The organism is Flavobacterium sedimenticola (assembly GCF_030053345.1).
Taxonomy (GTDB): Bacteria; Bacteroidota; Bacteroidia; order Flavobacteriales; family Flavobacteriaceae; genus Flavobacterium; species Flavobacterium sedimenticola.
On record NZ_JASGBP010000001.1, the window covers coordinates 230686 to 692058 of the forward strand.

Sequence of the window (461373 nt, forward strand, 5' to 3'; positions counted from 1 at the left end):
GGATTTTATTCAAGACATAGCCGGAATCCGTTCTATCGACAACATCGAATTGCTTTTCGAATTCTATCATGTGTACCTTTCTGTAACCGAAAAAGACCAACAAGAATCCTTTGAAACTTTTGCTAATTGGGCCAAAACATTGCTCCAAGATTTTAATGAAATTGACCGTTACCTACTCGAACCCGATAAAGTGCTAAAATACCTTGAAAACATCAAGGAAATTGAGCATTGGGCCGTTTCTGTTGAAAAGCGCACCGAACTCATTGAAAACTATCTCGTTTTTTGGAAAAAACTACCGGAATATTATCACGCGTTATACCAATACTTGTTAAACAAAGGCATAGGCTATCAAGGTTTAATTTATCGTGAAGCTGTCGAAAATCTGAATCACTTTTCCGAAAACAACACTAGGCAATTTATCTTTGCCGGCTTCAATGCCCTTAACCAAGCTGAGGAAAAAATCATACAACACTTGCTGGCTTTGGGTACGGCAAAAATTTATTGGGACATCGATGAAACACTGCTTAACGACACTTTTCACGATGCCGGTTTATTTCAAAGAAAATTCAAATCGGAATGGATATATTACAAAACCCACCCTTACGAATGGATTGTCAATGATTTTACTGAACCCAAAAACATCCACATTATTGCCACTTCCAAAGCTATCGGTCAGGCCAAAATAGCCGGGAGCCTAATTGAAAAACACATCACCGAACACCCTGCCGATTTACAAAATGTAGCCGTAATATTAGGGGAAGAAAATCTATTACTGCCTGTGCTGCATGCCTTGCCCGAATCGGTTGATGCGCTCAATGTTACTATGGGATTTTCAAGCAAGAACAATCCGGCACAATTGCTGTTGGCCAAACTATTCAAACTACATACTAACGGCCTTTCCAGAAATCCGAATAGTTATGTATTGTATTATAAAGATGTACTCGATATATTGACACATCCTTTGATTGAACCCTATGTGAATGCCCGAGAGTTGGTTAACAAAATCAATAAAAACAATTATACCTTTATTACCCATAAAAAATTAACGGAATTACAAAGTGAAAGCCATCCGCTTTTTGAAATGTTGTTCCGAAAATGGGATATTAATTCCGTTGCCGTCCTCGAAAATCTATCACAAATATTACTGCAAATCAAAAATCATTTAAGCTACGAAATCGAAGATGAAAAAATCACCAATGCCTTTGTTTACTCGGTGTACAAGGTGATAAATAAGATGCTAACTTATTTCGGAAACTATCCAAACATAGACGATATCAAGACATTGCAGGCTATTTACAAACAAATCATTGACGTTGCCGAAGTATCTTTTGAAGGCGAACCACTGGAAGGCTTGCAAATTATGGGAGTTTTAGAAAGTCGCGTACTCGATTTTGAAACGGTTATCATTACTTCGGTCAACGAAGGCAAATTTCCGGCCGGAAAAAGCACTAATTCCTTCATTCCGTATGATGTGAAACGCGAATTGGGCTTGCCGACATTCAAAGAAAAAGACGCCATATATACCTATCACTTTTATCATTTGCTTCAGCGCGCCAAAAACATTTACCTTATTTACAATGCCGATAGTGAAGGATTTGATGCCGGCGAGAAAAGCCGATTTATTACCCAATTGGAAGTCGAAAAACAACCCAATCATAAGATAACCTTCCATTATTTCAATCCTGATGTCCCGAACATTGCCTACCAACCCATGGTTGTGCCTAAAACAGCGCGTGTTTTAACACGTTTGTCTGAAATTGCTGCAACCGGTTTTTCTCCATCGTCTTTGACGACTTACATTCGCAATCCGATACAATTTTATTTTGAGCGTGTTTTGCGAATTAAAGAAACCGATGAAGTCGAAGAAAACATAGCCGTCAATACACTGGGAACCATCATTCACGGTGCATTAGAAGAACTGTACAAACCCTTTATAGGTCGCCTTTTAACCTCAAGCGACATCAAAAGTTGTTTCCCGAAAATCGATGATGAAGTGTTGCGCCAATTCAAAGAAGTGTACAAAGAGGGCGAAATCAAAAAAGGGCGAAATCTGTTGGCTTTTGAAGTCGCCAAACGCAATGTTTCTAATTTTCTGAAGCTCGAATTGGATTTGTTGGAAAGTGGAGATGAAGTCCAAATTGTCGCTTTGGAGCAAACTTTTGAAAGAACCATAACCGACTCACGATTACCGATTCCTGTGTTGATTAAAGGGAATGTAGACCGAATCGAACTTCGCAACGGAAAAATCAGAATCATCGATTACAAAACCGGAAAAGTCGATCAAAAAAACGTCACGCTAAAAGAGTGGAACGGACTAACGGAAGACATCAAAAACGATAAAATCATTCAGATTCTGGCCTATGCCTTTATGTTTGAAGAACATGCCCAAGGACGCGAAATCGAAGCCGGCATCATTTCGTTTAAAAATTTAAAATCGGGGTTTTTACCGTTTCAATTCAAACCGGACAAAACCATCATTGATATATTTTCCCCGGAAATCAGAGAAAATTACCTGGACGAAATCGTAATTTTATTGCAAGAAATATTCAATACGGAAATCCCTTTCGAAGAAAAAAACCATTAAACGCGTTTCAAAAATCGCATTAAGACTCTCAGTAGTTCTTGTTCATTTTCAATATGACTCATGTGGCCATCGGGAAAAGTAGTGAGTTCCACCCGGCTGTCTTCAATTTGCTCCAAACTGTCTTCATAAACCAATACGCCGTCTTTTTGACCCAAAACCAAATGCATCGGATACGGCGCAAAATGCAAAATTACCTCCCGATCTTTTCGAATTTTCATACCTTCTAACGCAGCAACAATCCCTTGCAACGGCGTTTTCAGTGCTTGCTCTTTTACTTTTTCGATAACCTCGGCTAGTCGTTCGCGATTGTCTTCGGCAAATAAATTGGCTATCGACATACTGACAAAAGCCCCGTAATTTTGCTTCACGCAAACCACCGCTCGGTCCCTATTGGCCTTGCGTTCGTCGCTGTCAGCGCGCGAAGTGGAATTCAACAAAAACAAGCCTTTCATGTAATCGGGATACAACTCGGCGAAAGCCAACGCCACATAACCGCCCATCGAATGTCCGACCAAAACTACCTTTCTGATTTTTAAAAACGCACACAAGGCAAAAACCATATCAGCCTGATCTTCCATCGTGTGCACATAGCCCAAACACTCGGTTTGCCCGTGGCCTAACAAATCCAAGGTTATCACCCGATGTTTTTTTGATAATTCGGGTACAAAGGCGTCCCACATGGTTTGATTTTCAAGAAAACCGTGCAACAACACTACTGCCGTGCCCTTGCCTTGGTCGGTGTACGCAATTTTGGTGTTTTTGTAAACGAGTTGTTTCACGTTTCGGTTTCGGGTTGCAGGTTTCAGGTTCAAAAATAAGATTTAGCGACAAATTCCGTTAGGATTGTTGATATCTTATTAAATCTTAAAAACAAAAAACGACCCGCAACTGCGAGCCGTCTTTTCCCTTATTACTTTTCCCTTTCCCCTTAATTAGGAATTCATCAAACTCTCAATTTCCTCAACCTCAATCGGAATATTTCTCATTAAATTAAATGGCTCTCCTTTTTCCTGAATCACTACATCGTCTTCAATACGAATACCGAAACCTTCCGCCGGAATATAGATGCCCGGTTCTACGGTGAAAACCATATTGGCTTGCATCGGTTCGTGCAACAAGCCGTAATCGTGCGTATCCAAGCCCATATGGTGCGAAGTGCCATGCATAAAATATTTTTTATAGGCCGGCCAATCGGGGTTTTCGTTTTGTACATCGGCTTTGTCAATGAGTCCTAAAAGCAATAACTCTGAAGTCATGATTTTGCCGACCTCAATATGGTATTGTTTCCAATAATTGCCGGGCACCAACATTTTAGTGGCTTCATTTTTTACACGAAGCACCGCATTGTAGACTGCTTTTTGGCGCTCGGTAAATTTCCCCGAAACCGGAATGGTTCTCGTCATATCACTGGAGTAATTAGCGTATTCGGCACCTACATCCAACAACAATAAATCACCGGCTTTGCATTGCTGATTGTTTTCAATATAATGCAGCACATTCGCATTATGGCCCGAAGCGATAATCGGTGTGTAAGCGAATCCTTTGGAACGATTTCTGAGGAATTCGTGGGCAAATTCGGCTTCCACCTCGTATTCCATAACATTCGGTTTGACAAAATTCAAAACGCGACGAAACCCTTTTTCGGTAATATCACACGCTTTCTGAATCAAATCGAGTTCCTCGCTTTCTTTTACCGAACGCAGTCGCTGCAAAATCGGATTCGCCTTTTCTACTTTGTGTGCCGGATAATTCTCTTTCCACCATTTTACAAAGCGCGCTTCACGGGTTTCGGTTTCTATCGTGGCACGATAATGCTCATTGGTATTGATGTACATCGTTTCGGCATAGGCCATTACTTCTTTCAGGGTTTTATGAAAATCCTGTAACCAAATAACGGTTTTAATCCCCGAAACTTCAAAAGCACGTTCTTTAGTGAGCTTTTCGCCTTCCCAAACGGCAATGTGCTCATTGGTTTCACGCAAAAACAACACCTCTTTCAAGTGCTCAAAAGGCGCATCGGGAAAAAGCAACAAAATGCTTTCTTCTTGGTCAACACCCGACAAATAAAAAATATCGCGGTGTTGCGCAAAAGGCAGCGTGCTATCGGCCGAAACCGGATAGATATCATTAGAATTAAAAACCGCTACGCTGTTCGGTTTCATTTGTGCGGTAAATTTGGCTCTGTTTTTTACAAACAAATCGCGGTCTATTTGGTGGTATTTCATATGTACGGTTTTATTGTTTTTTAATGATTACATGTCATTCGCCAAAGGCTCATTTCATGTTTTAGACTGTGTTAGACTTCTTAGATTTAATTTACCAAAATTACGGATTACGCAGAAGTAATGAGTAGCCAAATGGCGTTATTTTGTGTTATACAATGTTTTTTCGGATGCGACTCATGTGGCGATTGGAAATCCCTAAGAATGAGGCCAAATAATGCAACGGTACTTCTTGCAGCAGTTTGGGTTCGGTAACCAAAAGTTTTTTGTAGCGTTCTTCCGGGGTCAAGGTGAGCAAATCAATACGATAATCATCAATCAGCATGATTTGTTTCTCGATTAAATTGTAGTAAAACTGATGAAACACCTCGTTATTCGACAACAAATCTCTGAAAGATTTCACATCAATGACCCAAAGTTTAGAATCTACCAAGGCTTTAACCGATTTTCGGGATGGGATAGTATTTAAAAAACTGTTGAGGGATGACGTTACCGAATGACGCAACGCCAAATAGGTCGTTTTTTCCTCGCCCTCAACCATAATGGCGTGTTGCAAAATGCCGCTTTCCACATAACAGAAATAAAGACAAACCTGACCCTCAGTTACTACAAATTGGTTTTTTTTGAGCGTTAAAACCTCAAATCGGGAGATGATATCTTGCAACGCTGTTGCATGGGTATCCGAGTCTTGGATAAAAAGACACAGGTAGTCCAAAAAGGAAGAAGACTGGCTTGGTGTTTTCATGACTGAATTACAAATTTATTGTTTTTCGGACATATTTTTTTATTCTGCCGGTATTGAATAATTTTAGGGAAAATTTCTTCCCATGAAAAAAACATATTCTGTAGCTATCTTACTGTTGACTTTGGTGATGTCGGCCCAAGAAAAAAAAGCCTATCAGTTGTTTGAAAAAAAAGGCAAAAAAGTAAGTTATGCCAAATTACTGAAATCAGCCTTCAATAGTGATGTGGTTCTTTTTGGCGAATACCACAACAACGCCATAGCACATTGGCTCGAATTAGAACTGACTAAAGATGTGGCGGCCAAAAAAGAAATTGTTTTGGGTGCCGAAATGTTGGAAGCTGATAACCAAAAGCAACTCAATCAATATTTAAATGATGAAATCAATCAAAAACAGTTGGATTCCACGGCGCGTTTATGGTCGAATTACAAAACAGATTATAAACCGTTAGTCGATTTTGCTAAAGAAAATAAGCTCCCGTTTATAGCCACCAATATCCCCCGAAGATATGCGTCATTGGTTTCCAAAAAAGGATTGGAAGCGTTGGAAACTTTAACTGAAGAAGAAAAATCATGGATAGCACCATTGCCTATTCCGTTCGATGCTAACTTACCCGGCTATGTCAATATGATGAAAATGATGGGCGATCATGCCAGTCCGAATATGCCCAAAGCGCAAGCTGTTAAAGATGCAACCATGGCACACTTTATTTTGAAGCATTTGAAAAACAATGCTGTATTTATACATTATAACGGAACCTATCATTCCGAAAATTTTGAAGGAATTTATTGGTATTTGAAAAAAAGTAAGCCCGAATTGAAAATCACCACGATTGCTACCATCGAACAAAAAGATATTGAAAAAATTTCGGCCGATGAATACAATAAAGCCGACTATATTCTCGTTATAGATGAAGATGTAACAAAAACATATTAACATCGTCTTAACATAAATCATCAATCTAATCCAAAAATAAAATGAAAAAATTAATTGTATTACTCTTAGCCGGAATCGCTGCCATTCCTTTCTTTTCTTGCAGCGAGGACAAAGCAGAAGAACCGATGCTGATTATCAAATTTAAATTTGATGAAAATCAGGCGCGTTTGAACAATTTAGGACAACCGGCAGTCATTCCGGCGGGGAATGCGGCCCAAACCCCGGTTTTCAACAGTATTTCTTCCCATTATATTGAATTAGCGCCGAACGCCAACACACAAATCGGGCAGGGAACTATCTTGTATCACGCTCCCGAAACTAATTTAGGAGGCAGCGATGCTATCGATTTCAGCAAATCAAAAATTGTGGCCGAAGAGGAGACTTTTTTAAAAATTCCTTTAAGTCAAATAGCCGCTGGAAGTTATGAGTGGATGCGCGTTTCTTTGTCCTACCAAAACTATCAAATCAATATCCGTCATCAAAACGTAGATTACACCGGAACATTGGCTAGTTTTGTGGGCTTCAACACCTACATTACCACTTTTAATATCGGTAATAATATTTTCCCGGTCAATGGCAATCGAGCTCAAGGATATTGGGCATTTGCACTGAATAATCAACCGTACTCCGCTTCCGGACAAGCACCGGCTAATGCCACCACCGTGCCGAATCCAATTGCAGCAACATCACCTATTCCGGCAGGCTCTTGTGTAGTTACCGGTCGGTTTGCCAATAATTTAGTCATTAGCGGCAATGAAACAAGTGATGTCGTGGTTACTTTATCGCTCTCGATAAATCAAAGTTTTGAATGGCAGGAAGTAAATGTTGATGGGAAATACGAGCCATCAGCGGGTGAAAATGTAGTGGATATGGGTTTGCGGGGTTTGATTCCGTCTTATGTTCGATAATTTTATACCAATTCGTTACCAAAACAAGGCTAATCTACTGATATTCAACAAGTGTTAAAAGCACTTTAAATTCATTATAAATTACGCCGAAAAGGTTGTAGTTAATGCCAAATAGCCTTATTTTTGTGTGGTTTTTAAAAAATTCTACACAATTATGGCAAAATCTGCACTTTTAAAGTCATCCTTGGCAAAAAAATATTGGATGGCTCTCACAGGTTTATTTTTATGCTTGTTTTTAGCGGGTCACTTAGCAGGAAATCTTCAATTAATCTTTAGCGATGCATCAGCGTTTAATAAGTATGCATTGTTTATGACCTCAAATCCGGCAGTAAAAATACTTTCTTACCTTACGTATTTTTCTATTCTGTTTCATGCATTCGACGGCTTCTTGTTAACCTATCAAAACATCAAAGCCCGACCGATAGGTTATGCTAAAAACAATCCTTCCAAAAACAGTAGCTTTTCTTCTCGAAATATGGCTGTTTTGGGAACATTGATTTTAGTGTTTATTGTTACTCACATGGTAAACTTCTGGGCAAAAATGCATTTTGATAAAAATATGCCGCTACAAACCATAACCGTAGAACAAATGGGGCAAAAAATGGATTACTATGTCACTACTGACAATGGTAAGTTTTACCCTGCTGATGCCTCTCAATTAGAACAAATGGGATTGGAAATCAGAAACAGAACGGAATTTTACAATAAACAGGCCAACGTTAAAATGGCTGAAGGCTACAAAGACTTACACAAAATAACCGTAGCCTTCTTTAAAAATTCTAAATTCGGTTTAATCGCCACTCTTGCATATGTCTTGGCTATGTTCGTGTTAGCATTTCACTTATGGCACGGATTTCAAAGTGCTTTTCAATCGATGGGACTAAACCACCCGAGATACACCCCTTTCATCAAAGGTTTCGGAAAAGCATTTGCCGTTTTAGTTCCGCTATTGTTTGCAATCATTCCGGTTTACATTCACTTTTTCTTAAAATAATCAACATCAGTATAGATCATGAAGTTAGATTCTAAAATACCAGAAGGTCCAATAGCTGAAAAATGGACGAACCATAAAAATCACTTAAAATTAGTAGCTCCTAATAACCGCCCTAAAATTGATGTTATTGTTGTAGGAACCGGATTAGCCGGTGCTTCTGCTGCCGCTTCATTAGGAGAAATGGGATACAATGTAAAAGCCTTTTGTTTCCAGGATTCTCCTAGAAGAGCGCACTCGATTGCCGCTCAAGGTGGAATCAACGCAGCGAAGAATTACCAAAACGACGGTGACAGTACATACCGTTTGTTCTATGACACTATCAAAGGTGGCGATTACAGAGCTCGCGAAGCAAACGTGCACCGTTTGGCAGAAGTTTCGGCTAACATCATCGACCAATGTGTGGCACAAGGTGTTCCTTTTGCTCGTGAGTACGGCGGAATGTTAGACAACCGTTCCTTCGGTGGAACGCAAGTACAACGTACGTTTTATGCAGCCGGACAAACCGGACAACAATTGTTATTAGGCGCTTATTCTGCCTTATCTCGTCAAATTGGTCTGGGACGCGTTCAAATGTTCAACCGTCACGAAATGTTGGATTTGGTAAAAGTAGACGGAAAAGCGCGCGGTATCATCGCTCGTAACTTAATCACAGGAGAATTAGAAAGACATTCGGCTCATGCCGTAATCATAGCTTCCGGAGGATACGGAAACGTTTATTTTCTATCAACCAATGCCATGGGAAGTAACGTAACCGCTGCTTGGAAAGTACACAAAAGAGGCGCTTTATTTGCCAACCCTTGTTTTGTGCAAATCCACCCAACTTGTATTCCCGTACATGGGGTCAACCAATCAAAACTGACGTTGATGTCGGAATCGTTACGTAACTCAGGAAGAATTTGGGTACCGAAGAAAAAAGAAGATGCCGAAGCCATCCGTGCCGGTAAATTAAAACCAACACAATTAAAAGAAGAAGACCGCGATTATTTCTTGGAAAGAAGATATCCTGCCTTCGGTAACTTAGTACCGCGTGACGTGGCCTCAAGAGCTGCCAAAGAGCGTTGTGATGAAGGTTTCGGAATTGAAGCCAACGATACCAATGAGGGTGTATACTTGGATTTCTCAACCGAAATCCAAAACAAAGGTAGACAAGCGGCTTATGCCCAAGGAAACCACAATCCTTCTGCGGAAGAAGTGACCAAATTGGGTAAAAAATGGTTGGAAGAAAAATACGGAAACCTTTTCGCGATGTATGAAAAAATCACCGATGAAAACCCATACGAAACCCCAATGAAAATTTATCCGGCAGTTCACTACACTATGGGTGGTGTTTGGGTAGATTATAATTTGCAATCCACTATTCCGGGTTGTTTCGTGGCCGGTGAAGCCAACTTCTCGGATCACGGTGCGAACCGATTGGGGGCTTCTGCTTTAATGCAAGGATTAGCCGATGGTTACTTTGTATTGCCGTACACCGTTTCCAACTACTTGGCTGATGAAATCAGAACCGGAAAAATTCCAACCGATTCTCCTGAATTCGTTGAGGCCGAAAACAGCGTTAAAGAGGCTATCAACAAATTCATTGGCAACAACGGAACCAAATCGGTAGATCATTTCCACAAACGTTTAGGCTTGATCATGTGGAATAAGGTAGGTATGGCGCGTAACGAAAAAGGCCTGAAAGAAGCCATCGCTGAAATCGCCGCTTTAAAAGACGAATTCTACAAAGATGTTTACGTTCCGGGTAGTGCCGACGAGTTGAATCCTGAATTGGAAAAAGCCCTTCGCGTGGCCGACTTTATGGACTTAGGTCAATTAATGGCTATGGACGCTTTACAACGAAACGAATCTTGTGGTGGTCACTTCCGTGAAGAATACCAAGATGCCGAAGGAGAAACACTTCGTGATGACGACAACTTTGCTTTTGTAAGCGCTTGGGAATACATGGGCTACGACATCAGCCAAGAGAATCTTCACAAAGAAGAATTGAAATACGAGTTTATCAAAATAGCCGCTCGTAATTATAAATAGAGTAATTAGTGATTAGTAATTGGTGATTAGTTAATGAGTGCTATAAAATCGTATAAGGATTTATTGATTTGGCAAAAAGGATTTCAGATTGTCATTTCTACCTATAAATTAACTAAGGATTTCCCTCAAGAAGAATTGTACGCATTGACAAGTCAAATTAAAAGAGCTTCTGTTTCAATTCCATCAAATATTGCGGAAGGTTATGGAAGAAACACCGATAAATCCTTAGGCCATTTTATCGATATTTCAAGAGGCTCTTTGTATGAATTAGAAACACAATTACTAATCGCAAAAGAATTAGAATTTATTCAAGATTTAGATATGTTTAATCATGTAATTAGTTTGATTAATGAAGAAAGTAAAATGATTAATGCTTTTTATAACTCAATTTCAAAAAGCTAATCACTAATCACTAATTACCAATCACTTAAATAAAAAAATATGAGTGCAGCAAAAAACATCAATATAACCCTTAAAATTTGGCGTCAAAAAAACGCTAAAGCCAAAGGTCAAATAGAAACGTATAAATTAAATAACGTTTCTACTGCGAGTTCCTTTTTGGAAATGTTAGACCAATTGAACGAGCAATTAATCAACGAGAAAAAAGAACCGGTAGCTTTCGACCACGATTGTCGCGAAGGAATCTGCGGGATGTGTTCTTTGTATATCAATGGCCGTGCTCACGGTCCGGATACCGGAACAACCACTTGTCAGTTGCACATGCGTAAATTCAACGACGGCGATACTATTTACATTGAGCCTTGGAGAAGTAAAGCGTTCCCGGTAGTGAAAGATTTAGTAGTAGACCGCAGTGCGTTCGACAGAATCCAACAAGCCGGAGGTTTCGTATCCGTAAACACTTCGGGAAGAACCATCGATGCCAACGCTATTCCGGTACCTAAACACGACGCGGACCGCGCTTTCGAAGCCGCTGCTTGTATCGGTTGCGGTGCTTGTGTGGCCACTTGTAAAAACGGTTCTGCTATGTTATTCGTAGGAGCTAAAGTATCACAATACGCTTTGTTACCGCAAGGGAAAGTAGAAGCTACGCAAAGAGTATTAAACATGGTACGCCAAATGGACGAAGAAGGATTCGGAAACTGTACCAACACCGGTGCTTGTGAAGTAGAATGTCCTAAAGGTATTTCCTTAGAAAACATCGCCCGCATGAACCGCGAGTACTTAAAAGCCAGTTTGAAGTAATTCAAATCAAAATTATCTCCCTGAGCGCAGTCGAAGGGCAAAACGCATTCAGTAATTGAATGCGTTTTTTTATGGCGTTTCCCTTCAGGCAGTCGGCTTATCAGCCTCGTGTTCCTACGGATCGGGCTTTACGCTCCAATCTTTTTTGTGTCACAAATGGCATCCAGAAAAACAAGTTCAATACAAAAAAGGATTTCCACTCCACACGAGCGAAGCGACTGCCGAAGGAATCCCTAACGCAAACTCTGCTGTAAAAAATGTATATTTGAGTCATACAACGCTACTCATGAAAACATATTTCACCTGCATCCTATTGCTGACTTCTCTTTTTAGTACCGTTTCAGCACAAAAATTACGATTAATGACCTACAACATTCGCCTCGATGTCGCTTCCGACGGTGAAAACGCTTGGCCAATCCGAAAAGACTACTGGGCGGCACAGGTTCGTTTTTACGAACCGGATATTTTGGGGATACAAGAAGCCTTACCCCATCAAGTGACCGATATTGAAAAATTATTACCCAACTACAGTTACATCGGTATTGGCAGAGATGGTAAAGGTAAAGGCGAATCATCTAACATCTTTTACCAAAAAGACCGATTCCAAGTGCTCGAAGAAAACACCTTTTGGCTTTCCGAAACACCCGATACAATCTCCAAAGGTTGGGATGCGGCACTCAATCGCATATGTACGTACGGACTATTCAAAGACCGCAAAACCAAACAAACCTTCTGGGTTTTCAATACCCATTTAGACCATAGGGGCGAATTGGCACGGACGAATTCCATTAAATTAATTCTAACTAAAATTGCAGCACTCAATACTAAAAATTATCCGGTATTTTTAATGGGCGATTTCAATTCGGAACCAACAGAAGAACGTATTGTCAACCTGAAAAAAGAAATGAACGACAGTCAAGATATTGCCCATGCCAAGCCATTCGGTCCGAGCGGTACTTTTAACGGCTTCCAACACCACGAAGCCGTAACCAAACGCATCGATTATATCTTTCTCTCTAAAAACAATCCATTTACTATAGCGAAATACGCCATTTTGAGTGATTCCAAAGACCTAAAATATCCTTCCGATCATTTGCCGGTTTACATAGAGCTTAAAATTTAACAAAAGCATTTGCTATCTTTGGGATTACAAACAACAAACACAATGAACCTTAAACTAACTACTCTTTTTTTACTCCTTACGTTTTCTCTTTTAGGACAAAATTTGCACCAGCACGTCAATCCCATGATTGGCACCGGCGGTCACGGTCATACATATCCCGGCGCTACAGTACCGTTCGGAATGGTACAATTATCGCCCGATACCCGAATTGACGGCAGTTGGGACGGTTGTTCCGGTTACCATTACGACGATACTTTTATTTACGGGTTTTCACATACGCACCTCAACGGAACCGGCTGCACTGATTATGGTGATATTATGTTGATGCCAACCATGGGTAACCCAATGTTGAGCCCAAAAGACTACAGCTCTAGCTTTTCACACGCTAACGAAAAAGCTTCGGCCGGATTTTATTCGGTAAAACTCGACAAACACAATATCGATGTGGCTTTGACGGCATCCACGCGTGTTGGTTTTCACCAATACACCTTCAATACTTCGGGAAATGCCAATATTATACTTGACTTAAATCATCGCGATAAACTACTGCAAGGTGAAGTGCGCATCATCAATACCAAAACCATTGAAATCCTGCGAAGAAGCGAAGCTTGGGCGAAAGACCAATACGTTTATGCTCGTATTGAATTCAGTGAACCAATGCAAATCAACAAAGTTCGCGATACCGGTTTTGCCCCTGCTTCCGTAACGGATAAATTCTTTTCCGGAACCCAACTAGCCCTTAGTTTTTCCAAAAAAGTAAGCAAAGGTGATAAAATTTGGATTAAAGTGGCGTTATCACCAACAGGCTATGAAGGCGCCAAATTAAATATGAGTGAAATTTCGGGCTGGAATTTCAACAAAGTCAGAGAAGACGCCGAAAAACTTTGGGACCAACAATTAGCCAAAATCCAAATTACTGAAACGAATAAAGACAAACTAAGCATATTCTACACCGCTTTATACCATACCATGGTACAACCGAATATTGCTCAGGATATCGACGGGAAATACCGCGGGCGTGACAATAAAATTCATAAAGCCGAAGGTTTCGATTATTATTCGGTATTTTCGCTTTGGGATACCTTCCGTGGTGCGCATCCGTTGTATACGTTAATCGAAAAGAAACGCACCGCCGATTTCATCAATACCTTTTTAAAACAATACGAGCAAGGTGGCCGCTTACCGGTTTGGGAATTGGCCTCCAATGAAACCGATTGTATGATTGGCTATCATTCGGTTTCTGTGATGGCTGATGCGATGGCCAAGGGAATCAAAGGTTTCGATTACGAAAAAGCTTTTGAAGCAGCGAAACATTCCGCCATGTTAGACCATTTAGGCTTGGAAGCCTACAAAAGACAAGGCTTTATTTCGATGGATGACGAACACGAAAGTGTTTCCAAAACGCTCGAATATGCCTACGACGATTGGTGTATTGCGCAAATGGCATTACTTCTCAATAAAAAAGAAGACTACAATTACTTTATGCAGCGTTCGCAAAGTTGGAAAAATGTCTTCGATTGGAATACGGGTTTTATGCGCCCGAAGAAAAACGGAGGTTGGGACAAACCTTTTGATCCGCGCGAAATCAACAACAATTTCACCGAGGGCAACAGTTGGCAGTATTCTTTTTTTGTCCCGCAAGACATTCAAGGTATGATTCAAGCCTATGGTGGTGCCTCCCGATTTGAAGCCAAACTCGATGAAATGTTCAACAGCGAGAGCAAAACTACCGGTAGAGAACAAGCCGATGTCACCGGCTTAATCGGGCAATACGCCCATGGCAACGAGCCAAGCCACCACATGGCCTATTTGTACAATTACATCGGCAAACCCGAAAAAACAACCGAAAAAGTACATTACATCTTAAACGAATTTTATAAAAATACTCCGGATGGTTTGATTGGTAACGAAGACTGCGGACAAATGAGCGCTTGGTATGTATTAAGTTCGATGGGAATTTATGCCGTTACACCCGGATTACCGGTTTGGAGTACCACGGTGCCTTATTTTGAGAAAATAAAATGCAATCCGGATGGAGAAAAGCCCATAGAGATTACCAAAAATACCATGCCCGAAAGCTTAAAAAATACCGGTGGTTTTTACCAAAACGCTCTGTCAAAAACTACTGTTTTAAACCATCGAACTATTGTCCCCGTTCCGGTGATTGTAGCCGAAAGCAAGTCGTTTAAAGACAAACTTAAAGTGGAAATTGCCTCGCAAAACGCCAAAGACAACCTGTTCTACTGGGTTAAAAAAGAAAGTAGTGACAACGCCTCCGAAAATAATTTTATGCCGTATAACGGTCCGTTTTACATCGACAATACCGCTGAAGTTTGGGCCAAAATCAAAAACGGTAATGATAAAAGTCGGAATGTAACCGCAACATTCTTCAAAAAACCCAACAATTACACCATCAAACTGAAATCGACCTATAATCCGCAATATCATGCCGGCGGTGCAGATGGTTTGTTAGATGGCATTCATGGCACCACCAACTGGCGCAAAGGCGACTGGCAAGGCTACCAAACTCAGGATTTTGAAGCCGTAATCGATAGGCAAAAGGAGCAATCCGTAATGGAGTTTCACAGCACTTTTTTGCAAGACCAGCGTTCTTGGATTTTAATGCCGACCAAAGTGGAGTACTATATTTCGTCGGACAATACCAACTTTATATTGGTAGGTTCGGTTGCCAACGATATTGACCCGAAAACCGATGAGAATCAAATTAAAGATTTCAGCCTAACCTTGCCAAAAGCAATTGATGCGCGCTACGTAAAAGTCAAAGCCTACAATTACGGCAAACTGCCCGAATGGCATTTGGGCTATCCCTACAATGGCGATGCTTTTATCTTTATTGATGAAATAACCCTAAAATAATCATGAAAGTAGCTTTAATCCAGACCTCATTAGCTTGGGAAAATCCAACGGAAAACCGCAGTCATTTGGCCCAAAAAATCACGGGATTTATGGAAGAGGTAGATTTAATTGTACTGCCCGAAATGTTTGCTTCCGGCTTTACCATGAATCCAAAAACCGTGGCGGAAACCATGGATGGTGAAACTGTCGCTTGGCTCCAACATTTGTCCAAAGCCAAAGATTGCGCCCTTACCGGCAGTTTGGTGATTGAGGAGAACGGAACGTACTACAATCGCTTGGTTTTTGTTTTCCCTGACGGCACGCTTAAAACCTATGATAAAAGACACTTGTTTACGTTGGCCGGTGAAGACCAAGTATACACTGCGGGAAAAGAGAGGCTGATTATCGACTACAAAGGGTTCAGAATTTGTCCGCTTATTTGCTACGACTTGCGCTTTCCGGTTTTTGCCCGAAATACGGCGCAATACGATGTGTTGCTTTATGTCGCCAATTGGCCGAAACCACGCATCAACGCCTGGGATATTTTACTCAAAGCCCGAGCCGTAGAAAACATGAGTTATGCCGTAGGCGTGAACCGAATTGGAACAGACATCAATAGTTTAGAATACGTCGGGCACTCACAAGCGGTGGACTTTTTAGGGAATTACCTCTTGGAACCTCAAGAAACCGACGGTGTTTTTATCGTGGAATTAGACAAAGAAAAACTACTGGAAACGCGAAGTAAATTGGCTTTTCTTGACGATAGAGATGCGTTTGAACTCATAATCTGACACGAGGCGCAACCGAACCGTATGGAGTGCGGCGGAATAAAACCCGTAACTATTTTAAGTCAAACGGTTGTTCCACATCCCAATTGGCGCGAACGTCAATCTCTTTGGTAAAATAAATGACTTCCTCGGTTTGGCGCTTTTCTATAAAACTACCGGTATCCCAAACCTTATTTTTATTGGTGTCATAAATAATGCGCAGTCTATATTTGGCAGGCTCAATCGCATCAAAATTGATCACCGCATTGTTCTCGGTATATTCGGTATATTTTACTTTTCCGTCTTTGTCTGTGAGTTCGACAATCACCGGAAACTTCTTGGCTTTTTCTAAAATCACTCTTAAATTGCCGTAATCCGAAAGATTTTTGGTGGCGACACTAAAATTCAGGGTGTCGTTTTGGGTTTGGAAAAAATCGGTCACAGCACCGGGTAAAATGCGAATTGTGTAGCGCTCCAAAGGTTCTTTCTTAAAATCGATGAAGAACTTTTGATTAAAATCGTCATACTCCGAGGTAAACTCAACCGCTACCGAATCTTTATTGCGGATATTGATTTTAGACGTGTCAAATTTGATTAACGGCGTAGAACTGGTGATTGAAAAACGCTCCCGTAGCGGAATACTCGCGGTAAAATCGGAGCTGATGCTTAATGTATCCGATTTTTGGGTTTTTATTTTGACAGTAAAATCGGTTTTGTAATTTTCTTTTTCGACGGTTACCTGCAAAGAATCGGCCTTTATAGGTTTAAACCAAACTTGAAGCGAATCTTTTTTAGGAAATTGTGTCACTAAGGATGGAATAATATCTTGTCCGTTTCTCAAGGTGACCTTGGTGCCTTTGGCTTTACCCTTGTAACCCATCAACAATTTATTGGTGTTGACTTGTGTAGGTTTCAACGCTTTAAAAGGCAATACCTCCTTAAACATTTCTACTTCAAAAACGGTATCGTTCGGAATGGTGATAAATTCTTTTTGAAATCCGATTTTGTCGGATTCGGGATTGTACTTATTATTTCCATTATCTTTCAAAGCAATCAAAAGATACTTTCCGGCTTTAATGTTTTCTAACGTCACTACTTCCAAACTGTCCAACGTATTAGTAATGTAACGAGGCGTCTCTTTGTATATGGTGGAATCGTTGAATTTTTCATTGATTTCATACAGCATAACCGAGACAAAGTTGTCGGTTTTTAGTTCTAACGCATCTTTCACTTTCACTTTCAGTTGCAGGGAATCGATATACGAACCGGTAGAAAACACATATTTAAATTGCGAATACGGGTTGCCTTCGTTATTGTCTTCGATGCTTTGTCCGAAATTAAAACTGTAGGTAGTATTGGGCTGAAGCGTATCTTTGAGCTTAATCGTGATGGTTTTACTGGCATTATACGGCAAAATATCGGGCTGATTTTTCATCGGTGGTGAAATAATCAGTTGTTTGTTGACATTCTTCAATTTTACATATTCGTCAAAAACCAACTTAATTTCTTTACTGTTAAAGTTTGTAGTGAAGTTTTTGGGTAAACTCGATTTTAAAACCGGTGCTAAGGTGTCTTTGGCGCCGCCGCTAATGGTGCCGCGCTTGGCGCAACCAACGATGAGCAACAACAACAATAATGAAAAATATTTGAATTGTATTTTGGGCATAAAGCATTTTTTCAAAGCACAAAATAACAATTATATTTAGTGTGAATGAAATGTTTTTGCCGAAACTTAACATATCCGGCGTTCCCTTGAAATGAAATGCCGTCAACAACCCTTAAAAGATTAGTGATACGTCAAGGCGAAGAGTCCGACTAAACCGGCCGCCACTGACAATGGTAAACCTACCGTTTTGACGATTGAAAATTTTCTTTTTTGGATTTCAGTGATGTCTTTTACCGGAATTTCTCTTTTCTCAAATTGCTCCACAACCTGCATTGTACTATCATTCACACTGTAAAATACAATTTTTGAGACCTTATGGTCATGCTTAACCTTATAGGTCTTACCCGCTTCCAACTGATAAGGATCATTGTGAATTGTTTTGTAGGTGAAACAACTTTGGCATAAAAACAACAGAGTTACCAGGGCATAAATTTTCTTCATACTTTTCTTTTTGGGTTACTGCTTCTAATAACAAAAAACGCAATAAACTGTATTTTAGTATAATTAGCCATTTAATTATGTGCCATCGCCATACAGAGAATACTGACCTTGGCATCCGGGATTTTAAGTAACGCTCTGCTACATGCTTCGAGAGTCGCTCCGGTAGTCATTACATCATCTATCAACAAAAAATGTTGGCCATGGTGTAGTTCGGAGAACGATGAATCAAACAGGTTCGTATCGAGATCCGAACGTCCTAAAAGCGTTTTTTTGGTTTGGGTTTTGGTGTATACTTTTCGATGCAAGACGGTGTCATCATAAGGCAAGTTAAGCTTAATCGATAAGGCTTTTCCAAATGTGGCGACCTGATTGTAGCCTCGTTCCCGCATTCTTTTCGGATGTAACGGCACCGGCACAATACAGTTGGTTTTTCGGATGGGTTCGGAATGTTGTAACTCCGAAGCATACCATTCGCCCACCACAGTACCTATCTCCTGGTGTCCTTTGTATTTGAGTTGATGCATCATTTCTTGTACAATGCCTTTCTTATGAAAATAAAACAGTGCCGCACCAAACTCTAACGGAATGCGACCGTAAAATCGTTGGAAGAGTTCATTATCGGGATTTTGATGATGATGCGTCAGCGGAATATTATGCCGGCAATGGGTACAAATCACTATTTCTTGGCTTAATAAAATCGATTGACAACCGGCACAGGTCCTCGGAAAAAATAAATTGAGCAAATGATTCCACATAAAAAAGTAATTTTCTTACATAAAATTATGCATTTTTTGAATTCTAATTGATTTTTAACCCTTTTTTTATCATCGCTTTTTATATTTTTGCAGCATTATGGCAAAACAAGAAGATTTATTTAAGAATGTGGTTTCGCATGCAAAAGAGTACGGATTTATTTTTCCGTCGAGCGAAATATATGACGGTTTGAGCGCTGTATACGATTATGCGCAAAACGGAGTTGAATTAAAAAAGAATATTAGAGAATATTGGTGGAAAGCCATGGTGCAAATGCACGAAAACATCGTAGGCTTAGACGCCGCGATTTTGATGCATCCTACCACCTGGAAAGCTTCGGGTCACGTGGATGCGTTTAACGATCCGCTCATTGACAACAAAGACTCTAAAAAAAGATACCGTGCTGATGTTTTGATTGAGGATTATGCCGAAAAATTAAACCTGAAAGCCAAAAAAGAAATCGAAAAAGCCCGCGAACGCTTTGGTGCTGCTTTTGATGAGGAACAATACAAAACGACCAATCCGCGCGTGATGGAATACTTGGCCAAAGAACGTGAAATTTTGGAAAGAATGGGACGTTCCTTAGGAAACGGCGATTTGGATGACGTGAAAGCCTTGATTGAAGAATTGGAGATTGCCGACCCGGAGACCGGTTCGCGTAACTGGACCGATGTGAAGCAATTCAACTTAATGTTTGGGACTAAACTCGGTGCTTCGGCTGAAAATGCGATGGATTTATACTTGCGCCCGGAAACGGCTCAAGGTATTTTTGTAAACTTCTTAAATGTGCAAAAAACCGGCCGAATGAAGATTCCTTTCGGAATTGCACAAACCGGAAAAGCCTTCCGAAACGAGATCGTAGCCCGTCAGTTTATTTTCCGTATGCGCGAATTTGAGCAAATGGAAATGCAGTTTTTTGTGAAACCGGGCGAAGAAATGAAATGGTACGACTACTGGAAAGAAACCCGTTTGAAATGGCATTTGTCGTTAGGCTTAGGCGCAGCAAACTACCGTTTTCACGACCATGAAAAATTAGCCCACTACGCCAATGCCGCGGCTGATATTGAGTTTAATTTCCCGTTCGGATTTAAAGAATTGGAAGGTATTCACTCAAGAACCGACTTCGATTTGAAAGCACACGAGCAATACTCCGGTAAAAAACTACAGTATTTTGATACCGAAGAAAACAAAAACTATGTCCCTTATGTAGTGGAAACTTCAGTAGGTTTAGACCGTATGTTCTTGGCTGTTTTCTCGAAATCACTGCAGGAAGAAACCTTAGAAGACGGCTCCACCCGGACGGTATTGCGTTTGCCGAGCGTATTGGCTCCAACCAAAGCCGCTGTTTTACCGTTGGTGAAAAAAGACGGTTTGCCGGAGGTGGCACAAAAGATTATTGACGATTTGAAATGGGATTTCAATGTGGCGTATGACGAAAAAGATGCTGTGGGTCGCCGTTACCGAAGACAAGACGCATTAGGAACACCTTTTTGCATTACTGTAGATCATCAAACCTTGGAAGATGAAACCGTAACGATTCGCCACCGCGATTCGATGCAACAAGACCGTGTTAAGATTTCGGAATTGAGAAACTTGATTTTAAACGAAGTTTCGATGCGAAACTGGTTGATGAAAATGTAATTTTTAAAGAATTCCATACCCTAAAATCCCAAAATCTTTTCGATTTTGGGATTTTTGTTTTTGTAAGGATTTATCCGAGATAAAGTGCACATATTAACAGTATTAGCGTTTCTGTCAACAATTTTGAAAATTCGTTAGTCAAAATTCTACTTTCGTTATAACGAAAATCCGAACGCTTGGTCGTTTTTATTTTCTGGGTTAATTTTAAATTCTAATCTTAGCCTTATCAAAATAGTTTCCCCAAAACTACCGTTGAATTTGACTGATGATGCTTTCCCCTAAATCACGGAAAAGCGTTCATGAGCCACACTTACATAATTATTGATGACAATCCGGACGATGTCACGAAAACTCAGGCCATAGCCGAGCGGTTTCGTAACTTGTCTTTTGTCGCTTCCGCCAATAATTACGACGATGGCGTAAACCTCATCTTGGAGCATCAACCTCGATTGGTTTTTCTTGAAATTGATCCTTCGGATAAAAAAAGCAGTCTCTCACTGTCCCTCATCAACGAATTGTACCGGTATTTGAGCGTAGTGCCGAAAATTATCATCACGACTTCCAAAAAAGAATTGGCCTACGAAGCACTGAAGTACGAAGTGGTTGACTACTTGTTAAAGCCTTTAGATATTAACGATTTCAGAAAAGCCATTTTAAAATTCGACAGGGCTATCAAATCGGATTTACCGCATATGGAAGTGAAGAATCCGGCAGCCACTTTTGAGGTTCTAGACGAAGCAATTGTCGAGGAGCTTGAAACGGATGAGGATGCTGTTGAAATCAAAACGGTTGTACCTAATACCGATGCTCCGGTAACTATAGCGAAAGAACAATCACTAATCATTTGTGTCAAATCGTATGGTGATTACCGTTATATTGATTCAAATGACATTTTATATTTTGAGGCCGATAATAACTCGACCGATATTCATTTGAATAACGGCGAAATGATTACAGCGTTCAAAACCCTCAAACATTTTGAAACTGTGCTGCCCGAATCACAATTCTTACGCATCCACAATAGTTATATTATTAATGTGAATCAAGTATCGCGTATCCATACCGGAAACACCGTATGTTACATTAAAAACTCGACTACCAAACTCCCGTTCTCAAAATCGTACAAAGACAACGTAGATTTGATTATTAATCGCATTGCTTCCGGCAACTATTTGGAAATTTAGAAGAAAAATAATACATTTACTCTAAATTTATTGTCATGGAGCTTAACGTATTGATGATTGATGACCATCAATCTATAATTGAAGGATATAAAGCGATTTTGGCTTACAATTCGGGTGGATACACGCTTAACACCACGGCTGCCAACAGTTGTCAGGAAGCTTACACTATAATTACCACTCAAAAGACCGATTTTGATTTGGTTATGGTGGACTACATCATGCCACCATTTGAGGAAGAAAACTTGCATTCGGGGGAAGATTTGGTACCGTTGATTCGAAAGTACTTTCCCAAAGCCAAAATTATGATGCTGACTTCGCATTATCAGTCACTTCTGTTATTTCGATTGCTAAAAGATTGTAATCCGGAGGGTTTATTGGTAAAAAGTGATTTTACGGCTGATGATTTAATAGAGGCCTTTGACACGGTTGTTAGTGGAAATATATACTACACCTGTACTGTGGCGCAACTCAAAAAAGAACTCGAAAACACACCGAAAGTGCTGGACTACTACAACCGACAAATCATATTGCTCTTAGCACAGGGCGTACAAACCAAAAACCTACCTGATCATTTGTTTCTTTCCAAAAGCGCCATCGACAAACGCAAGGCATTAATCAAAGAGTTTTTTGGCATTGAAAAAGGTTCTGATGAAGACATATTGCGTGAAGCTCGCCGTTTGGGATATATCTAAAACAGTCACGGATTTAAAATGTACACTTTTTGTGTAACAAAGATTAAATAGTGTCACTTAACTTTACATCGATAAAAAATTCAAATTCAATCATGGTAAAAATTTGAGACTTGCCATCTTGAGTATGACACCTAACAAAAGTGGTATTTTGTTGGTAAAGAATTAATTGAAATTTTTCTGTTTATTTTGTTTGTTATTAAGCAGAAGTAAAGAAAAACAAGCACAAAGCCCTGTATCTGTTTGGACGACAAAGCAGGGCTTTTTTTATTCAAATGAGTTACTTAAATAAAATAATCCTTTTTTTCACGCTCTTCTTTGGGTCGGTGGTTTCTGCCCAAACCCATTCGGCTTGGCTCAGTGTGAAATCTGATAACGAAGCCATAACCTATCAATTTGACTCCTTTGAAGATTTAGATGAGAATCTTGACAAAATTCTCTCTGACTTTGAACCGATAACAGAGAAAAGAAAAAAAGAAAAACCGGCCGAGTTTCAAATTGAAATAACGGTAACCAAAGCCAATGTAAAAGGGTCAACTACTGTAATAAAATCGGTTCTTACCAATCAAACCGAGCTAGAAAGTGACATGATAAATTTTAAAAAACAGTTGGTTAATCTGTTGTCGTCTTTGTAAATAAATTCGGTTTTTTAGCTAAATTGCCTATATGATTAAGCCTTCACATATACTTTTAGGATTGTGTTTGATTATTTTTTGGGGCTGTTCCCAAAAAAATAATCGCATTGTACATACGCCAACTCAAGATTCTATTCAGAAATATTTGGCGCTAGCCAATTTAGACACTCTTGATCATCATAAAAGGGTAGCATATAATGACAAGGCACTCTCGTTTATCGATTTGACAAAGAATGATAGTTTGACTAGAGAATGGCTCGAGAAAATTAATTATAGATATCTTAAAGCTGGAGAATATAAAAAATTTATAAACACTATAAACTATTTTGAAGAAAAAGTCTTTGAGAAAAATAATCGTTCGGGTATTGCAAAATTCCATAAGCTTAAAGGCCTTTATTTTCATTTTTTAAAAATGAATGATTCTGCATATTATCACTATATCAAGGCAGAATATATTTTTAAAAGTTTGGGAAATAGACTTGAAATGGCTAAAATGTTACTCAATAAATCATATATTCAAAACAACCTCAATGACTATTTAGGGGCTGAACTTTCTGCAAAAAAAGCAAATTATATTTTTAAGAAAAAAAAGGTTTATAATCTTGAATATGATAGCCTTATTTTATTGGGAAATGTTTATCAATCAATCGGTGAAGATGATAAATCTATAAAATCCTACAATACCGCTTTATCATTAGTTGACAAGTTTAATAAAACCAGTGAAGATTGTGTAAAAAGCACTTGTTTAAATAATATCGGGAATGTTTATAGGGAACAGAATAATTACAAATTAGCTATATTATACTTTAAAAAATCTTTAAAAGAGATGTCTGTTTGTAAAAAAGACAAGGCTTTATTGGGAATATTATCAAACAATTTGGGATACTGCTATCTGAAAACAAATACCTTAAAATCTCCTCTAATATTCCAATCGGCTAAAAAAACATTAGATAGTTTAGGAATAAAAAATGAAAGTGCAATGTCTGATATTTACCTATCGGAATTCTACATCAAAAAAGAAGACTCTATAAGGGCAAATCTACATGCAGAGTCTGCCTTAAAGTTAACAAAGTTGTCCAAAGCATCCGATTTTTATCTCACTGCTTTAACTAATGCCGGTAGGATTAATCCAAAAAAAGCTCACATTTATATACAAGAATTTAAACACATCAACGATAGTCTACTTTTTAAAGAACGAACAGCTAGAAACCAGTACTATAAAATACAACTTGAGACTGAGGAAATCAATCAACAAAAAAACAATGCCTTAAAACAACGCACAATTATAGTTATTATTGCTTTCGGCCTACTGTTGATTACCCTATTGCTAATTATAATCTTTTGGCAACGGTTAAAACAAAAAGAACTCAAAGTTATTCAAGTACAACAAAAATCTAATGCAGAGATTTACCATTTGATGTTGCTTCAAAAAGACAAAGAGGAAGCCGCACGCGAATCAGAGCGAAAAAGAATCAGTATGGAATTGCACGACAGCGTGATGAATAAATTGTCAAGTATTCGACTTAATCTATCGGTGATTAAAAAACAACACAACGACAAAACCAACCATGATTTTGACAAACAGGTAAAAGACATTTTTAAAGTAGAAACCGAGATTCGCAACATTACCCACAACCTTAATGAAAAAGGGTTGGATCAAAACTTTCACTTTGAAAAAATGCTGGAGGAATTTATTGATGAACAAAACAAATTCAACCGGATCGCTTTCTCTATATCCGTCGATCAAAGTATAGATTGGGACGTAGTTTCCTATATTAAGAAAATGAATCTGTACCGAATCATCCAAGAGGCATGTCACAACATCAACAAGCATTCTCATGCCAGCGTTGCTACAATCAGTATAAAAAAAGAGGCCGAGAAAATTAAAACAACCATTTCCGACAACGGTATTGGCTTTAATGCTTCAAATCCAAATCAGGGCATCGGGTTACATAACATTCGATTTCGTGTGGCCTCATTAAAAGGAAATCTCACCATTACATCTACAGAGAAAGAAAAAACCATCCTCTTCGTTTCCATTCCACTTGACTAAATTCATTTGGCCAAATGAGAACACATCTTTTTGTGTATCTAAAACAATTTGAATCTGTTCTTTAGGGAATCAATTTCTTCAAAAACGGCATGATTTAGCCCAAAACCCAAAAATCATCCACCACGATTTGCCTATCATCTACTCACAAACGACACCATTCTACCACAAACACCTTAATACATAGGGCCTCGCAGAGACTTCCTTTTTAGTTTTACATCGTGAAAGTGTGAAAGCCTCAAATCGTTTACAGCTCACACACCTTTTAAAGTGAAACAAAAACATTAACAATAAAAAGTCTCAAATTATGAAAAAATTAGCAACTACATTCGGACTATTGGCTTTAATGCTTGTGGTAACGTCTTTTACTACGCCAAGTGATACTGGTGGAAGAACTCCAGGAGGGTTAGGCTTAACTCTTGAAACTGGCGGAAGAACTCCTGGTGGATTAGGTTTAACCGTTGAAACTGGTGGAAGAACTCCTGGTGGATTAGGTTTAACTGTTGAAACTGGCGGAAGAACTCCAGGTGGATTAGGTTTCAATCTAGAGAGAGGTTCTTTTACACCTGCTACATACTAAACAGAGATTTAAATATATTAAATAAAGAAAGCTATCAAAATTTTGATAGCTTTTTTTTTATTGTATATATTTACGTTTTTATGAAAAATTTTTACTTTGAAACAAAGTTTATTCATATTACTACTTTTTCTTTTTTTTAGTTGTAACAAAAAAAAGAGCTCAAACCCAGAATCAAATACTAATGATAGTTTAGTTTATTACAGTAGAATTCTGTCCAATGACAAAAAAAGTTTTGAATTAAAATCAGAAACTTCTAAAAAAGCTATTCTGTTTGCTGAAAAAAAAGAAAACAGTAAAGCTAAAAGAGAAGCTCTACTAAGTGTAATAACTTTTCAAGTTCTGAATCAAGACTACTTTAGATTTGATTTTGCCTACAAAACTTTACTTGAAAATTCTATAGCTGCAAATGACTCGGTAAATATTGCCAATGCATATCGTTTTAAAGCAAGTTATTTGAAAAACAATGCTGTTTACGATAGTGCTTTTTACTTTTATGGAAAATCTGAAAAAATATTTAAAAATCTCAACGATGAAGAAAATCTTGGGAATATATTATTAAATAAAAGTGTTACACAATATTTTGCTAATGATTTTCTAAAAGCTGATTTAACGGCAACTAAAGCATATAATATTCTAAAAAATCAAGATGATAAATACAAAATTTATGTTATTTTGACTATTCTCGGCAATATTAATAGTGAATTAAATGAATATGAAAAGGCTTTAGAATATTATAAAAAAGGGCTAGAAACAATTGAAAAGAATAATATTGATAATAATCAACATCCAAAAGCAACATCTCTAAACAACATTGGTCACATCTATAAGCTTCAAAAAAAGTATAATGAGGCAATAACCTATTTTAATCTAGCATTAGAAAATAGAAATATAATTAAAGACACTCCCGATTTATATGTTTTACTACTAGATAATCTCGCTTATTGTAAATTCAAAGTAAAAGATTATTCCCGCTTACCTGAAATGTTTTTAGAGTCATTAAAAATTAGCGATAGTCTTAAACTTTATTCAAGTTCGATTTACAGTTTAAATCATCTTTCTGAATACTATGCTGCTAATAATGATTATGAAAATGCTAGAAAATGTTCTGAACGCGCAATTTCACTTTCTAAAATGACTAAATTACCTGTTGATCTCCTAAGCGCACTAAAACAAGGATCGTTAGTTTTTCCTTCCGAAGAATCAAAAAAGCTATCTCAAGATTACATTAGAATTAATGATAGTTTACAACAAACCGAGCGGAAATCACAAGAAAAATTTGCTAAAATTCAACTAGAAACTGATGAGATAATCCAAGAAAAAGAAGGCCTCGCCGAAAAAAACCGCAATCTACTCTATGTGTTTGTCGTTTCTTTTATTTTGGTTGTTTTATTGTTTGTAGTCCGTGCCCAACGTGCCCGTACCCGTGAACTCTTATACAAACAAGCGCAACAAAAAGCCAACGAAGACATCTACAACCTTATGATGTCTCAACAAGCTATTATCGACGAAAGCCGCAGCAAAGAAAAGAAACGATTGGCTCAAGACTTACATGATGGTGTTTTAGGTCGTATGTTTGGGTTGCGACTCAACCTAGACAGTCTTAACTCGAGTACCGATGAAGAAGCTGTACAAAGGCGCTTTGAGCTTCTTAATGAACTCAAAACCATTGAGCAGGATATTCGTGAAATTTCACACGACTTGAATCGTGAAAAACAAGTTTTAATTAATAACTTTGTTTCAATCGTTCATAATTTGTTGGAAGAGCAGAAGAATGCTTTTGAGGCTAATGTTAATTATGCCATTGATGATACCATCAATTGGGATAAAATAGGGAACACTATCAAAATCAACCTATATCGAATATTACAAGAAGGTCTGCAAAACATTAACAAATACGCTAACGCTAAAAATATTTGGGTTGAGATTAGCGGAAATGCTGAAAGCGTTTCCCTAACCATTCAAGACGACGGCATCGGCTTTGACGTTAACCGAAAAAGTAAAGGAATAGGCATGCAAAACATGATTTCCCGTACACATGATTGTAAAGGAATCATCGATATACAATCGAAAAAAGATCAAGGAACCAAAATTATCATTACCGTACCTATAGAAACCAAACAACCTGAAACTATTACCCAAGAATGAAAAGCCCAATCCAAATTTTAATTGTAGACGATCATCCGTTTATCATCGAAGCCTACAAAAACGCCATTAACAAATACGGCCAAAACGGCTATGAATTTGTCGTAACCCAGGCCAATAACTGCAAATCCGGTTACGAGAACATCACCAGTCCGACACAACCCTTCGATATTGCTTTTTTTGATATCAGTATGCCCGAATATGCCGAAAAAGGCATTTATTCCGGTGAAGATTTAGCCCTATTGATGAAAGCCGAAATGCCTAATTGTAAAGTAATTTTATTGACGATGCACACCGAACTGCTCAAAATCAATAACATCATCAAAAATATCAATCCCAGCGGCTTAATCATCAAAAACGACTTGACTTTCGATGAATTACTGTTCGCCTTCGATAAAATTATCAATAACGAAAGTTACTACAGCCAAACTGTAATCAAATTGGTGGGTCAGGCACAATATAACAACATCGAACTAGATGTTTTCGACAAACAAATCCTTTTCCATTTATCAAAAGGTGTAAAAACCAAGGATTTACCTACGTACATTCCGCTTTCCCTAAGTGCTATAGAAAAAAGAAAACTCAACATCCGTGAAATTCTGGAAGTCGCCGGTGGTACGGATGTCGATTTGATTCGAGAAGCCAAAAATAAAGGTGTCATTTAACGATTTTACGGGAAACCGTAATCAAATATGCGGGAAACCGTAACCGCCATTTTTACTGCAACTACTACCTTAGCAGTATGATTTCAGGGTTAGTATTTGTAGAATTTAATTAGTAGTAACTGTAGTTGGCTGCTTTTTAATTTACAAGACTTTAGGGGGAAAGCGATACTTTCGGGTATCGCTTTTTTTTATTCACTAATGGCATCCCAACCCCGCGCTTTCAAAGGTATTTTGGTATTCGCTCTCGTAATTAAGTGTATCCCTTCGCTTTCTTGCGTCATGTGACCAATCACCGTGAAATTCGGATTGGCTTTTATCTTATCAAAATCTTCCAAAGCAATCGTAAACAATAACTCATAATCTTCCCCGCCATTAATGGCTACCGTGGTGGAATCGATATTGAATTCTTCACAAACATTGATGAACTGAGGATCTACCGGGATTTTTTCTTCGAATAAATTACACCCAACTTTACTTTGCTTGCAAATATGGATAATCTCTGAAGACAAACCGTCTGAAATATCAATCATAGACGTTGGTTTTACCTCTAATTTTTCCAATAACTCCCGAATATCAGTTCGGGCCTCCGGCTTTAATTGTCGCTCAATCAAGTACGTATAATTGTCCAAATCGGGCTGATTGTTCGGATTCACCTGAAAAACCTGCTTTTCGCGCTCCAACACCTGCAATCCCATATAGGCCGATCCTAAATCGCCGGTAACCACCAGCAAATCATTTTCTTTGGCACCGTTGCGATATACGATTTCCTGTTCATCGGCCTCACCTATAGCGGTGATGGACAGTATCATTCCCTTTTGCGACGAAGTTGTATCGCCACCTACGACATCTACTTGGTATATTTTGGCCGCCATGGCAATCCCTTCAAACAATTCTTCTAAAGCTTCCAACGGAAATCGATTCGATACCGCAATCGACACCGTAATTTGGGTAGGCTTGGCATTCATTGCCGCAATATCGGATAAATTCACCACTACAGCCTTGTATCCCAAATGCTTCAACGGCATGTAACTCAAATCGAAATGAACGCCTTCAATCAGCAAATCCGTTGACACGACCGTCTTTTTCCCATTAAAATCTAAAATAGCAGCATCGTCGCCGATGCTTTTTAACGTCGAAGCTTGCTTTACCTCAAAATGTTGGGTCAAATGATGAATCAATCCGAATTCTCCTAATTGAGAAAGCGGTGTACGTTGCGGTGTTTTATCTTCTAACATTTTTCTAGGGTTCTAAGGTGCAAAGATACTAAGGTTCTAAGGTTTATTCCAACAAAAAACCCGATTGCTTTCACAACCGGGTTCTTTCTATAATATGTTACTTAGTGCCTCAGCAACTCAAAAACTTAGCGCCTAATCATTAATCATTCAACTTCAATACCGCCATAAACGCTTCCTGCGGAATCTCTACGTTTCCTACCTGACGCATTCTCTTCTTCCCTTTTTTCTGTTTCTCCAAGAGTTTACGCTTACGCGAAATATCACCTCCGTAACACTTAGCGGTAACGTCTTTACGCAACGCTTTGATGGTTTCACGGGCGATGATTTTAGCACCAATCGCGGCCTGAATCGGAATATCAAATTGCTGTCTCGGAATCAACTCACGTAATTTCTCACACATTTTTTTTCCAATGTTGTACGCATTGTCTTCGTGAATCAAAGCCGATAATGCATCGACCGAATTGCTGTTCAACAACACGTCTAACTTCACCAATTTGGAGGTACGCATCCCAATCGGCGAATAATCAAACGACGCATACCCTTTGGAAACCGTTTTCAATCGATCGTAAAAATCAAATACAATCTCAGCCAACGGCATGTCAAAATTCAATTCCACACGCTCGGTGGTTAAATAGGTCTGATTGGTGATTATGCCGCGTTTTTCGATACACAAACTCATCACATTCCCCACAAAATCGGCTTTAGTAATAATCGTCGCTTTAATAAACGGCTCTTCTACGCGGTCTAATTTAGACGGTTCCGGTAAATCCGACGGATTATTCACCACAATCGGCGTATCGGGCTCTTTTTTGGTATAGGCCAAATACGACACGTTCGGAACCGTAGTAATTACCGTCATATCAAATTCGCGTTCCAAACGCTCCTGAATGATTTCCAAGTGCAGCATCCCTAAGAATCCGCAACGGAAACCAAATCCCAAAGCAGCCGAACTTTCGGGTGCAAATACCAAGGACGCATCATTCAATTGCAACTTCTCCATCGAAGCACGCAAATCTTCATAATCCTCGGTATCTACCGGATAAATCCCGGCAAAAACCATCGGTTTTACATCCTCAAAACCCACAATCATATTGGTCGTTGGCGTCTTGGCATCGGTAATGGTGTCACCCACTTTAACTTCTTTCGCTTCTTTAATTCCCGAAATCAAATACCCTACATCGCCGGTAGAAATCACCTCCTTCGGCACCTGATTCAGTTTTAACGTCCCGACTTCATCGGCAAAATACTCGCTGCCGGTAGCCATAAACTTAATCTTTTGTCCTTTGCGAATTTCACCGTTTTTTACGCGGAAAATAACTTCGATGCCGCGAAACGGATTGTACACCGAATCAAATATCAACGCTTGCAACGGTTCTTCTTTACTGCCTTTCGGCGGCGGAATGCGCTCGATAATGGCTTCTAATATTTTATCTACTCCAAAACCGGTTTTCCCCGAAGCATGGATAATTTCTTCCAATTTACAGCCCAACAAATCCACGATGTCATCACTCACTTCTTCCGGATTGGCACTCGGCAAGTCGACTTTATTCAACACCGGAATAATTTCCAAATCGTTTTCCAAAGCCAAATACAAGTTGGAAATCGTCTGTGCTTGTATGCTTTGCGCCGCATCCACAATCAACAACGCGCCTTCGCAAGCGGCGATTGAGCGTGATACTTCATACGAAAAATCGACGTGCCCGGGTGTATCAATCAAATTCAAAATGTATTTTTCCCCTTTATAGGTGTATTCCATCTGAATGGCGTGACTCTTAATCGTAATCCCACGCTCGCGCTCCAAATCCATGTTGTCCAACAACTGCGCCTTCTCTTCACGGGCCGTTACGGTTTGGGTAGCTCCCAACAATCGGTCGGCCAACGTACTTTTCCCATGGTCAATGTGGGCAATAATGCAAAAGTTTCTAATATTCTTCATTTCTATCGCTATCAATTTATCATACTGTCCCAAAGCTTCGGGATATCAAAGTATGGGCATTCCCGCCAAGGCGGTCAGGCTTTCGGCTGCACGCGGTGCTTGCCTCAATCCTTAATGCATTTAATCGGCAAATATAGGCTAAATTCGTCAGTTTCAAAGCCCGAAAAGCAGTCTTTACATGCTATTCTTTCAACTTTTCTTTTAAAAATTGTATTTTTGCCCTCTCAAGACCGAAAGTCGGACTTTTACAAAGTAAAAAATCAATACCATGCCCAAAATCGGCAACATCCAATTACCGGATTTTCCACTCTTACTCGCCCCTATGGAAGACGTGAGCGATCCGCCGTTTCGCCGTTTGTGCAAACTACACGGCGCCGATTTGATGTATTCCGAATTCATCTCTTCTGAAGGACTTATTCGCGATGCGATTAAAAGCCGCCAAAAGCTCGACATCTTTGATTATGAAAGACCGGTCGGCATTCAAATTTTCGGCGGCGATGAAGAAGCCATGGAACTATCCGCCAAAATTGTCGATACCGTACAGCCCGATTTAGTCGATATCAACTTTGGTTGCCCGGTGAAAAAAGTGGTCTGTAAAGGCGCCGGTGCCGGTGTATTGAAAGATGTCGATTTAATGATTCGCCTTACCAAAGCGGTAATCAAAGGCACCAATTTGCCGGTCACCGTAAAAACGCGTTTGGGCTGGGATGAAAATTCGATTAATATTGACGAAGTGGCCGAACGCCTACAGGATGTTGGCGTACAGGCTTTAACCATACACGCACGCACCCGGGCCCAGATGTACAAAGGCCATTCCGATTGGTCGCACATCGCTCGTGTCAAAAACAACCCGCGCATTACCATGCCTATTTTTGGCAACGGCGATATCGATTCGCCCGAAAAAGCCCTGGAATACAAAAACAAATACGGCATCGACGGCATTATGATTGGTCGCGCCGCCATTGGCTATCCCTGGATTTTTAACGAAATCAAACATTATTTTAACACCGGAGAACATTTGCCGTTACCAAGTATGAACGACCGTATCGAAGCGGCTCGCAATCATTTAATTTGGTCGATGGAATGGAAAGGAGAACGATTGGGTATCGTGGAAATGCGCCGTCATTACACCAACTACTTTAAAGGTGTCCACGGTTTTAAAGAATACAAACACCGCTTGGTTACAACCGACGACCATAACGCATTGCTTCAGATTTTTGAAGAAATCAAGGAAGCCTATGCCCATTATCAAATGGTTTAGTCGAATAAGGCTTTACTCACTCGGCTGCTGGCAATCCAGCTGGAAATAAATCCTAAAAAAGTAATGGTAACCAAAACAATCAAACCGTTTTGAACCTCAAAAACTACAGGATACGGTAAGGTTTCGGTAATCATAATCAAGTTGAATGCTTTTTGAGCGAACACTATCGCTGACCCGAGGGCAATACCAATTAGTCCGCTAATCACGCAAAGTAAAAGACCATATAATAAAAAGATACTGCGCAGGCTTTTTATCGGAGTCCCCAACGACAACAACGTTTTCAAATGGTCTTTTTTATCAATAATAATCATGAAAACAGCGCCGGCAAAAGCAAACAAAATCATGATGATGACCAAAGTAAAAATTAAATAGAGGATAAAATTCTCGGTGTTGAGCATTTTATATAAGGTAGCATTTTGTTGGGCTCGGTTTTTAATACTGATGGTATCTCCCAAAATTTGGCGCAGTTTCAGAATAACATTCTCTTCGTTGGCATTGGGTTTCAACTTTATTTCGATACCCGAAATTTCGTTCGCCTGCAATTCGAGTAATTTTTGAGCCAACAATAAATCGCAAAACACATACTTGCTGTCGAGTTCTTCACTCACCGCATAAATCCCAACCGGAATAAGTGCCGCTTTGTTAAATGCGTCGGCTTCGCTTTCAATCACGTTCTTTCCTTTTCGAGGCACATACACTTCAAAAGCATTGTTAAAGTCAAACAATCCCAAGGAAAGTTTTTCCGATATGCCATAGCCCAAAACCACATCGTACGAATTGGGCTGCAACCATTTTCCGTTAAAAATATTGTTTTTGGCAATAACATTGGTTTGGGTAAACCGGGTATCAACACCCTTCAGGTAGGCCACTTGCTCTTTGCCGTCAAAAAAAAACAGCACTTTTTCTTCCAATACCTTACTGTACGAAGCAATTCCTTCGAGATTTTTGATTTGCATTTCCTGATTCGGTGAAAACACAAATGTCTTGCCTTTAATGGCGGTCGCTTTTATATCGGGATCAAAATCGTTGGAAAACGAGAGGCTGAATTCTCTCAACCCGCTAAATACCGAAAGCACCACAAACAAGGCCAAAGAACCCATAACAATGCCCACCGCTGCAATTCGGGTAATAATGTTAATGGCGTTGGTCTTGCTTTTACTGAAAAGATACCGTTGGGCTATGTAGAGCGGAAAATTCAAAGGATACTAATCGTTTATTTGGAGTTAGCAATAGAATTGGAAGCCAATTAAAACTTCTTGCGCTTCTCTAGCAGGTCGCGGTTTTCAATAGGATTTTCTCTCCCGGCCAGGGCATTGTCAATTTTTTCGATATAATCCAGCGAATCATCAATATAAAACACCAAGTTGGGCACTTTTCGGAGCTGTAACTTTACGCGTTGCGCCAAATCGTGTTTAATCAAAGGAGCATTGGTTTTTACCGCTTCAAGCAATTCGGCCGCTTTTTCTTGCGGAAAAACACTCAAATACACTTTGGCGATAGACAAATCGGTGGTTACACTCACTTTAGAAACCGAAATTACCAAATTAGCAATTCCGTTTTTACGCACTTCTCCTTGCAGAATATCCACCAAATCCTTTTGCAATACACTTCCGATTTTTTTCTGTCTGTTTGTTTCCATGCCGCAAAAATACGATTTTTAAATTGCAAAGTTACAGCCTTGTACCGTTTTTAGAAGCACACCATTATCTTCTTTAAGAAACCCTGTCCCGCTGTCCGCTTTACTTCGGTATCGCTTCCATCGGGGCTATACATCCCGTGAAGCGGTTTTAGACTTGCTGTTGAAAAGCTTCAATTTGGGTTTTAACCTACACGACAACTTTGTACCTTTGTCACGTTGTAACCTAAAAGATATGAGAAAAATAGAACACATAGGAATCGCAGTGCATAATCTGAAAACCTCTAATCTTCTCTTTGAGAAGCTTTTTGGAAATCCGCCGTACAAAGAAGAAGAGGTAGTCAGCGAAGGCGTAAAAACTTCTTTTTTCAGGAATGGCCCGAATAAAATTGAACTTCTGGAAGCTACGACACCCGATAGCCCCATAGCCAAATTTTTAGAAAAAAAAGGAGAAGGCATTCACCATATTGCTTTTGATGTGGAAGACATTGTTGCCGAGATAGAGCGCCTTAAAAAAGAAGGATTTACGGTACTCAACGAAACACCCAAAAAAGGAGCCGACAACAAATTAGTTGCCTTTTTACATCCCAAAGGAACCAACGGAGTGCTTATCGAGCTCTGTCAAGAAATAGCATAAAAATAGTTGCAATGATTAAAAATTAGTAGTAATATTGCAACCTCAAATAAAGCCCGCGCTTTATTCACTGAACTCCTATAAAAATAAATTCAGTGAAGTAAAACCGGTCCTATAGCTCAGTTGGTTAGAGCACCTGACTCATAATCAGGTGGTCCTTGGTTCGAGCCCAAGTGGGACCACAATAAAGATCTCTTACTGTTAGGAGGTCTTTTTTTATCTGAATACACAAAAAACTAAAGCGATGGTTTTATCGTAAATTTAATTGCGATTTTATCTTGTTTTTTTAGAATAAAACAGTAAAACGCTTTTAAATAAGTAGTTTGACGCATTAAATTTCTATTAACTTAACAGATTAAACAAGTAATTTATTTTGGTGATTGGATTTTTTTTATACTTTTACGCACTATGAAAATTGTCCCGAATAGAATAATTATCATTCTGGCGGTGTTTTTGTTGCCCTTTTCAGATGTATTTGCGGCACCGGGACCACCACCGCCTTCAACACCTCCACCCCCGCCGGGCTTGCCTTTGGACGGAGGGCTTTTGCTGTTAGCTGCAATTTCTTTAGTTTTTGGTTGCTATAAAGTTTACAAAATCAACATAAAAAAAGCGTCGAATTAATTCGACGCTTTTTTATTTGCCCACTTTTCCTTTTGAACGATTAAACGTGGAGTTGGTGCAATCGGGCAACGTATTTTCCCACAACATCGAATTCCAAATTTACTTGGGTTCCAATTTGGAACGATTTAAAATTAGTATGCTCAAAAGTATACGGAATAATGGCTACGCTAAACTCGTTCAATTTAGAGTTTACAACGGTTAAACTCACCCCATTGACGGTTATTGAGCCTTTTTCAATGGTAAGATTATTTTGTTTACGATCGTATTCAAACGTAAAGTACCAACTCCCGTTGGCTTCTTCAATAAATTTACAAACCCCGGTTTGATCTACATGGCCTTGTACTATATGTCCGTCCAAACGGTCGCCCAATTTCATAGCACGTTCCAAATTAACAACATCTCCTACTTGCCAAGCTCCCATATTCGTTTTTTGTATGGTTTCCTTAATTGCGGTCACTGTATAGTTATCCTTATCAATAGCAACTACCGTTAAACAGATTCCGTTGTGAGATACGCTTTGGTCTATTTTTAATTCGGGTGTTATTGATGCAGAAATAGTGATGTGCAAGTTATCGTGGTCTTTTTTTATTTCTTTTATAATTCCGACGGTTTCAATTATTCCTGTAAACATTATGGTTTTATTTTACTAAATTTGCACTTCAAAATTAGCAATAAATAACCTGTCATTCTTATGAAAAAAGCAGAAAATATCATCGTTGGAATATCCATTGGAGATTTAAACGGTATTGGAAGCGAAGTTGTGCTTAAAACTTTTGAAGACTCTAGAATGCTCGAGTTGTGCACACCGGTTATTTTTGCCAATGTTAAGATTCTTTCTTTCATTAAAAAAAATTTAGAACTCACTGCACAACTCCACGGTATCGACAAATTGGAGCAGCTTGTCATCGGAAAAATTAATGTCCTAAACGTTTGGCGCGAAGGGGTCGACTTGAATTTCGGTACCAATGACGAAAATGTGGGCAAGTATGCTATCAAATCATTTGTGGCAGCCACAAAAGCGTTAAAAGAAGGTCAAATAGATGTTTTGGTCACGGCACCCATTAATAAGTACAACATCCAATCCGAAGAATTCAAGTTTCCGGGGCATACCGAATACTTAAATCAGGAACTTGAGGGCAATGCCCTGATGTTGATGGTACAAGACAATTTAAGAATTGGTCTTTTAACCGACCATATACCGGTTAATGAAGTAGCGAAACACCTGACCGAAAAATTGGTGATTCAAAAAATCGAAACCATTAAAAATTCCCTAATCCAAGACTTTGCTGTTTCGAAACCTAAAATTGCCGTTTTAGCGCTCAATCCGCATGCCGGAGATAACGGGGTCATCGGCAAAGAAGATGATGAGATTTTAAAACCTACCATCAAAAAACTGTTCGAAAAAGGGACTTTGGTTTTTGGCCCTTACCCTGCCGATGGTTTTTTCGGCAGCGGTCAGTATGAAAAATTTGATGCCGTAATTGCTACGTATCATGACCAAGGACTAATTCCGTTTAAAACACTCTCTTTCGGGAATGGTGTAAATTATACCGCAGGGCTTGCCAAAATACGGACTTCCCCCGATCACGGCACCGCTTATGAAATTGCCGGCAAAGGAATGGCCGACCACAATTCGTTTAAAGAGGCCGTTTACACGGCAATCGACATCTATAATTCAAGACATCAATACTTGGAAATCAGTAAAAATCCTCTGAAAACAAAGGAAAAACAGTTATAAACAAAAAAATGTTCATAAGGTTATTGGAATTACAATAATTTTATATCTTTGCACTCCGATTCCGGAATGCCGGATTGGATTCAAATTGTTGTTTAGATGAAAAGTACGAATGAATATTTAATTCCTTTTGTAGGATTAAAGTTGGGAAAGCATCAGTTTGAATTCAAAATAAACAAAAAGTTCTTTGACGAATTTAGTTTTGATGAGTTTGAAAGCTGTGACATAACCGTAAATGTTGTCCTTGAAAAAAAGACAACCATGCTGGAAATCAGCTTCAAACACAGCGGAACGGTGAATGTGCCTTGCGATTTAACCGGTGAACCTTTTGACCTTCCTATTAAGGGAAAAATCAAATTGGTAGTCCAGTTTGGAGACACATTCAACAACGATAATGATGAATTATTGATTTTGCCTCACGGAGAACATCAGATCGATTTATCGCAATACATTTACGAAATGATAGTGTTGTCCATCCCGCAAAAAAGAATTCATCCCGGGGTAAAAGACGGGACGCTGCAAAGTGAAGCACTTAAAAAACTAAATGAATTGCAAGTAAAAGAAGTAAAAGAAGTAAAAAAAGAAGATGATATTGACCCGCGTTGGGACGAATTAAAAAAACTATTAACGGATAAATAATATAGTACAATGGCACATCCTAAGAGAAAAACCTCGAAAACAAGAAGAGATAAAAGAAGAACTCACTATAAAGCAACTGTAGCTCAAATCGCTACTTGTCCGGTTACCGGTGAAGCGCATTTATACCACAGAGCTTACTGGCATGAAGGTAAAATGTATTACAGAGGACAGGTGGTTATTGATAAATCAGTAGCTGTTGCTTAATTACGTTTTTTTGATAAAACAAACTCTCACTTTGTGAGAGTTTTTTGTTTTAACAGATTTTGCAAATAACCCCGCTCAAAACCTTTGAGGTATTATTTTTTTTTGTAATTTCCACAACTTTTCGATTTTAAAAAAATCGGGAGGAAAAACACCCAATTTATGAATACAATAACAGCCGCAATCACCGCAGTTGGAGCATATGTTCCGGAATTTGTACTCTCAAATCAAGTACTGGAAACCATGGTAGATACCAATGATGAATGGATTACTACCCGTACCGGAATCAAAGAAAGAAGATTGCTGAAAGAAAAAGGAAAAGGTACTTCCTATATGGCTATTAAGGCCGCTCAAGACCTTATCGCTAAAGCCAAAATCAACCCGGAAGACATCGATTTAGTCATCATGGCCACTGCTACACCCGATATGCCGGTAGCCTCAACAGGCGTTTATGTGGCCAGTCAAATTGGGGCGGTTAATGCTTTTGCCTTTGATTTACAAGCCGCTTGTTCGAGCTTTTTGTACGGCATGTCTAATGCTGCTGCCTACATTCAATCAGGGCGATACAAAAAAGTATTATTGATTGGTGCCGACAAAATGTCTTCGATTATCGACTACACCGATCGTGCGACTTGTATCATTTTTGGCGATGGCGCCGGAGCGGTACTTTTTGAACCTAATTACGAAGGCTTAGGCTTACAAGACGAATACTTGAGAAGCGACGGTATCGGGAGAGAATACCTTAAAATTGATGCCGGTGGTTCGATACTTCCACCATCTGCAGAAACCGTAGCTAACGGCCAACACTTTGTTTTTCAAGACGGTAAAACGGTTTTCAAATATGCTGTTTCCGGAATGGCCGATGTTAGTGAAAAAATCATGGAGCGCAATAATTTGACCAAAGACGATGTTAATTGGTTAGTGGCGCATCAGGCCAACAGACGAATTATTGATGCCACAGCCAGCCGCATGGGATTGGATGAAAGTAAGGTATTGATTAATATTCAAAAATACGGAAATACCACCTCAGCCACATTACCTTTGTTGTTGAGCGATTTTGAAAATCAATTAAAAAAAGGAGATAATTTAATTTTTGCAGCATTTGGAGGAGGATTCACTTGGGGTTCTATCTATCTGAAATGGGCATACTAACACTCGAGGCATTTGATATTTAAGAAAATTAATTTATCGGAGCGCAACGAAAAAAAACAATAAAACTAATTCTAAAACTAACTAATCATGGATTTAAAAGAAATTCAAAACTTAATCAAATTTGTATCCAATACGGGAGTGGCCGAAGTAAAGTTAGAAACAGGTGATGTAAAAATTACTATCCGAACAACTTTAGAGGGAAATACACCTGAAATTACGTACGTGCAACAAGCGATGCCTGCGGCTCCTGTAGCCGCCGCTCCAGTAACTGCGGCACCGGCTCAAACTCCTGCAGCTCCTGCGGCACCGGCTGCCACAGAAGACACTTCAAAATTTGTCACCATAAAATCCCCAATGATCGGAACGTTCTATCGCAAGCCGTCGCCGGATAAAGCGCCGTTTGTAGAAGTAGGCAGCACCATCGGTAAAGGTGATGTTTTATGTGTAGTTGAAGCCATGAAATTGTTCAACGAAATTGAAGCCGAAGTTTCCGGAAAAATCGTTAAAATCTTGGTAGACGATATGTCACCGGTAGAATTTGACCAACCTTTATTCTTAGTTGATCCATCATAAGTTATTTTAAATGCTAAATTTTGAATGATGAATTAACGCTTCATTCAAACAATTTAAAATTTATAATTCAACATTTAAAATTTCAGAAGATGTTTAAAAAAATATTAATTGCCAACAGAGGCGAAATTGCGCTTCGCGTTATCAGAACCTGTCGTGAGATGGGCATTAAAACGGTAGCGGTTTACTCTACTGCCGATGCCGAAAGTTTGCACGTAAAATTTGCCGATGAGGCCGTTTGTATCGGTCCGCCACCGAGTAATTTATCGTACTTAAAAATGTCGAACATTATCGCTGCGGCCGAGATTACCAATGCCGATGCGATTCACCCGGGTTACGGTTTCCTTTCGGAAAATGCCAAATTCTCCAAAATTTGTCAGGAGCACGGCATCAAATTTATCGGAGCTTCTCCGGAAATGATTGATAAAATGGGCGATAAAGCTACGGCTAAGGCCACTATGAAAGCAGCAGGAGTTCCTTGTGTTCCAGGTTCCGACGGTATCTTAGCCGATTTGGCACAGGCCAAAAAAGTAGCCAAAGAAATCGGTTATCCGGTGATGATGAAAGCTACTGCCGGTGGTGGTGGTAAAGGAATGCGTGCCATTTGGAAAGAAGACGAATTAGAAAAAGCCTGGGAAAGTGCCCGTCAGGAAGCAGCGGCTGCTTTTGGAAACGATGGCATGTACATGGAAAAATTAATAGAAGAACCGCGCCATATTGAGATTCAAGTGGTGGGTGATTCGTATGGAAAAGCGTGTCACTTGTCGGAAAGAGATTGTTCGGTACAACGCCGTCACCAAAAATTGACCGAAGAAACACCGTCGCCGTTTATGACCGACGAATTGCGCACCAAAATGGGAGAAGCCGCCGTTAGAGCCGCCGAATTCATCAAATACGAAGGCGCCGGTACCGTAGAGTTTTTGGTGGACAAACACCGCAATTTCTACTTTATGGAGATGAATACGCGTATTCAGGTGGAGCACCCGATTACCGAACAAGTGATTGATTACGATTTGATTCGGGAGCAGATTTTAGTAGCTGCCGGTGTGCCGATTTCAGGTAAAAACTATTTGCCGCAATTGCACTCCATTGAATGTCGTATCAACGCCGAAGATCCGTATAATGACTTCCGTCCGTCGCCGGGTAAAATTACCGTTTTACACGCACCGGGTGGACACGGCGTGCGTTTGGACACCCACGTTTACGCAGGGTATACCATTCCGCCGAATTACGATTCCATGATTGCCAAGTTGATTACCACCGCACAAACTCGTGAAGAGGCAATCAACAAAATGAAACGCGCATTAGATGAGTTTTATATTGAAGGCATTAAGACTACGATTCCGTTTCACCGTCAGTTAATGGAAGAACCGGATTATGTAGCCGGAAATTACACTACGAAGTTTATGGAAACGTTTAAAATGAACGATCCGGAATAGATAAAAAAACCCAGCCAAAAGCTGGGTTTTTTTTATCCCCCCAGAGATGGAATGTTTTGAAAATTACGCTAAGGAGACACAAAACAAACACCAAGAATGTATTCGAAAGTTTGAGATTGGTAATTCAAAAAACTTTATTATTTGACAGAAAATACAATCATAATTCTGTTTTAGTATCTTTGATTGATAATCCCTTATTATTATGAATGGCAAATTTCTATTCTTTATATTTTTAATCACCTCAACCACTATCGGTCAAAGTTGGCAATGGGGCAAACGCGGGGGCGCTTTAGAAGCTTTGCCAATCGATGCTGTGCAGTATCAGGAGCAGACCTATAGTTTGGTAACCGATAGCCAAAAACGGATTTACGGATTATCACGTGTTGGGTTTACGGGATTGAATATAGATAATTTGCCAAAGACCAATTTTGATAATGGTTCTACTCCGGATGATTATGCTTTATTTAGCTTTGCTTGTGATGGCAGTTATCGTTGGTCAAAGATTATAGGAGGCATAGATGATGAAGTAGTGCATCCGCTTCAAGTTGATGGTAATAATAATGTGTACATGGCCGGTAAATTTGCAAATTGTCATACAGACGCCAATTTTCCGGCACGTATTGATAGTGATTTTATCAATACCCATATGGATTGTAGATTGCTATTTCTTACCAAGTATGACGAAGATGGAACGTTGCAATGGATAAGACGTCCACAAGCCGCCGGTGTGGATATTAGCGTAAGTTATTCTCAAACTCGGAGTTCCGGTGTACAAGTAGGTCCAGATGGAACGATTTATTGGTTAACTCTATTGCCGCCGGGAGCTTATGCAGATGGGGGCTTCGTTAATTCGCAAGCAGGTAGTAATTGGTTTATTCTCAAATACAATACAAATGGTGATTATTTAGGAACTATTCCTATAAACATTCAGACTAGCGGAGGTTTTACGTTTCTTCAGTTTCAAATTAATCCTTACAATAATAATTTTTATTTTTATGCCACTAAATTCGATAGTTTTGATACGGCAACCATAGCAGGCAATACTATAAATAATTCAACTTTTTTAGCGAGTTATGATTCCCAGGGTAATTATCTATGGCATCGTGTGGATACCTTTGTCGATCCCGGTTACTTGTTTTTGTATAATCTTCAATTTGACTCTCAAAATAATATTTACCTAGGAGGCAAAATAGCCGGTTTCAGCTTTGGTAGTTTTTTAGGTTTAACAGTTCCTGAAACTATCATTCCCGGTTTTGTCATGAAAGTTAATTCGACAGCCACACAATTGTTGTGGAGTTCCTATAGCAATAAAGGTTCGGAAAATTATGGTGGTATTGTTTTAAACGGTAACGAGCTCGCTTACACAAGCTATTGTGCCGGAACTGATTTCACTTGGGGAACGCAAACTTTAAATGCCAGTAATATATTTAATAACGAAGGCACTGAAGTTTTACTGGCCCGATTTAACAGGGATACCGGTGCCTGCTTAGGACTTACCAAGATACCGGGTAATGACGGTTTTAATGATGTTGGGACGGCTATTACTGCCGACGTTTCGGGTGATTATATTTTGGGTGGTGCAATTGGCGGTACACTTACGTTTAACAACAATCAACAAATTACTAACAGCGGTTCTCAATCAGATTTTTTTGTGGCTAAGTATGCCACAGAGGCTTGTTCGCCTTTGGCTGTAAACGAGTTCGAAAAGGAAAAAGTGACGCTTTATCCTAATCCTGTCTCTGACGTTGTTTATGTGCGTATTGAAGAGTCGATGATGTATTCTATCTACAACATGCTTGGTGTGAAAGTTATGGATGGCATCGTAACGGATCGTAATCAAGGTATCGACGTAAGGTCTCTGGCCAATGGTTGCTATTTAATTCAATTGGAGGATGAACGTGGCGTACATCAAAGTATGAAGTTTATAAAAGAATAATTGAAATCCAGACCAACTCTGCAATATCGAGCTATGTACAATAAAGTATTACTAATAGTTTTGTTTTTTAGTGTGAGCAGTTATGGTCAAAGTTGGCAATGGGGCAAACGCGGCGGAGCTTTAGAGCCTCTGCCTTTGACCTACCAACATACCCAGGAACAAACTTATAGCTTGGTTACTGACAACCAAAAACGGATTTACGGATTATCACGGGTTGGTTTTACCGGTTTGGATATTGATGGTGTACCCAAGGCTAATTTTGATAGCGGTTCTACTCCTGATGATTATGCCCTGTTTAGCTTTGGCTGTGATGGTAGTTATCGATGGTCTAAAATCATTGGAGGCCTAAATGATGAAACAGTCAATTTATTGCAGGTTGATGCGAGCAACAATATTTATATGTCAGGCAAATTCAGTGATTGTCACAGCGATGTCAATTTTCCTTCGCGCATAGATAGTGATTTTATCAATACGCATATGGATTGTAGATTATTATTCCTTACCAAGTATGACGAAGATGGTAATCTACAATGGATTAAAAGACCACAACCAGTTGGTGTTGACGTAAATGCATCCTATGGTCAAACAGCCAGTCGTGGATTGCAAGTTGATTCTTCAGGAAATATATATTGGTTGGTAGCTTTGGCACCGGGAACATATGCAGACGGAGGTTTTGTTAATTCACAGACAGGGAGCAATTGGTTTATTTTGAAGTATAATGCCAATGGAGATTTCTTGGGAGTTGTTCCATTAAATATGCAGCTAAGCGGCAGTTTTGGTGCAAAATTTATTTTTAAGCGAAATCCTAATAATGGTTACTTCTATTTAAGTACCGAAAGATTGGATGATACTGATACTGCTGTCGTTGCAGGGAATTCTATAAGTGGTTCTACATTTTTGGCTTGTTTTGATTCTCTGGGTAATTATTTATGGCACAGAACCGATACATTTCCGGCTTCAGGTTATCTGTTTTTATATGATATTGTATTTGATTCTGAAAACAATATTTACATTGGAGGAAAAATGGCAGGATTTAGTTTTGGAAGCTTTTTAGGGTTGACTATTCCCGAGACCATTATTCCCGGTTTTGTGATGAAAGTTAATCCGACAGCCACACAATTGTTGTGGAGTTCCTATAGCAATAAAGGTTCGGAAAATTATGGTGGTATTGTTTTAAACGGTAACGAGCTCGCTTACACAAGCTATTGTGCCGGAACTGATTTCACTTGGGGAACGCAAACTTTAAATGCCAGTAATATATTTAATAACGAAGGCACTGAAGTTTTACTGGCCCGATTTAACAGGGATACCGGTGCCTGCTTAGGACTTACCAAGATACCGGGTAATGACGGTTTTAATGATGTTGGGACGGCTATTACTGCCGACGTTTCGGGTGATTATATTTTGGGTGGTGCAATTGGCGGTACACTTACGTTTAACAACAACCAACAAATTACTAACAGCGGTTCTCAATCGGATTTTTTTATGGCTAAGTATGCTACAGAGGCTTGTTCGCCTTTGGCTGTAAACGAGTTCGAAAAGGAAAAAGTGACGCTTTATCCTAATCCTGTGTCTGACGTTGTTTATGTGTGTATTGAAGAGTCGATGATGTATTCTATCTATAACATGCTTGGGGTGAAAGTTATGGATGGCATCGTAACGGACCGTAATCAAGGTATCGACGTAAGGTCTCTGGCCAACGGTTGTTATTTAATTCAATTGGGTGATAGAAGTGCAACCTGTCAGAGGTTAAAATTTTTAAAACAATAAAATGTTCCAAAAGTTAAAACGGCGACCTCTTTAGCCCCGACCTGCCTTCCGGCAGACAGGTTGGAGCTAGCTACCATGTAGCGCGAAAAGCGGGAACAGGGACACCAAAAATGCCCGATCCGTTCGCTTCTAATTAAAAAAGCAAAACCCAACTTTTAGAGTTGGGTTTTTTGTTTTAACTATAAAGTTTCCTGCAACCATTTGTAGAATTCGCGCTGCCATACTAAAGCATTTTGCGGTTTTAACACCCAGTGGTTTTCCTCGGGGAAGAACATGAAACGGCTTTTGATACCGCGTAATTGTGCCGCTTGAAAGGCTTCTTGTCCTTGTCCGATAGGCACGCGGTAATCTTTACCGCCTTGGATGATTAGGATAGGCGTATTCCATTTGTCGACCATTTTAATCGGGTTGAACTGGCTGAAGGTTTTTTGAGCCGCCGCGTTATTTTTGTCCCAATACGGTCCGCCGTGATCCCAATTGTTAAAGAACACTTCTTCGGTGGTGCCATACATGCTTTCTAAATTGAAAACCCCGCAATGCGAAATAAAGGTTTTAAAACGATTGTTGTGAATGCCGGCAAGGTAGAACACCGAATACCCACCATAACTGGCGCCAACAGCGCCTAAACGCGCTTTATCGACATAACGTTCCTTAGCCACCTCATCGATGGCTGATAAATAGTCATCCATGACTTGTCCGCCCCAATCTTTCGAGATTTGTTCGTTCCAGGCTTGGCCGTGACCGTACATGCCGCGACGGTTGGGTGCTACCACTACATAACCTTGGGAGGCCATTAAGGAGAAGTTCCAACGGAAGGAATAGCTTTGCGTCAACGGGGATTGCGGTCCGCCCTGACAATACAACAGCGCCGGGTATTTTTTGGTTTTGTCGAAATTTGGCGGTAGGATTACCCATACCAACATTTTTTTACCGTCGGTTGTGGTAACGTAGCGTCTTTCATATTTGGGTAAGGACAGTTTAGCGTAAATTTCCTGATTGGTTTTGGTGAGTTGTGTCCACGTTTTTTTCTTGAAATTATACGAATAAATTTCGGCCGCATGATTCATGTCGGTGCGCGTCACGATAATGTTATCTCCGGAGAACCCTACCAAATCATTCACGTCAAAATCGCCCGAAGTAATTTGTTTTACGGTGATGGCGATTTTGGTTAAACCGGGGAAATTAACTTCGAATAAATGTTTGGCTCCATCAACGGCTGCGGTAAAATATATTTTTTTGCCATCGGCGCTCCACAAAAAGTTATCGACACTTCCGTCCCAATTGGCTGTTAGGTTCATGTCGATACCATTAAAACGAACGATTAAATCGTTTTTATCAGCTTCGTAACCGTCGCGTTTCATTTGGAGCCAGGTCAAATTTCCGGTTGGAGAAAACACCGGGTTGGTATCGTAACCGAGATTGCTTTCGGTTAGGTTTTTGGTGGTTTTGGTGGCAATATTGTATTCGTACAGGTCGGTATTCGTAGAAACCGCATAGGCGGTTCCGGCTTTCTTTTTACACACGTAAATGATACTTTGGCTATCGGGCGACCAGGTGTAATCTTCCTCGCCTCCGAATGGTTTTTGCGGAGAATCGAAAGGCTCGTTAGGCATAATATCCATCGGCTTGCCTTTGGTTCCTTTATTAATGGCATAGAAAATATGATTGTGTGTTCCGTTATTCCAGGTATCCCAATGACGGTAATCTAAACCATCGTATACTTGTGCATCGGCTTTGTCCAGTTCGGGATACAAATCTTTTCCCAATACTTTTTCAACTTTTACTTCTTGTGTAGAGAGGATGTACTTGCCGTCGGGCGATACATTCTTATCGGCTAACAACTCTTTGGTGTCTTCAACCGGTGTTGGTGTTCCGCCGTTTACCGGAATGGTAAAGAATTTGTTTCCCGACTTGTTATCTTCTACCGAAGGATAAGTAACTTTATAAACGATGCTTTTACCGTCTTTAGCCATCCCTAAAGCAGTTACTCTACCTAATTTCCAGAGTGTTTCCGGGGTAAGGATTTCTTGTGCCGAAGCCTTTATGCTCATAGTAGCGAGAATTATGAATACAATTTTTTTCATAGGTGTTGATTTTTGCGGTCTAAATGTAATCAATCTTTATAAAAAAAGCCACCCCAGAAGGATGGCTTATTGTTATAGCTGATGATGATTAATTGATAACAATATCATCGATTTGCATGGTCGTGGTTACACCGGTACCGTTTCCGACATATTCGAAAACAAAGAAACCGTTTCCGGTTAACGTTCCCGGTATAGCGTAATTACCGCTGTTAGTAAAGTTGGTAGGATAACCCGAACTCAGTCCCGGAGAAATTGTGAAACTTGAGGTAATGTCAACTAAAGTAGCGGCCGTGGCATCACCTCCGGCTACATAATCGGTGGTGTAATACACTTTCAAACAATTTCCGTTGGCAAATCCGGCTTTGGTTTTAAAGGAGAACGTACTTGCAGCTGTAAAATCAACCGGAACAAAGAACAACGTTCTGTTCGCTTCAGGAGTACCCCCAAATGAAGTCATTTGGATGTATTTGTTACCACTGAATGTTTTTACTTGCCAGTATCTGCTTCCCACAACGGCATCATTGATATACGCCGAGAAAACTTGTTGGTTAGTGGTATTGTAAGACGTAAATGGCTCATTAAGCGTTGCGAAATAACTCAATGCAGAACCTCCCAGCGGCGGATAAAAATCGATAGCCAAACGATCGTTGGTGAGATTGATATCGCTTTCTGTTCTTACCATAAATTGGTAATCGGAGTTGAATTTGGTTAAAACACCTCTGATTTTGCCGCTTTTAGACGGTACTGCTTTAGACGCAAAAGTAGCATAAGAACTAATTCTGACAATAATAGTATTGCCGAATTGATCGGTAATTAAGTGATTCGTGGCACCTCCTAAATCGTTCAATGTAGCATCGTAATAGGTTTTGCCTAAAGAGGCATCGGTAAACTGAACATTATCGAACTCAATTAATTTATTTAAATACGAATCGTTTAACGCTTGTGATACGGTGATGTTATTGGTAATAGCCGCTTCACTTACACTACCGGTACAAGAACGGGTAATAATACTTTGGTATTCTACCGGTGAAATTCGGCCTACTTCGTCATCGGTAGGATCATCGGCAGTTCCGCCATTGTATAAGTTTCCTATTAACAAACCTCCGAATTCGGTCACGATGTATCTGTTTTTCATATTCACAAATACCTTTTGTCCCGGTGGGTATTTGGTGTACAAGTTATAATCGTCAACCGGAATGCTGAAAGCCTTTTGTCCATCAACAGAAACCATTGAAATTGATTTGTAGAAGTTTCCTCCTTCGTCACTTGACGTTACATACGCTTCAATAATGTCCTCATTTTCATATTTTAAATAAGAAGAAGAGGCCATAGCAGCTACATCCTGAACCGATTTTGTTGCCGTTAAAGTAGCACAATCTCCGCTTAAATCAGGATCTTTAAATTCGTCATTTACGCAACTTGCGAACAAAGCGGTAAATGCCAACGCTAAAAATTTAAGATTTTTCATAGTTCTTTTTTAGTTATTTGAGTAAACTTTAATTTTATCAACCTGGAATAAGCCGTCAAGTGTCGTCCCGTTTCCGGTGGCTTTAAAAGCAATGTGAACCGTACCCGAATAATCGGCTAAACTGATTTCTCCTGAAGGAATATAAACATAACCGTTGGTCGTATTATCAGCCACTACGGCATTCAATTGGGTCCATGTAGCGGCTAACACGTCGGTTCCGTTGTAATCCGTAGAGATAAAAACTTCTAACTTATTGGCCGGGTTATCGACAAAGTTGGTCGCGGAAGTAAAGCTCAATACGGCATTGGCATCTTGAGGTAACGTGATGGCAGGAGTTATGGCCCAACCAATGTTAGAGGCTTCTCCGCTTCCGAAAGAACTGAATTGGATGTACCCGTCGTTATTAAAATCTCTTTCAATCCATAATTTAGTCCCTGCCTCAGCAAAATTGGTCCATCCTTCGAAATCAAAAGTAGCATTAAAATTAATCTCTTCTTCGGGGAAGTCCTCAGAGAAAATTAACGGTTTAAACGGGGCAATCTCCGTATCATCCGAGCAGCTTACTACCATACTGAAGGTGAATAAAGCCAAACAAAATTTAGATATATTTTTCATATTTCTATTGTATTAGAAATTAATGTATAAGTTAACAAAATAAGTTCTTCCGTAACCATAGAAATATTTAGGCCCAAATGATGGCGTTCCATTGGCATTATCGGCTAAATATTCAGGATAGGTTGCTTTTCTAGACTGCTCAAATCCTCCGGTTTTGTACTCAAAGTCGAGTACATTATTGATAGAGGCAAAGAAACCAAAAGTATCATTACCTACTCTCCATGATTTTCCACCCACTAAATTTAATAACGTAATAGGCTCAAATTTTTCTTGTTTTAACAAGGCTCTTACGGACTCTTCGGTGGCTCCTTCAAAACCAACTCCGCTACCATTAACATCAACAACGAAGTTTTGTGTTCTTAAAATGCTGGACACATCAAGATAACTATCGGTTAAGTAATTGATGTTGGCGCCAATCCACCAGAACTTAGGATCTCTGTATTCTAAACCAAAAGAGTACGCTTGTTGCGGCATACCCGGTAATCGGTATCCTTTTAAATACGCTTTACCGAAATCCGTTACCGGATTGATGTTAGAGCTGGTCGCTAAAGCATCATCGTTAACTTTCAGATTCGGGTTATTGTCATACGTATATTGACCGTAGGAAGCCGAACCTATGGCTTTAATGGTTGACGTAATTTGGTATTCAAAACCAAACTCGGCACCAACGTGTTTTTTATTCATCCCGGTTACAATCTCGCTGATGAATGAATCCGTATCGGTAGATCCGTCTTCACCGGCATCAAAAATGCCTTCACCATAGAAGAATGAAATCTCGGTAGCGTTAGAAATTTTGTTATAAAAACCGGTCAATCTTGCCTTGAATTTTGGCGCTTTGATGATATAACTTACGTCAGAACCCATAATTGACTCACTGCTTAAATCGGGAGTAATATTGTTATTCAAACGCGCGTTCGAGAACGTGTTTCTCAAACTTGGGGCTTTGGTCATGTAAAGACCATTGAAATCCAAGAATTGTTTTCCGGTAATTTTATAAGTCAAACCACCTTTGAACCCAAAGTTTTCAAAAACTACGCTTTTACTTTTCCCGAAAGAGTTGGTTGGATAAATCCCGTTTCTGTAGTTTCCTTCTCTTTGGTATTCTGTTCTCGAGAACGATTGAGCCAAATAAAAGTCGGCTTTTTTGTAGCTGAATTTGAATTGGGTAAATCCGTCAAAAGTAGTCGCATTCAAATAGTAATTATAACCGTAAGCATCTCCGACACGCACTTGTCTGTCCGGATTATTTAAATCCGATTGCGATGCGTTGCCGCTGAAGAAAGGATCGATATCGTTAAAATAAGAACCTCCCAATAAATCAATCAATTTTTGGAAATTTTTAGAACGCAACTTTTTGAAGTTGATTCCGGCATTTAAGGTAATGTTATCCGCAATGGCCGAATTGAGGTACGAGTTAGCACTCCATTGCTTGTCTTCCACTCGGTCTTCATATAGTACATAAGCACTTCTTTCGCCGCGGTTCACCACTTTATTGGTGTAGTAGATATTGTTCCAATTGATTTGTCCGTCATTTACGAAGTTTGTCTGAGCAATTTCTGCACTCGGGTTGGTATAACCAATAATGGTTACGTTATCCGGCGCGTAGGTCGGTACATAGTATGTCTCATCGTTCAAATAGTAACTTGGTAAGTTTTTATAGTACGTAGGATCGGGATTGTTAGCCAATTGGAAATCCAGGCGACTGTTCCCTACAAATCCTACTTGGTATGCCACGTTGGTATTCAAAGTGGTTTTATCGGTAATTTTCCAATAATGACTTAACATATTGATTGGTTCTTCAATCTCTTTATAACGAGAGTTTCTTTTCTCTCCCTCTTGCCATCCCCAATACGAGTTGTATTCTATACCTTTTAAACGAGTAACCTCATCGGTATTTGGCGAACTTTTTCCGCGTTTGTTTTGAGCAAAAATGGATGTAAAGTTGATAGAGTGTTTGTCATTAATTTTCTTTTCCACGCTGGCAAACACAGAATTGGCATCGTAATTCGTTCCTTCAAAGTATCCTTCATTAGCCCATCTTCTGGAAGCCGATACTACAAAAGCCCATCCATCAGTGTTCATTCCGGAAGCATGAGTTCCCATCATTCTCCAACTGTAGTTGGTATTGGTTCCGGAGAATGAAATTCTGGAACCTCTACGGTACATAGAAGCTCTGGTGTTAATTTCCTGAGTTCCCAACAAACCGCCGAATGTATAATCAGAAGGGGCAGAACCCATGGTAAATTCTTGGTTTCTGGTAGCATCATTCAATCCGCCCCAGTTACTCCATTGTGGTCTTCCGTCGTACAATTTATTCATGGAAATACCATTAATCATAGTAATCCCGTATTCATTATCTAAACCTCTGATTCTAAAGCGAGCCTGTCCCCAGTTAAATGCCGCAGCTTGTTGGTATACATCTCTCGAAGCTTGTAACAATCCCGAAGTACTTTCAGAACCGCTATTATCATCTCCTAAATCATTCTCCGTAATGGTAACCAAACTCAGCTGCTGCTCTGAGGTAATATCTTCCTCAAAAACAATAATTCCTAAGTCTAACATTTTTCCGGCAATCACATCAACTGAAAGCAATTGATCTTTGTAACCGGTACTTTTAATCTGCAGTAACTGACTGCCTTGAGGCACTTCATTAAAAACAAAAACACCGGCTGCATTCGTTAAAGCAGTCAAACTGGTGTTTTCAATAGAAGCAACAACATTTTGTAAAGGTTTTTGTGTTTTTGAATCGACCACTTTACCTGTAATGCCCGTAGTAGCAGTTTGTGCAAAAACAAAAAACACTTGCATCACAAATAAGGTACTAATAACAAGTTTTTTCATAAATAAAATTAGATTAATTTTTTCCTGAAAAGTCCTTAATAAAAACTTAACAGCCGACAAATGTACATCTTTTAATAATATTATCTAATTTTGGCTCGAAGTTTGTAAAAAACTTGATAATAAATTAATATCGATTTTATGAGAATAAAAAAATTAATAGCTCTTTTCTTTGCTTTTTTCGCAATTACAGGGGCTAGTGCACAGGCAAAAAAGTATAATATCCATACGGTTGCCTTCTACAACTTTGAAAACCTTTTTGACACCATTAACGGACCGAATAACGATGAAGAATGGTTGCCAAAGGGAATTCAAAACTGGACTTCTGCCAAATACAAACAAAAACTACATAATTTATCCCGAGTACTTTCTGAAATCGGCACCGGTGAAAATCCGAATAATTCCCCAACCCTAATCGGAGGATGTGAAATCGAAAACCGCGGTGTATTGGAAGATTTAGTAAAAGAACCATTGCTAATTAATAAAGATTACGGCATCATTCATTTTGATTCGCCGGATAAACGAGGAATTGATGTGGCTCTGTTATACCAAAAGAAACATTTCAAACCTACCAGTTACAAAAATATCCCGTTACTTATCTACAGAAGTCAAGAAGGAAAAGACGATAAAAAAGACAAAGACGAAGCTACCGATGATAAAGCTGAAACCGGAAAAGATGACCGCGTTTATACCAGAGATCAGCTCTTAGTTACCGGTTTCTTAGATGGTGAAGAAGTCAATATTATTGTCAACCACTGGCCGTCGCGTTCCGGTGGTGAAAAGAAAAGCGCTCCTTTCCGTGAAGCGGCTGGCAGACTTAATAGAACTATCATGGATTCTATCTACAAAATTAACCCCAATGCCAAAATCATTACCATGGGTGACTTAAATGACGGTTCCTATAATAAAAGTGTTAAAGAAGGTATCGGTGCCAAACGCAAAAAAGAAGAAGTAAAACCATTCGGTGTTTACAACCCGTTTGAAGAAATGTTCTACAAAGGCAACGCCACGCTTTTCTACCGTGATGCCGGCGACATATTTGACCAAATCATGGTATCGGAAACACTCATCCAAAAAGACTTTTCCTCTTTCCGTTATTGGAAAGCCGGTATTTACAACAAACCGTACATGATTACCAAAAGCGGACAATACAAAGGGTATCCGCTACGCCATAGCTCAAACGAAATAGGCTACAGCGACCACTTTCCGGTGTATATTTACTTGATTAAGGAAGTGAAATAAATTTTTAAAAGTCTCGAACGTATCGAGACTTTTTTATTCCATACCTTTACTAAAATTTAGAATATGGCTGTTGCACAACCTTTCAATCTCAATCAATGGATTGATGAAAACCGTCACCTACTCAAACCTCCCGTTGGCAATAAAAACTTATACGTCAATTCCGGTGATTATATCGTAATGATTGTAGCCGGCCCTAATGCACGAAAAGATTACCACTACAACGAAACCGAAGAATTGTTCTACCAACTCGAAGGCGAAATTACCGTTTACATCCAAGAAGACGGCCAAAAGAAAGCCATGAAACTCTCCGCCGGTGATCTATTTTTGCTGCCTGCTAAAGTGCCGCATTCTCCATCCCGCTCAGAAAACTCGATTGGCTTGGTAGTAGAACGCAAAAGGGTCGGCAAAGAAATCCCCGACGGCCTACTTTGGTTCTGCGAAAACTGCAACCACAAACTCTACGAAGTCTACTTCGAATTACACGATATTGAAAAGGATTTTCTCCAACATTTCAATCATTTTTACCAATCGGAATCCCTCAGAACCTGCGAAAAATGCGGTACTGTGATGGAAACCGATCCTCGATTTATTTCCAAATAATGTATTTAGGAGCTAATCCGGCTGTCCACTGTATCTTTTTAACTTGTTATAAAAACAAGCTAAAAAGGATGCCGTTACCATCCGGGCTAAAATTCAAAATAAACGATTACTTTTGCTGAAATTTTAAACATTCAAACTAAAAATACAATGGCAACAATTGCTCAACAATTCGGCATGACCGAAGCCTTAGAAATATTAGGCGTAAAAGCCGTTAACGAAGGAACTTCCACCGGAAACAATCATTTTGCCTCAGGAGACATTATCGAAAGTTACTCTCCGGTCGACGGACAACTCATCGGAAAAGTAAAAACCACTACCGCCGAAGATTACGAAAAAGTAATGCAAACCGCCGCCGAAGCCTTCAAAACCTTCCGCTTAATGCCGGCTCCGAAACGCGGAGAAATCGTGCGTCAATTCGGAGAAAAACTAAGAAAATACAAAGAGCCGCTAGGCAAATTGGTTTCCTATGAAATGGGAAAATCGCTTCAAGAAGGCTACGGAGAAGTTCAAGAAATGATTGACATTTGCGACTTTGCCGTGGGTTTGTCTCGTCAATTACACGGGTTAACCATGCACTCGGAACGTCCGGGTCACCGCATGTACGAGCAATACCATCCGCTAGGTATTGTCGGCATCATTTCGGCCTTCAACTTCCCGGTAGCGGTTTGGTCTTGGAATACGGCTTTGGCTTGGATTTGTGGCGACGTTTGCGTTTGGAAACCATCTGAAAAAACGCCTTTGTGCAGTATCGCTTGTCAAAACATCATTGCCGAAGTTTTAAAAGAAAACAATTTACCGGAAGGTATTTCTTGCTTAATCAACGGCGATTACAAAGTGGGCGAAATGATGACGCACGACAAACGCGTGCCTTTGGTTTCAGCTACCGGCTCGACTCGTATGGGTAAAATTGTAGCCCAAGCTTGTGCCGCTCGTTTAGGCAACTCTTTATTGGAATTAGGCGGTAACAACGCCATCATCGTAACGCCGGATGCCGACATCAAAATGACGGTTATCGGAGCGGTTTTCGGAGCCGTGGGTACAGCCGGTCAACGTTGTACTTCTACTCGCAGACTAATCATCCACGAAAGCATTTACGATAAAGTACGTGATGCCTTAGTAGGCGCTTACGGTCAGTTGCGAATCGGAAATCCGTTAGACCAAAACAACCACGTGGGTCCGCTAATTGACAAAGATGCTGTTCAAATGTACCAAAAAGCTTTAGAGCAAGTCGTAGCTGAAGGTGGTAAAATTTTAGTCGAAGGCGGCGTATTAACCGGCGAAGGCTATGAGAGCGGATGTTATGTTAAACCCGCCATTGCTGAAGCCGAAAATCACTACGCTATTGTACAACACGAAACTTTTGCACCGGTGTTATACTTATTGAAATACTCAGGTGATGTTCATGAAGCCATTGCTATTCAAAACGGAGTAGCCCAAGGTTTATCCTCAGCTATTATGACCAACAACTTACGTGAAGCGGAAACCTTCTTATCGCATGCCGGTTCAGATTGCGGTATTGCTAATGTGAATATCGGAACATCCGGTGCCGAAATCGGTGGAGCTTTTGGTGGCGAAAAAGAGACCGGCGGTGGCCGCGAATCGGGTTCTGACGCTTGGAAAGTATATATGAGAAGACAAACCAATACCATCAACTACACCACTAGTTTACCATTGGCACAAGGGATTAAGTTTGATTTGTAATAGTGTCTTTGTAAATAAAAAAACCTGCAATTTTTGCAGGTTTTTTTATTTGTAGTCTTGTCATTCCGAACGAATGTGAGGAATCTTACAACACCAAGATTGTGCGATTTCTCCCTAAGGTCGAGATGACAAACCCCGCTTATTTTGTCTTCTTCACATATTGTGTCAAAATCACGATATGTTGGCCTTCCACACGGCCTTCAATTTGATCGGCATTGTCCCAAACTAATTTAATGTTGTGCACGGCCGCACCGCGTTTAGCCGTAAAATTGGCGCCTTTCACATCCAAGTCTTTAATCAAAACCACCGAATCGCCGTCTTGTAAAATATTGCCGTTAGAATCTTTGTGGATGATTTTGCCTTCTTCATCTTCGCCTTCCCCTGTAGCTTTGGCCCATTCCAACGCGTCTTCATCCAAATACATCATGTCCAACAAATCGTGGTTTTTTAATCGAGCCAGCATACGCCATGAAACAATTTGTACGGGAAGATTCTCGTTCCACATGCTATCGCTTAACCCGCGCCAATCGTTCGGATTCATGGTTTCCGGATTTTTAATCTGATCCAACAACGGTTGGGCTATTAAAATACAGTTTTCGGGTAGGGCTTCGGTTTTAGGTTCTACCAAATACACCACCAAATTTTCATTAGTACCGCTGATTTCACAGGTGGAACCACTACGATCTTTCAATCTTTTTTCAGTTACTACACTCATTTTGTATGGATTATAAATTAAAGGAAGCGCCAAGGACAAAAACAAACTGATTGTTGTATTTTTCAAATCCATCGACGTTAGCGTCATATCGGGCCAAGGGAGCACTGCCTTCTGCAAAAAGGCCGAAACCATCGGTAAAAAAATATCTGAAACCTAAATGAGCCCCGAAATTTCGGGTACCCAAATGCAACCCGGGATAAATATCCATTGCCTTATCGAACCCAAATACATTGCCTAAATTGGCATTGAATCGGGCTTTAAAATCAGCCCTATCGGCGAAATCCGGTTTAATGCCGCCGGGTTTTTCAACCGATAATAAATACGACGCTACAAAACCGTACGACATATTTTCGCCCAAACCAAAATCAGCAGAAACCTGAATTCCGTTGCCGTGGTCTTGAATATTCCAACCTACTTGTCCTTTGATATCGCCTTTGCCCTTGTAAGCTTGAGCTTGACCCAAACTCAGTGTTAACAGCGCCACTATGGTGATTATTTTTTTCATGGTGATGTGTTTAGAGTACAAATATAGCCGTTTCAAACGAAGGTACTTCTAGAAATTACAGCGAAATCAATTCCGCCCTTTTTCGTTGAAATACAATTCGTGCAGCGGTTCGCTTTGCCAAAACTGTTTGGAATCGACATCCATAACGGTCAGCGGTCCTTTGAAAGCGGCTCCGGTATCTACATTCCACACGCAGGCTTTTTGGACCGGAGTGGTAAATCCAATTCGGGTTACAGGTGTATGACCGATATAGATTTCATCGTACAAGGTGAGTCGTTTGGGATAAAGCCAACTTTTGGGGTCTAACCTTTCATCGAGCGACAGGGCGGTTTCCCAAAGTGTTCGGTCCCAATAAAACAACTTCGGAAAGTGTTCAAAGCGAATGCCGTTCATGTTGGTAAATCCGGCATGGATAAACAACCGGTTTTGATCGTCGTGATGGTAATTTTGCAAGGCTTTTAAAAACTGAATATGCTTTTTTTTGGTCTCGTCAGCTATTTTTTCATAAGCCAAAACCGTAGCTTCGCCGCCATGCATGAACCACATTTTTTCATTAAAATTTTCGGTATGCCCTTCCAACCAATCCAACAACAACTCATCGTGGTTGCCTTTAATAAAAATGCAGTTTTGCTTTTGGCCCAAATCCATTAAAAAATCAATTACCTGTGGCGATTCGCTCCAGCCGTCAACATAATCGCCCAAAAAAATAAGTTGGTCTTCTCGGGTTACTTGAGCTCTTTCCATAATTTGGTGTACGGCTCGTAGCCCGCCGTGGATGTCTCCTATCACTAATGTTCTACCCATTGTTTTCGTTGTATTTCATCTTCCGCAAAATACGCATCGCTTCTTTAAAACTCAAATAAACGGTCGCTGTTTTTTGCACCTTCAAGAGCGGTTTGGCATCGATTAATTTTTGTTTGGCATCTTCAAACCCATTTAAATAACAAATCATCAAGGTAGAAGGCAAGTTCTCTAAATCCTTTTCTTCCCGGGGCGAGAAAGGTATTCCTTTTTCGAGTTTTTTAAGCAATGCCAGATTCGAATTGTAAATATGATGTAGCATTTTTTTATTGTAAGCCGGTGGTTCAAACAACATTTTGGTTTCCATTTTATAATACCCGTTGTCAAAAAAATGAATGGTCAATTGTTCCAGCGGATAAAAACTGGTCTTGTCATTCAGCCCTAAAGGCACATGTTCAATAATGGTAAAACTCTTTTCATCGTATTGGATCGAAACCACATCTAAAGCCGAATAAAACAACTTGACCTGCTCATTAATCAACTCAATATCTACCCGGGAAAGATAAGTAGTCTCTCTGATTTTCTTCGGAATTCCGGCCCAACAAATCACAAACAATTCTTTGAAAACCTTGTATTTTGAAGGCATGTCGCCGTGGCGAACATTCATAAAATCCATGACACCGTCTAAAGTATGCGCAATGCTGTTGCGCGAATTGTTTTCAATCCGAATCACCGCTTCGATATTTTGCTTGGAGTAGGGTATTCTTTCTTCGGTGGGCATCGAATTGCTGCCGACTCTCACAAATACCGTGTTGGCCAAAATGGTATGGATGTTTTTCTTGAAAAAAGAGGTTTTGTGTTTGGGTTTTATAGTCACCAAACCCACTACTTTGTCTTTAGGCAAATGCGGAAAAGGTACGTTTTCGTATTGAATCTTCGGCGGATTTTCGAGATAGGCATTGACTAAATTTTGAATGCGACTGTCGTCAAAAAAATCGTCTCCGACAATTTCGTTGTCCTGATCCTCAACGCCCACCACAATATAGGAATTATTGGAAGGATTAGAGTTAGACAATGCACAAATATGCTTTAAAAACTTGGCTTTCCCTTCTTTGGTATGCAAATTCAACTGCCGTTTTTTGTCATAAAAACTACACTCATCGTTGTGAGCTAAAAGGTTTTTGATTAGGAGGCGTTTGTTAATCATAGTCTAAGTCTTCAGTCGCAGTCACAGTCGCAGCATCTGAAAAACTGAAACTGAGACTGTAAACTCTTTTAAGGAACCTTGTTTCCCATGCTTTCGGTCCAAATGGCAAACCAGTCTTCTTGTTCCAAAGGCAATTCGACCGCCTTCATTAAGGCCTGAATTCGGGCAATATTCACGGTTCCCGCTACCGGAATCACTCTGGCCGGGTGCTTTAAAATCCACGACAACAAAATAGTATCGGCACCCACATGGTATTTGTCAACCAATTGCACCAATAATTTTTTGAGTCGACGGGTTTGCTCTATATCTTCACGAAATACCGTTCCCAACGGATTCCAACTCATCGGTCGGATGCTATGCATTTGCATGTAATCGAGACTGCCGTCTAACATGGCTTCAAAATGCGTAGCCGAAAATTGGATTTGATTGTAACTGATTTCCGTTTTTTGACGGATTAATTCGGTTTGCCATGCCGTAAAATTAGAAACCCCGAAATCGCGGATTTTGCCTTCGCCTTTCAATTTCTCAACCGCTTCGGCTATTTCATCGGCGACCATCAACGGACTCGGGCGGTGCAATAACAACACGTCCAAATAATCGGTTTGCAGGTTTTTTAACGAATTTTCTACCGACCAAATGATATAGTCCTTCGAATAATCATAATGCTTGATGGTATTGTTTCTACCTTTTACATGTTGGATGCCGCATTTCGAAATCAATTGAATCTGGCTCCGGTCTATACTTCCGGATTTAAAAGCTTTGCCAAAATCGGACTCTGTGGTGTAGTCTCCATAGATATCGGCATGGTCAAAGGTGGTTATTTTATTTTCGATACAAATATGAATCAGGTGATCCATCTCGGCAGTACTGAGTTTTTTGTCCCAAATTCCCCAATTCATGGTGCCGGCAATTACGGGTGAAAGTTGTGTTCTCATCGGTTTATGTTGAAAAGTTAGGCGTATGGATTCAGCCATTTTGCTCTTTGGAAAATTTTAGTATTTTGCCGACGGAAAATGACGAACCGGTTGCGGTCTTAAAATTATAAAAAGAAAATCATAAATCGTCCTTAAAATTAAGGTGTTTTCTAAAGTTTTAACGCATTATTAACATCGGGCAACCCAATTAATTTTCACTTTTGAAATGTTAAAATTATAAGCGAAATATATTCTGAATAAACCAAAGACTATGGAAGAAAATGATACTGCTTTAGACATTAGAGCCATTAATGCTAAGATAGAACATGAAAGTGCTTTCATCGAATTACTAACGATGGAAATGAACAAGGTCATCGTAGGTCAAAAGCACATGGTAGAACGATTGTTAATTGGTCTTTTAGGACAAGGTCATATTCTTTTGGAAGGTGTACCGGGTTTGGCTAAAACCTTAGCCATCAATACACTGTCTCAAGCCGTTCACGGTAGTTTCAGCCGTATTCAGTTTACTCCTGATTTATTACCGGCCGATGTCATCGGAACCATGATATACAACATCAAAGCCAATGATTTTTCAATTAAAAAAGGCCCTATTTTTGCCAACTTCGTTTTAGCCGATGAGATTAATCGTGCACCGGCTAAAGTACAATCGGCTTTGCTCGAAGCCATGCAGGAAAAACAAGTAACCATTGGCGATACGTCTTTTAAATTAGATAAGCCTTTCTTGGTGTTAGCGACTCAAAACCCAATAGAGCAAGAAGGGACCTATCCGTTACCGGAAGCGCAAGTCGATCGTTTTATGTTGAAAACCGTTATCGATTATCCTAAAATGGATGAAGAGCGTATGGTGATTCGTCAAAACTTAAAAGGTGCTTATGAAAAAGTAAATCCTGTGGTTTCTGTGGAGCAAATTCTCAGAGCCCAGGAAGCGGTTCGGGAAGTATATATGGATGAAAAAATCGAAAAATACATCCTGGATATCATTTTTGCTACGCGTTATCCGGAAAAATACAAATTAGAAAGTCTAAAACCGCTCATTGGTTTCGGAGCGTCGCCCCGCGGAAGTATCAACCTAGCCACTGCCGCCAAGTGTTATGCTTTCATCAAACGCCGCGGTTACGTCATCCCGGAGGATGTTCGCGCCGTAGTACACGATGTGTTGCGTCACAGAATCGGCGTTACCTATGAAGCCGAAGCCGAAAACATCACTTCCGTTGACATCATCAACAAAATCGTTAATGAAATTGAAGTGCCTTAATTGTTGCGAGTTGTAAAGTTCCGAGTTCAACGTTAATCGTTGAAACCCGAAACCTGAAACCCGAAACCCGAAACCCAATTATGGAAACCAAAGACCTTCTCAAAAAAGTTCGTAAAATCGAAATCAAAACCCGAAGATTGAGCGATCATATCTTCTCGGGCGAGTACCACACGTCGTTTAAAGGTCGTGGTATGACGTTTTCGGAAGTGCGTCAGTACCAATTTGGCGATGATATTCGTGCTATCGATTGGAATGTGACTGCGCGCTACAACGAACCCTATGTAAAAGTTTTTGAGGAAGAACGCGAGCTCACCATGATGTTGATGGTAGACATTTCGGGATCGGAAAGTTTTGGAACTAAAAATCAACTGAAAAGTGAAATCGTAACCGAAATTGCCGCAACCATGGCTTTCTCGGCTACACAAAACAATGATAAAATCGGATTAATCTTATTCTCTGACCAAATCGAATTGTACATTCCGCCTAAAAAAGGGAAATCACACGTTTTGCGCATTATTCGGGAACTCATTGAATTCCAACCGAAAAGTAAAAAAACCGATTTGTCACAGGCATTACGGTTCTTATCGGGAACGCAAAAAAAGAAAGCCATCGTGTTTGTCATTTCCGATTTTATGGTAGAGGACAATTACGAGAAAACGCTGAAAATTGCGGGGAAAAAACACGATATTACCGGCGTTCGCGTATACGATCTTCGGGAAGAAAAAATGCCGAATATCGGCATGGTAGAAATGGAAGATGCCGAAACCGGAGCAATAATGATTGTTAATACCGGCTCTAAAAAAGCCCGTATGAGCTACGAAAAGCAATACCGAGACAAGGTGAATTACTTTAAAGATATTTTTTCCAAATGCGGCTCGGGTACTGTGAGTACACGAGTAGATGAAAGTTATGTGACCAAGCTGTTAGGTTATTTTAAATCGAGAAGCTAAATGAAATTGAAGTTGTACATCGCTCTGTTTTTGCTGTCGGTTTCCGCTTGGGCGCAACCTAAAGTCAGCACTTCCGTTAATGTCACTAAAAACAAAATCGGAGCCGAGTTCCGGCTGACGCTGAAAACCGATGTGGATACCTTTTCAAAAGTGAAATTCCCTGAACGCAAAAACTTCGGGGCATTAGAAGTGATTCAATCCTATAAAATTGATACCGTAAAAAAAGGCAATCGGTACGAACTTATCAAAAAATACGGTTTAACACAATTCGATTCCGGAAAGTATACGATTCCCAGAATTCCGGTAGTCATCAACGGCAAACCTGTTTTTTCCGACAGCATAAAAGTAGAAGTCAACGATGTAAAAGTCGACACCTTAAAACAAAAGATGTATGACATCAAAGCCATTGCCGAAGTCAAAAGCGATTGGGGCACATGGTGGATTTACGTGTTGATTTTATTGGCTTTAGCCGCTTTGGGTTATGGCATTTACCATCGTCTTAAAAAAACGCCGAAAGAGGTAAAACCGGAACCGGTAGTGTACAAATCGCCTATTGAAAAAGCGACTTCGTTGTTGCAACAATTGGAAACCAAAGGGCTTTGGCAAAAAGGGGAAATCAAAAGTTATTATTCGGAACTGACCGATATTGCGCGTAATTACATCGAGGAGGAAATTCATATTCCGGCCATGGAAAGTACCACTTCTGAACTTATCGAAGCGTTGCGGATTGCCGCCAAGCAAAAAAAGTTGAAGCTTTCCAATGAAACCGTTGAAAATTTGGAAAAGGTTTTACAACAAGCCGACTTAGTGAAATTTGCCAAAGTCAAACCGCTGGATTACGAGATTGAAGAAGATAAAAAACGCATCTCCAACTCTATCGTAACGATTCACAAATCCATTCCGGAAGTCGTGGAAGAAGACGATGAATTGGCGTTGTGGAACGAACAACAAAAAGAATTGGTGCGTTTGCAAAAACTGAAAAAGCAAAAACAAAACCGCATTTTGACGACCATCGGGGTCACCTTTGGAATTTTGTTAATTGCCGTCAGCAGTTTGATTTATTTTAAAGGATGGGATTATGTCAAAGACCATTTGTTGGGCCATCCTACCAAAGAATTAGTCGAAGGCGATTGGGTGTACAGCCAATACGGAAATCCGGGTATCAAAATAGAAACCCCAAAAGTGCTTAAAAGAGTCGATGCTTCTAAACTATTGCCAAAAGAAGTCGCCGGTATGGTAAAGGAAATGCAAGTGTTTGCATATGGCAGCATTTTAGACGATTTTTACATCACGCTCAATACCGCTACTTACAAAGAGGAAGTAAAAGCCGATTTAGATAAGGCTGTTGAAGGCTATCTCAAAGTAATGGAAAGTCAGGGTGCTACCAACATTATCGTTAAGACCGAAGAATTTGATACTCAAAAAGGAATTTCGGGCAAAAAAGCCTACGGCACCATGGTGGTCGTAAATAAAATAAAAGGTTCGTCAACCAAAATGTATTACGAATTGTTATTGTTCGCTCAAAATAACGGATTACAACAAATCATGATTGCCCATCGTGACGATGATAAATACGGCAAAGAAATTGCCGAGCGTGTTTTGAATTCGGTTGAATTAAAAGTAGAATAAGAATGAAAGACGTGAGCTTTTTAAATCCCGAGTTTTTTTGGTTGTTTTTGCTGCTTCCGTTAGCGATAGCTTGGCATTTCTGGAAAGGAAAACAACCATCGGCGACCCTCAAAATCAGCTCGGTAAAAGGGTTTTCGAATCAATATTCGCTGCTTGCCAAATTAAAACCCTATCTGATTGTTTTGCGCTTGCTGGCGCTGAGCGCCTTGATTGTAGCGATGGCACGCCCAAGGAAAGTAGACATCAGCAGTCAAACCAAACTCACTAAAGGAGTTGATATTGTAATGGCCATAGACGTATCGGGCAGTATGTTGGCCAAAGATTTAAAGCCGAATCGTATGGAAGCGCTGAAAAAAGTAGCCTCCAACTTTGTGAAGGGCAGACCGAACGACCGAATCGGAATTGTACTCTATGCCGCCGAAGCCTATACCAAAACGCCGGTAACCAGTGACAAGGCTATCGTGGAAGAAGCCATCAACAGCATCAAATACGACAATGTTTTGCAAGACGGAACCGGAATCGGAATGGGTTTAACCACCGCGGTCAATCGTTTGAAAGACAGTAAAGCGAAAAGCAAAGTCATTATTTTGTTAACCGACGGTGTCAACAATGCCGGTTTTATTGAGCCCGAAACGGCTTCGCAAATTGCCAAAGAATACGGCATTAAAGTGTACACCATCGGAATCGGAACCAACGGCGATGCCATGTTTCCGTATGCATATGCTCCGAACGGCGGTTTTTTATTCCGAATGATGCCGGTGGAAATCGATGTTGATTTATTACAAACCATTGCCAAAAACACCGGTGGAAAGTATTTTCGTGCTAACAATAACAGTAAGTTAGAAGCCATTTACAACGAAATCAACAAATTGGAAACTACCGAAATTGAGGAGTTGAAATTTTATGATTATGATGAAAAATTCAGGCCTTTGGTTTGGATTGCCGGCCTTTTGCTCTTGTTGGAGTTCGGATTGCGACACACCGTTTACCGAAGTTTTATATAATTTACCGTTGCTATGTACGAGTTAGAGGAAAAAGGATATTTATACTTTTTAGCGGTCATTCCGGTAATGACGCTGCTTTTCTTGTATGTACAATATTGGAAAAGAAAAAAACAACGGGAGTTTGGCGATATCGAATTGCTCAAAAAGCTAAGTCCCGAAAAATCGGTTTTTAAACCGATTTTGAAACTGATCGTGTTATTGTTGGGATTGTCATTCCTGATTATCGGTTTGGTTAACCCTAAAATGGGTACCAAAATGGAAACCGTAAAAAGAGAAGGTATCGATATCATTTTTGCCATCGATGTTTCCAAAAGTATGCTGGCCGAAGATGTAGCACCAAGCCGTTTGGAAAAAAGTAAGCAATTGGTTTCCCAAATCATCAATACCCTCGGAAGCGATCGCATCGGAATTGTAGCCTACTCGGGAAGCGCGTTCCCGGTGTTGCCGATTACTTCGGACTACAGCGTAGCCAAAATGTTTTTACAAGGCATGAATCCGGGGATTATTTCAGCGCAAGGTACTTCTATCGATCAGGCGATTTATATGGCCAGTACGTTTATCGATAAAAAGGATAAAACCAACAAACTGCTCATTATTATTACCGACGGTGAAGACCACTCGGAAAGCTCGATCGAAGCGGCCGAAGAAGCCAAAAAATTGGGCTTGAAAATAATTACCATAGGCGTAGGTACCGAGAAAGGCGGTCCGATTCCGTTAAAAAGAAACGGCGTAGTCGAGAGTTTCCAACGAGATCAAAACAATGAAACCGTCATCACCAAGAGAAATCCTGAGGTTTTAAAAGAAATTGCCAAAGTTACCGGCGGTGGTTACGTAAGCGGAAACGCTACCAAAGAAGTACTCGATTATGTGAAAAACGCTTTGGATAATATTCAGAAAACAGAATTTGAGAGCACGCAAATGGCCGACTTCAAGTCGCAATTTCAATGGTTTTTGGGGTTTGCTTTTTTCTTGTTGTTTTTGGATATCTTTTTGCTGGAGAAAAAAACCAAATGGGTGGAAAAAATGAACTTATTCAATGAAAAAGAATAAATGAAAACGCTGTTCACATATACTTTGATACTGCTATCCTTTTGGGCGCAAGCCCAGAAAAAGGAAAAGGATAAAAATTTGCCTCAAGGAAACGAAGCTTTCGCAGAAAAAAAATACGCTGAAGCCGAAGCGGAATACCGCATTTCGGAATCCAAAAATCCCAAGAAATCGATTGCTTCCTACAACTTAGGAAATGCGGTATACCGCCAAAATCAGGCTACAGAAGCCAAATATCACTTTGCCACAGCCGCCAAAAATGCCAAAACCAAACAAGAAAAACACCGGGCATTTCATAACCTCGGCAACACTCTAATGAAAGATAAGGATTATGCCAATGCTGTAGAAGCCTATAAAAATGCGTTGCGTAACAATCCGGCGGACGAAGAAACGCGTTATAATTTTGCCCTGGCTAAAAAGTTCCTCAAAGACAATCCGCCGAAGAAGAACGACGATAAAAGCAAAGACAAAAAGAAGCAAAAAGAAGACCAAAAGGAAAACAAAAAAAATCAGGATCAAAAAGACAAAGACAAAGATAAAAATCAAGGGAAAAACGATTCTAAAGAAGGCAAGGACAAGGACAAAGGAAAACCTCAGCCGCAACCGGGAGGAATTTCAAAACAACGATTGGAAAATCTGTTAGATGCCGTAAACAATGAAGAGCGTAAAGTACAAGATAAAGTCAATAAGAAAAAAGTACTGACCAGTCCGAAAAAAACCGAAAAAGACTGGTAATTAGTGTCGGATTTAAAATTTAGTTAAACTGTATACTGAAAATCACATACTTTGTGACCTTTGTGTGATTAAAATGGTAAAAGAAGAATGAAAAAAGCAATTGTAGTCGTATTGTTATTATTCACAAGCACGCTGATGGCTCAGGTACAATTTGAAGCCAAGGTGAGCAAAAATTCTTTGGGTATCAACGAAAGACTTCGAGTGGAATTTACCATGAATGCCGATGGCGATAATTTTGTACCACCCAATTTTGAAGCCTGCGGGTTTCGGGTAGTCGGCGGACCGAGCCAAACCGTTAGCCAGTCATGGGTAAACGGTCGCAGTTCGTTTAACAAATCTTATATCTATATTTTGTTGCCCACACAAAAAGGAAATCTGGTACTCAAACAGGCTTCTATAGAAATCAACGGACAGCTATACAAAACCACGCCGGTTCGAATTTCAGTAACTAATGCGGTTGAGATTCCTAAAGATCCTAACGAAGCACCGGCTATCAGTGCCGATGACAACATATACTTGGTGGCCGATATCTCTAAAACCAATCCGTACCTCAACGAACCGATTACAGTAGTGTACAAATTGTACTTCAGTTACCATATCGGAATTACCAATTGGCAGGAACTCAACAAACCCAAGTACAACGATTTTTGGAGTCAAAATATCGATATCAAACAATTAAATGCCGAAGACGGCATGTTTAAAGGAGAACGCTACCGTTACGTGGTGTTGCGCAAAACCGTACTGTATCCGCAAAAATCAGGTAAGTTGGAAATTGAGCCGCTTTCGTTAGACATCGATTGCCAAGTGCCTACCAACCGCAGAAATTTTTGGGGTCAACCTTTGATGGTTCAGGATAGTAAACGCGTCTCTGCCGGCAGCAAAGTAATTACGGTAAAACCACTACCTGAAGCCGGAAAGCCCGAAGATTTTAGTGGTGCTGTGGGTCGATTTGATTTTCAGGTCAAACCTTCTAAAACGACCTTAAAAAACGGAGAGTCATTAGATTTAAATATCAGTGTAGTCGGCAAAGGAAATCTCAAACTCTTTACCCTACCCAAACCCATTGTGCCTTCTGCCCTGGAAATGTACGATCCGGTACATGAGGAAAATGTCTCCACGCCGCTGACCGGAATGACCGGCAGAATTTCGGATAAATACACCATTATCCCCCAATTCAAAGGGAATTACCAAATAAAACCGTTGCGTTTTACGTACTTCGATTTAGATTTGGGCCGCTATAAAACCCTTACTTCCGAACCCATTACCATAACCGTTCTCGACGGTCCGGGTATTGCCGCTTCCGAAGAAAAAGCCAATCCGCAGGAAACCGCTAAAAACAAAGTAGAAGTAGCTAAAGTATTTGCCTTCAACAAGCAAAAAACAAAGCTTCAATCTAAAGAAAAAGAAGACTTTCTGGGTTCCGGATTGTTTTATTCGTTTGTTATTTTGCCATTTTTAGCCATTCCGTTGCTCATCATTGGAAAAAGAAGAAAAGAGGCTTCGGACAACGATGTCGTTGGCAATAAAATCAAAAAATCAAATGTGTTGGCGAAAAAATACCTCAGCGAGGCTAAAAAACATTTGGGGCAAAAAGAACCGTTTTATATCGCCTTAGAAAAAGCGTTGCATAATTTTCTGAAAGCCAAACTCAACATCGAAACTTCGGAAATGAGCAAAGAAAAAATTACCGAATTGTTAACGTCGCGACACGTACATGCCGATACCGTAGCCGAGTTTATTGCACTGACCGAAAACTGTGAATTGGCAAGATATGCGCCGTCATCCGACGCTGCCATTCAACAAGATTACGACAAAGCGGTGACCGTTATAGCAGCTTTGGAAAAACAAATTAAATAAGTAGCAATGATGAAAAAAACACTTCTGGTATTGCTATGGTTGACCCAAATAGGTTGGGCACAAACCGATTTTGATCAAGGCAACCAATACTATCAAAAAGAAAATTACAAAGCCGCCATCAGCCGTTTTGAAAAGATTTTAAACAGCGGTAAAGAATCGGCGGAAGTCTATTTTAATTTGGGCAATTGCTACTACAAATTACACCAAGTAGGACCGGCGATTTACCATTATGAAAAAGCATTATTGCTCAATCCGAATGATGCGGAAATCAAAACCAACCTCGATTTTGCGCGTAAAATGGCTATCGACGACATTAAAGTGATACCGAAAGTCGGTTTTCATAAATTGATATCCGATTTCACATCTACTTACCATTACGATACATGGGCCGGCTTAGCCGTAGCCTTTGCCTTTTTGTTTTTGGTGTTTTTTGCCGGGTACTACTTTTCACAAAAAACACTGCTGAAACGCATCTTGTTTTTCAGTTTATTCTTCTGGTTATTGGGCATGGGGTTGAGTGTCTTTTCCGGATTTTATGAAAAAACCCGACTGGACAATGAAAAACCGGCTATTGTTTTTGCCGAAAGTACATCGCTGCGTAGCGAACCTAAAGGAAACGCCACCGAAGCAGCGCTCTTACACGAAGGCACCAAGGTATTTATCTTAGAAAGCATCGCCAACTGGAAAAAAGTAGAGCTCACCGACGAAACCACGGGTTGGATTGAAGAAAGCGCTATTAAAGAAATCAAATAGTTTTCAATCGCCGTTTTCCGTTTTGCTATCTTTGCCACTCAAAATTAGAATTCAAATTCAGAATTCACCATTTACAATTAAAAACATGTCAAGAGACGAACAATTAAAACAACGCTGGGACAACTTGGTTTCCCTGCTTTCCGATAAATTTGCCGACGGAGAAACACTCGACTTAGATGCTATCATCTACCTAGTCGGAGTACAAGAACTCGGTAAAGTACACCAATCCTTTAAAAAAGAAGAAAAACTCAACCTGATGCATATCGCCATTTGCCGATTACTTGAGCCTTACGGGTATTACGAGTTTGATTATTTCGACAAGGACGGCTGGCCGCATTATAAAGTCAAAGAGCAATTGCCGCATCTCAAAGCCGGCGAACAATCGGTTTTGATGAAGGAAGCCTTGGTGAACTATTTCCTGGAAAGAGAAGTGATTGAGTAATCGTTTTCCGTCGCAGTCCCGGTATGCAGTCCGATATTTACCGAAAACTGCCACTGCGACTGGTGACTTTCAATAAAAAAATCGCTATTTTTGCACCTTTATTGAAGACCGATGATAGACAAGATTAAAGAACATATCGAAGAAGCTAAAGCCTTCAACACCAAAAGCGCAGCAGCTTTAGAGCAATTCCGTATCAAATATTTGGGCAGCAAAGGTTTGTTAAAAGAACTTTTCACCGAATTCAAAAATATTCCGAACGACCAGAAAAAAGACTTCGGTCAAGTCATCAATACGCTCAAAGCGGTGGCTGAAGAAAAGGTAAAAGCCCTACAGGAAGAACTGGAAAGCAAAGAAGAAGTCAAAGGTTTCTACGGCGATTTAACGCGACCGGCCGAGCCGATAACCCTTGGTTCGCGCCACCCGATTTCGATTGTGAAAAACCAAATCATCGATATTTTCGCTTCCATCGGATTCAACGTGTCCGAAGGTCCGGAAATTGAAGACGATTGGCATAACTTTACGGCCTTAAACTTACCGGAATACCATCCGGCGCGCGATATGCAAGACACGTTTTTCATCCAAACCAATCCCGATGTGTTGTTGCGTACACACACCTCATCGGTTCAGGTGCGTTACATGGAAAACAACAAACCGCCTATCCGAACCATTTCTCCGGGTAGAGTGTTCCGTAACGAAGCGGTTTCCTCGCGTTCGCACTGTATTTTCCACCAGGTAGAAGGTTTGTACATTGACAAAGACGTTTCGTTTGCCGATTTAAAGCAAACGCTGTTATACTTCACCAAAGAGATGTTCGGGAAATCGAAAATCCGTTTGCGCCCAAGTTATTTCCCGTTCACCGAGCCGAGTGCTGAAGTGGATATTTATTGGGGATTAAAAACCGAAACCGATTACCGCATCACCAAAGGAACCGGTTGGTTGGAAATTATGGGCTGTGGTATGGTCGACCCGAACGTATTGAAAAACTGCGGTATCAACCCCGAAGAATACAACGGTTTTGCCTTTGGAATGGGTATTGAACGCATCGCTATGTTGCTCTACCAAATTGGCGACATCCGCATGTTCTACGAAAACGATGTGCGTTTCTTGGAACAGTTTAAGTCGAGTATATAACAAAACCTAGCCCCGATTGGAGCGGCATCCTTTTTTGTTTGTCATGCTGTCCCGAATCCTCGGGAGTCGAAGCACAAACAAAAAAGATACAGCGGAAAGCGGGAAACACCTGCCTGCCGGCAGGCAGGGCTCCTAAAAAATTTTTAGACTTGAAAAAAGACATCACCATCCCGAAAGTAGAAAATGTATTCCTGGCGGCCGTTCAGGAATGGAGCGACGACTTTATGGAAAAGGTTTGGTATGTGTATTTGATTAACGACTCCGACTTCGATTTAGACTCTGTAATGGTCGTTTCTAAAGCTTTTGGCACCCTAGACGGGGAAATGAAAAAAACGTCGCTCCTGCGCCATGCTTTTATGCAAGTGCCGTCGGTTTCCGCTGTTAAAATAGAAATGGTGGAAAAAAGCGTACTGGAACTCAACAACGAGTTTATGGTGACGTACTTTATCGGCAATACCTTGTACGATAAAAAATTTACGTTCCGCAAAAACACCATCAACGAACGCGCCACCGAAGAAGTGCCGATCTTGTTTGTGAATGGTGTGATTGTGAGATAAAGCCAGCTTACTTTTGTTTGTTGTACTCTTCACTTTTCTTTTTGGCCCTCCAATTGGAATACCCTATTAAAAATATCCCGACAAAAAGGAAAATACACAATCTAACCAAAAACTTTATCGATATAAAGGCTTCACTGAAAGAAGAATAATACCATTCGACCAACGTCAAGACTATAGGCATGAAAATGCCGAAAGGCAATCCGGTTTTAATTTGGTATTTCCATCTTTCACTCATACTAATCCAATTTTTCGGTCAGTTTTTTAAATACCTTTTTGGCCTCTTTGCCTTCATATAATACTTCATACACGGCATCAATAATAGGGGTTTTGGCTTGGTATTCTTGGTTGAGTTTATAAGCACTTTTCACCGCATAATAGCCTTCGGCCACCATACTCATCTCGTGCATGGCTGCTTGCACCGTATAGCCTTTTCCTATCATATTTCCAAACATGCGGTTTCGGGAAAAAACCGAATAGCCGGTTACCAACAAATCGCCCAAATAGGCCGAATTATTGATGTTGCGTTTCATTTTATGCACTTTTCGTATAAACTTTTTCATTTCGCGAATTGCATTACTCATGATAACCGATTGAAAATTATCGCCATAGCCTAAACCGTGAGCAATACCGGCCGCAATAGCATAAATGTTCTTCAACATCGCCGCATATTCGGTTCCGATGATATCATCGGAAATTTTGGTTTTGATAAAATGACAACTTAAGTGGTGCGCTACTACTTTGGCTTTTTTAGCATCGGCACACGCTATCGTAAGGTACGAAAGACGCTCTAAGGCTACCTCTTCAGCATGACACGGACCGGTAATCACGCCGATGTTGTCGTAAGGAATATTGAATTTTTGATGAAAATGTTCTCCTACGATCAAAAAGGTTTCGGGCACGATTCCTTTAATGGCCGAAAAAATGACTTTTCCTTGTAAATCTACCGTAAGCTTTTCCAATTCCCGACTCAAAAAAGCCGACGGAATGGCAAATATTAAATAGTCGGCGTAGGCTACTGCTTCATTGATATCGCTGGTAAGCTTCAATTTTTTGATATCAAATTCTACCGAGCTTAAATAATTGGGATTGTGTTTTTCTGTTTTTAAATGATCTATGGCCGATTGGCTTCGCATGTACCAGGCAATTTCGGGTAAATTCACACACAACATTTTGGCAATGGCCGTGGCCCAACTACCGCCACCGATTACAGCAAACTTTGGAGATTCGCTCATGGATTCTTTTTTTAATACGGTCAAAAATACTCAATTTTAAAAGATAACAAGTCCCTTTTAACACCAATATACAATCCTGAGAGTAAACCAATAAACTACATTTGATTTTTTATTAGCTTTATTCTTATTTTTTAAATCATTTCTTGTCTTTCATCGATTTTTTTGTACAGATAAAAGATATGTGATTATATTAGTAGTCCCAAATCTTATCACTATGAAAACAAAATTACGTTACCTATTTATAGGAGCTTTGACACTTTCCTTGATGGCTTGCGAGCAGGAAAACATTTCGGATTCCGAAAATACAGCCAAATTAAGCGCACCTGTCGCCAATACCGTGGTAAGCGGTATGCAACCTTGTGTGAGTACGAACTTAAATGCCGGTCAGCATTTTGATTCCGGCGATGTAAACCTGTACGTAGACTTAAACAATGTATACGTAGAGTATACCACTAATCCCAATTGGTATATCAAGAAAACGCATTTGTATGTGGGCAGTTGTCAACTGATTCCAAGAAACAATGCCGGAAACCCAATGATTGGTCAGTTCCCGATAAGTAATACCTATATTACCGGAACGCAATCGGTAATTTACACGATTCCAAAATCTTCCTTGCCGGAATGTTTCTGTGTCGCGGCTCATGCTGAAGTTTTCCGAAAAGAAAATGGGGTTATTGTTCAAACGGAAACTGCCTGGGCAGCCGGAGAGCGCTTTACCAACAGAAATTGGGCTACCTTTTTCAGTGCCTGCCAATCGGACTGCTTTGATATAGAAGATTACTACTTCGGAAGCAAAAATGCCCAATAGGTAGCTTATAAAATCTTAGAAAAAGCCGAATCGTTTGATTCGGCTTTTTTATTTCTTTTGAGTAAAAAATAAGAAATAGCTGCTGATAATCAGTTCGTTTCAAAGTGTTAAAAAAACATGCTTATATAGTTTTTTTCTTATTTATTTTTATAATTTGTGCATTTCATCGATTATTTTGTGCATTTCAAAGATGTATTTATACTTTTGATACACCAAATCTTAACAAATTAATAAGCCCTAAATCTTAAAACATCATGAAAACAAAATTATTTTACTTGACTGCATGTTTCATCTCATTAACATTTGTATCATGCGAAACAGAAGAAAGCGCACAAACTAATGATGCTACTGCTTCAAAAATCCAAAACAGTAATGTTAGTGTTATTGCCGACATGGTGCCTGCCTACAGCACCGACCTAACCATCAGAGATCAATATGATGCCGGAGATGTCAACGTCTATTTTGACGAGCAAACAGCTTACTTTGAATACAAAACCGCCGCTAACTGGCGCGTGAAAAAAATTCAGTTGTATGTAGGTGATTTTGAATTAGTGCCTACAAACACCAACGGAACTGCTATACCGGACAGATTCCCAATCAAATCAAACTATGCTAACGGAACAGAATCGGTAGTGTATGCGGTTTCAAAATCGGCTTTACCGGATTGTTTTACGGTATCTGCCAGAGCAGAAGTATACCGTAATGGTCTAAACTTAACCGTACAAAACGAAACGGCTTGGGGTTATGGCGACAAATTCAGTTCCAGAGACTGGAGCATGTATTTCAATATTTGCCAACCGGAATAAACAGAGAATCCATTTAACTTTTATATTACCCGAAAAACCGTTCAGTGCAGAACGGTTTTTCTTTTGGTTTTATTTTTTATAAAAATTATTGTGATCCACATAGGCCCAAACGCTATCGGGAAGTAAGGGTCTGACGTTTTTTTTGTTCTTTATATTCTCCCGGATAAACGTAGAAGAAATCTCCACTATCGGCGCGTCAATCCAATGAATGCGGGGATGGTCTTTAAATTGGAAATTATCTGCTTCTTCGGAAACTCTGGGATAAATGTAAATATCGTGGTGCTCCAGAATGTACTCATAGTTTTTCCATTTATGAAGCGATTTCAAGTTGTCTTCCCCCATAATTAAAGAAAACTGATGCTTCGGGTATTTCTCCATCAAATGCGCCAAGGTATTGACCGTATAATTGGGTTGCGGTAATTTAAATTCGATATCGGAAGGTTTAATTTTCGGATAGTCTTCTGTGGCCAATCGCACCAAATGCAAACGCTGATAGTCGTCCAACAAAGTGTTCTTTTGTTTCAACGGATTGTGTGGTGTAACCACCATCCAAACTTGCTCCAAATCGGAATACTCCGCCATATGATTCGCAATAATCAAATGACCAATGTGTATAGGGTTAAAAGTACCGAAATAGAGACCGATTTTCATTTTTTCGCTATACGCTAACGGCTAACAGCTAACAGCTAAAAACTGCTCACTGAAAACCGAAAGGTGATTATTTTTTAATAAACTCTTTTACCAATTCATAGGCTTCCTGCTTGGCTACATCCAAATCATAATTTTTGATGATGACATCAAATTGTGGTGCCGTTGCCAATTCTACGTGTGCTTTAGCAATGCGCATATTAATTTTGTCATCGCTTTCCGTGGAGCGTTCTTTCAAACGACGCTTGAGTTCGTCTACACTCGGCGGTTTTACAAAAACAGCTAGTGTTTCGTCAGGAAATTTCTTTTTGATGCGTAACCCGCCGGCCACATCAATATCAAAAATGACATTTTTGCCTTGGGCCCAAATGCGTTCTACCTCACTTTTCAACGTACCATAAAAATTATCGCGGTACACTTCCTCCCATTCGATAAAATCTTCCGCTTTGATGTGCTTTTTAAAATCGTCAATCGACATAAAATAGTAATCCTTCCCGTCGATTTCCTGCCCGCGTGGTTCTCGTGTAGCGGCCGAAATCGAAAACTCTAAATTGAGCTCAGGCTGTGCCAATAAATGTCGGACTATGGTGGTTTTTCCCGAACCGGAAGGGGCCGAGAATACTAATAATTTTCCTTTGTTCATTATAGATAGCTGTTAGCTGTCAGCTTTTAGCTTATAGCGTTTTATAATACATTCAAAACCTGTTCTTTAATTTTTTCCAATTCATCCTTCATCATCACCACCAATTTTTGCATTTCCGAATGGTTGGATTTAGAACCCATTGTATTGATTTCTCGTCCCATTTCCTGTGTGATGAAGCCTAATTTTCTTCCGTTAGCCTCGGTTCCGGCTAAGGTTTCTATGAAATAGTTTAAGTGATTTTCCAAACGCACCTTCTCTTCAGTGATATCGTATTTTTCGAGGTAAAAAATCAATTCCTGCTCAAAACGATTCTCATCCACATTCTCTTTTAATTCGTCCAAAGCCGATCGCAATCGGGTTTTTACAGTCTCTACGCGCTCGGCATCATACGAAACCGCACTGTTCATCAACGTCATGATGTTGGCAATCCGATGCAAGAATTCTTTCTCTAACGCCACGCCTTCGTCCTTTCTGAATTGGGCTATATTAGCAATGGCTTCGTCAATAACCGTCTGAATCTGTTTCCATTCGTTTTCATCTATCTCATCGCGCTCTGTTTTTAATGCATCGGGCATGCGTACTGCCATTTTCATCAATTCGGTTTCATCGGCATTGGGGATTACAGCCTTCATTTGGTTGATGTATCCTTTTACTATCGGCACATTAATCTTGGAAGACGTTTCTTCGCCGGTAATTTCTATGTATAATGAAAAATCAATTTTGCCGCGTTCTAATTTTTGAGACAACAAATTGCGTAACCCCAATTCCATTTCACGGTAAACCGACGGCATGCGCGTGTTGAGGTCTAATCCTTTGCTGTTTAACGATTTGATTTCTACGGTAATTTTTTTGGTTGGTAATTGCATGGTTGCTTTCCCGAAACCCGTCATGGATTGTATCATAAATGCTATAAAATGTTCTCAAAGATAAATAAAAGTTTGCAGTCGCAATCGCCCTTTACCGTTTTATCTGAGACTGATTACTGAGCCTTAGACTTCTTTTTCTGCAGTACCAAATACACCCCAATAAATATTAAAACGGCCGACAATAGCTTCACTACTGTCAACTCATCCTTACCCAAACTCATAGCAAAGACAGTTGCAAACAGTGGTTGCAGGTAAATAAATACGGCCACGGTAGTCGGTTTCAATTCACGCATAGAAACCAAATTAAGCAAATAGGTCATAAACGTGGTGAACACTACCACAAAAACAATTTCCCAGAGAACCAACGAAGGTATCGTTTCCCATTGAATTTCTTGGTATTCGTTCCAACCAAACGGGATGACCATCAGCAAACCGAAAGTGTAAATCCATTTTACAAACGTAAAAGCGTTGTATTTATCCATGAGTTTTTTCACGATAATCAGATAAAACCCATAGGACACCGCATTGATAAAAACCAATAAATTCCCTAACGGCGCATTGGTAGCATTCCCAATCGATTTGCCGTATAAAATCAGAAATCCGGTCCCGAGAAGTCCGAGTAAAATCCCGATTATTTTACGCAGTTCCATCCGCTCTTTCATCAATATCGACGACAAGATTAAAACAATAATCGGTGTCGTTACCATAATCACTGCCGAAGAAATCGGTGATGTATAACTCAACCCTTTAAAAAAAGTGAGCATGTTCAAGGCTACACCAAACAAGGCTGCCGCTATGATTCGAGGGAAATCAACGGCTTGGATCCTTTCTTTCGGTCCCCAAAAGGAAACCAACCAAAACAAAACGGCAGCACCCAATACGCGGAGCAAAATAAAGCCGTAGGGTTTTACATAAGTCGGCATCACATCTTTGGCAATAGTGAACGAAACACCGTAAATAACCGACACCAAAGTTGCGGCGAATAACGCCCAATTTCGCTTACTCATGCGATAAAAAAGCAATGGCTTGTTGCACTACTTTCGGACTGTTGCCCACAAAAATGCGGCCATCAGCTATAATCACCGGACGCGATAAAAAAGTGTAGTGTTCCAGGATATATCTTTTAAAATCGGCTTCGGAAAGTTTTTCGTCTTTTAAACCCATTTCTTTATACAAGGTGGCTCTTTTGCTGAAAAGAGCCTCATAACTGCCCGCCATTTGCGCCATTTCTTCCACTTGCTTTACCGTCATGGGTTCCGTTTTGATGTCTTGCAACTGAAACGTATCCAATTGCGGCAATGATTTTAAAATGCGCTGACACGTGCTGCAAGTCTTCAGATGATATATTTTTCGCATGGCTAAAAGTTTAACATTTCACCCCACAAAAATACATGGTTATGGCTTGGCAAATTCGTATTTTTATCAAAAAAAATTATGGACGCATCATTTAAAATCTGGGAAACCAACCGACACTTATACTTGAAGCTCATCAACAATTATTCATTGGAGCAGCTCAACAAAATTCCGGATGGTTTCAGCAATAATTTAGTTTGGAATTTAGGTCATATCATCGTGGCCCAACAAGGTTTAGTGTACCGTCTTTCGGGCTTGCCGGTAAACGTTTCCGACGACATGACCAACACCTATAAAAACGGTTCCAAGCCTACCGGACAAACCACGCAAGCAGAGGTCGATACACTAAAAACACTCTTGATTTCGCTAATGGAACAAACCAAAGCGGATTACGCTGCGGGAAAATTTCAACACTATACCGAATACACTACCGGAACCGGATTCCACTTGGCCTCCACCGAAGAAGCCATACAGTTCAACAACTACCACGAGGCCTTGCATTTGGGCTTTATGATGAATATTCGAAAGTTTTTATAAAAACCCTCCCAAACAAAATTAGTCTGGGATGGTTTTATCATGACGCTACTGATTTTTCTTTACTTTCTTCTATAAGGATTACGTCTTCAATTCGAAGTCGAATTAATTTTCTATGATGCCAATACAACTTCAATTTGAGTTTGGACAAATCATAAATGATAATGATAACCAAGACCAAGCTCACCATGTAGAACATTTTGAAGTTTAAATGAGTGTAGGTAAACCCTGCTGTGACGGCACCGCTGAGATACGACAACGTAATGCAGACTAAAAGTTTCGCTCTTCCTTTTAAGGTTTCGTTGGTTCGGAATTCTTTTTTGGTGAACATCGAAAAAAGAACGCCTAAATCGGTTGTGGTTCCGGTTAAATGCGTTGTTTTAACCGCAAAATTTGAGATGCTGGCAGTTAGACCGTTTTGTAAACCCATCGCAAAAAGCATCAAGGCTAATAAAATTTCCGTTTCGGCCAGAGTTTCTCGGTAGTAATACTCTCCGTAAACAGCAACCGTTACCAAACAAATGATTTCTAAAATAAGCGGAATGGAATGCGCAATGTAGCTGTTTTTAGCGTTAATGTGAATGACAAACAGGTTTGAGACAAAACTCCCCAAAAAAAACAAAAATATCCAGGAAAAAACCACCGCTATTTGGTATAAATTACCTTTAACCAATTCGGCCGCCAAAATAGCGTAATGTCCGGTTACATTGGAAGAAAATGAGAAAAAAAGCAACAGCGAACCAATGTTGACCATTCCTGCGGCAAAGGCAGAAAGCGACCCCAGCTTGATGTTGTCGGAAAGCGATCGACTATTACTGTATTTTCGAAGCATTTTTAATTGATTTTTTCAAAGGTTAAACGGGCTATACCACGAGTGTGTGCACTGGTATCAAAGTTAAGTATGAGTTTGTCTTTTTGAAGTTCGGTCAAACTGTAGTGTTCGGTGTTATTGTTGTCGTATTTCAACTCTAAAATATTGCCTCTTCCTTTAATTTTCCAAGCAATCTCCTTGCTGTAATTTTCTCCCTTTAAAAGAAGTTTCCCATTGGGATAGAAAATCCACTTCTCAGCTTTGTGGATGACTAAATTTTGTCCGGCTACTTCTTTAATGTAGCCGGAGTCTTTTCCATAGCTATTTCCCATCGGAAGCTTATTCCAATCGGTTTTTTCATATTCCCAAACCAACTCTTTCCATTCCCCTTCAATTACATCCTCCGGGCTTTTTGCCACACTCATCAGCAAGGTAAAAAGGAATATTCCCAGACCAAAGAAGGCGGTATATTTAATCCAGATTTTCATGAGATATCGGTTGAATTATCCCATGGATACTTGGTTGATAAAAACCTCGGCAATTTTACCTTTTTCCGGGATTGAAGTGTTTAGGCCCGAGTTGATTCGGGTTACTTTGACAGAACATTTATCAATAAATTGCGATAAATCGAAACTGTTTTTGTTAATCAAAAGTGATTTTCTTTCGCAAGTAAAAATGGCATCCACCTTGTTGCCCTCCAAATAATTTTCAAAAGCCGCTAAATTGTACCCGGAAAACAAATCAATCCTTAATGAGGCTATTTGCTGACCAAACTTATTTTTAATGACTTCACAAGCTTCCTGAAATTCCGGATTAGTTAATGACTCTATTTGTTCGGATTTAGAATAAAAGAGTAAATCCCTGATGGAATCGTTTAGGCTTATGCCATGAACCAAAAGGATATTAAACGTATCGGTATTTTGGCTGTTGACTAAAATGGTTTTTAGAACATTCAGCGATTTTACGGTAAAATCAGTCGGAATTAAAATGGTCTTTCTCATAGCTCATTACTATTAATGTTTAACATTACAAAGCTAAGAGTGAGAAATTAGAGCGTTCTTAAGATAAGATTAGAATGCCATTAGAAATTCGGCAAAAAGATTAAAATGGGATTAGAAAGTCTTAAAATTGCGTTAAATCCCTAAAAATCAGGTCAAACACGCTCCGGCTTCCAAGTAGGAAGGGTGATTTGAACCGTGGTTCCTTGTCCCTGAATAGAGTTGACCAAAATTTTACCGTTGTGCATTCTTATAATGTTTCTGGTTAACGGCAAACCAATTCCGTAACCTTCATAATTTTTGGTATTCGAAGCCCTGAAAAACGGATCGTAAATATACTGTATTTCGTCTTTAGGTATGCCGATTCCGGTATCTTTAATTACAATGTAAACAAAATCATCGGATGCACCGATGGAAACCGTTACGGTATTGAAATCCGAATACTTACAGCCATTGCTGATAATGTTACTGAACGCCAAATGCAACAATTGCGTGTTTCCGTTAACTTTGAGTTTCATCGGATTATCGGGCAACAATTCCATGTCGAGAAAAATCTTGTTTTTGCTGTTCATATTTTCAAGATTTTCCTTTACATCCCAGAGCAATTGGTCGATTCTGACCTTATCAAATTTCTGCGCTTTTCCGTTAAACCCCGTTTGTGCTAAGAACAATAAGGCTTTGGTTTTGTTGTCGAGTTTCTCCGCTTCCTGTAAAACAATTTTCAGCGATTCTACATAATCTTCAGCCTGTCGGGGTTTCGACAAAACCACATCGGCTTCACCAATAATGGCGGTTAATGGCGTTCTCAACTCGTGGGAGGCATTACTGATAAAATTATTTTGGGTTTCAAACGACGTCTCAATTCTGTCCAACATATTGTTGAACGTCATGGTCAACTGATTGAGCTCGTCATTACTGTTGTTTTCATTGAGGCGAAGATGTAAATTCTCTGAACTGATTTCTTTTACCTTCTCAGTAATGGAGGATATCGGTTTAAAAATATTTTTAGAAAAATAAAACGCAATGTACAGCAATATCAAAGAAGCAATTCCCATAGCAAACAATAGCGTATTGATGAGGTTTTTTGCCTGATTGATTTCGAAATAATTTTCGGCGGCAGTAATTACGATAAAATCCCCTGATTTTGACTTATAGCGAATGCCCTTGTACAAATACTGCTTGGTGACAAACTCGGCGCTTCCTTTGTTCACGGCATCGGTAAAAAAACTTTCGTTAATGCCGACTTTTTTAGCCTCAGCCGTAATGTTAAGCTCCTTGTTAATCGGGATAAAATAATCTTTTTCGTGCGGCAATTTATCCTCTTTCTCTTGATTGGATAAGGAATTGCTGTCCAATAAATTATTATCTATATTTTCACGTGCTACCTTATTCGCCCTGGCTTCCAATAATTTAAAAAGATAGTTTTCGGAGTAATTGGATACTGAAAAATAGATAAAGAGACTGAATAGCAATATCACCACCAAAAAAGGAATGAGAAAAAGTAACGCCGTTCTGGAACTTCTTTTGATTTGCATACGCTATTATGGCTCTGTTTCTCTTAATACATAACCCATCCCGATGACCGTTTGGATAATTTTCCCTTCCGATTTACCGTCTATTTTCTTTCTCAGATAATTGACATAAACATCAACCACATTGGTTCCCAAATCATAATCAACACCCCAAACAGCTTCAAGAATATTTTGTCTCGACAGAACTTTGTTCTTATTTTTCATAAAGAAAAACAACAATTTATACTCTGTAGAGGTTAGTGAAATCTCTTCTCCGGCACGATGGACTGTTTTAGTATAATCGTCTATTACTAAATCGCCAAAAGTAAAAGTATATTTTTCTCTTCCTGCGGTTTCTGATTCTTTACTACTGCCTTTCGATCTTCTCAGTAGGGTCTTGATACGCGCTACCAATTCTATAAACTTAAACGGTTTGACCAAGTAGTCATCGGCACCGTTTTCCAGTCCTAAGACTATGTTTTCCGAGGTTCCCAGCGCTGTTAAAAATAAAATCGGAACCTCTTGATTTTCCCGCCGAATCGCTTTACAAACATCCAAACCGTTCACGTCGGGCAACATGATATCTAATATAATAATATCAAAAGTGTTCTCGAGCGCCAACTGTAAACCGGTCTTACCATCAAAGGCAACACTAACTTCAAAACCTTCTTCCGAAAGTCCCTTTTTTATAAATGAAACCACATGGGCTTCATCTTCTACCAAAAGTATTTTTTTCATTAACTTAGTGTAACAACTGCCAATTACGCAACCGAAGCCGGAAATTTAACATCAATCATTTTCGGCAAATTAAAAAAAATCAGCCGAAGTTAATACCTTTGTAACCTAATTTTAACTCAAATGAAATTCAACACCAAAGTCATACATGGCAACCAACACCATGAAGCCGTAACCGGAGCTGTAATGCCGCCGGTATTTCAAACCTCAACTTATGCCCAAGTGTCACCCGGGAAACCCGTGGGTGATTACGAATATTCCCGCGCCGCTAATCCAACCCGTCAAGCCCTAGAAGATGCGTTAGCCAGCATCGAAGGCGGAGCGCGTGGATTGGCTTTTGCCTCAGGATTGGCCGCTACTGATTGTTTGTTGCGCCTATTCAAAGCCGGAGACGAAATCATCGCCATGGACGATTTGTATGGCGGAACCTATCGCTTATTCACCCGTTTGTACAATAACAGCGGTATCAAATTCCACTTTGTGGACATGACCGATTTAAACAAACTTCAATCCTTAATCAACGAAAACACCAAACTGGTTTGGGTGGAAACGCCTACCAATCCGTTGATGAAATTGGCCGACATCGCCGAGATTGCCAAAATCACCAAAAAGCATAATATTTTATTTGCGGTTGACAATACTTTTGCCACGCCGTATTTGCAAAAACCCTTAGACTTAGGTGCCGATATCGTGATGCATTCCGCTACTAAGTATTTGGGCGGACACAGCGATGTTATTGCCGGGGCTTTAATTATCAAAGACAAAGCTCTGGGTGATGAATTGCATTTCAAACAATTTGCTACCGGCGGTACCTTAGGTCCAATGGACAGTTTCTTGGTGTTGCGCGGTATTAAAACCTTGCATTTACGCGTACAAAGACATTGTGAAAACGGAGAAAAAGTAGCGCACTTTTTGGCCAATCATCCTGAAATAGACAAAGTATTCTATCCGGGTTTACCGGACCATCCGTTCCATGCCATTGCTAAAAAACAAATGAGTGGTTTTGGCGGTATGGTTTCGTTTACGTTTAAATCGGGTAAAAAAGAAGACGCCATTGCTTTCTTGGAAAAACTCAACGTATTCACCTTGGCCGAATCCTTGGGCGGTGTGGAATCGTTGGCGAATCATCCGGCTTTGATGACACATGCTTCCATTCCGGAGGAAAAACGTAAAGAAGTGGGAATCACCGATGACTTAGTACGTTTGAGCGTTGGCGTAGAAGATATTGATGACTTGTTGGCCGACTTAGAACAGGCTTTCCGATAAAACAAAAAAAGCGCCGAAATTCGGCGCTTTTTTTATACCTACAATTGTTTAGAATCCGTAATTTACGCCAACTCCGATTACCTGACGGGTTTGAAAACCAGCAAAAGCATTATCGTCGTAAATGGTTTGGAATGCAAAATTAGTTGTCAAGTATTTATTGACTTTCATCACTATATTCAAGGTATAATCGATATCAATATTATAGGGGTTTTCAAGATAATTGGTATACAAATTCAAAATGTTCTCGGCGGTTACATTTTCCATGATGTTAAACTTGTAATACCCGTTTACCGCGGCTCCAAATTCATAGCGTGATGTTTCGCCTTGTGCCACCCCAAAAGACGGTCCTAAATCGGTGAAATGACGGTGAACCATAATTACTTTGGAGGTAGCCGGTGCCACGTTGATTTTAAAATCATCACTTTTTTTCCACATCATCCCGGGTCCAAATTGAATAAAAACAGGCGACAGAAAATGAGAAATCTTGATGGTGTTGTCAGCCGGATCAAATCCCGAATCAAACTGCGTTTTGAAATTAAAAAAGAAAGAGTAATACCATTCCCCGGAAGCTTTTTTTCCTAACAAAGAGTTTAATTCAAAGCGATCATCGGTTTTGCGCAACTCCTGACCCGAAATTTTAGTCAACCCGTAATTGGCATTCAATTTATTATCCCAAGTCCACGTATCGCTTTTGTAATTCAAGTCGTATTTCAGTCCCATATTACCGGCAATACTCGATTGTCCCCCCGCTAACCAATTATCAAAACTGGCCTGGTTCGCTAAAAAAGTAAACATTCCGATTTTTTCCCAACCGTTCGGTTTTTCTTCTTTAATCTTGGAAACCGTTTCTTCGGTTTTCTTTAAAAGCTCTTTTTCACTAACTTGTGCTCGTACAAAACCGGCACAAAACAGAGCAACTATGGCTAAACGAAGTGCTATCTTATTCATAATTAAAAAATTTGCCGCAAAGGTAGTATTCCCTGCGGCAAATTCAAATGGTTTTTTATTTTGCTTTTTTGTACAGCGGTACCGCCGAACAAGCCTCACCATACATAATGCTTTTGGCATACGGTTGCAGTTTTTGAACGGCCATAATGTAAGCGCTTTCGGGAACAGGCTTTTTTGAACAGCCTTTAATAATAACCGGCTTATCTTGGTATTGGGTATAATCCAATGTAGGCAAAATTTCCTGATACAAAGCAGTATTCAAGTCGGTAATAGTGCCTAAAATCACTTTTTGAGCAAACGGTGCCAAATAAGTCGTTACTAAAATTGTAGCCCAAGCCGGAACAATCGCATCGGTTGAACAATGAATGGCTACATAATGATTTTGGTATTGCGACCAATCGTGATTTTTTAATGCGTCGCGAAAGTCTTTTTCTTTGAGTAAAAACCCTTCCAACAACCATTGCGAAATATCGATTTGTGTTCGGGTTCCGTTCGGATAATAATCTTCCAAATCGAAAACTTCGAGGGCGGAGTTGGCTACTCTGTTGATAATCTCGTCCATTTTTTAGTGTTCCGTGTTCAGTGTTCAGTGTTTAGTCGCAAAACTGCCGGCTGTTACTGCTTACTGAATACTGTTTTTAAAGCATTCCTAATTCTAACTTGGCTTCTTCGCTCATTAAATCTTTGCTCCAAGGCGGATCAAACGTAATCTCGACTTCGCACGATTTGACATGCTCGATTTTAGTGATTTTTTCTTCCACCTCACGCGGTAAAGTTTCGGCCACCGGGCAGTTGGGCGACGTTAACGTCATCAAGACTTTGACTTCGTTGTCTTCGTTAATCATCACATCGTAGATTAAGCCTAGTTCGTAGATATCTACCGGAATCTCCGGATCGTAAATGCCTTTGAGCACTTTCACTACATTTTCGCCTAAATTGATATCGTCTTTAAATTCTTCCATGGTTATTACTTTTACTCGTATGAGACTGATTTTAATTGAATTGTTTCGTAAAATGTACGAACCTTATTTATTCCGAAATTATTGTTTTCAAAAATATACCCAAGTGTTATCACTTTTGGAAGATTTGAATTTGTATTCACATAATTCGTCAAAATGACATCGTTCCTGACTTCTTTAAAACTGCCTTCAAAGTCGCTAAGCCACTGAATACTTTTTATAATTTCTGAAAAAGATTTTCTGTGTGTTATGGCAGGATAACTTGTCTTTTTTGTCTTCTTCTCGTAGTCAATAAAAATCGTATATCGAAATCTTCCATATGTTTCTTTGGAGAGTTTTTCATAGAGCGATTTTATTTCAGAGTCGTTTCTTTCTGCTTTGATGATTGTTTTATTTGTTTCTAAATCATAGGTTCCTACATAGCTTTCATTACTGTGATACAATATACTTAGCATTTTTTCCTTTGATTCAGCATCCAATTCGGTAAATAAAACAAAACCGCATAAGTACTGTTCCGCGGGATGAGTTGTTTTTCTAAAACTTAGATTTGGAAATTTAATTTTATAAAACATTGTATCGGCATAAAAACCTTTTTCATCATAATATATGTTTGATTTTTTCTCATATATAAAGTGAATCTTTTTGTAGTTATGTGGTTCTGCCGGAAAGCGTTCTTGCGAAAAACCATTGCAAAAACTTATAATACACCATATGTTAATGACTAGCTTCATTCACTTTTTGCCTTGAACGCCAAAGCGTACATTTTTAATTTTTTAATCATCGATACCAAGCCGTTGGCTCGGGTTGGTGATAAATGTTCTTTGAGTCCGATTTCGTCTATAAAATCGGTGTTGGCGTCTAAAATATCCGAGGCTTTTTGATTGGAAAAAACCCGTATTAAAATAGCGATAATACCTTTGGTTAAAATAGCATCACTATCGGCCGTGAAAACGACTTTGTCGCCTTGTTGTTCGGCATGAACCCAAACTTTAGATTGACAACCTTTGATGATGTTGTCTTCGGTTTTGTAGTGCTCGTCTATAAGCGGTAGCGATTTTCCGAGTTCGATGATGTATTCGTAGCGTTGCATCCAATCATCGAACATGGAGAACTCGTCCACGATTTCGTCTTGTATTTCTCGTATGGTCATTCTGTTGTTTTGGCTAAGGAAACGATTTTGGTTACCAGTTTTTCGATTTCGGCCGGCGGATAGCCGTGGTCAAAGTCTTTGCTTTCATAGTTCTTGTCTTGATAGCGTACTTTGAGGTTGGCGGCCGCGGCGCCATCGTAAAAACGTTTTTGCGTTGGGTCTTTAAAATTCGGCAATTCCTCTAGATTGATTTCGGTAAACCCGTTAACCAAGACTTTCCAATCGGCATCGGAAATTTTGATTTGTTCGGCTTTATTTTCAGGGCTTCTGCCCTGTGAAATCGTGGCCGTTTGATTGGTAATGATGATTTTCAGATGATAGCCACGTGTGTCGGCCGCATATTGAATCACCGCATTGTTCAGGTCGTTTTGAGTGGCATTATCACAGCTCTTGGCCATGAAAAGGGTTAAAAAAATCATTGAAATTGTTTTCATATTCTTGTTGTTTTACGGCATGTCCACGGGACATTTATTTTATACTGTTCGACCTTTGGTCTCGAGTCTCCTCTTAATATCACACGAGCTTTGCGACTGCCTTAGGAAATAGCCCCGATTGGAGTACGTATCCTTTTTTAGTTTCTACTTCGACTCCCGAAGTTTCGGAGCAGTATAACAAACTAAAAAAGATACTACGGAAAGCGGGAAATAGCTCCTAAAAATTTTTTAGCTCAACATCATTTTAGCTTTTTTAATGGCCTCGACCATCACGTCTATTTCTTCTTTGGTGTTGTAAAAAGCGAAACTCGCTCTAATGGTACCCGGTATATTGAAATAATCCATAATGGGCTGCGCGCAATGATGTCCGGTGCGCACCGCTATGCCTAACTTATCGATAATTGTGCCAATGTCGTACGGATGAATGCCGTTGATGTTAAACGAAATTACGGAAGTTTTGGCTTCGGCCGTACCAAAAATTTGCAATCCTTCGATTTCGAGTAATTTTTGGGTGGCGTACTCCAATAATTCGTGTTCGTATTTCGCAATGTTATCGAAACCCACTTCGTTCAAGTAATCTACAGCCGTACCTAGCACAATTCCGCCGGCAATGTTTGGTGTTCCGGCTTCAAATTTATGCGGCAAGTCGGCATAGGTAGTTTTCTCAAAAGTAACCGTGGCAATCATTTCGCCACCGCCTTGATAGGGTGGCAATTTTCGGAGCCATGTTTCTTTGCCGTAAAGAATTCCGATGCCGGTTGGCCCACAGATTTTGTGACCCGAAAACACGTAGAAGTCGCAATCCAAATCCTGAACATCAGGCTTTAAATGCGGCGTAGCCTGAGCACCGTCGATTAAAACAGCAGCGCCCACTTGGTGTGCTTTGGCAATCATTTCCTTAACCGGATTGATGGTTCCTAAGGCATTGGAAATATGGTTCACAGTGACGATTTTGGTTTTGGGCGATAATAACTTGTCGTATTCTGCCTGAATCAATTCGCCTTTGTCGTTCATGGGAATGACTTTTAAGACCGCCCCGGTTCTTTCGCATAACATTTGCCATGGCACGATGTTGCTGTGGTGTTCTAAAGCCGAAACCAACACTTCATCGCCCGCTTTGAGTAACGCCGCAAAACCGTTTGCCACTGCATTGATGCCATGCGTGGTCCCTGAAGTAAAAATGACTTCATAGGCGTTTTTGGCGTTGATGTGATGTTGTATGGTATGACGAGACGCTTCGTACGCATCGGTCGCTAACTGACTCAATGTATGTACGCCGCGATGAATATTGGCGTTGATTTCTTGGTAATATCGGGCGATGGCATCAATCACGACTTGTGGTTTTTGCGAGGTAGCGCCATTATCAAAATAAACGAGCGGTTTGCCATTGACTTTTTGAGAAAGTATCGGGAAATCGGCTCTGATTTTTTGGATGTCTAACATGGTATTATTTAGAAAAATTCTAAATACAAAAGTAGCAAAATTGAGCTGGAAAAAGGGAAGAATTCACGAATATTTATGATTTGTTTTCGGATGGATTTTGAAGTTTGTAAGGCGCTAAGAAAACTTAGAACTTAAATGAATTCAAATGAGTTATGTAATTCAAATTTTATAAATTGCTTCAAAATTATGCTTCATGAAAAAGTTTCTTAAAGTTTTAGCTGTTCTGGTGTTGATTGCACTAATTTATTTCCGCGTTCAGATTTACCCGCAACTCGACATGCTGACCGGTTTTTCGGCAAAAAGTGTGGCATCGGGTACGTTTATTGATCACCGTTCGTTGGCTGTTATTGAAAAAGGCGATAACGACATTCCGATGGTTCGTATGGCGGATAATACCGTGAATTCAGAAGAAAAGTTTGCTGTTTCCAGCGTATTTGGCATTAAAGAGCGAAAGGCTATTTACAGAGAAGGCTTAGGCGCAACGCTAATTAACGACACTTTCGATACGAAAGCGCCTTTCGAAGTGCCGCAACGCAACGTAATAGAGAACAAACTGCCGTATCCGTTAGGCAATGCTCATCCGGTGGATACTACTTTTGCTGAAATAGACGCTGTTCGATTGCAAAAAGCGGTTGAAAATGCATTTGATAACAATTCAGAGAAAAATAAACGAACCCGCGCCGTAGTGGTGTTGTACAAAGATCGTTTGGTAGCCGAAAAATACGCCCCGGGATTTTCGGCGACTTCTAAGATATTGGGATGGTCAATGACCAAGAGCATCACAGCAACCTACTTTGGCATTTTGCAAAAACAAGGGAAAATCGACATTATGAAACCCGCACCCATAGCCGAATGGCAAAATGATGCGCGGAAAAAAATTACCCTAAACGACTTGCTGCACATGAATTCGGGTTTGGAATGGGAAGAAGATTACACCAAGATTTCCGATGTGACAAAAATGCTTTTTTTGGAAGAAAACATGGCACAATCGCAAATCAACAAACCCTTTGTAGGCAAACCGAACCAAAGCTGGAATTATTCTTCGGGAACCTCTAATTTACTCTCGGGAATTTTGCGACAACAATTCAAAACCCATCAGGAGTATTTAAATTTTTGGTACAACAGTTTGTTTGACAAATTAGGGATGACATCGGCTTTGGTAGAAGTAGATATGGCCGGAAATTTTGTCGGTTCCTCTTATGGCTGGGCTTCGGCACGGGATTGGGCCAAATTCGGGTTGCTGTATTTGCGACAGGGGAATTGGAACGGCGAACAGCTTTTTGACCCGAGTTGGGCCCGTTATGTGGCCACGCCAACCCAAACGTCTGACGGACGGTATGGTGCTCATTTTTGGTTGAATGCCGGGGGGAAATTCCCCGACGTGACGAGGGACATGTATTATTGCAGCGGATATCAGGGACAAATGGTCGCTATTTTCCCGAGCCATAATCTGGTGGTGGTTCGCATGGGATTGAGTGAGGCATTCGATTTTAACGGGTTTTTAAAAGAGATTGTGGCGAGTTTGGAGAAAGACAACAAAAACACAAAAAAATAACTATTTAGCCCCGATTACCTCACTTTGCTTTTATTTGTAATTGGAGTTCGGTGAATGCTTCGCATTTGTAATGAAAATAAAAAAGGCTTCCTGATTGGGAAGCTTTTTTATTGTAGTGAAAAGCGGGAATAAGGGCAACAAGAATGCCCGAACCATTCGCTCTTGATTTTTATAAATTGAATCCTAAATTTACGCCTAATTTCGTGGCAATGATTTTGGTGATGCGCTGTTTTAACTCCGGTATTTTGATGCTCTCGATGACTTCGTTAGAGAAGGCGTACATCAGTAGTGCTTTGGCTTCCTTCTTCGGAATACCGCGTTGTTGCATGTAGAACATGGCCGTTTCATCCAACTGTCCGATGGTACACCCGTGAGAACATTTTACGTCGTCGGCAAAAATTTCCAATTGCGGTTTGGCGTTAATTGTGGCTTTGTCGCCCAGCAAAATATTGTTGTTTTGTTGGAAAGCATCGGTTTTTTGCGCTTCTTTTTCCACATAAATTTTACCGTTGAAAACACCCGTCGCACTGTCGGCCAAAATGGTTTTGTAGTTTTGATGGCTTTCGCAATTCGGCGTTGCATGATGCACCAACGTGTAATGATCTACATGTTGCTTATCGCCGATGATGGTAATTCCTTTTAAAGTCGAATCGATGCGTTCTCCGAAATGGTAGAAATTCAAGTTGTTTCTTGTGATGTTGCCACCAAATGAAAACGTATGCACCGAAACACGACTTTCCTGCTTTTGTGAAATATAGGTGTTGTCAATCAGGTTCGCCGATGGCAAATCGTTTTGAACTTTATAGTAGTCCACGATAGCGCGCTTTTGGGCAAAAATCTCAGTAACCGAATTGGTTAATACCGGATTTTCATTCAGACTTTGGTGTCTTTCAATGATTTGCACATGGGCATTTTCACCTACAATCACCAAATTGCGCGGTTGTACCATCAACGCATTTTCTTTTCCGGTAGAAAAATAAATGATTTCAATGGGTTTCTCGACTACTTTGCTTTTCGGAATGTTAATATACGCTCCTTCGTTGGCAAAAGCCGTATTCAAGCTGGTTAAGCTTTCCTCTTTACTGGCTATTTTGTTGAAATACTCATCGATAACCATTTTGTATTTGGGTTTGTTCAGCGCAGAAGACATCAAACAAACATCCAAACCATCGTGAGTCGTATTGGATAAAAAAGAGGCGAATTTACCGTCCACAAAAATCACTTTGTGCGTATCGATTTCGTGCATGAAGTATTTCTTCACATCTGCAAACTCAACCGCATTTTCGTGTTTCGGAAATACCGAATAATCATTTTTCAGAATCGCATTCAGGGAAGTATATTTCCAAGCTTCTTCTTTCTTGGTCGGAAAGCCTTTGTCTTCAAAGTTTTTTATGGCCGCTGTTCGCACATCATGTAAGTCCGAATGAACATCAATTTGTTCTTCGAAAGCCATGAACGACGAGATGAGTTTTTCTTTTAATTCCATTTTATTTTAGTTGTAAGTTGTAAGTTCCAGGTTGTACGTTTTTGCAAACTGAACACTGCTACTGCCAACTAATTTTATGCTTCTTGCTCTTGTTTGATCCAATCGTATCCCTTTTCCTCTAACTTTAATGCTAAATCGGCACCACCTGTTTTTACAATTTTGCCGTCCATTAAAACGTGAACATAATCGGGCACGATATAGTCCAGCAAACGTTGGTAATGCGTGATGACTAATACCGCGTTGCTTTCGTTTTTCAGTTTGTTAACCCCGTTAGCTACAATACGCAAGGCGTCGATATCCAAACCGGAATCCGTTTCATCAAGAATCGCCAATTTCGGCTCTAACATGGCCATTTGAAAAATTTCGTTACGCTTCTTTTCACCGCCTGAGAAACCTTCGTTTAGCGAACGCGATAAAAACTTGCGGTCCATTTCCAACAATTCCGATTTTTCACGGATGAGTTTCAGCATTTCGTTGGCCGGCATTTCTTCCTGATTGTTGGCTTTTCTTTTTTCGTTGATGGCTGTTTTGATAAAATTAGTCACCGAAACACCCGGAATTTCTACCGGATACTGGAACGACAAGAAAACGCCTTTGTGCGCTCTTTCTTCGGGCGCCAATTCGGAAATATCTTCCCCTTCCAATAGGATTTCGCCTTCGGACACTTCGTAATTTTCGTTTCCGGCGATAATAGATGAAAGCGTACTTTTCCCGGCACCGTTGGGTCCCATAATGGCGTGTACTTCTCCGGCTTTAATTTCTAAATTGATACCTTTTAGTATGTCTTTGTCTTCAACAGAAGCGTGTAAATTTTTTATGCTTAACATTTTTGAATGTGTTTTATGCTGATTAATGATTATCCCACCGAACCTTCTAATGAAATCTCCAATAGTTTTTGTGCCTCTACGGCAAATTCCATCGGCAGTTTGTTCAACACATCTTTGCTGAAACCGTTCACGATTAATGCGATGGCTTTTTCGGTTGGAATTCCGCGTTGGTTGCAATAAAACACTTGGTCTTCCCCAATTTTAGAGGTGGTCGCTTCGTGTTCGATTTTAGCCGTGGCGTTTTTACTTTCAATATAGGGAAACGTGTGTGCACCGCAATTGTTCCCCATCAACAACGAGTCGCATTGCGAGAAGTTACGAGCATTTTCGGCACGAGCACCAATTTGTACTAAACCACGGTAACTGTTTTGTGATTTTCCGGCTGAGATTCCTTTGGAGATGATGGTCGATTTGGTGTTTTTACCCAAATGGATCATTTTAGTTCCGGTATCGGCTTGTTGGAAATTATTGGTTACGGCAATCGAGTAAAACTCACCAATCGAATTATCGCCTTTTAAGACGCAAGAAGGATATTTCCAAGTTACAGCAGAACCGGTTTCTACTTGTGTCCAGGAGATTTTGGCGTTTTTCTCGCACAACCCTCTTTTGGTTACAAAATTGAAAACACCGCCTTTGCCTTCTTTGTTTCCGGGATACCAGTTTTGAACGGTAGAGTATTTGATTTCGGCGTTGTCTAACGCGATCAATTCTACCACCGCAGCATGCAATTGGTTTTCATCGCGACTTGGTGCCGTACAGCCTTCCAAATACGAAACATAACTGCCTTCATCAGCAATCACCAAGGTTCTTTCGAACTGCCCGGTTCCGGCTTGATTGATGCGGAAATAGGTGGATAATTCCATTGGGCAACGAACGCCTTTCGGAATGTAGCAAAAACTACCGTCTGAGAAAACCGCCGAATTCAGTGCCGCATAAAAATTGTCTTTTTGAGGTACTACAGTACCCAAATATTTTCGAACCAATTCGGGATGTTCTTTGATGGCTTCCGAAATACTCATAAAAATGATACCTTTTTCGGCCAAGGTCTTTTTAAAAGTGGTCGCTACCGAAACCGAATCGACCACGATATCCATGGCGATGTTGTTCATTTTCTTTTGCTCATCAATGGAGATTCCTAATTTTTTGTACATCGCCAAAAGTTCCGGATCCACATCGTCTAAGGTTTTATTCGGGTCGGCTTTTTTGGGAGCCGAATAATAGGAAATCGCTTGGAAATCGGGTTTTTCGTAATGCACATTCGCCCATTCCGGTTCGGTCATTTCCTGCCAAGCTCTGAAGGCTTCAATACGCCAATCGGTCATCCATTGCGGCTCTTCTTTTTTTTGAGAAATCGCTCGGACGATGTCTTCGTTAAGGCCATTAGGAAACGTCTCCGATTCTAATTCGGTGTAGAATCCGTACTCGTATTCTTTATTTTCCAATTCGACTTTTAAGTCGTCTTCTGTATACTTTGCCATACTTTTTTCTAAAGAGAAAATGATTCCCCGCATCCGCAGGTTCTTGATGCATTAGGATTGTTAAACACAAATCCTTTTCCGTTTAAACCACCGGAATATTCTAAAATGGTTCCGGCCAAATAAAGGAATGATTTTTTTTCTACGGCTATTTTGACATCATTATCTTCAAAAACCTTGTCGTTTTCACCTATTGCTTTGTCAAACTTTAACTCATACGACAATCCGGAGCAACCACCACTTTTAACGCCCACACGAACGTAATCTTTGGCTGCATCAAAGCCGTCTTCTTTCATCATTTCAACGATTTTTTTACTCGCTGTGTCTGAAACCTTTATCATGACTTATTTTGATTTTGTCTAAATTAATGTGCAAATTTAAGACAATTATCCGTTTTAGCTACTATAGTAACATTTTTATAACTAATCTTTTGATAGAAAAAAATGATTTTTTATTCTGTATTTTTGTGAAAAACATTCAAAATGAAGATTTACCCCATTGAAGCCGGAAATTTTAAGTTAGATGGCGGGGCCATGTTTGGCGTTGTCCCTAAAACCATCTGGAACAAAACTAATCCGGCAGACGCCAATAATTTGATAGATATTGCGGCTCGATGTATGCTGATTCAAGACGGCAACCGATTGATTTTAATTGACACCGGCATGGGCAACAAACAGTCGGAAAAATTCTTTGGTTATTATTCACTTTGGGGCGACTTTACTTTAGACGGATCTTTGGCGAAATACGGTTTTCATCGCGACGATGTGACCGATGTGTTTATGACGCATTTGCACTTTGACCATTGTGGTGGCAGCGTGAATTGGAATGCAGCCAAAACCGGTTACGAAGTGGCATTTAAAAATGCCAAATTTTGGACCAACGACAACCACTGGGAATGGGCTACTAAACCCAATGTGCGTGAGAAAGCCTCTTTTCTTACCGAAAATATCCTGCCGATGCAGGAAAGCGGACAATTGCATTTTATCAAAAGACCCGAAGGCGATTTCGGGATTTCGGAAGAATTAGGTTTTGGCATTTTTTATGTTGACGGTCATACCGAAAAAATGATGATTCCTCACATACAGTACCAAGACAAAACTATCGTTTTTTGCGCCGATTTAATTCCGACTGCCGGACATTTACCCTTACCTTATGTAATGGGTTATGATACTCGACCATTATTGACCATGTCCGAAAAAGCAACGTTTTTAAATGCCGCAGCCGCTAATAATTATTATTTGTGGTTAGAGCACGATGCGCACAACCCAATTGTAACAGTGGAGAACACCGAAAAAGGAGTTCGATTGAAAGAGATTTTTAAAACAGAAGATCTTTTTTAATCTATTTTAGTGCTGTTTTGGTGCCCTAATTGGTTGAAAAGCTGCTAATTTTTTGTTAATTTTTATTTGATATGTCAAATATTGATAAATCATTTATATTTTTGTCCTGAAATGAATTTAAAACATGGAGAAATTAGACGACATCATTTTTTACAAAATAGACAAAGCCATTCGCTCTTACCGAATGTTTGCACAAAGACAATTAAAAACCCAAGGGTACAAAATATCAGTAGACCAGTGGTTGGTGATTAAGGCTATTTTGGAAAATCCGGGAATGCCGCAACAAGAAATAGCAGCCGTTGTATTTAAAGACAACGCTTCGGTGACCAGAATCATTGAAATTTTGGTTCAATCCGGATATTTAAGGCGAAACACCCATGAAACGGACAGAAGAAAAACCAGCTTAGAAGTAACTGAAAACGGAAGAGACATCATTCAAAGTGTGCAGAGTTTGGTTCAGCAAAACCGAAAAGTGGCTCTAAAAGGCGTTAGTGAATCGGAATTGCAAAACATGTATCAAACACTTAATAAAATCATCGACAATTGCCCATAGTCATTAAGGCTAAAATCATCATCAATCAAATCATCAATTAAAACGAACAGTAACATGAAATCAATCCTAATTTTCATTGGGCTTTTTTGGCTCAATGGTTATCAATCGGCGTTTGCTCAAAACGAGAAAATCTCCATAACAGGGCAACTAAAAAAAACGGCTACCATTTCCCCGGAAAACCTTTTGGTTTATCTGTATGCCAAAGAAAACGAACAGTTAATCAAAACCGAGGCTGCAGAACAAACGGGGAAATTTGTTTTTGAAAATATTGCGCCGGGAACCTATTACGTAACCGTTGAAGAAAACGGTAAAATCCTTCACAACAGCGCTTCATTCAACGCGACTTCGGACTATGCCATTCCCGAAATTGAATTGGCTAATCCTTCCGAAAACTTAAAAGAGGTTGTCATCACCAAGGCGAAAAAATTCATCGAACGACAAGACGGAAAAATGATTATGAATGTGGACAGTTCCATTGGTTCTTCGGGGAGCACAGCCTTCGAACTCTTGGAAAAAGCACCCAGTGTAGCCATCGACAACAACGACAACATTAGCCTGAGAGGTAAATCGGGCATACAAATTCAAATTGACGGAAAGCCTACGCAAATGTCGGGCTCCAACTTAGCCGATTACCTTCGAGGCATTCCGGCAGAAAGCATTGATAAAATTGAATTCATTACCAATCCGGGCTCAAAATACGATGCAGCCGGAACAGCCATCATCAACATCAAGATGAAAAAAAGCAAACGAAAAGGCACTAACGGCAGCATTTCACTATCCAACGGCTCGGGCAGGTATTTCAAAAACGGCAACAATGTTTCCCTAAACCATCGTACGGAAAAATGGAATGTTTTCGGGAACTACGGCTTTGCATATCGCGAGGGTTTTAACGATTTGAAATTGGACCGCAAATTTTACGAAGACAACGTATTCACGGGTGCCTACGATCAAACTAATTTTTTAAAAATGCAATTGAAAAACCATACCGGACGATTCGGGATTGACTATTTAGCCAATGAAAAACACTCTTTTAGTCTTTTGGCCAACGTGGTGAACAACAAATTTAATCCAACGGGTAGCAATGTGTCGGATGTGTACGACAACACCAACTCTTTGGTATCGAGCTTTGAAACCAAAAACAAAGCCAACAATCAATGGGAAAATTATGCCGTCAATTTGAACCATAAAGTCAAAATCGACTCTCTTGGTACCGAACTCAACACCGATTTCGACTGGGCCAATTACGGGAACCGAAACGACCAAGATTTCACCACGCGCTACTATGATTTAGACGGTGTAGAATTCCAAAATCCATATATCTTAGAAGGAAACATCAAAGGCGAGTTGAATGTAATCGGGCTTAAAACCGATTTCACGACTACTTTTAGAAACAAAGTGAAACTGGAATCCGGATTAAAATCGACTTATGTCAAATCGGATAACGAACTTACGTTTTACGACTGGAGTTCGGGCAGTCCGGTGTTGGATGAAACAAAAAGCAATCATTTCATCTACAAAGAAAACATCAATGCAGCCTATTTAATTGCTTCCAAAGAGTTTGGGAAATGGAAAACCAATTTGGGATTGCGTATTGAAAACACCAACATCGACGGTGAACAGCGCGTAGGCGATCAATCTTTTAAAAACAGTTATACCCAACTTTTTCCAAGTGCCTTTGTGGGTTACACCGTCAGCGAAAACCATAGCCTGGAATTCAATTACAGCCGACGAATTACCCGGCCGAGTTACGACCAATTGAATCCGTTTAAATTCTTCTTGGATCCGACAACGTACGAAGAGGGAAATCCGTATTTGAGTCCGCAAACCACAAATTCGTTCGAGTTGACGCACGTACTTAACAAAAAGATATACACCACCCTAAGCTATTCACAAACGACCAACAATATCACCCAGGTTATTATGCCTTCCGAAGATAACAACCAAGCCACGGTACAAACCAATAAAAATTTGAATACCGTGACTACTTGGGGTTTGAACACGATTATTCCATTTGAAATCACCAAATGGTGGACCAACAATAACACCTTGAATTTTAACTTGAATTCTTTCTCCGGAAATGTATCCGGAACGGCGCTAAACAGCCAAAGCAACTTTGCCTACGATTTCAACACGACCAATAATTTCAAATTCGGAAACGGGTTTTCGGGCGAACTCTCTGCCAATTACAGAAGCAGTCAGATTTATGCTTTCTTGGATTTAAAACCGGTTTGGTTTTTGAACTTGGGTGTACAGAAAAAATTTGAAAAAGCCACTTTACGTTTAGCGGTTAACGACTTATTTTTCACCAATAACATCAGGGCTTCCAACACTTTCACCAATTACACCGAAAGGTTTGCGGTTTCTCGCGATTCCAGAAATGTCATGCTGACTTTTACCTATAATTTCGGAAACGGAAATTCGCAACCTCGGCGAACCGGAGGTGCGGAAGACATCAAACAAAGAGCCGGAAACGGAAACGGTTAGTTCCTTGTTTCGTAACAAACTTTAAAACTTCGGAAAGATTCCTTTTCCGAAGTTTTTTATAATGATGCCTAAAATATTGTTAATCCTGAGAGCCTTTTTTACAAAAGACTTTATTTTTACACACTTACTAAATTCAAATTACTATGAAGAAGTTGTTTTCTTATGCGCTGTTACTGCTATCATTGGGCGTCTGGGCGCAGACCTCTCAAGTGCAGTTAACTAAAAAAGCACCGCTTACGGAAGAACAGGAAAAGCGTTGGAGTCATCTCGATTTAGAGAGAGATTCGATTCCGGGAATGAGTGTAGATAAGGCCTATACCGAGCTTCTAAAAGACAAAAAAGGAGCCAAAATCGTAGTGGGTGTCATCGACTCGGGAGTTGATATTAGTCATCCCGATTTGAAACCCATTATTTGGACCAACAAAAAAGAAATTCCGAACAACAAGAAAGACGATGATAAAAACGGTTATGTTGACGATGTGCACGGATGGAATTTTTTGGGAGATTCCAACAATGAAACGTTAGAGTTGGTGCGCTACCTCAGAAAAGGAGATGACGGAACCGAGATGTACAAAAAAGCACAAAAAGAATATGAAGCTGAGTACCAAGAGGTTTTCCCATACAAAGAAACGGTTGATTTATTGGCTAATACCGATAAAGTGATTCGTGAACACCTGAAAAAAGACGATTATACGGTTGAAGACTTAAACAATATATCGTCGGTTAAATTCGACCTGTTTAAAAGTAAAAAAATCATGCTGGCTTATGCCGAAGACAGGGGTAAAGATTTCCGTGATGATTTAGAAGAATTTAAAGATTATGTCTACGGCAAATTGAACTATAATTTAAACAAAGAATTTGACGGCAGAAAAATAGTAGGTGATAATGTTGAAGACATCAAGGACAAAAAATACGGCAACAATATCGTCTACTCTAAAGAACGCAAAGATTCTCCTCACGGGACACATGTCTCGGGTATCATTGCCCAAGTTCGCAACAACGGTATCGGCGGTGATGGTATCGCAGTGAACGTCGAAATCATGCCGGTCAGAGCAGTCCCTAATGGAGACGAATACGACAAAGACATTGCGCTGGCCATTCGCTATGCGGTAGACAACGGTGCCAAAGTCATCAATGGAAGTTTCGGTAAAGATTATTCGCCGCATAAAGAATGGGTTTGGGAGGCCATGAAGTATGCCGAAAGTAAAGATGTGCTTATTGTTTTAGCGGCCGGAAATGATGGAAAAGATGTTGATGTGGAACCCAATTATCCCGAAGATACCGCCGACAAAAAAAACGAATTGGTCAACAACGTGATTAAAGTAGGCGCCATTAACTACAATTACGGCGAAAAAATGGTCGCTTCTTTTTCAAATTACGGGACAGATAATGTTGATGTATTTGCGCCCGGCGTACGCATTTATGCCACGGTAGACCATCACAAAGAAAAATTCCAGCAGGGTACTTCGATGGCTTCACCCAATGTGGCCGGTGTTGCCGCGTTAATTCGCTCGTATTATCCTAATTTAAAAGCCGCTCAAGTAAAGCAAATCATCATGCAATCGGGTACGCCGATGGATTTTGAGGTCAATTTAGGTGAAAAAGGTGAAAAACGTCCTTTTTCAAAAGCCTCTGTTTCGGGTAAAATAGTTAATGCCTACAACGCTCTAAAAATGGCCGAGACCTTGTCGGCGACCATGACAAAGGAGCCTAAATTATAATCGCTTCAAAAGGAAGGTTAACCTTCCTTTTTTTATTTTTGGAAAATGAAAAAAACAGCTCTTCTTATCTCGACTTTCGCTTTTTCAGCCATTGGTTTGTCGCAATCCACAAGTTATTGGCAACAAAAAGCAGATTACAAAATGGACGTTGTAATGGACGTCAAGAATTACCAATACAAAGGCAAACAAGAATTGGTGTACACGAATAACTCGCCCGATACCTTGCGAAAAGTATACTACCATTTGTACAACAATGCTTTTCAACCCGGTAGCGAAATGGATGCCCGAATTAAGGCGATTGCCGATCCGGATGCGCGCATGTGTATCAAAACCAAAAGTGCCGATAACAAGGAAATCAACGAGAGTCGCATTGCCAAACTCAAACCCAATGAAATAGGATATTTAAACGTGTCCAATTGCAAGCAAGACGGTGTTCTTACACAAACCAAAGTAGCCGGAACGGTTATGGAAGTTGATTTGGTGCAACCCTTACTCCCTGGAAAATCTACTTTGTTAACGTTAGATTTTGAAGGTCAAGTTCCGGTTCAAATTCGTCGCTCCGGACGCAATAACAAAGAAGGCGTTGAACTTTCTATGGCACAATGGTATCCCAAAATAGCCGAATTTGATTTTGAAGGATGGCATGCCGACCCATACATCGCGCGTGAATTTCATGGTGTTTGGGGCAATTTCGATGTCAAAATTACCATCGATAAAAATTATATTTTGGGCGGAACCGGCTATTTGCAAAATAAAAACGAAATCGGGTACAATTACCAAGACAACGGCATAACGGTGGTTATTCCTAAAAAACAAAAAACATTGACCTGGCATTTTTGGGCGCCGAATGTGCACGACTTTACTTGGGCTGCCGATAAAAATTACATACACGACAAACTGGAAACCGACCAAGGCGTAACGCTCCATTTTTTATACAAAAACAATCCGGACATTATTGACACCTGGAAAAAAGCCCAGCCGCTTACGGCTCAAATTCTAAAATATTACAATACCACAGTAGGAAAATATCCGTATGAGCAGTATTCGGTTATTCAGGGTGGCGATGGCGGTATGGAATACGCCATGTGTACTTTGGTTTTGGGCGAAGGAAAACTCAATGGCTTTGTAGGCTTGATTGCTCATGAATTCGGACATTCGTGGTTTCAACAGGTATTGGCTTCCAACGAAAGTAAACATCCTTGGATGGACGAAGGTTTTACTTCCTTTATTGAAGATGATGTGATGAATGAATTGGCCGAGAAAAAAGCCGACAATCCTTTTGCGGGTGCCTACAAAAGTTATATCGATTTGGCAAATTCGGGCAAAGAGCAACCTCTTTCTACCCATGGCGACCGCTACGATTTGAATCGTTCCTACAGCATCGCATCGTACAGTAAAGGCGAAGTTTTTTTAGCGCAACTGATATATCTTATTGGGAAAGACAACGTGACTAAAACCCTGAAACGCTACTATAGTGATTTCAAATTCAAACATCCCACGCCTAACGACATCAAGCGTACCGCCGAAAGAGTTTCAGGTGCGCAACTGGATTGGTATCTTACCGATTGGACACAAACCACCAACACCATTGATTACGGTATTAAAGAAGTAAATGGTACCGAAAACACCACCAACATTACTTTGGAACGAATCGGGAGAATGCCGATGCCGATGGATGTTTTAGTAGAATATACCGATGGCAGTAAAGAAAGCTTTTACGTTCCGTTGCGCATGATGCATTTTGAAAAGGAAAATCCGAATCCGACACTCAAACGCACGGTTTTGTCCGATTGGGCTTGGGCATTTCCAACGTATCAGTTTTCGGTTAACAAACCGAAAAACAGCATCAAAAAAATAACGTTGGATCCTAGCGGACTCATGGCCGATGTGAAAAGAAACAACAATGTTTTTGAAACCCGGTAACACAAAAAGCGAACGGTACCGTTCGCTTTTTTTATGGAATAGAATTTGTAGCTTTACCACAAATATTTTTTACCATGAGAAAACTACGCTTTCTATTTCTTCTGATTGCTCTGAATTTCGGTTTTCAAAAAGCCTCGTCACAACCCATTCGCTTTAAAAGCAGCAGTGTGAGTTTTACCGATAAAAAGAGTGACGGTTCCTGGAACGAATGGTCTGATTTTGTTAATGCGAATGTATTGATTACACTCGATGCCAAAAAGGATTTAATCGTCATCAATTCGGCCGAAGTGCAATCGTTTAAAATTTTGAGTTACGGAGAAATTGAAGACAACGAAGAGGTCAATATCGTGCCGTTTGAATGTATGGATAACAAGTTTTCGAAGTGCAACATTTTCATCATCACCAAGAAAAAAGAAAACAACCGCATGCAAATTTACATCAACTACAACGAGGTCAAATTTGTGTATAATATCTACAATGTCAATTGAGGATAATGAATCAATCCTATCCTGCAGCGGAAAAACTCAAGAGTAAAAAAATCATCGATTTGTTGTTTACAGAAGGTAAATCGGTGGGAAAATACCCGTTGCGATTGGTATACATCGCCCATGATTTCGAAGATGACGTGCCGCTGAAAATGGGCGTTTCGGTCTCCAAAAAACATTTTAAAAAAGCCGTCGATCGCAACTATTACAAACGCGTTTTACGCGAATGTTATCGTTTGAACAAGTCGCAACTTTTGGCGCATTTGGATCAAAAATACTGCTTCATGTTTTTATACCAAACCGCCGACAGGCTGTCGTATCAGGAAGTCGAAGAAAAAACAAAACAACTTTTTGAGAAATTCGGCAAAACTATCCGTCAGGAAAACCCTTAGTCTTATCCCTTTTACTACACAATAAATGAGCGGTTATCTGCGTTTACTATTCTAAACTCTTTATTATGAAAGCGCTAACCCTGTTTTTTGCTGTATTGATTTTGTTTTTTTCTTCCTGTAAAGAAGAAGCCGGTTCACCGGCCAAAAGCGTCTCCTATGTGGACGCAGCGGCCGACACCACTGCTGTAGCGGCAGCGGAAGTCTACGATGACGCCAACAACTATGACCGAAAAGAAGATATGGCCATGCTTGTTGAAACGCCTCCTAAACCGGAAAGTAGCGAAACCAAAATCATCAAATCAGGGCGATTGCGTTTTCAAACCGATGATTTAGACGAAAGTTACGTTCAAATCAAAGCAGCTGTCCAAAAATACCAAGCAATCATCAAAAACGATTCGCAACAAAATAACGATTACGAGTTGAGTCGGAACCTCAATGTCAGAATCCCGAATCAGTATTTTGATGCTTTTATTGCCGATATTTCGAAAGGCGTAAAATACTTCGATCAAAAAGAAATTACCTCAGAAGATGTTACCGAAGAATACATCGATGTGGCTTCTCGGATAAAAACCAAAAAAGCGCTGGAGCAACGCTATTTGGAATTGTTGAAAAAAGCCAATAAGGTTTCGGAAATGCTCGAAATTGAGGGACAACTTTCGGAAATTCGAGAAGAAATCGAAGCCAAAGAAGGGCGCCTTCGCTATCTTCAAAACAGAGTGGCAATGAGTACGCTGGATATTCAATTTTACAAACCGGTTGCTGCCGGACGAAAAGCCACGGTTTCGTATGGCGGACGAATCGGTAACGCCTTGATAGAAGGATTTAACGGAATTTCAAATTTCTTCATCGCAATTATCGAAAATTGGCCCGTAATGATTACTTTAGTTGTTCTGATTTTCTGGATCAGAAAACGTTGGAAAAGAAAAAATAAATAAAAATGCTGTCACGATTTAAAAAACGATATGTCATCACCGCGGTACTGAGTGTGTTTCTCTTTATCGGAGTAAGTTTCAAAGATGACTTTTTCGAGATTTCAAAACAAATTGAAATCTTCACTACCTTATTCAAAACCGTCAATCAAAACTATGTTGATGAAACCAATCCCTCGGAAATGATGGATAAAGCCATCAAAAGTATGTTGACCGATTTGGATCCGTATACCAATTATTTTAATGAGCAGGATGTCATCAAGTTTAAAATAAACAACACCGGGGAATACACCGGAATTGGCGCGATGATTACCCGTAAGGAAGATAAATTAATCATCAAAGAGCCCTACAAAGGTTTTCCGGCGGATAAGGCCGGACTCAAGGCCGGCGATGAAATTATTCAGATTGGCGATGTGCTTTTGTCCGATTTTAAAGATGATGCCTCGCAGCTGTTAAAAGGTGCTAAAAACACCAAAATCGACATCAAATACCTGCGTCAAGGGAAACCCATGAACACCCAATTGATTCTGGACGAAGTAGACGTGAAAGCGGTGCCGTTTTTTGGGAAAATTGACAACAAGACCGGGTATATCGTGTTGACGCAGTTTAACAAAAAAGCATCTTCCGAAACCCGAGAAGCCTTAGAAAAACTCAAAGCCGACGGCGCCACACAAATTGTTCTCGATCTTCGCGGCAATCCGGGCGGTTTGTTAAATGAAGCCGTGAACATTTGTAATTTATTTGTTCCGAAAGGGGAAATCATAGTGACCACCAAATCGAAAAACGAAAAATACAACAACACCTATAAAACCACCCGAGAACCGATTGATACCGAAATCCCGTTGGTGGTGATTGTAGACGGAAAAAGTGCTTCGGCCTCTGAAATTGTCTCAGGCGCTTTGCAAGATTTGGATCGCGCCGTTATTGTAGGCAGTCGCAGTTTCGGGAAAGGATTGGTACAACGCCCGATCGACATGACTTACGGCACTCAGGTAAAAGTGACCATATCGCGCTATTACACGCCATCCGGACGTTGTATTCAGGCATTGAATTACAACAAAAAAGATAAAAACGGAAAGGCCACACGTACTGAAGAGAAAAACTATAACGCTTTTAAAACCAAAAAGGGACGTCCTGTTTTTGACGGCGGCGGCATTCTGCCCGATGTAGAAATTGAAGAAACCAAAACCAGTACCATAGCCGAAGCGCTACAAAAGAATGACGGGATTTTCAGATACGTGACCTACTACTATTACAAAAACCCGAATTTAGGCGATAAAATTCCAACGCTAACCGATGCTGATTTTGCCGATTTTAAAGCCTTTTTAAAACGGGAGAAAATTGAGTTCAACACCGAAACCGAGCTGGCGCTCAAAAACACCTTAGAAAAAGCCAAAAAAGAAAATGTAGATAGTGCCATTTCCGGAGAATACCAACAGTTAATGGCTGCCGTTCAAAAAAGCGAAGAGATTTTGATTGATAAAAATCAAAAAGAAATCAAAAATTTGATTTTAGACGAAATCATCAAGCGCTATCAATACAAAGAAGGCTTGTATCAGTATTACACCAAAAACAACCTTGAGATTAAAAGAGCCGTGGAAGTCCTTAACAATACGACCGAATACCAAAAAATTCTAAAAATTTAATATGAAGTTTCTAAAATACCTGCCTTTTTTAATCATCGGATGGATGCACGCACAAGAAGAAGTGGTTCACTCGGTGTACTTCGAATTTGATAAATATACCCTAACCGAAGCGCAAGCGAAAGATGTGGTTGATTTTATCAAAAAAACCGATTCGACCCGAATCGAATCGATTCAAATTTTCGGATATACCGATGATGTGGGGAAGGAAGCGTACAACTACAAACTTTCGACGAAAAGAGCCACAGCCATTCAGAATAAATTTATCGAAAGCGGTATCACAAGCAAAGTTATTGTCACCATTGAAGGAAAAGGAAGAATTTTGATTGATGATGATATTGTTGAAAATTTACCCGAAAAGCGTTCTAAAAACCGACGTGTAGACGTAGTACTCAATTTGAAACCGTTGCCCAAAATTGAGATTCCGGGGTATTACAATTCCATTCAAAAGAAACACATCGTAGGCGATCACATTTATCTCGATAATGTGCTTTTTGAGCGCGGCAGCAGTAAACTGACGTTCAAAACCAAAACCGAATTAGACAAACTGGCCAAACTGTTGCACAAGTATAAAAACCTGAATTTTGAGATTCAAGGCCATGTGTGTTGTACCCCGCCATTTCAAAAAGAGGCCATTGATATGGACACCAAAAAAAGACAATTGTCTACCAACCGAGCGCAAGCCGTATACAAATACCTCATTTGGAAAAAAATCGCTAAAGAACGAATGACGTTTAAAGGCTACGGCAATACGGTTCCTCTGGGCAAAGGTGCCGAATACGACCGTAGGGTAGAATTGGTGATTTCCAAAGTGTAATCAGTCTTTTTTCATGCGGATGTGCGGAATATCGTCTTCGAGATACGTTTCGCTAATTTGGATGAATCCGTGGCTTTCATAAAATCGCTTCAGATACAATTGCGCCGATATGGTGATTTTTCTTTGATCAAAATGCGATTTAATCACCTGAATGGCCTCGCGCATCAAGACATGTCCTAATTTTTTATCCCGATAACTTTCTTTGACCACGACCCGGCCGATGGAGGCTTCGTTGAAATAATCATGGGGTTTAAACAACCGGGCATACGCCACGATGGTTCCGTTGTCTTCTCCGATTACGTGAAGGGCTTTTTGATCTTTGCCGTCGATATCCTGATACACGCAATTTTGCTCCACGACAAAGACTTCGCTTCGCAGCTGTAGTATTTCGTATAGCTCTTGGGTCGAAAGTGCCTCAAATCGCTTTATTTTCCATTCTAAATTCATAGGCTATTTTTTAAATTGAATGGATTTAATCATCGATTCCAATTCAAACATTAAATCGCGCTTCTCCTTTGAAGGCGCGTAACAAAATCCTTCGAGTACCAGTATTCTCTTATTGGCTTTGTCGAAAATGGCGTAATTGATAAACGGACCCGACATGAAATCGTTTTTCATTTGCCAGGTTCCTTTGGTTTCAAAAGCTTTTCGCCCGGCCAACATGGTTTTGGAAAAATACGGCGAATAGGCTTCTTCTGTAACCATTTTGGTACCGTAAACCGATCCGTGAATAAATTTTCTGCCGATAGAATCGCGCGTTCTCACGATATCACTTACGGCACTCCCATTGTGTATGGCGCTGTACGGAACTTGGTAGATAATTAAACTGGTGTTGCCGCTGGTAATTTCGCTTTTAAGCCAAATGAAATTTTTGCGTCGCATCACGTATTCGTACTTCGAAGGCACCAGTATGTCGATGTTGAACTTTTTTTGGATTTTTTGGGTATTCAACAAAGAGTCACGAAAGATTTTTTGGTTTTGCGCGATTTCGACCGCGCGCATTTTTTGAATAATCCGTGGCGCGTTTTCTTCTAGAATCTCGAGAATTTCGGCTACTGTTTTCCCCGAAATATGAATGGTGTTTTGTGGCAAAGCGAATTCGTTCTCTTTGATTTCAAACTTGGTTTCATTCTCCTTTTTGACAATGATGATGTTTCTGGTATCGGTGGAAAACCCTTCAAAAAGTTTCACCGGATATTGATTGATGGTAAACAGCGGTTCTTCCTGAGGCAAACCCAAAACCGGCGAGGCCAGTTTATTTCGAATACTGTCGCCTACCTCGCTGTTCCACAATTGATCATCTATAATCACCGCAATGGTATTGATGGCGGCTGTAGAATCGTCGGTAAGCTTGTCCTTTTTAAACGAACAAGAACTCACTAAAAACGTGACAAAAAGCCATAAAAAAAGGGTTTTATTCATGATCGAAATAAAACCCAAATTTAGAGAAGATTTTCGGATTAACCGTTGTTAATTTTCAACTTCATCCCCGGTTTCAAACTCTCGTTTTTAATGCCGTTCCATTTTTTGATATCGGAAATGGTCACACCCGGATATTTTTTTGCAATGCTGAATAACGAATCGCCTTTTTTAACATAGTATAATTTCACGTTGTTTCGGTCGTTAGCGGCAATACTTTCTTTTTTAGAAGACTTGGTTTCGGTAACGGCCACTTCTTTTTTGGAAACAATTAAGGTTTCGCCCAAACGAACATTGTTGTCCTCCAAATTATTCCACTCTTTAATTTCGGCTATGGTCACATTGTATTTTTTGGCAATGGTTCCTAAGTATTCGCCTTTTTTAACTTTGTGCTCTACTATTTTGGTTTCGGTAACCGGAGCTTCTTCCTGAGTGTTGGCTTCCTTATCCACCAAAGCTAATTTAGAACCTAATTGAACGTTTAAATCATCGAGATTATTCCATTTTTTTAAGTCTTCTAAACTTACATTAAATTTTTTGGCGATGCTGAATAAGTTGTCTCCCTTTTGTACTTCGTAGTAGTCAGAAGCTTCATGGTTATTTTGGGTATCGTTATCGTTGGAAGCCACGGCTGTTTCCACTTTAGTTTCAGCAAGCGGTTTGTCGCTTTTCACTTCTTTTCTAACTGTTGTAACCACTCTTTCGTTTTTAATCACTTTTAAGTTGGCCCCCAAAGCAATATTGTTACTTTTTAGTTTATTCCATTTTTTCAATTCGGCTACGGTTACACCGTATTTATCTGAAATCTCGCCCAAGTTGTCGCCTTTTTTGACTTTGTGATATTTCACAACGTCTTTGTAGCTGATTACCTTTTCTTCTTTGAAAATCTTACCGGAATTCGAAGCCACGTCGGACGAATGATTCACCGCAGCGGTATCGGCCTTAGTGGATTTTCTCTCGTTAGAGGCAATGCTTTCTCGGGTATAAATTTTCAGATTTCGACCCAATGGCGCTTTGTTGCTGCGCAGACGGTTCCATTTTTTTAATTCGGACATCGTTACGCCATATCGATCTGAAATTTCACTTAAGCTGTCACCGCGCCTTACTTTATGATACTTTACCTTGGAAGTTGACAATGAATCGCGAGAAGCCAACATGCCTTGGTATGGCTTTTCTCTTTGGCTCGATTCGTACTCCGCATAAGCGTAAATTTTATCTTCATTCGAAGTAAATAAAGCAATCTTATCTACCGGCAATCTCAAAAAATGTTGCTGACCGGAAATGTATGGAATCTCTTCTCGTTTGTAAGTTGGGTTCAAAAATTGTAATTCGGCTACCGAAACATCCAATAAATCGGCCAATTGTTTGAACGTCATGGAACGTTTTACCATCACCGTATCGGTGGCAAAGTGATTGGCAATCGCTCTGTCCGGTTTGATACCGTGCTCTTTGTGGTATTCGAAAATATACATGGTAGCCAAAAATGCCGGTACATACCCTTGTGTTTCTTTGTGTAAATACGGGCGAATATTCCAGTAGTTTTGTTTTCCTCCTGAGCGTCGGATAGCTTTAGCCACATTACCCGGACCGGTATTGTAAGAAGCCAAAACCAAATCCCAATCCCCAAAAATAGCATACATGTTTTTCATGTATTGTGTAGCCGCGTTACTGGCTTTTAACGGATCTCGACGGTCATCCACATAAGTATCTACTTGTAAACCGTACTGTTTTCCGGTTTGATACATAAACTGCCATAATCCGGTAGCGCCCACTCTGGAAACGGCTCTCGGGTTAAGTGCTGATTCAACTACCGCTAAATACTTGATTTCAAGCGGGATATTTTGTGCCGCCAAGGCTTCTTCAAACATGGGGAAATAGTATTGTGATACACCCATTAATCTTTCGAAAGCTCGTTTTCTGTTCTTTAAAAAAGATTTGATTACGTTTTCCAAACCCACGTTATATTCAATATTGAACGGTGATTTTTCGTCTAATTTCTTCAACCTTTCTTTTAAAAGCTCGGTTGACAACTCATAGTCTACTTTTTCATCAACATTAATGTTGCGAATATCCAGGGTTAACTCATTGTACAAATCTAAACTGGCCAATTCTTTCATCCACATACTGTCGATACATTGAGCAATTTTGTCGTGAACAAAGGTTGCCTTAATGGAGTCGAGTACTTCCCTTTTGGTCAGTTTTCTTTGCGCCGGTTTGAGAGCAATGGTATCTTGGGCAAAAGTTACCGAAGCTATCAACATCAAGGCTAAAGTGGTTATTTTTTTTATAATCATAACTTTATGGTATAAAGTGGTATTTGATATTGTTGTTAATTACCTATAATTAACAACGCAATTAATTGTCTTTTATTGTGTTGCTGTTTAGAATTAGTTCAAAATAGCGGCTATTCCCGGCAATACTTTACCTTCCAACATTTCCAACATGGCACCGCCACCGGTAGAAACATAACTCATTTTATCTTCCAAACCGAATTGTTTCACCGCCGCCACCGAGTCACCGCCGCCTACTAAAGAGAAGGCGCCGTTTTGAGTAGATTCGGCAATAAAATTGCCTAAAGTGATGGTTCCTTTGGCAAATGATTCCATTTCAAAAACGCCTAAAGGTCCGTTCCACAATATGGTTTTCGATTCCATGATTACGGCTCTGAAATTTTCCAATGATTTTGGTCCGGCATCCAAGCCTTGCCAACCATCAGGAATTTTAGTCACATCGACTACTTGAGTCTGAGCATCGTTTGAAAAACTATCCGCTGCCACCACGTCAACCGGAAGGTGGACTTGAACGTTTTTTTCTTTAGCCAAGCGTAAAATTTCCAAGGCCAATTCTTGCTTATCATCTTCACAAATGGAATCCCCTATGGCGCCGCCTAAGGCTTTCACAAAGGTGAACGTCATGCCGCCACCGATAATCATATGGTCTACCTTATCTAAAATATTTTCAATAACTGTGATTTTAGAAGAGACTTTTGATCCCCCTAGTACCGCCGTTACCGGTTTTACCGAATTATTTAAAACGCGATTCAAGCTATCAATTTCTTTAGCTAAAAGCGCGCCGAAGCATTTTTTTTCGGGAAAAAATTGAGCTATGATGGTGGTTGATGCGTGCGCTCTGTGTGCTGTTCCGAAAGCATCGTTCACATAAATATCGCCTAAGGAAGCTAATTCCTTGGCAAAAGCCACATCTCCGGCTTCTTCTTCAGCGTAAAAACGAAGATTCTCCAACAACAAAACTTCTCCGGCTTTTAATTGACGGGCTGCTTGTTGTGCGATTTCGCCCCTACAATCTGGGGCAAATTGAACTGAAACTCCAAGAACTTCAGCTGTTTTAGCTACAATATGACGCAAAGAAAACTGATCTTGTTTTCCTTTGGGTCTACCTAAATGTGACATCAAGATTACACTTCCGCCATCTGCTAAGATTTTGTCAATAGTAGGCTTAGCCGCTTCAATACGATTGGCATCGGTAACATTAAAATACTCGTCTAACGGCACATTAAAGTCAACACGAATAATCGCTTTTTGGGCGTAGAAATTAAAATCTTGAAGTGTTTTCATCTGATATCTTAGTGGTTACGAATTGTTGCAAATATAAGAATTTTTGATTTTATCGGTAATTTTTGTGTTTTTATCGATGTTTTTTAAGAAAATTTTAAGTTGTAAAGCATTTACATTCAGCCGAATAGAAAAGTACAATCCATGGTTATCGGTTACCAAAACAATGCTTATGTTGCTTGAATCCTTTCAATAGTACTTTTTGGAAGCTAATATTTCCGTTATATTTGCTCTATGTTGTTTTCAGAAATATTGGGTCAGGAACCTCTAAAAAACCACCTCATAAATACGGCGTTATCGGGTCGAATTCCGCATGCGCAGCTTTTTATCGGTCCGGAAGGCAGCGGTACTTTGGCCATGGCGATTGCTTATGCTCAGTTTGTATTGTGTCAAAATACCGGTTTTGAAAACAGTGGTGGTAATGAGAGTTGTAATCTGAAATTTCAAAATCTCTCGCATCCCGATTTGCATTTTATTTATCCGAATGTGACTAATGACGATGTGAAATCGAAGCCAAAAAGTGCCGATTTTATTTTAGATTGGCGCGAATTTGTCACTAAAAACCCTTACGGCAGTTTGTTTGATTGGTACAAACATTTAGGTGTTCAAAATAAACAAGGTGAGATTCGCGTTGAAGATGCTCAGGATATTCTAAAATCATTGGCCTTAAAATCTTACGAGGGCGGTTATAAAGTGATGATTGTGTGGATGGTTGACAAGATGAATATAGCGGCCTCGAACAAGTTACTCAAACTACTGGAGGAACCACCTGAAAAAACATTGTTTATTTTAATCTCCGAAAACGAAGAAGATATCATTCAAACCATAAGATCGCGTTGTCAAGTACTGCATTTTAATGCTTTACCTGAGTCTGTGATTGCAAAGGCAATGCGCGAAAAATACTTTTTGGATGAACCCTCTGCACTAAAAGTAGCGCATCTGTCACAAGGAAATTACAATCGAGCCATTCATATTTTGAACAATGATAATGATGATTCGTTGTTTGAAAAGTGGTTTGTAGATTGGGTTCGAGCGGCTTATGGCGCCAAAGGCAATCCGGATGCGATACAAAATTTGCTTTCTTGGAGCGAAGAAATTGCCGGAATCGGCCGTGAAGGACAAAAGCAGTTTTTGGGGTTTTGTATTGACATGTTCCGACAAGCTTTATTGTTAAACTACCAAACCGATAAACTGGTATACATAGAGCCCAGGGTAGAAGGATTTAAACTCGACCGATTTGCACCCTTTGTAAACGGGAACAACATCACCGATATTTACAAAGAGCTTTCTGATGCAATCTATCACATTGAACGCAATGGAAATGCAAAAATTATTTTGACGGATTTATCCATAAAATTGACTCGTTTAATTCATAAAAACTAAGATTATGAACAATACTGCATCTATTTTGGCATTGCTTTTTTTAGCGGTAACTTTTATTCAATCGGCTCACGACAAAGTTTTCGAATGGAAAGGGAATGTAGACTGGCTCAAAGGGCATTTTTCAAAAACCATCCTCAAAAACAACGTTCCGTTAGCTCTTTTTGTCATTCTGATTTTAGAATTGGTAACTGGTGTTTTATCATTAGCCGGATGCGTAGAATTGGTTGTCAACGGAGGGAAAACATTTGGCTTTTATGGTGCTGTTTTTGCTTCTATAACATTGATTTTCTTATTGTTAGGTCAACGAATTGCCAAAGATTATGACGGCGCGAGAACCATTGCCATCTATTTTGTACCGGCCGTGCTGGCGGTGTGGTGGCTTAGCTAAATACAGCCATAAAAAAACCGCGATTGTTTCGCGGTTTTTTTATTTTCAAATGTTACTTTTTAGCTTCTTCTTTGGCTTCTGGTTTTTCTTCTTTTTTACCGGAAGCTTTGTATTTATCATTCACCAATTTGATGATTTCTTTGGTAATGTCGTAGCTGTCTTTGGCATACAAAACAGAGGCTACATCACCTGTTCCGTAAATATAATCATACCCTTTTTCTTTGCCGTATGCTTTGATAATTTTTTTGTAATTACTTACCAAAGAGTCCATTTCTACACCGCTCTCGCCTTGTAATTGTTGTAGCATGGCTTGTTGGGCGTAAGTCAACTCTTGCTCTCTGCGTTGTAATTCGGCTCCTTTTTGTTCCGCCCAAACTTGTCCGTTGGCTTGCGCATTTTTTTGGAAATTGGCAGCTTCTGATTTGAATCGATTTACTTCAACCTCTAATTGGCTTCCCATTACTTTCGATTTGTCTTTGTACTTTTCCTCGATATCTTTTTTCTCGATAGATTCGTCCATCAATTTGGAAGTATCAATGTAAGCTGTTTTGAATTCTTTGGTTTCGGCAGTTTTGTTGCAAGAGAGTATGGATATAGTCAATGCAAAAAGTAAAACAGTTTTCTTCATTATGATTTGATAAATTAATTTAAGTTTTCAAAAGTATAAAAATAAACGCCAAAAATCTAACCTCAAAATGGTTGTATTGTATTACAATTTCCAACAATAAGGTTTGACTATGGTTTGCTGATCAGCTATAAGTGACAATTATTAAAAATAACTTTAAATAAAGCGTTTTAAAGGCGTTTCTTGTTTTCGCCGGCAAATTATATGTGTCGCCCTATTTTGATTAATCTGTGCTTTTTTAAAACGTTTTTAGCTGTTTTTAATGATGTAAATGTGTGAGGAATACTCTTTGGTTTTGTTCCCGCTGAGATTTGACTTCCATCCGACAAAAAAAGCTCTGATAAAATTCATTTTTCCGGTTTTGTATTTTTCAGAAAGTAAGCTCACATAAAAACTGTCAAATTTCATAGGAAGGACTTCTGTGAGTTTCATTCCTTTTTCGGCAAATAACTTTCCTATGGTAGTTTTGGAAAAATGCCAGATGTGCCTTGGCACATCAAAGGCAGCCCAATATTTTCCGTAATACTCCGCATCGAACGATTTAAAATTGGGAACCGCAATAACAATAGTTCCGTTAGGCTTGATTAGCCTTTTCAATTCTGTAATGTATTCGTCAAGATTAGGAACATGTTCCAAAACATGCCACATCGTAATGACGTCGAAAGACTGACTTTCTAAATCGGAAAGCACCTCTACAAATGTTACGCCTTTGGCTTGGGCAATTGCTTTGGCTTTAGTACTTGGTTCAATCCCGGTAGTTTGCCATCCGTCTTTTTGGGCGGTAACCAAAAAATCGCCTGTTCCGGCGCCGATGTCTAAAAGTCTTCCTTTGGCGGCATGTGCATTAATGAGCTTTAATTTATTCTTAAGGGCTATTCCTTTTACCACGTGATATACTCTTTCAAAAAGAGAACGTTTGCCATCAGTATGCGAAATGTAATCCTCGCTTTCATAATAGCTCGGAAGTTTATCCAGACTCGGTTTGGGAAACGTAATTAATAAATCATATTCCGGATTGTGATGCAATTCGAAGATTTCTTTAGAAACAGAATAATCTCTAACTTTTTGAAAAAAAATATTGTTTTGAAAACTCATATAAAGTCAGTGTTGGTAGGGCTTTACAAAATTGGTTTCACGTGGAACGCGACTTTGGTTTGGTTGAAAAATATATAAATCAGCTGGAAAATCAGTGTTTATCTTCCCATATAAATTAATAAAACGGAAATATCGGAAGGAGAAACGCCGCTGATTCTGGAAGCTTGTGAAATGGTTACCGGACGTATGGCTGATAATTTTTGCTTGGCTTCAATCGACATGGATTTGATTTTGTGATAATCAAAATTTTCCGGGATTTTGATGTCTTCCAATCGTATGAGCTTTTCGGCATTGTTTCGTTCCTTTTCGATATACCCCGAATATTTTACTTGAATTTCAGCTTGCTCAATAATCTCTTTATCCAAATCATTCTCCTGAATGTATTGTTGTACCTTTTCAAATTTTACAATGTCGTTCAATTCAATTTGCGGACGCGAAAACACTTTGAACATCTTGTCGGATTGTGTCATCAAGGAACTTTCCTTTTCGGCTAAAACCGGATTAGCTTCATCGGGTGTTAGACTGGTTTCTTTAAAAAAGGCAACCATCTTTTCACTTTCGTTAAATTTGTATTCCATTCGGCGCATTCTTTTTTCGGATGCTAAACCAATTTCGAATGATTTTGGCGTTAAGCGGAAATCCGCATTATCCTGACGCAACAGTGTTCTGTATTCCGCGCGCGAAGTAAACATACGATACGGCTCTTCCGTGCCTTTAGTGATTAAATCATCGATTAAAACACCAATATAAGCTTCATCGCGACGGAGAATCATTGGCTCCATTTCTTTTACCTTAAGCGCCGCATTAATGCCGGCCATCAACCCTTGAGATGCCGCTTCTTCATATCCGGTAGTGCCGTTGATTTGTCCGGCAAAATACAAGCCGTCAACCAACTTGGTCTCTAGTGTGTGTTTTAATTGTGTAGGCGGAAAATAATCGTATTCGATAGCATAACCGGGACGGAAAAACTTCACGTTTTCAAATCCGGCTACCGAACGTAACGCCTTAAACTGGATATCTTCCGGCAAAGAAGTTGAAAAGCCGTTTACGTAGACTTCAACCGTATTCCAACCTTCCGGTTCAACAAAAAGTTGGTGTCTTTCTTTATCGGCGAATCGGTTTATTTTGTCTTCAATAGAAGGGCAATATCGGGGACCAATACTTTTAATTCTTCCATTAAACATCGGAGAACGATCAAACCCTTCTCGTAAAATATCATGCACTTCGTTTGAAGTATACGTCATATGACAAAGCTTTTGATGCGTTAACGGTTTGGTTTCATCTGAATACGAAAACTTATCCGGAACCAAATCTCCGGGCTCTTCTCTCATTTTAGAATAATCTAAAGAACGACCGTCAACTCTGGGCGGTGTACCGGTTTTCATTCTTCCGGCTTCGAAGCCCAGCTGAACCAGTTCCTCGGTTATTCCGAAAGCAGCACTTTCTGCTGCTCTTCCGCCGCCAAATTGTTTTTCCCCTATATGAATTAATCCGTTCAGAAATGTTCCGTTTGTTAAAACAACGGTCTTGGCTTTGATTTGAATTCCCAGAGAAGTCACTACGCCTTCAACCTTGTTGTTTTTAACCAACAATCCTTTGATCATCTCCTGATAGAAATCAAGATTGGGTGTCCTCTCCAACATCAATCGCCATTCTTCAGAAAAACGCATCCTGTCGCTTTGAACCCTAGGCGACCACATGGCCGGTCCTTTGGACTGATTGAGCATCTTGAACTGAATAGCGGTTTTATCGGAAACTATACCGGAGTAACCGCCAAGCGCATCAATCTCACGAACAATTTGACCTTTGGCAATTCCGCCCATAGCCGGGTTGCATGACATTTGAGCAATGTTCTGCAAACTCATTGTTACTAACAGGGTTTTACAACCCATGTTAGCTGATGCCGCTGCCGCCTCACAACCTGCGTGGCCGGCGCCAACAACTATAGTATCGTACTTTTCTAAAAACATTTTAATTGTGTTTCACGTGGAACATCTTCATTTTTTCTTCTTCCTTATCACGCATTAAACGTTCATCGTCTTCGGATTTATCTTTATAACCGCAATAATGTAAAAGGCCATGAACCATGACGCGTCGCAGTTCTTCGTCAAAAGGGACACTAAAATCAAGCGCATTATCACGAACTCTTTCCACAGATATAAAAATATCGCCGTGTAATTCATTTCCCACAGAATAATCGAAGCTGATAATGTCAGTTAGCGTGTCATGATCTAAATACTGTTGATTAATTTCGAGTAAATAATCGTCATCGCAGAAGATATAATTAATTTCGCCTTCTTGCTTCATTTCGGAGCTAATGACTTTCGAGAGCCAATCGGCATAGAGTGCTTCCTCATCCAGGCTGAAATCTGATTCGTAATTAAAACTAATCATTGGCTTTAAAATATTGTTGTACCTTTTGGTTAAAATTGGAGCGCAAAGGTAAGCTTTGTCTATTTAAAATTTCAACACTATTTAAATATTCTTGAAGTTTGGCCGGTAAAGCATTTGCCTGATTGCTAAACTCTTTCTTGTTGGTTTCCGATTGGCGCTTTTTATCTTCACCTTGCTGTTGGAGCGCCTTTTCCAATTTCAACAGCTCGTATTTTAAGTTCAATATCTTTTGTAGCGTTTCATTATTGAAACCTTTGTTTAATAACTGCTTCTCTATTTGCTTCATTTGATCAAGAGCATTTTGACCACTACCTCCAATGCCTTGCTTTTTTAACTCCTTTTCTAAAGCCTCTCTCAATTGTTGTTGCTCTTTGTAAATTTCCATAATAGCTCTGGCATCTCCTTCACCATCTTGACCTTGTTCACCGCCCTTATCTTTTCCTTGGCTTTGTCCAGATTGACCGCCCTTTTGCCCATTTCCATCTTTATTACCTTGTTGGCCTTGACCCGTTTTATCGCCTTGATTTTCACCTTCTTCTTCGCCCGGTTTTTCTCCTTTTTTCATGCCCTTTTTCATTTTCTCACCCAATCCTTCTTGTTTTTTAATAATGTCGGGCAATTGCATCCCCGATCCTTGACCCGGACTTGGCTTGCCCTTACCTTGTCCCTGTCCCTGCATTTGCATCTGCATTTGCATTCCGTTTAGCACATCACTTAACATGTCGGCCAGTCTATTTGAAGAAGAAACAGCATATTGTTGGTGTGAGTTTCCTTTTGGTACATTGGCTTCCGCCAAATTCTCCAAAGCTTTGTCGACATTATACTGTACATTGCCAATTTCTCTGGTAATATCTTCAGCTATCTTGGGATTACGAAGCGATAAAGCAAATAAGCTGTCATCAACATGCTTGAACTGTTGGCGTAAATCTTGTTGGATTTTTAAATTTTTGTTGAATGATGGTGCACCTCGTCTTAGATTCTTGAACTGTTTCATTACATCTTCTTGAGAGAAGGAATACGCCAACAAATTATCCAAAATCTGTCGCAACATAGCCACATCTTCTTCCATCTGTTCCATATCGCCCGATTGCATTTGCTCAGCCATTTGCTGACTCATTTGCTTCATTTTTTTGGCGGCACTTTTTTGCTTAGGTTTGGCTTTGTCTTTTTGTTGTTTTTGCAATTGATCTTTGGCATTTTTTAAATCTTCATCGATGCTTTTTTCCTTTTCATCTGAGTTGGGTAAATCCATAGGAGTCTTTAACTCCTTATTTTCTTTTTCAAGCTCATCCAATTCTTGCTGAAGCTTATCAAACTCTTTATTGATTTCGTCTTGCTTCTCTGCTGAATTCTCTTCCGATTTATCGGCTAACTTATCTTGTTTTTCAGCCAACTTGTCTAACTTATTGGCTATTTGTTCTGCCTTCTTTTCAACGTAATAACGCTTCGTTAGTTCTACCAATTGCTCAAGACTCTTGGTTTGATTTTTACTGGCTTGCTGGAACTTTTGCATTTTTTCGAATAACTCTTCTTTACTGATTTTATCATTCAGCTTTTGCAATTCGTCCAACAGTTTTTTATTCTTCTCCAATTCTTCTTTGGTTTTTTCCAAACGCTCTTGCAACAATTCTTTCCTCTCGTCTTTTTTCTCGGTTTTGAATTGCTCCAAATTCTCCTTCATCTTCTCCGAAAACTCCTTCATCATTTCATCTTGCTGCTTTTGGCGTTGGATGAAATCATTGACTTTTTGTTGCTCTTTATAATCTAAATTGTCCTTCTCTTTGCCCATTTTTTGCAACTTCTCCATTTCGGATAATTGTTTGTCCTGCGCTTTTAAGGATTTGGCCAGCGAATTGATGTTATCGTTTTGCTGTTGCAACATTTCATCTTGCTTCTCCGTTTCGGTCGCTATGCGATTACTAAATACGGAAGACTTCGTGCTTTTGAAATGGTGAATCGCATCATTGTCAAAAATCTCAAAATAGTATTCATACGATACCCCTTCTTCTACAGGAAGATTACTCGGGAAAGCAAACACAAACTGATCGTAAACGTCTTTTTTAACGTTAATAAGCGCCTTTTTAGCAGTGTTCGGCTTGTCTTTAGGATAATAAACAATTTGCAGTTTAGAAAGTCCGTAATCGTCTGAAACCTGACCCAATACATAGTTCTTGTTGACTTTTAAACTATCCGGCGCATTGTTAACCGTGATTGTTGGAAATTGATCTTTGATGACAGAAATCTGATAATTCAACTTTTCGTAGTTCTGCACTTTATTGTTAGACGTCAAGATTTGATACTCTACATTTTGTAGAATGCTTTTCGAGAGTGTAAACACATTGTCCTGTTTGGCGAAAGTAAAGCGATTGGCAGCATTCACCCAATCCACTTTTTGCGTAGCCAAAGTGTTCATGCGCCAAGTAACTTTAGTGCCTTCGGGAATAACGGCATTTCCGGTGCCTTTGATTACTTCCGGTTTTTTATTCAAATAACCCGGGAAATTCAGGATCATTTCGAAGTTGGCTATCGATGGTACTGTAACCACTTTAAGTTCATAATCGTGCGAACTGACTTCATTAGCTTCGATGTGAAATTCAATATCTTCTGATGGTTTCGGAATGACGAATTCGAATTCTCCGGCTTTAGTAGTTTCCATGAAATAACTTTCATCGCCAATATAAATCATCGCATTTTCCGGAACTACTTTGCCTACTGTTTTAACTTTCACTAAGAAATCTTTGTTTTGCTCGGTTTGCAACTTGTCATTCACCAACACTATTTCAAACGGTGCCGGCGGTGTAAACTGTTTTTTAAAGTTCACCACACGATTGAAACTTTGTGATAAAATTTCACCTTTGCCCGAAATCAGGAAAAACAAAAAGAACAAAATCGGAATCACAGCTAAGGGCAAATATTTCTTATTCTTCCCTAGGTTAATGGCGTTGCCAAAAGGTATAGGTTGTAAAGTCGCCGCTTTTTGTTCAATCGAAGCCAACAATAATTCCGATTGGTTTCGGTCTTGTGACAATTGCAAAAAATTCGTCAGCTTATCGCCTACTTCACTAAAATGATTTCCGATAATGTTGGACGCCTGATTGTAATTGATTCCTTTTTGCAATTTGAATAGCTTAAACAATGGAAAAAGGATAAATCGCAATAACAGAAACAATTCTACCGCTATAAAAAGCACAAACAGAACCGTTCGTGCCGTTGGTTTAAGCCACAAGAAATATTCAACAAACAGCGTGAAGATAAAATACAGCAAACCAATGCCGACGAAAAATATAGTGCCGCGCAGCAATTCATTGGTGTAAAACTTTCGAATAAAGTCTTCTAACTTCTGATAAATAAGGGTTGATTTTTCCAATTTTCAGCCAATCTTTTTTATAACCGATAAATGTACAATTTTTGGCGAATAACCAACGTTAAAAATTTGTCAATGAAAACGCCTTGAAAATGAAGCGGTAACACGAATCAAAAACTTCCAACTTCTAACTTCCAACTTCCAACTTCTGTTTATCTTTGCACACACTTCGACAAGCTCAGTGTTAATATGAATAACCCTAAATTATAAAAATGTCAAGACCAGTTAGAGTTCGTTTTGCTCCCAGTCCGACCGGACCATTGCACATTGGCGGCGTGAGAACAGCCTTGTTTAATTATTTATTTGCCAAAAAACACAACGGTGTATTCTATTTGAGAATTGAAGATACCGACCAAAATCGTTTTGTTCCCGGAGCGGAGCAATACATCTTTGAAGCCTTGGAATGGTTAGGTATTGCGCCAAGTGAAACCGTTGGGAAAAATGAAAAATTTGGTCCGTACCGTCAAAGCGAAAGAAAGCATTTGTACAAACAATACGCCGATCAGTTGGTGCATTCGGGTTGGGCTTATTATGCTTTTGACACTGCCGAAGCTTTAGACAATCAAAGAAAGCAACACGAAGCCGAAGGGAAAACCTTTATTTACAATTGGCACAACCGTGAAAAATTAGATACTTCTTTAGTCATTTCGGCAGCAGAAACCGAAAAAAGAATTGCCAATGGCGAAGCGTATGTGATTCGTTTTAAAACGCCGGTAAATGAAACTTTGCATTTACACGACATTATTCGCGGCGATTTGAAGTTTGAAACCAATTTATTAGACGATAAAGTACTGTTTAAGTCGGATGGTATGCCAACGTACCATTTAGCCAATATTGTAGACGACCATTTAATGGAAACTTCACACGTGATTCGCGGAGAAGAATGGTTGCCGAGTTTGCCTTTACACAGCTTATTGTATAAAGCCTTTGGTTGGGAAGCGCCTGAGTTTGCGCATTTACCATTGATTTTAAAACCCGTAGGGAACGGAAAATTATCCAAACGTGATGGCGATAAAATGGGCTTTCCGGTATTTCCGTTAGAATGGAAAAGCGAAGAAGGTATTTCCTCGGGTTACCGAGAAAAAGGATTTTTCCCGGAAGCAGTAGTGAACTTTTTAGCCTTATTAGGTTGGAACGACGGCACCGATCAGGAAATCTTTTCTTTAGAAGAATTGGCGCAAAAATTCGATTTGAATCGCGTACACAAAGCCGGAGCCAAATTTGATCCGGAGAAAAACAAATGGTTTAACCACCACTATTTACAACAACAAAGCAATGAACGTTTAGCGGAAGCTTTTGCGCCTATTTTAGCTGAAAAAAATATAGTTGTTGAAAAAGACAGGTTAATCAAAATAGTTTCTTCGATAAAAGAACGTGCCAACTTTGTCTCGGAGTTTTGGGATTTGGCCGATTATTTCTTTGTAGCGCCTACAGCTTATGATGAAAAAGCCGCTAAAAACTGTAAAGAAGATACGCCGCATTTGATGCAACAATTGATTTCGGTATTGGAAAATATAGGCGATTTTACCTCTATAAACATCGAAACCATTGTAAAAGATTGGATGACTAAAAACGAAATCGGTATGGGGAAAGTGATGCAACCCTTCCGTTTGAGTTTGGTTGGCGCGCTCAAAGGACCGCATCTTTTTGATATAGTGGAGTTGATTGGGAAAGAAGAAACCATCAACCGATTGGAAAAAGCGATAGCGACATTATAAAAAAGCCCCTAATTAGGGGCTTTTTTTAATCATCTATCTTTTTGGAGATGGATTTAAAATCTCCATCTTTGATATTATAAGACAATCCTGTTTTGGAGTTGTATAGTATCTCACCCGTTTTAGAATTGATTACAGAAATCAGTTTGTTGCCGTTGACTTGTACATAATTGAGAAAATAAATTTCTTGTCCGCTCGTCAACAATTCATTTAGTTTTTCTTCTGTTACAATTTCATAAGGAAATTTATAGTCTTCCAAAAGTTCACTTTCCTCTCTTTTTTTTCCTTCGGTTCTCGAAAAAGCGTTGTATTTTATGCCTATCGATTCGGGAATATAAAGCTTGTTGGTTTTCAAATTTTTTAGGCTTACCTTGTTGTAAAAATCATCATAACAATTGGTAAATCCGTTTGATTTCAATTTGTCATTAACAATTTTCAAATACGTTCTCAAATAACCTAAATCAAAATTCAAAAACAACCTCGGATTTACGGCAGCAACTTCTTTTTGTCTTTGATCAATATTTGGAGAAAAAAATATAGTAGCTAATTTGTATCCATCAAAAACATCTTTCCCTTTTTTATCTGTTTTTTTGTATTCAAAAACACTCAAATCCAAGGTATTAAATAGATAATCTACCGTGGCCCCGCTTTTAGTCGTTCTTGTATACTTCATCGATGATAATTTGAAGAAGGCATAATTCTTTGCACTATACTTCGCGTTGCGTTGCTCATCAGGCATCTCTTTGAACGTGTTTACCTCTACAATTTCAAAAGGTGTTATGTCCCAAACTTGAGCAATTACAGCAGCGTATTCTTCTTGGGAAAATGAGGAAGGTAAAATAAAAAGTGTTTTTTTGGTCTTTAATAAAGTAATAGCCTCGGGCTTGTTCTTATCGGGGCTTTCGTCAAACATTCTGTATTCACCTACCACAATTTGGGAATAGGCAGAAACAGATAAGCATAAAAATAACAATACTTTTTTCATTGGTTATGGTGTTTATAAGTTTATAATGACTTGCCCGTTAATACTCCCGAGATTTCCTTTAAATTTATCTCCATTGTTTAACGCTTGTAAAGCATCGTCTTTATTGAGCTTGTTTAAGATATTGGTAAAACCGTATTCGTAAAAAATCACGGCTCTGATGGTTCTGCTCCCTGCCGAACAACCCAAGTAAAAATTACCGCTTACCGGAGAAATATCCACAATTTGATTGGCCGCTAACAAGGTTCCTTTTAGGGTTTGGTTCTCTTCGGTTGGATCAACTTTGAGTTTGCCGTTGATTTGTAATACCGGACCAAAATCCAAAGAGACGTGGTCTTCTACCACATTGTAACTGAATAAAATTCGTACCTGAACGCCTTGAATATTGTACTTAATATCTTGGTTAAGCGATGATTTCAACGAAAAATTATTACTGAAAAACTGCATTCCGTAAATCATGCTCCAATTGTTGTAGTAATTCCCGCGTACCGAAAGTCCGCCGGCAAAACCTAACTCAGGTGAAGCGTCAAAATTGTTGGTGAATAAAGTAGTTTGTGAAATTCCGGCTGAAATGCCAATGCGGTTTCCGTCTTTGTTGCCATATTGTGCATAACCTAAAGTTGTGGCAAACAACAAAAGGGCGATAAGATTTTTGTTCATGAAATGATGACCTTTAATTTGTAACAAACATACATATATTTTCGTACAACCAATTTTAATCTCTAAAATTTACAACATTATGGAATTTATTATCATCCCAATTGTGATTGGTGTTCTTTTTCTGTTCTCTTGCTTTTTTACCGTAAAGCAACAAACGGCTGTAGTCGTAGAACGATTCGGTAAATTTTTGAGTATTCGTAATTCGGGTTTGCAACTTAAAATTCCGATTATTGACCGAATTGCCGGTCGTGTGAATTTGAGAATTCAACAATTGGATGTCATCATCGAAACCAAAACCAAAGACAACGTATTCGTGAAAATGAAAGTGTCGGTTCAGTTTAAAGTCATCCAAGAAAAAGTATACGAAGCGTTTTATAAATTGGAATATCCTCACGATCAAATCACCGCCTATGTGTTTGATGTAGTTCGTGCCGAGGTGCCGAAACTAAAATTAGACGATGTTTTTGAAAGAAAAGATGATATTGCCATTGCTGTAAAACGCGAATTAAACGAAGCGATGATGACCTACGGATACGACATCATCAATACCTTGGTTACCGATATCGATCCGGATATGCAAGTAAAAAATGCGATGAACCGAATCAACGCGGCTGATAGAGAAAAAACAGCGGCCGAATTTGAATCGGAAGCCCAAAGAATCCGTATTGTGGCCAAAGCTAAAGCGGAAGCCGAAAGCAAACGCTTACAAGGTCAGGGTATCGCCGACCAAAGAAGAGAAATTGCACGCGGTTTGGTAGAAAGTGTGGAAGTATTGAACAATGTAGGCATCAATTCGCAAGAAGCTTCAGCTTTGATTGTGGTAACGCAACACTATGATACTTTACAAGCCATTGGTGCCGATACCAACTCAAATTTAATCTTGTTACCGAATTCACCACAAGCCGGAAGCGATATGTTGAACAATATGGTGGCTAGTTTCACCGCCAGTAACCAAGTAGGTGAAGTGATGAAAAATGCTCCGAAACGCATTAAAAAGAAAAATGATCACACCTCAACCGATTACAATCCGTCGGATACATCCAATCCGGAAGAACCGACAAGTTAATATCAGATACTATCAAAAAAAGAGGCTTAATCGCCTCTTTTTCTGTTTATAAACCAACTGATAAGATAAGGTAATGCTATTTTTAGAATGCTACCCACAGTACCGGAAAACACTTTTTTGTACACTGCATAAAAACCCTGAACCGGTTCGGAAGGGAAAATACTTTCCTTAGTTTTCTCGTAACTGAGTATCATCTTTTGGAAATAGATTTCTTTTTCCAATTTCAGGATCTCTAAATCGTGCTCAATCTCGGCATAGGAAGAATATTTTTTAGGTTCCATAATTAGTCGTTAAAAAATATTTCGGAGAATTTTTCTAAAATAGGACCTTCCACTATTTTGTCTTTTACTAAAGTCAACAATACAGCCACTATGGCATAAATGCCGGCAACCGCCAAAAATCCGAGTGGATAACTGTCAAACCATTCCCCTAACGCCAAAGCACCGGCTATGGAAACAAACAGCAAAACAATCGTCAAGCACAATGCAATTAGTAGAAACTTAACCATCAAAGTTGTCGACTTCATGGCGACTTTAAAACCCCAAAGTTTATAGTAAGCCAAACTGGTTTCTATATACGCTTTGGCATTCTCCTGAATGTCTTCTACATTTTCTTTAAGTTCTTCAAAAGGCATTACTTCTGTAATTTGGCGTTTTGTTTTTTAAGCTCGGCTAATTTTTCTTCCAAAAAAGTAATGGCTTCTTCGGCTTTGTAACTCGATTTGGATAACAAATTTTCAACCGTTTCTTTTAACTCATCTTTGGTATACGAAAATTTCTCTTTAGCTTCTTCTTCGGCAGCATTGAATTTCGATTTTACTTCTTCTTTTAAGTCATCCAAACTATTTTTGATTTTTTCTCTTGTTTTCGAACCTTTATCGGGTGCAAACAAAATTCCGATACCTACTCCGATGGCAGCTCCGGCTAAAAGGGCCAAAATACTGTCGCTACTTCTTCCAGACATAATTTTGAAATTTTTAATTTGATTAAAATTACGAAATTTTTGTCGAAATGCCGTCAAGCAGCCGTTAAATGGCAAAAAATGATTTTAAAGCGCTATAAAAGAAGTTTACTTTTCGTGTTATAAAAAGACCTTAAGAACTTTTGAAAATCGAATAAAACCAAGATATGAAGGCCGATTTTAATTGGATTAAATTATAAATTTTATTAAAATAATAGGTTTTGTAAATAATAGAAAAAGCCCGCTATTATGCGAGCTTTTCATTTGTATTTTCTATACAGATTTTATTCTTTGCTTTCCACTTTGGCCCAAGTGTCACGTAAGCCAACCGTTTTGTTGAAAACCAGTTTTTCTGATGTCGAATCTTTATCGACACAAAAATAACCCAAACGTTGGAATTGAAATTGGTCTAAATTTTTAGCCGATTGCAAACTTGGTTCTACATAACCGGTAATCACTTCCAAGGAATTCGGATTGATGAATTCCTTAAAGTCGATTTCTTTATTACCATCCGGACTTTCATGGGTAAACAAGCGGTCGTACACACGAACTTCTGCCGAAATGGCATGTTGGATAGAAACCCAGTGAATGGTACCTTTTACTTTTCGTTGTGAGGCTTCGGTGCCGCTTCCGCTGCGGGAATCGGTATCGTAAGTACAATGAATTTCGGTAATATTCCCGTTTTCATCTTTGATAACACGTTCGCCTTTAATGATATAGGCATTTTTCAAACGTACTTCTGTTCCTAAAGTTAAACGGAAAAATTTCTTGTTGGCTTCTTCCTGAAAGTCTTCTCTTTCGATGTACAATTCCTTAGAAAATGGTACTTTTCTATACGTCATTACTTCTTCTTCGGGATTATTTTCAGCATCTAACCATTCTTCCTGACCATCAGGATAATTGGTAATCACCAATTTCACCGGATTCAAAACCGCCATGACACGTGGTGCCGTTTTGTTCAATTCTTCGCGAACGCAGAACTCTAATAAAGACACATCAATTAAATTATCGCGCTTGGCAATACCGATGGTTTTAGCAAAATTTCGGATAGCCATTGGCGGATAACCACGACGACGCATTCCCGAAATCGTACTCATTCGCGGATCATCCCAACCGGTAACATGTTTTTCTTCCACCAATTGCAATAATTTTCTTTTTGAAACTACGGTGTGCGATAAGTTTCTTCGGGCGAATTCTCTTTGCTTCGGACGCACTTTAGTCTCATCATAAACTTGGTCTAAAAACCAGTCGTATAACTCACGATGTGGTAAAAATTCGAGCGTACAAAACGAATGTGAAATCTGTTCTAAATAATCGCTTTCGCCGTGTGCCCAATCATACATTGGGTAAATACACCAATCATTTCCGGTGCGGTGGTGGTGTTTTTTTAAGATGCGATACATAATTGGGTCGCGCATCAACATATTCGGAGAAGTCATATCAATTTTAGCTCTCAAAATATGCGTTCCTTCTTCGAATTCGCCGTTTTTCATGCGTTCAAAAAGATCTAAATTCTCTGCTACCGATCGATCTCGGTAAGGAGAATTAGTGCCGACTTGCGTTGGCGTTCCTTTTTGTTTGGCCATTTCTTCTGAAGTTTGACTGTCTACATAAGCTTTTCCTTTCTTAATAAACTCAACAGCCCAATCGTATAATTGTTGGAAATAATCAGAAGCATAACATTCGTTAGCCCATTGATAGCCTAACCATTCAATATCTTTTTTAATGGCATCCACATATTCCTGTTCTTCTTTGGCCGGATTGGTATCATCAAAACGCAAATTCACAGGCGCCTGATAATCAATTCCTAAACCAAAGTTTAAACAAATCGCACTGGCATGACCTACGTGTAAGTACCCGTTAGGTTCCGGTGGAAAACGAAAACGAAGCTTGTTCGGAGCCAAACCGTTTTTCAAATCTTCTTCAATAATTTGTTCGAGGAAATTAAGTGACTTCTCTTCTGTAGACATTATTTTTGTAATTTTAGCAAAGATATTAAAAACGTTACGAGTTACAAGTTGCGGGTTGTAAGTTTGTTCAAATCCAAACCACTCGAAACCTATAACTCGAAACCCGAAACTTAACCAATGGGAACTATTAAATTACAAAATATCAGGACGTTTTCGTTTCACGGTTGTTTGGAAGAAGAAGCACGAATAGGTTCGGATTACCGTGTGGATTTGGAGATTAAAACTGATTTGCGAAAATCATCGCTTTCGGATGAATTGAAAGATACCGTAGATTATGTGCATTTGAATGCTATTGTAGAAGAAGAAATGGCTATTCGATCTAAATTATTAGAACATGTGGCCCATCGAATTGTGACTCGAATATTTAAAGAATTACCTTCTGTTTCCCGAATTGTACTGGCGGTTTCTAAACTCAATCCTCCTATTGGCGGTGATGTTGAAGCGGTTACCATTGAATTGGAAGAATACCGCAATTAAATTTCCGGTTACAAATTACAGAAAGAAAACTTTTTGCTTTTTGCCTTTTGCCTTTTAACTTTTTTAGTATATTTGCCGTCCAACGGGCATCGTGGCCGAGCGGCTAGGCACCGGTCTGCAAAACCGTATACTCCGGTTCGAATCCGGACGATGCCTCTGAAACCTTCAAGGAAACTTGGAGGTTTTTTTATTAGAAATTTTTAGAAAATTAATTCTCGTGTTCCAGCTTTTCAATAGCGGAGTTGACTATTTTTTGTTCTTTGGGAAACCAAGCTTGTGAGAGCAACACCACCCCGCAAATAATTAGTACAATACTGATTACTTTTTTAATCAACAAGATGTTTTTAGGATTGAGTTGATTGCGTAATTGCTTAGCCAACAATATTTTAAATAAATCGGTGATAAAGTAAACAATAATTAAAGTGGAGAAAAACGTAATCATACGGGAAGCTTTTAATTCTAATTGCGGACCAATGGTAATTAAAATAGCCAACCAAAATCCGAGCACTCCGATATTGATAAAATTCAAGAAAAAACCTTTGATAAACAGGGAAAAGTAATTGGTTTTAGCCAACTCTTTCGGATCGATTTCATCGATACTTTTTCGGGATTCTTTTTTGTTTTTGATAAACGAAATAATACCATAAGTAAGCATCACTAATCCACCGAAAATGAATAAAGCCGGATCGTCTTTAATACTTTGGATTAAGCGATAACTACTGAAAAAAGCAATAAGAATAAAGATAACATCCGCCAAAACAACGCCTAAATCAAACATTACCGCTGCTCTGAATCCTTTGATAACACTGGTTTCCAGCAATACAAAAAATACCGGACCAATCATAAAACTTAAGAAAAAACCAAGCGGAATGGCAGATAAAATATCGTTAAGGAAAATCATAAAGTTTGTTTTGACACTGCAATTTAGAACTAAATTTTAACAAACTAAAAAAAATCTACTTAGCTTCATGTATCGTTCCTCCGGCAACCACCTTCTGATTGATTTGTTTGGGTTTGCCGTAAATAGTGATATCACCGCCGGCACGTACTTTAGCATCTACGCTATCCGAAGCAAAAACATCAGCCATTCCACCGGCATTAGCGGTAACAGTAGTGAGTTTGGTTTTTAATTTATCAGCTTCATAAATACCGCCCGAATTCACTAAAACATCCTGATAATCAGAATTTCCTTCAACGGTAACTTTAGAACCGTTGGCTACTCTAACCGTTAATTTTTCAGTATCCACTTTAATTTTTATCTCTGACCCTTCTTTGGCGTTTACGTCAAAAGCTACTGATTGCAACACATCATCACAGGCAACTCGGGAACCTTCATTGGCTTCAACCGCGGTGATGCTTTTATAATAAACCGTAACCGAAATATGATCACCACCCAACAATTTAGTCAATGGCATTCTGATTTTTAACTCACCGTTTTTATTCACCAATTCAACTTCATTGGCTTCTTTTCCGTCTAAAATGACTTTGTTTTCATTGCTTTTAACCAACAAAACATCAATCTGATCAAAGGCAGTGACTTTGTTAAAATCACCCACCTTTTTTTCCACTTGTCCGTAAACTATGGCACTGAAAAACAATGCACTGTACACTACATTTTTCATACTATTCGTTTCTTCTTATAAAATGAAAATCCAATTGTTTCTTCACTAAATCGGCATTTTTAACTTTGACATACACTTCGTCGCCTAACTGCAATAAGGCTTTGGAAACCTGACCTACTAAAGCATACTGCTTTTCATCAAACACATAATAATCTTCCTTAATTTCCCGTATGCGAACCATACCTTCACACTTATTTTCGATAATTTCCACATAAATTCCCCATTCTGTTACACCGGAAATTACACCTAAAAACTCCTGATCTTTATGGTCTTGCATGTATTTCACCTGCATGTATTTCACCGAATCTCTTTCAGCCTGAGCCGCTAAAGCTTCCATATCGCTGGAATGCGCACATTTGGCTTCGTAATCTTCCTGATTGACACTTTTACCGCCGTCTAAATAATGTTGTAACAATCGGTGCGCCATCACATCGGGATAACGACGAATAGGCGAGGTAAAATGACTGTAGAAATCAAATGCTAATCCGTAATGACCAATATTTTCGGTAGAATACACCGCTTTACTCATGCTTCGAATGGTAAGTGTATCGACTAAGTTTTGCTCTTTTTTACCGTTGACTTCATTGAGTAAATTATTCAAGGATTTCGAAATGTCTTGTTTCGATTTCATGTTAATCGTATAACCGAATTTAGAAATCACGGTTTGTAAATTAATCAACTTGTCTTCATTCGGTTCATCGTGAATTCGGTATACAAAGGTTTTCTTTTGTTTTCCTATAAATTCCGCTACTTTTCGGTTGGCCAGCAACATGAATTCTTCAATCAAATGATTGGCATCTTTCGAAATTTTAAAGAACACGCCCACCGGTTCAGCGGCTTCGTTTAAGTTGAATTTTACTTCCACTTTATCAAAGGATATCGCTCCGGCAGCCATTCGTTTCCGGCGTAAAATTTTAGCTAATTCATCTAATTTCAACGTCGCTTCCACTATGGGTTTCGGGGCATGATAGGCTGTTCCGGTTAAAGAAACTTCGGCCGGAATTAAATCGGATTTTGTCTCAATAATACTTTGCGCTTCTTCATAAGCAAATCGCTGATCGGAATAAATAACCGTTCGGCCAAACCATTGGTTCACTACTTCAGCTTTCGGTGTCAATTCAAAAACCGCCGAAAACGTATATTTTTCTTCGTTAGGTCGCAAGGAACAAGCAAAATTCGATAATACTTCGGGAAGCATTGGTACTACACGGTCAACTAAATAGACTGAAGTTGCTCTGTTGTAAGCCTCATCATCTAAAATAGTACCTTCTTTTACGTAATGCGACACATCGGCAATATGCACACCGATTTCATAATTTCCGTTTTCTAACACTTGGAACGACAACGCATCGTCAAAGTCTTTGGCATCTTTCGGGTCGATGGTAAAAGTTAAAACCTTACGCATATCGCGACGCTTAGCGATTTCTTCTTTCGTAATGGAAGTATCTATTTTATTAGCAAAAGCTTCTACTTCGATTGGGAAATCATACGGTAAACCGTATTCGGCTAAAATGGCGTGAATCTCGGTATTGTGTTCGCCCGGTTTTCCCAGTACTTTAATCACTGAACCAAAAGGCGAATCGGCTTTAGCCGGCCAATCTTCGAGTTTTACCAAGACAACATCGCCGTGTTGTGCATCGCCTAATTTGTTTTTAGGTACAAAAATATCGGTGTACATTTTGGCATTGGCTGTGGTGACAAAACCAAAATTCTTCTGAATATCAATCACGCCTACAAATTCTTCTTTGTGGCGTTCTAAAATTTCCAATACTTCGGCTTCGGGTTTTCTCGAACTTCTTCGGTCGTACACATACGCTTTTACCGTATCACCATCTAAAGCATGATTCAGGTTCACAAACGGGACAAAGACATCGTGCTCTAATTCGTCACAAACAAAATAAGCGGTTTTGCGCGACGTCATATCAATCGTTCCTTCGTAGTATTTTTGGCTACTGGCTTTCACCAAATACTTTCCGGGTTCCGATTCGATAATCAATTTTTGAGCCGCCAGAACTTTTAAATCTTTGATAATTTCATTCCGACTTTTAGTATCGTCGAGTTCCAGTATTGCTGCTATTTGTTTGTAATTGAATGGTTTATTGGGATTTTTAGACAGTATTTTAAAAATCTTTTCGGAAAAGGTTTTAACTTTCTTTCCGAACTTTTTGGGTTTCTTACTCATTTATCTTTTCTAATTAATGTTGAAAATTACGAAATAGTTACTAGTTATACGTATAAGTTAGGCGTTTTAATATAAATCTAACATTCACTACCTTTATGCAAACTCGAAAAAATGACTGAATTCGTAACAATCGCGATTTTTAATTTTGCCCATGAAATTACCATTTTAAAATCGATTTTAGACCGAGAAGGCATTCCGTATTTATTTCAAAATGAGAATTTAGTTTCTATTGATCCGTTGGCTTCAATTGCCTACGGCGGTATCCAACTTAAAGTACATCCAAACGATTTCGAAAAGGTACAAACCATTTTAGATAATCTGAACAACAATTTAAAAATTGTGTAAAAACCAAAGTTTTCAACAGTATCTAAAAACAAAAAAAAGAATTTTTTTAAAATTTAAATTTTATAATGGTTATTATGGGGTGTTAATTGTGCGAATAACTTTTGAGTATTTTGTTTTTTAAAAAAGTTATCCTGATTTATACATAGAAATTAACAATGTTATTGAAATCTAATGTTCTTGAAATGAGTTAAAATTTGGTTTTTATTAACAGTTGTTAACAGCCAAAAAACACTGTAAATTTTTAATAAGTTTTAAGGTTGATAATTGTTGAAAACCTACTTTTTTTTGCTGATAATTTTTCTAAAAAAAGCCAAAACTAAATTTGATTTTTTCATTTCAATTTTTGATTAGAAAAAAAAGAAATACAACTTTAAAAAACTTCTGATTTTCTTTCCAAAGTTGTTAACATTTAGTGTTAATTTAAAGTTAACTGATTATCAGATAATTGCAAATCATTGTCAACATACTATTATTTTAACAATTATATTGAAATTTACCCAATGATTTTCAATTAGTTGTACAATTATCTTAAAATATAATTTTGCTTGATTTTTAAAAATCAAGTAGTTACAATTAAGTAAGCATGCAAACGATACTTTATGTAAATTTGTATAACTATAAACACAATATTCCTCATGAAAATCTCCATCGGAAACGACCACGCCGGACCGGATTATAAAAATGCCATTGTGGCTTATTTAGAACAAAAAGGACATCAAGTAATCAACCACGGAACCAATACATTTGACAGTGTGGATTATCCCGACTTTGGGCATCCTGTAGCCATAGATGTAGCATCCGGTAAAGCCGATTTCGGCATTGTAATTTGCGGTTCCGGTAACGGAATCAATATGACGGTAAACAAACACCAAAGCATTCGCTCGGCTTTGTGTTGGATGAAAGAAATTGCGGCTTTGGCGCGTCAGCATAATGATGCCAATATTATTAGTATTCCGGCACGATACACCTCCATTCAACAAGCGGTTGAAATGGTGGATACTTTTTTGAACACCGATTTTGAGGGAGGAAGACATGCCAACAGAGTTCATAAAATAGCCTGTCCGTAATTTATGTATCCTAAAACCGCTATAGAGTATAATAATGTAGGCCGAAAAACAGCCTTAGCGACTTTCCTGATCGGGAGCTTGATTGTGGCGCTTTATTATTTTACAACCTATAGCGGTGTGATTTACATTAGTCTTTTCTATATGATTTCTTTTTTTCTTTTAAACAGTATCGTTTCTATATCTCTGATTCTGTTTTTACTCAAGAATAAAAAAGAAAAAAAATCAATTTTAGTGACCCTTTTTCTAATGTCACTTAATTTGCCCATAGGATATGTTTATTTGCAGTTAGGATTTAAAATTTATGCCCATACCAATATTTAAAAAATGAGCGAAATACACATCCACAAACATGAGGTAAAGGGAAAGAATTTAGCGGTTTCTATACTTTTAAACTTAGTAATAACCATTGCTCAAGTGGTGGGAGGTATTATTTCGGGAAGCCTGTCTTTGATATCGGATGCTTTGCATAATTTTTCGGATGTTCTTTCGTTGGTTTTTAGCTATGTAGCGCATAAATTATCTCGCAGAAAAGCCTCTATTAAAAACACCTTTGGTTTTAAAAGAGCTGAATTAATCGCTGCCTTTGTCAATGCTTCCACCTTGGTTATTGTGGCTTTTATTCTCATTTACGGTGCAGTCGAACGATTTTTCAATCCACATCCTATTGAATCGGATTTGGTAATTTGGTTGGCATTATTAGGAATTATTGTCAACGGTCTTTCGGTTGTTTTTCTGCGAAAAGATGCGGAACACAATCTCAATATGAAATCGGCCTATTTTCATTTGTTAACCGATATGATGGCTTCTGTAGCGGTTTTATCCGGTGGTTTGTTGATGAAATTTTTCGGCTGGTTTTGGGTCGACGGTGTCATGACCATTGCTATAGCCATATATCTGATTTTTGTTGGTTTAAAATTGTTGATGGAATCAACCAAAATGCTCATGCTTTTTACCCCCGATTTTATAGATATCAAGGATTTAGTTCGCGAGGTGCATAAAATTCCGGGAGTGAACAAATTTCATCATATTCATGTATGGCATCTCAACGATGAAGAGTTGCATTTAGAAGCCCATTTGGATTGTTCTGAAGACATCAGAATGAGTGAGTTCAACAACCTATTACGCGAAATTGAACAGGTGCTTTTTCATCAATTCCATATCAACCATATCAATATTCAGCCCGAGTTTAAGAAAGATGATTCAAAAGACTTTATCGTTCAGGACTAATGAATTCACTCGACCTACATACCATTCAAGCTATTGTTAAAAAGCGAAATCCCAACGCGAATAAAAGTCATCACGGCCACGCTTTACTCGTCGCCGGTAGCAAAGCCAAAATGGGCGCCGCTATTATTGCAGCCAAAGCCTGTTTAAGAAGCGGCGCCGGTTTGGTTACCCTCAACATTTCCAGAAAAGAACGCCAAGCGGTTTTTGCCGCAATTCCCGAAGCCATGATTGCCTTCAGAGAAGAAGACCATTCGTTGGAAAAGCATACCGCTTTTGGCATCGGACCGGGTTTAGGAACCGATAAGTCGGCCGAACGGAAAGTGGCGTCACTTTTGGAAAACATTAAGCTACCGATAGTTTTAGATGCCGATGCACTGACGGTTTTAGCCAACAATCCGAAACTATTCACCAAAATCCCACCCAATTCCATCGTAACACCGCACGAAAAAGAATTCGACCGTATGTTCGGTCAACATGCGAATAACCCTGACAGACGGCAAACGGCTATCCAAAAAGCAACCGAATTCCAGTTGGTTATTGTTTTAAAAAGCAGTCAAACGTTCATCACAAACGGGAGCCAAAATTTTCTAAACACTACCGGCAATGCCGGCCTAGCCAAAGGCGGTTCGGGCGATGCGTTGACCGGAATGATTACGGCTTTTACAGCTCAAGGCTACGAACCCTTACAAGCCGCTTGTTTGGGTGTTTTTCTCCACGGATTGGCGGCCGATATTACCCTGGAAACGCAAAGCGAGGAAAGCATGCTCATTTCGGATGTGATTGAAAATATCGGAAAGGCATTTCGGAAAATAGAGATTAAAGATGAAGGGCTTTCCAAAAAAGGATAAAACTTCCCACCATAAAAACGAAAACCGGAATACCGACAAAGAGGTTTAAATTTCGCTTTAGTGTCAGGGATTTTCGGTGAAACAAATAACTTTCACCCAACAAAAAAAACGACCATAAAAATAAGCCCGTGTAAATACTCAAAGCATAGGCAAGATAAAACTCCTCAAAATCAAGGAAGAAAAAGATACTGCCCATACAAAGTAGCACCAACAGCAGAATTCGCAGGAAAAAATATTTTATCATTGCATTGATTTAGCCCAAAAATACAAAAATGACCCAGATTCAATTCATCCAAAATCATATTTCGGCTTCACCCAAAAGTATCGAAGCCACGTTGCAATTATTATCCGAAGATTGCACCATTCCTTTTATTTCGCGTTACCGAAAAGACCAAACCGGAAATTTAGACGAAACCGTTATCGAACAAATTGCCAAATTGTCCAAACAGTTCGACGATATCAACAAGCGCAAAGAAAGTGTTCTGAAATCGATAGAAGAACAAGGGCAACTGACGGCGGATTTAAAAACCAAAATTGAAAACAGCTTCGATTTACAAGAAATAGAAGATTGGTATTTACCCTATAAAAAGAGGAAAAAAACCCGTGCTGATGTGGCTCGTGAAAATGGTTTGGAACCGTTAGCCAAAATTATTATGGCGCAAAATTCCGACGATATTGAGTTTGTCGCTTCCCAATATATAAACGCCAAAGTATCCAATGAAGATGAAGCGCTGCAAGGCGCACGCGACATCATAGCGGAATGGATTAACGAAAACAGCTTTATCCGTAAAAACCTGCGTCGAATGTTCCAGAGAAAAGCGGTCATAGAAACCAAAGTGGTCAAAACCAAAAAAGACGACGAAGCGGCTCAAAAATTTGCCCAGTATTTCGATTGGGCCGAACCCATTGCCAAAGCACCATCGCACCGCTTATTAGCCATGCTTCGTGCCGAAGCTGAAGGGTATGTGAAATTAAATGTCGCTTTAGATTCTAATGAAGAAGCCATCGAATTCATCGAAAACAATACCATCAAAAACAATCGCGAAACAGCAAATCAATTGCGCTTAGCCATAAAAGACAGTTACAAACGCTTGCTCGAACCGGCCATTGCCAACGAAACCCTTCAGGAAGCCAAAGCCAAAGCCGACAGCAAAGCCATCGAAGTATTTGCCAGCAATTTGAGTCAATTGCTCTTAGCACCGCCATTGGGAGAAAAGCGAATCTTAGCCATCGATCCGGGCTATCGCAGCGGCTGTAAAGTGGTTTGCCTCGACGAAAAAGGCGACTTGCTCTACAACGAAACCATCTATCCGCATCAACCACAAAACGAAACGGCTATGGCGATGAAAAAAATTAAATCGATGGTCAACGCCTACAATATCGAAGCCATTTCCATCGGAAACGGAACCGCCAGTCGCGAAACCGAATTCTTCATCAAAAAAATTGCGTTTGATAAGCCGGTACAGGTTTTTGTGGTTTCCGAAGCCGGTGCTTCGGTGTATTCGGCCAGCAAAATTGCCCGCGACGAATTCCCTAATTTCGACGTTACCGTGCGCGGTTCGGTTTCTATCGGCAGACGCCTTTCCGATCCGTTGGCCGAGCTGGTGAAAATCGACCCGAAATCCATCGGTGTCGGCCAATACCAACACGATGTCGACCAAACCAAACTCAAAGAGGAACTCGACACCGTAGTGGTGCGCTGCGTGAATTCGGTCGGCATCAACATCAACACCGCCAGTAAATCGCTCTTAAGTTATGTCTCGGGAATCGGTGAAAAAATGGCCGAAAATATTGTTGCCTATCGCACGGAAAACGGTCCGTTCGAAGACCGAAAACAGCTCAAAAAAGTACCGCGTTTAGGCGATAAAGCATTCCAACAAGCCGCGGCTTTTATCCGAATCAAAGACGGCAAAAATCCGCTGGACAATTCGGCCGTACATCCGGAAGCCTATGCCGTAGTTGAAAAAATGGCGAAAGATGTCGGACTGAAAACAGCGGAACTAATCGGAAAAAAAGACAAAATCGCCTTAATCAAACCTGAAAATTACATGACCAACGACATCGGAATTTTGGCCATTAAAGACATTTTAAAGGAGTTGGAAAAGCCCGGACTCGACCCGAGAAAGGCGGCCAAAATCTTCGAATTCGACCCGAATGTCAAAACCATCAAAGATTTGCGTTCCGGCATGATTTTACCCGGAATTGTCAACAATATCACGGCTTTCGGTTGTTTTGTCGACATCGGCATCAAGGAAAGCGGTTTGGTACACATTTCCCAACTCAAAGCCGGGTTTGTGTCCGATGTAAACGAAGTGGTCAAGTTGCACCAACACGTGCAAGTTAAAGTGGTCGAGGTAGACGAAGACCGAAAACGCATTCAATTGACCATGATTTTGTAGGAGCTAATCCCGCTTTCCATGACAATCGGGGCTAAAAAAAATCCCAAACACGAGTATTATATTCGTGTTTGGGATAGTACTATCGGAACAGGAAAGCGTTTATTCTTTCGTAGTTTCTTCTTCTTTTTTAGAATTTGCCGGTTGTTCTCCTTTTGAAGCGTCCTTAAATTCTTTAACTCCGGCACCAAGACCTTTCATTAATTCAGGAATTTTTTTACCTCCAAAAAGTAATAAAATAACAACTAAAATTACAATCCATTCGGTTGCACCCATTCTTCCCATGATATATAAAATTTTTGCTTTTGCGAATTAGTATTAATCGACCACAAATGTATGAAGAAAATAAACACCGCTCTTCATTTTACCACAATATTTACAGTCAAATATCGTTAAACTTTATGAATCCTTTAGCAATTATAATTTCTATATTTGTGATATAATCCTTGAAGATGTCCGAAAAAAGACTAAAACGCAAAAAAATAAAGAAGAAACTCTTCACCAAAAACCGCTTGGTGATTTTAAATGAGGAAACCTTTGAAGAAGTTTTTTCATTGCGTTTAACGCTTATGAATGTCTTTGTGGTCGCCACTATCGGAGCCTTACTCATTATTTTTGTTACCACCTACATCATTGCTTTTACGCCATTACGCGAGTACATTCCGGGTTATGCTTCCACCAAGTTAAAAAGAGATGCTACCGAACTGGCCTTGAAATCCGATTCGTTGTCCTTGGCGTTAAAAAAGAATGAAGCGTATATTGCTTCCATAAAACGCGTCCTGAGCGGCGATTTGGATTATGCCAAATTCAGCAAAGATTCGATTACGGCGACCAACATGGAAACCATAGCCGAGGAAGACTTACAACCGACCAAAGCCGATTTGAAACTTCGAGAGGAAGTTGCACGAGAAGACAAATACAACCTGTTTGAAAAAGCCAAACCGAAAGTAAGTGCGGTACTCTTTCCGCCGGCCAAAGGAATGGTGACCGAAAAATTCAACCCAAAAGAAAAGCATTTCGCCGTTGATGTGGCGTTGGCCAAAAACACGCCCATCAAATCGGTATTGAGCGGCAACGTCATTTTTGCCGATTGGACACCGACCACCGGAAACGTAATCATCATCCGTCATAATAACGGCTTTATATCGGCATACAAACACGCAGCCTCCTTAACTAAAGAACAAGGCGATGCGGTGCGAACCGGAGAAGTCATTGCGTTAGCAGGTTCAACCGGACAAGAGTCCACCGGAGTGCATTTGCATTTTGAGTTGTGGAAAGACGGCTATCCTATTGACCCAACCATTTTTATCGAATTTGAATAGCATGGAAGATTTTTTAATTCTCATAGTCGAAAAACTCTTTTTTATGCCTTTTTTAATTGGGGTAATTTTTGTGATTACGGCACTCATTTCACTCCGTTTTCCGCCCAAAAAAATCAACTATTTATACGGCTACAGAACCGGAAATTCTATGAAAAACCAACAGGTTTGGAATTTCGCTCAAAAATATTCTTCCATTAAAATGCTGCAAAGCGGCTTTTTCCTGGTGGTCGTTTCGTTTCTGGGACTGGTTTTTCACCCCGATGAAAAACTACAGGTCATCATCGGAATAGCGCTGTCGGCATTGGTTTGTGTCTATTTGTTTTGGAGTACCGAAAGAGCGATTAAAAAGAATTTTCCAAACGAATAATTATGTCCATCAAATCCTTCGCTGCGAAATTATTTGCACAATACATTCACAATAAAGTCCAAGCCTGGGCGACCAAACCGGTGGAAACCCAAGAAAAAGTGTTTCGGGATTTAATTGCACAAGCCCAACACACGCAATTTGGCAAAGACCACGATTTTGCCAACATCAAATCGTTTGCAGACTTTGCCGCTAAAGTACCTATTCGCGATTACGAGCAACTACGTCCTTACATTGACCGCGTGGTCAAAGGCGAAGAAGACATTCTCTGGAAAGGCAAACCCATTTACTTTGCCAAAACCTCCGGAACCACTTCGGGCGCCAAATACATTCCGCTCACCAAAGAGTCGATGCCGTACCATATCGAAGCCGCTCGAAATGCCATCTTGAGTTACATACACGAAACCGGCAAAGCCGACTTTGTCAACGGCAAAATGATTTTCCTCCAAGGCAGCCCGATTTTAGAAGAAAAAAACGGCATCAAACTCGGTCGACTCTCCGGGATTGTAGCCCATTTCGTCCCGAAATACCTCCAAAAAAACCGCATGCCGAGTTGGGAAACCAACTGCATTGAAGATTGGGAAACCAAGGTCGACGCCATAGTCGAGGAAACCTTTCACGAAAACATGACCGTGATTTCCGGCATTCCGTCATGGGTGCAAATGTATTTCGAAAAGCTGCAGCAAAAAGGGAATAAACCCGTTGGCGAGATTTTTAAAAACTTTAATTTGTTCATTTACGGCGGGGTGAATTACGAACCGTATCGGGCCAAATTTGAAAATTTAATCGGGCGTAAAGTAGATGCCATCGAGCTGTTTCCGGCTTCCGAAGGTTTCTTCGCCTACCAAGATTCCCAAAAAGAAAAAGGCATGTTGTTGTTGCTCAATTCGGGCATCTTTTACGAATTTGTCAAAGCCGAGGAATTTTTCACCGAAAATCCTAAAAGGTATACTATCGGCGAAGTCGAGCTGGGCGTGAACTACGTTTTGCTGCTTTCCACCAATGCCGGACTTTGGGCGTACAACATCGGCGACACCGTTCAGTTTACGAGTGTACAACCGTATCGCGTTATCGTTTCGGGTCGCATCAAACATTACATTTCGGCCTTTGGCGAGCACGTCATTGGTAAAGAAGTCGAAAGCGCGCTGCAGGAAGCTATGTCGGGTACCAATGTCCGCGTGAACGAATTTACCGTGGCGCCGCAAATCACACCCAACCAAGGATTGCCGTACCACGAATGGCTCATCGAATTTGAAAACGAACCGGAAAACACGGAAGAATTTGCGCTCAAAATCGACCAAGCTATGCGAAAACAAAACACCTATTACGACGATTTAATTGTGGGCCACGTGTTGCGAACGCTTGTGATTACCAAAGTTGCTAAAAACGGGTTCCAGGAATACATGAAATCTATTGGCAAACTCGGCGGTCAAAACAAATTGCCGCGCTTGGCGAACGACCGAAAGATAGCCGACTTTTTTTCCAAGTAGGAGCCAATCGCTCGGGCTGTTATTCAACCATTTTCCTGCTGCCAAAACTCGCTGTAACGGTGTTACGAGCTCAAACAATTTTGGCATCAGGGCTAAAAAACAAACTAAAGGCATGAAAAGAATCGTCTTACTTACGTTCCTGATTTTAAAAGTAAACCTGGTTTTAGGTCAGGTTAAAGGTGTGGTAGTAGACGAAAGCAACAAACCGATTCCATACGTGAATATTTGGCTCGAAAATCAGAGCATTGCCGGTACTTCGGAAGAAGACGGCTCGTTTGTTATTGCTAATCTGAACGGGAATCAAGCCCTTCTATTTACTGCCATGGGTTTTGAAAACAAAACCGTCAATAGTGCCGAGGTTGGCAAAGTGGTGCTGATGCAATCCACCATTGCGTTGAAAGAAGTAAAACTTGAAAACCCGCGTGCCAGTCTCAGCAACCAAATCGATGTGTTTGACCGAAAAAAGGTTCACTTATATTACGGTTTAGGACTTACGCAATGGTCTTTGGCCAAACAATTTACCTTCAATGACACCATCCAAAAAACGCCCTATCTTAAAAAAATCATAGTCAAAACGCAATCCTATGGCGGCAGTTCCTCGGTTCGGGTGAGAGTAACCGCCATTGGCCCCGACGGAAATCCGGGAGAAGATTTAATTCGCGATAACTTAATTTTTAAAATCAAAAGCGGCGACCGAATATCGGAATGGGATGTTTCTCAATACCAACTCAAAATAGACGAGGAAGGTATTTTTGTGGTCATCGAATATTTGTTGGTTAGCGAAAACCAATACATTCTTTACGACAAAAACAAGAAGCCGTATTTGCACAGCAGACCTGCCATTGGGACCATTCCGTCTGAAGAAGTCAGTTTTTGGGTGTATAACAAACAATGGAAAAAAATGGACAAGCGCAACCCGTATAATTATCCCGACGAAGAACATTATTTCAACAAATACATCGAATTAGCGATGAGTTTAAAATTAACCAACTGATGAAAGTAACCTTGTTATTTATATTCTTTTCCATTTCTCTTTCCGCCCAAATCAGAGGCGTGGTGAAAGACAGTCTTACCGGACAACCCATTTCGTATGTCAATATTTGGGTCGAAAACGAGAATATAGCGACCACTACCGAGGAAGACGGCACCTTTACAATCAGTACCATAGGAACGAAGAACCTCATTTTTTCGGCTTTGGGCTATGAGAAGAAAATCCAAAAGGCAGCTGAATCGACCGTGGTGGCTTTGCGTGCTAAAACCTTCGACCTCGATGAGGTAGTCATTTCCAACAGCATCGAAACCAAGCAAATTACCATCGGACTTACCCAAAATACAGTCGCTCAAGCCTTTGATAACGGCCCGAGAATGGACGTGAAGTTTTTCCCGTATCAACCCTCATATAAAAAAACGAAGTACATCAAAAAAGTAACCTTATATACCGACAGTAGAATAGAAGGAGCCACAATAAAACTGCGCTTTTTTAAGGCGGATGAGCATGGTTTCCCGGGAGTTGAAATGCTACAAAAAGATCTGATAGTGACGGTTAAAACCGGCACCAAAAGCAACAAAATAGATTTGTCCGATTACCATTTAGTGATGCCTAAAACCGGACTTTTTGTAGGTTTTGAAAAATTGATGATTGAAAAAAACAAAAAGGAGAAAACCATCGTCGATGCCAATACTCAAACCACAACCATTCAAAAAACCTATTATCCCTTGGTATTGTACAACTATGTGGAACGCGATGCCTTGTTTACGTATTCGGGCGGAAAATGGAATAAGCAAGTCAGTGAAAACAACGCCAATTCAGGAAAGATAAAGGTTTATGAACCGGCAATCAACCTTATTTTAACCAACTAAACGGTAAAAAGCCTATATTTGCGGGTTAGAAAAAAAGAATTAATAAAATGAGCCAGTATTGGTTTTACAATTTTAACCAATGGTTCGCTGGCAAATTACATCTGACACATCAGATAGAATTAACAAAAACAGATGAAAGAAATTAAAAACATTTCGCGCTCCAGAGCGCAAGAGTCGTCGGCGGCTATCGAACGACTGTACATTACGATGAGACATTTATTCAACAGAGGTTTTTACAAACCCATGGGTGTCTCGGGAGAAACCTTACGAGAAGCGTTATTATCTCTAAGGCCCGAAATTTACGGAAGCATCGCAGAAGAAAAAGTAGAACTCAACGGTTTGTTGTATGTGATTGAAAGGCTTCCGGTAGGCATCGAAGAATGTCGATTTATCAACTTAACTTCAGACGAAGGCTACTCCAAATCCCATTTTAAGGCCATCATTCCTCCCAAAAGAAGAAGAAATTGTTACCGCATCGATGAAGAACAAATGAACGTGGAAATCACCCGTGGGCGTTCGGACATCTATGATATTTTGACACACTTGACGTTTATTTTTATCGAATCGCACAAAATCAAAGACCGCGTGTTATTGGATGAAAATGAAGTAGAAGTGACCCGCGATTGGCAAAAGTTAGAGCAAGCGGTTTTGCAAAACAAAAAGCTTTCCCAAACCGAAAAAGAAATCGCCATTTCCCATGCTGCTAATGTGTTGGGCAGAAGTTTTTCGGAAGTGTTAGACATTTACGATTCTTTTGCAACCAAAGAAAAACCGGATCGTTTTTTACATGTTATTTACTGGTTAGGAAAATTAGCCATTGAGGAAATAGTAGACAATAACAAACGCACCATTACCTTTAGTCCGATTTTACGAGAAAGATTAGGACATCACATTCACGGCGAAATTTGGGCGACCAATATCAAGCAGGTTTTAAAAGAAAATCAGCTTTTAGAAAGACCCATTCACATCATCAGTGCCAACATGCACAGTGTGATGAATTCTATTTTCGCTACCACGGTTTTACAATCGAAGTTTAAAGATAAAGACGATTTTGTAATTTACGAAGAATTGAGTAAATCGGGAGCTGATGCCTTGCGAGGAAAAGTAGAAGAGTTTGCCTTAAAGCACGGGATGATTTCTTTGCCCGATCAATCGGGGACCAATATTGACGTTCAAATTTTTGACACGGCGAAAATTGATTGGAAAAAATCGAGTTTTCCAACGGCCAAAATAGGCAAACAAGCACCGGTACTGATTGTTATGGATTATGCTTTCGGAGAACAGGCTTTTGAAACGATCGATGAGCTTTTGAAGCCCTATAAAGAGGGCAAAAGCAAAACCTTTTTAAAGGTGGAGTCGGTTTCTATTATGGGGAAAGCCGGAATTTTAGAAGGCGGAAAAGGCGATATTATGATTCCGTCTGCCCATATTAATGAAGGAACCGCTGATAACTATCCGTTTGAAAACGAGTTAACCGCCGAAATGTTTGAAGGCAATGGGATTCCGGTCTTTTCGGGTCCAATGGTTACGGTTCTCGGCACTTCATTACAAAACAAAGACTTGTTGAAATTTTTCCACGAGTCTACTTGGGAAGTCATCGGATTGGAAATGGAAGGCGCTTATTATCAAAAAGCGATTCAATCGGCCTCTAAAATCAGAAAAAGCATCAATACAGCGGTAAAAGTACGCTATGCCTATTATGCTTCAGACAATCCTTTAGAAACCGGAAGCACGTTAGCCTCCGGCGGATTAGGAACAACAGGCGTAAAACCGACGTATTTAATTACCATCAAAATATTAGAACAAATCTTTAACGTATAACCTTCAAAACATGACTGCTACACCTCAAAACAATCAAGACAACCAAGAGATTGATTTGTCACAACTTTCCAAAAAAATAGGAAGTTTTTTTGAAAACATTACCACTCAAATTTTCAGAGCCTTTTTGTTTTTCAGACGAAATATCATTTGGGTTGGTATTTTGTTTGTCATTGGAGCCGGATTAGGGTATTATTTAGACAAAACAGACAAAGTATACAACAATCAGATTATTGTATTGCCTAATTTTAACTCTACTGACTATGTATATACCACGGTGGAACTCATCAATGCGAAGATAGAAGAAGGAGACACGATTTTCTTGAAGGAAGTGGTTGGAATTAAAGAACCCAAAAAAGTACTCAAAGTTTCTATCTCTCCCATACCGGATGTGTATAAGTTTATCGACAACAAACCTCAAAACTTTGAACTTATTAAATTAATGTCGGAAGACGGCGACATCAAAAAAGTGGTAGGGGAAACCTTAACCAGTAAAAATTATCCGTATCACAGCATTTCTTTTGTAACCAATGGAATTACTTCCAAAGAAAAAACAGTAGACCCGCTCTTAAATTATCTCAATAATTCAGCGTATTACCAAGCCATTCAAAAGGAGTACGTGAATAATGTTAAAATTAAAATAGCTAAAAATGATTCCATCATTAGTCAGATTGACGGATTTTTAAATGCATTTAACAATACGGTTAACGGTTCTCAAAAAAGTGATAAGTTGATTTATTATAACGAAAATGCGCAATTGGCTGATGTAATCAAGGCTAAAGATGAGTTGCTGTTAGAACAGGGAAACAAGAGAATCGAATTAATTAATTTGGATAAAATTGTCAAAGACAACAGTATTATTCTGAATATATTGGACCGCAGTGCAGTTAATAATAAAATGAAACTCATACTGCCATTGTTCTTGATAGGAATTTTTGTTTTAGTATCGATTTTGAAAAAATACTACAAGTATCAAATGGCCAAGATAAATTCATAATCTATGAAAGGTATCATTTTAGCCGGCGGTTCGGGTACACGTTTGCATCCATTGACTTTAGCGGTCAGCAAACAGTTGATGCCGATTTATGATAAGCCGATGATTTATTATCCTTTATCTACTTTAATTTGGTCCGGAATCCGCGAGATACTGATTATATCAACTCCGCATGATTTACCGTTATTCCGACAATTGTTGGGCGATGGTTCGAGTTTGGGCTGCCGATTTGAGTATGCCGTACAGGAAAACCCCAATGGTTTGGCCGAAGCGTTCATCATAGGGAAAGAGTTTATCGGTCGTGATAAAGTCGCGTTGGTTTTAGGAGATAATATTTTTTACGGAACCGGTCTTTCCGACTTGCTTTTGGCCAATAACAATCCGGATGGCGGGATTATTTATGCCTATCATGTGCACGATCCGGAACGTTATGGCGTAGTTGAATTTGACGACAAAGGAAATGTGCTTTCTATAGAAGAAAAACCATTACACCCCAAATCGAACTATGCCGTTCCCGGAATTTATTTTTATGACAACGATGTGGTTGACATAGCAGCCCATATTCAACCCAGCTCACGCGGTGAGTTGGAGATTACCGATGTCAATAAAGAATATTTGAAAAGAGGAAAACTCAAAGTCAGTATACTCGATCGAGGTACTGCCTGGCTGGATACCGGTACATTTAATTCTTTGATGCAGGCCAGCCAATTTGTTCAAGTTATTGAGGAACGACAAGGGTTGAAAATAGGCGCCATTGAAGAGGCGGCCTACCGTATGGGCTTTATTGATGCCGAACAATTAAAAAAATTAGCTCAACCGTTACTTAAAAGCGGCTATGGGAATCACTTATTAAGTTTGATCTAACATGAATTTTATCCCGACAAAACTGGAAGGATGTTTTATTTGTGAGCCTAAAATAATTCCCGACGGAAGGGGCTATTTTATGGAAAGTTTTAACGAAAAAACGTTTGAACAAGGCATTGGGCAAAAAGTTCATTTTGTGCAGGACAATCAATCTTTTTCTTCCAAAGGCGTTTTGAGAGGATTGCACTATCAAACCGGCGAACATGCTCAGGCTAAATTAGTGCGCGTTTTGGCCGGAGAAGTTTTGGATGTAGCGGTCGACATGCGACCGGAGTCCCCTACTTTCGGGCAGCATGTGTCGGTAGTACTATCGGCCGAAAATCAAAAACAATTCTTTGTGCCAAGAGGTTTTGCCCACGGATTTTTGGTATTGAGTGACACCGCCGTTTTCTTTTATAAATGTGATAATTTTTACAATAAAGAAAGTGAAGGCGGCGTGATTTACAATGATGAAACGATTGGTATCGATTGGCAATTTCCTGCAGAAAAGCTCATTATTTCAGACAAGGATAAAGTCCAACCCATATTGGCTAATGCCCAAAAAGTATGGTAGTTTTAGTCACAGGCAGCAACGGACAATTGGGGCAAAGTTTGCAATTTTTGGCGCCACGATTTCCCGAAATTCAATTTGTTTTTTGTACGTCATCTGATTTGGATATTACGAACAAACAAAACTGTGAAGCCGTTTTTGCCCAAATACAACCCCATTATTGTATCAATGCGGCGGCTTATACTGCGGTTGATAAAGCCGAAAGCGAACCCGAAAAAGCGTATAAAATCAATGTGATGGGCGCTAAAAATTTGGCTGAAGTTTGTAAGGCGCATCGCACCATTTTACTTCACATTTCCACTGATTTTGTGTTTGACGGTAAAAAAACCACACCCTACACAGAAACCGATATTCCTAATCCTACCGGAGTTTACGGCAAAACCAAATTAGAAGGAGAAATTGAGATTCAAAAGACTTTGGAACAGCATTACATTATCAGAACGTCTTGGGTGTATTCGCAATTCGGGCATAACTTTATGAAAACCATGTTGCGCTTAGCTTCGGAAAGAGATCGTATTTCGGTCGTAAATGACCAAATCGGAACGCCGACTCATGCAGTAGATTTGGCCGAATGTTTGGTAAAGATAATTTGTCACAGAGAGCTTGTCGAAGTGCAAAAACCCACAAACCATGACTTCGGAATTTATAACTTCAGCAACGAAGGACAATGTTCATGGTATGATTTTGCCCGAGCAATATTCAGTATTAATGATATTTCGATACATTTACAACCTATTCCTACGTCAGAATTTCCTACTCCGGCGAAAAGACCCGCCTATAGCGTATTGGATAAAACCAAGATTAAGACGGTTTTTGGAATAGATATCAAAGATTGGGAATCCAGGATAAGATGTCAATAACGTGAACGGAACTAAAAAAATTTATTGTATTGCACCGGTGTACAACGACTGGGAAAGTTTTGACATTTTGTTAGCCCACATAGCAAAGTTGCAAAACAATGACAGAGAGGCCTATCAATATGCCTTAATTGCTGTAAATGACGGTTCTAATGAGGAACATCAAATAGCCCATCCGAGCTTACCGATAACCATTTTACATCTTAAAGTGAATGTAGGCCATCAACGAGCAATTGCGGTTGGGTTGCAGTATGTTTACAACGAAATTCAAGATGCCGATTATATTGTGGTTTTGGACAGTGACGGCGAAGACCGTCCGGAGGACATTCCGGCTTTATTAGAAAAAGCCAATGTTGAAGGCCAACGCAAAATTATTTTTGCCCAACGCAATAAAAGACAAGAGTCGGTTCTCTTCAAGACAGGCTATTTTTTCTATAAATCATTATTTCACTACTTAACCGGACAAAAAATCAGTTTTGGAAACTTTAGTGTTATTCCGGTCAAACTTTTAGGGAAAGTGGTGCATCAAAGCAATATTTGGAATCATTATTCAGGAGGAATCATACAGTCCAAAATTCCGTATGATATGGTTTTACTCGATAGGGGTAAGCGATACAAAGGTGTTTCCAAAATGAATTTCAACAATTTGATTATCCACGGGTTGAGCTCCATTTCGGTATATTTTGACCAAATTTCCATCAAGATATTAAGACTATCCTTGATTGGGATTGTCCTTTGTTTTTTATCGGTGATGTATGTTTTAGGCGAAAAATTATTCACCAATTATGCTATTCCGGGTTGGGCCTCGAGTCTTATTTTAATCATCTCCGGGATTATTCTCCAACTGTTTTCGGTGACTTTGATTGTGCTTTTATTGCAGCTTAGCACCCGAAAAAATATCAGTTCGCCAAACAGTAAAATTTATTTGGATTTTATTGAAAATATTGAAAAATATTAAGCATGAAAATAATAGAATTTAACAAAGTTAATAAACTCCTGATATTGATTCTTTTATTAGGCTCCATATTCAGATTTTACAAAATTGATTTTCAGAGCATTTGGTTGGATGAAATCCATTCTATTAATGAGTCAAATCCTAACATTCGATTATTGGATTTGTATAGCGTTATTATGTCCGGTGAGCAAATGCCACCACTTTATTTTTACTCGCTGTATTTCCTGTTTAAGATTTTTGGGTACACCACTTTTGTTGCTAGAATGTATTCAGCAATTGTTGGAATCCTGAGTATTTACGCTATTTATTTATTGGGTAAGGAAATGATTAATACCAAAGTAGGATTGATAGTTGCTTTTTTAGTAGCCATCAACCCATTCCATTTGTATTTTTCACAAGAAGTTAGACCGTATATTTTCCTGTTTCTATTTACGACGTTGGCGTTTTATTATTTAGTAAAGTTCTTAAAAACACCAAAAAGGGAAAACGCGTTACTTTATGGACTGTTAGCCGCATTGATGCTTTATTCGCATTTCTTTGGGTTGTTTGTTTTGTTTGCCCAGTATTTGATTCTATTGTTGTTCTTGATTCTTTCCAATAAAGAGAACCGAAAAAACTTCTTTATTAATTCCTTTATTTCGGGGATATTAACACTGGTATTATTCACACCGGCCATAAAGATTCTAATCAAGGTGTCCGAGATAAAAGAGTTTTGGATTCCGGCGCCAACCCCCGAGGTGTATACATTGATATTTAAAGAGTTTTTTGGAAGCTCTGAAATGATTCTAACTATTTTAGGTCTTTTAGTAGTGCTTTATTTCGTCCGATTAGCATCTTTAAACGACACGTTGAATATAACATATGAATCTGTCATAAGCGATAAAAAAGTTTTCAGCTTTGTAATTATCGTAATTTGGATAAGTGTTGTTCTTTTAATTCCATTGATTCGATCTTATCTGTCGATTCCAATGATTGTAAACCGCTATTTTATAGCGTTGTTGCCGGGAGTATTAATTTTACTTTCTATCTCCATCAGCCAGATTAAGAATAAAATCGTTCAAATCACGGTTGTATCATTACTGTTGGTTTTTTCCGCAACTGATACATTGATTGTCAAAAAATATTATTCGGTTCCCAATAAGGCTCAATTTAGAGAAGCCACAGTGTTCATCAAAACCAATAGTAAGGGAAAAGAACCTGTAGTTACCAGCTTGGGTTGGTATATGCCCTTCTTTTTTAAGAACGACAAAGCGAAATTTGAGATAGTTGACAAATCGTTAGATGCATATTTAGCCGAAATGCAGCAGGACACAACCAAGATAAAACCTTTTTGGTATATCGATGGACATGATCGAGTATATAATCCTAGTGAAAAGAGTTTGGCGTTTTTAAACGAACACTTTTATATAGAGAACAATTATGATGGTTTCCAGGCCTGGACCAAGCATTTCATTTTATTGAAAGATGTACCAAAAACTATTGATATTTCTAAATTCAAGAAGATGGAAGAGGTTAATGGAGATCCGTTTAAATTCAATTTGGAAACGTATCAGTACGCTGATAACAAATTGACATTAACAGGTTGGGCTTATTTTGATAATCAGGATGCTAAAAAAACAGAGATTAATTTGATATTGGTAAAAGACCGTAAAGCGATCCGATTGCAGACCCAAAGAGTAATCCGAAAAGATGTAACAGAATATTTCAAAAGCAATTTTGATCTTGACGACTCAGGATTTTCTGTAAATGCAGACACCAGTCTTGAGCCAGGGCACTATAAGGTTGCCATTTATATGGTGAATAGGGAAACGGGCAAAGAGGGCTTGACTTTGACAGACAAAACTATCGTCAAATAAAAAATTAGAATAATCACATTTTAACGCTTAAATTTTTACTTTTGCAGAGAAATATTAAATATTAAATATGAAAACTAATTTTTTTGCAGTTCTATTGGTGGTACTATCCTTAGTTTCTTGTAAAGATGATAAAAAGGAAGGCGAACAAGCATCACCTGAAGCCGAAACTCCGGAAGTAGCCGTAAAACAAAATTTTAGCGTGGAGCTTGATGTAGCGGCGTCCAAAAAAGATGATTTTACCCTCTATTACACTGAAGACAACACCACCGCCTTTACCGGAGAATTGGCCGCATGGCGAGGAGTTCAAGGCGATGGAAAGAGAGAGACAGTAGTGTTCGATTTATCGGAAGAAAAAATTCCTACCGATATCCGTTTGGATTTTGGGATGAACAAAGAACAAGAATCGGTAACGCTTTACAGCGTGAAGATTTCATATTATGGCAACGAGATTAACTTTAAAGGGGTAGACTTTTTTAAATTTTTCATTGAAAGTAAAGACTTTAAAACAGAGTTTGATCAAGGAACCGGAGCCATTAAATTCATTAAAACCGGATCGGAATACAAAACACCGTTCTATTATCCGAGACAAGAGTTAATAGATGCTTTGAAAAAACTAACCACTGTAGCCAGTTAATGGATACAAAAGATAAAAAGGGGAAGCTACAAGTTGAATGTTTTTCAATTTGTAGCTTTTTAATTTTAACCTAACATGCCGAAACGCCTCTTCGATTTACTAAAAAAACAAAAACAACTCCACAACTTTGTGACCTACGGAGTCGGGCAGTTTTTCAATTTGGTTACGCCATTGCTGGTGGTGCCTTACATTGTTTCGGTCTGCACCGAGGAAGGCTACGGTAAAATAGGCGTAGGGTTGGCCATCTCGTTTTTCCTGATGGTTTTTATCGATTACGGTTCCGACATTTTGGGGGTTAAAGAAGTAGCTGTTAACAGAAACAATCCCGAAAAACTCGAAACCCTTTTTACCACGATATACACCGCCAAATTATTTCTCTTATTGATAGTATTAGCAGTAACTTGTTTGCTTATCTTTTTTGTGCCTTATTTTAACCAAGAAAAACGATTGTTTTTTTTCGGACTTCCGGTTTTGGTAGGACAGTTTATCAATCCTACATGGTTTTTACAAGGAATGGAAAATTTTAAATGGATTACCTTTTCCAACATTCTCTCTAAAGTAGTCTATGTCGCGGGGATTTTTTGGTGTATTCAACAGCCATCCGATTATGTTTATAACAATTTGTTTTGGGGTATCGGTATGATTTTGGCCAATAGTATAGCTTTTATTTACCTGTGGAAACAGTATGGTTTTTCATTTAAAAAGACGCAAAAAAGCCATATTACGTCCTATTTGAAGTCTAACTTTTCCATGTTTGGCTCTCAAATTTTTGTGTCACTTCAAATGTATTTCCCTATCGTTTTAGTGAGTTATTTCGGCAACAATACCATGGCGGGACAGTATAAAATTATCGATCAGATTATTGTAATTTTCAGAACCTACATTTTGTTGTTTTTCAACTTTATTTTTCCAAGGGTTTGTTATTTGTTAGAAACGTCAAAAGCAGAAGCCTTACAATTTTGGCGGAAAGCAAACGGCTTAAACTTTGGTTTCACGCTCTTATTATTACTTTTGATTTCGGGATATTCTTTCGAAATTGTCGATTACTTTAACCCGCTAAATGTAGCACACATTAGTAATCTTCTTCAAATTGCTTTACTGATACCGCTGCTTCAGAGTATAGGACAACCGTTAAAACAATTGGTACTCGGCTGGAACAAGCAAAAGATGTATACCCATACCACCATGTTTGTAACCGTAATTACGCTACTTTTAATTGTATTGTTAACACCAAGGTTAAATGTTTTAGGGGTTTTAACCGCCTTAATCATTTCGGAAATTCTGGTTATTTCGGTCTTTATGTATGCCGTTAAAAATAAATTATTTAATAGTACAAGTTAAAAAACAATCGTATTTTTGGACATTCCAGTGAAAAATCTCTCTAATGCTAAAAGCACTGTTTCAAAAATTATTGATAAGGTCGGGAAAAAATTATCAGATTGATGCCAGAATTCCCAATGCCCTTTTTTATCATATTTTATTCAAAAGAGGATGCATGCTTTTAAGAGGGTTTTTCAAAACCGGAAGAAAAGTTTTTGTAGGCAGTAATACGACTATTCTGAATCCACGCAATATCCGTTTCGGAAAAAATGTAACCATCGAAAAAAACACGATAATTGATGGCTTCGCATCTGAGAGAATCGTGTTGGGCGATTGCGTTAAAATCGGCGCTTTTTCTACTTTAACAACCACCAGCCATTTTTCTAAATACGGGAAAGGACTAAAAATGGGTCATCATTCGGCCATTGGCGATTACACCCATTTTGGTGCTGCCGGAGGTATTAAGATTGGGAATGACGTGATCATGGGTTCTTACATCTCGTTTCATTCCGAAAATCATAATTTCAGCGATACCACTAAGCTTATTCGTGAGCAAGGGGTTAGTTCCAAAGGCATTGTTTTAGGAAATAATATTTGGGTCGGCGCGAAGGTAACTTTTTTGGACGGTTGTGTAGTGGGAAACAATTCGGTTGTGGCGGCAGGAGCTGTGGTCAACGGCGTATTCCCCGATAATGTTGTGATTGGCGGTGTGCCGGCTAAAGTGTTAAAAACAATAGGATAATGGCTTTAGTGATTAAAAAAACACTGTTGTACCAGTTGCTCTTTGCTAGTTGTGTGGCCGTGCCGTACATCAACAATTACGAGTTAACTTTTGCGGTTTGGTCTTTAACAACACTACTTACGCTTCAAAGTAAATATTCTTGGGGTATTACTAAGCAATTACTTTGCTACGGTGCCATATTGCTGATTGCGGCTGTGGTGCTGTTGTTTAAAGAGTATGAAAGATATTACATCATCAGAGATTTCACGTATATCGCAAAGCCCATACTGGGATTACTTATTGGTTATCAGCTCTGTAAACGAATCCCTCATTTGGCCATACAAACGGTAGCTCATACGGCTTTTTTCTTGGCCTTAATTCACTTTTTTTTAGTGTTTAGAGGATTTGTATTCTTCAAAGCAAGCAGTATTAATGACTTGAGATACTACGCCGGATATTTTAGTGATTACGAAATTTATGCGTTAATTATATTGATTTTTCATCAAAAGTTCGAACTCCACTTTACCAAAAAAAGAGTGAGAATCTACATTATCGCTGTGGCATTGTCCTCTTTTTTATACTTGTCTCGTACCAATTTCATACAGTTCTTTATCCTCTTTTTTGCTTTAAAAGGGTATTTCGTACTCAACAGAAGGCTGATTATCGTGGTGGCCTCTATTGTTATTGTCAGCAGTATCGGATACTCTGCTATTCTGTATATCAATCCCAAAAGAAACGGCCCGGGCTTGGAAGCCTTTTTGTATAAAATAAAAGTAGCACCTATTGAACCGTTCAAAACCAAAATCAACCGGGGTGATTGGAAAGATTTTAACGACAATTATCGTTCCCATGAAAACATTATAACGGCACGGCAAGTGACTCGTGAAGGCAAGTACTCTGTGCTATTCGGACAAGGTTTGGGCTCCAAAGTAGACTTGAAGCAAAAAATATGGTTGAGCGACATGTTCTTGCGATACATTTCCATTCTCCATAACGGGTTTATGACGGTCTTTTTAAAATCGGGATTACTGGGCGTAGCCTTTTTATTGGCGTCTATATTTTTTCTTTTTAAAAATCCGAAATCCGAAATTCCGATGGTTAAACAAATCAATTATTTGATGGTTGGCTCCGGACTTTTCATGTTTGTTTCGTGTTGGGTTTTTATGGGCTTTTATTTCACGGCCGATACGAAGTCGATTTTTTTAGGCTTTATAATCTGTTTCCGTGAAATCCTAATCAAACAGCACCAAAATTCGACACCGCATGATTAATATTCTATTTATCCATCAATCGGCCGAATTATACGGTTCAGACAGAACCTTGCTGCTGCTGCTAACCAAACTTGACAAATCCCGTTTCCATCCGGTCGTGGTTTTGCCCGAAACCGGCCCGTTACAAGCGGAACTCGAAAAGCAAAATATTAAAGTGGTGATTGCGCCTGTACTCAAGCTCTATCGCAAAATGTTTACCATTAAAAACATAGCGCTTTTTTTGAAACAGGTAAGAAGTGCTTTAAAAACACTTAAAGAATTAGATAAAACCTATCATTTCGATATCATTTATTCGAATACGTTAGCCGTGTTATTGGGAATGATCTACGCCAAAAAATCAGGCAAGAAACACCTTTGGCATGTTCACGAGATTATTGTCCATCCGAGATTAATTGCCCAAACTTTTCCGAAACTTTTAAAAAAGTATGCCAATACTGTCGTGTGTAATTCTAACGCGACCAGGCAAAATTTGGTAGCCAGAATACCGGACTTGGCCGGTAAAACAGTGGTCATTCATAACGGGTTATCGCCACGTAAAAAGGAGTTTATAAAAGTCGACAAATCACAACTGGGATTCAGAGAAAGGGATATTATTATCACCCTAATCGGCAGAATCAGCCGTTTAAAAGGGCACAAGTTATTACTTGAAATGTATATTAACCATCTTGCAAACAAGGAGAATATCAAATTGCTCTTTATTGGTTCGCCGGTTCCCGGTCAAGAGTATTATTTGGAAGAGATTGAGCAACTCATTCACACGCACCATTTAGGAGATGATGTTAAGATTTTACCGTTTACCAAAGAACTGGACGCATTCTTTGAAGTGTCGGACATTATTGTGGTGCCGTCTACAGAAGCCGAATCCTTTGGGTTAGTGGCTTTAGAAGCCATGTTATCTCATAAACCGGTGATTGGCTCTAATCATGGCGGTTTAACCGAAATCATTGCAGACAATGAAACCGGATTTTTGGTGACTCCTAATGATTCCAAGGCACTTGCCAAAGCCATTCAAAAATTAACAGAGAATGAGAAATTACGGATGGAGTTTGGTGAAAAAGGGTATCAAAGAGCGGTAAGCGAGTTCTCAGAGGAACGCTATTTGAATCAGTTTGAAACATTGTTCGAAAGGATGCGATAAGACTTTTCAAGAACGATTCTTTTTTCTAAACTGTTTTATTTCCTTATTTTTGGCACTGAAAAAGAAAAAACTTCATGAAAATAGCCATACTTGGAACCCGTGGTGTGCCGAATTATTACGGAGGCTTTGAACAATTTGCCGAATTTTTTTCGGTGTATCTGGTACAAAAAGGGCACGAAGTATATTGCTATAATTCACATGATCATCCGTTTCAGGAGAAATCGTTTCACGGAGTACACATTTTGCATCAATACGATCCTGAGTACAAATTGGGCACTTTCGGTCAGTTTATTTACGACTACAATTGTATCAGAGACGCTCGCAAAAGAAATTTTGATATCATTTTACAATTGGGTTACACCAGCAATTCCATTTGGTATTTTTTATTGCCCAAAAAATCAATCATCATTACCAACATGGATGGGTTGGAGTGGAAAAGAACCAAGTATTCAAAGCCGGTTCAACAATTTTTAAAATTTGCTGAAAGATTAGCGGCCAACAGTAGTGATTTTTTAGTTTCAGATTCTTTGGGAATTAAGAAGTTCTTGCTCGAAAAATATAAAAAAGAATCAACCTACATTGCCTACGGCGCTTATCCTTTTGATAGCCCGAACGAATCCATTTTGCAAGAGTATCAAGTCGAAAGGGAAAAGTTCAATATGATTATGGCGCGTTTTGAACCCGAAAATAATTTGGATATGGTCTTAGAAGGCGTGGCCATGAATGAGGACAAAACCCCTATTTTAGTGATTGGCAAACACCACACAAAATATGGCGAGTATCTGAAAAATAAGTTTAAAAATTACAGTCATATTCGCTTTATCGGTGGACTTTACAACTTAGAACACCTCAATAATTTGAGGTATTATTCCAATCTGTATTTTCACGGTCATTCTGTAGGCGGCACCAATCCGTCTCTTTTGGAGGCTATGGCTTCCAAGGCATTGGTTATTGCTCACAACAACGACTTCAATAGAGGAATTTTAAAAGATAACGGGTACTATTTTTCCAACCCCGAAGAAGTAAAAAATATTCTGAATACTATCAAAAAAAATGATAACTTGCATTTGGTTCAAAATAACTTTGATGCCATTGTCAATGACTTTAACTGGGAAAAAATAAATGGTGAATATTTACAACTCTTCGAAGAATGCTATTCAAAGTCTGATAAAAGAAAATAAAACCAACACTTCTTTTATTCCCACCATTTTACTTTTAGTTACGATTCCGTTGAGTTATGCGATTAACAATATCGCTTTAGGGTTGTTTGTGTTGTTTGCCATTTTGGGTGTTAAGAAAACGAATATCAAGGTTCGTTTCCCGATACTTCTGCCTATTCTGTTGTATGTTTTAATGGCGGTTTCTTATTTTTGGTCTATTGATCAACCCGCCACTTTATCGGCGCTTTCCAAAGAAGTTTCGTTACTGCTCATTCCTTTGGCGTTTATTGTTTTTAAAGATTTTACCCCTGTTCAAAAGCAAAAAATAATACAGTACTACAGTTATGCCATGGTTTGTTTTGCCATTTATTTTTTGGTCAGAGCAGTCATTAGGTATTTTATCAGCGGAGATTCGAGAGTATTTTTTTATCACGGGGAAGATTACATAGACTTTGGTTTGGTGCCTAAACTTTTAAATGCCATTCACGTTTCTGTTTTTACAGGAGTGGCGTTTTTTTATTTTTTGACCAAATCGGTTAAGACTAAAGTTGATGTTTTCCTTAGCCTCCTTTTGTTTGGGTTTATGGTATTGTTGTCTTCCAAAAACATCTTGCTTTCGGTTGTTTTTTTAATCCTGATTTATGTGATTTTCTTCACCAAAACGAGCTACAAGATGCGGTTGAGAAACTTACTCATTATGATAACTTTGGTTGGAGTTGTTTTTTCTTTCGGAAAAATCAAAAACAGATTGCAACATGAGTTTCAAACAAACTCCGATAAAAGCATCAGCGCTAACGTACTAGAAGGAGTGCCGGCCGGAGTTCACTATGTCAGTATAGCAGAGGCGTGGTCTAATCCCAAGTTTACCCCTAATGACTATTTCACCGGAACCGCATTCAGAGTATATCAATTCCGAGTTTTTTGCGAATTGGTAAACGAGGAAGAGGTGTTTTGGAACGGATTCGGACTCAATGCGTCTTATCCTAAAATTGAAGAAAAAGCCAAATTTTATAATTTATTTTTAGGCAGCAACGAAAACGAAGGCTATCAAAACAAAAATTTCCATAACCAATATGTTCAAAATTTCGCGGAATTAGGCGTTTTTGGCTTTTTGTTATTGTTATTATTATTGGTTGGGAACGTTAAAAATGCATTACAATCTAAAGATTTTGTCCATTTTGCTTTCTCATTTCTGATGATAAGTTTATTTTTGACGGAATCATTTTTATGGAGACAACGCGGCGTGGTGTTTTTTACGCTATTGTATTGTCTTTTTAATTCCGGAACCTTAACAAAAGGTTCCCAACCTGACTAATTGCTTATGAAAAGAATATTAATTACCGGAGCTGCCGGTTTTTTAGGCTCCCATCTATGTGACCGATTTATTGCCGAAGGATATTATGTAATCGGGATGGATAATTTGATTACGGGAGATTTAAAAAATATTGAGCACCTGTTTAAAGACAAAAATTTTGAGTTTTACCACCACGATGTAACCAAGTTTGTCCACGTTCCGGGAAAGATAGATTATATTCTTCATTTCGCCTCACCGGCCAGTCCTATCGATTATTTAAAGATTCCGATTCAAACCCTTAAAGTGGGGTCCTTAGGAACACACAATTTATTGGGCTTGGCTCGTGTTAAAAAAGCCCGCATTCTTATTGCTTCGACTTCAGAAGTTTACGGTGATCCTTTAGTGCATCCGCAAACCGAAGAGTACTATGGCAATGTGAATACCATCGGCCCTCGAGGGGTTTATGACGAAGCCAAGCGTTTTCAGGAGTCCATCACGATGGCCTATCACACATTTCACGGGGTAGAAACTAGAATCGTTAGAATTTTTAACACCTACGGACCCCGAATGCGTCTGAATGATGGCCGTGTAATTCCTGCGTTTATTGGTCAAGCGCTCCGAGGCGAAGACTTAACCATCTTTGGTGACGGTAGTCAAACCCGTTCTTTCTGTTATGTTACCGATCAAGTTGAGGGTATTTTCAGATTGCTTCACTCCGATTATGTTTACCCGGTTAATATTGGGAATCCGGATGAAATTACCATCAAGGATTTTGCCGAAGAAATTATAAAATTAACCGGAACGACTCAAAAAGTAGTCTATCATCCGTTACCGGTAAACGACCCGCTTCAAAGACAACCCGACATTACCAAAGCGAAAGAAATTTTAGGATGGACTCCTAAAGTGGACAGGGAAGAAGGGATGAAGCTAACGTACGACTATTTCAAATCGCTATCAACAGAAGAGCTTCTTAAAGAAGAACATAAAGATTTTAAAGGATACATCCATTAATACGCATGGTTGCACAGCAAACAGGAAGATATTCTAAATATATAAGGCCGATAAGCGCCCTTTTTGATTTGATAGTCATCACGTCGTTGAGCTTGTTCTTTTTCAAGGAATTAAAGCTCAATCTCGTTTATTATTTGCTGTACCAAACATCCACTTGGTTTATTATTGCCCTGATTGTAAAGTATTATGAAGTTTTCCGTTTTACCACTCCCGTAGAGATTATTACCAAATTGGTGAAGCAGTTCAGTCTATTTTTGTTGGTTGTAATTGCATTTTTTCCATTTGCCAAAACGGCTATTTTCAGCGGTAAAGCCATTGCGATTTTTATGGCAGTAAGCTTCGTGGTGATTTTAAGTTTCAAGTACTTTTTGTTCTTTTACCTAAAAAAGTACCGCTTGGTTACCGGAAGTAATTTCAGAAATGCGGTTATCATAGGTTACACACCTGAAGCCATACGATTAAAAGAAGTTTTTGAAAAGCGCAAAGACTATGGTTATCGTTTCTTTGGTTATTTTTCAGATAAAAAACAAAACCCCGAAGTAATCGGTAAAATAGAAGACTTAAAAGCGTTTGTTCTTCAAAAAAAGATAGATGAAATCTATTGTTCATTGAATGAAATTTCGAACGAAAAACTTAAAGATTTAGTCGAATTTGCCGACGATAACCGAAAAGCAATTAAGTTTATTCCAGACACTAAAGAGATTTTCTCTAAGAATTTAAAAATAGATTACTACGAGCTTTTCCCGGTACTTTCACTACAGAAAACACAATTGCATAACCCCTTTATTAAAGGAGTAAAGCGTGCTTTTGATATTGTTTTTTCTTTGTTTGTGATTGTTTTTCTGTTGTCATGGCTCATTCCGATTATAGCCGTGTTGATTAAACTGGAATCTAAGGGTCCGGTTTTCTTCAGGCAAGGAAGACCCGGTTTAAATGAAGAAGAGTTTTTTTGTTATAAATTCCGTTCCATGCAGGTTAACGGATTTACCGAAAAAGAAGCATCCAAAAACGATCCTCGTGTGACCAAAATGGGTCGATTTATGCGAAAGACCAGTATGGACGAGTTGCCACAATTTTTTAATGTTCTGATAGGCGACATGTCGGTGGTAGGTCCAAGACCGCATTTATGGTCTCAAAATAAAGCCTATGCCAGTAGAATTAAGAAATACATGGTACGCCATTATGTAAAACCCGGTATTACCGGTTTGGCCCAGGTTAAAGGCTACCGTGGGGAAATTGAAACCGAAGAAGATATGATCAATCGAATCAAACTCGACGTGTTTTACATTGAAAATTGGTCGATGATTATGGACTTGAAGATTATTTTCCAAACGGTCATCAATATCTTTAAAGGAGAAGATAAGGCTTATTAAAAAACACCCTGTTTGATAAGCGATTGCATTTGAAAATCCAAATCAAACGCTTTTTGACTTTCGGAAAAGATAGTATTTTTCATTTGAGCTAAATCCGCCTTTTTTAAAGCCGCAATTTCTTGAAGCTTTTCATTTAAATCAGTAAAGTTACCTACAGCAGCGACCCAACCCAAACGGTGATTGTGAACCAAGGTTTCGCCTTCACCGCCGCCGAAGTATAAAATAGGGAATCCCAACGAACCGTATTCAAATATTTTAGAAGGAACAGATCCGTATATTCTGGTTTTTAGCGGAACAAGGGCAACATCAAATGTCTTCAATCGCTCGTGTAATATTTTCCGTTCTAACATACCTTGGAAAAATAGTTTGGGTTCTTTTTGAGCCGCAATGAGTGCTTCAATTTGTTGTTTCTCGGCACCGTCACCAAATAAGTGCAACTCAATGTTTCCAAGGTTCTTAAAATCGATTTTTTCACACAAATCATAAACCCCCTGGGCAATACCCAATAAACCGGCATAAAATAGTTTTATGGGTTGCTGCTCTTCGGTTTTTAATTCGAGCCTTTCCATATTATGATTGGGAAAGTTTCGATATAAAAAACACGGTTTATCCGGAATAACGCCTTTGACGTGGCTAATAATTTCATTGGACTGACCCAACACTGAGGACGCCTTTTTATAAATAAATCGCTCCATAAAAAGAGATACTTTATGGGATATAGAGTCTTTTTTTAGGGCCTGTAATTCGATGGCAGCTAAAGGCCACAGATCGGATACGTTAAGAATAATTTTTTTCTTTTTAAACGATAAAACAAAAACCGAAATAAAAGAAAGTAATAATGGTGGTGATTGCACCACTACTTTTTGGGGTGTTTTTCGAAACAATAAATAAAGAAATAAACTCGAGGAAAATGAAAGAACAGAGAGTAGACGAATCAGAATGTTTTTGCTTACACTGGGATAAATCCAAAGGCGTTTTACAGTGATGTTATCTCTGTTTTCGGTAACCGAAAATTTACCTTTATACTCTGCAAATAATGCTCCTTTAGGATAATTTCCCAAAGGACATATCACAGAAACGCGGTAGTTGTTTTGATGGAGTTTTATAGCCAACTGCTCAATTCTGTTCGCCGCGGCACCTTTTTCCGGCGGGTAATAGTTGGATATGATGAGAATTTCTTCCATTATTTTTGCAACAGAATATCAATGATTCTCTCTGAAGCTTTGCCGTCCCAAAGTTCCGGTATTCCGGCTTTTTTAGGACCGTTAATCAAAAACCGCTCAAAGATTTTCTTTAAGTTTTCAATCGAGGTGCCCACCAAAGTATTGGTTCCAATCGTTTCTGTTTCGGGTCTTTCGGTGTTGTTTCTCATGGTAAAACAAGGGATGCCCAACACGGTGGTTTCTTCCGAAATTCCGCCCGAATCGGTAATCACCGCAAAACAGTTTTTAATTAAAAACATAAAGTGCAGATACCCTTGCGGTGCTACCAAGAATATGTTTTTTAAATCCAATTTCTTTTCACCCAAAATGGCTTTAGTGCGCGGATGAATTGGGAAAATAATCTTTCGATTGCCCGCCATTTCATCGATGCCGCGAAGCAATTCGATTAGTGAATTTTCTTCGTCAACATTGGCAGGGCGGTGCAACGTAAGCACCATGTAATGGTCTTTTTCCAAGTTGAAATCCTCCCAAAAATCGGGTGCTGAAATCCGGTCTAAATTTTGGTATAAAGTGTCAATCATGACATTCCCAACAAAGTGAATATTGCGGGCATCTGCACCGTATTTGATGAGATTGTCATTGGCTGTAACGGAAGTGGTAAAAAAATAGTCGGTGATGCTATCGGTAACAATTCTGTTAATTTCCTCGGGCATGGTCATGTCCCCGGAACGGATACCGGCTTCTACATGCGTCACTTTTATGTGGAGCTTTTTGGCAGTTATGGCACAGGCCATAGTCGAGTTGACATCGCCTACGACCAAAACCAAATCACACGGGTTTTGCAGCAACTCTTTTTCAAAAGCCACCATAATAGCCGCGGTTTGCTCGGCTTGTGAGCCGCTTTTAACCTCTAGGTTGACATCGGGTTTTGGGATATTCAGTTCAGTGAAAAAAGTGTCGCTGAGGTTTTTATCGTAATGTTGACCGGTATGGACTAACCGATACGAAAGCGTAGGAACAATCTTTCGCTTGTTCTCTATTGCTCTAATAATAGGCGCAATTTTAATAAAATTGGGTCTGGCTCCGGCCACTATTGTGATTTTCATAATTTATTGTACTAAAGAAACAAATTGTTTCAATTTACCGCTTTTACTCCGGTCCAACTTTTCTTTTCGGGTAAACAAAAAGCGGAGTCCCGGCTCTAAATAAGTTGTAATGGCTTTCTCTATAGCTTTAATTTGACTTTCTGACAACTCCATTTGGCTTACATATTCAATGTCAAATGTATCGATTTTGGTTTGCTTAATCACAAACTCTTTTACATTTCCGTCATCTTCAATAATGCTTTTGGTTACGTAATAAAAAGTCAGACCCGGTGCTTTTTTTCCGCTCGGCAATACGGCAATATCATTTGTTCTTCCGATTAATTTTTTGAGTATCGGCTTTTTAACGGTGCTTTTTTCGTCTAAAATACCGATATCGCCGATGTCATAACGAATGAACGGATGGGCTTTGTTGTATAACGACGTGATTACCACTCGGCCTTCCTCGCCATAGGGGAGAATGTTGTTTTGGTCGTCTACTATTTCAACCCATAAAGTTTCAGAATTCACCTGCCATTCTCCTTGTGGGTTTTGAAAAGCGATTAAATCGAGTTCTGAAGCACCGTATTCGTTAATTACGGGGATACCGAATTGTTTTTCGAGTAGTTTTTTGTCATCTTCAAAAAGCATTTCGGAGGTGACTACACAACATTGTAAGGTAGGACAAACGGTTTTCAAAATAATATTTTTTTGCTGTAAAAATTTCGCAAACAGGACAATAGAACTGGTATAGCCGTTGATATAGTCGAATTTTTTATGGCTGAATTTTAAAAGTACCTTTTCCAGCACTTCATCTGATAAGTCAAAAATAGGGAAGCGATAACGATGGCTCAAAAAATCTTTCAACCGCTCTTTGGTATATCCTATAAAGTCTAACGGAATACCGTAAAAACGCGCTTGAAGCGAGACATTAAAATCGATATGGTACCAGCGGAATCGATTAAAAATATTGACCCAGGTCAAGGCGTGACAAAATTTATCTTTAGCAAAAATAAAAGGATCTCCGCTCGAACCGGAGGTTTTGTTGACGTATACCTTCTGTAAGGAATATCCTTTTGAAAGACGTTCCGATAAAGGTTTTTGAAAATCTTTTTTGGTCATGATTGGGATTTCAGACCAAGTATAGGTTTCTTTCGGATGAAATAGTTCTTGGTAGGAAGTATTATTTTCCAGATGGAAATTAACGATTTCCAGTTTCTTTTGTTCGACATATTTTTCAAAATCAGCATCATTCTTATTTTGAATGGAGTCATATAACCGCTGTGCTTTTTGCAGCGGGAAACCTTTACAACGAAGTGATAAATTGAAAATATGCAACATAAAAAAAGGGCTAACCAATGTCAGCCCTTAAAAATACTATTTTATTAGTATTAATTTTTGATAATTTTAATAGTTTCCGATTTGCTTCCCGAATTAACTTCAAAGAAGTAAACACCGGCAGCATAACTTGAAACATCCACAGTGTTTTCAATACCAGTTAATTCCTTAGCCATCATTACTTTACCACTTAAATCCGTTACTCTTAAGTTGTACGAATCTAAACCTTCTGTAGCAATCGTTACGAAATTGTTAGCCGGGTTAGGATATACTTTAAAAGAGGTAGCGTTAAAACTATCATTAGCTAAAGTTCCGTTTAATTTGAAAATACCATCAGTAAACGGATCGGTATTGAAACCAGCACACCATCCTGTTGTTCCGTTAAAGAAAGCGGAAACGCCTCTTTGAGCACCAGAGTCAATACTTGTCCATGAAGTTCCGTTGTTGCTGCTGTAAGCAGAACCTGTTCCACCGGTTGTAGTACCGGCTCCTGTAGCAACGATAGTAGTAGTGCCCGGAATGTATGACAACAATCTGTAAGTTCCCGTAAATGGCGTTCCGGCCGACCATGTAGTACCGCCATTTGTAGTCGTATAAAAAGTATAAGTAGTACCGGCGATTTTCAATAAGGCACCGTTGTTGAGGTCGCTAAAAATCAATCGACCACTTTGAGCCGTTCCTCCAAAATCAGTTAACGGCGCTTGAGCTACTGACCAGGTTAGTCCCATATCAGAAGATTTCAAAATTCTGCCTTTATTGGTTACCAACCAAACGGTGGAACCAATTGCACTGTTTCCTCCGTTGTACCCGTATTCTCCGCTCAAAGGATTAGGGATATTGGCACCCGGAACTAATGTCCAATTGTCACCCCCGTCGTTAGTAGTGTAAATTTCGAACTCCCCATTAATAGGGTCACCGGCAGCCATTCCGTTATTTGCGTCAAAAAAGTGAACGTAATTTACAAATGAACTTGCATTGGTAAAACCGCCTATATTTTGTTGATCCCAGTTGGCGCCTCCGTCAGAGGTTTTAAAGATTACACTTCCGGTTCCGTCCGTTCCATTTACGGCAGAAACCCATGCAGTAGTGGCGCTTATTGGAGAAATATTATTAATGCCTAAAGCAGGATCTCCTACATTAATGGTTCCCGGTGTCCAAGTGGCACCACCATCCGTAGTCAGTGTAAATTCTTGTATTGTTGCACCTGCGCCCGAACCGTCATACGCCAATCCCCAAACGGTGTTGGCATCAACGATGTTAATTTCTTCAATACCCCTGGATGCAATGTTAAATCCGGTAGCTTGGGAAGTCCAACTTTGGGCGTTTGCAGCAAATCCTAAAGATAAAAAGGAAATAGAAAGTAAAAGTTTTTTCATTTGTGTGTAGTGTTTTAAAAAATTGGAAACTAAATTAGTAAAAAACAGACAATAAAAAAAGAATACTTGTATTTTTGCATACTTTTTTAACACAACACAACAACAACATGACCGTTTTACTTTTAGGCTCCGGAGGAAGGGAGCATGCATTTGCCTATAAAATTGTACAAAGTTCGCTATGCCATAAACTTTTCGTAGCTCCCGGAAACGCGGGAACGAACCAAATCGCAACCAATATCAACATCAATCCTCTTGATTTTCAAGGCGTAAAAGAGTTTGTCTTAGCAAGTCAGGTAACTATGGTTGTTGTCGGGCCCGAAGATCCGCTCGTGCATGGGATTTATGATTTTTTCAAAAATGATGCTCAGCTTAAAGATATTCCGGTAATCGGACCGTCAAAAACAGGAGCGGAATTAGAAGGCAGCAAAGAATTCGCCAAACAGTTTTTAGTAAAACACAACATACCCACAGCAGCCTATGATAGTTTTACGGCAGAAACCGTTGAGAAAGGCTGTGCTTTTTTGGAAACACTGCAGCCTCCATACGTACTTAAGGCTGACGGTTTAGCTGCCGGAAAAGGTGTTTTGATTATTCATGACTTGCACGAGGCGCAAACCGAATTACGGAATATGCTCCTTCACGCTAAGTTTGGTACCGCCAGTTCCAAAGTTGTAATTGAAGAATTTTTAGCAGGTATTGAGTTGAGTTGTTTTGTCCTAACGGACGGGAAAAACTACAAAATGTTACCTACCGCAAAAGATTACAAAAGAATAGGAGAAGGAGATACCGGACTTAATACCGGTGGAATGGGCGCTGTATCACCGGTGCCGTTTGCGGATGCAGTTTTATTGGAAAAAATTGAAACCCGAATTGTAAAACCTACCGTGGAAGGATTACAAAAAGACCACATTGATTATAAAGGGTTTATTTTTATTGGGCTGATTATTGTTAAAGGTGAGCCTATGGTTATAGAATATAATGTCAGAATGGGCGATCCTGAAACTGAGGTGGTTTTGCCGCGAATTCAAACCGATATTTTACAGCTTTTCTCAGCCGTAGCTAGTCAAGAACTAGATCAGGTTTCACTTCAAATTGATACCAGAACTGCTGCTACCATCATGGTAGTTTCCGGTGGTTATCCGGAAGATTACAGCAAAGGGCATGCTATTTCGGGATTGGAAAATGTGACAGATTCTATCGTTTTTCACGCCGGCACAAAGTCAGACGAAGGCAAAGTAATTACCAACGGCGGAAGAGTTATAGCCGTTACTTCTTTTGGGGACAACTACGCAGAAGCCATAAAAAAATCTTACCAAAATATAGCAAAACTACATTTTGATAAGATGTATTTCAGAAAAGATATCGGTTTCGACTTAACTTAAAAACGAGTGAGCCGTAGTATCTTGATTTTCTTCGTTGTTGTCTTGATGCTTTTTCAACTCTTGGCACCAGTAAACAATATATTTGCAACAAACCAGGATTAAAACCCAACTTACAATGTTGGCCAACCACCAGTTGCTTAGCTCTAAAGTACGTAACCAATCGAAAGGTTTGAATAAAAAATCTACAAATAAAGTTTGAATACCTTCAAAAAATGCTTTCATGGTATGAATGTGTTATATTTACCCCACAAATGTATAAAATATACTTATGATAACAAGTATTTTTAAAAAATCGAGCATTGTAAATTATGCCTTGGTAGTCATTTTGTTGTTGGGGTGTTTTTTTATGTACCACGCCGGCATCGAACCGGTGAGCACAAGCGCTAACGGATTTACACACAAGCTTTTGTTAATCAGTGTTTTAATAGGCTCCCTTTTTCTGGTTAATTTTATTGTCAAAAAAAACGGTCTGACGAAAGACAGCAGTTATGCGATTTTATTTTTTCTGTTGTTTTTGATGCTTTTCCCCTCGGTTTTTGACAATACAAAGCTTCTTTTGGCTGATTTTTTTCTGCTCTTGGCCATGCGCAGACTCATTTCACTGCAAACTTTAAAATCGCCGAAAGAAAAAATATTTGATGCTTCTATGTGGATATTTATCGCCGGTTTATTTCACTTTTGGTGTATTCTTTTCATCCTGCTGGTCTATATTTCTATCATTTTTCACGTCTCACGTGATTTCAGAAATTGGCTCTTACCATTTGTGGCTTTTGTGGCTACCGCAGTGGTTTTTGTACTGGTGGCTTTAGTCATGAATCCTGCTTGGATAAACGGTTTGGTGCAACAAACCCAGATGAATTTCGAACTGAATTATTTTACCAATAATTATCAGAATGCCGCCTTGTCTTTCTTTGTGGTTGTAGCGCTTTATTTTTTGTTCTCGATGGTATTTTCATTAACCAACAGACCCCTAATTTTACAAGCTTCTTATAAAAAAATGATCTTTGGTTTTATCATTGGTATTGCGGTTTTTGCGCTTTCGGCCAAAAAAGACAATGCCATGCTGTTGTTTACCTTTTTCCCGTTAGCGGAAATGGCTACCAATAACATAGAGTATTCCCATAACAAGATGTATCAGGAAATTGTAGCATTGTTACTAATCGCTGGGAGTTTTACAGCTTTTTTTGCCCAACTATAATTTGCTGCCGTAAGCCAAGTCGCCGGCATCGCCCAAACCGGGTACGATATAATTTTTTTCGTTGAGTTTATCGTCCAAAGCGGCTACCCATAAATGGCAATTGTCCGGCAGGTTTTTTTCCAAATAATCAATGCCTTCGGGAGCAGCAATGACCACCGCAATGTGAATTTCTTTGGGTTTTTGTTCCAAATGTAATTTGTGCAATACCGCCACTATCGATTGTCCGGTGGCCAACATGGGATCAATTAAAATCAGATTTTTATTTTCAAATGAGGGCGCGGCTTGGTATTCCACTAAAATATCAAACTTGTCATCGTTGTCATAATGATGGCGATAGGCCGATACAAAACCGTTTTCGGCATTGTCAAAAATAGTCATAAAACCGGTGTGTAATGCCAATCCGGCACGTAGTATAGAACACAAAACTACAGTATCGGCTATAGTCGTAGTGTGCTTAATGCCTAAAGGGGTTTGTACATCTATGTTTTTATATGCTAATGTTTTACTCAGCTCATAGGCCATAATTTCGCCAATGCGCTCTATGTTTTTGCGAAAACGCATGCTGTCTTTTTGAATGGTAACATCGCGAATTTGGGCCAAAAAATGGTTCAAAATACTATTCTGCTCTGAAATGTAATGAATGTGCATGGACGACAAAATTTTGTATGTTGCGGTAAAAGTATAAAAACTATCTTTGCACTCAAGACCTTGAGGTCGAATAGTATCAAATAAAATAAAAACCAGCGTTATGTTTTCACAATTTGCGTTTCCGATTTTTGAGCAAAGTATTAAAGATTATCACGTTATTGATGATGTGTATCAACCCACCTTAAATCCTTACACCAAAGGAAGTATTGAAGCTTTGCTTTATGCCAAAAATTGGGTAGACACAGTGCAATGGCATTACGAAGACATTATTCGCGATCCGCAAATCGACCCGGTAGCGGCTTTAGATTTGAAGCGAAAAATTGACGCTTCCAACCAAGTTCGTACCGATATGGTAGAGTATATCGACAGTTATTTTTTGCAGAAATATAAAGATGTTGCCGTAAAACCTAACGCGAAAATCAATACCGAAAGTCCGGCTTGGGCTATCGACCGTCTGTCGATTTTAGCCTTAAAAATTTACCACATGAGCGAAGAGGCTAATCGTGCCGAAGCGACTGCGGAACATCGCGCGAAATGTCAGGATAAATTGAACGTATTGTTAGATCAAAAAAACGATATGTTTATTTCCATCAACGATTTGTTGACCGATATTGAAAACGGTGACAAGTACATGAAAGTGTACAAACAAATGAAAATGTACAACGACGAGGAATTGAATCCGGTGTTGTATCAGAATAAGAAATAATTCAGTAGGTCATTTCAACGAAGGAGAAATCAAATTAGGGCATCAGAACGATGAGATTTTTCCCGTAAGGCCAAAATGACCATTTAAATATCGTTTTCTTGTCAAAATCTATCACACATATAGCCGTCATTCGATTATCAGCCATGGGCGATGTCGCAATGACGGTTCCTGTTATTAGAGCTTTTGTTCAGCAAAATCAGGGCGTCAAAATCACGGTCGTATCAAGACCTTTTTTTAAGCCTTTTTTCGATGACATTCCCAACGTGAACTTTTTTGCGGTTGATGTCAAAGGAAGACACAAAGGCACCATGGGCTTGTTTGCCTTATACGCCGATTTAAAAAAGCTAAAAATTGATGCTGTGGCCGATTTGCACAATGTGTTGCGCTCCATTGTAATTCGCAATTTATTTGCGCTGAGCGGAAAGAAGATCGCGTATACCGACAAAGGCAGAGCCGATAAAAAAGCCTTAACACGTGCCGAAAATAAAATCTTCGCACCGGTAAAACCGATGATTGATCGCCATGTGGACACTTTTAAAAATCTCGGTTTTTTTGTTGATGTAACCAATCCTGTTTTTCCTGAAAAGGCCCAATTATCGGCTGATATTATCCGGGTTTCAGGAGAAAAAGAAAAGCAGCATTGGATTGGCATTGCGCCATTTGCACAGTATGATTTCAAAGTGTATCCGCTCGATTTAATGCAAAAAGTAATCGACGACTTAGCCTCAAATCCACATAGTAAACTCTTTCTTTTCGGTGGCGGAAAAGAAGAAACCGAAAAACTAAATCGGTTGTCACAAGGAAAGCAACATGTAATTGTGGTAGCCGGGAAACTTTCTTTCAAGCAAGAATTAGATTTGATTTCAAACCTTGATGTCATGCTTTCCATGGATTCCGGAAACGCGCACATTGCGGCCATGTTAGGGGTAAAAGTCGTTACACTTTGGGGCGCTACGCATCCGTATGCCGGATTTAAACCGTTCCACCAACCTTTTGACAACTGTTTGACAGCCGACCGAGAAAAATACCCGCTTTTACCCACATCGGTCTATGGTAATAAGAATGTTCCGGGTTACGAAGATGCCATGCGAACCATTCCGGTTGCGAAAGTAGTAAACAGGATTCAGTCGCAGTTAACCCTCTGAACACTATAAACGGCGACGGAAAACGAGTTACACGTCATCAAAATCCACGTAAATTTCAGCCGAAGTCGGATGCGCCTGACAGGTAAGAATCAATCCTTCCGCTACTTCACTATCGGTTAAAATCGAATTCTTTTTCATCTCGGCCGAACCGTTGGTAATTCGTGCCAAGCAAGAACTGCAAATACCGCCTTGACATGAGTATGGGGCATCGATCCCTTGTTTTAAGGCCGCTTCCAACACCGTTTGTTTTTGCGACATCTCAAAAGTGGTTTCTTCATCGTCTACCAAAATGGTGATTTTGGTATGCCCTTCATGGGAGGCGGCTGCGGTATTTTCGCCGGCTGTTGAGGTAGAAAACAATTCGAACTTGATATTTTTTTCAGCAACATTATGCTCTTTCAATACGGTAGAAACGGTGTTAATCATGTCTTCCGGACCGCACAAGTAGAACTTGTCAAACTCTTTTTCTTTGTGCTTGTTATTCAGTATAAAATTAACCGTCGACTTGTCAATACGACCAAAGAGTTCGTTGTCGATTTTGGCTCGACTATATACAAAATGCACAAAAAAGCGTCCGACATATTTCAATTGTAAGCTATGTAATTCATCGTGAAAGATGGTTTCCTCGGGGGTTTTATTGCCGTATACCAATACAAAGGTGCTTTTCGGTTCGCTTTCTAAAACCGATTTTAAAATAGACATCACCGGAGTGATGCCGCTTCCGGCGGCAAAACCCGCATAATTTTTTTGATTGGAAAAAGAAGGGTCAAAAGTAAACCTTCCTTCGGGTTGACTTACTTCTACAATATCGCCGGCTTTCAAATGATCGTTAGCAAATTTGGAAAACAAGCCGCCTTTCACCGATTTGATAGCAATTCGTAATTCGCCGCTGTTTGGTGACGAACAAATAGAATAGGCTCGGCGAATTTCCTCACCGTCTAAAGTAAGCTTTAAGTTAACATACTGACCGGCTGTAAATTGATAGGCCGATTGTAACTCGGCCGGAATGGTAAAAGCCACCGAAATTGAATTAGGCGTTTCGTGTTTTACTTCTTTGATATGTAATTTGTAAAAGGATGACATAGCTTTTTTTTGCAAAGGTAGAAAAATGAAGATGATTAAGAAAGCAATGAAACTTTGAAAGTGTGTAACATTTTTCTAACTTTAAAAACTAATTCGCAACACCTAAACCACACACTATGCTCAAACACTTTATCCGGCTTGAATGGAAATCCTTTGTTCGTTCGGCTTCCTTCGGCACTAATCTGGCGCTGAAAATAATCATGGGATTGGCAGCCTTGTATTTCATTGCCTGCTTTGCCATTCTGGGAACAGCCGTCTTTTTTATTTTAAAAGACGAAGGAATGGAACCCTTAAGCACCATTAATAAATTTATGATTTATTATGTGCTTTTTGATTTGATTATTCGCTATTTCTTGCAAAAAATGCCGGTGACCAATATCAAACCGTTACTGTTGTTACCTATCAATCGTAGTACTATTGTTCACTACTCGTTGGGAAAAACCGTGATTTCGTTTTTTAATGTGTTGCACGCCTTTTTCTTTGTGCCATTTACCATAGTATTGTTGTACAAAGGCTATGGTTATCAAGCTTTATTGTGGCATATTGGAATGTTGGCACTGATTTACACCAATAATTTTTTGAATGTTTTAATCAATAGTAAAAATATTGTTTTTTATACTGTTTTGGGGCTTTTGGCCGCTTTGGCGACTTCACAATATTATGATGTTTTCGATATCACTCCCTATAGTCAGCTGTTTTTCCAAAACATGTATGATACCTACTATGGTTTCTTGGCTCCGGTTATTTTGGTATCAGCCACGTATTATTTCTCGTTTAACTATTTCAAAAACCGACTGAATTTAGACGACGGATTGGCCAAGAAAAGTGAGGTAGCCAAAACCGAGAACTTTACCTGGTTGGATCAATTTGGTACTTTGGGGACTTTCCTTAAAAATGACATTCGATTGCTCAAACGCAATAAGCGTTCGAGAACTACATTAATCATGAGCTTTATCTTTATTTTTTATGGGTTGTTGTTTTTTACCCAATCGATTGAGGCTTACGACAATCCGTGGATGAAGGTTTTTGCGGGAATTTTTGTGTCGGGCGGATTTTTATTCACGTTCGGTCAATTTGTACCGAGTTGGGACAGTGCCTATTACCAACTCATGATGAGCCAAAACATCCAATACCGAGAGTACATCAGTTCTAAGTGGTGGTTGATGGTTATCGGAACGGTTGTCTCAACTTTGATAGCCTCTTTCTATTTGTATTTTGGATTGCATACATATTTAATCATAGTAGTTGGAGCCATTTTTAATATCGGAGTCAATTCACATTTGGTCATGTTGGGTGGTGCTTTTGTAAAAACGCCTATCGACCTAACTACGTCCAAACAGGCTTTTGGCGACAAACAAGCGTTTAATATGAAAACCATGTTGATTTCCCTACCCAAAATGGTAGTGCCCATGGGGTTATACACCTTAGGGTATTATCTTTTCTCGCCGAATATCGGATTGGTGTTCGTGGCAGTGGCCGGAATATTAGGCTTTGCATTCCGCAATTCTGTTTTCGATAAAATCGAAAAGATTTACAAAACCGAAAAGTACGCGACCATAGCCGCTTACAAACAAAAAAATTAACCCACAACACAAAACTAACGATACCATGATACACGTTCACAATCTTTCCAAAACCTACAATAACGGTGTACGAGTTTTACACATCAATCATCTCGAAATTCCCAAAGGACAAAGCTTTGGTTTGGTAGGCAACAACGGTGCCGGTAAAACCACATTTTTCAGTTTGTTACTCGATTTAATTCAGCCTACCACCGGTCACATCGAAAACAACAATGTGCAAGTCAATACCAGCGAAGCTTGGAAACCGTTTACGGCAGCTTTTATCGATGAAAGTTTTTTGATTGGCTATTTAACGGCCGAAGAGTACTTTTATTTCATAGGCGATTTACGCGGTCAAAACAAAGCCGATGTGGATGCTTTGTTGGCCAAACACGAGGAGTTTTTTAACGGTGAAATCCTCAACAGCAAAAAATACCTGCGCGATTTATCGAAAGGAAACATGAAAAAGGTAGGTATTATTGCGACTTTGATTGGCAATCCCGAAGTTATTATTCTCGATGAACCGTTCGCCAATCTGGACCCAACTACGGTAAACCGGCTCAAAAAAATCATTAAAGAATTAGCCACCGACCCCAACAGAACCATTTTGGTTTCGAGTCACGATTTGGTGCATACCGTTGAGGTTTGTAACCGAATTGTAGCTTTGCATTTAGGCGAAGTGGTAAAAGACATACAAACCTCGCCGGAAACCTTGAAGGAACTGGAAGCATTTTTTGCCGTCTAATCTTTTGCCATATCAAAAAGAAACGTATTTTTACCAGTTAGTTATACTAATTGTAACTAATTCACGTTATAATAAAAATACGTTTCGTTTTGAAAACCAATACTGTTAAATACTTTATTTTCTCGGGATTGTTTGTTTTTTTGGTGGCTTGTTCTACCAAGAAAAACACCTTTCTTTCCCGAAATTCTCACGCACTCAGCACCAAATACAACATACTTTACAATGGAGGAATTGCCTTGGACAAAGGCATTGAAGATGTAAAAAACCAAAATCGCGATAATTTTTGGGAACGATTACCTATCGAAAGAATGCAGGTTTCCGAAGACGCCATTATGCCCGGTGAAAATCGGAATGCCAATTTTGAGCGTGCCGAGACCAAAGCGATAAAATCGATTCAGAAGCATTCCATGAATATTCAGGGTTCTGAAAAAAACCCGCAAATGGACGAAGCACACTTGCTGCTGGGGAAAGCCCGTTATTATGATCAGCGTTTTGTACCGGCTTTGGAAGCTTTTAATTATGTACTTTACAAGTATCCTAAAAGCGATAAAATTTACGAGGTAAAAATTTGGCGCGAAAAAACCAATATGCGTTTGGAAAACGATGCCATTGCGATCAATAATTTAACCAAGCTTCTCAAAGAAATTAAATTCAAAGATCAGATTTTTGCTGATGCGAATGCGGCCTTGGCTCAAGCGTTTCTCAACATGGAAGAGAAAGACAGTGCGGTAGCGAAAATTAAATTGGCTACCGACTTCACCAAATCTAATGAGGAAAAAGCCCGATACCGTTTTATTCTGGCCCAATTGTATGAAGAATTGGGGTACAAAGACAGTGCTTTTGTGAAATATCAAGAGGTTATTGATATGAACCGAAAGTCGGCTCGCCAGTACGTGATTCACGCGCATGCGCGTCAGGCTGCTCAGTTTGATTATGAAAAAGGCGATACCTTGTCGTTCTTGAAAAAATTCAACGATTTATTGGAGGATCGTGAAAACCGACCTTTTTTAGATGTTTTACACCATCAGGTGGCCTTGTTTTACGATAAAAAGAACAATTTTAATCAGGCGAAGAAGCATTACAATTTATCGTTAAGAAAGAAAACGGAAGACTCGTATCTTACCGCTTCCAACTACAGAAATTTGGCCGATATTTATTTCAATACCGCCAAATATGTTACGGCCGGAAAATATTACGACAGTACTTTGGTGCAATTAAAGCCCAGAACAAGAGAATTCAATTTAATCAAAAAGAAAAGAGAGAACCTCGAGGACGTTATTAAGTACGAAGGCATTGCGCAGCGCAACGACAGTATTATTTCATTGTACTCCATGTCGGGCTCCGAAAAAACGGCTTATTTCGAAAAGTATATCGAAAAGCTTAAGAAAGATGAAGAAGCTGCGCAAAAGTTAGCGGAAAAGCAAGCCATCATTAACGAAAATCAAGCCAGAAGTGAAGGTAAGATTGATGTAGAAAGCGGTTCTGTCGGCACCAAAAAAGGGAAAGACAACATTGCCGCAGCCTCTTCCAATGCTCCTAAAGAAAGTACGTTTTACTTTTACAATCCTTCAACCGTGGCTTACGGACAAAAGGAATTCCGCAAAAGTTGGGGCAAAAGAGCGCTTCAAGATAATTGGCGACTGGAAACGAGTACTTCAAAATCGGATAGTAAGGACAAAGAGGAAAGCGAGGAGGAAGACAAAAACAATGACAAAAATACAGCTAAAGTCGACGAACGTTACACGGCCGATTTTTATATCAAACAGCTCCCGACAGCACAAACTGTTATAGACAGTTTGAGCAAAGAGCGTAACTTTGCGTATTATCAATTAGGGGTTATCTACAAGGAAAAATTCAAAGAATACAAACGCGCTGCCGATAAACTGGAGCAATTGTTAAAGAATAATCCGGAAGAGCGATTGGTATTGCCTTCCATGTATAATTTGTATAAAATTTACGAAATCATAGACAAGGCCAAAGCCGAAGGGATGAAGACGCGAATCATTACCTCATTCCCTACCTCGAGATATGCTCAAATTTTGAGCAACACGTCTAATTCAGTAGAGGAGTCGAGTGATTCCCCGAATGTGGTTTACGAACGATTGTACCAAAAATACCAAGAGGGCAATTACAAAGCCGTTTTGATTGCCACAGACAGCGCCATAGAACGTTTTACAGGTGAAGAAATTGTGCCGAAACTAGAATTGCTCAAAGCCAGATTGGCCGGTAAATTATCGGGCTTAGGCGAATACAGTAAAGCCTTAAATTTTGTAGCACTCAATTACCCTAACAGCGAAGAAGGCAAAAGAGCCGAGAAAATGTTAGCTGTTGATATGCCTAAATTGGAAGCCTTACAATTGTCCAGTTTGCCGTCTAAAAACTGGAAGATTTTATACCGTACCAAAGACTTTGAAGATAAAAACACCAAAGTACTGAGAGAAAAGATAGCCAAGTTTATCAAAGACCGCAGTTTGGAAAAACTTACGGTCTCGTTGGATATATATACCATGACCGATAACTTTGTGGTGATTCACGGTATTAATTCTGAAGATTTAGCCTTGGGAATTACGGCCATTTTAAAAGATTATAAAGATTACAAGGTAACGGATGTGCCAATTATAATTTCTACTGAAAACTATACCATTGTTCAGATTAAGAAAAATATTGAGGAGTTCTTAGCCGGGAATTTAACCGACAACCCAACCCAACCAAACTGGGACGGAACCTTGGAAAAAGAACCAACACCGCAACCTCAAAAGCCGGCACAACCTCAGAAACAAGAAAAGGAAAACGCTAAAAATAAAACCCAGGAAAAACCGGCAAACAACAATCCGGTAATGCCAAAAGGTAAAGGGCAAAAAGGAGAAGAAACCACCAATGGAGAATTTGCCTTACCGCCATCACCGCAAATGCCGAAACCGGGAAGATAAAACGAGGAATTATGTTTGAGAAAAGCCAAAAATCATATACCGATTTGTTGGGGAAAACCAACAGAATAGTAGAAGGAACCACCATCACCGGCGATATTGTCTCTCCTGCCGATTTCCGATTGGATGGCCATTTGATTGGTAATTTTCAGTCCAAAGGCAAAATTGTCATTGGTCCTGCCGGAAGCGTTAAGGGCGATATTGTTTGTAAAAACGCCGATATCGAAGGGACATTTGAAGGAAAAATTCAGGTGCATGAAATCCTCAATGTAAAATCAAAATCGCACATCAAAGGCGAAGTGGTTTGCGGTAAACTATCGGTAGAACCGGGAGCCGAATTCAGTGCTACCTGCGTCATGAAACCACATGTGAAAAATCTCCCGAATAATGGACAACCCTCAGAAGAAAAAATCGCGTAACAAGTGGCTGGCACTCATTAGTATTCCCACACAAATGGGAGCCATTGTTTTCTTGTTTGCGTATCTGGGTCGTTGGCTCGACTCGAAGTATCCCAATCCTCATCAAGTTTACGTTAAGATACTCACTTTGGTCGGGGTGGCCATCGCCTTTTACAACATCAACCGCCAATTAAAGGAAATCAACAAATCAGACCAAGAATAACATGAAGTCAGAAAAAGTAAAATCGATTCTTATCATAGCTTTTTTAGGAATAATCGGTTTCGCAGTGCAAAAATTGTTGTTTTATTTTTGGGTTCCGGCCACTTTTGAAGTCGAATTTGTATATGCCGTTCCGCTGGTGTATTTGTTCTTTTTTTGTTTTTCAGCGCTCTTAATTTTAATCTTATACAAAGTCAAGCAAAACCAAATCAACTCGGTAGGATATGTCTTTTTACTACTGACTACTTTAAAGATGGTTGTGGCTTATATGATGGTTAAACCCATATTAGCCGAAACGTTGCCTAAAACAACTACCGAAAAGATGAGCTTTTTTATCGTTTTTATTTACTTTTTGGCAATAGAAACCTATGTAACTATCAGAATTTTAAATAATAAACAATAAAAGGGTTGTAAATTGACAATTCTGCCAAAAAAAATAATTCATATACTTTTTAATATTAATTAATATTGTACTTTTGCACCAAATTTGAGAAATAAAATCTTAGCTAATTATCAGATATGGTGTTTTCAAAAAAACCACTCCAAATTATAATCGCTGCTTTAGTAGCATTTTTACCATTAGTTAGTATTGCAAATCCAACCGGAGACTCTACTCATGTAGCCGCAGAAGTCACACACAAAGCCGCATCAAATTCACATGAGGCTCACGGAGCGGCCGAAAATCTTACGGAAGAGCAAAAAGCAGATTTAGAAAGAAAAGCCTACATCAAGCACCACTTGATGGATTCTCATGATTTTACCCTTTTCACCTATGGTGGGGAAGAGCACCCAACCCATGTTGGTTTTCCTTTACCTGTTATTTTGTGGGATGGAGGATTACACGTTTTCTTATCTTCCAAATTTGAGCACGGAGAAGCCGTTGCCGAATCCAAAGGAAACTATTATAAGATCAATCACCACGATGGTTTAATATACAAAACCGATGCTCAAGGAAACTTTACCGAAGACGAAAAAGGGCATGTAACCAATGCCAAGCCTCTTGATTTCTCGATTACTAAAAACGTATTCATGATTTTGGTAGTTGGCTTACTTTTATTTTTGTTGTTTGCCGGTTTAGGAAAATCATATAAGAAAAACGGTTCTATTGCTAAAGGTGCCGGAAGATTCTTTGAGCCGATTATTTTGTACATTAGAGACGACATTGCCATTCCAAACATTGGCGAGAAGCACTATAAAAAATACATGAGCTTTTTATTAACCATCTTCTTCTTTATTTGGTTCTTAAACATGTTCGGATTAACGCCACTGGGGGTTAACATTACCGGAAACTTGGCGATTACCGCTTCTTTAGCTGTTATTACTTATTTGATTACCACATTTACAGCCAAAAAAGATTATTGGGGCCATATCTTTTGGATGCCGGGTGTACCGGTTCCGATGAAGTTTATTTTGGCGCCAATTGAACTGTTGGGAACCATTATAAAGCCGTTCTCGTTGATGATTCGTTTGTATGCCAATATGGTAGCCGGACACATTGTATTAATGAGTTTGATTGCCTTGATGTACACTTTTAACAGCCCAATCGGAAGCCCTTTATCGTTCTTCTTGGCTTTTGTGTTGTCGTTATTGGAAATCTTGGTAGCCTTGTTGCAAGCTTACATATTTACGATGTTGGCCGCGCTGTATTTCGGAGCCGCTGTTGAAGAACATCACCACGATGAGCACCACCATGAAGCGGCACATCACTAAAATTTGAATGTTTAATTAAATATATATACATTATGGAAATTCCTAAAATTATTGGAGCTGGATTGGTAGTAATCGGAGCGGGTATCGGTATCGGAAAAATCGGTGGTTCAGCTATGGACGCTATTGCTCGTCAACCGGAAGCTACTGGTAAAATCCAAACAGCGATGTTGATTGCTGCGGCTCTTATCGAAGGTATCGGTTTCGCTGCTTTATTTGCAGTAAACTAAAAAAACAAACAAAAGCTATAACGGTTGGTTGTAGCTTTTGTTTACTATTAAACATCATTTAAACTTAAGACATAAATATAATGGAAGAATTATTTGGACAGTTTTCAATAGGTTTGTTTATCATGCAAACGGTATTGTTCGTTGGGCTAATTTTCCTTTTGAAAAAATTTGCGTGGAAACCTATTTTAGATGCGGTTAACGAAAGAGAAGAAGGAATTAAAAATGCATTGCAATCAGCCGAGAACGCTAAGAAAGAAATGCAAAATCTGAAATCGGATAATGAGAAATTATTAGCTGATGCCCGCTTAGAGCGTGATACCATGATGAAAGAAGCTCGTGAAATCAAAGAAAAAATGATTAACGATGCTAAAACAGAAGCCCAGGTAGCCGGTCAAAAAATGATTGAGCAAGCCAAAGCTTCTATCGAGAGTGAGAAAAATGCCGCTATGGCCGAATTGAAAGCTCAGGTTTCTTCTTTGTCGTTAGACATCGCAGAAAAATTATTAAAAGACGAATTATCTAACAAAGAAGCTCAAACCAAATTGGTAGAGAAAATGTTAGGTGATGTAAAATTAAATTAATCGGTATGTCAAGAGCTGCGATTAGATACGCAAAAGCGATATTAGATACGGCGGTTACCTCCGGAAATGCTACCGGGGTAAACAACGATATGTTGTTAATAGTAAGCACGGTTAACGAAAACGCCGAATTGAGCGAATTCTTAGCCAGCCCAATTATTACTTCTGAGGTAAAAATGAATGCTTTGAAAGAAGTTTTTTCAGGAGTACAATCAGAGACCATTTCGTTATTCCGCTTGTTACAAGAAAACAAAAGATTTGAAATATTGGCCACTATTGCTGCTCAGTTCAATGCCTTGTTTGATGAAATGAACGGGGTTGAAAAAGCAACAGTAACCACCGCGTTTCCGATCACGGCCGATTTGGAAGCTAAAGTTTTAGCAAAAGTAGCGACCATTTCCAATAAAAAAGTTTCCATTGAAAACATTGTTGATCCGTCTATTATCGGAGGATTTGTTTTGAGAATCGGTGACAAACAATACAATGCGTCTGTAGCCAACAGATTGCAGGAGCTACGTAGAGAATTTTCAAACTAACAGATGAAAAAGTTCTTACTAGTTATATCTTTAAGCATCGTTTCATTGGGTTTTTCCCAAGAAGTAAAACTCAAAAAAGACCAAGTCTTTGTCGACGATCAACATTGGTTAAATTCGGACGGATGCGGTATGTTTAGTTCTACCTGTAGTTTGACAAATTTATCCGGAGATGAAATTATTTATATGAAGTATATTGAGCTTAAAGGAGTTGAGCCAATTACAAATTATAACAAAACAGGTAACGTTTCTTATACCGAGATTAAATTTTTAGGCTTTAATGTCAGCATAGAATTGCAAGAAACATATAAAAAAATTATTAAAATTTTATATGCTGCCAAAGTGGTTAATCCCGATGGGACATTGGACGAAGAAAAAGTTCAGAAATTAGTGGAGAAATACGGTAATGCTTTTTCAGAAAGATACAATAAGACAACGAACAATACAATTATAATAAACAATAATCAGGAGCCTCAAAGATCTGGGGTTAATATAAACTTAGGAAGATAATACTTAATAATTATGGCAGAAATTAAAGCTGCTGAAATTTCAGCAATATTAAAGAAACAAGTAGAAGGATTTCAATCCGGTGCTACGTTAGAAGAAGTAGGAACTGTTCTTCAGGTAGGTGATGGTATCGCTCGTGTGTACGGGTTATCAAATGCCCAATACGGTGAGTTAGTACAATTCGATAACGGATTGGAAGCTATCGTATTGAACTTGGAAGAAGACAATGTTGGGGTAGTACTTTTAGGACCTTCAACCGGAATCAAAGAAGGTTCAACCGTTAAAAGAACACAACGTATTGCGTCTTTAAAAGTAGGGGAACAAATCGTTGGTCGTGTGGTAAACACTTTGGGAGAGCCAATCGACGGTAAAGGACCAATCGGTGGTGACTTATACGAGATGCCTTTGGAAAGAAAAGCGCCGGGAGTAATCTTCCGTCAGCCGGTAACCGAGCCGTTACAAACCGGTATCAAGTCAATCGACGCCATGATTCCGGTAGGTAGAGGACAACGTGAGTTGGTCATTGGTGACCGTCAAACCGGTAAAACTACGGTTTGTATCGATACTATCTTGAACCAAAAAGAGTTCTACGATGCCGGTCAACCGGTATTTTGTATCTACGTAGCTGTTGGACAAAAAGCCTCAACAGTTGCAGGTATTGCTAAAACATTAGAAGAAAAAGGCGCTATGGCCTATACAGTAATTGTTGCTGCCAACGCTTCTGACCCTGCGCCAATGCAGGTATATGCTCCAATGGCAGGTGCGGCGATAGGTGAGTATTTCCGTGATTCAGGTCGTCCGGCTTTAATCATTTATGATGATTTGTCTAAACAAGCGGTAGCGTATCGTGAGGTGTCTTTGTTGTTGAGAAGACCACCGGGACGTGAGGCGTATCCTGGAGACGTATTCTACTTACACTCTCGTTTGTTAGAAAGAGCGTGTAAAGTAATTGCCGATGACGATATCGCGAAAAACATGAATGATTTACCCGATTCATTAAAACCAATCGTTAAAGGCGGCGGTTCATTAACAGCCTTACCAATTATCGAAACACAAGCGGGTGACGTTTCTGCGTATATTCCAACCAACGTAATTTCGATTACCGACGGTCAAATTTTCTTGGAGTCTGACTTGTTCAACTCAGGGGTTCGTCCGGCGATTAACGTAGGTATCTCGGTATCTCGTGTGGGGGGTAATGCGCAAATCAAATCGATGAAAAAAGTAGCGGGTACGTTAAAATTAGACCAAGCACAATTCCGCGAATTGGAAGCGTTTGCTAAATTCGGTTCCGATTTGGATGCGGCTACGTTGAACGTAATCGAGAAAGGTAGAAGAAACGTTGAAATCTTGAAACAAGCCGTAAACGATCCGTTTACCGTAGAAGATCAGGTAGCGATTATCTATGCCGGGTCTAAAAACTTGTTGCGTAATGTTCCTGTAAACAAAGTAAAAGAATTCGAAAAAGATTATATCGAATACTTAAACAACAAACACAGAGATACGTTGAATGCTTTAAAAGCCGGTAAGTTAGATGACAACATTACCGATGTATTAGAAAAAGCAGCAAAAGAAGTTTCAGCAAAATATAACTAATCAGTATTAAGTATCAAGTATTAAGACGAAAGACTTGAAATACTCAAGAACTAGTCTTAATACTTAATACTAAAATCTTAATACAAAAACATGGCAAACTTAAAGGAAATCCGTAACAGAATTACCTCCGTTCAATCGACGATGCAAATCACATCGGCGATGAAGATGGTTTCTGCCGCAAAGTTGAAAAAGGCACAAGATGCCATTACAGCGATGCGTCCGTATGCCGAAAAATTAACGGAATTATTACAAAGCGTTAGTGCTACCTTAGACGGCGACGCCGGAGGACAATACACGGCACAACGCGAAGTCAATAAGGTCTTGATTGTAGCGATCACATCTAACCGCGGATTGTGCGGTGCTTTCAATACCAACGTGATTAAGCAAGTAAAAACGGTTGCCGAGAGCTATGCCGGAAAACAAGTAGATGTTTTTGCCATCGGTAAAAAAGGAAACGATGTGTTGCGTAAATCCTATTCGGTGGTAGCCAACAGAAGTGATGTGTTTGATACCTTAACGTTCGACAATGTAGCGGAAGTGGCCAACCTACTTACCGATAAATTCGTTAGCGGAGAATACGATAAAATCGAAATCATTTACAACCAATTCAAAAACGCGGCGACTCAGGTAGTACAAACCGAACAGTTCTTGCCTCTAGCGCCTATGGAGTCGGAAGCAGCTTCTGCCGGCGATTATATCTTCGAACCGTCTAAAGAAGAAATTGTGTTGACTTTGATTCCGAAATCATTAAAAACACAATTGTACAAATCGGTGAGAGATTCTTTTGCAGCCGAGCACGGAGCTCGTATGACGGCAATGCACAAAGCAACCGATAATGCAACCGATTTAAGAAACCAATTGAAATTAACGTACAACAAAGCGCGTCAAGCCGCGATTACCGGAGAAATCCTCGAGATTGTTGGTGGTGCGGAAGCCTTGAACGGATAATTTCCACAAAATATTCTTTGAAAAGAGTCAACCTAGGTTGACTCTTTTTTTTTACTTTTAAAAGAAAAAATAAGGTGAACATAAAAGAGCTTACTTCTGTTGCCGAAATGGTTGCGCAACTTCCGATGATGCAGTTGTTGTATCCCGAAATGACTTTGGAACGCTATGAGCAATTCTTGCATCAAATGGTTCCCAAAGCGTACCGGCAAATCGCTGTTTTTGAGGAAAACACCTGTGTAGGGCTAACCGGGTTGTGGTCGGGCACTAAACTCTGGACCGGAAAATACCTCGAAATCGATAATTTTATTGTACATCCCGACTATCGGAAAAAAGGGATTGGGAAACGCATTACCGATTATGTAGCCAAAAAAGCCGAAGAATCAGGATGTACGTGTGTCGTATTAGATGCCTTCACCGCAAACTTCGAAGCGCAACGGTTTTATTACAATCAAGGCTATGTGCCGAGAGGTTTTCATTTTATCAAAACTATTGATGAAAATGGATTTTCGTAAACCAATAAAACCCTATTTTTGTTACACTAACAGAACATCACTTTGAGTTTATATAAAAATCTTTTCAAGCAAACACTCATCTATGGTTTGGCCACGGTGTTGCCAAGGATGATTAGTTTTCTGTTGAATCCGTTGTATGTAGATCGGTTACCCAAACAAGAATTTGCCGATGTATCGATTATATTTGCCTGGTTGGTGTTTTTTAATGTGGTGTTGTCGTATGGCATGGAAACGGCATTCTTTCGTTTTTTTAATGCCGAAGACGATAAAAAACGAGTGGTTTCCACCGCAACGGTCTCGTTGTTTTGGAGTTCGTTAGGGTTTCTTTTTCTGGCGCTTATTTTCAGAAACACCTTATCGGATTGGTCAAATATCAAAGTCGAATACGTCACCTATACGATTTGGATATTGGTCCTAGACGCCTTGGTTATTATTCCTTTTTCCCGACTCAGAGCCACGCAAAGACCGATGGTGTATGCCATGATAAAAATCGGGAATGTAGGGTTAAATATGCTGCTCAATTTGTTCTTTTTGTTGCTCTTGCCCCAAATGGCCGAAGTAGATACCAACGGATTTTTCAGTACCATTTACTATGAAAACTTTCAGGTAGGCTATATCTTTATTGCTAATCTAATCGCCAGCTTGCTAACGTTTCTGGTGCTTTCTCCCGATTATTTAAAAATCAATTGGAAGTTTGATTTTCCGTTGTGGAAACGCATGATAAGTTATGCATTGCCGGTCTTAGTGGCCGGATTAGCCTTTGCCGTTAACGAACATTTTGATAAAATTTTATTGGAAAAACTACACGTATCCAAAGCCGATATCGGAGCGTATTCTGCCTGTTACAAAGTAGGGATGTTTATGGTATTGTTCCGAACTGCCTATACCTTGGGAATTGAACCATTCTTTTTTAGTCATGCCAGCAACGACAAAGCCCAACAAACGTATGCCACGGTTACTAAATATTTTGTGATTTTCGGCTCGTTTATTTGTTTGTTCGTCATCGCTTTTACCGATATTTTAAAAATATTTTTGGTGCCGAATCCGAGTTATTGGGATGCCGATAAAGTAATTCCGTTAATCGTGTTGGCCAATTTCTTTTTGGGGATTTACACCAACTTATCGGTATGGTATAAAATTATTGACAAGACTAAAATCGGCGCTTATATTTCCATTGTGGGAGCTATAGTCACCTTAGCATTGAATTTTATATTGATTCCCCAAATCGGGTACTACGGTTCCGCCATCGCTACCATTGCAGCGTATGGCAGTATGATGATTATTTCCTATCAAATGGGACAAAAACAATATCCGATACCGTACGATATGAATCGAATTTTAGGATATTTGGGATTGTGCATCTTGTTTTCGGGTATTTCTTTTTACATCCCGTTTGTCAGAGAAAGTTATCTTACCAAAATTAGTTTAGTTGTCTTGTTTTTGTATTTCATTTATCACAACGAAAATGAAACATTGACCCGCATTATTAAAAGAAAATCAAATTAAAATGACCATTAAAATCATCAACAAATCGCAACACGATTTGCCCAATTATGAAACTATAGCATCCGCCGGGATGGACTTGCGAGCCAATCTATCCGAGCCGATAGTGCTGAAACCTTTAGAGCGTTGTATTGTAAAAACAGGGTTGTTTATCGAATTGCCCATCGGGTATGAAGCGCAAGTGCGACCGCGTAGTGGTTTAGCTGCTAAAAAAGGAATCACGGTATTAAATTCACCGGGTACGGTTGATGCCGATTATCGTGGGGAAATCGGTGTGATTTTAGTAAATTTATCCGCGGAAGATTTTACCATTGAAAATGGTGAACGAATTGCGCAAATGGTTATCGCCAAACACGAAAGAGCCGAATGGATCGAGGTGGAAGCACTTTCTGAAACATCCCGCGGAGCCGGTGGTTTCGGCAGTACCGGAGTTAAATAAAGCCCCCTAACCCCCGAAGGGGGAATTTAGGATAAATATTAACATTGAAACCTATGACTCTCCGATAGGTTTACCCCTCCTTCCGAGGGGACAGGGGAGGCCGATATGAAAATAATAGTTCCCATGGCCGGTCGTGGCTCACGACTTCGCCCTCATACCTTAACCATTCCAAAACCGTTAATTCCCATAGCCGGAAAACCCATCGTGCACCGATTGGTAGAAGATATTGCCGGCGTTTTGAATCAGCCCATAGACGAAGTCGCTTTTGTAATTCACGAAAGTTTCGGCAAAAAAGTAGAAGAAGATTTGTTGGCCATCGCCCATAAATTAGGCGCTCGCGGCACCATTTACTACCAAAACGAAGCCTTAGGAACCGGTCACGCCATTATGTGTGCTAAAGAATCGTTATCGGGTCCGGCAGTGATTGCCTACGCCGATACCTTAATCCGAGCTGATTTTGATTTGGATACCACTGCCGACAGTGTTATTTGGGTGAAACAGGTTGATAAACCCGAAGCCTTTGGGGTAATTAACCTAAATGACAACAACGAAATTGTAGAATTGGTAGAGAAACCTAAGGAGTTTGTTTCCGATTTAGCGGTTATCGGAATTTATTATTTTAAGGATATCGCCATTTTGAAAAACGAATTGCAATCGGTTTTGGATAACAATATCGTTCACGGGGGTGAATACCAAATTAATGACGGAATCAAACAGATGATGGCAAAAGGCATGAAATTTGTGCCCGGGAAAGTAGACGAGTGGATGGACTGCGGAAACAAAGAGGTTACCGTTGAAACCAATTCAAGAATGCTTGGATTTTTACACAATGACGGTGAAAACTTGGTGTCAGATACCCTGAGACTTGAGAACAGCACCATTATTCCGCCGTGTTTTATAGACGAGGATGTGGCTATTATCAATTCGATTATCGGTCCCAATGTTTCTTTAGGAAAAGGGACTCATGTTACCAATTGTAAAATTCAAAACAGCTTGATCCAAACCCATACCCATCTTAAAAACGCCAAATTAGATAACGCTATGATTGGCAATCATGTTGTTTTTGACGGCGATTTCAAGAGTGTAAGCATCGGCGATTACTCGGTTTTAGAATAATAAATATGAAACGGATACGAAACCTTATCTTATTACTACTCGGAACGGCATGTTTTCCGATAACCTTATTGGCTCAAGAAGAGCCCAATAATGTAGTGGTTATGGATGATGGTTTTCAAGATCATTTTTACGAAGCGCTCAAACAAAAAAGTATTGAGAACTATGATAAAGCCATAGAGTCGTTGGAAAAATGTCAAAAAATTCAACCCGAAAATCCGGTAGTGTATTTTGAATTCGGCAAGAATTATTTGGCGCAAAAAAAATACAAAGACGCTTACGACAACTTCGAGAAGGTAACCCAAATGGATCCCAATAACCGTTGGGCTTGGGTTGGCATGTATGATGTGTGTTACGATACGCACGATTACAATCAGGCCATAGTGATTGTGCAGAAACTAATCGAGTTTAAAGAAGATTACAAAGAAGATTTGACTTCTTTGTACATGAATACCCAACAGTTTGATAAAGCGCTGGAACTCATTAACGAGCTCAACGAAAAGTTCGGGAAGTCAGATAAGCGCGAATTGTACAAAGCCGATATTCTGAAAGACGCTCGTTTTCAATCGGCCGAAAAAAACCATTTGTTGGAACAAATCAAAAAGTTTCCCAAAGAGGAATCCAATTACATCAGCTTGATTTACCTGTACTCGCAAAGCAATCAGGAAGAGAAGGCTATGGAAGTAGCAAAAAAATTAGAGAAAGAAATCCCGACGTCCGATTGGGCTCAAGTCAGTTTATTCAAATTTCACTTGAATAATAACGATGGGGATAATGCCGTAAAAGCGATGAACTTGGTGTTACCGAGTGCAAAAATAGATGCTAAAATCAAACACAGAATACTCAATGAGTTTTTAATTTTCACCAAAAACAACCCGAAATACGAACCCGATTTAGACAAAGCCATTGGCTATTTCGATCAAGACAAAGACGTCAAAGTCGCCAAGGAAATCGGTAAATTTTATTATTCCAAAGCCAATTGGAACAAAGCGGTCAAATATCTTGAGATGCATCTTAAAAACAATTCTGAAGATGTAGAAGCCCAGCAATTGCTACTTCAGGCCCATACCGAGACGATGCAATTTCCGATACTGATTCAAAAAGCAGAAGCACTGATTCAATTGTACCCAACGCAGCCGCAATTTTATTATTATGCCGGCTTAGGATACAATCAAACCGGGAATTTTAAAAAAGCAGCGTCAGTTTTAGAGAATGGTGTGGATTTTGTTATCGATGATGTGGCTTTGGAAATTAATTTTAACATCCAATTGGGCGAAGCGTACAATGGTTTAGGCGATGGCAAAAAGAAAGAAAAATATTTTACCAAAGCCAACGATTTGATTACTAAACAAAAGAAATAATGAAGCATTGGCACCTCATACTATTGGTTGTTTTTTTGGGTTCCTGTAAATCCAAAGCGGTTTTGGCAGATGCCAAAGCCGTTCCGTCTGTTTCTGATACTACGGTGGTCAGTACACAAAAAGTTATCGAAAGCCATTACAGCAATAAAACCGATTTTTCCACGTTATACATTCGATCGAGTGCCAAATATCGCGATGACAAACAGTCTCAGAATGTTTCGGCTGAAATCAGAATTAAGAACGGAGAAAAAATTTTAGTAAGCATCCGCTTTTTGGGAATCACTATGGCCAAAGCGTTAATCACGCCCAAAGAAGTGAAGTATTACGAAAAGATAAACGGAACGTACTTTGAAGGCGACTATGCCTCATTAAGCGAATGGTTGGGTACTGATTTGGATTTTGATAAGATTCAAAACATGTTGGTCGGTCAGCCGATAGACGATCTAACCCAACAGCAATACATCGCCGAGAGAGCCGATACGTTTTACAAGTTGAATGCTGTTGACAAAAACACGGAAAAATCATTCTTTTTTGAGCCCAAAAACTATCGGTTAAAAAAACAGGAAATCGTGCAAACCGAAAAGGAAAGAGCATTTACAGTGCGCTATTCGGATTTTCAGAAATTCACGTCAGCGATTTTACCGGCGGCACTCGAAATAAATGCCATGCAGAAAAAAGGAAAAACAGAGATATCCATCGATTACAATTCGGTTTCGTTTAATGAAGACCTGTCTTTTCCCTACAGTGTTCCCGACGGATACGACCGAATTTTTATAAATTAGAATTGCCAAAACAAGCCACTATGTCAAAACTTCTTTACAGCCTTTTATTCTTTTGCTTTGCATTACCCTTGTGGAGCCAACCGCCAACACAAGAAGAGTTAGAGCAACGCAAGGCTAAAATCCAACAGGAAATTTTGGAAAAACAAGAGCAACTGAATCAGATGAAAACCAAAGAAAAGTCGGTTGTAGGTCAGTTGTTGCTTCAAAAAGAAAAAATCGGACTCAAAGAAAAACTCATACGAACCACCGAAAAACAAACCAAGTTATTGAGTAATGATATTTACATCAACCAACTTAAAATCAACCAGCTTAATCGCGACTTAGAGCAACTGAGAAAAGATTATGCCGATATGATTTTAAAGTCGTATAAAAGCCGCTCAGAGCAAAGTCGAGCCATGTTTTTATTGTCTTCTGAAAATTTCCTTCAAGCCTACAAAAGAGCGCAGTATATGAAGCAATATGCGAGTTACCGAAAAATGCAAGGCGAGGAAATAAAAGGAAAAACGAAGCAATTAGAAGAGTATAACATCAAAATTGGCGCGCAAAAATCAGAGAAAGAAAAATTGATTGCCGAAAACGAAAAGGAGAAAAAGGAACTCGAAAAAGAAAAGCAAGAGCAGGAAAAGATTGCCAATCAAATTAAAAGAGATAAAGGAAAAATTGCCGCCGAGATCAAAAAGAAGCAGGCTGAAACCAAGAAAATAGATGCTCAAATCAAGAAAATGATTCGTGAGTCGATTGCGGCTGCTAACCGAAAAACGGCAGCGGCAAGTGCCAAGGCTAATCCGAAAATCACGGCAGCGGAAAAGAAAGCCATAGAAACGTCCAGCAGTATCGTATTAACCCCGGAAGGCAAAATTGTATCCGATAATTTTAAAGCTAATAGAGGAAGATTGCCGTGGCCTGTAGAGAAAGGAGCCATTAGTTTAGGGTATGGTGATCAGCCGCATCCGGTATTTAAAACCTTAACCGTACACAACAGCGGCATTGAAATTTCTACTGAAAACGGTGCTTCAGCCAGAGCGGTATTCTCGGGTGAGGTAACCCAGATACAACAAATTACACCGCTTAAAAAAGCGGTTGTGGTTCGACACGGAGATTTCTTTACGACCTATCAAAACCTGAGTACGGTTAATGTACAAGTGGGCGACAAAGTCAACGCAAAAGAAACACTGGGTAAAATCAGAACCGATTCCGATGGGCGAACCGTATTGAAGTTTATTGTCATGCAAAACAACACCTTCTTTAATCCAACCACTTGGTTGTCGGGAAGATGATTAAAAAAGCCTTGATTTATCAAGGCTTTTTTAGTATTTATTCTGTACTACACAAACAATGCTTTTAATTCGGTGGCGTCGTGCGGATTCATTTTTCCGGCCAAAACCAAACTCAACTGTTTTCGTCGTAAAGCCGCATCATAACGCTGTTTTTCGAGTTCTGTTTGAGGTTCAATCGGCGGCACAGTGACCGGATTTCCCGTTTCATCTACGGCTACAAAAGTATAGATGGCTTCGTTGGCTTTGGTTCGGCTTCCCGATTCGCGGTCTTCAATCCAAACATCCAAAAATATTTCCATCGAAGAATTAAAGGCGCGCGATACTTTAGCTTCTACCGTAACCACACTACCTAACGGAATAGCACGGTTAAAAGCCACGTGATTTACCGAAGCCGTTACCGTGATTCGACGCGAATGACGACGGGCAGCAATACTGGCCGCACGATCCATACGGGCCAACAATTCGCCGCCAAAAAGATTATTCAAAGGATTGGTCTCGCTGGGCAAAACCAAATCGGTTAAGACCGTTAATGATTCTGAAGGATGTTTTGGAGTCATAGCGTTTTTTTTATGAGACAAATTGTTATCTCAAGATCACGGTTGCAAAGGTAATTACTGAAAATAAAAAATCCCGGATTTCCGGGACTTTTTTATAATTCTTCGATGAGTAACCAAGCATCTTTATTGTCGAGCTTCTTAATGTCTTTTAGGGTATTTTGTGCGTCGGCATAAGAGGTAAAACTGCCGTACAATACCGGAAACAATCCGTGCTTATTGGCCGGTAATCGTTTGGCTTTGAAGCCTAATTTCAGCAATGATTCATAAGCGTTTTGTGCATTGCTTTCTATTCTGAAAACACCGGCCACCACATGATACGGCTGTTTTTCATTAGCAACGGTAAGGGTAACACTCGGCAACGGATTTTCGATAAAAAAGGTGGCTTCCTGTATTTTTTGATTCACTTTTTGCTGCACTTTGGTTTGTACCATTAGCGTTTGCTGAGCAACGTCTTGCAGGTAATTGTCATACAATTTATAACCAACAGCGCCCAACACACCCAAGGAAATCGCAAAAACGGCAGCGTATTTTAAAACACTGAAGTTCTTTCTTCGCTCCGGAGTAATAGCAATGGGTGCTTTTTCTTCCAATTGGGTTACTTCTTGTTTGTATTCTTCCCGTTTTACGGATGGGGATACAAAAGCACTCAATCCGAAAGATTCTTTTAAATAATTGATTTGATCGGCCGGAACAAAAACCAAATTACGTTCGGCATTCAAGGTAAACTCTCCGATATTTTTGATGGAAATACGACCTATTTCCTGAATCTTAGCTTTCCAATCGGCCACCTCGTTCTGAATCACATTGACGGCTGCTTCGTAGGCTATTTTTTCAGTTTGTGCCAAATGATTGGCCAATAATCCGTCATTATTTTTGATAAAAGGATTAAAAGAAATCAATTTTTTCGGCGGATAAAAAGAATGGGAACTTTCATCCAATTGTGCCGACTGGAATTCGGTCAAAAAGGCACCAAACCCCGGGACGGTAACACATTGATAGCGATATAATAATTGGGAAATGTAAGCTTCAATCTTCATGTCAACAAATTTAGAGAAACAATAGAAGTATCAAAAAATTATTCACAATTTTTATTAACAATCGAAATCAAAAATAATTATTTTTGTAGTAATTTATTGATATGAATGACACCGAACTTTTAGCGCTTTTAGCCCTGTTGCAAATTGACGGAGTGGGTGATATTGTGGCCAAAAAGCTGCTACAACACTGTGGTTCAGCAGAGTTGGTTTTTAAGGCACATCCCAAGCAACTCAAGGCGATTGACGGAGTAGGCGAAGTCTTGGTGAGAAATCTGAAATCGAAAATTGCCTTTGAAAAAGCGGAAGCAGAGTTGCGCTTTATTACCGATGAAAAGATTGCCGTGTTGTACTATCAAAACGATAACTACCCTAATCGGTTAAAACATTGTGCCGATGGTCCGATTTTGCTTTTTGCTTCCGGGAATTTTGACTTTTCCAATAACCCAGTCATCAGTATCGTAGGAACGCGGCAAATTACGACGAACGGAACCGTTTTTTGTAAAAAACTAATTGAAGATTTAGCGGTTTTTAATCCGGTTATCGTGAGCGGATTTGCCTATGGCGTCGATATAGTTGCGCATCAGACGGCGATGGATTGCGGAGTGCAAACCATAGGCGTTTTGGCGCACGGGCTCAATCAAGTATACCCGAAAACGCATAAAAAATATTGGGCTAAGATGGAACAAAACGGTGGTTTTTTGACCGAGTTTTGGAGTCATTCCAATCCCGATAAAGAAAATTTTGTCAAAAGAAATCGCATTGTAGCCGGGATGAGTGAAGCAACTATAGTGATTGAGAGCGCCGAGAAAGGCGGTTCTTTAATTACGGCTGCCATGGCCAACGACTACAATCGGGATGTGTTTGCAGTTCCCGGAAGAACAACCGATAAGTACAGTCAGGGATGTAATACACTAATCAAAACGCAACGCGCGGCACTGATTACTTCGGCCGCCGATGTGGTGTACGGGCTGAATTGGGAATTGAAATCGGCCACCACGAAATCGGTTCAAAAACAACTTTTTGTAACGCTTGAGACAGAAGAACAAAAAATGTACGACTACCTCCAAATTAACGGTAAACAATTACTCGACAGTTTAGCGCTGGCCTGTGACTTTCCGATTTTCAAAACCGCTTCCATTCTTTTAAATATGGAATTAAAAGGTGTCGTCAGACCGTTACCCGGGAAATGGTTTGAAGCGATTTGAGTAAAAGAATAAAGGCTGACTAGGCATCCTTAAAAATGTCATTTTCAAATCCCAATTTGGTGCGTACCTTTTGCAACACACCATTAGCCACAACACTTGCTTTTTTCGCTCCTTGTACCAGGAGTGCATCTACTTCGGCAAGATTATTCATGTAGTAATGGTACTTTTCTCTTTCGGTTTTAAAACGCTCACATAGCAATTCAAATAAAGCCTGCTTGGCATGGCCGTAGCCAAAATCGCGATTGGCATTGGCATATCTAACCTTCATTTCGGCAATTTGTTCGGCGGTGGCTACCAATTTATATATGGCAAATATTTTGCAAGTATCCGGATTTTTAGGTTCTTCCAAAGGCGTACTGTCGGTTTCAATGCCCATAATTTGTTTACGTAACGCCTTATCATCTAAAAAAACATTGATAATATTACCTCGAGATTTACTCATTTTATAGCCATCAGTACCGGGAACATACATGGTTTCCTCTTGTACTTTTCCTTCCGGAATGACGAAGGTTTCGCCCATTTGGTTGTTAAACTTTGTAGCGACATCGCGGGTGATTTCCAAATGCTGCATTTGGTCTTTTCCTACCGGTACATAGTTGATGTCGTACAATAAAATATCGGCTGCCATCAGCATCGGGTACGAAAATAATCCGGCATTAACATCTGCCAATCGATCGGCTTTATCCTTAAACGAATGTGCCAGTGTTAGACGCTGAAAAGGGAAAAAACAACTCAAATACCAAGAAAGTTCTGCCGTTTGGGGCACATCGCTTTGACGGTAAAAAACCACTTTTTCAACATCTAAACCACAAGCCAACCAAGTAGCCGCAACACTATACGTGTTCTCACGCAGTGTTTTTCCGTCTTTTATCTGAGTCACCGAATGCATATCGGCAATAAACAAAAAGGTTTCGTTAGCACTGTCTTTAGATAAAGCAATGGCGGGCAAAATGGCGCCTAATAAATTTCCTAAATGCGGTGTTCCGGTGCTTTGAACGCCGGTTAATATTTTTGACATCTTTCGTTTTTTTTCTGAAGGCAAAGTTAAGCCTTTGTAGCAAAAATTGCATATGTTTGATTACTTTTGACAACATGAGAGCCTTTAAAATTATTTTTTGGATACTGTATCGCATTTGGTTTTACATTTTAATTGCGATTCCCATCATCGTCATGTTTCCGGTACTCTTTGTGTCCATACTTTCAGAGAAATGGTATCCGTATTTTTTTGTGATGGCTCGTATTTGGGCTAAATTCATCTTGTTCGGCATGGGTTTTAGGGTAAAAGCAACTTATGAACAAATACCCGAACCGGGAAAGAGCTATATGTTTGTAGCCAATCATACTTCCATGACGGATATTATGCTCATGCTCACTATAGTAAAAAATCCGTTTGTTTTTGTGGGTAAAAAAGAATTGGCTAAAATCCCATTGTTTGGATTTTTTTATAAACGCACCTGTATTTTAGTCGATCGAAGCAGTTCTAAGAGTCGCATGGCTGTTTTTGAAAGGGCACAGAAAAGATTGCATCAGGGCTTAAGCATTTGTATTTTTCCCGAAGGTGGCGTACCGGACGAAAGTATTGTTCTGGATCAATTTAAAGACGGTGCTTTTCGCTTGGCCATAGAGCATGAAATTCCTATTGTTCCGATGACTTTTTATGATAATAAAAGATTGTTTTCCTATACTTTTTTCAGTGGCAGACCCGGGGTTATGAGGGCTAAAGTGCATGCTTTCATAGAGACTGAAAATCTTCATTCGGAGGCCAAAAAAGAAATTAAAGAGCGAACCCGGATTTTAATTTTGACCGAATTACAAAACGATTTAAATTAAAAAAAGTTCCTCCCAAAAAAGGGCGGAACTCTTTTCAGTCAGCACTCGAAAGTAACTAACACCACTTAACTAATTTTAAACAATCACGAACTAAAATTTATAACTGATACCGCTGTAAATTCCAAACAAATACGGTTTGAAATTACCGGAGTCAGTACTAAAAGTATTGATCTGATATTTGAATGTCGGTTCTAAATTGAACTCAAATGATTTCATAAAGCCGTATTTTAATCCCAATCCGAGGTTGGTGCTGAAATGCACATCGTTCAAATTAGTGGCTTCGCCCAAATACGTACTTCTATTGCCGGATGTCAAACTCACCTCGTTATTTTGCAAAAATAATGTACTGAAACCACCGATGATTTTCAATCCGAAGCGTTTATCTACTAAGGCATAAGTAACCTCTACCGGCATTTCCAGGTAGCCCATTTCCTGAAGAATGGAGCCTTTGTTTTTGTGCGCGAATGAGTTTTCAAAAGGCAATAATTCATTTTCAGAAGCCGTGAGTGATGCAGAGGCCGGGGAAACGCTGTTTTCAATATGAATCATAGCGCCGTGTGCAGAAGCTTTCACATTTTGGAGGCCGCGCGATTGCATGTCGGCAAAGAAAACAATATCGTTGGTATTATAACTCATGTTAAACTTGTTCAATCCGGTTCTTACCGACAGTTTTTTGTTCACGGCATAATTAACGCCTAAACCAAAACCCAATCCGGTATTATACGACTTTCCGTTGTTGACCAAGGTGGAATCTATAGGAGAACCGTTAGACGTTGACCCTAAAAAAACCGGGGCTACGTTAGAGGTAATTTGCCATCGACTTTGTTTTGCCGCTTTTTCCTGCGGACTGTCTTTTTTATGAAGCAATTCTTCCAAAGGATTTTGGGCAATGCTGGTTTTTAAAATGCTGTCTTGTGGCTTTTTATCGGTTTCTGCCAACAACGCTTTTGAATCCTTTGTCTCTTTTAAGATATCAAGATTGAGTTCTTTACGTAGATTTTTTTCATCCGCATTGACAATTGATTGGTTATCGTTATGAGGTTGGGAAATGCCTTTCTCAGGGTGTGTGTTTTCGTTCTTTGTTGTGTTCTCCGCCAAGCCGTTTTCCCGTGCGTTGTTAGAGATTTTATCGGTAGTAAGTTGGCTTTCTTTTGCCGTTCCTTTATTTTTCGAAACGCGATGTTTTACTGATTTTTCTTCAGCAATTGAAGTTTTCACGCGGTGTACGGAAGCCTTTTTAGGAGTAGTACTCTTCAAATGGGTATTGGTATTGCTTTTCTTTTCAGAAGAATGTTCGGTAGTCGCCACGGTATTTTCTGTTGTAGGCAATTCAATCTTCGAAGGGTTATTTGGGGCAGGAGTATCGGATGATTGCTTATTCGACTCTACATCGGAATTGTCCTGCTGTACAATTGGGGTTTGCGAAACCGTATTCCCGACCCAAAACGAGCGGGTAATCAAAAAACCAAAAATGAGCAATGCTGCCACTCCGGAAAGTTTCCACCAGAAAGGGATGACTCTTTTTCGTTTCTTTTCTCTAAGCTTTGACTCCAATCCAATCCAAACTTCTTCGGTTGGTTGTACCTCAAAGTCTTTGAACTTTTCCTGAAAAAGGCGGTCTATGTTTTTTCGTTCACTCATTTTGCAGAAGGAAGAATTTTGGGTTCTTCGTTTTTGTATAATTCTATTTTATCTTTTAAAATCATTCGGGCTCTCGCCAAATTGGATTTAGAGGTGCCAATATTGATGTTTAACATCTGAGCAATCTCTGCATGAGAAAACCCGTCAATAACATACAAGTTGAACACCAAACGGTATCGGTCGGGTAATTCTTGAATGATTTTCAATAAAAAATCCATCGAGATGTCATCATTGTCAATTTCAATTTCAACTTCTTCAGCGATATTTTCATTGACCAAACTCAAAAAAGTTTGATTTCGATATTGTTGTAACACATGATTAATCATCACTCTTTTCAACCAACCGTCTAACGAACCTTTAAATGCGTATTGTTCTATTTTATTGAAAATAATCAAAAACCCATCTTGCAGATTGTCTTGTGCCTCCACATAATTGCGTGAGTACTTTAAGCAAACCGAAAACAGCTTCGGAGCATATAGCCTATACAACTGTTCTTGCGCTTTCTTATTGTGATTCTTGCAATCATGTATGAGTTGGTTTAAATCCAATTTTCAATTTTGATTGAGTTAGATGATTAATTCGTTACCGGAACCTCGTATTGTAAAAAGATGTTGTTTCCTTGTTCGTCCTGCCCTTGATAAAACTTAAAAATATAGGAGCCGTTGCTGGTCACTAAAAAGTTAAATGAACATTCCACCAAATTGTTTTCGGTTAACTCTTCACAATATGAAGCTTGTCTTACGGCACTTTCAATAGCGATGGTTCTCACATTTAAATCCTTGTCATAATAGATGGTATTAAACGAGTGACAAGTCGTCGGTCGTCGGTAATACATTTTAATTTGGTAGGTTTCACCCATTGTAAATTCGGTCGGAATATCGACACTTTCTACCGGTAAAAGTTCAAACAAGAAATCGTTTCCATCATCAACAGAACAGGCGTTGAATACAAAAACCAATGCTATAAGCGAAATTATTCTTTTCATAATTGGATTAAAATTTTTGTTTTAGATGTAAGGGTTTGAAAAAGGTTGCGTTAAGGTACTAAAAAAAACGTCTCGTTTTTTTGAACGAGACGTGTGATTTATTTAAGCTTCTGTTTCTTTGATATGGTCTTTGATTTTTTGTTCCAATTCATCGGCTAATTCCGGATTATCTTTAATTAAAACCTTTACGGCATCACGACCTTGTCCCAGTTTGGTATCGCCGTAACTAAACCAAGAACCGGCTTTTTTGATAATTTCAAATTCAACCGCCAAATCCAAAATTTCTCCGGTTTTAGAAACACCTTCGCCATACATGATATCAAATTCGGCCGTTTTAAACGGAGGCGCCACCTTGTTTTTGATGACTTTGACTTTGGTCCGGTTACCAATGACATTTTCACCTTCTTTAATCTGCGACGAACGGCGAATATCTAAACGAACTGAGGCGTAAAATTTTAAGGCGTTTCCACCGGTAGTGGTTTCCGGATTACCAAACATGACTCCGATTTTCTCTCTCAACTGGTTAATGAAGAATACCGTACAGTTGGTTTTGCTGATGGTTCCGGTTAATTTTCGCAAAGCTTGCGACATCAGGCGGGCATGTAGTCCCATTTTGGAATCACCCATTTCGCCTTCAATTTCGCTTTTCGGAGTCAAGGCAGCTACCGAGTCGATAACCACGATGTCAATAGCGCCGGAGCGAATTAAGTTCTCGGCAATTTCCAACGCTTGTTCCCCGTTATCGGGTTGTGAAATAATCAAGTTTTCAATATCTACGCCTAATTTTTCCGCATAGTGACGATCAAAAGCGTGCTCCGCATCGATAAACGCAGCGATTCCACCCGCTTTTTGAGCTTCGGCTATGGCATGTAACGTTAAAGTTGTTTTACCCGATGATTCCGGACCGTATATTTCAATAATTCTTCCTTTTGGATAGCCGTTTACACCCAGAGCTAAATCCAAACCTAATGAACCTGACGGAATAACTTCCACTTCTTCCACAGCTCTATCGCCCATTTTCATTACGGTTCCTTTGCCGTAGGCTTTGTCTAGTTTATCAAGGGTTAACTGTAACGCTTTTAATTTGGCTTCTTTTTCTGAACTCATTTTTTAAAATTTTAGTGGCATAAAAATAATGCTTTTTTTGTACTTATTTGGTGCTGTTGAAAGGAGTTTTGAACAAATTAACTCGATTGACATCCCAATGTTCTCTCTTCTTAAAAGTACTATGGCGTATGCGAATTCAGATACACAAAAAGTGTATATTTCATCGTGTTAATCTTTTGTTTTTTTCTCCGGAATATTGAATTCGAGCCTGCTATTTTGCTTACTTTTGCAGTCTATTTTACAAGCATGGAAAAGTTACTTTCTTACCCGATCTCTGTTGTATACTATCTGTGTTTCGGATTAACCTTGGTTATTTTTCATCCGATACAATGGATTTGTTTCAATCTTTTCGGATATCAAGCGCATAAAAAAAGTGTCGATTACCTGAATTTTTTCTTGGTCAAATGCACCAATATCTTAGGAACCACGTACACCGTTGAAAACCGGGAACGCATTCCGCAAAATGTGCCGATTATCTTTGTCGCTAACCACCAAAGTCTCTTTGATATTATCGGGATTATTTGGTATTTAAGACGTTTTCACGCCAAATTTGTCAGCAAAAAAGAGCTGGGTAAAGGCATTCCGAGTGTGTCTTATAATTTGCGGCACGGCGGTTCGGTTTTAATTGACCGCAAAGATCCCAAGCAAGCCATTCCGGTAATCAAAGGACTTTCAGAATACATCGAAAAGCATAAACGCGCCGCTGTTATTTTCCCTGAAGGCACTCGAAGTAAAAACGGCAAGCCAAAAGAATTTGCGCAAAGTGGACTAAAAATCTTATGTAAATACGCGCCTTCGGCTTATGTTGTCCCGATTACCATTAATAACTCGTGGAAAATGGTTAAATTTGGAGCTTTCCCAATGGGTTTAGGTACTCGATTGCAATTTATCATTCACGAACCTTTAGCTGTTAAAGATTTTTCTTTTGAAGAATTGATGGAAAAAACCGAACACGCAGTCAAACAATCTATTAAAAATTAAGTAATGCCTCAAAAAAATATCCGATTAGAAGTCATGCAGTTTCTGGAAAAAAGTGTCGACCGTTTTATGGACGAATTCTTGATTCCGGTAGAAAAAATATGGCAACCTTCTGATTTATTACCCAATTCCGAGGAAGAAAATTTCTTGGAAGAAGTTAAAGAGTTACGTGAAATTGCCAAAGACTTACCCTACGATTTTTGGGTAGTTATGGTAGGCGATACCATAACCGAAGAAGCTCTGCCAACCTATGAGTCTTGGTTAATGGAAGTGGAAGGCGTTGACAACGAAGGCCGAAACGGATGGTCTAAATGGGTGCGTCAGTGGACCGGTGAAGAAAACCGTCACGGCGATTTGCTCAACAAATACTTATACCTTTCCGGGCGTGTTAACATGCGCGAAGTAGAAATGACCACGCATCATTTAATTAATGATGGGTTTGACATCGGCACCGGTAAAGATCCGTACAAAAACTTTGTGTACACCAGTTTTCAAGAATTAGCTACCTACATTTCTCACAACAGAGTTTCTCAAATTGCCAAACAGTATGGCGACAAGAAGTTGTCTAAATTGTGCAAATTGATAGCAGGCGACGAAATGCGTCACCATCACGCGTACTCTGAATTTGTGAACCAAATTTTTAAAGTAGATCCGAGCGAAATGATGTTGGCGTTTCAATACATGATGAAACAAAAAATCACCATGCCGGCGCATTTTTTGAGAGAATCCGGGCAAAAAATCAGCACGGCTTTCGAAGAGTTTTCCAACTCGGCTCAAAAAATAGGCGTGTATACCGCGGTCGATTATGTTGATATTTTGAAAAAATTGACCGAGAAATGGGAAATTGATAAAATGACCCATCTTACCGCAGAAGCCGAAAAAGCAAGAGATTATTTAATGAAATTGCCCGAAAGAATGGCTAAAATTTCGGAACGATTGGTATTGCCCGATGAGACTAAAATTTTCAAATGGGTAGAACCGGCTTTAATTCGATAACCAACACTAATCCTTTCCAGGCGGAAGGATTTTTTTAACCCCAAACCATGACTATCATTGATAAAACCATTCTTTTTGTAAAAGAGCAATTGCAAAACGCCGAAGGCGGACACGATTGGTTTCACATCGAACGCGTGTACAAAAATGCCTTGTTGATTGCCCAAGAAGAAGCATGCGACTTAACTGTGGTAAAGTTAGCGGCCTTACTCCACGATATTGCTGACAGTAAGTTTCACGATGGTGATGAAACCATCGGACCTAAAACAGCGCGAGCCTTTTTGGAAGCTGAAAATGTAGCCGAAACCACTATTGCTCATGTAATCAATATTATTGAAAACATCTCATTTAAAGGCGGCAACTTTGAGAGAACATTTTCTTCCAAAGAGTTGGCCATTGTTCAGGATGCCGACCGTTTGGATGCCATTGGCGCCATAGGCATTGCGCGTTGTTTTAATTACGGCGGATTTAAAAACCGCCCGTTACACAATCCGGCAATTATGCCGAATCTCAACATGAGCAAGGAAGAATACAAGCATTCCGACTCACCTACCATCAACCATTTTTACGAAAAGTTATTGTTGCTCAAAGACAAGATGAATACACCTGCCGGCAAAAAAATAGCCGAAGCACGCCACCGTTATATGGAAAACTTCCTGTCGCAGTTTTATGCCGAATGGGAAGGGGAGAAATAGGGTTCAGTCGCAGTTTTCAGTCTCAGAAAAACGGAATGCTGCGACGGATAACGAATTATTTCCCTGTAAAATTTGCTTTTCTCTTTTCTAAGAATGCCGTTGTCCCTTCTTTAAAATCCTCGGTACCGAAGCATTTCCCGAAGTTTCTGATTTCGACATCAAATCCGTCTACATCGTGCTTGTAATTGGCATTCACGGCTTTAATGGCTTTGCCGATGGCCGATGGCGAATTGCGCATAATTTTCGAAGCAATGCCTTTGGTGAATTCCAACAATTCGGCTTGCGACACTACATGATTCACCAAGCCATACGATTTTGCCGTTTCGGCATCAATCATTCCGGCCGTCATAATGAGTTCCATAGCGCGACCTTTCCCAACCAATTGCGGCAAACGTTGCGTTCCGCCATAACCCGGAATAACACCCAATGATACTTCCGGCAAACCCATTTTGGCGTTATCAGAAGCCACTCGGAAATGACAAGACATGGCCAATTCCAATCCACCACCTAAAGCAAATCCGTTCACGGCTGCAATCACCGGTGTTTTTAGTTTTTCTACGAAGTCAAATAACAATTCCTGACCTTGAGCGGCCAATTGCGCACCTTCTTCTACGCTGAATTCGGCAAATTCCGAAATATCAGCTCCGGCTACAAAGGCTTTTTCTCCTTCGCCGGTCACAATAATCACTCGTACATCTGCATTGTTTTCCAAGCTTTCAAAAGCGTCATGCAATTCCTGAATAGTGGCTTTGTTTAAGGCATTTAATTTTGACGGGCGATTGATGGTAATCTGTCCGATTCCATTGTCGATAGCGACTAGTATGTTTTCGAAGTTCATAGTTTATTTTTTTATTTAACAATAGGAAGCGACACTCTGAAAGTAGAGCCTTTTCCTGGTTCTGTTTCAAAAGTAATAGTTCCTTTGTAATTTTCGATGATGTTTTTGATAATTCCGAGCCCCAATCCCATACCACTGGTTTTTGTGGTGAATTTAGGTTCAAAAATACGCTCTGTATTTTCGGCATCAATGCCGATTCCGTTGTCTTTTACCGAAATCACAACATGTTCTTTTTCGGCGTTAACCGCAACCAAGACTTGTTTTTCGGGTTGATCTTCCGGAATGGCTTGGATGGCATTTTTGACTAAATTGGTAATAATTCGAATGAGTTGTGTTCGGTCCATTATCGTGATGATTTCTTCTGAATCACTTTCGAATTGAATAAAGTCTTCATTAAAAATATCCAACGAAAACTCCACCACCTCTACCACATTCAAGGTTTCGTTTTGCTGGGCCGGCATTGATGCAAAATTAGAGAACGCTGAAGCCACGGCGCTCATGGTGTCAATTTGCTGTATCAGGGTTTTAGAGTAATCGTCCAGTTTTTGTTTTAAGTTAGGATCGTTGGCATCAAACTTTCGTTGAAAACTTTGCACCGTCAAGCGCATCGGCGTCAACGGATTTTTAATCTCGTGTGCGACTTGTTTCGCCATTTCGCGCCACGCTTGTTCGCGCTCACTCTGCGCCAGCATGGTAGCACTTTCCTCTAATTTATCTACCATTTGATTGTAGGCGTTTATCAAGGAGTTGATTTCACGACTATTGGCTTCGATAACAATTTTTTCATTCTTTTGATTCAAACTCGTTTCGTTGATTTTATCGGAAATGGTTTTTAACGATTTAGTGATGTAACTCGCTAAGAAATAGGCTAACCCAAAGGCGATAATCAACATGAATGAATACACCTGACTCAACCGAAGCAAAAACTGACGCAATTCGGTTTCGTAAAAACCATCGTCTTCCACATACGGAATATTCAAAATACCCAAAGGCTTGAATTTATCGTCTTTAATTTGGCTGTAGGATGAACGGTTCTTTACGCCATCGATGCTTTTAATATCAACATATCTTTTATCGACGGAAGATTGAACGAGTTTGAGAATGTAATTCGGAATGGGCGGGGCCACTTTATCTACCGAAAACGTAGATTTGGATGATTTTAATAATTTCCCGTCAAGCGAATAAATATTGATTTCCAGATTGTGAATATCCGAAAGTTCATGAATTTTATCTTTAAAGATTAACGGTAAATTTTCGGGTGTTAACGGGTAGGTTGTCGTGGAAAGCACGTAGTTGATGTGCTCTTTGATGGCAAATTCTTTTCGGTCTAAACGCTCTTGGTGGTAATCTTTGGCTTCGTTTTTAAACTGAATAATCGATATGGAAGCCATCAGAATCGAAGCAATCAAAATCAATATAATCATCGACAGGAATATCCTGATACGAAGGGATAGCATTGATAGTTTGAAGCCGTTCAGCATAGTGTTCAGTGTTCAGTTGGCAGTATTCAGCTTTTGTTTTTCTCCCGAATTCGTTTGTAAAACTTAAAGCCTAGCATTATCAGTATCGAAAATAAAAAGATTCCGATGACGCCGTAAATCCAGTTGAAAGCATTTTTTAAAATTACTAAAAAAACGACGGCAAAAAGGATTATCGTAGCGCCTTCATTCCACAACCGCATAAAGTTGGAACTGTACCGAAACGCATCGTTTTGCAACTGTTTGTAAATCTGATGGCATTTAAAATGATAGGCAAACAGCAACACGACAAAGCCTAACTTCACTTGCATCCAGGGCATTTGAAGCCATTCCGGCATTAAATGCAACAACCACAAAGCGAAAATCGTTGCTAAAACCGCGCTTGGCCAAGTGATGATATACCAAAGGCGATAGGTCATGATTTTGTACTGGTTGAGCAAGATTTCCCGCTCGGGCGAAGGTTTTTCATTGGCTTCAATTTGGTACACAAACAAGCGCACAATGTAAAACAAACCCGCAAACCAAGTGATGACAAAGATGAGGTGTAATGATTTTATGTAGTTGTAGAGTTCCATGTTATTTACTCCAATCGTTCACCCAATTCGCCACTACTTGACACCATTCGTCTTCGTCATTCAAACAAGGCACGGCTAAGAATTCTTCGCCACCGTGTTCTTTGAATTCTTCATGGGCGCGCATGGCTATTTCTTCCAACGTTTCCAAGCAATCCGAAACGAATGCCGGCGTAACCACGGCCAGTTTCTTAATGCCTTTTTCGGGCATTTTGTTGATTTCTACGTCGGTGTAAGGCGTTAACCATTTGTCGCCGGCCAAACGCGATTGGAAAGTTTGGCTGTATTTGCCTTCCGGAATACCGAGTAATTCCACAACTTGTCGAGTCGTTTCATAACATTGATGACGGTAGCAAAATTCATGCGCCGGCGAGGGTGTTACACAACACTTAGTATCAATAGTACAATGGGATTTGGTTACATCAGTTTTGCGAATATGGCGTTTCGGAATGCCATGATACGAAAACAATAAATGATCGTACTCAAAGCCTTCCAAATGTTTTTTAATGGAATTTGCCAAAGCCTTTATAAAATCGGGTTTGTTGTAAAATGCCGGTACTTTGGTGATTTTCATTTCCGGGAAATGCTTTTGTTGCAATTCATCGGCCAAAGCCCAAATGGTCGTGGTAGAAGCCATCGCATATTGCGGATACAATGCCAACAACATCACATCGGTTACCCCTTTGTCTTTCAATTCTTGCAACCCTTTTTGAATCGTCATCGAACCGTAACGCATGGCCAAAGCCACAGGTATATCCACCAGTTTTGCTACTTTTTGGTGCATTTTTTTGGAAATCACAATCAGGGGTGAACCTTCATCGGTCCAAATCTGACTGTACGCTTCTGCCGATTTTTTCGGACGGGTTTGTAAAATAATGCCTCGCACCAACAAGGCTCTCAATAAATACGGTACATCAATTACGTATTTATCCATTAAAAATTCATCTAAATACGGCTTTACATCTTTTGGGGTTGGACTTTCGGGCGAACCGAGGTTGACTAATAATACTCCTTTCATTTTGGCAATTTTATTTTTTATAAAAGTAATGAAACTTCTTTTGTTGACTTTGGGTTGTTTAATTCTTTATTGATGATGAGATATACGAAATCAATCCGATTACGTATTGGCTTGTAAACTCATTAAATATTTTTTAGGCGTGGTGGCAAACTTTTTCTTGAAAGCGGCAATAAAATGACTGCCGGTACTGTAGCCGATTTTGAGCCCGACTTCATTCACATTATAGGAGCCGGAATCGAGTAGTTGGCGCGCATAATCCATTTTGTAATCGAATAAAAATCCATACACGGTGTCGCCGTAAATTTGTTTGAAACCCATTTTGAGCTTTTTCAACGTTAACCCAACCTGATTTGCCAACTCTTCCAAGCTCGGCGGTTCGGCCATGTTGGCAATGATGATTTCTTTGGCTTTTTTGATTTTCAGTACGTTTTCTTCGTCAATCAAAAAAGGACATTGTTCGGCATTGGGGTCTTCATTTCGATTAAAAAATAAACTCAGCAATTCATAGCCCTTCCCTTTATAGTAAAGGTTTTTGATGGAAGGATTTAAATTGTAATGAAACATTTGGTTGAGCACAATGGCCATCGACGGACTGATGTCACTTTCATTATAATATTTGCGGTCTTTGTTTTCTTTACTCAAAAACGGAATGTGTTCGGCATCATCGGTAAATAGTCCGTGGAATTTTTTAATGGAAACCAAAATGGTAATCAACCACGATTTGGGTTCAATCTCCACATGCAACGGCAATTCTTTTTCCGGATTGTAAAAGAGCAAACATTTTTCCTCTTTCAAATCGAGCGTGTAATTGCCTTTGTTAAAGATAAACTTCGCACCGCCTTTTAACCCAAAATGAAATTGAATCAAGCCCATAGTTACGGGTCGTTCAAAAATGGTGACTTCTTCGCTGTCGTTTTGAAAACGAATTAAAATAAAGTCGTCGTCGATTTTTATTTCTTCTTTAGAACCCATAGCGATATTTTTTCGTATATGTTTTGGAAGTGAAATACAAATGTTATTTAGAATGAATCTATATAAAGCAGTTCTGAGCACTTGATTTCACTACAAATTTAAAAGAAATAACGATAAAAAGACAAATGACTTTAAAAATAACATTGAGCGACATAAAAAGTTCTTTTAGCGTTATTTTTATAAAATCGATAGCAATAACTTTGTTTCACTTTTAGGGAAAGAGCAATTTATGGAACACGGAAACATATCCAAGCATAGTACTTTTTACGCGGTTGGCTTAAGTTATAAAAAAGCCGATGCCGAAATGAGAGGGAAATTCAGCTTAGATGATAACGCCAAAAGTAACGTTTTAACACAAGCGCAAGCCGAAGGTATCGAAGCACTCATCGTGACATCAACGTGTAACCGTACTGAGATTTACGGTTTTGCCCAGCATCCCTTCCAACTCATCAAATTACTTTGCGAAAACAGTCAGGGTACCGTGGAAGATTTCCAAAAGGTAGCCTATGTGTATAAAAATCAAGAAGCCGTTTCCCATATGTTTCGCGTAGGGACCGGTTTAGACAGTCAGATTTTAGGCGATTTTGAAATCATCAGCCAAATCAAATCGGCCTTCGTGGAAAGCAAAAGTCGTCATTTGGTGAATGCTTTTATGGAGCGATTGGTGAATGCGGTGATTCAGGCCAGCAAGCGCATCAAGAATGAAACCGAGATTTCTTCAGGAGCCACTTCCGTTTCTTTTGCCGCTGTGCGTTACATTTTTAATAATGTGGAAGACATTGCCAATAAAAACATTTTGCTTTTCGGCACCGGAAAAATCGGTAGAAACACGTGTGAAAATTTGGTCAAACACACCAAACACGAGCAAATTACCTTAATCAATCGTACCAAAGACAAAGCCGAACGATTGGCCAGAAAGCTCGATGTAATTGTAAAAGATTATGTCGATTTGCAATTGGAAATCCAAAAAGCCGATGTGTTAGTGGTAGCAACCGGCGCGCAAAATCCAACCGTGGATAAAGCGATTTTGAATTTGAAAAAACCATTGTTGATTTTGGATTTGTCCATCCCGAAAAATGTGAACGAAAATGTTCAGGGAGTAGAAGGCGTCACCTTAGTACACATGGACCATTTATCGCAAATGACTGATGAAACTTTGGAAAACCGCAAGAAACATATTCCGGCAGCTGAAGCTATTATCGAGGAAATTAAAGACGAGTTCATTGCTTGGACCAAACAACGCAAATTTGCTCCAACCATTCACGCCTTAAAAGAAAAACTCAACTCTATTAAAGAAGGAGAGCTCAACGTACAACGTAAAAAACTGGCCAACTTCGACGAAGAACAAGCCGAGTTAATCAGCGCTCGTATCATCCAAAAAATTACCAACCATTTTGCCAATCATTTAAAAGATGACAACACCATGGTGGACGAAAGCATTGAATGGATTGAGAAAATTTTTCAGATAGAAACCACTTCTAAATAAGATGGCCAAAACAATCAGAATAGGTACGCGCGACAGCGAACTCGCCCTTTGGCAAGCCCACACCGTTCAAAAAAAGCTCAACGATTTAGGCTATACAACCGAAATAGTTGCGGTGAAATCGCAAGGCGATATCCTTTTAGACAAACCGCTATACGAACTCGGCATTACCGGTATTTTTACCAAAACTTTAGACATTGCCATGATTAACGGGCAAGTGGATATAGCTGTACATTCCATGAAAGATGTACCAACAGCTTTGCCTACCGGAATCGTACAAGCGGCAGTTTTAGAAAGAGCCAATGTGTTGGATATTTTAGTCCACAAAGGCAATATCGATTTTTTAAATGAAAAAGCCACTGTTGCTACCGGAAGTTTACGCCGACAAGCCCAATGGCTCAACAAATACCCGAATCATACCGTGGTGGATTTACGAGGAAACGTGAATACCCGAATGCAAAAGTTACAGGATAACGATTGGAGCGGAGCCGTATTCGCCGCTGCAGGTTTAGAGCGATTAAGCCTCACCCCAGCCCTCTCCAAAGGAGAGGGAGCAAAATCATTCCAAATAAAAAGCCCCTCTTTTGGAGGGGTTGGGGAGGCTTTGGATTGGATGATTCCGGCGCCGGCACAGGGTGCTATGGTAGTGGTAGCCATGGGCAACGACGATTTTACCGTAGACGCCGTTTCGCAATTGAACGATATTGAAACCGAAATTTGTACGTACATCGAAAGACAGTTTTTAAGAACCTTGGAAGGCGGTTGTACAGCGCCTATCGGAGCTTTGGCGAAATACAATCCGCACGATGACACGATTGAGTTTCACGGATGCTTACTTTCGTTAGACGGCCAACAAAAATTTGAAATCATCAAAGCCGTGGATATATCCGAATGGAAAAAGCTGGGGTTCTATGCCGCCAAAGAAGTACTCGACAATGGTGGAAGCAAATTGATGGCGGAAATCAAAAAACAGCTCAAACCGAAAGTCTGAAGGATGGAAACTCAAATTCGCATATTGTCAACTAAGAAGCTTTCGGATAACCAAAAGCAGCTGCTGTTGAGTGCGAATTTTTCTGTCGATGAGGCCGATTTTATTCATATAGTCAGTAAGCCTTTCCATCTGGAAAACACCAATGACTATTTGATTTTTACCAGTCAGAATGCAGTAGAAAGCCTATTGGAAAATGAAAAAGTCACCGAACTTAAAACTAAAAAATGTTTTTGTGTAGGCGAAAAGACAAAGGCTTTATTGGAAGCTAACGACTTTGATGTCATAGCCAGTACGGATTACGCTTCAGAATTGGCTTCGATTATTTGCAACCAATACGGCAAAAGTAGTTTTACGTTCTTTTGCGGGAATCTGAGACGAGATATTTTACCCGATTCTTTGCGCTTGGCCGGTATAACCTTCGAAGAAGTGGAAGTGTATGAAACCCAATTAACGCCGCACAAAGCCGCAGCCGATTTGAATGCGATTTTATTCTTCAGTCCGTCCGGGGTACTAAGTTTTTTGAAAGAAAACAGGTTGCAAGATGAGGTTTGTTTTTGTATCGGAAACACCACCGCCAAAGCGTTGAGAGGAATTACTAAAAAAGTGGTGACCGCCAATCAGCCTACCATGGAAAGTACGATTGTAAAAAGTATAGAATTTTTTAATAAAATATAATTTGGCCAAAGCCAAAAGCAAACAACCATTATGATTAAAAACGATTTATTCCTTCGCGCCTTAAACAATGAAAAGGTAGAACGTCCGCCGGTATGGATGATGCGACAAGCCGGAAGGTATTTACCCGAATTCAGAGCATTACGCGACAAATACGATTTCTTTACCCGTTGTGAAACCCCGGAATTAGCCGCCGAAATCACGGTGCAACCCATCCGAATTGTCAAACCGGATGCCGCGATTTTGTTCTCGGATATTTTGGTGGTACCCAGAGCGATGGGAATTCACGTGGAATTGAAAGACAATTTGGGACCGATTATCCCGAATCCGATTCGTACGATGGAACAAGTCAATCAGGTTTTTGTGCCGAATATTCATGAAACCCTAGGTTACGTAATGGATGCCGTAAAACTCACCAAAGAAATGCTGAACGACGAAGTGCCTTTAATTGGTTTCGCCGGTTCACCATGGACGATTTTTTGTTACGCGGTAGAAGGCAAAGGCTCTAAAAGTTTCGACACCGCTAAAGGATTTTGTTTCTCCAATCCGGTCGCAGCGCACACGTTGTTGCAAAAAATCACCGATACCACCATTTTATACTTAAAAGAAAAAGTAAAAGCCGGTTGTAATGCCGTTCAAATATTTGATTCTTGGGGCGGTATGTTGTCTCCGGAAGACTATAAAGAATTCTCCTGGCCATACATCAACCAAATCGTAGAAGCCTTGGTCGAAGACACCAAAGTCATCGTATTCGGAAAAGGCTGTTGGTTTGCGCTCAATGATATGGCCAAATCCAAAGCATCAGCCTTAGGCGTTGATTGGACTTGTTCGCCAAGAAATGCCCGTTATTTAAGCGGCGGCAAAATCACGTTGCAAGGTAATTTCGACCCAAGCCGATTATTATCTCCAATTCCAACCATCAAAAAAATGGTGCATCAAATGATAGACGAATTCGGCAAAGACAATTACATCGTAAACTTAGGCCACGGTATTTTACCCAACATTCCGGTAGACCACGCCAAGGCGTTTGTAGAAGCAGTGAAAGAATATAAATAGCTGTAAGCTGACAGCTTTTAGCTAAAAGCTAACAAAATGAAAGACAAATTCTACCCCTACATCCAAAACCTTCAAGACCAAATCTGCGCTGCTTTGGAAGCCGTTGACGGTGTAGCGAAATTCCGCGAAGACCTATGGCAACGAGCTGAAGGCGGCGGTGGCAGAACACGTGTGATTGAAAATGGAGACGTTTTCGAAAAAGGCGGCGTTAACATTTCAGCGGTTCACGGCAAATTGCCCGATACGATGCGCCAACTGTTCGGCGTAGGCGAAGCCGATTTTTTCGCCTGCGGATTGAGCTTGGTTATTCACCCGAAAAATCCAATGGTGCCGACTGTGCATGCCAATTGGCGGTATTTTGAAATGTATGATGATAACGGCAACGTAATCAATTCCTGGTTTGGTGGCGGACAGGATTTAACGCCGTACTACCTGTTTGAAGAAGATGCGAAACATTTTCACCAAACCTGCAAAACCGCTTGCGACAAGCATAACGCCGAGTTTTATCCGAAATACAAAAAACAATGCGATGCCTATTTCTGGAACGCTCATAGAAACGAAGCCCGTGGTATCGGCGGTTTGTTCTTCGATTACTGCAAAGCCACAGAAACAATGAGTATGCAAGATTGGTATAATTTCGTAACCGAAGTCGGCAACAGTTTCTGTGAAGCCTATGTACCGATTGTGGAAAGAAGAAAAGCCTTGCCATACACCGAAGCCCAACGCAACTGGCAGGAAATCCGCCGCGGGCGTTATGTCGAGTTCAATTTGGTACACGACAAAGGCACGTTATTCGGCCTAAAAACCAACGGTCGCATCGAATCGATTTTGATGAGTTTACCACCACACGTGCAATGGGTGTACGATCATCATCCGGCAGCCGGCAGCGAAGAAGAGAAATTAATTAAGATACTAACAAACCCTATCGATTGGGTAATTTAGCTGTCAGCTTTTAGCTATTAGCCATCAGATGTAAATGAGATGAGAGATTATAAAAAATTTTCAGTTTGGGAGAAATCACATCAGCTAACTTTAGATATTTACAAAGTGCTGCCAACTTTTCCGAAAGATGAAATGTTTGGTTTGACTAGTCAAATCAAGAGATCTTCATCATCTATTCCAACTAATATTGCAGAAGGTTGCGGCAGAAGTTCTGATAAAGATTTTTGTCGATTTCTTTACATTTCGTTCGGTTCAGCCAATGAATTAGAATATCAAATATTTTTGAGTATCGAATTAAATTTCCTGGAAAAAGAGCAAGGCCAAATCTTTTTGAAACAAATAGAAGAAGTTAAAAAAATGCTCAACGGATTAATAATAAAATTAAATAACGCTGAAAGCTAATCGCTAACAGCTAAAAGCTAAAGATATGTTCCCATTACAAAGAGGTCGTCGTTTAAGAATCAACGAATCCATAAGAAGTTTAGTCCGCGAAACTACTTTAAGTCCGGCCGACTTCATGTTTCCCATGTTCATCGCCGAAGGCGAAAACTACCAATCCGAAATTCCATCCATGCCGGGTATTTTCCGTCGTTCGTTGGATTTGACCGTAGCAGAAGTCAAAGAATTATTCGCTTTAGGCATTCGCGCCGTGAATATTTATGTCAAAGTCGACGAAAGTTTAAAAGACAACACCGGTAAAGAAGCTTGGAATCCCAACGGACTGATGCAACGCGCTATTCGCGACATCAAAGCGGCTTGTCCGGAAATGATTGTCATGCCCGATGTAGCTTTAGATCCGTATTCCATTTACGGTCACGACGGGATCATCGAAAACGGCGATGTGGCCAACGATGCCACCAACGACGCTTTAGTCAAAATGGCGGTTTCCCACGCCCAAGCCGGAGCCGATTTTGTAGCACCCAGCGACATGATGGACGGGAGAGTTTTAAGATTACGCCAAGGGTTAGATGCTGCAGGTTTTCAAAATGTAGGCATCATGAGTTATTCGGCCAAATATGCTTCTGCTTTTTACGGACCGTTCCGCGATGCGTTGGACAGTGCGCCGAGAGAAGCCGATGTAGTCGTGCCGAAAGACAAAAAGACGTACCAAATGGACTACGCCAACCGCATCGAAGCCGTAAAAGAAGCCTTGATGGATGTGGAAGAAGGCGCCGATATGGTCATGGTAAAACCCGGAATCGCGTACTTGGATATTGTTCGCGAAGTCAAAAACGCGGTCAATGTTCCCGTAACGGTGTTCCATGTTTCGGGCGAGTACGCCATGATCAAAGCCGCTGCCGAAAGAGGTTGGCTCGACCACGACAAAATCATGATGGAGCAGTTAATGTGTATCAAACGCGCCGGCGCCAGCTTGATTTCGACGTATTTTGCCAAAGAAGCCGCGATTTTATTGAATCAATAATTGTCATCCTGAGCTTGCCGAAGGAAGGAGCGAAGGGCTCGGGATTTATCGGTTATCCTTATTCCCGCTTTACGCGCTACACGGTAGCCAGCTTCAATCGGGGCTAATTAGGATTTGTATTGCATTTTTGTACACTATGAAAAAGATTTTTTTACTATTATTTGTCATCACTTTCGCTTCTTGTAAAAAGGAAGCTGAAGATAATTTCGGTCAACCCAAAACCGACGAAACTGCAGTAGCCGTTTCCGGAGAAGAACTGTTTTCCGGCAAAGGCACTTGCACGGCTTGTCATTTGCCCGATCAAAAAGTCATCGGGCCAAGTATCGCTGAAATTGCCAAAATCTACAAAGAAAAAAACGGCAGCATCGTAGCCTTCCTCAAAGAAGAAGCCGAACCGATAGTCGATCCAAGTCAGTACGAAACCATGAAAACCAATTTCGCCATTACCAAACAAATGAGCGATGCGGAATTAAAAGCTTTGGAAGAGTACATTCTAAGTTTTTCGAAATAGTGTCTCTTGTCATTCCGAATGGAATGAGGAATCACATAACGGTTTTTGTTTTTGAAGTGTGATTTCTCCTTCGTCGAAATGACAATTTTGAGTGTTTATTTGCTACCTTTAACTCATGGAAACTGCTTTTATAGAATCGCCTTTAGGAATCACCAAAATTGTAGGCGACGCCAACGGTATTGCTGAAATATCAGTATTGAGTGAAGGCAAGAAAACCGCTAAAATTCCGGAAAGCCTCAAGGAATGTGTTTCCCAACTCCAAGAATATTTTAGGGGTGAACGAAAGGAATTCGATTTCAAAATCAATCCGCAAGGGACCGAATTCCAGCAAAAAGTTTGGCAGGAATTGTTGAACATTCCGTTTGGTAAAACCCTATCGTATCTCGATTTGTCCAAAAAGTTAGGTGATGTCAAGGCCATTCGAGCCGTCGCTTCCGCCAATGGTAAAAACCCGTTGTGGATAGTCGTTCCCTGTCATCGCGTTATTGGTAACGATGGTTCGTTAACCGGTTATGCCGGTGGTTTATGGCGCAAGAAATGGTTGTTGGAACACGAAAATCCATCACCTCAACAATCACTTTTTTAGCTATTTTTCTTTCATATTTAAAATAATTCCGTACTTTTAAATCAGTTATTTCTTAATTATTTGTTATGATTGAAAAAATTCCGCTCAATAATATATTGTTCCTCGACATCGAAACCGTTCCGGAAGAAGACAACTTCAACGCGTTAGACGAGGAGATGAAACTCCTTTGGGAGCAAAAAACCCAATATCAAAGACGCGACGAATACACCCCCGAAGATTTTTACGAACGCGCCGGGATTTGGGCTGAGTTTGGTAAGATCGTTTGTATTTCCGTAGGCTATTTTGCCAATAAAAATGATATTCGAAATTTTAGGGTAACTTCCTTTTTCGGGGAAGAAAAAAAGATTTTAAAAGATTTCGCCAATTTGTTGGACACGCATTTCAACGGAGCGCAACATGTATTGTGTGGACACAATGCCAAAGAATTCGACTTTCCGTTCATTGCCCGCCGCATGATCATCAACCAAGTTGCCATTCCGAATAAACTCAATCTATTCGGAAAAAAACCTTGGGAAATACCTCATTTAGACACTTTGGAATTATGGAAGTTTGGCGATTATAAGCATTTTACGTCTTTAAAATTATTGACCAAAATTTTAGGTATTCCTTCGCCCAAAGGCGACATTGACGGCAGTCAAGTAGCCCATGTTTTTTATGTTGAAAAAGACATAGACCGTATTGTAACCTATTGTGAAAAAGACGTTATCGCCGTGGCACAAATCTTTTTGCGATTGCGCCGTGAAGATTTATTAGTTGAAGACGAGATTTTACACGTATAAAAAAAGAGGTCGCCATGACCTCTTTTTTTGAATCTATATATTAGGATTAGTTTCTCTTTAAAACAATCTTCTTGGTAATACTATTTTGTTCATTGGCAATAGTCACCAAATAAACACCATCTTGTAAATGTGCCATATCCAACAAGGTATTCATTTGTTGGGTTGCCGTATACATCACTTTTCTTCCCTGCAAATCATACAAGGTAATATCGGCCGTATCAGACAAAGCCGGGATTGTGATGGTAATACCGCCTTTTGTAGGATTAGGGTAAACGCGGCAATACATAAACGGATTGTCCGCAACCGATAGCGCTGCTTCCACCCGACATAAATCGATACTGAAATTATTGATGGAACCACCGTCTTCGTTATACGGATCTACTACTCTCAAAATCCATTCTCCATCAGCAGGTAAGGTATTCAGAACGCTTAATGGACTTACCGGAGCAATATTTCCTGAAATGGCAGGAACTCCCGAACAAGCCGGTGCACCTCCGTCATCATCCATCGTACAATTAATATTTTGATTGTCGCCACAAGCTTCTTGCAACAACGTAATGACCGGGCTTCCGATAGCGGCCGGACCTTCCAAGGTAATCGTCATGTCTTGTACCCAAGTATGGGTAATGTCTATATTCACATTTATGTCTCCAATGGTATATCCTCCCGTGATGGTGAGCGGAACCCAGGCTTCTGAATTCGGAACATCGGCTATAGCCGCACTCGAATAATCTTCCGCAGCAAAGTTTAGATCACACACCAAATTACCGGTAGCAAAGTTAAATACAGGCGCATTAGCCGTAATAGCTGTACCACAGTTATTTTGAGGGATAACTCTCCAATAATATCGTGTGGCTTCGGATAACCCTTGAACAGTATATTCGTTATTGTTCACGATTTCATTAAAAGCCAAACTGGAAAAATTAGGGAATTCAGAGATTTGAATATTGTAGGTTAAGGCGTTAGGTTGTGCCTGCCAATTTAAATAAGCAGTGGTCGACAGACCGTTTTGTCCATTGGTAGGGTTTTGTAAAACAACCGGTTGAAAAGTGCCATTAAATATACGTAAGGATTTGTATCGGGTTTCCGTCTCCGTACCGTTAGAGCCCATGATACCAACAAAATATTCTCCCGGACTAACATTTGACAACCCGGATACAGTCATCGTAACGGTTCCGTTAGTACTCAACGATGCCGGGGCAAATGTAGCTGAAGCACCATTTGGTAAACCAACAGCCGAAAATGTAGTAGTGCCCGAGCCTATTTGAGAGTAATTAAACGTGTAAACGGCATTTTGATTAGCACAAACCGTGACATCAGCTGAGTTGGAATTGAGTGCGAAAGTTGAATTAATCCCTGTGATAACCAGTGAGAATTTCTGGGCACCGGTTACTAAGGCTCCTTTATGGGTCACCGTAATGGTATACTGACCGGCCGTTGGGGCATCAATTTTGACTTGTTCAACATTATCAACGTTGTTATCTTCGGTTCTGATAGCCGGCGCACCAGGGTCAGCGGTTAATTTCCAAGGGAAATAGTTAGTCGTATTTCTGGTAACTCGGATGTCTAAATCATTAACCAAAGCAGCCATTGGGTCATTAGGAGCTAAACCACCGGTATTGATTGGTCCGGGCAAATCCGTCCATGTGATGGAGGCCATTAACGGAGTTGTCCCATTCGAATTGACCGTGATGGAGTAGGTTTGTCCATTGTTTAAGTTTTCTTCTGAAACCCATGACGTAAGACCATTATTGGTAAGGGTTTCGGCCGCTTTTTTACAGTTTAATAATCCCCATCCGTAAACGGCATCAGGTCCGGTTAATCCGCCATCATCAGCGGTATGACAGGCTAATCCTTTTAAAGTAGCGGCACGCATAAAACCATTCGTAAGATTTTTATAATGCTGTTGTAATAAAATTAAGCTTCCGGCCACATTGGGGGAAGCCATAGAAGTCCCGGATAAGGCCGCTGTGGCCGTATTGGAAGAACTTGCTGTTGAAGTCAAATTGGTTCCGTTCCCGGTAATGTCCGGTTTTACTCTTAAATCATCTGTTGGTCCTTGACTGCTGGAAGAATTAATTGCGATTCCGCCAGTGATGGTTCCGTCATTAGCCACAGTTACGTCCAAACAATTGGCTACCACTAAATTATTTTTAGCGGTTTTGTTCCCTACTAATTTGTCAAACCCAAAAGCAAGAGGCTCCGGGTTGTTATTATTGCCCCCGTCGTTACCAGCCGACATGACCGCCAAATAATAGGGCGCTTCGTAGGCTGCATCATCCCATTCGTAAGCGTTATAGGTATATGAACCAATGTACCAAGCAGGTAACGTGGTTCCTGAATTGGTAATCGGAGTTCCGTAGGAATGATTAGAGACCAGCATTCCCTGTTGGGCTTCTGATATAGCTTCCGCCAAATCGCTGTTCCAATCAAATGTTCGGGCAGTCGCTTGGGAGGCCATTCCTTTTACCGCTGCCGGATTGGCACTGGCCACCATGGTACCGGTTACGTGAGTAGCGTGTAAAATAACATTTGTGCTTGTGGCATCTACGGCGGTAACCCGGCCCCCAAAGGCATTGTGCGTCGTTCGCACATTGCCACCATCCCACACTCTAACCGTCATTCCTTGACCATCGAGAGACAATCCCAAGGAGCCACCTGAGTTTAAATGATTGGTTCGGGTCGAACGGGCAGCACTAACGTTATCAGTTGTGTAATACAGGGGTAATCCTTCCGGAGTTAATGCCATCAATTCGCTGATACCACCGTCCGGTTTCTCAATCAATAACGGCCAGCCTTTAGCAAGGGCTAATCCTATTGCTTTTTCTTTTTCCAAACGACTTTTACGCTCGTAATATGTCGCTTTTTCTTGTAGTTTTTTAAAATCGTATTGCGCGGTAATTTGTTGAATTTCTTCTTTGCTTTGCGCTGAGACAATCGGGCTTAATAGGAAAGCAAAAAAGGACAAAAAGTAAATATTTTTCATTTGTAATATAGAAGAAAAAAGAGTTTGTTGTTAGAGGCAACAAATATATAAATCTTACCGAAACAACTCGATTTTGTTGGGAAATATTCATCTTTTTTTATAATATGTTTAATTCTTGTCAAAGAAAAAAGACAAATATCAAATCATTTGAATTTAAAATACTTTCACAGGAATCCTTTTAAAATTATTTCTGTCCGAATTTGATAAATAGTATATTTACAAAAAATCAAATTATGGTGCTCAGTCGATTTTGGTTGGCAATTTTTGTTTGCTCACTGGCTTTTGTAGTTTTCAGTCTTTTTTCGGGGGATAGTTATTCTATAGACTATGTCCTCAACGGAAAAAAAGACGATCCGATTCTAATCTCCGAAAAATATATAAACGAACTACCGCAGTTTATTCAGGACAGCATTCAAAAAAGTGAAGAAAAAAGTTTCGTCATCAACCGCGATACCACCAATCTCGACACGACCTACGTGTTTAAAAACAAAACCGTTAAAATATTCAGCGGTGTTCAAAAATCAGATGGCTTGTTGCCTACGTGTAAGAATACTTTAATGGATATTATCCTGCCGTTGATTGCCTATTTAGCCTTCTTTTGCGGCTTAATGGAATTGCTTATCGTATCGGGAGCTTCCGAGAAAATTGCCCGACGATTGAGTCCCGTTTTTGCCAAAGTCTTTCCTTCGGTACCCAAAAACCATGAGTCTATTTCCTATATGACGTTGAACTTTGCGGCTAATTTCCTCGGACTGGATTCGGCGGCTACACCATTCGGACTCAAAGCGATGCAATCCCTACAGGAAATAAATCCCGATAAAGACAAAGCCAGTGACGCCCAAATCATGTTCATGTGTTTACATGCCGCGGGACTCACCTTGATTCCAACATCCATCATTGGGTACCGTGCGGCACAAAACGCTGCCAATCCGGCTGATGTAATGCTGCCGTGTATTATCACTTCATTCATAGGAACCATTGCCGCTTTACTCATTGTGGGCATCCGTCAACGCATCAATTTTTTCAGCGCCACCTTGTTGGTGGCCATCATGTCGGTGATTGCCGCCATAGTCGGATTGTTGTTTTACATCAACACCCTGGACTTAGTAGGTAAAAATTATTTCACCGCCAATCTTTCCGGGTTAATGCTGGTGGCTATTATTGGTGCTACACTAATTTTTTCTTTCCGTCATGAAAAGAAATTCACCGATTTAGGCACCACCATCTTCGATACGTTTGTGGAAGGCTGTAAAAACGGAATCCAAACCGGTGTCAAAATCTTTCCTTATGTGATGGTGATGTTGGTGGCTATTTCGTTTTTCCGAAACAGCGGCTTGTTCGAAATGATTAGCAACGGCATTTCCTTTGCGTTTTCTAATATTGGGGTGAGCAAACAAATCACCGATTCGTTACCGGTAGCCATGTTGCGTCCTTTCAGCTCCGGCGGTTCGCGAGGCTTTATGATTGACGCCATGCAAAATTTCGGTCCCGATTCGTTTACCGGAAGATTGGTTTGTATTTTCCAATGTAGCGCCGAAACCACTTTTTATGTGATTGCCGTGTATTTCGGTTCAGTCAATATTAAAAATACCCGCTACACGTTAGCGACCATGCTTTTGGTAGATTTGATTTGTGTGATTACCGCTATTTTTGTGGCGAGTTGGTTTTTTATAAAGTAGTTTGTATACATCAATTTAGCCATTAATTCGTTTCAACAGTCGGCTACTTTTCCTAACTTTACCAAGTAAAAATAACACCAAAATGGACTTTATATACCAAGATCCGTATCCCATTCTCAAAGACGATACGACCTACAAAAAAATCACTTCCGATTACGTAAAAACTGAAAAATTAGGCGACCGAGAAATTCTTTCCGTTGACCCGAAAGGCTTGGAACTCCTGGCTCAAGAAGCCATGATTGATGTGTCCTTTATGTTGCGAACAACGCATTTGCAAAAACTGCAAAACATTTTAAATGATCCCGAAGCGACCGATAACGACCGTTTCGTAGCCTACAATTTATTGCAAAATGCCGCGGTGGCTGTGGGAGGCGAATTGCCTTCGTGCCAAGATACCGGAACCGCCATTGTCATGGCCAAAAAAGGCGAAAATGTCTACACCGGTGTTGATGATGCCGAATGGCTTTCCAAAGGAATTTTCAATTCCTACCAAATGAAAAACTTACGCTACTCGCAAATCGTCCCGATTTCGATGTTTGAAGAAAAGAACTCGGGTTCCAACCTTCCGGCACAGATTGACATTTATGCCAAAAAAGGAAACAGTTACGAGTTTTTATTTTTGGCCAAAGGCGGCGGAAGCGCCAACAAAACCTTTTTGTACCAAAAAACCAAATCGTTACTCAACGAAAAATCCTTAGACGAATTCATCCGCGAAAAAATAAAAGACTTGGGCACGTCAGCCTGTCCGCCCTATCACTTGGCGTTAGTCATAGGCGGAACTTCGGCCGAAGCGAATTTGGCCGCTGTGAAAAAAGCGTCTGCCGGGTATTACGATAATTTACCGACCTCCGGAAACATGGCCGGTCAAGCGTTCCGCGATTTGGAATGGGAGCAAAGAGTATTGCAAATCTGCCAGGAAAGCGCCATCGGTGCCCAATTTGGCGGTAAATATTTTGCCCACGATGTCCGCGTGATTCGTTTGCCGCGTCACGCCGCTTCGTGCCCGGTGGGTTTGGGCGTGTCGTGTTCGGCCGACCGAAATATCAAAGCCAAAATTACTAAAGACGGTATCTTTTTAGAGCAATTGGAAACGAATCCGCAACAGTTTTTACCGGCTACGCCACCGCATCTGGAAGCACCGGTGGAAATCGACTTAAACCGACCGATGTCCGAAATTTTAGCCGAGCTCACCAAGTATCCTATCAAAACCCGATTAAAGTTAAACGGAACCGTCATTGTAGCGCGCGATATCGCTCATGCCAAAATCAAAGAATTGTTGGATGCCGGCAAATCAATGCCGGACTATTTCAAAAACCATCCGGTATATTACGCCGGTCCGGCCAAAACGCCGGAAGGTATGCCGTCGGGTAGTTTCGGACCCACTACAGCGGGCCGAATGGATGTATATGTCGATGAATTCCAAAGCCACGGCGGCAGTATGATCATGTTGGCCAAAGGCAATCGCAGCAGGGACGTGATGAACGCCTGTCAAAAGTACGGCGGATTCTATTTGGGATCCATCGGCGGACCGGCCGCTATATTGGCCAAAGAAAACATCCTCAGCGTCGAAGTGGTCGATTTCGAAGAACTCGGCATGGAAGCCGTGCGCAAAATCACCGTGAAAGATTTCCCGGCCTTCATCATCACCGACGACAAAGGCAACGATTTTTTTGCCAACTTATAAAAAACCAAAAGCCCGCTAAACAGCGGGCTTTTTTGTGTTATTTTTTGAGCGTGTCCCGCTAAAAGCGGGTCGGGTTGTTCGTTCTATCTTTTGTTTTGTCCTTCGACAGGCTCAGGATGACAAAAAAAAGGATGCCGCTGCCGCCCCTCACGCAGCAGTCGACTAATTAATTACCATTTCCGGAATATCGCCTTCAATGATTAATTCGGCTTCTGTAGAAGCGATAATGTGTTCCACCGAAACACCCGGCGCGCGCTCCAAGAGTTTGAATCCTTTTGGGGTTACTTCCAACACCGCCAATTCGGTCACTACTTTTTTCACACAGCCTACACCGGTAAGCGGTAAGGTACAGCGTTTTAAAATTTTGCTTTCCCCTGCTTTGTTCACGTGCATCATGGCCACAATGATATTTTCAGCCGAAGCCACTAAATCCATAGCACCGCCCATGCCTTTCACCATTTTCCCCGGAATTTTCCAGTTGGCAATGTCGCCGTTTTCGGCTACTTCCATAGCGCCTAAAATGGTCAAATCCACTTTTTGAGCGCGAATCATCCCAAAGCTGAACGCGGAGTCGAAGAAACTCGCTCCGGGTAACGTGGTAATGGTTTGCTTTCCGGCATTGATGACATCGGCATCTTCTTCGCCTTCATACGGAAACGGACCCATACCTAACACGCCGTTTTCAGATTGAAACTCCACTGAAATGTCTGTTCGCACATAATTCGCCACTAGGGTTGGGATTCCTATGCCAAGGTTTACAAAGTATTTGTCTTTGACTTCTTGGGCTATTCTTTTTGCGATATCGTTTTTATCTAAAGCCATGATTAGTCTCTTTTGCGGGTTGTACGTTGCTCAATTCTTTTTTCAAATTTTTCGCCTTGGAAGATGCGTTGCACCATGATGCCCGGGATGTGAATTTGATTCGGGTCGAGCGAGCCTACCGGAACCAATTCTTCTACTTCGGCAATGGTGATTTTCGCGGCACCGGCCATCGGCGCGTTAAAGTTACGAGCCGTTCCTTTAAAAATCAGGTTGCCGGCTTCGTCGCCTTTCCAAGCTTTCACAATGGAAAAATCGGCTTTGTAGGCCAATTCCATAATGTGCATTTTGCCATTGAATTCGCGTACTTCTTTACCTTCGGCCACTTCGGTTCCGTAACCGGCCGGAGTGAAAAACGCCGGAATTCCGGCTTGCGCCGCACGGCATTTTTCGGCTAATGTCCCTTGTGGTGTGAGCTCTACTTCCAATTCGCCCGATAACATTTGGCGTTCGAATTCGGCATTTTCCCCTACGTAGGATGAAATCATTTTTTTGATTTGACGTTTTTGGAGCAACAAGCCCAAACCAAAATCATCGACACCCGCGTTGTTGGAAATACAAGTTAAATTCGTAGTGCCTTTGCGTACCAGTTCGGCGATGCTGTTTTCGGGAATACCACAAAGACCAAAGCCACCGAGCATGATGGTCATGCCGTCTTCAATACCCTGCAGTGCTTCGTGTACCGTGTTTACTTTTTTATTAATCATGATGGATTCGTGTTGTTTGAATGTGGTGTAAATTTAGGAATTAAAACGGGAATGGGGAAAAATAAAAAACCTCATTGATTCATACAATGAGGTTTTTTATTAGCTAGCCCCGATGGGAGCAAGCTACCGTGTAGCGCGGACAGCGGGAAAAAGCTCCCGATTATTATATTCCGAATTCATCGGTATTTTGTTCTTCTTCCGGATTGTCTACGGCAGTCGAGTCGGTTTCGGCTTTTGGCGGCGACCAACAATCGACTTTAATTGATAAGTTATCCGGGCGTTGGAACGGATCTTTGGAGATTTGCAGGTCTTTGTCTTCATAGCATTTTTTCATCATATACCCCCAAATCGGTAGCGCTGCGGTAGCACCTTGACCATAAGTAATGCCTTTGAAGCGCGCCGAACGGTCTTCACAGCCGACCCAAACCCCGGTCACTAAGTTCGGCACCATTCCGATAAACCAACCGTCGGATTGGTTTTGAGACGTTCCGGTTTTTCCCGCAATAGGATTGGTAAACATGTATGGGTAACCGGTCCAGCGATTGTCACCGCTACCGCCGCCTTGGGTACGCAAACGCACTCCGGAACCGCTTTCGGTTACGCCTTCCAACAATTTAATAACGGCATAAGCGATGTCTTTGTTCAACACATCGTGTGTGTCGGGAACCGGCTCGTAAAGTACCACACCGTTTTTGTCTTCGATGCGACTGATGAATTGCGGTTTGATGTATACGCCTTGGTTGGCAAAGGTGCTGTAGGCCGCGACCATATCTTCTACGGTGATTTCTACCGCACCCAAAGCAATGGAAGGTTGGGCCGGGATTTCCGATTTCACCCCTAATTTTTTGGTTAAAGAAACGACCGCTTCGGGTCCGGTTTTGTCAATCAGTTTGGCCGAAACCGTGTTGATGGACAAGGCCAAAGCTCGTTTTAAGGTCACCATACCGCGGTACTGGTGGTCGGAATTTTTAGGCTCCCAGTCTTCGGTTACGTTGTGTCGGCCTTTGTGAATCATAAACGGACTGTCGATGATGGAATCGCAAGGCGACATCCCAAGTTGCTCAATGGCGGTGGCGTATACAAACGGCTTGAAAGTAGAACCCACTTGACGGGCACCCTGACCTACGTGATCGTATTGGAAGTATTTGTAATCGATACCGCCGACCCAGGCTTTGATGTGACCGGTTTGCGGTTCCATCGACATCAATCCGGCTTGCAGGAAGTGTTTGTAATAACGAATAGAATCCATAGGTGTCATCACCGTATCGATTTCTCCTTTCCAGGAGAAAATTTTCATTTTGGTTTTGATGTCGAAAGACGCAATGATTTCGTCTTCGGTTTTGTCCATTTCCTTCATCACGCGCCAGCGCTCTGAGTTTTTCATAGCTTGTGTGATAATTCTCTTGGTTTCTTCGGGCGTGATGTTAACGAACGGTGCATTTTTATTGTCTTTTTGTTGGGCAAAGAATTCCTCTTGCAGGTTTTTCATGTGCGCTTGTACCGCTTCTTCGGCGTGTTCCTGAATTTTGGAATCGATGGTGGTGTAAATTTTTAAGCCATCGCTGTAAATATCCCAATCGCTGCCGTCGGGTCTTTTGTTTTCTTTGGCCCAGTTTTTCATGTATTCGCGCAGGAATTCGCGGAAATAGGTAGCGGTTCCTTCTTTATGGCTTTCGGGATGAAAGTTGAGCACGATAGGTTGGCTGGCCAAACTGTCGCGTTGTTGTTTATCGAGCACTTTGTTACGCACCATCTGATCTAACACGGTATTGCGTCTGTTTTTTACTTTTTCCAAACGGCGTAACGGATTGTATAAAGACGGATTTTTGAGCATCCCGACAAACATGGCGGCTTCGTCGATGGTTAAATCGCGTGGTTCTTTGCCGAAATAGACTTTAGAAGCCGAGCGAATACCAACGGCCGTATTGACGAAATCGGCTTTGTTGAGATACATGGCAATGATTTCGTTTTTGGTGTATTGGCGCTCCAGTTTCACCGCAATAATCCATTCTTTTACTTTCTGAATGATACGAAACGGTTTAAAACTGGATCCTTCGCCATGGAAAAGCAATTTAGCCAACTGTTGCGTTAACGTACTTGCACCACCATCGGCACCCAATTTGATAGCAGCACCCAATGTTCGGCGGGCATCGATACCCGAATGCTCGTAAAAACGTTCGTCTTCGGTGGCCACTAAAGCTTTTACCAAATGCGGCGGCAAGTCTTCGTATTTGATTGGTGTTCGGTTTTCGTTGTAAAATTTCCCAATGGTTACACCATCGGAAGAAATGATTTCGGTGGCCAAATTGGATTCTGGATTTTCCAAATCTTCAAACGAGGGCATGGCTCCGAAAAAGCCCCAAGAAGCCAAACAGAAAAACAGTATCATTACGCCCAAACCGTAAAAGAACAATTGCCAAAATTTCTTTTGGTAGTATTTGATGTCTTTGACTGCTGTGGTATTATTCTTTTGTGCCATATTTTTTAATCTGTAGATTCTATTCTAAAACCAATATCGGATATGCCGTTGAGTAAAGTCACGCCTTCAATTTTGCCGGTTTGTCTCACGGCTTGACGGATGTGTACTTTATAGGCGCCTTTTTGGGTAAAGCTCACGTTGCCTTTGTAAAATAATTTGTTGTCTTTGATGTCGGTAAATCCTTCCCCCAAAAGCGTGCCGTCGGGATTCGCCATAAGGTATTCCAACGTGTCTACTTTTACCTGCCTGTTGGGTTGTTCCAAAGAAACAATCAGGAACAAATTATTGAACGGATAATCGTCGTTATCGCGTACATTCACAAACAAGTTATAGGTTTTTTTGGCATCCAGTTGCGGCAAATCAAACGTTACAATACTGTCTTTGTGCCAGGCATTGCCGACAGATTTGTACTCGTCAAAAACTCTTTTTTCATCACAAGAAAATAAGAGCAACGCGATAGCAAACAGGAAAAAACTATTTCTTATTTTTTGGTTCATTTCTGCGGTCAGATGATGGTTTTTTATCGGCGTTGAACGGTTTGCGTTTCTTGTTATTCTTTTTCTTTCTTTTGGGCTGGTCAAAACGGGTTAAGCTTTCCTGCCCCATCGCATTATTGAAATCTTTTTCAGGTTCGGTAGCGGTCTCCACAGCAAAATCTTCCAGCGCAGCTACCTTTTTGCCTTGTTTGTTAAGCGCTACGATTTCTTTAACTTGTTCGATGTTGAGCACGTGCCAATTGGCGAAATTATCGGTGTAGGCAAACCACATTAAGCCTTTAAAAATGTCTTGCTTTTGGCAAACGGCATCGCCTTTTTCGGTTTTTAATTTGGTTTCGAATTCCGGAAATCCCTTGAGCGCATCCATGTAAGTGTCGAGTTCGTAATTCAAACAACACTTTAATTTCCCGCACTGACCGGCCAATTTTTGCGGATTCAAAGATAGTTGTTGGTAACGCGCGGCCGATGTATTCACACTTCTGAAGTCGGTGAGCCATGTAGAACAACACAACTCGCGCCCACAAGAGCCAATACCGCCCAAACGAGATGCTTCTTGGCGGAATCCAACTTGTTTCATTTCGATACGAACTCCGAATTCGCGGGCATAATCTTTAATTAATTGACGGAAATCCACTCGGTCGTTGGCCGTATAGTAAAACGTTACTTTGGAACCATCACCTTGGAATTCCAAATCCGAAATTTTCATTTCCAGTTTATGAGCAATAGCCAATTCGCGTGCTTTTACCTGCATGGCTTCTTCCTTATCGCGGGAATCACTCCAGATATCGATGTCTTTTTGAGACGCTTTTCGGTATATTTTCGGGATTTCCGGACTGGTGTGATTCACCCCCTTTTTTTTCATTTGAATTTTAACTAACTCGCCGGTTAGGGTAACAATTCCGACATCGTGACCGGGTGAAGCTTCGGTAGCCACCACGTCGCCGATGCTGAGCGTTAGTTTTTCGGTGTTGCGAAAAAATTCTTTTCTGCCGTTTTTAAAACGCACTTCAACACAGTCGAATGGCGTTTCACCATTGGGCAAACTCATATTTGAAAGCCAATCGAAAACGGTTAATTTATTGCAGCTATCGGTGCCGCAAGTCCCATTATTTTTGCATCCTTTTGGCGCACCGCCATCGGAAGTTGAACAACTTGTACAAGCCATAATTTGGATATAGGTATGTAGGTTGTCTCATTTATTTAAACAAGACTACTTATCATAAACGTTAAAAGTGTAAAGATATTGTTTTTTCGGTTAAAAACAGAAGCAAATTTTAGGTTTCCTTTACCGAGATAATGTGCACAGGACAAGCTTTTTGAGCCAATTCGCAGTTTTCTACAATGGTATGATCGGCCGATTTTAAGGTGTGAAATCCTTTGGCGTTGACGGATTTCAGCAGTACCGATTTGCCGTCTTTTTTCGACATTTGAAATTGTCCAGGCGCCATTTCTACACAATAATTGCAGCCGATGCATTTGTCTCTTTGCAGGGTAACGATGACCATTAGTTTTCTACAATTTTGTACATTTTGTCGGATAAACGAATGCGGAATGGTACTTTTAGGGTACAGCTGTCACCTTTGGCTGCTTTTTCCAAGGGCAAATCGTTGACCATCATGTCCTCTACCATCATTTCCTGAGCGCCGGTGCTTGGTCCTGTAATCAAAATTTTATCGCCTTTTTTGAGGTCATAAGCTTCTATTTTGAATTCGGCCACATTCGATTTCGGGAAGTAATGCATGCCTTTGCCAATGTATACTTTTTTCTGTGTCGCACTCGAACCCGGATTATCGCTCCATTCACCTAATTTCTGGCCTAAATAATAACCGCTCCAAAATCCGCGATTGTAAACGGTGGCAAGCGCTTCCATCCAAACGGCCACTTTTTCTTTGGTAAATGTCCCATCGTAATAGGCATCAATGGCTTCGCGATAGGTTTTGATGACGGTAGCCACATAATCGGCGGCGCGACCTCGGCCTTCAATTTTCAAAACTTTGATACCCGAATCGATGACTTGATCTAAGAAATCGATGGTACATAAATCTTTGGGCGACATCATGTATTCGTTATCAATTTCAATTTCGAAACCACTTTCTTGGTCGATTACCGTATATTTTTTACGGCAGTTTTGCTTGCAAGCACCGCGATTGGCTGAAGAATTATGCGAATGCAAACTCAAGTAACATTTACCCGAAACTGCCATGCACAAAGCACCGTGACCAAAAATTTCTATTTCTACCATATTACCACTTGGTCCTTTGATTTGTTCTTTCTCGATGGATTCGGTGATTTTTTTCACTTGACGCAAACTCAACTCGCGCGACAATACGATAGTGTCGGCAAATAGGGCGTAAAATTTCACGGTTTCGATGTTGGTGACATTCAATTGGGTTGAAATGTGCACTTCCATACCGATCGTTCGGGCGGTCATAATTACTGCTTGGTCCGAAGCGATTACTGCGGTTATTCCGGCTTCTTTGGCTTTGGTTACAAGGGTTTTTACGATGGATAAATCGTGATCGTAAATAATCGTATTCAAAGTCAGATAGGTTCTGACGTTTTTTTCAGTACATCGACGCGCAATTTCGGGTAAATCGTCTAACACGAAATTCACCGTGGCACGTGCCCGCATGTTCAGTTGTTCAACTCCAAAATATACTGAATCACAACCATTGTCTAACGCCGCTTGCAGTGATTCGAAGTTGCCGGCCGGAGCCATCAATTCAATTCTTCCTGAAGTAGTCATTAGCTTAAAATTTTATATAATTTGTCGGATAAACGGATGCGGAACGGTACTTCGAAAGTAACTTTATCACCGGTTTTCGCGGTAGCTTTTTCTTGGCCGTTGACCATCATTTTTTCCAAAACCAATTCTTGGTTACCGGTCGTTGGTCCGCTGATTAGGATTTTATCGCCAAGGTTCAATTCCTGGTTTTCCATCAAAAACAAACCTACACCGGCTTTGGTGTAGTAGTGTTCGGCTTTGGCGACCAACACTTTTTTGACCTTGATTTTTTGTCGAATATCTTTAGTCTTCTGCGCTTTCGCTAAAGGAATATTCGGTAAGTCGCCGGAATGTTTGAAACGCAAATTCTCCGAACGGCCTTTGCGGAATATTTTGTTGCCGACTTGCTTGCCGCGACGCAATTTTACTTGTTCGGCCAACGGCAAATGCGTAGTCTCTAAACACTCGGTGGAACAACAATTTTCCATCAAGGCCTTGCAATCGTCGCATTGGATGAACAACAAATGGCAACCGTCGTTGGCGCAATTGGTGTGATTGTCGCACGGTTTACCACATTGGTGGCATTGGGAAACAATATCATCGGTGATTCTTTCGCCTAATCTATTATCGAAAACAAAGTTTTTCCCGATGAATTTGCTCTCGAGGTTTTGCTCTTTAATTTGGCGCGCGTAGTTGATGATGCCGCCTTCCAATTGGAACACCTTTTTAAAGCCTTGGTGTTTAAAGTAAGCGGAAGCTTTTTCGCAACGAATGCCTCCGGTGCAATACATCACCAGGTTTTTGTCTTCTTTGAAATCTTTTAATTGTTCGTTGATAATCGGCAAACTCTCGCGGAAGGTTTCCACATCGGGTGTAATGGCGTTTTTAAAATGACCGACTTCGCTTTCGTAGTGATTTCTGAAATCGACTACAATCGTGTTCGGGTCGTCTAAAATTTGGTTGAATTCAGCCGCTCCTAAGTGCACACCTTTATTGGTAACGTCAAAGGTTTCGTCGTTTAAGCCATCGGCAACAATTTTGTGGCGGACTTTTATCGTGAGTTTTAAAAACGAATGGTCGTCGTGCTCTACGGCTACGTTGAGGCGGATGCCTTGCATAAAATCGTAGGCTTCTAAAGTGTCGCGGAAGGCTTCAAAGTTTTCGGCCGGAACGCTCATTTGGGCGTTGATGCCTTCGTGAGCTACGTAAATTCGACCCAAAGCATCGAGTGCATTCCAAGCGATGAACAATTCGTCTCTAAATTTTTTAGGATCTTCAATTTTAGCGTAGGTGTAGAAAGACAACGTAAGTCGTTGTTGTCCGGCTTGATCAATCAGCTCGGCTCTTTCTTCTGCGCTTAAGGTGTTATACAGTTGCATGCTATAAACGTTTAAGTGAGAATATGTTGGAACTCTAAATGGAAGAATTCGGCACAAAGGTACATTTTTAAACTAAAAAACCCAATCGAGTTAACGATTGGGTCTCTTTTTCATAGCATTTCTCCCATTTTCATGGCATCTTGTACAAGAGATGCGATAGTTGTAAAAGGGTTGCGTGATGTTTTAAAAAATATTTTTAGCAAAACTCTGCGTAAGCATCTTTTAGGTTTTCGGCTATCATTTCGGCCGGACGACCTTCAATGTGGTGACGCTCTAACATGTGTACCAATTCGCCATTTTTGAATAACGCCATGCTTGGTGACGATGGCGGAAACGGAAACATTTCTTCTCTGGCCGCATCAACCGCTTCTTTGTCAACACCCGCAAAAACAGTAACTAAATGATCGGGTTTTTTAGCCCCGTCCAAACTCATTTTCGCACCCGGACGTGCATTTCGGGCCGCACAACCACAAACCGAGTTGATAACTACTAAAGTAGTTCCTTCTGCCTTGATAGCATTTTTTACATCGGCAGCAGTATATAATTCTTGAAAACCGGCTTCTGTTAATTCAGCGCGCATCGGTAATACCATTTCTTCTGGATACATATTTTTAAATTTTAGATAGTAGTTATTTCGTTTAGATTTTCTAAATCTGTTGCAAAGATAAGGAGAATTCTAAACCGAAGTTTTAAAGAAATGATAAAGATTTCTTATTCGTTTATAGCCTAAAAGAACAACTTATCCGTTTTTCATTCGGCTTCTTAAAACGGTTTCCACATCGGACAATGCCAAGCCTTTGGCTTTGAGCAACAGCAAGTAATGGAACAACAAATCGGCGGCTTCGTTAAGAAACAGATCTTTGTTGTTGTCTTTGGCTTCGATGACCAATTCTACCGCTTCTTCACCTACTTTTTGTGCTATTTTATTCAGCCCTTTTTGAAATAGTGAAGCCACGTAAGAATTAGTATTTTTATTGTTGATTCTGTCTTCAATAACTTGTTCCAACTGATTTAAAAACGGCAGTTGCGCTTCATCGGCAAAACAGGAAGTCGTTCCGTTGTGGCATGTTGGTCCGGCGGGATTGACTTGAATCAGCAATGTATCTTGATCGCAGTCTTCCTTAATAGCAACCACACGCAACACATTCCCCGAAGTCTCGCCTTTGGTCCACAAACGGTTTTTACGACGACTGAAAAAAGTAACTACTTTTTCTTGTTGGGTTTTTTGCAAGGCTTCTTCATTCATATAACCGAGCATCAGCACGTGCCGGGTTTGGTAGTCCTGTATAATGGCCGGAACCAAGCCGTTGGTTTTGGAAAAATCTATCGTCATCGTACGGGAATATTTAGCGTTTTTAAAAGGGTTTTCAAATCAGGTATAGAAACTTCATTAAAGTGAAAAATGCTGGCGGCCAGTCCGGCACTGACTTCGGTTTTAGTGAATAAATCGATAAAATCATTGGCACTGCCTGCGCCACCGGAAGCGATGACCGGTATAGAAACGGCTTGGCAGATTTGGCGGGTAATGTCGAGCGCAAAACCGTCTTTAGCACCATCGTTGTTCATAGAGGTTATTAAAAGCTCACCGGCGCCGAGTGCTTCCGCTTTTCTGGCCCAATCGATGGCTAAAATTTCGGTAGATTCGGTACCGCCTTTGACAAAAACATACCAATTGTTGTCGACTTTTTTGATGTCGATGGCGACCACTACACTTTGACTCCCAAAAGCTTCGGCGATTTGCGTAATCAGTTTCGGATGGGACACGGCCGCCGAATTGAGGCTGACTTTATCTGCTCCGGACTGCAACAGTAATTGCGCATCTTCTACCGATTGAATGCCACCGCCAACGGTAAACGGAATGTTGATTTCTTTGGACAATCGTTTCACTAAATCCACCAAAGTTTTACGACCTTCCAAAGTGGCGCTGATGTCTAAAAACACCAATTCGTCTGCCCCGCTTTTAGAATAAAATGAAGCTAATGCCACCGGGTTTCCGGCCTCTTTTAGTGCTAAAAACTGAACGCCTTTCACCACGCGGCCGTCTTTAATGTCCAAACACGGAATGATTCTCTTCTTTAACATAATTCGCGTAAGTTTTCAATTTTGATAGTGCCTTCGTACAAGGCTTTTCCAATAATGGCGCCTTCGCAGCCGATAGTTTTCAGTAATGCTAAATCGGACAAAATGGTCACGCCACCACTGGCTATCAGATTCACTTTGGTATTTTCCAAAATGGCCGAATACAATTCGGTTGAGGTGCCTTGCAGCATACCGTCTTTAGCAATATCAGTACAAATCACAGCCGAAATGCCTTTGGAAATATAGTTTGAAATGTAATCGATGACATCCAATTCGGAAGTTTCTAGCCAACCATGCGTTGCAATTTTACGGTTCAAACAATCGGCACCTAAGATGATTTTGTCGCTGCCGAATTCGGTTAACCAACTTAAAAATTCAACCGGGTTTTTAGCGGCGATACTGCCGCCGGTGACTTGACGAGCGCCGTTTTCAAAAGCAATTTCCAAATCTTTACGCGACTTTAATCCACCGCCGAAATCGATTGTCAAATTTGTTTTGGAAGCGATTTCATATAGTACTTTATGGTTGATGATTTGGTTCGATTTCGCACCATCTAAATCGACTAAGTGTAAGTATCGGATGCCGTTGTCTTCAAAATATTTAGCGACTTCTAAGGGGTTTTCGTTGTAGATTTTTTGCGTATTGTAATCGCCTTTGGTCAAGCGGACACATTTGCCGTTGATAAGGTCTATGGCCGGAATGATTCTCATAATTTCAAAAAGTTTAGTAATAATTGTTCGCCTACAGTCGACGATTTTTCGGGGTGGAATTGCGTTGCATAAAAATTATCCTTTTGCATGGACGCGCTGAACGGCACTATGTAATTGCAAACGGCTGAAGTGTCGGCGCAGACTTCCGCATAATAACTGTGTACGAAATAGAAATTTTCTTCGCTTGAAATACCGTTGTATAGTTCAGAATTTTGTGTTTCTAAAGTATTCCAACCCATGTGCGGTACTTTCAATTTCGGTTCAAATTTCTTAACGCTAGTTTCAAAAATCCCTAAACATTCCGTGTTGCCTTCTTCCGAAAACTGACACAATAATTGTTGCCCGAGACAAATGCCTAAAACCGGCTGGGTGAGATTTTTAATGATTTCATCCAATCCTTTTGCACGAAGGTATTGCATGGCTGAGCTCGCTTCGCCAACGCCCGGGAAAATCACTTTTTCGGCTTGTTGGATGAGTTTCGGGTCATCGGTTACTATACTCGAATAACCCAATCTTTCCAGTGCATTTTGCACGGAAGTGATATTGCCTGCGTTGTATTTTACTATGGCTATCATAAGATTCCTTTGGTGCTTGGGATGTTATTGGTTCCGTCTTTTTGTACAGCCATTTTTATCGCTTTTGCGAAGGCTTTGAAAATCGATTCGATTTTGTGGTGCTCGTTGTCGCCCTCGGCTTTGATGTTGAGATTGCATTTGGCGCCGTCGCAAAACGATTTGAAAAAGTGCGGGAACATTTCGGTTGGCATTTCGCCGATTTTTTCTCTGATGAATTTCGCTTCCCAAACCAACCACGAACGACCGCCGAAATCCAAAGCCACTTGCGCCAAACAATCGTCCATAGGCAATAGAAATCCGTAACGGTTGATGCCTTTTTTAGAACCTAAAGCTTGTGAAAATGCGGTACCTAAAGCAATGCCGACATCTTCAATGGTATGGTGTTCATCGACAAATAAATCGCCGTTGACTTGAATATTGAGGTCGATGTTACCGTGTTTGGCAATTTGTTCGAGCATGTGGTCAAAGAAACCCAAACCGGTATCAATGTTACTTTTCCCGTTCCCGTCTAAATTGATTGCGATGGCTATTTCAGTTTCTTTTGTTGTTCGATTCACCTTTGCAGTTCGCGGCTGACTTTTCAAAAAGCGGTAAATGGTTTCCCAAGAAGTAGTAGACAAAACCGCTTGATCATTGGTTTTCGCCGAAATAAAAATTGCTTCACAGCCTAAGTTTTGTGCCAATTGGATATCGGTAATTCTGTCGCCTATGACGAAAGAGTTCTTCAAGTCGTAATTCCCTTTGACGTACTGTTGCAGTAAAGCCGTTCCCGGTTTTCGGGTCGGTAAATTTTGTTCGGGTAACGAAACGTCGATAATCACATCGGCAAATCGGACACCTTCGTTTTCAAACGCTTTGAGCATTTTGTGGTGTGCCGGCCAAAAGGTGTTTTCCGGAAACGAAGCAGTTCCCATGCCGTCTTGGTTCGTGACCATGACCAATTCGTATTCGAGTTCTTGTGTAATGCGCGATAAGTATTGAAATACCATCGGATAAAATTCCAATTTCTCCAAAGAATCGACTTGAAAATCAATCGGCGGCTCCACGATTAAGGTGCCGTCTCGGTCTATAAATAATACCTTTTTCATATAGTAACTAATTGAAGTGCGTAAAGTAATTGTTGGTTTTCTTGCGGTGTTCCGACGGTAATTCTAATGGTGTCTTTCACCACCGAACTGCGATTGCGCGTGATGATTTGTTGTTCGATTAATTGCTCATAAATCGCCGTAGCGTTTTCCATTCCAACCAACAAAAAATTGGCTTCCGACGGATAAACGCGCGTTACAAAATCCAGTTGCTGCAGTGCATTTTTAAGTTTTTCCCGTTCCGATTTTAAAATCGTGACCGTGTTTTGGAATTGGGTTTCATCGGCTAAAGCTTTCACTGCGGCTTCTTGGTTCAGCTGACTGATGTTGTATGGAGGTTTTACTTTTTGCAAAACCGAAATAATCGTTTCATGGGCATAAGCTATACCGATACGAGCCGCTGCCAATCCACGCGCTTTGCTAAAGGTTTGCGACACAATCAAATTCGGATACTGTTGGATTTTAGAAACCAACGAAGGTTGTTCGCTGAAGTCGGTGTACGCTTCATCCAGAAAGACTATGCCTTTGAAATTTTCTATAATGCAGTCCAGATTTTCTAATGCATTTCCGGTCGGATTGTTGGGCGAACACAGGTATAAGATTTTTGCGTTTTGGGCCAAAATCGCTTCGGTATTCAACTGAAAATCTTCGGTCAACGGAATGGAAATGATAGCCAAATTATTGATGTTGGCATACACTTCATACATGCCATACGTTGGCGGACAAATGATGATTTGGTCTTGGCCAGGTTCGCCAAATACGCGTTGCACCAAGTCGATGATCTCGTCGCTGCCGTTGCCGATTAAGATGTTTTCAATACCAACCTTTTTTTGATTACTCAAGATTTGTTTCAATCGCCATTGGTACGGATCGGGATAGCGGTTTAAATTGCCATACGGATTTTCGTTGGCGTCTAAAAAGATTCCTTCATTATTTTTATATTCATCTCTCGCACTCGAATATGGCGTCAACGAAAGGATATTTTTTCGAATAAGATTAGTTATAGTCTCCATTTTGTAATTTTTGTAAGCGAATAGCAACCGCGTTTTTGTGCGCGTCTAGTTGCTCGGCCGTAGCCATGAGTTCAATTGTTGGTCCAAGATTTTGTAGGCCTTTGGAAGTGAGTTTTTGAAACGTTATTTTTTTGACAAAACTGTCTAAGGAAACGCCACTATAATTCTTCGCATAACTGTTAGTTGGCAACGTATGATTGGTGCCGCTGGCGTAATCTCCGGCGCTTTCGCAACTGTAATTGCCCAAGAAAACCGAGCCGGCATTTTCGATTAAACCGATTTTGTTTTCGGCGTCTTCGACAACTAAAATTAAATGTTCCGGAGCGTAAAAGTTGCTGAACTCGATTCCTTTCTGTATGGTTTCAAAAACCAATGCTCGACTATTTTCTAAAGCTTTTTCAACTACGGATTGCCGCGGTAATACGGCTTTTTGTTGTTCAATGGCTGCTGTCACTTTCGAAACAATTTTTTCTGAATTGGTTATTAAAATCACCTGACTGTCACCACCGTGTTCCGCTTGTGAAAGCAAATCGGAAGCTACAAACTCAGGGTCGCAACTGTCATCGGCAATCACCAATAACTCACTCGGACCGGCCGGCAAATCGATGGCAGTGCCTAATTGTTGGGCGTATTGTTTGGCTGACGTAACATATTGATTTCCCGGACCGAATAGTTTGTCGACTTTCGGAATGTCATCCGTTCCCAAAGTCATCGCAGCGATGGCTTGAATGCCGCCAACTTTATAGATTTGGGTTACACCGGTCAATTGCGCCGCATACAAAATCGCCGGATTGATGTTGCCTTTTTTGTCCGGTGGCGAACATAGGATGATGTTTTTACAACCGGCAATTTGAGCCGGAATGGCCAACATTAAAACCGTAGAAAACAAGGGTGCTGTTCCTCCGGGAATGTAAATTCCAATAGTATTAATTGCCCGACTTTCGCGCCAGCAAAACACACCCGATGTGGTTTCTATTTTCTTCGAAATTTCTTTTTGCGATTGGTGAAAGCGTTTGATGTTTTCGGCAGCGGTTTGGATGGCTTTTTGTAAATCGGCTGAAACTTCGGCAGCGGCTTTTTCTATTTCGGTTTCGGAAACTTTCAAGTTCTCCAACGTAACACCATCGAAATATTGGGTGTACTTTTTCAACGCTTTGGCGCCTCTTTTTTCGATGTCGTTGAAAATCGACTTTACCGTTTCGTTTAAATCGGCCGAAGCAACGGTTTGGCGTTGGGCTAATAATGGCCATTGTTCCGGACTTGGATTGAGGTATGTTTTCATGTTTTTTAAGTTGAATTATCGAATCATTTTTTCTATCGGAATAATGAGAATGCCTTCGGCACCGAGATTTTTGAGTTGTTCTATGATTTCCCAATAATCGTCTTCCTGAATCACCGAATGCAAACTGCTCCAATCTTTGTTGATTAACGGCAAAATGGTGGGCGATTTCATACCGGGAAGCAACGAACAGATGTTTTCAATGGCAGCATTGGGCGCGTTTAGTAAAATGTATTTGTTCTGTTTGCCTTCGCGCACCGATTGGATTCGGAACAATAATTTATTCAGGATGGCTTGGATTTCTTCGGATAAGTTTGGATTGGCAATCAAAACGGCTTCGCTTTTAGTAACGGTTTCCACTTCTTTTAAACCATTCATCAACAACGTACTTCCGGTGCTGACAATATCGAATACGGCATCGGCTAAACCAATACTGGTGGCGATTTCAACACTGCCGCTGATTTCTTCGATGAAGACTTGGATGTTGTTTCGATTAAAAAAATCGAGTAAGATTTTGGGATAACTGGTGGCAATTCGTTTGCCTTGAAAATAATTGATGTTCGTGTAAATTTCGTCTTTCGGAATAGCCAATGACATGCGGCATCCGGCAAAACCCAATGGCTGAATTACGGTGACGGTTTTGCCTTTTTCCCAGACTTCGTTTTCGCCTAAGATACCAATGTCGGCTACGCCTTGCTCCACATATTGCGGAATATCGTCGTCTCGCAGGAATAGGATTTCGACCGGAAAATTTTGGGCAACGGCTTTGAGTTTTCGCTCGCCGTTGGAGATTTTGATACCGCATTCTTCGAGCAGTTGCAGTGACTTTTCGCTGAGTCGGCCACTTTTTTGAATCGCAATTTTTAAAGTACTCATTTTTTAATGGGGAATAAAAGCTGAGTATATCGCGAAGTGTATGAATACAAAAAACCCGTCTTGATATACTCAGACGGGTTTTGAATTATGTTTTTGATTAGTTACAATACATCATTAACTCGCCTGGTTGCCAGCATGATGATGATGTAATTGTGCGATAATCGTGTTCATGTTTTTATTTTGATGCCACAAAACTAAAGAGAAGTTTTGAAAACGAAACGCTATTTTGTAAAGTTTAACATTTGTTCAAAATGAATTTCAGCGGAAGATTCTGCGGATAAGTGCTTTGATGAAGAGCCTTTTCGGGCAACGCCAAATGACTTGTAAATCTTCGGTAAAGGAAGTTTCTTCGTCCAAAAACTGAAAGATAACCGCCGGATTTCCTTTTCGGAACATGGCTGAAAAAATGGTCGAACCCAAATGGTTTTTTTGGTCTAAAATGTCCAAAAGCAACAAATCGTAAAACCAGAATTTATCGATTTTGTGAAACTTTGTTAAGTCGTTTTCTTTCAACAAAAAGGCCGTTAAGGCTTTCGATTTTTTGACGGTGTTTTTAAACGTATAACCCGTGCTGGCTTTGGTCCAACCGCCGGCTGCACCTATGTTTAGGATGTTTTTAGAATTGTTTTTCCAAAACGGATAACAAGTCATGGGAATATTGCCTTGTTCTTTTTCAACGATTTCGAAGGCTGTAATGCCTAATTTTTCGATATACATTTGAATTTCCGATTCGTATTCTTCCTTTGACAACAAGTCCTTGGAGAATAAAGTATACTCCAATAAGGCTTCGGTTTCGGAGGTAGGCAACACGTACATGAATCGTGTATTGCCTCTTTGTTCCACCGAAAAATCCATGAAGGTGGCACAATCGGCTGTAAAAACCGGTTCTTTAGTTTTGATAAACCAACCGATGAAATGCTGATGCAGAAACGGGTATTTTGATTGACTATCGACTAACTTCGGATTAAAAATAGAATTGAAAATTTGGTTACAAGTAAAACTTTCTTCCGATCCTTCGGAGTCGGTTTTAACCACACAATGGTGTCCTAGTTCTTGAAAATCGAGCACTTTTTGGTTGAGGAAAGTGATGTTGTCTTCTTTGGAGATTAATTCGAAAACCCTATTGTAAAAATCCAAGCCGTTAATCATTTTGTAGTGGTACGGATGGAGGTTCAGGCGTCTTTCAAACGATTCATTTTTGAACCAAGCCGCGTTCCATTTGGTGAATGCTAAGTCGTCAAATAATTCTGTATCGTCCCAAAAACACCAGGTTCGGTCGTTGGTTTTTTTGGAATTTTCGTCAAGCAATAAAATGGATTTGTCTTTGAATTTTCCGGAAAGAACCATTTCATAAACCGTCATCAAAGCGGATAATCCGGCGCCGGTAAAAATGTAATGGTAGTGTTTCATAGTCAATTAGTGGTAACAAATATACTTGAATTATTTGTGCTTTGGTTCGTAAATTAACCTAAAGAAAGTACTGAATCTCTCGTTTTCTCTTTTGATGGGAATGCCGGTAACGATACCGATAAGCAGATTTTCGGCTACACCAACACGCATTTGCGGTCTGATGGTCATATCAAAATCGCGCCGTTGTAGTTGTTTGTTGAGTTCTATTCCGATAAAATTACGCGTCCCATCAATCATGTAATGAAAATTGGAATTGATTTGCCACAACGAATGTATGGTTTGGCTTTCAAAATGATTTGAGATTAATGGTCCGCTGTACAGTAAAGTATGGAAATTTTGTCCCCATCGTTTAGCGGCAACAAAAAACGGGTTGAAAATATTTCCTGTAAAAACAGTTTCTTTTCGGTAGTGGTTGAATTCATTCATTTCAAATTCGTGGATGTAACCAATGGCTAGGGAAGTTTTGGCTTTTTCGGCCACTAAAAAAGTGTATTGTGTGGCTAGTTTTAGGCTATTCAGTTTGCTTTGAGGCGCTAAAGTGTTTTGTTCGGTAGGATAATAAAAAGAAAACGGGAGTTCTATTTCAAAGCCCAATCGGTCTATGGGGGCCCATTCATATTCTATTAAAGCATTATAAATATCATAGCTTTTGTTATCCGTGATGCCAAATCCGATGTTCCATTCTTTTTCTCCTTTTCGGGCACCTAAATCTCTGATTAAATCGATATAGAGCGGTTCGGCGTGCAGCACTTTTGCGGGTTCTTTGATTGCTTCCACTTCATGGATATACAAACTGTCGAGTAAATGGTTTTGAGCATATAGATTGGAGCAGGCTATTAGTAGAACAGCCCATAAAAAATATTTCATGAATATACGTTTAAATTTAACAATAGTGATTGGCTTCTAATTAAATTTTAAAAGCAAGTAAGGGTTATTGAAATTTAAACTTCCGGCGGCGGATTAGTGTTTTCTGAAAATAACGATTTGACTTCTTGTGATTTCCACAAACAAACCGGGTCTGAAAATGAGGGATTATGCAATAAAGATTCTGGAATGTTTGATTGCAGAATATAGTAATCTATTTGAAGGTTTTTTTTGATTGGTGATTGTTGTTCAGTGTCGTTATCGTCCAACTCTTGTATGCTGTTTTCGAAATCTAAGATTTTTTCAACAACAATTTCAATCACACTTTCTTGGTCGTTAAAGGTCAGATCTTCCGCTTTGTTTGACAGCACATCAGGAGCGTCAACACTAATGTTGAGCAGGTATGCCGCTAACAGGAAGCATAGAATTTGGTTGACTTTTAAATGGCCTGATTGGAATATCATTTCGCAAAAATAAAGATAGACCAGCTTCAAAGTTGTTTATTAAATGTTAATTAGTAGAGTATGTATCGCAATCCGAGAAATCCTCTGATGCCTTGATTGGGTGCGTAAACATAACTCGGGTCAAAAGTCAGCGCATAAGGATTTGACGGTGTGGCCATCACATTTCCATTGGCATCGTAATCGACATTCTCATCAAAAGGATCTTCAGCACGGGCAATTAAAAACGGATTTCCTTTGTTGGGCGTCCAGTTTAAAATGTTTTTAATTCCGGCGTAAAGTTCAAAATTACGGAATTTTTTATACGTAAATTGGATGTTTTGCAAACTCCACGGTTTTGAATATTCGGCTCTTGGATCCAACGGCCCTAAAAGAGGCAATCGCATGGGGCCGTAAAGGTTTCCGGTGTAATCAATCGATAAAAACCAATCGGGAATATCATAGGTTATTGCCCAATTCATACTGTACTTTTCGGTTAAAACCGGTTGGGTTGTTACGCCGTTTTTTACGTTTTTCGGGTCTAAAACGGTAAACCCTATAATGGCTTTAACGCCGTACGGTGTAACCAAATCAACATTGCCGCTAAAACCAACCGCTTCGGAATAACCGTTGAGGTTTTGGTAAATAATTTGGTTCGGATTGGTGTCGTAATCGGGAATAATTTGATTGGTAAAGTAGGTGTACCAAGAAGACAATTCTATTCCCAGAAAAGTGGCATTATCAAACCTGAATTTTTTCAGGTAGTTTACATTGACATTATACGACTTTTCCGGTTTTAAATTTTCGGTGATGATAACGTCTCTGGAGCCGGTTAAGGCTGCATGTTCTTCGGTAAAAAGATTCACGATTCGGAATCCGGTGCCGGCATTAATTCGGAATACGTCGTTTTGGGTCGGATTCCATTTGTAGGCTATGCGCGGTGTGAAAATGTGTCCGTGATTGTTGTTGTAATCATATCTTGCACCCAATAGTAAGTGATGTTTTTCGGCTAATTTGATTTCATCTTGAAGAAAAGCACTGTAAATGTTGGTTTTTTCAGCAGTAGTGGTAGCCGTTGTATTGTCATTATAGTACTGATGGCGAAAGGCTGCGCCAAAGAGCAGATTGTGGTTTTTTAGTTTTTTGTCCCAAAGGTATTGTCCGAAAGCAATTTTTTGTTGGGCCAAATACAAAGTCGTTCCATAAACGGAATTTTGGTCGTGTGACGTTGCCGAAAAGGACAAAAACATGTCTTCTTTTGTAGGGAGTTGGTATTTGCTTATCAGTTCAAATCGGCTGGTGAAGATGCTTTCGCCGTAAACTTCGTTTCCTCCGCGATAGCTTTTATTCCATTGCATTTCGCCGCCCCAACGGTCTTCGTAAAAAAACCTTCCGGCGATGGTGAATTCTTTTTGGTCTTGTCTATTAAAACTCCATTTGTTAAAAATTGAAATTCTTTCTTGCAGCGTAACATCGGTAAAATTATCATGGTTGTTATCCTTCGGGTTGTTGTAATTGTAATAGTTGAGTCCGATTAAAGAGGCGGCTTTTTCTCCTATATTGGCTTTAAATCCCAAATCGATGTTGTTTTCCAACCACGAAGTCGAAAAGACATCGGCGGTAAACAAGGGCGCATTTTTGGTTTTTTTGGTGATGATGTTGATTAATCCGCCAACGGCTTCGCTACCATATAAACTGGAGGCCGGACCTTTGATTATTTCAATTCGGTCAATCAACGAATTGGGAATTCCCGATAAACCGTACACTGTAGACAATGAACTTACAATGGGCATTCCGTCGATAGTGACCATGGTATACGGACCTTCCAAACCATTAATATGAATGTCGCCGGTATTACAGATGTTGCAGTTTAATTGCGGCCGAACACCGTTCACGCTTTGTAGTGCTTCAAAGACATTGGAAGTTGGGTTTTTCTTTAGAAATGTTGTGGTATAGATTTCTACCGGCACCGGAGTTTCCAATCGAGACACCGGTTTTAAAGTGCCCGAGATTACAATTTCGTCCAGTTTTTCAGATTTTGAATCGGAAGCAATGGTATCTTTTACTTGAGCAACTAAACCATTGAAGCAAAGCAAAAGCGTTATTAAAACAATCTTTTTCATGGAGCAAAATTAAAATTTAGGCAAAACTAAAAATTAATTTTTAGTTATATTAAAAAAATAAAATATATTTGTAAAAAAACAAGCATGACGACCTCCGAAGAAAATTATATCAAGGTGATTTACCACCTGTCATTGGTTTCGCCCAAAGGGGTAAATACCAATGCCATAGCCGGCATGTTGGAAACCAAAGCGTCTTCGGTGACGGATATGTTGAAGAAACTTTCTGAAAAGGATTTGGTGTCGTATCAAAAATACCAAGGTGTAAGTTTAACGGAAAACGGATTGCTTTCGGCCAAAATGATTGTCAGAAAACACCGTTTATGGGAAGTTTTTTTGGTCGAAAAATTAGCGTTTAATTGGGACGAAGTTCATGAAATTGCCGAAGAATTAGAACATATTAAATCGGAGGCACTCATCAATAAATTGGACGCTTTTTTAGGGTTTCCGGCCTTTGACCCACATGGTGATCCTATTCCGAATGAAAAAGGGGTGATTCAAAAAGTGAACAAGCTCTTGCTTTCGGAAGCTGAACTGAACAAAGAATATTATTGTATTGGTGTGAAAGATTCTTCTTCGGAGTTTTTAAAATATTTAGACAAACAAAAAATTGCTTTGGGATCGACCTTTAAAGTTATCGAAAGAGAAAGTTTTGACGATACTTTGACGGTTGAAATCAATGCCCAAGAAAAAATCATCTCTAATAAAATTGCTAACAACTTATACGTTCAATAATTATGTTTGAAGCGGTAATCGACTATTTTGAAAGCATTGATCCTATTTTGGCCGCTTTTTATGCCACGATGTTTACGTGGTTTTTAACGGCACTTGGAGCATCATTTGTTTTCTTTTTTAAGAGTATGAATCGCGTTGTGCTCGACGGGATGCTTGGTTTTACCGGTGGCGTAATGGTAGCGGCGAGTTTTTGGAGTTTGCTGGCTCCGGCCATCGACATGAGTGAAGGAGAAGGTTTCATAAAAGTCATACCTGCTGCTGTTGGGTTTCTGTTGGGCGCTTTTTTTATCTTCGGATTAGACAAAGTATTGCCTCACTTACACATCAATTTTAAAGAAACCGAAGGGATGAAGTCTCCTTGGCAGCGAACGACTTTGTTGGTCTTGGCCATTACGTTACACAACATCCCCGAAGGGTTAGCAGTTGGTGTTCTTTTTGGAGGGGTTGCCGCCGGAATTCCGGAAGCCTCAATTGCCGGAGCGGTTACATTAGCAATAGGAATCGGCATTCAAAATTTTCCCGAAGGCATCGCCGTATCCATGCCGTTGCGTAGAATGGGAATGAGTCGATGGAAAAGCTTTATGTACGGTCAATCATCGGCCATTGTGGAACCCATTGCCGGAGTTTTGGGGGCTGTAGCCGTTACTTTTTTCACGCCTTTATTGCCTTATGCCTTAGCTTTTGCAGCCGGGGCGATGATATTTGTGGTGGTGGAAGAAGTCATTCCGGAAACCCAACAGGATAAGAATACCGATATTGCTACTTTGGGATTTATAGGCGGATTTATCGTGATGATGATTTTGGATGTCGCCTTGGGCTAATGACAACCACAGCCGTCATTACCACAGTTTTTCTTTGATTTTTTACCTTTAAAAAGCGGTTTTACCAAGAAAAAAACAGCGAGTCCCAAAAAGCAATATGTTAATACCGTTTGTAACATCGTATAAATGTAAAAAGGTTTTCATCATAATGAAAACCTTTTTGTATTAAAGTTTGGCGCCAACTGAAATATAAAACGTTCTTCCATCACCCGGCAATATTCCGGGGCCCGGATACCCGCCGGCTCTTCGAGTAGCGTATTCCTCGTCGAACAGGTTATTAATTCCTGCACGGAGGTTGTAGTTTTTCAAAAACTTGTATTCGGCTGAAAAGTCAAAAACTTGGTACTCTTCCAACAAACCGGTCAAGCCATTCGCTGATGCCGCTTTTGTATTATTAGCATCGGTGAAAATTTTCCCCGACATACGGTATTGCACGGTAGCCGATAGATTGTTATTACCCCAAGAAAGGCCAAAGTTGTGGATGTATCTCGGCGCATTTTCCACGCGGTTGCCCGACAAGTTACTTTCGGTAATCGTTACGTTTGGTGCGCTTCCGGTAGCGGTATACACTTTAAAATCGGTATAACGACTGTCGATAAAACTCACAGAAGCAAACAAATCTAAGTTGCCGTATGGTTTTTCTACTTCCAATAAACGCGTAACGTTTACGTTAAAGAAACCTTCAATTCCCTTGTTTACGGTTTCCCCTAAATTGGTTCTGTAAATGTATGTTCCTTGCGTTGGGTCGTTGTTTACAAACTGACGTACACCACCGATACGGTTGTTATAGCTCAGGTAAAACAAACTGAAATCGAAGTTCAAATAGTTTTTATAAGTACCTCTAAACCCTAAATCAGCATTATACCCATCAGCATCTTTTAAGTTCGGATCGATAACATCTGTCACGGCCGGAGGCGTTAAATCGGAGAACAGTACCGGTCTGTACGCTTGGGTAATGTTCGCATAAATGTTGGTGGTTCTGAATTTGTACTCTAAACCTAAACCGAATAGCGGTTGGGTTCTGGAGATGGTTTTGTTTGGTAAGGCTACTTCACTTCCGCCGCTAATGCCAAATCTTCCTTCGGCCTCCGAGTTGATGTATTCGTAACGAACGCCCGGAGTAACGCTGAATTTTTCGGTGACTTTGAATTGGTTTTCCGCAAAGAAAGCTACGTTTTCGGTGGTAAAATCTAAGTCGCGGGCAAATTCGCCTTCAATCGACAAATCAAAATCGGATCCGGTAGTGCCTTTTCCTTCTTGTTTGCGTTCGGTATTCGCTTTATACAAACGAACGCCAAAAGCCAGATTGTTATCCATTTTGCCTAATTTGTATTTCAATATATTTCTGTTTTCCAAGCCAAAGTTTTTGTAGTAATCGCGGTCTACTCTTCTGTTAGCGTAATCGTTAGTAGTCGGGTTGATGGCATCTTCTACATTGGGTGCTGCAGTAAAACCGACACTGTTGCGTTCTCCGATGAGTCCGAAAAACTTGGTGTCTGAGGTAAAACGGTCGCTGATTTTAGTATCTAAATGAATGGAGAACAAATTCCAAGGTGTCCCAAACCAGTTTCTTTCTCTCAAGGACTGACGCGGATTGTTATCAAACTGCTCATCGGTTAAACCACCGGCTTGTTGCATTTGGTAATCCATATTAGTATATTCTGCCGAAAGTTTGGTGTTTTCTGTAAATCGGTATTGCACAAACGCATGGGTATTTCTAACCGTGTATTCGCTGTTTTCTCTCCAACCGTCGCCACTTCGGGAATGGTTATACACGTAATAAGAGAATTTTTGATACTTTCCGCCAATAGCATTGTAGCTGCTCATTAAGCCATAGCTTCCCACCGTGTTTTGAGTTTCGAAAGAGAATTTTTTCTGGTTCTCTCTTTTCAAAATATAGTTTAAAGTACCGCCAAACTGTGGGCCAAACTGTAACGAAGCACCGCCACGCACCAAACTGATGGTTTCAACAGCTTCCAATGGCGGATTGTAGTACGCTTCCGGATAACCGAACACATCCGATGAAATATCATAACCGTTTTGCCGGGTGTTGAGTTCCCAGCTTCTGTTTGGACTCAGTCCGCGAACGCCAACATTGATTTGAATACCCGAACCGTCGTTTTCCCATACCGTTACCCCGGGAATTCTCGCAAAAATCTCGCGAGCATTGTTATTGGTTAAGTTTCCGTTGATGTTGGACAGCTGTAAGACTTCATTTTTTTTACCCGAAAACAATATATTGTCTTTGGTTTCAGGCATTCTTTCCGGACTTTGTTGTTTGGGAATGATAACCACCGGAGCGAGTCTTTTGATGGTGTCGTTGTCTTCAGGTTCGAATTGGTCTTGTGCTTTTACAGAGTAGGTTGCCAGTAGGGTAACGAGCAAAAAGGATAAACGTCGCATTTTTTATTTAGATTAAATCAACGCGGCAAAGATAAATCGTATTTTTATTTAGACAAAATATAAATAATAAAATTTTGAATTTATTTTGCAGCTCAAAAAAAAGGAATTTATTTTAGAAGTTGGTACGCCAGCAAAGCGGTCAGATACGCAAAACCACTCATAAAAATCAGTTGAACCAGTGGCCATTTCCAGCTGTTGGTTTCTTTTTTTACAATAGCCAGAGTACTAATACATTGCATGGCAAAGGCATAAAAGAGCAGTAGTGAAACTCCGGTAGCAAAGTTGAATACTTTTCGTCCATCGGCATGAACTTCGGCGGCCATTCGGTTTTTAATGGTTCTCTCCTCATCACCATGACTGCCGACGCTGTAAATGGTGGCTAGTGTTCCCACAAAAACTTCGCGTGCCGCAAAAGAGCTCACTACGGCAATACCTATTTTCCAATCGTAGCCCAAAGGACGAATCACCGGTTCAATCGATTTTCCGATAATTCCGATGTATGAGTTTTCGAGTTTGTGCGAGCTGATTTGGTCGTTCAGGTATTCTAAATCATCAAGACGGTTTTCGGCTTTGACTTTTTTGATGACCAAGCTTTCGGCATTGTCAAATCCTTTGGCCGGTCCGTGCGAACCTAAAAACCACAATATAACTGATAATGCTAAAATGATTTTTCCGGCGCCAAACACAAACGATTTTGTTTTTTCAACCACGTTAATGGCCACGTTTTTAAATAGCGGTAATTTGTAAGTAGGCATTTCCACTACAAAATACGATTTGGTTTTGAGCTTTAAATATTTGTTTAAGAGAAAAGCCGAAAAAATAGCCATACCGAAACCCAGCAAATACAAAATCATAAGGGTAACTCCTTGTAAACTGAAAACGCCGAGGATTCTTTTTTCGGGGATAATCAAAGCAATCAATATGGCATAGACCGGTAAACGCGCCGAGCAGGTAATAAATGGCGTCACCAGCATAGTAATCAGTCTTTCTTTCCAATTTTCAATATTTCGCGCACTCATAATGGCGGGAATGGCGCAGGCTGTTCCCGAGATTAAGGGAACAACACTTTTGCCGGACAAGCCGTAGCGGCGCATAATTTTATCCATCAAAAACACTACACGACTCATGTAACCGCTTTCTTCGAGTACCGAAATAAACAGAAAAAGAAAAGCAATTTGCGGTATAAAAATCACAATACCACCGATACCCGGGATGATTCCCTCGCTGAGCAGATTGGTAAATTCGCCGGCCGGCAAATGATTTTTGGTGTAATTGGCCAAGTTGGCAAAAGTGCTGTCGATGAATTCCATCGGCACACTCGACCAATCAAAAATCGATTGAAAAATCAACAATAAGATTCCGAAGAATATGGCGTACCCAAAAATTTTATGGGTTAAGATTTTGTCCAGTTTCGCCCGCAAATCGGTGGCGTTGGCGGTATCTATTTTTTGACCGATTTTGAGTGTATCGTTTATAAATTGATACCGCTTTATGGTTTCTTTTTGTTGCAATCGTTTCAACTCCGAATGCGATTTGGTAAATTCACTCGGAATTTCTTTTCGTTCCAAATTTAAGAAATACACATCTTGCGTAATCACCAACCAAAGTTTATACAACAATTGATTCGGGAACGCTTGTTGCAGTTTGTCGAAATACGCTCGATCGATGCTCGAGGCATTCAAACAAGGCTCGGTCGATAAATTTTTGTAGTCGACAATTGTATTTTTCAGCTCTTCAATACCAACGCCTTTTCGGGTACTCACCAAAACAATTTTGGTCTTCAGTTGTTCTTCCAGATACGGAATATCTAACGAAATTCCTTTGGCTTTCATACGATCGGTCATATTGATGACCAATATCGTCGGAATTTCTAAATCTTTGATTTGGGTAAAAAGCAAAAGATTTCGCTTCAAATTCTCAACATCCGTAACCACAACCGCTACATCGGGGAAGAGTTTGTCGTTTTTGTTCAACAACAATTCAATCACCACATTTTCGTCAATAGAACTGGCATTCAAACTATAGGTTCCCGGTAAATCTAAAATATTTGCTTTGAAATTATTGGGCAGTTTGCAAAACCCTAATTTTTTTTCAACCGTAATACCCGGATAATTTCCCACCTGTTGGTTGAGTCCGGTTAATTGGTTAAACACCGAAGTTTTTCCGGTATTTGGGTTTCCGATTAGCGCTACATTGATGTTTTGACTCATTTTCTCTAAAGGATTTCAACTTTAATCTCGTGAGCGCTTTCTTTTCGAATGGCCAAGAAGGAACCGTTGTTGACATTGAGGTAAATCGGATCGCCCAAAGGAGCAATATGGAGAATCTCCAAATCATTGCCGGGTAAGCATCCCATTTCCAAAAGCTTTAATGGGATTTTTTCCAAATCCACTTCGGTAATAACGGCTTTAGTTCCGATAGGTAATACGTCAACGGTTGTTATCAATGCTTATTTAGATTGAATTAAGATTACAAAAGTAGCGATAAAAAAAGAATATCCCGTGATAATTATCAGTTTAACTCATTTTTATCTTCTTCCAATAGCCAATTAATGTCATCAATGAGTTTTTGAATGTCTTCTTTTTTGGTGCCATCGTAAAAGCCGCGGACTCTTCTTTCGGCATCTACCAACACAAAGTTTTCGGTATGCACCATATCGTATAATTCTTCCGGCTTTCCGAGTTTAACAGCCAAGTACGATTTGCGAGCCATACTGTAAATGTCTTTTTTATCACCGGTTACCAAATTCCATTTCGAATCAATTACACCTTTTTTCAAAGCATATTTTTTCAATACCGGAACGCTGTCAATCTCCGGCGTAACGGTATGCGACAGCAGCATTACTTTCGGATTATTCAAAAAAGCCTTTTGCACATCAATCATGTTGGTGGTCATTATCGGGCAGATGGAGCCACAGGTGGTGAAGAAAAAGTCGGCCACATAAATTTTGCCTTCGTAATCTTTTTGGGTAATGGTTTTGCCGTTTTGATTGGTAAATGCAAAATCGGCTATAGTGTGGTATTTACTGACGTACTGCACAGTGCTGTCCACCAATTCGGGATTGACATCGGACGGATTGTAAATCGGTAACGATTTGCTCGGTTTTAAGGCGCTGTAAAATAAAGCTATGGTAATGATGGAAAAGAGCAGGAATGTGCCGAAGAAAATGCGATATTTTTGGATAAAATGCAGCATGCTTTTTTTTGACAAAAGTACAAAAGCAACGCCATGATTGGTAACATTTTGACCTTAATCAGTACTTATAATTTTGTTAAAAAATGATTTCTGCTATCGAAATCGATACATTTGTAATTACGAATACAAACGAAACAAATTACGCATATGAACTCTATTTCAAAATTTTGGGCCACAGCTTTTATGGCTGCAGTAATGCTTCCGGTTGCCGCTCAACAAAAAACACCGGGAATCGATTTGTCGTTAATGGACAAATCGGTCAGTCCGAAAGATGATTTTTTTACTTACGTGAACGGAACTTGGTTGAAAAACACCGAAATTCCGGCCGACAGAAATCGTTGGGGAAGTTTCGATGAATTGCGTCAGAGAACCGACATCGACGCTCTGGAAATTTTGAAAGATGCGGTAAATAATCCCTCTTTCAAATCCAATACCGACCAGGGAAAAGCCATCAATCTCTACAAATCCATTATGGATACAGTGGCTCGAAACAAACAAGGGATTAACCCTATAAAACCCTATTTGGCCAAAATTAATGCCGTAAAGAACATCAAAGATTTGCAAAAATTGTTAATCGAGATGGAACCGCTTGGCGGCATAGGATTTTTTGGAGTAGGCGTAGGAGCTGATGACAAAGACAGTAACAAAAACTCCATCACATTGGCCCCGGGTCGTTTAGGATTGCCCGACAGGGATTATTATGTTTCGGAAGATAAAGATTCTAAGGAAAAAAGAGAAAAATACCAAGCACATGTTGCTCGTATGTTGGCTTACATTGGTATTAAACCGGATCAAGCTAAGGCTGATGCGGCTAAAATTGTAGCGTTTGAAACCGCCATGTCAAAACCAAGATTAGACAGGGTAGAGCGCAGAGATGCCCGAAAACAATACAATCCGACTGCTGTAACCGATTTACAAAAAATGGTGCCGGCGATTGATTGGAAAGGCTATTTAGGCGGTGTCGGCTTTCCGAACAGTGATACCATTATTGTTTCACAACCGCGTTACATGGCCGAATTGCAAGCACTTTTAGCGAAGAACAATGTAGAAGATTGGAAAGCCTATATGCGATGGGCCTTGTTAAATCGTGCTGCCGGCATGTTGTCTACTGAAATCGGAGCGGCTAATTTTGACTTTTACGGGAAAACCTTAACCGGCGCTATCAAACAAAGAGCTTTGGAAGAGCGAGCACTGCAAACCGTAAATGGTAGTGTTGGAGAAGCATTAGGTAAATTATATGTAGCCAAAATGTTCCCGGCCGAAGCCAAAGAAAAAGCCCGTAAAATGATCAAAAACGTGATGCGTGCCTACGAAATCCGAATTACCAATCTCGATTGGATGTCGGCCGAAACCAAGCAAAAAGCCATTCAAAAACTCAACAGTTTGACTATTAAAATCGGGTATCCCGACCAATGGAAAGATTATTCCGAATTGGCTATTGTAAGTCCGTCCGAAGGCGGCAATTATTTTGATAACATGATGAATGTTTCCCGTTGGAATCATGCCAAAAGTATCAAGAAAATAGGAAAACCGGTTGATAAAACCGAATGGGGAATGTCGCCGCAAACGGTGAACGCCTATTACAATCCGTCGTACAACGAGATTGTGTTCCCGGCTGCCATTTTACAACCGCCGTTTTACAACTATCAAGCGGATGAAGCCGTGAATTATGGTGGTATCGGAGCGGTTATCGGTCACGAAATTTCCCATGGGTTTGACGACGAAGGTTCGCGATACAACGCCGAAGGGAATTTAGTAGATTGGTGGACGGCCGACGATTTAACCAAATTTACGGCTTTGGGTATGGCTTTGGCCGATCAATATTCGGCTTTAGAACCACTACCGGGAATTCGGGTTGACGGGAAATTTACTTTAGGAGAAAACATCGGTGATTTAGGGGGTATCAATGCAGCATATGATGGTTTACAGTTGTATTTGAAGGAAAACGGCAATCCGGGTTTAATTGACGGATTTACACCGGAACAACGGTTGTTCATTTCCTGGGCTACCATTTGGCGAAGCAAAATGCGCGACGAAGCCATTAAAAACCAAGTTAAAACCGATCCGCATTCCCCGGGAATGTACCGTGCGTATGTACCGTTGATGAATTTGGATACGTTTCACAAAGCCTTTGACATCAAGCCGGGAGACGGAATGTACACCGCGCCCGATAAGCGAGTGAAAATTTGGTAATCACCACATCAATAAAAACCTCAAGTTATGCTTGAGGTTTTTTTATGCTTTTCCAAAAAATTCTAATTAAATGAAGGTTCCCTCTTTTTGGAATCAACAAAATAGATTTAAAAGGGAAGCGACTAAAATCAATACAAACAATAGAACCCATAATATTAATGGTTCTCATAACCTTTGATATTGAAACTCGTAATCCAATAAACGGATGATTTTGTCGCTCGAAATGGTTTTGCCAACCGACCTTTTGGTGTCATCAAATTGCGGGATCGGCAAATTCAAGGTTTGCGCTTTTTGGGTGTAATAGTCTTTTCGCGTTGGGTGAAACGGCGCTGCGGCATTGAATGTTTCGCCAAACTTTCCTTGCGCTATAATTTCGCGAATAATACCGATACAATCCGATTGATGAATCAGGTTGATGGGCGCCAAAGGATTTTCCAGTTGTTGCTTTCCGGCTAAAAAATAAACCGGATGCCTGTCGGATCCGATTAGACCACCAAAACGAATTAGAGTGGTCGTAAAATGCGCATTGTTTTTTAACAGCGTTTCGGCCGCTACAAGTTGCTTTCCGTTTTCGGTATCGGGTATCGGCGGTGTGGCTTCGGTTATGACCGAATTGTCATCGGCATACACCGAGGTTGAACTGATAAAGAGCACATTTTTCAGGCTCGATTGCTCCACATTGGGCAATACTGTTTTTATCTTTTGAATAAAACTATCGGGTACCGCATTTTTTAGTTTGGGCGGAATGGCAATAATCAGTAGAGAAGAGGCATTCAAAAAATCCTCAATATCGCCAACAATCTTGGTTTCTTCTATCTCTAAAGTATAGGCTTCTATTCCGTGGGAGACCAAAGCCGGTATTTTGGAAGCTGTCGTCACAGAACCTTTCACCCGAAACCCTTCCTTCACTAATGCTTTTGCCAAGGGAAGTCCCAACCAACCGCAACCTAAAATACTGATTTGTTTCATTAGCGTATACTGTCTTTGGCCACCGCTACACTGTCGGATACTGTGCTGCCGTACGGTCGGACAAGTTGGTTGTTGTTTTGCGGCAGTATAGGTGACGCTTTTATTTTTTGACGAATGATTACGGCGTCGTTCAGTACAAAAGGCATTGGCATCATCCAATTTTTTCTGGGGGTCATGGCAAACCACGGATTACGGAGTAAATCGAAGGAACTTTCTACCAAAGACAGATTTAGTTTTTGGGTTTTCGGAATCGAAAAATCGAGCTCCAAAGGTTCATTGTTCACTACGTAATACGTCACCAATTTTCCCGAAGATTTCCCCGATATAGCGCTGTTGATATCAATCGATTTTACGCCGTTGGCTTTGAGATTATGAATTTGATTGTCTTTGTTAAAGATATCGTATCGATTTACGTTTCGATTCGGTGTTATCCGAATCTTGTACATCCGTTGATTGCCTTTTACCGTATCCCGAATAAAGGTAATGGTAGGTCTCGGGATGTTTTTCAACGGCGCTTCTTTCATAAAAGTGAATTGTGAACCGTATTTGCTGTAGAGCGTATTGGTATTCAGCGCTTTTCCGTTTTTGGGTTTTTCTCCCAAATAGCCTTTGGTCCATTCATCCAAATTAACATCGTACGTCGCCCAATGCGCTTGGTTAACATCGCTATCCAAAACATACACTAAACTGTTGGGTTTGGCTTTGCCGTATGCGTAACCTGAATTTTGATGCGCTTTGATACACCATCCGACAGCCAACAAAAAGAAGAACCCGGCCCAAAGCGGTTTTCGTTGGAACGAACCGAAAACGGGTAGTAATAAACCAAATGCCAAAACCGTCACGATGGCGCTAACAAACATAATTTTTAAACCCAATCCTACGGGAAACATTTGGATAAACGGTGCCACAATAACTAAAGTTGGAATAGCCAACAACACATTAATGAACCAATACGATTTTTGGGTTAGGACATAAATGCCCAACATTAGTGTGCCGGACAGCACCGGAATAATTAAAAAACCGGCACCCTTCAATTTAAAAAAGATAACGAGATTAAGGATTAACCAAAGAAACAATGGCGCTACCGCCTGATTCATTTCGGGGTTTCGTTTGCCGTTATTAGGATAAAACAAAAAGCAAACGGCCATTGACAAACTAATGAAAGCATAAATATAATCGTGACCGTTATAGGTAAAGCCCTGAAGAATGTCTTGGTATTCAGGATAAAAGTTCACGAATAATTTCCAGCCGGCATAGGTAAGTAATCCGGCTACAATAAGAGCACCAAGCAGCGGCACAAACCCTTTGATGATTTCATCCATGCGCAATACTTGCTTGCCTAAACCCACAAAAACGAACAACAAGAGCAGGGCGAAAGCCACGATGAACATAGGTAAAATCCAATCAAACGGGTAACTCACTAATGAAAACGGGATATTGAAATATACTTTGTCGGTAGTCGCATTCAACTTCGACAAATCGGCGTTAGCAAAATGATTCAACAAGGGCAACAAATAGGTGCCTTGATGCGCCAAGGTTTTTGGGTCTAAATGTTCCCATCGGTCTTGCGAGGTGTGGTAATTAAAATGACTGTCGATGAAGGCAAAATTAAAACCCTGAATTTGTCCATGTTCTCTAAAAACAGTTAAGTCGGTATCGTTGGGCAGCATTTTGTAAATGCTGTACAGTAGCGAATTGGATACCGGATACGGTACATTTCCGTTGCTGAAAGCCTGAACCATTTCGGCATTGCCTTTATTGGTTTCCATAAGCATGTAACTCGGGCCTGAGGAACCTCGGGCTTCAAAATTGAGTGCCAACCCTACATTTTTAGCCCATTGGTGTTGGGTGACAAACAGGGCAGCACCGTTGAGACCTAATTCTTCCGCATCACTAAAAAGGATGATAATGTCGTTTTTGTGCGGGGTTTTGTTGTGTAAAAAAGCGCGAACACTTTCCAAGATAGTGGCTACGCCCGAAGCATCATCACTGGCGCCATGGGAAACCGAATGCGGTGCACTGTCGTAATGGGATAGCAATAACAATGCTTTACCGCTGGTACTTCCTTTTATTTTGGCCAGTATGTTTTTGGACTTGACCAATGTGCCTTTTTCGGTCATGGTAAAGCCTTCCTGAACAGAAGGTTGCAGTCCCAGGGTTTGCAGTTCTTTTTGGAGGTAGGACGCTACGTTTTCGTGATAAGCAGCACCCACAAAATGAGGTTTAACCGTCATGCTTTTAACCGTTTGTAAGGCTCTTTGGGTAGAGAATTCGGATAGCGGTGCTTCGGTCTGATCATAGTTTTGCGGCATCATGAAGTAGAAAATGCCGCTGAGTATACCCGCTAACAACAAAAAGCTAATCAGTGATGGTGGGTTGTTTTTCATTATGGGACAGTTGTTTGTTTGGCCTCTGAAGCATCAAGTGAATGAGTTGTTTCAGACTTATGATAGGGTAAATGTACTAAATATCTTTTTTGACCAAGACATAAAAATCATTATCGATGGGCATGTAACCCTGATCGTAAATAAAAAAGTAGGTGTTTCCGGTTTTGGTCGTTCGGATATTGGTGATATACTCAAAGTCGAAGCCTTTACTTAATAGTTTAAATCGAGAAGCTTTTGATTTCCCATCGGTATTCAATGCGGTTAATATGCGATAGTTTTTTCGCAACTTATTATGCGTATTGCGCATGTAATTATTGCAGTCTTTATTGATTTTGTTGTTGTAGGTGTTACGACAACTGTCACCACAAAACTTTTTGTCTTCTCTACCTACAAGTTTTTCACCACATTCTAAACATTTTCTGTCCATAATACTCTTGTTTAAATTTATAAAATGTGCTTAAAATCTTATGTATTTAATCAAATGTACGAAAATATTTCTATTTGTAAACGGTTACAATTATTTATAGTCGAAAGTAAATGGTAAGAAACCGATTATTTTTTTGAAAGCTTTTCATCTTTGCCATGTCAGACTCGCCAATGAATCTGAAAAAGTAATTAGTAACATTTAAATATAAACGCCATGAGAAACAGAGTACAGTTGATTGGACATTTAGGACAAGATCCTGAAGTTAAAACTTTAGAAGGAGGAAGAAAGGTAGCTAATTTTACCCTTGCCACCAATGATTATTACACCAATGACAAAGGCGAGAAAATTGAGAATACCGAATGGCACAAAGTAGTGGCTTGGGGTAAAACCGCAGAGATTATCGAGAAGTACGTTAACAAAGGCAAAGAAGTAGCTGTTGACGGAAAATTAACGCACAGAAGTTATGATGACAAAGACGGAGCCAAGCGCTATGTTACCGAAGTGGTGGTGAATGATATTTTGTTGTTAGGGAAATAGCCATCACCAGCACATGACATGAACGGTAAAGTGGGAACTTTACCGTTTTTTATTTTCAATACTTTAAAAAATTAACGTAAAAACAATAAAGTTGTCAACACGAAAACGTTTTCGATGGTGATTTGAAAATGGTGCTGTAACAAACATTCGATTATTTGACTACATTTATTTTATAAAATAGGTCAAAATCAACTTGTTATGTCAAAATTAAAATTACTCCTAATTTGGATGGTGCTCTCTGGCGGAGTCCATTTTGGTTTGGCGCAAGTTGGCATTAACACTACAACGCCTTTAAGTACTTTAGACATTAATGGTAATGTATCGCTAAAAACAGTGACGCTCACCGGAAGTGGTTCGGCAACACTGATTAATGACGGGGTATACATTTCCATTGCTCCGCAAGCTACCGACCAAGAGTTTAGGTTACCGAATGCCGTGACATATCCGGGAAGAATTTATATTATCAGAAACATTCAAAATACAGTTACGGCCAAGCTGACCTCGGCCGGCGGATTGCTCTTTCCGAAAGGCTCTACTACCGGCAGTACCGAAATTTACATGTGGGAAAATAACAGACGTAGTGTTATTGTGGTGAGTGACGGCTCCAATTGGACCTACTTCGACTAAATAAAAAGCCTTCTACGATTGAAGGCTTTTTATCTTTTTGAGTTTTTTCAACAAGTCGAACATGGGGCATCTTTTGCATCTTTTCTCCTCCGACTTTTTGTATTTTTCACAGCATTCCGATTTGCAATTTTCGGCAATTTTGTGCGTTTTGTGCAGGAGTTTTTTGTGCTTTTTCTCCAAGTCGGCTACTTTATTTTTTTCTTTCTTTCCCAATCTTACCACATTTAATAATAGAAGATACGAAACACGGTTCCTTACGGATTTGTGTTTAATGACACCGAGCTGGTTACGGTTAATTGTTGAATATCGCGGTCAAACAAATACAAACCACCGCGGTCTTCACCAATCAAATTGATTTTGTCTAAGATGGTTTTGGCTTGTGCTTCTTCTTCTATTTGCTCAGCCACATACCATTGTAAAAAGTTGTGCGTAGCATAATCTTTTTCGGCCAAAGTAATATGTACCAATTCGTTAATGGAGTTGGATACAAACAATTCGTGTTGATACAATTCCTCAAACATTTCTTTAAAAGTACCAAACTTGGTTTTAGGTGCTTTGAGTTCGGTAATTTCGGCATGCGAACCTCTTTCGTTCACATATTTCACCAATTTCAGCATGTGCATACGCTCTTCATCAGATTGGTTGTACATAAACTGGGCAACACCTTCTAAACCGTTTACTTCGGCCCAACAAGCCATAGACAAGTAAATTTGTGAGGACTCTGATTCGATGCGAATTTGGTGGTTGAGTGCTTTCTCAATATTAGCTTTTAACATATTTTTCTTTTTTCGTAAAGTTAGAAAATTATTCGTTCATCAATTCTTCAAATAACGTTAAAAATTGACCCACATGATAGCCGTCGACTAAAGCATGATGTACGTGAACCGATAGGGCCATCGTTTTACGATGGTTTTCTTCAATCATTTTGCCAAAGGAAATTTTCGGACAACTATCGGGAAAACTAAAACTACGGGCATGAGAATACGAGGTAAAATCAATCCACGGCACGGCAGAGAAATGAATCAAATTAATGTCGAATTCTCGAGTTAAAAGTCCGCTTGTATTTTGAATGCGTTCAATTTCTTTTCGGGTAATTTCAGCAAATTCGGTGAAGTCTTTGCGGTATTCCATCAACGAAAAACCAAACGTTTTATCTTCGCGTAAAATGGTAGCCGAGGCATCAATACGATCAAAAACATACACTTCGTCATCGATAATTCGATAACGGAAATTCTCAATCGAATTAACAGCAACCAGGGTTTTGTGCAAATAATTGGTAAAAAAGGAAACACCGGTTGCTTTGGCATTGGCATACGCTTTAGTACAGTCGACACGGGTGGTAATACCAAAAAAAGGTTCTTCCATTTGCTTAAAAAAATGAAAGTGTTCTTTTCGGTTCCAGGTATCGAGATGGAGTTTTTGTTTCACGTTAGGCTAATAAAATAGGTAACACTTCGGTGATTTTTTCTAATGCTTTAAAGTTGGGATGTTCTACTTTGTGACTTATTTTTTCGTGTTCCCAGGTCGTGTGAAACGGAATGTGAACGGCATGACCGCCTATGTTTAACACCGGTAACACGTCTGATTTTAAAGAGTTGCCAATCATAAAAAACTCATCAGCATTAATGTCCAAACGCTTTAGCAAGTCTTCGTAATCTTTCTCTTTTTTATCCGACATCACTTCGATATGGTGAAAATAATGGCCTAAACCTGAGTTGTGCAATTTTCTTCGCTGGTCTAACAAATCGCCTTTGGTAGCGACCACTAATTTGTATTGTCCGTGCAAAGCGGCCAACGTTTCTTCCACTCCGTCTAACAGTTCAATGGGTTTTTGGAGTAATTCTTTCCCGTATTGCGTAATCTTTTCAATCACTTCCACCGAAATGGTGTGATTGGAAATTCGCATGGCGGCTTCAATCATGGATAAGATGTAGCCTTTAATACCATAGCCGTACAACTCCAAGTTGGCGATTTCGGTTTTAAACAATTCCTGCGACAATCCTTGGTGCGATAAGTAATCACTCATCAAGGCACAGAATTTTTGTTCGGTTTCCTGAAAGTAGGGTTCGTTGACAAACAAGGTGTCATCGGCATCAAAGGCAATTACTTTTAGATTCATAGTTTAATCTTCAAATTGATAGAAAGAATACTCTTGAGTTGTTTTATTGTAACCGCTTAAATACAGTTTGTTGTTAAACTTGAAAATCGACCGATTGATTAGTTTATCGTTTTCTTCGGCAAACCATCGCAGCTTGTCAAAAGCCAATTTTTTTCCTTCACCGTCAATATGATTGAAATTTTGGTCAAAAAGACAGTTGATGTAAACCACTTTTTTGTCGTTATAAGAAGTCAAGTTTTGCATCGAATAGTTATGTGAAATAGCCGCTCCGATTAAAGCACCGGATAACCCGCCAATCATTCCTCCATACATTATGGCATTTTGCTGCGGATAAGAAACACCACCTATGACTACATTGTACTTCCCATCATTGAAATACGAAGAAACAGAAGGATTAAGAGTGTAAATTTTTCTGATCAGCTGATTGGTGTTGTCCAATATTCGGGTGCTTTTGATACCTCCATTCTCCTGAATAATTTCTGAATTTTTGAATTCGATTTCTTTACCCGTATAAGCTGATAGTTTTTTTAATTCGGTTCCGTCCATTCCTTTTACAGTGATGTAAAGCAAACTGGGATCCGACTTAATTTGAATGAGTTTATTGTTCACAAAAAAGGAATTCGAATCAATTTCATCGTATTCTCCTTTTGGAATGTGAGGTTGGGGAAATGCTTTTTGAACAGCCGTAAAATCATTTAAATTTACAGTCAGTGTTTGTGTAAAATCCTCATTGGTATCAAAGGTGAAAATGATACGGTTTTCATAAATGAATGCTTTCTTTTTATAGGTGCTGAAGACCAAAGAAGCCGGCGTTTCGTCTAAAATATTTTTAATGCCGTTGTAATATACGGTTCCGCTGAACTCATTATACATTTCCCAAAAAGTCACTCGTTTGGTTTTACTGTCAACAAATCGATAGTCGGTACAATCAATCGTTTTTTTATTCATTTTTCCTTCCGAAAAACTATATAAGTTCAAGAGACTAGTTCCTTTTAAAGCCGTAATAATGTAAAAGGTATTTTGAATGGTTATTTTATTGATAATTTTTTCTTTACCGTAATCCATAGCAATAGGGGTGTTTTTGACTTGTTTAGTCTCAAAATCGTAACACTGTGCCATGATTTGCTGGTCGCTGGACGTAGTCCAATACAAATAGTATCGTAGTCCGTTAAAACTACAGCCAATAAGGTCATCCACGTCTTTGTTGGAATAGGTTGCCGTGACGGCATCCTTAGCCTGCAAACTTTCATCAAAAAGTTGTGCTGTAGTTGAGGTTTTATCGCTAAAGAACAACACTACTTTTTTCTCGGGCTCATTAACCACCGTAAACACATCTTTTTTTTCTTTTACGGTAGGGGTAAATGAAGTTGCTTTTTCTTGGGCAACAGCATGGACAAAACTTATCAGGACGCTGAGAAGCAGCACTGTTTTTTTCATATCAAAACATTTATAAATTTAAACTAACTGATGAGCGCTCCATTTTCCACACCATCTGCATCCGGATTGACAAACACCAATTTCCCTTCGGCATTGTTGGTCATCAAAATCATCCCTTGACTTTCTACGCCGCGTAAGGCTCTCGGGGCTAAGTTTACCAAAACGGTTACGCGTTTCCCGATTACTTCTTCGGGGGAGAAATGCTCGGCGATACCCGAAACTATGGTGCGTACATCCATTCCTGTATCGACCTTTAATACCAACAATTTGTTGGCTTTCGGCATTTTTTCGGCTTCTAAAATGGTTCCGACGCGCAAATCCAATTTCGAGAAATCTTCAAAAGTAGTGGTCGGTTTTTGAGGCTCCGGTTTTCGGTTCTCCATAGCATTGGCGTTTTTAGTGGCTTCGAGTTTGTCTATTTGTTGCTGAATTTCGGCATCTTCAATTTGGGCAAATAAGATTTCTGCTTCTCCGATTTGGTGACCGGCCGGAATCAAATCGGAAGTTTCCGAAACGCTGTTCCAATTGAGGTTGCAACGTAAAATCCGTGCTAATTTCGACGAGGTAAAAGGCAAAAACGGTTCGGATAATACTTGTAAGGCCGCTGCAATCTGCAGGGCTACATACATTTGTGTTTGCACGCGCTCCGGATTTGTCTTAATCATTTTCCACGGTTCTTCATCCGCTAAATATTTATTGCCTAAACGAGCCACATTCATCAATTCGCCCTGCGCTTCACGGAAACGGTAGCGCTCCACAGAACTGGAAATCACCGAAGGATAGGCTTTTAATTCAGCCAAAGTGTGTTCGTCTATTTCCGTCAAGTCATTCGGTGTTGGTACAATACCGTTGTAATATTTGTTTGTCAAAACCACGACACGGTTGATAAAGTTCCCGAATATGGCCGCCAATTCATTATTGTTTCTGGCCTGAAAATCTTTCCAGGTAAAGTCGTTGTCTTTGGTTTCGGGTGCATTCGCGGTCAACGCATAGCGCAACACATCTTGTTTGTCCGGGAAGTCGATGAGGTACTCGTGCAACCAAACCGCCCAGTTTTTGGATGTAGAGAGCTTATTGCCTTCCAAATTCAAGAACTCATTCGCCGGAACATTATCAGGTAAAATATAACTGCCTTCGGCTTTTAACATCGCCGGGAAAATAATACAGTGGAACACGATGTTGTCTTTTCCGATAAAGTGAACCAGTTTCGTGTCGGGGGATTTCCAATAATCCTCCCAGTTTTTGCCCACACGAGCCGCCCATTCTTTGGTAGAAGAAATATAGCCGATAGGCGCATCAAACCAAACGTATAATTTTTTGCCTTCGGCGCCGGCTACCGGAACGTCGATACCCCAGTCTAAATCACGGGTTACGGCGCGTGGTTTCAATCCGTCGCCGTCTTCCAACCACGATTTGACTTGCCCCAAAACATTGGTTTTCCAATCGTTTTTATGACCTACCAAGATCCATTCTTTCATAAAATTCTGGTAACGGTCTAAAGGCAAAAACCAGTGTTTGGTCGATTTTAAAATGGGCGTTTCTCCGGTGATAGTCGATTTTGGGTTGATTAAGTCGGTCGCATTTAACGAGGAACCGCATTTTTCACATTGGTCGCCATAGGCTTCTTCGTTACCGCATTTTGGGCAGGTTCCGGTCACGAAACGGTCGGCCAAAAACTGCTCGGCTTTGGCATCGTATAATTGTTCGGTAACTTCCTCAATGAAGTCGCCGTTGTCGTATAATTTTTTAAAGAATTCCGAAGCGGTATCGTGATGAATTTTAGCCGAAGTGCGCGAATAATTGTCAAACGAAATCCCGAAATCTTCGAATGATTTTCGAATGATACCGTCGTATTTATCGATGACCTCCTGTGGCGTGATGCCTTCTTTTTTAGCTTTCATCGAGATGGCCACACCGTGCTCATCACTCCCGCAAATGAACGCCACATCTTTTCCTTGCAGTCTCAGATAGCGGGCATAAATGTCTGACGGAACGTAAACACCGGCCAAGTGACCGATGTGTATAGGACCATTGGTATACGGCAAGGCTGCCGTAATGGTATATCGTTTTGGATTTTCTAGCATAAACTTTAAAATAGACTGCAAAAATAACTTTTTAGCTACGAAATCCCGAATTAATTTTGGGATTTGTTTACTTTTGGGATAGCCAATTTACAATCATTTTTCAGATTCATGCGAATCCTTTTTATCTTAGTTTCATTCCTAACATTTTCTTCTTATTCCCAAAAAAAGATGATTACACCTCCTTATCTCCAAAAAGGCGACACCGTTGCCATCGTTTCCACGGCACGAAAAAACATAGAGGACAATTTGAAACCCACTATCGATTTGCTCGAGGGATGGGGATTGAATGTTAAAATCGGAAATACAATAGGACTGGATTATTATCAGTTGGCCGGTACCGATGACCAACGAGCGGCAGATTTTCAGGAGCAAATGGACAACCCGAATATCAAGGCTATTTGGTGTGTACGTGGCGGTTATGGTACGGTAAAAATCATTGATAAATTGGATTTTACCCAATTCAAACAAAACCCCAAATGGATTATCGGGTTTAGCGATGTAACCGTTTTGCACAGCCATTTGAACCGAATGGGTATCGAATCGATTCACGGCACGATGCCGGTGGCTATTCCGAGAGCTACGGATGATGCTAAGAATTCGTTGTGCGCCGCGTTATTCGGGGATAAACTGCAGTATACTTTAGATTGCGATGCCTTAAATCACAACGGCACAGCCAAAGGCGAACTAGTCGGCGGTAATTTGTCTATTTTGTACAGTTTGTTGGGCTCCGAATCGGCTATTGATTGTACCGATAAAATTCTTTTTTTGGAAGATTTAGACGAATACCTGTACCATGTTGATCGCATGATGATGAATCTCAAACGGAACGGCTGTTTGGGTAGTTTGAAAGGAATCATTGTGGGCGGCATGACCGAGATGAAAGACAATGAAATTCCGTGGGGAAGAAATGCCTTAGAAATTATTGAAGATACGGTAAAAGGATTGAATATCCCTATTATTTATAACTTTCCGGCGGGTCATATCCGAGACAATCGCGCTTTAATTTTCGGGCGACAAGTTACGATGGAAGTAACCCCTGAAAAAAGCAAAGTGATTTTTGAATAGACCTCTCAGACTATTCAGAAAGTTAGTTTTTAAATAAAATCTAAGAAGCCTGACTTTCTGAAATCTAACACGCTAAAAAATGGCAAAACACAACGAATTAGGCAAATTCGGCGAAGAACTAGCGGTAGATTTTCTGCAGCAAAACGGCTATACCATTTTGGAAACCAACTGGACTTTCCAAAAAGCGGAAATCGACATCATGGCACAAAAAGAAAATGTATTAGTGGTTGTTGAGGTAAAAACGCGATCTTCTACCGAATTTGGTTTGCCTCAAGATTTTGTCACCCCCAAAAAAATCCAATTGTTGGTTAAAGCCGTACATGAATATGTTATTTCTAACAATTTAGATTTGGATATTCGCTTTGACATCATAGCTGTTTACAAAGAAGAAAATCACTATAAAACAGAGCATATTCAAGACGCATTTTACTATTTTTAGATGAAACAAATCTTAAAATAGTTGATATTAGGTAATTATTAATTGAATTTCAATAACTTTAGCCACAATTTTAAAAAACAACAATTCTAAACAACATGAAAAAAGTATTACTTTTTGCTGTTTTATTATCGGTAGCTTCTTTGGGCGCTCAGAATAAAATAGCGCAAAGAATCGGAGAACTACAAAAATTGAGAGCCGATTTTAAACCGGTTTCTATTCTTTCTACCACACAAAATGCCCCGGATAGCGAAGTGAATAAAGTGGTTGACGGTGCGACTTTAGCTACCTTGGATATGGCAAGAGTCAATGAAATTGTAGCCAACCAATACAGCACTATTGAATTAACCATTCCGTACCAAGGACAAAATTATGCGTTGCTTTTGTACAAAGTAAATCCATTAGCGGAAGGATTCCATGTGGATACCGACAAAGGCAAAAACTACCCGTATCAAGCCGGAGTTTACTATCGTGGAATCATAAACGGCGACACCAATTCGGTTACTTCGTTTAACTTTTTCAACGGTGAATGTAACGGTATTTTCTCCAGCTCAGCACTAGGAAACATCGTAGTCGGAAAGTTAGACAAATCCAACAATCAAACCGATTATATTGTCTATTCCGATGCTAAGATGAAAGTATTGAATCAGTTTGATTGTCATACCAAAGAAGAAGGTGTCGAAATGCCGAGTTCTAACCCTACGCAAAGAAGTGTCAACAGTGACCGTTGTGTACAATTTTATTTTGAAATCGATAACGATTTGTATACCAGCAACTCCAGCAGTGAGACGGCCACCACCAATTGGATGACTTCTGTATTCAACAATGTGCAAACGTTGTTTGAAAACGACGGGATTTCTACTTCCTTGAAATCAGTATTTATTTGGACAGAGCAAGATCCATACGATGGGGTAGGAACCAGTTCCAGTGCATACTTGAATTTATTTGCGCAAACGCGTACCGTTTTTGATGGTGATATCGGCCAATTAGTAGGTATTGATCCCGGAGGATTGGGCGGAGTAGCCTTTTTGAACACGCTTTGCTCCACCAACAATTACAGCTATTCTGATGTAAACTTGTCTTTTTCTACGGTACCAACCTATTCTTGGACGGTTCAGGTAATAACCCACGAATTAGGACACTCATTAGGGTCGCCTCATACCCACCGTTGCTTTTGGAATGGCGATAATACCGTGATTGACGGTTGTGGACAACAAGCCGGTTATACAGAAGGAACTTGTGCTCAAGGCCCTATTCCTGCCGCTGCCGAGAAAGGGACAATCATGAGTTACTGTCACTTAATTTCAGGAGTTGGGATTAGTTTTAACAACGGCTTCGGCCCTCAACCGGGTGAATTGGTGTTAAACAACGTCAACAGTAAAACCTGTTTAAGTTTAGATTGTACTACATCGTGTACGAATACCGTAACCGATATTATGGTGACCAACATCACCGAAAACACAGCAGCTATATCATGGACAGAAACAGGTTCGACAACTTCTTGGCAGGTTTCCGTAGCGCCTTATGCCAGTACAGCATTAACCTGGGTTACGGTTTCTGAACCTAACTACATCGCCGCCGGATTAAGTGCCAATACCTATTACAGAGTAAGAGTCAGACCATTGTGTGAAAATGTAGATCCGTTAGTGAGACAAACTATCTTTGCCACTCCGGCCAGTAACTTGTGTGGCTTTACCTTTACCGATGCTGCCGGTCCCTCTGCGAACTACTCCAACAACGAATCTTGGATAAGAACTTTGATGCCAACCGGAAACGGATTGAAAATCAGAGTAACTTTTACCAGCTTCCGATTGGAAACGGATTACGATTACTTGTATATCTACAACGGGCCCAATGAATATTTCCAGGATTTAACCTTAGGAGGTTTAACCGGAACAGCACTTCCTAGTCCGTTTAACTCCACACACGCCAGTGGTGCGTTGACCTTTAAATTCTATTCAGACCAAGGAGTAGTCGATCAAGGTTGGGTAGCCAACATTACCTGTACCGGAACGTTAGGAACCGATGAAAACAATTATTTGGATTACAGCTATTATCCGAATCCAACTAATGGAGTGGTAACCATCAGCTCTAAAGACATGATTAATGAAGTGACCGTGTACAATGTTCAAGGACAGTTATTGTTCACTAAAAAGATGAATGAGCTAACGACCAACGTCGACATATCGGCCTTTGCCACCGGAACTTATTTCTTTAAGTTGAAAATTAACGACAGCCAAGCCAACTTTAAGATATTGAAAATGTAATTTTCGCAATCGATGCCCATAAAAAAACCACTCATTCAGAGTGGTTTTTTTAATTTATGCGGTCATTAATTCCATGTATTCCAAAGCCTTGTTGATGGATTTGACGTTTTCAAAGGTCAGCAACAAACGCAAACCGTTTTTGGTTTCTTTCTCTTTCATTTTACAGATATTGCCATGTTGTTGTACAAATCGCAACACCTTGCTGAACTGCTTGGAATTGTAATACTCCGATTGTTGGTCGGATACAAAATACCCAATCAATTTTCCCTGTTTCATTACGATTTTCTCGATGCCCATATGGGTGGCAATCCATTTGATCCGAATACTGTTTAATAAAGCTTTGGCTGCTGTAGGCAACGGGCCGAAACGGTCGATGAGTTTGGTTTCAAAAACGTGCAGTTCTTCCTCCGTTTTAAGGTTGCCCAATTCGTTGTACAAATTCAAACGCTCCGAAATATTGTTGATGTACGCATCAGGAAACAACAACTCGAAGTCGGTGTCAATTTGTAATTCTTTGACGTATTCCTTAGTATCAATGTCGTTTTCGGACTCGTACAATTCCTTGAATTCATTCTCTTTCAACTCTTCAATGGCTTCGTTCATGATTTTTTGGTAGGTTTCGAAACCAATTTCATTGATGAACCCACTTTGCTCGCCACCCAGAAGATCTCCGGCGCCGCGTATCTCCAAATCTTTCATCGCAATGTTAAAACCACTGCCCAACTCGCTGAACTGCTCTAAAGCTTGAATACGCTTGCGGGCATCTTCGGTCATGGCGGAATACGGCGGACAAATAAAATAACAAAACGCTTTTTTATTGCTTCGACCCACGCGACCGCGCATCTGATGCAGGTCGGATAGCCCGAAATTATTGGCATTGTTGATGAAAATGGTGTTAGCATTCGGCACATCCAACCCGCTCTCGATAATGGTAGTGGCGACCAAAACATCAAAATCACCGTTCATAAAACCGAGCATTAATTCTTCTAACTTCGTGCCTTCCATTTGACCGTGACCGATACCCACGCGCGCATCAGGCACCAATCGCTGAATCATACCTGCTATTTCTTTGATGTTTTCGATGCGGTTGTTGATGAAAAACACTTGTCCGTTGCGCTGGATTTCATACGAAATGGCATCGCGAATCAATTCTTCATTAAAGCCTACCACCTGCGATTCGATAGGGTAGCGATTGGGCGGCGGCGTAGTAATCACCGATAAATCACGAGCCGCCATTAACGAAAATTGCAGCGTTCTCGGGATAGGCGTGGCCGTTAAGGTCAACGTATCTACGTTGGCCGCGATGGTTTTGAGTTTGTCTTTTACATTCACGCCGAACTTTTGCTCCTCGTCTACAATCAACAACCCCAAATCTTTGAATTGGACGTTTTTATTCACCAATTGGTGTGTTCCGATGATGATGTCGAGTTTGCCCGAAGCCAAATCTTCTAAGGTTTGCGCTTTTTGTTTGGCCGTGCGGAATCGGTTGAGGTAACCCACTTTCACCGGCATATCTTTCAAACGTTCGGAGAATGTACGGTAATGTTGGTAGGCTAAAATAGTGGTTGGCACCAAAACGGCGACTTGCTTGCTGTTGTCCACGGCTTTAAACGCCGCTCGAATGGCGACTTCCGTTTTCCCGAAACCTACGTCACCACAAACCAATCGGTCCATCGGACGGTCTTTTTCCATGTCGGCTTTTACGTCCTGCGTGGCTTTGAGTTGGTCGGGCGTGTCTTCGTAAATAAATGAGCTCTCCAATTCTTTTTGCAAATAACTGTCGGGTGCAAAGGCAAATCCCTTTTCCAAGCGGCGTTTGGCATACAACTGAATTAAGTTGAACGCGATATGTTTAACACGCGCTTTGGTCTTTTGCTTTAAGGCTTTCCATGCGTTGGAACCGAGCTTGTATATTTTGGGCGGGGTACCGTCTTTGCCGTTGTATTTTGAAATTTTGTGGAGCGAGTGAATGCTTACGTACACAATATCGTTGTCGGCATACACCAGCTTGATGGCTTCTTGTGTTTTACCCTCGACCTGAATTTTTTGTAAACCGCCAAACTTTCCGATACCGTGATCGATGTGCGTGACGTAATCGCCGACGGTTAGGGAGTTGAGTTCTTTTAGCGTAATGGTTTGCTTTTTCGAATAGCCGTTTTTAATGCTGAATTTGTGGTAGCGTTCAAAAATTTGATGGTCGGTGTAGCAGGCAATTTGGGTTTCTTCGTCAATGAACCCCTGGTACAGTGAAGCTACTACGGTATGGTATTGCTTGCGAATATTTTCGTGATTCTCCTCATCTAAACTTTCAAAAATATCGTGAAAACGATTGGCTTGTGCTTCATTGGCACAGTACAAATAATTGGTGTAGCCGTGGAAATGGTTGTCGCTCAAATTGTTCAGCAACAAATCGAATTGTTTGTTGAACGAAGGCTGTGGCTGAATGTGAAATTCGTACGTTTTGACTATTTTAAACAGCGGTTTATTCGACAATTCGATGATGGAAAAATCCAAGGCTTTGCGCAAAAATCCTTCCTGATTTAAAAACAAATGTTCCGGCGAAGCGTGTTTCACGTCTCCCGAAAGCTTATCAAAGGTCTCAATGGCTTTCCCGAAAAGTTTATCGAGTTGTGCGGTCAAAAATTCGGTATTTTCAATCCACAACACGGTTTTGTCGCTGATGTATTCGAGGAAACTTTCCCGGTTTTCTTTGATGAATTTGTTTTCCAGATTCGGAATGATGGTAATCTTGTTTTGTTTTTCTACCGAGAGTTGGGTTTCTACATCAAAGGTTCGGATGCTGTCCACTTCATTGCCGAAAAACTCAATGCGATACGGGTTGTCATTCGAAAATGAAAACACATCTAAAATACCGCCACGCACCGAAAATTCACCCGGTTCGGTAATAAAATCCACACGTTTGAATTCGTATTCAAACAACACTTCGTTGATGAAATCAATCGATACGTTGTCGCCCACCGCTACTTTCAAGGTGTTTTTGTCGAGTTCTTTTCGGGTGACAACTTTTTCAAAAAGGGCTTCGGGATAGGTAACAATAACGGCCGGTTTTTTACGCGAGTTGATGCGGTTCAACACTTCGGAACGCAACAATACATTGGCATTGTCGGTTTCTTCAATTTGATACGGGCGGCGGTACGAGCTTGGGTAAAACAACACATCGTTGGCGCCAATCATTTGCTCTAAATCGTTTAAATAATACGCTGCTTCTTCTTTTTCGTTGCAAATAAGTAAAAAAGGTTTTTCACTGTGTTTGAAAACCGATTGAAACACAAACGACAACGAGGAACCCAAAAGGCCTTTTAACTGTATTTTAGTCAAAGGCTGTTCGAGGCTGTCTGCAATTTGCTTGACTTTCGTGGAATGCAGGTAACTTTGGTATAACGAATTTTGACTCAAAACGAATTATTGACGCGGTTGTACAACAGGGGTCGTCGGAATGGCTCGGGTTGTGTCTAACATGCGAAGCATATCCGATTCGCCTTCTTCCATTTTAATTTGTCTTTTACGGGTGATTTCCTCGAGTTGAAATTGCAAAGAAGCCACTTCAGTATTGATTTCCTGTATCAGTTTCACAATCTCTTTATCGGGAACTTGCTGCAAATTGATATACAAATTAATCGCATTAATTTTGGTGTTTACCGCAGCAATCCGACTTTTAATTTCCGGTAAATTAAATTCGGCAGGTACCGAATTATTCAATTCTTCCCCTCTTTTTGAAAGTGCTTTCGCTTTAATTTTAAAGGCACCCAGACTGCTTTTGGGTTTTTGCCCTAATTCGTTTAAAAACATACGCCATTCTGCCCAAGAACCCGTTAACGAACTCGAGGTAAGATTCATCGGTTTGGCGTTAAAATTCCAACCGTTGCTAATGGTTTTAAAAACCGCTTCCTGTTTTTGAGCTTCTTTTTGCTGCTCTAATAGACGTTGCTTTGGGTCTTCCTGACAGGAAACCCAACTCAAAGCCACCAAAAGCAGGACGGGGAAAAGCGTTTTCATGTATTGATGAGGATTAAGTTACAAAAGTACAAAGGTAAAAGGAAACTTCAGTATGCTGCGGCTAAACGAATTATAATTTTGTTAAAAAAAGAAGCTATTCGTTTCCTCGAATTAGCGATGGGAAAAGTATCTTTGTGGTATAAACAAACAACTAAATGAATACAAAAATCTTGATTATTGGCGCTTGCGGACAAATCGGAACGGAGCTGACCAAAAAACTGAGAAGCATCTACGGCTTGGAAAACGTGATTGCGTCGGATATTCGCAAACTCAATATTGATATTGTTAATGAAGGTATTTTTGAAGTAGTCAATGCCCTCGATTTCAACCAAATCGAACATCTGGTAGAACACTACAAAATCACCGACATTTATTTGATGGCCGCTTTGCTTTCGGCCACGGCCGAAAAAAACCCGGCTTTTGCCTGGGATTTGAACATGAATTCGTTGTTTCACGTGTTGAATTTGGCGAAAGCCGGAAAAGTGAAAAAGATATTTTGGCCTTCGAGTATTGCGGTTTTCGGACCTACAACGCCTCGGATTAATACGCCGCAATTTACCATTATGGAGCCGACAACGGTTTACGGCATCAGCAAGCAAACCGGCGAGCGTTGGTGCGAGTATTATCATAACATTTACGGCGTTGATGTGCGTAGTATACGCTATCCGGGCTTGATTAGTTGGTCTACGGAACCCGGCGGCGGCACTACCGATTATGCCGTGGATATTTACCACAAAGCGTTGAAAGAGGGAACATATGAATGTTTCCTTTCGGAAGGTACGGCGCTGCCGATGATGTATATGGACGATGCCATTCGTGCTACGGTAGAAATTATGCAGGCTCCCGCCGAAAACATCAAGATACGGTCTTCTTATAATTTGGCCGGTGTGAGTTTCACGCCCAAGGAAATTGCCGCGGAAATTAAAAACCACATTCCCGAGTTCACCATTACCTACAAACCCGATTTTCGTCAAAAAATTGCCGACAGCTGGCCGGCTTCCATAGACGACAGTTGTGCACAGCGTGATTGGCACTGGCAACATCAGTTTGATTTGGCTTCGATGACTGTGGAAATGCTCGAAAATTTAAAATAAAAAAACGCTACTCTTTCGGGTAGCGTTTTTCGTAGTTTTTCGTAGTGGTATTTATTGCACAATGGGATCGCGTAACGATTCTAAAACCGCTACAATATCGGCATACAATTCGGTATTGGCAGCTACTCCGTTTTGCTGAGCCGCCGCACCCACGTAGCCTACGAATTTAGTGTAATTCGCATCGGTAGAAGTGGTTCCCATTCTCGGATTCAACGACGGATTGTGCGCCGTAACCATATCCAAACCGGTGTACGTGTTTACCGCATTGGTTCCGCCGGTATTAAACGAGAAGAAATCGGTTAGATTGTCTACCAAAATAGCCAAGTTAGTGGTGTTTCCGGCACCCACTTCGCCTAAAATCGGCGCAAAATGCGCCCCTAAATTACCCGAGGCATTGGCTTGTACATCGGCTACAATTAGACCTACTGTGGTGTTTACCACTTTGCGATAGCTCAAACGCCCTTGCTCAATCATTTGACCGGGATTGTCCGGATCGGCTACCATCGTGGTGCCGCCTAATCGTTCGTAAATAGAAGGAGTGGGAGCGGGTGAATCATCATCACTGCTGCATCCTGTAAAAGCGATGGCTCCGAGCGCTAAGGCCAATAGGCCCCAATTTGAAAACTTTTTCATAACGTTATATTTAGAGGATTAATTAAAAATTCCTTGGATAAACTTGCTGAATTTGTATTTGAAGCTGTCTTTTTTCATCACCGGACAAGCTTGCTGCATGGCTATATTGGCCGGAAGTACAAAACGTTCGGCTTTGTAGTTTCCTTTAGTCATTAGTTCGTCGTATACTTTTTTAGAATCGGCTACCGTGTTGTCATGGAAATAGACGACTACATTTTTCTTGACAATGATTTCACTTTTTACGCCCGGAATGCGGTGTAATTTTTGCTTGATATCAATGGTGCCGAGCGAGTCAAACGGGCGATCAAAGTCGATGCGGCTCACTTGTATCGTTGCATTTTCAATAGGACGGGCATTGGCAATGTGATAGACTAAAATGCCAAACAGGAGTAGGGTAATAGCTAAAATACTCCAAACTATTTTTTTAAGAATGTTTTTGCGGTTCATGGTCTGTTGTTTTCGCGTTTGGAGTCATGTACGAAAGAAGTTCCGATTTGGTTTTCTGAGCGCACAAAAAATGGAAAAGCGCCACTGAAATCAGTAGCGCTCTTCTCTCAAACAAAAACAAAACTAACCTTTAGGATGTAGCCGTAATTCGTTTTTCCGCAGTGGGAAGTTAGGGAGCAAACAGGGCAAAATACCAAACCGAAAGCACCAAAGCCACAATCACAATTACCGTGATGGCTTGATAGAGTACGTTAATTTTTTTATTGATATCCATAATCCGTAAATTGGGGTTCTTTACCCAATTACGAGAAAAGCGCGATTATGGTTTTATAAAAGAAAGAGGATTATTTTTTTTCTTTTAAAGTACGGATGAGTGGGTCTTCCAGAGCCGATTTAATGTCGACTACTTTATCCACATTGTCATTCGGCACCGTCATGGAAAGCACGTAGTGTTTGATTTTCCATTGGCCGTTTACCCAAACCAAAACCCCAGAGCCGCGGCAAATTTTCATTTGCGTATCCAGCAATTCATCGAACCAAGCCGTTTTTTTATCGGGGCTAAAGTAAACGTGTCGTTCTAAAGCGGTAAAATACCATGCTTTACCTTTGTCGAAATACGGTTTGGCAAAAGCTTGAAAAGCTTTCTTGTCCCAGTTTTCGGTGGCATCGGTACCGATAAAAATCGATTCTTCGGCCATGGCTTCAAAATACGTGTCAAATTGGGCTTCGGCGGCTGCTTTATGCCAACGATTTAAAAAATCGTTTACCGATGCGGTATCTTGGGCGTTGATAAGCCCGGCAGAAAAAAAGAAAATCGAAAGCAGTACGTATTTTTTCATCATGTATGGGTTTAGCCGAATAAAACTGTGAAGTAAATATACAACATCCAATTTTAGGAAGCCGATTTCTTTTTTGTATTTTTATGTGGTAAATTAAAAATGACTATGAAAAACAAGCAGTGGATAAGCGCCGGACTCCTATTGTTGGTCTTGGGATTTTCGCTCACCAGTTGGTTTTGCGCCAATAAAGAAAGTAAGATTTCCAAGAAAGTCAACGTGTCCAGCCGATTCCATCCCGAAGAGGTGTCATTGTCCTTTGACAGCACTTTAGTCACTTCTTTTTATGCCAAATATCCCAAACTAGTGTTGTACCAAAAACAAGCTGTTGATTTATATCGAAAAAACCAATACACCTATTTGTGGTATGATAAAAAAGGACGTAAAGAAACGGCAGAAGTCATCTACAACAAGATGAACAATTTGTTTGAAGATGGTGTGTCGGCCAAAGTGCCTTACAAAGAAATAGTAGACGGGTTGTTTTCCAAAACCGGCACCAAGCCCAACGTTGAAGTCGAATTATTCTTGACGAACTATTATTTTTACTACACCAATAAAGTACTGCGGGGCATCGACAGTACTAAGGTTGAAGAGTTGGGATGGTACTTGCCGCGAAAAAAAATGGCTTACAGTCAGTATCTTGATTCCATTTTGGTGGACCCGAAACTGATGGACAACAAAGCCCAATTGATAGGGCAGTATTACAAACTCAAAACCGTTTTACAACGTTACCGAACAATTGAAAAAAACGGCGGTTGGGAAACCATTGCGGTGCCTACTGATTTTAAACAACTGAAACCCGGCGACAGTTCGGATTTGGTGGTTCAGATCAGAAAGCGATTGTTCTTGACGAATGATATTGCCACCGATTCCAAAAGCAAGGTGTATGACGAAGCGTTACAACAAGCCGTTTTGACCTACAAGAAGCGCAACGGTTTTTCGGAAGACACTATCATTTTGCCCAAACATATCGATGAAATGAATGTGCCGATTAGCGACCGAATTAAAACCATCATGGTCAATATGGAGCGCTGCCGTTGGATTTCGACTGATTTAACCAAGGCCAAAGAATTTATTGTGGTCAATATTCCGTCGTATCGTTTAACCTATTTTAAAGAAGGGAAAGTGGCTCTGGTTTCTAATGTAGTGGTGGGAACGGCACTTAATGAAACAGTCATCTTTAGTGGAATGATGAGCTATATCGTGTTCAGTCCGTATTGGAATGTGCCCAAAAGCATTCGCGATAAAGAAATCCTTCCGGCCATCAAAAAGAACAAAAACTATTTGGCCCAGCACAACATGGAGTGGAACGGCAGCAACATTCGTCAGAAACCCGGACCGAACAATTCGCTGGGTTTGGTGAAGTTTTTATTTCCGAATTCCAACAACATTTACCTGCATGATACGCCGGCAAAGAACTTGTTCAGTCAGGAAAAAAGAGCCTTTAGTCACGGGTGTATCCGCGTGCAAAAGCCCAAGGAATTGGCTAATTTGATTTTACAAGACGACCCGAATTGGACCCCTGAAAAAATAGAGGCTGCTATGAATGCCGGTAAAGAAAAGTGGTACACTTTGAAAAACAAAATCCCGGTGTACATTGGTTATTTTACCGCTTGGGTGGATGATGACGGTTTGGTGAACTTCCACAAAGACATTTACGGCCGCGATAATGCGTTGGCGAATTTGTTGTTGGAGGAGTGAGTTCTCGATACGATTTCAACTCCTGTGCCATGAGCTGAAATCACTCGAACTGACGGCAGTTGCTTAGAACTTCTCTCCGTGTTGTGATATGTCTAGTCCCATGTTTTCTGATTCCTCTGAAACTCGGATTGGGATCATGAGGTTGGTTAATCGGAATAACAAATACGCGCCGCCGAACGTAAACACGGAAACTAAAACCAAGGCCAGCATGTGGTGGCCGAAAACGCTCCAGCCGCCATGCAACAAACTCGCGTTTTCTCCTTTGGCAAACACGGCGGTGAGTATCATGCCCATAATACCGCCTACGCCGTGACAAGCGAATACGTCGAGGGTGTCGTCAATTTGTTTTAGGGTTTTCCAATACACCATTTTGTTGGAAACCATAGCGCCGATAAATCCGAAGAAAATACTTTGCGGAATGCTCACATAACCGGCCGATGGGGTAATGACTACCAAGCCTACTACGGCTCCGATACAAGCGCCTAAAGCCGATACTTTTCGACCGTTTATGCGGTCGAAAAACACCCAAGTCAACATGGCGGAGGCCGAACAAATCGTGGTAGTGGCAAAGGCCATGGCGGCAGTCGCATTAGCGGCTAAAGCCGAACCGGCATTAAAGCCAAACCAACCAAACCACAACATGCCCGTGCCCAACAACACAAACGGAATATTGGTAGGAATGTGTTCGCTGTTTTTTCTTTTCCCTAAGACTAAAACACCGGCCAAGGCTGCAAAACCGGCACTCATGTGAACGACCGTTCCACCGGCAAAATCCTTTACGCCGAAATAGCTGCCCAACAAGCCGTTGGGGTGCCAAATCATATGGCATAAAGGCGCGTAAATGCAAACGGTAAACAAACAAATAAAGAGCAAAAAGGAGATAAAGCGGATGCGTTCGGCTAAGGCGCCGGTAATGATGGCCGGGGTAATCACGGCAAACTTCATTTGGAACAAAGCAAACAAAATGAAGGGAATGGAGGAAGCCATGGTTTTGTGCGGATGCATCTCGACATAACTAAAGAAAGCAAAGTCAAACGGGTTGCCGATGATGCCGTAATGCGTACCGTTAAGAGTTATGCCGATTGGTGTCCCGAAAGACAGGGAAAACCCAACCACAACCCAAAGCAAGCTCACCACACCCAAGCAAATAAAGCTTTTCAGCATGGTGGAAATGACATTCTTTTTACCCACCATGCCTCCATAAAAGAACGACAAGCCGGGCGTCATGAGCAACACCAAACACGAAGCAGTTAAGAGCCAAGCCACATCAGCATAGTTAATCGTATCGATGGCGTTAAAGGCTTGGTGTTCCTCGGCGGTTTTTTCGGGCCAAAACAGTCCGGTGACAGCCACTATGGTAATGATAAGAAAAGAAACAATCCAGCGTTTTTCGATTTTCATAAAAACTCACTTTTTTACAAACACCCCTATTTTTGATAGGGTAAATTTACAAAATAGTATAGATTATGAATTTTAAACGCTAAATTATTTAGGGAAACAATTCATTTTTGTGTAAAATATAATCAAAAGAAATTATTTTTACAGATTTCGAAATTAAGGGTTCTGTTTTTAGGAAAAGTAAATTTTGGCCGCCCATCGCAAACACATCAATTCGCCTCTTTGATATATTTTGGCAGTCGGTTTGCCCTTCGATATACGTTGGCGTCAGTTCGAGTTCGTCTGAAAGGCGCGTATCGAGAACCGTTGTTACTTGTAAAGGTTCTCGATACATCCCGATTGCATCGGGACACTCGAAGGGACGGTTCTTACTTCTTTTGTGCCGCTTTTTGCAGCTCTTTGAGATCGCCGTTTTTGAAATTCGCTGCCGAACCGCTATAGGCCAAATAGATAATCTCACCCGTTTGCGATTGGGTTACCGTGACAAACTTCTCGGTGGGCGTTTTAATAAACAACAAATAGTAAAACGGTGTCGTTTGGTTTATAATTTTGTTGTTAAGTTCGGCTGCGGACAATACTTTATAGGCTAGGGTAATGCCGTCGAAGATTTCTTTTTCAGTGTATTTTTTGCTCTCGTCGTCGGAGTTTTTATTGAATTTCGTCAGTACATAATCGGGGACAAACAAGGTGCTTCCTGCCATTTTTTGGAGTTCGTTGGTGTTGGCTATTTCGGTTTTGGCAATGCATTCATTGCCTTTTTCCAGTAAAGTGCAAAGTTGTTGCAGGTAATTGCTCAGTATACCGGCGCCCCAGTTTTTAAAATGGCCTGCGGCATCATAATCGGTTTTATACATCGCACTCGGATTGTTTTGCGCATAGTAATCGGCAAAGAGTTCTATAGTGGCCACCACGATTTTATCGGCTTGGTTAAAGTGGCGGCGTTTTTTAGGGTCGTAGGTATATTTGCCGTTGGTGGTCCACAGTTCCAAATACATGCGGGTTTCGGTAGCAGCCAAGGTGCTGTTGGAGGTAGTCATATTAGCGCCCAAGGTAACAAAGCTGTTGTTGGGCGCGATGTTTTTTTCTACCTCCGTATATTTAATACATTCTACTTTACTGAGTGACCACGCTTTTTTAATAGCCGCTACATACCCCGCTGCCGCAGGCGAAGCCGGATCTTTCATGGCAAAATACGTGGTGCCTTGTTTGATTTTAGTGACTTCGGCGGTGTTGGTGAGGGTGATTTGGGAGAGGCTGGCCAACGGCAGCCCTAACACTAGTAAAAGCAGGATTGACTTTTTCATGATAAGCGTCTTAGGTAACCAAATGTAATAAAATTTATAGTTATCTTATGCTATTTGACATAATGTATGGTTTGATATAGTACTCATATAGTAAGTAGGGCGCAGGTAGGGGCAGGTAGGGAGGAGATGAGAAGGAGGGGATTGTTTTGTTTATTGTCGATCCGATGGAGGAGGAGTCACATTTCTTCAAATTCATTAGAGAATTATTCGGGGTTGGGATAAATTTGATTAAAATAGTTTTCAAAAGCTTTTCCCAAAAGTTCTTTGTTAAGTTCCATTAGTTCTTTTCTAAAATCCCAGTCTTTAATGTACTCTTCATCTTTTTCGCAGATTTCCTCACCATCTAGTTTTCTTGTTATGATATCGCTTAGTAATACATTATTACAATGATCATAATTGGGATAATATTTTTCAATGAACCTCCAATAGTTAAACTCTTCTTCTTTAGGTGTTTCTTTAGTTTGAATCTCTTTAATAATTTCGAATTCTACCCATCCATTAGATTCTGACAACCCTTTGTAGAATGCATTTCTTTCAGCTAAGGTTTCAAATTCAAATCTCTTCTTATGGATTAAATTTTCATAGTCAGTAAATTTTTCACCACGATGGTGTTTTTTTACCTCGTCCTTTCCAAAGATAATTTCAACTATAAAGCCCATATAAAGAAAAATATTACCAAAAATAAAAAAAACCGGACTGTACTCCGTTGTTTTAAAGTCTACATTTTTCAAATTTTGTTAACATGGATATTAAACAACGATTTGGAATAAAAATTAAAGAATTGCGAAAACAAAAAGGATTATCGCAAGAGAAGTTAGCCAATTTGGCCGAAATTGATAGAACCTATTTGCCGACAATTGAAAAAGGAGAGCGTAATGTTTCTATTGAAGTGGTTGAAAAATTAGCAAAAGCACTAGATGTTAAAGTAAAAGATTTATTTGATGAGTAGTATAGAAAATATTCGAAGTTTTATCAAAGAAAAAGCAGAGCAATACGGGGCCAAAACAGAAAACGAGTTCAACAAACCCTATATTGAAAGAAACAATACAGGACAAGAAGCATTAAAAGATAATGGGGCTTATTTTGGGTTTATCCATCCAGAAGAAGAAGTTTCAGGTCCTTTTCATGATTTTTCATTAACAATATTTCCTAATGTTGAAAATAAACCGTGGCTTATTTGTTTGGGAGTTGGTTCAAGTGGATTCAAAAATGATTATGAATTAGCAACCTATCCTGGACTTAGAAGGTTGTTTTCAAAACTCACAAATGAAAGAGGTTTTTGTAAGTCAGACTTTGCAGATATTGAAACAAGTTTACCTAAGACTATCACTGGGAATGATGCTTTGCAACATATAAAAAATACAATCAAGACTTATACTAAAGTTTTACCTGCTTGTAGGATAGTTGATAATCCCGAAAGTGAAGAAGGGAAAAAAATTATATCTGCTTTCGTTGCAGGTTATGCTAAACTGAGAGATTGGCCATCTAACAAAGACCATAGAAAAGCAATTTCTGATGCTTTGGAACCATTTCTAAAGAACGAAATAATTGATGAAGCGGGAGAAATTAAAAATCTTTTAATTGAAAGAAAATACATAGTTCTTCAAGGACCACCAGGAACTGGGAAAACTAGAACGGCTAAGGAAGTTGCAGAGAAATTATTAGCAAAAACATTTTTTACCCAATTTCATGCCGAAACAACCTTTTCTGATTTCATATTTGGAATAAGACCAGACACAAATAACACAGGACTCATTTATAAAGAAAGTTTAGGATGCTTTACTGAAGCTGTAAAATACGCCAAAGAAAATAAAGGAGAAAAGGTGATATTAATTATTGATGAAATTAATAGAGCAAATCTTTCAAATGTTTTAGGACCAATATTCTATTTGTTTGAACATAAAATGGATAAATCAAATGTAGAAATTGAAATTTCTCCAGGTTTTAAAATTAATAAACTACCTGAAAACTTTTCTGTAATTGCAACAATGAATACAGCTGATAGAAGTTTAGCGGTTGTTGATTTTGCTTTAAGAAGAAGATTTGCTTGGTATTCTCTTAGACCTAAAAAAATTACATCAAAAGAGTTTTTCAAAGAAGATTTTTCAATTGTCCAAGAAATATTTGATTGGTATGCAACAAGCAATGAATTATCTCTTCAACCAGGTCAGGGTTATTTTATTGCTAACAATGAAGAGGAAATGAAAAATCGTATTAGATACGAAATATTCCCATTAATAAAAGAGTATTTACAAGAGGGATTGATTAGAAATGCGAAAGAGGAGTTCAATAATTATTTTGCAACTAGAATAAATCAATCTCTTTTCGAATAATGAAAACATTAGATGTTTTTTGTGAGATACCTTGTTTGACTGAAAGATCAAAACAGTTGACAGGTGTTGCTTTGCAAAAGAAATGGTTTAAATCTGCTGATAAAAGAGTCATTGGTCAATATCTTCAAAAGTTTATTGATTATAATTCTAAAGAGCTCAAATTCCTTGATATCCATCCAATCATTATTGGTTCAGACCAAAATATTGCTTTGGCTTTTAGGTCATCCAGTTACATAGGAACAATCCCTTTAAGAGCTTCTGATACAGGAAAACAAATAGGAGATTTTGTTGTTACCCCTCGTTTTGTTGGATGTGACCGTTTTGAAGATTATATTGAAATTCTCAATTTACTTGGTACAGAAATAAGTCCAGAAGTTATAGATAGTTTACCTTTAGTATCAGGGAAAAATTTTAGACCACCATTGTATTTGGAGGCTGTAAAATTTATAACATCTTTAGAGGATTTGATACAAAAGCATTGGCGTAAGTTTGATAATATTGAAATGATTTCCAGTCAGCCGTTTGGTCAAATTAATTGGAGTAAATATATCTCTGAAGGGTACAAAGTTGAAAATCGATTAAGATTTCCAGTTAGAAAAAATATTCTTAGTGAATTCCATAATGAATACTCAGAAATTAGATATGTGTTTGATATTTGTAGAAAAGAATTAATATCCCCTAACACACCTCAAAGAGTAAAAAGTAGTATAAGAACTCGTTTAACTTTTTTGGAAGAGAAACTATATTCTCACAAACCTAAACAAACAAAAAATATTCTGATAAAGTCATCAGATAGTTTAGTTGTAAGTAATTGCAAAGAACAAGCAAATAAAATTTTAAACTTTAACTTAGTAGATAGTACTGCTTGGAGAGTTGATTTTTCAGATGTATTTGAAAAATTTATTCAGTATATCTTCAAAGAAATTGCTAAAGAATCAGGAGCTAAATTATTTTCAAATTTCAAATTTCAATCAAAAGCCTCAAAGCGATACTCCTGGGAATTAAAACATATTGAACCAGATGTGGTTTATCAAAAAGATAGTTTTTTAGTCTTTATTGATGCTAAATATAAATCCCATTTATACAACAAGTATGATAAAAGTGAATTGTTGAAAGAAGATCATAGGCATGATTTACATCAAATAATGGCTTATTCATCTTTCAGTAAAACAGTTTTAAAATATGGTGTTTTGTGTTATCCATCAGATAGAGTTGAAATAGAAAGAATAGAATATAAAAACTCAATTAATGAAGTTGTTAATACTGTTTTAATTGTTGGAATACCTTTGAAAAAAGATGCAGTTAAAGAAGCTAAAGCGCAATTGGCAAAAACATTGACAGATATATTAGACACATAATTTCCCACCAAAAAACCCCAACGTTTCCGCTGGGGTTTAAAAAACTACTTATTCAACTAACCCAATTTATTTTATCAGTAATTTTTTGGTGATACCCTCGGCTGTTTTGACCAAGTAGAGGCCTGCCGCCCAGTTGTGGGTGTTGAGGGTTTGTGCTGCTTTTTGCGACAGTAGTAGTTTGCCGCTTAGGTCGTACACTTCGATATCGGCGGCGCGGTTAAAATACACCAGACCGTTGTTTTCGCTCGGGTTCGGGAACATAGCAAAGGTATTCGCAGGTTGGTTAACCTCCGGTGTGGAAAGGTTGGTGGTGTTCACTTCAAAAATAGTAATAGTCCCGCTGATTTCGTTGGCTACTAAAATATAGGGCAAACCGGTTGGACTGTTTTCAGGGGCTACATAGGTAATGCCTTCCGGACCGTGGTCTCCGCTGTAGGCCGAAGTACTGCGACTGTTTTTATAATCGGTAAAAGTCGGATTATTGGGGTCGGTTATATTGTACACCATCACACCACCTATGCGTTCTAAGGAAATAAACGCAAAGGTTTGTCCGCCTATAGTGGCTAAGGTTACGCCTTCGGCTTCCGGTCCTTTGGCACGGCTTCTGCCTTTTGGGGTATTGTTTTCGTGGTCGGCATTAAAAAGGGTTGGGTAATTGGCGGCGGTGTACCTTTCAAAATCGTCGCCACTGTCGTACACCAACTGTTGGGTATTGGCATTGAAAATAGAGAAGGAACGCGAACCCACGGCATGGATGGCTTCAAACTCACTGTCGACATCTGTATTGCCGTTAAGGTTGGTTACGCGGTAACGCCCCATATTGTAGGATTGTTTTAACACGGCAGCATTAGGGAATATGGCAGGGTCTAACACATAACCGGCTGCGCCTACGGTAGTTCTTTCGTTTAAACCGTCGTATTCTTTTTCGTCGCCTTCGTTAGCGGTTACCAAATAGGTGTTGCCGCCTACAGTATAGTTCGCAATGGCATCCGGAATGTAGTAGGCATTGATAGGCCAGTTGGCAATAAGCACTTGACCGTTGTTATCGGAGATGTCAAAACCGTTGCCCGGGATGCTGACGTCTTTGGTGCCTAAAGCCCAAACACCGGTAATCGTATTGTTGCTGAGGTTGATTTCGGCTACCGCGTTGTTTTCTTGTAGGGTTATCCAAGCTTTTTGGGAATCCGAACTGATGGTGATGTATTCCGGCTCGAAGTCTTGCGACAAAGTACTCGTGGCTTTTAATTTTCTAACACCCGAAGCGATTAAAGCGGTTTCCTGTGCGTTGAAAGCCGTAAACAACAAAGTAGTCACATTGGCTTGACTCAAAGAAGCGATACCGCCCGAAATATCAATGATGCTTACCGAACCTTCCGGGTCAACGGTATAAGCGGTGTTCGGTTGGCCTTCATTGGCGGTTAAGACTTTAGTGCCATCGGGAGAAAAGGTAATCATATCGGGCAAGGCGCCTACGGTAACTTGGTTTAAGAAAGTACCGTTGGTATCGAAAAACACTACGGAACCGTTTAAGGTTTCATCGGCATTGGGCGAGGCTACGGCTACTACGCCATTTTTTACCGCTACACTGGTTACACCGCCGTAAACATTCATATTGATCGAGTTGACTACGGAAGGCGCTGTAGGGTCGGCAAAGTTGATGATGTCTAAAAATCCGGCTACGGCACTCGTGGTAAATAACCGTTGGGAAGCGGCATCGTGTACTACAATTTCGCAAGTACTGCTATTGCTACCCGAAGGATCAAAACTACCGATGTAATTTAACTCGATTTCTTCGCTGGCCACAGGCGCCAAACGGTCGTTATCGATAATGTAAATCGTAGCCATAGTGTTTCCGATAAGTGTTAACCCAACAGGATTTTCTAAGCTCACCACAAAATATTCGGCTTGTTGTTCTTCAACTGTATCGTCAACAATAGGAATATTGAGGGTTTGGGTTAAAGCACTGCCGCTATTGAAGTTGAGTGTTTGCGTAGTCAATGTAAAATCGGCTGCATTGGCAGTACTAAACGGGGCTGTTTTAACCACCACATCTACCGAACCGGTTTGCGGATTGGACAAGGTTAGGGTTAAAGCCACAGAGCCGGCATTTTCGTTTACGGTGATAAAATTGGAGGCTAAAGCAGCGGTAGCACTGCCCGTAGTAAAATTAACCGCAGTTGTAGCGGTAATGGCATTGTTGTTTACATCTTCAATAGTGTTAGGCAACAACGCCAAGTAATAGGTTTGGCTGTTGTTTAAAGCAGTAGTTGGAACTACAGTTATAGTGTTGCCGTTTACGGTAGTGGTAAAAGGCACATCGCTGCCCGAGGCATTGCCGAGTTTGAAAGCGATTAAGGCAGCGGCATTACTGTTGTTTAGGGCTGAGTCGTCAACCAATCGAACGGCTTCGTTAAAGGTGAGGGTTGGGTTTACGGTGGCCGCTACATTTATTGCGCCATCGGCCGGAACAAAAAGCGTTACAGGAGCCGTTGTATCGGGCGCTCCGGAAGGATTGCCTTCCAAGGTAAAATTGTCAAAGCGATTGTTGCCTACAGTGCCGCCTGAACCTTGTAAAAACTCCACTTTCAGTTTAAAGTTCGGATTGTTATCGGTAGTAGGAATAGCGGTGAAGTCGAGTGTCGCTAAGGCAGGATCACCGTTGTTGGGAATGATGTTGGTTAAGAAAGTATAAGTACTGCCATCGGTACTGTAAGACCATACTTGAGTTCCTGCTCCTGAACCGGAACGGCGGGTAGCAAATTTTACAATCACGTCTTCAAAACCTGTGGTGGGCAAGGCAAATTCTAACGCACCGCCAATGGGGTCGTTGAAGCGCAAGTGCGTACCCGAAGCATCGCCGTTACGGGCATTGAGGTTTTGTACGTTAAAGTTTTGTCCGGTTCCGCCGGCAAAATCAATAGTGCTGATGCCTCCCGGAATGGCCGTTAAGGTTGCGCCACCAAGGGTTTGGGAGGGCGTAGTAATGGCAGTTACAGAGCTGTTGTTGTTGAAATTCCAATAGTGTACCAAGGTTTGACCGAAGGAAAAGTTGGTCACTAAAAACAGTATGGTAAAAATCAACATTCTTTGGGCGTAATGGTGTGTCATAGTTGTATTGTTTTTGATTGTTGCAAAGTTCTTCTTACGGTGTTAATTGGTGATTAAGTCAACGACATTGGTTTATTAAGAAGTGGTGGCGGAAGTTTTATTTTTGGTTACCAAAGCGGTTTGGTGTTTTCAATTTCTTAATGTTCCGATTCCCGCCTGCGCGGGAATGACAAATGAAGAAAAACAAAAAACCCCAACGTTTCCGTTAGGGTTTCTAATCAAATTAAGTGGTAACGACTACCAAATCTTCACACGCTTTTCCGGTGCTAAGTATAAGGAGTCGGTAGGTTTAATATTAAATGCTTCGTAGAATTCCGGGATGTTGCGCACCGTTCCGTTCACACGGAATAAGGCCGGCGAATGCGGGTCGCCCGCAATTTGACTGCGCAAGGCTTCCTCGCGGATTTTCTCGGCCCATACTTGTCCCCAACCCAAGAATACGCGTTGCATACCTGTAAAGCCGTCCATTACCGGTGCTTCTTTACCGTTTAGGGTAGCTTTGTAGGCTTTGATGGCAATGCTTAGTCCGCCCAAGTCACCAATGTTTTCGCCAAGGGTAAAGTCGCCGTTCACATTTAAATCCGGGAAGGCTTTAAAGCTGTTGTATTGTGCTACCAAAGCCGAGGTTCTCTTTTTAAAGGCGGCTAAGTCTTGCGGGGTCCACCAGTTTTTCATCGTTCCGGTGCCGTCAAATGCGCTGCCCTGGTCGTCAAAACCGTGACCAATTTCGTGTCCGATAACCGCTCCGATACCACCGTAGTTTACCGCATCGTCGGCATTCAAATCAAAGAAAGGCGGTTTTAAAATGGCAGCCGGGAATACAATTTCGTTCAACGACGGATTGTAATAAGCGTTTACGGTTTGCGGGTTCATGCCCCATTCGGCTCTGTCTACCGGTTTGCCCAGTTTGGCCAAGTTGCGGTTGTATTCAAATTCGGTCGCACGGGCCGCGTTGCCGTACAAATCGCTTTTGTCAATTTTCAGGGCCGAGTAGTCGCGCCATTTGTCGGGGTAGCCAATTTTAATCATAAAATTATCCACCTTTTTCAAGGCTTCTTTTTTAGTAGCAGGGCTCATCCAGTCTAAGGTCTTGATGCTTTCGGCGTAGGCTTTCAACAGGTTTTTCACCATTTGCGTCATGCGCTCTTTGGCTTCGGGCGAGAAGTGTTTTTTCACGTACACTTTCCCAACCACTTCGCCCAAACCGCCGTTTACCATCTCTACGGCGCGCTTCCAATCTTCTTGTTGGCTTTCGGTACCGTATAAGTTTTTACCGTAGAATTCGAAGTTTTGTTTGTCGAGTGCGGTAGTCAACAAACCGGCCGCTTTGTTAATCACGCCCCATTTTAAATAGGTTTTCCAGGTGTCGATAGGCGTGTTTTTGATGAGGTTGTTCAGACTTTTGGTGTATGCCACCTGAGTCACCACTAACTTTTTCTCTTTATCCACCCCGGCATTTTTCAGCATGGCGGTCCAATTGAAGTCGGGCATCAACGTTTTTAAATCGGCCACCGCATATGCATTGTACAATTTGACAATGTCGCGGGTGTCTTCTTTTTTCATGTGTTGCGTCGCCAAAGCGGTTTCCAAGGCCATAATTTTCGCCGCACTTTCGGCAGCATTCGGCATGTTGGTGAGTTGGAACATCTTTTCGATATGGGCAACATATTTGTTGCGGATATCGGTCATTTTCGCATCGTTGCTCAAGTAGTACTCGCGCTCCGGTAAGCCTAAGCCACCTTGCCAAGTGATGAGCGTATATTTTGTCGGATCTTTAAAATCGGCCAATACCGAAACCGAAAACGGAATGTCTACACCGGCGCGGTTGGCTTTCCCGAAGTAGGCCGCTAAATCATCATAGGAAGCAATGGCATCGATGGCTTTTAATTCCGGTTGGATAGGCGCAATACCTTTGGCGTCACGGCCTTTGCGATCCATGAAGGAAGCGTAGTAATCGCCTATTTTTTGTTCGTCGGAACCTTCGGCATTGTTGCCTTTGGCGGCTTCTTCAATAATGGCTTTGACATCTTTTTGCGATTGGTCGTACAGCATGTCGAAGGCACCGTAAGAGGCTTTGTCGGCCGGAATTTTAGTGTTTTTCATCCAGGTACCGTTTACGTACATGGCAAAGTTATCTCCGGGCTTCACCAACGTATCCATGTTTTTTTTGGTAATACCTGAAGTGAGCTCTTTTTGGCTGCAGGAAGCTAAAAATAAGGCTGCCAGCAAGGTAAGGGTTGCATTTCTCATGTATAGTTTTGATTGAATTGAAAAGCTAAGGTAATGAAAAATGCGATTGTGTCACATGGCGACTAAAGATTGTAATTTAAGTTCACAAAAATATTGCGACCCATTCGCGGCACTTTATTCCAGTCGGAGTACGTGGTGTAAAACGCATCGAGTAGGTTTTCGACCCCAATTTTACAGTTCAAGCGGCTTCCGGAAAACACAAACTTATATCCGAAACTTGCATTAAGCAGTGCGAAATCGGCGGTATTGGTTTCGCCGTACACGGAACCGAATTGGGTTTGAGCCGTGTTTCCGATGCACTCTGCCATGGCATTGAATCTTGCCTTAGTGTATGTCAAAGCTGTTTTATAACTCAACGGATTAATCAAAGGCAGGTTGTTACCGTTGCTGTCTTTGCCCCAACTGTACAACAAGCCGATATTCCATTTTAAGGTTTTGCTGAGGGTGAATTCCGAATTCCAATCGATATTAAAAATGGCAGCATACGACAAAGCGGTGTACAATTTTACGCCACTTGCCCCTATGGTCATTGGGACTAAAGTAGCGTCGGGCATTCCGATAATATAATCCGAAATTCGGAAAAAGGAACTGCTGATTTTGGTGCTGATTTTATCTTTTTTACAGCTGATGAACGCCTGGGTTTCAATGGATTTTTCGTTGCTTAAGTTTGGATTCCCTACATAGTCAAAACGGTCGGAACTGTTGAACAGGTAAAAGCCATAGCCTTCGGAAACCGACGGTGCTCTTTCGCCATAACCCAAACCGAAACCGTATTCCCATTCGCTTTTGTGGTAGTTGTAATGGGCGGCGATGCTTTTTAGGAAACGCGTTTTTTGACGCGGCATCTCCGGGTAAAAAATTTGCAGACTTTGCAAACCGAAATCACTCGCCACATCGTTCGTATGACTTCCGGCTGAAACCGACAATTTCAGTCCGGAGTGGCAGTTAAAAACCCATTGGTCTTCGGCAAACAAACCGGTGTATAAGGTGCGCACATCGGGCCAAGTGTACATGAACATTGGGTTTTCATCGGGATTTTCAGGATACATGGTCATTTCGGCTACCGATTGGTTGTAAAACGCATTGAAGTTGGCTAAAAAGTGGTGGTGATTTTTTACGGCCGTCGCTTTAGAATACATCCCAAAAGTTTTGCTCCAGCCTGGCATGTCCATATGAATGGGTACAGACGGCCGCGTGGTATCGTCCATGCGATGGGTGATGGTGTTGAAATACACTTTGGTTTCCCAATCTTTGAGCAAGGATGATTTCGGAACTACTACATATTTTAATGAGGTAATCAATGCTTCCGCCAAAGACACGTCCATAGGCAAGGCCGGATAACCCACATCGGTCGCTTTGTCGTAAATGACGGAAGCTTCCAGTAGTTTGTTGCTGAAGAATTTGAACCCTGCGGTACCGGAGAAATTCAGTTTTCGGAATTGAGAATACAAAATTTCGCGCTCGTTTCCTGCCGAATAGTTATCCGCTTCGCGAAACATCACATCGGTATCCACGTAATAGGTGCTGTCGGCATAATTGACGGAGGAACCGATAATTTTTTGGCGGTTATTGGTTTCGAAACCAGTATTGACGGCGAAGTCCCATTTTTGACTTCCGAAACGGTTTTGGCTTCGTTTTAAATCAATGGCACCGCCAATGGTTGAACCAAAACACGACCCTTGTTGTCCGGATTTCACGGTGGCTTCGGATAAATTAGAGACTTCCACATAAGAAGTAATCGGATCCATTTTGTCGGTACAGGCGCCAAAAATGCGCATGCCGTCGATGGTGATTAACGTGCGTTCGGTGGCCATGCTGTTGATGAGGGGTTCCCAGGCATAAGCTCCGCGTTTGACTAAATCGACTTTGCTTCCTTTGTCGAGAAACTCATCGATGGAAGCGAGCGATTTGCTTTGTTTTTCGTGGATTTGGGTTTTTTTGCTGATGACAATGACTTCTTTTAAATCTTTGGGCACTAAAGAATCTTTGGCTTCTTGGGCATACGAAACGAAGCCACTGCACAAGAGCAATAGGAATAAATTTTTCATACAATGAGGTTTAAAAGGCCTCACTCCTTTAAAAGCAAGACCTTTTTGGGTGGATTTTTTAGAATTCGAGTTCGAAAAAAATGCTGCTTTCCAAAACAGTATCGGAAATAGTTTCCCCTTTGAGAACAGTGCCTTCGGCATTCAACAATTGCAAGTTGATTTTCCAGTAACCGGTCATGGTTAAGGATAGTTTGCCTTCGTACAAACCACCGACCGTTTTTTGCGTAGCATCCACATTATTCGGGGAACCATGGTTCCCCATACTCGGCATTCTCGGGTCGATTTTTACGGTGTAACCGTCTACTACCGGGAAGTTCATCATGTCTTGCATTTTCCATACGCCGAAAACCACATTGTTAACGGCTACTTTCGGGTGGTGTGGCTCGGCATAGGCCAGGATGTATTTGGTGCCGTCGGTTCCGGTAAAGGTATTCACACGTCGCTCCACAGATGCCGGGACATCAACGACTGATGTGGCAGAATACGCTGTCCCGTTAATGGTATAATCTACTTTTAAGTCCCAATATTCTGTAGCATTTTGGGCCATTTGGAATACAATGTAGCCTTCGTACAAAGTGCCGTTTGGGGTTACTTTTTCTACCGCCGATTTAGGACAAGAGTGATTCATCATGCTCATGTGCATCACCGGCATCCAACTGATTTCTGCATTTTTTACATAATCGCCGGTGGTGTTGTCTTTGATGCGAAGGACAATTTCGTTGTACCCTTGCTCCAAGCGGCCTTTATGCGAGTATAATTCGATGGTATGGGTTTGGTTAGTGAATTCTTTGAATTGGGTTAGGTTGGCTAATTCATCAGAAGAAGTAGTATTGTCGTCAGAAGAACATGAAATAAGTGTAGTGGCCAATAAAAATAAGGCGAGTGTGTATTTTAAAAGTGTTTTCATTTGATGTAAATTTAAGATGTGAAGATTGGATTGGAAGTTTTTCCAATAGGTTTGGACATGCATCGTCCGGTCAACCTCAGAGAGATTGATTGAAAAGAAAAATTTTAAGCCGAGAAAGTGGGCGGATGGAAAACAGAACCACACGCTAAGTGAAAGTAAAGATTGGCGTAGTGGTTGCTTATACCATTTTTAGGCTGAAAAAAAGTCTGCACGGAAAGCAGCAGTTGGACTTCCTGAAAAAACAATAGCTCTGTCTCATGAAGTGGTGTTTTCTTGGTTGGAGTAACCGGTTTTTCCTGCTCGGCTGCTTTGGCCAATTCTTTCATCAATTGACATTTTCCGTTACAATGTAATTCGGGTTTGGTTTTGTTTTCACAGAGTACTTTAGAGATGTAATCATAGTTGATTATGTAATCGGCCACCGGAAGTATCGGTTTGAGGAACATTAACAGGGCTACTATGATTACTAGCTTTTTCATGAGACAAAGATAGCTGTTAAAAAGAGGGCTTTTGTATGATTTCGGTCATATTTTTAGTATTTTTATGCAAACTAAATTTGTAACCATTAGTCGAAAAGCACAACAAAATGTGCGTTTTTGACGTAAAACACACAAAATCAAATATGCAAATAGACTTAGATTTACTCTTCACTTGGGGTGCCATTGCTAAGGAATATAAAAAAGGCGAAATGATTTTTTGTGAAGATGAGACAGCCAACTTTTATTACCAAATTATGGAAGGCAGTATCCGAATGTACAATTCGAATGATGACGGTAAAGAATTTACCCAAGGGTATTTTCATGAGGGACAAAGTTTTGGGGAACCGCCTTTGTTTATAAATGAATGTTATCCTTCTACGGCAGAAGCTTTCCAGGACAGTGTGATTGTAAAGCTGTCGAAAGAGAAATTCCTCAAAATATTAGAGGAATATCCGGCCATACAAAAGCAGTTTTTAACATTGATGTCAAGACGTATTCACTCCAAGGCAATGACCTCCAAAGACATCATTAACCAAAAACCGGAGTTTCGCATCATTGCTTTTCTGAATGCGCATAAAAAAGGAAGAAGCGGATGTGAGAAAGAACAGGTTCCGTTTACCCGACAAGAGATAGCCAACTTTACCGGATTGCGTGTTGAAACCGTTATTCGCGCCTTGTCAAAAATGGCTAAGGAAAGAAAAGTAGATATCGTTAACCATAAAATATATTTCTAATGCACTTTAAAGCGAAGTTCTGGTTGCAATTTTCATTACTTAATTTACTCATCGTAGCTTTATTAGGTTTGTTAATGCGCTACAAAATCGGTTTTGAGTTTCCGTTTCTGAACCAAAAGAACTTACAACATTCGCATTCTCATTTTGCTTTTGCCGGTTGGATTAGTCATACTTTAATGGTGTTAATGGTTGGGTTTTTGGAAAAAAGAGGCCCTTCTCCCGAAGCTTCGGGAGCGCTCGGGGTGACAAAAAAAGGACAAGGGTTAAGAATAGCTTTGTATAATAAGATGCTAACTGCCAATCTGATTTGCGCCTACGGGATGTTGGTGTTCTTTATCATTCAAGGGTATGCGGCTTTATCGATTGCTTTTTCCACCGCTTCTATTTTTGTAGCGTATCTTTTTGGTTACCAATTTTGGAACGATTTGAAACAGGTTAGCTCGGAATGGCTTTCGGTGAATTGGTTTAAAGCCGCCATTTTTTTTAATGTGATTTCTTCCTTAGGCACTTTTTTTTTAGCCTTTATGATGATCACTAAAAATATTCACCAAAACGAATATTTGGCTTCCATTTATTACTACCTGCATTTCCAATACAACGGTTGGTTTTTCTTTGCGTGTATGGGATTGCTCTTCCATTTTTTTGACCTGAAAGCCACAGCGCATCCTTACTTAAAAAAAGCATTTTGGCAGTTTTTTATTGCTTGTATCCCGGCGTATTTTTTATCGACCTTGTGGCTCAATTTACCGGTTTGGATTTATGTCCTGACGGTTTTGGCGGCATTATTTCAAAGCTATGCCTGGTTTAAATTGTTGGTGGTTTTGGCTAAAATCAAAAAGGGTTATATTGATAATTATCCGTTCTTTTTGCGTTACATTATTTTGTTTGTCGCCATAGCCTGCAGCCTTAAATTGTTGTTGCAACTGGGTTCCACCATTCCGGCTTTGAGTCAGTTAGCCTTCGGATTCCGACCAATAGTGATTGCCTATTTGCACTTGGTGTTGTTGGCGGTAATTAGTTTGTTTTTGCTGTTTTACATGTATGTGAACCATTACTTTTACATCAGCAAACCGATTAGGTTTGGTATTATTTTGTTCTCCGTTGGGGTGTTTTTAAACGAATTGGTCCTCGCCGTCCAAGGGATTGCATCATTTAGTTACACCATAATTCCGAGGGTTAATGAGCTGCTTTTCGGAGTTGCCGTACTACTGGTTTCGGGGATTGCTATTACGACATATCACTCCATAAAAAAAGTTAAAATTCCCCCTGTTTTATGAGTGCAATCATAAAATAACTATTTCATAGTTAGGTACTTTGTGTATATAAACCAAGTATTTAGTATTATGAAAAATTCCATTAAAATTCTGCTCTTCGCTTGCTTTTTGGCTGCGGTAGGATGCAAACAAAGCAGCGAAACCCCAACCGAAACCCCCGAAAGTACCCCAACTCAAAACGTAGGTCAAGAAGGTGTAAAAGACGAAACGTCTAACCCGAATATTGTTCAGGTAGCTTCCGGCAGTAAAGACCACACGACTTTAGTAGCTGCTGTAAAAGCAGCCGATTTAGTGACTTCATTGAGTAATGCCGGACCGTTTACGGTGTTTGCGCCAACTAATGCCGCTTTTGATAAATTGCCTGCCGGAACCGTGGAAGGCTTGTTAAAACCGGAGAAAAAAACCGACCTCCAAAACATCCTAGGGTATCATACCTATGTAGGGGTTTTGAAACCCGAGTACATGCAGGATGGTCAAGAGTTTGACATGGTATACGGTGGTAAGGTAAAAATTACCAAGCAAGGCGAAAAAACTTTTGTCAACGGTTCCGAAATAGTGACTTCTATTGAAACTTCTAACGGTATCATCCACGTGATTGGTGATGTGTTGCTTCCGAAATAGGATAATTATTAATTCAAAATTTTGTTTTTCTTAGGAAGGGAAAAGGCGTGGAAGTTATCATTCACGCCTTTTTTGTGATTAAAATCATAAATGAAGCCACTTTCTTTACGTCTCTTTGTACTTCCATTTCAATGCCCATACTATGTTTTCTCCCCGAAAATACCTGCCGGTTTTGCTGCTGTTATTACTCTTATTTACAGCCTACAATTATACCCTTTATACCAACCAATCGGATTACGGGAGAATCCGACTTTCCGAAAAAGCGCTGCAAGGCGAAAAACATTGGCGGGAAAACAATTGCAATGCTTGTCACCAATTGTACGGATTGGGCGGTTATCTCGGCCCCGATTTGACCAATGTGTATTCTTTTAGAAAAAAAGACGGCAACTATTTGAAAGCGATGTTCAACAGCGGGGTCAAAGCCATGCCGCGATTTGATTTTAACGAAACCGAAAAGGAAGAATTGCTGCAGTTTTTTATAGAAGTGGATCAAACCGGAACCTACCCCAACACCAAAGCCACGATTAACCCAGATGGTTGGGTAAAAATCCAATATAAAAAGGAAATCTATGAACACTAATCGCTACCCGTTTTACTTTATAACCGCCGGATTAGTATCGTTGTTGTTGGGTTTGCTTTGCGGCTTACTCGCCGGTTTTCAGTATGTAGTCCCCGATTTTATCAAAGAAACGTTACCATTTACCGCGCTGCGACCGTTGCACACCCTTTTTGTGGTGTCCTGGGTTTTGCTCACGGCTACCGGCGGTATTTATTATTATTTGAGTCAGAATCACAACGAGAGATTATCGAATTCCTTTTTAGTCCAAATTCATTTTTGGATTTTTATCCTAACGGGATTTGGCATTGCTGTATCCTATTTGTTTCGAAATTTTGCCGGGAAAGAATATTTAGAATTCCCAAGTTATTACTATTTCCCGATAGTTTTGGGCTGGTTGCTATTCGGCATTACTTACTTCAAAACATTGGCCGCTACTTTCAAGAGTTGGCCGGTGTATTATTGGATGTGGGCCACCGGAATTGGGATGATGATGTACCATTTCACCGAAGCGCATTTGTGGTTGTTGCCCTATTTTAAATCGCATTTCATACAAAACACGGCCCTGCAATGGAAAGCCGGCGGTTCCTATGTGGGTTCGTGGAATATGTTGGTGTACGGTACTGCTGTTTATATCATGGCTAAAATGAGTGGCGATGACGGTTACGCCAAATCGGGCAAAGCGTTTTTCTTTTACTTTTTGGGATTAACCAACCTTATGTTTGGCTGGGCACATCATGTGTATATCGTGCCGACAGCGCCTTGGATTCGTTATTTAGCCTACGGCATCAGCATGACCGAATGGATTATTTTAGCGTCTATGATTTATGATTGGAAAAACAATTTGACCCAAGACCAAAAAACCGCTTTTCCCATCGCGCACCAATTCATGCGATTGGCCGATTTTTGGGTTTTTCTCAATATTATTTTGGCGTTGTTGATATCCATTCCGGCGATTAATTTGTTTACCCACGGAACGCATATTACCGTAGCCCATTCTATGGGAACTACCATCGGTATCAACACCATGATATTACTGTCCTCCGTAACGTATATTATAGAATCGAATCAGTGTTCGTTTTCGGGGTCTAAAATCCGATTCGGTATGCGCCTGTTCCAAACTTCCTTTGTGCTGTTTTGGTGCTGTTTGTTGTTGATGGGTGTCCAAAAAGTACACTGGACTTTCTTCGACAAAACCTTGTCTTTTAGTCAATTCCAGGAGGCGATGCATGGGTTTTATTTGGTTTTTGTGCTTTTCGGATTGAGGATTTTTATCGGTCTCTATCGCATCGTATTCGAATTGCTAAACGGTTTGCGCCTATCCCTCAAATAATTATTGTAAATGACATATATCATGCTTTTCTCCGAATGTTTTCACAAAATTCGCCCCTTATTAAAACATACTACATGACCACTAAAAACGTCCATACTTTCCACATACCCGTTATGGGATTGGCCTATACCATCGACAGCCCGATTCGCGTAGCACATTACGGCATTTCCTCCGTAATTTCTATTACCGATGACGAACTGATTGAAAAAATGCGTGCCTTTTACAGCCGGAAATTCAGTTTGCCTTACCAAGAGATTACCCAAAAATGCCACGATTACCGCGCAGAACGCATCAAACATTATTTGAATTTGGTGGATACGATTGTCAAAGACAAGTTTGAACGATTTAAAAACGAATTGGCCGAAAGTAAAATCGCTTTGGAAAACTACATCAGCTTGTTACCCAATACATCAGAGTTTAAAAACAGCTTGCAAAAATTCATAGACGAAGGTTTGGCTATCAAAGAAAACGTAAAAAGCTATTTGGCCGAACATTTTGTTCCGGGCAGTATTGATGTGAATATCATGACCAAAGTCGATAAAGAAAATTACGATAAAAATGAACCTTTGCCCGTAGAGTTCAACGATGCGCACGCCTCTTTGCGCGGTTTTGCCCAAAGCAACCTCACGTCTTCGGTCGTACTTTCGGCCGGAATGAATCCGCGATTATACAGCTATTTCGAGCAGTTTCCGGTGTTTTATCCGGATGCCGACGGACAATTGCAAAAGAAAATTATACTGAAGGTGAGCGATTTTCGTTCGGCTATGATTCAAGGGAATTTCTTGGCCAAAAAAGGCCTTTGGGTGTCGGAATACCGTATCGAATCGGGTTTGAATTGCGGCGGACATGCCTTTGCCACCGACGGTTTTTTAATGGGCCCGATTTTGGAAGAATTCAAAGCCAAAAAAGAGCAACTCATCCAATCGGCGCACGAGCTGATGGTAAAAGCGTTGCAAGCGAAAGATTTGCCCGTTCCGACGAAGCCATTCGACTTAAAAATCACGGCCCAAGGCGGTGTGGGAACGGCAGAAGAACACGAGTTTTTATTGCAACACTATGACATGGACGCCGTAGGCTGGGGTTCGCCTTTTTTGTTGGTTCCGGAGGCGACATCGGTAGATGAAGCAACCCGAACGCTTTTGGCAAAAGCCCAAGAAAAAGATTTTTATTTAAGTGATATTTCGCCCCTCGGCGTATTGTTCAATACCGTAAAAGGCATGAGCAACGACATTTGGAAGCAAAAGCGCATCGACGAGAACAAAGCCGGAAGCGCGTGTCCGAAAAAGTTTTTGGCACTCAACAAAGAATACGATCCGCAAGGGATGTGCACGGCTTCTAAAAAATACCAAGATATCAAGTTAGCCCAATTGGAAGCACAAAAAGACCAATTATCAGAGTCAGAAATTCAGCAAAAACAAGCCAAAATCTTCGAGAAATCGTGTTTGTGCGTTGGTTTGGCGAATGCGTCTTATTTAGAAAACGAGATGGAAGTCAAAGGGCAGCAACAAGGCGTGGTGATTTGTCCGGGACCGAATTTGGCTTATTTTGACCGCGTGGTTTCTTTGGCCGATATGGTGAAACACATTTATGGCAATGCGAACGTGTTGGCCGATAATAACCGTCCGCATATGTTTATCAAAGAGTTGAAAATGTATGTGGATTACCTCAAAAACGAATTAGATACGTTTACCGATGACTTTACGCCGGCCCAACTCAAAAAATGGAATGCCTTTAAAAGCAATTTGCTTTCGGGCATAGCGTATTACTTGGATTTGTTTGCGCAGCGTGATTTTTTTACCCAAGAAAAGAAGCGCATTCAGCAGCAATTAGGGTGGTATAAAGCTGAAGTAAACCGGATTGAAATTCCGGTTTTAGAACAGGTTTAATTTACCGAAACATAATTTTCAGATTCGGATTTTCGGGGAGTTGGTGTTCCAAACGATTTCGGGAGTCCGGTAGTTGACCTATGGTTTCGACGTTATTTCGGAAATGCTGAATGTAATACGTTCCGGTGTATTCGTTGTATTTGAGGTAGTCAATCATGTCATGGAGTTCTTCTTTCGCCAGTAATTCCGAATGATACGTGGTGCGTACTTCAAAAGGAATATTGGCGTTCAGTAACAATTGCAGCGATTTTTCAAATTGGTCGAACAAATCCGATTGGGTAATGGTGGAAAATGACTCTCGGTTCGATTTAAAATCGAGTGCGACATAATTGAGTAAATCCTGCTCAATTAAAGTTTTCAGCACTTCGGGTTTGGAACCATTGGTGTCTACTTTGACTAAAAAGCCCATGGTTTTCACCGTTTGAATTTGCTCGACGATGTCTTTGTGGAGCAAACATTCGCCACCGCTGAATACTACGGCATCGAGCAAGCCTTTCCGACTTTCCAAAAAAGAAATCATTTCGGGAAAGGAAAATTTTCCTTTCCCGAAAACAATCTCCGGATTGTAGCAATACAAACACCGCATATTACAACCGGCATACCACAAGATACAGGCAGTCTTATTCGGATAGTCCAGCAGTGTGAACGGTGTTATATTGCTGACCGATTTAACCATTTTTAACTTTCTTTAAAATGGAGGCGTTGTTTGTGTTCGCCTTTTTTACCGATGTTGAAACTTTCTACCGGACGATGGTAACCCATTACTCGGGTGTACACCAGGCATTTGGTGCGCAGTTCTTGGTGTTGCTCCAGCACCGTGTTAGTTTTGGTTTTCATATTTATTTTGGTTTAGTTTATCTAATAAAGCATCGTCACATTTCGGGCAAAATTCGTGTTCGCCGTTGAGGTAACCGTGCACCGGACAAATACTAAATACCGGCGTTACGGTGATGTAAGGCAATTTGAATTTCGATAGCACGGTTTTGACAAAGTTTTTGCAAGCTTCGGGCGTGCTGATTCTTTCGTTCATGTACAAATGCAGCACGGTTCCGCCGGTGTATTGACACTGCAATTCGTCTTGCATCAATAAAGCTTCAAACGGATCTTGGGTAAAATCTACCGGAATTTGCGAGCTATTGGTGTAGTAAATATTCTCGTCGCCACCCGCTTGTAAAATGTTCGGATAGCGTTTTTTGTCTTCTTTCGCAAAGCGATAGGTAGTACCTTCTGCCGGTGTGGCTTCGAGGTTGTATAAGTTTCCGGTCGCTTCCTGGAATGCTCTCATGCGATTGCGGATGTGGTGTAAGATTTCCATCGAAAAGTCATGGCCGAATTGTGAGGTAATGTCTTCTTGGTCATTGGTAAAATTGCGAATCATTTCGTTCATGCCGTTCACCCCAATGGTGGAAAAGTGATTGCGGAAATGTGGCAAATACCTTTTGGTATAGGGATACAAACCTCTATCGTACATTTCCTGAATGAATTGTCTTTTTTTCTCTAATGTCGATTTGGCCAACACCATCAATTCGTCCAATCGGGTGAAAAGCGCTTCTTTATCGCCTTCATATAAGTAGCCCAAACGGGCCATATTGATAGTGACTACGCCAATGCTTCCGGTCATTTCGGCACTACCAAACAAACCGTTCCCGCGTTTGAGCAATTCGCGCAAATCGAGTTGCAGGCGACAGCACATACTGCGTACCGCATTGGGTTTGTAGGCATTTGGGTTTTCCATTTTATTGCCGTTTTCGTCTGTAGTATATTGACTTCCGATAAAATTCTGGAAATACGACGAACCGATTTTAGCCGTGTTTTCAAACAGCAATTCGGTGTTTTCGCCGTTCCAATCAAAATCTTCGGTGATGTTTACAGTCGGAATCGGGAAGGTGAACGGTTGGCCGTTGGCATCGCCTTCGGTCATTACGGTATAATAGGCTTTGTTAATCAGATTCATTTCGGTCTGAAAATGCTCGTAACGCAGCTCGGTTAAGCTTTCCACACCGCGTTCTTGGGCACGAGCCAAAATCGTTTCATCGGTTATTTTTTCAAATAAATGCCGGTCATTTTTGGTCGGAATTTGTGCTGCCAAATCGGCCGGGACTACCCAATCTAAGGTAATGTTGGTAAAAGGCGATTGGCCCCAGCGTGCCGGAACATTAAGGTTGTACACAAAACTGCGAACGGCTTTAAGTACGTCTTCAAATGACAAATTATCTTTAAAAACGTAAGGCGCTAAATAGGTGTCAAACGAACTGAACGCTTGGGCACCGGCCCATTCGCTTTGCAAGATTCCGAGAAAGTTGGCCATTTGTCCTAAGGCTTCTCTGAAATGCGATGGTGCTTTGCTTTCTACCCGACCGCGAACACCGTTGAAACCGTCATTAAGCAAAACCCTCAAACTCCAACCTGCGCAATAACCGGTTAAACAATCCAAATCGTGGATGTGGATGTCACCGTTACGGTGGGCATACCCTTCTTCTTTGGAATACACTTTATCCAGCCAATAATTGGCAATGATTTTTCCGGCCACATTGTTCACCAAACCCGCATTGGAATACGAGGTATTGGCATTGGCATTGATACGCCAATCGGTTTGGGCAATGTATTCTTCGATGGTTTGGGTGCTGTCGACATAAGTGGTATCGTCGTTCAATCCTTGTACGTGTTCGCGTTGCAGTTTTCGCGTATGGCGGTACAACATAAACGAACGCATTACCGTGAAATAGTGATTGTTAAAAAGCACTTTCTCGATAATGTCCTGAATTTCTTCGACGGCCCAAGTATCCCTGGTGTTTATGTCGGCAATGACTTTTTCAAAAACACGCTCATCAAACGGAAGTGAAACGCTGGTAAAGCTCTTGACTATCGCATCCTTTATTTTAAAAGGTTCAAAAGGTTTATAATCTCCGTTTCTTTTGATGACATATTTTTCCATGATGAGCGTGGTTTTTAGGTTAGATTGAATTTGATTAAGCAATATTGAATTTGGCTTCCATAGCCTGCGCTTTAGGGAACACAATATTGTTTTCCAAGTGGATGTGCTTGTGTAAATCCTGTTCGAATTCTTTCAGCATGGCAAAAGTCACGCGGTAGGTTTCACAAGCATCGGCCGGCGGGTTGTAGTCGTCGGTTAATTTAGCAATCAAGCGGAAGCGTTCGCCTTCGTTTTCGTGCTCGCTTTGCATCATGGCAATCGGATTGTCAACGGTACCGAAGTGGGGTTGCTCAATAGCCGTGTTTTCTGTTAAAGCGTAATACATTTTTTTGACAAACGGGAACAAAATCAGCTCTTCTTTTTTCATGTGTTGGGCCAATTCTCCGGCGCAAATTTTGAAGTGCAAGGCAATTTCAAACAGTTCCGGATGGCGCTGTCCATGGACTTTGCAGAGCTTGTCAAGGTAGAATAGTAAGGCGGTTGATTTTTCTTCTACATAACGATGGTGCGTTTTTTCGATGTAATCGATTAATAAGTCGATGGGCCAAGATTTAAAATCGATGTTGTTATCCGATTTCGATTCTAAAACAGCCATCAATTCATCTTGTATGGTATGGACATTAAGTCCTTTTTTTTCGCAAACTTCGTCTAAAGTCCGGTTGCCTTTGCAGCAAAAATCGATACCATATTTAGAGAAAACCGCAGCTGTTCTGAAATCACCCGCTACAAATTCTCCTACGGTTATTTGATCTAAAGCATTCATAATTAATAAAGTTTAAATTTTAATGTTTTCCAAAATTAAGACCTCAAAGCCGTTGCGATATATGATTAAAGTCATAGAAAATCGACTTTTTCAGTCCTTATTTTGTAGCTTCTTAAAGTATGCCCATGGAAAATTTAAAAGCGCAAATTCTTCGATTGAAGAAGGAGAAAAATGCCGTGATTTTAGCCCATTATTACCAGCAACCCGACATCCAGGAAGTAGCCGATTATGTGGGCGACAGTTTGGGATTATCGCAGGAAGCCGAAAAAGTACATGCCGATATTATAGTGTTTGCCGGTGTACATTTTATGGCTGAAACCGCCAAATTATTGAATCCGAAAAAGAAGGTTTTGCTGCCCGACTTGAAGGCCGGTTGTTCGTTGGCCGATTCGTGTCCGCCCGATATTTTTAAAAAGTTTGTGGAAGCGCATCCCAATCATGTCGTGATTACGTATGTGAATTGCTCGGCCGAAATCAAAGCACTGAGTCATTTGGTTTGTACTTCTTCCAATGCCGAAAAAATTGTCAATTCGGTACCCGAAAACATCCCGATTATTTTTGCGCCCGATAAAAATTTAGGGAATTACATCAACCAAAAAACCGGGCGACAAATGCTCCTTTGGGACGGCAGTTGCGTGGTTCACGAAGCATTTTCTTTGGACAAACTTATTGCGCTTCATAAAGAACATCCGAATGCCGCCATCATTGCACATCCCGAATCGGAACCCCATATTTTGGAAACGGCGCGTTATATTGGCTCGACTTCCGGGATGATTGACTACGTGAAGCAAAGTCCGAGAACCGAATTTATTGTCGCCACGGAGGCCGGCATTTTATACAAGATGCAGGAAGAAGTGCCCGATAAAATCTTAATTCCCGCGCCGGCTATGGAAGACAATACGTGTGCGTGCAGCGAATGTGCGTATATGAAACTCAACACGCTCCGCAAATTATATGACTGTTTGGTTAATGAAACGCCCGAAATAACCGTTCCGAAAGCGGTGGCCGAAAAAGCCATTGTACCTATCCAACGCATGCTTGAATTGTCGAAATGATGAAGATAGAAACCGATTATTTGGTCTTAGGTTCAGGGATAGCCGGACTGACAGTTGCTATCAAATTGGCGCAACAATTTCCGGAGCGAAAGGTATTGATTGTCACCAAATCCAACGAAGACGAGTCGAATACCAAATATGCCCAAGGCGGCATTGCTGTGGTGACGGATGGGGTGAGCGACGATTTTGAAAAGCACATCGACGATACTTTGGTGTGCGGTGATGGGTTGTGCCATCGAGCAGTAGTGGAAATGGTGGTGAAAGAAGGGCCGAAACGCTTGGCCGAACTCATTCAATGGGGGACGCAATTCGATGTAAACGACACGGGAAATCTCGATTTAGCCAAAGAAGGAGGTCATTCCAATTCTCGAGTCGTACATTATAAAGACCAAACCGGGCGTGAAATTGAGCGCGCTATTTTGGCCAAAGTCCATCAGCAACCCAATATTGAAATCCTCGATTTTCATTTTGCCACTGATTTGATTACGGACCAAAATGCGTGTCACGGCGTTTGGGTTTTGGATGAAAAAACCAATAAAATTTTCCCGATTTTCTCTCGTTTTACCATTTTGGCTACCGGTGGCATCGGGCAAGTGTATCAGCAAACGACCAATGCTACAATAGCTACCGGCGATGGGATTGCGATGGCGATTCGGGCCAAAGCCAAGATTCGCGATATGGAGTTTATCCAATTTCACCCAACGGCATTGCATGCGCCCAATTCAGCTTCGACTTTTTTGATTTCGGAAGCAGTTCGCGGTTTTGGGGCGTATTTGAGAACCAAAAACGGTCGTCGGTTTATGTTGGATTACGATGTTCGCGGCGAATTGGCGTCGCGTGATATCGTGTCGAGAAGCATAGCAACCGAACTCAAAAAATCGGGTGACGACTGCGTGTATTTAGATTGTACGCATTTGGATCAAGTTGAATTTCAAAAGCATTTCCCGACGATTTATCAGAATTGTTTGTTGGAAGGCGTTGATGTCGCCACAACATGGATTCCGGTGCTACCGACCCAGCATTATTTGTGTGGCGGTGTGGATGTGGATTGGAACGGATTAACTTCTATTAACCGACTATTCGCTTGCGGCGAATGTTCCCGAACCGGTTTGCATGGGGCGAACCGCTTGGCGTCGAATTCGCTTTTGGAAGCTTTAGTGTATGCGCATCGGATTTATACCTATCTCAGCGAAACGGATTCGGAACACACATTGATTTCGAAAACTATTCCAAGTCATTACCCTCAAAAAGCCAAAAGTGTTTCCTCCGCATGGGTATCGAAGCATCGGGAAGCACTGCAAAACCTTATGCAGCAAAATGCCGGGATTGTTCGGCACGATATCAATTTGAAAAACACCTTAAAGCAATTGCAACTTTGGAAAAACGAGTGTCGGGAAAAGGAACGGGAATTCGCCGTGACCAAAGATTTTTTGGAATTGAAAAACAGTATTGAGGTTAGTATTCCGATTGTTGCTTTTTCCTTAAAACGCCACGAAAACAAAGGCAGTTTTTATAAAGAAGGCCAAACTATAAACCTCCAATTCTAACCCAACTGCCTAAGATTAGCATCGCTACGCCAATCACCGTAATGGCGATAATTTGAAAAGCCACCGGACGTAGCTTATCGGATTTGATTTTAGGGAAGACAAACAATTGCGCATTAATAGCCATACCAACAGTAAGGAAAAGCAGTAGCAATTTGGCAGAAACCACTTTTTCGATACCATTGGAAAACGAAAACCAATGGGTAAAAGTGACGCCGTAATGATACGCCATCAGTATGCCGGTGACTAATAAAGTCAGTAACGACGGTAAGCCTACCGGTTCGAATTTGTTTTTAAAATTGACCAAAACTGAGGCATCTTTCTTTTTCAAGGCTTCGGGTAAATAGCGAATGGCCAAAAAAAGATGACCGCCTACCCAAACGGTCGCGGCCAGTAAATGAAAGACTAAAATAATTTGGTGTGTCATGTGCTTAAGGTTTTGTACATCATGGCGGCGGAAATATTCAGCGCGCGGTTTTTGATTTCCTCGGCTTTCGGACCTTCAAACAGCTTGTCTACGGTTTCGGTGAATAATTTATTCCAATGTCCGAAATGCGTCGGGTTCATCGGGCTTTTTTCGTGTAACTCTTTGTGACGGGCCATTGGATTGCCTTCGTAATTTCCGGTAAAGAAAAGAATGTTTTCCCAAAAATTGTACATTTTGGGCAGATGGTTTTCCCAATTGACCTGAGCCACATCGTTGAATAAATAACCGATAACCTCGTCGGTTTTTACTTTGTCGTAAAAGGCGTTGACCAATTTCTCGATGTCTTTGCGGTTTCGGATATCGGTTTTCATGTTACAAATCTTTTTGGTTGAATTTTTTCAGTGAGATAAAAAACGGAATAATGGCCCACAAGCACAGTAGTAAAAATGAGATGACTAAACCGACTGCGGTTCCGAAGAAATCCTGAAAAATGGCTCCCGTGTAACCCATCATGGCCGAAACATCCAAGTGCATCAAAATTTGAATGCGGGCCAAATCAATAGGGCTCAAAGCGGTCATGGCCACCATGGCGTGTTCGATAGGATAATCGGCCAATTGGAACAATAAGAATAACACGATACCGTCGAACAATAAGGCAAAGAACAACCAAGTCATGATAGCAATTCCGATACCTTTGGCTTTGTCGCGCGTTAGGATGGAACTCAAAAAAGCTAAGGCAACAAAAATGACTGAGATTAAACAACCCACGATAATCATCATGAATCCGACACTGTCGGGGGCATTAATCAGCAACGGTATTCCGGCACCGATACCAAAAGCCAACACCATAGAAAGAGATAATCCCAAGAACAAACCGGTCCAAATTTTTCGGCGTTTGATGGGTTGGCTGAGCAGCAGTTCAATGAATTCCGTACTGTTGTATAAGTAAATAGTGGCGAACAAGATGGAAACCAAGGGTACGGTGAACAGAATTACGTTGAGGATGGTGAGCAATCCTTTGGCCGAATTGTCTTCTAAAACAAAAGAACTCCATGACAGTGCGGCTAAAATCAAGGTATAGGCCAACACGATTTTGTTTTTGAGGATGTCGAGTAAGATGATTTTAATGATGCGGTTCATGGTGAGTTTCGGGTTTCGGGTTTCGGGTTTCGGGTTGTTTGGCTTTTAGGATGCTGGCAATGGCTTTGGAGATTCTGGTTTCGTTGGTTTCGGCTTTGATAACCATTACATTTTTATGGAAATGCACTTGGCCTTCCTGCATAAAAATAATCTCGGTAATTAAGTCGTCGAGTTCGCTGAGCAAGTGCGAGGTAATGAGAATGAGTTTGCCTTTTTCTTTTTCGCGTATGATTTTTTCTTTTAAAATTTCGGACGCCAGCGGATCTAAACCGGCGGTAGGTTCGTCTAAGATTAAGACATCGGGATTGAATAAAAAGGCCAAAACCGCACTGACTTTTTGGGTCGTTCCGCCCGAAAGGGTTCGCATTTGTTTGTCAAACATTTTTTCGAGTTCAAAAGCGCGGATGAGTTCTTCGTCTAATTCGGGGGCTGTAGGACGTACTTTTTTGATCATTTCTATAATTTGACCAATGGTCATATTGTCGGGATAACGCCCAATTTGCGGCATATAGCCTATGTTATTTCGGTACAAATAATCACCGAGTATAGATTTTCCATTGAACATAATCGAACCGCTGTTGGGAATCACCATGCCTAAAATCGATTTGATTAAAGTGGTTTTCCCGCAACCGTTAGGTCCGATGAGGGCAATGCATTGGCCTTTTTGGAACGAAAGGGTAATGTCTTGTAATACGGCTAATTTGCCGAACTTTTTGTTTATATTTTGTATGGTTATCATAGTTTGTTGCGGGTTTAAAGTTGCGAGTTTCGGGTTTAAGGTTTCGAGTTTTCTAACCCGTAATTCGTAACTTTCCAACTTATTTATCGAACTTACTTCCTTTATGGTCTGACTTTATCAGATAGGACATGAATGAACCTATTTTTTTACTTGCTGTTATTGTTTTTTCTTTTAAAAATTCAAACTCTTCTTTACTGATGTGTTTTCTATCAAATGCTCTGTGTAATTGAGATCGTAATTCGCCGCAAGAGCCTTTTGAGTAGCTTAAAAAATTAATAAATTCTCTTCTACCGTTTCTTTCAAATCCTTCCGCAATATTGTCCATTATCGAACCTGAAGATCTGTTCATTTGATTTCTTAATTCGAAATCTTTTCCTAATGCTGTTTTTTCAAATAAATCCCATATGTGATTACAAATTTCTCTGCTTAATTGCCAGATTTCCAATTCTTCAAAAGTATTTATAGTAGCCATAGAAAGTAAATTATAGTTTATTTCTACAATTTTAGTATATTTTTCTTACAATATGAAATTAATCATTTCTACTCCACCTATAACTCGCAACCCGTAACTTTATAACCTTAACTGCTTCATTAAGGGCGTATTGTCTACAAAATTATCAGGTGTGATACTGGGTAATACTTTTTCGGATTTGTCCAAAAGGGTAATCATAAAGCTGCGGTACAATAGCATCGACGACGGATTGCTTTCGGTGAGCACCGCAAACAAACTGAGCGGATGATAAGGGACATCGCCAATGCCGTCTTTGTTTAAATCGTAGCCCTCGTATTTGTCCCAATAATTGCTGTTGAAGGTATTGAGAACCAAACTTCCGTTGGTGCTGATGTCGAACGTGTTACCGATGTAGTTGTTATGCACCACTTCGTTTTCCATGCAGCTGGCTTGGATTTTCATGCCCCAGCCGTTGGCTTCAAAAACGTTTTTTTCGACTTTAATTCGGGACGTACCTTCCATATATATCCCCGAGGTGTTTCGTTTGAAATGGTTGTTGAAGATGTAACTGTCGGCTATTTCTTTGAGTAATAAGCCATAAGCCGAATCGCCCCAGTTTTCTTCGAAATAATTATTGAACATTTTGACGTTTTTGGTAAACATTACGGCGACTCCGGCTCCGTTTCCTTTGAAAACATTGGTGATATAGGAATCGTCGTTAGAAAACATAAAATGCAAACCGTAACGAATATTATAGTTGGAAATGTTGCGCCAAATCACCGATTGCGTTACAAATTCGAAATAAATCCCGTCGCGGTGTCCCGAAATTTTGTTGCCGATGATTTGCAGGTTATCACTTTTCCAACAGTGAATCCCGTTTCCGATAAGTTGTTCTTGTTTGCCGTAAGCTTTTATAGTATTGTTTTTGACCACCCCGTTTTTGGAATTCTGTAAGTAAATGCCAAAAAAATTATTGTCGAGGATGTTGTTTTCAATGCGCACAAAACTGCGGTCATATACTTTAATGCCACAGGGATCATCTAGTGCGGCGTGACCCGAATTGATGATTTTGAAGCCTTTGATTACAACACTGTCAGCAGCTACGGACAACACCTCGAATTTATTTTGACCGTCAAGCGTTGGGAAGTTTTTACCCAGAAAAGCAATTTTTTTGTGGATAAGAATATTCCCTTCTTTATAAATGCCTGTAGTAACCAAAACCGTATCGCCATCGTTTGCCAAAGTCAAGGCCTGTTTGATGGTTTTGACCGGATAGGATTTCCCTACGGTAATGGTTTTGGCATTACTGATGAGGCAAATAAAATAAAGAATGTACACTAAATTTTTCATGGATAGGTATTGTAAACTTCAGACCAAGTTAGGGTTTGAGCCCCCAGTTTTTTGGCGTATTCGCCTTGTTGTGCAGCGGTAGAAAACGCCGCCATATTGCCTCTCATGGGCGAATTAATTTTATCGCTTTTGATAAAAAAGGCAGATTCGACTGAAATCAGGGTATTGTCTTTTAAATAATCGTTTACAAAAAAGGATTGATAAGGCACCACCGTATTCGATTTGGCAAATTGTACCATACAAGCCAGGTCATCAAACTTATAATAGCGTCCTTTTTGAGTAATTAGTTCGGCTCCGAATTTCCCATTGGCAATGGTCATCTTGCAAAAATCACAAGAATCAATATTTAATTTAATGGGTTTGGGTTCATTGGAACCGCAAGAGATTAAGGTTAGTAATGTGATTAATGATAAAGCAAAAGTTCTCATGATTGTGGGTTTTTAGTAAACTTATATTCTTTGAGTACCACTAAAAATAGTAAAATTCCGGCTGCAGTTAATAGCCAACCGCCGGTATCAGGAATGGAGTAGGCACCAAAATTGAGCAGTTGTTTGTAACCTATGAGTGGCGGTTGGTATGCCATTCCGGGTACTCTGATGGCGGCATTCGGGTCGAGGTTGTGACCGTATTCATAATTCCATCGGTAGAAATCTACAGCTGCTAAAACCACAAAAACCACATAACTAATGAGAAATAGTAAAACGGCTTTTCTTTTGGCGACGAAAATCAGCAAAAGCGAAATTAGTCCGAACGTTCCGAAAATATAGGGCAAAACGGTAAACTCAAAAAAGTTCTCTGTATGTAAAGTCGCCATACCGATGTAATGGTTCAATCCGTTGATAATTTCCACATCGCCACCTATTTTGTTGGCATACAATTGCAATACAAGACCCTCGGGGTATTGTGGTGCTTCGAGTTGGATTTGCCACATCGGTACAAACAGTGCTCCTGCAAACAGTGCTCCGGTTACCAAAAGCAGTATTTTGGATAATCCTGAAATTGTTAGATTTTTCATTGCATTAGGAGAAAAAAAGGGAACAAATAAAATCTGTTCCCTTTGGTTAATTTTATTTGGTTGCTTTCGGTAAGTTGGTTCCCACACTCCACGTGAGCGGGACACTGCTTCCGGCAGGCGAAACCCTTACATAGCCTTGCATTTCCTGGTGTAGCGCACTACAGAAATCAGTACAGTACATTGGGTACATACCCACTTTTTTCGGAACCCATTTCAGGGTAGTGGTTTCGCCCGGCATAATCAATAACTCTCCGTTATCGGCACCTTTGATGGCAAATCCGTGCGGTACATCCCAGTCTTGTTCCAAATTGGTGACGTGGAAGTATACTTCGTCGCCCAATTTGATACCTTCAATATTATCCGGTGCAAAGTGAGAACGAATAGAAGTCATATACACATGGACTTGGTTGCCTTGACGAGTCACTTTGGCCTCTTTTTCCCCTTTGGTTACAAACGGGTGATTATTGTCGGCAATTTTATAGAATTTCAACTGACCGTTGTTTCGAATCAAATCGGCCGGTGCAGCTTGGGCGTAGTGTGGTTCACCGATGGTCGGGAAGTCGAGTATGAGTTGCATTTTATCGCCGCTGATGTCAAAGATCTGAGCCGATTGGGCTAACTCCGGACCGGTTGGCAAATAGCGGTCTTTGGTAATTTTGTTATACGCGATTAAGTATTTACCGAATGGTTTTTTACTGTCGCCGCCCGGGATACACAAGTGACCTACAGAGTAGTAAGTAGGTACTCTATCCAATACTTTCAAGGATTTGATATCCCATTTTACCACTTCAGAAGACACAAAGAAAGTGGTGTAGGCATTTCCTCTTCCGTCAAACTCAGTGTGTAACGGACCTAAGCCCGGTTTTTGAACTTCTCCATGCAAAGCAGCTTCATATTTTACTACAGGGATTCCGCCATATTCGCCTTCGAATTTTTTATCTTTGATAGCGCCCATCAACTTATCAAAACTGAATACCGGAATCAGAGCAGCCAATTTACCGGAACCTACAATGTACTCTCCTGTTGGATCTACGTCACAACCGTGTGGAGATTTCGGACACGGAATCATATAACAGATATCTTTTAAAGCCGCGGCATCCAATACTAGAACTTCATTTTTGATTTCAGAAGTGGCCGTATGTGTTTTCTCATTCCATTTGTTATGCGCATATTTTACCGCTTGTTTTTTGCCTTTTCCGGCTTTGATGTATTCTTCGGCTTTTTTCCAGTTTACCGCCATGATAAAGTCTTTGTCGCGTTGAGAGGCGTTTACTTCCAACAACGTATTGGCTTGCTCAGTGTTGTAGCAAGAGAAGAAGAACCAACCGTGCGACTTGCCTTTACCGGCATGCGATAAGTCGAAGTTAACCCCAGGTGTTACAATTTGGAACGCTAAGTCCATTTCACCTTCTTTACCCACTTTCACAAAACTGATGTGGCCTTTGAAGTTTTCTTTATAGGTATTGATAGCTACATCACCATTGTCATAATCGGCCGGTACGCTGAAACGGGTTCCCGCTACTACGTATTCGGTATTCTCGGTAATAAACGGAGAAGAGTGATTTCCGCCACTGTTTGGCAGCTCAATAATTTCGGCTGTTTTGAATGTTTTCAGGTCGATGCGAGCGATACGCGGGGTGTTGTTGGCGTTACCAAAAACCCAACGGCCGTCTACCTCTCCATTGGTTTGCGACAATTCGGTGTGGTGCAAATCATCCCAAGGGACAAATCCGTTGGAGGTGTTAAGCATCGGTTTGGTTTCTTCGCTGTAACCCCAACCTTTTTCAGGGTCAACCGAAAATACCGGGATTACTCGGAATAATCTTCCGCTTGGGAGACCATACACACTTAACTGTCCGCTGAAACCACCGGACACGAAGTTGTAAAATTCATCATATTTACCCGGGGCAACATAGGCCTTCTGAGCCGCGTCGCCACTCACGGCATCGCTCGAGTTTTTTGGCTTACAAGAAGTGAGCAAAGCACTTCCCAGAGCAATTGTAAAAATTGCTTTCACAAACTTATTTTTCATTGTAATTGATTTTAAATAAGATTGGTCAGCACTTTCACGGGATAACCAATCTCTGGTTTTGGTTTATTTTACACCGTCATTTTTACGCATGTATTCTAAAATATGACGCGCATCATCATCGCTTAGTCCTTGGTTTGGCATACGAACCAAACAAATTTCCAATTGGGCTTGTACTTCAGGATCTTTGTCAATCATGGGGTCAGGATTGGTGATAAAGTTCATAATCCACTCCGGTCTCCTTCTTTCGGTTACGCCTTTCCAGCCCGGACCTACTAATTTTTCATCGGTCATTTTGTGACAAGAAGTACATTTTACAGCGGCTACTTCCTCACCTTTGGAGGCCATAGCCTGATCAAGAGTAGCTCCTAATTCAACAGTTGTAAATTTACCTTCACCTCTTTTCGGATCATAAGAAGAAGGATCTTTTGCGGTGGTCTCGGTTGCAGTTGGGTCTGCGGCCGGATTGTACTCTTCGGCTTCTTTTTCTTTTTTACCACAGGCAGTCATAAGAGAAAGGGCCAGAACGGTTAACAATAATTTTTTCATGATGGGATATGTTTAAATTTCTTATACAAATTTCAGCATTAAACAAGTGTTAATTTTATGACTGTAATCATAATCGGTAATAAATGGGTCAGAAATGTGAACATAGACTCCCTTTTATGGGATTAGAATAGCTCTAACTTTACTTTTTGTATCTGTAATAAATAGTATCTTTACTTCTCAATTTGTAATCATGCCGAATCAAAATATTAGAATATTACATCTCGATACCAATCATCCGTTGCTATGGGAGCAATTGGAACAAGCCGGATTTCAGAATGAAGCCGATTATACTTCTTCTAAAGCCGAAATTGAAACAAAAATTCAGCACTATCAAGGCGTTGTCATTCGCAGTCGGTTTAAAATCGATAAAGTATTTATGGATAAAGCGATAAATTTACAATTCATTGCGCGTGTGGGCGCCGGATTGGAGAGTATCGACTGTGAGTATGCCGCCGTCAAAAACATTCATCTGATTGCAGCACCTGAAGGAAACAGTAATGCTGTGGGAGAACATGCTTTAGGCATGTTATTGTCGTTAATGAATAAATTGAACAGGGCCGACCGGTTGGTTCGCAAAGGACTTTGGATCCGCGAAGGCAATCGAGGCTATGAATTAGAAGGAAAAACAATCGGGATTATCGGGTACGGCAATATGGGAAAATCGTTTGCCAAAAAATTAAGAGGTTTCGAAGTGAACGTTTTGTGTTATGACATCTTACCTAATGTTGGCGATGCCCATGCAAAGCAAGTAGCTTTATCAGAGTTACAAGAAAAGGCCGATGTATTGAGTTTACACATTCCCTGGACTCCGGAAACCGATAAAATGGTGAATGCCGAATTTATCAACGCGTTTGCCAAACCGTTTTGGCTCATTAATACGTCACGGGGCAAAAATGCAATTACCGATGATTTGGTAGCGGGGCTAGAATCGGGTAAAATTCTCGGTGCCGGATTGGATGTGTTGGAATACGAAAAGGTATCTTTTGAAAATTTATTTTTGGATGCCGAAAAGCCAGCGGCATTTGAATACTTATTGCAAGCCGAAAATGTTTTACTAACGCCGCATATTGCAGGATGGACCTATGAAAGCCATCAAAAGCTGGCACAAACTATAGTGGATAAAATCAAACAAAAATATGAGCGATAAACCTATAAAAAGAGTGACCGGTTTAGGGGGCTTTTTCTTTAAATGCGAAGACCCGAATGCGGTTAAAGAATGGTATAAAAATCATTTGGGAATACCCACCGATCAATACGGTTGGACGTTTTGGTGGAAAGATGCCGACGGTAATGATTGCTCCACACAATGGTCGCCCTTTGAAACCAAAACAAACTATTTTGCACCCAGCGAAAAACCCTTTATGATGAATTTCAGAGTTCATGATTTGGAAGCTTTGTTAGAGGTTTTGCGTGCTGAAGGCGTTACGATTGTTGGCGAAATGGAACGTTATGATTACGGCAAGTTTGGTTGGATATTGGATCCCGAAGGAAATAAAATTGAGCTTTGGGAGCCTAGTGATAGTAGTTTCTTATAAAATTTTATATTTTAGCACTACCTAACCAATTTAAAACATCATGGAAGTTATCAACCATCCTAATGAAGACTGGAATACCCCTAAAAACATTCCGGTGTTTAAAACCGATCCGATTTTGGTATTGCTTTTCAGCTTTTTAACCTGCGGATTGTATCTGATTTATTGGAATATTAAAGTAGCCGAGGTATTGAATGCGGTAGCCGAAAGAGAAATCATATCCACGCCTTTGGCCGTTTTTTCAGGATGTTGTTTGCCGATTCACGTGTATTTCTACTATATCGTAGGCAAAGAAGGTTTGCCGAAGGTGTATAAAATCACCGGAGAACTTCAAAAAGACCAATCCACTTTGTTAATCATTTTAGGCTTGTTTTTCCCCATTGCTGCCGCGATGATTGTACAAGGTGATATTAACAGATTGTACCGATAGAAAACAGCATAAAATATAAAGTTTACGGTATTATTGGTGCCTCGATTACACTGATAGTACCGTTTTTTTTAATGCTCAATAACGGCGACAATCACCTCAAAGACGATCAGTCGTTATGCCCGATTAAAGTGGTCACGGGATTTCCTTGTCCGTCGTGCGGGATTACCAAATCCATAGTCAGTTTTTATGAAGGGAATATAGCCGAAAGCATTACCTACCACATTCTGGGACCGGTCGTGGTGTTTTTCTGTTTGTTTACCATCGTTTTATTAGCGGTTGAAATTAAAACCCGAAAGGACTATTTTAACCAATACTTGTATCATCGTAAAACGGCCTACGGATTGGCGATTTTTTTAGGAGTATACCATGCCATCAGGCTTTTTCTTTTTGTACAGCAGCACTCTTTTCAAGAAATCCTCAAGGAATCCATTTGGAAGTAGTAAGGATTTTTCGGTAAAATGTTTTTCCTTACAGATTTTTTTTATTTTTGGAATAACTAACCATGCCGATTCGATACGATGAGGCCTAAAAAACTTTATAATTATGATTAAATGGTACAAAAAAGTAGTATTTGAAAATTATGCGAATTTCAATGGACGCGCCCGTCGTTCGGAGTATTGGTATTTCGTACTGATGAACCTGATTGTGTTAATTGTTGCTACCGTGTTGGATGGCGCATTAGGGCTTAATTTTTCACCACTGCCTTACGGATACTTGTATGCCGCGGTTGCCTTAGCGACATTTATTCCGGGTTTGGCAGTAGCCGTAAGACGATTACACGATGTGGGTAAAAGCGGATGGTTTTATTTCATCGTTTTAATTCCGTTAGTTGGTGCGATTTGGTTGTTGGTTCTTTTCTTTACCGAAGGACAACAAGGTGAAAACCAATACGGTCCGGATCCGAAAGCGGAAGGCGCTGAGATTAACGAAATCGGTAATGAATAATTACTTTTCACTATACCAAAAAGCCTGCTGAAAAGCAGGCTTTTTTTATTTGTAATTTTTTTCTTTTCGCTCCAGCTCGGCCTGAAACTCTTCCATGACCGGTTTTACGGTACTCTCGGGTAAGTCGGCAATACGAATGTACATTAACCCGTCCACCGCGTTATTAAACAGCGGATCGACATTAAAAGCAACCACGCGGGCATTTTGTTTGATGTATTTTTTAATCAATACCGGTAAGCGTAAGGTGCCCGGCTCGACTTCGTCTATGATTTTATCAAACTTATTCAAATCGGCCTCCGTTTCGTTGAATACAAAATCCTTATCGGCGTCTTTGAGTTTTACTTTAAATTCTTTTTTCGGATGAATGTATTGCGCCACATACGGGTCGTAATAATGCGACTTCATAAACTCAATCATCAACGACTTCGAAAACTCGGTAAATTGATTGCTGATACTTACGCCGCCAATCAAATATTTGTGCTCCGGATAACGCAAGGTGGTATGCACAATCCCTTTCCACAACAAAAACAAAGGCATGGGTTTTTGCTGGTATTCGTTGACAATAAAGGCGCGTCCCATTTCGATAGATTTTGACATCATATCGTACAATTCGGGTTCAAAGCGGAATAAATCGTGTAGGTAAAAACCATCAATGCCGAATTTGGCAAAAATTTCAGAACCCAATCCCATACGGTAAGCACCGGCAATTTGCTGGCTCTCATCGTCCCACAAAAACATGTGATGGTAATAGTTGTCGTATTGGTCCAGGTCGATGGATTCATTAGTGCCTTCACCAACCGCACGGAAAGTGATTTCGCGCAGGCGACCGATTTCGTGGAGTATGTTCGGAATTTTATCGGCAGTCACCAAAAAAACACTGTAATTTTTGCTTTGCAATAATCGGTAGTCGCCTTCCTGTAATACTTCAATTTCTTCTAAAATTTTATCGTGGTTGGCCGGTTTTACAATTTGTTTCGGACTCTTTGGGGTTTTTAAATTCAGATTCAAATTTTGAGAACTCAGCAATTTCGATTCTTCATTGAAGGAATTGGCCAACATATAGGTTTTGCGACGTAAAAATTCGGAGTATTCTTCGATGGTTTTGTGTTCGTTTTGCTCGGCTACCGAAATGGGTTTTCCGATACGCACTTTAATCACGCGATCTTTTTGCGTTAAGAGTTCCGACGGTAATTTGGCGGTGCGTAAGGTAGGGTTGATTTTGGATAAAAAGTAAAAGAAACGACTGTTTTTAGCATGAAAATAAATCGGAACCACCGGCACCTGCGCTTTTCGAATAACCTTAATAGCGCCTTCTTCCCAATCTTTATCAACGACCAATTGACCGTCTTTGTAGGTCGACACTTCTCCGGCAGGAAACATGCCCAAGGGCTTACCGTCGCTCAAATGACGTAAGGTTTCTTTAATTCCGATGACACTCGATTTGGCATCTTTGTGATTCTCAAAAGGGTTTACCGGCATAATGTAGGGTTTCATCGGTTCGATGCGATGCAACAAAAAATTGGCGATGATTTTAAAATTTGGCTCGCGCTCTAACATTAACTTTAATAGTAAGATGCCGTCAATGCCGCCCAGCGGATGATTGGATATGGTGATGTAGGGTCCTTCTTTGGGTAAACGTTTTAAATCTTCTTCGGGAATTTCAAACTTAATTTGAAATTCGTCTAAGATGGCGTTCAAAAATTCTACTTCGCTCAAATGTTTGTTGCGGTCGTATATTTTGTTTAAGGTCGAAATCTTTAAAGCTTTCATTAGTAACCAGCCGCAAAAAGTTCCGAAAACCCCGTATTTATCAGCTTTGATTGCCTTTGCAACTTCTTTAGCAGTAACTAAACCCATGTATGCCGTTCGTTTTTGAGTAAGAAACAAAGATAACAATTCTGATGAAATAGCTCGAGTAAAAAGCACAAATTGCCCGTGAAACTTTAATTTTTTATTATGGTTTTTTAGGTTTCAAATAGTTCCGATTTTATTACTTTTGAAAAAACTAAGACCTAATAGAATGCGAATCATTTCTTATAATGTTAACGGCATCAGAGCAGCTATCGCCAAAGGTTTTTTGAGTTGGTTGCAACAAGCCAATCCCGATATCATTTGCCTGCAGGAAATTAAAGCTACCGAAGATCAAATTCCGCTCCTTGATGTGGAGCTTTCCGGCTATCCCTATCATTACTGGTTTCCGGCTCAAAAAAAAGGATACAGCGGTGTGGCGGTTTTGTCTAAAGTGAAACCCAATCAGGTGGTTTTCGGCACCGGCATTGACTATATGGATTTTGAAGGCCGAAACCTGCGTTTGGATTTTGACAACTTTTCGGTGATGAGTTTGTACTTGCCTTCGGGAACTAATATCGACCGGTTAGACCATAAATTTCAGTACATGGATGATTTTTATACCTATGTAAATCACTTAAAGAAAGAAATTCCGAATCTGATTATTTGTGGTGATTACAATATTTGTCACGAAGCTATCGATATTCATGATCCGGTAAGAAATAAAACGGTATCAGGGTTTTTACCCGAAGAACGTGCTTGGTTGGATAAATTTATCAAAAACGGATTTATCGATACCTTCCGCTTTTTTAACAAAGAACCGCATCATTACAGTTGGTGGAGTTACCGCGCCAATGCCCGCGCCAATAATAAAGGGTGGCGTATTGATTATTGCTTGGCCACGGAAACCCTAAAAGACCGACTAACTCGAGCGGTAATTTTACCCGAAGCCAAACATTCGGACCATTGTCCGGTTTTGGTAGAAATTGATTAAAAAATAACCCCATAATAACAAACAGCATGATAAAAAGAATAGTGTTAGGCTTAGCCGTTTTAGGATTGATGACCTCTTGTGTTTCCAAAAAGATTTATAACGATTTGGAAAATAAGTACACCGATTTAAAAAAGGAAAATCGCTCCTTAGCCGATGAGGTAGAGGAATTACACAAAGCCAACGCCGAATTCGATTCGGTAAACAAATCCCTAACGGCCGAATTAACCAAACTCAAAGCCGATCGCGATAAATTACAAGCCGATTGTACCGCAACAGCCAACAATTTAAAAGCCTTGCAAGAGTCGTATGCCGCTTTAGAGAAAAACAGCAACGAGGCGCTGCAAACCAATATGACCAAGAACAGAGAGTTGTTGGCACAATTGGAAGCCAAAGAAAAAGCGATGGCGGCCGAGCAAGACCGACTCAATAAGTTGCGCGATGAGCTTGCAGCCAGTACCAAACGCTTGAACGAGCTGGAATCGATGATTGCGGCCAAAGACGCCAGTATGAAAAAGCTCAAAGAAACGTTGTCTAAAGCGCTTAACGCCTTTGAAGGAAAAGGGTTAACCATTGAGCAAAAGAACGGGAAGGTTTATGTTTCCATGGAAAACAAATTGTTGTTCCAAACCGGTAGTTGGGCGGTAGGGACCGAAGGACGTAAAGCGGTAGTAGAAGTTGGGAAAGTGCTGGCTCAGAATCCTGATATCACTGTGTTGATTGAAGGCCATACCGACAATGATAAAATTTACGGAGCAATAGGCGGCGGCATAGAAAACAACTGGGATTTATCGACTAAAAGAGCTACAGCCATAGTGAATATTTTGAGCGAAAATGCCGGTATTCAAAAGAAAAATTTAACTGCAGCGGGTAGAGGAGAATATGCTCCTTTGATGAGTAATGATACACCGGAAGGCAAAGCCAAAAACCGAAGAATCGAAATTATTTTAACACCAAAACTCGATGAGATTACTAAAATGTTGAATGAGTTTTAAGACAAAGGCACTAAGGTGCTATGTGACTAAGGTTCTAAGTTTCGGCTTAGAACCTTTTTTTCTGTCAACGACTCCAAAAAATGTGTTAACCAATCCCCATAAATAATAGGATTATTTTACTTTTGCGCAGCAAAAAAGCAGTACCAATGAATTACACTACGATACCCAATACCGACATCAAAATCAGTAAAGTATGTTTAGGCACCATGACTTTCGGAGAACAAAATTCGGAGAAGGATGCCCACGACCAACTGGATGTAGCCATCGCCAAAGGCATTAATTTTATTGATACTGCGGAAATGTATCCGGTGGCGGCACGCGAAGCCACGGTAGGACTAACCGAAAAATACATCGGAACCTGGTTGAAAAAATCGGGTAAGCGAGATACATTGGTGATTGCTACCAAAATAGCCGGACCGAATCGCGGTTTGGGGTATATCAGACAACCGCTTGATTTTTCCAAAAAAAGTATCGGGCAGGCAGTGGACAATAGTTTGAAAAATCTGCAAACAGACTATATCGATTTATATCAAATGCACTGGCCTGAGCGCGTGATGAATATGTTCGGTCAACGTGGCGTAGCGCATTTGGATACCCAATGGCAGGATAACTTTTTTGAAGTACTCACGACATTTGACAGTTTAATTAAAGAAGGTAAAATCAAACACATCGGGGTTTCGAACGAAAACCCGTATGGCGTAATGAAATTTTTACTTGAAAGTGAAAAACACGGTTTGCCCCGTATTGTAACCATTCAAAATCCCTACTCATTGTTAAATCGATTGTTTGAAGTAGGCTTGTCGGAAATGTGTATGCGCGAAAATGTTGGGCTGATGGCCTATTCACCGTTAGCTTTCAGTTATCTGACCGGAAAGCATTTAAACGGTATTTTACCCGATTCTCGCCTAGGCTTATTTCCGCAGTTTAAGCGCTACAGCAATGAAAACTGCCATCAAGCCACCAAATTGTATCAGGAATTGGCCTTGGCTAACGGACTAACCTTAACGCAAATGGCGTTGGCTTTTATCCACCAACAAGAGTTTGTGATGTCGACCATCATCGGAGCCACAACGATTCCGCAATTGGAAGAAAACATAGCGGCTTTTGACGTAACATTATCGCCTGAAATTATTGCCGAAATCAACCGAATCCAATCGATTTACCCTGATCCGGCCCCATAATTTATTCAATAGCCACTTTAGTAGTCAGGCGTTCCCCGCTTTGTGTTTCAACCACGGCCAAATACAATCCTTTGGTGATAGCAGCGACGTTAATTGTGTATATCGGCATGGTTGACAACGTTTGTTGCAGTACCACCTTTCCGCTGAGGTCGGTAATGGTAAACGATTTTAAGTCGAGGTTGTTATTGTTGGTCATCGATAATTCGGTTTTAGCCGGGTTCGGATACAAACGGATACCGTTTTGCTCAAAGTCGGTTGCCGCCAATGATGTGTCAGTCAATTTGTAAATTACATTACCCATCGCCACATACAACTCGCCGTCTTTGTCTTCTCCGAAAGTGGTAATCAATCCCGGGCCATCGTAATTCCAGGTAATCGTGCCGCTATTGTCAACCCAACCAATTTCTCCGGTACAGTAATCGGCAAAAAAGTATTTCCCTGAAAAATTAGGATAGGTCGAGCCGGTGTAAAAATAGCCTCCGGTTACCGAACATCTGCTGGTGGAACCATGAAGATAAACAGCTACAGGTGCAACTGTATTGGCATAGGTTGGGCAACTTCCGGTATTGTTGTAGGCTACATTGCCTTCGTAACAACGCCAGCCAAAGTTCAAGCCGGTATTCGGTAACGGACTGGTGATTTTATTAATTTCTTCAATGGCATTCTGGCCGACATCGGCAATCCACAAATCACCATTCAATCGGTTAAACGAAAATTTCCACGGGTTACGCATCCCGATAGCCCAAATTTCGTCATTTCCGGTAACCCCAACATAAGGATTGGCAGGCGGAATACCATAAGGGGAAGCCGAGTCGACATCGATGCGTAGCATCTTCCCCAAATTCTCGGTAATGTTTTGGGCTCTGTTGCCCGGGTCGCCACCACTGCCGCCATCTCCCATACCGATATACAAATAACCATCGGGGCCAAACTTGATGGAGCCGCCGTTATGATTGCTAAAAGGTTGTGAAACCGTCAATAAAACCGTGCCGCTCGAAGCATTGGCTACATTAGGGTCAGCCGAAACCGAGTAGCGGGCAATCACTGTCGCCCCGTCGCCCGCTCGGGTATAATTGACATAAAAATACCCATTTGTAGCATAGTTAGGGTGAAAAGCCAATCCCAACAAACCTCTTTCACCTCCGGATACGATTACACTGGTTCCCAAACTTAAAAAAGGCGTGGCGTTTACTGTTCCGTTAGGGTTTACAATTCGGATAAGACCACCTTGTTGTACTACAAACAACCGACTGTCGTTTACCGGGTGTGTAATTTCAATCGGAGCCGTAAAACCCGTGGCGAAACTTTGCAAGGCTATAGATTGACTCCATCCGAAAACGGATAACAAAAGGTTGATGAAGAGTATTGTTTTTTTCATACGAATCGATTTTTCGTAAAGTTATAAAATTCAATCAATTAAATTTAAAAAATTTAAAAATCAAACTCCTCCAAACTCAAACTATCATTTGCCGTATTGTTGATTGGCTTTTGTTTAAGGTACATTTTGGCCGGTCCGGAAATATCCAAAGCAAAGTTGCCCACCGTGTCGTTAGCAGTAATAAGATTTCTTTTAAACATCAGTCGCATCAAGAAATCATTGTGTTGTTGGGCATAAGGTTTGAATGTTTCACTGTTTTCCAAACGCGACATAAAGCCTTTAGGTTTCGGGATAATACCCGCTAAAAACAAACATTGATTTACGTTTAAATCTTGCGGAAGTTTGTTGAAATAAAAACGAGAGGCTTCGCCAATCCCATAAATATCGGGTCCCCATTCGATAATGTTAAAATACACTTCGAGCATCCGCTCTTTGCTGACAATTCGATTATTTTCCAAAATATAAACCAACAATATTTCTTCAAGCTTGCGCGAGAGGGTTTTCTCTCGGGTCAGAAAGACATTTTTAACCAATTGCATGCTGATGGTACTGGCGCCGCGAGCAAATTTTTTGGTACGAATGTTTTTGGCGATTGATTGTTTGAAGGCTTCATTGATAAACCCACGATGGCTGAAAAAAGAGGGGTCTTCACTCGTCAACACACATTTCTGCAAATAAGGAGAAATTTGATCTAGCGGCGTGTAGTTCGGATTAGAGGTGCCCACGATAATCGGTCTTTGTGGCACACCTTTATCGATGGCGCGGTAGGTAAACTCATGGTTAATTTTATTCAAATCGGCTTCGCCGTATTTAGTGATTTTAAGCCCTTCGGGTTGTAGTTTGCTGTCAAAAATGATAGCGTTCGGCTTGTGGTTGTTGTATTCAAAATGAAGCGCATAACTAAAATTTCCGCTGGCTTCCATTCCCTGAAAATGGCGGAATAACCCATTGGGTAACGATTCGATAAAGTCCTGAGCTTTCATTTTCGGAATTTTCAGTTTTAGGGCATACACTTTATCGGTTTCATTCGTGTAAGCGATATAGGGATGGCATGCAATCCGGTTCAACTGCATGGTTGAGGTACTGTCCAAAGCCAAAAATCGGGAGCCGATTAAAAAACGATAGTCAAAACGGGCTTTTTGAATAATCACATCTTTCTTAGCCACTTTAGGATGATTTATTCGCAAGCCTTGAATGGAAGAATAGCCGTCGATGTGCAGTTCACCGCTTTCCATCGCTACCTTTTCTACATTAAAACGGATGGATGTAAACCCGGTTTTGAGATGGAATTTTTTATCCAAATACGGGAGTTGTATGGTGTCGTTTTTAGGGTTGAAAAATTGCAAATCGGCTTTGCGGTCCCGAGGGTCGGCAAATCCGGTTACGGCCCATTCTTGCGAAAAATCATTTGATGATACTTGTATTAACGTGTTGAGTTTTTTGTCCGCTAAAGCCAATTCGCTAAAATCAAAAACCACTTTATTCCCGTTATCATTCAGCTTACAGGCAAAACCGGTCACACGCATGTCGGTCGGAACTAAATCGAACAATTTGGAGGTAATTTTGTGTAAAAGTTTGGCATAGTTGACCTCAGTGTTTTCTTTTTTTTCTTTTTTGGAACGTAGGAAAGCCTCATAGTTGCTGCCGTTTTTGGTTTTAACCAATTGGATGTAGCCCTTGTTGATTTCGAGTTGCCCCAATTGAATATCACCCACGAGTAGCTTCCAAAAGTTGACACTGGTTTTTAATTCATTGATTCGAACAAGGGTGTCTGCCTCTTTCGGAACCAAGGAAAGTTGATGGAACTCCAATTGTGTCAACCCTTTAAATTCGGCTTTGGCTATTTTGAAACGGCATTGGTACTCGCGTTCCATTTTAGTGTCTATTCGGTGAATGACTTGCTCTAAAAGGGTATCTCGAAACACAAAAAGCAACACCACGCCCAGCAGTACCAACGCTCCGAGGATACTCAAAAACAGTTTTACTTTTTGTCTTTTGATTTTCATGGCTCCGATTTTGTGATTTCCAATCCGACACCCAGTATATTAGGCAAATACGGTCCATCATAGCGATGCGAAACCGTCACTGTGTATTTGCCTTTGGAGAGTTTTAGGTTCTCTTTAACCATCGAATCCAAATCGCAAATGTCGCCAACACAGTCGCCTAACTCTTGGCCTTCCGAATCTTTCAACACCAAATCAAAAGTGAAATCTTCCGTCTTTCCGTCGGGTTTTTTGAAGCTGAAATGAAGCGGAACGGATGTCATGGGATAGCCGTATACATGACTGAATTTAAAAAGCACATTGTAGTGTGCCGCTTCGTCATCAATGGTAAAATCATATGATTTTGTATTGGTTTGTGCCCATTGATGGCTTTCGTCTAAGGTGTCAAACCGACTGTAAACCGTGTTTTGTGAACACGAGGTTATCAAAAAAAGAAAACAGAGGATAAGTAGATTTTGGATTTTCATACGCAAAAGGGTTAACAGTAAAAACGGTTTTAAGCAAACTTTATTGTGCTGATTGACTATAATTTAGCCAAACAACTGCTCGACCACTTCTTCAATCTTAGACACTAAAACAATTTTAATCAAAGGATTTTTAATTGCTATTTTGTTGTATTTGGAAACAAATATGGTAGAAAAACCTAGTTTTTCGGCCTCTTGAATTCGCTGCTCTACCCGATTCACGGGGCGAATTTCACCCGACAAACCGACTTCGCCCGCAAAGCAAACATCTTTGCCTACAGCGATATCTTCGTTAGACGATAAAATGGCAGCTACCACGGCTAAATCAATCGCCGGATCATCAACTGAAATTCCGCCCGTGACATTCAGGAAAACATCTTTGGTGCCCAATCGGAAACCGGCGCGTTTTTCCAAAACGGCTAAAATCATGTTCAATCTTTTGGCATTATAACCTGTTGTACTTCTTTGTGGTGTACCATAAACGGCGGTTGAAACCAAGGCTTGGATTTCAATCATGAGTGGGCGCATGCCTTCGAGCGTTGAGGCAATGGCCGTGCCCGATAATTCTTCTTCGCGGTGTGAAATTAGTATTTCCGAAGGATTGGAAACTTCTCGTAAACCCGAACCCTGCATTTCGTAGATGCCCAATTCGGCGGTAGAGCCAAATCGGTTTTTGAGCGAGCGCAAAATGCGGTACACATGATTTCGATCGCCTTCGAATTGTAGAACGGTATCCACCATGTGCTCTAAAATTTTGGGTCCGGCGATGTTGCCGTCTTTGGTAATGTGACCAATCAGAATCACCGGAATATTGGTTTCTTTGGCAAACTTAATCAGCTCGGCCGTGGTTTCCCGAATTTGAGAAATACTGCCGGCGGTGGATTCGATAGAATCGGTATGTAAGGTTTGAATCGAATCGATAATGACAATATCGGGTTCGGTTTCAACGATGTGCCGAAAGATGTTTTGGGTCTTGGTTTCGGTTAAAATCAAGCAATTTTCACTGTTGGGATTGATGCGTTCTGCACGCATTTTGATTTGTTTCTGACTTTCCTCACCCGAAACATAGAGTGTTTTGTAAGGAAGCTTTAAAGAAATTTGTAACAGCAACGTGCTCTTGCCAATACCGGGTTCGCCGCCCAATAATATTAAGGAACCGGGTACAATGCCACCGCCCAATACGCGGTTTAATTCGCCATCGGTAGTGTCCATGCGGACTTCCTGTGTCGAATCGATTTCCTTAATTTTTAGAGGCTTCGAAACGCGCTTGATTTCGGTACTCGCTGGTTTCCAACTCGATTTTTCTTCTTTCTGAATAATTTCTTCGGCTATGGTATTCCATTCTTTACAGGCATTGCATTGCCCTTGCCATTTGGCGTATTGGGTTCCGCAATTTTGGCAAAAAAAGGTGGTTTTGAGTTTGGACATTTTACTATTATTCTGATTTTTTCTCTTCAACAGGAGTTTCTGTTGGTGTTTCTGCCGGCGCATCGGTTGCCGGTACTTCTTCTACAGGTTCTTCCGCTTTGGCTTTAGCGGCTCCTTTGAGCGCATCGGCTCTTTCGAGCATCATGTCTTTGGTTAAATCGCCGATTTCCTCTTTTTGAAAGGCCGTTTGGTAACTTTTGATGGCTCTTTTTAAGTCTCCTGTTTTTTCATACAGCTGCGCTAAATGATAATCGGCCAACATCGATTTCGGATAATTTTTCCGAGCTAATTGTGACAGTTGGTCAAATTCCGGATAGGCTTTGTTTTTCAAAATAGCGGCTTCAATGGCTTTGAAATCGTTGATTCTGATTTGCAATTTTAAGCCCAATACTTTTTCAAGCATATCGTATTTATCAGTTAAATACTTGACATAACCTGAAGGCAATACGGCAATTTTTTCTTGGAACTCGGCCGTTGAAATCGGTTGGTACACTGAAAAAATCTGATACAAAGCACTCGGAATGGCATGTAGTACTAACGAATAATGCGAAGCGCCTTTGAATTCTTCGTATACATAATTGAGCTTCGGATTATTGATTTTTTTAATCTCCGCGTCCATTGCCTGGATACGGGTTCTCATTTTTTTCATATCGCCGTCGGCGGTGCAATGGTAGTAAAAAGTAGTTTGTTGCACGGCTGCCAAGCGTTCCGGAATTTGCTCTTCCATGCCGGTCGGGAGTTCCGGACTCATCGAAATAAAGGCATTGAAAATGGGCTGGTCTTTATACAAATAGCAGTTCAAAAAACCGGCAGTGGTATCTAAACCGGCCGCTATTCGAAATGGTGCTGCGCGGAAATTTTTCTGGATACTCGGAATCAATTCCATGCCGATAAATTCAAAAAAATCGGCTCCTTTTTCCGAGGGTAAACCGGTGGTTTCATCAACGGTACAATCGGTTTCGCGTTCGTTGTTTTTGTTTTGACTGATGCCTACAATTATCACCTCCGGTAAATCATCCCAATAATAACCATAACTCAGTGCGCCCTGAAAGGCATCAAAAAGAAAGTCGCCGTCAAAAAGGATAAGCAGCGGGTATTTTTGGGATTTGTTTTTATCATAGGAGGGCGGCAACCCGATTTTGATTTCGCGGTCTTCATTGAGTTTTTGAGACGTTATGGTGTCGGTGATTGTTCGTTGAGCCAGTAGTGAGCCCGAACCAACAAGCAGCAAAAAAAGTATCAATTTTTTCATTGGATTTCGTTTTGGTTAACAGTAAGGGTTGCTTTAACAAGCAGCAATATAGTAAATTATTTTTTGCTGTTGAAAACCGGCAGTAAAACATAAGAAATCAGTCCCAAAACGATGGTAAGTATTGTTTGAGAGGTCCAAACCAACCAGCCGAAAGCCGTGCCTACATCATTGGAAATACCGTAAAGCGAGAAAATTAAAGCAATGGAAAATGGATAAGCACCCAAACCGCCATTCGAAAAACCTACCGCCAAGCTCCCGAATATAAAGCCCATAATAACGATGTCAAAACTAATGGTGGCGGTTTCGGGTAACGCAAAAACGGCCACATAAAACATACTTAAGTAGCTCATCCAAATAAAAAAGGAATGGAAAAGATATTTCCATTTATTTTTCATCCTGAAAATGGTGGCCATCCCTTCGGTTAAACCCGAAAGCTTTTTTTTGAGTTTGACTAAAACAGGCCATTCCGCATAGATCCAAATCAGTAAAAAAATCAAACCAAGTATTACGGCTGCTACTCCGTAGTAAATCATAACTTGCAGGGACACATTGCGGCTTAACAGAAACTGATAAATCTTATCAAATTGCGAAATAAAGCCGAGACACACAAACAGAAAGAAAATGGCTAAATCGACCATACGTTCGGCCACTATAGTCCCGAAAGCTTTGTCAAACGGCACATCTTCATACTTTTTGAGCAAGGCGGCTCGTGAAATTTCGCCCGAACGCGGCACGGTAAGATTGACCAAGTAAGACACACTTACCGTAAAAAAATTATTGTGAAAATGGGTTTGGTATCCCATGTGATTCAGTGCAAATTTCCAACGATAAGCCCGTGACCAATACCCGACACAGGCAATAGCCAGCGACAACAAGATATACGAATAGTCGGCCTTTTGAAGGCTTTGTTTGATGTTGTCAATTTCGTGTGGTTTTAGCGTGGTATATTGATAATATATGATTCCGATTCCTATCAAAAGAGGAATAAAAATCGCCAGCCATTTACCAATTTGTTTTTTCAAGGATTAGGTGAGTGAATTATCGAGTTCATTCGGGAAGACCAACCAAGGTTTGAAGGTTTTGGCTTTTTCAAAATCCATCAAAGCATACGACATAATGATAATAATGTCGCCTTTTTGTACTCTTCGGGCCGCCGGACCGTTTAAGGTAATATCCCCGGAATTTTTAATTCCTTTGATGACATAAGTATCAAAACGCTCGCCGTTGTTGATGTTTACAATAGATACTTTCTCGCCTTCAATAAGATTAGCGGCATCCATCAAGGTTTCGTCAATAGTAATGCTGCCGATATAATTTAAATCGGCTCCCGTAACTTTAACGCGATGAATTTTCGATTTTACAATTTCAATTTGCATGGGGCAAAGGTAAATTAATTTAGTGAAATGGTGTCAATCAATCGGACGTTGTTGACAAAAACCGCAATAAAGGCGCGGTATTTTTTAGTTTTATTTTTTCGAATACAGGGCAACAAGGCTGCTTCATCCGCTATTTGAAAATACTCGAGAGTGAATTTCGGGTGTTTGGCAAATACTTTTTTTACCCATTGGGTAACTGCTACGGCCGATTGGGTGGCAAACCTTTTTTTGGCTTCTGTCATCGTTTTGTAGATGATGGCAGCTTCGGCTCTTTCGGCTTCGGTCAGTCTTTCATTGCGAGAGCTCATGGCCAATCCGTTGGGTTCCCTGAAAATCGGGCAGCCAATAATGGTAACCGGCAGCTTTTCTTTTTCGGTCATCTTTCTAACAATTTGTAATTGCTGAAAATCTTTTTCGCCAAAATACGCAAAGTTGGGTTTCACAATTTCAAAAAGGCGTTTTACGATGGTGCCGACACCGTCAAAATGGCCGGGGCGAAATTGCCCTTCCATTTGGTGTTCCAAACCGTCAAAATCAAAATGCTCCGAAAAAGGATGTCCTTTATAGATGTCGTCCACACTGGGGGCATAAACAATAATAGCATCGGAAACGGTTTTGATTTTGGCAATATCAGCCTCTAAAGTACGCGGGTATTTGGCCAAGTCATCCGGGTTGTTAAACTGGGTAGGATTGACAAAAATGCTGATTACAGTAATAGGATTCCGGGCAACAGATTCCTGCAACAAAGACAAGTGCCCTTGATGCAAAGCACCCATGGTAGGCACAAAACCAACGGTAGCTTTATTTTGAGAAACAGAAGCTAAATACGCTGTTAATTCTCTTTGATTGTTAAAAATGAGCATTGGCTTTGGTAAATGAGTTGCAAACTTACTATTTTCATAAATAACTGCATAAATTTTTGTACTTTTGCCTGTTTTTTATTGCCAATACAAAAAGTAAAATAAATTATGGAAGATAAGAGGATATTGTATGTATCATCTGAAGTGGTGCCTTATTTGGCCGAAAATGAGGTTTCTTTAATGTCGTATGATGTTCCGAAAATGGTGAATGACCAAGGAGGACAGATTCGAATTTTTATGCCGCGATACGGAAATATCAATGAGAGAAGACATCAATTGCACGAGGTAATACGATTGTCCGGGATGAATTTGGTGGTAAATGATTTAGATATGCCGCTGATTATCAAAGTAGCTTCCATTCCGAAAGAAAGAATACAGGTTTATTTTATTGATAACGATGAGTATTTTAAAAGAAAAGCCACGTTTAGTGATGAAGACGGCATTTTGTACCCGGATAACGACGAAAGAGCTATTTTCTTTGCCAAAGGCGTGGTGGAAACCGTGAAAAAATTAAATTGGGTTCCCGATATCATTCACGTACACGGCTGGATGGCGGGATTACTCCCGGTATATATGAAACATTATTACAAGCATGAGGCCTTGTTTTCGGATACTAAAATTGTGACTTCGGTTTACAGTCAGTCTTTCGACGGTACACTTGACCCCGAAATGATTAATAAAGTGAAGTTTGATAACATCCCGGAAGAGGCCGTACAAGATTTACAAGTACCTAACTATGAGAATCTGATTAAATCCGCCGTGATGCACTCTGATGCGGTCATCATTGCCTCCAATCAGGTCTCTTCAAGTTTAACAAAATTTATAGAATCTTCAGGAAAACCTTTTTTACCTTTCACCCCGAAAGAGAAATTTGCCGAAGCATACACTGCCTTTTACAAAGAGATGCTTCCTTAAAAAAAATTATTATCAGATTTATGTTTAAAAAATCATATTTACTTCAAGGTTTTTTCGGGCTTACGGCCGTTATATTGTTGGCTTCATGCGACAAAGATTTTAATGAATTAGGTACCGATATTGTAGGGGATGATCATTTCGGATTTGTCAAATATACCGATATCGGAATTCAATCTTACAATCAGAAATTAGGGCCGATAGCGTCCAACAATTTACCGATAAACCCGTTAGGATTTTACGACAATCCGGTCTACGGAACCACTCAGGCTAATTTTGTGACACAAGTGGAGTTGCCAACCTCAGTTCCGACGTTTAACAATACCGATCCGGATGAATACGATACGGAGCCGACCAAAATTGACAGTGTTATTCTCAACATTCCCTATTTCAGCACTTTACAGTCCGATTTAGATGAGAATGACAACAAAGTGTATAAATTGGATTCTATCTACGGGATTAGCGAGTCCAAATTCAAATTAAGTATTTATCAATCCAATTTCTACTTACGAGATTTGGATCCGGACCAATCATTTACAGGGCAACAGCTTTTTTACACTGATAAAGATGCTGAAATCGACAGTTATAAAGTTCCTGTTTTGTTGAACGATGCCCCTTTAACCGGGAATAATGCAGACGGTCATGAAAATACGGCTTTCTTTTTTGATAAAAGAGAACACAAAACCACGGCTCTTAACGAAGATGGTGAGGAAGTAGAAACCCGTTCGGTTCCGTCCATGCGTTTGCATTTGAACAAGCAAGTTTTTACCGATTTAATTTTGAATGCCCCAAGCGGACAATTGGCCAACAACAGCGTATTTAAAAATTATTTCAGAGGGTTGTATTTCAAAACAGAAAGTCTCGGGAACCCGGGAAATATGGCTATGATTAATTTCAAAGGGGGTTCCATAACCATTTACTACAATGAAGATAAAGCCACCACCACCAATGGGACAACGACTTATCAGAGGGTAAACAAAAACATGGTGCTGACCTTAAACGGCAATACGGTGAGTTTGCTGAACAACTCCAATGAAAATGCCAATTATTTGGCAGCGGCTAATTCGGCCCAGGAAGCTTCCAGACTTTATCTGAAGGGCGGACAAGGTTCGATAGCTGTCATCGACATTTTCAATCAGGCAGACACCTATCGATACGACCGTAAATTAGACGGTAACGGCAATCCGGTAAGTGATGCCAAGGGCAACCCTATTTACATTCGCGTGAATACACCAAACGGGGTTTCAGATGAGTTAGATGATTTGCGTTATCCTGCGGTAGACAATACCGGAATCGATCGTTCTACCAAAAACAGATGGATGATTAATGAAGCGAACCTTACCTTTTATATCGACAGAGACATTATGAGCAATCCGGCGCAAACAGTAAAACCGGTGGAACCCAACAGGATTTTCCTCTATGACTTGACCAATAAAAAGGTGCTAATCGATTATACGTACGACTTTACGTCTAATACCATCAGACCTAAAAATAATAAGTATATTCACGGTGGAATTATCGAAAGAGAACAAGTAACTAATGGTAGAGGCCAGCGTTACAAGATTCGTCTTACCAACCATTTGAGAAATTTAATTACCAAGGATTCCACTAATGTAAGATTGGGTCTGGCTGTTACGGAAACCATCAACAATGTTGCGTTTTCCAAATTGAGAACCGCCAACACCAATACCAACAGTGCTCCGAGTATGTCTGTTTTGAGTCCGTTAGGAACCGTGCTGTATGGTACTAATATTCCGGTGGGAGACGAAAATTATGACAAAAGACTTAAGCTTGAAATTTATTACACAAAACCTGAATAATATCTAAAAATATGTGCGGAATTGTTGGCTATATCGGATATCGTGAAGCATATCCCATAGTAATTAAAGGGTTAAAACGATTGGAATACCGCGGGTATGACAGTGCCGGGATTATGCTTTTTGACGGTAAAGAATTGGGTATTTCCAAAACCAAAGGAAAAGTTTCCGATTTGGAGGAAAAATCTAAAGCTTTAGCGTCGTCTAAGGCCACCATCGGGATGGGTCACACACGTTGGGCCACGCATGGTGTTCCCAATGACATCAACTCTCACCCCCATGTTTCCAATTCCGGGAATTTAGTCATTATTCACAACGGAATTATAGAAAATTATGAGCCTTTAAAAAAAGAGCTCATCAAAAGAGGCTATACCTTTACGTCAGATACCGATACGGAAGTGTTGGTCAATTTGATTGAAGATGTTAAAAAGAAAGACAATTTAAAAATCGGGAAAGCGGTACAAATTGCTTTGAACCAAGTTGTCGGAGCTTACGCCATTTGCGTTTTTGACAAAGAAAAACCCGATGAAATTGTAGTGGCTCGTTTGGGAAGTCCACTAGCCATAGGAGTTGGAAAAGATGAGTTTTTTGTAGCTTCCGATGCTTCGCCGTTTATTGAGTATACTTCTAATGCTATTTATTTAGAAGATGAAGAGATGGCCATAGTGAGGCTCAACAAACCGCTTAAGATAAGAAAAATTAAAGATGACTCTTTGGTAGATCCCTATGTGCAGGAGTTGCAAATGAATTTAGAGCAGATTGAAAAAGGCGGTTATGACCATTTTATGCTCAAAGAAATTTACGAGCAGCCTAATGTAATCAAAGATACCTACAGAGGAAGATTGTTGGCTAACGAAGGGATTATTAAAATGGCCGGAGTGGAAGACAATATCGAGAAGTTTCTTCACGCTCAAAGAATCCTCATTATTGCCTGTGGTACGTCATGGCATGCCGGTTTGGTCGCCGAATATATATTCGAAGAATTTACCCGTATTCCGGTTGAAGTAGAGTACGCTTCCGAATTTCGCTATCGCAATCCAATCATCCATCAAGACGATGTCGTGATTGCCATATCCCAATCGGGTGAAACCGCCGATACCTTAGCCGCTATTAAATTGGCTAAAGAAAAAGGCGCTTTTGTATTTGGGGTTTGTAATGTGGTAGGTTCTTCTATTTCCAGAGAAACAAACGCCGGAGCCTATACCCATGCGGGGCCGGAAATCGGAGTCGCTTCTACCAAAGCATTTACCACTCAAATTACCGTGTTAACCATGATTGCCTTGCGTTTGGCTAAAGCCAAAGGAACGCTTTCCAATTCTGATTTCCATCGTTATTTACAAGAGTTGGAAGTGATTCCGGAAAAAGTGCAGGAAGCATTGGAAACCAATGATAAAGCCAAAGAAATAGCTGAGAAGTTCAAAGATGCCAGCAACTGTTTGTATTTGGGAAGGGGTTATAATTTTCCGGTAGCTTTGGAAGGTGCTTTGAAATTAAAAGAAATCTCATATATTCATGCAGAAGGCTACCCGGCAGCCGAAATGAAACACGGCCCGATAGCACTTATCGATGAGCAAATGCCGGTGGTTGTGATTGCTCCTAAACAAGGCCATTACGATAAAGTAGTGAGTAACATCCAGGAAATTAAATCGAGAAGCGGTAAAATTATTGCCGTCGTAACCAAAGGAGATATACAGGTAAAAGATTTGGCCGATCACATTATTGAAATTCCGGAAACGTCCGATGCCTTATCGCCGCTTATTACCACCATTCCGTTGCAATTATTGTCCTATCACATCGCTGTAATGCGCGGATGTAACGTAGATCAACCTCGAAATTTGGCAAAATCGGTGACGGTAGAGTAAAAATTTACAACAAATTATAACAATAAGGCGAGATTTTTTCTCGCCTTTTTTTGTAAAAAATAATTGAGTTTTATGTAATAGATGCAGTCTTTTGTATGTGCGCATAGTATTTTTTTTAGCAATACGCTAAAAAAGTTAACAAAACCTTAAAAACTAAGATTTTGCAGATTTGATAATATTAAAAAGGAATAATCAATTATTGCTAAAATGTGCACGGCTTTTTTGATAATGTAAAAAAAATATTTGTACATTGGCTTCATAAACCAACAAAATTTAAAACCAAATGAAGATTTATTTATTTATCATTTCATTGTTTTTTTGCAGCATCAGTTTTGCACAGACATCGATTTCAGGGTCGGTAAAAGACAGTAAAAACGGACCTATTCCGGGAGCCAATGTCAGAGTGCTTGGGGATGATGCGGGAACTGTTACCGATGTTGACGGAAACTTTAGCTTGTCAACGTCAAAAAAACCGCCTTTTGAAATCGAAATCTCGAGTGTAGGTTTCGGGACCAAAAAAGTAAATGTTACTTCTAATAATCAAAAAGTAGCCGTATCATTAGCGGATGAAGAAACAAAACTTGATGAAATTGTAGTTTCAGCTTCTCGAACTCCGGAAAGAATTTTAGAGTCTCCGGTAACGGTAGAAAGAATGGGGCTACAACAAATTAAGAATACGTCATCGCCTACTTTTTATGAAGGTTTAGAAAACCTTAAAGAGGTACATTTTAATACCAGTAGTTTGAATTTCAAATCCATCAATACCCGCGGATTTGCAACGGTTGCCAACAACCGTTTTATGCAATTGGTTGATGGGATGGACAACTCTTCTCCGGCATTGAACTTTGTGTTGGGGAACCTTATCGGACTTTCTGAATTGGATGTAGCCAGTGTAGAATTATTGCCGGGTGCTTCGTCTGCGTTATACGGAGCGAATGCTTTCAACGGAATTTTGTTCATGAACAGCAAAAACCCATTCACCACTCAGGGATTGAGTTTTTATGTAAAATACGGTCAGACTACACAAGAAGTAGCCGGAACCAACGATTATTGGGATTTCGGGATACGAGGTGCCCATGCCTTTACCAAGCATTTTGCGGCTAAAGCCAATTTCACTTACATGAGAGCTACAGAGTGGATTGCCGACGACAGAAGAAGTATTACCGGAGGAACGATTGGTCATGCTAACAATCCTAATTATGACGGTTTAAATACGTACGGGGATGAGGTAACCACCTTCTTAACGAATATTGGTCAGGTATCCAGAACAGGATATGCTGAAAAAGACTTAAGTGATAATAAGTTGGAAAACGTAAAAGCCGATTTCTCTTTACATTTCCGACCTTTTGACAATGATTTCGAAATCAGTGCCACACATAAAATTGGTATTGGAAATACCATTTACCAAGGAGCCAACCGCTACCGTTTGGAGAACTTCATTATGCAGCAGTCCAAGTTGGAAGTAAAAGGGAAAAATTTCTTTGTAAGAGGGTATGTGACCACAGAAGACGCCGGTGATTCTTACGATATGCGTTTTGCGGCATGGAATATCAACCGTTTGGCGAAAGACAATACTGCTTGGTTTACCGATTATGCCACGGCCTTTTTACAGTCGCAAATTTTCTTAGGATTCAATGCTTCTCAAGCCGCTCAGTTTGCCCGAGGTTTTGCCGATGACAACATCAACCCAACACCGCTACCGTTAACACCAAGCGGATTACCGAGATTCCAACCGGGAACTCCGGAATTCAACGCGGCTTTGGAAACGGTTAAAGCAGATGCCGATTTTACTACCGGATCTAAATTTAAAGACAACTCCAAAATTTATCACTCCGATGCCAACTACAACTTCCGTGATATCATCAAATTTGCGGAGTTCCAAATCGGAGGTTCTTTCCGTAGATATGCCTTGGATTCAGACGGAACCATCTTTACGGATTATGACGGCGTTATCGAGTATGATGAATATGGTACCTATGTGCAAATGCAGAAAAAATTCATGAATGACCGATTGAAATTTACAGGTTCGGTTCGTTACGATAAGTCTGAATTATTCGACGGTCAGTTCTCCCCGAGAATTTCATTTGTATATTCATCAGGAGCCAACAAAAACCACAACTTCAGAGCATCATTCCAAACCGGTTTCCGTAATCCTACCACTCAGGATTTGTACATCGGTTTGAACCTTGGACCATTCGCTTTGATTGGTTCGGCTTCCGACAACTTAACCCGTTATGTGGAAACCTTACCGGTAAGTCAAAATGCTCAAAATACCTTAGGACAACCGGCAACTGTAACTATGTCGGGTGGGAATGCCTACACCAACGCCTACACTGTAGCGTCTGTTCAGGCATTCGCCGCTTCAGGAAACCCGGCCGATTTAGAAGTGGCTCGTGTGAGTTTAGTAAAACCGGAGCAAGTAAAAGCGTTTGAATTAGGGTATAAATCCGTATTGGAAAATGGTTTGGCAGTAGATATCAATGGATATTACAATATGTATAACGATTTCATGAGTACTTCCAGAGTAATTTCTCCATACTACGGTACAGCGGGAACAGATTCGTCAGATTCAAACGTTCAGTTGTCGTATGCGGCTTTAGCCAACGGAGACCGAAGAGTATACCAAGTTTACTCTAACTCGGCAACCGATATTACCTCTTTAGGTTTTGGTATCGGATTGTCTAAAAAAGTATACAAAGATTTTGAATTAGGAATCAATTACAACCACGCTCAATTTGAATTCGATCAGGACAAAGATCCGTCTTTCATCGCCGGATTCAATACGCCTAAACACAGAGTAAAAGCCAGTTTAGTCAATGATAAGTTGTTTAAAAACTTTGGTTTTGCCGTAAACGGAAGATGGAGCGACGAATATTTGTGGCAGTCTTCATTTGCCGACGGAATGATTCCGGCTATCACGGTTTTTGATGCTCAGATTACCTATAAAATTCCGGCCATTAAGTCGGTGTTGAAATTGAGCGCAGCTAACCTTGGCGGCGGCGATTACCTACAAGTAGTAGGAGCCGGTAGAATCGGTCAACAGTATTTGGCTTCCTTAACCATTAACCCATAAAATCTTTAAAAACCATGATAAAAAATTTCAAATGGATATTCGTTGCCTCAATAGCAATGGTATCTTGTACACAAGACGAAATCGATTATTCTAATCCGGAACCCGAAGTAATTGTTTCGGCCGGAGATGCCGATTTCTCTAAATATGTGGCCCTTGGAAATTCCTTAACAGCCGGATTCTCCGATGGGGCATTATTCATTGCCGGTCAAAATAACGCGTACCCTAAATTGTTGGCCGACCAGTTTGCTACCGTGGGTGGCGGAGCATTCAACATGCCACTTATGAATGACAACAACGGAGGATTGTTATTAGGCGGAACTCCTATACAAGGCGTTCGACTTGTTTTTAACGGCTCGTCTCCGGTGCCGCTTCCGGGTGCCACTCCAACCACCGATATTACCAATGTGTTGGCAGGACCATTCAACAATTTAGGCGTTCCGGGAGCCAAAAGTTTTCACTTGTTGGCCAACGGTTACGGCAACATAGCCGGTGTGGCTTCGGGACAAGCAAACCCGTACTTTGTGCGTTTTGCTTCATCACCTTCCACGTCCATTATTGCCGATGCCGTAGCCCAAAACCCAACGTTTTTCTCCTTGTGGATTGGAAATAATGATGTGTTGTCTTATGCTACATCGGGTGGCGTGGGTGTCAACCAATTAGGAAACCCGAACCCGGCTACCTATGGCGCTAACGACATTACCGATCCTACTGTTTTTGCCAGTGTTTATACGGCGCTGACAGATGCTTTAACGGCTAACGGAGCGAAAGGGGTCGTGGCTAATTTGCCTTACGTAAATTCGGTGCCGTTCTTTACCACCGTGCCAACCAATCCTATTCCGGCTACTTCTATTCCGTCTGCCAGTGCGGCTCAATTGAACCAACTTTTTGGTGCCGTAAACCAAATTACAACGGCTTTGGGACAACCGAATCGTTTTGTTAATTTAACATCCGACGATGGCAATCCGGCTACTGTGGAAGCCAATAACCCGTTGTTAATTGTAGACGAAAGTCTTCCTAATTTGTCGGCTCAAATCACTGCGGCATTGACGCCTACCTTGGGAGCAACAACAGCTGCTTTTGTAGGAGGTTTATACGGTCAGGCTCGTCACGCCAGAAGTACTACCGGCGATAGAGATTATGTGTTGTTAACCACCCGAACTGTTATCGGAACCAATCAGACCGGTGTTCCTGCCCCGTTTAATGTAAGCGGAATTTCTTATCCGTTACAAGACAACCGCATCTTAACCGCAGCCGAAGTTGTAGAAGTTAAAACGGCCACCGATGCATTCAATGTTTCTATCAAAAACATCGCCGATACTAAAGGACTTGCCTTTGTAGACGTTAATGCATTAATGAACCAGTTGTCCACTTCCGGAGTTCGATTCGGAACGTTCCACATGACGGCTTCCTTTGTACAAGGAGGGGCCTTCGGGTTAGATGGTATTCACCTGACCGCAAGAGCTAATGCTTATGTGGCCAATCAGTTCATGACAGCCATTTCGGCCAAATACGGATCTGTATTCAAAATGTATAAACCGGAGTCTTTCCCGTTAAGCTATCCGGCTTCTTTATAAAAGAACAATCGCATCCTTCAAAAAGCCACCAAATTCAGGTGGCTTTTTTGGTTTTGTCGAATCCGTAAAAAAATCTGCTTTTTTTCTGAAATAATTATTGATTATTCGATTTTTAAAAATTATCTTTGCGCTCTGAAAAAAGAGGTGTTTTTTTCAAACCTAAATAGCTATTTAATAAATACATAAACAATGTCAAAAGCAATAGGAAAAGTTTCGCAAATCATCGGTCCCGTAGTTGACGTAGTATTTGATACTAAAGATGTTGAGTTGCCAAAAATTTACGACTCATTAGAAATCATTAACAAAAATGGTTCAAAATTAGTGCTGGAAGTTCAATCTCACATTGGTGAAAATACCGTGCGTACCATCTCGATGGACTCTACCGACGGTTTGAGCAGAGGTACTGATGTTCACGCTACCGGAGCACCTATCCAAATGCCCATCGGAGCCGACATCTACGGAAGATTATTTAATGTAGTAGGAGATGCTATCGACGGTTTGGGAGATTTACCAAAAGACGGTGCCAACGGAATGCCAATTCACAAACAAGCACCTAAATTCGAAGATTTATCTACGTCAACCGAAGTATTATTCACCGGAATCAAAGTAATCGATTTGATCGAGCCTTATGCTAAAGGAGGAAAAATTGGTTTGTTCGGTGGTGCCGGAGTAGGTAAAACCGTTTTGATTCAGGAGTTGATTAACAATATTGCCAAAGGTCACGGTGGTCTTTCTGTATTCGCAGGAGTAGGAGAAAGAACCCGTGAAGGAAACGACTTGCTTCGCGAGATGTTAGAGTCGGGCATTATCAAATACGGAGAAGATTTCATGCACTCTATGGAAAATGGAGGATGGGATTTATCCAAAGTAGACAAACCGGGTATGAGAGAGTCTAAAGCAACTTTCGTATTCGGACAAATGAATGAGCCACCCGGAGCTCGTGCTCGTGTAGCCCTTTCCGGATTATCTATCGCGGAATACTTCCGTGACGGAGCCGGTTCAGACCAAGGAAAAGACGTATTGTTCTTCGTTGACAACATCTTCCGTTTTACCCAAGCCGGTTCTGAGGTATCCGCGTTGTTAGGACGTATGCCTTCAGCGGTAGGGTACCAACCTACGTTGGCTACTGAGATGGGTGCGATGCAAGAGCGTATTACGTCAACCAAAAAAGGTTCGATTACTTCCGTACAAGCGGTTTACGTACCGGCGGATGACTTAACCGACCCGGCACCGGCAACTACCTTTGCCCACTTGGATGCCACTACTGTATTGTCTCGTAAAATTGCTGAGTTAGGGATTTATCCTGCAGTAGATCCGCTAGATTCTACTTCTCGTATCTTAACCCCGCTTATCTTGGGTGACGATCACTACAACTGTGCGCAAAGAGTTAAAGAGATTCTTCAAAAATACAAACAATTGCAAGACATCATCGCCATCTTAGGTATGGAGGAGTTGTCGGAAGAAGATAAATTGGCGGTATCACGTGCGCGTCGTGTACAACGTTTCTTGTCACAACCGTTCCACGTAGCCGAGCAGTTTACCGGTATCCCGGGCGTTTTGGTAGACATCAAAGACACCATCAAAGGATTCAACATGATCATCGACGGTGAATTAGATCACTTACCGGAAGCGGCGTTCAACTTGAAAGGTACCATCGAAGACGTAATCGAGGCCGGACAAAAAATGTTAGCAGAAGCATAATCTAGTATTCAGTGTTCAGTCGCAGTATTCAGTACTGAGACTGCTAGCTGAGTCTGTAAACTAAAAAAAATGATTTTAGAAATAGTATCACCCGAAGCTACTTTATTTCACGGCGAAGTGACTTCCGTTTCTTTACCGGGGGTTGACGGTTCGTTCCAAATCTTGAACAACCACGCACCCATTGTTTCTATCTTAAAGCAAGGCGTTGTCAAAATCACAGCAGCCAACTTTAAGTTTCACAAAGAAGTAGCCGATAAGTTTACCAAAGTAAACGACCAAAATTACACGTTGGCTATCCAATCGGGTACGATCGAAATGAAAGACAACAAAGTAATCGTGTTAGCCGACTAATCCGATTCACAATACCTTAAAAACCCAATCTTGCCAAAGGTTGGGTTTTTTATTTTTGGAGCTATCCTGCCTGCCCGCAGGCAGGTCCGGCTGTCCGCTGTATCTTTTTCGTCAGTTCGAGTGCGGTGTTCACCGCGTATCGAGAACACGAAAAAGGATGTCGCTCCCATCCGGGCTATTTACTATATTTGAATGATGGAAAACAGCAACACGATTAAAATATATGCCGGAACCAGAAATTGGTATGAATTGGCATTGGCGGCGATTTTTTATACCGTCACAGCCTATACGGTATTGCTGCTTTTGTATTACCTAACCTTTGCTTTCAACGGCAAGGAAGCCACGCTCAAGCTTTTCGATTTCTTTTATTTAGGATTGCCAAGTTTGGCAAGTGCATTGGCTTTTTCAGTGACAAAAGATATTGAAATCGAAAACAACTCAAGCATAATCAGTTATTATAAAGTAGGGCCATTTACAAAAACGGTAAAAACTTCGACGCTTGCTTTTGAATATGTTTCGGTTTTTCAGGAAACTAAAGGTATTTTTCAAACAAACCTTTGGTACAAGGGAAACAAACATTATAAAATGTATGAGTTCGAAGTAAAGGCTGATGCTTTTAAATTTGCAACTTTGGTGTCTGATAAATTGAATATCGATTTATTGGATGCAACTGAGAGAGGAAATAATAAATGGGTTGAAAAAACATGAAACTGCCAAAATCCCTTCTAGCCAAACTCCACCAACGCCAGGCCGAAAACGCCTTGCGCCAATTGCCTGTAGCTACTCATTTGGTTGATTTTGCGTCTAACGATTATATAGGATTCGCCCAAAGCGAGCACCTCTTTCACCAAACGCATCAGTATCTGTTAGACCATAATATCAAAATCAACGGCGCCACCGGCTCGCGTCTCATTTCGGGGAACCATCCGTTGTACGACGAAGCAGAACGTTTCATCGCTAATTTCCACCAAGCGGAAAGCGCTTTAATTTTCAATTCGGGTTACGATGCCAACGTGGGCTTTTTCAGCAGTGTGCCGCAACGCCACGACTTTATCTTGTACGACGAACTCTGCCACGCTTCCATCCGCGACGGCATTCAAATGAGCCACGCCAAAGCCTATAAATTCCAACACAACGACACCGAGGATGTCGAGAAATTACTCCTCAAATTTGAACCCGCAACGCGCAACACGCAACCCGCAACCGTTTATATCGTCACCGAATCTGTTTTCTCCATGGACGGCGATTCGCCCAATCTCGAAGCTTTGGTTCAGCTGGCTGAAAAATACAACGCGCATGTCGTCATCGACGAAGCCCACGCACTCGGGGTATTCGGCAATCAAGGCGAAGGAGTCGTGCAACAGCTACAGCTACAAGATAAAGTGTTCGCCCGCATCATGACCTTCGGCAAAGGATTAGGCTGCCACGGCGCGGCTATTTTGGGCAGTGCCGAACTCAAAAGCTACTTGGTTAACTTCGCCCGCAGTTTTATCTATACCACCGGTTTGTCACCGCATTCGGTAGCGACAATTTTTGTGGCCTACCAACAGTTAGCCCAAGAAAAAGCAGCCTTGTCAACCCTAAAAAACAACATCATTTTCTTCAACCAAGAGAAACAACGCTTGGGTTTAAAACCGCTGTTTGTGTACAGCAAATCGGCCATACAATGCGCCATCATTCCCGGTAATGAAAACGTAAAAACCATTGCCACGCCATTGCAACAACAAGGGTTTGATGTCAAACCCATACTGTCGCCTACGGTGCCCGAAGGACAGGAACGCCTCCGTTTTTGCCTGCACAGCTACAATTCCGAAGCCGAAATTTCCGCGGTATTGGAATTGTTGAGTACTTTTGTATTCAAATAAAAAAGTCATGAAACTATTCATCACCGGAATCGGAACCGACGTCGGGAAAACCGTCGCTTCGGCCATCATCACCCAAGCCCTCGAAGCCGATTATTGGAAACCCATACAGGCAGGCGATTTGGAACTTTCCGATACGCACAAAGTAAGAGCCCGGGTATCTAACGATACGTCACAATTTCATCCCAATGCCTATGCGCTCCACACGCCGGCGAGTCCGCATTTAGCGGCGGCCTTAGACGGCATTACCATCGACCTAAAACAAATCAAAGAACCCCAAACCAACAACCATTTGGTGATTGAAGGGGCGGGCGGTATTTTGGTACCACTCAACGATACCGATTGTATCATCGACCTAATTAAGCCCGATTACAAAGTGATTGTTGTTTCCCGTCATTATTTGGGCAGTATCAACCACACCTTGTTAACTATCGAAGCGCTTAAAAACCGAAAGATTGAAGTTGCCGGGATTATTTTTTCGGGCGATGAAAACGAAGCCACAGAAACCATAATCCTAAAGAAAACCGGAGTCCCATGCATCGGGCGCATCGACAACGAACCCTATTTTGATGCCAATGTAATAGCCTATTACGCCGATACATTTCGGGACAATCTTTTGAATCTTTAATTGTAATAGTAAGCGTAATTTTGCTTAATGAAAGACCTTAATTCCTTACCGGTGAACATGACACTATCCGAAAAAGACCAACTATACAACTGGCATCCCTACACCCAACACAAAACCACAGGGTTACTTCCTGCCATCGTCAAAGGCGAAGGCGCCTTGCTTTGGGACGATAACGGAAAGGAATACATCGATGCGATTGCCTCCTGGTGGGTTAATCCGTTCGGACATGCCAACCCGGTAATGGCCGAAGCCATTTACCAGCAATTAACCACACTCGAACACGTGTTGTTCGGCGGCTTTACCCATAACAAAGCGGTGGCGTTGTCCGAAAAATTGCTGTCTGTTTTACCATCCAATCAAAAGCGGATTTTCTATTCCGATAACGGTTCTACCGCGGTGGAAGTCGCCCTTAAAGCGGCCTTACAGTACAACTACAACCAAGGCCGAAAACGCACCAAAATCATTGCTTTTGAAGACGCTTTCCACGGCGATACGTTTGGCGCCATGGCGTCGAGCGGTATTACTTTTTTTACCGAAGCCTTCAAAGGGTCGTTACTCGAAGTGGTGCGCATTCCGGTGCCTGTTCCCGGGAAAGAGACTGAGGCGTTACAAGCCTTAACGGCCTTAGTGGAAACGAACGAATTTGCCGCTTTTATTTTTGAACCCTTAGTGCAAGGCGCCGCCGGTATGGTGATGTACGATGCCGCGGTTTTAGATCAAATGATAGCCGTGTGCCAACACCACCAGGTGTTTACCATCGCCGATGAAGTGATGACCGGTTTCGGGAAAACCGGGAAAACCTTTGCCTCCGATTACCTGCAAAACCAACCCGATATGCTGTGCCTGTCGAAAGCGCTTACGGGTGGTACCATTCCGATGGCCGTTACCACTTTTACCCAAGAAATCTTCGACGGGTTTTACGACAGCGATGTCAACAAAGCGTTATTTCACGGGCATACGTTTACCGCCAATCCTACGGGTTGTGCCGCGGCCTTGGCCGCTATCAGCTTGTTGGAAACGCCCGAGATGCAACACAATATCGCGCGCATCAACGCCCAACATCTGGCTTTTGCTCAAAAAATGAAAAGCCATCCCAAAGTAAAAACCACCCGCGTCACCGGCGTCATTTTTGCGCTCGAAATCCAAACCGAAACCCACGAAAGTTACTACGGGTCCATGCGCATGAAACTTTATAACTTCTTTATCGATAAAGGCGTTATCCTGCGTCCGGTGGGGAATATCGTGTACATCTTGCCACCGTATATTATTACAACCGAACAACTGGAAAAGGTTTATGGTATAGTTGAACAAGCGGTGGAGATGGTGTAAACAGTTACGGGTTGCGGGTTGCGAGTTTCGAGTTCAAAGTTTCGAGTTTAAAGTATCAAGTTGCGGGTTTCGAGTTTCGAGTTCAAAGTTTCGAGTTTAAAGTATCAAGTTGCGGGTTGCGAGTTTCGAGTTCAAAGTTTCGAGTTTAAAGTATCAAGTTGCGGGTTTCGAGTTTAAAGTTTTGAGTTTAAAGTTTCAAGTTTAAAGCTGTGACCAACCGCCAAACCTAACCCGCAACTCCTAATCCGTCAGTTCGAGTAGCCCGCAGGGCGTATCGAGAACCCTTACCCCGTCAGTTCGAGTAGCCCGCAGGGCGTATCGAGAACCCGCAACCCGAAACTTTCCCAAAGAATAACTACCTTTGCCGTACATTACTTTACCATGTTGAAAACCAAAATCGCCATAACGTCGCTCGCTTCCATGTCGCCTTTAGGGAAAATCCCGGAGGAGATTTGGACGAATTATCTTTCGCCTAAAACCTTAATTTCTACTAAGGAATTTAATGGTAAAAGTCAATTCGCAGCCGAGATTCCAACCAAAATCAGAGCAGCCCTTGACGCCTTGCGCAAGGAAGACATCAAGTACAAAGCTTTAGACGAAACCGTACTCATGGCTATCTTAACCTCGCGCCAAGCCGTTTCGCAAGCCGGTTGGCAACAGGGCGATGCGTTCGGAATCAACATTGGTTCGTCGCGCGGGGCGACGCAGTTGTTTGAGAAATACCACCGGGAGTTTATCGAAACCGGTAAAACGGCGACGCTCACGTCGCCCACCACCACGCTCGGAAACCTCTCCTCCTGGGTAGCCCACGATTTAAAAAGTAGCGGTCCCGAAATTTCGCATTCCATTACCTGTTCTACCGCCTTGCATGCCGTGTTAAATGCCGTGGCTTGGTTGCAATCGGGGTTGGCGACCAAGTTTTTGGTGGGCGGCAGCGAAGCACCGTTGACCGCTTTTACCTTGGCCCAAATGCAGGCGTTAAAGATTTATGCAAATCCGAACCCAAACGAGACTACCAACCCGAAACCCGCAACCCGCAACCCGCAACTTCAAGATGTTGAAGCCTATCCTTGCCGAGCTTTTGATTTTGCCAAAACCAAAAACACCATGGTCTTGGGCGAAGCCGCAGCCGTAGCCTGTTTGGAAACCGGCGAACATCCTAACGCTTTAGGGTATATTACCGGGATTGGCTATGCCACCGACGATTTGGAACACAACATTTCGATTTCGGAAGAGGCGCAATGCTTTCAAAAATCGATGGCGATGGCGTTGCAAAACACCCCTTTAGAGCAAGTCGATGCCATTGTGATGCACGCCCCCGGGACTTTAAAAGGTGATACTTCCGAATACAAAGCCATCCAAAAAATTTTTGGTCCCAACCCGCCGATGCTCACCACCAACAAGTGGAAAATAGGACATACCTTTGGCGCTTCGGGCTTGCTCAATATGGAGTTGGCGCTGCTCATGTTGCAACACCAAACCTTTATCGGGATTCCATATTATGCCGAACCCCACCCTCGAAAACAAATGCGCAACGTACTCATTAACGCCGTGGGTTTTGGCGGCAATGCGGTGAGTGTGTTGGTTAGCAGGTCTTGAGTTTCGGGTTCAAGATGCTGCGAGCATCTCAGCGTTACCAACTTGTAACCCGCAACCCGCAACTATCTCTCCAGTTCCTTCATCTTGGCATACACCCAATCCGATTCCCAACCGCGGCGCAATAGGTAATCGCAGAACTTTTTGTTCTTTTTGGGGCCTTTTCTTTCGGTGAGGCTGTGCCAATACCGCTCGGCCAATTGGTCGAAGGTGGCTTGGTATTCGTCTTCCGGGATTTCGGTTAACGCCGCTTTGATATTGGGAGCGGAAATATGCCTTTGCTTGAGCTCGTTAACAATTCTGATTTTACCCCAAGATTTAATGCGGTGTTTGCCACGGGCAAAACTACGGGCGAAGCGCTCTTCGTTAAGAAAATTATGTTGCAGCAAATGCACCACTATCACATCAATTTCCTCGCCTTTCATACCCAGTTGGTACAACTTATCAACCACTTCACTATGGCAACGCTCCTGGTAGGAACAGTAATATTCCAATTTAAGCGTGGCTTCGGATAGGGTAAGTTTTTCGGTCATGGGTGAGTGGTTACGGGGGTAAAAGTAGGGATTTTTAGGGAAAAAGGAAAAGGAGTTAAGCGATATGAATTGGGCGTTATACGCTAGGGAAAGGAGAAGAAATTACGAATGGAGTGCATGTTTTTCCAAATGAAAAAGGATGCACTTGTTTCGTGTGCATAATTTTCAAAACAAAAAAGTATGCACTTGTTTTGTGTGCATAATTTTCAAAATGAAAAAAGATGCACCTGTTTCGTGATCATAATTTTCAAAATGAAAAAAGATGTGCACGTTTTGTGATCATAATTTTCAAAATGAAAAAAGATGTGCACGTTTTGTGATCATAATTTTCAAAATAAAAAAGGAGGTGCACGTTTTAGGGTGCCTTTTTATCGTTTGGAAAAGTTTGCACAATGGTGTTCCACAGAGAAGTAGGGAGGTTCGCAGATAACGGACCACTAAGCACGCCCAACGCCCAACGGGTACTCAAAATACGGCAAAAAAAATGTAAGCCGAAAGCCCTTTAAAACGGCATACTTATAAGATTTCGCTGATAAGTGGTAAGGGCTTTGCTTTCAAACTGAAAGGAATACCCCGAAATGTTCAAAAAATTGTTGATTACTTAAAGATTTCTTAAGCCAAGCCCCTTGGAATTTAGTAATTTAGATGTAGTTTTGTGTCCCCTTTTCTACCAGCCAAATTCTTGGCCTTTTTTTGTGCACTAAAGTGTAGTGTAACAAACTATGAAACAATTAGATAGCGTTTTATGAAAGTAAGGGGAATACTCGTATCAGTAATTATTTTTTTAATTTTTTCCGCAAACTCGTTTGGGCAGTTGGCAATACCGAATGCCACTCCGGTCACTCAAAATTTTGATGGATTGGGAGCTTCCGGAACGGCTGCTCTACCAACTGGATTTAAAGTTAGTTCCAGCAATGATTACAATAACGTTGCAAATACAACGGCAACGACTCTGGCTTACGGGACAACCGGAACCGGAGCTGTCACTAGCACTTCATCTGGGGGATGTATCAATTGGGCTAATGGTATCACCGCATCTGCTACAGATAGAGCATTAGGGTTTTTAACTACGGGATCATATGCTAGTCCGAGAAGTATAATACTTGCCATTCAAAATACAGGTACAACCAATATCACCGATTTAACCATCACTTTTGATTACGAAAAATACCGTTCGGGAAGCAGAGCTTTTGATTGGACATTTTTTCACGGCGCAACAGCTACGGCGGTAAACACCGCTGCCGCTGCCGGAAATCAATCGTATGCCGCTGATGCCAACAATACAACTATTTACAATCCACCAACCACCACCAGTAAATCAGTTACCCTTACAGGGCTCACGATTGCCCCATCAGGCTTGTATTATTTGTGTTGGACTTTTACCGGTGTCGGAGGTTCCTCCAATGGACAAGGTATTGGAATTGATAACTTAAGCATTACCGCTACTTTTGTTTCCCCCGGAATTACTACGGCTCAAGACGGCCCATGGAATGTGGGAACGACTTGGACGGGTGGCGTGGTGCCTACCAGTGCCCAAAATGCCATCATCAACCACGTGGTTACTTTGGATGCTGCAGTTACCAGAAATTCCGGAACCACCACCACTGTAAATACCGGCGCCAAATTGGCCACCGGGGCGTTTACGTATACCAACGACGGAACGACCACCATCGACGGTACCTTCGAACTCAATGGCGGTGGCTTTGCCAACGGATTAACCAACTTTACCTACGGCACGGCTTCCACCTTAAACTTTAATACCGGTGGTTCGTATAATATGGCCAATGCCCATGTGTACTGGCCGGCGACCAACAGTCCGAAAAACGTTAACATCGCCGCCGGAACTACCGTAGTGATGGCCGCCGATGCATATCGCACCATCAGCACGGGCGGTATCTTGAGTATCTCGGGCGCCTTAACCTTAACCACCAATCCTACCATTACCGTCAACGGTACCTTGCGTTTGGATGCCGGTGGATTTTTAAATACCGGTGCCATGCCGATTTACGGGAACGCTTCGACCTTGTTGTACAACACGGGCGGTACCTACGGACGCGGTTTCGAATGGAACGCCGCCGGGGTAGGCACTATAGGCACTACAGCGGGATACCCAAATCACGTACAAGTCAGCAACAGCACTACGCTTAATTATATTAACGGCGCGGCTTCGGGCGCGGTAGGTTCTAAAGCCATGGCCGGTAATCTTACCATCGATGCCGGAAGTGCTTTCCACATGAATTTCGGCAGTGTATCAGCCGGAGGCGAATTGGTGGTGGCCGGAAACATAGCCAACGCCGGAACCTTAACCTTAGGGTTTGCCAACGGCGACGACCTGCGCGTAACCGGAAACCTTACCAATACCGGAACCTTTAACGGCAACAACCGCGCGGTGTATTTTAATAAAAACGGTACTCAAGTAGTAACCTCGGCCGCCGGAATTACCATTCCGTACCTCCGCACCGCCGGAACCGCTACGGTGGTTCAATTGGCCGCCGGAACCAATATGATTATTTCGGCTCCGTTAACCGGAAATGCCGTTGTGTTTGGTTCGGCATCGGATGTTATCGACATCAACGGCAATACGCTCACCATCGGAACGGCTGCGGTTGCCAATACGGTAAGCGGCACCGGAACGTTTAAAGGCAGTACCACGTCTAACCTTACCTTGTTGGGAACCGGCAGCATCGGGACACTCTATTTTACGACCGGTTTTCAAAACCTGGGCACCTTTACCATGAACCGTCAGGCCAACGCCACCGGCGCTGTGATGGGTTCGGCCGTAACGGTGAATACCGCCCTGACGTTAACCGCAGGCTTCATCGATTTAAATAACACCACCATGACTTTGGCGGCAGGCGTAAATCCTAGCGGTTCGGCCAACAGTTATGTGATTGCCGATGTGTCGGCAGGCGGGGTGTTGCGCAAAAATATGACGGCGACCGGTTCGCAATCGTTCCCTATCGGAAGCGGCGGCACCGAGTATTCCCCGGTGACGTTTAATCTTACCGCCGGAACCTTATCGGGGGCGTATTTGGGGATTTCGGTAGAAAACTCCAAAGACCCGTTGTTGGATGCCCTTTCTATTTATTTGAACCGCTATTGGGTGGTGACGTCGGGCGGCATTACCGCGCCAACCTATACCTTTACCGGAACGTACCTGGCTGCCGATGTGGTGGGCGGAACCATCGGAAATGTATCCAACCAACACAACGGAACGCAATGGTTAAACAACGGAGCGACCATCGCCGGAACGGTTATTATTAACGGAACAACCTTATCGGGGAACGACCACTATACCGCCGGAAGAAGAGATGCGGAAATCAATATTGTACAGTCGGCCACCAATTATATAAACGGCAGTATCTACAACTTCGGAACGGTATTGACCGGTTCCACACTCGATGTGGTGTTTACCATTCAAAACTTAGGAAATCAAACCCTCTTGTTGGGGGCAACGCCAACCATTACGGGCAATCCGCCGTACAGTTTGCAAGCCAATTATGCCTCGACCTCTATACCGGGAATGTCGGGAACCACTCCGAATACGCAAACGTTTACCATTCGTTTTGCGCCTACGGCAGCAGGAACCTTTACCGGAAGTATCAGTATCACCAACAACGACCCAACAGGAGCCGAAAGTCCGTATGTGATTAACTTTACGGGAGTGGGTCAAATTCCGGCACCGGAAATCAATGTGAAAGGATTTACCGGTGGTACAAACAGCATTACCAGTGGCAACGTAACCACCACCAGTGGTTTGGAAAACACCGCTTTTGGCAGTGTAAACTTAGGTTCCAATGTGACGAAAGATTTTGAAATTCAGAACTTGGGAACCGCGGTGTTAACGCTAAGCGGCGCGCCTTTGGTTAGCATCGGCGGCACCAATCCGGGCGATTTTGTGGTGACTACGGCTCCCGCCACCAGCAGCATTGCGGTAAGCGGCAGCACTACGTTTATCATTACGTTTACGCCACAAGCCGCCGGACCGCGTTCGGCTATTGTTTCCATTGCCAATAACGACAGCAACGAAAACCCATATACCTATCTTATTAACGGTACCGGGGTGTGTTTGGCTACGGCCAATACCATCACGCCAACTTCCGGACCGGTAGGAACCGAAGTGACCATTACGGCCACTGCGAATAACCTATCGGGTGCTACCGTTACTTTTAACGGAACCAATGCTACGCCGGTGACTCAGGTTTCGTCTACCCAAATTAAAGTGACGGTGCCAAGTGGTGCTTCTACCGGTAATTTGGTCACCACTAATGCGCAAGGATGTACGGCCACCAATGCCTTTACGGTGTTGACCAATTTAGCACAACCTTGTGAAGGCGGTTATATTCCAACCGACTTGTTTATTAGTGAGTTTACTGATTCTAATTCCGGATCCCTGAGTTATGTTGAAATTTACAACGGCACAGGTGTCACCAAGAATTTATCCAATTACTCTTTGAAGACTGCGAATAATGGAGGGGCCTACTTATTTACTTTGCCTTTAAATAATGTGAATTTGGCCTCAGGAAGTTCTTATGTAGTAGCTTTGGGGGATGATGACTTTTGTGCCATAGCGGGTGGAGACGGTTCGTATGCCGCCCAAATATCGGCCAGTGGCTCGGTGAATTTTACCGCGAACCAACACGATCACGTTGGGTTGTTTAATGGGGTAACCTTAATTGACAGTTGGGGGACTTTTGGTAGTAATAACTGGGGCAATGCTTTAGGAATCGGTACCGAGGGTGCGGATTTCCGAAGAAACACCAATGTTGTAGCGCCTAACGCTACCTACAGCAATTCCGATTGGACTATAATTGATTATGCGGGGACGACTTGTTCGAATAACGATTATTCCAATATCGGGACCTATTCGATGACTTTGGGCGTAGCTCCAACCGTGACCGTGCATCCTTCTTATACACCAACGTGTCGTTCCACTTCGTTAACCGTTGCGGGAACCGAAGGATTTGTGGGCGGTAATGCCTTGGCGTACCAATGGTATGCCGTAGCGCCCAATACCGCGACATGGACGGCTTTAACCGATGGTGGTTTGTACAGCGGAACGACTACATTAACCTTATCGATTTCCGATATTGCCACCTTAATAGGCTATCAGTTTTACTGTCAAATCCGAGAAAACAGTGCCACCTGTTACGCGGCTTCCAATGCGGTGATGATTACCGCCGGGATTACGACTACTTGGCAAGCCGGAAATACCTGGTCGAGTGGCGTGCCTACTTTGGATACGGCCGTTATCATCGACAATACGTATGATACCGCCAATGGGTATTCCCCAAGCTTTGAGGCGTGTAGCGTTACCGTGAACAATGCCCGAAACGTTATTGTTAGAGGCAATCACTATATTTTGATTAAAAACGGATTGACCGTTACCGGAACCGGAACGGCTACGTTTGAAAACAACGCCAGCTTGGTACAAATTAACAATGTGACCAACTCGGGCAATATTACCTACAAGCGAAAAGCGGTACAACGCCGCGTCGATTATGTATACTGGTCGTCTCCGGTTGATGGGTATTCGTTGAGCACTTTGCCTTCCGACGGGTACAAATTCCGCTGGGATACCACCTTGAATAACGCTAACGGCACCCAAGGAAACTGGGTGTTCTACACCGGAGCCATGAATCCGGGAACCGGGTATATTGTAGGCGGTCCGTCGTCACTCAGCAATACCGTTGCCGGCGATTTTGAAGTGCCGTTTTCGGGAGTACCGAGAAACGGAAACATCCCGGTGACCATTTCCCGCGGCAGTTATGTAGGGCCGGGGTACACGGTAGGCACCACGCCGGTAACTACGTTGGACGACAACTGGAATTTATTAGGAAATCCGTATCCGTCGGCCATTAGTTGCCGAGATTTCTTAACGGCGAACAGCTCGGCACTAACCGGAGCCTTGTATATTTGGACCCACGGGACCATGCCGTCTATTAACACCAGCAGTCCTTTTTACCAGGACTTTATTTCCAATTACGACCCGAACGCCGATTACTTGCCGTTTAACTTATCGGGGAACTTAGCCAATCCGAATCCTGATTTTTACATCGGCGCCGGACAAGGGTTCTTCGTGGTGATGCAAGACGGTGCCGCCGGCAGCACGACGGTGAATTTTACCAATGCGTTGCGCAATAAAAACTATGGCAATGTTACCGGAACGAATTTTTACCGCTTGGCCGATACGGCTGCCATGGAGCCGCAAGCCTTGCCGTTTAACCGAATCTGGCTGGATATTGTTAAAGATACCCAACGTCCGTCGCGCACCATGTTTGGCTACATCGAGGGGGCTACCATGGAAAAAGACCATTTGTACGATGCCATCACCAAATCGGATAACAGTTTGAAAATGTATACTGTTGCCGGGGGTGACAAGTTCATCATTCAAGGGCGTTCGTTGCCGTTTGATGAGTACGACCAAGTGCCTTTAGGCGTAGACATTCCGGAAAACGGAACGTACAAAATTGCTGTGGGTATGGTGGACGGTTTGTTCCAAAACGAAGACCAAAAAATTTATTTGGAAGACACCTATTTGAATATCATTCACAACCTGCGCGAAGCGCCGTATCAGTTCGCCGGCGTACCGGGAACCTATACCGATCGTTTCAAAATACGCTACACCACCGATGCTTTGGCGAATCCCGATTTTGACACCTTGGAGAATAGCGTCATAGTAACGTCTAACCACGGCGTGGTTACGTTACACTCGGCCATTCAAAACATGACTCAGGTATGGCTATACGATGTGCTGGGAAGACAGTTGTTTGCGGCCAAAGACATCAACAGCCAAGAGCTTACTGCAACGAACATTTCGGTTAGTCAGCAATCACTGATTGTGAAAATCCAACTTGAAAGCGGTGTAACGGTCACCAAAAAGATAGTAATTCAATAAAAAAAAGCGGCTCAGAAATGAGCCGCTTTTTTTATAAGAATTTGTTAGTATTGATAATGGCTTGTTCGTTTTTATAATCAATCCATCGTTGACCGCGCCATTTGCGCATGAGGTTGTCAAAATGACGCATGACAAACACATTATAAGCGGCTTTAGACAAGTTGCCGAGGCTTCTCGGGAACGCGCGCAAACTCATCGAAAATCCGGGCGTTACGTATTTCATGTAATGCCAATATCCCTCGGGCATGTAAAGCATTTCGCCGTGTTGTAAATCGGCTACCAAGCCTTGGGCTTTTTTCAGGGCCGGCCATTTTTCAAAATCGGGGTTGTCAAAATCGATATCTTCTCTGGAGATTAAAGCATGCGGGACTTTGTATAAATACGGTGTCTGGTCGGGCGCAAAGAGAATGCATCTTTTTTTACCGTGAAAGTGGAAATGAAGGATGTTGGAATAGTCAATATCGTAATGCATAAACACTTTCGAATTTTCGCCGCCAAAAAACAACATCGGGAGTTGTTTGACCAGTTTCAACCCAATATCCGGCCATTTGAAATCGTTTTTCAGCACCGGTACTTCTTTGATTAAATTGTATAAAAAGATGCGGTAATTGGTGGGTTTGCTGTTGAGCAAATCCACATACTCGCTCATTTTCATTTGCGCATGCGCTTCGTTAAAACCGTCTTTGTGCGACACCGGTCGGTCGTCGTAGAGCGGAACGGTTTTGTCACCGGCTATTTCCTTAATGTAAGCTAAATTCCATTTCTCATAAGCCGGCCAGTCCTGAGTTAATTGCTCAATCACAACGGGCTTTTGTTTTTTTACATATCGATTGTAAAAATCTTCTTTGGAAATCGTCTTTACGCGTTCAATTTCTGTTAAGGCTAATGGCATAGGTTGTTTTTAAAATAAAAAAGCTCCCATCAAAGCGATGAGAGCAAAGTTATAAAAAGGTTTAGAAAATGTAAACGATTAGTAAAAAGTTAACTATTTTCCTTTACCGGAAGCTTCTAAATTTCTCTCAATAGTATGTCCCGGTCGCGACCATCTCGGTTTTTCACCCAGGGATTGAAACTGAGAATCTTCGGCTTCCACCGTTTTGGGTTGCATGATTTTGATGAACGGTTTTTGAGGCACCAAGCCTAACATTTCAAACATTTTCATGTCTTCATTCACATCCGGATTGGGCGTGGTTAACAATTTATCCCCGGCAAAGATGGAGTTGGCCCCGGCAAAGAAACACATGGCCTGACCTTCGCGGGACATTTGTGTTCTACCGGCCGACAAACGCACCTGGGTTTCCGGCATTACAATTCGGGTAGTGGCTACCATACGAATCATTTCCCAAATTTCAACCGGCTTTTCATCTTCCATCGGCGTGCCTTCTACGGCTACCAAAGCATTGATCGGTACCGACTCGGGTTGCGGATTCAAAGTCGACAGCGCCACCAACATACCGGCACGGTCTTCAATGCTTTCGCCCATCCCGATAATACCGCCGCTGCATACCGTAACATTGGTTTTGCGTACGTTTTCGATGGTTTGCAAACGGTCTTCAAAACCGCGGGTTGAAATCACTTCTTTATAGTATTCTTCCGAAGTATCTAAATTGTGGTTGTAGGCATACAATCCGGCTTCGGCCAAACGTTGTGCTTGATTTTCGGTCAACATGCCCAAGGTGCAACATACTTCCATATCGAGTTTGTTGATAGTACGAACCATTTCCAACACCTGATCAAATTCTTCTCCGTCTTTCACATTACGCCAAGCAGCTCCCATACAAACGCGCGATGAGCCGCTGGCTTTGGCACGCAAGGCTTGGGCTTTTACCTGACTGACGCTCATCAAATCGTTGCCTTCGATATTGGTGTGGTAACGCGCCGCCTGCGGACAATAGCCACAATCCTCGGGACAACCTCCGGTTTTGATAGAGAGTAGCGTAGATACCTGAACCACATTCGGGTCATGGTGTTGACGATGGATGGTGGCGGCTTCGTAAAGCAAATCCATCAGGGGTTTGTTGTATATGGCAATAATTTCTTCTTTCGTCCAATTGTGCTTAGTAATACTCATAGTATGCTCTTTTAGATGTTCCAAAAGTAGTCAATTTGTATGTAAGTTACAATCGGAAAAAGAAATCGCTTCTAATCTTGTGCGGCCGTTTTATTTCTGAAAAATTGCATGGCGACAAAAACCAAGATGACGGCCGAAGCAATCCCTTCAAAAAGCAACCCGAAAGCATATTCGTTGGCGGTAGGATTGCCGCCGAACAGAAATTCGTCTGACAAATTTTCAACATAAGCATTACCGCCTTGTGCATAAATGTAACTCACTAATCCCGTCACACTGAGCAGTACGCCGATGATGGCCGTTGTGGCTGCAGACAGTAAATTGCTGACATAACCGGTTTTTCCTTCCTTAAAGTTAGATTGCAGGGTTCGGCTGACACCGAAATAAACAAAAGCGGCATTAAAGGCTCTGAGGTAAATAATTTTGGATAGACCAAAAAACTCCATGAGGAGAAAATACAAGGCAATACCAATGAAAATGAGGATGCCGTTGGTTACTTCTTTAGGTAATTTCATAGCACTGGATTTTAGGTGAATACTGATAACGAGTCATTCAAAATTAAGGAATTATTCCTAAAAATCAGCGGGTTATAACAAAAAGTAATGCGATGAGTCGGCTTTACAGAATAGTACGGCCCGTTTTATAAGGCTTCGAAGTAAGCTTTGGCTTGGCGTTGATCTTCGGCCAATTGGCTTTTTAAGGCGTCTAACGATTCGAATTTTTGTTCGGCACGCATGCGTTCTAAAATCGAAACCGTAAGGTTTTGCCGGTAAAGGTTTTCGTTGAAATCGAAAAAATGCACCTCAATGGTTTGGGTAGTGCCGTCAACAGTAGGGCGGGTGCCAATGTTCATCATCCCGTTTACAGTTGTCCCGTTGATAGTGCTTTGTACGATGTAAACGCCATTTTGCGGGATGAGTTTGTACTCTTCCGCTATGGCAATGTTGGCGGTGGGGTAGCCAATGGTTCGTCCCAATTGCTTGCCTTGAGTCACGGTACCGGTAAGCGAATACGGATACCCTAAATATTGATTGGCCAAAGTAACATGACCTTCCTCGAGAGCCGTTCTGATTTTTGTGGAACTTACCGAGACTTCATTGATTTGTTGCGCAGAAATTTGGGCGACTTCAAATCCGAATTCAGCACCAAATGCTACCAAATCATTAATATCAGCGGTGCGATTTCGTCCAAAACGATGGTCGTGACCGATAATGATTTTTTGTATTTTAAATGTATTCACCAAAACATCATGCACAAATTCTTCGGCCGTAAGACGCGAAAATTCTTTGTCAAACGGGTGGATGACCAAGTGGTCAATCCCTAAGCTTTCGAGCAATGCTGTTTTTTCGGCCATCGTATTGAGTTGCTTCATTTCGGTGCCTTGTTGCAACACCATTCTGGGATGCGGGAAGAACGTCAGTACCAAACTCTCGCTGTCTGATGTTTTGGCCGAATGAATTAATTGTTCCAAAATCTTGCGATGTCCCAAATGCACGCCGTCGAAAGTACCAATGGTTACCACGGTAGGCTTTTCGGCAGCAAAGGATGATATGGAATGGACTATTTTCAAATGTAAAGGTTAAGAAACCGTGCAAAAGTAAGGTTTCCAAATGGAATATTATAATTTTTTGCAACGACAACAGTTTAGTAAGGGACTTTGCATTAAAAGGGGAGAAAGTTTGGAGAAAAGATAATAAATAAGATAAAAAACTATTAAAATAAAAAACGGGTGTTGGTAAATTGTTGAAAGATAGCTATATTTGGAAACTTTTAATTTAACCAAAAAAACACAATGAAAAAACAGTACTTATTATTCATTTTTGTGTTCTCTTTAGGTCAGGTTTTGGCACAAAAAAACAACGCTTGGCTTTTTTTCGACAGCAGTAAAGGCATTACGGCTGAGCGCGTAAGAGAAACAGAGTATTCTTTGAATCAAAAATTGGTGCAATTCAACGCACTTCAATTTCAACAACAATTAACGAATGTGCCGGAAAGAGCTTCGGGCTTACCGGGAGTTGAAGTGGTGTTGCCGAATGTAAAAGGAGGTTTTGAAACCTTTTTGATTTGGGAGTCCTCTAACTTTGAACCGGCCTTACAAGCAGCGTATCCGGAGATTCGTGCCTATGTGGGTTACGGAAAAACAGATACTTCTGCTACCTTGCATATGAGTTTTTCGCCATCAGGAATCCAAACCATGGTGATGAGAGCCGGAAACGGTTCGGAATTCATTGAGCCTTACACCAAAGACAAATCAATTTATGTGGCGTTTGATTCCCAAAGCCGCATTGCCGGACAGTTGCCTTTTAACTGTTCGACAGAAGATGTTGCTTTAGTCAATGATTTACACCATGATGCCGCCATTGCGAACCGTGCCAATACACAGGTATACAAAACAATGCGTTTAGCCTTATCGTGTACCGGTGAATATGGTACGTACCATGGGGGTGCTGCAGGTGCTTTGGCTGCGATGAATGCGACCATGACCCGTTGTAACGGAATTTTTGAAAGAGATTTGGCTATCAAATTATTAATCATTGCCAATAACAATTTAGTAGTGTACACCAATGCTTCCACCGACCCGTATTCTCCGGCAGGAACAGGTACGGCAGGTGCTTGGAATACCGAGCTTCAAAATACTTTAACCAGTGTAATTGGGGACGCCAACTATGATATCGGACACTTGTTTGGTGCTACCGGAGGTGGTGGTAATGCCGGTTGTATCGGTTGTGTGTGTGATACCGGTAAAGGTAGTGCTTACACTTCTCCGGCAGATGGTGTTCCGATGGGCGACACCTTTGATATTGACTACGTAGCTCACGAAATGGGACACCAAATGGGAGCGAACCATACGTTTACGCACACCGCTGAGAACAATACCGTAAATATGGAGCCGGGTAGTGGTTCTACTATTATGGCCTATGCCGGTATCGGTGGAGGCGGAACAGATATGCAAATGCATTCGGATGATTATTTTCACTACAGAAGTATTTTGCAAATCCAGTCTAATATGGCGCCTAAAGCATGTCCGGTTAGTACCAGTATAGCATCCACTAATCCAAGACCAACCGTTACTACGGCAGGAAATGCTTTTTCAATTCCTATCAGTACCGCGTTCAAACTATCAGGTTCTGCCACAGATGCTACCAATAACGGATTAACCTACTGTTGGGAACAAAATAACGATGCGACTACCGTAGGAGGAACTTCTACGTTTCCTTCACCTACCAAAACAGATGGACCTAACTTTAGATCGTTGCCACCGGTAACTACGGGAGTGCGTTATATGCCTAAGTTCTCGGATGTGTTAAACGGCAACTTAGTCAATACTTGGGAGACTGTTTCTTCTGTAGCCAGAAGCTTAAGTTTTACGCTTACTGTAAGAGACAATGTATTGGGTGGTGGTCAAACACAAACCGCGGCGACTACAGTTACCGTAGTAAATACCGGAGCGGCCTTCGCGATTACCAGTCCGAATACCGACAACGTTTCTTGGACACCGGGTTCTACACAAACCATTACGTGGAATGTAGCCGGTACTACAGCTAACGGTATTAACACCGCTAACGTAAATATTTTATTGTCTACAGACGGCGGTCAAACGTTCCCTACGGTTTTGGCAGCGAATACCCCTAACGACGGTTCTCAGGCCGTTACCTTGCCAAGTGTTGCTGCACCATACTGTCGAATTTTGATTGAAGCCGTAGGAAATATTTTCTACTGTGTTTCTAAAAACATTGGTTTAGGATATACATTCTCTACGTCTTGTAATACATACACGAATAATACGCCGTTAGCGATTCCGGATGGATTGGGTGCTAACGTAGCCGGAGCAACCGTTTCTAAATCGATTAACGTGCCGGTTTCAGGAACTATCTCAGATGTGAACGTAACCGTAGCCGGAACCCACACCTACTATTGGGATTTGGTGGTAGCGTTAAATCACCCGGATGCGACACAAACCCGTTTGTTGAACCGAAATTGTAATCAAGTATCTACCGGATTTAATGTGTTATTCAATGACGGCGCTCCAGCCATTGTTTGTGCGGCCAATTTAGCCGGTACCTTTGCACCTAACCAAGCCTTGTCTGCTTTTAACGGTAAAAACATGTCGGGTAATTGGACATTGAGTGCTAACGATAATTATAACGGAGATACCGGAACGATTAATAACTGGACACTGGAAATTTGTGCTTTATTGCCTGCTTTAGCTGTAAACGATAACCAATTAGCCGACTTTTCAGTATATCCGAACCCGAATAACGGAAGCTTCAACGTGCAGTTCAGCAATCCTATATCAGAAGAAACCAAAGTGATGGTGTATGATATGAGAGGCCGATTGATATTTGAAAACACCTATACCAACCAAGCGACCTTTAATGAGAACATCACGTTGAGCAATGCTCAGTCGGGAATTTATCTTTTGAATGTAGTGGACGGCGGAAGAAAAGTAGTAAAAAGAATTGCAGTGGAATAATTTTCCAACCAAAAATGTTAAAATTTAGGGAGAAACAACAGGTTTCTCCCTTTTTTTTTTGATGAAACAATTTGTAATATCAAACTAATCAGTAAATTTGACCGCTTAAAAAAAATACTGCTATGAAAAAAATTATTCTTTCTTTGTTGTTAATCAGTTCTTTAGGGGCTTATTCGCAAAGAACCTGTGCTACTAACACTAAGTTGGAGCAACTAAAAGCCAACGATCCGAGTTTCGCCGTACACCATCAAGAAACGATGGATTATATCCGAAACAATGCTACCGCTCAAACTAACAGAGCGCCGGAAGTTGTGATTACCATTCCGGTAGTAGTCCATGTTTTATACAAAACGGCCGCTCAAAATATCAGTGATGCTCAAATTTTGTCGCAAATAGCGATTTTAAATGCCGATTACCGCAAAACCAATACCGATTTCAATACGGTAGTACCGGCAGCTTTTCAACCGTTTGGTGCCGATGTGGAATTGGCGTTTTGTTTGGCTACTCGTACGCCATCCGGACAAGCCACGAATGGTATCGAGCGAAAATCAGTACCATCCAATTTTGTTTTTGAAGACAGTTACTACACCTCGGCCGGTTTAACGGCTTGGAACCCAACCAAATATTTGAACATTTGGGTAGGAAGATTTACCGATTCATCCTTGCTGGGCTTTGCCTATTTGCCTTCTTCGGCCGGTGCCGCGTTTGATGGTTTGTGTATCGGAGACCAATACTTCGGAAATACCGGTACAGCCACTTTCCCGTTCAACAAAGGAAGAACGGCGACTCACGAAATCGGACACTATTTTGGTTTGGAGCACCCTTGGGGAGATGCACAGTGTGACACCGACGACGGCGTAGCCGATACACCGGGAACGTACAGTCCGTATTTTGGGTGTCCGACGTATCCAAACAATACGAATGTGTGTGCTCCGAATGCTACCGGCGCCATGTTTATGAACTATATGGATTATGTAGACGACCGTTGTATGGCCTTTTTTACAAACGGTCAGAAAGCAGTAATGCAGGCCACGATGAACGGACCGCGTGTCAGCTTAAAAACGTCAAACGGTTGTCAGTCGTTAAGTGTTACCGAGCAAGAAGCCATTCAGGCTATTGCGGTGTATCCGAATCCGGTGTCGCAATACTTCTTTATTACCTCACCGCACACGGCTGTTGATTTCGTAGAGATATTCAATACCAGCGGACAATTGGTACAAACCCAAACATTGGATGACGTAAACAACAAAATTGTCATCGACCAGTTGGCTTCCGGTATCTACTACCTAAGAATTTACAACGAAGGCAACTACTTGAAATCCGATAAAATCATCAAGAAGTAAGCTTCGCTATGATACTAAAAAGCCTCGCATTGCGAGGCTTTTTTATTTTCCGTTAAAACTGTTCATGGTGTTGGCCAATCCGGCTAAGGCAAACGATTCAATAATTTGCTTGGCGATTTCATAACGCTCGGGGAGTTTTGCTTTTTCGGCTTCGTCCCATTCGCCTAACACGTAATCGACCTGTTGCCCTTTTTTAAAGGCATCGCTGATGCCAAACCGGAAGCGCGGATATTCGGTAGTGTTTAAAACCAGTTGAATGTTCTTTAAGCCGTTGTGTCCGCCGTCGCTGCCTTTGCCTTTGATGCGGATGGTACCGAAAGGCAAATTCAAATCATCGGTAATGATCAATACATTTTCTTTGGCAATGTTTTCTTTTTCCATCCAATACTGCACGGCTTTACCGCTCAGGTTCATGTAGGTGTTGGGTTTCAACAATAGCAGTTTGCGGCCTTTGATGCTGTACTCGGCGATGGCGCCTAATTTGGCGGTTTCAAAAGACACGCCTTGTTGTTGCGCGACAAAGTCGACTATCTTAAAACCGATATTGTGTCGGGTGTTGGCATATTCGGCGCCAATATTGCCGAGCCCGACGATGAGGAATTTTTTATTCACGTTGTTTACATTGTTTTTTTGGAGTTCATGAATCTCCGATTTCATGGGATCTGTGTTGTCAACTTTAGGCGCTTTGCCAAAGCGTTTGGTTAACCAATTCATGCCGCAAAGATACTGGTTATTCTGAATTGTAGTATTGTCATTTCGACCGCAGGGAGAAATCATCTGTCTTTTTATAATTGTAATGAGATTTCTCCCTGCGGTCGAAAGGACATTGCCGGTAAAGAAGATATGTCTCAAGTTTAGCCTTAATTGCGTTAGGGATGGAAGCATAAATCCTTTTGATTACGCTGCGTTAACGTAGCGAAAGCAAAAGATTGACGCGGACAGCCCGGCGCGCCAAAGGCGGGCAACGCCCCAAAAAAAAGCCCCGTTTTTCAACGAGGCTTTTAGTATGATTTGGAAATCCATTATTTTTTCTTTCCTTTGGCCGGAGCTCCTTTGGCTGCTTTGGCTGCTTCTTGAGCTGCTTTCATAGCCGCACGTGAGATCTTCACCTGACAAACCACGGTGTTATCCGGGTGCATCAATTTGAAGTTGTTGGTCTCCAATTTGGTCACATACAATTTGTTCCCCATTTGCAATTCAGAGATGTTGGCCTCAACATAATCCGGTAAGTTTTTAGGCAACGCTTTTACTTTCAAACGACGTTGGTTCAAACGCAAATCGCCTCCTAACAATACACCCGGAGAAGTACCTGTAATTTTTACCGGAACTTCCATCATGATTTCTTTGTTTTCATTCAATTGGAAGAAATCAATGTGTAAAATTTTGTCGGAAACCGGATCAAACTGAATATCTTGCAAAATCACATTAGTGGTTTTGCCATCCAAATCAATCACAACGGTGTGCGCGTTTGGAGTGTAAACCAAGCTTTTGAACGCTTTTTCTTCTGCTGCAAAATGCTGTGGTGTAGTTCCTCCGTAAATAACGCAAGGGACCATTCCAGCATCACGTAAGGCCTTAGTAGCTTTTTTGCCTACGCTTTCTCTTTCTTGTCCTTTAATCGTAATCGATTTCATTGTTAAAATATATAGTTAATAAATAAAATACTTTTTAAGCTATTAGCTTTTGTTTTTTGGCGTTGCCTTCGGCCGCGCTTTCAACTGTAGTCCTCGCTACGCTGCGGGCTGCCGCTGCAATCGCTAACGCAATTTTTCCACATCAATTAGCTAATTGCTAACCGCTGAAAGCTGACTGCTACATCAAAAACTTCCCACTGATGGAGTTGTTGTGTTGCACCATGTGCATGACTTCGGCAAAGAGCGGTGCACAACTCACCACTTTTATCTTGCTCGACTCGCGTTTCAGCGGAATCGAATCGGTCACTATCAGTTCGCTCAACTTTGATTTTTCAAGCTTTTCATAGGCATCTCCCGATAAAATAGGGTGCGTACAAATGGCTCTTACGCTCAAGGCGCCTTTTTCAATCATCAAATCGGCGGCTTTGGCTAAGGTGCCTCCGGTATCGACCATGTCGTCTACCAAAATCACGTTGCGGCCTTTGACTTCCCCAATCAGCTCCATCGTATCAATCACATTGGCGGCTTTGCGTTGCTTGTAACAAATGACCACATCGGATTCTAAAAATTTAGAATACGCATACGCTCTTTTCGAACCGCCCATATCGGGTGACGCAATCGTTAGGTTGTCTAACTGCAAACTTTTTACATACGGTAAAAAGATTGTTGACGCAAACAAGTGGTCTACCGGTTTTTCAAAGAAGCCCTGAATCTGATCGGCGTGTAAATCCATCGTCATGATTCGGGTGGCACCGGCGGTCTCCAATAATTTGGCCACTAATTTAGCGCCTATCGGTACACGCGGTTTGTCTTTGCGGTCCTGACGTGCCCAGCCAAAGTACGGAATTACCGGAGTAATGTGTCGTGCCGAGGCTCTTTTGGCGGCGTCAATCATCAGCAACAGTTCCATCAAATTGTCGGCACTCGGAAAGGTCGAACAAACGATGAACACGCGCAATCCTCTTATCGATTCTTCAAACGAAGGCTGAAACTCACCATCACTATATTTTGAGAACGTAACTTTGCCAAGCGGAACACCGTAATGACGGGCTATCTGTTCGGCTAAATAGACGCTTTGCGAACACGCAAATATCTTTGCTTCTGGTTCAATGTGCGACATTGTCTTGTGTTGTTTTTATTCCGTTTTGTTTTTAAGGGCAGACTTTCGAAGGTTTCAAAAATCGACGCTGTAAACAGCTCGGATGTAGTTAGTTAGTTGTGTGTGGCGTAAACGCGGTGCAAATTTAGAAATTAAATCCGAGTCTGAAAGCATTTTTTTGTCTATTTTTTTGACGATATGACAAAAAATTATTTACATTTGCACCCACAAAACACCAAAAGTCTCTGGCCCGGATGGCGGAATTGGTAGACGCGCACGACTCAAACTCGTGTTCTTAGGAGTGTGGGTTCGATTCCCACTCCGGGTACAAAAGGAAAAACCTCTCAGTAATGGGAGGTTTTTTTGTTACTTTAGTATCTAAATCAAATTTCTATGAAAAAACTATTTGCCCTTCTTTTATTGCTAAAACTAACTTACAACAATGCTCAATCTAAAGGATTCAATGCTAACGAAGATCAATTCCTCACAAAGTTAGATTCCGTATCCAATGGAATCGTTGAACCAGGCTATGCCATCTATATTAACGATTATAAAGTTACTGAAGAAGACAAAGAATGGCTAGCATTAGCTGGGAAAGGAGATTTTATCTCAATCAAAGTCCTTAGTAAAAAAGAAGCCATGGCAAAATTTGGCGCTGATGGGGAAAAAGGAGCAGTGCTTTTGACGCCATTTACAGATGAATTGCTCGATATGAAATACTATAACGGAATTACCAATATGTTTGTTTTAGGTAAAATGGTTGATATGATGGCAGCGAAACAGATTGGGGCTAATCCTGTTTTTGTGGTCGATGGGAAACCATTGCGAGGTGATAGCATTGTAACAATAGTTAATGCTCTTAAAGAAGAAGAAATAAGTCGTTTGACAGTGCTGAAAAAGAAAGCTGCATTTTCTATTTATGGGATAAGAGCATTGCCAGGCGTTATTCTTATCTTCACAAAAGAGTATGAAGAAAAACATCAAAAAAAATAACACCTTTTCTTTTAAAACCCTAAAATCAATTTGGCAATCGAGAAGTAAATCAAAATTCCGCAGATGTCGTTGCTGGTCGTAATAAACGGACCGGTGGCCAAAGCCGGGTCAATCTTAAATCGGTGGAGTAAAAGCGGAATAAATGTCCCGATAAGTGAGGCAATAATGATTACCGAAATTAACGCAATGGTCACAATTTCGCCAATAATAATTTCTACATTCAGTAAGAAGTGGCTTCCCACAAACAAGATGGCTGCCAAGATGATGCCGTTGAGTAAACTCAGTGAGACCTCTTTAACCAAACGGTTCCACAACGAGCCGCTGATGGACTGGTTGGCCAACCCCTGTACGATAATCGCCGACGATTGTACCCCTACGTTTCCGGCCATGGCCGCAATGAGCGGCGTAAAGAAAAACAGGTTGCCGTGATTGGCCATGGCACCTTCGAACAACCCTAAAACCCTAACGCTGATAAAACCGCCGCACAGTGCCAATACTAACCATGGCAAACGCGCCCGCGTTAAGTCGAGGATGCTGTCATCGGCTTCTACGTCTTGCGAGATACCGGCCGCCAATTGGTAATCTTTGTCGGCTTCTTCTTTAATCACATCTACGATATCGTCAATGGTGATACGACCCATGAGACGGCCCATTTCATCGACTACCGGAATGGCTTCCAAGTCGTATTTTTGCATGATACGCGCCACATCGACACTCGGGGTATTGACTTTTACCGAATCTACTTTAGGGATATATACTTTGCTAATTGGGGTTTTGGTGGACGTGGTTAACAAATCTTTTAACGACAAACGACCTTTGAGACGGTTTTCGTCATCCACGACATAAATTGAATGAACCCGGGTCACGTTTTCGGCTTGGATGCGCATTTCTTTGACACACGTAAGCACGTTCCAGTTTTCGTTGACTTTCACCAACTCTTTTCCCATCAACCCCCCGGCGGTATCTTCGTCGTAGCGCAACAAATCGACAATGTCCTTGGCATGCTCCACGTCTTCGAGCTCCGAGATTACTTCTTCTTTCTTGCTTTCGGGTAATTCGGCTATAATGTCGGCCGCATCATCCGTATCCAACTCATCGAGCTCTTCCGCAATTTCTTTGGGAGATAAACCGCGCAATATTTTTTCACGCACATCTTCCTCCAATTCCATAAGGATTTCGGCGGTTTTTTCGCTGTCGAGGATTTTAAAAATATACGTGGCTTCGGCAATTTCTAATTCATCAAAAATCTCCGCAATATCGGCATGGTGCAAGTCGTTCAACAAGACTTCCAATTCCCGGTCGTTCTTGTCGTGAATGAGTTGCTCGATTTGCGCTAAGAGTTCTTTGCTGATTTTAAACTGCATGGGCTTCTAATTTTTGAGTCAGTTCGATGAACTGTTCCACAGTTAATTGCTCCGGACGGAGGTCAAAGATACTATCTTCTTTTAAATTATCAGTCAAATTAAAGGATTTTAAGCTATTGCGAAGTGTTTTTCGACGTTGCTGAAACGCTGTTTTGACCACGTTGAAAAACAGTTTTTCGGAACAAGGCAAATGGAAATTTTCTTTACGCCGTAGTCGCAAAACACCCGATTTGACTTTGGGCGGCGGATTGAATACATGTTCATGAACCGTAAACAAATACTCTGCGTCGTAAAACGCTTGTACCAAAACCGATAAAATGCCGTAGGTTTTGCTTCCTTTTTTTTCGCAAATGCGCTCGGCGACTTCTTTTTGAAACATCCCCGAAAATTCGGGTACTTGCTCGCGCAAATCCAAACAGCGAAAGACAATTTGGGACGAAATGTTATACGGGAAGTTCCCGATAATGGCAAAAGGTTGGCCTTCGAACACTTCGTTGATGTTGTATTTTAAAAAATCCTTAGAGATGATTTTGCCGTGTAATTTCGGGTAATGCGCATTTAAATAATCCACCGATTCGGCATCAATCTCAATCACATAGGTTGTGATGGGTTTTTCCAACAGGTACTTGGTTAACACACCCATACCGGGTCCGATTTCCAGCACCTTATTGTAGCCTTGAAACCCTAGAGTATCCGCTATATTTTTGGCAATATTTTCATCGGTTAAAAAATGCTGCCCGAGGTGTTTTTTGGCTTTTACTTGATTCATTTTTTTCTGCATTTGTCATTCCCGCGCAGGCGGGAATCCATTTTTAATTATTCCAATCTTCCGAAAGGTCTTTCCAGTCTTTATTTTCTTCTTCAATCAAGTTTATTTTCCATTGGCGATTCCATTTTTTGAGTTGTTTTTCTCTGTCAATAGCATCGTTTATATACTGGAATGTTTCATAATAAACCAACAAATTTACGTCATACTTGGCTGTAAAACGGTTTGGGTTTAGCTTGTTTTTGTGTTCTTCAACACGTCTTTCAATATTATTTGTTACGCCAATAAATAGTGTGCCATTTTTTTTTGCGGGCTAAAATATAGGTGAAGTATTGGCGGAAATATTGCATATTCTATAGTCTCTTTGTTTGTGAATTCCCGCCTGCGTTGGAATGACAAAAGTGCTCTAATGGTCACTTATCAATTCCAATTCCGTACGAAACGCCAGCATTTTATCGCCAAACAAACGGAGTCCTTCTTCACGGAGTCTTGGTGCGTCTTCGTCGTAATAGCGTTGTAAAGTCTCTTTACTGTCGGTGGTGTACTGAATGGAATAGGTAGTGCCACCCATTTCTTCTTCGACCAACACTTTCACCATACGTGCCGACGAAAATTTACCGGTGGCCAACACGTCGTTGATGTGTTTTTCCTGCATCCATTGCATCCATTGGTCGTGTACGCTTTCGTGTATGTTGATGGTAACGTTGTATAAAATCATTTGAATTTGAAAATTTGAAGATTTGAAAGTTTAAAATTAAAGGTTGGTATCACCTCTTAATTTTCGGTATTTGTTTCGCGCATCGACAAAGAAAATACTGTCTTCGTGTTTAAAGATAATTTCTTCGTACAACGGTTTGGCTTTTTCCGCGTCATTGAGGTTCAGGTTGTAAATTTCGGCCGAATAATATAAGGCTTCATCCACATAAATACTCTCTTTTTGCGTGGTGATGATGGTATTGTAAAACGCCAAAGCATTGGTGTAATCGCCCATCTTTTCATAGGTTTTGCCAATGCGAAGCAGCGTAACCGGTTCGATGGTTTCGCCTTTGTGTTCTTTGAGAATGAGTTGAAACTGTTCCAAAGCCGGTTTTTTCTTGTTTTGATACAATAAGAAATCGGCTCGGGCGAATTTTTTCAACGCCACCTGCGTGGAATCTTCCACGGTATTGTCGCTAATCAGTAAAAATAAATCGAGCGCATCGTTGGCAATCAATTGGGTAGAAGCCGATTTGAGTACTTTTAACTGGTGCGAAGCCCATTCGAAATCTCCTTTGAAATAGCTGGTTTTGGCTGTTTTGAGTTGGGCTTCCTGACCGACGATATCGCCGCCCATGTCTTCGCCCACCTGAGAATAGTAAATCAAAGCCTGATTGAATTTTTCTTCCAACAAAAGAATATCGGCCATTTGCATTTTCAAGTCGGCTATTTGATAGCGGTTCACCGGCATTTCCATCGCGTTTTTCAGGATTACTTTAGCCTTTTCGGGATTGTTAAGATGAAAAGCCGTGAAGTTGGCTTGCAGTTCCAGCAAAGATAAGGTGTACGGACTCACACCAAATTCGGTGATAAGCTTGTCTAATTCTTGAGTGATGGCTACATAATCTTTATCGGTAGCATGATTGATTTTCATTTCAATCAGATACGAATGCGCCTGAATGCGCAATTCCAAATCGTTGGTATTGTCTAACACAAACGTCAAAATTTCCTGAGCAGAATCTTGGTCGTTATCGTTAATGGCCATTTGGCCTAAGTTGACGATGTTGGAGAACGATTCGGGATTGCGTTTGTAAATGGCTTTTTGTTGGATAAATGCTTTGCCGTATTCTTTGAGTTGCACAAAGTACCAGCTCAAAAAGTCGTTCCAAAAAAGGTCTTGTGTTTTTTGAGCGCGAACCAACAAGGCTTTTTTGAGCGCTTCATTAAAGTTGGCATCGCCGTCTTCGGTCATAAAGCGCGACAGTTGGTTTTGAATCATCGGCAGGTTTTGCGGATTCCGGTAGGATTCCTCCAAAAAGGTTTCAATCATCAAATCGGTTTCGCCTTTTTGGCCGTACAGCATGGCCATTTGAAAGTTGAAACTCATCCTCGGGTCGGTTTCAATGGCGGTTTTGTAGGCCAACAGTGCATAATCAAACAGTGCTTTTCTCTCAAAAGAATAGGCCAAACCATAGGCTTCGTTGGCGTTTTTTTTAATTTTATCGATAGCCTGATTGTAGTACTTGACGGCTTTTTCCTGATTTTTCTGTAACTGAAAGTTGTATCCCAATTCGATTAACAAATTGCTTTGCTTGAAACGATTCAGACGCTCTTCTATGGCTTTTTCGGCTTTGTCAAATTGTTGCAACTGTTGGTAACATTCGATGACCTTTTGGAAATAGTTGGCATTCCCCACCTGATTTTTGAGTAATTCTTCATAGCTCAACAAGGCTTTTTCAAATTCGCCCCGGTCGAAATAATTGTTGGCCAATTGTTCACTTTGCGCATAACTGCACAGCGAAAACAACAGGCTGCAAAAGAAGAAAATTTTTTTCATGCAAACGGGTAAACGAACAATGTACTAAAGTAACACTTTTTGTGTTCGTTTAGTACATTGTTTGCTAAAGATTAACGTAAATTAGGTAATGATATCAAATCCGGTATACGGTCGCAACACCTCCGGGATTACAATGCCTTCCGGCGTTTGGTAATTTTCGATGATCCCGGCTAAAACACGTGGTAAGGCCAAAGAACTTCCGTTTAGCGTATGGGCCAATTGGGTTTTACCGTCTTTTCCTTTGAAACGCAATTTTAGGCGATTGGCTTGATAGGTTTCAAAATTAGAAACCGATGAAATTTCGAGCCAACGATCTTGTGCTGTCGAGAACACTTCAAAATCGTAGGTCATCGCTGAGGCAAAGCCCATATCGCCACCGCACAAACGCAAAATGCGGTACGGTAATTTTAATTCTCTCAGAATGGTTTTTACGTGCTCTACCATTCCTTCCAAGGCTTCATATGAATGGTCGGGATGTTCGATACGCACGATTTCGACCTTGTCAAACTGGTGCAAACGGTTCAAACCGCGAACGTGTGCGCCCCAAGAACCGGCCTCTCTGCGGAAACACGGCGTGTAGCCTGTGGCCAAAATCGGCAAGTCTTTTTCCTGTAAAATCACATCGCGGTAAATATTGGTCACCGGAACTTCGGCAGTCGGAATTAAGTACAAATCGTCTTTGGCATCATGGTACATCTGACCCTCTTTATCGGGTAATTGTCCCGTTCCGTAAGCCGAAGCTTCATTCACCATATGCGGCACTTGGAATTCCTGATAACCGGCTTCGGTATTCTTATCTAAGAAATACGAAATCAAAGCCCGTTGCAGTTTGGCGCCTTTGCCTTTGTAAACCGGGAAACCGGGTGCTGTAATTTTGGTACCCAATTCAAAATCGATGATGTCGTATTTTTTAATCAAATCCCAATGCGGCAAAGCGCCTTCGTGCAGGGTCGGGATATCGCCTTCCTGAAATACATTCAGGTTGTCGTCAGCCGATTTTCCGTGCGGGACTAAATCGGCCGGCGTATTCGGCAACAAATACATTTTTTGGGTTAAATCGTGCGTAAAAAGCTCCAGTTTTTCAGAAAGTTCTTTGCTGGTCTCTTTGAGCTGAACGGTTTTTTGTTTTAAAATTTCGGCTTTGGCTTTTTCTCCGTTTTTCATCATTTCGCCAATCGATGCCGATAGTTTGTTAGCTTCCGCCAACGTGTTATCGAGAGCCACTTGCGTGCTTCTTCGATTTTCGTCTAAAAGGATTACGTCTTCCACAATAGTGGTAGCGTCAAAATTTCTTTTGGCTAAAGCGGCAATCACTTTTTCTTTATGTTCTCTGATGTAACTGATTTGTAACATGGCATTTTCTTTAGTACGCCCGCAAATTTAGTGAAATGTTTGAGATAACCTTTCCGATGCCTAAAAACTTGTTTCCTAAGACAATGACGAGCGTTGTACAATCCTTAAATTTATCCTTAATTTGAATTATGCATATGTTTTATTGCTATATTCGCAAAAAAAACATGTCAGCACTATGAAAAAGCAATACTTATTACTGCTTTACCTTACATTTTCTATTGCTTTTGCCCAAAACAGGGTATCACAAATTAATAGAATTGCCGAATCTGAAATGAAAGCGGCCTCGCAGTTGATGGCTTTTCAAGTCAACCCGAATACGGCTAATTACGATGTTACCTACCACAAACTCGAATTTACAGTAAACCCGAGTGTCTATGCCATCACCGGAAAGGTAACTACCACGTTCACAGCGTTGAGCAACATGACCACCGTTACTTTTGATTTGACCAATCAGCTCAATGTGAGTTCCGTAAAACAAGGCACTACTAATTTAACGTACGTGCAAAACACCAATAATGAATTGGTGATTACTTTGCCAAGCACGCTAACCACCGGAAATTCGGCTACGGTAGAAATCAATTACTCCGGTGCTCCGGCTTCGGGAGAACAGGCTTTTACGCGAACCACGCACAACGGAACGCCGATTATTTGGACGTTGTCCGAGCCTTTCGGTGCCCGGGATTGGTGGCCGTGCAAGCAAGATTTAAACGATAAAATAGAAAGCATCGATATTTACATCACAGCGCCGTCACAATACGTCAGTGTGGCCAATGGCGTAGAACCGGCTCCGCCTGTGGTTAACGGTTCCAACAAAACCACGCATTTTCACCACGGGTATCCTATTCCGGCCTATTTAGTAGCCATAGCAGTGACCAATTATCAAGTGTACACGCAAACGGCAGGAACGGCACCCAATACGTTCCCGGTAATTAATTATATCTACCCGGAAAATTATACGAATGCTGTTAACGATTTGGCGCAAACACTTCCCATTATGGATTTGTTTGAAAATTTGTTTGAAATCTATCCGTTTCACAACGAAAAATACGGCCATGCGCAATTTGGTTGGGGAGGTGGTATGGAGCATACTACCGTATCATTCATGACTAATTTCAGTCGGGAATTGATTGCTCACGAAATGGCACACCAATGGTTTGGAAATAAAATTACCTGCGGGACCTGGAAAGACATTTGGTTAAATGAAGGTTTTGCCACGTATTTAGCTGCCTTGGTCATTGAAAATATGGACGGATTGGATTCTTTTATCTTTGAAAAAGCCGATATGATTAATTTCATTACGTCACAACCCAATGGAAATGTTTACTTGACGGATGCGCAAGCCACTAATGTGAATCGCATTTTCAGCAGCCGATTGAGTTATAACAAAGGGGCTATGGTATTGGAAATGTTGCGTTTTAAACTGGGAGACACCGCTTTTTTCCAAGGGATGAGAAATTATTTGGCCGATCCGAATTTAGCCTTTAAATATGCCGTAACCAACGATTTTAAATCGCATATGGAAGCCGTATACGGTCAAAGTTTAACGGAGTTTTTTAACGATTGGATTTACAATCAGGGTTATCCAACGTATACTATCACTGCTCAAAACTGGGGAACCGGTCAGGCCAAGTTTGTCATCAACCAAACCCAATCGGATCCGTCCGTCAGTTTTTTCGAAATGCCGGTTCCGGTGCGAATTTATGGGTTTAACGGCGAGCAAGCCGACTTGGTATTGAACAATACCGTTAACGGGCAAACTATCATTACTGCGGTGCCTTTTCCAATTGTGAATGTGGAGTTTGATCCGGAGCGACACATCATTTCGGCCAATTCCACCATTAGCTTGGGCACTGAAGTATTCGATATGGAAAACGCCATTGCGGTGTACCCAAATCCAACCAATGATGTTATTCATATTCAATTGCCGGACAATATCGGTGTTACCCGTATTTCGGTGTATAACAGTTTAGGACAAAAAGTATTGGAGAGCCACACTACTGATTTTTCGGTAAGTACACTGTCTGACGGGGTTCATTTTATCGACATCCAAACGCAAGAAGGGACGTATCATAAAAAATTCATAAAAAAATAATCTTCCACCAATATTATATGCAGGAGTAAGGTGAAAACCTTACTTTTGTGCGTTTATAAAATACAATTCTCAATAATGATACAAGTAGCACAAATACTTTTTATACTTTCTGTTTTAGTCATTCTTCACGAGTTCGGGCACTATATTACGGCCCGAATGTTTAAAGTGAGAGTGGAAAAATTTTATTTATTTATCGATGCCGGATTTTCGATTATCAAGAAGAAAATAGGAGAAACGGTTTGGGGCATCGGATGGTTGCCTTTGGGGGGTTATGTAAAACTTTCCGGGATGATTGATGAAAGTATGGATACCGAACAAATGAATCAGGAACCACAGCCTTGGGAGTTTCGTTCCAAACCGGCTTGGCAACGGTTGATTATTATGTTAGGTGGTATCATTGTGAATATCTTATTGGCTTGGTTTATCTACACCACCATGTTTGCTACCGTAGGTCAAAAGTATGTTTCTACCGAAGCGATTCAGAAAAACGGATTGGCTTTCGGTGAGATCGGCAAAAGTGTTGGCTTTCAAAACGGAGATAAAATTGTTTCGGTAGATGGTAAAGTGCAAGATAAATTCAACTGGATGATTATTGATGTGTTGTTGAGCGATACCATTAAAATTGAAAGAAACGGGAACGTTGAAAGCTTGGTGTTGAGCGATGAGCAAAAGGGGAAAATTATCTCTACCGAAGGTAAAGAGTTTGTACAACCCCGTTTAAAACAACCGGTCATCGATTCGGTATTCCCGAAATCGGAAGCCATGAAAGCCGGACTCAAAGTAGGCGATCAGATTGTTGCTATCAACCAAAAACCGTGTGCGTTTTACGACCAGTTTAAGGATGAAGTAAAAGCCAACAAAGGCGACAGCGTTTCGATAACCGTTAAAAGAAATAATGTCGATACGGTTGTTAGAGCGTTGGTGACTAAAGAGGGAATCTTAGGATTTAAAGCCAAATTTTCGGAAAAGACGGATTACATTATCAACAAGCAGCACTCTGTTTTAACAGCTATTCCGGCTGCGGTAAAAGAGTCATGGCAGTTGTTTGTATACAATATCAAGCAATTCAAATTAATCCTGAAGCCTAAAACCGGAGCGTACAAGCAAGTAAAAAGTCCGGTTGGGATTGCGCGTCAGTTACCCGATACGTGGGATTGGGAGTTTATTTGGAATTTTACCGCATTGTTTTCGATTGGATTGGCTTTCATGAATTTGTTGCCAATTCCGGGGCTAGACGGAGGTCATGCCTTGTTCACCACTGCCGAAATGATTACCGGCAAAAAACTCAGTGATAAAGCGGCCGAGTATGTTCAAACTGCCGGCATGATTATTTTGCTGACTTTGATGGCCTTAACTTTCGGGAAAGATATCTATCAATTAATCATGGATAAATTATTTTAAATTTTATTCATTTTTATTTGCAAAAAATAAAATTCGTTCTATCTTTGCAACCGCTTAAAAGATATAACATCTTCCTCCTTAGCTCAGTTGGTTAGAGCATCTGACTGTTAATCAGAGGGTCCTTGGTTCGAGCCCAAGAGGGGGAGCAAAAGCCGGAAGTTACACCACCACAGACTTCCGGCTTTTTTTATAAACCACACTTCAGCATTGTAGCGCAATTATCGTCAATAATAACGTCAATAATTAAGCTACATGAAATCAGAAAGAATCCTTTTGCCAAATGGTTGCTCATGCAGTAAACCATCAGTCTTTCCAAAGAATTGGAAAACATGTGACAAGTCAGCTTTAAAACTGTACTGGCGAATTCAGTACTATTTCTATGACCCAAACTTCCCCAAGCCTACAACTCCTATCGTAGTCAAAGGAATGAACGAGTATAAATCGCTCGCGGACCGCAGAGCAGTAACTCAAATGCTTATTGATGACGAACTCGATGCGCTGGTCAACAAAGGGTACAATCCTTACCTGAAGAAATACACAACTATCGAAGAAGAAAAATCAACTTCAGAACTTAATTCTGATCTGCCAATCATTGATGCTTTCCGCATTGCGTTGGGGAAACTTGAAGGCACTAAGGAACACCTCGACCAAGTTCGGTTTGCTCTGAATAGATTTGAGAAAGGAGCTGCAGAGCTCAATCTTTGTAATGTAAAAATCTATGATTTAAAAAGAAGTCAGTTCCGAATGATCCTTGAGCATCTGAAGTTAACAGATAACTACTTCAACAAGTTCAAATCTTACTTCTCATCGCTATTTAAAATACTAATCGGGTGGGAGTGTTGTGAAGTAAATTTAACTCGCGATATTGAAAAGAAGTCAACGGTAAAAAACATCAGAGAGGTTCTGTCGTTTATGGATGTAGAAAAGATACTCGATGCTTTGAGACATCAGCATCCTGACTTTTACCGTTACGGAAAAATTTTTCTATACTCCGGTGGCCGAAGTCGAGAACTTTTCAATATACAAGCCAAAAATGTTAGAATAGATCTGCAAGAGTATGATGTTTTGATAAAGAAAGGGAAGCAATACGTTTGGGAAACAAAGGTTATAATCAAGAATGCAATACCGTTTTGGAAAGAGATTATGTCAATGGCCAAATCTCCGGATGATTTTCTTTTCTCTGAAGGATTGGTTCCAGGGCCAAATAGTATTAGTTCGCGACAGATTACAATTCGTTGGCGAAAGCATGTCAAGGGAAAGCTTGTTTTCTACAATAATGAGGTTCGTCTGAAGTCAGAACTTGATTTATTTGGACTGAAAGGATATCAGGCTATCACCGCTGACTTTTACAGTATGAAACACTCCTTTTTGGATTTGTTGGATGAGGTTAGCACAGAGACTGCTCAGCAGATGGCAGCACATCGTTCGGATAAAATAACAAAGGTTTACGCTGTAGGGAATCAGAAGCGCAAGAATGAGCGATTAAAAAAACTTTCTGTATAAATGAAAAGGCACACCGGTTAAAGTGTGCCTAATCGCCCCAAATCTACAATAAGAACAGCCAAATTGTATGCTTTTATTTCTTCAACGTAAACAAATGCTTTTGAAACCCAACCAACCAAAAATCCTGCCCGGCTATTTTTTGAAAGCTACCGCTGTATAGATTTTTTTTACCATCCTGAACCGTGAGATTAAGCTTGTAGGTGCCTTGGTTGAGTTCTTTATTCATTCCGAGTTCGCCACCGGCGTACACCGATAAATACGGTTTTTTCTCGGGCACGGTAACCGTGCGCTTTTTGATGGTAAATTGTGGTATTGCGATGCGGTCGACCGGTCCGCGCGATACTCCGGCGATTAATGCTTTCAGCGTATCATTTTCAAACGTATGGGAAAACTCCCGATACTTTGACAGCTCGTAAATTTGCTGCGACATCTTATCGTTGGTGGCCATGGCCAAACTATCGAGGCTTTGGTTTTCCTTTAAAATGCGCTCTATTTCTTCTTGGCTGTAGTTGTATAGGCGTTTTAGCCGATTGATTTCGGCGGTATCTTTTACCGTGTTGGTTACGGTTACCGTGATTGGTTTTTGATTGGTAGGCTTTACCGCTTCAAAAGAACCTTTTACTTCGGGAACGTTTACCGGCTTGGTTGATTTTTCCCCGGTGCATTGGTAGACAATTACCGCCAAAAGCACGGCAATGACGATGTATGGAGTTATTTTTTTCATGATTTTAGATTTTGAATTACGCTTCGTTATCCGAGATTACACCGTTAGCGCCCAATTGAATAACACGAACCGAATCGGGTTGCGATACGCTCCACTTTGTTCTGCGTATTCCTATGCATCGTACTTTTTGAATGCGCACAATAGAAACCTTATCGCCTTGGTTGCCACCAAGCACATGGTAGCACTTAACATCTTCGCCAACATAAATACCAACGTGGCCGCCGGTGCCGCGCGTAAACACTAAAACATCACCAAGCATGGCTGTAGTTTGCGGCGTTCCGTAGTTTAACCAATTTCGCGCCCAAAGCGGATTCACCGGAAAAGCTTTTCCCGCCATGTGACACACGTAAGCCATAAACAAACCACACCACGGAATTTCATCGGCGGTGTATTGTTTTTTCAAGCCTACGGCATCTGCCCAACTTAATATAACCGGGTTGTTGTCTTTTCCCAAAAGCTCGGTAACGCCTAACAATTTATAGGCCTCTACCAATATCTTTGGTGCTTTCTCTTTTTTTAAAAAATTGTAACTCATTGTTGTGGTTTTTCGTTATCGGATTTGTGTAATTGCTTTGTAAATCGGGATAGAATAACTTCAACCGATTTCATACCGGAGTAGCCAAGCAAAAACGCTATTCCGTACAATGCTTTTTCGTTTAAACTTAACCATTCGCCTGTGATTGGTGTAAGATAGTTGGCGGTAAATCCTCCCGATAAAACCGTCAAAAAACGTGTTGTCCAGTTCATGTCTTTTCGTTTGGTTATAAAGGCAATCGCTCCGCTCATTCCGGCAATGAATGATGGCGTTTCGATGCCGAGTTGGTTTAATAATTCTAATAGTTTCATGGGTTGGCGTTTAGAGATAAAACCGCCCCGGTTAAGAGGCGGTTTGTGAATTTTTACTTTTTACTTAAATCATCACGCGCTAAAGGAACGCCTGTGTTTGGAGTTAAAAAGTTTTTAATTAAATAAGCTCCTGTAGCAATAGCAGAAACTTTCAAATTAGCCAAAATAGCTTCCCATGAAGGGAAAACACCGGCTTCAAAACTTTGTAAAAGGAATCCAACTATCAAAGACAGAAGGAACAACAAACAGGCTTTGCCTACGTCAAGCCAGTTTAATGAAAATAGATTACTCATGATATATAGATTTATTGATTACTAGTTTAAAATGTTCTGATTTTGCCTATGTTTAACCCTATCAATGAAGCTGTGTCACCGCTAGAGGCCAACTGAACCGTTACCGTAAACTTCCAAGCATTTGAAGCGGTCAATGAAGTGCTGTTCAATTGTGATGAATCAGTAACATCAGAGTAAGCCGCAATGGTTGCCCGCGAGTGCTCAACAAGATTTCCGGTTAAAAATTGAATCCCACGGCGTTCGGTTGATGTTCTTTCACTTCCGGCCGCCATTACCCCCCATGTAGCGATAAGGGCATCCGAAGTAGTGCCAGTAGTTCCAAACCTAACCCTATACGTTGCAGTACCTCCAGTCCCCGTTTTTTTACCAACGCCCAAAAAAGTGAGAATGTCTCCGGCCGTATACTCACCTGCTGAAATATCAACCGACAATAAAACAGTTTCCGTTATTGTTCCTGTGTGAGAGCCTAAAACTTGATTTGACTTTGCATATACAAACTGTTCTGTTTTCGCTAAAGCTGAACTTATAGCATTTAACTGCGTTTGCACATTTGAAGTAACCGAATTGATATACTGAAACTCGGTAGTGCTTACGCTGCCATCGCCAATTTTCGACGCATCTATACCGCTCGGCATATCGGATGCCGATAAGTCGGCACCGGCCGTTACCAAGCCTTTACTGTCGTACGTAATTTTGGTTTTTGTAGCGCCGGTTATAGCCGAGTTGGCCACCGTGTAATTATTGGTATCGTATGAAATAGTGCCCGAAGTTGATTTGACAAAACCGGTACCACTAAGCGCGTCCTGCTTACCGTTCCATGTGCTTTTTTCGGTTGATGATACCCACTTACGCCCCGAGGTTTCGGCGATATTATCGGCATCTAAAACCACGGTGCCGGTTTGTGCGTTTACCGAGGTTACCGGAGCTGTTACACTAAGTGAAATATTACCGCTTGTATCAGCATAGTTTCCATTAACTGATATAGGAATTGTTCGAGTCTCATTGTTCGCTGAAAATACAGGTGCTTCTAAAGAAGTATTTTCAAATGCCACATTTGATGCCTTGAAGGATACAGAGTTTGTGTATTTATATAGTTTCAATTCGGGATCTCCACTTGTTCCAAAGCCTAAAAAGTATCCCGAATCGGTTGAATTTTTATATCCAAGCAATCCGTTCGAATCAATAGCGTGCGAAAATGTACCAGACTTTGAATAAGAAAATCCTGAATCGGGACCGAAAGTAGCAAACAATGAATTTGATGGGTTAACTACCGTAATACCATAATCGGTATATGAACCATTATAAGTACTTGAGGCTATTGAAATACCATTGTACTGAAGGTTTGCATAATTCGATGGATTCAATTTAACTTTTATAGTATTTGTGGTCTCTGCATTTACATCTGTCGTTTCCTGAAGACCTTGGGCACTTGGTAATAATGACGACTTCAAAATCCAACCGCAATTGCCGGTAATTGAATCCTGAACCATTACCCTTGTAGCGCTGTTTTTCTTTTGATTCTGTCTGAGTTTAATTTGGTCAAATGGTGTAATGATACCCTGACCCAGCATTAAGGTTGTGATAAAAAATAACAGTATTGAAATTCGTGTTTTCATATTTTTAATTTTCGATGGTTATAATATTTGTTTCTGAAGGGTCAAATTCAACATAATCAACGGTTACAATGTTGTCCTCGACCGTATATTCATTTCTAAAAAGTTTCGTTCGGTTGTGATAAACAGACCTAACAATAGTGCCTAAAGGCACTTCAAATGTTTGCGGACCTTCTTCCCAAACAAACTCCTCATAATAAGGAACTGGTGGTGTTATGAATGCAAAGTCATTCTCGGTAACGTTAATTTGTTGAACGATAATCGCTCCGGCTGCTATTAAATTAAAAGGAGGTACAGCAATATTTCCGGAATCTGTTTCATCGCCACTCAACAATGTCATTTGTGATGAAGCATCAATGATTACTAAATCAATTCTAATTTTTCCAATTGCAGCAAAAGGCACGTTGAAAGTCTCTCCATCTGCATCGGTATAAATATTACCCTGAATTAATGCCGAAGCGCTCGCGATGGTAACATCGTTTTCAACTACCGTTGTGGCTCCGACAGAAAGTAATCGGTCGGCATTGCCAACGAATATTGTTCCCAAAGTATTGCGGCTGTAAATAACCGGCAGCAATGCGCTAATTAAGTTAGCAAGCGAACTATGCACAACTCCGTTTACCGAGTACTGTGTGAAATCCTCAAAATCTGTCAACTGAAGTTTACTATCATACACATTTACAATCCGAACCTTTCCGGTGGCCGGATTTGCAACATGTGATGTGAAGTTTTTAAAGTATGGAATTCCATTCAGTGAAAACTTTTGAGAATCTATATTGACAATTACATTCATCTTATTTTATAACTGTTGTTGAAAATCCGGTTTTTCTTTTCGGAGAGCAATCATTTGAACAATTCCAGCTGTCATAAACATCCATATTCAATTCAATGAACTTTACCACATCGCTCATCAGCTTGTTTGCTTCTTCACGCTTTTTGTAATAAATGTTTCTTCTTTCTTCCAATGGTACCGGTTCTGAGTATGGTGTGGTTTTAGTAACCATTCCGTGTGAAGTGGAAACTATTGGACCGTTTACCACCATTCGCGAATAAGCGAAGTATGAAATGACAGCATCAAATCCGCTAAATTCGTATGTTCGTCCATCAACGGCGTATGTTGCACCATCGATGAGCTTCTTCCATTCAGGCATGTCCTTCTTGGCTAACAAATCAGCATAGAACTGATCACACACCAATTCTTTAAAATCGAACTTCTGAGCCTCATCAATGTACTTGTTGAACTCAGCTTCTTCAATTCCAATAGCTATTTGTAAAAGCGTTGACGCTTTTGCTTTATTGACTAATCGGGTTGCCATCGGGGTTTGGATTTGCGGGTTCTGTAATAGGTTTTGGTTCTCCTAACATTTTCTTGGCTACTTCATTTGAGTAACCGAAAATGTTTTCAAGCATGGCCACACCAGCATCGTAAGAAGTTGTTCCGTTAGCCACTGATGTTTGAATAGCTAAAACAGCACTTACTCCACCAACTGAACCTCTTAAGGTTGCCTGAGCTGTTCGGATTTCTTTTTGTGCTAACTGTTCCTCACTTTCAACAATTGGTTGGCCCGGTGTATTGCCGCCGTTATAGTTAACGGTACCATCATCCAATAAACTGTATTGTTTGATTGTCCAATTTCCTGACGGATTGATATCGCGCTTGTAGCCTCTAAACAATTCTTTGAAGAACATTTCGACTTTCTCTTGATCACGAGCTACAATGGCATTGTAAACGGATTGAGCTTTAATCAAATCTTCTCCTGAAGTATTTCCGAGTTTTCCGGCAACATAATCAATGAGTTGCGGAGGAATATTCTTGAAAGCTTTACGAATGAAGTTTGCTGAAGAACTTTCAAAGTGAGCGTACTTGTCAGCTCTGATATCATTCTTAATGGTATCAAACTTAAAGTTTCCTGACTTTTCTCTTTCATCATCCCAATCATCCTCAATCATCATTTTACATGATGCGTTTTCCAATCCCGAAACCTCTTTCAAGTTTTTTTCAAAATCTGTTTTGTCCTGCTCATTTGGGAATTTGCGATGACGGATGAAAGTCAAATCTTCAAATCCTCTTTTTGATGTACCATTATAGTACAGTCCGAGTTGATGCTCAGTGTCGGCAAATAGATAAGCGGATTCGATAAGCGACATTGGATAGTCGTACTTCTCTGAAAGTTTCAAAAAAGCGATTTGTCCTTTGTAGTTTTCCCAACCTCCGGCAGCCTCTACTTGTGCCTGAATTACTTCGGGTCTTGGATTGTAGGCATCAAAAACATCGACTTCATCTTTCTTCAGACTTTTTCCCCAACCATTTTTGGAAACTAATATTTTTCCGATGTAGTCTTTGCTGTCTTTTTTTCCAAGACGACAAAGGCTGTAAGGAATTATCTTGAAATGGTCTTTCTCATAATTGGCATTATATCCAACTAAAACGAAAACTCCTTGGTGTCTTGACAATGGTTCTCCGGCATCAAATAGTAGATTGTTTGGGGTATATGGAAAAACGCCTTCTGATAGATTAACTTTTGACAGGTCTACTTCAAATCCTCCGCCACAAAGAAATCGCTCATATAGCCATGCGCACTGAAAAGCCGTTGGCGAGCTGTCGATAAGGTTTTCAACAACAATAGGCTTGAGGTTATCCTCGCCATTGAAGATAACCCCAAACTGTTTGTTGAAGATTTGTTTCTTCTCAACTTTGTAACTTTCGATTACTTTAGACTTCATGAGCTACTATTCGAATTTTTTCAACTCTTCATTTAGTTTCTCAATCTCCGTGTTGATTTCAGCAACTTTATCTGTCAGATCATTATCGATTGCGTCTTGCAAATCTTGTTGCAATTTTTCAATATCGAACTCAACTTCTTCGCGAGTTCTGATTTGTGTGTCTGAACCCGGAACTTCATCTTTTACTTCTGATGCTAATGCGATAAGCTCTGCTTTTTGTTCGTCAGAAAGTTTACCAACGAAGTTGCTAACACCTGCAAGAGTAGTAGCTTTGGTTTTTAACTTCATTTTATCCAACAAAGAAATTGCCTGCTCAACAGTTAGTGTTTTATCTCCTAAAACAACTCCTTCTGCTTTCTCTTCATCTTTTACTTCTGATGATTTGTAGGCTTTGATAAGCTCGTCTACATTCTCAGGAAGTTTAGCAAACAAAATTTTACGATTTGAATTTTCGGCCAATAGCTTAACAGCTATTTCATCGGTCAGGTTTGCATTGGAATATGCAATGCTTGTTCCTCTAACCGGAATTGTAGTCCCTTGATTTAAAAGGAAATTTGATTCTGATTTTTTTGTTTCTTTTGACATGATATTATCTCGATTAAGGTTTTTAATTTTTTGTATGTAACCTTGGAATTTACTCGTGCAGTGGTCACAAGTTTTTCCGAAAAGCACAAAATGAAGTTCAAAGAGATATTTCAAATAAGGGACACCGTTATCCTTACCTTTTAAGATGGTTTGATAATCAGCGTCCCATAGTTTTTGTAGCTTTTCCTTTTGTTCAAGACTAAGGCGCTGGTACATAAGTATTGGCATCAATCCAAGCTTGAGTAGCAGCAACACCTCCGGCAAGTAAGAAGGTTTTTAAACGGGTAGCTTCTTCCTCTCCTTCTTTGGTAGCGCAGATGATTGTAGATGTTCCGCTGTTTGCAGAAGAATCATAATCGTCATTGGTGATAAGCATACCGCTTTCAAAACCGGCTACTTTAAAAGTAGTCTCTCCGGAAACTCCGGTATCTACCATTTTCTCGATGGTAAAAACTCGAGCTCCTTCAACTAATTCTTGAATGCGTTGAGCTTCGTTATCTCCAATGTACATCGGGATATACTCATCCGTATGGATGTATCCGTTCCCATAGTCTCCAACCGCTAAAGCGTGCTTTGCTTTATGCGATTTATCGTTGCCGGCTGCTTTGTAAAGCTTGGCATCTTCTTTCAAAACGAGTGTGGTAATTTTGGTATTTCTATTTGCTAAGACAGTGGCCTCTCGGTCAATATCTTCCCAGTTACCATACCATTTTTCATCAACACCTTGTTTTGGTTTGAAACCGCACGCACGTGTAAACTCACCGGCTAATTTTGTATTACAACTCATGATACATAAGTATTAAAAGGGAGCTTTTACACTCCCTTTGATTTAACAATGATTAGATTGCCGCCTTCATAGCGTAAGGGTTCGTCATCTTAAAGTCTAACATGTAGTTAGCTTTAATCCAAAACTTCTCTTCAGAACCTCCGATGTACTCCATACGGATATCTGTTAATGAATTCGTGTCATCAACACCAACTTGCAAATACTCTTTACGAGTAAACAAAGCAAAGTGAGGTAAGTAGATACTCTCAGGATCTCCGGTAACGAAGTCTTTAGCTCTCCAACGGTCATAGTGAACAATTGGTGTGATTGGCTGCCCTGATACTCTCAAATTCTTAAGACCATTTACAACGGTATCAAGGTTTGATTGTAACGGACCTACTCCATCAGTCAAATAGTCCTCATAGTTCAAGTACAATTCGTTTGAAGAAAGCAACAAGTCGCCTGTGAAACCGTAATTTCTTCTTACTACTTTTCTGTACAAGTCTTTTGCGTAGCCGTTAGCCAAATTCAATTGGTCATCCATAGCCCCAGTGTTGGCATCCAAATCAACAAATGCATCAGCAAACTCAGGAAGAGTTTTCAAGTACACTAATGTTGAGATAAGACCTTTATCAATGGTGTTATAGAACGGCGCATAAGTTGCTTCGTCAGTCAAAACGTTCAATGCGGCGATGTCTTTATCGGCCAACAATACGATACGTTGTAAATCCAAAGCCATAGCTTTAGAAACAAGGTCCTGAATGAACAAACCAAGAGCGGTACCGTCAAGATTTTTACGGTCGTAACCGTTGTTCAATCCCCATTGCAAGAAAGATGCTTCGAAGTCTTGGTAACAATACTCGATTTTCACTTCTTGTAAAGTTGGATTCCACTTTTGCTCAAAGGCAGGGAATTCCGGAGAGATTCCATTTCCACCACACCCGGCAGATTTCTTGGTCACATATTCAAAACCTTTCATCGCAGCAACTTGTTGGCCACCTTTGATACCAGGAACGATTGTGAACATCGATTCAGTAGGTTGGTAGAAAGTATCGTTCATCACGATATCTCTCAAATCCGCGATATAGCGGTCATCGCTCGCTAAATCTTTGAAATTTTCTATTAAATTCATAGTCGATGTAGGTTAAATTATTTGTCTTTTTTTTCTCTGAATTCTTTGGCGGCATCCGGGTCATAGCCTTTTCTACCTTCGCCTGAACCTCTTGGTGCAGGAGGTGTTGCTGGCGGTACATCGTAAGAAGATTTGATGTTTTCAAACTTCTTTTTGGTTTCCGTTTGGAACGTTTTCAATTCTTGAGCAACAAGCTTTAACGATTCGTCAGTTCCTTCGACTGAATTTTCAAGCTTTTTAGAAAATGTTTCAAACTTTCTACCTAACTCTGCAACGGAGTTCATAACTTCTTGCATGGTAGGTTCAGCAGGTGGGTCCGCTGGTGGGTCACCGGCAGGAGCAGGGTTGATTTTGGTAATTTTACCATCAACGGTTTCAATGCTTCCTCCGTCAGGGAGTAAGTGAGTATCATCGCCTACCGGTTCTCCAGTATCGTCAACTACTTCATCTCCTTCTTTTGGTTGTTCGGCATCGGTTTTAACAGTTACGATTGAACCATCAGCCAATGTGACATCGATATCGAACTTATTTTCCGGTTTTTTGCCAAACAATTTTTTGAAAAAATCTGGTTTAGACATATTAAAAGTATTTAGTGATTTACGGTTTGCGTAGTTGAAGTATCTTTCAAAAAAGTCCTGAATGATGTTTGGATTTTTTTCAAGAGCTTCAAATATTGACGGGTTTTCGTCAAGGAATTGCGTTGTGATTACGCCAAGGTCATTAGGGTTTGAGGAAAAAAGGGAGTCGGTGGCTGCCGGGTCGTCTACCAAGTCACAAGCCTTGAATGTTTTTAAGTGATGATGAATTTTTAACTCTCCATCAACCGGCTTTTCATATTCTTGAGAGTAAATATGAATTGAATTTCCGAACATATCCGGATTGTTTTCAGCCATGGTAGTGATGTAGTCAAACATCTTCATTCCTTTGCCTTCAACCTCTAATGTTTTAGTGATTGGGTCAAGATATAGATCAGCGTAAAGCTTATTGTTTTCTATTTCAAAGTTTCTATAACGACCTATGTAAGTTCCAAAAGAGCCGGAACATATGTTGGGATGGTTAAAACGAGATTTAATTCCACCTTCACTTTTATTTCCTGCATTCATTAAATCATTCAGGAAAGTTTCGTCAAAGTATGAACCATTTTTATTGTCTCCAAAGTTGGCAATGCATGTCTTTTTTATAATACCATTTTCTCTGTCAACATTTATATTTGTCGAAGCGAAAGCTGGTAAAGATTTGAAATATTTTGAATTCATTTCAGTAATACATTATATTACAGCAAATGTAATTAAACGCTCAAAGCAAGTTGGTTACCATGCATTGACCAATAATTCGTATATTTACATCATGATAATCGTTTACACAGCACTCATACTCATTGGTATCGCCGCATCTGTCCTTTGGTGCAAAGCTGTGTTTTGGTTTTTCGGAAAACTTGAGAAGCGTATCAATAAAAAGAAAATTGCCGAGCAAAACAATCCGTACATTCAAGCTCATAAAGCTAAAATGCTAAACGACAAAAACTATGAAGAGTATTTGGATTGGATGGCCAAAAATGCCCATGGAGTACCGGTGCCTAAAATGATGACCCGAGAAGATTGGGAAGCCTCGCAAAAAATCAACCGATTAACTTTGTAACTATTTTTTTTATTGAGCTTGCAGATAAGCGCTCTTCTTCTGCAATTAGCTCGTAGCATTCATAAACGCCGATTCCTTCCTGCCTCATTAAAGTGTATCTCTCAACAATTTTTATGTTTCGGGACCAAGACGGGTCGACCACCCCAAGCTTTTCGAGTTCCTTGATTTCTTTTTCCAAGTGTTTGAGCTTCGTCCACAGCATAAACAAATATAGTAATATATTGTATTACCAACGATTCTTAGGGCATTGATGCTCTGCACTTCTCACGGCCGGAGATAAAGGACAGCCACATCCGCCTTCTTCTTTTGAACAGTACATGCCCTGAATTTCACTCAAAGTGAAATCGGGTAGCAATGCTGTGTGCAATCCGTATTTTGAAGCCGGACATGTCGCGCATATTTCAGCGCGACGTTTGGCCTCTTCTTTTGTGGTTTGATCTCCGCCGGTAAAGTAATTGCTCCATCCGTTTATGATATCTTTAGCTTTACTCATGCTTAATGATTTGCGCCATTCATAGCCGTTAAATAACTGTCATTTGCTTCATGGAAATGATTAAGACCTAATTGCGGAGCCGGTAAACTTCTGTTAGCGTCGGCAATTTTTCCGGCTAACATGTCATAATCTATCAACATGCTTTTGCTTGCTACTGTGTTTAATGATGAAGATATGCCAAGGTCACTTACCATGCCTCCGCTTGCAAACTTCTTACCTCCACCAACTTGATTTATCCAACTTAGAAGCGGACCGAACATTGATGTAGATTTTGCATTAATAACACTTTCCCCATTTGAGAGCATGGCCGGAATGCTGTCGCTTGTTCCGGTTCCAGGTCCTACTACTTTACCACCGGTTGCCAACTTAACTCCAGATACTTTTATCACGTTGGCCAATCCAAAAGCTCCGGCTTTGGCACCTGCTAAAATAGCTCTGCCGACAGATGTTGGGTCTCCGGGAATTAACTGTGACAAGTATGCTTTTTGTATAGCCAAGAACATATCAACGGAAGCAAGAGCTGCTGCAAGCTGTTTATTTTCACCGAAGAAAGCCGTAGTCAGTTGTCCTATTTCTCCAATAGCTTGACGCGTATTATCTACTTGGGTTACTCTTCCTTCTCGGACTAACTTATCTTTTGCTGCTTGGTATTTTCGATTTATCTTTTCGATGTCTGCTCCGGTCTTTTCAGCAGCCGCAACTTCTTGAAGTCTATCCTGTTCTAATCTTGCAAGAAGTATTGCCTGATTGTCTTGGAACACTAAATCTTCATAGGCGCGCTGGTTCTCTAAATCGATAGTTTTTTTCTCTTCCTCTGCTTGTTTTCTAAGTGCATTAGCTTCATCTTGCTTAGCTTGATAATCATCGCGTATCGCTTTCAAAGCATCTTGATACTCCGTTTCAGAAGTTATGCCTTGCTCAAATCTTATGCGCTCATAATTTAGCTGTTGTTGAAGTATGCCGTCAAGTCTGCGCTGTTCTTCCTGAAGGGCAAAGTCAGAGAAGAATTTTTGAGAATCGATTTTACTTTGATTTGTATCAATGTATGCCTGAAGCTCTCTGAACGCGTTATCTACTACTAATTGATTTTGCTTTTCTAAAAATTCATTTTTAGCATTGTTCTGATCTGTCAGCAACTTCAATTCGGCTGCTTTGTTTTTTTCTGAAGCATCAAATTCAGCCTGAGCTATTTTCAGTTTTTTGTCGCGAACTTGTTCGGCCAGCTTCACTTCTTCGGCCAAAGTTTTTGCTCTTACTCCTTGCTGAGACAAGAACAAATCAAGTTCTGCCTTTGCCAATACCGCGGCATCCGAAAGTTGTTTTTTTCTTCTTTCTTCCGCCTTTTTTCTTCTCTCTTCGGCTTCAGCTTCGGCCTTCTCAATCAAAGCATTCTGACGGTTGATAATTTTTTCCTGCTGCGCTGTTGATTGGTTATAGATATCAATCTTTGCTTCTTCGGCTTTGGTGATTAGGTCAACTTCTTCCTGAGTAATTTTACCCAAGTTTAAAAGCTGGTAGGCGTATTCTACACCACGTTTTTTTAGTGCCGCTATTTCTTGCTCGTTCAAGTCTCCTTTGATGCGAGCGGCCTCTATGGCCTGACGATATTCTTCATCGGCAAGGGCTGCGTTCTTTTTGAAAAGCTCTTGATTAATTTTTTCGGCTTTAGCTAAAAGAGCGATTCTCTCTTCTTCAGACTTTGTTCTGTCCTTAGACTGCAAAATCAATCGGGCAATTTCTCCCTCCTGCTTTTTATTGTTTACCGATTGGATAGCTTGTTGGTCTGCCAAATCTTGCTGAGCTTCTTTTAATGCAGCTGCGGCTTTGGCCGCCTCAGCCATTTCTTTGCCCATTTCTTTTAATGAACCAATTGGGTCAGAGAAGAATTTACCAAGCTTGCTAAACAAATCTCCAACCGATTTTAGATTCGAAATAAAGTCAACGATAGTTCTTTGAACCACTCTGATAACAGCTCCAAAGGCAGCAAAGCCTTGTTCGATTTTATCAACGAGAGGGTCAAAGGTTCTGAAGTATCCGATTAGCAAAGCAATGGCAATCACTATCAAACCTATTCCGGTAGCCGCAACGGCCAAAGCAAAGATTCTCATTGCTCCAGTTCCGAGATTTGTGGCTACCGCCAAGCCTTTTTGTGCTCCTGAAAATTCATTTGTACCCGATGCAGCGTTTTTCATTGACTTCCAGTTCTCTCCGATAGCATCGGTAAAAGGGGAAATAACACGGGTCCCGGTTTCATAAACTTTGGTTAGTCCTGATAGTTGGCCGTCGAAAATTCCGGTTTCTTGGATAGCTGCCGTAACACCTTCTTTGTAACGTCCGATGTTCAAAATTCTTTTATCTTCCTCTGAGCCTGTTCTTCTCAAAAAGTCTGTATGCTCATCAATCTTTCGATTGAGTTTATCCATCAGCTCCGCTTCTTCCTTTACATTTACATTAAGCTCATCTTTGATTTTATTCAATTCTGTAATGGCTTGCTTGGCTTTTAGACGAGTGCTGTTTTCTTCCTCAAGCAAAAGATTTACCTTAGTCTGAATAGGAACAGCTTTTCCGTTAGCTGCTACCAATGCCGATAAGGTCTTTTGATTATTGTTATACTCAGAGTTTAGCTTTTTCATTGAAGCCTCAAGCTTTACAATTTCAGCAGTATTATCACCCTCTGATTTTTTCAATCGGTCCAACTCTTCCCTTGCATCTTGGATGCTTTTCTTAAGCTCAACCGATTTGGCTATGACAGTATCGGTGCCTAAGTCTAATTCAAGTAATTTTGTTTTCTCTGACATAGCTTATTCTATTACGGTTAGTTTTATAATGTTGCTTTTTATTTCGATGGTTTCGGCTGTATTTAAGATGCTGCATTGTATTTCAATAACTCCGGCAGCTATTGGAGTAAGTTCAAAGCTGTATAAGTTCTTTTTAACGCCCAAGTATCTAAGCCCAAACTCATCATTATTATAAACTTCATTTTGCCAAATCGTTACTGTATCACCCAAAGTGATTGTCATTTCCGTTTTACCTAATCCGAAAGAAATAATCGGACGCTTGTTCCTTTCATTAGCTATCATACGTTTACTTCATTAGAGATTACATCATTGATTGAAATGCGAATTTTATTTATACCATACCCAACAACTAACTGCGTACCGTCATCACCATCGGTTTTTATATAGTCGCCAATGGACAACCATGTCGATAGTATTGTTGAATATCCCTCAACCTTCAAGAGATAAATGGTGCCAGGAGGTATTCCGGTATGAGTGTAATTAATAAAATATCGGTATGTTGGTTGGAACATTGCGCTTGGCTCAGTACCTAAGTTTTCAATTGAATTAATTACAAGTGTTTCAGGGTAGGATGGTTCTTCATAACAAGTTCCATCAAGAACAATAGCTGGTGATAAGTTGCTTGTAAAGCTCAGGAAAGAACTGTTTGAAATTATTGTAATACTGAATTTGTATCCCAACGCATTTGCAGGCAACATAGAAATTCCGAACGTTACTTCACCTCCCGACAATTCAGCCGTTATTGGCTCAGGTAATGAAAACTGATTGTAAACTAAAGTTGATAACTCATTGAAAGCGCCGGCAAAAACATTTACTATTACCATAACTGGTGTCTCATAGTCCGTTGTTACCGGTAAATTAATTTGACAATCTTCCAGAACAGGTTCTCCGACTTCAATAGTGTAATCAGGCTCTTCCGGATTTACAATATCTTGCTGAGTGAAATAGTCAACCTCTATAAGTTCAAATCGAGTAGGCTTTCCTTTTGTGAAGTTTGGAATCTTATTAGCTATAAAGTAAGACGATAATTGTCGTACATAAATCAATCTGCTGAAATCAAAGTTTGATATCTGTTTTGGTGATTGCCAAAAGTCTGCAGTTATTAATTTTGCTTTGTCAAATATGGCGCTCATTGGTCTATGCCAATCATAAAGTATTTCATCAAACTTTAATCTATAATAACTCTCTCTAAAATAAAAAGGAACGGTGACTGTGCCGCCAAGAATGTTGCTGCCGAGTGTTATTTCTTCATTAATCATTTCGGCGCGCATCAAATAGAAACGCCCATCCAAATCTTTGTATGTTACAGTTTCGTCGTCTTTGATTTCTTTATCCCAAATTTTATAAATGTTGCAACCACCAAGAAAAACACTTTTTAACCTCTCGGGAGAATAGAAGCTCGAATTTAAAATTGTAATTTCTTCAGCAAGGTTTTCATCCGCAATGGACAAATAACCATTGTTGTGCTTCATCTCATCATCATTGTATTTATACTTGAAATAGTTTCTCTTTGCGTAGTTTCCGATTTTTGTTTTTTCTCCAATCTTTGCCACGAAATTATCACTCATATCATTAACATTCGTGTTTTGTAACAGCTCATAAAGAGTTAAAAATGTGATGTGATTTTTATACTTGTCTTTGAATGGAGTAAGACCAAATCTTACCATCATATCTCTTACGAATTGTGTTACTTGGAAGTCAATGAACGCTTGGTCAAATCCTAAACTAAAACCAGTAATTAAATTCATTGATGTAGTTACTTCTCCGGATAAGGAAACATTACCGCTTGGATTTACAAATCCATTGAAAGGAAGAGTACTATCCATATAAACTACGGAAACAAATATTCTTTCTCCTGCATTAAGTAACAGATCAATATAATTACCGTTTGCAATATCAACATAGCTGGTCGAAACGATTTGATTCAAAGTGTCTCGGACAATTATCTGAATTCTTGAAGAAGTGGATCCGTTGGATAAACTGAAAGTTTCAGCAGAGAATGAAAACCGATATAGTCCGGCTACTTGTATTCCGGTTGTAAAGTTATAGTAGGCTGGATTAAACGATGATACGCTTGGAAATATGTTAGCATATGTAACACTGCCCAAAAAGACACCACCGCCAACTGGATACTGAACCTCATATGATGTAAGCTGACTATTTTGCGTTGTTACTTCTTCGGTAACCGGTGTTTCTGTTGACACTGGTTTTGGATATGATAGCCACGCATTTTTAAACTTCTCGTGTTGGAATATAGTACCTGAATAGGTCCAGCCTATGTAATTAAAAATTTTATCCCACAAATACGGAATACTTGCCGAGGGTACTTGAAAATCAATATTTATATTTCCTGAAGCGGTATTATTTCCATTGTAATCAGCAAGAATGTAACGGTATGGTAAAGTCGTGTCTGTCCATGTTCCAACAACATTGGCAAGGTTTTTTTCATGGTTTAACTCAGGAACTCCAATCTGTGTTATAGTTGTATTTTCAATCTCTTTATAAAAATCGATTACACCATCGTATATGTTAAAGATATAGTCCTTTTCGTTACTGTCAACCAAAACTGCCCATCCTTTATAGATAAGATGTTCGCCGGTGTCGGCATCAATGACATCGCACTCCAGTTGTCTGTAAGGAGCGTTTGATTGATTTCCAACTAAAGAAACGCCCTCGATGTTTCTAACATTATTGGCCGTCTTTTGAATCTTAACGCTAGGCATTACGTTAGAGTTTCTATTGGACAAATTAGCAATGTCATTCACTTGCTTAACCTGGGGAAAAACAGTGTTTTCGTAAAGCTCCATGCGTTGCCTATTTATGTAGCAGATGTAACTCATAGTTTTAGACCGTATCTGTTTGGAAGCTCGAATTCAAGCTCAATGTTGTAAAAATTAGTTTTTGGCTTTTTAAGTTGGAAACTGTTTCCTTTAAGCGTTACCTCAATCCAATCGGACGGCTCTGCTTTTGAAAAGCGCTCTCCGGTGAAAAGCAATATTTTTGGACTTTCAATAATACCATCAAGAATGGTTCTCTCTTCCTCATTTAATTTTTCGTAATAGCACTTAATTGAATCCGAAGCAGTTTTACCGGATTGTAAAGTCGGCGATACTGTTTCTGAAATGTTTTTGAAATCATTACCAAGCTCTGACTCATATCTTGTCGCCCGATTGCGATAGTGCTGTTCTGAGAAAAGCCAATAGTTCCATTTTCCGTATTTGTTCAGGAACTTAATGTATATGCCACAATCAGAGTCTTCCTTTCTCAAATTGATAATCGGGTCCTGAAGAACGGTATCATGTTCAATTCTTAAAACATTCAGGCCATCCACTAACGGTAAAAAGTTCTCAATGGTTTCGTTTGTTCTTCCATCAGACAAGTACAAAGATGTTACTCTACCTTTGGCAGCAAATGTGTAGTCTTGCGCGTTGGTAGTATTTATCAGTTTGAAGTTGTCGTGATGGTAGTTTGTGTAAAATGAAAATTCAAAAGGATATCCATCCCAATACTTCAGATACGTAGTGTTATTGGTTCTATCTTTTACCGGAGACAGTATCATGTAATTGGCCGAAGCAATTAAAATTTCATTCTTCTTCCAAGACTCAAGCTGCTCAACACCCGATAGGAATTTTAAGTCTCGGGACGCTGTTTCGAAAGAGGCATCATCAAAAATGATTTTGAATAAAACAGTATCGTTAAGATAGTGGCCATCGGTTGAATCATAAGTGAAGCTGTCATCATTGGTTCCATCCAATGCCGGTACAATAGTGTCCGTAAAATTATTGGTATTGATTTCAGCCTTGATGTATTCCATAAGATTGAAATAGAAGTTTCCCGATGGCGATGGATAGATCACGGCATTAATGTTAAATCCGGTTACCTCGCATTTTATAGGCACTTGAGTGCTGTTTGATGAGAACTCAACAATATTGTTGTTGTAAGCCATCAGTAGCTTTATGGTTGAAATATCTTTTGAAAATGTTATAGCCATTGGTAAAGTTTTATAAGGAAACAAATCAGGAAAAACAGCAACCAAGTGAAGACGAACTTCAGCGTGATTCTGTGAACGGTGTTATATCTTTTCGGGATTCTTCTTTTCATTTTATGCTGCTTTTAAAATTTCTATTACATCTGATTGTATTCTTCTTAAATAGATTACGCCAAGTTCCTCAATCATTTCATAAACGTCATTCGCCAAGAAGTCCTCAACCACGCTCGATATCACTTCTCCAGCATTGAACTCATTCGGCACTTTGATTCCTTCCTTAGCAATCTTACGAGCCACTAAAAAGGCAAACTGCTTTTTATTCTCGCGGAACACCGCCGGAAGTGTTGACTTAGTTTCAATCCATTCCTCAATGGCTTTTCTCGGAGGATACTTGCCCGGCTCTCTACCATGCTCCATGAACTGTGAATGAAAGGCTCCGTACATGATGAGCTTGTCTCCCTGAACGTCGGCTTCCAATTCTCTTTCGTACTTTCCGGAAGCTCTAAGTCCAAGCTGTTCATATTTTGCAATCAGCTTCAGCCTGAGTCTTTCTAAGTACTTGTGATATATTTCATCTTTGGTCATGTGCTTTTGGTAATCGTAAACTGTACTTTAATTCCGTCAAGAGTGTTGTCGTATATGTTCTCAATTTCAATCATCTTCCACCGGGTTACTTTGAATCCATCACAGTCTGATATCAAATCACAAAAGCTTAAGGCCAATTCTTTCAAATGCTTAATATGAGTTTCGAACTTGTAATCATAACTTGGGTCTGAAACTTTTGAAGAAGCCAAAATCAAAAGCTCTCCATCATATCTCATTGATTCAATCGCGGAATAACCATTAAGCTGCGGATCATCGTCAACCCAAAGCAATTTGAAGTACTTGTTTCTATCCACAAAAGGAAGGTTGTCGTCCTTGGCATGGTCGGCTAAGTTTTGCCAATGGTCTTTTCCGTATGCGTAATGAAACAAAGGCTCGGCCGGTTCCGGTTGGTTCATTCCATTAACGAGGCTTTTTATTTTTTCTTGCAATAATATCATTGTGATTTTTCTTTACATCATTTAATACTTTACTATGTGCCATATCCCTAAAAATAATCGAGTAGGGCAGTTTCAATAATTCATCGTGCTTCAACAAATCAGGCTCCATCGCCTTGAGCGAATTGTAATAGTCATACTCTTGCAGTTCTTCGGCTCCAGCTTCTATTTCTTCAGGTGTCAATTCAGAATGAAGTCTTTCTTCTTCTGCATTCCTCAACATTTCGAGCTGATCTGTTATGAATTTGAGCGCTGCAAAAACATTGAATATTTCCATCAGCATAAATTCTTTCTCGGTTATTCCGTAAACAATCCGGAAAGTCTCAAACAGATTCTCATCTTTGAATGACTTTCGTATCATAAGAATGTCCTGCCATGAAAAATTCCAAAAGTTTTCCTGCTTTGGCTTTAAATCTTTGCTTCTCAAGAATCGATACTTTCGGAGGATTGGATTTGGCTTAACATAGTTTTTAACTACATGCTCCACAAATTCCTTCTGTTCTTCAGAAAACCTTTCAAACTCAAACATTCTCGGTTTCGATAACAAAAGCTTTTCTACGCTGTTCTTGAACTTCCCCATGATTGATTGCCTCCTTTCTGGTCATAGTAAACAAAGTAACCGCCGGCTTCTGTCGGGTGGTCAAATCCACTTGTCTTGTCAGGCTCTCCGTTTTTGTACACTTGGTTTTCCAAAGCCTCCGTGTAATTTGGGCATTGGTCAGTATTAACGTAATACAATGTATTACCGTTGCTATCCAAAAAAGCCATGTTAACGGCGTTAACCCTGTCTTTTACAAATGGATTCTTGGAAAGCTTTCTTACTACGAAATTTGCACCTTTCAATAAATCAATATCAGAACGGCCACTTGACTTTCGATTTTCTCCGGAGGCATCCGGATAAACGATTACCTTGTGATTTGGAAACTTCTCTTTGATAAGCGCGATGATCTCCGCGGTATCGTAAGCATTTACAATTTCATCAACTGCAGATTTTATTCTGACTTTCTTTTTGATAATTGTTGCTTCGGTGGTTTTCCAATCAATCTCCTTCTCGTCAACCACATGAATGATAGCATTCATTTTGGTAACGTTAAAGTCCATTCCAATATGAAGAACGTCGTTTGGTTGAATTGTTCTGCTTGTATGATTTTGGGTGCGTTTGAATCGGTGGTAAACCGTTCCGCTTGTCAAATTTACGAATTCTCCGTTAAGATACGCCTCGAGTTGTTGAGGGGTATAAGAATCAGAAAGCATTTCGATATAATCTTCGGGCAAATATGGGTTGTCCTTCGTTTTTGCCTTTATGATAACACGGTTTGCCTTTTTCTCTTTTACAAAGAAATTGTAAGCAAATTTGAAACCTTCCGGAGTTCCAACTACATCTACTTGATTCTTTTCTCCATCGGGCAGTCTCTTACGGTTACGCGCAATTATTTTTTTGAATGCGTTGGTCATGTTTTCCGTAGGGAGTAAATCAGTCTCATCCACCAAAGAATATCCAACTTCATAACCAACAATCCGGTCCGGATTCATAAGCGAGCGCATGATGATTCTTCCGTAAGGTGTATCGTAGTAATATTTTGCTTTATTAAGATTGTACTTGATGCCAAATAGGTTGAAAAGTTCCTCAAACCTTTCGAAAGCTACATCTTCGATAAGTCCATAGGTAGGCATGTAATAGGCTACCGGAACGCCAGGGTATCTCATCTTCTTGCTGATGACTTTCAGAATACCGCCTTGAGTCTTTCCGGAACCATATCCACCAATCAGAGCGGTGTGTTTAGCTTCGCTCTCAATGAATTTTGCTTGGTGTACTAATACATTAACCGTTATCTCTGTTGCCATATACTACGTTGAATTTTACTGCAGCAACTTCAGGCAGTTCGAGTTTTATTGTTTTGTCCGGCTCAAGGCCTTCGAGTAAGTCAATACGTTTTTCAACTTCTGCTATTGCTCTTATTCCTGCTGGTGTTCCTTTATACTCGTCTTTTAAAGATTTGATGAGTTGTTTATAACGAGCAATCTTCAGAGTTCTTTTCATGCTAACTTTAACACCTTCAATTTCCTTCCAATTCTCATAGGCATCTTTAACATATCGCTGAGCTTGTCTGACGGTTAGACCCCAACGCTCGACAATATTTTTAACAATGAGGTGGTCTTGCACCCCTTCAATTATCCATCCCTGAACTATGAAGATTCGTTTCTCTTTTTCGATTTTGGTTGCTCGGTCTTGCTTACTCATAAATCAGGATATAAGGCTTCAACGATTTCGATTAGGTCTTTCTGCTCTTGCATTACTGCTCTTACTCTTGAGGCCTCTTCTTCACGCATCTTCTTAACCGATTCAGGTATGCTATCGGAGATATTGTCTTGAAGAGTGCCCAACAATTCAACTTTATTGGCGAGTCGCTTCTGAAGAAGCTTCTTGAATGTTGCAACTGTTTCTGCCATGATTTCTAACTTCTGTTTATCGTCCATAACCTTGCTGTATTAGTTACAACAAAGTTATGACTCTTGATTTAACAATCCTTCTTTTTTCTCAATCTGAATCATTTCCTTAGATTTCCAAGACTGGGTAAACTCCTTATCCTTGAAAAGCTTTGAGAAGCCGGTAATATGCTTCAGCTTGAGTAGTTCTTCAGGCTCCATGCCAAGCTCATTACAAATGTCATGATCTGCCCAACCATTTTTGAGCATTTCATAAACCATGTGACTCATTCCGTTGATTGAGTGCTCACCTCTTGCACGATTGTGTCTAACGGTTGAAGCCATACGGTCGTTGATGTCTTTTTGAATTACAACGATCGGCAGCATACCGTGATTACGTTCGAGGATGTCGGCTTTTGATTTGCAAGTGAAGTAACGGTGAAAGCCATCGACAATGATATACTTGTCAATCTTTTCATCATAGATAGTAACCACCGGCTGAGTGTAGCCATCATGCTTGATTGAGGTGTACAACAATCCCATTTCTTTACCGGCCACGCTGTTCGGGTTGTAGTCGTTAGCCTGAACCTTTTCAATTGGTACCCAACGAACTCTGTCAATAGGCTGAGACTGTAATGGGCATAACTCGTGAAGAGCCTGTCTATACTCTTCAATAATTTGAATATTTAAATCTTTATCATCCGTAAATTGATGTAAAGCGATATTCAAGACAGTATTGTCTATTTTAAATTTTAACTCTTTATCCATGGATATACTTGTTTTTCTTTTGTGGTAATACTCCTTTATTGTTCCAATGGCGCCATGCGTTTAACTCCGGATTGCGCTCCCAATTATTCAACTTGGTAAAGTGATAGTCATTCACAACAACCGTTGTAACCATCATCTTGTAAAGACTGTCCTTGTGATGAACAAGGTTTGCATACTTCTTCTCCAATGACTTGAACTTCTTGCCGTACTCCTTACGCTTGGTCTCATCAGTAACAAGGTTCTCAAGCAAGTAGTATGCATACTCTCTCCAGTTCTCAAATGCTTCCGGCAGATCATTCACGGCTGATATCGCTTCAGATTTCAAATGCTTGATTGTATTGATCCCGGTTAGCCTTCTCGATAGCTTCTCCCAAGTGGCCGGTTCTACTTCCTGAAGATAAAGCAATGACTTGAGAGCTGTCTCATGATGCAAGTTCGAAACACGCATATTCTGAATCTTGATGCCGTGGCGATACTGATAGTTGTAAATCTCATTGTATGGCCAAGCATTGTCATGTATTGCTTTCCATACATCAACATAAATCCAATCGTAAATAGGGTAGAAGGTATAGTGCTGCATCTTTCTGTTGAGAATCTTTCCCCAAGTGATGTGCTTATAGGTTTGAGCGGTAGTCAATGCCACGTATCTCGTTGGTGATTCCTCACAACGTACTCCGGCAAGATAACAAGCCTTTTGATTTGGGAAGTAATGCTCAAGAACCTTGTTGAACATATCCGTGAAGCGGTCAGTTCCGAAAACATTCTCCTTGATTGAAATCGGGTCTTTGTCTCTCATCCATTCCTTTCCCGGTTCCCAACAGTGTAACCAATCCTCTGTGTGACTTGTTGCATTGAATATTTTGAAATGTATCTGAAGCCACATTGGATTGACTTCGGGCATATACATAATCTCTTTCACGTAATCGGCCGTATGCTCAAACTCTGCTTCTTGGTCCAACCAAAGAACGTTGAGCGGTAATCGGTTTCTCTTTTTGGCTTCGGCCAATGCGAGGTTAAAAACGATTGTACTGTCTTTACCTCCGGAGATACCAACTACAACATTCTCGAACTCATCAAAGAGGTAAGACACTCTTTGTTGCGCTGCTTCATATACGTTTGTCTTTTGATAGATTTTCATAACTGAACGATGTAATAGTTATTGAACGCCTTTACTGATTCTTCCCCGAATATAACTTGAAGCTCTGCCATAGTTCTGTTCTTGTATGGAACAAACATGCTGAGTCTTTCGTGCGTAAAAGGGAAATAGTACTCTTTGTAGAACATAAGGAACATCTTTCCCTTTCCGTTCCACAAATCAAAGAATGCTTTAGGAGATTGAATGTATGATGCGCTGAACAGTGCAATAACATTATCATACTTTCGGCCACTCTTTGAAAGTATCTCGGCCTTGCAGATCATAACCTGATGTTTTCGATTTGGAAACTTCTCGATAAGCTTTTGCACCATTAGGGGAGAAGCATCTATTCCGGTATAATCTTCGATATCTTTAAGCTCAAGAAGCAATCCGGTACCACATCCAACATCGAGAACAGAACCTTCAAGTTGGCCAATCATTTCAGATAGCTTTGCATTCTCCATTTTTGAATCCTCATCTTGAAATAGATTGTCGTAAGCGTTCGGGTTCACGTATTCGGATATACTGATGATATAGGCTCTGTGAATGATTGTGTGCTTGAATCTTCCTGATGTTTCCACAACCCAATAGTAATAGTCTCCATCAACATAAGCCGGTATTGACTTATCGTTGATTCGCATCTTTATGCCATTGGTTTTGATATGAGCAACAAACAAATCGAAACGAATTGAATGCGCAGCATTTTTATCAATGACATAATGACTTTCTGAAACCTCACTTTTGGTCCAAGTGTTCTCGGATATGAATTGCTTAAAGTCCATGGCTAAGAGTTTTTGATATGGAACTCACATCCGCAATCCGGACAGATGACTTCGATTGTATCCGCTACACCGCTGCCAACACCTAAACCTTTTCCGGCTCTGTCAATGTCTTCCGGTGTAATCGCATCCGTATTAAAAGACGGTGTTAGATTTGGATTATAATCGGCCGCAGGAATGTCCAAACCAAATTCTGCTAACGGTTCGTTAAACCAATCCTTTGAAAGTATTTCCCAATCCCACTCCCCAAAAGAGGCGTTATCTTTTATGACGAATTCACGCTGTTTTTCTTCAGACCAGTCTACTTTGATGACCGGAACCGTTATCCATCCGGCTTCTTGCATCGCTTTAAGTCGCATATTACCGCCCAAGACTTTATTTTCCTGATTGATAATAAGCGGCCGTGCTTTTGCCATTTCCGGAAAGTCTTGCAATGATTTTACCAAACTTAAAAATTTGGCTTCTTTGATGTATCGAGGGTTTTCTTCGTTTGCGATAACTTCCTCAATTTTGAGATATTGTACTTTCATAGGTGCATTTCAAAAAGGTTTTTATAAACAATTACGGCAAGAAACTTTATCGTGTGAACGACGTTGATTGACACAAATGTAATACAAAATATTACAGAATAAAAAAAGCTACTCGATTGAATAGCTTTTTAACATGAAGAAAATTATTTTACTTTACCTGACGGGTTTGTTTCTGACTATAACGGGAGTAACGACCTTTACCGATTGTGTTCCGGTTGGGACGATTTCCAGCCTATAGTATTTGTAAGATGATGGTGTAACAATCCACGATGTGCTCTGTGTTGCTGTATTAGTTACCGTGTAAGAGCTTCCGATATCATTATAGCTTGTTCCGTTTACGGACCCCTGGAGCTTGACTGTTGCCGCTGCTGTTCCTGATATCTTTGTGAATGTTGGTTGTACTACTACGATATCATTATAGCCATCGATGATAGCATATTGATACATTGTAGTTGCATTGGTGATTGTGTCCGTGACAGCATGGTTAACAGTTGACTTGAAGTTTCCTGCGCCGTTGACAATCCGGAAAGTTTGTGCGTTCGTGACGGATAGTACCATCAGTAAACAGATTGCAAAGATTTTTTTCATTGTGAATAGTTTTATAATTACGTTATCGTTGAATTCAAAGATAGTAATATTTTGTATTACAAATATGTTAGGGAAACATGATTACCCTTTCGGCGATGTTTTACTTTTTTTGTTAATAACTAAAATTGATTGGAAGTTTAATAAGAATTAACTTTGAAACAAACAAAAAAGCCGAGGGGTAAACTCGGCAATTTATTGATAAATGTTTTTTTCTTTGTTAAAGAAAATTAAGTTAGATTTTACCTTTCTGAGGATAAGAATCAATAAGTAACTTAGTTTTTTTGGAGAGGTGTAACGGGATGTTAAACGCTCCGCCGGTTTTTAGACCCATCTGTTGGCGCAGGTGGGTTTTTTGTTATTGCAAATATAGTGCACTTATCAAATAAAAAAAACATTTTTGTTATTTTTTTGAATTACTAAAATCCTTCCTAATTTTCGCGTTTTGTCCCGATGGGGAATTTAAGTTGTAAAAAATATTCTGTTAGCAACCGGTTATAAGACAGTCGTGGAAATTGCGTCATCGACTGGATGCTTGTTTAAACCCGCTTTTTCCATTTCCCGGAATAGCTTAACGAAAGCATCTTTAACACGTGGATAATTTTTTGCAAATCCACCACTCATAGCCATTCTGTAATTAATTGATTTGAAGACTTCCAATTCATCTTTAGGATATTCGATAAGGTTTAGATAATAATCACCATTACCCCCAAAATCCATATAAAAATGAACATCCCTGATATCGCAATCATCTGTTTTTAGCGCCATAATTCGACCGTCTTATAACCGCCGCTAAAAGAAATTGCTGGCGTGCGGTTGGTTGAACATTTATTTTTCACGAAGTATTTTTATCGTAGCGGAGAGAACTCGTTCCGCTTGCACCGCAACTTCGTTTAGCGGTCACTCGTTAGCCGCTAACCTAAGACACGTGCTTAACAACCCCATTTTCATCAGGATTTCCCCATTTTCTTTTTTTGTTGATTTCAAATTTTTCCTGAATGGCATTGCAAATGTCTTGGTATGTCATACCATCGGCAGCAGCCGCGCCAAAAAGAAGAAAAAAGCAGTCTGCAAACTCTAATCTTTTATCAATACCATCAATGGCAACATCAACAGCAAGTTCCTCGATTTCTTCTTTTAGGTGTTCGATTTTAGAAAATGCTGTTGCTTGACCGAAAGTTTCTTTTTGCCAAGCAATAATCTCGTTAAATTGTTGTTCTTTCATTTTATCTTTTATTTTAAAGATTCAAGTCTGTCTATTTCTGCAGCAATCAAGGCTCCGGCGATTATTAACCTTTCTTTATAACTCTTTTTGCACAGTCTTTCAAACCATTCAACATCCCAATTTACAGGGATAAAACAAGACCTTATTTCGGGCATCAATAGGGTTTCTGCGGCTTGAATAAGCTGCCGGTTATCATACCATTCAGGATGATTTGCATGGTGTTCACCCGTAAAACCATGTTTTTCAATTTGCTTTTGTCTCTCATCCGATATTAATTCAATTCCTGATTTTTTCATAATTATTATTTATAAAAGTTAATATTTAATTGTTACGACCGATAACCTCAGGCTATGGTCAATTGCTACTTTGTTTTTTATTTTTCAGCTTCGCTGTGGCTTCTTTTTTTCAGTCGCTTTCATGCTTTCCGCAATTTCAAGTAAACTTGAATTGCTCTCGCATACGCAACTGCACATAGCCTGCCTCCCGTTATAAGCCATTAGCAGACCGAGACCTTGAAAGACTTCCGTTAATGATTCCATACAGGTACGCTAAGACGACTTCTTTACTTCCGCTGCCGGAAGCTTGTTGCCTCGCTTGATATGGTTCTCGGTCAGGATTGCAATCGTGAAATATTGAAAATACCTGTTTTAGCTTTGGTTTTCTGAATAATCTTTGTTCCTCAATCCATTCACTTTGCCTTATCATTAGGCTTTTATCATGCTCTAATGCTTCTTGAAAAATTTTATTGACATCGTGGTCAATCACTTTTTTCATTTCAACTCGGTCTGTTTTGTCTATGTAAATGTAAAGTCCCATATTCTAAGGCTTATAACCGCGGTTTGGCGAAACCGCAGATGTTAATATTTATTTTCACTTTTTTTTTGGCGGCTTCGCCAAGCCGTCACTCGTTACTCAAATCTCAATTCGTTTAATATCATAACCCACCATGCTAAAAGCATGAATAGGTTGAAAAAAACGATTAAGCAGATAACTTTGATTTTTCGCTTCGATTTATTTCTTAGGTAGTCCTCAACCATGTTTAGCTCACGCCATTCGTTAAAGGCGCCGTAATTAATCACGCAGGTTACAAGTAGCATAACCAAAGTGATGCCTATAAATGATAATGTGTCCATATTATGCTGATTGTTTTAGAGGTTTGCTTTTTCTGTATTGGGATGCCTTTCGAATTGCTGGAATGCTTTTCTTCATCAATTCAAGTATTCTATCATGATGCTTGCTGTTGTCATTATGAATTCCTCTTGCCTGAACTATGCTCCATGTGATCATCTCAATTTCTATTGTTTCTGTCCTTACTCCATTTATCCGGGCAGATAAAAGGAGTGAATTCGTTTTCAAATGATAGTTGTTCGTGAATACACAATGCTTTAGCTCTTTACCCTCTTGCTTGAACTCATCAACGTTTTGCAGCGGCTTAATACTTAGGTCTCCATCAATAAACTCAAGAGATAAAAACCTGCTCATTCTTTTGATATAGTTCTCATTCTGCTTTTGTAAGTCCTGAATCTTTTCCTGCTCTCTTTGAATTCTTCTCTTTTCAACATAGCGATCATGCTCTGCTTTTAGGTTCTCCGGGCAAATGTATTTTGGACTATGAATGTCCTTCCCAAAACCACGAAGTAAATCCAAGTAGTCATACCATATACCAGGGTCATTAATTTGGTAACCTTGGCGCATTGCTATTTTGATTTGCGGCCAATATGAATAATATTTATTATCCTTGTGAACAGCATGTTGCAAAAGTTCTTTTTGCTTTGTTTTGAGAAGTGTTTCTATCTTAGAACAGCTTTGTATCTTACGCATCAAAACTCTGTAATCACATTCATGGTCAAAGCAATCTAGTGTATACTTTTGGAATATTGGAATAAACTCAGCTCGAGGGAAATTGTAGTCTGAAGCAAATATGTCGTAATCATTGCTTCTCCAACCGCTGTTATTGATGTATCTGACCTCATAAGTTCCATGAAAGCCATCACCGTACCGGCAAGCAAGCTGACCAACGATAACTCTTTTTCCCTTTTCATAATCTGTCCATTCCTCAAATAATCTATGAGTTGAGTATACCGGCTTCTTTTTCTTTGACATGTTCTTCCAACATGAAAAATATCTGATAACCTGAAACCGATCTACCACTTGAGCATGTCCGTAAGTAATAATTCTCACCGCTTGACCACCGTTTTCAGTCTTAATCTTTTTCAGATTCTTTTTGCACGATGGACACTCTACTCCTACAAGTTCTTCCTGCCATAGCTGATTAGGTTTCCATTGGTGATTACACTCCAAACAGATTAAGTTCTTGTAATGGGTAGTGTAGTAAAACTCATGCTTGGATATCATGTAAGGCTCATGCTCATTTATGCTGAGAAGTTTTTGATGCAAATTCCAAACCTCTTGCTGTAATTTAGTTTTTGGCTTCATAACTAAAACAGTGATGGTTGAACTTCTTCCGGTTTTTGTTCTTTCGCTTCCGCTTTCTTTTTTGATTTCATCTTCTCCAGTGCTTCGGATATGGCCAACTTCTTAGCTTCTTCTTTTGCCTCTGCAATTTCTTCAGGAGTAAGCGAAATGGTTTTTTTAAGTTCTTCTTTTACTTCAGGGATGTATTTATCCTTTTCGGCTTTAAAAGCCATTTCTTTAGCTTTTACCTTTTCATCATCGGTTAGTTCAACTGCTCGGTTAATAATAACCTTTCCGGAAATAGGAGAGATATTTTTTATATCATCCTCATCGTAATAGTGGACCGCCCAACCGAATACTTCTTCGTCGGTATAACCGGAAAAGCCTCCCTCTTTGGCGCATTTCATGACATAGTTGCAGCACTCGTCAATGTTCTTGTTTTCTTTTTTGTAATTGGCCGCGAAGAGTTCGTCTTGTGCAGCTCTGTTGTCAAGATAGTTCTTGATTGTTTCTTTGAAAGCATCTGATGTTTTCATACTTGCTCGGGTTTTAATTATTGATTTTGATTAAACGCTTGTTGTTTCTTTTGGAGCATTTGGACCGATATCCGTTTCTCCTTAACCAGCTGACCGATTTTATTTTCGATGAGGTCTCGCTGTGCTCTTGATAGTTTGCTTTTCTTGTTGATTATGAGGATGTACTCGTCAATCAATTGCCATTGGGTCATTTTTAATTTTATCATATTGGTAATATTTTGTATTACAATTTACTAAAAAAAAGCTCTATATCCTGAGCCAAATCGGAATAATTAACCGCGGTGTATCGCAATATTTTCCATCCGTTTATTGTCGCAAGGTTATACTTCTTACAGTCTTTAACATAGCCTTTGATAGTGGTATGTCCTGACTTTTCAGAGAACAGTCCCTCGTACTCTATGGCCAGCTTTACGCTTGGTATTGCCCAATCAAATCGATAACCTTTAACTTCATCAAAACGATGCTCTTTTACATACTCCGGAATGATGCCGTGTTGATAGAATGACTTGAGCATAAACTCGATGGCGTTCTTCTCAACTGATATCTTTTCTACCTTCAACGGAATTGCAGCATTAGTTATCTTTTTATTTTTTGATATTGATTCTAAAGGATTTTTAAAAACCGGATTGGTTTTAATTTGCTCTATTATAGCCATTCCTTTCTTCTCAAGAGCCTTTAAATCATTATCGCTCCAACGCTTTGCCATATTACGTGTTTTGGTAATTAATATCATTATTACGGTTTTCCGTAATGTTTTTTAAAAAATCAAAGTTTACCCAATCCTTCTCGGTCCATTCCTTTACTGACTTACCCCATAGGTAATGTCTCGGGGATTTTCTCAAAATATCGAGAACTTGGTATAAGCAGTACTTCTTTTTAACTTTTCCGATTGTCATCATTTCCTCTTGCTTTTGTTTTTCTTTTTCAAGCCGTTGTTTCTCTCTCCAAATCCGGTTTTTCTCATTGGCCTTTTGTTTATTCTTTTGGTACCACTCCCTTTTTTGCTTTGAGACTTTTTCTCGGTTGTTGTTATACCAATTCCTTTGATGCTCCAATTGGCGTTCTAATTGATTTTTTTCGCTCGGTGTAAGGTTCATGATATTGCTTCTTTAAATTTTTCAAAATCCGTTTTGAAATGCTTTAGGTAATTGCTTACCATAATCGACTTGCATCGGTTGACAACTACTCCAAGATGTTTGCCTTTTGCTATATTTTCTTTGGCGGAATCCAAAGTGTCTTTGAAACTTCTTCTTCCCTCATTTTTGGCAACGTCTTGTTTTAACTCGGTTATGTAGATGTGCTCTTGTTGTTTGTAGAGGTTTTTCTTTTGCTGGTCGTCTTGAGGAAGTTTGTCTTTCAAATCATCGTACAATAGCCAAGCATCATTAGAGTGTTCACGTTGAGTAATGTCATCAAAAACTGCTTTTAGAAAGTTATCTCTGATTTGAGCCTTTTCCTCATCGGTTGGACCTTGAACCTCATTGTAGGTCAGAAGCTTTTGCTTTGCTTCAGAATACTCCGGATTGCTTTTCTTGTATTCAATGTATTGGCAAAGAACATCTGAAGTGGTATTGATGCTAAGCTCCGGCAATAAATTGAAGTCACTTCCGTCTGATCTTTTCAGTTCTCTTGACATGGCAAGTCTGAAGGCTTCATAAACTTCTCCCGGTCTTAAGTTTTTAAACTTTTGAGTAGTGGTTAAGTATAACAGCCAATCTTTGGCCATCGATTCATTCTTTTCGCGAACCTGAAGAATCCTGATGATATCGTTTGTCAGTTTTGTTTTGGTCTCAACAGAACTATCCAGTATAGACACCTGGGATATTTCCATTTTCAACATCTTCGGTAAGCTCTCGTACAAGCTCTCCGGTATCAACTTCGGCAGGTTTGTAACCTGGACCTGTATTTTGTTTTCTGTCGTGGTTAGTTGTTGGGTTTGCATGGATGTTATTTTTTAGCCAGTTATTGAAATGGGTTAAAAAGTCTTTTTTGTTTGGGTGTTTTTTTTCGATGTTTCCGAGATAAAGCACAAACTCGTCTAATTTTTTTGGAATTACTTCAGGTGAAATTTCAAACTGCATCGCTGTTGTTTGAATCCATGTTGGGGATTCTGTTTTTTGAACATGGGCGTATTCAATATTTTTTGAATTATCGAAATTGCTTTTTAAAATTTCCTCTTCTTTACTTTTCTCTTCTTTACTTTTCTTTTCTTTAGGGATAACTTCCGGAGCTTTGGCATCTTCTTTATGAATAACTTCCGGCAATCCGGCGGAGGATTGACATAAATCAACCCCTATTTCTTTCAATACGTCGGAGTATTGGTAAATTTTATTTTTCCTTTTTCGATAAGCATCAGTCACACTTTCGGTAAACTTTTGCGACCAAATCACCTTATGGTTTTCGAATAAGTACTTATCAATAGCTCCCATCTTTGAGAGATCATTTAGAATGTTTCTTGTCATTTCTTCAGATATTCTGAAGGTGGAAACCAAGAAGAAGAAAGTCATTTCATCGCTGATATCGATATAATGGTTGTTGGCTTTTCCAAGTTGTTCAAGAAGCTTGAACCACGTAGCGTAACCATCATTACCATACTTTTGCTCGATGATGTGCATCTTACGGCCGTGGGTGCAGTCGTGAGGGAAATAGTCTACGTCTTTACGCTGTTCTCTTGCCATGAGCTGAAAATAAGTTTGGGGTTAAACAAGGTTCACAAATTCCATCATCTTTAGTAAAAAGACCTTCGGCTATTTCGTGAAGTTCATTGAATTTATTTCTATAAGCCGAATCGAAAAGCATAAGATCTTTGTGCTTTTTTTGATAGTATATCACATGGTCATGATGTACTCCGAAAACATTTCCAATCTTTTGAAAAGTATAGTATTTACGGCTTCTTAATATTACCGAAACAGCTATTCGAGCATCAACATTTTTTCTGATTCTTTTTTTCTCAAAGCAGTTGCCTTGAAATATTTCATTTGCCTTTTGGCATAGTGCTAAGTGGTTCATTACTTGAATAGGTTTACAACGTTATCAATAAAGCTCATATCCATTTCATCGGTAGCTCCGGTAATGGTGTTACCGATATGGCGTTTCTCCTGAATCATTTGGTACATTTCCTCATCAATGGTATTTTGCCCAAGGAAGTAGGTACACATGACATTATTCTTTTGGCCAATACGATGCGCTCTATCTTCACATTGAGCACAGTCCGCATAAGTCCAAGGGTACTCGATAAAAGCAACACGTGAAGAAGCGGTTAAGGTGATACCCACACCAGCTGCTTTAATGTTGCAGACAATTAGCTGCACTTTAGGATCAGTTTGAAAACTGTCAATTGACTTTTGCTTTTCTTCAGAAGTCATTCGGCCATTAACCGAAACAGCATTCGGGAACAATCTTCTAACCTCATCGCCAATCTCATGTAGATTATGGAACAAAATCAGTTTCTCACCGGCTTCCAAAACTTCCTGAACGAACTCTTTAACCTCATTCATTTTCCCTTTGGCCGAAATCTGTTTCAATGCTCCCATACGAACCATGATCTCCCCACGAAGCTTACGAGCGATTTCCTCATCATTACATCCTTTTTCCTCAAGCCATTGAACAAAATCATTCTTGGCTTTGTTGTACTCTGCTCTGTTGGTGATATCACAAAGAATGGTCTGACGTTGTTTTTCGGGAAGGTCTTTGGCCACATCTTTTTTCTCACGTCTGAAGAAACAAAACTCATTTAGTTTATAATTCAGCTCTCTGAGGTTGGAAGCGCCTGAACCTCCCTCACAGTATCGCTCTCTAAAAACCTTTTCATCTTTTAGTTTTCCGATGATGGCCAGCTGAGGTAATGCATCGATAGGTTTGTTGACAATCATAGTACCGGTTAAACCTATTCGGTAAAGCTTACCTAATGCGATTTGCAAGGCAATTTTAGTTTGTTGGGTGTTACGGTCTTTACATCTATGAATCTCGTCTATAATGACCGAATTGAATAGTTTAACTCGCGGATTCATAATGATGTCGGATGATTTGTATGGTTTCTTTTCCGGCATCTTATCTACGAAGTACTTCTTCATTGATTCATAGTTGACAATGAAAACATCAATACCGGCTACCTCATGGTATCTGTGCCAGGTATCTTTGATTTTATCATCAAGAATAATGGCTTTCTTTCCGGTCCACATTTCCCACTCACGTTTCCAATTGATTTTGGTTGATGCCGGACAAATTACCAGGCATGGGAAAGTTATCTCGTTGTTGTATTTCTGTGCTGAATAAATGGTTGCAATGGATTGCATTGTTTTACCAAGACCTTGCTCGTCGCCATTGATAAAACGTTTTAATTGAAGTCCACGTGCAACGCCTTGTAGTTGGTATGGTCTTGGTTTGAATCCGTTTTCTCGATTCACAATGTCGATTTCAAAAGGTAAATCCGGCATTGGTGGAAGCTCTCCGATTTGTTCAGGAACACGTGTCTGAGCGACAATCCACTCAGCACGTGTTTTCTTCTGAACTTCCTCAAGAGCTGGTCTTTGAGTAAACGGAAAAATCCAAGCCTTACGAGCCATCACGAACTTAACACCGGGTATCATCTTGATAAGATTAGTGTTGTTTACCCGAAAGCGTGTGTATGGTATTTTTACGTGAAACTCTGTTGGATGCTCTATGATTTGCATGTGCTCTATTCTATTTGATTATTGAACTCTACTCTACGAAAGCTTCGTTGTTCTTTTTGCCTTTCGGTCCTTTTGATTTTGGAGCTTTTAGTTCTTCCGTATGTTCTTCTTCCTCTTTTTCTTCAGAGTCGAACATCTCTAACTGAGACTTCTCAGCGTGTTTACCTTCCATGTAGGCAAGGACTTCACGTTTAAGGTTTTCAATGTCATTGATAAAAGCAGAAATAAATATGTACTTTGAACCTTCCATATCAACTGCCGGAGCTGTTAACGATAACGGTTCGCCTGAATGAAGCAATCTGTTTCCGGAAAGTGTTACGTAGTGCAGTCCTTTCTTTTCAACGATGTCAACTGAGCCAACATAGTACTTGAAGAATTCTTCAGTAACCGAGTGCTCTCTATCTTCGAGATAGCTTTCGGGACGAGTGAGCGCTGACTCTACTAAATCGGTATCGGTTACTTGTTCGCATAGGAAAGCGAAGTGTGGGATAAGTTTTCTGAAGCACGCTCTCAAATCGTCGTGAATTGGTGCATCAGATGAAACCTTGTTTAGGTTGTTTTGGTCGAAGTCCTTTTGCTCAAATTCGTAGTTAAGGAACAACGAGCTTCGGATGGCTGCTTTTCTGATAATGATGTTCATACTTGTTAGTTATTTAGGATTAAAAAATATTCTTTGAATCGGTTATCGGTTAGTTCTGATTGCACTGGAACACCATACTCATCTTTCAAGTCTTTCACTCTACGTCTTAGGTCTCCAATGCCATACTGCAATAATGCTGAGGTTGTGGTTAGTCTTTCCCCTCGAAGCATAGCTTCGTAAACTATTCGGCATTGATTTGAAAATCGGTCTTTGTTGGCCTCGTAAATCTTTTGGCTCTCAAGGTTGTTCTCGTGGTGTAACGGAGCAACTGTGAAGTCTATGGAGTATTGTGTTGTGTTCATAGCTTATCCGTTCATTTGTGACATTTCGGCTTTGGCTTTGCTGATCAGTGTTCTGCACCAATCGAGCTGATGTGTACATGCTCTGTTAATTCTTTCGCACCAGTTCACGATGTAGTTTTCATCTTCACAAAGTGCATCAGCAAATTTGTTGGCTGTGGTTGCCGGAAGCGCTGAGAGTTTTTTCATCTGCGCAATGATCTGAGAGTTAAGTTTTCTATCTCTGTGGATTTTGGCATCAGCGAGAAGTTTACCGGTTCTTGCCATTTGCGCTGCACAGTAGTTACCACGGTCAACAGCTTCCTGAACATCTTCAGACATTTCTGTTTCGATGGTTGATTGTATTAGTTTCAGCTCTTTGCTGATTTCTTCAATGGTTGAAATGTGATTTGTCATAATTTCAATTTTAGTGGAGAGGCCTGGAGTCGAACCAGAATCTCTCGGTTTTCACACGAGCGCATACCACTATGCTATCACTCCTTTTATTTAACACCCGGATGTGCGGTTCCAATTTTAGTATGCTTTGTTAGCTAAGTACTTTTGCAGTCCGGGTGTATGGTTAATTATTCTACAACTTCAATTGCATCTAAGCAGAAGATTTTAGTGTCGGTTATCTTCTCCCGATTCAATTCAAGAAACTCAATGAAACGCTCTACGTGAGAGGTCAGCTCAACAACATCCTTCTCAGGAATAAATCGGTAGTGTTCAGACCATGTGTTTTTGAAGTCTGTAATCACATACTCGAACTCGTCTATGTCAACTCCGTTCTGCTTCAAACAGAATGGATATACCTTATGCTGCCAATTGTTTTGATACTTGAAGGCGCTGTACTTTGATGTGGTTTTGATATCAACAATTTTGAATGGAAGAAGTTGGTCGATGTAACCATACAGCCTTACCGGTCCGTATTTGGTTTCGATAATTCCATCAGTGAATTGTTGAGTTAATGCATCTTTAAGGTACTTGGCAACCTCAACACAGATATCAAAAGGGAAATTGAAAACATGCTGTTTGTAATGAACTGCAATAACTCCGCTCTCCTTGAATGATTTGATTTCCATTGTTGTTGAAATGCGGTTCTCAATGATGCAATCGATAACCTCATTGAATGCAGTTCCTCTGTCGGCAGCCTCGCTTTCGAACGGTACTCGGTTGATTCTGTCAATCAATCCTTGATACTGTTCTTGCTCAAACTCTTCTTCAGTCTTGCTCGGGTTCTCTGAGAATCCCCAATACTCTTGGTAGGTTCGAGAGCTATTGATATAACCCTCGAATCCGTCCAATAGAGTAGCGTAAAACTGGTATTTAGGCTGTGGCTTCTGCATTTGCTGTTGTCTTTGGTAATTCATACTTCATAGAAGTTTTATTCAAAACCAATCCCAACTCTTTAGCTTTGGTAGCAATCTTTTGAGCTGCTACAGCTTTTGAGTTTCCAATATGTTCAAAAGCATCGATGCGACCGATTAAGTCATTGGCCGAATCCACATCGTGAATCAAGCAAATTTCATGGTCTAACTCAGCAATCAAAGCATTGTACTTCTCTCCGGCAGCCTTTCTGTCCTCAAGACGTTTGGCGTATGCTTTAATGATATGCTCATTGAAGAAGTTGTTTGGAGCAGTTGGCTCTCCTTTCTCATTCACGATGATAGGAAGCTTCATCAACGATGGTAGGTTACAAGTGTTTTTCCCATCGTTTCGGCTTGTTGGGTCAAAGGTTAAGGTTCTTTCTTTACCGTTGGCTTCCAAGTAGCCTACAAGGTCAAGCTCAGTAACAAGGCTGTCGTATGAGCTACCACCAAATTGAGGAACATAACGAGTGTCGTCTCCTTCTGTTTTGGTATCTCTGTGAGCCACAAATACGATGTGTTTGTCCATCATTGTGATTCTCTTTACCAATGCTGAGAATTCGGCTTTTCTCTCTCCGTAACCTTGCAAGGTTAACGTTCCGTTTGCTTTACCCATTTTCGGGTTACGAGCAATGATGTAGTTGCTCATGTAGTCGAGACACTTTCCACCGGTATCGATAACAAAAGTTTCGTAACCTGATAAGTCCTCTGTTTCCAAAACGGTCAAGAAGTCATCGTAAGAAGAAATCTGTACCGTGTCGACACCGTCAAGGTGTGCGAAGTTTACTCTGTGTACTCCGTTATCGAAGTCAAACAGTAATGGTTTTGGAGCTGACAACGCTAAGGTTGTTTTTCCCATACCTGGCTGTCCGTAGATTAGCCCTTTGATTTTGCTCTGAATGTTCAATTCATTCGACTTTTTAATTAGTCCCATAGTGTTAAAAAATTTGATTATTAATTATTGGCATCATGCCAGTGTTCATACTTATTACATTCTTGTTCTTCTTCTTTATCAGTAGGAGAACAAGATTTTTCCATCAGGTACAACCAGAACCAAAAGAATATTCCGGTTAGTATTCCGACGAGGATAGCAATACATACTATTGCTAAAATGAGTTTGAATGTTTCCATTATTGTATGTATAAAAGGGTTGCGTAATACATTACCATGATAAAGCAGTAAATGGCTAAAATCCCGAGAGACAGAAGAACTTTGTCAGAAGATTTGATTTCCTCGATTATGCTTTTTAAAGTATTTCTCATGATAAATACAAGTCTGTTTTAATAATTCCGTTAGATATTTTTATTTGAAGCTCAGCATATACCAATGATGTGAACTCAATTCCGTTTTTGTTCTGAGAAACAGCTGTCTTGGCTGTTTTAAGGTTTAACTGTGACATAGTGTAGGGGATGTTAGGTTGAACAAATCTTGTTTGGTAAGCACCGGAACATTCCAAAAGGTTGCTCCGTTAAACTCGATATTGATTTTGAAAACTCGGTCTTTGTAGTCGGGAAAGAATACTGTTGTGAACTTCTGAGCAAACTTCTCAATTGAATTGTCAATCGACATTGGACTCGCGATTCCACCGATATCATATCGGGTTGGTTTACCTTTTGACTTTACCAATTCTTCAACTTCTTGAAAGCTCATTTGCATACGCTTTCCTTCAACAACTACGTTGAGATTTTTTTTGCTGAAATCATTTGTTATCTTTGTCATGTTCTATTTGATTATGCCTTGCTCGGGCGTTATTAAATTTGATTATAAAACCACTTCTTGCTCGGGGTGGTTTTTTTATTAGAATAAAGTTTCAAGTTCTCCAAGTGCGCTATCAACATAGCTTTTCACTTTGTTGATTAATTCTAAATCAGACTCAAGGGTTTCTCTCTCATTTTCATTAGCTCTTTCTCTGATTGCTATTTCCAAATCTGCTTTTTGAGAGTTGATAACTGTTTCTGCGAATTGCAGATTTGTGATTATCTCTGATACTTTCTCGATTGACAACACGTTTTTCATTTTGCTCTATTTTTTGTTCTACTTTGATTACGTTTGGCTATTACTCGAACGAGTTGCCCCTCGTTCTTTTTCCCCTTTCGGGTGGAGTTACCGGACACCACACCCGGCAACTCCCGCTTCAGCATTGTAGCTTCTTCTAACATCATCACGGCTATACTCTCTAACCGGTTGATTCGGGTTAATATTTTTGAATCTTGACTCATTACGCTTCAACTGTTCCGAAGATTTGCTCATCACTAAATCCAAACTGATAGTAAACCTTAACCGCTGCCATCTTAGTCAGGTTATCGGAGTTGGCTTGTGCCAACTTTTGTACGTTTCTTTCACTAACTCCAAGCGCCAAAGCTGTACTTAATCGGAAATTCTTGTCGTTAAGCAGTTTTTCGATTATGATTTGTGTTACTCTCATGATTTTTTGTGTAATTTTGTTCGTATGTTTATGCAAATATACACACAAAGTGCATATCTCCAAATTATTTACGCACTTTTTTACACTTTGTACGTAAAAAGTTTTCAACATGGCAGAATCATTGACATCAGAAGAAATAAAAAGCATCAGAATCAGGCTTGGAATGACCCAAACTGAATTCGGAGAGATGCTCGGCGCCAAGTTGCGAACAGTACAATCTTGGGAGAATGGCGACCGAAACATGAAAGAAGGTACAGTGATGCTCCTGAAGCAAAAGACGGATGCGCACAATGCCGCACATAGTGTAAATGATACGCCCGACACTTATAATATAGAAGTCAAACATCTTGACGGCTTACGTTCGAGCATCATGCATGTGCCTATGGTAAATCAATATGCCTATGCCGGATATTTGTCGGGGTTTGCCGATAATGAATACGTTGAAAATCTGCCCAAGATACCTTTCATTGTTGATAAGGAATACCGAGGAGAATATCTATGTTTTGAAGTGAAAGGCGATAGCATGGAATGCGATACCGAAGAAAGTATTCCCGAAGGCTCAATACTATTGTGCAGGAATGTGCGCAAAGAATATTGGAAAAACAAGCTCCATATACACAAGTGGGATTTTGTGATAGTACATAATACCGATGGGATTTTGGTAAAGCGCATTATCAATCATAACGTTGAGGCCGGAATTATTACAATTCACTCCTTGAATGAGTTTTATCCCGATAGAGAATTACACCTGAAAGACATTCAACAAATATTTAACATAGTAGAAGTTCAAACAAAAAGAAAGAGAAGATGAAAAAAATAATCGCTTTGTTAATGATCTGCAGCAGTTCGTTAGCACAAGATAAGTTTTCCTATGATTCAAATACAATTACAGATTTTATTGTTATTGATACACCTGGCGCTTCAAGTGATATTTATAAAAAGGCAGTCAATTGGATAAAAGAGAACTACGTAAATCCCGATGATGTAATACTTATGCAAATGGAAAATGAGAAGATACGTTTTCAAGGCTTTAAAAAACAGTTTCATTGTATGAGTTCTGTATGTTCTGATGCTACATACATCATTGAAATATCTTTTAAAGACGGTAAGTATAAGTTTGACCCAATTTCATTAAAACTTTCAGCTGGTGCAGGTTCTTTTGATGTTCCGCTAACTGACTTAAAACCGTATCATGACAAAAAGGGAGAATTGAAAAAAGGCTCTAAGGAAGCTCTTGACAGTATAGTAAATTTGTTCAATTCTTTGCAGTTAAGTTTCGACGGTTATCTTACCGGTAAAACAAAAAAAGAAGATTGGTAATGAAAGAGGTTAACGAAAAGGTTTTTCTTTTTATCCAAGCACTCAAGGCAATGGGCAGAATAGAGTTTGAAAGCGACTTCTGTAACGCCATTGATATGAAGCGGCAAAATCTTAATAACATCAAGCACAATAACAAGTATTTTGCAACGAAACATATTTACAAAATCTGTAAAGTCTATGATGCAAATGCTAATTACTTTTTTGGTTCTGAAGAAAACATGTTCAGAAAGCTCAAAAATAAAGCGAAAGCATAAATTTCACAGTCAATAATAACGTCAATAATAAAAGGCTCTATGAATTAAAAGAGCCAATAAACAAAGATAATTGTAGCTTAATTATCAAGTGGTTAAGGTTTACGCTTACCGAATCATATCTCTGTTAATCAGAGGGTCCTTGGTTCGAGCCCAAGAGGGGGAGCAGCTAAAAAGAGTAACATGAAAATGTTACTCTTTTTTTGTTCAATATTTTTGAGCGGGTTTCGAAATTTCGGAATATCCCGAAGCCATGTAATAGCTATCGGGAAGCCCAAGAGCCTGATATGAAAGTATTGGGTTTTTGTTTCAATGCCTTTATCCCTATATTGTCGTCTAAAAGACGCAAAGATGACGTTTTTCCTGCAGTGGCTACCGTATAAATTTGTAGCCTGAAAACTAATAAATTTGTATCATGAAAATAGGAGAACACGTTAAAGAAATTCGAATTTCAAATGGGTTGACACAAGTTGAGCTTTCGGAGAAAAGCGGTGTAGCGCTCAGAACTATTCAACGAATCGAAAAAAATGAAGTTGTCCCAAGTATTTATTCTTTAAATGCTATAGGAGAAGCCCTAGGGGTAAAATTAAACGAAATATCATCCGGAGATGACAAGAAGAAGTTTGAATTCAAAGTAGTCGTTTCGAACGTCAATAACCTGCTAGAGGACAGTAAAGCATTGTTCAAAAGAAATTGGAGAATACTACTGTTATTGGCAAGTATCGTTGTCTTTACCGTGTTGTTATCTGAAATCAAATGGCTGATTTATAATTTTTGGGATGATTCCAAAGTCACAATAGCTACCCTAAATTGCGGAAGTCAAAATGAATGCGATATCGTACTGACTAAAAAAGAGGCCTCGGGTAAGATTCTTTGGGAACGAACCATTGGCGGCAACAGTTATGATAAAGCCGGTCAAGTGGTAAAAACCAAAGAAGGGGATTATTTGGTAGTGGGCTCTACCAGCTCTTTCGGGAAAGGCAATTACGATGTTTTAATTGCAAAAGTGAACTCTTCGGGTGAAATTCTTTGGCAAAAAACCTATGGCGAGTTTTTAAACGATTATGGATTAAAAATTTCTGTATCAGATGATGATTTCTATACCATTGCCGCCACTAAGCAAATTTGTGAGACCGTAAATGTGTCCAACAATTGTGTCGATCAAGAATGGCTGTTTAAGATTGATGGTGCCGGGAACATTCAATAGAATTTTGTAATCCGACTCAATAAGAATGAACTGTAAAAGCCTGATGCGAAAGTATCGGGCTTTTTTCTTTTAAACACTTTTTATCACATAAGTTACTATGCCCCAAATAATGAGTTTGTTGTCCTCGGTAACGGTAATGGGTTTGAAGGAAGCGTTCTCGGGCATCAGATACAGGGCTTCTTTTTCCATTTTAATTCGCTTTACGGTAAATTCACCATCAATACAACACACGGCGATTTTGCCGTCTTTCGGTTCCAAACTGCGATCGATTACCATGATGTCACCGTCGTCTATGCCGGCGCCTATCATCGAATTTCCGTCGGCTTTGGCGTAAAAAGTAGCCTCAAAGTTTTTCACCAAGACCTTGTCTAAACTAATTTGGGTGCCTTCAAAATCGGCAGCCGGCGAAGGGAATCCGGCTTTGATACCGCCTTCAAAATAGGGCAGTGGTCTCGAGTTTTCGAAATCGGGTTTGAAAAAGGTTAACGGACTTTTCATTGGCATTTTATCGTCAAGATTTCACGAAAATCAGTAGTGTATTTTTTGGACAAATGCTCCTGCTTCATGGTCCAAGTACGCGTCAAGTCTTGGTTGGCGAGCTTGATTTTGCGTTCGCCCGTTTTTTTATAGTAGTCGTCCATCACTTGCATGAGTTTCAAATGCTTCGGATTTTCTTCTTCAAACAAATGGAATTGCTTTTGATTTTCGGGGATAATTTCCGTGACAATTACGCCGGCTTTTTTATAGATTTCACCTTCCTCAAAAACAGCTTTCAACATTTTCACCGCCAAGTTACTAATGGTAATAGATGAATTGCTTGCGTAGGGCAGCGTTTCCATTTTATAGAAGTTGTACCGTTGTCGGTCGACTTTGTATTTGTCTTTTCGTAAATACAAAATGACACCGTAACAACACGATTTTTGTTTGCGGAGTTTCTCGGCACACACAGTGGCAAAAGTCGATACCCGTTCTTTCATTTCGTTAAGCGTGGTGATATTGCCGGCAAAGCTTCGGGTAATGGCGATATTTTTTTTGCTTTTAGGTTCTTCGAGCTCCAAAACCGATTTTCCTTCGAGTTCGTATTTCAAACGCAAACCCACCACGCCCATAGTAGTTTTAATAAAGGCTTCGTGTTGCGGCAATGTAAAATCGTAAGCCGTGTTGATGTTTTTGGCCTTCATCTTTTGGGTTAAACGAAAACCAATACCCCAAACGTCTTCAATTTTTGTCCATTTGAGTGCTTTAATTCGTTTTTCTTCCGAATCGATGCGGTACACACCTTGGGTTCTGTCGGGGAATTTGCGCGCAATTTTATTGGCCACTTTAGACAAGGCTTTGGTTTCGGCAAAACCGATAGAAACCGGAATGCTCAGCCATTGCATCAGTCGGCTTTTGATTTGTAAACCGTAGGTGTGAAAATCGGCGATAGCAACGCCGTCAAAATTCATAAACGCTTCGTCGATACTATACGGTTCGACATGCGGTGTGAATCCTTCCAGGATTTTCATGACGCGGTTACTGATGTCGCCGTACAGCGGATAGTTAGAAGAGAAAACATGAATATTTTTTTGCTTTAATTCGGCGCGGACTTTAAACTCGGGAGCGCCCATCGGAATGCCTAAGGCTTTGGCCTCATCGCTGCGCGAAATGATACAGCCATCGTTGTTAGACAACACCACGATGGGTTTTCCCACGAGTTGCGGTTGGAAAATCCGCTCGCAGGAAGCGTAAAAGTTATTGCAATCGACTAAGGCATACATGGTATAAAAGTACACATTCGTCGATTATTTTTTATCGGAACAAAGGTTAAATTTGGCGATTGTTGATAACAAAAAAGCCATCGGATATCCGATGGCTTTGGGCTGCGAGCAGTATATCTTAACCTAACAAATCGGTAACTAAAGCAGGATACAAACCGATAATGATATTGAATGCAATAGACAATACCGCTACGATGGTATACACCAACGGTACTGCTTGTTTCCCTTCGCCGGCTTCTTTGGTATACATGGCTAAAATCAGTTTGAAATAATAGCCCACACTGATGATGGAATTAATCACACCGACAATCACCAAAAACAAATAACCGGACTGAATGGTTTGGCTGAACAACATAAACTTAGCAAAGAATCCGGAGAAAATAGGAATTCCCGCCATCGATAATAATGAAGCCGTAAGTATAGCCGCCAGTAAAGGATGGGTTTTACCCAAGCCGTTAAATCGGGCTGTGGTTTCGTTTCCACCATCACCGGTTACCGAAACAATCACCGCAAAAGCCGCAATTCCGGCCAACGCATAGGCTGCCGCATAATACAACAACATGCTTCCGGCATTGCTAATGCTCAATAGTGCCATCAACATAAAACCGGCATGGGAAATTCCCGAAAATGCTAACATACGTTTTACATTGTCTTGGCGTAACGCCATAAGGTTTCCGATAGACATAGAGAGGATAGAAACGACTACAATAACCATTTGGAATTTAGAATCGATATCGGCATTCATTACACTAAGTAGCTTGAACAACGTAGCCATAGCGGTTACTTTCGCCAACGTACTCATAGTGGCAGTGGTTAGTGCCGGAGAACCTTCGTATACGTCGGGTGCCCAAAAATGGAAAGGCGCGGCCGCAATTTTGAATAGCATTCCGATGACAACTAGTATGATGCCGATAGGGAACCAAATCGGTAATTCGGCCGAACGCGACATTTCTTTGATGAAAGTAACATCAAAACTCATCATAGCACCGTAAATCAAACAAATTCCGAACAAAATAATACCCGAGGCAAATGATCCCATCAGGAAATATTTCATCCCGGCTTCGTTACTCTTAATATCCAATCGTTTGCTGGCTGCCAATACATATAAAGAAATAGACAACACTTCGATACCTAAGAAAAACATTGATAAGTTGGTAAACGACACCATGGCTACGGCACCGGCCAACAAGAAAATTTTAATGGCCACAAAGTCGGAGAACTTGGTGGGATGCTCTTGGTAAAAAGTATCACTCATCAGTACCAAAAACAGGGTCAATAAAACAAACAAAGTAGAGAAAGCCGAGGCAAAACCATCAACGGCAATCATACTCGTATATCGGGTATCCAACGCCGGATCAATAGACCAAAGCTGGAGTGTTAACCCCAAAACGGCCAATAGACCGACTACTGTTACAGGTACTAAAAGTTTTCTGAGATTAAAAATTTCAGCTATAAGACAAAATACACCGAGTGCTGTTATTGCGATTAATGTTTGCATTTTTTTATTTATTTATAACGGCTAAAATTTCTTTAAGAGTCGGTTCTACCAAATCGGTAATCGGTTTCGGGTACAACCCGAAGAACAATAAGAAGGCGATGATGGCTACCAAAGTGATGGCTTCAGAAGAAGTCACATCGGCGAAAGCCTTGGCGTTGGTTTCTCCTAACATCACATTCTGGAACATTTTCAACATATAGTAAGCGCCCAAGATAATGGTCGTACCGCCTAATACGGCAAACCAAAGATTGGCCTGACTTAAACTGTACAATACGGTAAACTCTCCCACAAAGTTGTACGTACCCGGTAAGGCTACCGAAGCCAAAACCAAAATCATAAACATTGAGGTGAATTTTGGCGTTTGTGTTCTAATGCCGCCCATATCGGTAATGGTGCGCGTTTCGTACCTTCTGTAAATGATTTCGGCGACAAAAAATAAGCCGACGATAACAAACCCGTGCGCAATCATCTGGGCCACCGCTCCGCTCAATCCGTCCAATGTTAGTGTATAACATCCGGCGGCAATCAAACCAACGTGTGCCAAAGAGGAATACGCCAATAATTTTTTGAGATCTTTTTGACGTAAGGCTACGATCGAACCATAAATGACACCGGCGATGCTCAGTCCGATAAGGATAGGCATGTATTCTTTAGCGGCATGCGGTGCAATGGGTAATTGCCAACGAATAACGCTGTACAATCCCATTTTCAACATAATACCCGAAAGCAACATGGTACCTACCGTTGGGGCTTTTTGGTATACTTTAGCCTGCCAAGTATGGAACGGTATAATCGGAATTTTAATAGCATAGGCTAAGAAGAAGGCCAAGAAAATCCAGCTTTCTTCACCAGCCGATAAATCAAGGTTGTACAAATCTTCCAACAAGAAACTTCCGGCTTTCGAATACAAATAAGCGAAAGCAATCAGCATAAACAAGGAACCGCCCAGCGTGTAGATAAAGAATTTCAATACCGCCTTTTTGCGTTCCTCGGCGTCGCCATTGCCCCAAACAAGCGCGATGAAGTAAATTGGAATCAAAGCCAATTCCCAGAAGATGTAGTATAATAATCCATCGGCAGCCAAGAATGTGCCGGCCATGGCAAAGGCCATAAACAATACTAAGGCGTAGAAATTTTTACTGTTGTTGAAGTGATTTCCGAAAGACGAAAACACAATTAATGGTGTTAAAGCTGTAGTCAACAAAACCATCGCCATGGCTAAGCCGTCGGCTTTGAAAGCCAAGGCTACCTTTGGGTTGTCAATCCACGTTCCGACAAAACTAATGTCGGTGCCTTGCAGCAGTTGATTGAGTAAAGAAAGCGACACGCCTAAAGTGCCTAAGCTAAAGACTAACGCGACTTTAGACGCTAATTTATCTCCTGCCAAAAAGGTGGCTACAGCACCTACAAGAAGTAATAATAATATAGTAGTTACATCCATTATGTAAAAATTATTGAGCGATAAATAAATAAGTGATGATGGCACAAACTCCAATCACAAAAACAAAAAGATACAAACCGATGTTTCCGTTTTGGATTTTTTTTCCTTGTGTTCCTAATCCGTTGGCTAAGCTTCCGAAACTGAAAACCACTTTACCTAAAGCCGGCTCTAAAGTAGTTCGGAAGAAATTAGACAACCCGTTGATAGGTTTTACAATCAGGAACGTATAAAATTCGTCCACATAATATTTGTCGTATATGGTTTTATTGAATCCGGTAATTTCGGCATCACTTTTCGGTACAAAGGCTTGCTTGATGTATTTGGCATTCGCCCAAAGAATTCCGACAAGCGCTCCGACCAAGGCAACGCCCATCAACATAAATTCGTGCGTGCCCAAAGCGTGTGCTTCGTGTTTGCCTAAAATAGGTTCTAAGAAATGGGTCAGCCACATACTGCCCGGTAGGTTAATCGCACCGCCAATAACGGCCAAAACGGCTAAGATAATCAATGGGATAGTAATCAAACTCGGACTTTCGTGTAAGTGGTGTTTTTGTTCCTCGGTACCACGGAATTCTCGGAAGAACGTAAGGTACATCAATCGGAACATATAAAACGCGGTCATAATAGAGGCTATCGAAGCAATCACATACAATACTTTGTTGTGTTCAAAAGCTACCATCAAAATTTCATCTTTCGACCAAAATCCGGCAAACGGAAAAATACCGGCAATAGCCAAGGTAGAAATCATCATGGTCCAGAAGGTTATCGGCATCGCTTTGCGCAAGCCGCCCATGTTACGCATGTCCTGTTCGCCATGCAAGCCGTGGATGACCGAACCGGAACCCAAGAACAAACACGCTTTGAAAAAGGCGTGCGTAATCACGTGGAAAACGGCTACGTTGTAGGCACCGAAACCTAACGCCAAGAACATCAATCCCAATTGGGAAACGGTAGAGTAGGCCAATACTTTTTTGATATCATTTTGCAACAAACCAATCGAAGCAGCTACCAAAGCGGTTAACGCTCCAACTATCGCAATAATATTTTGAACGTCCGGTGTTAAGTCGAATACGAAATTCATGCGCGTCACCATAAAGATACCGGCGGTAACCATCGTTGCCGCGTGAATCAAGGCCGAAACCGGAGTGGGTCCCGCCATCGCATCGGGTAACCAAGTGTATAACGGTAATTGCGCTGATTTTCCGGTAGCACCGATAAACAAGCACAAAGCGGCTACTCCTAATAAAGCAGTGTCGGCATTACCGGCGGCCAAAGCGGTTTTAATTTCGGCGTAATTTAAAGTCGAGAACAAAGCACCAATGATAAACATTCCGATGAGGAATCCTAAGTCGCCCACACGGTTCATGATGAATGCTTTTTTGGCCGCATCGTTGTAGTCCTGATTTTTGTACCAAAAACCGATAAGTAAATACGAACACAATCCAACACCTTCCCAACCGATGAACATGACCAATAAGTTGCTTCCGACTACCAGGGTAATCATGAAGAAGACGAACAGGTTTAGGTAAGCAAAGAATTTGTGCATATTCTCATCATCGTGCATATAGCTGATGGAGTACAGGTGAATTAACGAACCGATTCCGGTAACGAACAACAACCACAATAACGATAATTGGTCTAACAAAATGCCGAAATCCAATTTGAAATTACTCACTTGAATCCAATCGAACACCGAAAATTCAAATGGCTTTCCGCTTTGATTCAACTGTGAGAAGAAGCAAATACTCAATAAAAACGAGAGTACTACGGTTAGTGTTCCGATAGCACCGGAAACCGTGCGGCTTACTTTTTTTCCGAAGAAAATATTGAAAAGAAACCCAACAAATGGAGACAAGAGTAATACTAAAGCTAAATTTTTTTCCATTGCTGATTATCCTTTTAAATTCTTTAAATTATCAATATCAATCGAACCTAAGTTTCGGAATACCGAAACCAGAATCGCCAAACCTACCGCTACTTCTGCGGCGGCTACTGCCATAGAGAAAAACACAAAAACCTGTCCTTCCGAATCCTGATGGTAGGTAGAAAACGCTACGAACAACAAGTTAACGGCATTGAGCATAATTTCTATCGACATGAACACAATAATGGCATTGCGACGGTACAACACACCGAAAACTCCGATACAGAACAGTAGTACCGAAAGGAAAATGTAGTTTTCTATTCCTATTTGATTTAAAATATTATTCATGTTATTTTCCCGGTTTTTCTTTTTTAGACAATAATACCACACCAATCATCGCCACCAATAACAAGATGGAAGCAAACTCGAATGGCACCATATATTCGTTTAACAATATCTTTCCTAAGACTTTAATCGACTGAAAATCTTCGCCGGTAGTCGGATATTCGCCTGCAATAGGTTTGGAGTTAATGAAAATAGTAGTCAACACAATACTGGTTACCACAAAAACCACGATGGCACCCAATCGGGTAATGCGTGGTTTGTGGACTTCATTCTCTTTATTCAGGTTCATCAACATAATGGTGAAGAGGAACAAAATCATAATGGCTCCCGAATACACAATGATATGGACGATGGCCAAAAACTGAGCATTGAACAACAAATAATGTCCGGCAATAGAGAAAAAGCAAAGCACTAAGTATATCGCACTGTGAATCGGGTTTTTACTGTAAATGGTTAAAAACGCCGTAGCCAAAGTAATGGCAGCTAAGCAATAGAATGTAATTAATATGGGTGACATTAGTTAGCGTTTTTAAGTTGAGTATTCTTGATGGCCATTTCTAACGGCATTACCAATTTGTCTTTGCCGAAGATAAAATCTTCACGGTCGTATTGTGCCGGCACCAATTCTTTCGAAAGGGTTAGGTATATCGCATCTTTCGGACAAGCTTCTTCACACAAACCGCAGAAAATACAACGCAACATGTTAATCTCATAAATCTCAGCGTATTTTTCTTCGCGATACAAATGCTCTTCTCCTTTTTTGCGCTCAGCCGCTTTCATCGTGATGGCTTCGGCCGGACAAGACAACGCACACAAACCGCAAGCCGTACAGTTTTCACGACCTTGTTCGTCGCGTTTCAACATATGGCGGCCACGGTATACCGGACTGAACGTACGTACTTGCTCGGGATAATGAATGGTGGCTTTTTTACGGAAAAAGTGTTTGATGGTAATGAATAGCCCTTTGATGATGGCTACCAAATAAAGACGCTCCAGGAAGGTCATTTCCTTATTGGAAACTTGCTTCTTTTTTCCTGAAAGCGATATATTTTGAATTGCTGTTGACATATTTTCTTTTTATTTAAAAGCTAAAATGCAAATTCCGGTGATGATAATATTAACGATAGACAACGGAATCAATATTTTCCATCCTAAGTGCATCAATTGGTCGTAACGGAATCTCGGGATGGTCCATCGTACCCACATAAAGAAGAAGATGAAGAAACATAATTTGATAAATAAAGCGCCGATTCCGATGATATTAGCGGCATTCACACCCCAATTTTCAACGGCCCAACTCATGCCCGGATAGTTGTATCCGCCAAAGTACAACACGGCAATCACGGTAGATGAGATAAACATGTTAGCGTATTCGGCAAACAAATAGAATCCCATTTTCATAGAGGAATATTCGGTGTGGTATCCTCCGATTAATTCCGATTCACACTCGGCTAAGTCAAATGGCGTACGGTTGGTTTCGGCAAAAGCACAAATCAGGAAAATCAAGAAACCCAGCGGTTGGTAAAACACGTTCCAATCCATACCCGATTGTTGCATCGAAATCTCTTTTAAGCTCAACGTTCCGGTCATCATCAACAACGCAATCATCGACAATCCCATAGCGATTTCATACGATACCATTTGCGAAGCCGCACGAACAGCTCCCATCAAGGAGAATTTGTTGTTAGACGCCCAGCCTCCAATCATAATACCGTACACCCCAACGGAAACAACTCCGAAAATGTATAACAACGACACATCAATATCGGTCGCTTGGAGTTGTACGGTTCTTCCGAAGACTTCCAATTGATCGCCCCACGGAATGACGGCACTCGTCATCAAGGCCGTACTCATCGCAATGGCAGGGCCGACAAAGAATAAAAATTTATTCGGGGTATTCGGTTCGAATTCTTCTTTGGCAAACAATTTCATACCATCGGCCAACGGTTGTAATAATCCGCCCCAACCGGCGCGGTTCGGCCCTACTCGGTCTTGCAAAAAAGCGGCTACTTTACGCTCTGCCCAAGTAGAATACATCGCCATAATCATAGTGATGGCAAATACGGTTACGATAACCACACTTTTTTCTATGATAAAAGCACTATCCATTTTTCTTAGTGTTTATAGGGTTACCGTCTATTTTTTCGTTGTAATCGATGTCGGCCATACTGATTTTTTTACGATCCACATCACGTCCCATCAAAATGCCTTTTTCGGTTTCGATAACTACATTTTCGGTTTTGCCGAAATGTTTGTTTTGGTTGATTACCGAATCTTTTTCGAATTTTCTCGGGCCTTCAATCACCCAATCTGACACTTCTTTTTTGTCGAAACGACACGTATTACAGATGAAATCTTCTACTTCGTGAAACTCGTCCTTGCGTGCCGTCACTCTTTGGATTTCGTTACCGAACATCCATAACGTAGTTTTTCCGCAACAACCCGGGGTGGTACATTCTCTGTGTGCATTGAAGGGTTTGTTAAACCACACTCTCGATTTGAATCGGAAGGTTTTATCCGTCAAAGCACCAACCGGACATACATCAATCATGTTTCCGGAGAATTCGTTGTCGATGGCTGCGGATACACAAGTCGAAATTTGCGAATGGTCACCACGATTTAATACACCATGCACTCTTTTATCCGTCAATTGATCGGCGACTTCCACACAACGTTGACAAACAATGCAACGATTCATGTGCAATTGGATATACGGACCAATATCTTCCGGCTCGAACGTTCTTTTTTCTTCTATAAAACGGTGTTGCAGTTTTCCGTGTTCGAAACTCAAATTTTGCAAATCACATTCGCCGGCCTGGTCACAAACCGGGCAATCGAGCGGGTGATTAATCAACAAGAATTCGGTTACGGCTTTGCGCGCTTCTTTCACGCGATCCGAGGATTTGCTGGCCACTTCCATGCCATCCTGACAACCCGTTACACACGACGCTACCAATTTCGGCATCGGACGCGGATCGGCTTCACTGCCTTTGGTCACGTCTACTAAGCAACAACGGCATTTACCGCCGGTTCCTTTTAATTTAGAATAATAGCACATGGCCGGCGGAACAGATTCTCCGCCAATCATACGAGCAGCTTGCAGGATGGTGGTTCCCGGGGCTACTTCAATTTCTTGACCGTCTATGGTTACTTTCATACCAATATATCACTCCTACGGAGTTTTTGTTTTTATTAATTTGTTTTTTGTTCCTAAAGTTTACTCTTTAGCCCCGATTGCAGCTGGCTGCCATGCAGCGCGGAAAGCGGGAAAATGGAGGGCAAAATGCCCGAGCCATTCGCTTCTAATTTATTTTAAGCTTCTTGCTTTGCGATTAAATGCTTAACCTTTTCAAAAGGTTCGTGAACAAAATGGTCACGGTTTTTTACTTTTTCAGGGAAACGAATATGGTATTCAAACTCGTCTCTGAAGTGACGAATGGCTGCTGCTACCGGCCATGAAGCCGCATCGCCTAATGGACAAATCGTGTTTCCTTCAATTTTGGATTGGATGCTCCACAACAATTCGATGTCTTCTTCGCGTCCTTGTCCGTTTTCGATACGCCACAATACTTTTTCCAACCAGCCGGTTCCTTCGCGACAAGGCGTACATTGTCCGCACGATTCATGGTGATAGAAACGAGAGAAATTCCACGTGTTGCGCACGATACAAGCGCGGTCGTCGTATACGATGAATCCGCCTGAACCTAACATCGAACCGGTCGCGAAACCACCGTCAGCTAAACTTTCATAGGTCATTAATCGGTCTTCGCCTGCTGCTGTTTTGTAGATTAAATGCGCCGGAAGAATCGGCACGGATGAACCTCCGGGCACTAAAGCTTTTAAAGGACGGTCGGTTTGCATTCCTCCACAATATTCATCAGAATTCATAAATTCGTATACGGATAACCCTAACTCGATTTCATAAACGCCTTGGTTTTTGATGTTCCCGGAAGCCGAAATCAATTTGGTCCCCGTAGAGCGTCCGATTCCGATAGCGGCATAATCTGCGCCCGAATTGTTTACAATCCAGGGCACGGCCGAAATGGTTTCCACATTATTGACTACCGTTGGATTTTGCCACAACCCTTGCACAGCCGGGAATGGCGGTTTCAAACGAGGATTGCCTCGGTTGCCTTCCAAACTTTCAATCAAAGCGGTTTCTTCTCCGCAGATGTAGGCACCACCACCGATTTGAACATATAATTCCAAATCGTAGCCCGAACCTAATATATTTTTGCCCAACCAACCGGCCGCTTTGGCCTCGGCGATGGCTCTTTCCAAAATTTTGTACACCCACATGTATTCGCCGCGGATGTAGATATACGACAGGTTAGCCCCTAAGGCATAACTCGACGTAATCATACCCTCGATTAATAAGTGTGGAATGTATTCCATCAGATAGCGGTCTTTAAAAGTACCCGGTTCCGATTCGTCGGCATTGCACACCAAGTGACGTGGTTTGCCCGACTTTTTATCGATAAAACTCCACTTCATTCCGGCCGGGAACCCCGCACCGCCACGACCGCGTAATCCCGAAGTTTTTACTTCTTCGACTACTTCATCGGGGGTCATTTTTTTAAGGGCTTTTTCCACCGAAGCATAGCCGCCTTCTCTGCGGTACACTTCATAGGTTTTAATGCCCGGAACGTTGATTTTGTCTAATAATATTTTTCTTCCCATGATATTATTTATCGTGTAAAGTGATTTTTCCGTCTTTGCAATCCTGAATCAACTGATCCACTTTTTCTTTGGTCAAATGTTCTTGGTAGAAATCGCCCAGCTGCATCATTGGGGCATAACCGCAAGCGCCTAAACATTCTACACCACGTACTTCAAATAGCCCGTCAGCGGTCGGTTCGCCTATGCCTACCCCTAATTTTTCGCAAGTATAATCCATCAAATCTTCCACGCCGTTTTGACAACAAGCAGCGGTTTGACAAAATTCGAACATGTATTTCCCGATGGGTCTTTGGTTAAACATGGTGTAAAAAGTCACCACTTCATAGACTTCGATAGGTAAAATACCTAAAATTTCTGCCACTTTGTTTTGCAGTTCAATACTCAACCAATTGTCGTGTGCATCTTGTACCTCGTGCAACACCGGCAATAATGCCGATTTCTTTTTATCGGCCGGATAGTGACTGATGAGTTCATTGATGCGAGCCATCAACGACTCCGTAATATTTATTTCTTGTTTGATATGTGATCTTTCCATAATTCTTAAGCGTCTAATTCGCCGGCGATTACATTTAAACTTGATAAGATAACGATGGCATCCGAAAGCATGCCGCCTTTAATCATTTCGGTATACGCTTGGTAATAGATGTAACAAGGTCTTCTGAATTTTAAGCGGTATGGTGTTCGGCTTCCGTCGGAGATTAAATAGAATCCTAATTCTCCGTTTCCGCCTTCTACGGCGTGATAAATCTCGTCTACCGGAACCGGCACTTCGCCCATCACAATTTTGAAGTGATAGATCAGTGCTTCCATATTGGTATATACTTCTTCTTTCGGAGGCAAATAGTAATCGGGAACATCGGCATGAATTGGTCCTTCCGGTAATTTGGCCAGAGCTTGACGGATGATGCTTAAACTTTCCCATACTTCGGCATTGCGCACGCAAAAACGGTCGTACGTATCGCCTGATTTTCCTACCGGTATATCAAACTCAAAATCGTCATACGAAGAATACGGAGCGGCTTTACGCACATCATAATCGATACCTGCGGCTCTTAAGTTCGGTCCGGTTAATCCGTATTGCATGGCTTTTTCGGCAGAAATTGGCCCCACATTTACGGTACGGTCAATGAAGATGCGGTTTCTTTCGAATAAGTTTTCGAATTCTTTCCAAGCTACCGGGAACTCTTCCAAGAAAGTATTTAATTTTTTGAAGGCTTCGTCGGACCATTCTCTTTCAAATCCGCCAATACGCCCCATATTGGTTGTTAGACGAGCCCCACAAACTTCTTCGTAGATTTCGTATATTTTTTCTCTGAATTGGAATACGTACAAAAAACCGGTATAGGCTCCGGTATCTACACCCAAAATCGAATTACAAATTAAGTGGTCTGCAATACGCGCTAATTCCATGACAATGACTCTCAAATACTGGGCGCGTTTCGGTACTTCAATGTTCAAAAGCTTTTCTACGGTCATCCACCATGCCATGTTGTTGATGGGTGATGAACAATAGTTCATACGATCGGTCAACACGTTGATTTGGTAAAACGGACGATTTTCGGCAATTTTTTCGAAGGCACGGTGAATATAACCCACAGTAGGCTCGGCATCCAAGATGCGCTCCCCATCCATCAAAAGAATATTTTGGAAAATACCGTGTGTGGCCGGGTGGGTTGGTCCCAAGTTTAATATAGAGAGTTCGCTTCCGTCTTCGTTGCGAGTCTTTTCGATGATTTTAGCATAACGATGCTCCGGGGATAACAATAAATCTGACATTGAAAATGCTGTTTGGTTTAACAATTGGCCGGTGTTCTTCCGAAGAAACGGTCGTCTTTATCGGTTCTTCCGCCATCTTCCATCGGGAATTCTTTTCGCATCGGGTGGGAGACCATTTCTTCCATATTCAAAATGCGTTTAAGTTGCGGGTGTCCTTTGAAATTGATGCCAAAGAAATCCCACGCCTCTCTTTCCATCCAATTGGCACATAAAAACAAATCGGTTACCGTTTCCACTTCTGCCGGATCCGGTAAAAATGTTTTTACACGGATGCGGACATTTTCAATCCAATTGTGCAGCTGATACACTACGGCAAATTGGTGTTCGGCATCATTATCAGGGAAATGGATTCCGGTTAAATCGGTTAAGAAATGGAAGTTTAAATCTTCTTGTTCTTTGAGAAACCGAATTACTTCGTGAATCGTATTCGGGGTTGCCTCGAAAGTGAAAATATCGCGTTTCATTTCAAAATTCAGCACATGGTTGCCGAATGCTTGAGACAGTTTTTCTTGTATATGCGCTGTTTCTAAAGCCATATTATAGATTATAAGAAGCTAATAATTCTTTGTATTCCGGTGAATTTCTGCGACGAACGGATTCGTTTTTCACCAATTCCTGCAATTGCATTACGCCCTGAACAATTTGTTCCGGTCTGGGTGGACAACCCGGTACGTATACGTCAACCGGAATGACTTTGTCGATACCTTGCAGTACAGAGTAAGTGTCGAAAACACCGCCGGAAGAGGCGCAAGCGCCCACAGCGATAACCCAACGCGGTTCCGACATTTGTTCGTATACTTGGCGTAAAATAGGAGCCATTTTTTTAGAAATGGTACCCATAACCATCAGCATATCGGCTTGGCGCGGAGAGAAACTAACTCTTTCCGACCCAAAACGTGCTAAATCATAATGAGATGCCATAGTGGCCATGAATTCAATACCGCAACAAGAAGTGGCAAACGGTAAGGGCCAAAGCGAATTGGCTCTGGCTAAACCAACAACATCATTCAGTTTGGTAGCGAAGAATCCCTCGCCTACAACTCCTTCCGGTGGAGCAACCATATTTGGATTTGAATCACTCATGGATCATTCGTAGTTTAAATTCGTAACTAAATTTATTCCCACTCTAACGCTTTCTTCTTGATAATGTAGAAGAAACCGATTAACAAGAGTGACATAAAAATCACCATTTTAATCATGCCTTCTGTTCCTAATGCCTTGAAATTAACCGCCCAAGGATATAAGAAAATAACTTCCACATCGAAAAGCACAAAAAGAATAGCAACCAGGAAGTATTTTACCGAAAACGGTATTCTGGCATTCCCCACGGATTCGATACCGCATTCGAAGTTTTTGTCTTTGCTTTTAGAATGTCTTTTCGGGCCTAAAAAGCTGGAACCTATAATGGTTAAAACCACAAACCCGACGGCTAATCCCGCCTGCATGAGGATGGGTAAATAATCTAATTGATTGGACTGCATAACGCTCAAAATTAGAAGTAAATTAAAATAGCCACAAATATACATCGCAATATTGAATTCGCAAAAAGCAAGGCTAATCCTTTGACAATAATTCGGCTAAAAACGTTTATTTAAACTGATTTTAAATAAGAAAAAAAGACATAAAAAAACGTCCCGAAATTTTCGGGACGTTGAGTCAATCTAGGTAATCAAAAAATAATATATATTAGTCTTCGATAGCCACTACTTGAGCCGCTACTTTACCTTTTCTACCGTCTTCTTCTTCGTAAGATACTTTATCTCCTTCGTTTAAACCGTCTGATTTAATTCCGGTAGCATGTACGAAAATGTCTTTTCCTGTCTCGTCATCAGTAATAAAACCGTAACCTTTTGATTCATTGAAGAATTTAACTTTACCTGTGCGCATTTGTAATAAAAAAATAATTAATAATGCTCAAAGATATACTTATTTGCGACATAGCCAAAAAAATAGGATAAAAAAAATAAAAAAATAACAAAAAATTAAAAATTTAATTGAATGATTTTCAATATAATATTTGAAATATTCTAAAAAATGAAAACAAAAACGCCATCATTTGTTAATTTTTAAATAATGGCGCTCTGTTAAAATGAGAATATGATATTTATTTCGCAATATTCAATTGAATGTGTAACTCCGCTAATTGCGCTTCATCAATTGCAGATGGGGCATCAATCATCACATCACGTCCCGAATTGTTTTTAGGGAACGCAATGAAGTCGCGAATCGTTTCTTGTCCGCCCAAAATGGCCACCAATCGGTCTAAACCGAAAGCCAATCCACCATGCGGTGGCGCACCAAATTGGAAAGCATTCATCAGGAAGCCGAATTGCGCTTCGGCTTGTTCCGGTGTAAACCCTAACAAACTGAACATTCTGCTTTGTAATTCTTTGTCGTGAATACGAATGGAACCACCGCCGATTTCGTTACCGTTTAATACCATGTCATAAGCATTGGCACGCACTTTTCCGGGATCCGTTTCTATGAGTTTCATGTCCTCCGGTTTTGGAGAGGTAAACGGATGGTGCATCGCATGGTAACGACCGCTTTCTTCGTCCCATTCCAATAACGGGAAGTCTACTACCCATAGCGGTGCAAATTCATCAGGCTTACGTAAGCCCAATCGTGTGGCGACTTCCATACGAAGTGCCGACAATTGTGCTCTTGTTTTGTTGGCGTTACCCGATAAGATTAAAATTAAATCACCGGCCTTGGCGTTGGTGGCATCGGCCCATTTTTTTAAATCGTCTTGGTCGTAAAATTTATCTACCGAAGATTTGAACGTTCCGTCGGCTTCGCATTTTACATACACCATGCCTGAAGCCCCTATTTGTGGTCGTTTTACCCAGTCAATCAAGGCATCAATTTCTTTACGGGTGTAGGAGGCACAACCCGGAGCGGCGATACCTACTACGAGTTCAGCTGAGTTGAACACGGCAAAATCTTTATGTTGAGCCACTGCATTCAATTCGCCGAATTTCATGTCGAATCGAATATCCGGTTTGTCGTTACCATAGGTTTTCATGGCGTAATCGTACGTCATTCTCGGAAATTGGTCGACTTCGATGCCTTTTAATGCTTTTAACAAATGACGCGTTAAGCCTTCAAAAACGTTTAAAATATCTTCTTGCTCCACAAAGGCCATCTCACAATCGATTTGGGTGAATTCCGGTTGTCTGTCGGCGCGTAAATCTTCATCGCGGAAACATTTTACAATTTGGAAATACTTATCCATACCACCTACCATAAGCAATTGTTTGAACGTTTGCGGCGATTGTGGCAAAGCGTAAAATTGTCCTTGATTCATCCGACTGGGCACTACAAAATCACGGGCACCTTCGGGAGTGGATTTGATTAAATAAGGGGTTTCGATCTCACAAAAATCCAATTCCGATAAATAGTTGCGAACTTCCATGGCTACTTTGTGCCGAAAAAGTAAGGCATTTTTTACAGGATTTCTCCGGATGTCAAGGTAACGGTATTTCATTCGAATGTCTTCGCCGCCATCAGTTTCGTCCTCGATAGTAAACGGCGGTAACATGGCTTCGTTTAAAACAGTCAGTTCCGATACCAAAATCTCAATATCCCCTGTAGCCATATTCGGGTTTTTGGATTCCCGCTCGATTACGGTTCCTTTAACCTGAATGACAAATTCTCTACCCAACGATTTGGCTTTTTCAAAAACGGCTTTATCGGTGCGTTGTTCGTCAAAGATCAATTGGGTAATCCCGTAACGGTCGCGTAAATCTACCCATATCATAAATCCTTTATCGCGTGATTTTTGAACCCAACCGGCTAGCGTAACTTCGGTATTGATGTGTGTGGCATTGAGTGCGCCACAGCTGTGACTTCTGTACATTTTGAACTAAAATTTGAGTGCAAAAATAGTGTTTTGTTTCAAGTTTTTACAGTTAACCAACGGCTAATTTGATTTAATTTTTAAGGAACTTCTTGAATCCCAATGTTAAATTTTACTTCAATGTTACCAAATTGTTAACAAAAAGTTTTTTTAATGTAAATTAATTTATACTTTTGATATGATAATAGTAACCATTAAACCTACAGTTATGAAAAAGATATTGATTTTAAGCGCGTTATTCAGCAGTGTTTTTGCTTTTGCCCAAAGCCAAAAACCGGTTTTGGAACAAGAAGGGAATTTGGTAAAAGCAACCTATTACTACGATAATGGAAAAATCCAGCAACAAGGATACTTTAAAGACGGAAAGTTAACCGGAGTTTGGATTGCCTACGACGAACAAGGAAATAAAAAGTCGAGCGGAGAATACAACAATGGTCAAAAAACCGGGAAATGGTTTTTTTGGAACCAAAAATCGTTAGCCGAAGTAGACTATGCCAATAGTCGCGTTGCTTCTGTGAAAAACTGGAAACAAGAGGCGATTGTAAACAAATAAAAGCAATTCGTACTGTAAAAAAAGGAACCCTTTAGAGTTCCTTTTTTTATTTATGATTTGTACAACTTCTCATGCTTGTCAATCTCTTTAAAAGAGTTGATGATACGATTGATAGTTTCTTTGTGATTCTCTTTTCTGGATTTTTCGGTCCATACCATAATTTGGTAATAGTTCGATTTTCCCTCTACGATGGCATAACGGTAAAAAACATCGTAGCCTTCTACATTTCCGGTAATTGAGAAGAGTTTTGCTTTTTTACCGTGAATCTTAGTTTCAGCTTCTTCAGAAATCGTCAACCCTTTTATTTTATCGGTAAAATTGCTGCGTACCACATTGCTGTATCCGTCTAAGCTGGGCTCAATATCAATAGCATTAATTGCTATAGCATTGTGAAAACTCTCTTTGGTCTCATCAATCACAATAGTATATAATTCGCCCATCAGATTCTGATATTGCAAGGAAGCGTCACCGTTGAGATTTTCGGTTTTTTCCATAGAGTCGGGTAAGTCAATAGTATATTTATTGGCGATGGTTACCGTTCGGAATTCTTGATTAGAATCGCATGAGAAACACGCGAGTATCAGCAGCAAAACAATTTTTTTCATGGGTTTAATTTTCTGCAATATAAAAAAAGGAACTCTAATGGAGTTCCTTTTTTGTTTTGATTTGAAATATGTGTTAAGATTCTAAAGCTTTTCGAGCATTTCTTCGATCGCGTAACCAATACTTAGTACGCTTCACCAAGAAGAACATGACCGGTACCATAACCAATGTCAGTACGGTAGCATACGTCAATCCGAAGATGATGGTCCAGGCCAATGGCCCCCAGAAAATTACGTTATCACCACCCATATACAAGTGCGGATTCAAATCGGTTACCAATCCGAAGAAGTCGAAATTCAATCCGATGGCTAACGGAATCAAACCTAACACAGCCGTCAAGGCCGTCAACAATACCGGACGCAAACGCGATTTTCCACTTTCGATAATCACTTCTTTGATTTCGTCTAAGTTCAAATCGTCGTGACTTTCCACACCTTTTTCGCGTACTTTTTGATCTAATAACAATACAAAGAAGTCCATTAAAACGATACCGTTTTTCACCACAATTCCCGCCAGGGATATAATACCCATCATGGTCATCAGGATCACGAAATCCATGTTGGCAATCACATAACCATAGAATACACCACTGAAACTCAGCAATACGGTAAACAAAATCACTATCGTTTTGGAAACCGAGTTAAACTGAAGTACAATAATGATGGTGATTCCGGCCATGGCCAAGAACAACGCGTACATCAGGAAACTTTGGTTTTTCCCTTGTTCTTCCTGAACACCCGAAAAGGAGTAGGTGATGCCTTTCGGCAATTGATATCCTTTCAATTCGGTTTGAATTTGTTTGGTAATCTCGTCTCCGTTATAACCGGTGAGTACATTCGAATAAATGGTCATAATTCGTTTGTAGTTCTTTCTCTTAATTTGGTTATAAGTGTACGTTTTTTCGGTTTTGGAAACTGCCGAAATAGGCACCTGAACAATTTGACCGTTATTTTGGTTGCGGAAGGTAATCGATTGATTGAACAAAATGTTCTCATTTTTACGTTGGTCTTCCTGCATACGAACCACGATGTTGTAATCATCATCGCCTTCTTTGAAGGTTGAAATTTCCTGACCATACACTGAGCGGCGTAAATTGAAGCCAAGCTGTCCGGTAGATACTCCGGTGCTTCCGGCATTTACACGATCAACAGTAACTTCCAATTCCGGACTTTGTTTGTTCACATCGACACTCAATTTTTCGATACCCGGAATGTTTTTGCTGTCAATAAACGCAATCATTTTGTCGGCTTCCACCAACATTTGGTCGTAATCACTACCGGTTAACTGCACACTGATCGGGTAACCGGCCGGAGGACCGTTAGCATCTTTTTCTACCGTTACGATGGCACCTGCAATTCCTTTTACTTTGGCTCTGATTTCCTCTAAAACATCCGACGTATTATAACCGCGTCTGAATTTGAACTCGGAGAAATTTACGGTTACTTTCCCTTTAAACGGCGTTTCCGAAGCCGATCCGGCATCTACGTTAGGGTTTCCGGCACCCACACCCACTTGTGACACGATACTTTCGGCCAAGAAATTGGTTTGGGTCTTTTCGTCTACGTATTTGCTTAGGATGTCAATTACTTGTTTTTCTACAAATAAAGTTGCCTTGTTGGTTTTTTCGATATCGGTTCCTTGCGGATATTCGATATATACAATAGCTTGGTTCGGAATGTTATCGGGGAAGAACAATACTTTTCTCGGGAAAACCCCCACTAAAATAAAGGACAAGAACAACATCCCGATGATACCCAACAATGCTTTCCAGGCATTACTTCCGGTAAGCACTTTGGCCAAGAAACGTTTGTATTTTTCTTCCATGCGCGGGAAGAAATCGTGCTGGAAGTCTTGTGTCCATTGGTACAATTTCCATTTGTACAACCACATCAATCCCAAGGCAATAATGGCTAAGTGACCGATAGCTCTGCCCAATTTAGAATCGTACACATTGCCTATAATCACAAAAATAACACCGATAATTCCGAAGAGGATGGAGTAGGTTTTTAGTGATTTTTTGGTCACATTGCGGTCTTCAATATCCATCGAGCCACCGGTCATGGCAGCGTTTACAATCATCGCCACGAATAAGGAAGCGCCTAACGTCACCGAAAGCGTTAACGGGAAATAGATCATAAATTTACCCATAGTGCCCGGCCATAAAGCGAACGGTAAGAACGCCATCAAAGTGGTTGCGGTGGAAGAGATTACCGGCCAGGCAATTTCGCCAATACCGATTTTGGAGGCTTGTACCCGCGGCATACCCTTTTTCATGTTGGCAAATACGTTGTCTACAACCACAATACCGTCGTCCACGAGCATTCCCAATCCCATAACCAATCCGAATAAAACCATGGTATTCAGGGTCATTCCGAAGGCCGATAAAATGGTGAAAGCCATCAACATGGATAACGGAATTGCGGCACCCACGAATAAGGAGTTGCGCAATCCCATGGTAAACATCAATACAATCATTACCAGTACAATACCGAAAATGATGTGGTTGGAAAGTTCGTCTACCTGATGCTCCACACGCGAAGACTGATCGTTGGTCAAATCGATTCGCAAATCATCGGGCAGGTAATTTTCCTGGGCCGTTTTGATTTTTTCTTTTACTTGTTCGATAGCCGAAATCATGTTTTGTCCCGAACGTTTCTTAACGTTGAGCATCACCACTTCTTTACCTCTTTCACGGGCATAGGTCGTTTTTTCTTTCTCCTTAAAGGAGATTTTGGCAATATCTTTTAAGTACACGCTACCGCCGTACGATTTTACAATCACGTTTTCGAGTTCTTTCGGGTCTTTGATTTCTCCTACAATGCGGATGTTGTTGCGCGAGCCTTGAGAAATTAAGTTTCCGCCCGAAAGCGTCATGTTTTCGTATTTTACGGCATTTTGAATGTCGTCAAAAGAAACTTGAGCTGCCGTCATTTTGAAGATGTCAACCGCAATTTCCACCTCTTTGTCATCCACACCCAAAATATCTACTTTTTTTACTTCGGGAATTTCCTCAATATCATCTTGGAGTTTCTCTCCGTATTTTTTAAGCTGTTGCGTGGTGTAGTTTCCTTTTAAGTTGATGTTCAAAATCGGCACTTCTTCCGAAATATTCAGCTCAAAAACGCTCGGTTCCACTTTGCTGCCGTTGTCTAAGTTGGGCCAATCGGTATCGGCTTTAACAATATCGACTTTATCTTTAATCTTGGTCTTGGCTTCTTCGATACCTACTTTATCGGTAAACTCCACAATAATCATCCCGTAATCCTGGAATGAACTGGCCGTGATTTTATCGACACCGCTGATGTTCTTGATTTCTTTTTCGAGCGGTTTGATAATGAGCTTTTCAACATCTTCCGCTGAATTCCCCGGGAATACAGAAGAAATGTACACTTTGTTTTCAATAATTTCCGGGAAGTCCTCACGCGGCATGGTGACATAAGCAATCAAACCGGTAATGACAATAAGGAACGTAAATATGTAAACGGTTACGCGATTATCTATCGCCCAACTGGATATACTGAATTCTTTATTTTGATGTGACATATATTTTGGTTATAAGTTATGAGTTGTAAGTTATAAGTTAAAGATTGATCAAAACCCTGAACTTAAAAACTTAGAACGTACAACGTTTTAGAAATTAAGTTTCATGCCTTCGGAGATATTGTTTACACCGTCGGTAACAATAATGGTGTTGGCTTTTAATCCGGACACAATTTCAGTGACGTTGTCGGATGATTTTCCGGTCGTAACCACACATTTTTTGGCGGTTCCGGTTTTTCCGTTGCTGCCTTCCACAATGTAAATAAATTTGTTGCCTTCGCCGTCTTCCTGAATCACATTCGTAGGGACTACAATAGCCTCTTTATTCACATAATCGATGATTTTAAGTTTGGCTACTTGATTCGGGCGCAACAAGTTGTCCGGATTTGGTACACTTACTTCAATACCGAAACTACGATTGTTGGGATTGATAAAGTTACCCACCTGACGCACTTTTCCTTTATAGGTTTTGCCCAAAGAGGCTAAAAATACATCTACTTCGGTGCCTACTTTCAGTTTGCCGATATAGGTTTCCGGAACGGTAGTTGAAACATACATATTGCCTAAGTTTACTATTCGCATTAACCCTTGGGCACTAGGAGCTACTACTTGACCTTTTTCCACAAATACTTCGTCAATAGTTCCGGAAAACGGCGCACGAATTACAGTTTTGGCCAATTGTGCTTTGATTTGAGCTACCGCTTTTTGAGCCGAAACCATTTGGGTTTGTGCTTGTAAATACTGTATTTCAGAACCGATTTTTTTGTCCCAAAGATTTTTTTGTCTGTCAAAAGTAGTTTTGGCCAACTCGTATTGGTTTTGCGCACTGGCTAATTGTTGACTGATGCCGGCGTCATCTACACGGCCTAAAATTTGACCTTTCGTTACACTTTGCCCGGCTTTAACAGTTAACGAAGTCAGCGTACCGCTAAACTCCGGTTGAATCAGGATGTTTTCTTTGGTATCAACACTACCTTGAATGTCTAAATAATGATTGAAAACCGTGTCTTTTACTGTTTCAACTGAAACCAAAGCTTCTTCTTTTTTTACATCTAAAACCGCTAAAGCGTCTTCGATTTTTAAGATTTCAGCTTGCAAAGCGGCTTTCTTTTCTTGTAAACCTTTGATGTTTTTGGTTTCAATAAGTTTGTCTACCGTTTGGTTTCCTTCTTTGCCACCACAGGCAACGAGCACAACGGTTAAAAGGGATAGTATGATTGTCTTTTTCATGGATGATATATTAGATTAGTTTTTATTTAAAATTTTCTCAAGCGTTGCTTTTTTATTGATAACGTCTACCATAGATTGCAGGTAGTCTTGTTGTTTGGCATACAACTGTTGCTGTGCTTCGGTGAAGTCGAAACTCGAAGACAAGCCTTCGCGAAACTTAATGGATTGTTTGTTTTCGATGCGTTCGGCCAAACTCAAATTGTTTTTGGCGGTAGCAAATTGCTCCAAACTGTATTCGTAATCGCTTTTTGCTTTTTGGAATTGCAATTGCAGCTTTTGTTCGGTTTCGGTTAATTGGGTTTTGGCTTGTTCGAAGGCGATTTTCGCTTGTTGCGTGCGAGCGCTTCTGCCGAAACTGCTGAAAACAGGAATGTTTAAATTCAACCCTAAGTTAGAATAGTTCAACCATTTTTGATCCGACGCAAAAAATCGGAATTCGTTGTTGAAAGCATTGTAACCAAAATTAACGGCTGCCCCAATAGAGGGTAAGGCTTTGCTTTTTTCAAACAACATCAACAATCGTTTTGATTCCTGATTGTTCTGACCGATTTTGTAATCGATGTTATTCGTTACATTAAATTCTTCTTTCAACAAAGCCAAATCCAGGTTGTTGTCGGTGAGTGCCGATAAATTGTCGGTTAGGATTAACTCTTTTTCCAGCGGAATCCCCAACACCAATTTCAACATGTTGTTGGCAATGGTTTTCATACGAACGGAATACTGTAAAGAACTTTCTATCGACGCCAAGGTTAACTGAAGTTGCTCTACATTTTCTTCCTCGATTAATCCGTTTTTAAAAACTTCTCGGGTATCGTTGAGCGTTTTGGTCAAAATGGTTTTGTTTTTTTCCAAAATCAAAACGCTTTCTTGTGCCAATAATACATTGCCGTAAGAGTTGATGACAATTTCTTTCAGCTCTTGTTGGGTTTTTACCTTGGCGTTTTCCGAGATTTTTAAATACGTACGTGCCGATTGTAATCCTACCAAATACGAACCGTCAAAAATAAGCTGACTTAATGTGGCTCGGGCATTCATGTTGTGTTTGGTTCCGAAAGCCACTTCAGCAAATTCACCCGGATTTCCGCCAAAAAATTCGGCCGGAATCAACGATTTTTGCAATTCAAAATTGTTTTGGTAGTCCACCACGGCATTGAGTTGCGGCAAACCAATGGTGGTGGTTTCCCACTTTTTCTTTTTGGCGGCTTCTACGTCTCGATTGGCGTTGATGGCCGAATAGTTGTTTTGCAAGGCATGATCAATGGCTTGTTGCAAACTAAACGAATACGATTGCTGTGGTTCTTGAGCCCATAAGCTGCTTACGGCCAAGAGAAATGTTAGTACTAATTTGTTTTTCATAGATTGATGATTATATATTGAATTTCTGTAAATGTTTTTCGAGTTCAGTAATGCCTTCCGGCGTTGCAATCGCCCGGGTATGGTACTCCAAAGCTTTAGCTTCCAGTTCGTAGGCCTCTTTTTCCAACATGGTGTTTTCGTTGATGGAAAAAATCAGCGTGTAATAAAATTTGACAGCAGCCTCAATGTCAGTCTCTTTTCGGTATAACCCTTCGGCAATTCCTTTGATAATGTTTTGTCGAAACATATGGCTGCAATCTTCAATTTCATTGGCCATCATCTTTTCATAGATTTCAGGGTAATGTTTTTTTAATTGATAAGCCGGCGATTGGTCAAACGATTGAAACATCTGTTTGAACATTTCTCTCATTTCGAAGTTCTCGGCAATAGCATTGTGATTTTGCGCTAAGACTTCATCCATCATGGCGTGAATTTTTTGATGCACTACTTCGGTACCTTCTTCAATTAGCTTTTCTTTGTTGCTGAAATATTTGTAAATCGTTTTTTTGGAGATACACATTTCACAAGCAATATCATCCATGGTAACGCTTTTAAAACCTAGTTTCAAAAACATGTCTGTTGCTTTTTTGATGATTTTATCTTTCATTTGTTTAGGGGGTATCAGAATTGCACTGCCATACAATTCTTAAATAATGCGGCAAAAGTATAATGGAAACTTTTAACACTAAAATAGTTTCCAAAGTATTAACGTAAATTTAACATTCGCCCCTTGCTTGATTAAAACCATTATTTGAATTACATTAGCCAAAAAAACTTCATGCGTGCTGTTTCCCAATACCAAGACATAATTTCCAACCATTTTGAGGCTTTAGCTTTAAAGAATGAACCTAAAAATTTATACGAGCCCATTCGCTACATTCTTTCCTTAGGTGGTAAGCGTCTTCGTCCGGTTTTAACGTTGATGGCCGCTGAGGTTTTTGAGGCCGATTGCCGATTGGCATTGCCGGCAGCTACCGCTGTGGAAGTGTTTCATAACTTTTCATTGATTCATGATGACATCATGGATGATGCGCCGCTGCGCAGGGGGAAAGAAACGGTGCATGAAAAATGGGATGTGAACACCGGGATACTTTCGGGCGATGCTATGTTAATTTTAGCCTATCGTTATTTTGAGAGCTACGAGCCGGAAACGTTTCAAAAATTAGCCCGATTATTCAGTAAAACGGCACTTGAGGTATGCGAAGGCCAACAGTACGATGTGGATTTTGAAACCCGGGACGATGTTACCATTCCCGAATATTTAAAAATGATTGAGTTTAAGACTGCGGTTTTGGTCGGCGCGGCCATGAAAATGGGTGCCATTGTAGCCGAAACCTCAGAGGAAAATGCCTCGGCTATTTACGATTTCGGGCTCAATTTAGGGATAGCCTTTCAATTGCAAGACGACTTTTTGGATGCTTTCGGCAATCCCGAAACGTTCGGAAAGCAAGTAGGAGGTGACATCATCGAAAACAAAAAAACCTATTTGTATCTGAAAGCCATGGAGTTTGCCCAACCGGAGGAGAAAGAACAGCTGCTGCATTTATTTTCAATTCAACCCCATGACAATACCGATAAAATCAATTCGGTCAAGCGAATCTTTACCCAAACGGGTGCCGCCGAGGCCACGCAAAGTGCTATTCAGGAATACACCCTGAAGGCTTTTCAAACACTTGATACTATGAATATCAGTGAGGCTAAAAAAATCATTTTGAGAGCCTTTGGCGATAAATTGATGAGCAGAAATGTCTAAATTTGTATAGGATACCTTATTCAAAAGAGTATTGCAGACGTTTACTTTAAATCCCATTTTCATTTGTTTGTAGCGCCATTAAATACCGATCAATTGCTCTCGGAAGCCGAGAAAGAAAATCTGTATGCCAAACTGATTGAGCAACTCAACAAAGATTTCAATTTGGCCAACGAACCGGTCGATTTTCCGCAAAGCACTTCTCCCCATGAACTCAAAGTACAATTGCATGAAAAAATCTACCGATTAATTCAGTACCAATACACGGAACTCCTCAACTTACTATATATTATCGACGTTCCCGAAGAGAATATCAAGCAATTGCAAGGTGCTGACACCATGCAACTTTCCGAGCAAATCGCCTTTCTGATTTTACGAAGAGAATGGATGAAGGTTTGGTTTCGAAACCGCTATTAAAACTTTTTTAAAAACGAATTTACAACACCATTAACAATGCCGCTTCCCAAGTCGCGAACCCCACTGGGATTGAAAGAATCTATTCGGCTTCCGTCAAAATTATAAATCGGAAACGATTTAGTATTCGTTACATAATATTGATTGCTAACATTGACATAATGGTCATTCATTTGTGTCATCGGGTTGTAAACCACAAGTAAATATTGGTTGCTGTAATTTTTAATGTCAGTAAGATACAGGTTAAATGAAATGTCTTTGACATTTAAAGTTGCAGCATTGGTTGAGAATGAATGGTTCGTTTTTCCCAAAACCAACGAAACCGGCTGTTGTGAAAATCCTGCCAAACTAAAAAGCAGAAACAAAGAAGAAAATAATGTTTTCATAACTCAAAAATAAACTCTTACAAAAGGCATAAAGGCATCGCTGTAAATGTCTTTATCTCTGTCAAACAATACATTAAATCGCGCACCAATCGTAACGTTCTCGGCACAATAACCGGCGCCTAAATACAATCCGGTATTCCAAAAACTTCTTTTAATATTGCCATACAAATCGGCGTAGGTGTTATTCACGTTAACTTCTTCCAATTCCACCGATAATTGTATTTCTTCAATTGGATTGTACAATCCGATCAAACTCGCACCGATCACGTTAGAAGTGTAAAAATTTTTCTGTTTCAAATGGCTGTATTGCAAACTCACACCGGCAGCAAAAGGGCTGTTAAACCGGTAAATGGCACTGGGTGCTATGGTAATGTCCGTAAAATCATTGCCGACCGCTAATCCAAATCCGCCTCCAAATTGCACATGATCCCAAAAACTGTCGGTTTTAGCTTTAGGTGAATTTTGTTCTTGCGAAAATCCGGTATTCGAAACGGTCAAAAATAGTAGAAATGACCCTAATTTTACAAGAGTTTTAAATGGATTCATTTGCATCGCAATGTGTATATTTATTTAGCGTTATAAATGTACTAAAAACATTGAAAGATTATTACAAATGTCATACTTTTGCATCTGATTTTCTAATACTAAGATTATATAGCGATAAATCATGGATAGGTTTTCCTTTTTAAATGCAGCACACACCGAATTTTTTGCCGATTTATACGAACAATACCTTCAAAATCCCGACAGCGTAGAGCCAAGTTGGCGCGCCTTTTTTCAAGGGTTCGACTTCGGAATGACGACCTATAACGAGGAGCAAGCCGAAGGGCAGGTCGTTTATGCCTCAGACAGCAATCAGGATTGTAGCGTTGTTTCCGATAAATTGCAAAAAGAATTTAATGTTTTACGATTGATTGATGGCTACAGAACCCGTGGTCATTTGTTTACCCAAACCAATCCGGTACGTGAAAGAAGAACCTATTCTCCTAATCTCGATATTGAAAATTTTGGTTTGTCAACGGCCGATTTAGATACTGTGTTTGATGCCGCTAAGATTCTAGGAAAGCAACCCACAACGCTACGACAAATCCTCGAGCATCTTAAAAATATTTACTGTCAGCACATCGGTATCGAATACATGCATATGGAAAACCCGATTTTTGTGAATTGGGTACAAGAGCGAATCAACAGTAACGATAACCAGCCGAATTTTAATGCCGAACAAAAGAAACACATCTTGGGCAAGTTAAATGAAGCGGTTTCTTTCGAAAACTTTTTGCATACTAAATATGTCGGACAAAAACGCTTCTCACTCGAAGGAGGTGAAAGTTTAATTCCGGCTCTCGATGCCGTGATTGAAGCTGCAGCCGAAAAAGGCGTAGAGCATTTTGTAATGGGAATGGCACACCGCGGTCGTTTGAATACGTTGGCCAACATCTTCGGAAAACCAACCCAAGATATCTTCTCCGAATTCGATGGAAAAGACTACGATAAAGAATATTTCGACGGCGATGTAAAATACCACTTAGGGTTAACCGCCGAGCGAAAAACCAGTTCGGGTAAAAAAATCAACATTAACTTGGCACCGAATCCATCACACTTGGAGACCGTAGGTGCTGTGATTGAAGGAATTACCCGTGCCAAACAAGATAAATATTTCCCGGATGATTTCTCCAAAGTATTGCCTATTGCCGTTCACGGGGATGCGGCCGTAGCCGGACAAGGTATCGTGTATGAAATTATTCAAATGTCGCAACTCGACGGGTATAAAACCGGTGGTACCATTCACATCGTGATTAACAACCAAGTGGGCTTTACCACCAACTATCTCGATGCGCGTTCGTCTACCTATTGTACCGACATTGCCAAAGTGACCTTGTCTCCGGTATTGCACGTTAACGCCGATGATACCGAAGCCGTTGTACACGCGATGTTGTTTGCGTTGGACTTCCGTATGCAGTTTGGTCGCGATGTGTTTATCGATTTGTTAGGGTATAGAAAATACGGTCACAACGAAGGCGATGAGCCGCGCTTTACCCAACCGGTATTGTACAAAATCATTGCCCGTCATAAAAACCCAAGAGATATTTATGCCGAACAATTGATTACCTCGGGTATAGTCGATGCGGCTTACATCACCAAAATAGAAAACGAATACAAAGCCAAGTTGGATGAAAACCTACAGGCTTCTCGTAAAAAAGATAAAACCATCATCAAGCCGTTTATGCAAGATGAATGGAAAGGATTCGTACAGGTTTCTGATGACGAAATGCTGAAAAAAGTCGATACCCAATTCGATAAAAAGAAATTGGACGCCATTTTAGAAACCATTTCCACCTTACCGGCCGATAAAAAATTCATCAACAAGATTACCAAAATCGTTACCGACCGCAAAACGATGTACGACAACGACGCCATCGATTGGGGAACAGCCGAAACCTTGGCGTATGGTACGCTCTTGACTGAGGGATACGATGTGCGTATTTCCGGTCAGGATGTGGAGCGTGGTACTTTCTCGCACCGTCATGCCGTCGTAAAAGTGGAAGACAGCGAAGAAGAGGTAATTTTGTTAAATACGTTAAAAGACAAAAAAGGAAAGTTCAACGTCTTCAATTCGTTTCTTTCCGAATATGGGGTTCTTGGGTTTGACTACGGTTACGCCCTAGCCAATCCGAATGCCTTGACCATTTGGGAAGCGCAGTTCGGGGATTTCTCCAATGGCGCCCAAATCATGATTGACCAATACATTTCGTGTGGGGAAGACAAATGGAACAACCAAAACGGAATCGTACTCTTGTTACCGCACGGCTACGAAGGACAAGGCGCCGAACACTCGTCGGCCCGTATGGAGCGTTACTTGCAATTGTGCGCCCGTCACAATATGTATGTAGCCGATTGTACCACACCGGCCAACTTCTTCCACTTGTTGCGTCGCCAAATGAAAACGAAATTCCGCAAACCGTTGGTGGTATTTTCGCCAAAAAGTTTGTTGCGTCACCCGTTGTGTGTGTCCACTCGCGAAGAATTGTACAACGGTCAGTTCCAAGAAGTCATCGACGATACGTCGGTTGACAAGAAAAAAGTAAAAACACTGGTATTCTGTACCGGAAAATTCTATTACGATATTTTGGCCGAAAGAGAAAACTTGGGTCGAAATGATGTAGCTTTGGTACGCCTTGAGCAGTTGTTCCCGTTACCGGTGGAGCAATTGAAAGCTGTGATTGCGAGTTATCCGAATGCCGACGATTTCGTTTGGGCACAGGAAGAACCAAAAAACATGGGTGCTTACAGCTATATGCTCATGAATTTCGACTTGGTGCCGTGGCGTTTGGCTTCGTTAAAAGCCTATGCTGCACCGGCTGCCGGAAGTCACACGCGCGACAGAAGACGTCATGCCGATGCGATTCGTATGGTATTTGACAAGAATTTATTCCGTTAGGAGCTGATTCCCGCTGTCCGCTATATCTTTTGTTTTGTCCTTCGACTCCCGAAGTTTCGGTACAGGATAACAAAACAAAAGGATGCCGCTTCCATCGGGGCTAGATTTGAGATTAAGAGGAGAATGTCCGGTGGACATTCGGTAAAACTATAAAACCAATAACATAAACTAAAATATAGTAGTATGATTTTAGAAATGAAAGTCCCTTCACCGGGCGAATCGATTAAAGAAGTAGAAATTGCCACTTGGTTAGTACAGGACGGTGATTATGTAGAAAAAGACCAAGCCATTGCTGAGGTAGACTCTGATAAAGCTACCTTAGAATTACCGGCAGAAGCCAGTGGTATCATTACCCTGAAAGCTTCCGAAGGTGATGCAGTAGCGGTAGGTGCCGTGGTTTGTTTAATCGACACCGGTGCCGCCAAACCAAGCGGTGCAGCTCCGGCTCCGGCTGCTGAAGTTAAAGCGGAAGCACCGAAAGCAGAGGAGAAAAAACCAGAAGCACCCAAAGCGGCTCCGGCTCCGGCCACAACGTATGCGGCTCAAACACCGTCTCCGGCGGCTCGTAAAATATTAGAAGAAAAAAACATACAACCCTCTGACATCGTAGGCACCGGAAAAGGCGGACGCATTACCAAAGAAGATGCCGTTAATGCGGTACCTTCCATGGGAACGCCAACCGGAGGTAGCCGCGGTACCGAAAGAACCAAGTTGTCGATGTTGCGTCGTAAAGTAGCCGAAAGATTAGTATCGGCCAAAAACGAAACGGCGATGTTAACTACGTTCAACGAGGTGGATATGACGAATATCTACGCGTTGCGCGATCAGTACAAGGAAGAATTCAAAGCCAAACACGGTTTAGGCTTAGGCTTTATGTCGTTCTTTACCAAAGCGGTAACCCGCGCGTTACAATTATACCCGGATGTGAACTCGATGATTGACGGGCAAGAGAAGATTTCTTATGACTTCTGCGATATTTCGGTAGCGGTTTCCGGCCCTAAAGGTTTGATGGTTCCGGTTATGCGCAATGCCGAATTATTATCGTTCCGCGGGGTAGAAGCCGAAATTAAAAGATTGGCGTTGCGTGCACGTGACGGACAAATCACCGTGGACGAAATGACCGGCGGAACGTTTACCATTTCTAACGGTGGTGTTTTTGGAAGTATGTTGAGTACGCCGATTATTAATCCGCCGCAATCGGGGATTTTGGGGATGCACAACGTGGTAGAAAGACCTATCGTAAGAAACGGACAAATCGTCATTGCACCGGTAATGTATGTAGCGTTATCGTATGACCACCGTATTATTGACGGGCGTGAGTCGGTTGGATTCCTAGTAGCGGTCAAAGAAGCGTTAGAAAATCCGGTTGAAATTTTAATGGACAACAACCCTAAGAAAGCTTTAGAGCTGTAGGGTTTCTACCGCCTCGGATGAGGCGCCTATATATGTAAATCCCGTCTTGTTATAAAGAGACGGGATTTTTTTTTGGTAAAAAGGGTTCTTATTGCACTTTAAAAGAAGTACATCCGGAGAATAAAAACTATTCTTGAAGATAATTCATGAAAAGTATAGCTTATTATTTATTTTAGCGGACTAAATTTTTTTTGCATTTTTTTCCTTTTTCCCATGCATAAAATTATCTTTCATTTTGTAATGCTATTGTTTTTCTCTTCGGCCTTGGCTCAGGAGTTAAATGAACGTCAAATTAAAAAAACCCGATACATACAGGAACAACTCATTGCGAATCCCGATAAAGCCTATGCGGAAGCTTTGGCAATCAGTAAGGATAAAGACGAATTGTTTCGCTTTTTCGGCCGGTATTATGTGGCCAATTATTTTTACAATAAATCCGAGTTTACCAAAGCCAAGCAACAGCTCATGGCGCTTATCGCTACGATTGAGAAAAGCGATTTGGACAAATCGAGCAAAGTATACCAGGCTTTAACAGGCATGTGTGTCAACAAGCTTTTCTACATTCATAAGAATTTAGGAGAATATGACTTGGCCTTGTTTTACTTGGATAAATATAAAAAGCGGTTACCCAATAGTCATTTTAACGAGCAATATGGTTTAATCAAAGTGGCCATGGGTGATTATGTCAATGGTATTGCTTTGTTGAAGCAAGAATTAAAGACTTCGCCACACTTAAAATTGGGAGTAGGTGAAAAAAGGGTGATGAATAAAAAATTATTTGCCGATAAATACAATTTTATAGGAGAAGCGTACCAACAGTATTATATTCAATCCAAAAAAGCGGTTTACCTCGATTCTGCAAATCACCATTTCAATATAGCTGCTAATATGTTGCTGCAAGAGAACTTTTACCCCGAGTACACCAAAGCATTGTTGTATATGCGGGAAGCCAAAAGTGCAGCGCTAGCCGGGCATTATGTCCAATCGCTGTCGTTGTATCGAAAAGGAAAGAAGTATCCGGTGATTCAGGAACATATCAGAACCGTTCAGCTATTTGATTTAGGGATGGCCGATTGTTTTTATCATGTAAAACAAGTGGATTCTGCCTTTTTCTATTGTGAAAAATACATCAAGAGTTATCCCGTGACTAAAGTGTCAAAAGAAAATCTTTTGATGGCCTATAACATTATGACACAATGTTATAACGAGAAAAATGATGCTAAGAATGCGTATCGTTATGCCCAAAAGAGTTTGGCATTAATTCAATCCATAGAAGGCATCAAAAATAAATCGTTGAATTTTTTGCACAACTATGATTTGAATAAAATAAAAGAGGAATCGAATGCCGTTATTGCCGCAAAGAATTATTTCAAAATCTCACTTTTCAGTATTTTGATTGTTTTAGCCATCGTGGTTTTCAGTTTTTATTTTTACTATAAGGATCAGAAAGAAAAGCATTATCGCTTTTTAAAAATTATCCAAAACCTGAAAGACTCCAAAATATCAGGGATTGATAAAGCACCCGACAACACTACAGAAGCACAGCCTAAGCCCCTTATGGATGATGAACTTATTGATAAATTGGCGTCGGGGTTAAAAAAATTAGAGCAGAAAGAAGCTTTTTTAGATCCGAATTTCAAATTGGGTTTTGTGGCCAAAAAATTAAATACCAACACGGCTTATTTATCGCAATACTTCAATCAGGTGATGCAAAAAACCTTCTCAGAATATACCCAGGAATTGCGCATCCATTATGTACTCCAAAAGTTAGTTGAGGCACCGTATTTTCGCAAATATACCTTGCAGGCGATAGCCGAAGAAGTAGGCTATAAAGATGCCAATACGTTGGTCCGCGTTTTTAAAAAGCAAACCGGACTCTCTCCGAATTACTATATTGAAAAATTGGAAAATACCGAATAAGTCTTTTAAAATCAATAGTATACCTCTTATTTGATCAGCTGATTATTTATAAATAGTCCGATAAACAAATTGGTCTGACCGTTCTTATCGCATAGTTTTGGCGGGAATTCAATCAAACTTCAAAAAAGTTTCATCCAAAACAGCAAATATGAAAAGAACCATTACTATTTTATTATTATGTATATCATTACAACTATCTGCACAATGCTGGCAAAGTATTAGTGCCGGAGAGTATCACTCTTTAGCCATAAAAAATGACGGAACCCTTTGGGCTTGGGGTAGAAATGTATTATACCAATTAGGCGATGGCACTGATGTAACTAAAAACATTCCAACACAAATAGGAACAGCCAATAATTGGGTTAAAGTACATGCCGGTTATTCCTCTTCATACGGCATAAAAGCGGATGGAACACTTTGGGTTTGGGGGAGTAACGCTGGCGAAAAATTAGGTACCGGAAATACAAATTATGTTATAGCTACTCCTACTCAATTAGGCTCCGCTACCAATTGGTTAAGTGTTAGTGACGGATGGAACCATACCATCGCTTTAAAAACAGATGGTACACTATGGGCTTGGGGTAAAAATGAATACGGACAATTGGGCGATAACACCACGGTGAATAAACCTACGCCAACACAAATTGGCACAGCTACAAATTGGCAAACTATAGCAACGGGAATAAATCATTCTCTTGCCCTAAAAACAGACGGAACTTTATGGTTTTGGGGTTCGAGATTTAATATATATGGAACCTCTAATCAAAACAACAGTCCTACTCAAATAGGTACTGATACCAATTGGTTAAAATTAGCCGGAGGACAACACCATTGTGCGGCCATAAAGACCAACGGTACACTTTGGACTTGGGGCGAAAATTCAACCGGGCAACTTGGCGATGGAACAACTACTTACAGAACAACTCCTATTCAGGTCGGAACGGCAACGGATTGGTTAGAGGTATCCGCCGGTACTCGTTATACCATTGCTACCAAAAATAATCTTTCCTTTTGGAGTTGGGGTTATAATTATTCCGGGCAGTTAGGTCTCGGCACATCCGGGAATACGTCTGATGTATATATCCCAACGCAAGTGGGTACTTCTCTGGATTCAAACAAAATTTCTGCAGGAGGGTATCACGCCTTAGTCATCAATAATGATGGCTTTATTCGAGGTACGGGAAGCAATGTCACAGGTCAAATAGGCGACGGCACTTATGTACAAAAAAGCACATTTACTTACATTTCATGTTATGCTTCCGTACTTTCTAACGAAGATTTTGTCGCTAATGAGTTAAAAGTGTATCCCAACCCTGTTAGCGATATCGTTAACGTTTCATTTGAAAAAGCAATTACGACCGTTTCAATTTTCAATCTATTAGGGCAGGAAGTAATCTCAAAATCTTTAAATGCCAACGAAGCTTCAATAGATGTTTCTCGTTTGGCTTCAGGAACCTACTTGATAAAAGTGACTTCTGATAACGAAGTAAAAACATTGAAAGTGATAAAGGAATAATCTACACTATTAACCATTTTTTATAAAAACCAAAGATGAAAAAAATTATTTTGCTGGCTTGTATCGCGTTTACCGTAAGCAGCCAGGCACAGTTGTTAAACAAATTGAACAAAGCAAAAAACCAAGCCTCTCAAGCTTCAGAAGTGGTTGATAAAGCCAGTGAAGCCACTAAAGGCGGGAAAAAGAAAAAAGGAGGAGGCGGTTTCCCGACCGGTTTAAAACTAGATTGGACGATGTTCAAACAAACACCGGCCATAACCTTCAACTCGCTGCTTTACGGAACAGGTTCCAGCCCGGGATTAATTAATAGTTATACGGCCACTTTTATCCCGAATAAAACGGTTGACGGAAGAACAGTTCATGCTTTTTCGGATCAGTCGGAGTATTTAAGAATCAAAGTATTCAAAGACAACCAATACATGAACTATTTTGAATATTCGGGAGACCAAGTTTTTGATGACGGTAAGAAGACCAAGTTCAATGAGCCAAGCAGCCGTTACCAACGTGATGGCGAATGGGTAGGACATTCGGAATCCTTTATCACAGACTGGGGTCCCGGAAATTACCGATTGGATTTTTATGCCGGCGATAAAATGTTTTATTCGTTTGATTTTGAATTGGTGAAATTAACCAATAATGATCCGTATGCGGCGATGAATGAAATGTATGTGGTTCGTGGTCCATGGAATAATTTTGCCTATATGAATCATGCCAATACCGGAAACCTTCTTTTCGGGTTTTACATCACGCACGAAGAATTTATGCCGAATCCATCGAACAGCCGAAAAACAAATAAGAGCGTAAAATGGTCGGTAAACATGTTCAAAGACAACAAATTGTATGCGCAACACTACGGTAACGGACCGAACACCGCTCAAGTAGAGCAAGCCAAATGGAACGAAGTGCAGTGTGCGTTCAAATTAGTGAACAAACCGGGTGAAATTAAATTTGCCGATTTAACCGATGGTGCGTACAGAGTGGAATTGACTGTTGAAGGGGAAGCCAACCCAAGAATTTACAAGTTCACGGTTAAGGATAAAAAAATTGTACAAATTCCGGAGCAAGACCGAAGCAAAAATACCGACCCAACCCGACTTATTGAAGGATGGAATGACTTTTTTTGGATGAAATTGGAAAAGTAGTCAACAAAACTATAACAATAAATTAGTATAATTGTGGATGGCGGGCCCGACAGTAATGTCGGGTTTTGCTTTTTATCCGGGTTCCAAAAACGTTATAGTTTTTGAATGTTGTGTATAAAAGTCCCGTTTGGTCTTCTCAACGGGATTTTTCGTTTATTTGCAGAGCGCGTGAGTGATGGAAGCAAGTACCGCGTACTGCGGACAGCACGACCCGCCATGGGCGGGGCACGCCCAAACAAACCTATTTTATGAAAAAAAACCAAAAACAAGCGGCGATAGGCTTTATTTTTATAACCATGCTTATCGACATTACCGGCTGGGGTATTATCATTCCGGTAATTCCAAAGTTGATAGCCGAATTGATTCACGGCGACATTAGTGAAGCCGCCAAATACGGAGGTTGGTTGACCTTTGCTTATGCGATTACGCAATTTATTTGTGCGCCGCTCATTGGCAATTTGAGCGACAAATACGGCCGTCGTCCGATTATTTTGATTTCGCTTTTTGCGTTTGCCATGGATTATTTGTTGTTGGCTTTTTCGCCCAATATTTTTTGGTTGTTTGTAGGCCGAATCATTGCCGGATTGACCGGAGCCAGCATCACAACAGCGTCGGCTTATATTGCCGATGTGAGTACGCCTGAAACCCGCGCCAAGAATTTCGGGATGATAGGCGCGGCATTTGGTTTGGGCTTTATTATTGGTCCGGTGATTGGCGGTTTGTTAGGTCAGTACGGTTCCCGTGTGCCGTTTTACGCGGCCGCTGTTTTGTGCTTGCTGAACTTTTTATACGGGTATTTTATCTTACCCGAATCGTTGGCTAAAGAAAACCGACGTGCTTTTGAATGGAAGCGGGCCAATCCGGTGGGCGCTTTGTTACGGTTAAAAAAATACCCGACCTTAATCGGGTTGATTGCGGCTATTTTTTTGTTGTATGTAGGGTCGCATGCCGTGCACAGCAATTGGAGTTTTTTTACCATGTATCGCTTTGGTTGGGATGAAAAAATGGTGGGGATTTCGTTAGGTGTGGTCGGACTTTTAGTAGGGTTGGTTCAAGGCGGTTTGGTGCGTTTTACGAGTCCGCGTTTGGGAAATCAAAAAAGCATATACCTGGGATTGTCGTTGTACACCATTGGCATGGTATTGTTTGCTTTTGCCAGTGAAAGTTGGATGCTGTTTGCTTTTTTGGTGCCGTATTGTTTGGGCGGTATCGCCGGACCGGCTTTACAATCGGAAGTTTCGGGGCAAGTTCCGCCTAATGAGCAAGGCGAAATTCAGGGAACGTTAGCCAGTTTGATGAGTGCCTCTGCGATTATCGGTCCGCCCATGATGACCAATACCTTTTACTTTTTCACCCATAAAGAAGCCCCGTTTCAGTTCCCCGGGGCACCGTTTGTTTTAGGCGGATTTTTGATGTTACTCAGTACGGTTTTAGCGTATTATTCGATGAAGAAACATTTTACTTCAGGTACAAGCAATGGTTAAAGTAATCGATGATGCCTTTACCTTCGAGTAAGATATCCGCGCCGATAATCCCATCTACCGGTTTGGCTTTGTATTGCGTCAACGCTTCGTTTACATGAGTCATGTCAAAAATCACCAAATGCAAAGCCTCGGTTTTCCAGCGCCCTATTTTTAAGGTATTGTTTTTAGCGATTTGAGTGGTCATGCCCGTAGCGCCGGCACCTGCCGCTTTGGTTTTTGACTTCCCGGCTTTTAGATTAAATTTTTCAATACTGTTGAAACCCACACAACTGTTGGAAGCACCGGTATCTAAAATAAAGTTACCCGAAATACCATTGATGGTTGCTTTAATGAGCAAATGTTGGGTTTTAGATACTTTAAAAGTAATCTTCTTGTACTTTTCTTTTTTCAGTACTTCGTGCAAGTCTTTCATAATAGTGTATTGGTTTTCAAAAGTAATCTAAAATCCATTATACCGGAAAATTATCGGTAAACTTAGTACCTTAGCACCTCAGAACTTTAGTGCCTTACAGCCCAATGATTTTAACCGATACGCACACCCATTTGTATTCCGAAGAGTTTGCAAACGACCGAACCGAAATGATTCAGCGCGCTATTAACGCCGGTGTTTCTCGCTTTTTTGTACCTTCCATAGATTCTTCGTACACGCAAAAAATGTATGACTTGGAAGCACAGTTCCCGCAAAACATTTTTTTGATGATGGGATTGCATCCGTGTTATGTGAAGCCGGAATCCTATTTGGAGGAATTGGCGCATGTGGAAGCCGAATTATCAAAAAGAAAATTTCAGGCCATTGGTGAAATCGGAATCGATTTGTATTGGGATACATCTACCCTGGCCATTCAACAAGAAGCATTTCGTCGCCAAATTCGTTTGGCTAAAAAGTACCAATTGGCGATTAACATCCATTGTCGGGATGCTTTTGAGGAAGTTTTTGACGTTTTGGAAAGTGAAAAGAGTGATGATTTGTTTGGTATTTTTCATTGTTTTACCGGTGATGCCGCACAAGCAGAGCGCGCTATTTCACTGAATATGAAGCTCGGAATCGGAGGTGTCGTGACTTTTAAGAACGGGAAAATCGATCAGTTTTTAGATCAAATAGAATTGCAGCACATCGTGTTAGAAACCGATGCACCTTATTTAGCACCTGCCCCGTATCGCGGTAAACGAAACGAGAGTAGCTATACCTTGTTGGTAGCACAAAAATTAGCGCAAATTTACGGTCTGACGGTAGCCCAAATTGCAGAAATCACCACTCAAAATGCCAAAACTGTTTTTGGGATTTAACGCTGAAATCGTTAAAAATTGAGTTTTTTTTTGTTCATTTGTTTTCCTAAACAAACCCACAGATATGCAAAAATTCGACGCCATCCGTCCGTTTTACGATTCGGAAGTCAACTCCGCCCTGCAGGCCGTTGCTAATCACCCCATGATGAAAGCGTTAATGAATTTTGCCTATCCCAATGTGGAGGAAACGGTATGGAAAGAACAACTCAAACGCACGCATTCCATTCGCGATTTTCAAATCAATTTTGCCTATCAGGCGGTTCAAAAAGTACTCGAAAAAAGTTCTGACGGGTTGTCGACTTCGGGTTTTGAAACCCTGGAACCCAATACCTCTTATCTTTTTATTTCGAATCACCGCGACATCATTTTGGATACCTCGATACTCAACGTGTGTCTTTTTGATCACGGTTTGGTCATGACGGCTTCGGCTATTGGCGATAATTTGGTGAAGAAAGATTTTTTAAAAACGCTGTCTAAACTCAATCGGAATTTTTTGGTACAACGCGGTTTGCCGCCACGAGAGTTGTTGGAAAGCTCTAAGTTGATGTCGGAATACATTGCCCAGCTATTGCTGCGCGAGAATCGTTCGGTATGGATTGCCCAACGTGAAGGACGCACCAAAGACGGTAACGATGCTACGCACAGCGGTGTTTTAAAAATGTTAGCGATGGGTTCGGATGAAAAGGATCCGATGCGTTATTTTAAAAAGATAAGAATTGTTCCGGTTTCCATATCGTACGAATACGATCCTACCGATGCCTTGAAAATGCCGCAATTAATGGCTGAGGCTAAAGCCGAGATTTATGTCAAGGAAAAGAATGAAGACTTTATCACCTTGTTAAGCGGAATTATTGGTCAAAAAAAGAGAATCCATCTGCATGTTGGGAAGATTTTAGACGAAGAGATTGATCAAATTTGTGCCGAAAACGATAATTTTAACAAGCAGATTCAAGCCTTAGCGCAGGTCATTGACGACTCCATTTTGCAATCGTACAAATTGTGGCCGACCAATTATATTGCTTATGATTTACTCCATCATACCCAACAATATGCTTCTTATTATACGGAGGCAGAGAAATCCTTATTTGAGCGCCGATTGGAGATGCGTATCGATGTGAATAACGAAATGATGCGTGAGAGTTTTTTGGCTATGTATGCCAATCCGGTAGTCAATAAATCGAAATATCAGTATGGTCACTAAACCGAATATATTACTCATATATACCGGCGGAACTATCGGAATGATGAAAGATTTCGCAACCGGTGCATTGAAAGCGTTCAACTTTAAAAAATTACTGCAAAAAATTCCCGAAATCAAACAACTGGATTGTCATATTGAAACGGTTTCTTTCGAAAAGCCTATAGATTCCTCTAATATGAATCTGCAACAGTGGATTACCATTGCTACGATTATCGAGGAAGGATATGCGCGTTTTGACGGCTTTGTAGTTTTGCATGGTTCCGACACGATGTCGTATTCGGCTTCGGCTTTGAGCTTTATGTTGGAGAATTTGAGCAAGCCTGTCGTATTCACCGGTTCACAGTTGCCCATCGGAGATTTGCGTACGGATGCCAAAGAAAATTTAATCACGGCCATACAAATAGCCTCTTTGCAAACAAAAGGAAAACCGGTTATACAGGAAGTGTGTTTGTATTTTGAATACAAATTATACCGAGGCAACCGAACCACAAAAATCAATGCCGAGCATTTTAATGCCTTTTCGTCCCCTAATTATCCACCGTTGGCCGAATCGGGGGTTCATTTAAATATTACACCGAGCATTTTAGTGCAAAAACAAACGGTTAAAAAGCTAACGGTGCATAAGGAGTTAGATGACCGTGTGGTTATTGTTAAGATGTTTCCCGGCATCAGTGAATCGGTCCTCAATGCCATCATTAACATTCCCAATCTCAAAGGGATAGTGTTGGAAACGTATGGTTCCGGAAATGCGCCCTCAGAGGAGTGGTTTATTCAAATACTGAAGAAAGCGGTAAAAAGTGGTTTGCATGTAATAAACGTTACCCAATGTTCCGGGGGTAGTGTTAATATGGGGCAGTACGAAACCAGTACGCAGTTGAAAAACATTGGAATCATATCGGGAAAAGATATTACGACAGAAGCAGCTATTACAAAGCTGATGTATTTGTTAGGGCAAAATGTAGCACCGTCAGTTTTCAAGACTATTTTTGAAACGTCCTTACGCGGTGAAATGCAATAAGAATTTTGCAACACACTTTTATAAATCATTTTTTTTGTTGTTCTTTGCACCACGAATTAGAGAGGTGTCCGAGTGGTTGAAGGAGCAAGCCTGGAAAGTTTGTATGTGGGTAACTGCATCGAGGGTTCGAATCCCTTCCTCTCTGCGATGAAAACCGAAGTGAAAGCTTCGGTTTTCTTTTTACTGCAAAAAATGGAAAGTTTACGTTCTGATTTTTTGCAGTAAAAAGAAAATAGCCATTTCTAATGGCGGGTTTTCGACGACAGAATTCCCGTTGTGGATCACCGCAGGTAATCCCGAGTTTACGTTCTGATTTTTTGCAGTAAAAAGAAAATAGCCATTTCTAATGGCCGAGTTTTCGACGACAGAATTCCCGTTGTGAATCACCGCAGGTAATCCCGAGTTTACGTTCTGATTTTTTGCAGTAAAAAGAAAATAGCCATTTCTAATGGCCGGGTTTTCGACGACAGTATTCCCACTGCAGTTTACCGCAGGTTCCCGTTTCAGCAAACCATTGTGTATTCCGTTGAAAAAATGTACTTTCGCTATTCACTATACAGTTTATGCGGATTAACTATTTTTTTTGGGTTTTCTTAGTAACACTTGGCGTTTGGGCTCAAGGAGTGGAGAAAGATTTTGACGCCCCGGATTCGCTTTACCGAGAAGACCAATTTTATCTCAACATTACCTATAATACCTTACAAAAAGGACCGGACGGTTTGCGACAGAATAAATTATCGCCCGGATTGGCTTTTGGTTTTTTGCGAGATATGCCGTTAAACAAAAAAAGAACGGTTGCTGTTGCCGCGGGTTTAGGGTATTCATTGGCCATTTACAATCACAATTTGGGAATAATTCCGGTCAACAATCAATCGACCTATCAAATTTTTGATTCGGAAGTGATTACGTTTTCAAAAAACAAATTATCCCTGCATTATGTCGATGTACCGATTGAGTTCCGTTGGCGCAACTCTACTCCGGAAAGTCATAAATTTTGGCGTGTTTATACCGGTTTTAAACTCAGTTATTTGTTCTCTAATCAATACAAATCAGAGACTTCACAAGGGAATTTCAACCAAAATAATCTGGAAGATTTAAATCGTATACATTACGGCGTATATGTCACTGCCGGTTGGAATACTTGGAATATTTATGCCTATTACGGTTTGAACTCCTTATTTGACGCGTCGGCCGAGACCAACGCTAACGAAAAGGTTAACATGAATACGGCCAATTTCGGCATCATGTTTTACATTTTATAACCAAACGGCGAGTAGCCCTATTTGTGGAAGTAAGCCACATAAAAAACCAATCGTCAGTTCTTTATAGGTATGGGCGTTCATGGTTAGGCGAGAAGACGCAACCAATCCGTTCAGCACTACAAAAAAAGCGACTAAATGTACCGTATTCATTTCGTTTTTCAAACTCAGCCCAAAGATAAAAACGGTAAGCGCACTAATGCCAATCATGTGAATGCTGGCTTTTATTTTGGCAAATAAAAAGAGAAAAGCAATGGCCGCACTGATGATTCCACCCAAGAAAAAATAGTGTAACGATTCGAACGATTCGGCCGTAATACTTTTTTGGACTAAAACCGACAACAGACAAATATGCAACACCAGCGGAATTTTGCGATGAGAAATATCTGAGAGCATAATGCTTTCTATTTTGCCGAAAGTTCGCAGCAAATAAAAAAAAGCGATCGGCAGTAAAAAAGTGATAATGATTATTTGAAGAAACAAAATCAGGTATTGTCCCGGTGTGAAATACCGTTCTTCCAGCAGCACATAAAAAAAAGTCCCGAATAAAGGCACAAAAATAGGATGCAGCGCATACGAGAAAAACGGAAGTAATTTTTTCAAAACATTTTTTTTAAATCTTCTTCCTCATTCGGGCCACCGGAATATCCAACAATTCGCGGTATTTGGCAATGGTTCTTCGGGCAATTGGATACCCTTTTTCTTTTAAGATTTCTGCCAATTGATCGTCGGGTAGCGGTTTGCTTTTGTCTTCTTCTTCGATTACGGTTTTCAGAATTTTTTTGATTTCCAAAGTGGAAACGTCTTCGCCTTGGTCGTTTTTCATGGCTTCCGAGAAGAATTCTTTGATGAGTTTCGTGCCGTAAGGGGTATCCACATATTTGCTGTTGGCTACACGGGAAACCGTAGAAATATCCAACCCGACCAAATCGGCTATATCTTTCAATATCATCGGTTTGAGCTTGGTTTCGTCGCCGTCGAGGAAATAGTCTTTCTGGAAATGCATAATGGCATTCATCGTCACATAAAGTGTTTCCTGACGTTGGCGTATCGCATCGATAAACCACTTGGCCGAATCCAGTTTTTGTTTGATGAACTGTACCGCATCCTTTTGTTGATGCGACTTGTCGCGGGAGTCTTTGTATGTTTGCAACATTTCCTGATAATCTTTGGAAACGTGTAACGTAGGTGCATTTCTGCCGTTAAGGGTTAATTCCAATTCCCCGTCCACAATTCTAATGGTAAAATCGGGAACGATTTGTTCTACTACGCGACTGCTGCTGTCAAACGAACCACCCGGTTTTGGGTTTAGTTTTTCGATTTCTTCGATGGCTTTCTTTAGGCGCTCTTGCGTAATCTCGTATTTCTGCAGTAACTTTTCGTAATGTTTTTTGGTGAAGGCTTCAAATTGATTTTCAATAATATTGATAGCCAACTCCACGGATTCGGTAGGTGTTTTGTGTTTCAGTTGCAACAACAAACATTCCTGCAAATCGCGAGCACCAACACCGGCCGGTTCTAATTCATGTATAACGTGTAATATTTTTTCAACCGTTTTTTCATCGGTATAAATTCCTTGAGTAAACGCCATATCGTCAACCATATCGGGGATGCTTCTGCGCAAATAACCATCATCATCTATACTGCCGACCAAAAACTCAGCGATTTCACGTTGCTCATCCGTTAAGATAAAAGTATTCAATTGATTGATTAAATCCTGATGAAAACTCACCGGTGCCGCAAAAGGCATTTCGCGGTCGTCGTCATCGTCGCTGTAGTTGTTGGCTTGTAGTTTATAATCGGGCGTTTCGTCGTCGCTCAGGTATTCATCGATGTTGATTTCATCGGCATCAATACTGTCGTTGTCGTCGAATTCATCGTAGTCGTCATTGTTGTCGAATTCGTCTTTCTCATACAATTCCTCTTCTTCTTTACCGCTTTCCAAAGCCGGATTCTCCACCAATTCCTCTTTCAGCCTTTGTTCAAAAGCTTGCGTAGGCAACTGAATTAACTTCATCAGCTGGATTTGCTGAGGCGATAATTTCTGGGTGAGTTTAAGATTTAGAAATTGTTTGAGCATTTTTTGTCGTATGTTGTAAGTTGTTGGTTGTGAGTTGAAGTTAACATAGAACCTACAACTTACAACCCAAAACATTTTTTAAAATTCTGCATTTTGCGGTGTTCTCGGGAACGGAATCACGTCTCTGATGTTGGTCATTCCGGTTACGAAAAGCACCAACCGTTCAAAGCCCAATCCGAAACCGGAGTGTACAGCCGAACCAAATCGACGCGTGTCTAAATACCACCACAATTCTTCTTCATCAATGCCGATAGCTTTCATTTTTTCGACCAAAACATCGTAGCGTTCTTCTCTTTGCGAACCACCCACAATTTCGCCAATACCCGGGAATAAAATGTCCATGGCGCGAACCGTTTCTTTACCCGGTTCGGTATTGTCGTTTAAACGCATGTAGAACGCTTTAATTTTAGCCGGATAATCAAACAAAATTACCGGACATTTAAAATGTTTTTCTACCAAGAAACGTTCGTGCTCACTTTGTAAATCGGCACCCCATTCTTCAATTAGGTATTGGAATTTTTTCTTTTTATTCGGCGTTGAATCTCTCAAAATATCGATGGCTTCAGTATAAGAAACGCGTTTGAAATCGTTGTGCAACACAAAGTTCAATTTCTCTAACAACGCCATTTCGCTGCGTTCCGCTTGTGGTTTTTGTTTTTCCTCGTCGAGTAATCGGCCTTCAAGGAATTTCAAATCGTCGCCACAACGGTCAACGGCATACTTGATAACGAATTTAATGAAGTCTTCCGCCAAATCCATATTGTCGGTCAAATCGTTAAACGCTACTTCCGGCTCAATCATCCAAAATTCGGCTAAGTGGCGCGAGGTATTCGAGTTTTCCGCACGGAAAGTCGGTCCGAAAGTATAGACCTGACCCAAAGCCATGGCATAAGTTTCGGCTTCTAACTGACCCGAAACGGTTAAGTTGGTGTGTTTTCCGAAGAAATCTTCTTTGTAATTGATTTGTCCGTCTTCTGTTTTGGGTAAACTGTCTAATGGCATAGACGTTACTTGGAACATTTCGCCGGCGCCTTCGGCATCCGCTCCGGTAATAATCGGCGTATTCACATACACAAAACCTCGTTCTTGAAAATAAGTATGAACCGCGTGAGCTAATACCGAACGCACACGCATGATGGCGCCGAATGCATTGGTACGCACACGCAAATGGGCATT

General features: G+C 40.6%; 441 protein-coding genes and 6 tRNA genes (2 of these 447 cut by a window edge). 201 read left to right on the top strand and 246 right to left on the bottom strand.

What is annotated here, in order from left to right:
* Window positions 1–2584 carry the 3' portion of a PD-(D/E)XK nuclease family protein gene (locus tag QHT84_RS00925; protein ID WP_283237656.1) on the top strand. Its footprint begins 188 nt before the window's first position, so the window shows 2584 of its 2772 coding nt (coding positions 189–2772); its start codon lies off the left edge, out of view; the stop codon is at window positions 2582–2584.
* Here the strand turns inward: QHT84_RS00925 and QHT84_RS00930 are convergent.
* The 3 genes from QHT84_RS00930 to QHT84_RS00940 all read right to left on the bottom strand — a co-directional run bounded on the left by QHT84_RS00930 (window position 2581) and on the right by QHT84_RS00940 (window position 5551).
* Window positions 2581–3363 carry an alpha/beta fold hydrolase gene (locus tag QHT84_RS00930; RefSeq protein WP_283238301.1) on the bottom strand — a complete coding sequence of 261 codons (783 nt, stop codon included), beginning with the start codon at window positions 3361–3363 and terminating at the stop codon, window positions 2581–2583. The two genes, QHT84_RS00925 and QHT84_RS00930, sit on opposite strands and share 4 nt — an antisense overlap.
* A 153-nt stretch (window positions 3364–3516) precedes the next feature.
* Window positions 3517–4809, bottom strand: a complete 1293-nt coding sequence (locus tag QHT84_RS00935) for an aminopeptidase P family protein (protein ID WP_283237657.1) — start codon at window positions 4807–4809, stop codon at window positions 3517–3519.
* Window positions 4810–4957: 148 nt separating this feature from the next.
* Window positions 4958–5551 (bottom strand): Crp/Fnr family transcriptional regulator, encoded by a 594-nt coding sequence (locus QHT84_RS00940; protein WP_283237658.1) that lies wholly within the window; start codon window positions 5549–5551, stop codon window positions 4958–4960.
* An 82-nt stretch (window positions 5552–5633) separates the two neighbouring features.
* Here QHT84_RS00940 and QHT84_RS00945 point away from each other — a divergent pair, with 82 nt between their 5' ends.
* From QHT84_RS00945 to QHT84_RS00985, 9 genes are all read left to right on the top strand, one after another.
* Complete coding sequence (locus tag QHT84_RS00945; protein ID WP_283237659.1) at window positions 5634–6485, top strand: ChaN family lipoprotein; 852 nt, start codon at window positions 5634–5636, stop codon at window positions 6483–6485.
* 41 nt (window positions 6486–6526) lie between these two features.
* Window positions 6527–7393, top strand: a complete 867-nt coding sequence (locus QHT84_RS00950; protein ID WP_283237660.1) for a hypothetical protein — start codon at window positions 6527–6529, stop codon at window positions 7391–7393.
* A gap of 154 nt (window positions 7394–7547) precedes the next feature.
* A complete protein-coding gene (locus tag QHT84_RS00955) occupies window positions 7548–8387 on the top strand; it encodes a succinate dehydrogenase cytochrome b subunit (protein ID WP_283237661.1) in 840 nt (279 codons plus the stop codon).
* 18 nt (window positions 8388–8405) lie between these two features.
* The gene (locus QHT84_RS00960) at window positions 8406–10415 is read left to right on the top strand and encodes a fumarate reductase/succinate dehydrogenase flavoprotein subunit (protein WP_283237662.1); all 2010 of its coding nucleotides are present in this window, start codon (window positions 8406–8408) and stop codon (window positions 10413–10415) included.
* Between the two features lie 33 nt (window positions 10416–10448).
* On the top strand, window positions 10449–10817 hold the full coding sequence (locus QHT84_RS00965) for a four helix bundle protein (RefSeq protein WP_283237663.1): 369 nt from the start codon (window positions 10449–10451) through the stop codon (window positions 10815–10817).
* Window positions 10818–10856: 39 nt separating this feature from the next.
* Window positions 10857–11618, top strand: a complete 762-nt coding sequence (locus QHT84_RS00970; RefSeq protein WP_283237664.1) for a succinate dehydrogenase/fumarate reductase iron-sulfur subunit — start codon at window positions 10857–10859, stop codon at window positions 11616–11618.
* Window positions 11619–11904: 286 nt separating this feature from the next.
* Window positions 11905–12741: an endonuclease/exonuclease/phosphatase family protein gene (locus tag QHT84_RS00975; RefSeq protein WP_283237665.1), complete on the top strand. Its 837-nt coding sequence runs from the start codon at window positions 11905–11907 to the stop codon at window positions 12739–12741.
* A gap of 42 nt (window positions 12742–12783) precedes the next feature.
* Window positions 12784–15618: a GH92 family glycosyl hydrolase gene (locus QHT84_RS00980; RefSeq protein WP_283237666.1), complete on the top strand. Its 2835-nt coding sequence runs from the start codon at window positions 12784–12786 to the stop codon at window positions 15616–15618.
* Between the two features lie 2 nt (window positions 15619–15620).
* Window positions 15621–16388 carry a nitrilase family protein gene (locus QHT84_RS00985; protein ID WP_283237667.1) on the top strand — a complete coding sequence of 256 codons (768 nt, stop codon included), beginning with the start codon at window positions 15621–15623 and terminating at the stop codon, window positions 16386–16388.
* Between the two features lie 49 nt (window positions 16389–16437).
* Here QHT84_RS00985 and QHT84_RS00990 read toward each other — a convergent pair whose 3' ends face one another.
* The 3 genes from QHT84_RS00990 to QHT84_RS01000 form a co-directional block, all read right to left on the bottom strand.
* Complete coding sequence (locus tag QHT84_RS00990; RefSeq protein ID WP_283237668.1) at window positions 16438–18030, bottom strand: Ig-like domain-containing protein; 1593 nt, start codon at window positions 18028–18030, stop codon at window positions 16438–16440.
* A gap of 120 nt (window positions 18031–18150) precedes the next feature.
* The gene (locus tag QHT84_RS00995; RefSeq protein WP_283237669.1) at window positions 18151–18471 is read right to left on the bottom strand and encodes a hypothetical protein; all 321 of its coding nucleotides are present in this window, start codon (window positions 18469–18471) and stop codon (window positions 18151–18153) included.
* Between the two features lie 71 nt (window positions 18472–18542).
* Complete coding sequence (locus QHT84_RS01000) at window positions 18543–19226, bottom strand: ComF family protein (RefSeq protein ID WP_283237670.1); 684 nt, start codon at window positions 19224–19226, stop codon at window positions 18543–18545.
* Window positions 19227–19323: 97 nt separating this feature from the next.
* Here QHT84_RS01000 and QHT84_RS01005 point away from each other — a divergent pair, with 97 nt between their 5' ends.
* The 8 genes from QHT84_RS01005 (at window position 19324) to QHT84_RS01040 (ending at window position 28810) form a co-directional block, all read left to right on the top strand.
* Window positions 19324–20865 carry a glycine--tRNA ligase gene (locus QHT84_RS01005; RefSeq protein WP_283237671.1) on the top strand — a complete coding sequence of 514 codons (1542 nt, stop codon included), beginning with the start codon at window positions 19324–19326 and terminating at the stop codon, window positions 20863–20865.
* Window positions 20866–21164: 299 nt separating this feature from the next.
* Window positions 21165–22049 carry a LytR/AlgR family response regulator transcription factor gene (locus QHT84_RS01010; RefSeq protein ID WP_283237672.1) on the top strand — a complete coding sequence of 295 codons (885 nt, stop codon included), beginning with the start codon at window positions 21165–21167 and terminating at the stop codon, window positions 22047–22049.
* 35 nt (window positions 22050–22084) lie between these two features.
* On the top strand, window positions 22085–22741 hold the full coding sequence (locus tag QHT84_RS01015) for a response regulator (RefSeq protein ID WP_283237673.1): 657 nt from the start codon (window positions 22085–22087) through the stop codon (window positions 22739–22741).
* 272 nt (window positions 22742–23013) lie between these two features.
* The gene (locus QHT84_RS01020) at window positions 23014–23373 is read left to right on the top strand and encodes a hypothetical protein (protein WP_283237674.1); all 360 of its coding nucleotides are present in this window, start codon (window positions 23014–23016) and stop codon (window positions 23371–23373) included.
* A gap of 31 nt (window positions 23374–23404) precedes the next feature.
* Window positions 23405–25426, top strand: coding sequence for a tetratricopeptide repeat-containing sensor histidine kinase (locus QHT84_RS01025; RefSeq protein ID WP_283237675.1), 2022 nt, complete (start codon window positions 23405–23407; stop codon window positions 25424–25426).
* A gap of 304 nt (window positions 25427–25730) precedes the next feature.
* Window positions 25731–26003 carry a hypothetical protein gene (locus tag QHT84_RS01030; protein ID WP_283237676.1) on the top strand — a complete coding sequence of 91 codons (273 nt, stop codon included), beginning with the start codon at window positions 25731–25733 and terminating at the stop codon, window positions 26001–26003.
* Between the two features lie 96 nt (window positions 26004–26099).
* A complete protein-coding gene (locus QHT84_RS01035) occupies window positions 26100–28148 on the top strand; it encodes a tetratricopeptide repeat-containing sensor histidine kinase (protein WP_283237677.1) in 2049 nt (682 codons plus the stop codon).
* Window positions 28145–28810: a response regulator gene (locus QHT84_RS01040; protein WP_283237678.1), complete on the top strand. Its 666-nt coding sequence runs from the start codon at window positions 28145–28147 to the stop codon at window positions 28808–28810. Before QHT84_RS01035 ends, QHT84_RS01040 begins: the two co-directional genes overlap by 4 nt.
* A gap of 188 nt (window positions 28811–28998) precedes the next feature.
* Here the strand turns inward: QHT84_RS01040 and thiL are convergent, their stop codons facing one another.
* Both thiL and lepA read right to left on the bottom strand, forming a co-directional pair.
* On the bottom strand, window positions 28999–30045 hold the full coding sequence (gene thiL, locus QHT84_RS01045) for a thiamine-phosphate kinase (RefSeq protein ID WP_283237679.1): 1047 nt from the start codon (window positions 30043–30045) through the stop codon (window positions 28999–29001).
* Between the two features lie 139 nt (window positions 30046–30184).
* Window positions 30185–31981, bottom strand: coding sequence for a translation elongation factor 4 (gene lepA / locus QHT84_RS01050; protein WP_283237680.1), 1797 nt, complete (start codon window positions 31979–31981; stop codon window positions 30185–30187).
* 268 nt (window positions 31982–32249) lie between these two features.
* Here lepA and dusB point away from each other — a divergent pair, with 268 nt between their 5' ends.
* Window positions 32250–33242 carry a tRNA dihydrouridine synthase DusB gene (dusB, locus tag QHT84_RS01055; protein ID WP_283237681.1) on the top strand — a complete coding sequence of 331 codons (993 nt, stop codon included), beginning with the start codon at window positions 32250–32252 and terminating at the stop codon, window positions 33240–33242.
* Here dusB and QHT84_RS01060 read toward each other — a convergent pair.
* Window positions 33239–34441 (bottom strand): ABC transporter permease, encoded by a 1203-nt coding sequence (locus tag QHT84_RS01060; RefSeq protein WP_283237682.1) that lies wholly within the window; start codon window positions 34439–34441, stop codon window positions 33239–33241. The genes dusB and QHT84_RS01060 overlap by 4 nt on opposite strands.
* 47 nt (window positions 34442–34488) lie before the next feature.
* Window positions 34489–34881, bottom strand: a complete 393-nt coding sequence (gene rbfA, locus QHT84_RS01065; RefSeq protein WP_283237683.1) for a 30S ribosome-binding factor RbfA — start codon at window positions 34879–34881, stop codon at window positions 34489–34491.
* Between the two features lie 232 nt (window positions 34882–35113).
* On the opposite strand from rbfA, the gene mce reads away from it, so the two are divergent.
* Both mce and QHT84_RS01075 read left to right on the top strand, forming a co-directional pair.
* Window positions 35114–35515: a methylmalonyl-CoA epimerase gene (gene mce, locus QHT84_RS01070; RefSeq protein ID WP_283237684.1), complete on the top strand. Its 402-nt coding sequence runs from the start codon at window positions 35114–35116 to the stop codon at window positions 35513–35515.
* Between the two features lie 105 nt (window positions 35516–35620).
* Window positions 35621–35694, top strand: a tRNA-Ile gene (locus tag QHT84_RS01075).
* A 482-nt stretch (window positions 35695–36176) separates the two neighbouring features.
* Here QHT84_RS01075 and QHT84_RS01080 read toward each other — a convergent pair.
* Window positions 36177–36767, bottom strand: a complete 591-nt coding sequence (locus QHT84_RS01080) for a riboflavin synthase (protein ID WP_283237685.1) — start codon at window positions 36765–36767, stop codon at window positions 36177–36179.
* Between the two features lie 60 nt (window positions 36768–36827).
* On the opposite strand from QHT84_RS01080, the gene pdxA reads away from it, so the two are divergent.
* From pdxA to QHT84_RS01120, 8 genes are all read left to right on the top strand, one after another.
* Window positions 36828–37874, top strand: a complete 1047-nt coding sequence (gene pdxA, locus QHT84_RS01085; RefSeq protein ID WP_283237686.1) for a 4-hydroxythreonine-4-phosphate dehydrogenase PdxA — start codon at window positions 36828–36830, stop codon at window positions 37872–37874.
* A gap of 96 nt (window positions 37875–37970) precedes the next feature.
* Window positions 37971–38510: a YceD family protein gene (locus tag QHT84_RS01090; protein WP_283237687.1), complete on the top strand. Its 540-nt coding sequence runs from the start codon at window positions 37971–37973 to the stop codon at window positions 38508–38510.
* Window positions 38511–38519: 9 nt separating this feature from the next.
* Window positions 38520–38714, top strand: coding sequence for a 50S ribosomal protein L32 (gene rpmF, locus QHT84_RS01095; RefSeq protein ID WP_073308476.1), 195 nt, complete (start codon window positions 38520–38522; stop codon window positions 38712–38714).
* A gap of 159 nt (window positions 38715–38873) precedes the next feature.
* Entirely contained in the window at window positions 38874–39863 is a 990-nt protein-coding gene (locus QHT84_RS01100; protein WP_283237688.1) for a beta-ketoacyl-ACP synthase III, read from the top strand.
* Between the two features lie 87 nt (window positions 39864–39950).
* The gene (gene accB, locus QHT84_RS01105; protein ID WP_283237689.1) at window positions 39951–40436 is read left to right on the top strand and encodes an acetyl-CoA carboxylase biotin carboxyl carrier protein; all 486 of its coding nucleotides are present in this window, start codon (window positions 39951–39953) and stop codon (window positions 40434–40436) included.
* A gap of 89 nt (window positions 40437–40525) precedes the next feature.
* Entirely contained in the window at window positions 40526–41872 is a 1347-nt protein-coding gene (accC, locus tag QHT84_RS01110; protein WP_283237690.1) for an acetyl-CoA carboxylase biotin carboxylase subunit, read from the top strand.
* 202 nt (window positions 41873–42074) lie between these two features.
* A complete protein-coding gene (locus QHT84_RS01115) occupies window positions 42075–43808 on the top strand; it encodes a T9SS type A sorting domain-containing protein (RefSeq protein WP_283237691.1) in 1734 nt (577 codons plus the stop codon).
* A gap of 33 nt (window positions 43809–43841) precedes the next feature.
* Window positions 43842–45578, top strand: a complete 1737-nt coding sequence (locus QHT84_RS01120; RefSeq protein WP_283237692.1) for a T9SS type A sorting domain-containing protein — start codon at window positions 43842–43844, stop codon at window positions 45576–45578.
* Between the two features lie 179 nt (window positions 45579–45757).
* Here the strand turns inward: QHT84_RS01120 and QHT84_RS01125 are convergent, their stop codons facing one another.
* The 4 genes from QHT84_RS01125 to QHT84_RS01140 form a co-directional block, all read right to left on the bottom strand.
* Complete coding sequence (locus tag QHT84_RS01125) at window positions 45758–47662, bottom strand: S9 family peptidase (protein WP_283237693.1); 1905 nt, start codon at window positions 47660–47662, stop codon at window positions 45758–45760.
* An 88-nt stretch (window positions 47663–47750) separates the two neighbouring features.
* Complete coding sequence (locus tag QHT84_RS01130; protein ID WP_283237694.1) at window positions 47751–49130, bottom strand: DUF5689 domain-containing protein; 1380 nt, start codon at window positions 49128–49130, stop codon at window positions 47751–47753.
* Window positions 49131–49139: 9 nt separating this feature from the next.
* On the bottom strand, window positions 49140–49745 hold the full coding sequence (locus QHT84_RS01135) for a choice-of-anchor J domain-containing protein (protein WP_283237695.1): 606 nt from the start codon (window positions 49743–49745) through the stop codon (window positions 49140–49142).
* Window positions 49746–49757: 12 nt separating this feature from the next.
* Window positions 49758–52586 (bottom strand): carboxypeptidase-like regulatory domain-containing protein, encoded by a 2829-nt coding sequence (locus QHT84_RS01140; protein ID WP_283237696.1) that lies wholly within the window; start codon window positions 52584–52586, stop codon window positions 49758–49760.
* 138 nt (window positions 52587–52724) lie between these two features.
* Here QHT84_RS01140 and QHT84_RS01145 point away from each other — a divergent pair, with 138 nt between their 5' ends.
* From QHT84_RS01145 to amaB, 3 genes are all read left to right on the top strand, one after another.
* Window positions 52725–53825, top strand: coding sequence for an endonuclease/exonuclease/phosphatase family protein (locus QHT84_RS01145; protein WP_283237697.1), 1101 nt, complete (start codon window positions 52725–52727; stop codon window positions 53823–53825).
* A gap of 63 nt (window positions 53826–53888) precedes the next feature.
* The gene (locus QHT84_RS01150; protein ID WP_283237698.1) at window positions 53889–54425 is read left to right on the top strand and encodes a 3-hydroxyanthranilate 3,4-dioxygenase; all 537 of its coding nucleotides are present in this window, start codon (window positions 53889–53891) and stop codon (window positions 54423–54425) included.
* Between the two features lie 147 nt (window positions 54426–54572).
* Window positions 54573–56126, top strand: coding sequence for an L-piperidine-6-carboxylate dehydrogenase (gene amaB, locus QHT84_RS01155; protein ID WP_283237699.1), 1554 nt, complete (start codon window positions 54573–54575; stop codon window positions 56124–56126).
* A 139-nt stretch (window positions 56127–56265) separates the two neighbouring features.
* Here the strand turns inward: amaB and QHT84_RS01160 are convergent, their stop codons facing one another.
* The 5 genes from QHT84_RS01160 to QHT84_RS01180 all read right to left on the bottom strand — a co-directional run bounded on the left by QHT84_RS01160 (window position 56266) and on the right by QHT84_RS01180 (window position 60229).
* Window positions 56266–56841 carry a PhnA domain-containing protein gene (locus tag QHT84_RS01160; RefSeq protein WP_283237700.1) on the bottom strand — a complete coding sequence of 192 codons (576 nt, stop codon included), beginning with the start codon at window positions 56839–56841 and terminating at the stop codon, window positions 56266–56268.
* Window positions 56842–56851: 10 nt separating this feature from the next.
* A complete protein-coding gene (locus QHT84_RS01165; protein ID WP_283237701.1) occupies window positions 56852–57346 on the bottom strand; it encodes a DUF6646 family protein in 495 nt (164 codons plus the stop codon).
* Window positions 57347–57412: 66 nt separating this feature from the next.
* Window positions 57413–58150, bottom strand: a complete 738-nt coding sequence (locus QHT84_RS01170) for a metallophosphoesterase family protein (protein WP_283237702.1) — start codon at window positions 58148–58150, stop codon at window positions 57413–57415.
* Window positions 58143–59294 carry an ATP-binding protein gene (locus QHT84_RS01175; RefSeq protein WP_283237703.1) on the bottom strand — a complete coding sequence of 384 codons (1152 nt, stop codon included), beginning with the start codon at window positions 59292–59294 and terminating at the stop codon, window positions 58143–58145. The genes QHT84_RS01170 and QHT84_RS01175 overlap by 8 nt, the downstream gene beginning before the upstream one ends.
* Window positions 59295–59362: 68 nt before the next feature.
* Window positions 59363–60229, bottom strand: coding sequence for an aldo/keto reductase (locus tag QHT84_RS01180; RefSeq protein ID WP_283237704.1), 867 nt, complete (start codon window positions 60227–60229; stop codon window positions 59363–59365).
* A 250-nt stretch (window positions 60230–60479) separates the two neighbouring features.
* Here QHT84_RS01180 and QHT84_RS01185 point away from each other — a divergent pair, with 250 nt between their 5' ends.
* The 11 genes from QHT84_RS01185 to QHT84_RS01235 all read left to right on the top strand — a co-directional run bounded on the left by QHT84_RS01185 (window position 60480) and on the right by QHT84_RS01235 (window position 71589).
* A complete protein-coding gene (locus QHT84_RS01185) occupies window positions 60480–61484 on the top strand; it encodes an AAA family ATPase (protein ID WP_283237705.1) in 1005 nt (334 codons plus the stop codon).
* Between the two features lie 80 nt (window positions 61485–61564).
* Window positions 61565–62434 (top strand): DUF58 domain-containing protein, encoded by an 870-nt coding sequence (locus QHT84_RS01190; RefSeq protein ID WP_283237706.1) that lies wholly within the window; start codon window positions 61565–61567, stop codon window positions 62432–62434.
* Complete coding sequence (locus QHT84_RS01195; RefSeq protein WP_283237707.1) at window positions 62435–64063, top strand: BatD family protein; 1629 nt, start codon at window positions 62435–62437, stop codon at window positions 64061–64063.
* Window positions 64064–64065: 2 nt separating this feature from the next.
* Window positions 64066–65067, top strand: a complete 1002-nt coding sequence (locus tag QHT84_RS01200) for a vWA domain-containing protein (protein WP_283237708.1) — start codon at window positions 64066–64068, stop codon at window positions 65065–65067.
* A gap of 12 nt (window positions 65068–65079) precedes the next feature.
* Complete coding sequence (locus QHT84_RS01205) at window positions 65080–66117, top strand: VWA domain-containing protein (RefSeq protein WP_283237709.1); 1038 nt, start codon at window positions 65080–65082, stop codon at window positions 66115–66117.
* Entirely contained in the window at window positions 66118–66849 is a 732-nt protein-coding gene (locus tag QHT84_RS01210) for a tetratricopeptide repeat protein (RefSeq protein WP_283237710.1), read from the top strand.
* 87 nt (window positions 66850–66936) lie between these two features.
* The gene (locus QHT84_RS01215; protein ID WP_283237711.1) at window positions 66937–68706 is read left to right on the top strand and encodes a BatD family protein; all 1770 of its coding nucleotides are present in this window, start codon (window positions 66937–66939) and stop codon (window positions 68704–68706) included.
* A gap of 9 nt (window positions 68707–68715) precedes the next feature.
* On the top strand, window positions 68716–69459 hold the full coding sequence (locus tag QHT84_RS01220) for a tetratricopeptide repeat protein (protein ID WP_283237712.1): 744 nt from the start codon (window positions 68716–68718) through the stop codon (window positions 69457–69459).
* A gap of 85 nt (window positions 69460–69544) precedes the next feature.
* Window positions 69545–69901, top strand: coding sequence for a hypothetical protein (locus tag QHT84_RS01225; protein ID WP_283237713.1), 357 nt, complete (start codon window positions 69545–69547; stop codon window positions 69899–69901).
* Between the two features lie 111 nt (window positions 69902–70012).
* Complete coding sequence (locus QHT84_RS01230) at window positions 70013–71032, top strand: phenylalanine--tRNA ligase subunit alpha (protein WP_283237714.1); 1020 nt, start codon at window positions 70013–70015, stop codon at window positions 71030–71032.
* 149 nt (window positions 71033–71181) lie between these two features.
* Entirely contained in the window at window positions 71182–71589 is a 408-nt protein-coding gene (locus tag QHT84_RS01235; RefSeq protein WP_283237715.1) for a hypothetical protein, read from the top strand.
* Window positions 71590–71596: 7 nt separating this feature from the next.
* Here the strand turns inward: QHT84_RS01235 and QHT84_RS01240 are convergent, their stop codons facing one another.
* Both QHT84_RS01240 and QHT84_RS01245 read right to left on the bottom strand, forming a co-directional pair.
* Window positions 71597–71824, bottom strand: coding sequence for a hypothetical protein (locus QHT84_RS01240; protein ID WP_283237716.1), 228 nt, complete (start codon window positions 71822–71824; stop codon window positions 71597–71599).
* 1 nt (window position 71825) lies between these two features.
* On the bottom strand, window positions 71826–72821 hold the full coding sequence (locus tag QHT84_RS01245) for an NAD(P)H-dependent glycerol-3-phosphate dehydrogenase (RefSeq protein WP_283237717.1): 996 nt from the start codon (window positions 72819–72821) through the stop codon (window positions 71826–71828).
* Between the two features lie 214 nt (window positions 72822–73035).
* On the opposite strand from QHT84_RS01245, the gene QHT84_RS01250 reads away from it, so the two are divergent.
* Window positions 73036–73629, top strand: coding sequence for a hypothetical protein (locus tag QHT84_RS01250; protein WP_283237718.1), 594 nt, complete (start codon window positions 73036–73038; stop codon window positions 73627–73629).
* 254 nt (window positions 73630–73883) lie between these two features.
* Window positions 73884–74435, top strand: a complete 552-nt coding sequence (locus QHT84_RS01255; protein WP_283237719.1) for a hypothetical protein — start codon at window positions 73884–73886, stop codon at window positions 74433–74435.
* A gap of 69 nt (window positions 74436–74504) precedes the next feature.
* Here the strand turns inward: QHT84_RS01255 and nadD are convergent, their stop codons facing one another.
* The 5 genes from nadD to QHT84_RS01280 form a co-directional block, all read right to left on the bottom strand.
* The gene (nadD, locus tag QHT84_RS01260) at window positions 74505–75086 is read right to left on the bottom strand and encodes a nicotinate (nicotinamide) nucleotide adenylyltransferase (protein WP_283237720.1); all 582 of its coding nucleotides are present in this window, start codon (window positions 75084–75086) and stop codon (window positions 74505–74507) included.
* Between the two features lie 67 nt (window positions 75087–75153).
* Window positions 75154–75726, bottom strand: coding sequence for a guanylate kinase (gene gmk / locus QHT84_RS01265; RefSeq protein WP_283237721.1), 573 nt, complete (start codon window positions 75724–75726; stop codon window positions 75154–75156).
* A 41-nt stretch (window positions 75727–75767) separates the two neighbouring features.
* Window positions 75768–76628 (bottom strand): YicC/YloC family endoribonuclease, encoded by an 861-nt coding sequence (locus tag QHT84_RS01270; RefSeq protein WP_283237722.1) that lies wholly within the window; start codon window positions 76626–76628, stop codon window positions 75768–75770.
* A 77-nt stretch (window positions 76629–76705) separates the two neighbouring features.
* Window positions 76706–77599 carry a DMT family transporter gene (locus tag QHT84_RS01275; protein WP_283237723.1) on the bottom strand — a complete coding sequence of 298 codons (894 nt, stop codon included), beginning with the start codon at window positions 77597–77599 and terminating at the stop codon, window positions 76706–76708.
* A complete protein-coding gene (locus QHT84_RS01280; RefSeq protein WP_283237724.1) occupies window positions 77592–77948 on the bottom strand; it encodes an arsenate reductase family protein in 357 nt (118 codons plus the stop codon). Before QHT84_RS01280 ends, QHT84_RS01275 begins: the two co-directional genes overlap by 8 nt.
* Before the next feature lie 78 nt (window positions 77949–78026).
* On the opposite strand from QHT84_RS01280, the gene QHT84_RS01285 reads away from it, so the two are divergent.
* Entirely contained in the window at window positions 78027–78482 is a 456-nt protein-coding gene (locus QHT84_RS01285) for a DinB family protein (RefSeq protein WP_283237725.1), read from the top strand.
* Window positions 78483–78519: 37 nt separating this feature from the next.
* Here QHT84_RS01285 and QHT84_RS01290 read toward each other — a convergent pair whose 3' ends face one another.
* From QHT84_RS01290 to QHT84_RS01310, 5 genes are all read right to left on the bottom strand, one after another.
* Window positions 78520–79311 (bottom strand): YoaK family protein, encoded by a 792-nt coding sequence (locus QHT84_RS01290; RefSeq protein WP_283237726.1) that lies wholly within the window; start codon window positions 79309–79311, stop codon window positions 78520–78522.
* Window positions 79312–79313: 2 nt separating this feature from the next.
* Complete coding sequence (locus tag QHT84_RS01295; protein ID WP_283237727.1) at window positions 79314–79778, bottom strand: hypothetical protein; 465 nt, start codon at window positions 79776–79778, stop codon at window positions 79314–79316.
* Window positions 79779–79793: 15 nt separating this feature from the next.
* Window positions 79794–80291: a hypothetical protein gene (locus QHT84_RS01300; RefSeq protein ID WP_283237728.1), complete on the bottom strand. Its 498-nt coding sequence runs from the start codon at window positions 80289–80291 to the stop codon at window positions 79794–79796.
* A 152-nt stretch (window positions 80292–80443) separates the two neighbouring features.
* The gene (locus QHT84_RS01305) at window positions 80444–81823 is read right to left on the bottom strand and encodes a sensor histidine kinase (RefSeq protein WP_283237729.1); all 1380 of its coding nucleotides are present in this window, start codon (window positions 81821–81823) and stop codon (window positions 80444–80446) included.
* 6 nt (window positions 81824–81829) lie between these two features.
* The gene (locus QHT84_RS01310) at window positions 81830–82537 is read right to left on the bottom strand and encodes a response regulator transcription factor (protein WP_283237730.1); all 708 of its coding nucleotides are present in this window, start codon (window positions 82535–82537) and stop codon (window positions 81830–81832) included.
* 120 nt (window positions 82538–82657) lie between these two features.
* Between QHT84_RS01310 and QHT84_RS01315 the strand changes: the two genes are divergently transcribed.
* Window positions 82658–83800 carry a cystathionine gamma-synthase gene (locus QHT84_RS01315; protein WP_283237731.1) on the top strand — a complete coding sequence of 381 codons (1143 nt, stop codon included), beginning with the start codon at window positions 82658–82660 and terminating at the stop codon, window positions 83798–83800.
* 48 nt (window positions 83801–83848) lie between these two features.
* Here QHT84_RS01315 and QHT84_RS01320 read toward each other — a convergent pair whose 3' ends face one another.
* The 7 genes from QHT84_RS01320 to QHT84_RS01350 all read right to left on the bottom strand — a co-directional run bounded on the left by QHT84_RS01320 (window position 83849) and on the right by QHT84_RS01350 (window position 88734).
* Window positions 83849–84748 (bottom strand): DUF3078 domain-containing protein, encoded by a 900-nt coding sequence (locus QHT84_RS01320; protein ID WP_283237732.1) that lies wholly within the window; start codon window positions 84746–84748, stop codon window positions 83849–83851.
* A gap of 55 nt (window positions 84749–84803) precedes the next feature.
* A complete protein-coding gene (locus tag QHT84_RS01325; protein WP_283237733.1) occupies window positions 84804–85310 on the bottom strand; it encodes a DUF2480 family protein in 507 nt (168 codons plus the stop codon).
* 76 nt (window positions 85311–85386) lie between these two features.
* Entirely contained in the window at window positions 85387–85710 is a 324-nt protein-coding gene (locus tag QHT84_RS01330) for an SUF system Fe-S cluster assembly protein (protein ID WP_283237734.1), read from the bottom strand.
* An 11-nt stretch (window positions 85711–85721) separates the two neighbouring features.
* The gene (locus QHT84_RS01335) at window positions 85722–86438 is read right to left on the bottom strand and encodes a hypothetical protein (RefSeq protein WP_283237735.1); all 717 of its coding nucleotides are present in this window, start codon (window positions 86436–86438) and stop codon (window positions 85722–85724) included.
* Window positions 86435–86857, bottom strand: a complete 423-nt coding sequence (locus tag QHT84_RS01340) for a SufE family protein (RefSeq protein WP_283237736.1) — start codon at window positions 86855–86857, stop codon at window positions 86435–86437. The genes QHT84_RS01335 and QHT84_RS01340 overlap by 4 nt, the downstream gene beginning before the upstream one ends.
* Window positions 86854–87291 (bottom strand): hypothetical protein, encoded by a 438-nt coding sequence (locus QHT84_RS01345; protein ID WP_283237737.1) that lies wholly within the window; start codon window positions 87289–87291, stop codon window positions 86854–86856. Before QHT84_RS01345 ends, QHT84_RS01340 begins: the two co-directional genes overlap by 4 nt.
* Window positions 87292–87519: 228 nt before the next feature.
* Complete coding sequence (locus QHT84_RS01350) at window positions 87520–88734, bottom strand: aminotransferase class V-fold PLP-dependent enzyme (protein ID WP_283237738.1); 1215 nt, start codon at window positions 88732–88734, stop codon at window positions 87520–87522.
* 193 nt (window positions 88735–88927) lie between these two features.
* Here QHT84_RS01350 and QHT84_RS01355 point away from each other — a divergent pair, with 193 nt between their 5' ends.
* A complete protein-coding gene (locus QHT84_RS01355; RefSeq protein WP_283237739.1) occupies window positions 88928–90289 on the top strand; it encodes a serine hydrolase domain-containing protein in 1362 nt (453 codons plus the stop codon).
* Window positions 90290–90458: 169 nt separating this feature from the next.
* Here the strand turns inward: QHT84_RS01355 and sufD are convergent, their stop codons facing one another.
* The 4 genes from sufD to QHT84_RS01375 all read right to left on the bottom strand — a co-directional run bounded on the left by sufD (window position 90459) and on the right by QHT84_RS01375 (window position 94418).
* On the bottom strand, window positions 90459–91775 hold the full coding sequence (gene sufD / locus QHT84_RS01360) for a Fe-S cluster assembly protein SufD (RefSeq protein ID WP_283237740.1): 1317 nt from the start codon (window positions 91773–91775) through the stop codon (window positions 90459–90461).
* A 74-nt stretch (window positions 91776–91849) separates the two neighbouring features.
* On the bottom strand, window positions 91850–92602 hold the full coding sequence (gene sufC, locus QHT84_RS01365; RefSeq protein ID WP_283237741.1) for a Fe-S cluster assembly ATPase SufC: 753 nt from the start codon (window positions 92600–92602) through the stop codon (window positions 91850–91852).
* Window positions 92603–92631: 29 nt separating this feature from the next.
* On the bottom strand, window positions 92632–94080 hold the full coding sequence (gene sufB, locus QHT84_RS01370) for a Fe-S cluster assembly protein SufB (protein ID WP_283237742.1): 1449 nt from the start codon (window positions 94078–94080) through the stop codon (window positions 92632–92634).
* A gap of 8 nt (window positions 94081–94088) precedes the next feature.
* Window positions 94089–94418: a HesB/IscA family protein gene (locus tag QHT84_RS01375; RefSeq protein ID WP_283237743.1), complete on the bottom strand. Its 330-nt coding sequence runs from the start codon at window positions 94416–94418 to the stop codon at window positions 94089–94091.
* Window positions 94419–94559: 141 nt separating this feature from the next.
* On the opposite strand from QHT84_RS01375, the gene QHT84_RS01380 reads away from it, so the two are divergent.
* The 10 genes from QHT84_RS01380 (at window position 94560) to QHT84_RS01425 (ending at window position 106364) form a co-directional block, all read left to right on the top strand.
* On the top strand, window positions 94560–95417 hold the full coding sequence (locus QHT84_RS01380) for an MBL fold metallo-hydrolase (RefSeq protein ID WP_283237744.1): 858 nt from the start codon (window positions 94560–94562) through the stop codon (window positions 95415–95417).
* Window positions 95418–95541: 124 nt separating this feature from the next.
* Complete coding sequence (locus QHT84_RS01385) at window positions 95542–95970, top strand: MarR family winged helix-turn-helix transcriptional regulator (protein WP_283237745.1); 429 nt, start codon at window positions 95542–95544, stop codon at window positions 95968–95970.
* A 54-nt stretch (window positions 95971–96024) separates the two neighbouring features.
* On the top strand, window positions 96025–98454 hold the full coding sequence (locus QHT84_RS01390; protein ID WP_283237746.1) for an outer membrane beta-barrel family protein: 2430 nt from the start codon (window positions 96025–96027) through the stop codon (window positions 98452–98454).
* Between the two features lie 143 nt (window positions 98455–98597).
* On the top strand, window positions 98598–100175 hold the full coding sequence (locus QHT84_RS01395) for a S8 family peptidase (RefSeq protein ID WP_283237747.1): 1578 nt from the start codon (window positions 98598–98600) through the stop codon (window positions 100173–100175).
* Window positions 100176–100220: 45 nt separating this feature from the next.
* Window positions 100221–102098, top strand: a complete 1878-nt coding sequence (locus tag QHT84_RS01400) for a M1 family metallopeptidase (protein ID WP_283237748.1) — start codon at window positions 100221–100223, stop codon at window positions 102096–102098.
* 74 nt (window positions 102099–102172) lie between these two features.
* Window positions 102173–102586: a hypothetical protein gene (locus QHT84_RS01405; RefSeq protein ID WP_283237749.1), complete on the top strand. Its 414-nt coding sequence runs from the start codon at window positions 102173–102175 to the stop codon at window positions 102584–102586.
* Between the two features lie 5 nt (window positions 102587–102591).
* Complete coding sequence (gene rnpA, locus QHT84_RS01410; RefSeq protein WP_283237750.1) at window positions 102592–102975, top strand: ribonuclease P protein component; 384 nt, start codon at window positions 102592–102594, stop codon at window positions 102973–102975.
* Between the two features lie 65 nt (window positions 102976–103040).
* On the top strand, window positions 103041–103910 hold the full coding sequence (locus tag QHT84_RS01415) for a DUF4349 domain-containing protein (RefSeq protein WP_283237751.1): 870 nt from the start codon (window positions 103041–103043) through the stop codon (window positions 103908–103910).
* A 2-nt stretch (window positions 103911–103912) separates the two neighbouring features.
* Window positions 103913–105550: a S41 family peptidase gene (locus QHT84_RS01420; RefSeq protein WP_283237752.1), complete on the top strand. Its 1638-nt coding sequence runs from the start codon at window positions 103913–103915 to the stop codon at window positions 105548–105550.
* A gap of 1 nt (window position 105551) precedes the next feature.
* Window positions 105552–106364, top strand: a complete 813-nt coding sequence (locus QHT84_RS01425) for an OmpA family protein (RefSeq protein WP_283237753.1) — start codon at window positions 105552–105554, stop codon at window positions 106362–106364.
* Here the strand turns inward: QHT84_RS01425 and QHT84_RS01430 are convergent, their stop codons facing one another.
* From QHT84_RS01430 to QHT84_RS01445, 4 genes are all read right to left on the bottom strand, one after another.
* Window positions 106365–106811 carry a GNAT family N-acetyltransferase gene (locus QHT84_RS01430; protein WP_283237754.1) on the bottom strand — a complete coding sequence of 149 codons (447 nt, stop codon included), beginning with the start codon at window positions 106809–106811 and terminating at the stop codon, window positions 106365–106367.
* Window positions 106812–106814: 3 nt separating this feature from the next.
* Window positions 106815–107786 (bottom strand): DUF4837 family protein, encoded by a 972-nt coding sequence (locus tag QHT84_RS01435; RefSeq protein WP_283237755.1) that lies wholly within the window; start codon window positions 107784–107786, stop codon window positions 106815–106817.
* A 38-nt stretch (window positions 107787–107824) separates the two neighbouring features.
* On the bottom strand, window positions 107825–110077 hold the full coding sequence (locus QHT84_RS01440; protein ID WP_283237756.1) for a LysM peptidoglycan-binding domain-containing protein: 2253 nt from the start codon (window positions 110075–110077) through the stop codon (window positions 107825–107827).
* A 93-nt stretch (window positions 110078–110170) separates the two neighbouring features.
* Window positions 110171–111358 (bottom strand): phosphoglycerate kinase, encoded by a 1188-nt coding sequence (locus QHT84_RS01445; RefSeq protein WP_283237757.1) that lies wholly within the window; start codon window positions 111356–111358, stop codon window positions 110171–110173.
* Between the two features lie 231 nt (window positions 111359–111589).
* Between QHT84_RS01445 and QHT84_RS01450 the strand changes: the two genes are divergently transcribed.
* Both QHT84_RS01450 and QHT84_RS01455 read left to right on the top strand, forming a co-directional pair.
* Complete coding sequence (locus QHT84_RS01450; protein ID WP_283237758.1) at window positions 111590–112738, top strand: DNA polymerase III subunit; 1149 nt, start codon at window positions 111590–111592, stop codon at window positions 112736–112738.
* A 4-nt stretch (window positions 112739–112742) separates the two neighbouring features.
* Window positions 112743–113126, top strand: a complete 384-nt coding sequence (locus tag QHT84_RS01455; RefSeq protein WP_283237759.1) for a DoxX family protein — start codon at window positions 112743–112745, stop codon at window positions 113124–113126.
* A gap of 52 nt (window positions 113127–113178) precedes the next feature.
* Here the strand turns inward: QHT84_RS01455 and QHT84_RS01460 are convergent, their stop codons facing one another.
* From QHT84_RS01460 to QHT84_RS01480, 5 genes are all read right to left on the bottom strand, one after another.
* Complete coding sequence (locus QHT84_RS01460) at window positions 113179–113754, bottom strand: OmpH family outer membrane protein (protein WP_283237760.1); 576 nt, start codon at window positions 113752–113754, stop codon at window positions 113179–113181.
* A 246-nt stretch (window positions 113755–114000) separates the two neighbouring features.
* Window positions 114001–114846, bottom strand: a complete 846-nt coding sequence (locus QHT84_RS01465; RefSeq protein WP_283237761.1) for a class I SAM-dependent methyltransferase — start codon at window positions 114844–114846, stop codon at window positions 114001–114003.
* A gap of 98 nt (window positions 114847–114944) precedes the next feature.
* A complete protein-coding gene (gene mnmG / locus QHT84_RS01470) occupies window positions 114945–116816 on the bottom strand; it encodes a tRNA uridine-5-carboxymethylaminomethyl(34) synthesis enzyme MnmG (protein ID WP_283237762.1) in 1872 nt (623 codons plus the stop codon).
* Between the two features lies 1 nt (window position 116817).
* Window positions 116818–117240 (bottom strand): rRNA maturation RNase YbeY, encoded by a 423-nt coding sequence (ybeY, locus tag QHT84_RS01475; protein WP_283237763.1) that lies wholly within the window; start codon window positions 117238–117240, stop codon window positions 116818–116820.
* Window positions 117233–120607 (bottom strand): DUF4175 family protein, encoded by a 3375-nt coding sequence (locus QHT84_RS01480; RefSeq protein ID WP_283237764.1) that lies wholly within the window; start codon window positions 120605–120607, stop codon window positions 117233–117235. Before QHT84_RS01480 ends, ybeY begins: the two co-directional genes overlap by 8 nt.
* Before the next feature lie 209 nt (window positions 120608–120816).
* Here QHT84_RS01480 and gltX point away from each other — a divergent pair, with 209 nt between their 5' ends.
* On the top strand, window positions 120817–122322 hold the full coding sequence (gene gltX / locus QHT84_RS01485; RefSeq protein WP_283237765.1) for a glutamate--tRNA ligase: 1506 nt from the start codon (window positions 120817–120819) through the stop codon (window positions 122320–122322).
* A gap of 25 nt (window positions 122323–122347) precedes the next feature.
* Here the strand turns inward: gltX and QHT84_RS01490 are convergent, their stop codons facing one another.
* Together QHT84_RS01490 and QHT84_RS01495 are read right to left on the bottom strand one after the other, a co-directional pair.
* Window positions 122348–123304, bottom strand: a complete 957-nt coding sequence (locus QHT84_RS01490; protein ID WP_283237766.1) for a hypothetical protein — start codon at window positions 123302–123304, stop codon at window positions 122348–122350.
* A 12-nt stretch (window positions 123305–123316) separates the two neighbouring features.
* The gene (locus tag QHT84_RS01495; RefSeq protein ID WP_283237767.1) at window positions 123317–123988 is read right to left on the bottom strand and encodes a PorT family protein; all 672 of its coding nucleotides are present in this window, start codon (window positions 123986–123988) and stop codon (window positions 123317–123319) included.
* Window positions 123989–124040: 52 nt separating this feature from the next.
* Between QHT84_RS01495 and QHT84_RS01500 the strand changes: the two genes are divergently transcribed.
* The gene (locus QHT84_RS01500) at window positions 124041–125027 is read left to right on the top strand and encodes an SPFH domain-containing protein (protein ID WP_283237768.1); all 987 of its coding nucleotides are present in this window, start codon (window positions 124041–124043) and stop codon (window positions 125025–125027) included.
* Window positions 125028–125053: 26 nt separating this feature from the next.
* Here QHT84_RS01500 and QHT84_RS01505 read toward each other — a convergent pair whose 3' ends face one another.
* The 4 genes from QHT84_RS01505 to QHT84_RS01520 all read right to left on the bottom strand — a co-directional run bounded on the left by QHT84_RS01505 (window position 125054) and on the right by QHT84_RS01520 (window position 127957).
* Window positions 125054–125308 carry a DUF6327 family protein gene (locus QHT84_RS01505; RefSeq protein WP_283237769.1) on the bottom strand — a complete coding sequence of 85 codons (255 nt, stop codon included), beginning with the start codon at window positions 125306–125308 and terminating at the stop codon, window positions 125054–125056.
* Window positions 125309–125310: 2 nt separating this feature from the next.
* Window positions 125311–125661: a competence protein gene (locus tag QHT84_RS01510; protein WP_283237770.1), complete on the bottom strand. Its 351-nt coding sequence runs from the start codon at window positions 125659–125661 to the stop codon at window positions 125311–125313.
* Window positions 125661–125990, bottom strand: coding sequence for a YtxH domain-containing protein (locus QHT84_RS01515; RefSeq protein ID WP_283237771.1), 330 nt, complete (start codon window positions 125988–125990; stop codon window positions 125661–125663). The genes QHT84_RS01510 and QHT84_RS01515 overlap by 1 nt, the downstream gene beginning before the upstream one ends.
* Before the next feature lie 281 nt (window positions 125991–126271).
* A complete protein-coding gene (locus tag QHT84_RS01520) occupies window positions 126272–127957 on the bottom strand; it encodes a glutamine--tRNA ligase/YqeY domain fusion protein (RefSeq protein ID WP_283237772.1) in 1686 nt (561 codons plus the stop codon).
* Between the two features lie 117 nt (window positions 127958–128074).
* Here QHT84_RS01520 and folB point away from each other — a divergent pair, with 117 nt between their 5' ends.
* A complete protein-coding gene (gene folB, locus QHT84_RS01525) occupies window positions 128075–128434 on the top strand; it encodes a dihydroneopterin aldolase (RefSeq protein ID WP_283237773.1) in 360 nt (119 codons plus the stop codon).
* Between the two features lie 85 nt (window positions 128435–128519).
* Window positions 128520–128590, top strand: a tRNA-Cys gene (locus tag QHT84_RS01530).
* 52 nt (window positions 128591–128642) lie between these two features.
* Here QHT84_RS01530 and QHT84_RS01535 read toward each other — a convergent pair.
* Genes QHT84_RS01535 through rnr form a run of 3 tightly spaced genes read right to left on the bottom strand, consistent with a single transcriptional unit; the run spans window position 128643 to window position 132238 of the window.
* Complete coding sequence (locus tag QHT84_RS01535; RefSeq protein ID WP_283237774.1) at window positions 128643–129335, bottom strand: LysE family translocator; 693 nt, start codon at window positions 129333–129335, stop codon at window positions 128643–128645.
* A 55-nt stretch (window positions 129336–129390) separates the two neighbouring features.
* Window positions 129391–130056: a head GIN domain-containing protein gene (locus tag QHT84_RS01540; protein WP_283237775.1), complete on the bottom strand. Its 666-nt coding sequence runs from the start codon at window positions 130054–130056 to the stop codon at window positions 129391–129393.
* Between the two features lies 1 nt (window position 130057).
* On the bottom strand, window positions 130058–132238 hold the full coding sequence (rnr, locus tag QHT84_RS01545) for a ribonuclease R (RefSeq protein ID WP_283237776.1): 2181 nt from the start codon (window positions 132236–132238) through the stop codon (window positions 130058–130060).
* Window positions 132239–132349: 111 nt separating this feature from the next.
* On the opposite strand from rnr, the gene QHT84_RS01550 reads away from it, so the two are divergent.
* From QHT84_RS01550 to QHT84_RS01575, 6 genes are all read left to right on the top strand, one after another.
* On the top strand, window positions 132350–132583 hold the full coding sequence (locus QHT84_RS01550; RefSeq protein WP_283237777.1) for a putative signal transducing protein: 234 nt from the start codon (window positions 132350–132352) through the stop codon (window positions 132581–132583).
* A 635-nt stretch (window positions 132584–133218) separates the two neighbouring features.
* A complete protein-coding gene (gene rpiB, locus QHT84_RS01555; RefSeq protein WP_283237778.1) occupies window positions 133219–133650 on the top strand; it encodes a ribose 5-phosphate isomerase B in 432 nt (143 codons plus the stop codon).
* A gap of 3 nt (window positions 133651–133653) precedes the next feature.
* Window positions 133654–133971 carry a hypothetical protein gene (locus tag QHT84_RS01560; protein ID WP_283237779.1) on the top strand — a complete coding sequence of 106 codons (318 nt, stop codon included), beginning with the start codon at window positions 133654–133656 and terminating at the stop codon, window positions 133969–133971.
* Between the two features lie 3 nt (window positions 133972–133974).
* Window positions 133975–134877, top strand: a complete 903-nt coding sequence (locus tag QHT84_RS01565) for a cation diffusion facilitator family transporter (protein ID WP_283237780.1) — start codon at window positions 133975–133977, stop codon at window positions 134875–134877.
* Window positions 134877–135725 carry an NAD(P)H-hydrate dehydratase gene (locus QHT84_RS01570; protein ID WP_283237781.1) on the top strand — a complete coding sequence of 283 codons (849 nt, stop codon included), beginning with the start codon at window positions 134877–134879 and terminating at the stop codon, window positions 135723–135725. Before QHT84_RS01565 ends, QHT84_RS01570 begins: the two co-directional genes overlap by 1 nt.
* A gap of 272 nt (window positions 135726–135997) precedes the next feature.
* The gene (locus QHT84_RS01575) at window positions 135998–138124 is read left to right on the top strand and encodes a Tex family protein (protein WP_283237782.1); all 2127 of its coding nucleotides are present in this window, start codon (window positions 135998–136000) and stop codon (window positions 138122–138124) included.
* 99 nt (window positions 138125–138223) lie between these two features.
* Here QHT84_RS01575 and tatA read toward each other — a convergent pair whose 3' ends face one another.
* Window positions 138224–138406 (bottom strand): twin-arginine translocase TatA/TatE family subunit, encoded by a 183-nt coding sequence (gene tatA / locus QHT84_RS01580; protein WP_283237783.1) that lies wholly within the window; start codon window positions 138404–138406, stop codon window positions 138224–138226.
* Window positions 138407–138573: 167 nt separating this feature from the next.
* Here tatA and QHT84_RS01585 point away from each other — a divergent pair, with 167 nt between their 5' ends.
* The 21 genes from QHT84_RS01585 to QHT84_RS01685 all read left to right on the top strand — a co-directional run bounded on the left by QHT84_RS01585 (window position 138574) and on the right by QHT84_RS01685 (window position 160973).
* The gene (locus tag QHT84_RS01585; RefSeq protein WP_283237784.1) at window positions 138574–139443 is read left to right on the top strand and encodes a M23 family metallopeptidase; all 870 of its coding nucleotides are present in this window, start codon (window positions 138574–138576) and stop codon (window positions 139441–139443) included.
* A gap of 43 nt (window positions 139444–139486) precedes the next feature.
* Window positions 139487–139810: an SdpI family protein gene (locus QHT84_RS01590; RefSeq protein ID WP_283237785.1), complete on the top strand. Its 324-nt coding sequence runs from the start codon at window positions 139487–139489 to the stop codon at window positions 139808–139810.
* Between the two features lie 2 nt (window positions 139811–139812).
* Complete coding sequence (locus tag QHT84_RS01595) at window positions 139813–141297, top strand: GH3 auxin-responsive promoter family protein (protein ID WP_283237786.1); 1485 nt, start codon at window positions 139813–139815, stop codon at window positions 141295–141297.
* A gap of 112 nt (window positions 141298–141409) precedes the next feature.
* Window positions 141410–142291 carry a carboxypeptidase-like regulatory domain-containing protein gene (locus QHT84_RS01600; protein WP_283237787.1) on the top strand — a complete coding sequence of 294 codons (882 nt, stop codon included), beginning with the start codon at window positions 141410–141412 and terminating at the stop codon, window positions 142289–142291.
* Window positions 142291–143157 carry a carboxypeptidase-like regulatory domain-containing protein gene (locus tag QHT84_RS01605; protein WP_283237788.1) on the top strand — a complete coding sequence of 289 codons (867 nt, stop codon included), beginning with the start codon at window positions 142291–142293 and terminating at the stop codon, window positions 143155–143157. Before QHT84_RS01600 ends, QHT84_RS01605 begins: the two co-directional genes overlap by 1 nt.
* Before the next feature lie 132 nt (window positions 143158–143289).
* Window positions 143290–144978 (top strand): DUF6909 family protein, encoded by a 1689-nt coding sequence (locus tag QHT84_RS01610; protein ID WP_283237789.1) that lies wholly within the window; start codon window positions 143290–143292, stop codon window positions 144976–144978.
* A 10-nt stretch (window positions 144979–144988) separates the two neighbouring features.
* Window positions 144989–145972: a hypothetical protein gene (locus QHT84_RS01615; protein ID WP_283237790.1), complete on the top strand. Its 984-nt coding sequence runs from the start codon at window positions 144989–144991 to the stop codon at window positions 145970–145972.
* A 3-nt stretch (window positions 145973–145975) separates the two neighbouring features.
* Window positions 145976–146833 carry a glucose-1-phosphate thymidylyltransferase RfbA gene (rfbA, locus tag QHT84_RS01620; protein ID WP_283237791.1) on the top strand — a complete coding sequence of 286 codons (858 nt, stop codon included), beginning with the start codon at window positions 145976–145978 and terminating at the stop codon, window positions 146831–146833.
* 1 nt (window position 146834) lies between these two features.
* A complete protein-coding gene (rfbC, locus tag QHT84_RS01625) occupies window positions 146835–147386 on the top strand; it encodes a dTDP-4-dehydrorhamnose 3,5-epimerase (RefSeq protein WP_283237792.1) in 552 nt (183 codons plus the stop codon).
* Entirely contained in the window at window positions 147380–148243 is an 864-nt protein-coding gene (gene rfbD / locus QHT84_RS01630; RefSeq protein ID WP_283237793.1) for a dTDP-4-dehydrorhamnose reductase, read from the top strand. The genes rfbC and rfbD overlap by 7 nt, the downstream gene beginning before the upstream one ends.
* Window position 148244: 1 nt before the next feature.
* Complete coding sequence (locus tag QHT84_RS01635; protein WP_283237794.1) at window positions 148245–149198, top strand: glycosyltransferase; 954 nt, start codon at window positions 148245–148247, stop codon at window positions 149196–149198.
* Window positions 149199–149200: 2 nt separating this feature from the next.
* Window positions 149201–151051, top strand: a complete 1851-nt coding sequence (locus tag QHT84_RS01640; RefSeq protein WP_283237795.1) for a glycosyltransferase family 39 protein — start codon at window positions 149201–149203, stop codon at window positions 151049–151051.
* Window positions 151052–151118: 67 nt separating this feature from the next.
* Window positions 151119–151685, top strand: coding sequence for a hypothetical protein (locus QHT84_RS01645; RefSeq protein ID WP_283237796.1), 567 nt, complete (start codon window positions 151119–151121; stop codon window positions 151683–151685).
* A 75-nt stretch (window positions 151686–151760) separates the two neighbouring features.
* A complete protein-coding gene (locus QHT84_RS01650; RefSeq protein ID WP_283237797.1) occupies window positions 151761–153026 on the top strand; it encodes an oligosaccharide flippase family protein in 1266 nt (421 codons plus the stop codon).
* A gap of 43 nt (window positions 153027–153069) precedes the next feature.
* A complete protein-coding gene (locus QHT84_RS01655; protein WP_283237798.1) occupies window positions 153070–153747 on the top strand; it encodes a hypothetical protein in 678 nt (225 codons plus the stop codon).
* A complete protein-coding gene (locus tag QHT84_RS01660) occupies window positions 153747–154997 on the top strand; it encodes a hypothetical protein (RefSeq protein WP_283237799.1) in 1251 nt (416 codons plus the stop codon). The genes QHT84_RS01655 and QHT84_RS01660 overlap by 1 nt, the downstream gene beginning before the upstream one ends.
* Window positions 154990–156135, top strand: coding sequence for a glycosyltransferase family 4 protein (locus QHT84_RS01665; RefSeq protein WP_283237800.1), 1146 nt, complete (start codon window positions 154990–154992; stop codon window positions 156133–156135). The genes QHT84_RS01660 and QHT84_RS01665 overlap by 8 nt, the downstream gene beginning before the upstream one ends.
* 74 nt (window positions 156136–156209) lie before the next feature.
* The gene (locus tag QHT84_RS01670) at window positions 156210–157316 is read left to right on the top strand and encodes a DUF1972 domain-containing protein (protein ID WP_283237801.1); all 1107 of its coding nucleotides are present in this window, start codon (window positions 156210–156212) and stop codon (window positions 157314–157316) included.
* Window positions 157258–158610 (top strand): O-antigen ligase family protein, encoded by a 1353-nt coding sequence (locus QHT84_RS01675; RefSeq protein ID WP_283237802.1) that lies wholly within the window; start codon window positions 157258–157260, stop codon window positions 158608–158610. The genes QHT84_RS01670 and QHT84_RS01675 overlap by 59 nt, the downstream gene beginning before the upstream one ends.
* Window positions 158611–158616: 6 nt before the next feature.
* Window positions 158617–159600, top strand: a complete 984-nt coding sequence (locus QHT84_RS01680) for a UDP-glucuronic acid decarboxylase family protein (RefSeq protein ID WP_283237803.1) — start codon at window positions 158617–158619, stop codon at window positions 159598–159600.
* A gap of 5 nt (window positions 159601–159605) precedes the next feature.
* A complete protein-coding gene (locus QHT84_RS01685) occupies window positions 159606–160973 on the top strand; it encodes an undecaprenyl-phosphate glucose phosphotransferase (RefSeq protein WP_283237804.1) in 1368 nt (455 codons plus the stop codon).
* Here QHT84_RS01685 and QHT84_RS01690 read toward each other — a convergent pair.
* From QHT84_RS01690 to QHT84_RS01705, 4 genes are read right to left on the bottom strand one after another with little or no spacing between them, the layout of a single operon-like run.
* On the bottom strand, window positions 160970–162157 hold the full coding sequence (locus QHT84_RS01690; RefSeq protein ID WP_283237805.1) for a glycosyltransferase family 4 protein: 1188 nt from the start codon (window positions 162155–162157) through the stop codon (window positions 160970–160972). The genes QHT84_RS01685 and QHT84_RS01690 overlap by 4 nt on opposite strands.
* A complete protein-coding gene (wecB, locus tag QHT84_RS01695) occupies window positions 162157–163242 on the bottom strand; it encodes a non-hydrolyzing UDP-N-acetylglucosamine 2-epimerase (protein WP_283237806.1) in 1086 nt (361 codons plus the stop codon). Before wecB ends, QHT84_RS01690 begins: the two co-directional genes overlap by 1 nt.
* A gap of 3 nt (window positions 163243–163245) precedes the next feature.
* The gene (locus tag QHT84_RS01700; protein WP_283237807.1) at window positions 163246–164559 is read right to left on the bottom strand and encodes a phenylacetate--CoA ligase family protein; all 1314 of its coding nucleotides are present in this window, start codon (window positions 164557–164559) and stop codon (window positions 163246–163248) included.
* Window positions 164560–164609: 50 nt separating this feature from the next.
* Window positions 164610–165932 (bottom strand): T9SS type A sorting domain-containing protein, encoded by a 1323-nt coding sequence (locus QHT84_RS01705; protein ID WP_283237808.1) that lies wholly within the window; start codon window positions 165930–165932, stop codon window positions 164610–164612.
* 107 nt (window positions 165933–166039) lie between these two features.
* On the opposite strand from QHT84_RS01705, the gene purD reads away from it, so the two are divergent.
* Complete coding sequence (gene purD, locus QHT84_RS01710; protein WP_283237809.1) at window positions 166040–167314, top strand: phosphoribosylamine--glycine ligase; 1275 nt, start codon at window positions 166040–166042, stop codon at window positions 167312–167314.
* Here the strand turns inward: purD and QHT84_RS01715 are convergent.
* On the bottom strand, window positions 167306–167536 hold the full coding sequence (locus QHT84_RS01715) for a DUF6341 family protein (protein WP_283237810.1): 231 nt from the start codon (window positions 167534–167536) through the stop codon (window positions 167306–167308). The two genes, purD and QHT84_RS01715, sit on opposite strands and share 9 nt — an antisense overlap.
* Window positions 167537–167582: 46 nt before the next feature.
* On the opposite strand from QHT84_RS01715, the gene QHT84_RS01720 reads away from it, so the two are divergent.
* Window positions 167583–168512 carry a DUF6427 family protein gene (locus QHT84_RS01720; protein ID WP_283237811.1) on the top strand — a complete coding sequence of 310 codons (930 nt, stop codon included), beginning with the start codon at window positions 167583–167585 and terminating at the stop codon, window positions 168510–168512.
* Here the strand turns inward: QHT84_RS01720 and upp are convergent.
* Window positions 168507–169160, bottom strand: coding sequence for a uracil phosphoribosyltransferase (upp, locus tag QHT84_RS01725; protein WP_283237812.1), 654 nt, complete (start codon window positions 169158–169160; stop codon window positions 168507–168509). The genes QHT84_RS01720 and upp overlap by 6 nt on opposite strands.
* A gap of 100 nt (window positions 169161–169260) precedes the next feature.
* On the opposite strand from upp, the gene QHT84_RS01730 reads away from it, so the two are divergent.
* Window positions 169261–169866, top strand: coding sequence for a DUF4254 domain-containing protein (locus QHT84_RS01730; RefSeq protein ID WP_283237813.1), 606 nt, complete (start codon window positions 169261–169263; stop codon window positions 169864–169866).
* A gap of 143 nt (window positions 169867–170009) precedes the next feature.
* A complete protein-coding gene (locus QHT84_RS01735) occupies window positions 170010–171011 on the top strand; it encodes a glycosyltransferase family 9 protein (RefSeq protein ID WP_283238302.1) in 1002 nt (333 codons plus the stop codon).
* Window positions 171012–171038: 27 nt separating this feature from the next.
* Here the strand turns inward: QHT84_RS01735 and QHT84_RS01740 are convergent, their stop codons facing one another.
* Window positions 171039–172094 (bottom strand): ferredoxin--NADP reductase, encoded by a 1056-nt coding sequence (locus QHT84_RS01740; RefSeq protein ID WP_283237814.1) that lies wholly within the window; start codon window positions 172092–172094, stop codon window positions 171039–171041.
* 116 nt (window positions 172095–172210) lie between these two features.
* On the opposite strand from QHT84_RS01740, the gene QHT84_RS01745 reads away from it, so the two are divergent.
* From QHT84_RS01745 to QHT84_RS01840, 20 genes are all read left to right on the top strand, one after another.
* Window positions 172211–173677: a DUF5687 family protein gene (locus tag QHT84_RS01745; protein ID WP_283237815.1), complete on the top strand. Its 1467-nt coding sequence runs from the start codon at window positions 172211–172213 to the stop codon at window positions 173675–173677.
* 25 nt (window positions 173678–173702) lie between these two features.
* Window positions 173703–174401 (top strand): ABC transporter ATP-binding protein, encoded by a 699-nt coding sequence (locus tag QHT84_RS01750; RefSeq protein ID WP_283237816.1) that lies wholly within the window; start codon window positions 173703–173705, stop codon window positions 174399–174401.
* Window positions 174402–174490: 89 nt separating this feature from the next.
* Window positions 174491–177331, top strand: coding sequence for a type IX secretion system periplasmic lipoprotein PorW/SprE (gene porW, locus QHT84_RS01755; RefSeq protein ID WP_283237817.1), 2841 nt, complete (start codon window positions 174491–174493; stop codon window positions 177329–177331).
* Between the two features lie 11 nt (window positions 177332–177342).
* Window positions 177343–177747: a bactofilin family protein gene (locus QHT84_RS01760; protein ID WP_283237818.1), complete on the top strand. Its 405-nt coding sequence runs from the start codon at window positions 177343–177345 to the stop codon at window positions 177745–177747.
* On the top strand, window positions 177716–177949 hold the full coding sequence (locus tag QHT84_RS01765; RefSeq protein WP_283237819.1) for an AtpZ/AtpI family protein: 234 nt from the start codon (window positions 177716–177718) through the stop codon (window positions 177947–177949). The genes QHT84_RS01760 and QHT84_RS01765 overlap by 32 nt, the downstream gene beginning before the upstream one ends.
* A 1-nt stretch (window position 177950) precedes the next feature.
* A complete protein-coding gene (locus tag QHT84_RS01770; RefSeq protein ID WP_283237820.1) occupies window positions 177951–178349 on the top strand; it encodes a hypothetical protein in 399 nt (132 codons plus the stop codon).
* Between the two features lie 116 nt (window positions 178350–178465).
* Window positions 178466–179656 carry a F0F1 ATP synthase subunit A gene (gene atpB / locus QHT84_RS01775; protein ID WP_283237821.1) on the top strand — a complete coding sequence of 397 codons (1191 nt, stop codon included), beginning with the start codon at window positions 178466–178468 and terminating at the stop codon, window positions 179654–179656.
* A gap of 32 nt (window positions 179657–179688) precedes the next feature.
* Entirely contained in the window at window positions 179689–179883 is a 195-nt protein-coding gene (atpE, locus tag QHT84_RS01780) for an ATP synthase F0 subunit C (protein WP_283237822.1), read from the top strand.
* An 80-nt stretch (window positions 179884–179963) separates the two neighbouring features.
* On the top strand, window positions 179964–180464 hold the full coding sequence (locus QHT84_RS01785) for a F0F1 ATP synthase subunit B (RefSeq protein ID WP_283237823.1): 501 nt from the start codon (window positions 179964–179966) through the stop codon (window positions 180462–180464).
* Entirely contained in the window at window positions 180464–180997 is a 534-nt protein-coding gene (gene atpH / locus QHT84_RS01790; protein ID WP_283238303.1) for an ATP synthase F1 subunit delta, read from the top strand. Before QHT84_RS01785 ends, atpH begins: the two co-directional genes overlap by 1 nt.
* Window positions 180998–181000: 3 nt before the next feature.
* Window positions 181001–181504: a hypothetical protein gene (locus QHT84_RS01795; protein WP_283237824.1), complete on the top strand. Its 504-nt coding sequence runs from the start codon at window positions 181001–181003 to the stop codon at window positions 181502–181504.
* Between the two features lie 12 nt (window positions 181505–181516).
* The gene (gene atpA / locus QHT84_RS01800; RefSeq protein WP_283237825.1) at window positions 181517–183094 is read left to right on the top strand and encodes a F0F1 ATP synthase subunit alpha; all 1578 of its coding nucleotides are present in this window, start codon (window positions 181517–181519) and stop codon (window positions 183092–183094) included.
* A gap of 90 nt (window positions 183095–183184) precedes the next feature.
* Window positions 183185–184042: an ATP synthase F1 subunit gamma gene (atpG, locus tag QHT84_RS01805; RefSeq protein ID WP_283237826.1), complete on the top strand. Its 858-nt coding sequence runs from the start codon at window positions 183185–183187 to the stop codon at window positions 184040–184042.
* Window positions 184043–184116: 74 nt separating this feature from the next.
* Window positions 184117–184554 (top strand): GNAT family N-acetyltransferase, encoded by a 438-nt coding sequence (locus QHT84_RS01810; protein ID WP_283237827.1) that lies wholly within the window; start codon window positions 184117–184119, stop codon window positions 184552–184554.
* Window positions 184555–184596: 42 nt separating this feature from the next.
* Window positions 184597–186060: a lipopolysaccharide biosynthesis protein gene (locus QHT84_RS01815; protein ID WP_283237828.1), complete on the top strand. Its 1464-nt coding sequence runs from the start codon at window positions 184597–184599 to the stop codon at window positions 186058–186060.
* A gap of 1 nt (window position 186061) precedes the next feature.
* A complete protein-coding gene (gene dut / locus QHT84_RS01820; protein ID WP_283237829.1) occupies window positions 186062–186496 on the top strand; it encodes a dUTP diphosphatase in 435 nt (144 codons plus the stop codon).
* 105 nt (window positions 186497–186601) lie between these two features.
* Entirely contained in the window at window positions 186602–187612 is a 1011-nt protein-coding gene (locus QHT84_RS01825) for a sugar phosphate nucleotidyltransferase (RefSeq protein WP_283237830.1), read from the top strand.
* 5 nt (window positions 187613–187617) lie between these two features.
* Window positions 187618–188970, top strand: coding sequence for a tetratricopeptide repeat protein (locus QHT84_RS01830; protein WP_283237831.1), 1353 nt, complete (start codon window positions 187618–187620; stop codon window positions 188968–188970).
* The gene (locus tag QHT84_RS01835) at window positions 188970–189752 is read left to right on the top strand and encodes a DUF4292 domain-containing protein (protein WP_283237832.1); all 783 of its coding nucleotides are present in this window, start codon (window positions 188970–188972) and stop codon (window positions 189750–189752) included. Before QHT84_RS01830 ends, QHT84_RS01835 begins: the two co-directional genes overlap by 1 nt.
* A 20-nt stretch (window positions 189753–189772) precedes the next feature.
* Window positions 189773–191029 carry a murein hydrolase activator EnvC family protein gene (locus QHT84_RS01840; RefSeq protein ID WP_283237833.1) on the top strand — a complete coding sequence of 419 codons (1257 nt, stop codon included), beginning with the start codon at window positions 189773–189775 and terminating at the stop codon, window positions 191027–191029.
* 47 nt (window positions 191030–191076) lie between these two features.
* Here QHT84_RS01840 and QHT84_RS01845 read toward each other — a convergent pair whose 3' ends face one another.
* Together QHT84_RS01845 and QHT84_RS01850 are read right to left on the bottom strand one after the other, a co-directional pair.
* Window positions 191077–191586 (bottom strand): acyl-CoA thioesterase, encoded by a 510-nt coding sequence (locus QHT84_RS01845; RefSeq protein ID WP_283237834.1) that lies wholly within the window; start codon window positions 191584–191586, stop codon window positions 191077–191079.
* Between the two features lie 92 nt (window positions 191587–191678).
* Window positions 191679–192623 carry an HU domain-containing protein gene (locus QHT84_RS01850; RefSeq protein WP_283237835.1) on the bottom strand — a complete coding sequence of 315 codons (945 nt, stop codon included), beginning with the start codon at window positions 192621–192623 and terminating at the stop codon, window positions 191679–191681.
* A gap of 101 nt (window positions 192624–192724) precedes the next feature.
* Between QHT84_RS01850 and dprA the strand changes: the two genes are divergently transcribed.
* Window positions 192725–193828, top strand: coding sequence for a DNA-processing protein DprA (gene dprA, locus QHT84_RS01855; RefSeq protein WP_283237836.1), 1104 nt, complete (start codon window positions 192725–192727; stop codon window positions 193826–193828).
* A gap of 19 nt (window positions 193829–193847) precedes the next feature.
* On the opposite strand, the gene trpS is transcribed toward dprA, so the two are convergent.
* Complete coding sequence (gene trpS / locus QHT84_RS01860; RefSeq protein WP_283237837.1) at window positions 193848–194846, bottom strand: tryptophan--tRNA ligase; 999 nt, start codon at window positions 194844–194846, stop codon at window positions 193848–193850.
* Window positions 194847–194920: 74 nt separating this feature from the next.
* Between trpS and QHT84_RS01865 the strand changes: the two genes are divergently transcribed.
* Window positions 194921–195658, top strand: coding sequence for a lysophospholipid acyltransferase family protein (locus QHT84_RS01865; protein WP_283237838.1), 738 nt, complete (start codon window positions 194921–194923; stop codon window positions 195656–195658).
* 90 nt (window positions 195659–195748) lie between these two features.
* Here the strand turns inward: QHT84_RS01865 and QHT84_RS01870 are convergent, their stop codons facing one another.
* The 4 genes from QHT84_RS01870 to recA form a co-directional block, all read right to left on the bottom strand.
* Complete coding sequence (locus QHT84_RS01870) at window positions 195749–197299, bottom strand: outer membrane beta-barrel protein (protein ID WP_283237839.1); 1551 nt, start codon at window positions 197297–197299, stop codon at window positions 195749–195751.
* Window positions 197296–197847 carry an RNA polymerase sigma factor gene (locus tag QHT84_RS01875; protein ID WP_283237840.1) on the bottom strand — a complete coding sequence of 184 codons (552 nt, stop codon included), beginning with the start codon at window positions 197845–197847 and terminating at the stop codon, window positions 197296–197298. Before QHT84_RS01875 ends, QHT84_RS01870 begins: the two co-directional genes overlap by 4 nt.
* Window positions 197848–197873: 26 nt before the next feature.
* Window positions 197874–198284, bottom strand: coding sequence for a hypothetical protein (locus tag QHT84_RS01880; protein ID WP_283237841.1), 411 nt, complete (start codon window positions 198282–198284; stop codon window positions 197874–197876).
* A 102-nt stretch (window positions 198285–198386) separates the two neighbouring features.
* Complete coding sequence (gene recA, locus QHT84_RS01885) at window positions 198387–199391, bottom strand: recombinase RecA (protein WP_283237842.1); 1005 nt, start codon at window positions 199389–199391, stop codon at window positions 198387–198389.
* 246 nt (window positions 199392–199637) lie between these two features.
* On the opposite strand from recA, the gene QHT84_RS01890 reads away from it, so the two are divergent.
* Genes QHT84_RS01890 through QHT84_RS01900 form a run of 3 tightly spaced genes read left to right on the top strand, consistent with a single transcriptional unit; the run spans window position 199638 to window position 202057 of the window.
* Window positions 199638–200372 carry a lysophospholipid acyltransferase family protein gene (locus tag QHT84_RS01890; RefSeq protein WP_283237843.1) on the top strand — a complete coding sequence of 245 codons (735 nt, stop codon included), beginning with the start codon at window positions 199638–199640 and terminating at the stop codon, window positions 200370–200372.
* Window positions 200373–200375: 3 nt separating this feature from the next.
* A complete protein-coding gene (locus QHT84_RS01895; protein ID WP_283237844.1) occupies window positions 200376–201365 on the top strand; it encodes an acyl-ACP desaturase in 990 nt (329 codons plus the stop codon).
* Between the two features lie 47 nt (window positions 201366–201412).
* Window positions 201413–202057 (top strand): HD domain-containing protein, encoded by a 645-nt coding sequence (locus tag QHT84_RS01900; RefSeq protein ID WP_283237845.1) that lies wholly within the window; start codon window positions 201413–201415, stop codon window positions 202055–202057.
* 55 nt (window positions 202058–202112) lie between these two features.
* Here the strand turns inward: QHT84_RS01900 and QHT84_RS01905 are convergent, their stop codons facing one another.
* From QHT84_RS01905 to QHT84_RS01925, 5 genes are all read right to left on the bottom strand, one after another.
* Window positions 202113–202895, bottom strand: a complete 783-nt coding sequence (locus QHT84_RS01905; RefSeq protein ID WP_283237847.1) for an enoyl-CoA hydratase/isomerase family protein — start codon at window positions 202893–202895, stop codon at window positions 202113–202115.
* A gap of 11 nt (window positions 202896–202906) precedes the next feature.
* Window positions 202907–204376, bottom strand: a complete 1470-nt coding sequence (locus QHT84_RS01910) for a sensor histidine kinase (RefSeq protein ID WP_283237848.1) — start codon at window positions 204374–204376, stop codon at window positions 202907–202909.
* A gap of 26 nt (window positions 204377–204402) precedes the next feature.
* Window positions 204403–204948: a CopD family protein gene (locus QHT84_RS01915; RefSeq protein ID WP_283237849.1), complete on the bottom strand. Its 546-nt coding sequence runs from the start codon at window positions 204946–204948 to the stop codon at window positions 204403–204405.
* Window position 204949: 1 nt separating this feature from the next.
* Window positions 204950–205963, bottom strand: a complete 1014-nt coding sequence (gene hemH / locus QHT84_RS01920; protein ID WP_283237850.1) for a ferrochelatase — start codon at window positions 205961–205963, stop codon at window positions 204950–204952.
* Between the two features lie 99 nt (window positions 205964–206062).
* Window positions 206063–206935 carry a helix-turn-helix domain-containing protein gene (locus QHT84_RS01925; RefSeq protein ID WP_283237851.1) on the bottom strand — a complete coding sequence of 291 codons (873 nt, stop codon included), beginning with the start codon at window positions 206933–206935 and terminating at the stop codon, window positions 206063–206065.
* Between the two features lie 229 nt (window positions 206936–207164).
* Here QHT84_RS01925 and hemA point away from each other — a divergent pair, with 229 nt between their 5' ends.
* The 10 genes from hemA to QHT84_RS01975 all read left to right on the top strand — a co-directional run bounded on the left by hemA (window position 207165) and on the right by QHT84_RS01975 (window position 215378).
* Window positions 207165–208421, top strand: coding sequence for a glutamyl-tRNA reductase (hemA, locus tag QHT84_RS01930; RefSeq protein WP_283237852.1), 1257 nt, complete (start codon window positions 207165–207167; stop codon window positions 208419–208421).
* 1 nt (window position 208422) lies between these two features.
* The gene (gene hemC, locus QHT84_RS01935; protein ID WP_283237853.1) at window positions 208423–209409 is read left to right on the top strand and encodes a hydroxymethylbilane synthase; all 987 of its coding nucleotides are present in this window, start codon (window positions 208423–208425) and stop codon (window positions 209407–209409) included.
* A 66-nt stretch (window positions 209410–209475) separates the two neighbouring features.
* Window positions 209476–210084, top strand: coding sequence for a uroporphyrinogen-III synthase (locus tag QHT84_RS01940; RefSeq protein ID WP_321169566.1), 609 nt, complete (start codon window positions 209476–209478; stop codon window positions 210082–210084).
* Between the two features lie 30 nt (window positions 210085–210114).
* Window positions 210115–211137, top strand: a complete 1023-nt coding sequence (gene hemE / locus QHT84_RS01945; RefSeq protein ID WP_283237855.1) for a uroporphyrinogen decarboxylase — start codon at window positions 210115–210117, stop codon at window positions 211135–211137.
* A gap of 36 nt (window positions 211138–211173) precedes the next feature.
* Window positions 211174–212079 (top strand): oxygen-dependent coproporphyrinogen oxidase, encoded by a 906-nt coding sequence (gene hemF / locus QHT84_RS01950; RefSeq protein WP_283237856.1) that lies wholly within the window; start codon window positions 211174–211176, stop codon window positions 212077–212079.
* 39 nt (window positions 212080–212118) lie between these two features.
* Window positions 212119–212481 carry a four helix bundle protein gene (locus QHT84_RS01955; protein ID WP_283237857.1) on the top strand — a complete coding sequence of 121 codons (363 nt, stop codon included), beginning with the start codon at window positions 212119–212121 and terminating at the stop codon, window positions 212479–212481.
* 25 nt (window positions 212482–212506) lie between these two features.
* Window positions 212507–213502, top strand: a complete 996-nt coding sequence (gene hemB, locus QHT84_RS01960; protein WP_283237858.1) for a porphobilinogen synthase — start codon at window positions 212507–212509, stop codon at window positions 213500–213502.
* A gap of 136 nt (window positions 213503–213638) precedes the next feature.
* The gene (locus QHT84_RS01965; RefSeq protein ID WP_283237859.1) at window positions 213639–214013 is read left to right on the top strand and encodes a c-type cytochrome; all 375 of its coding nucleotides are present in this window, start codon (window positions 213639–213641) and stop codon (window positions 214011–214013) included.
* A 115-nt stretch (window positions 214014–214128) separates the two neighbouring features.
* Window positions 214129–214599, top strand: a complete 471-nt coding sequence (locus QHT84_RS01970; RefSeq protein WP_283237860.1) for a methylated-DNA--[protein]-cysteine S-methyltransferase — start codon at window positions 214129–214131, stop codon at window positions 214597–214599.
* A 65-nt stretch (window positions 214600–214664) separates the two neighbouring features.
* Window positions 214665–215378 carry a 3'-5' exonuclease gene (locus QHT84_RS01975; RefSeq protein WP_283237861.1) on the top strand — a complete coding sequence of 238 codons (714 nt, stop codon included), beginning with the start codon at window positions 214665–214667 and terminating at the stop codon, window positions 215376–215378.
* A 46-nt stretch (window positions 215379–215424) separates the two neighbouring features.
* On the opposite strand, the gene QHT84_RS01980 is transcribed toward QHT84_RS01975, so the two are convergent.
* Entirely contained in the window at window positions 215425–218364 is a 2940-nt protein-coding gene (locus QHT84_RS01980; protein ID WP_283237862.1) for a S8 family serine peptidase, read from the bottom strand.
* A 233-nt stretch (window positions 218365–218597) separates the two neighbouring features.
* On the opposite strand from QHT84_RS01980, the gene QHT84_RS01985 reads away from it, so the two are divergent.
* Together QHT84_RS01985 and QHT84_RS01990 are read left to right on the top strand one after the other, a co-directional pair.
* Window positions 218598–220043 carry a nucleoside recognition domain-containing protein gene (locus QHT84_RS01985; protein WP_283237863.1) on the top strand — a complete coding sequence of 482 codons (1446 nt, stop codon included), beginning with the start codon at window positions 218598–218600 and terminating at the stop codon, window positions 220041–220043.
* A gap of 82 nt (window positions 220044–220125) precedes the next feature.
* Window positions 220126–221727 carry a fumarate hydratase gene (locus tag QHT84_RS01990; RefSeq protein WP_283237864.1) on the top strand — a complete coding sequence of 534 codons (1602 nt, stop codon included), beginning with the start codon at window positions 220126–220128 and terminating at the stop codon, window positions 221725–221727.
* A 162-nt stretch (window positions 221728–221889) separates the two neighbouring features.
* On the opposite strand, the gene QHT84_RS01995 is transcribed toward QHT84_RS01990, so the two are convergent.
* The 21 genes from QHT84_RS01995 to QHT84_RS02095 all read right to left on the bottom strand — a co-directional run bounded on the left by QHT84_RS01995 (window position 221890) and on the right by QHT84_RS02095 (window position 242787).
* Window positions 221890–222549 carry a 3-oxoacid CoA-transferase subunit B gene (locus QHT84_RS01995; RefSeq protein WP_283237865.1) on the bottom strand — a complete coding sequence of 220 codons (660 nt, stop codon included), beginning with the start codon at window positions 222547–222549 and terminating at the stop codon, window positions 221890–221892.
* A gap of 2 nt (window positions 222550–222551) precedes the next feature.
* Window positions 222552–223253: a CoA transferase subunit A gene (locus QHT84_RS02000; RefSeq protein WP_283237866.1), complete on the bottom strand. Its 702-nt coding sequence runs from the start codon at window positions 223251–223253 to the stop codon at window positions 222552–222554.
* Between the two features lie 163 nt (window positions 223254–223416).
* Entirely contained in the window at window positions 223417–225732 is a 2316-nt protein-coding gene (locus tag QHT84_RS02005) for a penicillin-binding protein 1A (RefSeq protein ID WP_283237867.1), read from the bottom strand.
* Window positions 225733–225737: 5 nt separating this feature from the next.
* Entirely contained in the window at window positions 225738–226229 is a 492-nt protein-coding gene (locus QHT84_RS02010) for a gliding motility lipoprotein GldH (protein ID WP_283237868.1), read from the bottom strand.
* Window positions 226207–227394 carry a PSP1 domain-containing protein gene (locus tag QHT84_RS02015; RefSeq protein WP_283237869.1) on the bottom strand — a complete coding sequence of 396 codons (1188 nt, stop codon included), beginning with the start codon at window positions 227392–227394 and terminating at the stop codon, window positions 226207–226209. Before QHT84_RS02015 ends, QHT84_RS02010 begins: the two co-directional genes overlap by 23 nt.
* A 109-nt stretch (window positions 227395–227503) precedes the next feature.
* Window positions 227504–227734: a ferredoxin gene (locus QHT84_RS02020; RefSeq protein ID WP_283237870.1), complete on the bottom strand. Its 231-nt coding sequence runs from the start codon at window positions 227732–227734 to the stop codon at window positions 227504–227506.
* On the bottom strand, window positions 227734–228975 hold the full coding sequence (locus QHT84_RS02025; protein ID WP_283237871.1) for a peptidase U32 family protein: 1242 nt from the start codon (window positions 228973–228975) through the stop codon (window positions 227734–227736). Before QHT84_RS02025 ends, QHT84_RS02020 begins: the two co-directional genes overlap by 1 nt.
* The gene (gene trhO / locus QHT84_RS02030; protein ID WP_283237872.1) at window positions 228975–230333 is read right to left on the bottom strand and encodes an oxygen-dependent tRNA uridine(34) hydroxylase TrhO; all 1359 of its coding nucleotides are present in this window, start codon (window positions 230331–230333) and stop codon (window positions 228975–228977) included. Before trhO ends, QHT84_RS02025 begins: the two co-directional genes overlap by 1 nt.
* A 196-nt stretch (window positions 230334–230529) precedes the next feature.
* Window positions 230530–230940 carry a BrxA/BrxB family bacilliredoxin gene (locus tag QHT84_RS02035; protein ID WP_283237873.1) on the bottom strand — a complete coding sequence of 137 codons (411 nt, stop codon included), beginning with the start codon at window positions 230938–230940 and terminating at the stop codon, window positions 230530–230532.
* A 132-nt stretch (window positions 230941–231072) separates the two neighbouring features.
* Window positions 231073–231666 (bottom strand): bifunctional phosphoribosyl-AMP cyclohydrolase/phosphoribosyl-ATP diphosphatase HisIE, encoded by a 594-nt coding sequence (gene hisIE / locus QHT84_RS02040; protein WP_283237874.1) that lies wholly within the window; start codon window positions 231664–231666, stop codon window positions 231073–231075.
* Entirely contained in the window at window positions 231663–232415 is a 753-nt protein-coding gene (gene hisF / locus QHT84_RS02045; protein ID WP_283237875.1) for an imidazole glycerol phosphate synthase subunit HisF, read from the bottom strand. Before hisF ends, hisIE begins: the two co-directional genes overlap by 4 nt.
* Window positions 232409–233122 carry a 1-(5-phosphoribosyl)-5-[(5-phosphoribosylamino)methylideneamino]imidazole-4-carboxamide isomerase gene (gene hisA, locus QHT84_RS02050; protein ID WP_283237876.1) on the bottom strand — a complete coding sequence of 238 codons (714 nt, stop codon included), beginning with the start codon at window positions 233120–233122 and terminating at the stop codon, window positions 232409–232411. The genes hisF and hisA overlap by 7 nt, the downstream gene beginning before the upstream one ends.
* Window positions 233119–233697 carry an imidazole glycerol phosphate synthase subunit HisH gene (gene hisH / locus QHT84_RS02055; RefSeq protein ID WP_283237877.1) on the bottom strand — a complete coding sequence of 193 codons (579 nt, stop codon included), beginning with the start codon at window positions 233695–233697 and terminating at the stop codon, window positions 233119–233121. The genes hisA and hisH overlap by 4 nt, the downstream gene beginning before the upstream one ends.
* Window positions 233694–234785: a bifunctional histidinol-phosphatase/imidazoleglycerol-phosphate dehydratase HisB gene (hisB, locus tag QHT84_RS02060; RefSeq protein WP_283237878.1), complete on the bottom strand. Its 1092-nt coding sequence runs from the start codon at window positions 234783–234785 to the stop codon at window positions 233694–233696. The genes hisH and hisB overlap by 4 nt, the downstream gene beginning before the upstream one ends.
* Window positions 234782–235795 carry a histidinol-phosphate transaminase gene (hisC, locus tag QHT84_RS02065; RefSeq protein ID WP_283237879.1) on the bottom strand — a complete coding sequence of 338 codons (1014 nt, stop codon included), beginning with the start codon at window positions 235793–235795 and terminating at the stop codon, window positions 234782–234784. Before hisC ends, hisB begins: the two co-directional genes overlap by 4 nt.
* Window positions 235779–237077, bottom strand: a complete 1299-nt coding sequence (hisD, locus tag QHT84_RS02070; protein ID WP_283237880.1) for a histidinol dehydrogenase — start codon at window positions 237075–237077, stop codon at window positions 235779–235781. Before hisD ends, hisC begins: the two co-directional genes overlap by 17 nt.
* Before the next feature lie 15 nt (window positions 237078–237092).
* Entirely contained in the window at window positions 237093–237950 is an 858-nt protein-coding gene (hisG, locus tag QHT84_RS02075) for an ATP phosphoribosyltransferase (protein ID WP_283237881.1), read from the bottom strand.
* 258 nt (window positions 237951–238208) lie between these two features.
* Window positions 238209–239360: a lycopene cyclase family protein gene (locus QHT84_RS02080; protein ID WP_283237882.1), complete on the bottom strand. Its 1152-nt coding sequence runs from the start codon at window positions 239358–239360 to the stop codon at window positions 238209–238211.
* A gap of 30 nt (window positions 239361–239390) precedes the next feature.
* The gene (locus QHT84_RS02085) at window positions 239391–240227 is read right to left on the bottom strand and encodes an HAEPLYID family protein (protein WP_283237883.1); all 837 of its coding nucleotides are present in this window, start codon (window positions 240225–240227) and stop codon (window positions 239391–239393) included.
* Window positions 240228–240301: 74 nt separating this feature from the next.
* Window positions 240302–240688: a hypothetical protein gene (locus tag QHT84_RS02090; protein WP_283237884.1), complete on the bottom strand. Its 387-nt coding sequence runs from the start codon at window positions 240686–240688 to the stop codon at window positions 240302–240304.
* Between the two features lie 50 nt (window positions 240689–240738).
* Complete coding sequence (locus QHT84_RS02095; RefSeq protein WP_283237885.1) at window positions 240739–242787, bottom strand: TonB-dependent receptor plug domain-containing protein; 2049 nt, start codon at window positions 242785–242787, stop codon at window positions 240739–240741.
* An 84-nt stretch (window positions 242788–242871) separates the two neighbouring features.
* On the opposite strand from QHT84_RS02095, the gene QHT84_RS02100 reads away from it, so the two are divergent.
* The gene (locus tag QHT84_RS02100) at window positions 242872–243519 is read left to right on the top strand and encodes a metal-dependent transcriptional regulator (RefSeq protein WP_283237886.1); all 648 of its coding nucleotides are present in this window, start codon (window positions 242872–242874) and stop codon (window positions 243517–243519) included.
* Window positions 243520–243521: 2 nt separating this feature from the next.
* Window positions 243522–244340 (top strand): ZIP family metal transporter, encoded by an 819-nt coding sequence (locus QHT84_RS02105; protein WP_283237887.1) that lies wholly within the window; start codon window positions 243522–243524, stop codon window positions 244338–244340.
* 165 nt (window positions 244341–244505) lie between these two features.
* Here the strand turns inward: QHT84_RS02105 and QHT84_RS02110 are convergent, their stop codons facing one another.
* The 4 genes from QHT84_RS02110 to QHT84_RS02125 all read right to left on the bottom strand — a co-directional run bounded on the left by QHT84_RS02110 (window position 244506) and on the right by QHT84_RS02125 (window position 249938).
* Window positions 244506–246743: a TonB-dependent receptor family protein gene (locus QHT84_RS02110; protein ID WP_283237888.1), complete on the bottom strand. Its 2238-nt coding sequence runs from the start codon at window positions 246741–246743 to the stop codon at window positions 244506–244508.
* Between the two features lie 107 nt (window positions 246744–246850).
* Window positions 246851–248953: a ferrous iron transport protein B gene (feoB, locus tag QHT84_RS02115; RefSeq protein ID WP_283237889.1), complete on the bottom strand. Its 2103-nt coding sequence runs from the start codon at window positions 248951–248953 to the stop codon at window positions 246851–246853.
* A 5-nt stretch (window positions 248954–248958) separates the two neighbouring features.
* Entirely contained in the window at window positions 248959–249189 is a 231-nt protein-coding gene (locus QHT84_RS02120) for a FeoA family protein (RefSeq protein WP_283237890.1), read from the bottom strand.
* 65 nt (window positions 249190–249254) lie between these two features.
* Window positions 249255–249938, bottom strand: a complete 684-nt coding sequence (locus tag QHT84_RS02125) for an SCO family protein (protein ID WP_283237891.1) — start codon at window positions 249936–249938, stop codon at window positions 249255–249257.
* A 183-nt stretch (window positions 249939–250121) separates the two neighbouring features.
* On the opposite strand from QHT84_RS02125, the gene QHT84_RS02130 reads away from it, so the two are divergent.
* A complete protein-coding gene (locus QHT84_RS02130) occupies window positions 250122–252131 on the top strand; it encodes a M13 family metallopeptidase (RefSeq protein ID WP_283238304.1) in 2010 nt (669 codons plus the stop codon).
* Window positions 252132–252296: 165 nt separating this feature from the next.
* Here the strand turns inward: QHT84_RS02130 and QHT84_RS02135 are convergent, their stop codons facing one another.
* The 3 genes from QHT84_RS02135 to QHT84_RS02145 all read right to left on the bottom strand — a co-directional run bounded on the left by QHT84_RS02135 (window position 252297) and on the right by QHT84_RS02145 (window position 255914).
* Window positions 252297–253100 carry an SDR family oxidoreductase gene (locus QHT84_RS02135; RefSeq protein ID WP_283237892.1) on the bottom strand — a complete coding sequence of 268 codons (804 nt, stop codon included), beginning with the start codon at window positions 253098–253100 and terminating at the stop codon, window positions 252297–252299.
* Window positions 253100–255487 (bottom strand): M28 family peptidase, encoded by a 2388-nt coding sequence (locus QHT84_RS02140; protein WP_283237893.1) that lies wholly within the window; start codon window positions 255485–255487, stop codon window positions 253100–253102. Before QHT84_RS02140 ends, QHT84_RS02135 begins: the two co-directional genes overlap by 1 nt.
* A 76-nt stretch (window positions 255488–255563) precedes the next feature.
* A complete protein-coding gene (locus QHT84_RS02145) occupies window positions 255564–255914 on the bottom strand; it encodes a hypothetical protein (RefSeq protein WP_283237894.1) in 351 nt (116 codons plus the stop codon).
* 204 nt (window positions 255915–256118) lie between these two features.
* Here QHT84_RS02145 and QHT84_RS02150 point away from each other — a divergent pair, with 204 nt between their 5' ends.
* Together QHT84_RS02150 and QHT84_RS02155 are read left to right on the top strand one after the other, a co-directional pair.
* Window positions 256119–256451 (top strand): single-stranded DNA-binding protein, encoded by a 333-nt coding sequence (locus QHT84_RS02150; RefSeq protein ID WP_283238305.1) that lies wholly within the window; start codon window positions 256119–256121, stop codon window positions 256449–256451.
* A 198-nt stretch (window positions 256452–256649) separates the two neighbouring features.
* Window positions 256650–257078, top strand: coding sequence for a hypothetical protein (locus tag QHT84_RS02155; RefSeq protein ID WP_283237895.1), 429 nt, complete (start codon window positions 256650–256652; stop codon window positions 257076–257078).
* A 254-nt stretch (window positions 257079–257332) separates the two neighbouring features.
* Here the strand turns inward: QHT84_RS02155 and QHT84_RS02165 are convergent, their stop codons facing one another.
* The 5 genes from QHT84_RS02165 to metG are packed head-to-tail and all read right to left on the bottom strand — an operon-like array spanning window position 257333 to window position 262718.
* Window positions 257333–257854, bottom strand: a complete 522-nt coding sequence (locus QHT84_RS02165; protein WP_283237897.1) for a ferritin — start codon at window positions 257852–257854, stop codon at window positions 257333–257335.
* 28 nt (window positions 257855–257882) lie between these two features.
* Window positions 257883–258506, bottom strand: a complete 624-nt coding sequence (locus tag QHT84_RS02170) for a chloramphenicol acetyltransferase (protein ID WP_283237898.1) — start codon at window positions 258504–258506, stop codon at window positions 257883–257885.
* 1 nt (window position 258507) lies between these two features.
* The gene (locus tag QHT84_RS02175; protein ID WP_283237899.1) at window positions 258508–259197 is read right to left on the bottom strand and encodes an HAD family hydrolase; all 690 of its coding nucleotides are present in this window, start codon (window positions 259195–259197) and stop codon (window positions 258508–258510) included.
* Between the two features lie 3 nt (window positions 259198–259200).
* Entirely contained in the window at window positions 259201–260634 is a 1434-nt protein-coding gene (locus tag QHT84_RS02180) for a hypothetical protein (RefSeq protein WP_283237900.1), read from the bottom strand.
* Between the two features lie 23 nt (window positions 260635–260657).
* Window positions 260658–262718 (bottom strand): methionine--tRNA ligase, encoded by a 2061-nt coding sequence (gene metG, locus QHT84_RS02185; protein ID WP_283237901.1) that lies wholly within the window; start codon window positions 262716–262718, stop codon window positions 260658–260660.
* Window positions 262719–262886: 168 nt separating this feature from the next.
* On the opposite strand from metG, the gene QHT84_RS02190 reads away from it, so the two are divergent.
* The 3 genes from QHT84_RS02190 (at window position 262887) to QHT84_RS02200 (ending at window position 266486) form a co-directional block, all read left to right on the top strand.
* On the top strand, window positions 262887–263783 hold the full coding sequence (locus tag QHT84_RS02190) for a S66 peptidase family protein (RefSeq protein ID WP_283237902.1): 897 nt from the start codon (window positions 262887–262889) through the stop codon (window positions 263781–263783).
* Between the two features lie 79 nt (window positions 263784–263862).
* Window positions 263863–264222 carry a YraN family protein gene (locus QHT84_RS02195; RefSeq protein WP_283237903.1) on the top strand — a complete coding sequence of 120 codons (360 nt, stop codon included), beginning with the start codon at window positions 263863–263865 and terminating at the stop codon, window positions 264220–264222.
* A gap of 95 nt (window positions 264223–264317) precedes the next feature.
* On the top strand, window positions 264318–266486 hold the full coding sequence (locus QHT84_RS02200; protein WP_283237904.1) for a M12 family metallo-peptidase: 2169 nt from the start codon (window positions 264318–264320) through the stop codon (window positions 266484–266486).
* Between the two features lie 54 nt (window positions 266487–266540).
* Here the strand turns inward: QHT84_RS02200 and mfd are convergent, their stop codons facing one another.
* Both mfd and QHT84_RS02210 read right to left on the bottom strand, forming a co-directional pair.
* Complete coding sequence (gene mfd / locus QHT84_RS02205) at window positions 266541–269873, bottom strand: transcription-repair coupling factor (protein ID WP_407649230.1); 3333 nt, start codon at window positions 269871–269873, stop codon at window positions 266541–266543.
* Window positions 269874–269909: 36 nt separating this feature from the next.
* Window positions 269910–270503 (bottom strand): hypothetical protein, encoded by a 594-nt coding sequence (locus QHT84_RS02210; protein ID WP_283237906.1) that lies wholly within the window; start codon window positions 270501–270503, stop codon window positions 269910–269912.
* A gap of 155 nt (window positions 270504–270658) precedes the next feature.
* Here QHT84_RS02210 and QHT84_RS02215 point away from each other — a divergent pair, with 155 nt between their 5' ends.
* On the top strand, window positions 270659–271597 hold the full coding sequence (locus QHT84_RS02215; protein WP_283237907.1) for an L-threonine 3-dehydrogenase: 939 nt from the start codon (window positions 270659–270661) through the stop codon (window positions 271595–271597).
* Window positions 271598–271648: 51 nt separating this feature from the next.
* Here the strand turns inward: QHT84_RS02215 and QHT84_RS02220 are convergent, their stop codons facing one another.
* From QHT84_RS02220 to QHT84_RS02230, 3 genes are all read right to left on the bottom strand, one after another.
* A complete protein-coding gene (locus tag QHT84_RS02220; RefSeq protein WP_283237908.1) occupies window positions 271649–272230 on the bottom strand; it encodes a globin family protein in 582 nt (193 codons plus the stop codon).
* 18 nt (window positions 272231–272248) lie between these two features.
* Window positions 272249–272677, bottom strand: a complete 429-nt coding sequence (locus QHT84_RS02225; protein ID WP_283237909.1) for a hypothetical protein — start codon at window positions 272675–272677, stop codon at window positions 272249–272251.
* A 344-nt stretch (window positions 272678–273021) separates the two neighbouring features.
* Window positions 273022–273516 (bottom strand): nuclear transport factor 2 family protein, encoded by a 495-nt coding sequence (locus tag QHT84_RS02230; RefSeq protein WP_283237910.1) that lies wholly within the window; start codon window positions 273514–273516, stop codon window positions 273022–273024.
* A 105-nt stretch (window positions 273517–273621) separates the two neighbouring features.
* Here QHT84_RS02230 and QHT84_RS02235 point away from each other — a divergent pair, with 105 nt between their 5' ends.
* Window positions 273622–275214: a L,D-transpeptidase family protein gene (locus QHT84_RS02235; RefSeq protein WP_283237911.1), complete on the top strand. Its 1593-nt coding sequence runs from the start codon at window positions 273622–273624 to the stop codon at window positions 275212–275214.
* 63 nt (window positions 275215–275277) lie between these two features.
* Here QHT84_RS02235 and QHT84_RS02240 read toward each other — a convergent pair whose 3' ends face one another.
* The 3 genes from QHT84_RS02240 to QHT84_RS02250 all read right to left on the bottom strand — a co-directional run bounded on the left by QHT84_RS02240 (window position 275278) and on the right by QHT84_RS02250 (window position 278647).
* Window positions 275278–276615, bottom strand: a complete 1338-nt coding sequence (locus tag QHT84_RS02240) for an ammonium transporter (RefSeq protein WP_283237912.1) — start codon at window positions 276613–276615, stop codon at window positions 275278–275280.
* A 365-nt stretch (window positions 276616–276980) separates the two neighbouring features.
* A complete protein-coding gene (locus QHT84_RS02245; RefSeq protein ID WP_283237913.1) occupies window positions 276981–277916 on the bottom strand; it encodes a hypothetical protein in 936 nt (311 codons plus the stop codon).
* Window positions 277917–278119: 203 nt separating this feature from the next.
* Window positions 278120–278647, bottom strand: coding sequence for a hypothetical protein (locus QHT84_RS02250; RefSeq protein ID WP_283237914.1), 528 nt, complete (start codon window positions 278645–278647; stop codon window positions 278120–278122).
* Window positions 278648–278658: 11 nt separating this feature from the next.
* Here QHT84_RS02250 and QHT84_RS02255 point away from each other — a divergent pair, with 11 nt between their 5' ends.
* Genes QHT84_RS02255 through QHT84_RS02265 form a run of 3 tightly spaced genes read left to right on the top strand, consistent with a single transcriptional unit; the run spans window position 278659 to window position 281607 of the window.
* Complete coding sequence (locus QHT84_RS02255) at window positions 278659–278865, top strand: helix-turn-helix domain-containing protein (protein ID WP_283237915.1); 207 nt, start codon at window positions 278659–278661, stop codon at window positions 278863–278865.
* Complete coding sequence (locus QHT84_RS02260) at window positions 278858–280249, top strand: McrB family protein (RefSeq protein ID WP_283237916.1); 1392 nt, start codon at window positions 278858–278860, stop codon at window positions 280247–280249. Before QHT84_RS02255 ends, QHT84_RS02260 begins: the two co-directional genes overlap by 8 nt.
* A complete protein-coding gene (locus QHT84_RS02265; RefSeq protein ID WP_283237917.1) occupies window positions 280249–281607 on the top strand; it encodes a hypothetical protein in 1359 nt (452 codons plus the stop codon). The genes QHT84_RS02260 and QHT84_RS02265 overlap by 1 nt, the downstream gene beginning before the upstream one ends.
* Window positions 281608–281673: 66 nt before the next feature.
* On the opposite strand, the gene QHT84_RS02270 is transcribed toward QHT84_RS02265, so the two are convergent.
* The 5 genes from QHT84_RS02270 to QHT84_RS02290 form a co-directional block, all read right to left on the bottom strand.
* The gene (locus tag QHT84_RS02270; protein ID WP_283237918.1) at window positions 281674–284715 is read right to left on the bottom strand and encodes a choice-of-anchor I family protein; all 3042 of its coding nucleotides are present in this window, start codon (window positions 284713–284715) and stop codon (window positions 281674–281676) included.
* A gap of 237 nt (window positions 284716–284952) precedes the next feature.
* Entirely contained in the window at window positions 284953–286965 is a 2013-nt protein-coding gene (locus QHT84_RS02275; protein WP_283237919.1) for a M13 family metallopeptidase, read from the bottom strand.
* A 62-nt stretch (window positions 286966–287027) separates the two neighbouring features.
* The gene (locus QHT84_RS02280; RefSeq protein ID WP_283237920.1) at window positions 287028–289013 is read right to left on the bottom strand and encodes a TonB-copper family protein; all 1986 of its coding nucleotides are present in this window, start codon (window positions 289011–289013) and stop codon (window positions 287028–287030) included.
* Between the two features lie 58 nt (window positions 289014–289071).
* Window positions 289072–289920 (bottom strand): FixH family protein, encoded by an 849-nt coding sequence (locus tag QHT84_RS02285; RefSeq protein ID WP_283237921.1) that lies wholly within the window; start codon window positions 289918–289920, stop codon window positions 289072–289074.
* Window positions 289921–290024: 104 nt separating this feature from the next.
* Window positions 290025–290399 carry a hypothetical protein gene (locus QHT84_RS02290; protein WP_283237922.1) on the bottom strand — a complete coding sequence of 125 codons (375 nt, stop codon included), beginning with the start codon at window positions 290397–290399 and terminating at the stop codon, window positions 290025–290027.
* A 143-nt stretch (window positions 290400–290542) separates the two neighbouring features.
* On the opposite strand from QHT84_RS02290, the gene QHT84_RS02295 reads away from it, so the two are divergent.
* The 6 genes from QHT84_RS02295 to QHT84_RS02320 all read left to right on the top strand — a co-directional run bounded on the left by QHT84_RS02295 (window position 290543) and on the right by QHT84_RS02320 (window position 296803).
* Window positions 290543–291133 (top strand): Crp/Fnr family transcriptional regulator, encoded by a 591-nt coding sequence (locus tag QHT84_RS02295; RefSeq protein WP_283237923.1) that lies wholly within the window; start codon window positions 290543–290545, stop codon window positions 291131–291133.
* Window positions 291133–292410, top strand: a complete 1278-nt coding sequence (locus QHT84_RS02300; RefSeq protein ID WP_283237924.1) for a hypothetical protein — start codon at window positions 291133–291135, stop codon at window positions 292408–292410. Before QHT84_RS02295 ends, QHT84_RS02300 begins: the two co-directional genes overlap by 1 nt.
* 66 nt (window positions 292411–292476) lie before the next feature.
* A complete protein-coding gene (locus tag QHT84_RS02305) occupies window positions 292477–293028 on the top strand; it encodes a fasciclin domain-containing protein (RefSeq protein ID WP_283237925.1) in 552 nt (183 codons plus the stop codon).
* A gap of 142 nt (window positions 293029–293170) precedes the next feature.
* The gene (locus tag QHT84_RS02310) at window positions 293171–293608 is read left to right on the top strand and encodes a c-type cytochrome (RefSeq protein WP_283237926.1); all 438 of its coding nucleotides are present in this window, start codon (window positions 293171–293173) and stop codon (window positions 293606–293608) included.
* Window positions 293598–294917 (top strand): cbb3-type cytochrome c oxidase subunit I, encoded by a 1320-nt coding sequence (locus QHT84_RS02315; protein ID WP_283237927.1) that lies wholly within the window; start codon window positions 293598–293600, stop codon window positions 294915–294917. The genes QHT84_RS02310 and QHT84_RS02315 overlap by 11 nt, the downstream gene beginning before the upstream one ends.
* 74 nt (window positions 294918–294991) lie before the next feature.
* Window positions 294992–296803 carry a hypothetical protein gene (locus tag QHT84_RS02320; RefSeq protein ID WP_283237928.1) on the top strand — a complete coding sequence of 604 codons (1812 nt, stop codon included), beginning with the start codon at window positions 294992–294994 and terminating at the stop codon, window positions 296801–296803.
* A 1-nt stretch (window position 296804) separates the two neighbouring features.
* Here QHT84_RS02320 and QHT84_RS02325 read toward each other — a convergent pair whose 3' ends face one another.
* The 4 genes from QHT84_RS02325 to ric are packed head-to-tail and all read right to left on the bottom strand — an operon-like array spanning window position 296805 to window position 300501.
* Entirely contained in the window at window positions 296805–297479 is a 675-nt protein-coding gene (locus QHT84_RS02325) for an anaerobic ribonucleoside-triphosphate reductase activating protein (protein ID WP_283237929.1), read from the bottom strand.
* A 2-nt stretch (window positions 297480–297481) separates the two neighbouring features.
* Window positions 297482–297640 (bottom strand): anaerobic ribonucleoside-triphosphate reductase, encoded by a 159-nt coding sequence (nrdD, locus tag QHT84_RS02330; RefSeq protein WP_283237930.1) that lies wholly within the window; start codon window positions 297638–297640, stop codon window positions 297482–297484.
* Window positions 297624–299738 (bottom strand): ribonucleoside triphosphate reductase, encoded by a 2115-nt coding sequence (locus QHT84_RS02335; RefSeq protein WP_283237931.1) that lies wholly within the window; start codon window positions 299736–299738, stop codon window positions 297624–297626. The genes nrdD and QHT84_RS02335 overlap by 17 nt, the downstream gene beginning before the upstream one ends.
* Before the next feature lie 34 nt (window positions 299739–299772).
* A complete protein-coding gene (gene ric, locus QHT84_RS02340) occupies window positions 299773–300501 on the bottom strand; it encodes an iron-sulfur cluster repair di-iron protein (protein ID WP_283237932.1) in 729 nt (242 codons plus the stop codon).
* A gap of 125 nt (window positions 300502–300626) precedes the next feature.
* On the opposite strand from ric, the gene nadA reads away from it, so the two are divergent.
* Both nadA and nadB read left to right on the top strand, forming a co-directional pair.
* Window positions 300627–301556 carry a quinolinate synthase NadA gene (gene nadA, locus QHT84_RS02345; protein WP_283237933.1) on the top strand — a complete coding sequence of 310 codons (930 nt, stop codon included), beginning with the start codon at window positions 300627–300629 and terminating at the stop codon, window positions 301554–301556.
* The gene (gene nadB / locus QHT84_RS02350; protein ID WP_321169567.1) at window positions 301553–303103 is read left to right on the top strand and encodes an L-aspartate oxidase; all 1551 of its coding nucleotides are present in this window, start codon (window positions 301553–301555) and stop codon (window positions 303101–303103) included. The genes nadA and nadB overlap by 4 nt, the downstream gene beginning before the upstream one ends.
* On the opposite strand, the gene QHT84_RS02355 is transcribed toward nadB, so the two are convergent.
* From QHT84_RS02355 to QHT84_RS02400, 10 genes are all read right to left on the bottom strand, one after another.
* A complete protein-coding gene (locus QHT84_RS02355) occupies window positions 303084–303527 on the bottom strand; it encodes a CopD family protein (protein ID WP_283237934.1) in 444 nt (147 codons plus the stop codon). The two genes, nadB and QHT84_RS02355, sit on opposite strands and share 20 nt — an antisense overlap.
* On the bottom strand, window positions 303524–303898 hold the full coding sequence (locus QHT84_RS02360) for a group III truncated hemoglobin (RefSeq protein WP_283237935.1): 375 nt from the start codon (window positions 303896–303898) through the stop codon (window positions 303524–303526). The genes QHT84_RS02355 and QHT84_RS02360 overlap by 4 nt, the downstream gene beginning before the upstream one ends.
* A gap of 1 nt (window position 303899) precedes the next feature.
* The gene (locus tag QHT84_RS02365) at window positions 303900–304667 is read right to left on the bottom strand and encodes an ABC transporter permease subunit (RefSeq protein WP_283237936.1); all 768 of its coding nucleotides are present in this window, start codon (window positions 304665–304667) and stop codon (window positions 303900–303902) included.
* On the bottom strand, window positions 304651–305406 hold the full coding sequence (locus QHT84_RS02370; RefSeq protein WP_283237937.1) for an ABC transporter ATP-binding protein: 756 nt from the start codon (window positions 305404–305406) through the stop codon (window positions 304651–304653). Before QHT84_RS02370 ends, QHT84_RS02365 begins: the two co-directional genes overlap by 17 nt.
* A 79-nt stretch (window positions 305407–305485) precedes the next feature.
* The gene (locus QHT84_RS02375) at window positions 305486–305878 is read right to left on the bottom strand and encodes a four helix bundle protein (protein WP_283237938.1); all 393 of its coding nucleotides are present in this window, start codon (window positions 305876–305878) and stop codon (window positions 305486–305488) included.
* A gap of 99 nt (window positions 305879–305977) precedes the next feature.
* Window positions 305978–307207 (bottom strand): nitrous oxide reductase family maturation protein NosD, encoded by a 1230-nt coding sequence (locus QHT84_RS02380; RefSeq protein WP_283237939.1) that lies wholly within the window; start codon window positions 307205–307207, stop codon window positions 305978–305980.
* A complete protein-coding gene (locus QHT84_RS02385; RefSeq protein WP_283237940.1) occupies window positions 307204–307635 on the bottom strand; it encodes a nitrous oxide reductase accessory protein NosL in 432 nt (143 codons plus the stop codon). The genes QHT84_RS02380 and QHT84_RS02385 overlap by 4 nt, the downstream gene beginning before the upstream one ends.
* The gene (locus QHT84_RS02390) at window positions 307632–308222 is read right to left on the bottom strand and encodes a hypothetical protein (protein ID WP_283237941.1); all 591 of its coding nucleotides are present in this window, start codon (window positions 308220–308222) and stop codon (window positions 307632–307634) included. The genes QHT84_RS02385 and QHT84_RS02390 overlap by 4 nt, the downstream gene beginning before the upstream one ends.
* Before the next feature lie 52 nt (window positions 308223–308274).
* Entirely contained in the window at window positions 308275–310254 is a 1980-nt protein-coding gene (nosZ, locus tag QHT84_RS02395) for a Sec-dependent nitrous-oxide reductase (protein ID WP_283237942.1), read from the bottom strand.
* A 63-nt stretch (window positions 310255–310317) separates the two neighbouring features.
* Window positions 310318–310800 (bottom strand): c-type cytochrome, encoded by a 483-nt coding sequence (locus tag QHT84_RS02400; RefSeq protein ID WP_283237943.1) that lies wholly within the window; start codon window positions 310798–310800, stop codon window positions 310318–310320.
* Between the two features lie 190 nt (window positions 310801–310990).
* Between QHT84_RS02400 and QHT84_RS02405 the strand changes: the two genes are divergently transcribed.
* The 5 genes from QHT84_RS02405 to QHT84_RS02425 all read left to right on the top strand — a co-directional run bounded on the left by QHT84_RS02405 (window position 310991) and on the right by QHT84_RS02425 (window position 313707).
* A complete protein-coding gene (locus QHT84_RS02405; RefSeq protein WP_283237944.1) occupies window positions 310991–311947 on the top strand; it encodes a 2-hydroxyacid dehydrogenase in 957 nt (318 codons plus the stop codon).
* The gene (locus tag QHT84_RS02410) at window positions 311937–312335 is read left to right on the top strand and encodes a VOC family protein (RefSeq protein ID WP_283237945.1); all 399 of its coding nucleotides are present in this window, start codon (window positions 311937–311939) and stop codon (window positions 312333–312335) included. The genes QHT84_RS02405 and QHT84_RS02410 overlap by 11 nt, the downstream gene beginning before the upstream one ends.
* 40 nt (window positions 312336–312375) lie before the next feature.
* The gene (locus QHT84_RS02415) at window positions 312376–312762 is read left to right on the top strand and encodes a DUF4234 domain-containing protein (RefSeq protein WP_283237946.1); all 387 of its coding nucleotides are present in this window, start codon (window positions 312376–312378) and stop codon (window positions 312760–312762) included.
* Between the two features lie 71 nt (window positions 312763–312833).
* Window positions 312834–313202: a DUF2752 domain-containing protein gene (locus tag QHT84_RS02420; RefSeq protein ID WP_283237947.1), complete on the top strand. Its 369-nt coding sequence runs from the start codon at window positions 312834–312836 to the stop codon at window positions 313200–313202.
* Window positions 313203–313305: 103 nt separating this feature from the next.
* Window positions 313306–313707, top strand: coding sequence for a DUF805 domain-containing protein (locus QHT84_RS02425; RefSeq protein ID WP_283237948.1), 402 nt, complete (start codon window positions 313306–313308; stop codon window positions 313705–313707).
* A 45-nt stretch (window positions 313708–313752) separates the two neighbouring features.
* On the opposite strand, the gene QHT84_RS02430 is transcribed toward QHT84_RS02425, so the two are convergent.
* Window positions 313753–315564, bottom strand: coding sequence for a GNAT family N-acyltransferase (locus QHT84_RS02430; RefSeq protein WP_283237949.1), 1812 nt, complete (start codon window positions 315562–315564; stop codon window positions 313753–313755).
* 163 nt (window positions 315565–315727) lie between these two features.
* Between QHT84_RS02430 and QHT84_RS02435 the strand changes: the two genes are divergently transcribed.
* The 3 genes from QHT84_RS02435 (at window position 315728) to QHT84_RS02445 (ending at window position 318662) form a co-directional block, all read left to right on the top strand.
* A complete protein-coding gene (locus tag QHT84_RS02435; protein ID WP_283237950.1) occupies window positions 315728–316489 on the top strand; it encodes an exodeoxyribonuclease III in 762 nt (253 codons plus the stop codon).
* Between the two features lie 26 nt (window positions 316490–316515).
* Complete coding sequence (locus QHT84_RS02440) at window positions 316516–317481, top strand: OmpA family protein (protein WP_283237951.1); 966 nt, start codon at window positions 316516–316518, stop codon at window positions 317479–317481.
* 146 nt (window positions 317482–317627) lie between these two features.
* Complete coding sequence (locus QHT84_RS02445; RefSeq protein WP_283237952.1) at window positions 317628–318662, top strand: NADP(H)-dependent aldo-keto reductase; 1035 nt, start codon at window positions 317628–317630, stop codon at window positions 318660–318662.
* Window position 318663: 1 nt separating this feature from the next.
* On the opposite strand, the gene QHT84_RS02450 is transcribed toward QHT84_RS02445, so the two are convergent.
* The 8 genes from QHT84_RS02450 to panC all read right to left on the bottom strand — a co-directional run bounded on the left by QHT84_RS02450 (window position 318664) and on the right by panC (window position 327426).
* Window positions 318664–320040, bottom strand: coding sequence for a PQQ-dependent sugar dehydrogenase (locus tag QHT84_RS02450; RefSeq protein WP_283237953.1), 1377 nt, complete (start codon window positions 320038–320040; stop codon window positions 318664–318666).
* 53 nt (window positions 320041–320093) lie between these two features.
* Window positions 320094–322046 (bottom strand): biosynthetic peptidoglycan transglycosylase, encoded by a 1953-nt coding sequence (locus QHT84_RS02455; RefSeq protein WP_283237954.1) that lies wholly within the window; start codon window positions 322044–322046, stop codon window positions 320094–320096.
* Window positions 322043–322510 carry a gliding motility lipoprotein GldH family protein gene (locus QHT84_RS02460; protein WP_283237955.1) on the bottom strand — a complete coding sequence of 156 codons (468 nt, stop codon included), beginning with the start codon at window positions 322508–322510 and terminating at the stop codon, window positions 322043–322045. Before QHT84_RS02460 ends, QHT84_RS02455 begins: the two co-directional genes overlap by 4 nt.
* A gap of 63 nt (window positions 322511–322573) precedes the next feature.
* Window positions 322574–323935: a DNA repair protein RadA gene (gene radA / locus QHT84_RS02465; protein ID WP_283237956.1), complete on the bottom strand. Its 1362-nt coding sequence runs from the start codon at window positions 323933–323935 to the stop codon at window positions 322574–322576.
* A 7-nt stretch (window positions 323936–323942) separates the two neighbouring features.
* Window positions 323943–325187: an alpha/beta hydrolase-fold protein gene (locus tag QHT84_RS02470; protein ID WP_283237957.1), complete on the bottom strand. Its 1245-nt coding sequence runs from the start codon at window positions 325185–325187 to the stop codon at window positions 323943–323945.
* A gap of 56 nt (window positions 325188–325243) precedes the next feature.
* Window positions 325244–326209, bottom strand: a complete 966-nt coding sequence (locus QHT84_RS02475) for a lysylphosphatidylglycerol synthase transmembrane domain-containing protein (RefSeq protein ID WP_283237958.1) — start codon at window positions 326207–326209, stop codon at window positions 325244–325246.
* A gap of 3 nt (window positions 326210–326212) precedes the next feature.
* Entirely contained in the window at window positions 326213–326563 is a 351-nt protein-coding gene (gene panD, locus QHT84_RS02480; RefSeq protein ID WP_283237959.1) for an aspartate 1-decarboxylase, read from the bottom strand.
* A 14-nt stretch (window positions 326564–326577) separates the two neighbouring features.
* Window positions 326578–327426 carry a pantoate--beta-alanine ligase gene (panC, locus tag QHT84_RS02485; RefSeq protein WP_283237960.1) on the bottom strand — a complete coding sequence of 283 codons (849 nt, stop codon included), beginning with the start codon at window positions 327424–327426 and terminating at the stop codon, window positions 326578–326580.
* Between the two features lie 105 nt (window positions 327427–327531).
* Between panC and QHT84_RS02490 the strand changes: the two genes are divergently transcribed.
* From QHT84_RS02490 to QHT84_RS02545, 12 genes are all read left to right on the top strand, one after another.
* Window positions 327532–328338, top strand: a complete 807-nt coding sequence (locus QHT84_RS02490) for a glycogen/starch synthase (protein ID WP_283237961.1) — start codon at window positions 327532–327534, stop codon at window positions 328336–328338.
* Between the two features lie 20 nt (window positions 328339–328358).
* Window positions 328359–330155: a DUF4270 domain-containing protein gene (locus tag QHT84_RS02495; RefSeq protein ID WP_283237962.1), complete on the top strand. Its 1797-nt coding sequence runs from the start codon at window positions 328359–328361 to the stop codon at window positions 330153–330155.
* An 11-nt stretch (window positions 330156–330166) separates the two neighbouring features.
* Complete coding sequence (glmS, locus tag QHT84_RS02500) at window positions 330167–332014, top strand: glutamine--fructose-6-phosphate transaminase (isomerizing) (protein WP_283237963.1); 1848 nt, start codon at window positions 330167–330169, stop codon at window positions 332012–332014.
* Between the two features lie 283 nt (window positions 332015–332297).
* Entirely contained in the window at window positions 332298–335087 is a 2790-nt protein-coding gene (locus QHT84_RS02505) for a TonB-dependent receptor (protein ID WP_283237964.1), read from the top strand.
* Between the two features lie 14 nt (window positions 335088–335101).
* Window positions 335102–336661 carry a G-D-S-L family lipolytic protein gene (locus tag QHT84_RS02510; RefSeq protein ID WP_283237965.1) on the top strand — a complete coding sequence of 520 codons (1560 nt, stop codon included), beginning with the start codon at window positions 335102–335104 and terminating at the stop codon, window positions 336659–336661.
* Between the two features lie 189 nt (window positions 336662–336850).
* A complete protein-coding gene (gene atpD / locus QHT84_RS02515; protein WP_283237966.1) occupies window positions 336851–338362 on the top strand; it encodes a F0F1 ATP synthase subunit beta in 1512 nt (503 codons plus the stop codon).
* Window positions 338363–338431: 69 nt separating this feature from the next.
* Window positions 338432–338713, top strand: a complete 282-nt coding sequence (locus QHT84_RS02520) for a F0F1 ATP synthase subunit epsilon (protein WP_283237967.1) — start codon at window positions 338432–338434, stop codon at window positions 338711–338713.
* 195 nt (window positions 338714–338908) lie between these two features.
* On the top strand, window positions 338909–339421 hold the full coding sequence (locus QHT84_RS02525) for a hypothetical protein (protein ID WP_283237968.1): 513 nt from the start codon (window positions 338909–338911) through the stop codon (window positions 339419–339421).
* Entirely contained in the window at window positions 339418–340578 is a 1161-nt protein-coding gene (locus QHT84_RS02530; protein WP_283237969.1) for an aminotransferase class I/II-fold pyridoxal phosphate-dependent enzyme, read from the top strand. Before QHT84_RS02525 ends, QHT84_RS02530 begins: the two co-directional genes overlap by 4 nt.
* Window positions 340579–340585: 7 nt before the next feature.
* Window positions 340586–341203, top strand: coding sequence for a dethiobiotin synthase (gene bioD, locus QHT84_RS02535; protein WP_283237970.1), 618 nt, complete (start codon window positions 340586–340588; stop codon window positions 341201–341203).
* Window positions 341204–341260: 57 nt separating this feature from the next.
* Window positions 341261–342532 carry an adenosylmethionine--8-amino-7-oxononanoate transaminase gene (bioA, locus tag QHT84_RS02540; protein ID WP_283238307.1) on the top strand — a complete coding sequence of 424 codons (1272 nt, stop codon included), beginning with the start codon at window positions 341261–341263 and terminating at the stop codon, window positions 342530–342532.
* 381 nt (window positions 342533–342913) lie between these two features.
* Complete coding sequence (locus tag QHT84_RS02545) at window positions 342914–344131, top strand: beta-ketoacyl synthase N-terminal-like domain-containing protein (RefSeq protein WP_407649225.1); 1218 nt, start codon at window positions 342914–342916, stop codon at window positions 344129–344131.
* A gap of 62 nt (window positions 344132–344193) precedes the next feature.
* On the opposite strand, the gene QHT84_RS02550 is transcribed toward QHT84_RS02545, so the two are convergent.
* Window positions 344194–344661 (bottom strand): regulatory protein RecX, encoded by a 468-nt coding sequence (locus tag QHT84_RS02550; RefSeq protein WP_283237971.1) that lies wholly within the window; start codon window positions 344659–344661, stop codon window positions 344194–344196.
* An 814-nt stretch (window positions 344662–345475) separates the two neighbouring features.
* On the opposite strand from QHT84_RS02550, the gene QHT84_RS02555 reads away from it, so the two are divergent.
* Window positions 345476–351559, top strand: coding sequence for a choice-of-anchor D domain-containing protein (locus QHT84_RS02555; protein ID WP_283237972.1), 6084 nt, complete (start codon window positions 345476–345478; stop codon window positions 351557–351559).
* A 31-nt stretch (window positions 351560–351590) separates the two neighbouring features.
* Here QHT84_RS02555 and QHT84_RS02560 read toward each other — a convergent pair whose 3' ends face one another.
* The 4 genes from QHT84_RS02560 to QHT84_RS02575 form a co-directional block, all read right to left on the bottom strand.
* Window positions 351591–352451 carry a cupin-like domain-containing protein gene (locus QHT84_RS02560; protein ID WP_283237973.1) on the bottom strand — a complete coding sequence of 287 codons (861 nt, stop codon included), beginning with the start codon at window positions 352449–352451 and terminating at the stop codon, window positions 351591–351593.
* A 93-nt stretch (window positions 352452–352544) separates the two neighbouring features.
* Window positions 352545–353630 (bottom strand): biotin synthase BioB, encoded by a 1086-nt coding sequence (bioB, locus tag QHT84_RS02565; protein WP_283237974.1) that lies wholly within the window; start codon window positions 353628–353630, stop codon window positions 352545–352547.
* A 71-nt stretch (window positions 353631–353701) separates the two neighbouring features.
* A complete protein-coding gene (locus QHT84_RS02570; RefSeq protein ID WP_283237975.1) occupies window positions 353702–354142 on the bottom strand; it encodes a hypothetical protein in 441 nt (146 codons plus the stop codon).
* Window positions 354143–354267: 125 nt separating this feature from the next.
* The gene (locus QHT84_RS02575) at window positions 354268–355197 is read right to left on the bottom strand and encodes a bifunctional riboflavin kinase/FAD synthetase (RefSeq protein ID WP_283237976.1); all 930 of its coding nucleotides are present in this window, start codon (window positions 355195–355197) and stop codon (window positions 354268–354270) included.
* Window positions 355198–355419: 222 nt separating this feature from the next.
* Here QHT84_RS02575 and QHT84_RS02580 point away from each other — a divergent pair, with 222 nt between their 5' ends.
* Both QHT84_RS02580 and QHT84_RS02585 read left to right on the top strand, forming a co-directional pair.
* Window positions 355420–358101 carry a zinc-dependent metalloprotease gene (locus QHT84_RS02580; protein WP_283237977.1) on the top strand — a complete coding sequence of 894 codons (2682 nt, stop codon included), beginning with the start codon at window positions 355420–355422 and terminating at the stop codon, window positions 358099–358101.
* Window positions 358102–358223: 122 nt separating this feature from the next.
* Window positions 358224–359444: a M43 family zinc metalloprotease gene (locus QHT84_RS02585; protein ID WP_283237978.1), complete on the top strand. Its 1221-nt coding sequence runs from the start codon at window positions 358224–358226 to the stop codon at window positions 359442–359444.
* A gap of 42 nt (window positions 359445–359486) precedes the next feature.
* Here the strand turns inward: QHT84_RS02585 and pth are convergent, their stop codons facing one another.
* The 3 genes from pth to QHT84_RS02600 all read right to left on the bottom strand — a co-directional run bounded on the left by pth (window position 359487) and on the right by QHT84_RS02600 (window position 362198).
* Window positions 359487–360158: an aminoacyl-tRNA hydrolase gene (gene pth / locus QHT84_RS02590; RefSeq protein ID WP_407649227.1), complete on the bottom strand. Its 672-nt coding sequence runs from the start codon at window positions 360156–360158 to the stop codon at window positions 359487–359489.
* Between the two features lie 308 nt (window positions 360159–360466).
* Window positions 360467–361078: a 50S ribosomal protein L25/general stress protein Ctc gene (locus QHT84_RS02595; protein ID WP_283237979.1), complete on the bottom strand. Its 612-nt coding sequence runs from the start codon at window positions 361076–361078 to the stop codon at window positions 360467–360469.
* 178 nt (window positions 361079–361256) lie between these two features.
* Complete coding sequence (locus QHT84_RS02600) at window positions 361257–362198, bottom strand: ribose-phosphate pyrophosphokinase (protein ID WP_283237980.1); 942 nt, start codon at window positions 362196–362198, stop codon at window positions 361257–361259.
* A 227-nt stretch (window positions 362199–362425) separates the two neighbouring features.
* Between QHT84_RS02600 and QHT84_RS02605 the strand changes: the two genes are divergently transcribed.
* Both QHT84_RS02605 and QHT84_RS02610 read left to right on the top strand, forming a co-directional pair.
* A tRNA-Leu gene (locus QHT84_RS02605) sits at window positions 362426–362505 on the top strand.
* 65 nt (window positions 362506–362570) lie between these two features.
* On the top strand, window positions 362571–363170 hold the full coding sequence (locus QHT84_RS02610) for a hypothetical protein (RefSeq protein WP_283237981.1): 600 nt from the start codon (window positions 362571–362573) through the stop codon (window positions 363168–363170).
* An 11-nt stretch (window positions 363171–363181) separates the two neighbouring features.
* Here the strand turns inward: QHT84_RS02610 and mgtE are convergent, their stop codons facing one another.
* The 6 genes from mgtE to serS form a co-directional block, all read right to left on the bottom strand.
* Entirely contained in the window at window positions 363182–364534 is a 1353-nt protein-coding gene (gene mgtE / locus QHT84_RS02615; protein ID WP_283237982.1) for a magnesium transporter, read from the bottom strand.
* Complete coding sequence (gene rsmA / locus QHT84_RS02620) at window positions 364524–365303, bottom strand: 16S rRNA (adenine(1518)-N(6)/adenine(1519)-N(6))-dimethyltransferase RsmA (protein WP_283237983.1); 780 nt, start codon at window positions 365301–365303, stop codon at window positions 364524–364526. The genes mgtE and rsmA overlap by 11 nt, the downstream gene beginning before the upstream one ends.
* A gap of 43 nt (window positions 365304–365346) precedes the next feature.
* A complete protein-coding gene (locus tag QHT84_RS02625) occupies window positions 365347–365586 on the bottom strand; it encodes a GIY-YIG nuclease family protein (protein ID WP_321169570.1) in 240 nt (79 codons plus the stop codon).
* Window positions 365587–365706: 120 nt separating this feature from the next.
* Window positions 365707–366018 carry a DUF4286 family protein gene (locus QHT84_RS02630; RefSeq protein ID WP_283237984.1) on the bottom strand — a complete coding sequence of 104 codons (312 nt, stop codon included), beginning with the start codon at window positions 366016–366018 and terminating at the stop codon, window positions 365707–365709.
* A gap of 36 nt (window positions 366019–366054) precedes the next feature.
* A complete protein-coding gene (locus QHT84_RS02635) occupies window positions 366055–367833 on the bottom strand; it encodes a tetratricopeptide repeat protein (protein WP_283237985.1) in 1779 nt (592 codons plus the stop codon).
* A gap of 81 nt (window positions 367834–367914) precedes the next feature.
* Window positions 367915–369186 (bottom strand): serine--tRNA ligase, encoded by a 1272-nt coding sequence (gene serS, locus QHT84_RS02640; protein WP_283237986.1) that lies wholly within the window; start codon window positions 369184–369186, stop codon window positions 367915–367917.
* A gap of 175 nt (window positions 369187–369361) precedes the next feature.
* Between serS and QHT84_RS02645 the strand changes: the two genes are divergently transcribed.
* The 4 genes from QHT84_RS02645 (at window position 369362) to QHT84_RS02660 (ending at window position 374182) form a co-directional block, all read left to right on the top strand.
* Complete coding sequence (locus tag QHT84_RS02645; RefSeq protein WP_283237987.1) at window positions 369362–371278, top strand: M1 family aminopeptidase; 1917 nt, start codon at window positions 369362–369364, stop codon at window positions 371276–371278.
* Between the two features lie 75 nt (window positions 371279–371353).
* Window positions 371354–372679, top strand: coding sequence for an RIP metalloprotease RseP (rseP, locus tag QHT84_RS02650; RefSeq protein WP_283237988.1), 1326 nt, complete (start codon window positions 371354–371356; stop codon window positions 372677–372679).
* Window positions 372680–372751: 72 nt separating this feature from the next.
* Window positions 372752–372825, top strand: a tRNA-Asn gene (locus QHT84_RS02655).
* A gap of 106 nt (window positions 372826–372931) precedes the next feature.
* Window positions 372932–374182 carry a tyrosine-type recombinase/integrase gene (locus QHT84_RS02660; RefSeq protein WP_283237989.1) on the top strand — a complete coding sequence of 417 codons (1251 nt, stop codon included), beginning with the start codon at window positions 372932–372934 and terminating at the stop codon, window positions 374180–374182.
* Window positions 374183–374255: 73 nt separating this feature from the next.
* Here QHT84_RS02660 and QHT84_RS02665 read toward each other — a convergent pair whose 3' ends face one another.
* Genes QHT84_RS02665 through QHT84_RS02720 form a run of 12 tightly spaced genes read right to left on the bottom strand, consistent with a single transcriptional unit; the run spans window position 374256 to window position 384121 of the window.
* On the bottom strand, window positions 374256–374906 hold the full coding sequence (locus tag QHT84_RS02665; RefSeq protein WP_283237990.1) for a hypothetical protein: 651 nt from the start codon (window positions 374904–374906) through the stop codon (window positions 374256–374258).
* 16 nt (window positions 374907–374922) lie between these two features.
* Window positions 374923–375441 carry a TIGR02594 family protein gene (locus QHT84_RS02670; RefSeq protein WP_283237991.1) on the bottom strand — a complete coding sequence of 173 codons (519 nt, stop codon included), beginning with the start codon at window positions 375439–375441 and terminating at the stop codon, window positions 374923–374925.
* Entirely contained in the window at window positions 375438–375752 is a 315-nt protein-coding gene (locus QHT84_RS02675; protein ID WP_283237992.1) for a hypothetical protein, read from the bottom strand. The genes QHT84_RS02670 and QHT84_RS02675 overlap by 4 nt, the downstream gene beginning before the upstream one ends.
* Window positions 375753–375805: 53 nt before the next feature.
* Window positions 375806–376045: a hypothetical protein gene (locus tag QHT84_RS02680; protein ID WP_283237993.1), complete on the bottom strand. Its 240-nt coding sequence runs from the start codon at window positions 376043–376045 to the stop codon at window positions 375806–375808.
* Between the two features lie 26 nt (window positions 376046–376071).
* Window positions 376072–377661, bottom strand: coding sequence for an autotransporter outer membrane beta-barrel domain-containing protein (locus tag QHT84_RS02685; protein WP_283237994.1), 1590 nt, complete (start codon window positions 377659–377661; stop codon window positions 376072–376074).
* A gap of 4 nt (window positions 377662–377665) precedes the next feature.
* The gene (locus QHT84_RS02690; RefSeq protein WP_283237995.1) at window positions 377666–378451 is read right to left on the bottom strand and encodes a hypothetical protein; all 786 of its coding nucleotides are present in this window, start codon (window positions 378449–378451) and stop codon (window positions 377666–377668) included.
* Window position 378452: 1 nt separating this feature from the next.
* Complete coding sequence (locus QHT84_RS02695; RefSeq protein WP_283237996.1) at window positions 378453–378974, bottom strand: DUF6712 family protein; 522 nt, start codon at window positions 378972–378974, stop codon at window positions 378453–378455.
* Entirely contained in the window at window positions 378952–380382 is a 1431-nt protein-coding gene (locus QHT84_RS02700) for a hypothetical protein (RefSeq protein ID WP_283237997.1), read from the bottom strand. The genes QHT84_RS02695 and QHT84_RS02700 overlap by 23 nt, the downstream gene beginning before the upstream one ends.
* Before the next feature lie 6 nt (window positions 380383–380388).
* On the bottom strand, window positions 380389–381195 hold the full coding sequence (locus QHT84_RS02705) for a hypothetical protein (RefSeq protein WP_283237998.1): 807 nt from the start codon (window positions 381193–381195) through the stop codon (window positions 380389–380391).
* Entirely contained in the window at window positions 381167–381754 is a 588-nt protein-coding gene (locus QHT84_RS02710; protein WP_283237999.1) for a hypothetical protein, read from the bottom strand. The genes QHT84_RS02705 and QHT84_RS02710 overlap by 29 nt, the downstream gene beginning before the upstream one ends.
* A 52-nt stretch (window positions 381755–381806) precedes the next feature.
* Window positions 381807–382865 (bottom strand): hypothetical protein, encoded by a 1059-nt coding sequence (locus tag QHT84_RS02715; RefSeq protein WP_283238000.1) that lies wholly within the window; start codon window positions 382863–382865, stop codon window positions 381807–381809.
* A 17-nt stretch (window positions 382866–382882) separates the two neighbouring features.
* The gene (locus tag QHT84_RS02720) at window positions 382883–384121 is read right to left on the bottom strand and encodes a hypothetical protein (RefSeq protein ID WP_283238001.1); all 1239 of its coding nucleotides are present in this window, start codon (window positions 384119–384121) and stop codon (window positions 382883–382885) included.
* 91 nt (window positions 384122–384212) lie between these two features.
* On the opposite strand from QHT84_RS02720, the gene QHT84_RS02725 reads away from it, so the two are divergent.
* Window positions 384213–384503, top strand: coding sequence for a hypothetical protein (locus QHT84_RS02725; protein WP_283238002.1), 291 nt, complete (start codon window positions 384213–384215; stop codon window positions 384501–384503).
* On the opposite strand, the gene QHT84_RS02730 is transcribed toward QHT84_RS02725, so the two are convergent.
* The 39 genes from QHT84_RS02730 to QHT84_RS02920 all read right to left on the bottom strand — a co-directional run bounded on the left by QHT84_RS02730 (window position 384484) and on the right by QHT84_RS02920 (window position 412605).
* A complete protein-coding gene (locus QHT84_RS02730) occupies window positions 384484–384681 on the bottom strand; it encodes a hypothetical protein (RefSeq protein ID WP_283238003.1) in 198 nt (65 codons plus the stop codon). The genes QHT84_RS02725 and QHT84_RS02730 overlap by 20 nt on opposite strands.
* A 48-nt stretch (window positions 384682–384729) precedes the next feature.
* The gene (locus QHT84_RS02735; protein ID WP_283238004.1) at window positions 384730–384996 is read right to left on the bottom strand and encodes a hypothetical protein; all 267 of its coding nucleotides are present in this window, start codon (window positions 384994–384996) and stop codon (window positions 384730–384732) included.
* 2 nt (window positions 384997–384998) lie between these two features.
* A complete protein-coding gene (locus QHT84_RS02740; protein ID WP_283238005.1) occupies window positions 384999–387794 on the bottom strand; it encodes a hypothetical protein in 2796 nt (931 codons plus the stop codon).
* Window positions 387795–387797: 3 nt separating this feature from the next.
* The gene (locus QHT84_RS02745) at window positions 387798–388076 is read right to left on the bottom strand and encodes a hypothetical protein (RefSeq protein ID WP_283238006.1); all 279 of its coding nucleotides are present in this window, start codon (window positions 388074–388076) and stop codon (window positions 387798–387800) included.
* Window positions 388073–390601 (bottom strand): hypothetical protein, encoded by a 2529-nt coding sequence (locus QHT84_RS02750; protein WP_283238007.1) that lies wholly within the window; start codon window positions 390599–390601, stop codon window positions 388073–388075. Before QHT84_RS02750 ends, QHT84_RS02745 begins: the two co-directional genes overlap by 4 nt.
* Window positions 390602–390630: 29 nt before the next feature.
* Complete coding sequence (locus QHT84_RS02755; protein ID WP_283238008.1) at window positions 390631–391785, bottom strand: hypothetical protein; 1155 nt, start codon at window positions 391783–391785, stop codon at window positions 390631–390633.
* A 111-nt stretch (window positions 391786–391896) separates the two neighbouring features.
* Window positions 391897–392367, bottom strand: a complete 471-nt coding sequence (locus QHT84_RS02760; protein ID WP_283238009.1) for a hypothetical protein — start codon at window positions 392365–392367, stop codon at window positions 391897–391899.
* Window positions 392364–392783 (bottom strand): hypothetical protein, encoded by a 420-nt coding sequence (locus QHT84_RS02765; RefSeq protein ID WP_283238010.1) that lies wholly within the window; start codon window positions 392781–392783, stop codon window positions 392364–392366. The genes QHT84_RS02760 and QHT84_RS02765 overlap by 4 nt, the downstream gene beginning before the upstream one ends.
* Window positions 392784–392787: 4 nt before the next feature.
* Window positions 392788–393402 (bottom strand): hypothetical protein, encoded by a 615-nt coding sequence (locus tag QHT84_RS02770; RefSeq protein WP_283238011.1) that lies wholly within the window; start codon window positions 393400–393402, stop codon window positions 392788–392790.
* The gene (locus QHT84_RS02775) at window positions 393378–394667 is read right to left on the bottom strand and encodes a phage terminase large subunit (RefSeq protein ID WP_283238012.1); all 1290 of its coding nucleotides are present in this window, start codon (window positions 394665–394667) and stop codon (window positions 393378–393380) included. Before QHT84_RS02775 ends, QHT84_RS02770 begins: the two co-directional genes overlap by 25 nt.
* Window positions 394645–395064, bottom strand: a complete 420-nt coding sequence (locus QHT84_RS02780) for a hypothetical protein (RefSeq protein WP_283238013.1) — start codon at window positions 395062–395064, stop codon at window positions 394645–394647. The genes QHT84_RS02775 and QHT84_RS02780 overlap by 23 nt, the downstream gene beginning before the upstream one ends.
* On the bottom strand, window positions 395061–395300 hold the full coding sequence (locus tag QHT84_RS02785; protein WP_283238014.1) for a hypothetical protein: 240 nt from the start codon (window positions 395298–395300) through the stop codon (window positions 395061–395063). Before QHT84_RS02785 ends, QHT84_RS02780 begins: the two co-directional genes overlap by 4 nt.
* Window positions 395301–395327: 27 nt before the next feature.
* Window positions 395328–396017 (bottom strand): IbrB-like domain-containing protein, encoded by a 690-nt coding sequence (locus QHT84_RS02790; RefSeq protein WP_283238015.1) that lies wholly within the window; start codon window positions 396015–396017, stop codon window positions 395328–395330.
* Window positions 396010–397107: a phosphoadenosine phosphosulfate reductase domain-containing protein gene (locus QHT84_RS02795; protein WP_283238016.1), complete on the bottom strand. Its 1098-nt coding sequence runs from the start codon at window positions 397105–397107 to the stop codon at window positions 396010–396012. The genes QHT84_RS02790 and QHT84_RS02795 overlap by 8 nt, the downstream gene beginning before the upstream one ends.
* A 44-nt stretch (window positions 397108–397151) precedes the next feature.
* A complete protein-coding gene (locus QHT84_RS02800) occupies window positions 397152–397934 on the bottom strand; it encodes a class I SAM-dependent methyltransferase (RefSeq protein WP_283238017.1) in 783 nt (260 codons plus the stop codon).
* A gap of 2 nt (window positions 397935–397936) precedes the next feature.
* Window positions 397937–398461, bottom strand: coding sequence for a ParB N-terminal domain-containing protein (locus QHT84_RS02805; RefSeq protein WP_283238018.1), 525 nt, complete (start codon window positions 398459–398461; stop codon window positions 397937–397939).
* A gap of 153 nt (window positions 398462–398614) precedes the next feature.
* On the bottom strand, window positions 398615–399049 hold the full coding sequence (locus QHT84_RS02810) for a hypothetical protein (protein WP_283238019.1): 435 nt from the start codon (window positions 399047–399049) through the stop codon (window positions 398615–398617).
* Window positions 399050–399541: 492 nt separating this feature from the next.
* Window positions 399542–399814, bottom strand: coding sequence for a hypothetical protein (locus QHT84_RS02815; protein ID WP_283238020.1), 273 nt, complete (start codon window positions 399812–399814; stop codon window positions 399542–399544).
* Between the two features lie 151 nt (window positions 399815–399965).
* A complete protein-coding gene (locus QHT84_RS02820) occupies window positions 399966–400271 on the bottom strand; it encodes a dATP/dGTP pyrophosphohydrolase domain-containing protein (protein ID WP_283238021.1) in 306 nt (101 codons plus the stop codon).
* Between the two features lie 8 nt (window positions 400272–400279).
* On the bottom strand, window positions 400280–400567 hold the full coding sequence (locus QHT84_RS02825) for a hypothetical protein (protein ID WP_283238022.1): 288 nt from the start codon (window positions 400565–400567) through the stop codon (window positions 400280–400282).
* Window positions 400568–400757: 190 nt separating this feature from the next.
* Window positions 400758–401045, bottom strand: coding sequence for a hypothetical protein (locus tag QHT84_RS02830; RefSeq protein WP_283238023.1), 288 nt, complete (start codon window positions 401043–401045; stop codon window positions 400758–400760).
* Between the two features lie 360 nt (window positions 401046–401405).
* Window positions 401406–402707: a PcfJ domain-containing protein gene (locus tag QHT84_RS02835; protein WP_283238024.1), complete on the bottom strand. Its 1302-nt coding sequence runs from the start codon at window positions 402705–402707 to the stop codon at window positions 401406–401408.
* A 2-nt stretch (window positions 402708–402709) separates the two neighbouring features.
* The gene (locus tag QHT84_RS02840; RefSeq protein ID WP_283238025.1) at window positions 402710–403222 is read right to left on the bottom strand and encodes a PcfK-like family protein; all 513 of its coding nucleotides are present in this window, start codon (window positions 403220–403222) and stop codon (window positions 402710–402712) included.
* A 17-nt stretch (window positions 403223–403239) separates the two neighbouring features.
* On the bottom strand, window positions 403240–403428 hold the full coding sequence (locus QHT84_RS02845) for a hypothetical protein (RefSeq protein WP_283238026.1): 189 nt from the start codon (window positions 403426–403428) through the stop codon (window positions 403240–403242).
* A 17-nt stretch (window positions 403429–403445) separates the two neighbouring features.
* A complete protein-coding gene (locus QHT84_RS02850) occupies window positions 403446–403955 on the bottom strand; it encodes a hypothetical protein (protein ID WP_283238027.1) in 510 nt (169 codons plus the stop codon).
* Window positions 403930–404319, bottom strand: coding sequence for a hypothetical protein (locus QHT84_RS02855; protein WP_283238028.1), 390 nt, complete (start codon window positions 404317–404319; stop codon window positions 403930–403932). Before QHT84_RS02855 ends, QHT84_RS02850 begins: the two co-directional genes overlap by 26 nt.
* The gene (locus QHT84_RS02860; protein ID WP_283238029.1) at window positions 404316–405053 is read right to left on the bottom strand and encodes a hypothetical protein; all 738 of its coding nucleotides are present in this window, start codon (window positions 405051–405053) and stop codon (window positions 404316–404318) included. Before QHT84_RS02860 ends, QHT84_RS02855 begins: the two co-directional genes overlap by 4 nt.
* Window positions 405022–405900, bottom strand: a complete 879-nt coding sequence (locus tag QHT84_RS02865; RefSeq protein WP_283238030.1) for a DUF4373 domain-containing protein — start codon at window positions 405898–405900, stop codon at window positions 405022–405024. Before QHT84_RS02865 ends, QHT84_RS02860 begins: the two co-directional genes overlap by 32 nt.
* Window positions 405881–406231 carry a hypothetical protein gene (locus QHT84_RS02870; protein ID WP_283238031.1) on the bottom strand — a complete coding sequence of 117 codons (351 nt, stop codon included), beginning with the start codon at window positions 406229–406231 and terminating at the stop codon, window positions 405881–405883. The genes QHT84_RS02865 and QHT84_RS02870 overlap by 20 nt, the downstream gene beginning before the upstream one ends.
* Window positions 406231–407658, bottom strand: coding sequence for a DEAD/DEAH box helicase (locus QHT84_RS02875; protein ID WP_283238032.1), 1428 nt, complete (start codon window positions 407656–407658; stop codon window positions 406231–406233). Before QHT84_RS02875 ends, QHT84_RS02870 begins: the two co-directional genes overlap by 1 nt.
* 265 nt (window positions 407659–407923) lie before the next feature.
* On the bottom strand, window positions 407924–408535 hold the full coding sequence (locus QHT84_RS02880; RefSeq protein WP_283238033.1) for a hypothetical protein: 612 nt from the start codon (window positions 408533–408535) through the stop codon (window positions 407924–407926).
* Window positions 408536–408540: 5 nt separating this feature from the next.
* Window positions 408541–408837 (bottom strand): helix-turn-helix domain-containing protein, encoded by a 297-nt coding sequence (locus QHT84_RS02885; protein WP_283238034.1) that lies wholly within the window; start codon window positions 408835–408837, stop codon window positions 408541–408543.
* Between the two features lie 3 nt (window positions 408838–408840).
* Window positions 408841–409230, bottom strand: coding sequence for a hypothetical protein (locus QHT84_RS02890; protein WP_283238035.1), 390 nt, complete (start codon window positions 409228–409230; stop codon window positions 408841–408843).
* Window positions 409231–409244: 14 nt separating this feature from the next.
* A tRNA-OTHER gene (locus tag QHT84_RS02895) sits at window positions 409245–409314 on the bottom strand.
* Between the two features lie 83 nt (window positions 409315–409397).
* Window positions 409398–410183, bottom strand: a complete 786-nt coding sequence (locus tag QHT84_RS02900; RefSeq protein WP_283238036.1) for a hypothetical protein — start codon at window positions 410181–410183, stop codon at window positions 409398–409400.
* The gene (locus QHT84_RS02905) at window positions 410140–411114 is read right to left on the bottom strand and encodes an ATP-binding protein (RefSeq protein ID WP_283238037.1); all 975 of its coding nucleotides are present in this window, start codon (window positions 411112–411114) and stop codon (window positions 410140–410142) included. Before QHT84_RS02905 ends, QHT84_RS02900 begins: the two co-directional genes overlap by 44 nt.
* Before the next feature lie 452 nt (window positions 411115–411566).
* A complete protein-coding gene (locus tag QHT84_RS02910) occupies window positions 411567–411899 on the bottom strand; it encodes a hypothetical protein (RefSeq protein WP_283238038.1) in 333 nt (110 codons plus the stop codon).
* Between the two features lie 78 nt (window positions 411900–411977).
* Window positions 411978–412196, bottom strand: coding sequence for a hypothetical protein (locus tag QHT84_RS02915; protein ID WP_283238039.1), 219 nt, complete (start codon window positions 412194–412196; stop codon window positions 411978–411980).
* Window positions 412197–412398: 202 nt separating this feature from the next.
* Window positions 412399–412605, bottom strand: coding sequence for a hypothetical protein (locus tag QHT84_RS02920; protein ID WP_283238040.1), 207 nt, complete (start codon window positions 412603–412605; stop codon window positions 412399–412401).
* 109 nt (window positions 412606–412714) lie between these two features.
* Here QHT84_RS02920 and QHT84_RS02925 point away from each other — a divergent pair, with 109 nt between their 5' ends.
* From QHT84_RS02925 to QHT84_RS02940, 4 genes are all read left to right on the top strand, one after another.
* The gene (locus QHT84_RS02925) at window positions 412715–413416 is read left to right on the top strand and encodes a S24 family peptidase (RefSeq protein ID WP_283238041.1); all 702 of its coding nucleotides are present in this window, start codon (window positions 412715–412717) and stop codon (window positions 413414–413416) included.
* Window positions 413413–413925 (top strand): hypothetical protein, encoded by a 513-nt coding sequence (locus QHT84_RS02930; RefSeq protein ID WP_283238042.1) that lies wholly within the window; start codon window positions 413413–413415, stop codon window positions 413923–413925. Before QHT84_RS02925 ends, QHT84_RS02930 begins: the two co-directional genes overlap by 4 nt.
* On the top strand, window positions 413925–414179 hold the full coding sequence (locus QHT84_RS02935; RefSeq protein ID WP_283238043.1) for a hypothetical protein: 255 nt from the start codon (window positions 413925–413927) through the stop codon (window positions 414177–414179). Before QHT84_RS02930 ends, QHT84_RS02935 begins: the two co-directional genes overlap by 1 nt.
* 412 nt (window positions 414180–414591) lie before the next feature.
* Entirely contained in the window at window positions 414592–415383 is a 792-nt protein-coding gene (locus tag QHT84_RS02940) for a helix-turn-helix domain-containing protein (protein ID WP_283238044.1), read from the top strand.
* 69 nt (window positions 415384–415452) lie between these two features.
* On the opposite strand, the gene QHT84_RS02945 is transcribed toward QHT84_RS02940, so the two are convergent.
* The 18 genes from QHT84_RS02945 to aspS form a co-directional block, all read right to left on the bottom strand.
* Window positions 415453–415887, bottom strand: a complete 435-nt coding sequence (locus QHT84_RS02945; RefSeq protein ID WP_283238045.1) for a LexA family protein — start codon at window positions 415885–415887, stop codon at window positions 415453–415455.
* Complete coding sequence (locus tag QHT84_RS02950; protein WP_321169568.1) at window positions 415878–417158, bottom strand: Y-family DNA polymerase; 1281 nt, start codon at window positions 417156–417158, stop codon at window positions 415878–415880. Before QHT84_RS02950 ends, QHT84_RS02945 begins: the two co-directional genes overlap by 10 nt.
* A gap of 103 nt (window positions 417159–417261) precedes the next feature.
* Window positions 417262–418641, bottom strand: a complete 1380-nt coding sequence (locus tag QHT84_RS02955; RefSeq protein ID WP_283238046.1) for an NADH-quinone oxidoreductase subunit N — start codon at window positions 418639–418641, stop codon at window positions 417262–417264.
* A 4-nt stretch (window positions 418642–418645) separates the two neighbouring features.
* Entirely contained in the window at window positions 418646–420082 is a 1437-nt protein-coding gene (locus tag QHT84_RS02960; protein ID WP_283238047.1) for a complex I subunit 4 family protein, read from the bottom strand.
* A 10-nt stretch (window positions 420083–420092) separates the two neighbouring features.
* Window positions 420093–421967 carry an NADH-quinone oxidoreductase subunit L gene (gene nuoL / locus QHT84_RS02965; RefSeq protein ID WP_283238048.1) on the bottom strand — a complete coding sequence of 625 codons (1875 nt, stop codon included), beginning with the start codon at window positions 421965–421967 and terminating at the stop codon, window positions 420093–420095.
* A 6-nt stretch (window positions 421968–421973) separates the two neighbouring features.
* Entirely contained in the window at window positions 421974–422294 is a 321-nt protein-coding gene (gene nuoK, locus QHT84_RS02970) for an NADH-quinone oxidoreductase subunit NuoK (protein WP_283238049.1), read from the bottom strand.
* 1 nt (window position 422295) lies between these two features.
* Complete coding sequence (locus QHT84_RS02975; protein WP_283238050.1) at window positions 422296–422808, bottom strand: NADH-quinone oxidoreductase subunit J family protein; 513 nt, start codon at window positions 422806–422808, stop codon at window positions 422296–422298.
* Window positions 422808–423359: a NuoI/complex I 23 kDa subunit family protein gene (locus tag QHT84_RS02980; RefSeq protein WP_283238051.1), complete on the bottom strand. Its 552-nt coding sequence runs from the start codon at window positions 423357–423359 to the stop codon at window positions 422808–422810. Before QHT84_RS02980 ends, QHT84_RS02975 begins: the two co-directional genes overlap by 1 nt.
* Before the next feature lie 9 nt (window positions 423360–423368).
* Window positions 423369–424400, bottom strand: coding sequence for an NADH-quinone oxidoreductase subunit NuoH (gene nuoH, locus QHT84_RS02985; RefSeq protein WP_283238052.1), 1032 nt, complete (start codon window positions 424398–424400; stop codon window positions 423369–423371).
* On the bottom strand, window positions 424393–425448 hold the full coding sequence (locus QHT84_RS02990; protein WP_283238053.1) for a 2Fe-2S iron-sulfur cluster-binding protein: 1056 nt from the start codon (window positions 425446–425448) through the stop codon (window positions 424393–424395). Before QHT84_RS02990 ends, nuoH begins: the two co-directional genes overlap by 8 nt.
* Window positions 425449–425603: 155 nt before the next feature.
* Window positions 425604–426971 (bottom strand): NADH-quinone oxidoreductase subunit NuoF, encoded by a 1368-nt coding sequence (gene nuoF / locus QHT84_RS02995; protein WP_283238054.1) that lies wholly within the window; start codon window positions 426969–426971, stop codon window positions 425604–425606.
* 4 nt (window positions 426972–426975) lie between these two features.
* Entirely contained in the window at window positions 426976–427506 is a 531-nt protein-coding gene (locus tag QHT84_RS03000; protein WP_283238055.1) for a complex I 24 kDa subunit family protein, read from the bottom strand.
* Window positions 427507–427511: 5 nt separating this feature from the next.
* Entirely contained in the window at window positions 427512–428747 is a 1236-nt protein-coding gene (gene nuoD, locus QHT84_RS03005; RefSeq protein ID WP_283238056.1) for an NADH dehydrogenase (quinone) subunit D, read from the bottom strand.
* A 17-nt stretch (window positions 428748–428764) separates the two neighbouring features.
* Window positions 428765–429283 (bottom strand): NADH-quinone oxidoreductase subunit C, encoded by a 519-nt coding sequence (locus QHT84_RS03010; protein ID WP_283238057.1) that lies wholly within the window; start codon window positions 429281–429283, stop codon window positions 428765–428767.
* Between the two features lies 1 nt (window position 429284).
* Entirely contained in the window at window positions 429285–429830 is a 546-nt protein-coding gene (locus QHT84_RS03015; protein WP_283238058.1) for an NADH-quinone oxidoreductase subunit B, read from the bottom strand.
* Between the two features lie 32 nt (window positions 429831–429862).
* A complete protein-coding gene (locus QHT84_RS03020; protein WP_283238059.1) occupies window positions 429863–430228 on the bottom strand; it encodes an NADH-quinone oxidoreductase subunit A in 366 nt (121 codons plus the stop codon).
* A gap of 205 nt (window positions 430229–430433) precedes the next feature.
* On the bottom strand, window positions 430434–430634 hold the full coding sequence (locus QHT84_RS03025) for a cold-shock protein (protein ID WP_283238060.1): 201 nt from the start codon (window positions 430632–430634) through the stop codon (window positions 430434–430436).
* Window positions 430635–430851: 217 nt separating this feature from the next.
* Window positions 430852–432606, bottom strand: a complete 1755-nt coding sequence (gene aspS / locus QHT84_RS03030) for an aspartate--tRNA ligase (RefSeq protein ID WP_283238061.1) — start codon at window positions 432604–432606, stop codon at window positions 430852–430854.
* A gap of 208 nt (window positions 432607–432814) precedes the next feature.
* Between aspS and QHT84_RS03035 the strand changes: the two genes are divergently transcribed.
* Window positions 432815–433159: a toxin-antitoxin system YwqK family antitoxin gene (locus QHT84_RS03035; RefSeq protein WP_283238062.1), complete on the top strand. Its 345-nt coding sequence runs from the start codon at window positions 432815–432817 to the stop codon at window positions 433157–433159.
* A 50-nt stretch (window positions 433160–433209) separates the two neighbouring features.
* On the opposite strand, the gene QHT84_RS03040 is transcribed toward QHT84_RS03035, so the two are convergent.
* The 5 genes from QHT84_RS03040 to QHT84_RS03060 form a co-directional block, all read right to left on the bottom strand.
* Window positions 433210–433764 (bottom strand): PsbP-related protein, encoded by a 555-nt coding sequence (locus tag QHT84_RS03040; protein ID WP_283238063.1) that lies wholly within the window; start codon window positions 433762–433764, stop codon window positions 433210–433212.
* Window positions 433765–433837: 73 nt separating this feature from the next.
* Window positions 433838–437305: an efflux RND transporter permease subunit gene (locus tag QHT84_RS03045; protein ID WP_283238064.1), complete on the bottom strand. Its 3468-nt coding sequence runs from the start codon at window positions 437303–437305 to the stop codon at window positions 433838–433840.
* An 87-nt stretch (window positions 437306–437392) separates the two neighbouring features.
* On the bottom strand, window positions 437393–438532 hold the full coding sequence (locus tag QHT84_RS03050; RefSeq protein WP_283238065.1) for an efflux RND transporter periplasmic adaptor subunit: 1140 nt from the start codon (window positions 438530–438532) through the stop codon (window positions 437393–437395).
* A 15-nt stretch (window positions 438533–438547) separates the two neighbouring features.
* Window positions 438548–439888, bottom strand: coding sequence for a TolC family protein (locus tag QHT84_RS03055; protein ID WP_283238066.1), 1341 nt, complete (start codon window positions 439886–439888; stop codon window positions 438548–438550).
* A gap of 10 nt (window positions 439889–439898) precedes the next feature.
* Window positions 439899–440495, bottom strand: a complete 597-nt coding sequence (locus tag QHT84_RS03060; RefSeq protein WP_283238067.1) for a TetR/AcrR family transcriptional regulator — start codon at window positions 440493–440495, stop codon at window positions 439899–439901.
* Between the two features lie 171 nt (window positions 440496–440666).
* Here QHT84_RS03060 and QHT84_RS03065 point away from each other — a divergent pair, with 171 nt between their 5' ends.
* Both QHT84_RS03065 and QHT84_RS03070 read left to right on the top strand, forming a co-directional pair.
* Window positions 440667–441641 carry a polyprenyl synthetase family protein gene (locus QHT84_RS03065; RefSeq protein WP_283238311.1) on the top strand — a complete coding sequence of 325 codons (975 nt, stop codon included), beginning with the start codon at window positions 440667–440669 and terminating at the stop codon, window positions 441639–441641.
* 63 nt (window positions 441642–441704) lie between these two features.
* Window positions 441705–442055, top strand: coding sequence for a hypothetical protein (locus tag QHT84_RS03070; RefSeq protein ID WP_283238068.1), 351 nt, complete (start codon window positions 441705–441707; stop codon window positions 442053–442055).
* On the opposite strand, the gene QHT84_RS03075 is transcribed toward QHT84_RS03070, so the two are convergent.
* Window positions 442052–442438 (bottom strand): hypothetical protein, encoded by a 387-nt coding sequence (locus QHT84_RS03075; RefSeq protein ID WP_283238069.1) that lies wholly within the window; start codon window positions 442436–442438, stop codon window positions 442052–442054. The genes QHT84_RS03070 and QHT84_RS03075 overlap by 4 nt on opposite strands.
* 3 nt (window positions 442439–442441) lie before the next feature.
* Window positions 442442–442984, bottom strand: a complete 543-nt coding sequence (locus tag QHT84_RS03080; RefSeq protein WP_283238070.1) for a hypothetical protein — start codon at window positions 442982–442984, stop codon at window positions 442442–442444.
* 121 nt (window positions 442985–443105) lie between these two features.
* Between QHT84_RS03080 and QHT84_RS03085 the strand changes: the two genes are divergently transcribed.
* From QHT84_RS03085 to QHT84_RS03110, 6 genes are all read left to right on the top strand, one after another.
* The gene (locus QHT84_RS03085) at window positions 443106–445877 is read left to right on the top strand and encodes a 2-oxoglutarate dehydrogenase E1 component (protein ID WP_283238071.1); all 2772 of its coding nucleotides are present in this window, start codon (window positions 443106–443108) and stop codon (window positions 445875–445877) included.
* A 183-nt stretch (window positions 445878–446060) separates the two neighbouring features.
* Entirely contained in the window at window positions 446061–447290 is a 1230-nt protein-coding gene (gene odhB, locus QHT84_RS03090) for a 2-oxoglutarate dehydrogenase complex dihydrolipoyllysine-residue succinyltransferase (protein ID WP_283238072.1), read from the top strand.
* A 213-nt stretch (window positions 447291–447503) separates the two neighbouring features.
* On the top strand, window positions 447504–449210 hold the full coding sequence (locus tag QHT84_RS03095) for a helix-turn-helix domain-containing protein (protein ID WP_283238073.1): 1707 nt from the start codon (window positions 447504–447506) through the stop codon (window positions 449208–449210).
* 148 nt (window positions 449211–449358) lie between these two features.
* Entirely contained in the window at window positions 449359–450726 is a 1368-nt protein-coding gene (locus QHT84_RS03100; protein ID WP_283238074.1) for a T9SS type A sorting domain-containing protein, read from the top strand.
* A 35-nt stretch (window positions 450727–450761) separates the two neighbouring features.
* Complete coding sequence (locus QHT84_RS03105; RefSeq protein WP_283238075.1) at window positions 450762–451868, top strand: hypothetical protein; 1107 nt, start codon at window positions 450762–450764, stop codon at window positions 451866–451868.
* A gap of 248 nt (window positions 451869–452116) precedes the next feature.
* Entirely contained in the window at window positions 452117–453352 is a 1236-nt protein-coding gene (locus QHT84_RS03110) for a TCR/Tet family MFS transporter (protein WP_283238076.1), read from the top strand.
* Here QHT84_RS03110 and QHT84_RS03115 read toward each other — a convergent pair.
* Window positions 453327–453764 carry a retropepsin-like aspartic protease gene (locus tag QHT84_RS03115; protein ID WP_283238077.1) on the bottom strand — a complete coding sequence of 146 codons (438 nt, stop codon included), beginning with the start codon at window positions 453762–453764 and terminating at the stop codon, window positions 453327–453329. The genes QHT84_RS03110 and QHT84_RS03115 overlap by 26 nt on opposite strands.
* A gap of 104 nt (window positions 453765–453868) precedes the next feature.
* Between QHT84_RS03115 and QHT84_RS03120 the strand changes: the two genes are divergently transcribed.
* The 4 genes from QHT84_RS03120 to QHT84_RS03135 all read left to right on the top strand — a co-directional run bounded on the left by QHT84_RS03120 (window position 453869) and on the right by QHT84_RS03135 (window position 457003).
* Complete coding sequence (locus QHT84_RS03120) at window positions 453869–454639, top strand: TatD family hydrolase (protein WP_283238078.1); 771 nt, start codon at window positions 453869–453871, stop codon at window positions 454637–454639.
* A gap of 64 nt (window positions 454640–454703) precedes the next feature.
* Entirely contained in the window at window positions 454704–455840 is a 1137-nt protein-coding gene (locus QHT84_RS03125; protein ID WP_283238079.1) for a 1-acyl-sn-glycerol-3-phosphate acyltransferase, read from the top strand.
* Window positions 455830–456858 (top strand): asparaginase, encoded by a 1029-nt coding sequence (locus QHT84_RS03130; RefSeq protein ID WP_283238080.1) that lies wholly within the window; start codon window positions 455830–455832, stop codon window positions 456856–456858. Before QHT84_RS03125 ends, QHT84_RS03130 begins: the two co-directional genes overlap by 11 nt.
* Window positions 456859–456916: 58 nt before the next feature.
* Window positions 456917–457003 (top strand) — tRNA-Ser (locus tag QHT84_RS03135).
* A gap of 56 nt (window positions 457004–457059) precedes the next feature.
* Here the strand turns inward: QHT84_RS03135 and QHT84_RS03140 are convergent.
* A complete protein-coding gene (locus QHT84_RS03140) occupies window positions 457060–457368 on the bottom strand; it encodes a hypothetical protein (RefSeq protein WP_283238081.1) in 309 nt (102 codons plus the stop codon).
* A 53-nt stretch (window positions 457369–457421) separates the two neighbouring features.
* Between QHT84_RS03140 and QHT84_RS03145 the strand changes: the two genes are divergently transcribed.
* The gene (locus QHT84_RS03145) at window positions 457422–458120 is read left to right on the top strand and encodes a porin family protein (RefSeq protein WP_283238082.1); all 699 of its coding nucleotides are present in this window, start codon (window positions 457422–457424) and stop codon (window positions 458118–458120) included.
* Here QHT84_RS03145 and QHT84_RS03150 read toward each other — a convergent pair.
* The 3 genes from QHT84_RS03150 to asnS all read right to left on the bottom strand — a co-directional run.
* Window positions 458115–458720, bottom strand: a complete 606-nt coding sequence (locus tag QHT84_RS03150) for a hypothetical protein (RefSeq protein ID WP_283238083.1) — start codon at window positions 458718–458720, stop codon at window positions 458115–458117. The two genes, QHT84_RS03145 and QHT84_RS03150, sit on opposite strands and share 6 nt — an antisense overlap.
* A gap of 10 nt (window positions 458721–458730) precedes the next feature.
* Window positions 458731–460197, bottom strand: a complete 1467-nt coding sequence (gene rpoN, locus QHT84_RS03155) for an RNA polymerase factor sigma-54 (protein ID WP_283238084.1) — start codon at window positions 460195–460197, stop codon at window positions 458731–458733.
* Between the two features lie 78 nt (window positions 460198–460275).
* Window positions 460276–461373 carry the 3' portion of an asparagine--tRNA ligase gene (gene asnS, locus QHT84_RS03160; protein WP_283238085.1) on the bottom strand. Its footprint extends 348 nt past the window's final position, so only the last 1098 of its 1446 coding nucleotides appear in the window; the start codon falls outside the window, past its right edge — the gene reads right to left on this strand; its stop codon occupies window positions 460276–460278.

What these genes read in the sequence shown, in the direction of transcription:
- QHT84_RS00935 (WP_283237657.1), bottom strand. Translation starts at nt 4,809, where the DNA reads ATGAAATACCACCAAATAGACCGCGATTTGTTTGTAAAAAACAGAGCC.
- QHT84_RS00940 (WP_283237658.1), bottom strand. Translation starts at nt 5,551, where the DNA reads ATGAAAACACCAAGCCAGTCTTCTTCCTTTTTGGACTACCTGTGTCTT.
- QHT84_RS00945 (WP_283237659.1), top strand. Translation starts at nt 5,634, where the DNA reads ATGAAAAAAACATATTCTGTAGCTATCTTACTGTTGACTTTGGTGATG.
- QHT84_RS00950 (WP_283237660.1), top strand. Translation starts at nt 6,527, where the DNA reads ATGAAAAAATTAATTGTATTACTCTTAGCCGGAATCGCTGCCATTCCT.
- QHT84_RS00955 (WP_283237661.1), top strand. Translation starts at nt 7,548, where the DNA reads ATGGCAAAATCTGCACTTTTAAAGTCATCCTTGGCAAAAAAATATTGG.
- QHT84_RS00960 (WP_283237662.1), top strand. Translation starts at nt 8,406, where the DNA reads ATGAAGTTAGATTCTAAAATACCAGAAGGTCCAATAGCTGAAAAATGG.
- QHT84_RS00965 (WP_283237663.1), top strand. Translation starts at nt 10,449, where the DNA reads ATGAGTGCTATAAAATCGTATAAGGATTTATTGATTTGGCAAAAAGGA.
- QHT84_RS00970 (WP_283237664.1), top strand. Translation starts at nt 10,857, where the DNA reads ATGAGTGCAGCAAAAAACATCAATATAACCCTTAAAATTTGGCGTCAA.
- QHT84_RS00975 (WP_283237665.1), top strand. Translation starts at nt 11,905, where the DNA reads ATGAAAACATATTTCACCTGCATCCTATTGCTGACTTCTCTTTTTAGT.
- QHT84_RS00980 (WP_283237666.1), top strand. Translation starts at nt 12,784, where the DNA reads ATGAACCTTAAACTAACTACTCTTTTTTTACTCCTTACGTTTTCTCTT.
- QHT84_RS00985 (WP_283237667.1), top strand. Translation starts at nt 15,621, where the DNA reads ATGAAAGTAGCTTTAATCCAGACCTCATTAGCTTGGGAAAATCCAACG.
- QHT84_RS00990 (WP_283237668.1), bottom strand. Translation starts at nt 18,030, where the DNA reads ATGCCCAAAATACAATTCAAATATTTTTCATTATTGTTGTTGTTGCTC.
- QHT84_RS00995 (WP_283237669.1), bottom strand. Translation starts at nt 18,471, where the DNA reads ATGAAGAAAATTTATGCCCTGGTAACTCTGTTGTTTTTATGCCAAAGT.
- QHT84_RS01000 (WP_283237670.1), bottom strand. Translation starts at nt 19,226, where the DNA reads ATGTGGAATCATTTGCTCAATTTATTTTTTCCGAGGACCTGTGCCGGT.
- QHT84_RS01005 (WP_283237671.1), top strand. Translation starts at nt 19,324, where the DNA reads ATGGCAAAACAAGAAGATTTATTTAAGAATGTGGTTTCGCATGCAAAA.
- QHT84_RS01010 (WP_283237672.1), top strand. Translation starts at nt 21,165, where the DNA reads ATGAGCCACACTTACATAATTATTGATGACAATCCGGACGATGTCACG.
- QHT84_RS01015 (WP_283237673.1), top strand. Translation starts at nt 22,085, where the DNA reads ATGGAGCTTAACGTATTGATGATTGATGACCATCAATCTATAATTGAA.
- QHT84_RS01020 (WP_283237674.1), top strand. Translation starts at nt 23,014, where the DNA reads ATGAGTTACTTAAATAAAATAATCCTTTTTTTCACGCTCTTCTTTGGG.
- QHT84_RS01025 (WP_283237675.1), top strand. Translation starts at nt 23,405, where the DNA reads ATGATTAAGCCTTCACATATACTTTTAGGATTGTGTTTGATTATTTTT.
- QHT84_RS01030 (WP_283237676.1), top strand. Translation starts at nt 25,731, where the DNA reads ATGAAAAAATTAGCAACTACATTCGGACTATTGGCTTTAATGCTTGTG.
- QHT84_RS01040 (WP_283237678.1), top strand. Translation starts at nt 28,145, where the DNA reads ATGAAAAGCCCAATCCAAATTTTAATTGTAGACGATCATCCGTTTATC.
- thiL (WP_283237679.1), bottom strand. Translation starts at nt 30,045, where the DNA reads ATGTTAGAAGATAAAACACCGCAACGTACACCGCTTTCTCAATTAGGA.
- lepA (WP_283237680.1), bottom strand. Translation starts at nt 31,981, where the DNA reads ATGAAGAATATTAGAAACTTTTGCATTATTGCCCACATTGACCATGGG.
- dusB (WP_283237681.1), top strand. Translation starts at nt 32,250, where the DNA reads ATGCCCAAAATCGGCAACATCCAATTACCGGATTTTCCACTCTTACTC.
- rbfA (WP_283237683.1), bottom strand. Translation starts at nt 34,881, where the DNA reads ATGGAAACAAACAGACAGAAAAAAATCGGAAGTGTATTGCAAAAGGAT.
- mce (WP_283237684.1), top strand. Translation starts at nt 35,114, where the DNA reads ATGAGAAAAATAGAACACATAGGAATCGCAGTGCATAATCTGAAAACC.
- QHT84_RS01080 (WP_283237685.1), bottom strand. Translation starts at nt 36,767, where the DNA reads ATGTTTACAGGAATAATTGAAACCGTCGGAATTATAAAAGAAATAAAA.
- pdxA (WP_283237686.1), top strand. Translation starts at nt 36,828, where the DNA reads ATGAAAAAAGCAGAAAATATCATCGTTGGAATATCCATTGGAGATTTA.
- QHT84_RS01090 (WP_283237687.1), top strand. Translation starts at nt 37,971, where the DNA reads ATGAAAAGTACGAATGAATATTTAATTCCTTTTGTAGGATTAAAGTTG.
- rpmF (WP_073308476.1), top strand. Translation starts at nt 38,520, where the DNA reads ATGGCACATCCTAAGAGAAAAACCTCGAAAACAAGAAGAGATAAAAGA.
- QHT84_RS01100 (WP_283237688.1), top strand. Translation starts at nt 38,874, where the DNA reads ATGAATACAATAACAGCCGCAATCACCGCAGTTGGAGCATATGTTCCG.
- accB (WP_283237689.1), top strand. Translation starts at nt 39,951, where the DNA reads ATGGATTTAAAAGAAATTCAAAACTTAATCAAATTTGTATCCAATACG.
- accC (WP_283237690.1), top strand. Translation starts at nt 40,526, where the DNA reads ATGTTTAAAAAAATATTAATTGCCAACAGAGGCGAAATTGCGCTTCGC.
- QHT84_RS01115 (WP_283237691.1), top strand. Translation starts at nt 42,075, where the DNA reads ATGAATGGCAAATTTCTATTCTTTATATTTTTAATCACCTCAACCACT.
- QHT84_RS01120 (WP_283237692.1), top strand. Translation starts at nt 43,842, where the DNA reads ATGTACAATAAAGTATTACTAATAGTTTTGTTTTTTAGTGTGAGCAGT.
- QHT84_RS01125 (WP_283237693.1), bottom strand. Translation starts at nt 47,662, where the DNA reads ATGAAAAAAATTGTATTCATAATTCTCGCTACTATGAGCATAAAGGCT.
- QHT84_RS01130 (WP_283237694.1), bottom strand. Translation starts at nt 49,130, where the DNA reads ATGAAAAATCTTAAATTTTTAGCGTTGGCATTTACCGCTTTGTTCGCA.
- QHT84_RS01135 (WP_283237695.1), bottom strand. Translation starts at nt 49,745, where the DNA reads ATGAAAAATATATCTAAATTTTGTTTGGCTTTATTCACCTTCAGTATG.
- QHT84_RS01140 (WP_283237696.1), bottom strand. Translation starts at nt 52,586, where the DNA reads ATGAAAAAACTTGTTATTAGTACCTTATTTGTGATGCAAGTGTTTTTT.
- QHT84_RS01145 (WP_283237697.1), top strand. Translation starts at nt 52,725, where the DNA reads ATGAGAATAAAAAAATTAATAGCTCTTTTCTTTGCTTTTTTCGCAATT.
- QHT84_RS01150 (WP_283237698.1), top strand. Translation starts at nt 53,889, where the DNA reads ATGGCTGTTGCACAACCTTTCAATCTCAATCAATGGATTGATGAAAAC.
- amaB (WP_283237699.1), top strand. Translation starts at nt 54,573, where the DNA reads ATGGCAACAATTGCTCAACAATTCGGCATGACCGAAGCCTTAGAAATA.
- QHT84_RS01160 (WP_283237700.1), bottom strand. Translation starts at nt 56,841, where the DNA reads ATGAGTGTAGTAACTGAAAAAAGATTGAAAGATCGTAGTGGTTCCACC.
- QHT84_RS01165 (WP_283237701.1), bottom strand. Translation starts at nt 57,346, where the DNA reads ATGAAAAAAATAATCACCATAGTGGCGCTGTTAACACTGAGTTTGGGT.
- QHT84_RS01170 (WP_283237702.1), bottom strand. Translation starts at nt 58,150, where the DNA reads ATGGGTAGAACATTAGTGATAGGAGACATCCACGGCGGGCTACGAGCC.
- QHT84_RS01175 (WP_283237703.1), bottom strand. Translation starts at nt 59,294, where the DNA reads ATGATTAACAAACGCCTCCTAATCAAAAACCTTTTAGCTCACAACGAT.
- QHT84_RS01180 (WP_283237704.1), bottom strand. Translation starts at nt 60,229, where the DNA reads ATGAGAACACAACTTTCACCCGTAATTGCCGGCACCATGAATTGGGGA.
- QHT84_RS01185 (WP_283237705.1), top strand. Translation starts at nt 60,480, where the DNA reads ATGGAAGAAAATGATACTGCTTTAGACATTAGAGCCATTAATGCTAAG.
- QHT84_RS01190 (WP_283237706.1), top strand. Translation starts at nt 61,565, where the DNA reads ATGGAAACCAAAGACCTTCTCAAAAAAGTTCGTAAAATCGAAATCAAA.
- QHT84_RS01195 (WP_283237707.1), top strand. Translation starts at nt 62,435, where the DNA reads ATGAAATTGAAGTTGTACATCGCTCTGTTTTTGCTGTCGGTTTCCGCT.
- QHT84_RS01200 (WP_283237708.1), top strand. Translation starts at nt 64,066, where the DNA reads ATGAAAGACGTGAGCTTTTTAAATCCCGAGTTTTTTTGGTTGTTTTTG.
- QHT84_RS01205 (WP_283237709.1), top strand. Translation starts at nt 65,080, where the DNA reads ATGTACGAGTTAGAGGAAAAAGGATATTTATACTTTTTAGCGGTCATT.
- QHT84_RS01210 (WP_283237710.1), top strand. Translation starts at nt 66,118, where the DNA reads ATGAAAACGCTGTTCACATATACTTTGATACTGCTATCCTTTTGGGCG.
- QHT84_RS01215 (WP_283237711.1), top strand. Translation starts at nt 66,937, where the DNA reads ATGAAAAAAGCAATTGTAGTCGTATTGTTATTATTCACAAGCACGCTG.
- QHT84_RS01220 (WP_283237712.1), top strand. Translation starts at nt 68,716, where the DNA reads ATGAAAAAAACACTTCTGGTATTGCTATGGTTGACCCAAATAGGTTGG.
- QHT84_RS01225 (WP_283237713.1), top strand. Translation starts at nt 69,545, where the DNA reads ATGTCAAGAGACGAACAATTAAAACAACGCTGGGACAACTTGGTTTCC.
- QHT84_RS01230 (WP_283237714.1), top strand. Translation starts at nt 70,013, where the DNA reads ATGATAGACAAGATTAAAGAACATATCGAAGAAGCTAAAGCCTTCAAC.
- QHT84_RS01240 (WP_283237716.1), bottom strand. Translation starts at nt 71,824, where the DNA reads ATGAGTGAAAGATGGAAATACCAAATTAAAACCGGATTGCCTTTCGGC.
- QHT84_RS01245 (WP_283237717.1), bottom strand. Translation starts at nt 72,821, where the DNA reads ATGAGCGAATCTCCAAAGTTTGCTGTAATCGGTGGCGGTAGTTGGGCC.
- QHT84_RS01250 (WP_283237718.1), top strand. Translation starts at nt 73,036, where the DNA reads ATGAAAACAAAATTACGTTACCTATTTATAGGAGCTTTGACACTTTCC.
- QHT84_RS01255 (WP_283237719.1), top strand. Translation starts at nt 73,884, where the DNA reads ATGAAAACAAAATTATTTTACTTGACTGCATGTTTCATCTCATTAACA.
- nadD (WP_283237720.1), bottom strand. Translation starts at nt 75,086, where the DNA reads ATGAAAATCGGTCTCTATTTCGGTACTTTTAACCCTATACACATTGGT.
- gmk (WP_283237721.1), bottom strand. Translation starts at nt 75,726, where the DNA reads ATGAACAAAGGAAAATTATTAGTATTCTCGGCCCCTTCCGGTTCGGGA.
- QHT84_RS01270 (WP_283237722.1), bottom strand. Translation starts at nt 76,628, where the DNA reads ATGATACAATCCATGACGGGTTTCGGGAAAGCAACCATGCAATTACCA.
- QHT84_RS01275 (WP_283237723.1), bottom strand. Translation starts at nt 77,599, where the DNA reads ATGAGTAAGCGAAATTGGGCGTTATTCGCCGCAACTTTGGTGTCGGTT.
- QHT84_RS01280 (WP_283237724.1), bottom strand. Translation starts at nt 77,948, where the DNA reads ATGCGAAAAATATATCATCTGAAGACTTGCAGCACGTGTCAGCGCATT.
- QHT84_RS01285 (WP_283237725.1), top strand. Translation starts at nt 78,027, where the DNA reads ATGGACGCATCATTTAAAATCTGGGAAACCAACCGACACTTATACTTG.
- QHT84_RS01290 (WP_283237726.1), bottom strand. Translation starts at nt 79,311, where the DNA reads ATGCTTCGAAAATACAGTAATAGTCGATCGCTTTCCGACAACATCAAG.
- QHT84_RS01295 (WP_283237727.1), bottom strand. Translation starts at nt 79,778, where the DNA reads ATGAAAATCTGGATTAAATATACCGCCTTCTTTGGTCTGGGAATATTC.
- QHT84_RS01300 (WP_283237728.1), bottom strand. Translation starts at nt 80,291, where the DNA reads ATGAGAAAGACCATTTTAATTCCGACTGATTTTACCGTAAAATCGCTG.
- QHT84_RS01305 (WP_283237729.1), bottom strand. Translation starts at nt 81,823, where the DNA reads ATGCAAATCAAAAGAAGTTCCAGAACGGCGTTACTTTTTCTCATTCCT.
- QHT84_RS01310 (WP_283237730.1), bottom strand. Translation starts at nt 82,537, where the DNA reads ATGAAAAAAATACTTTTGGTAGAAGATGAAGCCCATGTGGTTTCATTT.
- QHT84_RS01315 (WP_283237731.1), top strand. Translation starts at nt 82,658, where the DNA reads ATGAAATTCAACACCAAAGTCATACATGGCAACCAACACCATGAAGCC.
- QHT84_RS01320 (WP_283237732.1), bottom strand. Translation starts at nt 84,748, where the DNA reads ATGAATAAGATAGCACTTCGTTTAGCCATAGTTGCTCTGTTTTGTGCC.
- QHT84_RS01325 (WP_283237733.1), bottom strand. Translation starts at nt 85,310, where the DNA reads ATGGACGAGATTATCAACAGAGTAGCCAACTCCGCCCTCGAAGTTTTC.
- QHT84_RS01330 (WP_283237734.1), bottom strand. Translation starts at nt 85,710, where the DNA reads ATGGAAGAATTTAAAGACGATATCAATTTAGGCGAAAATGTAGTGAAA.
- QHT84_RS01335 (WP_283237735.1), bottom strand. Translation starts at nt 86,438, where the DNA reads ATGAAGCTAGTCATTAACATATGGTGTATTATAAGTTTTTGCAATGGT.
- QHT84_RS01340 (WP_283237736.1), bottom strand. Translation starts at nt 86,857, where the DNA reads ATGACCATACGAGAAATACAAGACGAAATCGTGGACGAGTTCTCCATG.
- QHT84_RS01345 (WP_283237737.1), bottom strand. Translation starts at nt 87,291, where the DNA reads ATGAAAACAATTTCAATGATTTTTTTAACCCTTTTCATGGCCAAGAGC.
- QHT84_RS01350 (WP_283237738.1), bottom strand. Translation starts at nt 88,734, where the DNA reads ATGTTAGACATCCAAAAAATCAGAGCCGATTTCCCGATACTTTCTCAA.
- QHT84_RS01355 (WP_283237739.1), top strand. Translation starts at nt 88,928, where the DNA reads ATGAAAAAGTTTCTTAAAGTTTTAGCTGTTCTGGTGTTGATTGCACTA.
- sufD (WP_283237740.1), bottom strand. Translation starts at nt 91,775, where the DNA reads ATGGAATTAAAAGAAAAACTCATCTCGTCGTTCATGGCTTTCGAAGAA.
- sufC (WP_283237741.1), bottom strand. Translation starts at nt 92,602, where the DNA reads ATGTTAAGCATAAAAAATTTACACGCTTCTGTTGAAGACAAAGACATA.
- sufB (WP_283237742.1), bottom strand. Translation starts at nt 94,080, where the DNA reads ATGGCAAAGTATACAGAAGACGACTTAAAAGTCGAATTGGAAAATAAA.
- QHT84_RS01375 (WP_283237743.1), bottom strand. Translation starts at nt 94,418, where the DNA reads ATGATAAAGGTTTCAGACACAGCGAGTAAAAAAATCGTTGAAATGATG.
- QHT84_RS01380 (WP_283237744.1), top strand. Translation starts at nt 94,560, where the DNA reads ATGAAGATTTACCCCATTGAAGCCGGAAATTTTAAGTTAGATGGCGGG.
- QHT84_RS01385 (WP_283237745.1), top strand. Translation starts at nt 95,542, where the DNA reads ATGGAGAAATTAGACGACATCATTTTTTACAAAATAGACAAAGCCATT.
- QHT84_RS01390 (WP_283237746.1), top strand. Translation starts at nt 96,025, where the DNA reads ATGAAATCAATCCTAATTTTCATTGGGCTTTTTTGGCTCAATGGTTAT.
- QHT84_RS01395 (WP_283237747.1), top strand. Translation starts at nt 98,598, where the DNA reads ATGAAGAAGTTGTTTTCTTATGCGCTGTTACTGCTATCATTGGGCGTC.
- QHT84_RS01400 (WP_283237748.1), top strand. Translation starts at nt 100,221, where the DNA reads ATGAAAAAAACAGCTCTTCTTATCTCGACTTTCGCTTTTTCAGCCATT.
- QHT84_RS01405 (WP_283237749.1), top strand. Translation starts at nt 102,173, where the DNA reads ATGAGAAAACTACGCTTTCTATTTCTTCTGATTGCTCTGAATTTCGGT.
- rnpA (WP_283237750.1), top strand. Translation starts at nt 102,592, where the DNA reads ATGAATCAATCCTATCCTGCAGCGGAAAAACTCAAGAGTAAAAAAATC.
- QHT84_RS01415 (WP_283237751.1), top strand. Translation starts at nt 103,041, where the DNA reads ATGAAAGCGCTAACCCTGTTTTTTGCTGTATTGATTTTGTTTTTTTCT.
- QHT84_RS01420 (WP_283237752.1), top strand. Translation starts at nt 103,913, where the DNA reads ATGCTGTCACGATTTAAAAAACGATATGTCATCACCGCGGTACTGAGT.
- QHT84_RS01425 (WP_283237753.1), top strand. Translation starts at nt 105,552, where the DNA reads ATGAAGTTTCTAAAATACCTGCCTTTTTTAATCATCGGATGGATGCAC.
- QHT84_RS01430 (WP_283237754.1), bottom strand. Translation starts at nt 106,811, where the DNA reads ATGAATTTAGAATGGAAAATAAAGCGATTTGAGGCACTTTCGACCCAA.
- QHT84_RS01435 (WP_283237755.1), bottom strand. Translation starts at nt 107,786, where the DNA reads ATGAATAAAACCCTTTTTTTATGGCTTTTTGTCACGTTTTTAGTGAGT.
- QHT84_RS01440 (WP_283237756.1), bottom strand. Translation starts at nt 110,077, where the DNA reads ATGATTATAAAAAAAATAACCACTTTAGCCTTGATGTTGATAGCTTCG.
- QHT84_RS01445 (WP_283237757.1), bottom strand. Translation starts at nt 111,358, where the DNA reads ATGAAAACACTTCAAGATTTTAATTTCTACGCCCAAAAAGCGATTATT.
- QHT84_RS01450 (WP_283237758.1), top strand. Translation starts at nt 111,590, where the DNA reads ATGTTGTTTTCAGAAATATTGGGTCAGGAACCTCTAAAAAACCACCTC.
- QHT84_RS01455 (WP_283237759.1), top strand. Translation starts at nt 112,743, where the DNA reads ATGAACAATACTGCATCTATTTTGGCATTGCTTTTTTTAGCGGTAACT.
- QHT84_RS01460 (WP_283237760.1), bottom strand. Translation starts at nt 113,754, where the DNA reads ATGAAGAAAACTGTTTTACTTTTTGCATTGACTATATCCATACTCTCT.
- QHT84_RS01465 (WP_283237761.1), bottom strand. Translation starts at nt 114,846, where the DNA reads ATGAGTTTTCAAAACAATATTTTTTTTCAAAAAGTTAGAGATTATTCT.
- mnmG (WP_283237762.1), bottom strand. Translation starts at nt 116,816, where the DNA reads ATGTTTTTAGAAAAGTACGATACTATAGTTGTTGGCGCCGGCCACGCA.
- ybeY (WP_283237763.1), bottom strand. Translation starts at nt 117,240, where the DNA reads ATGATTAGTTTTAATTACGAATCAGATTTCAGCCTGGATGAGGAAGCA.
- gltX (WP_283237765.1), top strand. Translation starts at nt 120,817, where the DNA reads ATGTCAAGACCAGTTAGAGTTCGTTTTGCTCCCAGTCCGACCGGACCA.
- QHT84_RS01490 (WP_283237766.1), bottom strand. Translation starts at nt 123,304, where the DNA reads ATGAAAAAAGTATTGTTATTTTTATGCTTATCTGTTTCTGCCTATTCC.
- QHT84_RS01500 (WP_283237768.1), top strand. Translation starts at nt 124,041, where the DNA reads ATGGAATTTATTATCATCCCAATTGTGATTGGTGTTCTTTTTCTGTTC.
- QHT84_RS01505 (WP_283237769.1), bottom strand. Translation starts at nt 125,308, where the DNA reads ATGGAACCTAAAAAATATTCTTCCTATGCCGAGATTGAGCACGATTTA.
- QHT84_RS01510 (WP_283237770.1), bottom strand. Translation starts at nt 125,661, where the DNA reads ATGCCTTTTGAAGAACTTAAAGAAAATGTAGAAGACATTCAGGAGAAT.
- QHT84_RS01515 (WP_283237771.1), bottom strand. Translation starts at nt 125,990, where the DNA reads ATGTCTGGAAGAAGTAGCGACAGTATTTTGGCCCTTTTAGCCGGAGCT.
- QHT84_RS01520 (WP_283237772.1), bottom strand. Translation starts at nt 127,957, where the DNA reads ATGTCTACAGAAGAGAAGTCACTTAATTTCCTCGAACAAATTATTGAA.
- folB (WP_283237773.1), top strand. Translation starts at nt 128,075, where the DNA reads ATGGGAACTATTAAATTACAAAATATCAGGACGTTTTCGTTTCACGGT.
- QHT84_RS01535 (WP_283237774.1), bottom strand. Translation starts at nt 129,335, where the DNA reads ATGATTTTCCTTAACGATATTTTATCTGCCATTCCGCTTGGTTTTTTC.
- QHT84_RS01540 (WP_283237775.1), bottom strand. Translation starts at nt 130,056, where the DNA reads ATGAAAAATGTAGTGTACAGTGCATTGTTTTTCAGTGCCATAGTTTAC.
- rnr (WP_283237776.1), bottom strand. Translation starts at nt 132,238, where the DNA reads ATGAGTAAGAAACCCAAAAAGTTCGGAAAGAAAGTTAAAACCTTTTCC.
- QHT84_RS01550 (WP_283237777.1), top strand. Translation starts at nt 132,350, where the DNA reads ATGACTGAATTCGTAACAATCGCGATTTTTAATTTTGCCCATGAAATT.
- rpiB (WP_283237778.1), top strand. Translation starts at nt 133,219, where the DNA reads ATGAAAATCTCCATCGGAAACGACCACGCCGGACCGGATTATAAAAAT.
- QHT84_RS01560 (WP_283237779.1), top strand. Translation starts at nt 133,654, where the DNA reads ATGTATCCTAAAACCGCTATAGAGTATAATAATGTAGGCCGAAAAACA.
- QHT84_RS01565 (WP_283237780.1), top strand. Translation starts at nt 133,975, where the DNA reads ATGAGCGAAATACACATCCACAAACATGAGGTAAAGGGAAAGAATTTA.
- QHT84_RS01570 (WP_283237781.1), top strand. Translation starts at nt 134,877, where the DNA reads ATGAATTCACTCGACCTACATACCATTCAAGCTATTGTTAAAAAGCGA.
- QHT84_RS01575 (WP_283237782.1), top strand. Translation starts at nt 135,998, where the DNA reads ATGACCCAGATTCAATTCATCCAAAATCATATTTCGGCTTCACCCAAA.
- tatA (WP_283237783.1), bottom strand. Translation starts at nt 138,406, where the DNA reads ATGGGAAGAATGGGTGCAACCGAATGGATTGTAATTTTAGTTGTTATT.
- QHT84_RS01585 (WP_283237784.1), top strand. Translation starts at nt 138,574, where the DNA reads ATGTCCGAAAAAAGACTAAAACGCAAAAAAATAAAGAAGAAACTCTTC.
- QHT84_RS01590 (WP_283237785.1), top strand. Translation starts at nt 139,487, where the DNA reads ATGCCTTTTTTAATTGGGGTAATTTTTGTGATTACGGCACTCATTTCA.
- QHT84_RS01595 (WP_283237786.1), top strand. Translation starts at nt 139,813, where the DNA reads ATGTCCATCAAATCCTTCGCTGCGAAATTATTTGCACAATACATTCAC.
- QHT84_RS01600 (WP_283237787.1), top strand. Translation starts at nt 141,410, where the DNA reads ATGAAAAGAATCGTCTTACTTACGTTCCTGATTTTAAAAGTAAACCTG.
- QHT84_RS01605 (WP_283237788.1), top strand. Translation starts at nt 142,291, where the DNA reads ATGAAAGTAACCTTGTTATTTATATTCTTTTCCATTTCTCTTTCCGCC.
- QHT84_RS01610 (WP_283237789.1), top strand. Translation starts at nt 143,290, where the DNA reads ATGAAAGAAATTAAAAACATTTCGCGCTCCAGAGCGCAAGAGTCGTCG.
- QHT84_RS01615 (WP_283237790.1), top strand. Translation starts at nt 144,989, where the DNA reads ATGACTGCTACACCTCAAAACAATCAAGACAACCAAGAGATTGATTTG.
- rfbA (WP_283237791.1), top strand. Translation starts at nt 145,976, where the DNA reads ATGAAAGGTATCATTTTAGCCGGCGGTTCGGGTACACGTTTGCATCCA.
- rfbC (WP_283237792.1), top strand. Translation starts at nt 146,835, where the DNA reads ATGAATTTTATCCCGACAAAACTGGAAGGATGTTTTATTTGTGAGCCT.
- rfbD (WP_283237793.1), top strand. Translation starts at nt 147,380, where the DNA reads ATGGTAGTTTTAGTCACAGGCAGCAACGGACAATTGGGGCAAAGTTTG.
- QHT84_RS01640 (WP_283237795.1), top strand. Translation starts at nt 149,201, where the DNA reads ATGAAAATAATAGAATTTAACAAAGTTAATAAACTCCTGATATTGATT.
- QHT84_RS01645 (WP_283237796.1), top strand. Translation starts at nt 151,119, where the DNA reads ATGAAAACTAATTTTTTTGCAGTTCTATTGGTGGTACTATCCTTAGTT.
- QHT84_RS01650 (WP_283237797.1), top strand. Translation starts at nt 151,761, where the DNA reads ATGCCGAAACGCCTCTTCGATTTACTAAAAAAACAAAAACAACTCCAC.
- QHT84_RS01655 (WP_283237798.1), top strand. Translation starts at nt 153,070, where the DNA reads ATGCTAAAAGCACTGTTTCAAAAATTATTGATAAGGTCGGGAAAAAAT.
- QHT84_RS01660 (WP_283237799.1), top strand. Translation starts at nt 153,747, where the DNA reads ATGGCTTTAGTGATTAAAAAAACACTGTTGTACCAGTTGCTCTTTGCT.
- QHT84_RS01665 (WP_283237800.1), top strand. Translation starts at nt 154,990, where the DNA reads ATGATTAATATTCTATTTATCCATCAATCGGCCGAATTATACGGTTCA.
- QHT84_RS01670 (WP_283237801.1), top strand. Translation starts at nt 156,210, where the DNA reads ATGAAAATAGCCATACTTGGAACCCGTGGTGTGCCGAATTATTACGGA.
- QHT84_RS01675 (WP_283237802.1), top strand. Translation starts at nt 157,258, where the DNA reads ATGGTGAATATTTACAACTCTTCGAAGAATGCTATTCAAAGTCTGATA.
- QHT84_RS01680 (WP_283237803.1), top strand. Translation starts at nt 158,617, where the DNA reads ATGAAAAGAATATTAATTACCGGAGCTGCCGGTTTTTTAGGCTCCCAT.
- QHT84_RS01685 (WP_283237804.1), top strand. Translation starts at nt 159,606, where the DNA reads ATGGTTGCACAGCAAACAGGAAGATATTCTAAATATATAAGGCCGATA.
- QHT84_RS01690 (WP_283237805.1), bottom strand. Translation starts at nt 162,157, where the DNA reads ATGGAAGAAATTCTCATCATATCCAACTATTACCCGCCGGAAAAAGGT.
- wecB (WP_283237806.1), bottom strand. Translation starts at nt 163,242, where the DNA reads ATGAAAATCACAATAGTGGCCGGAGCCAGACCCAATTTTATTAAAATT.
- QHT84_RS01700 (WP_283237807.1), bottom strand. Translation starts at nt 164,559, where the DNA reads ATGTTGCATATTTTCAATTTATCACTTCGTTGTAAAGGTTTCCCGCTG.
- QHT84_RS01705 (WP_283237808.1), bottom strand. Translation starts at nt 165,932, where the DNA reads ATGAAAAAACTTTTACTTTCTATTTCCTTTTTATCTTTAGGATTTGCT.
- purD (WP_283237809.1), top strand. Translation starts at nt 166,040, where the DNA reads ATGACCGTTTTACTTTTAGGCTCCGGAGGAAGGGAGCATGCATTTGCC.
- QHT84_RS01715 (WP_283237810.1), bottom strand. Translation starts at nt 167,536, where the DNA reads ATGAAAGCATTTTTTGAAGGTATTCAAACTTTATTTGTAGATTTTTTA.
- QHT84_RS01720 (WP_283237811.1), top strand. Translation starts at nt 167,583, where the DNA reads ATGATAACAAGTATTTTTAAAAAATCGAGCATTGTAAATTATGCCTTG.
- upp (WP_283237812.1), bottom strand. Translation starts at nt 169,160, where the DNA reads ATGCACATTCATTACATTTCAGAGCAGAATAGTATTTTGAACCATTTT.
- QHT84_RS01730 (WP_283237813.1), top strand. Translation starts at nt 169,261, where the DNA reads ATGTTTTCACAATTTGCGTTTCCGATTTTTGAGCAAAGTATTAAAGAT.
- QHT84_RS01735 (WP_283238302.1), top strand. Translation starts at nt 170,010, where the DNA reads ATGGGCGATGTCGCAATGACGGTTCCTGTTATTAGAGCTTTTGTTCAG.
- QHT84_RS01740 (WP_283237814.1), bottom strand. Translation starts at nt 172,094, where the DNA reads ATGTCATCCTTTTACAAATTACATATCAAAGAAGTAAAACACGAAACG.
- QHT84_RS01745 (WP_283237815.1), top strand. Translation starts at nt 172,211, where the DNA reads ATGCTCAAACACTTTATCCGGCTTGAATGGAAATCCTTTGTTCGTTCG.
- QHT84_RS01750 (WP_283237816.1), top strand. Translation starts at nt 173,703, where the DNA reads ATGATACACGTTCACAATCTTTCCAAAACCTACAATAACGGTGTACGA.
- QHT84_RS01760 (WP_283237818.1), top strand. Translation starts at nt 177,343, where the DNA reads ATGTTTGAGAAAAGCCAAAAATCATATACCGATTTGTTGGGGAAAACC.
- QHT84_RS01765 (WP_283237819.1), top strand. Translation starts at nt 177,716, where the DNA reads ATGGACAACCCTCAGAAGAAAAAATCGCGTAACAAGTGGCTGGCACTC.
- QHT84_RS01770 (WP_283237820.1), top strand. Translation starts at nt 177,951, where the DNA reads ATGAAGTCAGAAAAAGTAAAATCGATTCTTATCATAGCTTTTTTAGGA.
- atpB (WP_283237821.1), top strand. Translation starts at nt 178,466, where the DNA reads ATGGTGTTTTCAAAAAAACCACTCCAAATTATAATCGCTGCTTTAGTA.
- atpE (WP_283237822.1), top strand. Translation starts at nt 179,689, where the DNA reads ATGGAAATTCCTAAAATTATTGGAGCTGGATTGGTAGTAATCGGAGCG.
- QHT84_RS01785 (WP_283237823.1), top strand. Translation starts at nt 179,964, where the DNA reads ATGGAAGAATTATTTGGACAGTTTTCAATAGGTTTGTTTATCATGCAA.
- QHT84_RS01795 (WP_283237824.1), top strand. Translation starts at nt 181,001, where the DNA reads ATGAAAAAGTTCTTACTAGTTATATCTTTAAGCATCGTTTCATTGGGT.
- atpA (WP_283237825.1), top strand. Translation starts at nt 181,517, where the DNA reads ATGGCAGAAATTAAAGCTGCTGAAATTTCAGCAATATTAAAGAAACAA.
- atpG (WP_283237826.1), top strand. Translation starts at nt 183,185, where the DNA reads ATGGCAAACTTAAAGGAAATCCGTAACAGAATTACCTCCGTTCAATCG.
- dut (WP_283237829.1), top strand. Translation starts at nt 186,062, where the DNA reads ATGACCATTAAAATCATCAACAAATCGCAACACGATTTGCCCAATTAT.
- QHT84_RS01825 (WP_283237830.1), top strand. Translation starts at nt 186,602, where the DNA reads ATGAAAATAATAGTTCCCATGGCCGGTCGTGGCTCACGACTTCGCCCT.
- QHT84_RS01830 (WP_283237831.1), top strand. Translation starts at nt 187,618, where the DNA reads ATGAAACGGATACGAAACCTTATCTTATTACTACTCGGAACGGCATGT.
- QHT84_RS01835 (WP_283237832.1), top strand. Translation starts at nt 188,970, where the DNA reads ATGAAGCATTGGCACCTCATACTATTGGTTGTTTTTTTGGGTTCCTGT.
- QHT84_RS01840 (WP_283237833.1), top strand. Translation starts at nt 189,773, where the DNA reads ATGTCAAAACTTCTTTACAGCCTTTTATTCTTTTGCTTTGCATTACCC.
- QHT84_RS01845 (WP_283237834.1), bottom strand. Translation starts at nt 191,586, where the DNA reads ATGACTCCAAAACATCCTTCAGAATCATTAACGGTCTTAACCGATTTG.
- QHT84_RS01850 (WP_283237835.1), bottom strand. Translation starts at nt 192,623, where the DNA reads ATGAAGATTGAAGCTTACATTTCCCAATTATTATATCGCTATCAATGT.
- dprA (WP_283237836.1), top strand. Translation starts at nt 192,725, where the DNA reads ATGAATGACACCGAACTTTTAGCGCTTTTAGCCCTGTTGCAAATTGAC.
- trpS (WP_283237837.1), bottom strand. Translation starts at nt 194,846, where the DNA reads ATGTCAAAAATATTAACCGGCGTTCAAAGCACCGGAACACCGCATTTA.
- QHT84_RS01865 (WP_283237838.1), top strand. Translation starts at nt 194,921, where the DNA reads ATGAGAGCCTTTAAAATTATTTTTTGGATACTGTATCGCATTTGGTTT.
- QHT84_RS01870 (WP_283237839.1), bottom strand. Translation starts at nt 197,299, where the DNA reads ATGAGTGAACGAAAAAACATAGACCGCCTTTTTCAGGAAAAGTTCAAA.
- QHT84_RS01880 (WP_283237841.1), bottom strand. Translation starts at nt 198,284, where the DNA reads ATGAAAAGAATAATTTCGCTTATAGCATTGGTTTTTGTATTCAACGCC.
- recA (WP_283237842.1), bottom strand. Translation starts at nt 199,391, where the DNA reads ATGAGTTCAGAAAAAGAAGCCAAATTAAAAGCGTTACAGTTAACCCTT.
- QHT84_RS01890 (WP_283237843.1), top strand. Translation starts at nt 199,638, where the DNA reads ATGGAAAAGTTACTTTCTTACCCGATCTCTGTTGTATACTATCTGTGT.
- QHT84_RS01895 (WP_283237844.1), top strand. Translation starts at nt 200,376, where the DNA reads ATGCCTCAAAAAAATATCCGATTAGAAGTCATGCAGTTTCTGGAAAAA.
- QHT84_RS01900 (WP_283237845.1), top strand. Translation starts at nt 201,413, where the DNA reads ATGACTATCATTGATAAAACCATTCTTTTTGTAAAAGAGCAATTGCAA.
- QHT84_RS01905 (WP_283237847.1), bottom strand. Translation starts at nt 202,895, where the DNA reads ATGAACTTCGAAAACATACTAGTCGCTATCGACAATGGAATCGGACAG.
- QHT84_RS01910 (WP_283237848.1), bottom strand. Translation starts at nt 204,376, where the DNA reads ATGCTGAACGGCTTCAAACTATCAATGCTATCCCTTCGTATCAGGATA.
- QHT84_RS01915 (WP_283237849.1), bottom strand. Translation starts at nt 204,948, where the DNA reads ATGGAACTCTACAACTACATAAAATCATTACACCTCATCTTTGTCATC.
- hemH (WP_283237850.1), bottom strand. Translation starts at nt 205,963, where the DNA reads ATGAAAGGAGTATTATTAGTCAACCTCGGTTCGCCCGAAAGTCCAACC.
- QHT84_RS01925 (WP_283237851.1), bottom strand. Translation starts at nt 206,935, where the DNA reads ATGGGTTCTAAAGAAGAAATAAAAATCGACGACGACTTTATTTTAATT.
- hemA (WP_283237852.1), top strand. Translation starts at nt 207,165, where the DNA reads ATGGAACACGGAAACATATCCAAGCATAGTACTTTTTACGCGGTTGGC.
- hemC (WP_283237853.1), top strand. Translation starts at nt 208,423, where the DNA reads ATGGCCAAAACAATCAGAATAGGTACGCGCGACAGCGAACTCGCCCTT.
- hemE (WP_283237855.1), top strand. Translation starts at nt 210,115, where the DNA reads ATGATTAAAAACGATTTATTCCTTCGCGCCTTAAACAATGAAAAGGTA.
- hemF (WP_283237856.1), top strand. Translation starts at nt 211,174, where the DNA reads ATGAAAGACAAATTCTACCCCTACATCCAAAACCTTCAAGACCAAATC.
- QHT84_RS01955 (WP_283237857.1), top strand. Translation starts at nt 212,119, where the DNA reads ATGAGAGATTATAAAAAATTTTCAGTTTGGGAGAAATCACATCAGCTA.
- hemB (WP_283237858.1), top strand. Translation starts at nt 212,507, where the DNA reads ATGTTCCCATTACAAAGAGGTCGTCGTTTAAGAATCAACGAATCCATA.
- QHT84_RS01965 (WP_283237859.1), top strand. Translation starts at nt 213,639, where the DNA reads ATGAAAAAGATTTTTTTACTATTATTTGTCATCACTTTCGCTTCTTGT.
- QHT84_RS01970 (WP_283237860.1), top strand. Translation starts at nt 214,129, where the DNA reads ATGGAAACTGCTTTTATAGAATCGCCTTTAGGAATCACCAAAATTGTA.
- QHT84_RS01975 (WP_283237861.1), top strand. Translation starts at nt 214,665, where the DNA reads ATGATTGAAAAAATTCCGCTCAATAATATATTGTTCCTCGACATCGAA.
- QHT84_RS01980 (WP_283237862.1), bottom strand. Translation starts at nt 218,364, where the DNA reads ATGAAAAATATTTACTTTTTGTCCTTTTTTGCTTTCCTATTAAGCCCG.
- QHT84_RS01985 (WP_283237863.1), top strand. Translation starts at nt 218,598, where the DNA reads ATGGTGCTCAGTCGATTTTGGTTGGCAATTTTTGTTTGCTCACTGGCT.
- QHT84_RS01990 (WP_283237864.1), top strand. Translation starts at nt 220,126, where the DNA reads ATGGACTTTATATACCAAGATCCGTATCCCATTCTCAAAGACGATACG.
- QHT84_RS01995 (WP_283237865.1), bottom strand. Translation starts at nt 222,549, where the DNA reads ATGGCTTTAGATAAAAACGATATCGCAAAAAGAATAGCCCAAGAAGTC.
- QHT84_RS02000 (WP_283237866.1), bottom strand. Translation starts at nt 223,253, where the DNA reads ATGATTAATAAAAAAGTAAACACGGTACACGAAGCACTGCAGGGTATT.
- QHT84_RS02005 (WP_283237867.1), bottom strand. Translation starts at nt 225,732, where the DNA reads ATGGCACAAAAGAATAATACCACAGCAGTCAAAGACATCAAATACTAC.
- QHT84_RS02010 (WP_283237868.1), bottom strand. Translation starts at nt 226,229, where the DNA reads ATGAACCAAAAAATAAGAAATAGTTTTTTCCTGTTTGCTATCGCGTTG.
- QHT84_RS02015 (WP_283237869.1), bottom strand. Translation starts at nt 227,394, where the DNA reads ATGGCTTGTACAAGTTGTTCAACTTCCGATGGCGGTGCGCCAAAAGGA.
- QHT84_RS02020 (WP_283237870.1), bottom strand. Translation starts at nt 227,734, where the DNA reads ATGGTCATCGTTACCCTGCAAAGAGACAAATGCATCGGCTGCAATTAT.
- QHT84_RS02025 (WP_283237871.1), bottom strand. Translation starts at nt 228,975, where the DNA reads ATGACTACTTCAGGAAGAATTGAATTGATGGCTCCGGCCGGCAACTTC.
- trhO (WP_283237872.1), bottom strand. Translation starts at nt 230,333, where the DNA reads ATGCAACTGTATAACACCTTAAGCGCAGAAGAAAGAGCCGAGCTGATT.
- QHT84_RS02035 (WP_283237873.1), bottom strand. Translation starts at nt 230,940, where the DNA reads ATGTATCCAGAAGAAATGGTATTACCGATGCGCGCTGAATTAACAGAA.
- hisIE (WP_283237874.1), bottom strand. Translation starts at nt 231,666, where the DNA reads ATGACGATAGATTTTTCCAAAACCAACGGCTTGGTTCCGGCCATTATA.
- hisF (WP_283237875.1), bottom strand. Translation starts at nt 232,415, where the DNA reads ATGTTAAAGAAGAGAATCATTCCGTGTTTGGACATTAAAGACGGCCGC.
- hisA (WP_283237876.1), bottom strand. Translation starts at nt 233,122, where the DNA reads ATGAGAATCATTCCGGCCATAGACCTTATCAACGGCAAATGTGTCCGC.
- hisH (WP_283237877.1), bottom strand. Translation starts at nt 233,697, where the DNA reads ATGATAGCCATAGTAAAATACAACGCAGGCAATATCACTTCCGTGCAA.
- hisB (WP_283237878.1), bottom strand. Translation starts at nt 234,785, where the DNA reads ATGAAAAAGGTATTATTTATAGACCGAGACGGCACCTTAATCGTGGAG.
- hisC (WP_283237879.1), bottom strand. Translation starts at nt 235,795, where the DNA reads ATGGAGACTATAACTAATCTTATTCGAAAAAATATCCTTTCGTTGACG.
- hisD (WP_283237880.1), bottom strand. Translation starts at nt 237,077, where the DNA reads ATGAAAACATACCTCAATCCAAGTCCGGAACAATGGCCATTATTAGCC.
- hisG (WP_283237881.1), bottom strand. Translation starts at nt 237,950, where the DNA reads ATGAGTACTTTAAAAATTGCGATTCAAAAAAGTGGCCGACTCAGCGAA.
- QHT84_RS02080 (WP_283237882.1), bottom strand. Translation starts at nt 239,360, where the DNA reads ATGAAACACTACCATTACATTTTTACCGGCGCCGGATTATCCGCTTTG.
- QHT84_RS02085 (WP_283237883.1), bottom strand. Translation starts at nt 240,227, where the DNA reads ATGAAATATTTTTTATGGGCTGTTCTACTAATAGCCTGCTCCAATCTA.
- QHT84_RS02090 (WP_283237884.1), bottom strand. Translation starts at nt 240,688, where the DNA reads ATGATATTCCAATCAGGCCATTTAAAAGTCAACCAAATTCTATGCTTC.
- QHT84_RS02095 (WP_283237885.1), bottom strand. Translation starts at nt 242,787, where the DNA reads ATGAAAAAGATTGTTTTAATAACGCTTTTGCTTTGCTTCAATGGTTTA.
- QHT84_RS02100 (WP_283237886.1), top strand. Translation starts at nt 242,872, where the DNA reads ATGACGACCTCCGAAGAAAATTATATCAAGGTGATTTACCACCTGTCA.
- QHT84_RS02105 (WP_283237887.1), top strand. Translation starts at nt 243,522, where the DNA reads ATGTTTGAAGCGGTAATCGACTATTTTGAAAGCATTGATCCTATTTTG.
- QHT84_RS02110 (WP_283237888.1), bottom strand. Translation starts at nt 246,743, where the DNA reads ATGCGACGTTTATCCTTTTTGCTCGTTACCCTACTGGCAACCTACTCT.
- feoB (WP_283237889.1), bottom strand. Translation starts at nt 248,953, where the DNA reads ATGAGTCAAAACATCAATGTAGCGCTAATCGGAAACCCAAATACCGGA.
- QHT84_RS02125 (WP_283237891.1), bottom strand. Translation starts at nt 249,938, where the DNA reads ATGCTGCATTTTATCCAAAAATATCGCATTTTCTTCGGCACATTCCTG.
- QHT84_RS02130 (WP_283238304.1), top strand. Translation starts at nt 250,122, where the DNA reads ATGGCTGCAGTAATGCTTCCGGTTGCCGCTCAACAAAAAACACCGGGA.
- QHT84_RS02135 (WP_283237892.1), bottom strand. Translation starts at nt 253,100, where the DNA reads ATGAAACAAATCAGTATTTTAGGTTGCGGTTGGTTGGGACTTCCCTTG.
- QHT84_RS02140 (WP_283237893.1), bottom strand. Translation starts at nt 255,487, where the DNA reads ATGAAAAACAACCCACCATCACTGATTAGCTTTTTGTTGTTAGCGGGT.
- QHT84_RS02145 (WP_283237894.1), bottom strand. Translation starts at nt 255,914, where the DNA reads ATGGACAGAAAATGTTTAGAATGTGGTGAAAAACTTGTAGGTAGAGAA.
- QHT84_RS02155 (WP_283237895.1), top strand. Translation starts at nt 256,650, where the DNA reads ATGTCAAAATTAAAATTACTCCTAATTTGGATGGTGCTCTCTGGCGGA.
- QHT84_RS02165 (WP_283237897.1), bottom strand. Translation starts at nt 257,854, where the DNA reads ATGTTAAAAGCTAATATTGAGAAAGCACTCAACCACCAAATTCGCATC.
- QHT84_RS02175 (WP_283237899.1), bottom strand. Translation starts at nt 259,197, where the DNA reads ATGAATCTAAAAGTAATTGCCTTTGATGCCGATGACACCTTGTTTGTC.
- QHT84_RS02180 (WP_283237900.1), bottom strand. Translation starts at nt 260,634, where the DNA reads ATGAAAAAAACAGTGCTGCTTCTCAGCGTCCTGATAAGTTTTGTCCAT.
- metG (WP_283237901.1), bottom strand. Translation starts at nt 262,718, where the DNA reads ATGCTAGAAAATCCAAAACGATATACCATTACGGCAGCCTTGCCGTAT.
- QHT84_RS02190 (WP_283237902.1), top strand. Translation starts at nt 262,887, where the DNA reads ATGATTACACCTCCTTATCTCCAAAAAGGCGACACCGTTGCCATCGTT.
- QHT84_RS02195 (WP_283237903.1), top strand. Translation starts at nt 263,863, where the DNA reads ATGGCAAAACACAACGAATTAGGCAAATTCGGCGAAGAACTAGCGGTA.
- QHT84_RS02200 (WP_283237904.1), top strand. Translation starts at nt 264,318, where the DNA reads ATGAAAAAAGTATTACTTTTTGCTGTTTTATTATCGGTAGCTTCTTTG.
- QHT84_RS02210 (WP_283237906.1), bottom strand. Translation starts at nt 270,503, where the DNA reads ATGAAAACGCTTTTCCCCGTCCTGCTTTTGGTGGCTTTGAGTTGGGTT.
- QHT84_RS02215 (WP_283237907.1), top strand. Translation starts at nt 270,659, where the DNA reads ATGAATACAAAAATCTTGATTATTGGCGCTTGCGGACAAATCGGAACG.
- QHT84_RS02220 (WP_283237908.1), bottom strand. Translation starts at nt 272,230, where the DNA reads ATGAAAAAGTTTTCAAATTGGGGCCTATTGGCCTTAGCGCTCGGAGCC.
- QHT84_RS02225 (WP_283237909.1), bottom strand. Translation starts at nt 272,677, where the DNA reads ATGAACCGCAAAAACATTCTTAAAAAAATAGTTTGGAGTATTTTAGCT.
- QHT84_RS02230 (WP_283237910.1), bottom strand. Translation starts at nt 273,516, where the DNA reads ATGAAAAAATACGTACTGCTTTCGATTTTCTTTTTTTCTGCCGGGCTT.
- QHT84_RS02235 (WP_283237911.1), top strand. Translation starts at nt 273,622, where the DNA reads ATGAAAAACAAGCAGTGGATAAGCGCCGGACTCCTATTGTTGGTCTTG.
- QHT84_RS02240 (WP_283237912.1), bottom strand. Translation starts at nt 276,615, where the DNA reads ATGAAAATCGAAAAACGCTGGATTGTTTCTTTTCTTATCATTACCATA.
- QHT84_RS02245 (WP_283237913.1), bottom strand. Translation starts at nt 277,916, where the DNA reads ATGAAAAAGTCAATCCTGCTTTTACTAGTGTTAGGGCTGCCGTTGGCC.
- QHT84_RS02255 (WP_283237915.1), top strand. Translation starts at nt 278,659, where the DNA reads ATGGATATTAAACAACGATTTGGAATAAAAATTAAAGAATTGCGAAAA.
- QHT84_RS02260 (WP_283237916.1), top strand. Translation starts at nt 278,858, where the DNA reads ATGAGTAGTATAGAAAATATTCGAAGTTTTATCAAAGAAAAAGCAGAG.
- QHT84_RS02265 (WP_283237917.1), top strand. Translation starts at nt 280,249, where the DNA reads ATGAAAACATTAGATGTTTTTTGTGAGATACCTTGTTTGACTGAAAGA.
- QHT84_RS02270 (WP_283237918.1), bottom strand. Translation starts at nt 284,715, where the DNA reads ATGACACACCATTACGCCCAAAGAATGTTGATTTTTACCATACTGTTT.
- QHT84_RS02275 (WP_283237919.1), bottom strand. Translation starts at nt 286,965, where the DNA reads ATGAGAAATGCAACCCTTACCTTGCTGGCAGCCTTATTTTTAGCTTCC.
- QHT84_RS02280 (WP_283237920.1), bottom strand. Translation starts at nt 289,013, where the DNA reads ATGAAAAATTTATTCCTATTGCTCTTGTGCAGTGGCTTCGTTTCGTAT.
- QHT84_RS02285 (WP_283237921.1), bottom strand. Translation starts at nt 289,920, where the DNA reads ATGAAAACACTTTTAAAATACACACTCGCCTTATTTTTATTGGCCACT.
- QHT84_RS02290 (WP_283237922.1), bottom strand. Translation starts at nt 290,399, where the DNA reads ATGAAAAAGCTAGTAATCATAGTAGCCCTGTTAATGTTCCTCAAACCG.
- QHT84_RS02295 (WP_283237923.1), top strand. Translation starts at nt 290,543, where the DNA reads ATGCAAATAGACTTAGATTTACTCTTCACTTGGGGTGCCATTGCTAAG.
- QHT84_RS02300 (WP_283237924.1), top strand. Translation starts at nt 291,133, where the DNA reads ATGCACTTTAAAGCGAAGTTCTGGTTGCAATTTTCATTACTTAATTTA.
- QHT84_RS02305 (WP_283237925.1), top strand. Translation starts at nt 292,477, where the DNA reads ATGAAAAATTCCATTAAAATTCTGCTCTTCGCTTGCTTTTTGGCTGCG.
- QHT84_RS02310 (WP_283237926.1), top strand. Translation starts at nt 293,171, where the DNA reads ATGTTTTCTCCCCGAAAATACCTGCCGGTTTTGCTGCTGTTATTACTC.
- QHT84_RS02315 (WP_283237927.1), top strand. Translation starts at nt 293,598, where the DNA reads ATGAACACTAATCGCTACCCGTTTTACTTTATAACCGCCGGATTAGTA.
- QHT84_RS02320 (WP_283237928.1), top strand. Translation starts at nt 294,992, where the DNA reads ATGACCACTAAAAACGTCCATACTTTCCACATACCCGTTATGGGATTG.
- QHT84_RS02325 (WP_283237929.1), bottom strand. Translation starts at nt 297,479, where the DNA reads ATGGTTAAATCGGTCAGCAATATAACACCGTTCACACTGCTGGACTAT.
- nrdD (WP_283237930.1), bottom strand. Translation starts at nt 297,640, where the DNA reads ATGAAAACCAAAACTAACACGGTGCTGGAGCAACACCAAGAACTGCGC.
- QHT84_RS02335 (WP_283237931.1), bottom strand. Translation starts at nt 299,738, where the DNA reads ATGGAAAAATATGTCATCAAAAGAAACGGAGATTATAAACCTTTTGAA.
- ric (WP_283237932.1), bottom strand. Translation starts at nt 300,501, where the DNA reads ATGAATGCTTTAGATCAAATAACCGTAGGAGAATTTGTAGCGGGTGAT.
- nadA (WP_283237933.1), top strand. Translation starts at nt 300,627, where the DNA reads ATGGAAAATTTAAAAGCGCAAATTCTTCGATTGAAGAAGGAGAAAAAT.
- nadB (WP_321169567.1), top strand. Translation starts at nt 301,553, where the DNA reads ATGATGAAGATAGAAACCGATTATTTGGTCTTAGGTTCAGGGATAGCC.
- QHT84_RS02355 (WP_283237934.1), bottom strand. Translation starts at nt 303,527, where the DNA reads ATGACACACCAAATTATTTTAGTCTTTCATTTACTGGCCGCGACCGTT.
- QHT84_RS02360 (WP_283237935.1), bottom strand. Translation starts at nt 303,898, where the DNA reads ATGAAAACCGATATCCGAAACCGCAAAGACATCGAGAAATTGGTCAAC.
- QHT84_RS02365 (WP_283237936.1), bottom strand. Translation starts at nt 304,667, where the DNA reads ATGAACCGCATCATTAAAATCATCTTACTCGACATCCTCAAAAACAAA.
- QHT84_RS02370 (WP_283237937.1), bottom strand. Translation starts at nt 305,406, where the DNA reads ATGATAACCATACAAAATATAAACAAAAAGTTCGGCAAATTAGCCGTA.
- QHT84_RS02375 (WP_283237938.1), bottom strand. Translation starts at nt 305,878, where the DNA reads ATGGCTACTATAAATACTTTTGAAGAATTGGAAATCTGGCAATTAAGC.
- QHT84_RS02380 (WP_283237939.1), bottom strand. Translation starts at nt 307,207, where the DNA reads ATGAAAAATTTAGTGTACATTCTTTATTTTATTTGCCTCATCAGTAAT.
- QHT84_RS02385 (WP_283237940.1), bottom strand. Translation starts at nt 307,635, where the DNA reads ATGAGAACTTTTGCTTTATCATTAATCACATTACTAACCTTAATCTCT.
- QHT84_RS02390 (WP_283237941.1), bottom strand. Translation starts at nt 308,222, where the DNA reads ATGAAAAATCTAACAATTTCAGGATTATCCAAAATACTGCTTTTGGTA.
- nosZ (WP_283237942.1), bottom strand. Translation starts at nt 310,254, where the DNA reads ATGAAAAATAAGTTTGTGAAAGCAATTTTTACAATTGCTCTGGGAAGT.
- QHT84_RS02400 (WP_283237943.1), bottom strand. Translation starts at nt 310,800, where the DNA reads ATGAAAAAATTATTGTTAACCGTTCTGGCCCTTTCTCTTATGACTGCC.
- QHT84_RS02405 (WP_283237944.1), top strand. Translation starts at nt 310,991, where the DNA reads ATGCCGAATCAAAATATTAGAATATTACATCTCGATACCAATCATCCG.
- QHT84_RS02410 (WP_283237945.1), top strand. Translation starts at nt 311,937, where the DNA reads ATGAGCGATAAACCTATAAAAAGAGTGACCGGTTTAGGGGGCTTTTTC.
- QHT84_RS02415 (WP_283237946.1), top strand. Translation starts at nt 312,376, where the DNA reads ATGGAAGTTATCAACCATCCTAATGAAGACTGGAATACCCCTAAAAAC.
- QHT84_RS02420 (WP_283237947.1), top strand. Translation starts at nt 312,834, where the DNA reads ATGCTCAATAACGGCGACAATCACCTCAAAGACGATCAGTCGTTATGC.
- QHT84_RS02425 (WP_283237948.1), top strand. Translation starts at nt 313,306, where the DNA reads ATGATTAAATGGTACAAAAAAGTAGTATTTGAAAATTATGCGAATTTC.
- QHT84_RS02430 (WP_283237949.1), bottom strand. Translation starts at nt 315,564, where the DNA reads ATGGGTTTAGTTACTGCTAAAGAAGTTGCAAAGGCAATCAAAGCTGAT.
- QHT84_RS02435 (WP_283237950.1), top strand. Translation starts at nt 315,728, where the DNA reads ATGCGAATCATTTCTTATAATGTTAACGGCATCAGAGCAGCTATCGCC.
- QHT84_RS02440 (WP_283237951.1), top strand. Translation starts at nt 316,516, where the DNA reads ATGATAAAAAGAATAGTGTTAGGCTTAGCCGTTTTAGGATTGATGACC.
- QHT84_RS02445 (WP_283237952.1), top strand. Translation starts at nt 317,628, where the DNA reads ATGAATTACACTACGATACCCAATACCGACATCAAAATCAGTAAAGTA.
- QHT84_RS02450 (WP_283237953.1), bottom strand. Translation starts at nt 320,040, where the DNA reads ATGAAAAAAACAATACTCTTCATCAACCTTTTGTTATCCGTTTTCGGA.
- QHT84_RS02455 (WP_283237954.1), bottom strand. Translation starts at nt 322,046, where the DNA reads ATGAAAATCAAAAGACAAAAAGTAAAACTGTTTTTGAGTATCCTCGGA.
- QHT84_RS02460 (WP_283237955.1), bottom strand. Translation starts at nt 322,510, where the DNA reads ATGAAAATCCAAAATCTACTTATCCTCTGTTTTCTTTTTTTGATAACC.
- radA (WP_283237956.1), bottom strand. Translation starts at nt 323,935, where the DNA reads ATGTCCAAACTCAAAACCACCTTTTTTTGCCAAAATTGCGGAACCCAA.
- QHT84_RS02470 (WP_283237957.1), bottom strand. Translation starts at nt 325,187, where the DNA reads ATGAAAAAATTGATACTTTTTTTGCTGCTTGTTGGTTCGGGCTCACTA.
- panD (WP_283237959.1), bottom strand. Translation starts at nt 326,563, where the DNA reads ATGCAAATTGAAATTGTAAAATCGAAAATTCATCGCGTTAAAGTTACG.
- panC (WP_283237960.1), bottom strand. Translation starts at nt 327,426, where the DNA reads ATGCTCATTTTTAACAATCAAAGAGAATTAACAGCGTATTTAGCTTCT.
- QHT84_RS02490 (WP_283237961.1), top strand. Translation starts at nt 327,532, where the DNA reads ATGGAAGATAAGAGGATATTGTATGTATCATCTGAAGTGGTGCCTTAT.
- QHT84_RS02495 (WP_283237962.1), top strand. Translation starts at nt 328,359, where the DNA reads ATGTTTAAAAAATCATATTTACTTCAAGGTTTTTTCGGGCTTACGGCC.
- glmS (WP_283237963.1), top strand. Translation starts at nt 330,167, where the DNA reads ATGTGCGGAATTGTTGGCTATATCGGATATCGTGAAGCATATCCCATA.
- QHT84_RS02505 (WP_283237964.1), top strand. Translation starts at nt 332,298, where the DNA reads ATGAAGATTTATTTATTTATCATTTCATTGTTTTTTTGCAGCATCAGT.
- QHT84_RS02510 (WP_283237965.1), top strand. Translation starts at nt 335,102, where the DNA reads ATGATAAAAAATTTCAAATGGATATTCGTTGCCTCAATAGCAATGGTA.
- atpD (WP_283237966.1), top strand. Translation starts at nt 336,851, where the DNA reads ATGTCAAAAGCAATAGGAAAAGTTTCGCAAATCATCGGTCCCGTAGTT.
- QHT84_RS02520 (WP_283237967.1), top strand. Translation starts at nt 338,432, where the DNA reads ATGATTTTAGAAATAGTATCACCCGAAGCTACTTTATTTCACGGCGAA.
- QHT84_RS02525 (WP_283237968.1), top strand. Translation starts at nt 338,909, where the DNA reads ATGGAAAACAGCAACACGATTAAAATATATGCCGGAACCAGAAATTGG.
- QHT84_RS02530 (WP_283237969.1), top strand. Translation starts at nt 339,418, where the DNA reads ATGAAACTGCCAAAATCCCTTCTAGCCAAACTCCACCAACGCCAGGCC.
- bioD (WP_283237970.1), top strand. Translation starts at nt 340,586, where the DNA reads ATGAAACTATTCATCACCGGAATCGGAACCGACGTCGGGAAAACCGTC.
- bioA (WP_283238307.1), top strand. Translation starts at nt 341,261, where the DNA reads ATGACACTATCCGAAAAAGACCAACTATACAACTGGCATCCCTACACC.
- QHT84_RS02545 (WP_407649225.1), top strand. Translation starts at nt 342,914, where the DNA reads ATGTTGAAAACCAAAATCGCCATAACGTCGCTCGCTTCCATGTCGCCT.
- QHT84_RS02550 (WP_283237971.1), bottom strand. Translation starts at nt 344,661, where the DNA reads ATGACCGAAAAACTTACCCTATCCGAAGCCACGCTTAAATTGGAATAT.
- QHT84_RS02560 (WP_283237973.1), bottom strand. Translation starts at nt 352,451, where the DNA reads ATGCCATTAGCCTTAACAGAAATTGAACGCGTAAAGACGATTTCCAAA.
- bioB (WP_283237974.1), bottom strand. Translation starts at nt 353,630, where the DNA reads ATGAGTATTACTAAGCACAATTGGACGAAAGAAGAAATTATTGCCATA.
- QHT84_RS02570 (WP_283237975.1), bottom strand. Translation starts at nt 354,142, where the DNA reads ATGAAATTACCTAAAGAAGTAACCAACGGCATCCTCATTTTCATTGGT.
- QHT84_RS02580 (WP_283237977.1), top strand. Translation starts at nt 355,420, where the DNA reads ATGAAAAAACAGTACTTATTATTCATTTTTGTGTTCTCTTTAGGTCAG.
- QHT84_RS02585 (WP_283237978.1), top strand. Translation starts at nt 358,224, where the DNA reads ATGAAAAAAATTATTCTTTCTTTGTTGTTAATCAGTTCTTTAGGGGCT.
- pth (WP_407649227.1), bottom strand. Translation starts at nt 360,158, where the DNA reads ATGAATTGGTTAACCAAACGCTTTGGCAAAGCGCCTAAAGTTGACAAC.
- QHT84_RS02595 (WP_283237979.1), bottom strand. Translation starts at nt 361,078, where the DNA reads ATGAAATCGATTACGATTAAAGGACAAGAAAGAGAAAGCGTAGGCAAA.
- QHT84_RS02600 (WP_283237980.1), bottom strand. Translation starts at nt 362,198, where the DNA reads ATGTCGCACATTGAACCAGAAGCAAAGATATTTGCGTGTTCGCAAAGC.
- QHT84_RS02610 (WP_283237981.1), top strand. Translation starts at nt 362,571, where the DNA reads ATGAAAAAACTATTTGCCCTTCTTTTATTGCTAAAACTAACTTACAAC.
- mgtE (WP_283237982.1), bottom strand. Translation starts at nt 364,534, where the DNA reads ATGCAGTTTAAAATCAGCAAAGAACTCTTAGCGCAAATCGAGCAACTC.
- rsmA (WP_283237983.1), bottom strand. Translation starts at nt 365,303, where the DNA reads ATGAATCAAGTAAAAGCCAAAAAACACCTCGGGCAGCATTTTTTAACC.
- QHT84_RS02630 (WP_283237984.1), bottom strand. Translation starts at nt 366,018, where the DNA reads ATGATTTTATACAACGTTACCATCAACATACACGAAAGCGTACACGAC.
- QHT84_RS02635 (WP_283237985.1), bottom strand. Translation starts at nt 367,833, where the DNA reads ATGAAAAAAATTTTCTTCTTTTGCAGCCTGTTGTTTTCGCTGTGCAGT.
- serS (WP_283237986.1), bottom strand. Translation starts at nt 369,186, where the DNA reads ATGTTACAAATCAGTTACATCAGAGAACATAAAGAAAAAGTGATTGCC.
- QHT84_RS02645 (WP_283237987.1), top strand. Translation starts at nt 369,362, where the DNA reads ATGAAAAAGCAATACTTATTACTGCTTTACCTTACATTTTCTATTGCT.
- rseP (WP_283237988.1), top strand. Translation starts at nt 371,354, where the DNA reads ATGATACAAGTAGCACAAATACTTTTTATACTTTCTGTTTTAGTCATT.
- QHT84_RS02660 (WP_283237989.1), top strand. Translation starts at nt 372,932, where the DNA reads ATGAAATCAGAAAGAATCCTTTTGCCAAATGGTTGCTCATGCAGTAAA.
- QHT84_RS02665 (WP_283237990.1), bottom strand. Translation starts at nt 374,906, where the DNA reads ATGAAAAAAATAACTCCATACATCGTCATTGCCGTGCTTTTGGCGGTA.
- QHT84_RS02670 (WP_283237991.1), bottom strand. Translation starts at nt 375,441, where the DNA reads ATGAGTTACAATTTTTTAAAAAAAGAGAAAGCACCAAAGATATTGGTA.
- QHT84_RS02675 (WP_283237992.1), bottom strand. Translation starts at nt 375,752, where the DNA reads ATGAAACTATTAGAATTATTAAACCAACTCGGCATCGAAACGCCATCA.
- QHT84_RS02680 (WP_283237993.1), bottom strand. Translation starts at nt 376,045, where the DNA reads ATGAGTAATCTATTTTCATTAAACTGGCTTGACGTAGGCAAAGCCTGT.
- QHT84_RS02685 (WP_283237994.1), bottom strand. Translation starts at nt 377,661, where the DNA reads ATGAAAACACGAATTTCAATACTGTTATTTTTTATCACAACCTTAATG.
- QHT84_RS02690 (WP_283237995.1), bottom strand. Translation starts at nt 378,451, where the DNA reads ATGAATGTAATTGTCAATATAGATTCTCAAAAGTTTTCACTGAATGGA.
- QHT84_RS02695 (WP_283237996.1), bottom strand. Translation starts at nt 378,974, where the DNA reads ATGGCAACCCGATTAGTCAATAAAGCAAAAGCGTCAACGCTTTTACAA.
- QHT84_RS02700 (WP_283237997.1), bottom strand. Translation starts at nt 380,382, where the DNA reads ATGAAGTCTAAAGTAATCGAAAGTTACAAAGTTGAGAAGAAACAAATC.
- QHT84_RS02705 (WP_283237998.1), bottom strand. Translation starts at nt 381,195, where the DNA reads ATGCCAATACTTATGTACCAGCGCCTTAGTCTTGAACAAAAGGAAAAG.
- QHT84_RS02710 (WP_283237999.1), bottom strand. Translation starts at nt 381,754, where the DNA reads ATGAGTTGTAATACAAAATTAGCCGGTGAGTTTACACGTGCGTGCGGT.
- QHT84_RS02715 (WP_283238000.1), bottom strand. Translation starts at nt 382,865, where the DNA reads ATGAATTTAATAGAAAATTTCAAAGATTTAGCGAGCGATGACCGCTAT.
- QHT84_RS02720 (WP_283238001.1), bottom strand. Translation starts at nt 384,121, where the DNA reads ATGAATTCAAAATATTTCAAATCTTTACCAGCTTTCGCTTCGACAAAT.
- QHT84_RS02725 (WP_283238002.1), top strand. Translation starts at nt 384,213, where the DNA reads ATGATAATCGTTTACACAGCACTCATACTCATTGGTATCGCCGCATCT.
- QHT84_RS02735 (WP_283238004.1), bottom strand. Translation starts at nt 384,996, where the DNA reads ATGAGTAAAGCTAAAGATATCATAAACGGATGGAGCAATTACTTTACC.
- QHT84_RS02740 (WP_283238005.1), bottom strand. Translation starts at nt 387,794, where the DNA reads ATGTCAGAGAAAACAAAATTACTTGAATTAGACTTAGGCACCGATACT.
- QHT84_RS02745 (WP_283238006.1), bottom strand. Translation starts at nt 388,076, where the DNA reads ATGATAGCTAATGAAAGGAACAAGCGTCCGATTATTTCTTTCGGATTA.
- QHT84_RS02750 (WP_283238007.1), bottom strand. Translation starts at nt 390,601, where the DNA reads ATGGAGCTTTACGAAAACACTGTTTTTCCCCAGGTTAAGCAAGTGAAT.
- QHT84_RS02755 (WP_283238008.1), bottom strand. Translation starts at nt 391,785, where the DNA reads ATGGCTATAACATTTTCAAAAGATATTTCAACCATAAAGCTACTGATG.
- QHT84_RS02760 (WP_283238009.1), bottom strand. Translation starts at nt 392,367, where the DNA reads ATGACCAAAGATGAAATATATCACAAGTACTTAGAAAGACTCAGGCTG.
- QHT84_RS02765 (WP_283238010.1), bottom strand. Translation starts at nt 392,783, where the DNA reads ATGAACCAACCGGAACCGGCCGAGCCTTTGTTTCATTACGCATACGGA.
- QHT84_RS02770 (WP_283238011.1), bottom strand. Translation starts at nt 393,402, where the DNA reads ATGGGGAAGTTCAAGAACAGCGTAGAAAAGCTTTTGTTATCGAAACCG.
- QHT84_RS02775 (WP_283238012.1), bottom strand. Translation starts at nt 394,667, where the DNA reads ATGGCAACAGAGATAACGGTTAATGTATTAGTACACCAAGCAAAATTC.
- QHT84_RS02780 (WP_283238013.1), bottom strand. Translation starts at nt 395,064, where the DNA reads ATGAGTAAGCAAGACCGAGCAACCAAAATCGAAAAAGAGAAACGAATC.
- QHT84_RS02785 (WP_283238014.1), bottom strand. Translation starts at nt 395,300, where the DNA reads ATGGACGATAAACAGAAGTTAGAAATCATGGCAGAAACAGTTGCAACA.
- QHT84_RS02790 (WP_283238015.1), bottom strand. Translation starts at nt 396,017, where the DNA reads ATGGATAAAGAGTTAAAATTTAAAATAGACAATACTGTCTTGAATATC.
- QHT84_RS02800 (WP_283238017.1), bottom strand. Translation starts at nt 397,934, where the DNA reads ATGGACTTTAAGCAATTCATATCCGAGAACACTTGGACCAAAAGTGAG.
- QHT84_RS02805 (WP_283238018.1), bottom strand. Translation starts at nt 398,461, where the DNA reads ATGAAAGTACAATATCTCAAAATTGAGGAAGTTATCGCAAACGAAGAA.
- QHT84_RS02810 (WP_283238019.1), bottom strand. Translation starts at nt 399,049, where the DNA reads ATGAAAAAAATCTTTGCAATCTGTTTACTGATGGTACTATCCGTCACG.
- QHT84_RS02815 (WP_283238020.1), bottom strand. Translation starts at nt 399,814, where the DNA reads ATGGCGCTAAAAACAGATGATTGCGATATCAGGGATGTTCATTTTTAT.
- QHT84_RS02820 (WP_283238021.1), bottom strand. Translation starts at nt 400,271, where the DNA reads ATGAAAGAACAACAATTTAACGAGATTATTGCTTGGCAAAAAGAAACT.
- QHT84_RS02825 (WP_283238022.1), bottom strand. Translation starts at nt 400,567, where the DNA reads ATGAAAAAATCAGGAATTGAATTAATATCGGATGAGAGACAAAAGCAA.
- QHT84_RS02830 (WP_283238023.1), bottom strand. Translation starts at nt 401,045, where the DNA reads ATGAAAAAAGTGATTGACCACGATGTCAATAAAATTTTTCAAGAAGCA.
- QHT84_RS02835 (WP_283238024.1), bottom strand. Translation starts at nt 402,707, where the DNA reads ATGAAGCCAAAAACTAAATTACAGCAAGAGGTTTGGAATTTGCATCAA.
- QHT84_RS02840 (WP_283238025.1), bottom strand. Translation starts at nt 403,222, where the DNA reads ATGAAAACATCAGATGCTTTCAAAGAAACAATCAAGAACTATCTTGAC.
- QHT84_RS02845 (WP_283238026.1), bottom strand. Translation starts at nt 403,428, where the DNA reads ATGATAAAATTAAAAATGACCCAATGGCAATTGATTGACGAGTACATC.
- QHT84_RS02850 (WP_283238027.1), bottom strand. Translation starts at nt 403,955, where the DNA reads ATGATATTAATTACCAAAACACGTAATATGGCAAAGCGTTGGAGCGAT.
- QHT84_RS02855 (WP_283238028.1), bottom strand. Translation starts at nt 404,319, where the DNA reads ATGAACCTTACACCGAGCGAAAAAAATCAATTAGAACGCCAATTGGAG.
- QHT84_RS02860 (WP_283238029.1), bottom strand. Translation starts at nt 405,053, where the DNA reads ATGGAAATATCCCAGGTGTCTATACTGGATAGTTCTGTTGAGACCAAA.
- QHT84_RS02865 (WP_283238030.1), bottom strand. Translation starts at nt 405,900, where the DNA reads ATGGCAAGAGAACAGCGTAAAGACGTAGACTATTTCCCTCACGACTGC.
- QHT84_RS02870 (WP_283238031.1), bottom strand. Translation starts at nt 406,231, where the DNA reads ATGAACCACTTAGCACTATGCCAAAAGGCAAATGAAATATTTCAAGGC.
- QHT84_RS02875 (WP_283238032.1), bottom strand. Translation starts at nt 407,658, where the DNA reads ATGCCGGATTTACCTTTTGAAATCGACATTGTGAATCGAGAAAACGGA.
- QHT84_RS02880 (WP_283238033.1), bottom strand. Translation starts at nt 408,535, where the DNA reads ATGAACATCATTATCAGAAAAGCAGCCATCCGAAGCTCGTTGTTCCTT.
- QHT84_RS02885 (WP_283238034.1), bottom strand. Translation starts at nt 408,837, where the DNA reads ATGAACACAACACAATACTCCATAGACTTCACAGTTGCTCCGTTACAC.
- QHT84_RS02890 (WP_283238035.1), bottom strand. Translation starts at nt 409,230, where the DNA reads ATGACAAATCACATTTCAACCATTGAAGAAATCAGCAAAGAGCTGAAA.
- QHT84_RS02900 (WP_283238036.1), bottom strand. Translation starts at nt 410,183, where the DNA reads ATGAATTACCAAAGACAACAGCAAATGCAGAAGCCACAGCCTAAATAC.
- QHT84_RS02905 (WP_283238037.1), bottom strand. Translation starts at nt 411,114, where the DNA reads ATGGGACTAATTAAAAAGTCGAATGAATTGAACATTCAGAGCAAAATC.
- QHT84_RS02910 (WP_283238038.1), bottom strand. Translation starts at nt 411,899, where the DNA reads ATGACAAAGATAACAAATGATTTCAGCAAAAAAAATCTCAACGTAGTT.
- QHT84_RS02915 (WP_283238039.1), bottom strand. Translation starts at nt 412,196, where the DNA reads ATGAAAAACGTGTTGTCAATCGAGAAAGTATCAGAGATAATCACAAAT.
- QHT84_RS02920 (WP_283238040.1), bottom strand. Translation starts at nt 412,605, where the DNA reads ATGAGAGTAACACAAATCATAATCGAAAAACTGCTTAACGACAAGAAT.
- QHT84_RS02925 (WP_283238041.1), top strand. Translation starts at nt 412,715, where the DNA reads ATGGCAGAATCATTGACATCAGAAGAAATAAAAAGCATCAGAATCAGG.
- QHT84_RS02930 (WP_283238042.1), top strand. Translation starts at nt 413,413, where the DNA reads ATGAAAAAAATAATCGCTTTGTTAATGATCTGCAGCAGTTCGTTAGCA.
- QHT84_RS02935 (WP_283238043.1), top strand. Translation starts at nt 413,925, where the DNA reads ATGAAAGAGGTTAACGAAAAGGTTTTTCTTTTTATCCAAGCACTCAAG.
- QHT84_RS02940 (WP_283238044.1), top strand. Translation starts at nt 414,592, where the DNA reads ATGAAAATAGGAGAACACGTTAAAGAAATTCGAATTTCAAATGGGTTG.
- QHT84_RS02945 (WP_283238045.1), bottom strand. Translation starts at nt 415,887, where the DNA reads ATGCCAATGAAAAGTCCGTTAACCTTTTTCAAACCCGATTTCGAAAAC.
- QHT84_RS02955 (WP_283238046.1), bottom strand. Translation starts at nt 418,641, where the DNA reads ATGCAAACATTAATCGCAATAACAGCACTCGGTGTATTTTGTCTTATA.
- QHT84_RS02960 (WP_283238047.1), bottom strand. Translation starts at nt 420,082, where the DNA reads ATGGATGTAACTACTATATTATTATTACTTCTTGTAGGTGCTGTAGCC.
- nuoL (WP_283238048.1), bottom strand. Translation starts at nt 421,967, where the DNA reads ATGGAAAAAAATTTAGCTTTAGTATTACTCTTGTCTCCATTTGTTGGG.
- nuoK (WP_283238049.1), bottom strand. Translation starts at nt 422,294, where the DNA reads ATGAATAATATTTTAAATCAAATAGGAATAGAAAACTACATTTTCCTT.
- QHT84_RS02975 (WP_283238050.1), bottom strand. Translation starts at nt 422,808, where the DNA reads ATGTCACCCATATTAATTACATTCTATTGCTTAGCTGCCATTACTTTG.
- QHT84_RS02980 (WP_283238051.1), bottom strand. Translation starts at nt 423,359, where the DNA reads ATGTCAACAGCAATTCAAAATATATCGCTTTCAGGAAAAAAGAAGCAA.
- nuoH (WP_283238052.1), bottom strand. Translation starts at nt 424,400, where the DNA reads ATGGATAGTGCTTTTATCATAGAAAAAAGTGTGGTTATCGTAACCGTA.
- QHT84_RS02990 (WP_283238053.1), bottom strand. Translation starts at nt 425,448, where the DNA reads ATGAAAGTAACCATAGACGGTCAAGAAATTGAAGTAGCCCCGGGAACC.
- nuoF (WP_283238054.1), bottom strand. Translation starts at nt 426,971, where the DNA reads ATGGGAAGAAAAATATTATTAGACAAAATCAACGTTCCGGGCATTAAA.
- QHT84_RS03000 (WP_283238055.1), bottom strand. Translation starts at nt 427,506, where the DNA reads ATGGAAAGATCACATATCAAACAAGAAATAAATATTACGGAGTCGTTG.
- nuoD (WP_283238056.1), bottom strand. Translation starts at nt 428,747, where the DNA reads ATGTCAGATTTATTGTTATCCCCGGAGCATCGTTATGCTAAAATCATC.
- QHT84_RS03010 (WP_283238057.1), bottom strand. Translation starts at nt 429,283, where the DNA reads ATGGCTTTAGAAACAGCGCATATACAAGAAAAACTGTCTCAAGCATTC.
- QHT84_RS03015 (WP_283238058.1), bottom strand. Translation starts at nt 429,830, where the DNA reads ATGAGTGATTCAAATCCAAATATGGTTGCTCCACCGGAAGGAGTTGTA.
- QHT84_RS03020 (WP_283238059.1), bottom strand. Translation starts at nt 430,228, where the DNA reads ATGCAGTCCAATCAATTAGATTATTTACCCATCCTCATGCAGGCGGGA.
- QHT84_RS03025 (WP_283238060.1), bottom strand. Translation starts at nt 430,634, where the DNA reads ATGCGCACAGGTAAAGTTAAATTCTTCAATGAATCAAAAGGTTACGGT.
- aspS (WP_283238061.1), bottom strand. Translation starts at nt 432,606, where the DNA reads ATGTACAGAAGTCACAGCTGTGGCGCACTCAATGCCACACACATCAAT.
- QHT84_RS03035 (WP_283238062.1), top strand. Translation starts at nt 432,815, where the DNA reads ATGAAAAAGATATTGATTTTAAGCGCGTTATTCAGCAGTGTTTTTGCT.
- QHT84_RS03040 (WP_283238063.1), bottom strand. Translation starts at nt 433,764, where the DNA reads ATGAAAAAAATTGTTTTGCTGCTGATACTCGCGTGTTTCTCATGCGAT.
- QHT84_RS03045 (WP_283238064.1), bottom strand. Translation starts at nt 437,305, where the DNA reads ATGTCACATCAAAATAAAGAATTCAGTATATCCAGTTGGGCGATAGAT.
- QHT84_RS03050 (WP_283238065.1), bottom strand. Translation starts at nt 438,532, where the DNA reads ATGAAAAAGACAATCATACTATCCCTTTTAACCGTTGTGCTCGTTGCC.
- QHT84_RS03055 (WP_283238066.1), bottom strand. Translation starts at nt 439,888, where the DNA reads ATGAAAAACAAATTAGTACTAACATTTCTCTTGGCCGTAAGCAGCTTA.
- QHT84_RS03060 (WP_283238067.1), bottom strand. Translation starts at nt 440,495, where the DNA reads ATGAAAGATAAAATCATCAAAAAAGCAACAGACATGTTTTTGAAACTA.
- QHT84_RS03065 (WP_283238311.1), top strand. Translation starts at nt 440,667, where the DNA reads ATGCGTGCTGTTTCCCAATACCAAGACATAATTTCCAACCATTTTGAG.
- QHT84_RS03075 (WP_283238069.1), bottom strand. Translation starts at nt 442,438, where the DNA reads ATGAAAACATTATTTTCTTCTTTGTTTCTGCTTTTTAGTTTGGCAGGA.
- QHT84_RS03080 (WP_283238070.1), bottom strand. Translation starts at nt 442,984, where the DNA reads ATGAATCCATTTAAAACTCTTGTAAAATTAGGGTCATTTCTACTATTT.
- QHT84_RS03085 (WP_283238071.1), top strand. Translation starts at nt 443,106, where the DNA reads ATGGATAGGTTTTCCTTTTTAAATGCAGCACACACCGAATTTTTTGCC.
- odhB (WP_283238072.1), top strand. Translation starts at nt 446,061, where the DNA reads ATGATTTTAGAAATGAAAGTCCCTTCACCGGGCGAATCGATTAAAGAA.
- QHT84_RS03095 (WP_283238073.1), top strand. Translation starts at nt 447,504, where the DNA reads ATGCATAAAATTATCTTTCATTTTGTAATGCTATTGTTTTTCTCTTCG.
- QHT84_RS03100 (WP_283238074.1), top strand. Translation starts at nt 449,359, where the DNA reads ATGAAAAGAACCATTACTATTTTATTATTATGTATATCATTACAACTA.
- QHT84_RS03105 (WP_283238075.1), top strand. Translation starts at nt 450,762, where the DNA reads ATGAAAAAAATTATTTTGCTGGCTTGTATCGCGTTTACCGTAAGCAGC.
- QHT84_RS03110 (WP_283238076.1), top strand. Translation starts at nt 452,117, where the DNA reads ATGAAAAAAAACCAAAAACAAGCGGCGATAGGCTTTATTTTTATAACC.
- QHT84_RS03115 (WP_283238077.1), bottom strand. Translation starts at nt 453,764, where the DNA reads ATGAAAGACTTGCACGAAGTACTGAAAAAAGAAAAGTACAAGAAGATT.
- QHT84_RS03120 (WP_283238078.1), top strand. Translation starts at nt 453,869, where the DNA reads ATGATTTTAACCGATACGCACACCCATTTGTATTCCGAAGAGTTTGCA.
- QHT84_RS03125 (WP_283238079.1), top strand. Translation starts at nt 454,704, where the DNA reads ATGCAAAAATTCGACGCCATCCGTCCGTTTTACGATTCGGAAGTCAAC.
- QHT84_RS03130 (WP_283238080.1), top strand. Translation starts at nt 455,830, where the DNA reads ATGGTCACTAAACCGAATATATTACTCATATATACCGGCGGAACTATC.
- QHT84_RS03145 (WP_283238082.1), top strand. Translation starts at nt 457,422, where the DNA reads ATGCGGATTAACTATTTTTTTTGGGTTTTCTTAGTAACACTTGGCGTT.
- rpoN (WP_283238084.1), bottom strand. Translation starts at nt 460,197, where the DNA reads ATGCTCAAACAATTTCTAAATCTTAAACTCACCCAGAAATTATCGCCT.